The organism is Clavibacter sp. VKM Ac-2873, assembly GCF_015351075.1.
Taxonomy (GTDB): Bacteria; Actinomycetota; Actinomycetes; order Actinomycetales; family Microbacteriaceae; genus Clavibacter.
Window position 1 is genome coordinate 909,657 of record NZ_JADKRS010000001.1, and the last position, 455,656, is coordinate 1,365,312.

Below are 455,656 nucleotides of genomic sequence, written 5' to 3' on the forward strand. Positions count from 1 at the left end.
TCTGGGCCCGCGCCGAGTTCCCCCGGCACGTGATCTCCGGCCTCGCCGCGCGCGGCATGTTCGGCATGCCCTTCCCCGAGACGCGCCCGTTCGAGAACTCGGCGGTGTTCCGCGGCTGGGCGGCGCTCGAGCTCGGCCGCGTCGACGCGAGCATCGCCACCGTCGTCGGCATGCAGAGCGGGCTCGTGATGGGCAGCGTCGCCGTCGCGGGATCCCCCGCGCAGCGCGCCGAGTGGCTGCCGCGCTTCGCGTCCGGCGAGCTCCTCGGGTCCTTCGGGCTCACCGAGCCGCTGTCCGGATCGGACTCCGCGCGCGGCCTCCGCACCGTGGCCACGCGCCGCGGCGACGAGTGGAGCATCACGGGCGCCAAGCGCTGGATCGGCAACGGCACCATCAGCGATGTGACCGTCATCTGGGCCAAGGACGCCGACGACGGCCAGGTGAAGGGCTTCCTCGTCCCGAACGACTCCCCCGGATTCCGCGCGACGCGGATAGAGGACAAGCAGGCGCTGCGCATCGTGCAGAACGCGGACATCGAGCTCGACGGCGTCATCGTGCCGGACGCGAACCGGCTGCAGAACGGCACGTCGTTCGCCGACACGGCCGCGGTGCTGCGGCTCACGCGCGCCGAGGTGGCGTGGGCCGCCATCGGCATCTCGATCGGCGCCTACGAGGCCGCGGTCGCCTACACGGGCGAGCGCGAGCAGTTCGGCAAGCCGCTCGGCGCACACCAGCTCATCCAGGACCTCCTCGTCCGCAGCCTCGGCAACATCACGGCGTCGATCGGCCTGGTGACGCGGGCGTCCGAGATGGTCGACGAGGGCACGCAGTCCGACGAGCACTCCGCCCTGGCCAAGGCGTACGCCACGAGCCGGATGCGCGAGACCGTCGCCTGGTGCCGCGAGGCGTTCGGCGGCAACGGCATCGTGCTCGACTACGACGTCGCCCGCTTCTTCGCCGACGCCGAGGCCATCTACTCCTACGAGGGCACCCGGGAGATGAACACGCTCATCGTCGGCCGGGCGATCACGGGGCACGCGGCCTTCGTCTGATGGACAGCGGGGGGCCGCGAGCGCGGGCGGGCACGGCGCCGTCGACCCCGCGCCACCCAGGCGGCGGGACGCGTGCCTCTGGCCGGATACCCTGATGGGCATGCCCACCGCCAGCCGCCGAGCCCTCCGGAGCTTCGCGACCTTCGTCCTCGTCACCACGTTCGCCGGTGACATGTGGCGCGACAGCCTCAGCTGGTGGGGCTTCGGCGCCATCGCGCTCGCCGTGCTGGTCACCTGCATCACGCTGCTGGTGCGCTCCCGGCCCCTGCCGCGCGTGCGCGTGCTGCCGATCCCGCTCCTGGCGTTCACGGGCATCGCGGTGCTGTCGATCGCGTGGTCGCAGTACCGGCCGGAGTCGGCGCTCGGCGTGCTCATCCAGCTGTCGACGTCCATCGCGGCGCTCACGCTCGTGGTCGCGCTGTCGTGGGCGGAGATCGTCCAGGCGCTCGGCCGGGCGCTCCGCATCATCCTGGGGCTGTCGCTCGCCTTCGAGCTGTTCATCGCGGTCGTGGTGCGCCAGCCGGTGATGCCCTTCTTCACCGACTACGGGCCCCGCGCGCCGGCCGCCTTCGCCTGGACACGCGGAGAGCTCCTCAGCGGGGGCCGGATCCAGGGCGTCGTCGGCAACGCGAACCTGCTCGCCATGGTGGCGCTGCTCGGCCTCATCGTCTTCGCGCTGCAGTACGCGGCACGCACGGTGCGCCGCCGCGACGCCGGGCTCTGGATCCTCGTCGCCCTCCTCACCCTGACGCTCACCGGCAGCTCCACGGTCCTGGTCGCGCTGATGATGACCGGCGTCGTCGCCGCGCTGGCGCTCGCCGCCCGTCGTGTCGGCATCCGGGGTCGGCTCGTGCTGGCGGGCGGCGTCGTCGTGGCCGCCGTGGTCGGCGCGGGCCTCGTCGCGACGCGCACGGCCGAGGTGTTCGAGCTCCTCGGCCGCTCCCCCGACCTCACGGGCCGGTTCCAGATCTGGCAGTCCGTGCTCGGCCTCGCGCAGCAGCACCCCGTCGTGGGCTGGGGCTGGATCGGCTACTGGGCGCCCTGGGTGCACCCGTTCCAGGGACTCGCCGTCCGCAGCGGCGTCACGTACCTCCAGGCCCACGACGCGTACCTCGACGTCCTCCTGCAGGTGGGCGCGATCGGGCTCCTGGCCTTCGCCTCGTTCGTCGTGACCACCTACGTGCGCTCCTGGTGGGCCGCCATCGACCGCCCGCAGCACCGCCGGGATCGCGTCGAGCCCTACTCCACGCTCGCGCTCGCGCCGCTGCTGCTCATGACCGCGCTGGTCGTGCAGAGCCTCGCCGAGAGCCGGCTGCTGTACGAGGGCAACTGGCTGCTGCTCGTCGTCATCGCCATCGCCACGAAGTCCGGCATGGTCGCGCGCGAGGACGTCCCGGGGCCCGACGACGCGCGTCGCCGCCCGGTGCCGCCCGCGACCCCGGCGGCCGCCGGCGTCGCGTCGACTCCCCCGATCGTCGCCCCGGTCCCCGCGGCCGTGCCCTCCGCCTCGGCGCCCTCGCCCGCCGCCGACCCCCGCGTCGCCTGATCCGCGCGGCCGCCCGGTGCCCCGCCGACCGCCCGTGATGGCCGACGCATGACCCGTCCCGCACGCCCGCAGCTCCCGGAGCTCCTGCCCGACCTCCTCGGGTCGGCGCGCTTCTCCGCCGCGCTCACGCACTGCATCCTCGGCACCGCCGTCCTGGCGCACGCCCTCCGGTCCACCGTCGGCTGGGCCGGGCTCGTCGCGATCGTCGCTGCGCTCGCGGCGATGGCCGCGGGATCGCTCGCGGCGAAGCGGGGCGACTGGGAGTGGCGGGGCCTGCTCCCCATCTCCCTGCTCCTGCTGGTGGCCTGGTGCGCGGCGACGCTCCTCTGGACGGCGTACCAGCCGGACGCCGTCGGGGGCGTGCTCTACCTCGCGGCGTCCGCGTTCCTCGCGGTGTACGTCGGCGTCGTCCGCGACCTCATCCAGATCGTGCGCGCAGCCGGCGACGTGCTGCGCCTGGTGCTGGTGTCGTCCCTCGCCCTCGAGGTGCTCGCGGGACTCCTGATCGACGGCCCCATCCCGTTCCTCGGGATCCGCGGCGCCCTCGAGCGCCTCGGCCCGATCCAGGGGCTGCTCGGCGAGCGCAACGCCCTCGGGATCCTGGCCCTCGTCGCCGCCGTGACGTTCGCGGTCGAGCTCGAGACCCGGTCCGTATCGCGCGGCCGTGGCGCCTTCTCCCTGGTCGTCGCGCTCCTCGTGGCGTCGCTCACGCGGTCGTCGGTGATCCTCGGCACGTTCCTCGTGCTCGCCGTGGCGGCCCTCGCGATGCTGGGCCTCCGCCACCTCGCCCGGCAGGCGCGGCCGCTCGCCACCAGCGCGGTCCTGGTGCTCGCCACCGTCGCCGCCGTGCTCGTCGTGGCGTTCCGCTCCCCCGTCCTGCAGGTGCTGCAGGCACGGCCCGACTACCTCCAGCGCGTCGCGCTCTGGCGGGAGATGCTGCGGCTCATCGACCTCCACACCATCGAGGGCTGGGGCTTCGTCGGCTTCTGGCGGCGCGACGCGTACCCGTACACGGCCCTGGACCTCGTCAGCCGGGGCGCGCAGGAGACCGGCCGCAACGCCTACCTCGACCTCTACCTGCAGGCGGGGCTCGTCGGGCTCGCGCTGTTCGCCGCGTTCTGCGCGCTCGCGCTCGGGCGGTCGTGGGCGCTGGCGACCACCAAGCGCGGCGTCGCCGACGTCTGGACGGCGCTCGTGCTCGTCGTCCTCGTGGTCGCCTCGCTCGCGGAGAGCGTCGCCATCGTGGAGTGGGGCTGGGTGCTGCTCGTGATCTGCGCCGTCAAGGCCGCGCAGGGGCGCAGCTGGCGGCACGGGCTGCCCGGTCCGGAGGCCACGAAGCAGCCGACGGCGGCGTGAGCCCGTGCCGTGGCGCGGGCCGCGGGATCAGACGGCGCCGGTGTCCGTGGACGCGGCCAGCAGCCCGGGCGACGGCGCCCAGTAGCCGACCTCGCGGAACCCGTCCGGGGTGGGCTCGAACGAGGTGATGCTCGACAGCGCGCACCGGCGCGCGCGGGGGTCGTGGAAGAGCGGCTTCCCCGTGACGCTGCGGTGCGCCATCCAGATGGGCAGCTGGTGGCCGACGAGGATCGCGTCCGTGCCGTCGGGCGCGTCCGCGGCCGCCGCCGCCAGCTCGGCGCGCATGCGGGCGGCGACCTGCGCGAACGGCTCGCCCCAGCTCGGCCGGAGGGGGTTGACGAGGTAGCGCCAGGCGGCGGGCTTCGCGAGGATCTTCAGGCTCACGTCGAAGCGGCCGCCCTCGAGCCGGCTGGACGCCTCGATCAGGCCAGGACGCTGCTCGGGCTCGAGGCCGAGGGCGGCCTCCAGGGGAGCCGTCGACTCGAGCGCGCGCTGGAGCGGGGACGTGCGGAGGAGGCCGACCTCGCGGTCCTCCGCGACGACGCGCTCCGCGGCGGCCTCGGCCATGCGGCGGCCGAGGGCCGTGAGGCCGAAGCCGGGGAGGCGCCCGTAGAGGATGCCGTCCGGGTTGTCGACCTCGCCGTGTCGCACGAGGTGGATCCTGGCTGCCGTCACAGGAGGATGTTCCGTCGGATCTGCACCCGACGACCCTATCCGACGGCCGGCCGCCGGACCGGCGGGAGCGCGTCCGCCCGCGGCCCGCCGGTTCGGCACCTGACCCGCCGACCGGCTACGGTGACTCTGATCGCCCGACCAGGAGGACCACCATCAGCGAACCAGACCTCGTCCCCCGCACGCCCAGCGGCAGCAGCACGTCGGTCATCGGCGGGGTCATCCGCACCGCGCGCATCCGGCAGTGGATGAAGAACGTGCTGGTGTTCGCGGCCCCCATCGCCGCCGGGGCTCTGTTCGAGCCGTCGCTCGTGCGCGCGGTCCTCGCCTTCGTGGCGTTCTGCCTCGCCGCATCCGGCATCTACTTCCTGAACGACATCCTCGACGTCGAGGCCGACCGCGCCCACCCGCGGAAGCGCTCGCGGCCGATCGCCGCCGGCGTCGTCCCGGTCCCGGTGGCCGTGGCCGTCGCCGCCGTGCTCCTGGTCGGCGGCCTGGGCGTCGCCCTCGCCGGCGGCATCGAGCTGGCCGCGGTGGTGCTCTGCTACGAGCTCGTGCAGATCGCGTACTGCATCTGGCTCAAGCACATCACCATCCTCGACATCGCCGTCGTCTCCTCCGGCTTCCTGCTGCGGGCCATCGCCGGCGGCGCGGCCACGGGCGTCATCCTCAGCCAGTGGTTCCTCCTGGTCGCGGTCTTCGGATCGCTCCTCATGGTGTCGGGCAAGCGCTACGGGGAGCTCGCGAGCAACCCCGACCTCCAGGGCGACGTGCGCGGGTCGCTCAAGGGCTACACGCTCGGCTACCTCGGCTTCATCTGGCACTCCGCCGCGACGATCCTCATCCTCGGCTACAGCCTCTGGGCCTTCGAGCTCTTCACCGACCTGCGGAACCTGTGGCTCTCCGTCTCGGTGGCGCCCTTCGTGCTCGCGGTGCTGCGCTACGGACAGCACATCGACCGCGGCGACGCGCAGGCGCCCGAGGAGATCGCGCTCGGCGACCGCATGCTGCAGGTGCTCGCCGGCCTCTGGCTGCTGATCCTCGTGATCGGCCTCTACGTGCAGCCGGGCGTCATCTGATCCGGCGGCGCCCGGAGCCCGACCGCCGCGCCGCCCGACCTGCGCGCCGCATCGCGGCCCGGCTCAGCGCGCGAGTCAGCGCGCGAGCGAGGCGAACAGCTCCTCGTAGGCGCCCGTGGCGGTCGCCACCCCGTACAGCTCCTTCGCCCGCGCGGCCATCGCGGGCACGTCGTCCGTCCGGTCGGCGATGTCCTGGAGGGCGCGGGTGATAGCGGCGGAGTCCCGCGGCGGCACCACGACGCCGAAGCCCGTCGTCCGCACCGGCTGCCGCACGCCGGGCAGGTCGGACGCGACCGCGGGGACGCCCGCGATCATGCCCTCCACCTGCACGATCCCGAACGCCTCGAAGGCGTTGACGGAGGTGAGGGCGAACGCGTCGACCGAGGCGTACAGGTCCGGGACGTCCTCGTCCGCGACGAAGCCCAGCAGCCGGATCCGGTCGTCGCCCGCGATGCGCTCCTTCACCCGGTCGATGACCGAGCCGCCGGCGACCTTGGAGAAGTCGCCGCCGATGATCAGGCGCGCGTCGGGCATGTCGAGGGCCGAGAAGCCCTCGACGAGGTACTCGATGCCCTTCTCCTCCACGATGCGGCCGAGGAAGCCGACGTGCAGGCCGTCGGTCTCGCGGAAGGCCGGGCGCCCGCCGCTGCGGTCGTGGCAGCCGGGCGCGATGACGGCACGTCCCCGCACGAGCGCGGAGGCGATGCGGGAGTGCTCGGCGTAGTCGTCGCTCGTGACCACGACGCGGGTCGAGCTGCGGGCCGCGAGCACGCTCGAGCGGTCCATGACGGTGCGCTGGACCGCGTTCACCAGGCCGCTCGGCAGGTCGACGTCGCAGTGGTACGTGGTGACGACCCGGGTGATCCTGGCCGCGCGCCACGCGAGGGGTCCCGCCTCCACCATGGGCGCGTGGATGTTGACGACGTCCGCGTGCCGTGCCTCGCGGAGCACCGTGGGGATGAACGCGGGGCTGATGACGCCCTTGCCGAGCTGGAGCAGCACGGGCGTGCGCACCACCCGGACGCCGGCGATCGTCTCCTCGGTCGGCAGCGCGGGGTCGTGGCGCGTGGTGACGACCGTGACGCGGTGGCCGCGCTCGACGAGGCCCTCGGCCACGTCGCGGGCGACGTTCGTGAGCCCGCTCACGTAGGGGGCGTAGTAGGTGAGGGCGATGACGACGTCGGTCATGGGGTCTCCTTGTTCGTGTGCGCCCGCGCGAGGCGGGCCTGCCGGGTCCCGACGGCGCGCAGCCGCAGCAGCGCCGTGATCCAGCCGATGAGCGATCCGGCGCCGAAGCCGCCCGCGATGGCCGTGGCCCAGCCGAGCGGCCCCTGGAGCAGCGCGGTCGCCGCGGCGGCGGCGGCCAGGGCGATGACCCAGGCGAGCGACGAGTCGCGGTGGCGGTCGGTGGCGATGAGGGCCTGCGTGCCGATCACGAGGCCCACGTGCGCGAAGACGCCGAGGACCAGGATCCCGACGTCGAGCGCCGGCAGGGAGCGCCCGCTGCCGAACACCAGCGTGATGACCCAGGGCCCCGCGAGCGCCGCGACGACGCCCGCGACGACGCCGACGCCCGCGATGAGGGCCGCGAGGAGCGACATGCGACGGATGAGGGCCGCGGTCTCCCCGCGCCGGACGTAGGCGACGAGCGGCGGCACGATGAGCCCCTGCAGCGGCACGAGCATGAACAGCGGCACGCGGGCGACGCTGAAGGTGGCCTGGAACGCGCCGGCCGTGCCGACGGTCCGGTCGAGCGCCGCGATGACGACGGGTCCGGCGTTCAGCAGCAGCTGCGCGCAGACCCCGGCGCCGAGCAGGGCGAGGTAGGCCCGGCGGATGCCCGTGCCGTCCGGGGTCGCCGCCGCCTCGTCGACGACGGCCCCCTCGACCGCGACGAGCGCGGGGTCGACGGCGTCGTCGGCCCCCGACGCGGCGGCGACGGGATCCGCCTCGCGCGCATGCGCGCGCAGCAGCACCGGCACGTGCGCGAGCCCGATGGCCGCGAGCAGCGCCGCGGCGAACCAGGACACCGCGTCGGGCAGCTGGGTCAGCGTGAGGAGGAGCAGCACGGCGAGGGCGAGCACCACCCGGAGCCCCGAGTCGGTGAGGAGGACCCGGGAGTACGCGGGCACGTCGCCGCGCGCGACCATGGCGCCGCGCGCCGTGAACTGGAGGGCGGAGACCGGCGCGACGAGCGCGTACGCGACCACGAGCCCGGGCGGCATCCCCGCCCCGAGCAGCAGGGGCGACGCCGCGACGACGACGACGACGCCGGCGAAGGCCACCACGGAGGACAGGCGCAGCGCGGATCGCACGGCGGCCCGGACGTCGCGTCTGTGCGCGCCGAGGCGCGCGAGCTCCTGCTCGACCGGCAGGAACAGGCCGAACCCGACGACCAGGGCGACGGACCAGAAGACGGAGAACATGTCGAAGGCGGCATCGCCGGTCGCCGCGTCGGGCGCGAGGGCGGCGACGCCGCGGGAGACGATGCCGAGGAAGACGTAGGTGACGAGGCCGGTGACGACCGTCGCCCCCATCACCAGCAGCGCCCGACGGGAGGCGCTGGGGAGGGCGGTCATCGCATCAGGCTACCGTCCGGGCTCGGGGCGACCCGATCCTGTACCCTCGGTTCACTGTGCCGTCCTCCACCTCCTCGCCCGCGTCCGACTCCCCCGCTCCCGCCAGGAGGACCACCCGCCGGCCGAGGCCGGCACTGCTCGCCGGGCTCCTCGGGGCGGTCGCCATCGCCTCGGGCGGCCTCCTCGCGCTGGCTCCGGTCGACACCGCTGACGTGCGCGTGGCGTGGCCGCAGGACCCGTCCGACATCCGCTCCACCTCGCTCCTCCTGACCAACCAGACGCCGCACGCGCTCGACGCGTCCTTCACGTCGACGGCGGTGGCCGCGGCCGCCGCCACCGACGACGGCGTCCTCCTCGCCACCATCGACCCGGCCGAGCCCGAGGCGGCGACCGAGGGCCTCGTCCTCACCGCCAGCGGCACGGACCTCACCCTCCAGGTGGACGGCACGACCCGGCAGATCCCGCGGGATGCCGGCGCCGACGTCTCCTACTCGCTGCACTCGGACGTGCACGGGCTCACGCTCGACGCCGACGGATCCCGCGTCGTCGACCTGCCCGGCACCCTCCCTCCGCAGATCGACGCGCTCGTCTCGAGCGTCACGTCCGTCTCCGCGCCCTCCGACCTGGCCGTCGGCGTGCAGGTCGTCGACGACTTCGACAGCACGCCCAGCGGGATCAAGATCGCCGTCATGGTGCTGATGTGGCTGAGCCTCGTCTCCGCCCTCGTCCTGCTCGCGGTGGACGACCGCCGTCGCCGCCGGGACCGCGCCGCCGCCGCCGTGGCGGACCCGTCGGACCCGCAGGGGACGGACGCAGCGGCCGCCGCCGGCACCGACGCCTCCCCCGGCACCGCGGCCCCGCGCCGCGGCCGCGCCTCGCGCGTGCTGCGCGCCCTCCGCCCGGTCGACGCGATCGTCGTCGCGGTGCTGACGCTCTGGATCTTCATCGGCCCCATGACCGACGACGACGGCTACTACGCGGCCATGTCGCTCAACGACGGCGTCGCCGGGTTCGTCGGCAACTACTACCAGATGTTCAACCAGTCCTTCACGCCCTTCACGTGGTTCTGGCAGCTGCTCGGCGCCTGGCAGGAGCTCGGCGGCCGGTCGCCCGTGTGGCTGCGCGTGCCGGCCCTCGCCGCGGGCATCGCCGCCTGGTTCGTCACCCGCCACCTGCTGGAGCGGGCCGCCGTGCGCCTCTCCCGCCGGGCCCGCCTCTGGGCGCGCGGGCTCCTCGCCGCCACCTTCCTCATCTGGTGGCTCTCGTACACGATCGGCAGCCGGCCCGAGATCCTCGGCTCGCTCGCGGGGGTCGTCGTCGTCGCGCTCGTCCTGCGCTCGCGCGACCGCGGGACCCTGCTGCCCGCCGCGATCGCGGCCCTCGTCGCGGGCCTCGCGTTCGCCGCCCACCCCACGGGGATCGTCGCGTTCGCCCCCCTCCTCCTCGGCATCCCCGGCTTCTGGCGGCTCGCGTACCAGGGCGGCTCGCGCCTCGCGGCCGCCGCGCGCACCGTCGCGGTCCTCTCGGTGGGATCCGTGGCCCTCTTCGCCGCCTTCGCCGACGCCACCCTGTCGGACGCCCTCACCGGCCCGAAGCGCTTCGCGGCGGTCGAGACGCCGCTCACCTGGTTGAACGAGTGGTCCCGGTACTCGCTGCTCATGAACGACATCCCGATGGGGTCGTACGCGAAGCGCTCCGTCGTCCTGCTCGCCCTCGTGCTCCTGATCTGGTGGGTCGCCACCTACGCCGCGTCGCGCATGTCGCCCCGCGCGTCCCGCCTCATCCCGGCCCCGCTCGAGCTGGCCGGCTGGGGCCTCGCGCTCTCGCTCGTGCTGCTCTGGATCACCCCCAGCAAGTGGACGCACCACTTCGGCGCGATCTCCTCCGTCGGTCCGCTGTTCGTGACGCTGATCCTCGTGCTCGCGCCGGGGATCGTCACCGGCCTCCTGCACGGCCGCCGCGCGCCGTGGTGGCTGACGCCGCTCGCGGTCGCGAGCCTCGTCCCCGTCATCGTCTTCTCGCTGCACGGCCCGAACGCGTGGGCGTACGCGTGGGGCCAGGGGATGTTCGGCAACGGCCGCGCGCCCGGTGTCGGACCCGTCCACTTCGGCGCGCTGCCCATCTGGGTCCTCGTCGCGGTGGCGGTCGTCGCCGTCGCCGTGGTCGTGCAGCGCCGCGCCGGCCGGACCTGGTCGGAGCCGCGGAGCCTCTGGTCGGTCACCGCGCTCGCGACCGTCTTCGCCCTCGTCACGGGCGGCTACCTGGTGGGCACGTTCTCCCTCGCCGCCGCCCGGGGTCTCGACGGGTACTCCGTCGGCGCCGCCAACCTCGAGGATCCCAGCGGATCGCAGTGCCTGACCGGCGCGGCCATCACCACGTGGGACGCGAGCGCCGGCAGCCCGCTCGCCGTCGCCGAGGGCGCCGAGGCCGACGCGGCAGGCTCCGCGCCGTTCGCGCTGGGCGCCGGGTGGCCCGCGTCCGATCCGCCGCCCGTCCTGGCCGACGGCATCGCCCTCTGGGGCAGCTACGCCGACCGCGGCGACACCGTGGGCCGCATGACCACCCCGTGGTACCGCGTCCCCGAGACGACGGACCGTCAGCGGATCGCCGTCCTCGTCGGGGGCGAGCTGGCGGCGGGCGACTCCGACCGCCTGCGCCTCCAGATCCGCGACGCCGACGACCGCGTCGTCGACCTCGGGGGCGTGTCCGTCGAGGACACCGTCGACCGGCCGGGTTGGCGCACCATCGCGATCGACCCGTCCCGGCTCGCTCCGGGCGACGAGATACGCCTGGACGCGCAGGACGGCACCACGGGCAGCGACGGCTGGTTCGGCTTCACCGCCCCCGTGCTCGTCGACCCGGTGTCGTTCAACGACCTCGCCGCGCCCGGCGCGCCGACCGCCGTCACCTGGACCTCCTCCTTCTGGTTCCCGTGCCAGCGGCCCGTGTCCATCGCGCACGGCATCATCGAGCGCCCGGTGCTCGCCACGACCTTCGGCGAGAGCGGCCCCGACAACATCTGGGTGCAGCGCCGCGGCGGATCCCTCGCCGGCGTCGAGCGCTCCTCCACCGTGGTCACGCTGGCCTCGGACATGGAGGGCGCCGGGAGCTCGTGGGGTCGCGTGCAGCTGTTCGACTACCCCTACGCGGCGGACGCCTACGACCTCACGGTCGACCGGGTGTCGACGTGGGGCTGGCGCACGCCGTTCGACCCGGTGTCGCAGATCGTCGAGTACGACCGGGAGCACGGCGCGTCCGAGTGATCCCGTGGCGCCGCCGGACCCCGGGGCGGCCGCCCGCGGGTGACACGGTCCGACGCTGACCCGGGCCGCCCTCCCGGCGTCCGACACGGTGGCGCGGCGGCGCTGCGGGCGCGGGCGCGGGCGCGTGCGGCCGCCCGTGCCCCGGCGGGCGACCCGACGTCCCGACCGCGGAGGCGGCGCCCGCCGCCCGCGCTCGGACCCGCTCCGCCCGCGCCCGCTCCCCGTCTCCGCACGCGGATGCGCACGCGGAGGCGGAGGCGGATGCCGGCGCGGCCGCGGCACGGCGCCCGGGGCCGAGACGACGAGGACCGTGCGCCCGACGGGCGCACGGTCCTCCTGTCACGCGCGGCTCCTAGCCGTAGACCACCTGGACGCCCGCGGACCCGACCACGATGCGGCCCCCGGTGAACTCCTGCACGACGTCGCCGCCGGAGGTCCGCTCCTCGCCGACGGGCAGGCCCAGGCGGCTGGCGGAGGCGCCGAGCGCCACGTACCGGTCGCCGATCCAGCCGCGCACCATGAACGCGCCCCGCGCCGACGAGTAGATGCCGCCGCCCGCGAAGCGCTGGGCCGCGCCGTTCGGGACCGCGGTCTCGACGCCCGTGGGCGACCCGAGGACGCCGTCCTGCTCGCCGGCCGCGACGTAGCGGCCGCCGATCCACCCGCGGACGCCGAACGCCCCACGGGAGGACGAGTAGAAGCGCCCGTCCTGGAACTGCTGCTGCGCCCCCTGCGAGGTGGGCCGCTCGTCGGCGGTGGACAGCCCGAACGCGCCGGTCGCGGCTCCGCGCGCGCGGTACGCGTCGGCGATCCAGCCGCGCACCGTGCTCGTGCCGCTCGCGGTGGCCGAGACCAGCCCGCCCGTGAAGTCCTGGTACGCGCCGCCCGCGACCTGCTTCTCGTCCGCCCGGGGGAAGCCGAGGAGACCCGCGTCGCGACCGAGGGCGCGGTAGCGGTCGCCGATCCAGCCCCGCACCATGAAGGCGCCGGCCGAGGAGGAGACGACGTCGCCGCCCGCGAAGGCCTGCCGCGCGCCGCCCGAGACCGACACCTCGTCGGAGGACGGGAAGCCGAGCACGCCGCCCGAGCCGCCCGCCGCCGTGAAGCGGTCGCCGATCCAGCCGCGGACGCCGTAGGCGCCGCTCGCGGAGGAGTAGACCGAGCCGCCCGAGAACCGCTGCACGGCCCCCTGCGCGAGCGACTGCTCGTCGGCCAGGGGCGATCCGAGCGGACCGCCGGAGGAGCCGCCGCGGACCCACGCGTCGCGGATCCAGCCGCGCACCACGAAGGCGCCGGCGGACGATGACACGATGCTGCCGTTCTGGAAGTCCTGCGCCGCGCCGCCGGGCACCGCCCGCTCCGGGGAGGTCGGGGCGCCGAGGAGGCCGGAGGCACCGCCGATGGCCTGGTACTTGTCGCCGATCCAGCCGCTCACGTCGTAGGAGCTGGAGCCGAACCAGTCGGTGAAGTAGGCGTAGAAGTTGCGGTTGCCGTACGAGGAGCAGCTGCCCCCGGATCCGTACGACGAGGCGAGCGCCCCGCTGTCGGGCTGGTACGGCGTGTAGTAGTAGAGGCTCGAGGTGGCCTGGTTGGAGATGTAGACCGCGCTGCTCCCGCACGACGCGTCGGGGTGGTACAGGACCTGCACCGTCGTGCCCTTGGCGTACCGCGTGTAGCGCGTGCTCCACGGCGTGCCCGGGCCGGTGCCCACGGGGTTGGAGTAGCGCTGGAACGCCCACGCCGCCTTGTAGACCTGGTTGTAGAAGCCGTAGTACTGCTCGTCGCACGCGGCGGTGTCCGGGCAGCCGTAGCCGGTGGCGGAGCGGTAGGCGCGCGCCGAGGGCGCGGTCGACAGGACGAGGCCCTGCTCCTTCTGGAGGAGGACGATGAGGACCTGCGGGTTGATGCCGCACGCCCGGCCGACCTTCGCGATGATGTCGGCGGCGCTCTCGTTGCTCGCACCCTGGTACGGGCCGCACATGGGATCGGCTCCGCGGGAGAACGTGTCCTGGCGGTAGTCCTTGAGGCACGTGTAGCCGGACCGGCACGAGGGGTTCCTCTGGGCGAGGAAGGTCTGCACCTGGGGCGCGCTCATCGTGCCCTCGTCGAAGAACACGGAGTCCGAGATGATCTCGCCGGCGCGGAAGCCGGACATGTCGGCCGCGTCAGCCGTGTCCCGCGTGCCCACGGCACCCGCCATCATGATCCCGCACGCTGTCGCGACGACGGCGATGACCGCCACCATCCGACGCGCGGATCCCCTCATCCGTCGCAATTGCCGCCCCGTTCCCGGAGGCGCCGAACCGCGCCCCGCTGGGACATGCTAACCGCTGGTCACCCGAGGCCCGACCGCGGGGATCCGCGGAACGACCGCGGGGATCCCGCCACGGTGCCGCCGCACGGCCCGGCGCGATCGCGCCGGACCGTGCGCGACGGTCAGCGTCCGTCGCGCGGCGGGGTGAGGCCGAAGCTCTTGGCCCACTCCCGCTCGCTCGTGATGCGCGGCAGCGCGGCCCGGTACGCGGCGCGCAGCTGCGGCCAGCGGGCGAGGATGCGGGCGCGCAGCACGATGCTCGTGAGGAGCATCCGGCGGAACGTCGCCGGGTCCCTGCGGTGCAGCAGCGCAGCGGATCCCTCGGCGTTGGAGACGAGGACGCTGTCGTAGTTCGGCACCACCCACCACCGCGCGTCGGCGAAGGCCAGGTGGGCCTCGGGCGCCGTCTGCGCGGCCGGCTTCACCGGCGTGAAGGCGTGGCGCAGCACGACGCGGGCCAGCCAGATCGGCCGGGTCACGGCGTTCGGCGCGCGGTACTGCCGCGGACGGCGGCGCGACGCGAGCGCCCCCTCGACCGCGGGGAGGTCGTCGCGGTCCTTGATCGCGACGCCGTCGGTGAAGCCCTTCGCGAGCTCGCGGGTGCGGGCGAGGCGCGTCACCATGTCCTGGTGCAGGCCGCGCGGCCCACGGAGGATGTTGCGGTAGGCCTCGTGGCGTGCCGCCAGCGCGAAGTACTGCATCGAGATGAGGTGGCGCACGTCCGTGGCCAGGTTGGCGGTGAGCAGGCGGCCGCCCCGCGGGAACGGCGAGTGCAGGAGCGCGACGATGAGGCGGTTGCGCGCGTGGAAGAACGCCTGCCAGTCCTGCGAGTCGTCCTTGTCCACCCACGACACGTGCCAGACGGCCGCACCGGGGAGGGTCACGGTCGGGACGCCGTGCTCGCGGGCGCGGAGCGCGTACTCGGCGTCGTCCCACTTGATGAACACGGGGAGCGACAGGCCGATCTCGCGGATCGTCTCGACGGGGATGAGGCACATCCACCAGCCGTTGTAGGCGGCGTCCACGCGGCGGTGCATCCAGCGGGTCTGGCGGAGGTTCGACGACGGGAAGTCGTGGCGCGTCGGCGTGACCGGGCCCCACATGAAGTTCCACATGTCGAAGCCCTCGGCGTACGCGTGCAGCTTGCCCTTGTCGTACATGTCGAACATGTGCCCGCCCACGATGGTGGGCTTGACCGCGAAGTCGGCGAACTTGAGCGCGCGGCGGATGCTCTCCGGCTCGATCGTGATGTCGTCGTCGAGGACGAGGACGTAGTCGGACTCGCCGGCCTGGAGCGTCTCGTACATGCCGCGCGAGAATCCGCCGGAGCCGCCGAGGTTGGCCTGGTCGATGACGCGCAGCCGGCCGCCCAGCAGCTCGACGGCGCGCGGGTACTCGGGCTGGTCGACGATCTTCTGCGTGCCCTGGTCGGTCACGAAGATGTTGTCGATGAGGCGCGTGACCTCGGCGTTGGCGCCGATGTCGGTGAGGAGCTTCACGCAGTACTCGGCGCGGTTCAGCGTGGTGACCGCGAGGCTCACGGATCCCGTCTCGCCGGTGCGCGTGCGGGTCCCCTCGGGCGCGAACCACGCCGCCTGCACGAGCGAGAGGTCGGCCTCCTCGCCCACGAGGTCGAACCAGTACCAGCCGCCGTCGGCGAAGTTCGTGAACGGCAGCTCGAAGGTGCTCGTGGTGGGGCCGTCCAGGATGCGGCCCTCGACCTTCTGGATGACGCCGCGCGCGTTGGAGCGGTACACGATGACCTGCCCCTGGCCCTCGGTCATGACCTCCAGGGCCACCGCCTCGAGCGACGTGTGCGCCCGCCAGTAGGCGGCGGGGAACGCGTTGAAGTAGGTGCCGAACGAGACCTTGCGGCGGTGCGGGACCCGGAAGCCGCCGTGGCCGTCCATCGCGCTCAGGATCCCGATGTCGGACAGGCGCACGACGGCGCGGTCGTGGTCGGCCTCGATGACCTGCATGTTCGTGCCGTGCTTGCGCCGGTCGACGACGGGGATGCTCGTCCAGTAGTCGGCGTCCACGTAGAGCGGGACCGTGTCCGGGTCGTGGTCGGTGGGGAAGATGACGCGCTGCAGCAGCAGCGCCTCGTCGCGGCCCGTGGCCTCGATGAGCGCGTCGGCCATGGTCAGGATCCTTCCGTCGCGGCCGGCGCGAGGACCGGCTTGAGGACGTTCTCGTACATCGTGAGCGCCGAGCCGATGGCCATGTGCATGTCGAGGTACTGGTAGGTGCCGAGGCGGCCGCCGAAGAAGACGCCCTCCTCCGCGGCCGCGAGCTCGCGGTAGCGCTTGAGGCCCTGGCGGTCGTCGGGGGTGTTGACCGGGTAGTACGGCTCGTCCTCGCGCTCGGCGAAGCGCGAGTACTCGCGCATGATGACCGTCTTGTCCTGGGGGTAGTCGCGCTCCGGGTGGAAGTGGCGGAACTCGTGGATGCGCGTGAAGGGCACGTCGGCGTCGGCGTAGTTCATGACCGGGGTGCCCTGGTGGTCCTTGACGGGGAGCACCTCGCGCTCGAAGTCGAGGGTGCGCCAGGACAGGGCGCCCTCGGAGTAGTCGAAGTAGCGGTCGATCGCACCGGTGTAGACGACGGGCACCCGGCCGACGGTGGAGGACTTGGTGACCTCCTGCGACTCGTCGAAGAAGTCGGTGCTGAGGCGCACCTCGATGTTCGGGTGGTCGGCCATGCGCTCGATCCACGCCGTGTAGCCGTCGACGGGGAGGCCCTCGTGCGCGTCGTTGAAGTAGCGGTTGTCGTAGTCGTAGCGCACGGGCAGCCGGGAGATGACCTCGGCGGGGAGCTCCGTCGGATCCGTCTGCCACTGCTTCGCGGTGTAGTCGCGGATGAACGCCTCGTAGAGCGGGCGGCCGATCAGGCTGATGCCCTTCTCCTCGAGGTTCCGGGCGTCGCCCGCCTCGAGCTCCGACGCCTGCTCCTGGATGAGCCGACGCGCGTCCTCCGGGCCGTGCGCGGCGCGGAAGAACTGGTTGATGGTGCCGAGGTTGATGGGCAGCGGGAAGACCTCGCCGCGGTGGTTCGTGTACACCTTGTGCACGTAGGGCGTGAACTCCGTGAAGCGGTTGACGTACTCCCACACGCGCTCGTTCGACGTGTGGAAGAGGTGCGCTCCGTAGCGGTGGACCTCGATGCCCGTCTCCGGGTCGGCCTCGCTGTAGGCGTTGCCGCCGATGTGGTCGCGGCGGTCGATGACCAGCACCCGGAGGCCGAGCTCCTCGGCCACCCGCTCCGCGATCGTGAGGCCGAAGAATCCGGATCCGACTACTACGAGGTCATGGGCCATGGAGAACGGGTCCTTTTCGTGTCTTGGGGGGTCGTCGCGGCGCGACGGCTCAAGGGTACCCTCCCGGATCAGGGGGTGCTGCGACCCGCGCCGGAGCCCCCGGCGAACACGCGACCGTAGGACCAGCGACGCAGGCGCTCGGGCACGAGCCGGTAGCCGCCGCGGATCGCGACGTTGCGGAGCGCCTGGTACGGCGTCGTGAACCGGCGCCGCCGGAACTCGCGCTGGAGCCGGAGCTCCGCGCGCAGCTGGGACAGTCCGCCGCGACGCGCGTAGGCGCCGTCGCTCACGCGGTACATCACGAGGGGCTCCGGGATGTTCTCGACGCGCGCCCCGGCCTGCACCATCCGGGCGAAGAGGTAGTAGTCCTCCATCAGCCCGATGTCGATGTAGCCGCCGGCGGCGCGCACGGCGGAGCGCCGGTAGACGACCGTGGGGTGGTTGAAGGGGTCGTGGAAGCGGGCGTACCCCCCGATGCGCGCCGCGCCGGTGGGCGGCGTGCGCGTCCCGACGATGGTGCCGACCTCGTCGGCGAACTCGTACATGCCCGTGCCCACGAGGTCGAGGCCCGTGCCCATGAGCTCCAGCTGGCGGGCGAACCGCTCGGGGAGGGAGATGTCGTCGGCGTCCATGCGCGCGACGACGTCGTGCTCGCACGCGTCGAGGCCGCGCTCGAGCGCGTGGGCGAGGCCGACGTTGCGGGCGAGGCGGACGACGGACGCCGCCACGGGCGAGGATGCGACCGCCTCGTCCACGGCGCGGGCGAGGGCGGCGGAGATCGGGCCGTCCTGCACGACGACGACCTGGTCCGGCCGCAGCGTCTGCTGGTCGACGGAGCTGCGGAAGGCGCGCACGAAGTAGTCCGGCTTGTCGCCCGAGTAGACGGGGAGCAGGAGGGAGAACGGCTCCGTCACGCGCGCGCCCCCGCGTCCGCCTCGACGCGCGCGACGTCGTCGCTCGCGGCGCCGAGCCCCGCGAGGACCTCGACGTTCGGCCGCGGCCGCGTGAGCAGCCCCGTGCGCAGCCCGCGCATCAGTCCGGACAGGAGGAGCCGGCGGTCGCGCGACCGGACGATCGTGCGGGTCCACGACCGCAGGGCGGCCGCCGTGTAGAGGACGCGCTCGAGCGCCGTCAGCGACGGCGACAGGCGCATCAGCCACGCCTTGTTGCGGACCTCGTAGAAGAAGCGGGCGCCGGGATCCACGTCCGCCGCGCCGAACGTGCGCGTGCGGTGCTCGACCGTGCTGGCCGAGCTGACGAAGCCGCGGCCGCGGCGGAGGAGGCGCGTGCTGTACTCGAAGTCGTCGTTCCAGAGGAAGTAGTCCGCCACGGGGAGGCCGTGGCTCCGGACCGCGTCGGCCTCGACCAGGAGCGAGACGAACGAGGCGCTCCGCACCGGGTACGCGCCCTGGGCGGCCGCGCGGCGGATGGAGGAACGCGAGGCGCCGGGCCGCACGCGCGGGGTGTTCATGGGATGCGGGCGGCCGTCGACCCACCGGACGGCGGAGGCGAGGACCACCGTGCCGGCGGGCGCGCGCCGCCGGGTCGCGACGAGGGCGGCGAGGGCGCCCGGATCCGGGACGGTGTCGTCGTCCATGAGCCAGACCGCGTCGGCGTCGTGGACGGCGACGGCCCGGGCGATGCCGACCGTGAAGCCGCCCGCGCCGCCGGTGTTCCGGGGCAGCACGAGGAGGTCGGCGTCGGGGAAGCGCGCGCGGATCACGTCGGCGGTGCCGTCGGACGACGCGTTGTCGACGACCACCACCGCGTGGGGCGCGGTGGTCTGCGCGGCGAGCGCGGCGAGCGTCTCCTGCACGAGCTCGCGGCGGTCGAAGGCCACGACCACGGCGACGATGCGGTCGCTGCGGCTCACGTCGGACGGCATCCGGTCTTCCCCTCGATCGTGGTCCGGGCGCGCAGGCGCCGACCGGACCCGGCGCCCGTCGGGCGGCTCGGTCCGGCCGGGGCACGCCGGGTTCCCCCGATGGTAGCGGGGCGCGCACGGGCGGGCGGTCAGCGCCCCCGGACCTCCGAGGCGGCGAGCTCCGCGAGGTAGCTCCCGTACCCGCTCTTGATGAGCGGCGCCGCGAGGGCCTGCAGGGCGTCGCGGTCGATCCAGTCGGCGCGGTACGCGATCTCCTCGATGCAGCCGATCTTGAAGCCCTGGCGGTCTTCGATGACCTTCACGTACTCGGAGGCCTGCATCATGCTCGCGAACGTGCCGGTGTCGAGCCACGCGGTGCCGCGGTCGAGGACCTGGACGCGGAGGCGGCCGGCCTGGAGGTAGTGGTCGTTGACGGCGGTGATCTCGAGCTCGCCGCGCTCGCTCGGCTGGATGCCCTTGGCGATCCCCACCACGTCGTTGTCGAAGAAGTAGAGGCCGGGCACCGCGTATGCGCTCTTGGGCTGCGCCGGCTTCTCCTCGATGGAGACGGCGGTGAAGTCGTCGTCGAACTCGACCACGCCGTAGGCCGTCGGATCGGCGACGTGGTAGGCGAAGATCAGAGCGCCGTCGATCTCGGTGTTCTTCCGCAGGCTCGTGCCGAGGCCGGCGCCGTGGAAGATGTTGTCACCGAGGACGAGCGCGACCGAGTCGTCGCCGATGAACTCCTCGCCGATCACGAAGGCCTGCGCGAGGCCTTCGGGCGAGGGCTGCACCGCGTACTCGATGCGCATGCCGAGGTGCGAGCCGTCGCCGAGCAGGGCCCGGAACTGGTCGTTGTACTCGGGCGTCGTGATGATGAGCACCTCGCGGATGTCCGCCATCATCAGCGTCGACAGGGGGTAGTAGATCATCGGCTTGTCGTAGATCGGCATCAGCTGCTTGCTGATGCCCTTCGTGATCGGCCAGAGCCGGGTGCCCGACCCGCCGGCCAGGATGATGCCCTTCATGGGTCAGCTCACCTTCTGGGAGTCGTGGAAGGCGCGCATGTCCGACCAGGTGGGGAGGAGCCCGGCGGCCGCCGCCTCGGCGAGGGTCGGGGCCTCGAGGTCCTTCGGGGAGAGCAGCGGCTCACCCGCCTCCTCGGGGAAGACGAGGCCGAGCTCGGGGTCGAGCGGCGTGATGCCGTGCTCGGCCGCGGGGGCGTAGACGTCGCTCACGAGGTACGTGACGGCCGCGTCGTCCGTGAGCGCGACGAAGCAGTGGCCGAGGCCCTCCGATATGTAGACGGCCCGGTGCGTCTCGGTGTCGAGCCGCACGCTGTCCCACCGCCCGAAGGTGGGCGATCCGACGCGGATGTCGACGATGAAGTCGAGCACGGCGCCGGAGACGGCCTTCACGTGCTTGGCTTGGCCGCGCGGCACGTCGGCGAAGTGCACGCCGCGGACGACGCCGCGCTTCGAGACGCTCATGTTGGCCTGGCGGAGGTCGAGCGGGTGGCCGACCGCCTCCTGGATCTCGTCGAACCGGTACCACTCGAGGAACACGCCCCGGTCGTCGGCGCGCTGGACGGGGGTCAGCTCGTACGCGTCGGGTACGGCGAGCTCTCGGATCTGCACGAGGCCGACCCTAGCAACGCGTCACCGCGGCTCCGGGGCCCCGGCGCCCTCCGGATGCGAACCGCCCTCCCCCTCTCCGGGGGACGCGCGCCGGAACGAGAAGCGCCCGTGGCCCACGTAGCTCACGACGGTGATGAGGAGCACGAGCAGCGCCTGCGCCCCGAGGCGGGGCACGCCGAGCGCGACGAGGACGGGCAGGAGCGCCGCGTTCAGGGTGATGGAGACCGCGTACACCGACACGAACCGGGCGAAGTCGCGGAGCACGTGCCCGTGGACGCGGAAGACTAGCCGCCGGTACAGCGCGAAGGCCGCGACGATCGCCGCGGCGTAGCTGACGAGGAGCGGCACGAGGGATCCCGCGACGGGGTGGCCGGCACGATCGAGCGCCCGGCCGGCGGTCGCCTCCGCCGCGGCGAAGAGGAGGAACGCGAATCCGGTGTTGAACGCGCCGACGAGCAGGAACCGCACGCGCCGGTCGCCGAGGAGCTCCCGGAGGCGGGAGGCGGACGGGATCCGGGGCATCCGACCATGATGCCCGTCCCGCCCGCCGGTCCCCTGATGTGGGGGCCGCGCAGCCCCTCGGCGCCCCGCCCGCCCTCGGTAGGATCGAGCGCCGGCGCCCGAACGCCGTCCCCCGACGCCGGTCCACCCCACCGGCGCCTCTACCGAAGGACGTATCCCCATGAGGATCCTCGTGACCGGCGGCGCCGGCTTCATCGGCTCCAACTTCGTGCGCCACGCGCTGCAGGACCACTACGCCGGGCTCGAGGGCGCCGACGTCGTCGTGCTCGACGCGCTCACCTACTCGGGCAACCTCGAGAACCTCGCGCCCGTCAGCGGCTCCCCGCGCTACGCGTTCGTCCACGGCGACATCCGCGACGACGCCGTCCTCGACGAGTGGATCCCGCAGGTCGACGCCGTCGTGCACTTCGCGGCCGAGAGCCACGTCGACCGCTCCGTGCGCGACGCGAGCATCTTCGTCGAGACGAACGTCCTCGGCACGCAGAAGCTCCTCGACGCGGCCCTCCGCCACGACCTCAAGCGCTTCGTGCACGTGTCCACCGACGAGGTCTACGGATCCATCGCCGAGGGTTCGTGGGACGAGGAGCGGCCGCTCGAGCCCAACTCCCCGTACTCCGCGTCGAAGGCCGGAAGCGACCTGCTCGCCCGGTCGTACCACCGCACGCACGGGCTGGACGTCTCGATCACGCGCTGCTCGAACAACTACGGGCCGTACCACTTCCCCGAGAAGGTCATCCCGCTGTTCGTCACGAACCTCATCGACGACGAGCACGTCCCGCTCTACGGCGAGGGCCTCAACGTCCGCGACTGGCTGCACGTCGACGACCACTGCCGTGGCATCGCCCTCGTGCTCGCGCAGGGCGCGCCCGGCGAGGTCTACAACATCGGCGGCGGCACCGAGCTCACGAACCGCGAGCTCACGCAGCTGCTCCTCGACGCCACCGGCCGCGACTGGTCGTACGTGGACCGCGTCGAGGACCGCAAGGGCCACGACCTCCGCTACTCCGTCGACATCTCCAAGATCCAGCGCGAGCTCGGCTACGCGCCGCAGGTGCCGTTCGCCGAGGGCCTCGCCGACGTCGTGCGGTGGTACCGCGAGAACCGCGCGTGGTGGGAGCCGCTGAAGGCGCGCGCCGAGCTGCCCGCGTGAGCAGGATCCTCGTCACCGGCGGGCGCGGCATGCTCGGCCAGGACCTCGTCCCGGCCCTCGCCGCCCACGACGTGACGGCGCCGGCGCGCGCCGAGCTCGACATCACCGACGCGTCCGCCGTCCGCGCCGCCGTGGCCGGGCACGACGTGGTCGTCAACCTCGCCGCGTACACCGCGGTCGACGCGGCGGAGGAGCACGAGGACGAGGCCCGGGCGATCAACGCGACCGCCGCCGGGATCCTCGCCCGCGCCGCGGCGGAGGCCGGGGCGCGCATCGTGCACGTGTCGACCGACTACGTCTTCGACGGATCCGCCACCTCCCCCTACCCCGAGGACGCGCCGCACGCGCCCGTGTCCGCCTACGGCCGCACCAAGGCCGAGGGCGAGCGGCTCGTGCTCGCCGGCCATCCGACCGGCGCCAGCGTCGTGCGCACCGCGTGGCTCTACGGCGCGGGCGGCCCGTCCTTCCCATCCACGATGCTGCGCCTCGCCGCCACGCACGACACCGTGTCCGTGGTGGACGACCAGCGCGGCCAGCCGACCTGGACCGTCGACCTCGCGGCGCGCATCGCGGAGCTCGTGGACGCGGGCGCCCCGGCCGGCGTCTTCCACGGCACGGCATCCGGCGAGACCACCTGGCACGGTCTCGCGCGGGCCGTCTTCGCGGCGACGGGGCTGGATCCCGCGCGCGTGCTGCCCACCGACAGCGCCTCCTTCGTGCGGCCCGCTCCCCGACCCGCGTACTCCGTGCTGGGCCACGACGCCTGGGCCCGGGTCGGCATGACGCCGCTCCGCGACTGGCGCGCGGCGCTGTCCGCCGCCGCCGCCCACGGCGTCCTCCGGGCGCGCTGACGGTTACACTCGTGTCCGGTCCGATCCCGGACGCCGCCAGTCGCCACCGCTCCGCTTGACGCGCGAGCCCCACGCAGTCCGAAGGGCACCACAGAAGTGTCGAGCATGACGATCTCCCCCTCGCGGGAGTTCTCGAGGCCCGGCACGGGCGCGGGGCTCCTGGACGTGTACCGCCGCCGCTACCTCCTCTCCCTCCTCGTGAAGAAGGAGGTGCAGGTCAGGTACCGCGGATCCGTCCTCGGCTGGCTCTGGTCGTACGTGAAGCCGGCCGCCCAGTTCGCCGTGTTCTTCGTGGCGATGGGCGTGTTCCTGCAGCTCAACCGCAACCAGGTGAACTACCCCGTCTACCTGTTCTCCGGGATCATCCTCATCAACTTCTACACGGAGGCGTTCTCCAACTCCACGAAGTCGCTCGTGGACAACGGGGCGCTGATCAAGAAGATCTACCTCCCCCGGGAGCTGTTCCCGGTCTCGAGCACCTTCGTGGCGCTCGTCAACTTCCTGCCGCAGCTCGTGATCCTGCTGGTCGTCTGCCTGCTGGTGGGCTGGGCGCCCACGCCCGTACAGGTGCTCGGCATCCTCCTGGCGATCGCCATCATCGGCACGCTCGCCATCGGCCTCGGGATGCTGTTCGGGGCGGCCAACGTGTCGTTCCGCGACTCGCAGAACTTCGTCGAGCTCATCGTGATGGTCGTCGTGTGGGCGTCGCCCGTGCTCTACCCCTACGCCCAGGTCGCCAAGGTGCTGCCGGACTGGCTGCTCGTCATCTACCAGCTCAACCCCGTGACCGCGGCGGTCGAGCTCTTCCACGCCGCGTTCTGGTACCCCACCACGGGCGGCGCGGGCGAGCTGCCGCCGAACCTCTGGATGTACGGGTTCATCGCCCTCGGCGTCTCGCTCCTGAGCCTCCTGCTCGGGCAGCTCGTATTCAAGAAGCTGGAGGGGCGCTTTGCCCAGGACCTCTGAATCCGACGCGCTCCCGCGCATCATCGTGCGGAACGTGCGCAAGTCGTTCCTCCTCCGCCACACGCACTCCATCAAGGAGACGGTGATCGCGGCCGTCCGGCGCAAGCCGCTCGCGTCCACGTTCGACGCCCTCGCGGACGTGAGCTTCGAGGTGCGGCCCGGCGAGTCCGTCGCCCTCATGGGCTTCAACGGATCCGGCAAGTCGACGCTGCTGAAGCTCATCTCCGGCGTCTACCAGCCCGACAGCGGCGACGTGCTCGCGCGCGGCCGCATCGCCGGCCTCATCGAGGTGGGCGCGGGGTTCCACCCCGACCTCTCCGGCCGCGAGAACATCTACCTCAACGCCGCCATCCTCGGCATGAGCCAGCAGGAGATCGACGCGCGCTTCGACCAGATCGTCGAGTTCAGCGAGATCGAGAAGTTCATCGACACCGAGGTCAAGCACTACTCCTCGGGCATGTTCCTCCGCCTGGCGTTCTCCGTCGCGATCCACACGGAGGTCGACATCCTGCTGGTCGACGAGATCCTCTCCGTCGGCGACGAGCCGTTCCAGCGCAAGTGCCTCGCCAAGATCCGGGAGCTGCACGACGCGGGCAAGACGCTCGTGGTCGTCAGCCACGACCTCGACATGGTCTCCGACCTCTGCGAGCGCGGCATCCTCATCAAGTCGGGCCACGTCGAGTTCGACGGCCCGTCCAAGGAGGCCGTGGAGCGGATGCGCCAGGGCTGAGCCCGCCGGGCGCTCCTCCCCGATCCCCGGCGGCGCGCCGGTACGATGGTCCTCCCGCGGGCCGAACCGACACCCGCGCGATGGAGGAACGTGACCACCACGCTGCGCGTGATCATCGACCAGCTCACCGGACCCGCGCTCGGGGGCATCGGCCGCTACGCCGAGGACCTGACGACCGCGATCGTCGCCGCGACGCCGAGCGGATGCGAGGTCGAGGGCGTCGTCTCCGCGATCACCCCGGAGCAGACCGCGGACCTCGAGGCCCGCCTGCCCGGCCTCGCCCGCGTCACGCGCGTCCCGCTCCCCCGCCGGGAGCTCTCCCGCGCCTGGCAGCTCGGGCTGCCCACCCCGGGGACGACCGGGATGGTGCACGCGCCCGGCCTCCTCGCGCCGCTGCGCCGCCACGACCGCGTGAACACGAACGACCAGATCGTCGCCACCATCCACGACGTCAACGCGTGGACGCACCCCGAGAGCATGACGAGCGCCTCCGTCTCCTGGACGAAGGCCATGGCCAAGCGCGCGCGCAAGCACGCCGACGCCGTCGTGGTGCCCTCGCACGCGCTCGCCGAGGAGCTGGCGCGCTACGTCGACCTGGGCGACCGGGTGCGGGTGATCGGCGGGGCCGTCAGCCCGCGCCTCGCCCTGCCCGCGGATCCAGACGCCCGTGCGGCGGAGCTCGACCTGCCGGCCGACTACCTCCTCACCGTCGGGAGCCTCGAGCCGCGCAAGGGCGTCCAGGCGCTCGTGGAGGCGCTGGCCCGGCCCGAGACCGGGGACCTGCCGCTCCTCATCGTCGGCTCCGCCACGTGGGGCGACGTCGAGCTCGCCCAGGTGGCCGACGAGGCGGGCGTCGACCCGGCTCGCGTGCGGAGCCTGGGATCCCTCGCCGACGCCGACCTCGCCGTCGCGCTCGACCGCGCCACGGTCTTCGTGCACCCGAGCCTCTCCGAGGGCTTCGGGCTGCCGGTCGTGGAGGCGCTGTCCTTCGGCACGCCCGTCGTCCACTCGGACGCGCCTGCCCTCCTCGAGGTCGCGGCGGACGCGGGCGTCGTGGTGCCCCGCGAGGACGCCGCCGGCTACCCGCTGCGCCTCGCCGAGGCGATCGGCGGCCTGCTGTCCGACACGGCCGCGCGCGAGCGCCTCGCGGTCGTCGGCCAGGACCGGGCCCGCGCGTTCAGCTGGCGTGACTCCGCCGAGAAGGTCTGGCAGCTGCACGCCGACCTCTAGGCGCCTGCGCCGCCGGAGGATCAGCCCGCGGAGCCGTTCGCGAACTGGTCCTGGATCGCCTGGCGGATGGCGGGGAAGTCCGGCTTCTGCGAGTCGAACCTCGGCGGCACGATCTCCAGGTCGTCGATGGGCTGGTCCTTCGTCTTCAGCGCGAGCTGCGTGAAGTAGCCGAGCATGCCGCGGGGGATGTCGGTCGTGACCACCTGCTGGCCGGCCTGCGCGATCGCATCGAACTTGGTGAGCACGTTGGCCGGGTCGAACTGCTTCAGCACCGCCTGCTGCACCTCGCGCTGACGCGACATGCGGTCGTAGTCGGTGGCCTGGTAGCGGGAGCGCGCGTACCAGAGCGCGTGGTAGCCGTCGAGCTTCTGCTCGCCGGGCTCGATCCACTCGGGGATCGGCACCGGCCGGAACTTGTCGTCGTGCCCGGATCCCATGCCGATGCGGCGCTTCACGTCGATGTCGATGCCGCCCAGCGCGTCCACCATGTCGGAGAACCCCTGCATGTCGATGAGCGCGTAGTACTGGATCGTGAGTCCCGTGACGCCCTGCACGGCCTCGCGCATCGCCTCGATGCCGGGGAGGCTCCCCTTCGCCTTCGCGTCGGGGTAGAGGTCCTGCTTGTAGACCTCGACCTCGGTGTAGATGGAGTTGAGCATGCAGGCGTCGACGTCGCAGTGCTGGTAGCCCTTCGGGTAGCGCGCCAGCAGGGGCGAGCCGTCGGAGAACGGGACCTTCTCCATGTCGCGCGGCAGGCCCACCATGGTCGCGCGCCCGGTGTCGGCGTCGATGCTGACAACGGTGATGCTGTCGGGACGCAGGCCCGCCCGGTCGCTGCCCGCGTCGCCGCCCAGCAGCATGATGTTGTAGCGCCCGTCGACCGGGGCCTCGGTGGCGTAGTCGCCGAAGATCCCGCCGAGGGCGCCGCGGCCGACGCCCACGATGTAGGCGGCGTAGCCCGCGGATCCGGCCGTGCCGACCAGCAGCAGCACCGAGAGCGCCGCGATGATCGGCCGGGCCCGGGGCGCGACGCGCACGATGCGCGTCAGCCGCAGCGTGTCGAGTGCGAGCACCACCCAGAGCACGGCGTAGGCGGCGAGCATCACCTGCAGGACGACGAGCAGCCACTCCTGGGACACGAGCTGGATGAGCGCGCCCCGCGCGAACAGCGCCAGCCCCCCGACGACCACGGCGAGCGCCCAGACGACGAGCGTGGAGGCGAGGCCGATGCGGCCGAGACGGCGGTTCCCCGCGAGGACCTGGGCGGATCCGGGGATGAGGACGTTCAGCACCACGAGCCACCAGGCCCGGGTGGTCATGATGCGCGGGGACCGGCTGTCCGGGTGCCGGATGGGCTGGGTCAGGCTCACGTGCGGGACGACGCCTTCTGCTGCAGCGCGGCGTTCTTCCGCTCCACGAGCTCCGCGAGCTCGGCGCGGTGGCGCGCGAGGGCGTCCGCGATGCGGTCGTCGGAGGTCGAGAGGATGCGCGCCGCGAGCAGGCCCGCGTTCTCCGCGCCGCCGATGGAGACCGTGGCGACGGGCACGCCCGCGGGCATCTGGACGATCGACAGGAGGGAGTCCATGCCGTCCAGCGTCGCGAGGGGCACGGGCACGCCGATGACGGGCAGGGTGGTGACGGAGGCGAGCATCCCGGGGAGGTGCGCGGCGCCGCCCGCCCCCGCGATGATGACGCGGATCCCCCGCTCGCGCGCCGTCTGCCCGTAGGCGATCATGCGCTCGGGCGTGCGGTGCGCGGACAGCACCTCGACCTCGTGGGCGATGCCGAGGGCCTCGAGCGCGCGGGACGCCTTCTCCATCACGTTCCAGTCGGAGTCGGAGCCCATGACGAGGCCGACGAGTGCAGGGGTGTCGGGATTCACGGGCTCCATGCTAGGTGTCGGATCCTCGACGCCGGCCGCGCCACGCAGCCCGCGCGCGGCCGATCCGCGTCGTGTGCCCGCGCCCCCGCGGGCTCCCGACGCCGCCCCGCACCCGCGCGCCGGAGCGCCGGTCAGCCCCGGAAGAAGGCCGCGGCCGCGCGGGCCCGGTACGCGGTCTCGTCGAGGTCGTCGCCCACCACCGTGACGTGCCCGACCTTGCGACCGGGTCGCGGGTCCTTGCCGTAGAAGTGGAAGCGCGCCTCCGGCTGGTCGGCGAGCGCCCGCGGGTAGCGGTCCGCGATGGTGCCGACCTCGGGCCCGCCGAGGACGTTGATCATGACCGACCACGGCGCGAGCGGCCGGGTGGATCCGAGCGGCAGGTCGAGCACCGCGCGCAGGTGCTGCTCGAACTGGCCGGTGACCGCGCCGTCCATCGACCAGTGGCCGGTGTTGTGCGGCCGCATGGCCAGCTCGTTGACGAGCAGGCGACCGTCGACCGTCTCGAACAGCTCGACCGCGAGGACGCCCGTGACGCCGAGCCCCTCGGCGATCCCGCGTGCCATCTCCTCCGCCGCCTCGCGGAGGCGGGCGCTCGCGCCGTGGGCGGGCGCGATGACCTCCGCGCACACGCCGTCGCGCTGGATCGACTCGACCACGGGCCAGGCCGCGATGTCTCCCGAGGGGCGGCGCGCGACCGACTGCGCGAGCTCGCGGGCGTAGTCGACGAGCTCCTCGGCGAGCAGCGCATCCCCCGCGCCGAGCGCGTCGAACCAGTCGTCGGCGTCCTCGGCGGAGCGGACCACCCGGACGCCCTTGCCGTCGTAGCCGCCGCGCGGCGTCTTCACCACCGCGACGCCGCCGTTGTCGGCGAGGAACGCGGCGAGCGCGGCGCGGTCGGGGACGCGCGCCCAGACGGGGACGGGGACGCCCAGCTGCTCGAGCCGCTCGCGCATGAGCAGCTTGTCCTGGGCGACGAGCAGCGCGTCCGGGCCAGGGTGCACCGCGACGCCCTCGGCGACGAGCGCGCGCAGGACGTGCTGGGGCACGTGCTCGTGGTCGAACGTGATCACGTCCACGTCGCGCGCGAAGGCGCGGACGGCGTCGAGGTCGCGGTAGTCGCCGACGGCCGTGGCGGCCAGTCCGGCGGACATGCCGTCGGCCTCGGCGAGGACGCGGATCCCGATGCCGAGCTCCACGGCGGGCGCGATCATCATCCGGGCGAGCTGGCCGCCTCCGACGACTCCGACGGTGGGCGTCATGGTGTCCTCCTTGTTCAGGTGGGTGGGCCCGGAGGCGCCTGCGGGCGGCCTCGGGAAGGTCGACGGGCGGGGCCGGCCGGTATCATCGTCCGTCACGCCACCCGCCATCCTCCCCCATCCAGGACGGACCCCGCCCATGTCCCCCCGTCGCCCCCTCGCGTCGCTCGGCGTCCAGCTCGCGCAGTTCGGCGTCGTCGGCGGCGCGGGCTTCGTGGTGGACCTCGCGGTCTTCAACCTGCTGCGCGCCACCGTGCTGCACCCCGACGCGGTCGAGGCCGGTCCGCTGCTCGCCAAGGTCGCCTCCACCGTGGTGGCCATCGCCGTCAACTGGGTGGGCAACCGCTACTGGACCTTCGGCACGCAGCGCACCACGCGCCGAGGCCGGGAGGCGCTCGAGTTCCTGGCGGTGAGCGTCGTCGGCATGGCCATCGGGCTCGCGTGCCTCTTCGTCTCCCACTACGTCCTGGGGCTCACGTCGCCGCTCGCGGACAACGTGTCCGCCAACGTCGTCGGCCTGGGGCTCGGATCCGCGGTGCGCTTCGTGCTCTACCGCCAGTGGGTCTACTCCCCCGCCCGTCGCCACGCGGCACCTCCCGCGTCGGCCCGCGCCGACGACGTCGACCGGGTCCCGGTGTCCTAGGGCTCCGACGACGCGGGGCCGCGCGACGACCGGGAGGCGCTCAGCCGCGCTGCCAGGGCTGGGTGTCGTCCGGCCACACGGAGCGGGGCTCGTCCTGCTGCCGCCAGGCCGGGTCGCCGGGCCGCCCGCGGCGCGACTCCTCCTGGCGGCGGCGCTCGGCCACCATGTTCGCGTTCTCCTCCATGAGGTCCTGCAGCGCCTGGACGACGAGCACCGCGGACGGCACGTCCCGGAGCACGACGGGCGACTCGAGGCCGGCGTTGATCGTGACGTGGCCGCTGCGGTGCAGATGCTGCAGGGGGCCGCGGCGGAGGGTCACGTCGTACCCGCGGGAGTGGAGCAGCTCCTGCCGGGTGCGCACGAAGAAGCCGTGCGAGACGATCAGGCGCCTGGTCGTGACCGTGTAGCGGCGGTTGAGCCATACGAGCACGGGCAGCAGGGTGACGAAGACCGCGACGCCGGCGAGCGACACCAGCAGCAGCGCGTTCTCCCACGGCTCCGGGAACCAGCCGCCCAAGTAGCCGCCCGTGAGGCAGATCACGAGCAGCAGCAGCACCGGGAGGGTCAGCGCGCGGCCGTGCGGGCGGAGGCGGACGAGCACGCGCTCGGGATCGGCGGCGACCATCTGCTGCGGCGGCGCGGCGGGCGGTGCCGCCGGGCGGCCGAGGCGCGGATCCACGTCGTGCGACGCGGTCAGGCGGCCGGCCTCGTCCTCGGCGACGCGACGGCGCTCCTCCTTCTCGGCCTTGCGGCGGGCTCGGCGTCCGCCGCGGACGGGGAGCGCCCGCCCACCCTCTCCGGGTGCGTACCGCTGCGTGTCACCCGTGTGCGCCATGCCTCATTGATACCGCAGATGCGTCACGTCCCCGGCGGCGACAGACGTCCCGGCCGGATCCCCGGCGGACTCCACGGTGAGCCGCCCGTCGTCGTCGACCCCGGTCGCGCGCCCGAGGAGCTCGCCGCCGCCCGGCAGCTCGACGCGCACGTCGCGGCCGATGGTGGCGCAGGTGCGGGCCAGCTCGTCGACGAGGCCCGCGGCGCGCGCGTCGCCGTCGGCGCCCACCCAGGCCAGGTAGCGGGCGCGGAAGGCGCCGAGGTAGGCGCCCAGGATCGCGTCCACGTCGGGGTCCGGCACGCCCGCGAGCCGCAGGGACGTGGAGGTGGGCGTCGGCAGCTCCCGCTCCTCGAGCGTGAGGTTGAGGCCCGTGCCCACCAGCATGCGGCCGGGCGCGATGAGCTCCCCGAGGATCCCGGAGACCTTCCGCCCGTCCACGTGCACGTCGTTCGGCCACTTGAGCGTCACCTCCCGGGGCGCGGGCACGACGTCGCGCAGGGTCGCCACGAGCGCGAGCCCGGCCACGAGCGGCAGCCACCCCGGGTCGAGGTCCGCGCGCCCGGGGAGGCAGAGGACGCTCACCGCGAGGGTCCGCCCGGGCGGCGCCACCCAGACGCGGCCGCGGCGGCCCCGTCCCGCCGTCTGGTCGAGGGTGAGCACCGCGGATCCGTCGGGCCACCCGGCCGGATCCGCGGATGCGCGTCGCGACAGCTCGTCGTTGGTGGATCCCGCCTGGTCGAGGGCGAGGAGGCGCGGGGCGGCGAGGCGGCTGAGCGGGAGGTCCATGACGTCACCGTACCGAGCGGATCAGGAGGTGATCGCACCCCGGACGCGCCGTCTTCTGTGCGTGGTCCACAAGAGCGGGGCACGTGCCCGCCGGTACAGTGAGGCGGGTGACTGCACACGAGCCAGACGAGGACGCCGGCGCCCCGGACATGTACACGACCGCAGGCAAGCTCGCCGACCTGAAGAGGCGCTACCACGAGGCCGTCACCGCGAGCGGCGAGGCCGCCATCGAGAAGCAGCACGCGCGCGGCAAGATGACCGCCCGCGAGCGCATCGACCAGCTGCTCGACCACGGGTCGTTCGTCGAGCTCGACGAGTTCGTCCGCCACCGCACGCACGCCTTCGGGATGGACGCGAAGCGGCCCTACGGCGACTCCGTCGTCACGGGCACGGGCACCATCGAGGGCCGCCAGGTCGCCGTCTACTCGCAGGACTTCACGATCTTCGGCGGATCGCTCGGCGAGGTCGCGGGCGAGAAGATCATCAAGGTCATGGAGCTCGCCATCAAGACGGGCGTCCCCATCATCGGCATCCTCGACTCGGGCGGCGCGCGCATCCAGGAGGGCGTGGTCGCGCTCGGCAAGTACGGCGAGATCTTCCGCCTGAACACGCGCGCGTCGGGCGTCATCCCGCAGATCTCGCTCATCATGGGCCCGGCCGCGGGCGGCGCCGTCTACTCCCCCGCGCTCACCGACTTCGTGATCATGGTCGACAAGACCAGCCACATGTTCGTCACCGGACCCGACGTCATCAAGACCGTCACGGGCGAGGAGGTCGGCTTCGAGGAGCTGGGCGGGGCCCTCACCCACAACAAGGTCTCCGGCGTCGCGCACTACCTCGCGAGCGACGAGGACGATGCGCTCGACTACGCGCGCACCCTCCTCGGGTTCCTGCCGGACAACAACCTGGCCGAGCTGCCGGAGTTCCCGCGCACGGCGGACCTCGAGATCACCGCGCAGGACCTCAAGCTCGACACGATCATCCCGGACAGCCCGAACCAGCCGTACGACATGAAGACGATCATCGAGCTCATCGTCGACGACGGCGAGTTCCTCGAGACGCAGCCGCTGTTCGCCCCGAACATCATCGTCGGGTTCGCGCGCGTCGAGGGCCGCTCCGTCGGCATCGTCGCCAACCAGCCGAACGCGATGGCCGGCACGCTCAACATCGAGGCGGGCGAGAAGGCCAGCCGCTTCGTGCGGTTCTGCGACGCCTTCTCCATCCCGATCCTCACGCTCGTCGACGTGCCCGGGTACCTGCCCGGCACCGAGCAGGAGTGGACGGGCGTCATCCGCCGCGGCGCGAAGCTCCTGTACGCGTACGCCGAGGCGACCGTGCCGCTCGTCACGGTCATCACGCGGAAGGCGTACGGCGGCGCGTACATCGTCATGGGGTCCAAGCAGCTGGGCGCCGACATCAACCTCGCCTGGCCGACGGCCGAGATCGCGGTGATGGGCGGGCAGGGTGCCGTGAACATCCTCTACCGCGGCGAGATCAAGGGCGCCGAGCAGGCCGGCGAGGACGTCGCAGCGGTCCGCACCCGGCTCGCGAACGAGTACACCTACAACGTCGCGAGCCCGTTCCTCGCGGCGGAGCGCGGGGAGCTCGACAACGTCATCCAGCCGGCGGCCACCCGCGCGTCGGTCGTCAAGGCCCTGCGGGCGCTGCGCACCAAGCGCGCGAGCCTGCCGCCGAAGAAGCACGGGAACATCCCGCTGTGAGCGACGAGCGCACGCCGGCCGAGGCCGCGATCGGCGGGTTCCGCGTCCTCGGCGGCGCGCCCACCGAGGAGGAGCTCGCCGCGGCCACGGCGGTCATCGCGGCGCTGGCGGCGCAGCCCTCCGCCGAGCACCCCGTGCGCCGCGCCCCGGACGCGTGGCAGCGCTCGCAGCGCAGCGTCCGCGGCACGCTGGTGCCGGGCCCGGGCCGCTGGCGCGGCTTCTCCGGCTGACTGGGCGGGCGACGACCCGCGGGGTGCGTCCGCCCGGGCCGTGTCCTCGCAAATGACGACTTGGCCGGTCCCTCCCGCTGCGTGAGACTCGTCGTGCTGGGGGGCCCGCATCGCGGGTCAGTCAACACGGCGTCGTCCAACTGTGGTGAGCAGACGACGCCGGGGGGCGGATCATCTCGATGCTCGGGTCATCGGGATGACCGGAGAGGCGCGAGGGCGGACGGTGCAGGCACCGGCCCTCGCGCCTCTCAGCATCTCCGGCCGGTCGCGCGGACCGTCGCAGCGCCTCAGCTGCTGCGCGGGCGCGGGATCTCCAGCCACAGGTCGACCTCGTCGTCCAGGTCGTCGCTGCCCAGGAGGCTCGCGCTGCCATCCCCGGCCACGCTGAGGCCCACGACGGTGATCGCCGTGTCGGATCCCTCGGGCACCGTGCGGGCGATGATCTTGTCCGCCCGCGTGTCCCGCACGGCCTCGGCCAGGCGGTCGAGCACGACGTCGCGCGTGGCGTCGTCGAGGTCGTCGATGCCGCCCTCGTCGAGGAGCGTGACGACCGTGCCGCGGCGCCGGGCGAGCATGACCTGCTCGCGGACGGCGTCGTTGAGGAGGGTGCGTCCGCGGATCTCGTCGCGGATCGCGCCCTCGAGGTAGAGGCACTCCTGCCGCTCCTCCGGGGAGAGGTCGCCTCCGGTCTCCACGATGCGGCGGAGCATGGGCACCGCCATGCGGCTCGTCTGGCGGAGCCGGAACTGCCGCTCGTAGAGGTGCGCCTCCTGCGCGGCCTGCCAGTCCGCCGCCTCGCGCTCGGCGCGGTGGAACTGCCGGGCGTCGCGGGCGGCCTTGGCGAGCGCGTGCGCGAGGACGTGCGAGACGGCGACCCACAGCGCGCTGCCCGTGACCCCGTAGTCGACGAGCCCGGCCGGCCCGCCCCAGAGCACGGTCTGGACCGCGAGGATCACGATGCCCGCCCACGCGAAGCCCTGCCGACGGCGGGCGGACGTGATGGTCATCAGCGTGCCGACCGCGGCGACGTGCCACGTGGTGAACGGCGCGAGGGGACCGGGCGTGAGCTGGCTGGTCACGAGGACCGGCACGACCGTCGCCACGGCCAGGTTGAACGAGGCGAGCCAGACGGGCATGACCGTGGGGCTCGTGGGCCACAGGCTCATGAGCGTCGCCACCAGGTAGAGCGCGACCGCGATGAGCGTGACGGCCGGATCCGCGGGGGTGCCGATCGCGACGAGGGCGAGCACCACGTGGTACGCGGAGAACAGGGCGGCGAGGCCGAGCACGATCGAACGCGGGACGACGATCACCGGTCGCCCCTCTCGCGATCCGGACGCCCGGGCGGCGGCGCGTCGAGGTCGTCGGGGAGGAAGGGGATCTCGGGCGCGGCGGCGCCGACCGGCGCGGGCCAGCGGATCCGCACGGCCGTGCCCTCCCCCGGCGCCGAGTCGATGGTGACGAGCCCGCCGGCCTGCGCCACGCGCTCCTTGATGGACACGCGTAGGCCGAGGCGCTCGGTGGGGATGCGCCGCTGGTCGAAGCCGGCGCCGTCGTCGACCACGTCGATCGCGACCCCCTCGTCGCCGTGGCCGGAGATGACGAGCGTCCGGGTGATGGTCTCGGCCGAGGTGCCGGCGTGCTGGAGGCTGTTCATCATCGCCTGCACCGCCGCGGAGTAGATGGCCTCGGCGGTGGACACCGGGACGGTGCGCGCGCCGAGGTCGCGCGTCTCGAGGACGAACGGCGCGGAGAGCGCGGAGGCGGCGTCGACGATGCGCTTCGCGACGGCGCGGAGCGGCACGGAGGCGTCGTCGTCCGTGCCCTGCTCCGCCGCCGCGAGGTGCCCCATCGCGTTGGCGGCCATGGTGGCGGCGAGCGTGCGGGCGGCCGGATCCGCGGTGCGGGCCGCCGAGAGCAGCGTGGTGAGGACGCTGTCGTGCACGATCGCGTCGACCTGCACGCGCTCCACCTCGGTGGCGTGCTGCCGCACCGCGTGCGAGTAGCGGGTGAGCGCCGTGCCCTGCGCCCAGTCGACGCCGAGGGCCGCCTGCCGGAGCACCGTGACGATCATGAGGACCGAGCCGCCGAGGATGATCGAGTAGAGGACCTGCAGGAACGAGTCGAGCGGGGTGATGACGCCGTGGCGGAGCGCCACCTCGAGGAAGCCCAGCCCGAGCGGCACCGCGACCGTGTAGATCACGGCGATCCAGAGGCGGAAGGCCATCGCCGCGCACGTCGTCGCGACCGTGAGCTCCTGGTAGAGGAACGGCTGCGGGACGGTCGTGAGGGTGTCGGGCTGGATCGCGAACGGCCAGGTCGCGAGCGCCAGGACGAAGACGAGGGCGACGGTCGCGTGCGCGGGCACCACCCCGCGTCGGATCACGCCGGCGACGCACGTCCAGACCAGGCTGCCGAAGAACACCACCAGGAAGGCGATGCTCCAGGCGGGGCGCATGGTGTCCAGCTGCCCGTTGATGACCTGCAGCGACTGCAGCGCGAACAGGAGGCCGAAGGCGCCGGCGCCGCGACCGAGGATCGTCTCGATGCGGGCGAGGCTGATGGGGTTGTCGGGGGTGCGCGGCGGGGCGCCGGCGAGGGCGCGCGTCGCGGGAGCCGCGGTGGGCGGCGCGCTGGCCGGAGGCCTAGCGGCCATCGCCGCCGTCCTGGTCCAGTCCCGGGAGGATGCCGTCCTCCACGGCCCGGCGGAGCAGGTCGACCTTGGTGGGAGCGGGGCGCCCGACCTCGACGTACTTCACGCGGATCCGGTCGAGGTACTCGCGCGCCGTGCTGTTCGCGATGCCGAGCTGCTGCGCGACGAGCTTGAGCGGCAGGCCGGAGGCGTACAGGTGCAGCACGTCCCGTTCACGTCGGCCGAGCTGGGCCTTCGCGAAGTCGCGGTCGGCGTCGATCGCGGTCGCCCACTCGAGGTTGTTGAGCACGTCGCCGCGCGCGACGGTGGCGACGGCCGCCATCACGGTCTGCGTGGCCGACGACTTCGGGATCACGCCCGCCGCGCCCGCGGCCAGCGCCTCGCGGACGCTCGCGACGCGGTCGGCGATGCTGTGGACGAGGACCGCGGCTCCCGTGCCCTGCGCGGCCTTGACGTTGTCGGTGACGGAGGAGCCGTCCCCCAGCGAGAGGTCGAGCACGACCACGTCGCACTCCCGGCCCACCAGGCCCTCGACGAGCTCGCGGGCGTTCGCGGCGGCGAGGATGAACTCGTACCCGGCGTCGAGGCACGCGGCCTTGAGGCCCAGCCGCACCGACTCGTGGTCGTCGACGACGGCGACGCGGACGGGCGGGCGGCTCGCGGCCGCGCGATCGGATCCCTGCGTTGTCTCGGTCATCCGGATCCCCCTCGTCGCGTGGCGCCGTCGAGCTCCGATGGCCGCCTCGCCCACTGTATCGCCCGGCCGCCGCGTCCCTCGGCGGCGGATGTCCCGGTCAGGAGGCGGCGGGCACCAGCACGGCCACGCTCTCGACGTGGTGGGTGTGCGGGAAGAGGTCGAACGACCGCACCGAGCGGAGCTCGTAGCCGTGCTCGGCGAAGAGCGCCACGTCGCGGGCGAGCGCGACGGGATCGCACGCCACGTAGACGACCTGCGCCGGGTGCAGCTCCGCGAGCGCGTCGACGACGGGCTTCTTCGCGCCCGCACGCGGCGGGTCGAGCACCACGGTCGCGCCCGCGAGGCGACGGCGCTCGGCGGGGCTCGCCTCCCGCGCCAGCTTCTGCAGGTAGCGGTCGACGCGCGACGTGAGCGACGCGGCGCCCACCCACTCCGCCAGGTTGTCGCCGGCGAACTCGGTGGCGACCTCGTCGCTCTCCACGCTCGTGATCCGCGTCGTGTCGCCGAAGCGGTCGCCCACGGCCGCGGCCAGGAGTCCGACCCCGCCGTAGAGGTCGAGGTTCGCGGCGCGCGGGTCGAAGAGGGCCTCGTCGATCGAGGACTGCACGGCGTCGTAGAGCGTCTCCGCCGCCCGGCGGTGGACCTGCCAGAAGCCGCCGGCCTCCAGCTTGAACTCGCGGTCGCGGACGCGCTCGGTGATGGTGTCCCGGCGCTGCGGCTTGCCGTCGATGAGCAGCATGCGCACGTGCCCGTCGGCGGGGGCGACGAGGTCGATCCCCTCGACGCCGGGGAAGCGCTGGCCGAAGGGCGCGGCGCCGTTGACGCCGGCCGTTGCCAGGGGCAGCGACGCGACGGGGATCACGCGGTGCGAGCGCGACGCGTACGGGCCGACCTCGCCGTCGTCGCCGACGTGCAGGCTCACGCGCGTGCGCCAGCCGAGCCCGTCGGACTCGTCGTCGCCGGGGAGCGCCTGCACCTCGACGTCGGTGTCGACGTGCGCCATGCGGGAGAGCGAGTCGACCACGACCTGCCGCTTGAGCTCGCGCTGATGGGCGAGGTGGATGTGGCCGAGCTCGGCGCCGCCGACGCGGTCCTCGGGGGCGCGGTCCACGGAGGCCTCGGCCCAGACGTGCGGACGGCGGTGCGGCGACGCGTCGAGCACCTCGACCGTGTCGGCCCGCCAGAAGGACTTCTTGGAGTCCTCGGTGATGCGCGCGCGCACCCGCTCGCCGGGGATCGCGTCCGAGACGAAGATCACCCGGCCGTCGTGCCGCGCCACGGAGACCCCTCCGTGCGCCATGTTGGTCACGTCCACCTCGACCTCGCGGCCCACCTGCTCACCCATGCGGCAACCCTGGCACACGCCGGGGGCACCCCGGGACGCGCGCACGTCGCCGGGAGGCGCGGACGCCCCGGGACGCGTGCCACCATGTCGGCGTGACCACGCGCCTCCACCTCGCCTCCACGTCCCCCGCCCGACTGGCCCTGCTGCGCTCCGCCGGCATCGAGCCCATCGTGCTGCCCTCCGACGTCGACGAACCCGCCGCGGTCGCGGCCGCCGAGGCGAGCCGGGGTCCGCTCGGCCCCGAGGACATGGTGCAGCTGCTCGCGCGCGCCAAGGCCGAGGCGGTCGTCGGGCAGCTCGTCGCCGGCGTCCCGCTCACGGGCCTCGTGCTCGGCGGGGACTCGGCCTTCGAGATCGACGGCGTCGTGCACGGCAAGCCGCACACCGTCGAGCGCGCCACGGAGCGCTGGCGGGCCCAGCGCGGCCGACAGGGGCGGCTGCACTCCGGGCACTGGCTGATCGAGGTCGAGGACGGCCGCATCGTGCGCGGGATCGGGCGCGCCGCCGTCGCGGACGTGCGCTTCCGGGCCGACATCACCGACGCCGAGATCGACGCCTACGTCGCGACGGGCGAGCCGCTCCTGGTCGCCGGGTCGTTCACCATCGACAGCCTGGGCGCGGCCTTCATCGAGCGGATCGAGGGCGACCCGAGCACCGTCGTCGGCCTGTCGCTCCCCACGCTCCGCTCGCTCGTCCGGGAGCTCGGCACCGGGTGGACGGACCTCTGGAACCGCCAGGGCGCCGTGGAGGCCCGGCTCGTCTGACGGCAGGCGCCGACGGGCCTCAGCCCATCCCGAGCACCTCGATGCGGTCCGCGAGGTAGGCCGCGAGCGGCCGGGTCTCGTGCGCGGCCGGCCCCCACTGCACGCGGAGCTCGCGGCCGCGCAGGGACAGCGGCCCGGATCCCGCGGCGAGCGAGGCCGCGTCGAGCGCGATCGGCTCCCAGTCGTAGTCGACCGCGTCGCCTTCCGCGAACGCGCGGACGGCCTGGCGCCTCGCCTCCTTGCGCGCCTCGACGCCGGAGTCGAGGCCCTGGGAGCGCGTGGGCTCCACGGCGCGCGTGATGCTGCCGGTGCGGCGGAGGGATCCGTCGGCCGAGAGGAGCAGCACGCCGAGTCGCCAGGCACGGCCGACCGGCACCATGGCGGGCTGCCGCCTGATGGGACCGAACGAGCGCTTGGCGCGCACCTCGGCGAGCGCCTCGTCGGGCGCGCGGCGGGCCCGCAGCTCGGCGACCGTGGCCGCCAGGAGCTCCCGGAGGTCGGCCGCCGCGGCGCGCGCGTCGTCGTCTCCGGTGCCGGGTGCCGTCATGCCTCGATCATGCCAGGGGCGTGCGGGGACGCGCCGGTTGTGGGCGCGCGTACCCGTGGGCCCCGCATGTTTGTGCGGACCCTCCGAAGCCGGGCGCAGCCCGCACCCTAGGCTGGGGTCTCATGACGCGTGTGAACAAGGTCCTCATCGCCAACCGGGGCGAGATCGCCGTCCGCATCATCCGTGCGGCGAGGGATGCGGGGATCGGGTCGGTCGCCGTCTACGCCGACCAGGACCGCGACGCCCTCCACGTCACGCTCGCCGACGAGGCGTACGCCCTCGATGGCCAGACGAGCGCGGACACCTACCTCGTCATCGCCAAGCTCCTCTCCATCGCCCGCCGCTCCGGCGCCGACGCCGTGCACCCGGGCTACGGGTTCCTCGCCGAGAACGCCGACTTCGCCCAGCAGGTCATCGACGCCGGGCTCGTCTGGATCGGCCCCTCCCCGAGCGCCATCCAGCAGCTCGGCGACAAGACCACGGCCCGCCACGTCGCCGAGCGCGTGGGCGCGCCGCTGGCCCCCGGCACGCTGAACCCGGTGTCCGGCGCCGACGAGGTGCTCGACTTCGTCGACGTGCACGGACTGCCCGTCGCCATCAAGGCCGCGTTCGGCGGCGGCGGCCGCGGCCTCAAGGTCGCCCGCACGCGCGAGGAGGTGCCGGAGCTCTTCGAGTCCGCCACGCGCGAGGCCGTCGCGGCGTTCGGCCGCGGCGAGTGCTTCGTCGAGAAGTACCTCGACCGCCCGCGCCACGTCGAGACCCAGTGCCTCGCCGACTCGGCCGGCACCGTGGTCGTGATCTCCACCCGCGACTGCTCGCTCCAGCGCCGGCACCAGAAGCTCGTGGAGGAGGCGCCCGCGCCGTTCCTCACCGACGAGCAGAACGCCCAGCTCTACTCCGCGTCGAAGGCGATCCTCCGCGAGGTCGGCTACGTCGGCGCCGGCACGTGCGAGTTCCTCGTCGCGCAGGACGGCACCATCTCCTTCCTCGAGGTCAACACGCGCCTCCAGGTCGAGCACCCGGTCTCCGAGGAGGTCACGGGCATCGACCTCGTGCGCGAGCAGTTCCGCATCGCCGCGGGCGGCCTCATCGACTACGACGACCCGGCGCCGCGCGGGCACTCGTTCGAGTTCCGCGTCAACGGCGAGGACCCGGGCCGCGGCTTCTTCCCCGCCCCCGGCCCCGTGCACGTGTTCCAGGCGCCCGGCGGCCCCGGCGTCCGCGTCGACTCCGGCGTCCGCGCGGGGGACGTGGTCTCCGGCGCGTTCGACTCGCTGCTCGCGAAGCTCATCGTCACCGGGTCCAGCCGCGAGGACGCCCTCGAGCGCTCGCGTCGCGCGCTCGATGAGTTCGAGGTGCATGGCCTGCCGACCGTGCTCCCCTTCCACCGCGCGATCGTGCGCGACGCGGCCTTCGCGCCGGCGGACGGCGCGCCCTTCTCCGTCTACACCCGCTGGATCGAGACCGAGTTCGACAACACCATCGAGCCGTGGTCGGGGGCGCTGGAGGACGCCGCAGAGGCTCCCGCCCGGCACACGGTCGTGGTCGAGGTCGGCGGCAAGCGCATCGAGGTGAGCCTCCCCGAGGACCTCGCGCCCGCCGCGGGCGCGTCCTCGTCGCGTCGCGCGGCCGCGGCTCCGGCCCGGCGCACGAAGTCCGGGTCCGTCGACACCTCGGGCGGCGGATCCGTCACCTCGCCCATGCAGGCCACCGTCGTCAAGCTCGCGGTCGAGGAGGGCCAGCAGGTCGTCAAGGGCGACCTGCTCATCGTGCTCGAGGCGATGAAGATGGAGCAGCCCCTCACGGCGCACACGTCGGGCACGGTCACCGGGATCTCCGCCGAGGTCGGTCAGACCGTCCCGTCCGGGCACCGCCTGCTCGACATCGTCTGATCCCGCGCAGCACGCGACGACGGCCGGTCCCCATGGGGGCCGGCCGTCGTCGCGTGCGGGCCAGTGCGGCCGGGGGTCAGAGGACGATGTGCATCGCGCGCGCCGCGTCGGAGATGCTGCCCGACAGCGACGGGTAGACCGTGAAGGCGCGGGCGACGTCGTCGACCGTGAGCCGGTGCTCGACCGCGAGCGCGAGCGGGAAGATCAGCTCGCTCGCCTTCGGGGCGACGATGACGCCGCCGATGACCGTGCCGGAGCCGGTGCGCGCGAACAGCTTCACGAAGCCGTCCTTCACGTTCTGCATCTTCGCGCGGGGGTTCGACGCGAGCGGCAGCTTGTAGATGTCGCCCTGCGCGAGCCCCTCCTCGATCTGCTTCTGGGACCAGCCGACCGTGGCGATCTCCGGCTGGGTGAAGATGTTCGAGGTCACGTTGCGGAGCTCGGTGGGGCTCACCGCATCGCCCATCGCGTGGTAGACCGCGGTCCGGCCCTGCATGGACGCGACCGAGGCGAGCGGGAGGAACGTGGTGCAGTCGCCTGCCGCGTACACGCTCGGCACCGACGTGCGGGCGACGCGGTTGACGCGGATGTGGCCACTGTCGCTCATCTGCACCCCCGCCTCCTCGAGGCCGATCCCCGCGGTGTTCGGCACGGATCCGACCGCCATGAGGCAGTGGCTGCCCTCGACGACGCGGCCGTCGCTGAGCGTCGCGACCACGCCGTCGCCCTTCCGGACGACCGACTCGGCGCGGGACTTCGAGAGCACCGTCATGCCGTTGCGGGTGAAGACGTCCTCGATGACGCGGGCGGCGTCGGCGTCCTCGCCCGGGAGCACCTGGTCGCGGGACGAGATGAGCGTGACCTTCGCGCCGAGCGCCGTGTAGGCGGAGGCGAACTCGGCGCCCGTGACGCCGGATCCCACCACGATGAGGTGCTCGGGCACCGAGTCCATCGTGTAGAGCTGCGTCCAGGTGAGGATCCGCTCGCCGTCGGGCCGGGCGGTGTCGAGGATGCGCGGGCTCGCACCCGTGGAGACGACCGTGGTGTCGGCGTCGATCTCGTCGAAGTCGGTGCCGCCGCCCCCGCGCCCGGTGGAGACGATGATGCGGTTCGGCCCGTCGAGCCGCCCCTCGCCCTGCACGATGCGGACGCCCGCGCGGATGAGGCTCGACTTCATGTCCTCGGACTGCTGGCGGGCGAGCCGCAGCAGGCGGTCGTTGACGGCCTGCAGGTTGACGGCGACCTCGGGGCGCACGGGCCGGCGGTTCTGCTCGCCGCGGGAGAAGAACTGCACGCCCAGGTCGGCGGCCTCGCCGAGCGCGTTCGTGGCCTCCGCGGTGGCGATGAGGGTCTTCGAGGGGACGACGTCGGTCATGACGGCCGAGCCGCCGACGCCCACGCGCTCCACCAGCGTCACCTCCGCGCCGAGCTGCGCTCCGGCGATGGCGGCCTCGTAGCCGCCGGGGCCCCCGCCGAGGATCGCGATCCGCTGGTTGGCCTCGAACTCGTATCCCATGCGCACATCATCCCGTAGGCCCGCGGCCCGCGCGAACCCGCCGGTCGTGGCGGCAGGGGCCGCCCGCGCCCGCGCATTTAGGATCGGGGGATGACCTACAGCAACCCCCTCGAGTCGCCCGACGCGGACCCCCAGGAGATCGCGCGGCAGGCGGCCCGGCAGATCGCCGAGGCCACGGGCGTCGAGCGCCACGACATCGCCCTCACGCTCGGCAGCGGATGGGGACGCGCGGCGGACCTCATCGGCGAGACCACCGCGACCATCCCGGCCACCGAGGTCGTCGGCTTCTCGAAGCCCGCGCTCGAGGGGCACGTCGGCTCGCTCCGGAGCGTGCTGCTGCCGTCCGGCCGCCGCGCCCTCGTCATCGGCGCCCGCACCCACTACTACGAGGGGCACGGCGTCCGCCGGGTCGTGCACAGCGTGCGCACCGCCGCCGCGACCGGCGCCACCACGATGATCCTCACCAACGGCGCCGGCGGCATCAAGGAGCACTGGACGCCGGGCACGCCCGTCCTCATCAGCGACCACATCAACCTCACCGCCGACTCGCCGCTCGAGGGCGCGACGTTCATCGACCTCACGGACCTCTACTCGGCCCGTCTCCGGGCGATCGCGCACGAGGTCGAGCCCGACCTCGACGAGGGCGTCTACTGCCAGTTCCGCGGACCGCACTACGAGACGCCCGCCGAGGTGCAGATGGCCAAGGCGATCGGCGGCCACATCGTCGGCATGTCCACCGCGCTCGAGGCCATCGCGGCGCGCGAGGCCGGCATGGAGGTGCTCGGCATGTCGCTCATCACGAACCTCGCCGCCGGGATCCAGAAGACCCCGCTCAGCCACGAGGAGGTCATCGAGGCCGGCCGCGCCGCCGAGGGCCGCATCGGCGGCATGCTCGCGCGCATCGTGGGCGCCCTGTGAGCCGGGAGGAGACCGCGGCGCTCGCGGCGGCCGCCCGCGCCTGGCAGGCGCAGGACCCGGATCCGATCACGCGCGCCGAGGTCGACGAGCTGCTCGCCCTCGTCGACGGCACCGCCCCGGGCGCCTCGGCGGCCGACCGGGAGCAGGCGGCCTCCGGGATCCGCGACCGCTTCCAGACGCGCCTCCAGTTCGGCACCGCCGGGCTCCGCGGGGAGCTGGGCGCGGGCCCCAACCGGATGAACCGCGTGCTCGTCGCGCAGGCCGCCGCCGGCTTCGCCGACTACCTGCGCAGCCGCAGCCCCCGCCCGAGCATCGTCATCGGGTACGACGGGCGCCACAACTCGAAGGTCTTCGCGGAGGACACCGCGCGCATCATGGCGGGCGCCGGCGTCCGCACCGTGCTGCTGCCCCGGGCTCTGCCCACCCCCGTGCTCGCGTACGCGGTCAAGCACCTCGCCGTGAGCGCGGGCGTCATGGTCACGGCGTCGCACAACCCGGCGCGCGACAACGGCTACAAGGTCTACCTCGGCGACGAGGACCACGGCGCGCAGATCGTCAGCCCGGCCGACCGCGACATCGCGGCCTTCATCCACAAGGCGGCGGGCGACCGCACCGTGCAGCAGCTGCCGACGGCGGACGACTACGCGATCGCGCCCGAGACGCTGATCGACTCCTACGTGAGGGAGACGGCCGACCTGTTCGCGGCCCCGCTCGCGCCCCTGACCTGGGTCTACACGCCGCTGCACGGCGTCGGGTGGGAGACCGCGGCGCGCGTCTTCGAGGCGGTGGGCGTCGACGCGCCCGTCGTCGTCGCCGCGCAGGCGGATCCCGACCCCGACTTCCCCACGGTCGACTTCCCGAACCCCGAGGAGCCGGGCGCGCTCGACCTCGCGTTCGAGGCGGCCGTGCGGGCCGACGCGGAGCTCATCATCGCCAACGACCCGGACGCCGACCGCCTCGCGGTCGCCATCGCGGACGAGCACGGCGCGTGGCGGCGTCTGTCGGGCAACGAGGTCGGCATGCTGCTCGGCCTCGGGATCGCCGAGCGCTACGCCGCCGACGGCAACACGGGCACGTTCGCCTCGTCCCTCGTCTCCTCCCCCGCGCTCGAGGTCGTCGCGCGGGAGCTGGGCTTCGGCTACCGCGAGACGCTCACGGGCTTCAAGTGGATCAGCCGGGTCCCCGACCTGATCTACGGCTACGAGGAGGCGCTCGGCTACCTGGTCGCGCCCTGGATCACGAGCGACAAGGACGGCATCTCGGCCGCCGTCGCCGTGCTCCACGGCGTGATGCTGCTGAAGTCGCGCGGGCAGACCATCGACGACTACGACCGCGAGTTCGCCGAGCGCTTCGGCTCCTTCGCGAGCGACCAGATCTCGGTGCGCGTCACCGACCTCGCGGTCATCCCGCGCATCATGGCGAAGCTCCGGCAGTCGCCGCCGGCCTCGATCGGCTCCCGGCGGGTCGAGCGCATGGACGACCTCGCCGAGGGGACGGCCGACCTCCCGCCGAGCGATGTGCTCCGGTTCCACCTGGGCGACGGCGCCCGGCTCATCGTGCGGCCGAGCGGCACGGAGCCGAAGATCAAGGTCTACCTCGACGCGCAGAGCACGGAGGGCACGGTGGCCGAGCGACGCGACGCCGCGCGCGCCATCGTCGCCGACCTCGCGCAGGCCGTGCCGCTGCTGCTCGAGGTCTAGCCGGCGCGATCCGCGGGCCCGCATCGGGGCCGCGTCCGTCACCGGACGTTCACTGGTAGTTGCGCTATCAGTGCGCTAGCCTCGCGTCATGCGCATCACCGAGCTGGCCGCGGCCACGGGCGTGGCTCCCGCCACCGTGAAGTACTACGTGCGCGAGGGCCTCCTCCCCTCGGGCACCCGCGTGAGCGACAACCGCACCGACTACGACGAGGAGCACGCGCGCCGCGTCCGGCTGATCCGCGCCCTCATCGACGTCGGCCAGCTCCCCGTCGCGCGTGCCCGCGAGGTCCTCGCGGTGCTCGACGACGACGTCGAGGCCAGGCAGGTGCGACGCGTCTTCGCCGTGGCGCAGCGCGCGCTGACCCCGGGGGCGCCGAACGCGGATCCGCCGCCCGCCGACGCGCTCGCCCGCGTCGACGCGGCATCGACGGACGCCGGCTGGTGCGTGCTCGAGGGGCACAGCGGGCGCGCGCAGGCGGCGCGCGCCGTCGACGCGTTCGCGCGCTCGGGCCACCCCGTGGGCGACGACTACCTCGCGCGCTACGCGGAGGCCGCGGCGATCCAGGCCGCCGCCGACCTCGCCGCCGTGCAGGGCCGCCCGGACCGCACGACGAAGGCGGAGCTGATGGTGGTCGGCACGGTGCTGGGCGACCAGCTCGCGGCCGGCCTCCGCCGCGTCGCGCAGGCGACGGCCTCCATGCCCGCAGCGGCGACGACGGGCGGCGCGTCGTGATCCGCCGCGCGTTCGCCTGGCACCGCCCGCTCATGACCGTGGCCGCGCTCATGGCCGTGGTCGCCGCGGCCTGCCTCGTCGGCGGGCTGGTCGACCACCGCATCGTGACGGGCGCGCCCGTCTGGGACAAGCCCGCCAAGTTCTCGCTGTCGATCCTCGTGTACGCCGTCTCCTGGGCCTGGCTCATCGCGCACCTCCCCCGCTTCCGGCGCGCCGCGCACCTGCTCGGCACGGTCGTGGCCGTCGCGCTCGTCGTCGAGCAGGCCGTGATCGTGGGCGCCGCGGCGGCGGGCACCACCAGCCACTTCAACGTCGCCACGCCGCTGGCGACGACGCTGTGGGCCGTCATGGCGGCATCGGTCAGCGTGCTCTACCTCTGCGCGTTCGGCACCAGCCTCGCCGTCCTGCGGCTGCGGCTGCCCGACCCGGCGCTCACGCTCGGGATCCGCGCGGGGGCCCTCATCGCGCTCGTCGGCATCGGGCTCGCCTACCTCATGACGTCGCCGACCGCCGCCCAGCTCGCCGACTTCCACGGCATCGCGGGCGCGCACACGGTCGGCGGGGCCGACGGCGGCCCCGGGCTGCCCGTCCTCGGCTGGAGCACGACGGCGGGCGACCTGCGGATCCCGCACTTCGTCGGCATGCACGCGCTGCAGCTGCTGCCGATCGTCGCCCTCCTCCTGGGCGCGGCCGCGCGGCGGATCCCCGCGCTCGCGCCCGACCGGGTGCGCGTGCGCCTGACGGCGATCGCGGCGACGGCCTACCTGTGCGTCATCGCGATCGTCACGGTGCAGGCACTGGGCGGGGAGCCGATCACCGCGCCCTCCCCCGCGATCGCGACGGCGACGGTCGCGGTGGCCATCGCGGCCCTCGTCGGGGCCGTCGCGGTGGTGCTGCGCGGCGGGCCGCGCCCCGCGGTCGGCCGTGCGGACGCGGATCACCCCGACGGGGCCGCGGCACGCGGAGGGGACGCGCGGGAGGGTCAGCCCAGCGCGGCGTCGAGCTTGGCCGAGATCTCCTCGAGGTCGAAGTAGTTCTCGATCACGACGACGTCGGCGTACGTGGGCCCGATGCGGTCGACGAGCTCGGGCGACGTGAGGATCACCTGCGCGTCCGCGCCGAGCGAGGCGACGCTCGCGAGGTCGGCCGCCGTGACGTCCGCCTCGATGCCGAGGCGCGCGAGCGCCCGCTCGGCGTTGACCTTGAGGATGCCGGACGTGCCGATCCCCACGCCGCAGATCGCGACGACCTTCATGCGCTCTCCTCGCCGGCCATGATGCGCCGGACCTCGTCGACGGTGGTGGCGGCGCGCAGCCGCGGGATGGCGGTGGCGTCGTTGAAGATGTTGGCCATGTCGGCGACCGAGGAGACGTGCCGGTCCACCGTCGTGACCGCGAGGCCGACGATGACGTCCACGGGGTCGTTGTGCGCGTGCCCGAACGCGACCGGCTCCGTCAGCGTGACGACGGCGAGGCCGTCCGCGAGCGTCTCCGGGCCCGGCCGCGCGTGCGCGAGCGCGAGCCCCGGGGCGATGACGACGTAGGCGCCGAACTCCTCGACCACGCGGATCATGGCGTCCCCGTACTCCGGCGTGGCCGCGCCCGAGCGGACGAGCGCGTCGCCCGCGAGGCGCACGGCGGCGCGCCAGTCGGCGGCCTCGGCGCCGAGGGTGACGGCGTCGTCCGGGAGCGGTGGGAGCACGGGGTGCGGCCTCTCTGTCGGGGCGGGCTGGCGGGTCGAGCGGGAGGGGAGGCCGTGCGGCCCCGCGCTAGAGGCGGGCGAACCCGTCGGAGATCATGTCGGCGAGCGCCTCGCGCTCCTCGAGCGGCAGGAACGCCGCGGCGGCCGCGTTCAGCTGGAAGGCCTCGTGGTCGTCGAGGTCGTAGGCGAACGCATCAGTGAGGAGCGCGAGCTCCCGGCTGATGCTGGTGCCGCTCATCAGGCGGTTGTCGGTGTTGACCGTGACGGCGAAGCCGAGCTGGTAGAGCAGGTCGAAGGGGTGGTCGACCATCGCGTCGCCCCACGCCTCGATGGCGCCGGTCTGCAGGTTCGACGAGGGGCTGAGCTCGAGCGGGATCCCGCGGTCCTTGATCCACTGCGCGAGCGTGCCGAGGGTGACGAAGACGTCCTCGCCCTCCTCGCTGTCGATCTCGATGTCCTCGGCGATGCGCACGCCGTGGCCGAGCCGGAGGGCGCGGCCGTCGAGGAGCGCGCCGCGGATCGAGTCGAGGCCGTCGGCCTCGCCCGCGTGCACGGTGCGGGGCATCCACTCGCGCGCGAGCAGGTCGAACGCGCCCTGCATCCGGGACGGCGGGAAGCCGGCCTCGGGCCCGGCGATGTCGAAGCCCACGACGCCGCGGTCGCGGTGGCGGATGGCGAGCTCCGCGATCTCGGTGCCCCGGTCGAGGTGGCGCATGGCGCTGACGAGCTGGCCGACGCGGATGGATCCGCCCGCCTCCTCGACGCCGCGCACGGCCTCCTCGATGCCGGACTGCACGGCCTCGACGGCCGCGTCGAGCGACAGCCCGCGCGTGAGGTGCTGCTCGGGCGCCCAGCGGACCTCGCCGTAGACGACGCCGTCCTCGGCGAGGTCCTCGACGAACTCGCGGGCGACCCGGGCGAGGTGCTCCTCGGTCTGCATGACGGCGATGGTGACGTCGAACGTCTTCAGGTACTCGACGAGCGAGCCCGAGTCGGCACTGGTGCGGAACCACTCGCCGAGCGCCTCCGCGCCCTGGGCGGGGAGCTCGAGGCCGATCTCGTCGGCGATCTCGACGATCGTCCCGGGACGGAGGCCGCCATCGAGGTGGTCGTGCAGGGAGACCTTGGGGAGGTCGCGGAACGACCCTCCGCCGGGCAGCGTGGAGTCCTCGGGAGCGATCGTCATGGGACGAATCTACTAGCCTCGACGCGGCCCACGCCGAGGTAGTCGGCACACGAACGATCGGTGCGCGATGCGTCGGAGGGCCGCGACCCGAGCCGGAGGACCCATGCCCACCAAGATCCTGATCGACTGCGACCCCGGGCACGACGACGCCCTCGCCCTCATGCTCGCGCACGGCAGCCCCGAGGTGGAGCTCGTCGGCATCACCACCGTCGCCGGCAACCAGACGCTCGACAAGGTGACGCGGAACGCGCTCGCGGTCGCGACCGTCGCCGGGATCCAGGGCGTGCCCGTCGCCGCGGGCTGCGCGCGCCCGCTCGTGCGGCCCGTGATGACCGCCCCGGAGATCCACGGCGAGACCGGCCTCGACGGGCCCGAGCTGCCGGAGCCGACCGTCGCGCTGGATCCCCGGCACGCGGTGGACCTCATCATCGACACGGTCATGGCAGACGCGCCGGGCGAGATCACGCTGGTGCCGCTCGGGGCGCTCACGAACATCGCGCTGGCCGTGCGCCGGGAGCCGCGCATCGTGGAGCGCGTGAAGGAGGTCGTGCTCATGGGCGGCGGATACCACCACGGCAACCGCACGGCCGTCGCGGAGTTCAACGTCGCGGTCGACCCCGAGGCCGCGCACATCGTGTTCGGCGAGGCGTGGCCGGTGACCATGGTGGGCCTCGACCTGACGTACCAGGCGACCGCGACCCCCGAGGTCATGGCGCGCATCGCGGCCCTCGGGACGCCGGCTGCGCGGTTCGTCGTCGACTCGATGGAGTCGTACGGCCGGGCGTACCACGACCGGCAGGACTTCCCGAGCCCGCCCGTGCACGACCCGTGCGCCGTGGCGCGCGTGATCGACCCGCGCCTCGTCTCGGTGCGGCGCGCGCCGATCTCGGTGGAGCTGACGGGCACGCACACGACCGGCATGACGGTCGCGGATCTCCGCCGCCCGGCACCCGCCGACTGCACGACGCAGGTCGCCGTCGACCTCGACCACGCCGGGTTCTGGGACGTGGTGGTCGACGCGCTCGAGCGCATCGGCTGAGGCGAGGCGCGGCGCGGCGCGGCACGGCCTCGTCCCGACCGGCCCGGCCGGCGTCCCGCGACGCCGGCCGGACGGCCGATCAGCCCTCGGCGGTGATGCGCTCCCGGACGAGCGGGCCGCGCGCGACGTGCTCCTCCGGGTCCCCGACGCGGTACGCGCCCTCGAGCGACTCCAGCGCCCGGGCGAAGCGCTCCGGCTCGTCGGTGGAGAGGGTGAACAGCGGGTCGCCGCGGCGGACGCGGTCGCCGGGCTTCGCGTGCAGGTCGACGCCCGCGGCGTGCTGCACGGCGTCGCCCTGGCGCGCGCGGCCGGCGCCGAGGCGCCAGGCGGCGATGCCGAACGGGAGGGCGTCCTGCTGCACGAGCACGCCGTCGCGCTCGGCGGTCACGACGTGCGTCTCGCGCGCGACGGGCATCGCAGCGTCCGGGTCCCCGCCCTGCGCGCGCACGGTGGCGCGCCACGAGTCCATGGCCCGGCCGTCGCGGAGGGCGACGTCGACGTCGGCGTCCGGGATGCCGACCGCCGCGAGCATCTCCCGCGCGAGCGCCAGCGTGAGCTCGACGACGTCCGCCGGACCGCCGCCCGCGAGCACCTCGACGGACTCGCGCACCTCGTTGGCGTTGCCGATGGCGAGGCCGAGCGGCACGTCCATGTCGGTGAGGAGCGCGGTGGTGCGCACCCCCGCGTCGGTGCCGAGCTCGACCATGGTGCGCGCGAGCTCGCGCGACCGGTCGATGTCGGTCATGAACGCGCCGGATCCGAACTTCACGTCGAGCACGAGCGCGCCCGTGCCCTCCGCGATCTTCTTGCTCATGATGCTCGAGGCGATGAGCGGGATCGCCTCGACCGTGCCCGTGGTGTCGCGGAGCGCGTAGAGGCGCTTGTCGGCGGGGGCGAGGCCGCTGCCGGCCGCGCAGATCACGCCGCCGTGGTCCTTCATCTGCTGCACCATCTCCTCCGTGGAGAGGTCGGCGCGCCAGCCGGGGATCGACTCGAGCTTGTCGAGCGTGCCGCCCGTGTGGCCGAGCCCGCGGCCCGAGAGCTGCGGGACGGCGACGCCGTAGGACGCGACCAGCGGCATCAGCGGGAGGGTGATCTTGTCGCCCACGCCGCCCGTGGAGTGCTTGTCCACCGTGGGCTTGCCGAGGCCCGAGAAGTCGAGCGTCTCGCCGCTCGCGATCATCGCGAGCGTGAGGTCGCGGATCTCGGTGCGGTCCATGCCGCGCAGGAGGATCGCCATCGCGAGCGCGGCCATCTGCTCGTCCGCCACGTAGCGGTCGGTGTAGGCCGCCACGAGCCAGTCGATCTCGGCGGTCGAGAGCCGGCCGCCGTCGCGCTTGGTCCGGATGAGGTCGACGACGTCGAAGGGGGCGCTCACGAGCGGTCCCCGTAGGCGTCCAACGTGCTCGGCCCGAAGGCGTCGGGGAGGACCTCGTCGATGGTCCGGATCCCCGACACGGTCTCCAGCAGCATGCCCGGCACCGCGTGCTCGAACAGCAGCTGCCGGCAGCGCCCGCACGGCATGAGGATGTTGCCGTCGCCGTCCACGCACGTGAAGGCCACGAGCTGGCCGCCGCCCGTGAGGTGCAGGACCGACACGAGCGCGCACTCGGCGCAGAGGGTGAGGCCGTAGCTGGCGTTCTCCACGTTGCAGCCGGTGATGACGCGGCCGTCGGTGGCGATGGCCGCCACGCCCACGGGGAAGCGCGAGTACGGGACGTACGCGCGGCCCATGGCCTCGTGCGCCGCCTCGCGGAGGGATCCCCAGTCGATGCCGCCCGACCCGCCGGGCTCCACGGCGCTCACGACTTCACGTAGGGCTTGCCGGCCGCGGCGGGGCCGCGCACCTGCCCCACGAGGCCCGCGACCGCGGCGATGGTGACGACGTACGGGAGCATCAGCATGAACTCGCTCGGCACGGGCGAGCCGATGACGCCGAGGACGTTCTGCAGGTTGCTCGCGAAGCCGAAGAGGAGCGCGGCGAGGGTGGCGCGCAGCGGATCCCACCGGCCGAAGATCACGGCGGCCAGCGCGATGAACCCCGCGCCCGCGGTCATCTCCTTGTTGAAGGCGCCGACCGAGCCGAGCGTGAAGAACGCGCCGCCGAGGCCCGCGATCGCGCCGGCGAGCGAGACGTTCCAGAAGCGGGTCGCGGAGACCTTGATGCCCACGGTGTCGGCGGCCTGCGGGTGCTCGCCCACCGCACGGAGGCGGAGGCCCCAGCGCGTGTGGAACAGGCAGTACCAGACGAGGAACACGGCCACGTACATGAGGTAGACGATGATCGTCTGCCGGAAGAGCACGGGCCCGATGATCGGGATCTGGCCGAGGATCGGGATGTCGATGCGGTCGAAGCGCGGCGGCGAGTTCAGCGTGCCCGGGTCGGCGGACAGCACCTGCGAGAACAGGAAGCTCGTGAGGCCGGTGACGAGCACGTTGAGGACGACGCCGACGATGACCTGGTCGACCAGGTACTTGATGGCGAACGCTGCGAGCACGAACGACACGAGCATGCCGGCGACCATCGCGGACGCGAGGCCGATGAGCGGCTGTCCCGTGATCGAGGCCACCACGGCGGACACGAACGCGCCCGCGAGCAGCTGGCCCTCGATCGCGACGTTGACGACGCCGACGCGCTCCGAGAGCACGCCGCCGAGCGCGCCGAAGATGAGCGGCACCGACAGGGCGACCGTGCCCACCAGGAGGCCGGGCACGGGGATCGTCTGGCCCGCGGACGCCCAGGTGAGGAAGGCGACGAGGAACAGGATCGCGAACACGGCGGTGACCCACAGCGGGACCTTCGCCGACCGGCGCACCAGCAGGCCGGAGACGACGGTGAGCGCGGCCAGCAGCACGGTGACGACGACGCAGGTGGCGGCCGTCGGCAGCACGACCGGCGCGAGCTGGATCAGGTCCGTGCCGGTGGAGAGGCCGAACGTGCTCGATCCCTCCCGGCGGAACAGCACGAACAGGACGAGCGAGATGACGGTGAAGATCCCGAACGCGACGGGGGCCTTCCAGCTCGTCGCGGCGGCGCGCTCGAGGGCGACGGCCGCGGGGTCGTGCGGCGCCGGCGACGGCGCGGCGGTGGGCGTGGTCGCGGTCATGAGCTGAGCGCCGCCTTCCGGGTGCGGGTGGTGCGGGTGGTGCGACGCGCCTGGCCCGGCGCGGGCAGGCGGAAGACCGCGCGCACGAGCGGCGGTGCCGCGATGAACAGGACGATGAGCGACTGGACGACCACGACGATGTCGATGGGCACGCCCTCGGCGGCCTGCATCGAGAAGCCGCCGGCCTTGAAGGCGCCGAACAGGATCCCCGCGACGAAGACGCCCCACGGTCGGCTGCGGCCGAGCAGCGCCACCGTGATGGCGTCGAAGCCGATGCCCGCGTCGATCCCGGAGCTGAAGCCCGTGGTGACCGTGCCGAGCACCTGGCTCGCCCCCGCGAGGCCCGCGAGCCCGCCGGAGATGAGCATGGCGTAGAGGTACGAGTTCTTGACGTCGATGCCGGCGACCCGCGCCGCGCTCGGGTTCTCGCCCACCGCGCGGAAGCGGAAGCCGAGGCCCGAGCGGTTCAGCAGGTACCAGACGATCACCGTCGCGACGACGACCACGAGGAAGCCCGCGTGCAGCGAGTACCCGTCGCCGAGCAGCGCCGGGAAGATCGCGCTGTCCTTCATCGCCGGGGTCTTCGGGTTGTTCGACCCGGGCGCCTGCAGGAGGCCCGGCGTGCGGAGCAGGTAGGAGAGGAGGTAGAACGCGACGTAGTTGAGCATGATCGTGACGATGACCTCGTGGGCGCCGGTGCGCGCCTTGAGGAGGCCGACGATCCCGCCCCAGAGCGCCCCGCCGAGGATCCCGGCGCCGACCGCGAGCACCAGGTGGATCGCGGGCGGCAGGTCGAAGCTGAAGCCGACCCAGCCCGCGCACGCGGCGGCGATGAGCATCTGGCCGCGGGCGCCGATGTTGAACAGGCCCACGCGGAACGCGAGGGCGACGCCGAGGCCGGCCGCGATCAGCGGGGTGGCGAATGTGAGCGTCTCGGTGAGCGGCTTGATGCCGTTCGCGAAGCCCGGGCGGCGGAAGTTGTAGATCGAGCCCTGGAAGAGCGCGGAGTAGGCGCCGGACGCGGCATCCCACGCGGCCCGCAGGGTGTCCGTGGGCCGTTGGAAGAAGTACCCGGCCGCCTTCTGGGTCGCCTCGTCGGTGACGGCGATGAGCAGCGCGCCGACGATGAGCGACAGCACGACCGCGAGCACGGACAGCAGCGCGCTGCCCGACGCGATCTCGCGGAGGACCTGGCCGGCGCGCGAGCCCTCGGTCTCGCCGGACGCGGCGGGCGCCACGGCCGGCACGCCCGCGGGCGCCTCGGCGCGCGTGGGGTCGCCCACGGATCCGGCCTCGCGACCGGAGGCGGGCAGCTGCCCCGCGGACGGGTCGTCGGGGCCCTGGCCCTCGGGACGAGTGGTGTCGTCGGTCATGCGGTGCGCCCTCCGGCGGTCGTGGGGGTGGAGACGGATGCGGGGACCTCGCCGGCCATCATGAGGCCGAGCACGTCGCGCGGGGTGTCGCCCGGGACGATGCCGACGATGCCGCCGCGGTACATCACGGCGATGCGGTCGGCGAGCGCCGCGACCTCGTCGAGCTCCGTGGAGACGACGATGACGGGGAGCCCGCGGTCGCGCGTCTCGACGACGCGCGTGTGCACGAACTCGATGGATCCGACGTCGAGGCCGCGCGTGGGCTGCGCGGCGACGAACAGGCGGAGGTCCCGGCTGAGCTCGCGCGCGAGCACGACCTTCTGCGCGTTGCCGCCGGAGAGCCGGCCGACGTGCGTGTCGATGCCCTGCGTGCGGATGTCGAACTCGCGCACGCGGTCGCGCGCGAACTCGTCGAGGTAGCCGAGCTTCAGGGATCCGGCGACGACGAACGGCGGGCTGTCGGAGCGGTCGAGCATGAGGTTCTCGGCGATGGTGAACTCGGGGACGAGACCGTCCTCGTTGCGGTCCTCGGGGACGAAGCCCACGCCCGCGTCGAGCACGCGGCGGACGGAGCGGCCCGTGAGCCGCGTCCCGTCGAGGTCGATGGTGCCGGACACGCGCGGCTGCAGCCCGAGGATCGCCTCGGTGAGCTCGGTCTGGCCGTTGCCCTGCACGCCCGCGATGGCGAGGATCTCCCCCGCGTGCACCTCGAAGCTCACGCCGTCGACGACGACCTGGCCGGCCGCGTCGATCACCGTGAGGTCGCGCACCACGAGCGCGGCGTCGCCGGGCGTCGCGGGCTCCTTCTGCACGGTGAGCGACACGCTACGACCGACCATGAGGGACGCGAGCTCCGCGTTGCTCGCCGTGGGCTCGGCCTCGCCGACCACCCTGCCGAGCCGGATCACCGTGATGCGGTCCGCGACCTCGCGGACCTCGCGCAGCTTGTGGGTGATGAAGACGATGCCCGTGCCGGCGTCCCGCAGCTGCTTCATGATGACCATGAGCTCGTCGGTCTCCTGCGGCGTGAGGACGGCCGTCGGCTCGTCGAACACGAGCACCCGGGCGTCGCGCGACAGGGCCTTGATGATCTCGACGCGCTGCTGCACGCCGACGGGCAGGTCGGCGACGAGCGCGTCCGGGTCGACGTCGAAGCCGAACCGGGCGGAGATCTCGCGCACCTTCGCGCGGGCGCCGGCGAGGTCGAGCCGGCCGCCGAGCTTCGTCTCCTCGTGGCCGAGCATGACGTTCTCCGCGACCGTGAAGACGGGGATGAGCATGAAGTGCTGGTGCACCATGCCGATGCCGGCCGCCATCGCGTCGCCTGGCCCGGCGAACCGCGCCACCTCGTCGTCGAGGAGGATCTCGCCCTCCTCCGCCTGGTACAGGCCGTAGAGGACGTTCATCAGCGTGGACTTGCCTGCGCCGTTCTCGCCGAGGAGGCAGTGGATCTCCCCCGGCTGGACCACGAGGTCGATGTGGTCGTTGGCGACCAGGGCGCCGAAGCGCTTGGTGATGCCCCGGAGTTCGAGCTTCATCGGATCAATCCGTTCGGTGGGTCGGGTGGACACGCGGCGGGGGGACCGGCGCCTGCCGATCCCCCCGCGGTGCGTTCGATGCTACTTCGTCAGCGACGAGGGCGACTCGACGGCGATCGAGCCGTCGATGATGCCGGCCTTGATCGTCTCGAGCTCGCCCGAGAGGTCGGACGGGACCGCGGACTCGTAGTCGTGGAACGGGGCGATGTCCACGCCGCCGTTCTTGAGCGTGCCCACGTAGGGCGTCGCGTCGAACTCGCCGTCCGCCGCCGTCTTCACGACGTCCTCGACGCCCGAGTCGATGCCCTTGAGCACCGAGGTGAGGAAGAGGTCCTTGAGGTCGGGCGCGGTCTCGTACGCGTCGGAGTCGACGCCCACCATCACGACCTTCTTGTCGCTCGAGTCCCGGACCGCCTCGCCGGCGCTGAGGAAGATCGGGCCGCCGACGGGCATGATGACGTCCGCGCCCTGGTCGATGAGGGTCTGCGCGGCGGTCTTCGCCGTCTGGTTGGCGACGAACTCGCCCGTGAACGACCCGCTCTGGCTCGCGACGTCCCAGCCGATGGCCTTGACGTCCTTGCCCTTCTGCTCGTTGAAGTAGTTCACGCCGTCCACGAAGCCGTCCATGAAGATCGTGACCGTCGGGATCTGCAGGCCGCCGAAGGTGCCGACGGTGCCGGTCTTCGAGTAGGCCGCTGCCGCGTAGCCCGCGAGGAACGCCGCCTCGCTCGTGTTGAAGGTGATGGGCTTGACGTTGTCCGCGGTGATCTCGGCGTCGTCGATGATGGCGTAGTCGATGTCGGGATTGGCCTTCGCCGCCTCCTCGGTGGCGTCCTTCAGGAGGAACCCGACGGTGATGATGAGGCCGCAGCCGTTGTCGGCGAGGTTGGTGAGGTTCGGCGCGAAGTCGGTCTCGGAGGCCGACTGGACGGCGTTCGGCGTGGTGAGGCCGAGGTCCTTCGCCGCCTTGTTCAGGCCCTCGTAGCCGAGCTGGTTGAACGACTTGTCGTCGAAGCCGCCGGAGTCGGAGACCATGCAGGAGACGAGGTCGCTCTTCGCCTCCCCACCCGCACCTCCCGTCGTCGACTCGGGGGCGGCGCCGCAGCCCGCGAGGATCGCGGTGATGCCGACGGCGGCGAGACCGCCGAGGGCGGCCTTTCGGGTGGTGATGGTCACTGTGGCCTCCAGATGCAGCCCGGGTCCGCCGGGCGATGTGCGTTCATGTTACCCATGCGCGGGAATGCCTCCCGTGCCCGGATCGGGGCTCCTGGCGCAATCGTTGCCGATCCGCGACAGGCCCGAAACACCGCGGCAACACGGGCCCTGCTAGGGCGTCGAGACCGACTTCACCTGCACGTCGCCGGAGACGATCCGGGCCTTGAGGGCGTCGAGCTCGGACTGCAGCTCGGGCGACACCGAAGCGGCGAGGTCGTGGTACTCGGCGAGGCCCACGCCGCCGTTCGCGAGCGTGCCCACGTAGGGCTCCGAGGAGAAGGTGCCCTTCTGGTCGTCGGCCACGATGTCGACGACGGCCTGGCCGGTGTCCTTCAGCACGCTCGTCAGCAGGAGCGGCCGGTACTCGGCGGGGAGGGTGTCGTAGCCGTCGTTGTCGACCCAGATCAGCTTGCCGCTGCCGTGCGCGAGGATCGCGGACGCCGCGCCCTCCCCCACCTGCCCGGCCACCGGCATGATGACGTCCGCGCCCTGGTCGAGCAGGTTCTGCGTGGTGGTCTGGCCCTTCGACACGTCCTCGAAGTCGCCGGTGAAGGTGCCGTCCTGCTTCGCCGCGTCCCAGCCGAGGGCCTGGACGCTCGTGCCGTGCGCCTGGTTGTACGCCTGGACGCCGTCGACGAAGCCGTCCATGAAGAGGGTGACGGGCGGCTGGTTCCCGCCGCCGAAGGTCCCGACCTTGCCGGTCTGGCTCACGCCCGCCGCGAGGTAGCCCGCGAGGTAGGACGCCTGCGCGGTGTCGAAGACGAGCGGCTTGACGTTGGGGGCGTCGACGACCTCGTCGACGATGGAGAAGTGCACGTCCGGATTCGCGGCCGCGGCCGCCGAGGTCGCCTCCGCCAGCTCGTAGCCGACGGTGAGGATGAAGCCGCAGCCCGTGCCCACCGCCTGCTCCACGTTCGGGGCGAGGTCGGTCTCCGAGGTGGAGACGAGGACGTCGGCCTGGATCCCCAGCTCCTGCTCCGCGCGCTGGAGGCCCTCCCAGCTCGACTGGTTGAAGGAGCGGTCCTGCAGTCCTCCCGAGTTGGTGACCATGCGGGCGCAGTAGTCGCTCGCGGCGGCCGAGGTGGCGCCGGGCTCGGGGGCGGCACCGCACCCGGCGAGGGCCGCGGAGGTCAGGAGGGCGATGGGCAGGATGGCGGCGCGGACGGCGCGGCGGGTGCGGGGCATCCACGGAATCTAACGGCGGCGCTCCGGACCCCCTCCGGCCGCGGAGAGCGCCCGAGGGGTTCGTTACCCCTTCGTTACAGGACGTCCGTCCCGCCGCTGAGCTTGAGCGCGTCCACCACGCTCTTGACGCGCTGGGCGTTCTCCTTCGTCGTGACGAGGAGCGCGTCGGGGGTGTCCACCACGACGATGTCACGGACGCCGATGAGGCTGATCACGCGCTTGCTGTTCGCCACCACGATGCCGCTCGACGCGTCGGACAGGACGCGCGCGTCCTCGCCGAGGATCACGAGGTCGGACTTGCGGCCGCTCGAGTGCATCTTGGCGACGGAGGCGAAGTCGCCCACGTCGTCCCAGGCGAAGCGGCCGGGGATCACGGCGAGCGCGCCCCGGGCGGCGGCCGGCTCGGCGACCGCGTAGTCGATCGCGATCTTCTTGAGGTTCGGCCACACGCGGTCGACGACGAGTCCGCGGTCGGCGGTGTCCCAGGCCTCGGCGAGCTCGAGCACGCCCTTCAGCAGCTCGGGCTCGGTGCGGCCGAGCTCCTCGAGCAGCCGGTCGGCGCGCGCGATGAACATGCCCGCGTTCCAGAGGTGCGTGCCGCCCTTCACGTAGCCGCGGGCGACGCCGATGCTCGGCTTCTCCACGAACGACGCCACCTCGAGGGCGTGCGGGGCGCCGGGGATGCTGAGCGCCTTGCCGGTGTGGATGTAGCCGAAGCCGGTCGCGGGCTCCGTGGGCGTGATCCCGATGGTGGTGATGTAGCCGGCGTCGGCGGCGATGACGGCCTCGCGCACGGTGTCGCGGAAGCGGTCCGGGTCGGCGATGACGTGGTCGGCCGCGAACGAGCCGATGATGACGCCCGGCTCCCGGCGCTCCAGGATGGCCGCCGCGAGCGCGATGGCCGCCGTGCTGTCGCGCCCCTCGCTCTCGAGGACCACGTTCGGGTCCTCGAGCTCGGGCAGCTGGGCCTCGACGGCGGCACGGTGAGCGCGCCCGGTGACGACCATGATCCGGTCCTCACCGGACAGCGGCGCCAGGCGCTCCCATGTGTCGCGGAGCAGCGTGCGGCCGGATCCGGTGAGGTCGTGGAGGAACTTCGGGGCGTCCGCGCGGGACAGCGGCCAGAGCCGGGAACCCACGCCCCCCGCGGGGATCACGCTGTAGAAACGGGAGATCGCGCTCGTCTGCTCGGTCATGCGCCCACACTATCGGCACCCTGCACGACCACCGGATGCGCCGAGTTCACGCGCCCGCAACGGGCCGTTCACGGCGCCGCGGCGACGGCGACGGCGCCCGTGCCTAGCGTCAGGGGCATGCGCGTAGCCGTCGTCAGCGAGAGCTTCCTCCCCACCGTCAACGGCGTCACCACGAGCGTCTGCCGGGTGCTCGAGCACCTGAGGGACCGGGGGCACCAGGCCATCGTGATCGCGCCGGACGCCGGCGCCCCGTCCGAGTTCGCGGGGTTCCCCGTCCACGGCGTGCCCGCCTTCGCCTACCGGCAGTTCCCGGTCGGGATCCCCAACCCCCAGGTGCTGCGCCTCCTCACCGACTTCGCGCCCGACGTGCTGCACGCCGCCTCCCCGCTCTTCCTCGGCGCGCAGGCCATCGCGGCCGCGACGCGCATCGACACCCCGTCCGTCGCCGTGTTCCAGACCGACGTGGCGGGCTACGCGCGTCGGAACCGCCTCGCCGCGACCGCGCCCTACGTGTGGCGGCTCGTGCGGTGGATCCACCAGGGGGCCGATCTGACCCTCGCGCCCTCGAGCGCCGCCGCGGCGGACCTGGCGGCCGCGGGCGTCGAGCGCGTCGCCCGATGGGGCCGCGGCGTCGACCTCGACCGCTACCACCCGCGCAACCGGGCGATGGAGGACGCTGTCGCGCTCCGGCACCGCGTCGCCCCGGGCGGCGAGACGGTCGTCGGCTACGTCGGCCGCATCGCGCCTGAGAAGCAGCTCGAGCGACTGCAGGCCCTCCGCGGGATCCGCGGCGTGCGCTTCCTCATCGCCGGCGACGGCCCGAGCCAGGCGTCGGCCCGCCGCGCGCTCGCCGGCATGCCCGTGACGTGGCTCGGCCGTGTCGGCGGCCGCGGGCTCGCGGCCGCGTACGCCGCCATGGACGTCTTCGTGCACACCGGCACCGAGGAGACGTTCGGCCAGACCGTGCAGGAGGCGCACGCGTCCGGGCTCCCCGTCGTCGCGCCGCACGCCGGCGGTCCCATCGACCTCGTGGCGCACGGCACCGACGGGTTCCTCTTCGACCCCGCGTCCCCCCGCGACGCGCACATGCGGCGGCTCGTCGACGAGCTCGTCGCGAGCGAGCCCATGCGGCTGCGGATGGGCGAGGCCGGCCGCCGCGCGGTCCTCGGCCGGTCGTGGGCCACCATCGGCGACGAGCTCATCGGCCACTACGGCCGCGCCGTCTCTGCCCGCCGCTCGGCGCTCCCGGCCGCGGATCCGGCCGGCGCCGGCCCCGTCCCCGTCATCGCCTGACGGGGTCGCCGAGGGCGCCCGACGCTTAGGGTGCCCTAACGGGTGATCGCCGGGAGCCGCCCGTAGACTCGACGGCGACGCGCAATGTCGGCGCGAAGGCGCTCCGCCCACGGGGTACCAGCATCAGGGAGGGTCGTTCCGTGTCCATCAAGACGGCAGGAACCAGCGAACCGCACATCGCTCGCGCACCGAAGGTCCCCGCGGGGACGCTGTACCGGGGCCGCGAGGGCATGTGGTCATGGGTGCTGCACCGCATCACCGGCGTGTCCATCTTCTTCTTCCTCCTCGTGCACGTGCTCGACACGAGCCTCATCCGCGTGAGCCCCGAGGCGTACAACGCGGTCATCGGCACCTACAAGAACCCGATCATGGGCATCGGCGAGGTCGCCCTCGTCGGCGCCATCGGGTTCCACGCGCTCAACGGGCTGCGCATCATCCTCATCGACTTCTGGCGCTTCGGCGCCAAGCACCAGCGGCTCATGTTCTACGTGGTCATCGGGCTGTGGGTCGTCCTCATGGCCGGCTTCGTGCCGCGCCACCTCCTCAACGTCTTCAGCGAAGCGGGATGGATCTGATCATGAGCGACATCGCACAGCAGGTGAGCATCGAGCGTCCCCGCCAGCCCCGGCAGCCGCGCAAGCAGGGCGGCGTCAACTGGGAGAAGTGGGGCTGGATGTACATGCGCGCCTCGGGCGTCGTGCTCGTCGTGCTCATCTTCGGCCACCTCTACGTCAACCTCATCCAGGGCGAGGGCATCAAGGCCATCGACTTCGCGTTCGTGGGCGGCAAGCTCTCCGACCCGTTCTGGAAGGTCTGGGACATCGCGCTGCTCTGGCTCGCGGTCATCCACGGCGCCAACGGCATGCGCACCCTCGTGAACGACTACGCGGCCTCGCCCCGCACCCGCACGATCCTCAAGGGCGCGCTCGTCACGTCCACGGTCGTCCTGCTGGTGCTCGGCACGCTCGTCGTCTTCACCTTCGACCCGTGCCCCGCCGGCCAGCCCGCTGACCTGCTCCCCTCCTTCTGCGGCGACCTGTAGTCCGCTTCCCCATCCGCCTCGAGAAAGAAGCCCGTGACCACTGACACCGCGACCCCCGGTTCCGAGCCCTCCGCGAGCACCATCGTGGACGGCGTCCACTACCACCAGTTCGACATCGTGATCGTGGGTGCGGGCGGCGCCGGCATGCGCGCGGCGATCGAGGCGGGACCGCAGGCGAACACGGCCGTCATCTCCAAGCTCTACCCGACGCGGTCCCACACGGGCGCGGCGCAGGGCGGCATGGCCGCGGCGCTGGCGAACGTCGAGGAGGACAGCTGGGAGTGGCACACCTTCGACACCGTCAAGGGCGGCGACTACCTCGTCGACCAGGACGCGGCGGAGATCCTCGCCAAGGAGGCCATCGACGCGGTCATCGACCTCGAGAACATGGGCCTCCCCTTCAACCGCACGCCCGACGGCAAGATCGACCAGCGTCGCTTCGGCGGCCACACGGCCGACCACGGCAAGAGCCCCGTCCGCCGGTCCTGCTACGCGGCCGACCGCACGGGCCACATGATCCTGCAGACGCTGTACCAGAACTGCGTCAAGTTCGGCATCAACTTCTTCAACGAGTTCTACGTGCTCGACCTCGTCATGGCCGAGGTCGACGGCAAGGAGCAGCCCGCGGGCGTCGTGGCGCTCGAGCTCTCCACGGGCGAGATCCACGTCTTCCAGTCGAAGGCCGTGATCTTCGCGACCGGCGGCTTCGGCAAGATCTACAAGACCACGTCCAACGCGCACACCCTCACGGGCGACGGCGTCGGGATCATCTGGCGCAAGGGCCTCCCGCTCGAGGACATGGAGTTCTTCCAGTTCCACCCGACCGGGCTCGCGGGGCTCGGCATCCTCCTGTCGGAGGCGGCGCGCGGCGAGGGCGCGATCCTCCGCAACAGCGAGGGCGAGCGCTTCATGGAGCGGTACGCCCCGACCATCAAGGACCTCGCGCCGCGTGACATCGTCGCCCGGTGCATGGCCACCGAGATCCGCGAGGGCCGGGGAGCGGGACCGAACAAGGACTACGTCTACCTCGACATCACGCACCTCGAGCCCGCCGTCATCGACGCGAAGCTCCCGGACATCACGGAGTTCGCACGCACGTACCTCGGCGTCGAGCCGTACACGGAGCCCGTGCCCGTGCTGCCGACGGCGCACTACGCGATGGGCGGCATCCCCACCAACATCAAGGCCGAGGTCCTCTCCGACAACACGACGGTCGTGCCGGGTCTCTACGCGGCCGGCGAGTGCGCGTGCGTCTCGGTGCACGGATCCAACCGCCTGGGCACCAACTCGCTCCTCGACATCAACGTGTTCGGCAAGCGCGCGGGCAACTACGCGGCCGAGTACGTGAAGACGGTCGACTTCACGCCGCTGCCCGCCGACGCGGCCGACTTCGTGAAGGGCCTCGTTGAGGGCGCCCGCAACTCGAACGGCACCGAGCGGATCTCGACGCTGCGTCGCGAGCTGCAGGAGTCGATGGACCGCAACGCCCAGGTGTTCCGCACCGAGGACACGCTGATCGAGGTCACCAAGGTGATCGCCGACCTGCGCGAGCGGTACACGAACATCCAGGTGCAGGACAAGGGCCAGCGCTTCAACACCGACCTGCTCGAGGCCATCGAGCTCGGGTTCCTGCTCGACCTGGCGGAGGTCGTCGTCTACTCGGCGATGTACCGCAAGGAGAGCCGCGGCGGCCACTTCCGCGAGGACTTCCCCACGCGCGACGACGAGAACTACATGGTGCACACCATGGCGTATCTCACCGGCGACGCCCACAGCACGGACGCCGGCGACCACATCAAGCTGAGCACCAAGCCCGTGGTCATCACGAACTACCAGCCGATGGAGCGGAAGTACTGACCCCCTCAGGTCAGCACCCGCCCGTCACCGCACCACCGATCGGAATAGGACCGCACACGTGAGCACCGCAACCCTGGACGCGCCCCCCGCGGGAGAGGCCTCGGCCATCCCCACCTTCACGGTGACCCTCATCATCCGCCGGTACCTGCCCGGCCAGGACGCCGAGCCGAGGTGGGAGGACTTCGACGTCGAGGTGTACCCGACCGACCGCATCCTCGACGCGCTGCACAAGATCAAGTGGGAGCAGGACGGGTCGCTGACCTTCCGCCGCTCCTGCGCGCACGGCGTGTGCGGATCCGACGCGATGCGCATCAACGGGCGCAACCGCCTGGCCTGCAAGACGCTCATCAAGGACCTCGACATCTCGCAGCCCATCTACGTGGAGGCCATCAAGGGCCTGCCGCTGGAGAAGGACCTCGTCGTCGACATGGAGCCGTTCTTCGAGTCGTTCCGCGACGTGCAGCCGTTCCTCATCTCCAACACGAAGCCGGAGAAGGGCAAGGAGCGGATCCAGTCCGCCGCCGAGCGCGCCCGCTTCGACGACACCACGAAGTGCATCCTCTGCGCCGCGTGCACCTCGTCGTGCCCCGTGTTCTGGACCGACGGCCAGTACTTCGGCCCCGCCGCCATCGTGAACGCGCACCGCTTCATCTTCGACTCGCGCGACGAGTCGAACGTGCGCCTCGACATCCTCAACGACAAGGAGGGCGTGTGGCGCTGCCGCACGACCTTCAACTGCTCCGAGGCGTGCCCGCGCGGCATCCAGGTGACGCAGGCCATCGCCGAGGTCAAGCAGGCGATCATGCGCGGCAAGGCGTAGCACCGACGCTCCCCCGCAGACGCGCGGCCCCGCGGCTCCTCGGAGCTGCGGGGCCGTCGTCGTCTGCGGGTGCGTCCGGCGCGGGGCTCCGGGTCAGCGGTCGGCGAGGCTCCGCTCGGCGGCGGCGCGCGCCTCCGCGGCCGTGCGCGCCCCGAGGACCGCCTCGGCCGCGACCCGCGCGTCGTCGAGGGTGCGGTGCGACAGCTCGAGGCGGACGTCCGCGAGGGCGGCCGGCGTCATCGAGAGGCTCGTGGCGCCCAGGCCGACGAGGACCACCGCGAGCAGCGGATCCGCCGCCGCCTCGCCGCAGATGCCGACGGGCGTGCTGGACGCCCGACCCGCGTCGCCCAGCATGCGGACGAGGCGGAGGACCGCCGGGTGCCACGGGTCCTGGTAGGAGGCGACCGAGCCGAGCAGGCGATCCGCCGCCATCGTGTACTGCGTGAGGTCGTTCGTGCCGACGCTCACGAAGTCGGCGACCTCCACGACCTGGTCGGCGAGGAGCGCGAGGGACGGGACCTCGGCCATGACCCCGACCGTGCGGAGGCCGAGCTCCCGGCCGAGCTCGACGAAGTAGGCCGTCTCCTCGGCGTCGGCGACCATGGGGGCCATCACCCAGAGGTCGGCGTCCGTGGCCGCGTCGGCCGCCGCGAGGGCGGTGAGCTGGTCGCGGAGGATCTGCTCGTTCGCGCGGAGGGCGCGGAGGCCGCGGAGGCCCAGCGCGGGGTTCTCCTCGTCGGCGTCGGTGAGGAACGCGAGCGGCTTGTCCGCGCCGGCGTCGAGCGCGCGGACGACCACCTTGCGGCCGGGGAACGCCTCGAGGAGCGCGGTGTACTGCGCGGTCTGCGCGGGGACGGACGGCGCCTCGGCGGAGTCGAGGAACAGGAACTCGGTGCGGAAGAGGCCGACGCCCTCGGCGCCGAGCTCGACCGCGCGCGCGGCCTCCGCCGGGGATCCGAGGTTGGCGAGGAGCGGCACGGGCGTGCCGTCGGCGAGGGCGCCGTCGGTGATGGGGGCGGCGAGCGCCTCCTCGCGGGCGCGGATCCGGCGGAGGGCGTCCTCGCGCTCGGCGTCGTCGGGGTGCACGATCACGACGCCGGCGGCCGCGTCGACGACGACCTCGTCGCCCTCGGCGAGGTCCCTGGCGCCCGTCGCGCCGACGATGGCGGGGATGGAGCGGCTGCGGGCGAGGATCGCGGTGTGGCTGGTGGGGCCGCCGTCGGTGGTCACCAGGGCGAGCACGCGGTCGAGCTCGAGGAGCGCGGTGTCGGCGGGCGCGAGGTCGCGCGCGACGAGGACGAAGCGCGCGTCGGCGGTGGGGATCCCCGGCGCGGGCACGCCGCGGAGCCGGGCGATGACCCGCTGCGCGACGTCCGCGAGGTCCGCCGCGCGCTCGGCCATGTAGCCGCCCATGCCGGTGAGGAGCTCCTGGAACGTCGCGAACGCCTCGAACACGGCGCGCTCGCCCGAGCGGCCCTGGCCGACGAGCCGGCCGACGGAGTCGAGGAGCGCGGGGTCACGCGCCATGAGCGACTGGGCGTCGAGCACGTCCTTCGCGTCGCCGCCGGCGCGGGCGCCGCGCGCAGCCAGGTCGTCCGCGGTCGCGGCGAGGGCCGCGGCGACGCGCGCGACCTCGGCGTCGGCGTCGCCCGAGAAGGTGTCGGTCGTGGGCTCGGGCAGCGGGTCGGGCATCCGCATGACGGGGCCGGTGGCCACTCCGTGTCCTACTCCGATGCCGGTGATGCGCACGGTGACTCCTCGCTCGGGTGCGGCCGCGCGCACGGACGCCGCGCGCGGGATGGGCTGTCCGGTGGGGCGGCCGGAACGGCCCGTCCACGCTATCAGGGGCCCGACGGCCCGTATCCTCGGGGGATGACCGCCCCCGACGGCCGTGGACGAACCCCGCGTCCCGCACCCGGCTCCCCCGCGACCGGAGCGACGCCGTCCGCCGACGCACCGGCGCCCACCGGCATCCCCGCGCTGGTCGCCCGCGCCATGGCGCTCAAGCCCGTGCGCGTGTTCCTCGCCTACGGGGCCGCGGGCGGACCGATCCTCGCGGCCGGCATGTCGTACCAGGCGGTGTTCGCGGTGTTCGCGGCGCTCGCGGTCGGGTTCTCGGTGGCCGGATCCGTGCTCACGGACAACCCGGCGCTGCTCGACTCGCTGCTGAGCCTGATCCAGGGGGCGGTGCCCGGCCTCTTCGGACCGGAGGGCGTGATCAAGGACCCGCAGGATCTGCTGAAGCCGAGCACCATCTCCATCGCGGGCATCGTCGGCTCCATCGGCCTGCTCGTCACCGCGCTCGGCTGGCTCGCCTCGACGCGCGACTCGGTGCGGCGCATCTTCGAGCTGCCGCCGCCCACCACGTTCTTCCTGCTCCTCAAGGTCAAGGACCTCGGGCTCGCCCTGGTGTTCGCGCTCGCGATGCTGCTCTCGGCCGCGCTCTCGGTCGTGAGCACGGGTCTCCTCGGGTTCGTCTTCGGGGTGCTGCAGGTGGGCGAGGACTCGCTGCTCGCGATCGTCGTCGGCCGCACCGTGGGCCTCGCCCTCGTGCTCGCGCTCGACACCGCCGTGCTGGCGGGGGCGTACCGGATCCTGTCGGGCGTCACGATCCCGCGGCCGCAGCTGCTGCAGGGCGCGCTCCTCGGCGGGGTCGCCATGGGCGTGCTCAAGGTGCTCGGCACCGCGCTCCTCGGCGGCGCGAGCCGGAACCCGCTGCTCGCGTCGTTCGCGGTGATCATCGGGCTCCTGATCTGGTTCAACCTCATCTGCCAGGTCATCCTCATCGGCGCCTCGTGGATCGCCGTGAGCATGTCCGACCGGGGCATCGACGCCCGCGACCTCACCCCCGAGCAGCTCGAGAAGGAGCGGCTCGCGAAGCTCGACGACGCCCGCCGGATCCTCGAGGAGGAGGAGCGCGCGCGGGAGCGGCAGCGGTACGAGGAGTCGCGCGGGATCACCCGGGTCCTGCTCGGGCTGCGGCGTCGGCGCCGCCGTTAGGATCGAGACCATGCCCTCGAACCTCCGCGTCGCGTCCATCAACACGAACGGCATCCGGGCCGCGTTCCGCAAGGGCATGGGCGACTGGCTCGCCACGCGCGACGTCGACATCCTCGCCATCCAGGAGGTCCGCGCCGAGACGAGCGACATCGAGGGCCTCCTCGGTCCCGAGTGGGACGTCCTGCACGACGCCGCGACCGCCAAGGGGCGCGCGGGCGTCGCCATCGCGAGCCGCCGTCGCGCCGAGATCCACCGCGTCGCGATCGGCGAGGACGACTTCGACAGCGCGGGACGCTGGCTCGAGGCCGACTACGACGTGGACGGCACCATCGTCACGGTCGTCAGCGCCTACGTGCACTCCGGTGAGGTCGGCACCGCGAAGCAGGACGAGAAGTGGAAGTTCCTCGACGGGATGGAGCGGCGCCTGCCCGAGATCGCCGAGCACTCCGAGCTCGCCGTCGTCGTGGGCGACCTCAACGTCGGCCACCGCGAGCTCGACATCCGCAACTGGAAGGGCAACGTGAAGCGCGCCGGGTTCCTGCCGCGCGAGCGCGCCTACCTCGACCGGATCCTGGGCGCGCGCGGCGAGGAGATCACCGGCGTCGACGGATCCACCGGGCCCGGCCTCGGCTGGGTCGACGTCGGCCGTCAGCAGTCCGGCGAGGTCGACGGCCCGTACACGTGGTGGAGCTGGCGCGGCAAGGCGTTCGACAACGACACCGGCTGGCGCATCGACTACCAGCTCGCGACCCCCGCGCTCGCCGAGAAGGTCGTCGGCTACGCGGTCGACCGGGCCGAGGCGTACGACCAGCGATGGTCGGACCACACGCCCGTGGTCGTCGACTACGCGATCTGACCCGTCGCCCGCACCGCCTCTCTCCCCTCCCCTCCCCTCCGCGCCGCACCGGCGCCCCGCGAGCGTCCGCGCTCCCCCTCACGAAGGCATCGCCATGACCGCACGACCCGTCCTCTTCTCCGGCATGCAGCCGTCCGCCGACTCGCTGCAGATCGGCAACTACATCGGCGCCCTCCTGCAGTGGAAGGAGCTCCAGGCCAGCCACGACGCCGTGTTCTGCGTCGTCGACCTGCACGCCATCACCGTCCCGCAGGATCCGAAGGCCCTCCGCGACTCCACCCGGCGCACGGCCGCGCAGTACATCGCGGCGGGCATCGACCCGGCCGTCTCCACGCTCTTCGTGCAGTCGCACGTGTCCGCGCACACGGAGCTCGCGTGGATCCTCAACACGCTCACCGGGTTCGGCGAGGCCAGCCGCATGACCCAGTTCAAGGACAAGTCGCAGAAGCAGGGCGCCGACGCGACGACGCTCGGCCTCTTCGCGTACCCGACGCTCATGGCGGCCGACATCCTGCTCTACGGCACCGAGGTCGTGCCCGTGGGCGACGACCAGAAGCAGCACGTGGAGCTCACCCGCGACCTCGCGAAGCGCTTCAACGGAAGGTTCGGCGACGTGTTCCGGATCCCGGAGCCCATGATCCAGAAGGACACGGCGCGGATCTACGACCTGCAGGACCCGACGTCGAAGATGAGCAAGTCCTCCGCCAGCGACGCGGGCGTGGTGTGGCTGCTGGACGAGCCCGCGAAGACCGCGAAGAAGATCCGCTCGGCCGTCACCGACACGGACCGCGAGATCCGCTTCGACCGCGGCGAGAAGCCCGGCGTCTCGAACCTGCTGACGATCCTCTCGGCGTTCGAGGGCACGGCCGTGGAGGCGCTCGAGGAGCGCTACGCGGGCCGCGGCTACGGCGACCTGAAGAAGGACGTGGCCGAGACCGTCACGGGCGTCTTCGAGCCGATCCGCGCGCGGACCCTGGAGCTCCTGGACGACCCGGCCGAGCTCGACCGCGTGCTCGCCGGCAACGCCGCGCGCGCCGAGGAGCGCGCGGACGCGATGCTCGCGCGGGTCTTCGACGCCGTCGGCCTCGTTCGACGCGCCCGATGACCCTGCGGCTGGTCCTGCTCGACCTCGACGACACCCTGGTGGACCACCGCGGCGCCGTGGCCGACGGGATCGCCGCGCACCTCGCCGCGCGGGGGCTCCTCGACACGTCCGACGCCGCGGCGGTCGACGAGGCCGTCGCGCTGTGGGTCGCGCTCGAGGAGGAGCACTACCACCGGTACCTCGCGGGCGAGCTCGACTACCAGGGCCAGCGGCGGGCGCGCGTGCGCGGGTTCCTCGCCGCGCGCGGATCCGCCGACGCTGACGCCCTCGCGGAGGACGACGCCGCGACGGACGCCTGGTTCGGCGGCTACCTCGCCGGCTACGAGGCCTCGTGGCGCGCGCTGCCGGGCGCGCACGAGTCGCTCGACGAGATCGCACGGCGGCACCCGGGTGTGCGCTTCGGCGTCGTGACGAACGGCGAGCGCAGCCAGCAGGAGCCGAAGATCGCCGCGGCCGGGCTCACCGCGCGCCTCTCCCCCGTGATCTGCTCCGGCGAACTCGGCTTCACGAAGCCCGACCTGCGCATCTTCCTGCTCGCGTGCGCGGAGGCGGGCGTGGATCCGGCCGACGCCGTGATGGTGGGCGACCGGCTCCGCACCGACGCGCTCGGGGCCGTCGACGCGGGTCTCGAAGGCGGCGTCTGGTTCGACGCCCTCGGCGACGGGGACGCTCCCCTGCCCGCCGGCGTCGTGCGGATCACGGCGCTCACGGACCTCGCCGACGCCGTGGACCTCGTCGGCGTCCGCTGACGGCGTAGGTCGCGGAGCGTCACAGGCCCCGGCCCCGCAGCCGCGTGGGCTAATCTCATCCCATACACGTGCTCCGGGGTCGGTGGAAATCCGAGCCGGCGGTGACAGTCCGCGAACGGACGATGCGCGACCGGGTCCCCGGGAGCCTCGTCCGCCGATCCGGTGGGATTCCGGGACCGACGGTTAAAGTCCGGATGGGAGGCGCACGCGGCATCGGCGAGCCCGCCGACGTCGAGGTCTCGTCGACCGCGCCCGGAGTCCGTCCACGGACGAGGACACCATGCACGACGACCCGACGGCAGCCTCCGGGCACGCGGCCGGCCACCCCGCGACCGGCGATCCGGCGCTCGAGCGCGCCATGCGCCGTGGCCTCGAGCTCGCCGCCGAGGGGCCCGCGTGGGGCCCGAACCCGCGCGTCGGCTGCGTGATCCTCGACGCCGCCGGCCGCGTCATCGCCGAGGGCCGCCACCGCGGCGCCGGATCCGCCCACGCCGAGGTCGACGCGCTGCGGCAGCTGCCCGCGGGCGGGGCACGCGGATCCACCGCCGTCGTCACGCTCGAACCCTGCAACCACACCGGCCGCACCGGCCCGTGCGCCGCCGCGCTGATCGACGCCGGGGTCGCGCGCGTCGCGTACGCGGTCGCCGACCCGGGCGCCGAGTCCGCGGGCGGCGCGGCCCGCCTGCGCGCCGCGGGCGTCGACGTCGTGCCCGGCGTGCTCGCCGAGGAGGCCGGGGCGTTCCTCCGCGTGTGGCTCGGATCCGCCCGGCTCGGCCGCCCGTTCGTCACGGCGAAGTGGGCCTCCAGCCTCGACGGCCGCATCGCCGCCGCCGACGGCACGAGTCGCTGGATCACGGGACCCGCGGCCCGGGAGGACGTGCACCGCCGCCGTGCCGAGGCCGACGCGATCCTCGTCGGCACCGGCACCGTGCTCGCCGACGACCCCGCGCTCACCGCCCGGCGGCCCGACGGGATCCCGTACCCGCACCAGCCCGCGCCCGTCGTGCTCGGCGACCGCGCGATCCCCGACGACGCGGCCGTGCACCGGCACCCGCGCCGCCTCATCCGCATCGCCGGCCACGACCCCGCGCAGGCCCTCGCGGAGCTCGGACGCCGGGGCATCCGGCACGTGTTCGTGGAGGGCGGCCCCACGATCGTCTCCGCGCTCGTCGCCGCCGGGCTCGTGGACGAGGTGGTCGCCTACCTCGCGCCCGTGCTCCTCGGCGGCCCGCGCACCGCGACCGGCGACCTCGGCGTCGAGAGCATGCCGGGCGCCCACCGACTCACCCTCATCAGCACGACGCGGCTCGGGGACGACCTCCTCGTGACCGCGCGACCCACCACGGAAGGCCAGTGATGTTCACAGGGATCATCGAGGAGCGCGGACGCGTCCTCGCGCTCGACGCCGAGGGCGACTCCGCCCGGATCACGGTGGAGGCGCCGCTCGCGGTGTCCGACGCCCGCCACGGCGACTCCATCAGCGTCGACGGCGTGTGCCTGACGGTCGTCGCGCAGACGCCCGAGGGGTTCACGGCCGACGTCATGCGGCAGACGCTCGTGATGAGCTCGCTCGGCCGGCTCGGCGTGGGCGACCGCGTGAACCTGGAGCGCGCCGCGCGCGTGGGCGACCGCCTCGGCGGCCACATCGTGCAGGGCCACGTCGACGGCACCGGCCGGCTGCTGGCGACCACGCCGGGCGAGGCGTGGCGGATCCTCCGCTTCTCGCTGCCCGCCGAGCTCGCGCCGCTCGTGGTGGACCGCGGATCCCTCACCGTGCAGGGCGTGAGCCTCACCGTGAGCGCCGTCAGCCCCACCGACACCCCGGACGCCGACGCGTGGTTCGAGGTGTCGCTCATCCCCGAGACGCTCACCGCGACGACGCTCGGCGCGCTGGAGATCGGCGACGAGGTCAACCTCGAGACCGACGTGCTCGCACGCCACGTGCAGAGGATGCTCGCGCTCGACGCCCGCGACGCCCGGGCGGAGGCGCGCTCGTGAGCCTCGCCGGGATCCCCGCCGCGCTCCAGGAGCTGCGCGCCGGACGGCCGGTGATCGTCGTCGACGACGAGGGCCGCGAGAACGAGGGCGACGTGCTGCTCGCCGCCGAGTCCGCCTCGCCCGAGTGGGTCGCGTGGCTCGTGAAGCACTCGTCCGGCTTCATCTGCGCGCCCATGACGAACGAGATCGCGGATCGGCTGGAGCTGCCGCTCATGGTGGCGGACAACCGGGATCCGCGCGGCACCGCGTACACGGTCTCCGTCGACGCGGCCGACCGGCTCTCCACCGGCATCAGCGCCTCCGACCGGGCGCACACCCTGCGCGTGCTCGCCGACCTCGGCAGCGTCCCGACGAGCCTGCACCGGCCGGGCCACATCCTGCCGCTGCGCGCGGTCGACGGCGGCGTGCGCGTCCGCGACGGCCACACCGAGGCGTCGGTCGACCTGCTCACGCTCGCGGGCCTCACGCCCGTCGGCGCGATCAGCGAGATCGTGCAGGACGACGGCGAGATGATGCGCCTCCCCGGCCTCCTCGCCCTCGGCGAGCGCGAGGGCGTGCTGGTCATCACGATCGAGGCGCTGAAGGCGCACCTCGAGGAGTTCCACTGCGACCGGCCGCTGGAGCCCGCCGTCGCGATCCCCGAGGCGTCGCGCGTGATCTTCGAGGTCGAGACGACCGTGCCCACCACGCACGGCTCCGTCAAGCTGCGCGCCTACCGGGACCGCACCACGGGCGCCGACCACGTGGCGATCGTCGCCGGGCAGCCGAGCGCGCACGGGACGCTCGTGCGCGTGCACTCGGAGTGCCTGACGGGCGAGGCGCTCGGATCCATGAAGTGCGAGTGCGGGCCGCAGCTCGACGCCGCGCTCGACGAGATCCAGCGGGACGGCGGCGTGGTCGTGTACCTGCGCGGGCACGAGGGGCGCGGGATCGGCCTCATCAACAAGCTGCGCGCCTACCGGCTGCAGGAGGACGGCTTCGACACGCTCGACGCCAACGTCGCCCTCGGTCTCCCGGCGGACGCTCGGGACTACGGCGCGGCGTCGGCGATCCTCCAGGAGATGGGGATCGAGGACGTGCGCCTGCTCACCAACAACCCCGAGAAGGTGCGGCAGCTCGAGGCGCACGGCGTGGAGGTGACCGAGCGCGTGCCGCTCGTCGTCGGCGTCAACGACGTGAACGCCGGCTACCTCGAGACGAAGCGCGACCGCATGGGGCACCGCATGGTGCTCGACACCGACATGCACATCGGACCCGACGCCTACCCGGACGCGCAGGCGCCCGACGGCCTGACCACCACCACGGCCGGCCCGGCCACGACCATCCCCGAGGAGGAGACCGCATGAGCGGACACGGAGCACCCGAGATCGACCCGACCGCGCTCGACGGGAGGGGCCTCCAGGTCACCGTCGTCGCCGGTCGCTGGCACGAGGAGATCAGCGCGGGCCTGCTCGCGGGCGCCCAGCGCGTGCTCGACGCGGCGGGCGTCACCACCACGGTGATCCGCGTGCCCGGCAGCTTCGAGCTCCCCGTCGTGGCGCGGGCCGCCCTCGACGCGGGGGCCGACGCGGTCGTCGCGCTGGGCGTGATCATCCGCGGCGGCACCCCGCACTTCGAGTACGTCTCCGACGCGGCGACGTCCGGTCTCACGCAGGCCTCGCTCCTGACCAGCAAGCCCATCGGCTTCGGGCTGCTCACGCTCGACGACGAGCAGCAGGGCATCGACCGCGCGGGGCTGCCGGGCTCGAAGGAGGACAAGGGCGCGGAGGCGGCCGAGGCCGCGGTGACGACGGCGCTGCTGCTGAAGGGGATCTGCGCGGCGTGATCCACGGGCCCGGGCAGCGGCCGCGGGGCTAGCTCGGCGCGCCGGGGCGCGGATCCACGGCGACGCCGCCGTCCTCGTCCCACGTGAGGGCGTCCGCCTGATCCTCCTCGGTCGGCGCCTCCGCGAGGCGGGCGCGCTCCTCGAGCTCCTGGTGCGTCCACCGGCGCAGCTGCAGGACGCAGAGCACGACGACGGCGACGCACGGGATCGCGAGGTACCAGTACCCGGTCGCGAGGGCGGCGAAGACCCCGACGCCGCACAGCTTCGCGAGCCCGGGCAGGACCTGGCGGCCGGTCTCGTGCTCCATGGGGCTCCTCGTGCGTCGGGCGGCGGCGCGGGGATCCACCGCGCCGCCAGCCTCCGGGCCGCCCGCGCGGTCTCCCCAGGGGCGTAAACTCGGCACGGCCATCACGAGTGGCCCCTCGACTCCGCCGCACCCGGCGCCCGCGCCCGACCGGCGCCCGCGCCGCACCCGGCGCCCGCCCCATCCGCGCGCCCCTGCCGCTCACGCCGCACCAGCCGAAAGCCGTCTCCTCCCATGTCCACGACCCCCGCGGCCCGCACCGCCGCCCCGTCCACCGCCACCCCGCCCGCCGGCAACTCGCGCTCGCGCGTGATCATCGCGAGCCTCATCGGCACGTCGATCGAGTTCTACGACTTCTACGTCTACGCGACCGCGGCCGTCCTCGTCTTCCCCGCGCTCTTCTTCGCCAACGACGACCCGACCGTCGCGCAGCTCGCGTCCTTCGCCGTGTTCGGCGTCGCGTTCATCGCCCGGCCCATCGGATCCATCCTCTTCGGCCACTTCGGCGACCGCGTCGGACGCAAGGGCACGCTCGTCGCGTCGCTGCTCACGATGGGCATCGCGACCGTGCTGATCGGCTGCCTCCCCACCGCGCTCACCCCGGGCTGGGAGGTAGCGGCCCCCGCGCTCCTCGTGATCATGCGCTTCGGCCAGGGCCTCGGCCTCGGCGGCGAGTGGAGCGGCGCCGCCCTCCTCGCGACCGAGAACGCGCCCGCCGGCAAGCGCGCCATCTACGGCACGTTCCCGCAGCTCGGCGCGCCCATCGGCTTCATCGTCGCCAACGGCGTCTTCCTCGCGCTGAGCCTCGGCCTCACCCCCGCGCAGTTCCAGGCGTGGGGCTGGCGCGTGCCGTTCCTCGCGAGCGCCGTGCTCGTGATCGTCGGCCTGTACGTGCGCCTGAAGCTCATCGAGACGCCCGCGTTCCAGAAGGTCGTCGACTCCGGCGAGGTCGCGAAGCTGCCCGTGGCGCGCGTGTTCGTCACGAGCTGGCGCCCGCTGATCCTCGGCACGTTCATCATGCTGGCGACCTACACGCTCTTCTACCTGATGACGACGTTCACGCTCACCTACGGCACCACGGCGCGCGACGCCGCCACCGCCGAGGCCGCCGCGACCGCCGCCGGCAAGCCCTTCAACCCGGACACGTTCGCCGCGGGCCTCGGCTACGCGCGGAACGACTTCCTGCTCATGCTCATCGTGGGCGTCGTGTTCTTCGGCGTCTTCACGCTCGTCTCGGGCCCGCTCGCCGAGAAGCACGGCCGCCGGAGGATGCTCATCGCGACCACCGTCGGGATCCTCGTCTTCGGCCTGCTCTTCGTACCGCTGTTCTCGGGCGGCTTCGTCGGCACGATGGCGCTGCTCATCATCGGCTTCACGCTGATGGGCCTCACCTTCGGGCCCATGGGCGCGGTGCTGCCGGAGCTGTTCCCGACGAACGTGCGCTACACGGGATCCGCGATCAGCTACAACGTCGCGAGCATCCTCGGCGCCGCGGTCGCGCCGTTCATCGCGGTGGCGCTCTGGCGGCTGCTCGACGGGAACGTCCTGCTGGTGGGCGTGTACCTGAGCGCCATGGCCGCGATCACGCTCGTGGCGCTGATCGTCAGCCGCGAGACGCGCGACGCGGACTACGCGGGGAACGTCAGTTGACCCGCGTCATGTGAACGGCCGGCCCCGAGGGGCGGGGAGCGCCGGTACCGTCGGCGCGCCACATCCGTGGCGTCTCCCCGTCCCTGAAGTCGGAAGCCACCGCCATGACCGCTGCCCCTGCCACCGCCCCTCCCCTCGTCGCCCCGGCCAACCCGCGCTCGCGCGTCCTGGTCGCGAGCCTCATCGGCACGTCGATCGAGTTCTTCGACTTCTACGTCTACGCGACCGCCGCCGTGCTGGTGTTCCCGGCGCTCTTCTTCGCGAACGCCGACCCCGCGGTCGCGCAGCTGCAGTCGCTCGCGGTGTTCGGCGTCGCGTTCTTCGCCCGGCCCATCGGATCCGTGCTCTTCGGGCACTTCGGCGACCGGTTCGGCCGCACGCGCACGCTCGTGGCGTCGCTGCTCACCATGGGCATCGCCACGGTGCTCATCGGCTCCCTGCCGAGCGGCACCACGCCGGGCTGGGAGATCGCGGCCCCCGCCGCCCTCGCCCTGCTCCGCTTCATCCAGGGCCTCGGCCTCGGCGGCGAGTGGGGCGGCGCCGCGCTGCTCGCGACCGAGAACGCGCCCGCCGGCAAGCGGGCGATCTACGGCACCTTCCCGCAGCTCGGCGCGCCCATCGGCTTCTTCCTCTCGACCGGCCTGTTCCTGCTGCTCTCGTTCAGCCTCTCCCCCGCCGACCTGCAGGCCTGGGGCTGGCGCGTGCCGTTCCTCGCCAGCGCCGTCCTCGTGCTCGTGGGCCTCTACGTGCGCGTGAAGCTCGTCGAGGCGCCGGAGTTCCAGGCGGTCCTCGACCGCGGCGAGACCTCCCGGCTGCCGCTCGGCCGCACCATCCGCACCGGCTGGCGCGGGCTGGTCCTCGGGGCGCTCGCCCTCCTCGCGATCTTCACGCTCTTCTACCTGATGACCACGTTCGCGGTCACCTACGGCACGTCGCCGCGCACCGCGGAGGCCGCGCAGGCCGCCGCCACCGCCGCGGGGAAGCCGTTCGACGCGTCCTCGTTCCACGCCGGCCTCGGGTACTCCCGCACCGACTTCCTGCTCATGCTCCTCGTCGGCGTCGTGTTCTTCGCGATCACCATCGTGGTCTCGGGCGCGCTCGCGCAACGCCGCGGCGCCCGTCCGATCGTCGCCGTGAGCGCCGCCGGCATGGTCGTCTTCGGACTGGTGATGGACCCCCTGCTGTCGGCGGGCGTGCCCGGCACGCTCCTGTTCGTGATCCTCGGCTTCGCGCTCATCGGCATCGGGTACGGCGCCGTCGGATCCCTGCTGCCCGGCCTGTTCGCCGCCGACGTCCGCTACACGGGCGCGTCCCTCGCGTTCAGCCTCGCGGGGATCATCGGCGGGGCCGTCGCGCCGTTCATCGCCACGTGGCTGTGGGACATCGGCGGCGGTGGCGTGATGCTCGTCGGCGTCTACCTCAGCATCGCGTCCGCGATCTCCCTCGTGGCTCTCCTGGTGCTGCGCGAGCACGGCACCGCTGACCAGACGGCCGACGCCGCGCGCTGATGCGACCGGAGGGCCGGGCCTATCCGTCGGCCCGGCCCTCCGCCGGTCACCACGCGCGGCGGATGCCCTCCGCCCGCGCCCGCATCGCGGCCGACCTCCCGTGCACCATCAGGCCGACGGCGACACCGGCGGACGCCACGAGGATCACGGGCGGCAGCGCGAGCACCAGCAGCAGGAGGAGCGGCAACCACCCGTCACCCGGCAGGAGCGCCGCGAGACCCGTCTGGGGCAGCCAGGACGCCGCTGTCGCCAGCGCGAGGACCAGGAGCGACACGCGGGTCACCGGCTCGAGCAGCCGCCCGCGGGCCACGGCCACGGCGAGCACGACGAGCGCGATCGCGTGGACCGCGGCCGCCACTCCGGACAGGATCACGACCGCCGGCGGCAGCACCGGCTCCCTCGGGTCCGCGAGCGTCAGCCCGATGAGCGCGCTCGTCAGCGCCAGCGCGATCTGCGCGCCCGCGACCACCAGCGCCGCCACCCCCGCCGCGCGGGACGCGCGCATCAACCCCGGCTCACCGCGCACGCCGCGCACGAGCACCACGGCGGCACCCACCGAGAGGATCAGCACGAGGACCGTGACGACGGGCCCCTGCAGCACGATCGTCGACGCGATGTCCGGCGTGGGCTGGATCCGAAAGCCGCCCAGCAGCCCGGGCTGCAGCAGCAGCGCCCCCGCGGAGGCGAGCCCCGCGACCAGCGTCGTCCTCGGTGATCCGCTCATGGCCGTCGCGCGCATCGCATCCCCCATCGCCGTCGATGCCCCGAACCTAGCGGGCCGACCGGGCGATCGGGACCCCGCGCCCCCGTCCCGGCCGGGGGCTGGCCCGGCGCCCGCCGCGCCGCTATCGTCGCTGGCATGCAGCCGCCAGCATCGCCCCGGGTCCTCGCGGTCGCGCGCGACGACGCCCACCGCTTCTCCAAGCCCGTCCGCACGTCGATCACGCTCCTCGCCGGCCTCGGCGTCGAGGGCGACGCGCACCTCGGCACCACCGTCCAGCACCTGTCGCGCAAGCGCCGCGACCCGGACGCGCCGAACCTCCGCCAGGTGCACCTCGTCCACGCCGAGCTGCACGACGAGCTCGCGGAGAAGGGCTTCGCCGTGGGCCCCGGCGACCTCGGCGAGAACGTCACGACCGCGGGCGTCCCGCTCCTCGACCTGCCCGCGGGCACGCGCCTCCACCTCGGCGCGGACGCCGTGGTCGAGCTGACCGGGCTGCGGAACCCCTGCATCCAGATCGACGGGCTCGGCGCGGGCGCCATGAAGGCGGTGCTCGACCGCGACGCCGACGGCAACGTCGTGCGGAAGTCCGGCGTGATGGGCGTCGTGATCACCGGCGGGGAGGTCCGCCCCGACGACGCCGTCCGCGTGGAGCTGCCCGCGGGCGAGCAGCACGCGCTGCAGCCGGTCTGATGGTCGCCGACATGAGGATCCTCGCGGCGTCCCTCGCGGGCATCGGCGCGCTCGTCCTCGCGGTCGCGCTGGGCGCCGTGATGGGCGGCATCGCGGGCGAGGAGCCGGCCGGCATCGAGGTCGCGTGGTCCTTCGCCGCGCTGGGCGCCGTGATCCTGCTGGTGGCGCTCGGCGTCGAGGTCGCGCGCCGCCGGGGCCTCCGCCGCTAGGAGCCCGGCCTCAGCCCCGGCAGCCGCAGCTCTCGCGCACCACGAGCTTCGTGCCGAGCCGCAGCGTCACCGGGTCGGCGGGCTGCTGGCTCGTCGTCGTGTCGATGAGGATGCGGGCCGCCGCGCGGCCCATCGCCTCCATGGGCTGCCGCACTGTCGTGAGGCGCGGCGTCGCGAGGAGGCCCGCGAGGATCCCGTCGAAGCCCGTCACGACGACGTCCCCCGGCACGTCGACCCCCTCGGCGCGCAGCAGGTCGACGAGGGCCAGCGCCAGCTGGTCGCTCGCGCACACGAGCGCCCGCGGCAGCCGCCCGGCGCGGAGGGCCGCGACGACCCCGCCGAAGCCGGATCCCTCGCCCAGCACCGTGTCGTCGAGCACCTCGCCGGACGCCGCCACCCCCAGCTCCGCGAGCGCCTCGCGGTAGCCCTGGAAGCGCTCCCGGTAGTCGCCGACGCTGGTCGCGCCCACGAAGCCCAGGTCGGTGATCCCGTGCTCGAGCACGAGGTGCCGCACCAGCTCGCGCGTCCCCCCGACGTTGTCGGAGGTGACGCGGTGGTGCCCGTCGTCGGCGGGCGGGTAGCTGAACAGCACGATCGGCATGGCGAGCGAGACGCGCTTCAGCGACGCGGCAGCCGACGGTCCCGGGAAGATCGCGAGGCCGTCGACCCGACCGGCCGACTCGGCGACCGCGGTGGTCGTGTCGCTGCCACGGCTGAGCATCACCGGGCGGTCGTGGGCGCGGCACTCGAGCTCGAAGCCGCGGCGCACCTCGTCGACGTAGAGCGGGAACGCGCGCGGGTCCGCCGCGATCTCGCCCGCGTCGTCCCAGGGGATGAAGGTGCGGCCGGGCGCGTAGGGCGCCGTGACGTGCGCGGGCTGGGCGGACGCGGCGGGATCCGCGGGCTCGCGCTGGAGCGGCCGGTCGATGAGGAGGTCGAACGAGTGCAGCCCGAGCGCGCCCGTGCGTCCGCGGGCGAGGCCGCGGGCGGACGCGCTCGGCATGTAGCCGAGCTCCCGCGCGGTCTCGAGCACCCGCTCGCGCGTGGCGACGCTGATCTGGTCGGGGCGGCTGAACGCGAACGACACCGTCGCGATGGAGACCTTCGCGCGTTCGGCGACGTCGTAGACCGTGGGGCGCCGGGGGCTCATGCGACCGTCCTCTCTCCTGGAAGCGTAGCGAGGCGGGCGCGGACGACCGCGACCCGGCGCCGCGCGGACGGATGCGGACGCGGGCGGTGTCAGCGGATCCGGAGCCCGTGGTGCAGCGGGTACACCGGGTCCTCCGTGTCCGACGGCACGTCCGTCCGCGACGCGCGCACGGCGTCCATCGAGCGCGGGATCTCCACGGGCAGCCGTCCCTCGGGAGCGATGCGCCCCGTGAGCGCGGCGAGCACGGCGGCGTCGGAGCTGCCGTAGTCGACGGCGAGCGCGGCGGCGAACGGCACGAGCGGCGTCATGATCGCGGGCCGGTCGAGGTTCACGACCACGACGAGCGGGCAGCGGTCGGCGATCCGCCGCAGCCGGTGCACGAGACCGGGCGGGAACTCGAGCGACCCCTGGTGGAACCACGCCTCGAGGAACAGGTCGGAGCGCGGCTCGAAGGGGGCGCCGAGCCGCACGATCGCGAGGTCGGCGTCGTCGGGCCCGTCGGCCGGATCCGCCCAGCCGTCGAGCGCCTCGGGGCGCATGCCCTCGACGTGCACGCGGAGCCGGGGGCCGTCGACGGGCAGCGGCAGCGTGGGCCGGCCGTCGCGCTCCCGGTTCTCGAGCACGGTGACGGACGCGGCCTGCGCCCGGAAGCCGAGCGCGCGGAGGTCCGCCCGGCCGACGACCCGCTCGGCCTCGGCCTCGTCGACGTACGGGTCGTCGAAGAGGCCGAGCCGGAACTTCACGAGCAGGAGGCGCCGCACCGACTCGTCGATGCGCGCCTCGCTGACGCGCCCCGAGGCCACCAGGTCGAGGAGCACGTCCACGCACTCCTCGCCGCCGAACTGGTCGCAGCCGGCGGCGATGATCCGCTCCATCCGCTCGTCGGGCGTCAGCTCCTCCACGCCCCACGCACGCGCCGGCAGCACCTGGTCTCCCACGTGGTTGTCGTTCACGAGCTCCCAGTCGGTGACCACGACGCCGTCGTAGCCGAGCTCCTCGCGCAGGAGCCCCGTGATCACCTGCCGGTTGAAGCCGAAGCCCACCGGCTCGATCTCCTCGCCGTCGCGCACGAGGCCATCGGGCATCCCGTAGTACGGCATCATCGCGGCGGTCCCCCGCGCGATCGCCTCACGGAACGGCCGCAGGTGGTACTCGAACATGCCGCCCGGGTACACCTGCTCGCGGCCGTACGGGAAGTGCGCGTCCTCGCCGTCCTTCTGCGGGCCGCCGCCCGGGAAGTGCTTGGTGGTGCAGGCGACGCTCGTGGATCCGAGCGCGTCGCCCTGGAACCCCTCGAGGTACGCGGCCGTGAACTCGGCGACGCGCTCGGCGTCGTGCCCGAGCGTCTGCGCCTGGCGGCCCCAGCGCGGCTCCGTGGCGAGGTCGATCTGCGGGTGCAGCGCCGCGCGGATCCCGACGGCCACGTACTCCTGCCGCGCGGCGTCGGCGAACGCGCGGATCGCGTCCACGTCGTCGAGCGCCGCGAGCCCGAGCGCCTCCGGCCACTGCGAGAACGGGCCGGCGGAGAACGCGACGCCCGCGTTCTCGACGAAGGCGTGGCGCGGATCCGTGCTCACGGTCACCGGGATGCCGTGCGGCGTCGACTCCGCCAGCTCCTGCAGCCGGTTGCTCCAGCGCGCCGCCTGCCGCGCCGAGCGGATCTCGTGCACGTTGAAGTGGTTCATGGCCTTGCCGACGACGACCTCGGTGGTGCCGGACTTCGAGATCGCGCCCGGCTCCTCCTTCAGCTCGCCGTCGGCGCCGACCTCGATCACGGTCTGGAACATGAGGCCCGCCTTCTCCTCGATGCTGAGGCGCCCGACGAGGTCGTCCGTGCGCTCCTCGGGGGTCCGGCGCGGATCCTCGTAGGGCGACATCACCCCGTCCCCGTCGAGGTCGCGGAACCGGGTGCCGTCCGGGGCGGTGAGGAGCGTGCGCGGGGCGTGGGGCATGGGGGTCTCCAGGGGTCGGAGGCGGGAAGGGGTCACTTGAGGCCGGCGGTCGCGACGCCCTGGATGAAGTAGCGCTGCAGGAACACGAACAGGGCGAGGATCGGCGCGATCACCAGCACGGATCCCGCGAGCAGCAGGCCGTAGTCGGTCGCGTTCTGCCCGGTCGAGTACAGCGACAGGGCGATCGGCAGCGTGTACATGCCCTCGGTCTGCGCCGCGACGAGCGGCCAGAGGAAGTTGTTCCACGACGCGAGGAACGTGAGGATGCCGAGGGTCGCGAGCGGCGGCCCGCACAGCGGCATCACGATGCGGGAGAAGATGCGGAACTCCCCCGCGCCGTCGAGGCGCGCGGCCTCGATGAGCGCCTCGGGGATCCCCAGCATGAACTGCCGCATGAGGAACACCCCGATGGGCGCCGTGATGAACGGGAGGATGAGCGCCGCGTACGTGTTCACGAGGCCGAGCCCCGAGACCATGACGAACAGCGGCACGAACGTGACGACGCCCGGCACCATGAGCGTCACCATCACGGTGAGGAACAGGACGCGCTTGCCCGGGAACTCCATCTTCGCGAGCGCGTAGCCCACCATCGAGCAGAACACGAGGTTGCCGAGCACGGTGATGAGCGCGACCACGAGGCTGTTGGAGAAGAACGTGCCGAAGTCGAGCGGCCCGAACCACTGCGCGAAGTTGTCCGCGACGGGATCCTGGGGCCACCAGGTCGGCGGCCGCTGCAGGATCTCGCCCTGCGTCTTCACGGACCCGAGCGCCATCCAGACGAACGGCACGAGCCAGACGCAGAGCACGGCGGCGAGGACGAGGTACACGATCGCGCGGGTGCGGCGGCCGCGGTCGGTGCGGCGCCGGCGGCGCGGCGGGGCGCCGGTCGCGGCGACAGCGCCGACCGTGGGGGCGGGGGCGGATGCGGTGGTGGTCATGCGCGTGCCTTTCAGTCCTTCGACCGCAGCAGCCGGAACTGCAGCAGGCTGAGCAGGGCGATGGCGAGGAAGAGGACGTAGCTCGCCGCGGAGGCGAGGCCGTACTCGCCGAAGCCGAACTGCCGGTACGTGTAGTACGCGACGGACAGCGTGGAGTCGAGGGGGCCGCCGCGCGTCATCACGAACGCCTCCTCGAAGAACTGCAGGAAGCCGACCGAGATGAGCACGGATCCGAGCAGCAGCGTCGGGCGCAGAAGCGGCAGCGTGACCGAGACCAGCCGGCGCCAGGGGCTCGCGCCGTCCATCACCGCGGCCTCCTGCACCTCCTCGGGCACGGCCTGCAGGCCCGCCAGGAAGATGATCATGAGCGTGCCGACGTTCCGCCACACCGCCATCGCGACGAGCGAGGGCAGGGCCCACGTGGTGTCGCTCAGCCAGTTGGGGCCGGTGATCCCGACCACCGCGAGCGCGGAGTTGAGCAGGCCGTCCGGCAGCAGGATGTAGCGCCACACGACCGACACCGCGACGATGCTCGTCACGACGGGCGCGTAGAAGCCGACCCGGAAGAACGACACGATCCGGCCGCGGCCCGAGTTGAGCGCGAGGGCCAGCGCGAGAGCGATGACCATCGTGACCGGGATCCCGACGACCACGAAGAAGGCCGTGACGCCGATGGAGCGGAGGAACGTGGCGTCGGTGAAGAGCTTCGCGTACTGGTCGAGGCCGGTGAAGTCCACGGCGAACGGCGAGCGGATGTCGGTCGCGCGGAAGTCCGTGAACGACATGGCGAACGAGCTCACCAGCGGCACGAGCATGAACACCGCGAAGACGGCGACGAACGGGAGGCAGAAGCCCCAGGCGATGAGCGCCTGGCGGCGGCGCTGCCGGGCGACGAGCGGGGACCGGGCGCGGCCGGGACGGGTCCCGGCCGCGCGGGGAGCGGTGATGGCCAACGGCTACTCCGCCGAGCCGATGGCGTCGGCGTCCGACTGCAGCTTCGCGAGCGCGTCGGGCACGGTCGCGGTGCCGCGGCGGATCTGCTCGAGCGCCGAGTCCGCCGCCGAGCCGACCTTCACCCAGTTGGTGCTGACGGGCACGGACTTCGCGGTCTTCAGCTGCTCGCCGAAGGCAGCGAGGGTGGGGTCGGACTGCAGGGCCGGGTCCTGCCACGCCGACTGCTGCGCGGGCAGGTCGCCCGTCGCGGCGTACCAGGCCGCCTGCGTCTCCGGTTGGCCGAGCCAGCGCGCGAGCTTCCATGCGGCGTCCTGGTTCTTGGCCTGGTCGAAGACGACGAGGTTCGCGCCGCCGCTGAACGACGCCGAGGTCTCCTTGGCCGGGAGCACCGCGGTGGTGAACTTCGAGGCGAAGTCCGCTCCGCCGACGGCCTTCAGCTGGCCGATCTCGAAGGGGCCCTCGATGAGCATGGGCGTGGATCCGTCGACGAACGACGCCTCCTGCGCGCCGGACGAGACGTCGACGTCGGGGTCGGCGATGCCGTCGGCGAAGAAGCTGCCGTAGTACTCGTAGGCCTCCTGCATCGCGGGGGTGTCGAGGGTCCACTTCGCGCCGTCGGCGATCTCGGCGCCGTTCGACCACGGCATCCAGAGCGTCCCCTGGAAGGCGTCGTTGCCGGCGGGGAGGCGGATGCCGTGCGCGGCGCCGGCCTTCGTCTTCATGTCGGACGCCATCTGCTTGAGCTCGTCCCAGGTGGTGGGGGCCGTCGTCCAGCCGGCCTTCGCCGCGAGGTCGGTGCGGTAGTAGAGCACGCGGGTGTCGACGTACCAGGGGATGCCGGCCGCGCGGTCCTTCACGGTGTTCGTGGCGAGGGAGCCGGGGAAGGCGCCGCTCGCGTCGACGTCCGTCGGGACGGTGGTGAGGGCGTCGGCGAAGTCGGCCATCCACGTGGTGCCCATCATCGCGATGTCCGGGGTGGTGCCGCCCGCGATCGCGGTCTGGATCTTGTTGTGCGCCGCGTCCCAGGGGATCGCCGTGACGTCGACCTCGACGTCCGGGTTGGCGTCCTCGAAGGTCTTGAGGAACGCGGGCAGGGCCTCGCCCTCCGCGCCCATCGCCCACATGGTGACCTTGCCGGTCGCGGGAGCGGAGCCGAGGGTGGTCGCGGCCGCGGCGCCGGATCCCTCGTCGGCGGACCGGCCGCAGCCGGTCAGCGCGACGGTGGCCGCCAGCACGGTCGCGACCGCGCCGAGACGCATGGATGTCTTCACGTGTTCCTCCTTGAACGAAGCGCCCGCGTCGCGAGCCGATGAGTTACTTATGCGCATAAGAAGCGCAGCGGGACGAGCATCTCATGGACCCCGTGCAGGGGGCAAGCGCGGGATCGCACCTCCCGTCGGCCCCGCGTGCGGGGCGCTGTCGCGTCGCTGTCGCGCTCGTGTCGGGGACCTGTCGGGTCCCCGTCGTGGCGAGGGTCTCGTCCGGCGGCCAAGCTGAGCCCATGAACGAGACACGGGTGGCGGACCTCCGCCGCGAGCGGGGTTGGACGCAGGACAGGCTGGCCGAGGCCAGCGGGATCACGGTGCGCACGGTGCAGCGGCTGGAGGCGGGGAACGACGCGAGCCTCGAGACGCTGTCGCTCGTCGCGAAGGCGCTGGAGGTGCCCGTGCGGGACCTCTTCGGCGCCGTCGGCGGGGACGACTTCGGCCGGACGGTGTCGGCGCTCGACGACCGCGCGGAGCGGCAGCAGGAGAAGCGCGACCGGGCGGTCGACGGCTACCGGTCCCTGTACTCCGGGGTCGGGATCGTCTGGACCCTGCTCGTGGTGGCCGGCATCGCCACGCACGTGCTGCCCGGCGTCGCGGCGCTCCTCATCGGGGCGTACTGGGCGGGCGGCGCGCTGCTGTCGCGGTTCCTGCTCCGGGTGGTGCTGGGCCCGCGCCTCGACCGGGCGTACCCGCTGTCGCGGGACCGGTCGCTCGACGAGGACGCGGTCAGGCGGGGTCGGCGGCGCCCGGTCTGACCTCGCCGGCTCCGGCCCCGCGGATCAGTCGTCCGCCGGCTGCGCGCCCTGGCGCTGCACGACGACCGCGGCCGCGTCGGCCGCGACGACCAGGGCGGCCTCGCGGTCGGCGCCCGCGGCGAGCGCGGAGGCCAGAGCGCCGCAGAACGCGTCGCCCGCGCCCGTGGTGTCGACGACGCGGGCGACCTTCGACGCGGGGACCTCGACGTCGCCCCACACCGCGCCCTCGGCGCCCAGCGTGACGAGCAGCGACGCGGGCGCGGGCGTGCCCGATTGGCGGAGGAGCCCGGCCTCGTGCTCGTTGACGACGACGGGATCCGCGAGCGCGAGCACCTCGGCGGGCAGCGCGGCGAAGGGCGCGAGGTTGAGCACGACGCGGGCGCCGGCGGCGTGCGCGCGACGGATGCCTGCGGCGACCGTGTCGAGGGGCAGCTCGAGCGAGGCGAGGAGCACGTCGCCCGCGGCGAGCGCGTCGAGCGGATCCAGGTGGGCGTCGGTCACGCGGGCGTTGGCGCCGGGCGCGACGATGATCGTGTTCTCGCCGTCGTCGTCCACCGCGATGATCGCGAGGCCCGTCGTGGCGCCATCCACCGTGGCGAGGCCGGACACGTCGATGCCGCGGTCGGCCAGGCGCGCGCGGTAGGCGGAGCCGTCGGCGTCGTCGCCGACCGCCCCGACCATCGCGACCTCGCCGCCGGCGTCGGCCGCGGCGACCGCCTGGTTCGCGCCCTTGCCGCCCCAGAGCCGCTCGGGGTCGGATCCCATCAGGGTCTCCCCCGGCTGCGGATGCCGCGGGACGCGCACCACCTGGTCGACGTTGAGCGATCCGAGCACCACGACGCGGCCCATGGGCACCTGCCTCCCCCGGCGCGCGGCCGGCCGCGCCCGGGTGGCGCTCCCCGCCAGGGTACCGAGCGGATCCGGCGCGACCGCACCGCCCGGGCGCCCGCCCGCCTGCCGCTACCGTGGGGAGGAGACGACCGATCGGAGGCCGCCCGTGCCCGACCCCGACCCGACCGCCGCGCGCGCGACCCGCGACCTCCGCTCCTGATCTCCCGCTCGTTCACGCTCATCTGGCTCGCGCAGGCGCTCTCCGCCTTCGGCGAGTACGTGCTCGCGGCGACCGTCACCGTGTGGCTCGCCACGGGCCTCGCGCCCGGCGACCCGTCCCTGCCGCTCTACATCGGGGCGGTCATCGGCGCGACGAGCCTGCCGCGGCTCCTGCTCGCGCCGCTCGCGGGCGTGCTGGTCGACCGCTGGCCCGCCCGCCGCGTGATGGTCGCGGCCGACCTCGTGCGGGCGGCGCTGCTCCTGCCGCTCCTGGTGATCGCCGTGACCGGGCCCGCGGCCGTCGTGATCGGCGCCGTCATAGCGACGCAGTTCCTCATCGGCTGCGCGTCCCAGCTCTTCGACCCGGCCCGGGCCGCGCTCGTGCAGGTGGTCGTCCCCGCCGATCGCCGCGCGGCCGCCGCGGGACGCACGCTCCTCGCGAGCACGGGCGTCGGGATCCTCTCGGCCATGGCCGGCCCGGCCGTCTACGCCGCGCTCGGGCCGCGGCCCGCGCTCGTGATGGACGCCGTGTCGTTCCTCGTGTCGGCGGCGCTCGTGCTCGCGGTGCGCGAGCGCGGGGCCACGGGGGCGGGCGCCGGCTCGACGGACGCCGGCTCGATGGACGCCAGCGCCCCCGGCACGGTCGCCACCGCGGGCGCCCGGTTCCGCGCGGAGCTCGCCGCCGGGATCCGCATCGTGCGCGCCTCGCCGCGCCTGCGGGTCCTCGTGGCCGGCCTCGCCGCGTACGGCGTGACCCTGGGCGTCAACAACGCGACCCTGGCCCTCGTCGCCCTCACCACGATGGGGCTGACGGCCGGGGAGTACGGCGTGGTCACGGCGATGTTCGCGGTCGGCGGCCTGGTCGGATCCCTCACGGCGCCTGCGCTCGTCGCCCGCGTCCGCCCCGAGCGCGCGCTCCCGGCGGCGCTCGTCGCCCTCGGCGTCACCTACGCCGCCTACTCGACCGTGCGCCTGCTCCTGCCCGCGGCGATCCTCATGGGCGTCGCGGGCCTCGTCTTCGCCGTGTACCTCGTCTCGCAGGGCCCGATCCTCCAGGCGGAGACGCCCGTCGGCACGATGGGCCGGGTCTCGTCGCTCACGTCGACGGTGCTCGCGGGCACGTCGTTGCTGGCGACCGTCGTGACGGCCCAGGCCCTCGCCCTGGTTCCGGCGTCCGCGCAGCCCGCCGCCTACCCGGTCGCGATGGGGACCGCCGCCGTGATCATGGGCGCCGCCGGCCTCGCGCTCGTCGCGGGCGGCCTCAGTCGAGGAAGAGGACCCGCAGCCGCCGCGTCGTGAAGACCAGGCCGATCGCCGTCATCACGGCGAAGTAGAGCACATGGCCGACGACCGCGAACGAGAGCGCGCCCGTCGTGAAGCCGCGCACCAGCTCCACGGCGTGCCAGAGCGGCAGCGCCTGGATGACCGTCTGGATCCACGGCGGGTACACCGACAGCGGGTAGAAGGTCGCCGAGAACAGGAACATGGGCAGCAGGATGAAGTTGATCCAGTCCATCTGCTGGAACGTCTTCATGTAGCTCGTCACCGCCATGCCGAAGCTCGCGAACGCCAGCGCGACCAGCACCACCGACGGCAGCGCGAGGATCGCCCACCACGACAGGTTGAGGCCGAGCACCTGCATCACCACGAGGAAGCCCGACGAGTAGACGACGCCGCGGAGGAGCGCGAGGCCGATCTCGCCGAAGGCCACGTCGAGCGGACCGAGCGAGGTCGCGAGCATGCCCTGGTACAGCTTCGAGTGGTTCATCTTGAAGAAGACGTTCCAGGTGGAGTCGTAGACGGCGCCGTTCATGGCGGAGACCGCGAGGAGCGCGGGTGCGATGTACGCGGCGTACGGCACGGGCTGGCCGGTGCTCGTCGTCACGTCGCCCACGAGCGAGCCGAGGCCGATCCCCATCGCGAGCAGGTAGAAGACGGGCTCGAAGAAGCCGGAGAGGACGACGGTCCAGTTGGTGCTGCGCGTGGCCAGCAGACCGCGCGAGAGCACCGAGCGGGCGTTGCCGGCGTAGAGCGCGCTGGTGCCGCGGCGGCGGACGGGGGCGACGGGGGCGGGAGCGGTGGATCCGGTCACTTGCGCAGCCTCCTCGTCGCGACGCGGCGGGCCAGCGTCCAGCCGACCGCGAGCCAGAGCAGCAGGTACGCCACGTGCACGAGCGTCAGCCAGAGCGGCTCCTGCATCCCGTACGTGGCGACGCGGCCGAGCTCGGTGCCGTGCCAGAGCGGCGAGACCCAGCCGATCCACTGCAGCCAGACCGGGAACTGCGTGAGCGGGAAGAAGGTGCCGGAGAACAGCGAGAGCGGCGTGATGATGAAGCGCAGGACCATGGCGATCTGGCCGCTGTCCTGCTCGAGCGTCGACACGTAGGCCATGATCATCACCCCGATCGCCATGCCCGTCAGCAGGGCGGCGCCGATCGCGAGGACGCCCGTGCCGAGCGGCACGGCGCCGAACAGCAGCATGAAGGCGAAGTAGGCGATGCAGGTCGGCGCCATGCGGATCGCGACGCCGATGACCTGCCCGTCCACGATCTGCGCGGGGGTGAGCGGCGACGCGTTCATCGCCTGGAACACGGGGTTCCACTTGAACGCGCCGAGGATCGGGTAGGTGAACTCCTCGCTCGCGACCGTCATGGCGCTCGTCGCCAGCAGCGCCGGCGCGACGAAGACGAGGAAGCTGATCCCGAGCGCGGTGTTCGCGCCCGTGCCCCGGTCGACGACCGTGGCGAGGCCCACGCCGAGCGCGTACAGGTAGACGTAGGGGCTCGCGATGCCCGTGGCGATCACGGTGCCGGCGTAGGCGCGGATCCCGAGCAGGCGGTGCTCCGCCGCGTACCAGGCGCCGAAGCGGCGCGGGCGGACGCCGCCCCGGACGGCGCGGTCGCGGTCGTCGGCTCCGGTGCCCTCGGCCGCGGATCCCCCGGCGGCGGCGCGGTCGACGACGCTCACTCGACCAGGCTCCGTCCCGTGAGGCGGAGGAAGACGTCCTCGAGGCTCGAGCGGCGCACCAGCGTGGTGATCGGCTTCAGGCCCTGCTCGAGGATCCGGCTGAGCACGGCCTCGCCGTCGGACGCGTAGACGAGCACGCGGTCGGGCAGCACCTCCACGCGGTCGCCGTACCCGGCGATCTCGCGCGACGCGGACTCGTTGCGGTCGGATCCGAAGCGCACCTCGAGCACCTCGCGGCTCGAGTGGTCGCGGATGAGGGACGCCGGCGAGCCCTCCGCCATGATCCGGCCCTCGTCGACCACGATGATCCGGTCGCAGAGCTGCTCGGCCTCGTCCATGTAGTGCGTGGTGAGCACGAGCGTCGTGCCCTGCTCCTTGAGGCGGAACAGGCGGTCCCACAGGATGTGGCGGGCCTGCGGGTCGAGGCCCGTGGTCGGCTCGTCGAGCAGCAGGATCCGCGGGTCGCTGATGAGGGCCCGCGCGATGGTGAGGCGCCGCTTCATGCCGCCGGAGAGGTCGTCGACCTTGGCGCCCGCGCGGTCCGTCAGCTGCGCGAACTCGAGGAGCTCGTCGGCGCGCGCCGCGACCTGCTTCCGGGGCAGTCCGAAGTAGCGGCCGTAGACGATGAGGTTGTCGCGCGCCTTGAGCTCCAGGTCGAGGTTGTCGGCCTGCGGCACGACGCCCAGCTGCGAGCGGATCTCCGGCCCGTGCGTGTCGGGGTCGAGCCCGAGGATGTCGAGCGAGCCGCCCGTGCGGGAGGAGACCGCGCCGATCATGCGCATGGTCGTGGACTTGCCCGCGCCGTTGGGGCCCAGCAGCCCGAAGGACTCGCCGGGCGCGACCTCGAAGGAGAGGCCGTCGACGGCGACGTGGTCGCCGTACTTCTTCACGAGGCGGTCGGCGGTGATGACGGGGGTGGGCACGAGTCCACAGCCTAGAGATGGCCGGGGGTTTTCTCCACGAGCGGAATCACTCCCGGCGGTCGCGCGGTGGCCGGCGCGTAGAGTCGCCACGGCGATGCGGCACGCGCGACGCTCCGCTCGTCGGACACCCGAACCCTCGCCGGCCGTCCACCCGGCTGGCCGCGCGCCGCATCACGATCGCACCCACCACCCGGGAGAACACGCATGAGCACCGCCCGCCCCGAGACCGCCGCCGCGCCGCGCGCACGCTCCCGCAACCCGTTCGCCCGCCGCGACTCGGCCGACGACGGACCCCGGGCCCGCTTCTCGGAGCTCCTGCCCTACATCCTCGAGCAGCGCGGCCTGATGGCGTTCGTGGTGGTGCTCAGCATCCTGGGCGCGGCCGCGAGCCTGGGCCAGCCGCTCCTCGTGCAGCGCGTCGTGGGCGTCGTGCAGGAGGGCGGCCAGCTCGGCGTCCTCGTCTGGGCGCTCGTCGGCCTCGTCGTCGTGTCCGGCGTGCTCTCCGGCTACCAGCACTACCTGCTGCAGCGCATGGGCGAGGGCATCGTGCTCTCGTCGCGCCGCACTCTCGTGCGACGGATCCTGCGCCTCCCGATCTCCGAGTTCGACACGCGCCGCACGGGCGACCTCGTCTCGCGCGTCGGCTCCGACACGACGCTCCTGCGCGCCGTCCTCACGCAGGGCCTCGTCGAGGCGATCGGCGGCGCGGTCACGTTCCTCGGCGCCATCATCGCGATGCTGATCATCGACCCCGTGCTCCTCAGCCTCACCGTGCTCGTCGTCGCCGTCTCGGTCGTCGCCGTCGTGGGCCTGTCCGGGCGGATCCGCGTCGCGAGCCAGCGCGCCCAGCGCAAGGTCGGCGACCTGGCCGCGAGCGTCGAGCGGGCCATCGGCGCGATCCGCACCGTCCGCGCGAGCAACGCCACCGACCGCGAGATCCGCACCATCGAGCGGGACGCCGAGGGCGCCTGGGAGATGGGCATCAAGGTCGCGAAGGCGTCCGCCGTGGTCGTGCCGATCGCCGGGATCGCGCTCCAGGCGTCGTTCCTCGTGGTGGTCGGCGTCGGCGGATACCGCGTCGCGGCCGGGGCCATCACGGTCGGCGACCTCGTGGCCTTCATCCTGTTCCTCTTCCTCATGATCATGCCGCTCGGCCAGGCCTTCGGCGCCGTGACCGCGGTCAACCAGGCGCTCGGCGCGCTCGGCCGCATCCAGGAGATCGTGAAGCTGCCGGTCGAGACCGACGGCGACGCCGCCCTCGCCGGCCGCCTCCGCGGCGGCTCGCCCGCAGCGGAGGAGCGCACCGGGGCGCCCGCCGTCGAGCTCGTGGACGTGCGGTTCGCGTACCCGACGACGGCGGACGCGGACGCGGACTCCGCCGCACCGTCCGACCCGTCGGCCTCCGCGGCGGACGCGGCGGATGCGGCTCCGGGCGCCGACCGCACGGGCGGCGGCGTCCTCCAGGGCATCAGCTTCCGGGCCGAGCGCGGCACCCGGATCGCGCTCGTCGGCCCGTCCGGCGCCGGCAAGAGCACGATCCTCGCCCTCATCGAGCGCTTCTACGACCCGACGTCCGGCGTCGTCCGCGTCGGCGGGCAGGACATCCGCGCGCTCGACCGCGAGGACCTGCGCCGCCAGATCGGCTACGTCGAGCAGGACGCTCCCGTCCTCGCCGGCACGCTCCGCGAGAACCTGACGCTCACCGCGTTCGACGCCACCGACGAGGACTGCATCCAGGTCCTCCACGCCGTGAACCTCACGGAGGTGCTCGCGCGCAACGAGCTCGGCCTCGACGCCCCCGTCGGCGAGGACGGCATCATGCTCTCCGGCGGCGAGCGCCAGCGCCTCGCGATCGCGCGCACGCTGCTCTCCGCTCCCCCGATCCTGCTGCTCGACGAGTCGACCTCCAGCCTCGACGGCCTCAACGAGCAGCTGCTCCGCAAGGCGATCGACGCGGTCGCCGAGCACCGCACCCTCATCGTCATCGCCCACCGGCTCTCGACCGTCGTCGACAGCGACCTCATCGTGGTCGTCGAGAAGGGCCGCGTGGTCGGCACCGGCACGCACGCGGAGCTCGTCGTCTCGACGCCGCTCTACCGCGACCTCGCGAAGCACCAGCTGCTGGTCTAGCGGCGCTCAGGCCCGCGGCGTCGGCTCCGCGCGCTCCGGCGCGCTCAGGTGCATCTCCCGCGCCGCGAGGAACACCGGCAGGGCGACCGCGAACGCCAGGAGCGGGGCGAGCAGCACGTAGATCCAGACCCGGCGCATCCGGAGCCTGCGCCCCTCGACGACGATGAAGACGACGCTCGCGACCGCGGCGATCAGCAGATCCCACGAGAGCGACGAGACCGCCGGACCGCCGGCGCCGAGGTCCGCGAGGAAGTCGCGTCCCTCCGTGACCACGCGGACGTTCGCCGCCCACGTGAGCACGAGGGCGGCCGCCGCGAGGACGAGGTAGACGACGGCGAGGCGCGTGGGGCGCCGTCGTGCGGGACGCGTGCTCATGGGGACCCCTTCTCGTCGGTGAGGCCAGGCTAGGCGCTGGCACCCGCGCGTCCGGTCCCTACCCGCGCGTCGCACAGGTCTCAGCCGGGCGAGGCCTCCGTGCGCACGCGCATCTCGCGCACGCCGAGGAACAGCGGGAGGGCGAACGCGAGCGCGACGAGCGGGATGAGCAGCACGAAGATCCACGCGAACCGGATCCCGAGGCGGCGCCCCTCGACGAGGATGAACACGACGGCCGCGATGGCGGCGATGAGCACGTCGGCCGTGAGCGAGGACACCGACGGGCCGCTGCCGAACCAGTCGCCGAGGTAGTCGCGCCCGGACGTGATGGCGGTGATGTTGTAGGCCCACGTCACCACGACGCCGGCCAGCGCCAGCACGAGGTACAGGTAGGCCAGCAGGGTGGGTCGGCGCCAGCGGTAGGTCATGTCGGTCTCCTCGAGTCGGTCGGACACGACGAGGATAGCGATGGTGTCGTGTTGCCGGGTCGGGGATCAGGTCAGCGCGTAGAGCGCCACCGCGCTGGCGGCCGCCACGTTCAGCGAGTCGATGCCGTGCGCCATCGGGATCCGCACCACCGTGTCCGCCGACCGGATCGCCTCCGCCGAGAGGCCTGGCCCCTCCGACCCGAGCACGATGGCGAGCCGCTCGTGCTCCTCGGCCGGGAAGTCGCGGATCGACACGGCGCCCGGGGTCAGCGCCAGCGCCGCGACGTGGAAGCCGGCATCGGCGAGGGCGGTCCGCGTCTCGGGCCACTCCCCCGTGCGCGTCCACGGCACCTGCAGCACCGTGCCCATGCTGACGCGGATGGCCCGGCGGTAGAACGGATCCGTGCAGCGCGGCGTGACGAGCACCGCGTCCGCGCCGATCGCGCCGACCGAGCGGAAGATCGCGCCGACGTTCGTGGGATCCACGACGTCCTCGAGCACGACCACGCGCCGCGCGCCCGCCAGCAGCGACGCCACCGACGGGAGCGCCGGCCGGTCGAGGGACGCGACCACACCGCGGTGCAGCACGTAGCCGGTGAGCTCCGCGAGCAGCTCGCCCGGCCCCGTGAACACCGGCACGTCGCGATCCCCGACGAGCGCCAGCGCCTCGTCGACCGTGCCGCCGAGCGCGAGCACGGACCGCGGCGCGTGCCCGGCCCGGAGCGCCCGCTCGAGCACCAGCGCCGACTCCGCCAGGTAGATCCCGTGGCCGGCGCCCTCGGCCTTCCGGAGCGCGACGTCGGTGCGGTGGCTGTAGTCGGCGAGCCGCGGATCCGCGAGGTCGTCGACCGGGACGACGTGCGCCACTACGACGCGAACGGGTCGGGCGTGAGCGTGTACTTCGTGTTGAGGTACTCGTGGATGCCCTCGAGCCCGCCCTCGCGGCCGAGCCCCGACTGCTTCACGCCGCCGAACGGCGCCGCCGCGTTGGAGATGACGCCCATGTTGAGGCCCGTCATGCCCGTCTCGAGCCGCTCGATCATCCTCTGGCCGCGGGCGAGGTCGCGGGTGAAGACGTAGGAGACGAGGCCGAACTCGGTGTCGTTGGCGAGGCGCACGGCGTCGTCCTCGTCGTCGAAGGGCACGATGGCGACGACCGGCCCGAAGATCTCCTCGCGGAGGATGTCGCTGCCCTCGGCGACGCCCGTGATGAGGGTCGGCGGGTAGAAGTGGCCGGCACCGTCCTGCGGCTCGCCGCCCGCGCGCACGGTGGCGCCGCGCTCGACGGCGTCGCGCACCAGCCGGTCGGCCTTGTCGACCGCGCGGCCGTCGATGAGCGGCCCGACCGTGACGCCCTCCTCGGTGCCGCGCCCGATCCGCATCGCGTCGATGCGCTCCTGCAGCCGGTCGGCGAATTCATCCGCGATGGACGCCTCGACGATGAAGCGGTTCGCCGCCGTGCACGCCTGCCCGACGTTGCGGAACTTCGCCGCCATCGCGCCGTCGACGGCCCTGTCGATGTCGGCGTCCGCGAACACCACGAACGGCGCGTTGCCGCCGAGCTCGAGCGAGACGCGCAGCACGTTCTGCGCGGCCTGGGCGCCCAGCTGCCGGCCGACGGGGGTGGATCCGGTGAAGCTCAGCTTGCGCAGCCGCGGGTCGGCGATGAGCGGCCCGGTGACGTCGCCGGCGGCCGTGGTGGGGATCACGTTGAGGACGCCGGCGGGGAGACCCGCCTCGGCCAGCAGCTCGGCGAAGCGGAGCGTGGTGAGCGGCGTGAGGTCGGCCGGCTTGATGACCACGGTGCAGCCCGCGGCGAGCGCCGGCGCGATCTTGCGGGTGGCCATCGCCAGCGGGAAGTTCCACGGGGTGATGAGGAGCACGGGCCCGACCGGGTGCTGCGACACGATCATGCGGCCGGTGCCCTCGGGGTTCGTCCCGTAGCGGCCCGTGATGCGCACGGCCTCCTCGGAGAACCACCGGAGGAACTCGCCTCCGTAGGTGACCTCGCCGAGCGACTCGGCGAGGGGCTTGCCCATCTCGAGCGTCATGAGGAGCGCGAACTCGTCCTTGCGCTCCTGGAGCAGGTCGAAGGCGCGGCGCAGGATCTCGCCCCGGGCACGTGGCGCGGTCGCCGCCCACGCCGCCTGCGCGTCCACCGCCGCATCGAGGGCGCGCACGCCGTCCGCGGGGCTCGCGTCGGCCACGCGCGCGAGGACGGCGTCGGTGGCCGGGTCCCGGACCTCGAACGTCGCCCCGCCCTCGGCGTCGACCCGCTCGCCGCCGATGAGCAGGCTGGTGGGCGTGCCCGACAGGAGGTCGGTCTCGGTGGATGCGCTCATGGTGTCCTCGCTTCTTCCGTGCGGTGCGGTGCGGTGCGGTGGTGATGCTCGTGCTCGTGCTCGTACGCCGGCCGGCCGGGGGCCCGGCCGGCCGATCGTCAGTCGGCGGGCCCGTCGACGATCTCGGCCCCGGCGTCGCGCAGGCGGTCGAGCGCGGCGGAGCTGGTGGCGGGCGCCACGCCCGCGACGAGGTCGGCGAGGATCCGGACGCGCTTGCCCTGGTGGACCGCGTCGAGGGCCGAGGCGAGCACGCAGTAGTCGGTCGCGAGGCCGACGACGTCGATGTCGGTGATCTCGTGCAGCGCCAGCAGGTCGGCCAGCGGCACGCCGTCCTCCGTGGTGCCCTCGAAGATCGAGTAGGCGGGCGCGCCCTGGCCCTTGCGGAGGTGGAAGTCGACGGCGGTGACGTCGAGGTCGGGGTGGTACTCCGCGCCCGACGTGCCCTGCACGCAGTGCGCGGGCCAGGTGGTCGAGTAGTCCGGGACGGTGCCGGCCGCGGCGAAGTGCCCGCCGTTGTCGCCCGTCGCCTCGTGCCAGTCGCGGGACGCGAGCACGTGGTCGTAGCGGTAGGGCTCCGCGGCGAGGAGCCGGGTGATCCCGCGGGCGACGTCGCCGCCGCCCTCGACGCCGAGCGCGCCGCCCTCCGTGAAGTCGTTCTGCACGTCGATGATGAACAGGGCCCGTCTCATGCGCCGCTCCTTCCCCGGGCCGGGCCCGGTGCCGTGTTTCCGCCGCCCGGGGCCGGGCTGCGCGTCACTCGTCCCCCAGGTCCGCCCCGCAGCGGTACGTGCCCGCCGCCAGCGCGTCGAGGGCGACCTTCGCGTCGCCGGTGACGTTCCCGATGGCGTAGAAGGCGAAGGTCAGCTTCGTGCCGTCGGCCGCGTCGACGATGCCGGCGAGCGTGTAGCCGGTGTCGATCCAGCCGGTCTTGGCCAGGACGTGCCCGCGGGCCACGGCGCTGTCACCGGTGAAGCGGCTCGAGAGCGTGCCGGTGCGGCCCGCGACCGGGAGCCCGTCGTGCAGGTACCCCAGCGACTGCTTCCGCTGGTCGACCTGGATCATCAGCTGCGCGAGCAGCGACGGCGGGACGCGGTCGTCCGGGCTGAGGCCCTGGCCGTCGACGATGGTGAGCGTGGACGTGTCGAGCCCGTACGCCTGCAGGGCCTTCGGGATCCCCGCCGCGAGCGACTGCTGCGTGTTCCCCGCGCCGACCTGGATGCTCACGAGCCGCGCGAGCGACTCCGCGAGCACGTTGTCGGAGTTGATGAGCGCGGTCTGGATGAGCGACGACACGGGTTGCGACTCGACCTTGCCCAGCACCGCGGCACCGGCCGGTGCGGTCCCCTGCGTGACGTCGGCCGAGCCGCCGAGCATGGAGCGGAAGGTGCTGCCGACGCGCGCCAGCGGATCCTCGCTGCGCGCCGAGACGACGGCGGCGGGATCCGCGCGGTCGGCGTCGAGCTGCAGCGGCGTCATGAAGCTGGAGTACCCGGCCTTCCGCTCGGAGGCGGCCCACGACGGGATCCACGTGTCACCCGAGAACAGGGAGGTGTCGAGCACGATGCGGGTGATGGGCGTGCCCGCGGTGGCGGGATCCGCGGCCCAGGCCGTGCGCACCTGCTGGGCGAGGTCGCTGAGGCGCGGCGCACCCGGGTAGACGGAGCTGCCGGAGGTGAGGCGCGACAGGGTCGGGTCCCCGCCGCCGACCAGCACCACGGTGCCGGGCTCGGAGCCGCGGACCACCGTCGTGGCGATGCGCCGGTCGGGGCCGAGGGCGGCGAGGGCGGCGGCCGAGGTGATGACCTTCATGACGCTCGCGGTGCGCTCCGGCGTGCTGCCGTTCCGGTCGAACAGCACGCGGCCCGTCGCGGCGTCGCGCACCTGGCCCTCGAAGGTCGCGAGGCGCGGATCCTGCGCGAGGGACGAGATGGAGCACGTGCGGAGGTCGCGCGCCGCGGCCTGGTCGGCGGGCGCGGGACGCGGCGGCGCCTGCGTGGGCGTCGGGCTCGGGGTGGGCGACGGGTCGGCGGCGACGGCGGCGACGCTCGCGGATGCGCTGCCGGCGCGACCGGTCAGCGCGCCCGCGCCGACCGCGCCGGCGGCGAGCAGGGCGACCACCGCGACGGCGGCCGTCAGGGAGCGGGTGCGACGGCGGTCACGGGCGCGGACGCGGGACCCGGGGGCATCGGGATCGGTGCGGTCGGCGCGCGCGCGGTCGGGGCCGTCGGCAGGGGATCGCATGGGGCCATGTTAGACGCCGCGCCCGCGGGCTCGCCCGGCAGGCGGCGCACGGCGGACGCGACCGACGGTCGCGCCCTGTGGAGGGAGATCCCCGCCGGATGCCGGCTCTCGAGCGGAGAGCGCGACGGCGAGGGGAGGTGGTGGTGGAGCCGCCTGTCAGAATCGAACTGACGACCTTCTCATTACGAGTGAGATGCTCTACCGACTGAGCTAAGGCGGCCCGGCCCGGACTCAGCGAGTACCGGGCACGAGTAGAGAGCATACCGGATGCCGGAGGCTGCTCCCGCACGCGGGCCCCGCTCGGACCGCGACGGATGCCGTCGGTCCGCGCCCGGATCAGCCGCAGGTCGTGCCGGCGGCGGGCGGATCCCCGCGGAGCAGGTAGCCGTCCACCGCGGCCACGATGCACGGATCCCGCTGGACGTAGGCGATGTGCCCCTCGCCCTCGTAGGTGAGGAGCACGCCCGAGGAGAGCTGGCTCGCGAGCGCCTCCGCCCACGAGTACGGCGTCGCGGGATCGCCCGTGGTCCCGACCACGACGATGGGCGCCGCGCCCTCCGCCGACACGGGTGCCGGCGCCTGCCGGGCGGCATAGGGCCAGTTGCCGCAGAGCGGGTCCGGTTCGCCGTCGCGGGAGGTGTCGTCGTCCGCCAGCTCCCCGGCGGCGGCGCGGAGCTCGGCCGCCTCCGTGACGAGCACCGCCGGATCCCGCTCCACCGGGTAGTCGATGCACTGGATGGCGAGGAACGCCTCGTAGAAGTTGCCGTCGTACGTGCCGTCGGGCTTGCGGCCGAAGTAGGAGTCGGCGAGCGCGAACGCCGTGGTGGACTCTCCGCGGAGCGCCTCGGTGAACGCGCTCGAGAGCGCCGGCCACTGCTGCTCGCTGTAGAGCGCCGAGTTGATGGCGCTGCGCAGGACCTCCCCGTCGAGCTCCCGCCCGTCGGAGGCGCGCAGCGGGCTCCGGTCGAGGCGGTCGATGAGGGTGGCGACGGTCTGCTCGCCCTCCTCGACGGATCCGCGGAACGGGCAGCCGTTCCCCGCCAGGCACGCCGCCAGGTAGGACTCGAACGAGGTCCGGAACCCGGTCGTCTGCGCGAGGGAGACGTCGAAGGAGCTCGCGGACGGATCCGTCGCGCCGTCGAGCACCATCCGCCCGACGTGCGCGGGGAAGTCCTGGGCGTACTCCGCGCCGATGCTCGTGCCGTAGGAGTACCCGAGGTAGTTCAGCTGCCTGTCCCCCACCAGCGCCCGCAGCATGTCGAGGTCGTGCACGGTGCTCTGCGTGTCGACGAACTGCAGCAGCGATCCGGATCGGGCGGCGCACGACTGGGCGAAGGACTTCGACGCCTGGTCCAGCTCGGCGTCGTGCGCCGGGGTCCCTGCAGGGGCCTCCGTCTCGCCGTAGAGGAAGGAGTCGAGCTGGGCGTCGTCGACGCAGTCGACGGCGGTCGACGCCCCGACGCCGCGGGGATCCCAGCCGACGATGTCGTACGCGTCCTGCAGGTCGCGCGACACCGCGTAGTCGACGTTGGACTTCACGAGGTCGACGCCGGACGCACCGGGGCCACCCGGGTTGACGAAGAGCGAGCCGCGCGGCGTGCCTCCTCCGCGTGCGGTGTGCCGGGTGAGGGCGAGCTGGATGTCCGTCGCCGGGTCCGGCGCCGACCAGTCGAGCGGCGCCGTCGCGGTCGCGCATTGGGCGCCGTCCTCGCACGGGGACCAGGCGATGGCCTGCTCGTAGTAGCGGGCCAGGTCGGGGGCGACGTCCTCCGTCGTGGGGCTCGAGGTGGAGCTGCGCGGCTCGGGCACGGGGATGAGGCCGCATCCGCTCAGGGCGACGGCCGCGGCGAGGAGGACGGCGCCCAGCGCTCCGGCGCGCCGGACGGACGTCCTCCGCGTGCTCCGGCGCGTCATGCGCGACCCGCCGTGCGCGTGCGGGTGATGGACACGAGCATCGCCTCGAGGGCGAGCGCCGGCGACACGTTGCCGTCGATGCGGCGACGTGCGACCCCGACCGCGTCGAGCACCGCGAGCGACGCCGCCGCGGATCCGGCCTCCGCGGCGTCCGCGATCCGCGGGGCGATCGCCTCGTTCACCCGCGGGAGGTCCGCCCCCAGCTGGTGGAGGAGCACGTCGCGGTGCAGGGACATGAGGTCGACGAGGATCCGGTCGATGCCGTCACGGAGGCTGCGCGTGGCGCGCCGCTTCTGGTCCTCCTCGAGCTGGCGGATCTGCGAGCGCAGCTGCGGCGGGATGGACCCGCCTTCCTGCACGCCGAGCGACCGGAGCGCGCGCTCGCGCTCGTCGGCGTCGCGCTGCACCGTGAAGGCCTTGGCGTCCTGGCCGGCGAGCTCGAGCATCGCGGCCGCTGCGCGGACGGCGTCGCCCACCGTCCGGATGCCGAGCGCCAGCTCCAGGGTGCGGCTCCGGCGCTCGCGCGCCTCGGCGTCCGTGGCCAGCCGGTGCGCCATCCCGATGTGGCTCTGCGCCTCCCGGGCGGCACGCGTCGCCGTGGCGGCGTCGACGCCGTCACGACGCTGGATCAGCGCGGCGACGTCCTCGACCGACGGGATGCGCAGCCGCACGCTGCGCACGCGGGAGCGGATGGTCGGGATCAGGTCGGCCTCGCTGGGCGCGCACAGGATCCAGATGGTGCGCTCCGGCGGCTCCTCGAGCGCCTTCAGCAGCAGGTTCGACGTGCGCTCGGTCATCCGGTCGGCGTCCTCGACGACCATGACGCGGTACCGACCGACCGAGGGCGAGTACTGCGACGACGTGACGAGCGCGCGCACCTCGTCGATGGCGATGATGACCCGCTCCGTGGCGAGCACGCCCAGGTCGGGGTGGCTGCGGGCGGCGACCTGGCGTGCGGTCGCCGCGTCGCCCTCCGGCGTCCCGTCGCTGAGCAGCGCGGTCGCGAAGGCGTAGGCGAGGTTGGAGCGGCCGGATCCGGGAGGACCCGTGATGAGCCACGAGTGCGCGAGCGCGGTGCCGGCGGCGTCGCGCGCGGTGGCCCGCGGGCTGCTGGCCGCGGCGAGCAGGGCGACGGCCTCGGACTGCCCGGTGAGCTCGTCCCAGATCGCCCGGCCGTCGGGGCTCGCGGACGCCGCGGACGCCTGCATCCCGGATGCCTGCACGGCGGTCGTCCGAGGCCCGGCGGTGCGGGTCGCGGTCGGGCCGCCGGCCGCCGCGTCGCTCATGCGGAGGCCCCCGCGGAGATCAGCGCCTGAGCCCTGGTCCGGATCTGCGTGGCGATCTCCTCGCGCGGGCGCGCGGCGTCGACGACCAGGAAGCGCTCCGGCTCCGCGCCGGCCAGCCCGAGGAACGCCTGGCGCACGCGCTCGTGGAAGTCGGCGCGCTCGGCCTCGAGCCGGTCGAAGCGCGTGCGCGCGGCGTCGAGGCGGACCCGGGCGGCGGCCTGGTCGAGGTCGAGCAGCACGGTCAGGTCGGGCAGGAGCCCCTGCGCAGCCCAGAGCGACAGCTCGCGGATCTCGTCGGCGTCCAGCACCCGACCCGCGCCCTGGTAGGCGACGGACGAGTCGAGGTAGCGGTCCTGCAGGACGATCGCGCCCCGCTCGAGGGCCGGTCGGACGACCGTCTCGACGTGGTGCGCGCGGTCGGCCGCGTACAGCAGCGCCTCCGCGCGCGGCGCGATGTGGCCCCTCCGGTGCAGCACGATCTCGCGGATCTCCACCCCGAGGTCGCTGCCGCCCGGCTCACGGGTGACGACGACCTCGTGGCCCGCGTCCTCCAGCCACCCCCGCAGGAGCGCCGACTGCGTGGACTTCCCCACGCCGTCGCCGCCCTCCAGGGTGATGAAGACGCCGGTCACGTCGCGTCGGACGCCGTCGCCGCCGCAGCGGCCGCCTTGTTGGCGGCCCGCGTGGCAGCTGCCTTCGTCGCGGCTGCCGACCTCGCCGCGGTCGTCTTCTCCGTGGTCGCCTTCGCGGTGGTCGTCTTCGCGGTGGTCGTCTTCGCCGCGGTCGTCTTCGCCGCCGTCGTCTTCGCCTTCGCGGGCGCCTTGGCCTTCGCCTTGGCCGGGGCCTTCGCCCTGGACTTCGGCTTGGCCGGCCCCTTGGCGCGCTTGTCCGCCAGCAGCTCGACGGCACGGTCGAAGTCGACGTCCTCGACGGACTCGCTCTTCGGGATGGTCGCGTTGGTCTCGCCGTCCGTGACGTACGGGCCGAAGCGGCCGTCCTTGACCTTGATGCCCTTGCCGCTCACGGGATCCGCGTCGAACTCCTTCAGCGCGCTGGAGGGGCGACGGGCGCCGTACTTGGGCTGCGCGAAGACCTCGAGGGCGCCCGGCAGGTCGATCTCGAAGATCTGCTCCTCGCTCGTGAGCGAGCGCGAGTCCGTGCCCTTCTTCAGGTACGGACCGTACTTCCCGTTCTGCGCCGTGATGGGCGTGGCCGTCTCCGGGTCGTCGCCCACCACGCGCGGGAGGTCGAGGAGACGCAGAGCCGTCTCCAGGTCGACGGTGGCGAGGTCCATCGACTTGAAGATGGAGGCCGTGCGCGGCTTGACGGCCGCCGCCTTCTTCGCGGCGGGCTTCTTGGCGGGCGCCTTCGCGGCCGGAGCCGCCGAGGCGGTGGCGGTCGTGCTCTCGAGCACCTCGCCGGTCGCGGGATCCACGCCGTCGGCGGGAGCGGCGGGCGCTGCCTCCGGCTCGGGATCGAGCTCGGTGACGTAGGGGCCGTAGCGCCCGTCCTTCGCCACGATCTGCTTGCCGTTCTCCGGGTTGATGCCGATGACGCGGTCGGTGACGACGGGGGCGTCGATCAGCTCCCGTGCCTTCGCGGCCGTCAGCTCGTCGGGCGCGAGGTCCTCCGGCAGGTTGACGCGGCGGGGCGTGGCATCGGCGGCTGCGCCCTCCTCGTGGACCTCGAGGTAGGGCCCGTACTTGCCGATGCGCAGGGTGATGTCGTCCGCGATGCGCAGCGAGTTGATCTCCTTGGCGTCGATCTCGCCGAGGTTGTCGATGGTGGGGCGGAGCCCCTTGTGCGCGTCGTTGCCGTAGTAGAAGCCCTTCAGCCAGTCGACGCGCTCGGCGGAGCCCTCCGCGATGCGGTCGAGGTCGTCCTCCATGCCCGCGGTGAAGTCGTACTGCACCAGCTCCGTGAAGAACTCCTCCAGCAGCCGCACCACCGAGAAGGCGATCCAGTTGGGGACGAGCGCCGTGCCGCGCGGCGTGACGTAGCCGCGGTCGACGATCGTCGAGATGATGGCGGCGTAGGTCGACGGACGACCGATGCCCAGCTCCTCGAGCGTCTTGACGAGGCTCGCCTCCGTGTAGCGCGGCGGCGGGCTGGTCTCGTGCCCCTTGGCGTCCACGTCCACCAGGCGCAGGTCCTGGCCCTTCTTGAGATCCGGCAGCTTCGCCTCGCGCGGCTCGGCGGCGCCGTGGCGCTCCTCGTCGCGGCTCTCCTCGTACGCGGCCAGGAAGCCGCGGAACGTGATGACCGTGCCGGAGGCGGCGAACTCGGCGACCTCGCCCGCGGAGGTCGGCCCCGCGGCGATGACGACCGACGCGGTGGATCCCTTCGCGTCGGCCATCTGCGACGCGATGGTGCGCTTCCAGATGAGGTCGTAGAGCTTGTGGTCGTTGCCGCGCAGCGTGGAGGCGAGCTGCTGCGGCGTGCGGAAGGTCTCGCCGGCGGGGCGGACGGCCTCATGGGCCTCCTGCGCGTTCTTGCTCTTGCCCGCGTAGAGGCGCGGCTTGTCGGGCACGGTCTCGGGCCCGTACAGCTCGGCGGCCTGCTTGCGGGCCGCGTTGATCGCCTGCTGCGAGAGCGAGGGCGAGTCGGTGCGCATGTAGGTGATGTAGCCGTTCTCGTAGAGCGACTGCGCGACGCTCATGGTCTGCCGGGCGGAGAATCGCAGCTTGCGCGCGGCCTCCTGCTGGAGCGTCGATGTGGTGAAAGGCGCGGCCGGGCGACGCGTGTAGGGCTTCGACTCGACGCTCTGCACCTTCAGCGGGACGGACGGGTCGCGCAGGGCCTCGGCGAGCGCCTCGGCGCTGCTCGCGTCGAGGGGGCGCGAGTCGTTCTTGAGCGCTCCCTTGTCGTCGAAGTCGCGGCCCGTGGCGATACGGGCACCGTCGATGCGGACGAGGCGCGCGTCGAACGGCAGCTCCTGGTCGAGGGGCGAGAGCGACGCCGTGAGGTCCCAGTACGAGGCCGTCACGAAGGCCAGGCGCTCGCGCTCGCGGTCGACGACCAGGCGGGTGGCGGCGGACTGCACGCGTCCGGCGGACAGGCCCGGACCGACCTTGCGCCAGAGCACGGGCGACACCTCGTAGCCGTAGAGGCGGTCGAGGATGCGCCGCGTCTCCTGCGCGTCCACGAGGGCCGTGTCGATGTCGCGCGTGCTGTCGCGGGCGCGCTCGATGGCCTCCTTGGTGATCTCGTGGAAGACCATGCGCTTGACCGGCACCTTCGGCTTCAGCACCTGCAGGAGGTGCCACGCGATGGCCTCGCCCTCGCGGTCCTCATCCGTCGCGAGGAAGAGCTCGTCGGCGTCCTTGAGCGCCCGCTTGAGGTCGGCGACCGTCTTCTTCTTCTGGTCGCTGACGACGTAGTAGGGCTCGAACCCGTTCTCCACGTCCACGGAGAACTTGCCGAGCGTGCCCTTCTTCAGCTCGGGCGGCAGGTTCTTGGGCTCGATGAGGTCGCGGATGTGGCCGACGGATGCCTGCACCTCGTAGCCGCTGCCCAGGTACTGGGCGATCGTCTTGGCCTTGGCCGGCGACTCGACGATGACCAACTTCTTCGTGCCGGGCACGTGACTCCTTATATATGCGTTCATGGGGGCCGGTGTCCGGCCCGGTGTCCGGGTTGCGTGCCCGCTCGGATCGGATCCGATCCGGGGCGACGTGCGGCGGGGTCCCCGACAAGGCACACCATACACACGCGCACCGACCGGCCACCTAATCGCGACGCCGCCCGGACGCGCCGTGTCCAGGCGATGCCGCGGCGGGTTCCGAGCGCCCCGCGCGGACACGGACGGGGCGGTGACGCCGGCCCGGACGACGGCCAGGAGCCGCTCATCCCGACGCCCGGGTAGGGGGTTGCCCGGCTCGCGCACGCGCCGTGACGGGAAGTCCCCACGGGCCGCCGTGTCGCTCCGCCTCCACGACCGCCGTCGTGCCCGTGACGTCGCATCGCGTGAGCTCCGCCCCGGAAGCGACCACGACCTCCACCGCCGCCGAGCAGGGGGAGCCGGCCGCGAATCCCGCGGCGACGTCGGCCGCGGCGAGCGCCCCGGAGTCCGCGGCCCCCGCGGCAGCGGCCCTCTCCACGAGCACGGAGGAGACCGCGACCGTGGTCAGCGCGAGGGCGGCGACGGCGCCGAGCACGCCGACAGCGACCACGGTGCCCGAGCCGACGTCGCCGTCACGGGGCATCCGGATCCTCCTGCCACGCGCAGCCCCGCGCCGAGACGCGGATCCCGGCGACGCCGGCGGGCCCGAAGCGGCTGGGAGCCGTCAGCCGGACGCAGACCGCGTGACCCGACCGCTCCACCGCCATGGCCGCTCCCGCGGCAGCGCCCTCGATGCGCGCCTCCGCCGTGCCCGCGTCCTCCCCGCGTCCGATGCTCCGCGCCGCCTCCTCCGCCGCGGACGTCAGCATCACCTGCTGGCCGACCGTCTGCACCGCGCCTAGGCAGAGGCCGAGGACCAGCACGACCGCGGGCAGCACGACCGCCAGCTCCGCGGAAGCAGCTCCCCGATCCGCGACGGGGGGCCCGTGCTGATCGTGTCGCGGAGGCCCCTCCGCCGACGTGATCGGGATCACCGGTCGTAGGTCAGGGCACGCCGTACGAGGTCGAGGAGCATGCCGCGGACCTCGTCGCTCTGCAGGATGACCACGAGCAGTCCGGCGAACGCCACCGCAGCCATCGTCGCGATCGCGTACTCGGCGGTGGCCGCTCCCCCGTCGCCCGCCGCGCGGCAGGCGAGCGCACGACGCGCCGCCTGTGCCACCCGCACGGACCGCGAGGGCGTCACCGTGGGCGTCGCCATCACCTCTCCGCGGCAGATCCCCGCACAGCTCGTGACGCGCCCCGTCGACCGCGCGGGAGCCGCTGTCGCCGCGGCCAGGGGCCACACCGCGCGGCCCGGCGTCGCCACCGCGGCTCCGGTCGTCCCGGATGCCGGCACGAGGGCTGCTGTGCCCTCCGCATCATCCACATCGATCGCGTGCGTCCGCTCCTCGATACGTCCCATGTGCTCGTCCCCTCTTCTGGCGGGCGATCCCCGCCGTCCTGTCCCTGCCGACCTTCGGCGAGGGAGCCACCATGCCCCGCCCGCCGGGCTCACCACGTGGCGGGAAGCGCGACGGTGGATGCCGTCACCCGTGGCCGAGTGTTGAGGACACGACGGCCAGCAGCATCGGCACCACGCCCACCGCCAGGAACGCGGGCAGGATGCACACGCCCAGGGGCAGCATGAGCCGTGCCGCCAGGCACGCCGCAGCCCGCTCGGCGCACGTGGCGGCGTCCCTGCGGACCCGTTCCGCCTCGCTGCCGAGGAGGACGGCGACGGGCGCGCCCGTTCGCGCGGCGGCATCCACGACGGACGCGACGGCGGCGAGATCGTCTCCCGCGCCCAGCCCGGCGCGCTCGCAGGCGCGGCGGACGACCGCGACCGCACGAGGCACGGACGCCCCGCCGGACATGGCCATCGCCACCAGGTCCAGGGCGAGCCCCGGTGCAGGATCACGGGAGACGGCCCGGCTCACGAGGCCGCGATTCCACCGCCACCCGATCGCCACGAGCGAGGAACCCACGACGAGGCACGCCAGCCCGGGCACGGTGGTGACGAGGACGCGGAGAGGATCGAAGCCGAGACCCGCGGCCAGGAGCAGGCCGGCGCCGGGCATGAGGAGCACGGTGCGGCTGGTCGCCACCGGCCCCGCGAGCGCCGTCCCCGCATCACGGCGCACCCGCGCGATGTCGACGAGCGAGTCGGCGAGGCGATGGAGGGATCGCGCGAGCGGCGCTCCCGTGCGGTCCGCGACCTCGAGCCCGGCGGCGAGCGCGCACCACGATCGCGCGGTGGCTCCGTCCGCCGGCTCGCCCGCGGTGGCCGCCGCGACGATGCGACCGGCGAGGGAAGCTGGGCCTTCGCCCGCGGCGACGCGGCGGACCAGCGCAGGCACCGCGCTCTCCCCCCTCCTGACCCGTGCGCCTGACGGAGCCAGCTGCGACCAGGCGCGCTCGAGGTGCAACCCCGCACCGAGAAGCACCGCGAGCCGTCGCACGAACGCGGCGATCTCCTCCGTCTCCTCGACGAACACCCCGTCCTCCGCGCCCTGCAGACGCAGACGCAGCCGGACGGCGTGCGTGCGCCGGATCACGCGCCGGTCCCGTCCGTGCCCGAGGCCACCGCCGCCGCCTGCACCCTCGGCCCCTGGTGCGGTTCCCAACGCACCGGCATGACCCGGAGGCGGCCGTCGCCGCCCGTCGCGAGGCGTCCCGCCGCCGTCACGCGACGCCCGAGCGGCGTCCGGGAGAGGTGGATGATGAGGCCGATCGCGCTGACCGCCTGGCGCGCCGTCGTGACCGCGTCCATGCCGGCCAGCGCGCCGAGGGCCTCGAGCCGGGCGGGCACGTCCGCGACGCCGTTGGCGTGCAGGGTGCCCGCGCCTCCGTCGTGACCGGTGTTGAGCGCTCCGAGCAGCTCGCGGATCTCGCCGCCGCGGCACTCCCCCACGACCAGCCGGTCCGGCCGCATCCTCAGCGCCTCCCGCACCAGGCGCGGCAGGGACAGCTCCCCTGCCCCCTCGATGTTCGCCTGCCTGGCCTCGAGCGACACGACGTGCGCGTGCCGTACACGGAGCTCGGCGACGTCCTCGACGAGCACGATGCGCTCCCGCGGATCCGCCCGGGCGAGCAAGGCGCCGAGCAGGGTCGTCTTCCCGCTGCCACCTGCCCCCGTGATCAGGAGGTTCGTGCGCCGGCGCACCGCCTCCTCCAGCAGCGCGCGACAGCCGGGAGGGAAGGCTCCCGCCGCGTCGAGCGCGTCGAGCGTGGGCCTCGTCCGCGAGGGGAGGCGGATGGAGAGCAGCGTGCCGCGCGTCGAGACGGGCGGCAGGACCGCGTGGATGCGCATGCCGTCGCCCAACCTCACGTCCACGCACGGCGCCGCCTCGTCCAGGTGCCGCCCGCCCTCCGCGGCCAGCCGCACGGCGAGCGCGCGCACGGAGGGTTCGCCGCCGAGGTCCACGTCGGGTCGGAGCTCGGGCCCGGATCCGCGGTCGACCCACACCTCGCCGTCGCCGTTGACGAACACGTCGGTCGTCCGGGGATCCCGCGCCAGAGGGGCGAGGGGACCGAGCGCGGACGGGACCCGGCGCGGGGACGGGACCGGAGCGGGCGCGGTTGCGGGACCATCGGACGGGACGCGGACGGCCGCGCGGGTGCCCGCTGCCCCGGCCTCGCGAGGGCCGGATCCCCGCCGGGCCTCGCCCGGGAAGCGGGCACGTGGGACGAACGCCGCGGCGGGCACGACTCGGGGTCCCTCGTCCGCACCCGTCCCCGCGCCTCCCGCGGACCGGTGCCGCGACGCCTCCCCCGGGGGGACGCCCCGACCGCCCACGGATGCCTGCCACTCGATCATGCGCGGAGACTAGGCGCGGCCGTCGGCCACGGTCGCGCCGCGACCCGACGTGGGATGGACGGACCGCAGCGAGAGGCTGGGGAGGAAGAGGGGCGGCGCCCATCGGGGGAACGGGCGCCGCCACGTGGCGAAGGATCGGGGGAATCCTGGACTCGCCACACATCGGGCTTGACCCGACGGCATGAGCATACGCTGCACGCCTCCCGCCACGGGAGGGTTGTGCGCGTTCTGGCCGTTCCCCCACCGGACTCCCGGCCAGCCGGTCTCCACGACCGCCCCCTGTCGCCCCGGTGCCGAGGCGCCCACCCGCTAACGTTGGTGACGGAGAGGATGACGATGACGATGTCCACGAACCCCCTATCGAGCCAGCCCGGAGCCGCGACACCCGAACCGGGGTCCGTCCATCCCCCGTCGGATGCGTTCCGCGCCACGCGCGTCGCCGACGAGTCCCTCGCCGCGTCCGCCGCCGCCGACCGCCTCGGCTTCTGGGCCGACCGGGCCCGCGAGCTCGTGACCTGGGAGACCCCGTTCGACACGGTCCTCGACTGGTCGGACGCCCCCGTCGCCCGCTGGTTCCCCGAGGGCCGTCTCAACGTCGCCTACAACTGCCTCGACCGGCACGTGCTCAGCGGCCACGGCCAGCGCGTCGCGCTGCACTGGGAGGGCGAGCCGGGCGACGCGCGCGACCTCACCTACGCCGAGCTCACCGCGGAGGTCAAGCGCGCCGCGAACGCCCTGCGCGATCTCGGCGTCGTCGCGGGCGACCGGGTCGCCATCTACCTCCCGATGATCCCGGAGGCCGTCATCGCCATGCTGGCGGTCGCGCGCATCGGCGCCGTCCACTCGGTCGTCTTCGGCGGGTTCAGCGCCGAGAGCCTGCGCGCGCGCATCGACGACGCCGAGGCGCGTGTCGTCATCACCGCGGACGGCGGCTGGCGCAAGGGCAAGGTCTTCCCGCTCAAGCCCGCCGTGGACGCCGCGCTCGTGGGATCGGCCGGATCCGTCGAGCACGTCCTCGTCGTCAAGCGCGGCGAGAACGCGGTGGAGTGGGACGAGAGCCGCGACCTCTGGTGGCACGAGCGCGTCGCCGCCGCGGATCCGGAGCACGAGGCCGAGGCCTTCGAGGCCGAGCACCCCCTCTTCATCCTCTACACGAGCGGCACGACCGGGAAGCCGAAGGGCATCCTCCACACTTCTGGCGGCTACCTCACGCAGGTCGCGTACACGCACCGCAACGTCTTCGACCTGCACCCCGAGACGGACGTCTACTGGTGCACGGCGGACGTCGGCTGGATCACCGGCCACAGCTACGTCGTCTACGGCCCGCTCGCCAACGGCGCCACCCAGGTCATCTACGAGGGCACGCCCGACACCCCGGAGCCCGGCCGCTGGTGGGACATCGTGGAGAAGCACGGCGTGACGATCCTCTACGCGGCTCCCACGGCCATCCGCTCCTTCATGAAGACCGGGCGCGAGATCCCGGACGCCCGCGACCTCTCCTCCATCCGCCTGCTCGGCTCGGTCGGCGAGCCCATCAACCCGGAGGCGTGGCGCTGGTATCGCGACGTCATCGGCGGCGGCGACGTCCCCGTGGTCGACACGTGGTGGCAGACGGAGACCGGCGGCATCATGATCTCCGCGCTGCCCGGCGTGACGGCCACCAAGCCTGGATCCGCCCAGACGCCCATCCCCGGCATCCAGGTCGCCGTGGTCGACGACCAGGGCGAGCCCGTGGCCCGCGGCGAGAGCGGCCTCCTGGTCGTGACCGAGCCGTGGCCGGGCATGCTCCGCGGCATCTGGGGCGATCCGGAGCGCTACCGCGAGACGTACTGGGACCGCTTCGGCGACCGCTACTTCGCGGGCGACGGCGCGCGGCTCGACGAGGACGGCGACGTCTGGCTGCTCGGACGCGTGGACGACGTCATGAACGTCTCCGGCCACCGCCTCTCGACCGCGGAGATCGAGTCGTCGCTGGTCGCGCACCCGTACGTCGCCGAGGCGGCGGTCGTCGGCGCCTCCGACGAGGCCACCGGCCAGGCCGTCGTGGCCTTCGTGATCCTCCGGACGGCCGAGGCGAGCGCGCTCGGCGACGAGGACCCGAACGAGGTCCTCCGGAAGCACGTGTCCGACCAGATCGGCGCCATCGCGAAGCCCCGCCGCGTGTTCGTGGTGCAGGAGCTCCCGAAGACGCGCTCGGGGAAGATCATGCGGCGGCTGCTGCGCGACGTGGCCGAGGGGCGGGCCGTCGGCGACACCACCACGCTTGCCGACACGCAGGTGATGCAGGTCATCAGCGAGCGGATGAGCGCCGGCTGAGGCGACCGGTCACGACGAGAGGAGGGCCGGGTGCGATGCGCACCCGGCCCTCCTCTCGTGCCCGCTCGAGCGGGCGGTGGCCGACTACTCGACGAGCGCCACCACGAGCTCGACCTCGACGGGCGCGCCGAGCGGCAGCTCCGCGACGCCCACGGCCGAGCGCGCGTGGACGCCCGCGTCGCCGAGGATCTCCCCCAGCACCTCGCTCGCGCCGTTGATCACGCCCGGCTGTCCGGTGAATCCCTCGGCCGAGGCGACGAAGCCCGTGACCTTGACCACGCGCGCGATGCGGTCGACGCCGCCGGCCGCGTCCGCCGCCGCCGCGAGCCCGTTCAGCGCGCAGGTGCGGGCGTGCGCCTTCGCGTCCTCCGCGGACACCTCGGCGCCGACCTTGCCGGTCGCGGCGAGCGCGCCGTCGACGAAGGGCAGCTGGCCGCTCGTGTACACGAGGCCGCCGTGGACGACCGCGGGGACGTAGGCGGCGACGGGCGCCGCGACCGCGGGCAGCTCGATCCCGAGCTCGGCCAGACGGTCGGAGATCGTGCCCATCAGGCGCCGTGCTCCGCGCCGGCGAGCGGGCGCTTCATGTAGGCGACGAGCCCGCCCTCGGGGCCGGTGACGACCTGCACGAGCTCCCAGCCCTGCGCCCCCCACGTGTTCAGGATGGCGGCGGTGTTGTGGATCATCAGCGGCGTGGTGAGGTACTCCCACTGCGCGGGCGTTGCGGTCATCTCGGCTCCTTGCCGGTCGGGTCGGGGTGCATGACGGGACGGGCGCGGGCGGCCGGCGCACAGGTCCACGGGTTCCCATACACCCTTCCCGTACTCTGGAGTCTATGTCTGCTTCCAAGAACACGCCCGGCCGCGTCGCCGCCGCGCTCACGGGCGTCCTCGGCATGAGCGCCGTGGCCGGCGTGCTGGTCGCGGCGATGGTCACCCCGGCCATCGCCGTGACGAGCCTCGCGGCCAACAACACGATCGGCCTCTTCGAGGATCTACCGGACTACCTGCAGATCGACAACCTCGCCCAGAAGACCGAGCTCTATGCCACGCAGGGCGGCCAGCAGGTGAAGTTCGCCGAGTTCTACGCGCAGAACCGCGAGGAGGTCGGCTGGGACGAGGTCTCCGACAACGCGAAGGCCGCGGCGGTCGACACCGAGGACCCCCGCTTCTACGAGCACGGCGGGGTCGATGTGCAGTCCACGTTCCGCGCGCTCGCCCAGAACGTCATCGGCGGCGGCGTGGAGTCGGGCGCGAGCACGATCACCATGCAGTACGTCAAGAACGTGCTCGTGCAGAAGGCGGAGACGCTCGCCGCGACGGATCCCGACGCGGGCAAGAAGGCCTACGCGGAGGCGACGCAGGAGTCGACCGCCCGCAAGCTCAAGGAGATGCGCCTCGCGATCGGCCTGGAGAAGAAGTTCGCGAAGAACGACATCCTGCTCGGCTACCTCAACATCGCGAACTACGGCGGCAGCGTCTACGGGATCCAGTCGGCAGCGAAGTACTACTACAACGTCGACGCCAAGGACCTGAGCATCGCGCAGGCCGCGAGCCTCGTCGCGACCGTCAACTACCCCACGGCCCTCCGCATCGACGAGCCCGGCAACATCCAGGCGAACCAGGCGCGCCGCGACATCCTCATCGACAACATGCTGAAGCACCACAGCATCACGCAGCAGCAGCACGACGAGGCCATCGCCACCCCGGTCACCCCGGCGATCACGCCCTCGGTGAGCGGCTGCAACGCCGCGCAGCCCGCGAGCGCGGCGTACTTCTGCGACGCGGTCAAGTACACGGTCGAGAACTCGAAGGAGTTCGGCGCCACCCCCGATGAGGCGCGGATCAACCTCAATCGCAACGGCTACAAGATCTACACGACGCTCAACCTCGACCTGCAGGCGAAGGCCACGGACGACATGCGCAAGCAGATCCCCACGACGATGAACAGCATCCCGGAGCTCGGGTCGGCAATGACCAGCGTCGAAGCGAAGACCGGTCGCGTCATCGCCATGGTGCAGAACACCGACTACGGCAACAACGCGGGCGCTGGTGTGCAGAGCGTCAACTTCAACACAGACCAGGACATGGGCGGGTCGCGTGGCTTCCAGGTGGGATCGACGTACAAGCTCGTCACCCTCCTCGAGTGGCTCAAGGAGGGGCACTCGGTCAACGAGGTCGTCAACTCCTCCAAGGGGACGTGGGCTGGAAGCGACTTCCGCGACTCGTGCACGGGCGGGACGTTGAGCTCGAAGCCGCTGACGGTCACGAACGACGGGGCTGCGCCGGGTGCCAACCGGACCGTCATGTCCGGGACCGCGAACTCCACCAACACCGCGTTCATGGCCATGGCCTCCGAGCTCGACATGTGCGGCATCGTGCAGACCGCGAAGGACATCGGGATCCATCAGGCGGACAAGAGCAAGCCGCTCTCCGGTCTCGTGTCCGACATCATCGGTTCCGGTGGCAACAACATCGCGCCGCTCACGATGGCCTCGGCGTACGCCACGGTCGCGAACAACGGCACCACGTGCACGCCGATCCTGATCGACAAGGTCGTGCTGCCCGATGACACCGAGATCACGCCGCCGTCGGCCAACTGCACCGAGTCCGTGAGCCCGGACGTCGCGCACACCGCCGCTTATGCGCTCGCCGGCGTGATGGGCGCGACCGGTGCCGCCGCCAACACGAATGACGGCACACCGCTCATCGGCAAGACGGGCACCACGGACAGGGCCAAAGACACCTGGTTCGTGGGATCCAGCACCGAGGTCACCACCGCCATCTGGGTGGGCAGCTACGGCGGACAGGACATCCGCCAGCGCCAGACCAAGCTCCCGAGCGGCCAGCTCATGTCCACCGCGCGCTTCGCCGTGTGGAAGCCGTTCATGCAGGCCGTGAACGGGATCTACAAGGGATCGGCGTTCCCCGGCCCGGCAGCGGACCTCACCCGCACGCCGACTGTGCAGGTGCCGGACGTGTCCGGCATGTCGCCCGCCGACGCCCAGTCGGCCATCGAGGGCGCCGGCCTGACCTTCGCCCAGGGCGGCGCGCGGTCCTCCGCGAACGTGCCCGCCGGTCAGGTCGCCGGATCCGACCCGGGCGCCGGCGCCAACGCGGCCCGCGGATCCACCGTCACGGTGTTCATCAGCAGCGGACCCGACCAGAGCCAGCAGGGCACGCCGGGCACCGTCCCGGACGTGCGCGGCCAAGACGTGACGAGCGCCCGCCAGACGCTCCGGTCGGCGGGCTTCGACGTGACCATGGCGCAGGAGCAGGTGCAGGACAACTCCCAGATCGGGAAGGTGACCCGCACGGATCCGGCCGCCGGCCAGCAGAGCAGCGGTCCCGTGACGCTGTACTTCGGACGCAGCTGATGAGCGTCGTCGGCACGATCGCGCGCACCGTCGGCGGGGTCGCCGCAGCGGGCGCCGCCGCCTTCGCGTACGCGTCGTTCTACGAGCGGCGCCGCTTCACCCTCCGCGAGGTGACGGTGCCGGTGCTGCCCGTGGGTGCCGACCCCATCCGCGTGCTCCATCTCTCGGACATGCACATGGCGCCGTGGCAGCACAAGAAGCAGCGCTGGGTGCGCGAGCTCGCGGAGCTCAAGCCCGACCTCGTCGTCGACACCGGCGACAACACGGGTCACGAGCAGGGCATCGAGGCGGTCGAGGAGACGCTCGAGGCCTTCCGCGGGATCCCCGGCGTCTTCGTGCACGGCTCGAACGACTACTACGGGCCGATGCTGAAGAACCCGTTCAAGTACTTCACCGCCAACACCCATGCTACGCAGCGCCCGGCCGACCTCGACCTCGCGCGGCTCGAGCGGCTCTACGCGTCGCTCGGCTGGGTCGACCTCAACAACGCCGCCGGCGCGATCGAGGTCAACGGCACCCTGCTCGAGTTCTTCGGCGTCGACGACCCGCACCGCGAGTTCGACCACCTCGAGGCGCTCCCCGGCGCCCTCGAAGCGCTGCGCGAGGACGGGGACGCCTACCAGGGCGCCTCGGACGCGCCGGTCGTGTCGCTCGGCGTCGCGCACGCGCCCTACCGCCGCGTGCTCGACTCGTTCGTCACCAACGGCGCCCGCATGATCTTCGCCGGGCACACGCACGGCGGCCAGGTCTGCGTGCCCGGCTACGGCGCGCTCGTCACCAACTGCGACATCCCGCGCCGCCAGGTCAAGGGCCTCAGCGTCTGGCCGCACGCCGACCGGGCGTCGTTCCTGCACGTGAGCGCGGGACTCGGCACGTCGATCTACGCGCCCGTCCGCTTCGCCTGCTACCCCGAGGCGACGCTGCTCACGCTCACCGCTGTGTGACGGTCCCGCGTACTCCGGAGCCCGGAACATCGGGTAGGGTAGTAGCTGGCCGTTGAGCCATCGGGGTGTGGCGCAGTTTGGTAGCGCGCTTCGTTCGGGACGAAGAGGTCGCAGGTTCAAATCCTGTTACCCCGACAAAATTTGATATTATTCCAGTTTAAAGAAGAAGGCCCAGACACGGACTCGTGTCTGGGCCTTATTCTATCGCCATTTTCTTCACGCCATACAATTGCACATTAAACGTGCACCTTGCATGCGGACTTCTTCAACTTATTACCAAGGCGCGCCGTTCGACACAGAACCTCAGTCCGCCGGCGTCGATTGAGGACCGGACCCATTCTTTAAAATCGTGACCCAGGCCCCTGTAAAACTGGGCTGACCTCCTGCCAAATTTTTGAACGTCAACCTGGCCAGAGATCCTCCAGTGACGTAAGCCGAAACCCACGAATCCTCCTCCATATAGGTGTAGAAGGTGTCGTGACTGGCGACGGTCCGAATCGACCCTGAGGCATCTCTGATTTGCAGCGATACTTCTCCATTACAACATCCGATGGCTCCTGTAGTATTCATTCGAAACCACGTCGTTCCTCCGCAGTTCGGACTATTCCGAAGCTGTACGGATTTCCCGTATACGGTAAACTCGCTACGCGTAACAGCTCCATCAGTGCAGCTAGCTGCTTGAGCAGAAGTGGAACCCGTAAAGCCTCCTGCCGGCAACAGAATGCCAACCATAACCACCATCGCAAGCACGACACCTCGAAACTTACGCAAACCACTTTTTAGCATTTAAACCGAATCCTTCTGTTGTAGAACACAATACGACACTGAACTTACTCGCATAATACTCAATGCTACGTTCGCCGCATTTTTCTTATCGAACCCTTCGTAACGGCATGCTCCTAACATCCAACCACTTCACTAGGTTCCCACACTCGCGGGCGCCAGGCTAAACACATCACCAACAGACCCAACTTGTCCATAAGTGATGTGAAACGGTACTGACTTACGTATGACATTTCACCACCACGTGCCGCATGTGAAGCCCCCATGAGGGGGACAGGCATTTGGTACCTCCCCGCACGCTTCGGCCCTCACCCCGATGGTAAGTCTGACGGCATCGGAAGCGGAGTCTCAGGTAAACTCGGGCGTCCGTTCGCGTCGCATATTTCCAACCCGGCGCAAACATTAACGCGCAGGTACGTGACTGATGACATAACCACGGCGACGAGCGCCCTCGCATTACTGCCGTATAACTGCCGACTCAAGGTCTCGAGCGCAAGGGGAGGCTCTTGTCTGACGTCTGTTCCACCGCCCGTTGCTGAGAACTGATCGTTCTTCTCTTGAAGTCGGCGAGAATCTGCTCGACTGAGGTAAACGAGAACGCGAGTGTTCCCACACGTGTATTTGCCCGCGAGGGGTTCGGTGAGGACGCCTTGCCCCACAGCCAGAGCGCGCTGCTCATCAACACCGCCGCTCACAGGACTCATAACTGAACATCCGCTATCGAGCATGCTCCTCTCGAGGCCCTGTATATCCGATAATGGCGCAAGGCCATCACCTAAGACGTACGCGGACGCTGCCGTTACACTGCATACGTACGGGCGGGGAACTCGCTTCTGACCAAAGGCATTCGATCCTTGCACCCCGCAATTGGCCGTAGTGCGTGTACCCAATTTCCATTGTCCGCTCACCTCGACGGCATTCTCGACGCGTGCAGACGCGATGACCAAATTGGAAGAACCCAATTCCGGCGACGCCGAAACGATAGTCTCGGCGCACCCGGCCACCGCGAACACAGCAAAAGACATGGCGACAACCGCAATAGAACGCCGAGTAGCCGCTTGGGTCCAGCTGGGCCTCGACGCAGACCTCCGCGTGAGGCAATACCACGCGAATTCCAACCTGGTTATCCTCACCTCAACGCCGCGCTCATCGCCTGCGCGTATGCAGCCTGCCCAAGAGCGTTCGGATGAATGCTCTGCGCCGATGTGACTCCGGAGCTGAACACGAAAGGACCAAAAATCGGATCATCACCGGGCGAAAGATCAGTCCGAATATTATTGATGTAACTGCCGACAGCGCCCGTCTTACACAACTCGTGGTCATTGAAGTATGTGAATGGATCTTGGAAGACCACTACTCTTTGTCCCGCCGACGTGTTCAAGTGTTGCGCCGCGAGGGCAAGTGCAGAATTAATTTGAGCGGGGGCTTCACGCAACCAGTACTGCTGATCATTTCGAATCAAGATGCACGCCACCTCTGGCCCGCTGAACAAAGCTGGATAACCCATCAAGAGAATCCTCGCGTTAGGGGCCTTCTTCCTAATTTGATTCAGTACGGTCTCTACCGCGGGACCGACGTCGTCGCGCGCCCTGTTCGCGGTCGCCAGGGGCATCAAATCCGCGTCCCCCTCCAGTTTAGCTTTGTCGCAGGCGGATATCCCGACGCATGCTGAGACAATGTCGGAGAACAGCGCATCGTTCCCACCGATGGATATAGTCACCAGTGTCGTGTTCTCGTCCACAAATCCCGAATCGAGTTGCGACACTTCACGATACTTTCCGAGACGACCCGTCTGATCCGACTTGCGGAATCGCACAGACTCCCGTTCGTTCTCGGAAACCGAATAATACGGAAGGACATGCTGAGTCAGGGCACCAGAGCAGGCGATCAAGTGATAGTCCATTGACGGTGAGTACGTATCAGCTAGGTCACCCACTGACTTCGTCTGGCCAGGCACGACAGCCAGCCGAGACCATGCCTTGTCAGATCGGTGACAAGCGTTGCGTTCTCGATTATTGATCACGTCGGGAGAATATGGCGGGTTTGAGGTAGATGACGAATGTTTTCCAAAAATATCCGTCTCACGATAGAAGCTGCCTCCACCACTTTCGGAACTACCCTCTCCCGAAGAGAATGAGTCCCCCATGGCAACCACGATGTCAGCCGGCTTAGCGGCCAAAGGCTGAAAAGCCACCGCGTCCCATGCCACATCATCGTAGCCGTCCGCGTCGCGGGTGAGGTTCGAGAGCGAAACACTAGGAACACCCATCATCTTGAAGACCCCAAGTGAAACCCACGTATTTGCCCCAGTTCGTTGAGGGATCACGCGAGTCTTTTTTGTACCGTCTCCCAGATCAATGACGTATGCAGCCTGCTGCGTCCAGGCAGCGTGGTCGGGAAGGTGCACAAAGACCCTCGTCCACTTGCTTGCCAGCGTCTTATTGAGCGTCCATTTGCCTGTAACATCCAGAGACCCATACAGATCGCTATTTGAATTGGCGACACGTGTATGTGCGAACCAGAAGTGAGAGTTCCACCCCGCTCCAAGCTGGTGCGTATCGATCTTGCTGGGATAGCCACCTAGCCCGGCACCAAAAGTAAATTGAAAATTGCCGTTGTTGGTTTGTTTCTCGCAGGGTCGGACCGGCCCGACACTCGTGTCATCGACCACGAGTGCATCACTCGGAAGAGTGTCTCGCTTTTGGGGGGAACCAGCTGCTGGAGCACGTACCGCGCAATTCGGTGCGAACGCAGTTCCATCAGCTTGCTCGGCGTATCCTGTCGAGAATCGAAGCAGCTCGTTTCCGCACTGTCCAGGGCAATCGGGCTTCCACTTTAGAGGACCATGCATCCAACATTTCAGGTCGTAGAGTTTGTCGGCGTTAGTGTGCGTGCACGGGCCGGATGGCTCGGCGCTGAGCCCGGGAGCGGTGGGACGTACGCTCTTCGCCGGGTCACAGTCGTTGACGCTCGGTACACAGAAGATGACTGCCGGAGGCTTGACTGCCGTCCGAGACTCAGTGCTCGTCCACCATGCTGGGCGGAAGGCGGGGACTGCGGTCGTCGCATCCTCAAAGAGTTCCAACGACCATGCAGCGAAGCCGAGAACTTTTTCCGGGTAGGGCCACTCCTGGGGCCGTGCCGCGTCTGAGGGCCTCCCCTCCAAGAAGGGAGTGCGGTTCTGCTTGTACTTAGGGTTCGCTGGATTGTTCGCCCACCCAACTCCCCACGCGCCGTTGTTCTTCGCTTTGTCAGTCTCCGGATAGAACCCGGAGTTGTATGCCCAGATGGCGTAAAACCAATTCTCAACGTAGGCAGGGTCTCCGTCATTGACGACGAGCCCCGCCGCCCGCGTCTGATTCCATTTCTGACTGATGATCTGCAGACCCGCAGCGATGTTTGATCCGTAATCCAGCGCGATCGCACGCTGCTTCAATGGCGAAAGAGCTAGCTCTCCGGGCCTCTCGCTACCCGCTTTGCGCATGCCATCGGTGACTTGCGATACCCCATATCCGCAGTCTGCGTGCGCGAAATCTGCTGTCCAACTGAACGTCTCGGAACTCACGTCGTTACCGTAATAGTTTCCGATGAGTGGACTTCCTGTGACTCCTGGAGTGGTGTATCTCGATGCCTGCCACAAGTTGGACTCCTGCGCGAGAATACCTAACATGACCTGGGAAGGTACCCGGCCCCCTCCGCTCAACTGGACTTTGGGGAAGAGCCCCTGAGGGGTCGATCCGTTCAAACCCGCTCTTGCTAGGAAGACTGATGACCGGGGCTTGTTCAGGTCTCCCGTCACCGCTTGGTTGACAGCCCATTCGACCTGTCGGGGCTTCGGCTGTAGTGCCTGATTGGACGGATCGTTGCGCGCAACGGCGCAGGTCGCTTCAGCTTCGGCTGGGTTATTCGGGTCACCCGCTACAGCTTGGGTCGCTGCACGGTTCGACGCGGTCGGTTTGCTCGCAATGGTTGCGTCGCTCTCCTCCTCCGCATCCACTCGAGTTGGCCCGCTCGGCGGAAGCACGAATTCGAGTTGCTCGTTAGTCACCCGTGACGTAGCGCGGACTTCTACTGGCGTAAGCGCTGAAGCGCCGTCGGGGACCGTCTGGCTGCTCGTCGTGGAGTTGAGCGTGTCCTCTACGAGAAGCTGGCCCGCCGACGAAACTTGAGCGGAGATCGATGCCTTCACGAGGCTGGTAGTCGGCGGGAGGGGCGCTGTGGCGACTGCCGTCTCGCCCAGCACGTAAGTGTGACCGCTGGTGTCGCGCTGCACGCCGAGATCATCGGCGGCGCCGGTGGCCAGGGCGTCCGATTCAGTCCCTTCGCCCGACGGTGCCGTCGGGACGCGCAGGACGGAAGCCTTGTCGCCATCGCGCTCGGCATACAAGACATCCGAACCCGCGACCGTGATATCATAAGGGACGCCGGATGCAGAAGCCAGCACTGTCGGCGTCCCCTCTGGGGTGATACGTATCAGACTGCCGCTCACAGCGGCCACGATGTCGCCGTCGACCGGGGTCGCCGAGGCGGCTTCGAATCCCAATTCCGTCGTCGTCTCAATAGTAGGGTCCATCGCGTCAATACGCACAAGCCGTGTTTGGGCGTCCTCTGTAAATGCGGACATGACCACATCGTTTCCCGACCCGCACCCAGGGTTGAAGTACGCCAGTGAGAATCCCCTTCCCACTTGCGTCACCTCTCCCGTCGACATGTCGACGATCGCTCCCCATGCACCCGCATCGAAGAGCGTCGAATCATTGGTCATAGCTCGAGTGCCGTAGACGACACCCATCCGGCTCCCGTCCTCCGTCAAGCAAGTGTTCCCGATCCATCGGTCAGTCTCGACGCCGGGCGCTTGGAGCGTCGCCACCGGCGCCCATTCGTAGCCGGTGGACGAGTCGGCTGCGTAGACAGTGAAACCGTTCTGATCGCCGATCGCCGTAGTCGCGCGGTCTCGCGTGGTGGCCCAGTCTTCACCCAGAAGCCGATCACGCTCCGCTTCCGGTACCACGCTGCGGTCATCGGCGACGTCGCTTGACCGGTCGGCAGGGGCAGGCGGCGATGTCACATCAGGAGCCGCGGAAGCCGTCATGCCGTTGAGAAGGCCGCATGCGACAACTCCTGCCGTCGTCATAGCAAATAATTGGAAAGCTCGCCGAGCGCGCTTTTTCCAGAACGTCACCACAGGGTCCCCGATTTTCCAAGCCCTCATTAGCGCCGCAACAAGCCGTTGCGGCTCATCCCCTGAGACTTTTGCTCAGAATTTCAGGATTTATCCTGGAGCGCTGTCCTCCAAAAATAGGACTTGACAGACGGCTGCATTTATGGTGTCGGCGTTTGCGTCGCGGTGCATGCGAGGCTCCTCGTACCACCTGGTTGGGGCCAGGCCTCAGCGGAACCGCGACTTGAGCCGCAGCGCCGGCCGCTCGATCGCGTAGTACGTCGCCGCGGAGAGCGCCAGCGTCACCGCCCCGACCACGAGGGTGTTGAGGGCGAAGCCCGCGAGCGTGTCCGGTAGCACGAGGCCCGCGCGGCGGAGGAAGCGGATCACCGGCAGGTGCCAGAGGTACACGCTGAACGAGATCGTGCCGAGCCAGGCGATCCACCGGAGCTCGAGGAACCGCGTCACCGGCCCCGGGGATCCCCCGCGTCGCGGCAGCGCCACCAGGAGCAGCAGCGTCGCGCACGAGGCGGCCACGATGCTCTCGTCGAACACCCCCACGGGCGCCTCGGAGGCGACGACGAGAAGCGCGGCGGCGACGATCCCGGCGGGCACTCGCCAGGCCGCCACGCGGTCGCGCAGGCCCTCGTCCGCGGACAGGGTGAGCAGGACGACGGCCGCCGCCATGCCGTAGGCGAAGAGGTCCGCGTGCACGAGGATGCTGCGGTTCGCCACTGCCTCCCACGTGACGCCCCACTCGCTCGCGAGACGCCCGCGATGGCCGAGCGGCGCTTGCGCGATCATCGACCAGACCTTGCCGGCCACGCCGATCAGCAGGAGCACGGCCGCGGGTGCGAGGGCGCGGATCCACGTTGCCCTCCCCCGCAGCAGCCGCGCCGCGAGGAGCGCCAACACGGGCAACACCACGTAGAAGGACACCTCGACGGTGAGCGTCCACGCGACCTCGATGCCGCTGCGGAGCGTCCGTGGCGTGTAGCCCTGCAGGAGCAGCGCGTTGAAGACGGTGTCGAGCGGTCCGAGCGTGCCGACCGAGAAGCCGGCGTCACGCGTCTCGCGCGGCAGGATCGCGATGCGCAGCACGAGGCTCACGAGCAGCAGCACCACGATGTAGCCCGGGAAGACGCGGAGGGCGCGATTGGCGGCATAGCGCGACAGCCGTGGCATCGCGCCGCCGTCGACGAGGCCCCGCGCGAACGGGAGGAACAGCAGGAACCCGCTGAGCACGAAGAACAGCGTCACGCCGTGGCTGAAGAACGCGACCTCGCCGACGAGCGGGACGTCGGTCGTGGGGCGGGCCAGCTGCCGCTGGACGTGGTACAGCAGCACGGCGACGGCGGCGACCCCGCGGAGCCCCTCGATGCCGGGCAGGATCGTGCGCACGCGCGTGGGCGCGGACGTCGGGGTCCCGGTCATGATCGCCTTCCCGGGTCGGTGGTGGAGCGGCCGTCCAGTCTATGAGCGGCCCGATCCGCGGGATCCGGGGCGGCGCCACGCACAGCACGACGGCCGCCGCCCGCAGGCGACGGCCGTCGGCGCGCGCTCCCCATCGAGCGCGGGCTCATCCCTCCGCGGGCGGTGCCGGCTGCGCGGGCGCCGCAGGATCCGCGGGTGCGTCGGGTGCCGTGGGCGCCGCGGACTGGGTGGGCTTCGGTGCCGGCGGCACGTACGGCTTCTTCGTCAGCGTGCTGCTCGGCGCGGGGAAGACCTCCGCCGGGTAGCGGTCGTCGATGAACGTCTGCAGCGGCTTGAAGATCCGGTGACGCGCGCTGTCCGCGGCCGAGCCGTTGAGCACGTTGCGGCGCATCGACGCGAAGCCCTCCACGTTGCCGACCCAGACGGCCGTCGTGACCTCCGTGGAGGATCCGACGAACCAGGTGTCCTTCGAGCGGTCGGTGGTGCCGGTCTTGCCCATGATCTCCGTGCCATCGCGCGGGTTCGAGGCCGCGCCCGTGCCGCCCATGACCGCCTTGAGGGTGAACGCGGCCGTGTTGGCCACATCGGGGCTCATGGCCTGCGCGCACTCGCTCTTCGGCGTCACGAGCTCGGACTGATCAGGGAGGACGACCTTGTCGATCGCGATGGGCGGGCACATGCTGCCCTGGTTCGCGACGGAGGAGAAGGCGGTCGCCATCTGGAGCGGGGCGACGTTGTTGCCGCCGGAGCCCACGACGTCCGAGGGCTGGCTTGAGACGGGCTGATCCGGATTGGAGTTGTAGACGCCCATGTCCTTCGCCGTGCTCGTGATGTCGCAGATGTCCAGCTGGCTGGCCATCGCGATGAACGCGGAGTTGACCGACGCCACCGTTGCCTGGAGGACCGTCTGGTTGGAGGTCGCACCGGTGTTCGTGTCGTTCGTCACGGGATAGGCGGGGCCGCTCAGACGGTTGCCGCACGAGGTGAACTCGCTCTTCTGCCAAGTGGTCTTGGAGGCGTTCACTGTCTGGTAGATCGACTTCCCGCTCTTCAGCCAGTCGACGAGGGTGAAGATCTTGTACGTCGATCCCACCTGGAAGCCGCGCGATCCACCGTGCGCGAAGTCGGCGGAATAGTTCACTTCCGTGATGCCGGATTGGTCGCCCACCCCGTAGTCCGTGTTCTGCGCCATCGCGATGATGCGTCCGGTCTTCACCTCGCGGGAGACCACGGATCCACCGATCTTCGTGAAGCGCGCAGTGGTGGGCACCTGCTTGCGCATCTGCTCCGCCGCGTTGCCCTGGATGTCGAGGTCGAGCGTCGTGTAGACCTGCATGCCGCCGCGCTTGAGCACCGCGTCGCGCTCGGCCGCTGTGTCGCCGAACTCCTTGTTCGTGAGGATCTCGTTCTTCACGTAGTCGCAGAAGTACGCGGCCGAGATCGGGTTCGCCTGGATGCAGCCGCTCGTGGAGGGCGTGATCGTCGGCGTGATGGCCGCGGCCGACGCCGTGTCGAACTGCTCCTGCGTGATCTTCTGCTCCTTGAGCATGTTCCGCAGCAGCAGGTCGCGGCGCTCCTTGTTGCGCCCGAGGTTGTCCGGGTTGTCGATCTTGAAGACCTCCGGCGCGTTGACCGTGGCGATGAGGCTCGCGGCCTGCTCGAGGTTCAGGTCGGCCGCGGAGACGTTGAAGTAGTAGCGCGCCGCGGACTCGATGCCGTAGACCCGGCTGCCGAAGTTCGCGATGTTGAGGTACGCCAGGAGGATCTCGTTCTTGGAGTACTTCTTCTCCACCCCGATCGCCATCCGCATCTCCTTGAGCTTGCGGGGCATGTCGGGCTGGGTGGCCTCGGTGAAGGCCTTGCGGCCCTCGGCCTGCGTGGCCTCGTCGGAGGAGTCGACCATGTTCTGGGCCTTCTGGACCAGGACGTTGCGGACGTACTGCATCGTGATGGTGGAGGCGCCCGACTGGACCTCCTTGTTCAGCACGTTCTGCGCGAGCGCGCGGGCGGCCGACAGGACATCGACGCCGCCGTGCTCGTAGTAGCGGGGGTCCTCGGTCGCGATCGCGGCGTCCTTCGCGTACGACGAGACGGCGTCCCACGGGACCTCCTCGCGATCCTGCGAGAAGAACTCGGCGAAGGGAACCTGCTGGTCCCCCTTCTTGGCGTAGAGGACGGTCTTCTGCGCGAGGTTGTCGATCTGCAGGTTGTCCGGGATGTCCTCGAAGACGCCGATGGTGCTGTTGGCCGCGATGCCCGAGACGGCGATGGCCGGGGTCACCATGGCGGTGACGAGCACGCCGGCGATCGCGCTCATGCCGACGAGTCCGAGGAACGCGCCCAACCGGGTCGAGATGGTCAGGTCAGTTTTCCTCATGCTACGAATCTAACCCGCGCCCGGAGGTGCCACATCCGCCTCAGGGAGGGTCTCAGCTCCCCGTGGCCGAAATGTGATGAGTGCACTCGGGATCAGGCCGCGTCGGCCTCCGCGGCGGCCAGCTCGCGGACGGTGCGGAGCGTCCGGATGCGGTGGTCGAGCGTCGTGGACGCGGGCGCGACGATGAGCTCGTCGGCCCCCGTGCTCGTGAGCAGGCGCTCGAGGCCGATGCGCACGGCCTCCGGCGAGCCGATGGCCTGGCGGCGGTCGCGCGCCCCGATGATCTCGCGCTCGAGGTCGCTGAACCCGTAGGCCGCGGCTTCGTCCGGATCCACGGGCTGGGGCTTCCCGCCCTGGCGCATGCGCAGCCACGTGATGCGACCGGCGCGGGCCTCGCGGTCCACGACGTCCGGGTCCTCATCGGCGATGACGCTCACCGCGATGGCGCTGTGCGGCGCGGCGAGGTCGCCGCTCGGCTGGAAGCGCTCGCGGTACAGCGCGAGCGCCTGCTCGGTGCGGTCGCCGGCGAAGTGGTGCGCGAAGGCGAAGCGGATCCCGAGGGCGGCCGCCACCTGCGCGGAGTAGCCGCTGGATCCGAGCAGCCACACCTGCGGGAGGTCGCCCAGCCCCGGGACGGCCGTGATCCCGCGCAGCGGGTTGTCGTCCGCCATGCCGCCCGTGAAGAAGCCGACCAGGTCGACGAGCTGCTGCGGGAAGTCGTCGACGCCGAGGCCCGCCTCGCTGCGGCGGAGCGCCATCGCGGTCGCGCCGTCGGTGCCGGGAGCCCGGCCGATGCCGAGGTCGATGCGGTCGCCGTAGAGCGCGCGGAGGGTGCCGAACTGCTCGGCCACGACGAGCGGTGTGTGGTTCGGCAGCATCACGCCGCCGCTGCCGACGCGGATGGTGGAGGTGCGGGCGGCGATGCCGGCCAGCAGGACGGCCGGGGCGGAGCTCGCGATCCCCGGCATGCCGTGGTGCTCGGCCACCCAGAACCTCGAGTACCCCGCGGCCTCCGCTTCCTGGGCGAGCCGGATGCTGCCGGCGACCGCATCCGCGTTCGTGCCCCCGAAGGGGCGCGGGGCGAGGTCGAGGACGTTCAGCGGGACGCGTTCGAGGTGGGTCACCCCGGGGAGAACGGGCGGGATCCGCGGTGCATTCCCCGCGGAGATCGCGTTGCTAGGCTGCGGGACCCATGGATCCCGCCACCTCAGCTCCCCCGCAGGGCGCCGCTGTGGAGGGCTCCGGGCCTCGTCGGTCGCCGTGGGGCGCGCGGCGGGACCGCGAGCGCCGACGGGTACGCCGGCGGCAGGCCGCCGTGCTCCTCATCGCGTACGTCGCCCTGATCGGCCTGGTCACGCTCACCCCGGACAGCGTCGACCGCGGCGTGTACCCCTACCTGGTGCGGGGCGTGGTGTTCGTGCAGCACCACGGCTTCCCCGGGTTCCGCTACTCGATGATCGAGGAGGTCGCCAACGTCGCCCTCTTCGCGCCGCTGGGCATGCTCGGCGTCCTGGCGCTCGGAGCGCGGCGCTGGTGGGCCGTCGTGCTCGCCGGCACGGCGCTGTCGGCGTCCGTGGAGCTCGCGCAGGGCGCGTTCCTGCCGGCGCGCGTGGCGTCCGTCACCGACGTGGTGGCCAACGGCACCGGCGCCCTCCTCGGCGCGACGGCGGCTGCGCTCGTCGCGGCCCGGACGCGACGACGCGGGCGGATCCGGTCGTGATCGGATCCGCCCGCGTCGGGGCGGTGGTGGCGCCGGGCGTCAGGAGGCGCGGCGACGGCGAGCCGTCGCGACGCCCGCGGCCGCGGCGCCGGCGAGGAGCAGGCCGCCGCCGGTGATGGCGAGGCCGGTGGGCAGCGTGCCTCCGGTGATGGGGAGCGAGCCGCCGTCCGCCGCCGTGCGGGCGCTGGCCGGGACCACGGACACGATCCCGCACCAGTGGTCGCCGGACGCGGCGGTCTGGTTGGCGCGCCAGGTGCCGGCCGCCGTCGTCGGGACGACGAGCGTGCCGGAGACGGAGCCGTCGGCCGCGGCCGTGACGGAGGCGGCGGGGTCGCCCGCCACGGCGGGTGCGCCGGCCGTCGCGGAGAGGCGGACCGCGACGGACTCCCCCGCGGTGAAGGATCCGGCGACGCCGGCGATCCGCACCGACTCGCCGGGTGCGACCGCGGCGGGGGTGACGGACATGCCGCTGCAGGCGATGGCGGAGTCCTTGGGGACGTAGTTCTCCGCCTGGGCGGCGAGGGGGACGGAAACGGTGATCGCGAGCGCGACGAACGCGCCCGCCAGGGTCTTGGCGAGCATCTCGGGTGTGCCTTCTCTGATGCACCCGGGACGGACGTGCGGGGGCACGACGGGTATCGCCTCGGGGCGGTGGTGTCCGCGGCGCGCGATTTCGGGTCGACGCCTTCAGGCAGACAGCGGGTCGGGTAAACCCACGATCGAGATGCTATCCGTGGCGGCGCTCCGAGCGCAGGAGCGCGGGCGGGTTCGGCCCCGGACTGGGGTCACGCGATGCCCGCAGGGGCGCCCGGAGACGGCGGAAGGCCCCGAGGCAGATGCCTCGGGGCCTTCCGTCACCGAGCTCCGGAGGGGAGTCAGGCGACGCTGTCCGGGATGCGGATCAGGCCGTGGCGCGCTGGCGACGGACCGTGGCGAGCACGACCACGAGAGCGGCACCGAGCAGCAGCAGGCCGCCGCCGGTCCAGATGAGGACGACGGGCAGCTGGCCACCCGTGACAGGCAGACCCGCGGAGCCGTCGGCGTTGTTGGCGCCGCCGGTCGCGGTGCCGGTGCCGGCCGCCGCGACGACCGAGATCGTCGTGGAGACGGTGTTGCCCTGGGCATCGGTGCCGGTGAGGGCGTAGGAGCCCGCTGCCGAACCGGCCGGCAGGGTGACGGTGACCCGGAGGCTGCCGTCGTTCGCCGACGTCTTGGTGATGGAGTTGCTCGTCACGGCCATGGGGGCCGTGCGGAAGGAGGCCAGCGTGGCGTTGGCCGCGTCCTGGCCGGTGATGGTGATGGTGACGGCGGAGACGGGAGCGAACGAGCCGGGCCCGAAGGACAGGACGGTGCTGTCACCGGGCGCGACGGTCGGGTCGCTGACGGTGACGCCACCCTCGGGCGTGTACGGGTCCGCGTTGGCGGCGGTGGCGACGGTGAACGTCGCGGCGAGGGCGATGGCCGCCCCGGCGAGGATCTTCTTGAACATGTGGTTCCCCCAGTGTGAGCTTCAGGTGGTGCATAGGGGCCACTAGCGGACTCGGGTCCGCCGTCGATCATTCCCCCACTGAGGAGACTACTGGGAATCGCTGCACGACAGGGAGCGGAACTCTGTCGCGATCGTGTCAATTACCGGGGTGGTCACGATCGAGAGCGGCGTGTCGGGCTTTTTGTCCCCCAGTGTGTCCACTGAGATGCGGACCTGCTGGCCGGGCGTCAGCGTCACCTCGACCTGCGCGACAGCCCGCCCGCCCACGATCTCCGGCTGGAACTGCGTCTCCTTGTCGTCGATGCGCACGCGCAGCGGCACCGTGCCGGGTGGTCCGTACACGGCCACACGGGTCTTGATGTCGCCGGGCGGCACGCCGTAGACCCCGCCGCCCGTGACCACGAAGGGCAGGGTGGCCGCGTCGGCCGGTGCGGTGGATCCGAGGATCACCTCGGTGCGGTAGTCCGGCCGGCCGTCGTCCCGGCACATGGCCATCGCGAGCGTGGTCTTGAGCGAGAGGTAGTAGTCCATCTTCGCGCCGGTCGCGTCGTTGAGGAACACGCCGAAGGCGGTCGACTCGTCGTTGTCGGCGGGCAGCGAGCCCTGGAACGTGGTGCCCGCGAGGGTCGCCTGCTCGTCGGCGCGCGAGTTCCAGATGAGGATGCGACGCTCCTGGGCGGCGTGCCCGAGCGCGGCGACGAGCGCGGCCGGATCCACGTCCCCGGAGGCCACCTTCGCGAACACCGAGTCGGCGACGCTCGCGAACACCGCGTCCTGGACGTCCGGGTTGGGGTACCGGATGTACACGTCGTGCAGGAGCAGGTCGACGGCGTCGTCGGAGCGGAGCACGTCGCCGGTCGCGAGCGTGATGGGGCCGGTGGCCTCGAGCAGGTACGAGAGAGCGACCGGGTCGATGCTGATCACGCCGTCGACGGCGTCGCCGTGCTTGAGCCGCCACATCTCGGCGGCGAGCGGCGCGGCCTGCGGGAACTCGGGCGTCAGCGTGACGTCCTGCATGTAGCGCCCCGTGATGGTCCCGTAGAGGCCCGCGGTCTGGGGATCCAGGGGCAGGGCCGGCTCCGCGAGGCGCGGGAAGGCGCGCGCCGAGTCCTGGCCGGTGAGCGAGAACGCGCCGCCGCCCGTGCGCACGAGCGCGAGCGCGCCCGGGATGCCGCCCGTGGAGCGGACCTCGGCGTTGTTCTGGAACATGAGCAGGTAGCTGCGGTCGCCATCGGCCCCGAGCATGGCGGGCGCGAGGTCGGTGACGTGGCGCACGACGGCCAGCGTCTCGGCGGCCTTCCCGACCGTCTCCTTCAGGCGCGCGACCGCGTCGGCGACCGGCCGGATCGTGCTGCCGGTGTCGATGTCCGTCACGTCGGTCAGCGCCGCGTCGAGCGCGTCGTCGGCCTGGCGGACGGGGACCTGCGCGGCCACGATGGGATCGAGGTCGAGCTTCCCGTCCTTCGGCGTGAGGCTCGCGACGTCGATCGTGCCGGCGATGCCGACCACGGGCTGCAACGCGTCCCCGCCGATGCGGTCGACGATCCCGGAGATCTCCCGGAACGCGCGCAGGTTCGGACCCACGAACGGCACGTGCTCGGTGACGGCCCAGACCGGATCGCCCGTGAGCGACACCGCGCGCGCGGAGTGGTCGCGCAGCTGCGCGACGTTCGCGGAGGCTCCCGCCGAGTCGCCGGCGAGGAGGTCGCGCTGGACGGAGGACGCGAGCGGCACCGCCTGCTCGAGCTCGCCACGGGCGAGGAGGGCGCGGGCGGCGACCCACGCGATCCAGAGGACGAGGACGACGGCGATCGCGGCGCCGGCGACGACGAGGACGCGACGGCGCGTCCAGGGGCGCCGCGCACGGCGCCGGCGCCTCCGCGGCGGCTGCGCGACGGCGGTCGCGGAGGTCACCAGGTGGTCCCGCCGTCGGTGGAGATGCTGACGGCGTCGCCGGTCAGGAGCCAGACGTCGCGGCCCGCGGCCGAGATGGCGACGGAACCGCTGGTGGGCACCGCGGCCGCGCAGCCGAGGACGCTCACGGCACCCGAGGCGGGGACGATGCGGCCCACGCTCGTGCCCGCGCAGGATCCGGCCGTGCCGGCGGTGAGGATGCCGTCCGCGCCGAGGGCGAGCGCGAGGACGCCCGGGGCGTCGACCCGTCGGAAGTCGCCGCTGCCCGAGCGGACGTGCAGCGCGCCCGAGCCGCAGAGCACCGCGGCGGCCTGACCGCTGTCGACGACCTGGACGGCGTCGTCGCAGGGAGCGTCCCGGGGGCCCTGGACGAGCTGCACGGTGGCGGGCTTCGCCGGATCGACGTACGCCGTCGTCGCCGTGAGCGCCGGCGCATCGCGCCAGAACTCGCCACCCGTGAAGCTCTGGAGCGTCGTGCGGGTGCACGCCGCGGTCACGTCGGCGACGATGCTGCCGACGTCCGGGCTCTCCACCTGGAGCGCGAGGATCCTGCGCGCGTCGAATGAGCCCGTGGAGCGGGTGTCCCAGGTGCGTCCTTCGTCGATGGTGGTCTGGATCCGGGCGGGCTCGCCCGTGCAGGAGCCGCCCGTGGTGCGCCAGGCGACCTCGGCGTTCCCCGCGGCGAGGAAGACCGTCGGGGCCGCCACCGTCGCGGTCGGCGCGGCGCTCGGGGAGGGCGTGGGGGTCGCGGCGGCGTCGGCGCTGGTGCCGGTGCTGGTGCTGGTGGCCGACGGCGCGGGGGCCGCCGTGCCGGCCTCGGTCGATCCGCCGCCGGTGCGGGTGACCGCGGCCGAGACGAGGATCAGGTCGATGACGAGGAAGGCGACCACCCCGGTCACGCCGATGCCGGGGATGAGGCGACCCAGCGACGGACGACGACGCCGTGCGCGTCCCGTGACGGCCATCGGCTTGCGGCCGTCGGGTGCCGGCCTAGCCACGCGAGGCTCCCGCGGGTCGAGGGGCGCGGTGGGCGGACGGGCGTCGTGGCAGGTGGCGCGATGGCGCCTCGGCGTGAGCCGACATGGTGTCTCCCGGTGTGGCTGGCATCGTGCGGCGCGCGGGCCGCCCACCCTCGCGGGCGGCCGGGACCGGCCCACGCCCCGGGACGAGCCGAGACCCGCTCCTCCGGTGGAGCACGGCCCCCGGTCCGCGCAACGGGAGATGCGGGTCGAGCGGTGGTGTCACCCGGATCGTACAGGCCCCGGCCCGGGCAGCCGCGACGACACGGACCGGCGGCCGGTCAGGGAGCGGCGGGGCTCGTGGTGTCTGCGCTTTCGGGGCGCACGTACGAGTAGCCGTACTGGCCGTACCCGTACGCGTCCGGGCCCTTGGTCGGGAGCATCGTCAGCACCACGCCCAGGACCTCGGCGCCGACGCTGTTCAGCGACTCGATGGCCGCGTGCACCTGGCCCCGGTGGGCGCGTCCGGACGACACCACGAGGATCGCGCCACCCGCGCTCTTCGACAGCACGGCGCTGTCGGTGACGGGGAGCAGCGGCGGCGCGTCGATGAGCACCGTGTCGAACTCCGCCTCCAGCTCCTTGAGGAGCGTGACCATGGTGCGCGATCCGAGCAGCTCGCTCGGGTTCGGCGGGATCTGCCCGGCCGGCAGCACGAACATGTTGCGGTTGCCCCACGGCTGCAGCACGTCCTTGAGCTCCGCGCGGCCGATGAGCACGTCGGTGAGACCGACGGCGCCCTCGAGCCCGAGGTAGGACGCGAGCTTGGGTCGGCGCAGGTCGGCGTCGATGACCGCGACCCGTGCGCCCGCGTCGCTCAGGGCGATGGCGAGGTTGGCGCTGGTGGTCGACTTGCCCTCCGACTCGACCGCGCTCGTGATGACGAAGCTCCGCGCGCGACCGCCGAAGTCGAGGAACTGCAGGTTCGTGCGCAGGCTCCGGAAGGACTCGGCGCGCGGACTGCGCGGATCCGACTGCACGATGAGCGGCCGTTCCTTGGCCTTCGGGTCGAAGGCGATGCCGCCGAGGATGGGCGCGTGGGTGACGAGGCGCAGGTCGCGCTCCCCGCGGATGCGCGTGTCGAGCGTCGCCCGCAGCACGGCGGCGGCGACGCCGAGCGCGAGCCCGATGAGCCCGCCCAGCGCGAGGTTCAGCGGGATCTGCGGGGACACGGGCGACGCCGGGATGCGGGCCTCCTGCAGGGTGGTGATCTTCACCTGCGGCTGCCCGTTCGCGTCGAGCGGCGTCAGCTCGGCGACGACGTCGGTGAAGCTCTTCGCCACCGCGTTGGCGATGGTGGCGGCCGCCTCGGCCTGCTCGTCCTCGACGGAGATCTGGATGATGACGGTGTCGGCCGCCGCGGTCGCGGTGATCTTCGGCGCCAGCGACTCGGCCGTCGCGTCGAGCCCCAGCTGGGCGATGACCGGCTCGAGCACCACGGGCGTCGCCACCACGTCGGCGTAGCTCTTGACCGCCTGCTGCGTGAACGTGCTGCCCTGGCTCAGGTCCTGCACGGTGCCGGCCGACTGCGTCGAGACGAACACCTTGGACGATGCCCGGTACTCGGGCGTCTGCACGAGCGAGTAGCCGGCTGCGGCCCCCACGCCGAGCAGCAGCACCAGCAGGATGAGGACCCACGAACGTCGCAGGATCCGGATGTATTCACGCAGTTCCACAGGCGATCCCCCTCGTCGATGGAGCGCCCCCCAGCGGCGCCCGAGCCCCATGCTCCCACAGCCGCGGACCGGGTCCGGTTCCCCGGTGCGGGGAATGACGCCCCGCGGATGACGCCCCAGCATCTGGGGCGGCCGCTCGGCACGGCGATCGGTCTAGCGTTGATGAGCGGTCAGACCACCCACCTGCCCGACGCGCACCGCCCACCCGGAGACGAGGTCCGCCCGCCCATGCCCGACGTCTGCGTCGCCCTCGTGCCGGTCGCCACCCTGCTGGTCACGGGGGCGCTCACCGCCTACGGCCTCCGCTTCCTGCGCGACTGACGACAGGGGCGACCCCGTGCCCCTCGGCCCGGTCAGGCGAAATCGGCGTCGGGCCCGGCCGGGTAGCCGAACGCCGACGCGGACGCCTCCACGGGCCGCCCGCTCGTCAGCACTCCCCCGCTCTCCGCGAGGTAGCAGGCGCCGCAGAGCGACATGTACGTGACGTCCTCGCCGTCGATGGCGACCTGGTCCCCGGCGAAGATGAAGCGCTCGCCGACCTGGCGCGCGTTGAAGACGGCCTTGCGGCCGCAGCGGCAGATGGTCTTCATCTCCTCCAGGCTGTGCGCGATCTCCAGCAGCCGACGACTGCCCGGGAACGCCACCGTCTGGAAGTCGGTGCGGATCCCGTAGGCGATGACCGGGACGTCCTGCAGGATCGCGATCCGGAGCAGGTCGTCCACCTGCGACTCGCGGAGGAACTGCGCCTCGTCGACGAGGAGGCACGCCGTCGGGCCGCCCTTCTCCTGCAGCACGCGCTCGCGGTGGATCCCGAACTCCTGCCAGACGTCGGCGTCCGGCTCGAGCAGGAAGTCCACCGGACGACGGACACCGAGACGGGACACGATGTCGCGGTCGCCCTTGGTGTCGATCACGGGCTTCGTGAGCAGCACGTGCTGCCCGCGCTCCTCGTAGTTGTAGGCGGCCTGGAGCATCGAGGTGCTCTTGCCGCTGTTCATCGCACCGAAACGGAAGTAGAGCTTGGCCATCTACCGAAGGTAGCCGTCCTCGGTGGCGCGATCGATCAGGTCGGTCCGACGACCCGCGATCCTCCCGACGAGGCGGTACTTCGCCCGGACGCGACGGAGGTAGGTCTTCGCGGTCTCGTACTGCACGTTCATCGCCGTCGCCACGGCCTGCGTCGACCGGCCGGTCACGTAGAGGCGGAGGGCCTGCTCCTCGCCCTGGCTGAGGCGCGGGCTCGCGAAGGCGTGCGCCGCGCGCCCCTCCTCCTCGCGCGTCGTGTCGTCGTCCCGCCTCCGCGCGGATCGCGCGCCGGCCGCGACCGCGCGGACAGCGGCCACGATGTCCGCCGCGGGCACGGGCCCGGCCAGCAGCGCCGCGGCACCGGCCTCGACCACGCGACGGCGAACGCCGTCCGCGCCCGACCGCGACAGCACCACGACGGCCGCTCCGGCCGCACGACAGGAGCGGATGCGGCCCTCGAGGCTGACCGCGTCGGCGAGGTCGTAGTCGACGACCACGACGTCCGTCGGGAAGCGCGGCGAGCGCACCAGCTGGAGCCAGCCGGTCGTGCTGACCACGACGTCGATCTCGGGAGCCAGGCGGCGGAGGATCGCGCAGACCTCGTCCAGCGCGGACTCGTGGCCCATGAGCACGCCGACGCGCGCGGGCTGCGGCGACGACCGTCGGGAGGCGTCGCGCGCGCCCGCCCCGGGGTCGCGCGCGCTGGTCATCTCAGAACCATAGCCAGGGGGCGCGTCGGCGCGTCGCACGGGGGCGTGGGTGGACACGTCCGCGCCCCCGTCGTCAGAACAGGGTGGCCTGCGTCGCGGTCGCCGCCGGCAGGGCGGCCGCGACCAGCGGCCCGGGAGTCGGCGCCTGCGTCCAGCTGCCGCGACCGCGAGCCGTGGTCGCACGGCTGTCCGCGCCCTCCTGGCTCCACCCGGGACGCGGCCGGCCGCCGATCGGCGCGCGGGCTCCGTCGAGGCCGGGCAGGTCGGCGCGCGACAGGACCCCGCCGGTGCGGGGGTCCACCCGACCACCGCCGAGCCCGTGGCGGCGCACCAGCGGGTCCATGCGCGCCTTCAGCCACGACCGGTAGGCCTGCGGGGCGTACGCACCGCGCGCGTAGAGGTCGAGGTAGCGGCCCACGAGATCCGGTCGCTCGCGCTCGAGCCACTGGAGGTACCACTCCTTCACGCCGGGCTTCAGGTAGAGCGCGGAGTAGAGGACGCGCGTACCGCCGGCCTCCCGGATGCGGGTGAGCGCGTGCTCGAGGTGCTCGACGGAGTCCGTGAGCATCGGGAGGATCGGCATCATGAACACGGTGCAGTCCATGCCCGCCTCGCGGATGGCCGTGACCGTCGCGAGGCGCGCCGCGGTCGTGGGCGTGCCGGGCTCCACCGACTGCTGCAGCTCGTCGTCGAGCACGGCGATGCTCATCGCGAGGTCCACCGGGACGCTCGTGGCCGCCTCGGCCAGCAGCGGGAGGTCGCGGCGCAGGAGCGTGCCCTTGGTGAGGATCGACAGGGGCGTGCCCGACGACGCGAGCGCCGCGATGATGCCGGGCATGAGCGCGTACCGACCCTCGGCGCGCTGGTAGGGATCCGTGTTGGTGCCGAGCGCCACCGCGTCGTGCGTCCACGTGGGCTTCGCCAGCTCGCGCGCCAGCACCTCGGCGACGTTGACCTTCACGATGATCTGGTCGTCGAAGTCGCGGCCCCCGTCGAGGTCGAGGTACTCGTGCGTGGGCCGCGCGAAGCAGTAGACGCAGGCGTGCGTGCATCCGCGGTAGGGATTGATGGTCCAGCCGTACGGCATGACCTTCGACTCCCCCGGCACGCGGTTGAGGGCCGACTTGGCGAGCACCTCGTGGAACGTCACGCCCTGGAACTCCGGGGTGCGCACGCTCTGCACGAGGTTGCTCAGGCGGGCGAGCCCGGGCAGCGCGTCCGCGCTCGCGTCGGACAGCCTCTGCGCGCTCCATCTCATGCGCCCATTCGAACACGGTTTCGAATGGAGCGCGACCGGGCGGCCTCGGCCGCCCGTCCGCGTCAGAGCTGGAGCTCGAGGACCTCTGCGGTCTCCTGGATGATCTTCGGGGTCTTCTTGGGGTCGGACGCCACGAGGGTGCCGTAGTTCGGGATCATGCGCCGGAGCGGCTTCTTCCATCCGTCGATGCGGTCGGGGAAGCAGCGCTCGAGGACGTCGAGCATGATCGGGACCGCCGTGGACGCACCGGGCGACGCGCCGAGGAGGCCGGCGATGCTCCCGTCGGACGCCGCGACGACCTCGGTGCCGAACTGCAGGACCCCGCCCTTCTGCGCGTCCTTCTTCATGACCTGGACGCGCTGGCCCGCGGTGACCTGGTACCAGTCCTTCGGGTCGGCCGTGGGCATGAACTCGCGGAGCGCGTCGAACTTCGTCTCCTTCGAGGCGATGAGCTGGCTGACGAGGTACTTGATGAGGCTCAGGTTGTCCTTCGCGACGGCCAGCATCGGGATGATGTTGTGCGGCCGGATCGACGTGAACAGGTCGAGCAGGGAGCCCTTCTTGAGGAAGCGCGGGCTGAAGCCGGCGTAGGGCCCGAAGAGGAGCGAGGTCTCGCCGCCGACGACGCGCGTGTCGAGGTGCGGCACGGACATGGGCGGGGAGCCGATGGCGGCCTTCCCGTAGACCTTCGCCCGGTGCTTGGCGACGATCTCGGGATCGTCGGTGCGGAACCACTCGCCGCTGATGGGGAACCCGCCGAAGCCCTTGATCTCGGGGATGCCGGACTTCTGCAGCAGGTGCAGCGCACCGCCACCCGCGCCGATGAAGACGAACTTGGCGTCCACCTCCACGGTCGAGCGGCCGACGTCGTTGCGGATGCGGAGGTGCCAGGTGCCGTCGGGGTTCTTCGACAGGCCGCGGACCTCGTGGTTGAGGTGGAGGGCCGCGCCGTGCTCCGTCAGGTAGTCGATGAGCTTGTTGGTGAGCGCGCCGAAGTCGACGTCGGTGCCGCCCTCGAAGCGCGTGGCCGCGATGACCTCGTCCTTCTCGCGCTGGAGCACGAGGAGCGGGGCCCAGGAGTGGATGACCGCCGGGTCCTCCGAGTACTCCATCGCCTCGAAGAGCGGGTGGGCGCGCATCGCGTCGAAGCGACGGCGCAGGTACGCGGCGTTCTCCGTGCCGCGCACGAAGGTCATGTGCGGAGTGGGGTTGATGAACTCCTTGGGCTCCGGCACAGCGCCCGCCGTGACGAGGTGGGCCCAGAACTGGCGGGAGAGCTGGAACTGCTCGTTGATGCGGGTGGCGGACCCGATCTCGATCTTCCCGTCCTTCTCCGGCGTGTAGTTGAGCTCGCAGAGGGCGGCGTGGCCCGTGCCCGCGTTGTTCCACGGGTTGCTCGACTCCATGGCGACCTCGCCGAGGCGCTCGAAGATCTGGATGGTCCAGTCGGGCTCGAGCTGCTTGATGAGGCTGCCGAGCGTCGCGCTCATGATGCCCCCGCCGACGAGGACGACGTCTACCGGTTCCGCTGTATCGCTCACCGGATCAGTGTACGCCCGCCCTCCCGCGCCCCTCCGGGACGGCCGTCGGTGGTACGGCCACCCTCACGAACGCCACGGGGGAGGGATCAGCGGCGGGCCGCGACGACCTCGGCGATCTGCACGGCGTTGAGCGCGGCGCCCTTGCGGAGGTTGTCGTTGCTGATGAACAGGGCGAGGCCGCGGCCATCCGGCGCGCCCTCGTCGGCGCGGATCCGGCCGACGTAGCTGGGGTCGGTGCCCGCGGCCTGGAGCGGCGTGGGGATGTCGGACAGCTCGACGCCCGGCGCGGTGGACAGCAGCTCGATGGCGCGCGCGACGCTCAGGGGCGACGCGAACTCGGCGTTGACCGACAGCGAGTGGCCCGTGAACACGGGCACGCGGACGCACGTTCCGCTCACGAGGAGGTCCGGCAGCCCGAGGATCTTGCGGCTCTCGTTGCGGAGCTTCTTCTCCTCGTCGGTCTCGAAGAGGCCGTCGTCGACGATGCTGCCGGCGAGCGGGATCACGTCGAACGCGATGGGGCGCTGGTACACGGCGGGCTCGGGGAGCGCGACGGCGCGACCGTCGTGGACGAGGCGGCGGAGCGCCTCGGGGCCCGCGGCGACGGCGGCCTCGGCCTGGCCCGCGAGCTCCTCCGCGCCGACGAGGCCGGACCCGGAGACGGCCTGGTAGGTGCTGACGACCAGGCGGGTGAGCCCGGCCTCCTCGTGCAGCACCTTGAGCACGGGCATCGCGGCCATGGTGGTGCAGTTCGGGTTCGCGATGATGCCGCGGCGGGCGTCGTCGATGGCCTCCGGGTTGACCTCGGAGACGACGAGCGGCACCTCGGGGTCCATGCGCCAAGCGCTGGAGTTGTCGATCACGAGCACGCCCGCCTCGGCGAAGCGGGGCGCCTGCGCGCGCGAGGTGGTGGCGCCCGCGGAGAAGAGCGCGATGTCGAGGCCCGTGGGATCGGCGGTCGCCGCGTCCTCCACGACGACGTCGCGGCCGGCGAACGGCAGCGTCGTGCCGGCCGAGCGGGCCGAGGCGAAGAAGCGGATCTCGGCGACGGGGAACGCGCGCTCCTCGAGCAGGCGGCGCATGACCGCGCCGACCTGGCCGGTGGCGCCGACGACGCCGACGCGGAGGCCGGGGGTCTCCGGGACGGGGGCGGCGGGTCCGGCGGGTGCGGTGTCGGTCACGGGTGTCTCCTCCTGCGGTGCGCGGGCGTGCGCGGGCGTGCGGGTCGGGCGGGTGCGGGTCAGCGGCCGGTGCCGGCGTGGACGACGGCGACGTCGTCCGCGTCGAGCCCGAAGGCGTGGTGGACGACGCGCACGGCCTCGTCGATGGTGTCGGCGCGCGTGACGACCGAGATGCGGATCTCGCTGGTGGAGATCATCTCGATGTTGATGCCGGCCTCCGACAGCGCGGTGAACAGCTGCGCCGAGACGCCCGCGTTGGTGCGCATGCCGGCGCCGACGAGCGCGAGCTTGCCGATCTGGTCGTCGTGCTGGAGGCCGGTGAACCCGACCTCGTCCTTCTCGGCGGCGAGCACCGTGAGGACCCGCTGCGCGTCCGACTTCGGGAGCGTGAACGAGATGTCGGTGAGGCTCGTGGCGGCGGCCGACACGTTCTGCACGATCATGTCGATGTTCGCGCCGGTCTTGGCGACGATGGTGAAGATCTGCGCGGCCTTGCCCGGCACGTCGGGGACGCCGACCACCGTGACCTTGGCCTCGCTGAGGTCGGCGGCGACGCCGACGATGACGGGCTCTTCCACATTCTCTCCATCCGTGGGGTTGTAGACGATGGTGCCCTCGTTGTGCGTGAACGAGGAGCGGACGTGCAGCAGGACGCCGTGCCGGCGGGCGTACTCGACGGCGCGGATGTAGAGGACCTTCGCGCCGGAGGCCGCGAGCTCGAGCATCTCCTCGCTCGTGATCCGGTCGATCTTGCGGGCGAGCGGCACGACGCGCGGGTCGGCCGTGAAGATGCCGTCGACGTCCGTGTAGATCTCGCAGACGTCGGCGCCGAGGGCCGCGGCGAGCGCGACCGCCGTGGTGTCGGATCCGCCGCGGCCGAGCGTGGTGATGTCGCCCGTGCCGCGGTTGAAGCCCTGGAAGCCGGCGACGATGGCGATGGCGCCCTCGCCGAGTGCGTCGCGGACCCGGCCGGGGGTGACGTCGACGATGCGGGCGGCGCCGTGCTGCGCGTCGGTGATCATGCCGGCCTGGCTGCCCGTGAACGAGCGGGCGTCGTAGCCCATGCTCTTGATGGCCATGGCGAGCAGCGCCATGGAGATGCGCTCGCCCGCGGTGAGGAGCATGTCCAGCTCGCGCGGCGCGGGGATGGGGGTGACCTCGTGCGCGAGATCGAGCAGCTCGTCCGTGGAGTCGCCCATGGCGGAGACGGCGACGACCACGTCGTTGCCGGCCTTGCGCGTGGCGACGATGCGCTTCGCGACGCGCTTGATGCTCTCGGCATCGGCCACCGACGATCCGCCGAACTTCTGCACGATGAGGCTCACGGGCGACTCCTGGGGTTCGGGTGGGCGCGGGCGGCCCGGCTCACGATCATATGGGGGCGGCCTCCGCGGATCCGCCGCATGACGAAGGGGCGTGCGGTCACTCCCCCACGAGTCGCCGGCCCTCGAAGGCGCGGCCGAGGGTGACCTCGTCGGCGTACTCGAGGTCGCCGCCGACCGGGAGGCCGGAGGCGAGGCGCGTGACCCGGATGTCGAAGGTGGAGAGCAGCCGCGAGAGGTAGGTGGCGGTCGCCTCGCCCTCCAGGTTCGGGTCGGTGGCGATGATGACCTCGGTGACCGTGGCGTCGGCGAGGCGCTGCATGAGCTGGCGGATGCGGAGGTCGTCCGGTCCGATGCCGTCGATGGGGCTGATGGCCCCGCCGAGCACATGGTAGAGCCCGCGGAACTCGCGCGTGCGCTCGATGGCGACGACGTCCTTCGCCTCCTCGACCACGCAGATGGTGGCGGGGCTGCGACGGGGATCCCGGCAGATGCCGCAGGTCTCCTCCTCGCTGACGTTGCCGCAGATGGCGCAGAATCGCACCTTGTCGCGGACGACCGTGAGCACCTCGGCCAGCCGGGAGACGTCGAACGTCTCGGTCTGGAGGATGTGGAACGCGATGCGCTGGGCGGACTTCGGGCCGATGCCCGGCAGGCGGCCGAGCTCGTCGATCAGCTCCTGGACGATTCCCTCGTACATGCGGCGCTAGTCCTGACCTGTGGGGCGGATGGTGGGGCGGGCCTTGCGCTCGACGGGCTTCTCCTCGATGAAGCTCGCCTGCAGGATCTCGCGGACGACGGACTCGCCGTAGCGCTGCGGTGAGGCAGCGGGAGGCGCGGCCGGGGCGGCAGCGGCCGGGGCGCCGGCGGCAGCGGCCGACCGCGGCGCGGACGCGGGGGGTCGCTGCGCGGGGACGGATCGGGCGACGGGCGGTGCCGAGTCGGGCGCCGCGCCGCCCGTGGCCCAGCCGGGCTCGGCGGGGCCGAACTCGTCGGGCTCGGGCTCCTCGAAGTCGGGGACGTGCGCGTCGGGCACGACCGACGATCCGCGGGCGGGCGCGCTCGAGGCCGACGCGCGCGGGGCGTCGACCGGTGCCGCCGGGGCGACCGTGGCGGGCGCGGCAGCGGCGGGCGCGGCAGCGGCGGGCGCGGCAGCGGCGGGCGCGGGACGCTCGGGACGGGAGGCGGGCGCGCGCACCGCGGGAGCGTCGGACGCGCCGGGGTCGGACGTGGGGATGGCCACCGTGGCCCATCCGCCACCGGCCGGGGTGGTCTTCGCGGTGGTGGTCGGCTTCCCGGACGGAGCGGACGTCGCGGGCGCAGCCTGCTTCGCGGACGGGACGGGCGTCGTAGGCGCAGCCGACTGCGCGGACGGGGCCGACGCCGGGGCCGCGGGGCCGGGCGACGCGGCGGCTGTCTCGACCGTCGCGCGCGGGGCTGCCGACGTCGCGCGGGGTGCCGGCGAATCCGCGGCGTCGGGCGCCGGCGACGCGGATCCGCCGCCGGTCGGGGCCGCGGTGCCCGCGGGAGCCGCGGAACCGCCGTGCGGCTCGACGCGGGCGATGAACTTCACGCGGATGCCGAGGACGTCGAGGATGGCGGTGCGCAGGATGTCGCTGACGCCCTGTCCCGGAGCGCCGCGCTCCTTGAACCTCTCCGCGTCGTTCGCGCTGACGAAGGACAGCGTGAGCACGTCCTCCACGAGGGCGCGCGGCGTGGCGGTGACGGCGACGAGCCAGGCGCTGCGCTTGGCCTTCTCGACGGCCTCGACGACCGACGGCCAGGAATCACGGAGCTGCTCGAAGGTGACCGGGCCCACGGGCGCGGGCGGCGCGGCCGCCGCGGGCGCCTCAGCGGGGGCGGCGCTCGTCCCCGACGACGAGGGCGGGACGGGAGCGGACGCATCCGGCGCCGAGGCGGGCGCGGCGGTCTCCGTCGGCGGCGCGACAGGGGCCGGATCGGGAGCCGCGGCCGATGCCGGTGCGGCAGCGGGAGCCGCGATGACGGCGGGAGCGGGAGCGGCGACGGTCGCGGGCGGCGCAGGCGCCGGATCCGCTCCCGCATCCGCGACGCCGACCCGGCGCTCGAGGCGCTCGACCCGGGCCAGGGCGCCGCGATGCGTGTCGTCGCTCGCGGGCACGAGCACGCGAGCGACCAGCAGCTCGAGGTGGAGGCGCGGCGAGGTGGCGCCCGTCATCTCGGTGAGGGCGGCGTTGACGACGTCGGCGGCGCGGGACAGCTCGACGGCGCCGAAGGCCACGGCCTGGGCGCGCATGCGCTCGAGCTCGTCCGCCGGGGTGCCGCGGAGGACGGCGGCAGAGCCCTCCGCCGACGTGGCGCCCACGATGATGAGGTCGCGCAGGCGCTCGAGGAGGTCCTCCACGAAGCGACGCGGATCCTGACCGGTCTGGATGACCCGGTCCACGCCCGCGAAGGCGCCTGCCGCGTCGTGCCGGGCGACCGCGTCGATGACCTCGTCGAGCAGCGCCGCGTGCGTGTAGCCGAGCAGCGCCACCGCGCGCTCGTACTCCACGCTCTCGTCCTCCGAGCCGGCGATGAGCTGGTCGAGCAGGGAGAGGGTGTCGCGCACGGATCCGCCGCCGGCGCGCACCACGAGCGGCAGGACGCCGGGCGCCACCTGCACGCTCTCCTCGCGGGACAGGTGCTCCACGTAGTCGAGCATCTGCGCGGGCGGCACGAGCCGGAACGGGTAGTGGTGCGTGCGGGAGCGGATGGTGCCGATGACCTTGTCCGGCTCCGTGGTGGCGAAGATGAACTTCACGTGCTCCGGCGGCTCCTCCACGATCTTGAGCAGCGCGTTGAACCCCTGCGGCGTGACCATGTGCGCCTCGTCGAGGATGAAGATCTTGTAGCGGTCCCGCGCGGGGGCGAACACCGCGCGCTCGCGGATGTCGCGCGCGTCGTCGACGCCGTTGTGGCTCGCGGCATCGATCTCGACCACGTCGAGGGATCCGCTGCCGTCGCGGCTGAGCTCGACGCAGCTGGGGCACACGCCGCACGGGGTGTCGGTGGGGCCCTCGGCGCAGTTGAGGCAGCGCGCCAGGATGCGGGCCGACGTGGTCTTGCCGCAGCCGCGCGGGCCGCTGAACAGGTACGCGTGGTTGACGCGGTTGGTGCGGAGCGCGGTGCGCAGCGGATCCGTCACCTGCGTCTGGCCGATGAGCTCGGCGAAGTTCTCTGGCCGATAACGGCGATACAGGGCGGTGACCACGGTCCTGAGGATACCGGGCACCCCCGACCGTCCGGCCGCCGGCATCAGGTCTCGGCGGGGACCTCGGCGGGCGCGGCTGGGGAGGAGCGGCGCTCCCGCAGCGCGCGGAGCCGCCCCGGCGCCTCGGCGCGGACGCGGCGGGCGAGCGCCAGCCCCTCACGCCAGGTGGCGTCGCGGACGAAGAGGAAGTCGAGCGCGATCATCGCGAGCGAGAACGGCCAGAGGCCCAGCAGGATCCCGATCATCACGTGCATGCCCGTGATGACCAGGAGCGCGACGACGCGGGTCGGCCGCCACAGGATCAGCAGCGGGAACAGGCCCTGGAAGGCGACCGCGACGAAGCTCGCGAGCACCACGCCCACGGTCGCCTGCGCGAGCAGGTCGCTCAGCCACGGCCAGGGCCGGTAGCCGTCGATCACCAGCGAGTAGTAGGTGGCGGATCCGTCGCGCCACTCCGGCCCCTGCAGCTTGAGGATCGCGGAGTTCACGTACACGAGCATGATCTGGTACCCGCAGAGCACCAGCGCGGTGTTGTGCAGGAGCACGCGCACGAGCCGCGGGATCCGGTCAACGAGCGTCCGCGCCGCCTCGACGTGGCGCGCCGGTCGCCGGCGCACGATCCCCGCCTCGGCCGCCTCGAGCGCGCGGCGGCGCCGGACCGCGTCCAGCGACAGGTGGCGGGACAGGTCGGCGAAGAGCACGAAGAAGAGGGTGAGGCGCAGGACGGTGTCGCCGCCGTTGGTGAGCAGCGTGCTGTTGGTGGACAGGCCGATCCAGAACAGGAGGAGGAACGGGGTCACGATGCGCGTGCGCCAGCCGAGCGTGAACAGCGCGGCGAGCACCACGAGCACGAGGTACGCCAGGTCGAAGAGCGTCGCGTCGGTCTTGGAGAAGAGGCCGGTGAAGATCGGGAGCCAGCCGCGGCGGGACGCCTCGGGGTCGATGAAGCGGGATCCGACGCCCCACAGGTAGTGGCGGTCGGCGAAGCAGGTGACGAGCACCAGGAGGATCACGGCGCCGAGGGTGATGCGGAGCGCGGCGAAGCTGAAGGTGGCGTGCTCGCGCTCGGTCATCCAGGTCGCGATGCCGCGGGGCCAGCCGCGCGGCTGGCGCAGCGCCGTCAGGAGCTCGCGGTCCTGCAGCAGACGGCGGACGCGGGCGGCGCGCGCCGAGGGGACGGCCGTCGTGCGGCCGGCCCACGAACCGGCGGCCACCGACCGGGTGGTCGACGTGGGCTCCTTCGTCTTCGCGCTCATCGTCCGTACCTCTCCACGATCCCCTGGTAGACGCTCAGCGCCTGGGGGTCGATCACGTCGTCGGCCTCGCGCCACCCGAAGGTGCGCGTGGTCCTCTCGTACTGCTGCTGGTCGTCGGACCGATGGGCGAAGTCGTTCGGGCGCTCGGTCGCCACCCGCCAGCGCACGCGCTCGACGTCGCGGCCGAACCACGCCGTGGCCCAGTAGGTCGTGAACTCCTTGAGCACGTAGTCCGCGCGGAGCATCGTGATCACGCGCCCGCGGCTGCCCTCGTCGAGCGCGGAGAGCTGGTCGATGAGGGAGACGGCCGTCTTGGCCGCGAACCCCGAGTCGGTGTCGGCGCGGCGGATGAAGGTGTCCTGCACGATCACCTGCTGCTCGGGCGTGAGGCCCCGGAACCGCTCCGTGTAGGCCTTGAGCAGGTTGGCGCTCTGCTTCACGGTGCGCGAGGACTGGATCCGGCCCTCCCCCGCCGCGTACTCGGCGCGGGTGATGTCCACCCAGTCGCTCTTCACGAGGGTGCCCGAGTCGTCGCGCCACTGGGCCTGCATCTCGAGGTAGCGGTTCGTCTTCTGGATCGAGGGGGCGAACACGTTCCACTGCTGGCTGAAGTAGGGGCGCGCGGCGGCCGTGAGGGCGCGGGTGGCGCCGTCCTGCGGGACGACCATGAGGATCGAGGTGGCCACGTAGATCACGACGACGAGGGCCGCGATCGCCGTGCCGATGCGGGCGGCGCGCGTGAGGCCGGGCGGGGCGGGATCCGCGGTCGGCAAGGTCGGCGGCGTGGCGGTGGCGTCCGCGTCGGGGACGGCGTCATCGACCTCGGCGTCGGTGTCGACGTCCGGGTCGTGGTGGGTCGTGTCGGTCATCGTGAGCCGTCCCCCTGGTGCGTCGGGTGGGTCTTCGTGGTGCGGGTCGTGCGTGGCGTGCGGGTCGTGCGGAGGGCCCGGGAGCGGATCCGGCGGGCGGCCCGGCTCTCGCCGGACCGCCCGCCCTCCTCGCATTCAGCTCGAGCGGATCACGCCCGTCGGCTGCGGCCTCGGTGCAGGGCACCGGCGCCGGTCAGCATCATCAGGAGCGCGATGCCGCCGAGCAGCAGCATCCCGTCGCCGTCGCCGCCGGTGACCGGGAGGATCCCGCCGCCGAAGCCGCCGCCGTAGCCGCCGCCGTTGATCGGCGTGCCGGGCTGGCCCGCCGGGACGGTGGATCCCACCACGCGGAACCGCGTGATCATCTCCTCCGCCATGCCCGAGTCGACCCCGACGACCTCGACCCGGTGGTCCCCGAGCTCGAAGTCCGGGCCGATCTCGAACATGAAGGTCGCACGTCCAGCGGCATCCGCGATCATCGGCGCCAGCGGCTTCGGCGTGGAGAACACCGTCGCGTTGAGCGTCTCACCGGCACGGAAGCCGGAGGCGTCGACCATCTGCATCGACCCGCTCCCGCGCACGATCTCCGTGAAGCGGACGACAGCCCGGGTGGGGCCATCGACGCCGTCGGTGGATCCGTCGGTCGCGTCGGCGGCGTCGGTGCCGGCGGCGTCGGTCGCGTCGGCGCCAGCGGCGTCCGTCGCGTCGGCGCCAGCGGCATCGGTCGCATCCGTGCCGGCGGCATCAGCCACGTCCGTACCAGCGGCGTCCGTCGCGTCCGTGCCAGCGGCGTCGGCGACGTCCGTGCCGGCAGCGTCGGTCGCGTCCGTGCCGGCGGCATCAGCCACGTCGGCGCCAGCGGCGTCCGTGGCGTCCGTGCCAGCAGCGTCGGTCGCGTCCGTGCCGGCGGCATCAGCCACGTCGGCGCCAGCGGCGTCCGTGGCGTCCGTGCCAGCAGCGTCGGTCGCATCCGTACCAGCAGCGTCCGTGGCGTCCGTGCCAGCAGCGTCGGTCGCATCCGTACCAGCAGCATCCGTCGCATCCGTGCCAGCAGCATCAGCCACGTCGGCGCCAGCAGCATCCGTCGCATCCGTGCCAGCAGCATCAGCCACGTCGGCACCAGCAGCGTCCGTCGCGTCCGTGCCAGCGGCATCAGTCGCATCCGTACCAGCAGCATCAGTCGCATCCGTGCCGGCGGCATCCGTACCAGCAGCATCGGTCGCATCCGTACCAGCAGCATCGGTCGCATCCGTGCCAGCGGCATCCGTCGCGTCCGTGCCAGCGGCGTCGGTCGCGTCCGTACCAGCGGCATCGGCCACGTCCGTGCCAGCAGCATCCGTCGCGTCCGTACCAGCGGCATCGGCCACGTCCGCACCCGCGGCATCCGTCGCATCCGTGCCAGCGGCATCGGTGCCGTCAGTACCGGCAGCGGCGTCCGTCGCGTCCGTCCCAGCAGCATCCGTGCCCGCGGCGTCGGTCGCGTCCGTGCCCGCGGCATCCGTCACGTCCGTGCCCGCTGCGTCCACGGACCCGTCCGCGTCGACCCCGGCGGCGTCCGTTCCGCCATCCGCGTCCACGCCGCCGTCCAGGTCGGCGCCGTCACCGTCCACGTCGACCGCAGCGGCCTGGTCGGAGTCGGTGCCCTCCTCGCCGTCCACGCCGACGTCGAACTCGACCGTCGCGTCGCCGGCAGGAGCCCCGCCGATGGTCTGCGTCGCGATGGCCTCGTAGGTGCCGCGCTCCAGGCCGAAGAACGTCACCGAGTAGTTCCCGTCCGCGTCCACCTCGGTGGTGATCGGGTCGAGCCCCACGATGGAGACCGTCACCGTCCCCAGGGGGTCGGCCGTGCCCGAGATCGGCACGTCCCGGGTGGTCGCCCCGCCCGTGAGCGGGAAGGTCTGGAAGTCGAACGGCGACTCGATGACCACCGGCACGCCGATCGTGAAGGTCACAGTGTCGGTGCCGACGGCGACGCCGTCGATCGTCTGGGTGACGGTGCCCGTGTAGGTGCCCGAGGGCAGGGCGGGGGTCGCCAGCGTGAAGTCGCCGTCGTCGTCCACGTCCACGGGATCCGTCGTCACGTCGCCGACCGTCAGGGTGACGGTCGCCGCGGGGTCGGCCGTGCCCGTCACCGGGACGGTGACGGTGGTGTCCCCGTCCGGCAGCGGGAAGAAGTCGCCGTCACCCGGCGTCACGATGACGACCTGGTCGACGCCCGCGATGGAGACGGTGAAGTCGGCCGAGTCCGAGCCCGCGGCGACGCCGCCGATGCTCTGCACCACGGTGACGGTGTAGCCCTCGGCCGTGAGACCCGGGAACGTCGCCTCGAAGCGGCCGTCGTCACCGACCACCTGCGTGATCGGGGTCTGCCCCGTCACCGCGATGAGCACGGTGCCGCGCGGGTCCGCGCTGCCGTCCACCGTCACGTCCACCTCGTTGCCGCCGGCCGGGACCAGGAAGTCCTGCCCGTCGGTCGGGGCGTCGATGACCACGGCGACGGCGGGTGCGACGACCGAGAATGTCACCGTGTCCGTCCCCGCGGGGACGCCGCCGATGGTCTGGGTCGCGGTCGCCGTGTAGGTGCCGACCGGGAGGTCGGCGAACGCCACGTCGAAGGTCCCGTCGTCGCCGACGAGCTCGGTCTGCGGGTCCTGGCCGGGGATCGTCACCGTGACGCTCGCCCGCGGGTCGGCCGCACCCGTCACCGGGACGTCCGCCGTCGGCACGGTGCCGGCGCTGAGGATCTGGTCGTCGTCACCCGGCGACGTGATGGTCACCGCGGCGGCGGGGGCGCCGACCGTGAAGGTCACCGTCTCCGTCCCGCGGGCCACGCCGTCGATCGACTGGGTGGCCGTGGCCGTGTAGGTCCCGACCGGGAGGTCGGCGAACGCCACGTCGTAGAGGCCGTCCGCTCCGACCAGCTCGGTCTGCGCGGTCTGGCCGGGGATGGTCACGGTCACCGAGGCACGGACGTCCGCCGCGCCCTCCACGGGCACGTCGACCGTCGGGTCCGTCGCGGTGGTCAGGAAGAGCTGGTTCGCGGTGGGCGTCGTGATCGTGATGTCGGTGGCGGCCGCGGCGATGGTGAAGGTCACCGTCTCGGAGCCCGCGGCCTGGCCGCCGATCGTCTGCGTGACGGTCGCCGTGTAGGTGCCGGCCGGGAGGGCCGGCGGGGTGAGCGTGTACGCGTTGCCGGGGCCGACCTGCTGCGGTCCGACCGTCTGCCCGCCGACGGTCAGGGTGACCTCGGCGTCCGGGTCGGCGGTGCCGCTGACGGGGACGACGACGGTCGTCTCCCCGGCGGGCAGTTCGATCACCTGGTTCGGCGTCGGCGTCGCGATGGTCACGTCGTCGGCGACGGGAGCGGGCACGGCGCGCACGGTCGAGCGGGCCAGGTCGACGGTCGGCCCGTCTCCGAGGAGCGTGATGCGCAGCGCGGTCACCGAGGAGGATCCGGCGTCCACGCCGTCCGCGTCGACGAAGGAGTCGGGCGACTGCTCGTTGACCGTGAGGCCCACCACCTGGTCGACGACCGGGAAGGCGGGAGCCAGCGTGGTGATGACCCCCGTGCTGACGCCGGTCAGCGCGGTGCCGATGGCCGGCAGCAGCGAGGTGGTGGCGTTGGAGCCGAGGAGCGCGGTGACGAGTTCGTCGAACAGCGGCGCGAGCAGCGTGAGATCCACCGTCGCGTTGAGCGGCGGGAGCAGCGCGGTGCGCGCGAGGCTGATGGTGGGCGCCGTGCCCGTCGTGCCGCCGAGCAGGCGGTCGAGCGACAGGTTGACGTCCACGCCGAGCGTTCCCGCGTTCGCGTTGAGGACGCCCGTCGTGAGCGGGGCGGTGACCGCCACGTTCACCGTGGTGGAGGCGCGCAGGGCGCTCGCCAGGCGGTTCGGCAGCACGTCCGAGAAGATGTTCGTGATGGCCGAGTCCACGGCGCCCGCCAGGAGCGCCGAGCTCAGCACCGAGGTGCCGGGCGCGCGGTCGTTGAGGGCCTCGATCCGGTCGAGGTCCACCGTGATGGTGCCGGCGGACACGTCGATCGAGACCGTCCCGTCCGCGTTGGTGAGGGGCTGGGCGAGCGCGGCCTGCACGACGGCGACCGTGTTCACGTTCGCCGTGGCGGTCACGGTGGGGGTCCCGACCCGGAGGGTCGAGGTCAGCACGTTCTCCCCGAGGATGCCCTGGAGGAGCGGGCCCGTGGCGGCCGAGACGTCCACCGAGCCGGCGATGCCGGGCGCGATGCCGTTCACCGCGGTGGCGAGACGCGCGGCGATCTCCGTCACGAGCGGGCTCGTGAGCACGGCCTCGGCCGACGCGATGTCGTAGTCCGAGGTCGGCGTCCCCGTCCCCGTCGACGTGACGGTGGAGGAGATGGCGCCGAAGCGCAGCGAGAGGTCGGAGAGGGCGTCCTGCGCGCCGACCCAGGCGATGGTCGAGCCGAGGTCGATGACCGTCTGCTGTCCGCCGCCCTGGCCCGCCGTGATGGCGCCGCTGTCCGAGACGGCTCCGGCCGCGCCCGTGGCGCCGGCAGGTCCCGCGGACGCGTACTGCTGCAACGCGCCGGCCGCGGCCGCCTGGTCGAGGTCGAGGAGGGATCCGAGCGTGACGCCGGCGGAGAGCTGCGCGTCCGCGAGCCCGTTCAGGACGTCCACGTCCAATGGCGCGTTCTCCACCTGCGCGGCGGTGTCGCCGGGTCCGTAGGAGGTGTACGCGCCATCGAGGGCGACCACCTGCGGGACATTCGTCAGGGTCAGGAAGCGGCCTTCGGCCTCCGCCGTGTCCCCCGCTGCGGCGTTCGCGGGCGCGGTGCCCCCGAACGCGACGATCGCCGCGGCGAGCCCGAAGGCCGTCGCGGTCGCCAGCCGGCTTCTGCGGCTGGGCATGTGTAGAGCCATGTGCGTTCCCCTCGATTGCATGGCCGGCTGCGCTCGTGGGCACAGCCGTGCGTCACCGCGGGGCGGCCCCCACCACTCCCACGGTCGTCTGAGGCTCGCATCCGGTCGCGGGGCCGACAACACTGCGGGGCACTGGTCTGCGCGGTCGGGGCCACGCGCTCAGATCAGTAGGCGTCCCAGTGGCGCTACTGATCCGGGCGGCGGGCAGCACGACGCGAGGCCCGCGATCCGGTCGGATCGCGGGCCTCGGGGGCGTGCGCGGAGGGGGCGGGCGGTCAGCCCGCGGTGGCCGCGAGCGACTGCCGGGCGATCTCGAGCTCCTCGTCGGTGGGGATCACGAGCACGGCCACGGGCGACCCCTCGGGGCTCACGAAGCGCGGCTCGGAGCTGATCAGCTCGTTGCGGTCGTCGTCGATCCCGATCCCCATGAACTCGAGCCCCGCGAGCGACCGCCGGCGCACGAGCGGGTTGTTCTCGCCGACGCCCGCCGTGAACACGACCGCGTCGACCCCGCCGAGCTGGGCCGCGTACGCGCCGACGTAGTGGCGGATCCGATGCCGGTAGACCCCCAGCGCGGTCTGCGCGGCCTCGTCGCCGTCGGCCGCGGCGCGCTGCACGTCGCGCATGTCGCCGAGCCCGGTGAGGCCGAGCAGCCCGCTCCCGCGGTTGAGCAGCGTCTCGAGGTCGTCGAGGCCGAGGTCGGTGTGGCGGGCGAGGTGGAAGAGGATCGCCGGGTCGATGTCGCCGGAGCGCGTCCCCATGACGAGCCCCTCGAGCGGCGTGAGGCCCATGGACGTGTCGATGGAGCGCCCGCCCTGCACCGCCGCGGCGGACGCGCCGTTGCCGAGGTGCAGCACGATGATCCGCGTCTCCTCCAGCGGCTTCCCGAGCAGGCGCGCGGCGGCCTCCGAGACGAACTTGTGGCTCGTGCCGTGGAAGCCGTAGCGGCGGATGCGGTGCGCGGCCGCGAGCTCCCGGTCGATCGCGTACGTGTAGGCCTCGGCCGGCAGCGTCTGGTGGAACGCGGTGTCGAAGACGGCCACGTGCGGCACGTCGGGGAAGGCCGCCTGCGCGGCCTCGATGCCCTGCAGCGCGCCCGGGTTGTGCAGCGGCGCGAGCGCGGAGAGGTCGTCGATGTCGGCCTTCACCCGGTCGGTGACGACGGTGGGCTCGACGAACACGTCCCCGCCGTGCACGACGCGATGGCCGACCGCCACGGGCGGCCCCTCCTCGAGCGACGGGCCGTGCTCCGCGAACGCGTCGAGCATCGCCTGGAAGCCCGCGGTGTGGTCGGCGATGGGCAGCTCGCGCTCCCACGAGTCGCCGCCGGCCCTGTGCCGGGTGGATCCGCTCGCCTCGCCGATGCGCTCCACGAGGCCGGACGCGAGCACGGACTCCGTGCCCATCTCGATGAGCTGGTACTTGAAGGACGACGATCCGGAGTTGACGACGAGGACGACGGGCACGGGCGGGCTCCTGACGGGGGACGCGGATGGGGAAGGACGACGGGACGGACGGGCGGCTAGCCCGCCTCGATCCCCTCGGCCTGGATGGCGGTGATGGCGACGGTGTTGACGATGTCCTGCACGAGCGCGCCGCGCGAGAGGTCGTTGATGGGCTTCCGGAGCCCCTGCAGCACGGGCCCGATGGCGACCGCGCCGGCCGAGCGCTGCACGGCCTTGTAGGTGTTGTTGCCCGTGTTGAGGTCCGGGAAGATGAACACCGTCGCACGGCCGGCGACCTGCGAGTCGGGCATCTTCGTGGCCGCGACCGCCGCGTCCGCCGCCGCGTCGTACTGGATGGGGCCCTCGACCGCGAGGTCGGGGCGCAGCTCCCGCACGCGCGCCGTGGCCTGGCGCACCTTCTCCACGTCGGCGCCGGCGCCGGACTCCCCCGTCGAGTAGGAGAGCATCGCGATGCGCGGCTCGATGCCGAACTGGGCGGCGGTCTCGGCCGACGAGATGGCGATGTCGGCGAGCTGGTCGGCCGTGGGATCCGGGTTCACGGCGCAGTCGCCGTAGACGAGCACGCGGTCGGCGAGCGCCATGAGGAACACGGACGAGACGACGGAGACGCCCTCGGTGGTCTTGATGATCTCGAAGCCCGGCCGGATGGTGTGCGCCGTCGTGTGCGCGGCGCCGGAGACCATGCCGTCGGCGAGCCCGAGCTGCACCATCATCGTGCCGAAGTAGGAGACGTCGGTGACGGTCTCGCGCGCGATGTCGAGCACCATGCCCTTGTGCGCCCGGAGCTTGACGTACTCCTCGGCGAAGCGCTCGCGGAGCACGGCGTCGAAGGGGCTGAGCACGGTGGCGCGGCCGATGTCGATGCCGAGGCCGATGGCGCGCGAGCGCACCTCGATCTCCTCGCCGAGGATCGTGACGTCGGCGATGCCGCGGCTGAGGATCGTGCCGGCGGCGCGGAGCACGCGGTCGTCGGTGCCCTCGGGGAGGACGATGCGCTTGCCCGCCGTGCGCGCCCGCTCGATGAGGCCGTACTCGAACATGAGCGGCGTGACCACGTCGGAGCGGCTGACGTCGAGGAGCTCCAGCAGCCGGGACGTGTCGACGTGCTGCTCGAACGCGGCGAGCGCCGTGTCCATCTTGCGCCCGGACTCGGGCGAGAGCCGGCCGCGGGTCTGCGTGATGCGCTTCGCGGTCTCGTAGGTGCCGAGCTCGGTGGAGATGATCGGCAGGGTCTCGTCGAGCCCGGCGATGAGCGTCTCGATGGTGGGCGACAGCGCGAAGCCGCCGTTGAGCACGATGCCCGCGACCGTGGGGAAGGTCTCGGAGGCGTGGGCCGTGAGCACGGCGAGGAGGACCTCGCTGCGGTCGCCGGGGATCACGACGATGGCGCCCTCGGTGAGGCGGGCGAGCACGTTCTCCATCGACATGGCGGAGACGACCACGCCGAGCGCCTCGCGGCGGAGGAGCGCGGCGTCGCCCTTCATGAGCGTGCCGTCGACCGCGTCGAGGAGCTCCGCGACCGTGGGGGCGACGAGGAACGCGTCCTCCGGGATCGCCCAGACGGGCACGTGCGGCGCCCTGGCCTGGAGGGAGGCGGGGACGGCGGCGGGGATCGCGGCCGTGATGGCGTCCAGCTGGGCGGGATCCGCGCGGTTCACGACCACTCCGAGGAGGCCCGCGTGGGCGGTGACCAGCTCGGGGATGGCGAGGTCGGCGATCTGGCGCATCTCGTCCGGGCTGCGGCCGCCGGTGTCGTCCGTGCGGCGGCCCGTGAGCACGAGGAGCACGGGCGCGCCGAGGTTCGCCGCGATGCGCGCGTTGAAGGACAGCTCGGTGGGGCTGCCCACGTCGGTGTAGTCGCTGCCGACGATGACGACCGCGTCGCACTTCGCCTCGACGGCCTTGTACCGCTCGACGATGCGCGAGAGCGCGGCCTCGGGGTCCGCGTGCACGTCGTCGTAGGTCACGCCCACGCACTCGTCGTAGTCGAGGTCCACGCCGTCGTGCGAGAGCAGCGCCTCGAGCACGTAGTCGCGCTCCACGATGGAGCGCGCGATCGGCCGGAACACGCCCACGCGCTGGATCTGGTGGGTGAGGGTGTCGAGGACTCCCAGCGCGACCGTCGACTTGCCCGAGTGCCCTTCGGCGGACGTGATGTAGATGCTCCGAGCCATGACGGCCAGCCTATGGGCGTCGCCTGCACGGAGACCTGCGGGTGTTAAAAGGAGAAGACCCCTCGCGCACCTGCCAGAGCCCGGCTGCCCTTGCTGCGTCTCCGCCCTGGGGGAGTTCACCTGGATGGCACCACGCGAGGAGCCGACACCGAGTGTACCCGACGCGGGAGGCCGGTCGGGCGGGCGCCGGCGCCCAGGAGCCGGTCACCGCGCCGGGCGTAGCGTGGACGTCATGCGCATCATCATCGCCGGAGGACACGGCCAGATCGCCCGACTGCTCGAACGACGCCTCGCCGATGCGGGCCACCAGCCCGTCGGCATCGTCCGCAACCCGGACCACGCGTCCGACCTCGCCGACGCGGGCGCCGAGGCGCTCGTGCTCGACCTCGAGAAGAGCGACGTCGGCCAGGTCGCCGATGCCCTCCGCGGCGCCGACGCCGTGGTCTTCGCGGCCGGCGGCGGGCCGGACTCCGGTCCCGAGCGCAAGCTCACCATCGACCGCGACGGCGCGATCCTGCTGGCCGACGCCGCCGAGCAGGCGGGCGTCACGCGCTACGTCATGATCTCGGCCATGGCCGTCGACGGCTTCGACCCGGACAGCGACGACACCTACGAGATCTACCAGCGCGCGAAGTCCGAGGCGGACGCCGACCTCCGGGCCCGCGACATCGACTGGACCATCGTCCGCCCCGGCGGCCTCACGGACGACGCCGGAACCGGCCGGATCCAGGTGGGCACGTCCACGGGCCGCGGCACCATCCCGCGCGCCGACGTCGCGGAGATCGTCGCGACCGCGCTCATCGACGGCACGGGCGTCCGCGTCCAGTTCGAGGCGATCTCGGGCGAGGAGCCCGTCGCCGAGGCCATCGCGGGGCTGCGCTACTAGCGGCGCCGCACGACGCGCGACCCACGCGCATCCGGATGACGGCCCCCTCCTCCCCGGAGGGGGCCGTCATCCGCTTCCGGGGCTGCTGGGGCACCCGGGTCGTGCCGCGCGCGACGCCGCGGGTCGACGGCACCCGAAGCCGTCGTCCTCCCGCTGATCGCGCGCATGGTGCGCCGGAGCGCACCGTCCGGAGCATCCCCATGCCCGGACATGGATCACACGCTAGGAGCGTCGGATCGTGTCCCCCACAGTGCCGACTACTTATTTCCATGGCGCATCCGATCAGTAAACGTCGGTTCGCCTGGCTGGGACCCCGCATTCCGCGCAAGATGGGTCCACAAGGACCGCGCAGCCTCGGGGGATGCGGCGCGGACCACCGCTTTGACGCGACGGGGGTCACATGAAGCAGATGACGCACACCTACATCCGGTCGAGCCGCCGCATCGAGAGCCCGCCTCCCGGCCGCGGCGGCCGGGCCCGGGATCTCGAGACGCTCGAGCGCTGGCTCTCCGCGGGCACGAGCGTCGTGGTCACCGGCAGCGTCGGCTCGGGGCGCAGCCACGTGGCCGGCCGCGTGGCGGACGCGCTCACGCGCAGCGGGCTCACCGTGATCCGCGCCCACGCCTCCACCCCGGACCTCGCGGACGTCCTCCGCCGGGTCGTCGACCAGGTCCCCGGGATCCGCGTGGCGCGCCCGCTCCCCGCGGCGCGACCCGTGGTGGTGATCGACGACGGGCACCTCATGGCGCCCGAGCTGCGCGCCGCCCTCGCCGACGCCCGCGCGAGCGAGCGCTGCACGCTGCTCGTGACGGTGGACGACACCGGCGGCGATCCCCGCCAGCTCCGCGCGCGTGACCTCGAGACCGGTGGCGACCAGGCCATGCGCACGGCGCAGGCGGCCCACGAGATCCTCGGCCTCTGGCGGAACGGCTACGCCGAGCGGCTCGACCTCTCCCCGCTCGACCCGGCCGAGGTCGACGCGATGATCGACACGATCGCGGGCCAGGTGGCGCTCGACCAGGCGACGCGGGTGCAGATCCAGCGCCGCAGCGGCGGCCGCCCGTTCCTCGTCCGCGAGCTGACCTTCGAGGCGCTCGAGTCGGACGGCACGGAGCGCACCGTCACGGGCTACGCCTTCCCCAGCCCGCACGCGCCCAGGGCCCGGATCCTCGACCTCGTCTCCTCGCGCGTCTCGATGCTCGACGACGACGAGCGGAGCACGCTCGTGCTCCTCGCCCGCCTCGACGGCGTCCCCTACCAGCGCGCCGCCCGCCTCTTCGGCGAGACCATCCTGCGGGTGCTCGGGGCACGCGGCCTGGCGCGCGTGCAGGGCCTCGGCGACCGGATCCTCCGCGCCGACCTGCTGGAGGCCGAGGCCGCGCTCGCCCGCACCGACCCGGACGCCGTGGAGGCCCTCACCCGACGCGTCGTCGGCATGCTGCTCCAGGAGGCCGCCCACGGCGTGCCGCTCAGCCCGAAGGAGAGCCTGCTGATCGCGCGCACGCTCACCGACGACGGCCGCCGCGACGCCGTCCAGCGCTTCGGCGCCGGCACCCTCGCGGCCGTGCACCTGGTCGCCTCGCGGCTGGCCAACGACGTCGGCATGACCCACGACGCGCTCGCCTTCGCGGAGATCGCCGGGCAGGGCGGCTCGGACGCCTACGCGGCGTGCGAGACCGGTCGCGCGCTGACCGTGCTCGGCAACCCGGCGCGGGCGATGGAGCTGCTCGACGCGCTCGACGCCACGGCCCTCACGCCGTCCGAGCGCGTCGAGGCGCTGCACTGGCGCGTGCTGTCGACGCACGCCGCCATGCCGGGCACCGACCGCGTCCACCGGATGCTCGACCAGGTCGCGCGCGGCGCCGACACCCATCCCGACGAGCGCGCCCAGGCCGCCGTCATCGGCGCGGCGATGTCGCTCGGGCTGATGGAGTGGGAGGCCGCGCTCACCGCGGCACGCGACGCGGCGGCGCTCACGTCGAACACGCTCGTGCGCCTCCGCGCCCAGCGCGCGGTCGTCCTCGCGCTCGGCCACCTGGGTCGCGGCGCCGAGCTGGGCGAGGCCATCGACGAGGGCCTCGGGCTCGTGGCGCGCAGCTCCGACCGCCGCGGCACCTACGACGACATCCTCCTCGAGGAGGCGCGCCTCGAGCTCCTCTCGGCGAGCGCGTTCAGCCGCCGGCTCTGCCGCCTCGACCTCCCCGACCTCGAGCGGGAGCTGGACGCGTGGGTGGAGTCGGCCATCGCGCAGGACGCGCAGTGGTTCATCCCCGTCCTCGGCGCGATCACGGGCGGCGTCGCCCTCGACCTCGGTCGGCTCGACCGCGCGGAGGCCGAGCTGGCCCTCGCCGACGACCGCCTCATCGGCCCGGACATCGGCACCTGGCGGCTCTGGATCGGGATGCAGCGCGCCCGCGTGCTCGCCCTCCGCGGCCGCACCGAGGAGGCCGAGCGCATCGCGACGGAGATCGCGCACCGCGCCGACCCGCGCTACCCGTACCAGCGCATGCTCGCCGAGGGGGTGCGCGTGGAGATCCTCGCCTCCCGCGGGTGGCCGGAGGAGGCCGCCGCGCTCCTTCTCGACGCGGGCGACCTCAGCGGCGAGGCGCACGCGCTCCGCGCGGGCATGCTGTTCCGGGCGTGGACGCTCGGGTCGACGGACGCCCGCCTCGTCGAGGGCGCGCGCCTGGTGCGGGAGCGCACCGACGTCCCGGCGCTGCACGGCCTGGCCGAGGTGGTGGAGGGATCCCGCACGGCGGACCCGGCGCTCGTCGCGCAGGGCGTGCGCACGCTCGAGGAGTCCGGCCTGCACCAGCAGGCCCTCACCGCCTGCGAGGACCTCCTCCGCATGCTGGCGGGCGGCGAGCACGGGCACGCCCTCGCCGAGGCGCGGGCGACCCTCGCGCGCATCCAGGCCCGCATCGACCGCGGCGCCCCCGCGGCGGAGACGTCCACGGTCACGCCCGTCCTCGACGTGAGCATGCTGACCCGACGGGAGCTCGAGATCGGCGTGCTCGCGGCCCAGGGGTTGAGCAACCGCGAGATCGCCGGGCGCCTGTTCCTGTCGGTCCGGACGGTGGAGTCGCACCTCTACCAGGCGCGCGCCAAGCTCGGGGCGCCCTCACGTCGGGCGCTCGCGGGACTGCTCGACACCCCGGGTGCATCGAGCATCCTCCCGGGCAGGTAGTATCGACGGGTGCCGCCGCGCGTTCCAGACGCCAGCGGCACGCGTCATGGAGGATTCGCCTAGTGGCCTATGGCGCACGCTTGGAAAGCGTGTTGGGTGAAAGCCCTCAGGGGTTCGAATCCCCTATCCTCCGCCAGACCGCACGAGAGCCCCGACGGACCCCGGTCCGGCGGGGCTCTCGCCGCATCCGGGTCCCGTCGGCGGCCGCGCAGCTGTACCCCGGCCGGCTCCGCGTGTCCCCCATAGAGCCCCTGCCCACCGGGGCGGCTCCCACCTAGGCTGGACCGGTCGTCCCGCCCGCATCCGCGGGTCCCGCCGCCCGAGACGCGCGGCGCGCGCCGGACGACGGCGGACACGAGGACGGCCTCGGACGACGACCGGAGGCGACGTGCACCACGACGGCGACGTGCGCACCGACGGGACCACCACGCTCCTGCGTCCCCGGGCGGCCCTCCTGCAGCAGCTCGCCCTCGCCACGCTCGCGCTCGTCGTGCCCCTGGGCGCGGCTCTCCTCGTGCTCGCCGTCCCCACCGGGAACGCGGCGGCCGTGCTCCTCGGCGTCGCCGTGGTCGTGCTGCTCGGCGGCCTGCTCGCCGGCCTCTACGTCACCTCGTACGTGCGGATCTCGCACGCCACGGGCGACGTCGAGACCCGCTTCCTCGGGCGCCGCACGCTCGTCCGCGGCAGCACGGTGCACGACCTCCTCGTGGTGCACGTCTACCAGGGCCTCACGCTCGACACGCAGCCGCGCCTGTTCATCATGGACGTCGACGGACGGCTCCTCCTCCGGCTCAGCGGCCACGTGTACGACCTGGTGACCATGCGCTCGATGGCGGCCGACCTCGACCTGCCGCTGACGGAGCAGGCGAAGGTGCTCACGATGGCGGAGCTGCGCGGTGCCCGCCGCGGGATCCTGCCCTGGTACGAGCGGTCGCGGCTCGCGCTGGCCGGGGCGCTCGTCGTCCTCGGCGTGTGCGTGATCGGCGGCGTCGTCGCGATCATGGCGCTCACGGGCGTGCCCGTGTCGCTCCGGCTGTGACGGACACCGCCGCGGACGCGGCGCTCCGGCCGCTCCTCGAACGCTGGCGACTGGATCCGGACGGCCCGAGCGTGCGCACGGCGAGCAGCGCCATCGCCCCCGTCCGTCGGGACGGCGCGCGCCTGATGCTCAAGGTGCCGCTCGTGGAGGAGGAGCGGCGCGGCGGGCGCCTGATGGCCGCGTGGGCCGGCCGCGGCGCCGCGCCCGTGCTCGCGTCGGACGCCGACGGCACCGTGCTCATGGCGCGCGCGGACGACCCGGGGATCCTCGTGCGGGAGGCCTCGGCCGAGGGGCCGGACGCGGACGCGCGCGACGACCGGGCCACGCGGATCCTCGCCCGCGCCGCCGCCCGCCTGCACCGCGTCCCGCTGGACGCGCGGGCGGTCGCCGAGGCGGTGCCGCTCGCCGTCTGGTTCCGCGAGCTGGTCGCTCCCGAGCGACCGCTCCCCCGGTCGTTGGACCGCGGCGCGGGGATCGCCCGCGAGCTGCTCGCCGGCTCCGCGCCGACCGCGGTGCTGCACGGCGACGTCCACCACGGCAACGTCCTGCGCTTCGGCGACGGAGACGGCGACGACGACTGGCGCGCCATCGACCCGAAGGCCCTCGTCGGCGACACCGGCTTCGACACCGCGAACGTCCTCGCGAACCCGACCCCGGAGATCGCGCTCGGCCCGGGACGCCTGGAGCGTCGCGCGCGCGTGGTCGCCGAGGAGACGGGCGCCGACCTCGACCACGTGCTCGCCTGGGCCGAGGCGTGGTGCGCGCTGTCCGCGGCATGGGACGCGCACGACGTCCGGAGCCGGCCCCGGGTGGAGGCGCTCCTCCGGCTCGGGGCGTGCGCGCGCGTCGCCCGGAGCGGATCCGGCCAGCCCCTCTAGCCGGCGCCCTCCCGCACGCGCTCCCCGGATCCGCGCGGCGCGAGGTCCGACGCGCGCCCGGCGACCGCGCCGAGCGCCCGCTCGAACGGCCCGCGCCCGATGGTCCTCGTCCAGAGCAGGCAGAGCGCGACCGTCACGACGACGAACGCCACGTACGCGCCGTCGTCCGCGATGAGCTCCCCCTCCGGCGCGACGAGGTCGATGACCACGATGTGGACCGCGTACACGGTCAGCGCGAGCTGCCCCACCGCCTCGAACGGCACGAGCACGGCTGGGAGGAGCGCGGCGATGCGCAGGCACAGGCCGATCACCGCGATGGCGAACCCGCCGGATCCCACGACCTCGAACGGCGAGCCCTCGTGGGGCGTCGTCGACAGGATGAACTCCCAGCCGGGCGGCGGCGCGGGCAGGGCCGCCTCCACGAGCGCCGACCCGCCGTACGCCAGCACGGCGAGGCCGGCGCCCACCGTCGCGAGCAGCAGCTGCACGCGCGCCGAGCCGAGCGCGAGCCGCCCGATCCCGAGGCCCGCGATCGCGAACACCGCCCACGTGAGCGCCGGGTAGTGGCCGGTGACGACGAGCACGACGAACGGGTCGGGCCGCATGAGCGTGGCGTCGAAGTGGATGGCGAGGGCGGTCGTCGCGACGGGCAGCGCGACGGCGGCGACCGCGGCCAGCGCGAGCAGGCGGGACGCGCGCCAGCGCAGCAGCGGCAGCACGGCGACGAAGAGCACGGCGTAGACCTCGAGGATCACGGCCACGTAGGTCTGGAGCGACGCCAGCAGCCCGCCGAGCAGGAACAGGCACGCGGCGCGCACGAGGATCCGCAGCCGTGCGCGGGCGAGGTCGCTCCCGTCCACCGGCCGGTCGCGTCCCGACATCAGGGCGATGGAGAGCCCCGCGAGCGTCGCGAAGAGGATGGAGGACCGGCCGTCGGCGATCGCGAGCCACGACGCGGGCTCGTCGAGCTCGAGGGTGCGCGGCACCGCGACGTGCGCCGCCATCATCCCGAGGACCGCGAGCCCTCGGGCGGCGTCCACGCCCCGGAGGCGGGCCGGGTCGCGGGTGGGGCTCATGGCCTCACCCTACCCAGCGCCCGCGCGCGGTCGACGGCGTCAGTTCGTGAGCGCCGGCACCGTCCGCGGCTGCACGATGAGCCACATCGAGAGGATGGAGACGACCGCGCACGCGCCCATGACGGCCGCCATCGGCACGCCCGACGTGATGCCGATCACCCCGACGATGGGCGAGATCGCGCCCGCCAGCCCGAAGTTCACGGCGCCCAGCAGCGACGCCGCCGTGCCCGCCTCGTGCCCGTGGTTGACGAGCCCGAGCACCTGCACGCAGGGGAAGCCGAAGCCGCACGCGAGGATGAAGAAGAACAGCGGGATCAGCGTGCCGAGGAGCCCCGCGTCGGTGAAGGTGCCGAGCAGCACGATCGTCGCGGACGCCAGGAACTGCACGGTGACGACGCCCGCGAGGATCCACTGCGGCCCGATGACCTTCGTGAGCCGGGCCGCGACCTGGTTGCCGATCACGACCCCCAGCGAGTTGATCCCGAACAGGATCCCGAACTGCTGCGCGTCGAACCCGTACACGTCCTGGAACAGGAACGACGAGCTGGAGAGGTACGAGAAGAGCCCCGCGAACTGCATGCCGCCGATGAGGGCGACGCCGACGAACACGCGGTCGCCGAGCACCGAGCGGTAGCGGCGGAGCAGCGTGCCCTTCTCCTCGATGCGCACGCGGTCCTTGGGCAGCGTCTCGACGATGAAGAAGGTCACGGCGATCACGACGAGGATCGCGTAGGCGGTGAGCGCGTAGAACACGCCCCGCCAGTCGACGAAGCGCAGCAGCTGCGAGCCGATGACGGGCGCGAGGATCGGCGCGAGCCCGGTCACGAGGGCGAGGCGCGAGAGCATGCGCACCAGCGGACGGCCGCCGAAGAGGTCGCGCACCATGGCCATCGCGACGACCGCGCCGCCGGCCGCGCCGGCACCCTGGAGGATGCGGAAGACGAGCAGCGCCGTGACGTCCGGCGCGAGCGCGGCGCCGAGCGACGCGAGGATGTGCAGGCTCGTCGCGACGATGAGCGGCAGGCGCCGGCCCACCCGGTCGCTCCACGGGCCGACCACGAGCTGGCCGAGCGCGAACCCGACGGTCGTGCCCGTGAGGGTCAGCTGGACGGCCGCGTCCGAGACGCCGAACTGCTCCTTGATCACCGGGAAGGCGGGCAGGTAGAGGTCGATCGTGAAGGGCCCGAGGCCGACGAGGGCACCCAGCACGATGATGTAGACGATGCGCTCCCGGCGGGAGAGCGCGTCGCCGGGATGGAGGACGGCAGACGACACGGAGCGTTCCTTCGGGAGGGGGTGGCGCGGGCGCGGGGCGCCGGAGGACGTGGGGCGTGCCGGATCGACCGCCTCGATGTCCAACGGGTGCCCGCCCGGCTTATTCCCAGCCCACGGAATCGCTGCGGGTCGGGAGCCGCACCTCGTCCGCGCGTCCGCCCACCCGCGCGTCAGGGACGCAGCGCGCGGATCACGCGCTCCACGTCGTCCTCGTCGTTCCAGACGTGGAACGCGATGCGCGCACGGCCCGCGCGGCCCGAGGCGACGATCCCGGCCGCCCCGAGCGCGGAGAGGTCGGCGCCGTCCGCGTCCGGCCACGTGACGATCGCCTGCCCGCGCGGCTCGATGCCGAGGCCCGCGCTCACGAGGTCGCCGAGCTCGACGTTCCTGCGGTGCACGGCGTCGAGGTCGAGGCGCGCGAAGAGCGCGATCGCCGGAGCCGCGCCCACCCACGCGCCGAACGCGGGCGACACGTCGAACGCGCGCGCGTCCTCGGCGAGCGCCATCGCCGGTCCGTAGCAGGACGCCCACACGTCGGCGCCCGCGTACCAGTTCGCCTGGACGGGGACGAGGGTGCGCCGGTAGCGGTCCGACAGCGTGAGGAACGCCGCGCCGCGCGGGGCGCAGAGCCACTTGTACGCGTGGCAGGCGGTGGCGTCGAACAGGCTCGCGTCGATCGGCATGGCGCCGGCCGCCTGCGTGGTGTCGCAGAGCGTGAAGGCGTCGTGGATCCGCGCGGCCTCCCGGATGGCGGCGACGTCGGCGACCCGGCCGTCGGCGGACTGCACGAGCGAGAACGCGACCAGGTGCGTGCGCGGGCCGATCTCGGCCGCGAGCTCCTCGAGCGGCACGTGCCGCACGACGACGCCGCGCGCCTCCGCCACGACGAACGGGTACGTCAGGGAGCTGAAGTCGCCCGTCACGCACAGCACCTCGGCGCCCGCGGGGACGGCGGCGGCCAGCACGCTCACGAAGGAGGCGGTCTGCGAGCCCACGGCGACGGATCCGACCGGCACGCCCACGAGCGACGCGTACGACGCGCGCACGCCCTCGACGACGCCGCCGTAGCCGTGCGCGGTGGATCCCCCGGCCGACCAGGTCGTGAGGTCGGCGCGCAGCCGCTCGACCGTGGCGCGCGTCGGCAAGCCCATGGTGCACGCGGAGAGGTAGCCGGGCCCGGCCTCGAACAGGTCGCGGAGGTCGGCGGCGAGCGGCGGGGTCGACATGCGTCCAGCGTGGCGAGCGCGGATACATCGATCAAGACCCCGCCCGGCATGGATCCCATAAGCCCACGTTATGCTCCGCGCATGACCGACGCTCCCCCGACCGCGCGCGACCTCGACTCGGCCGCGCTCCAGGCGGTGCACGCCCTCGCCCTGCGCGGCTCGATCACCGCGGCCGCCGCGGCGCTCGGCGTCAGCCAGCCGGCCCTGTCGCAGACCCTCCGGCGCCTGGAGGCGCGCATCGGCGTGCCCGTCACCGCGCGCGCCGGCCGCGGGGTCGTCCTCACGGAGGCCGGCCGCGTCCTCGCCCGGCACGCCGAGACCGTGGTGCACGCCATCGACCGGGCCGCCGACGAGCTCGACGACCTGCGCGGCCTCCGCGCGGGCACCGTCCGCGTCGCGGCGTTCCCGTCCGCGTCGTCGACGGTCGTGCCGCGGCTCCTCGGCGGCCTCGCGGCGGCGCACCCGGGGCTCGGGTTCGGCTACCTCGAGGCCGAGCCGCCCGAGGCCGTCGCGGCGGTCCGCGCCCGCGAGGCCGACGTCGCCGTCACCTTCGCCTACCCGGACGACCCCGACGACCCGGCCGCGCGCTCCCTCGACGGCCTCGAGGCCCGGCCGCTCTGGCGCGAGACCCTCTGGGCCGTGCTGCCGGAGGCGCGCGCGCTGCGGCACCGCGGCCCGCTCGCGCTCCGCGACCTCGCCGACGACCGGTGGATCGCCGGCTGCGTCCGGTGCCGTCGCCACCTCGTCAGCGCGTGCGCGCGCAGCGGCTTCGCCCCGGCGACGTCCTTCGAGACGGACAACGCGGCCGCCGCCGTGGGCATGGTGCAGGCGGGGCTCGGGGTCGCGCTCCTGCCCTCGCTGGCCCTCGCGACCGCGCCCCTCCCCCGCGGCGTCGTCCGGCGGCGGATCTCCGGGGTCGGCGAGCGCGTGGTCCACGTCGTCACGGCGCCCGGCGGATCCTCGTCGCCCGCCGTGCACGCCGCCATCCAAGCGCTCGCGCGCCTCCGCGTGGGCGACTGGGAGCTCCGCCGGGCGTGAGCCCCGCGGCTCCCGTCCGCGGCGGATTGTCGGGGGTGCTCCGTAATGTCTGAGGGGTCTGCCTGCGGTGTCCGCCGCCGGCCCGGACGCGGAGGGAGGAGGACGCATGTCGGACGAGCACGCGGATGAGCTGCAGGACGAGGTCCAGGCCTCGGGCGGATCCACCGAGCGGCAGAACCGCCACCTGCAGCGCAGCCACTCCGAGCAGGCCAGGTACCTGTCCGCCTACTTCGGCTGGAGCCTGCACGGCGACCTCATCCGCTCCCACGGCAGGACGGTCGCCATGTTCGTGGAGGACCTGGCCGACACCATGCTCGCGCTGGGCTGGCTCGACGGCTCCGGCATCCTCTGGGAGGCGGTCCCGATCGACGCGGATCGGGCGGTCGCCCGGGTGCGCCGCCACCAGATCGAGCAGGGCTGGATGCCGCCCGGCACGGTGTGACGCCCGCCTCCGCGCGCGCTGTGCGTGCGACCCGCGGTCGCGCCGCCGCTCGATCTCGGGAGTAGCGTCCGAAGGGATCAGGCCGTCGGGGGACGCGTCCCGCAGACGGCCAGGAGGACACATGACGGACCACGCCGGAGCGCTGCTCGACCGCGACATGGGACTGCTGCTCGCCGCCGCGTCCCGAGCGGTGATCTCGCTCTACCGGCCGTTGCTCAAGCCCTACCACCTCACCCACCCGCAGTACCTCGTCATGCTGGCCCTCCACGAGCAGGATCCCCGTCGCGCGGGCGACCTCAGCGACGCCGTGCAGCTCACGCCGGGCACCCTGTCGCCGCTGTTCAAGCGCCTCGAGCTCCTCGGCTACATCTCACGGCAGCGCGACCAGGCCGACGAGCGACGCCTCCTCATCGCCCTGACGGAGCGCGGGCGCGGCATCCTCCCCGACCTCCTGCGGGTCGCCGACAAGGTGCACGACGACGTCGTCCACCGCAGCGGGGCCGACTCCAGCGCGCAGGCGCGCCTGCGGAGCATGACCGAGCTGCTCCTCGAGGCCTGAGGCCCGACCCGGTCCGGTCGGGCGTCGCTCAGCGCGCCCCGTCGACCACCCGCTGCCAGAGCGTGTGGTCGCGCCAGGCGCCGTCGATCCGCAGGTACGCCGGGGCGACCCCGACGGCCGCGAACCCGGCGCGCGTGAGCACCTCCTCGGATCCGCCGTTCCCCACCAGCGTCGACGCCTCCAGCCGGTGCAGCCCGGCCGCGCGCGCGATGCGGACCGCCTCCCGGGCCGCGGCCGTCGCGAGGCCCCTGCCCTGCCGCTCCCGATCGATCCAGTAGCCGAGGCTCGCGCTCTGCGCCGCGCCGCGCTTCACCGCGAACAGGTCGCAGCGGCCGATGACGCGGTCGCCCTCGACGACGAGGTACGGCAGCCCGGATCCCGCCGCCCGCTCGGCGATGCGCCCCGCGAGCTGCGCGCGCTGCCCCGCGGATGTGAAGAACGCGTCCGTGCGCGCGGGCTCGTACGGCCGGAGGTGCTCCCGGTTGGCGCGGTACGCGGCGGCGAGCGCGGCGGCGTCGGTGATCCGCGCGGGTCGCATCACGACGCCGTCCGCGAGCACGGCGCGCTCGTCGGTGCCGGGCGGCGGCCCGCTCACGCCCCGGGGCGCACGCGGCGCTCGGGCCGCGCGTCGGGCGCCGGGATGGCGCGGTCGGCGATGAGCCGCGCGTACCAGAGCGCGCTGTCCTTCGGCGTCCGCTCCTGCGTCGCGTAGTCGACGTGCACGATGCCGAACCGCTTGGAGTACCCGTACGCCCACTCGAAGTTGTCGAGGAGCGACCACACCTGGTAGCCGCGGAGGTCGACGCCGCGCTCGATCGCGCGGTGGGCCGCGGCGAAGTGCCGGGACAGGTAGTCGATCCGCTCCGCGTCGTGCACGGCGCGCACGCCGTCGTCGTCCACGGTCACCTCGTCGTCGAACGCCGCCCCGTTCTCCGTCACCATGAGCGGCAGGTCGGGGAACTCCTCGTGCAGCGACACGAGCAGGTCCTCCAGCCCCTGCGGCTCGATGTTCCAGCCCATCGCCGTGTACGGGCCGGGCTGCTCCAGGAACTCGACGTCGTCGGTGCCGGGGAACGGCGTCGCGGCCACGTCGCCGTGGATGGAGGTGCCGCCGCCCGCGTCGGCGCCGTCCCGCATCCGCACCCGGCTGGTGTTGTAGTAGTTGACGCCCAGCAGGTGCAGCGGCTGGCGGATCAGCTCCGTGTCGCCCGGCAGCACGAACGCCCAGTCGGTGATGCCCGCGGTGTCCGCGAGCACGTCGGCCGGGTACTGGCCGTGCAGCAGCGGGTCGAGGAACACGCGGTTCCCCACGCCGTCCACCCGCCGCACGGCCTCGGGGCCCGTGTCGCCCTCCCCGCGGATCACATGCAGGTTCAGCGTGATGGAGAAGCGGGCGTCCGCGGGCACGACCTCCTGCAGCGCCCGGACCGCGAGGCCGTGGGCGAGGTTCAGGTGGTGCACGGCCCGGAACGCGTCCTCCGCGTCGGTGCGGCCCGGCGCGTGCACCCCGGCCGCGTAGCCGAGGTACGCCGAGCACCACGGCTCGTTCAGCGTGGTCCAGGTGCCGATGCGGTCGCCGAGCGCCTGGCCCATGATCCGCGCGTAGTCGGCGAACGCGTACGCGGTCTCCCGGTTCGCCCAGCCGCCCTCGTCCTCGAGCGCCTGCGGGAGGTCCCAGTGGTAGAGCGTCGCGATCGGCGTGATCCCCCGCGCCACCAGCCCGTCGACGAGCCGCCCGTAGAACGCGAGGCCCTCCGCGTTCGCGGGACCCCGACCGGTCGGTTGGATGCGCGGCCACGCGATCGAGAAGCGGTACGCCTCGAGGCCGAGCGCCTGCATCAGGTCGAGGTCGGACTCGAGCCGGTGGAAGTGGTCGTCGGCGACGTCGCCCGTGTCGCCGCCGAGCACCTTCCCGGGCGTGCGGCTGAACGTGTCCCAGATGGAGGCGCCGCGCCCACCCTCGTCGACCGCGCCCTCGATCTGGTATGCGGCGGTGGCGGACCCGAACAGGAAGCCGGGCGGGAACGCGAGCCCCTCCCTCCGGTCGTCGGCGGGGTCCCGGGGCGAGCCGGCTGCGGCGGGCGATGCGTCGGTCATGGCGTTCGGGGACCTCTCCGTCGGGTGGTGGCGGGCCGACGGATGCGCACGCGCGCGGTCGACGACGACCTCCTGCCATCCTGCCCGGGCCCCCGCGGCGCGTCCAGCCGACCTGCCCGGGCACCGTGTCGGCGTTGTGCCGACGGCCTGCTCCGGTTAGGTTGTAGTCAGCAACAAATCACCGACGACGCTGACAGGAGACACCATGGCGCTCACCCCCACCCGCGAGGACAAGTTCTCGTTCGGACTCTGGACCATCGGATACACCGGGGCCGACCCGTTCGGCGGCCCGACCCGCTCCGACCTCGACGTGGTCGAGGGCGTCGAGCGCATCTCGGAGCTGGGCGCCTACGGCCTCACCTTCCACGACGACGACCTCTTCGCCTTCGGATCCACCGACGCCGAACGCCAGACGCAGATCGACCGCCTGAAGGGCGCGCTCAGCGACACCGGCATCGTCGTCCCGATGGTCACCACCAACCTCTTCTCGGCCCCCGTCTTCAAGGACGGCGGCTTCACCTCCAACGACCGCGCCGTCCGCCGGTTCGCGATCCGCAAGGTCCTCCGCAACATCGACCTCGCCGCCGAGCTCGGCGCGCAGACGTTCGTGATGTGGGGCGGCCGCGAGGGCGCCGAGTACGACTCCGCCAAGGACGTCCGCGGCGCGCTCGAGCGCTACCGCGAGGCCGTGAACCTCCTCGGCGACTACGTCACCGACAAGGGCTACGACATCCGCTTCGCCATCGAGCCGAAGCCCAACGAGCCCCGCGGCGACATCCTCCTGCCGACCCTCGGCCACGCGCTCGCCTTCATCGAGACCCTCGAGCGCCCCGAGCTCGTCGGCGTAAACCCCGAGGTCGGCCACGAGCAGATGGCGGGACTCAACTTCACCGCCGGCATCATGCAGGCGCTGTACCAGGGCAAGCTCTTCCACATCGACCTCAACGGCCAGCGCGGCATCAAGTACGACCAGGACCTCGTCTTCGGCCACGGCGACCTGCAGAACGCGTTCTCGCTCGTCGACCTGCTGGAGAACGGCGGCGTGGGCGGCGGCCGCTCCTACGACGGCCCCCGTCACTTCGACTACAAGCCCAGCCGCACCGAGGACATCACGGGCGTGTGGGACTCCGCCGCCGCGAACATGCGCATGTACCTGCTCCTCAAGGAGCGCGCGCAGGCGTTCCGCGCCGACCCCGAGGTGCAGGAGGCGCTCGCGGCCGCCAAGGTGGGCGAGATCTACACGCCGACGCTCAACGAGGGCGAGTCGTACGACGACATCCTCGCCGACCGCTCCTCCTACGAGGACTTCGACGCCCCGTCGTACTTCGACGCCAAGGGCTTCGGCTTCGTCCGCCTCAACCAGCTGGCGCTCGAGCACCTGATGGGCGCGCGCTCCTAGCGCACCCGCACCCGCACGACGGAGGGCCCGGCATCCACGTGGATGCCGGGCCCTCCGTCGTCGTCGCGGCTGCCGTCTCGGGCAGGCGTCACCCGGGTGGGGCAGGCGCGGGGAAGAGGCGCTCGACCGGCGCGTCCACCTCCCGGGCGAGCGCGACCGCGAGATCGACGCCCGGCCGGTGGCGGCCGCCCTGGATCGCCCGGATCGTGCGCGTGCTGACCCCGACGCGCGCGGCGAGCTCCTCCTCGCCCAGGCGCCGACGGACCCGGTGCTCCGCCAGCCGGCACTCCATGCCTCCGCCGCGCTCGGACGCGCGACGGCCGGACGCACGCCGGACGGCCTCGTCCACGAGCGCCACGACCAGCACGGCGACCACGAGGAGCACGGGGCTCGTGGTCGAGCTGGCGACGAGCACGAGGACGGCCGTGGGCAGGATGACCAGCAGATCCCGGAACACCGTCGCGGCCGCCCGGGCCGCCTCCGCACGTTCGACGCCGTCCGCGGCGTCGCACCGCATCGCGATCTCACGTCGGCGTCGGATCAGCAGCTGCACGGGACCGGCCGAGGAGACGAACAGCGCGCTCGCGAGCAGCGGCCACGGCGGCCGGTGCTCCGACGCCGCCACGGAGACGACGACCGCCGTGATCGCCACGGCCGCGGCCGCCCACATCAGGATGATCCGTCTCACGTCATGCGCTCCCTCGGGCTGCCGGCGGTGCCACCGCCCGGCGAGGCAGCGCGGGGCGAGGGTACGCGCGGCGGCCGCCTGCCGCCCCCGGCCCCCCACACCCGCACGGCCGAGGGGCCCGGCATCCTCTCGGATGCCGGGCCCCTCGTGCGCGTCAGCGCGGGTCGTGCGGGTCGCGCAGGTGGATCAGGTCGCGGACTTGGATCCCCGGCTCTTGTTGAACACGTCGAACGCGACGGCCAGCAGGAGCACGAGGCCCTTGATGAGCTGCTGGTACTCCGTGCCGAGGCCGAGCAGCGACATGCCGTTGTTGAGCACGCCCATGATCAGACCACCGACCATCGCACCGGTCACGGTGCCGATGCCGCCCGTGACGGCCGCGCCGCCGATGAACACCGCGGCGATCGCGTCGAGCTCGAAGCCGTTGCCGGCCGCGGGGAGCGCCGAGTTGCTGCGGGCCGTGAAGGCGATGCCCGCGAGGGCGGCCAGGAAGCCCATGTTCACGAAGAGCAGGAAGTCGACGCGCTTCGTGTTGATGCCGGACAGCTGCGCCGCGTTGAGGTTGCCGCCTCGGGCGTAGATGTGGCGCCCGAAGATGCTGCGGTTCATCACCGCGGTGTACACGAGCACGAGCACCGCGAGGATGACCAGCACGATCGGCGTGCCCTGGTAGCTGGCGAGGAGGTACGTGATGCCGAGCACGAGGATCGCGATGGTGGCGAGCTTCGTGATGAACCAGGCGAAGGGCTCGTCCTCCAGGTTGAGCTTCACTCGCGCACGGCGCTCGCGCACCGCGGAGAGCACGAGGAACACCGCGGCCAGCACGCCCAGCGTGACGGTGATCCACTCGAGGTAGGACGTGCCACCGGAGGGGTCGGGCAGGAAGCCGGCGCCGACGGACACGTACTCGTCGGGGAACGGCGTGATCGGGCGGTTCTGCAGGACGATCTGCGCGAGGCCGCGGAACGTCAGCATGCCCGCCAAGGTCACGATGAACGCGGGGATGCCGACGTACGCCACCCAGAAGCCCTGCCACGCGCCGATGAGGCCGCCGATCACGAGGCTCAGGATGATGGAGACGTACCAGGGCAGACCCCAGTTCACGGCGAACACTCCGGACACGGCGCCGATGAGGGCCACGACGGAGCCGACCGACAGGTCGATGTGGCCGGCGATGATGATCATCACCATGCCGATCGCGAGGATCAGGATGTAGGCGTTCTGTACGACGATGCTCGTGACGTTGCGGGGCTCGAGGAGCGTCCCGTTCGTGAGGATCTGGAACAGCACCACGATGGCGATCAGCGCGATGAAGATGCCGATCTGCCTGAGGCGACTGACGAGGAAACCCGCCACACTGCTGAGACTGGACATGGTGACTATTCCTTTTCCTTGGTCATGTAGGTCATGAGGCTCTCGGGGGTCGCCTCGGCGATCGGCAGCTGGCCCGTGATCCGCCCGGCGGAGAGGGCGTAGATCCGGTCGCAGATGCCGAGCAGCTCGGGCAGCTCGCTGGAGATGACGATGACGGCCTTCCCCTGCGCGGCGAGCGCGTTGATGATCGTGTAGATCTCGTACTTGGCGCCGACGTCGATGCCGCGCGTGGGCTCGTCGAGGATGAGCACGTCCGGGTCGGAGAACATCCACTTGGAGAGGACGACCTTCTGCTGGTTGCCGCCGGAGAGCTTCCCGGTGATGGCGCCCACGCTCGGAGCCTTGATGTTCATCGACGTGCGATAGCCGTCGGCCACCACGTACTCCTGGTTCGCGTCGACCCAGCCCGCCTTCGCGAGCTTCTCGAGCGCGGCGCCGGAGACGTTGCGCTTGATGTCGTCGATGAGGTTCAGGCCGTAGTGCTTGCGGTCCTCGGTGGCGTACGCGAGGCCGTTCTTGATGGCCTCGCCCACCGTGCGGGCGGTGATCTCCTTGCCGCGCTTGTAGAGCTTGCCGGAGATGTTGGAGCCGTAGGAGCGGCCGAAGACGCTCATCGCGAGCTCCGTGCGACCCGCGCCCATGAGGCCGGCGATGCCGACGACCTCGCCCGCGCGGACGTTGAGGTTGGCGTGGTCGACGATCACACGGGAGTGCTCCTGCGGGTGATGGACCGTCCAGTCCTCGATGCGGAGGACCTCCTCGCCGATGTCCGGAGTGCGGTCCGGGTAGCGGCTCTGCAGGTCGCGGCCCACCATGCCCTTGATGATGCGCTCCTCGCTGATGGAGTCGCGCTCGAGGTCGAGGGTCTCGATGGTCTTGCCGTCGCGGATGATCGTCACGGCGTCGGCGATCGTCTTGATCTCGTTCAGCTTGTGGCTGATGATGATGCTCGTGATGCCCTGGCCCTTGAGGTGCTTGATCAGGTCGAGCAGGTGGGCCGAGTCCTCGTCGTTGAGCGCCGCGGTGGGCTCGTCGAGGATGAGGAGCTTCACCTCCTTGGAGAGGGCCTTCGCGATCTCCACGAGCTGCTGCTTGCCCACGCCGATGTCGGCGATCTTGGTGGCCGGGTTGTCGCTCAGCCCGACGCGGGCGAGGAGCTTGGCGGCCTCGACGTTGGTGGCGTTCCAGTCGATGAAGCCGCCCTTGGAGATCTCGTTGCCGAGGAAGATGTTCTCCGCGATGGAGAGGTAGGGGCTCAGCGCGAGCTCCTGGTGGATGATCACCACGCCCGACTTCTCGCTGTCGCGGATGTTGGAGAACTTGACGACCTCGTTCTCGAGGACGATATCGCCGTCGTACGAGCCGGCCGGGTACACGCCGGAGAGGACCTTCATCAGGGTCGACTTCCCCGCGCCGTTCTCGCCGCAGATCGCGTGGCACGTGCCGCGCGTGACCTCGAGGGTGACGTCCTGCAGCGCCTTGACGCCGGGGAACGTCTTGGTGATGCCGCGCATCTCGAGAATGTGGTTGGCCATGGCCTGCCTCACTTGTGTGGATGGTGGTGCCGGGTGCCCGGCGGTGATGCGGGGCGGCGCGCGCGGCGCCACCCGGAGGCGGGCCGGCCGTGGTGCACGGCCGGCCCGAACCCGGTGGTGGCCGGTCGACGCGAGCGTCGACCGGCCGGTGCGCCGCCGGAGCGGCGCGGGTGAGGGCTACTCGCCCTTGTCGATCTCGTCCTGCGTGTAGTAGCCGCTGTCCACGATGACCTCGACGAGGTTGTCCTTCGTCACGGTCACGGGGGCGAACTGCTTGGTCGGGACGTCCTTCACCTTGTTGTTGTAGGTGTCGGGCGCGTCCGGGGTGCCGCCGGTGAGCAGGTCGTCGACCATCGTGACGGCCTCCTTGCCGAGCAGGCGCGTGTCCTTGAAGATCGTCGAGTACTGGACGCCGTCGAGGATGAGCTTGTCGGACGCCTTCTCGCCGTCCTGGCCCGTGATGATCGGCATGGGGCTGGTCGAGCCGAGCGCCGTGATGATGCCGCGCGAGAGGCCGTCGTACGGCGACAGGATGCCGTCCGGGACCTTGCCGCCGCTGTAGCTGCCCGAGAGCAGGTTCTCCATGCGGGCCTGGGCGCCCTCCTGCTTCCACTGCTGGATCGCGACCTGGCTGAAGTCCGACTGGCCGGAGCCGATCGTGATCTGCCCGGACTCGAGGAACGGCTTCAGGACGCTCATCGCGCCGTCGTAGAAGAACTGCGCGTTGTTGTCGTCCGGGCTGCCGGCGAAGATCTCGATGGTCTTCTTCTCGGTGCTGCCGGTGGCCTTGCCGTCGGCGTCCACGAGGCCCATGCCCTGCAGGAGCGAGTTGCCCTGGAGCACGCCGACCTGCTGGTTGTCGAACGTCGTGTAGTAGTCGACGTCCGAGGTGCCGTTGATCAGGCGGTCGTATGCGATGACCTTGACGCCGTCGTCGGCCGCGGTCTTGAGGACCTGGGTCAGCGCGGTGCCGTCGATCGACGCGACGATGAGCGCCTTGGCGCCCTTGTTGAGCATGGTCTCGATCTGCGAGATCTGGTCCTGCACCTTGTCGTTCGCGTACTGCAGGTCGACCTTGTAGCCGAGCTTGGTGAGCTGGTCGTTGACGTTGTTGCCGTCGTCGACCCAGCGCTCGCTCGTCTTGGTGGGCATGGCGACGCCGACGAGGGCGCCCTTGTTGTCCTCGGTGCCGCCGGCGCTGCCGCCGCGGCCTCCGCCGCCGCCGCTGGAGCAGGCGGCGAGCGAGACGGCGATGCTCGTGGCGGCGATGCCGACGAGGACCTTCTTCATCTTCACGGTCGTGTCCTTTCGTACTGCTGCTGTGAGGCGCTCGCCCGGCTTCTGCGCCGGACCAGCACCCCTGGTGTGGGTGTTACAGGCCCTGGGCCAGGCGGTGGTACGCCTGGTTCCAGCGGACTTCCTTGGTGAAACCCTTGAGGGTCGTGTCCTCGTCGATGACGAGGAGCTCGGTGCGCGCGATCTCGGCGAAGTCCTCGAAGACCTCGACGCCGACCTGCGTGCTCATGACCGTGTGGTGGGCGGCCCCGGCGGTGAGCCAGGCCGCGGCGCTCGTCGCGAGATCCGGTGCGGGCTTCCACACGGCACGGGCGACGGGCAGGTTGGGGAGCGGCTCGTCGAGCGGGACGACCTCCACGACGTTCGCGACGATGCGGAAGCGGTCGCGCATGTCCGACATGGCGACGACGACCGCGGGGCCGGGGTCGGTGTCGAAGACGAGGCGCACCGGGTCCTCGCGGCCCCCGATGCCGAGCGGGTGGATCTCGAGGCTCGGTCGGCCGGTCGTGAGCGTGGGGCAGATCTCGAGCATGTGAGCGCCCAGGATCTTCTCCTCGCCGGGGACGAGGTGGTACGTGTAGTCCTCCATGAGGCTCGCGCCCCCGGGGAGCCCGGCGCCCATGACCTTGGCCGCGCGGATCAGCACGGCCGTCTTCCAGTCGCCCTCGGCGCCGAAGCCGTAGCCCTCGGCCATGAGCCGCTGGACGGCCAGGCCGGGGAGCTGACGGAGGCCGCCGAGGTCCTCGAAGCTCGTGGTGAAGGCGCCGAAGCCGCCCTCCTCGAGGAAGGAGCGGAGCCCGACCTCGATGGCCGCGCCGTAGCGGAGCGACTCGTGGCGCTCCCCGCCGCGCCGCAGCTCGGGCTGGATGTCGTAGAGGCGCTCGTACTCGTCGACCAGCGCGTCGATCTCGGCGTCGGTCGCCGCGTCCACCCGCTCGACGAGGTCGTTGACGCCCCACGTGTTGACCGAGACGCCGAACTTGAGCTCGGCCTCCGTCTTGTCGCCCTCGGTGACCGCGACGTTGCGCATGTTGTCGCCGAAGCGGGCGACCTTGAGCTCGTGCACGGCGGCCCAGCCGGCGGCGGCGCGCATCCACGTGCCGATGCTCTCGCGGACCGACGCGGTGCTCACGTGGCCGACGACCGTCTTGCGGACGACGCCGAGGCGCGACTGGATGTAGCCGAACTCGCGGTCGCCGTGCGCGGCCTGGTTGAGGTTCATGAAGTCCATGTCGATGCTGCTCCACGGCAGCGCGACGTTGGCCTGCGTGTGCAGGTGGAGGAAGGGCTTCTGCAGGGCGTCGAGGCCCTGGATCCACATCTTCGCGGGGCTGAACGTGTGCATCCACGCGATGAGGCCGATGGTGCGATCGCTCGCGTTGGCCTCGAGGGCCATGCGGCGGATGCTGTCGGAGTCCTTGAGGACGGGCTTCCAGACGACGCGGACGGGGACGTCCGACGCCTCCTCGAGCTGCCGGGCGATCTCCTGCGACTGCTCGGCGACCTGCTGGAGCGTCTCCTCGCCGTACAGGTTCTGGCTGCCGGTGAGGAACCAGACCTCGTAGTGGTCGAGGGAGGTGGTGATGCGGCTCACTTCAGGGCTCCTTGGGGTGCTTGTCCGTAGACGTTCTGGTAGCGGTCGAACAGCGAGTCGACGGCTGCGGCGGGGAGGGGCGCGGGCTCGCCGAGCTGGCGGGAGATGTGCACGGTGCGCGCCACGTCCTCGACCATCACGGCCGCCTTCACGGCGTCCTTCGCGTCCTTGCCGATGGTGAACGGCCCGTGGCCGGCCATCAGGACGGCGCGGGAGCGGTGCCCGGTGAGCGTCTCGACGATCCCGCGGCCGATGGAGTCGTCGCCGATGATCGCGAACGGGCCGACGGGGATCTCCCCGCCGAACTCGTCGGCCATCGCGGTGATGACGCAGGGGATGGGCTCACGCCTCGCCGCCCACGCCACCGCGTAGGTGGAGTGCGTGTGGACCACGCCGCCCACCTCGGGCATGTTGCGGTAGACGTACGCGTGCGCCGCCGTGTCGCTCGAGGGGGCGTTGCGGGAGCCGGGGGTGTCCGGGATCACGTTGCCGTCGAGGTCGCAGAGGATCATGTTCTCGGGGCTGAGGTCGTCGTAGGCGACGCCCGACGGCTTGATGACGAAGAGGTCGGCGCCGGGGACGCGGCCGGAGACGTTGCCGCCGGTCCAGACCACGAGGCCGTAGCGCACGAGCTCGCCGTGCAGGCGGGAGACCTCGGAGCGGACGCGGGCGACCGCGACCTCGATCTCGGGGGCGAAGCCGCTCACGCGCGGGCCTCCCTCTTCAGCGACTTGAGGCGCTTCATGACGTCGTTGGCGCCGCGGCCGAAGTGGTCGTGGAGCGTCGAGTACTCCTCGTAGAGGCGGTCGTAGGCGAGCGCGCGCTCCTCGCTCGGCTGGTACCTGCCGCGCTCGACCTTGCCCATCGCGTCACCCGCGACGCGGACGTCCGGGTAGGCGCCCGCGGCGACCGCCGCGTGGATGGCGGATCCGAGGGCCGGTCCCTGCTCGCTCGTGATGACCGAGATGGGGAGCCGGAGGATGTCGCTGTACGCCTGCATGAGGAACGCGTTCTTCAGCAGGCCTCCCGCGACGATGAACTCCGTGACGGGGACGCCCGACGCGGCGAACGTCTCCACGATCTTGCGGGTGCCGAACGCGGTGGCCTCGAGCAGCGCCCGGTAGACCTCCTCGGTGCGCGTGGTGAGCGTCGTGCCGATGACGAGGCCGGACAGCTCGTGGTCGACGAGCACCGAGCGGTTGCCGGAGTGCCAGTCGAGCGCGACGAGGCCGTGCCCGCCGACGGGCTGGTCGGCCGCGAGGTCCGTGAGGTGCTGGTGCACGCTCGTGCCGGCGGCCGCGGCCTCCTCGGCGTAGCGCGCGGGCACCTGGTTCTTGACGTACCAGGCGAAGATGTCGCCGACGCCGGACTGGCCGGCCTCGTAGCCGTAGAGCCCGGAGACGATGCCGCCGTCGACCACGCCGCACATGCCGGGGACCTCGGTGAGCACGTCGCTGTTCATGACGTGGCACGTGCTCGTACCCATGATCGCGACCATCTGGCCGGGTTCGACGGCGCGGGCGACGGGGGCGGTGACGTGCGCGTCGACGTTGCCGACCGCGACGGCGATGCCCTCGGGCAGGCCCGTCCAGGCGGCGGCCTCGGCGGAGAGCGTGCCGGCGGCGGATCCGAGCTGGCCGATCTCGTGCGCCACCTTCTCCTCCGCGAAGGACGCGAAGTCGGGGTTGAGCGCGCCGAGGAACTCAGCGGTCGGGTACTCGCCGTCCTGCAGGATGCCCTTGTAGCCGGCGGTGCAGGCGTTGCGGACGTAGCGGCCGGTGAGCTGCCAGACGATCCAGTCGGCCGCCTCGACCCAGTGCTCCATGAGGCCGTACAGCTCCGGGTCCTCCTCGAGCAGCTGGAGGCCCTTGGCGAACTCCCACTCGCTGGATATGAGGCCGCCGTAGCGGGCCAGCCACTTCTCGCCGCGCTCCTCGGCCAGCGCGTTGATGCGGTCGGCGTGCGACTGCGCGGCGTGGTGCTTCCAGAGCTTGACGTACGCGTGGGGGCGGTCGGCGTATCCCTCGACCTCGTTGAGCGGGGTGCCGTCGGCGAGGGTGGGGACCATGGTGCACGCGGTGAAGTCGGTGCCGATGCCGATGACGCGCGCGGGGTCGATGCCGGCCTCGCGGATGGCGGCGGGGACGGCCTGCTTGAGCACGTCGACGTAGTCGCTCGGGACCTGGAGGGCCCACTCGGGCGGCAGCTGCGCGCCGGTCTCGGCGAGCGTGTCGTCCATCACCGCGTGCGGGTAGTCCAGGACGCCGGAGCCCAGCTCGACGCCGTCCGAGACGCGCACCACGACCGCGCGGCCGGAGAGGGTGCCGTAGTCGACCCCGATGACGTAGCTCTCGGCCTCCGAGCCGGGCTGTGCCTCGGCTGCGGTGCTCGCGGGGGCGCTGGGCACGGGATCGACTCCTTCGTCTGGTGCAGGGCGATCCGGGAAGACCACCCGCGATGTGAACGGTCACATCAGCGGATGTCACTCTACACACGCGCGGGATCGACCTGTCAACCGGAGAGGTCCCGACCCCTCGAAGTGGGGTGTCGGCGGCTGGGGAGGACCCGTCCCGGGCGGCTGCCCGGGTCAGTACGAGGGCGGTCCGGTGGAGGCGCGGACGACCAGCTCCGGGGTGATCGTCCCGCGGTACCTGTCCCCCGTGCCGCCCATCCCGTCGAGCAGCAGCGCCACGCAGCGTCGGCCCACCTCGGCGAAGTCCTGGCGCACGGTCGTGAGCGGCGGCCAGAAGTGCGCGGCCTCCGGGATGTCGTCGAAGCCGACGATGCTGACGTCGCCCGGGACGTCGAGCCCGGCGTCCCTCACGGCGTGGATGAGGCCGAGGGCCATCTGGTCGTTGCTGGAGAAGATCGCCGTGAAGTCGCGCAGGCGCAGCATCTCGCGACCCGCGTAGAACCCGAACTCGGCCGTCCAGTCACCGAGGATGGGCGCGGTCGTGGGCGCGTCGGCCGCCGACATCGCGTCGAGGAAGCCGCGCATCCGGGCCTCGGCCTCGATCCAGTCCTGCGGGCCGGCAAGATGGTAGATGTCGCGGTGGCCGAGGTCGAGCAGGTGCCGGGTGGCGAGGCGCGCGCCCGCGATCTGGTCGACCGAGAGGTCGTGCGCGTCGCCGCGGCCGTCGCTCTGCATGGTCACGTACGGGACGTCGAGCGACATGCTCGCGAGCACCTCGCGCACGCGCACCTGCGGCGCCACCACCACGAGGCCCTCCACGGCCTGGTCGACGAGGTGGCCGAGCGCGACCTGGATCGCTGCCTCGTCGGAGGAGGGCAGGTTCGTGGTCGTGACCAGGTAGCCGGCCTCGCGGGCGGCCGACTCGATGGCCGCGATGGAGGACGCGGGACCGTACTGGGAGCTCTGCGCCGTGAGCACGCCGATGGTGCGGGACCGGCTGGTGACGAGGGCGCGGGCCGCGCGGTTGGGCCGGTACTGCACCTGCTCCATCACGTCGAGGACGCGCTGGCGCGTCTCCGCGCGGAGCGAGGGCGAGTCGTTGATCACGCGCGAGACCGTCTGGTGCGAGACCCCGGCGAGTCGCGCGACGTCGCGGATGCTGGGCGCCCTGCCCCGCGGCGTCTCCGTCGTCATCATCGACCCCGTCTCCGTCCGGGCGCACACCCGGCCACGCCTCCTGGCGCAGGTGTCACATTGTCACATGTGACTGTCACATGCGGCACGGCACGTGATCGCGCGAGACCGGGAGGCGAGCCGCGGCGGTCGGACGGCTGCGGCAGACTGGTCGTCCACCCCACGAGAGGCATCACCTGTGACGATCACCGCCGCGGCAGACGGATCCGCGCTCGGCAACCCCGGACCCGCCGGCTGGGCCTGGTACGTCGACGACGAGCACTGGGCCGCGGGCGGCTGGGCGCACGCGACCAACAACCAGGGCGAGCTCAAGGCCGTCCTCGAGCTGTTCCGCGCGACCGCGCACCTCGACGACGACCTGCTCGTGCTGTGCGACAGCCAGTACGTCATCAACTCGGTGACCAAGTGGATGCCCGGGTGGAAGCGCAAGGGCTGGCGCAAGGGCGACGGCAAGCCGGTGCTCAACGTGGAGCTGCTCAAGGAGATCGACGCGGAGATCCAGGGCCGCCGCTACCGCTTCGAGTGGGTCAAGGGCCACGCGAACCACCCGCTCAACGAGGCGGCGGACGTGCGGGCGCGCGCGGTCGCCACCGCGTTCCAGGGTCGCAGCGCGATCCCCGCCGGCCCCGGCTGGGCGGGCCACGACGCCGACGGCGCCGCGTCCGCCGACGACGCCGATGCGACGGAGACCGCGGCCGTCGCGGCCGACGCGGATCTCGCCGCCGCTCCCCTGGTCGTCGCGGCGGAGGAGGCGGAGGCCGCGGCCCCCGACCAGCCGGGCCTGTTCGACTTCGACGCGTTCGACGAGGAGATCGCGCCGGACCCCGGCGACACCACGCTCACGATCGCGCTCGACCGCGACACCATGGCGCGGCTGAGCGCCCACGCGCGCGAGCGCGGCGTGAGCGTCGACGAGGCCGTGCGCGAGCTGCTGCCCTGACCGACGATCGGCCCGCCGCGGCGGCGGACCGATCGCGGCTAGTGCTTGCCCTGCTTGAGGGCCTTGCCGAGCGCGCGCTCGAGGTCGACGACGAGGTCCTCGACGGCCTCGATGCCGACGGACAGGCGCACGAGGTCGTCCGGCACCTCGAGAGGCGTGCCCTTGACGGAGGCGTGCGTCATCTCCGACGGGTAGCTGATCAGGGACTCGACGCCGCCGAGGGACTCCGCGAGCTGGAACACGCGCGTGCCCTCGACCACGCGGCGCGCGGCCTTCGCTCCCCCGCGCACCTGGAACGAGATCATGCCGCCGAAGCCCGTCATCTGCGCCTTGGCGATGTCGTGGCCCGGGTGCTCCGGGAGGCCCGGATAGTGCACGGCCGTCACGTCGGGGTGCTGATGGAGGAACGCGGCGATCTCCTCGGCGTTCGCCGAGTGGCGCTCGACGCGCACGGCGAGCGTCTTGATCCCGCGGGTGGTGAGCCAGGCGTCCATGGGGCCGGAGACGGCGCCGATCGCGAACTGGAGGAAGCCGACCTTCTCGGCCAGCGCGTCGTCGTCGAGGATCACGGCGCCGCCCAGAACGTCGGAGTGCCCGCCCAGGTACTTGGTGGTGGAGTGCACGACCACGTCGGCGCCGAGCGTCAGCGGCTGCTGCAGGTAGGGCGACGCGAACGTGTTGTCGACGACCACCACGGCACCCGCCGCGTGGCCGAGGTCGGCGAGCGCGCGGATGTCGCTGATCTTCATCAGCGGGTTGCTCGGCGTCTCGACCCACAGGACCTTCGCGGGGCCGGATCCGAGGACCCGCTCGACCGCGGCGAGGTCGCTCATGTCGACCGTCTCCACCACGATCCCCCAGTCGCCGAGCACGCGCGTGAGGAGGCGGTAGGTGCCGCCGTACACGTCGTCGCTCAGCACGATGCGGTCGCCGGGACGGGTGATCGCGCGCAGCAGCGTGTCCTCGGCCGCGAGTCCCGACGCGAACGAGAAGGCGTGCTTCCCCTTCTCGAGCGACGCGAGCAGCTCCTGCAGGCCGGTGCGCGTGGGGTTGGCGCTCCGCGCGTACTCGTAGCCCTCGCGGAGCCCGCCGATCCCGTCCTGGACGAAGGTGCTCGTGAGGTAGAGCGGCGGGATGACCGCGCCGGTCGTGGGATCCGGGTCCTGGCCGGCGTGGATCGCGCGGGTGTCGAAGTCGTGCTTGTCGCTCACGGTGCTCGTCTCTGTGGGTCGGGAGGGGTGCGGGCGTCGGTGCCGGCGGGTCAGTCGGTGAGGTAGGTGAGGAGGTCGTGCCGCGTCAGCACGCCCACCGGCTTGCCGCCGTCGCTCACCATGAGGGCGTCGGCGGATCCGAGGGCGCTCCACGCGTCGGCCACGGTCTCGTTCACGCCGATGAGGCCGAAGGCCGCGCCCGCGAAGGGGCCGACCTGGTCGGACAGCTGCGCGCGCCCGCTGAACACGAGCTCCAGGAGGCTGCGCTCGTCCACCGCGCCCGCGACCTCGCCCATGACGACGGGCGGCTCGGCCGTGAGGACGGGCAGCTGCGAGACGTCGTACTCGGTCATGATGCGGATCGCGTCGCGGATGGTGTCGTTGGGGTGCGCGTGCACGAGGTCGGGCAGGCTGCCGGTCTTCGCGCTCATGACGTCGGCGACCGTGCGCTGCCCGTTCACCCGGGCGAAGCCGTAGGACTGCATCCACTTCTCGTTGAAGATCTTGCCGAGGTAGCCGCGGCCGCCGTCGGGCAGCAGGATGACCATCACGTCGTCGGGGCCGAGGTGCTTCGCGGCCTTCAGCGCGGAGACGACGGCCATGCCGCTGGATCCGCCGACGAGCAGCCCCTCCTCGCGGGCGAGCCGCAGCGTCATGTCGAACGACTCCTGGTCGCTGGAGGCGATGACCTCGTCGACCACGTCGGGGTCGTACGCCGCCGGCCAGAAGTCCTCGCCCACGCCCTCGACGAGGTAGGGGCGGCCGGTGCCGCCGGAGTAGACGGACCCCTCGGGATCGGCGCCGACGATGCGCACGCGCCCCTCCGACACCTCCTTGAGGTAGCGGCCGACGCCGCTGATGGTGCCGCCGGTGCCGACGCCCGCGACGAAGTGGGTGATCTCCCCCTCGGTGTCGCGCCAGATCTCGGGACCCGTCGTCTCGTAGTGGCTGAGCGGCCCGTTGGGGTTGGAGTACTGGTCGGGCTTGAAGGCGCCGGGGATCTCGCGGGCGAGCCGGTCGCTCACCGAGTAGTAGGAGTCGGGGTGGTCGGGCGCGACCGAGGTGGGCGTGACGACGATCTCGGCGCCGTAAGCCGTGAGCACGTTGCGCTTGTCCTCGCCGACCTTGTCGGGCAGCACGAAGACGCAGCGGTAGCCGCGCTGCTGGGCGACGAGCGCGAGGCCGACGCCGGTGTTGCCCGACGTGGGCTCGACGATGGTGCCGCCGGGCTTCAGCTTCCCGTCCCGCTCGGCCGCGTCGATGATGCGCGTCGCGATGCGGTCCTTGGCGCTGCCGCCGGGGTTCAGGTACTCGACCTTCACCAGCACGGTCGCCGAGATCCCCTCGACCACCTTGTTGAGCTTCACGAGCGGGGTGTTCCCGATCAGGTCGAGGATCGTGTCGGCGTACTTCACGTGAGGTGGCGCTCCCGGCTTCGAGGTGTGCGGTCCGATGAGCCCGCCCGTCCAGTGTAGGCGCGCGCCCTCGCCGTGTTACGGGGCGGTACGGGCCCGCGCGGGCAGGGTGCGCCCAGCCCGACCCGGTACCCTGGCCGCACATTCCCCCAGCAGAGAAGGACCATCCGTGGCGCGACGCGACGACACCACGCCCTCCGGCGACGAGAGCGGACGGCCCGTCCCGCCGACCGCCAAGCAGGCCCAGAAGGACCTCACGGTCAAGCAGCAGCGGGAGGCCCGCCGCGCCGAGAAGGTGGCGGCCCTCAAGAAGCAGCAGGACCGCGCGCGCCGCAACCGCCTCATCGGCATCATCACGGGATCCGTGGCCGCCGTCGCGGTCGTCGCCGTCGTGATCGGCGTGGTCGTCTCGAGCGGCACGCCGAAGCAGGATCCGGATGCCATCAGCATCGAGGGCCTCCGCACCTGGGACTCCCTGCCCAGCACGCACGTCCAGACCCCGGTCGACTACGCCGGGCTGTACGACGGCATGAGCCCGCCCGCCGGCGGCGAGCACAACCCCATGTGGCTCAACTGCGGCATCTACGACCAGCCGCAGCCGAACGAGAACGCGGTGCACGACCTCGAGCACGGCGCCGTGTGGATCACGTACGACGCCGCGAAGATCACGGGCGACGACCTGTCGAAGCTCCAGAAGTACGCCGAGTCGTTCGGCGGCTACGTCACGATGTCGCCGTACGACGGCCTCGACACCCCGATCGCCCTGTCCGCGTGGGGCGCCCAGGTCAAGGTCGACTCGATCGACGACCAGCGCATCAAGGACTTCATGGCCAAGTACTGGAAGAGCCCCAACGCACCCGAGGCCGGCGCCGCGTGCACCGGCGCCCTCGAGGGCCAGGGTCGGGTCAGCTGACCGTGACCGACCGCGGCACCGACGGATCCGACCGTCCCCCGGAGGACGACCTCGTCGTGGACCACGTCCCGGACGACGACATCCGCGAGGAGGAGCTCCAGGGCCTCGTCGCGCACGGCGAGGCCACCCGCGCGCGCGGCCGACGGCTCCGCATCGGCGTGGCGGCGGGCATCGTGGCGGTGGCCCTCGTGGTCGCCGGGCTGCTCGTGGGCCGCGTGACGGCGCCCGTCTCGGCGCTCACGCCCAGCACGAACAGCGCGGAGGCCGGCTTCTCCCGCGACATGCAGGTGCACCACGAGCAGGCCGTGCAGATGTCGCTCATGATCATCGACCGCACCGACGACCCCGAGGTCAAGCTCATCGCGCAGGACATCGCGCAGGCGCAGGCGCAGCAGGCCGGCCAGATGTACGCGTTCCTCACCTCGTGGGGCCTCGACCAGGCCCCGTCGCAGCCGCGCATGACGTGGATGACGCTGCCGACGCTCGACGGGAAGACCGACCACTCGTCCATGGACATGACCCCCGGCGCGACGATGCCGGGCCTCGCGTCGCAGGCCGACCTCGACGAGCTGCAGGGCCTCACGGGCGTCGCGGCCGAGAGGAAGTTCCTCACGCTGATGATCGCCCACCACCGCGGCGGCGTCGAGATGGCGCAGGGCCTCCTCGACCGCTCGCGGGACCCGCTCGTCACGGACCTGGCCGCCGGAATGGTGATGATCCAGGACAAGGAGATCCTCTACATGCAGCAGCTCCTCGACGCCCGGTCCTGAGCCGTCCCGACGCACCGCCCGTCCGCCTCGCGGGCGGGCGGTCGTGCGTCCGGGGTCAGGCGGCCGCGGTGCGCTGGTCGCTGTAGAGCCGCGCGTACTCGCCGCCGCGGGCGAGCAGCTCGACGTGCGTGCCCTGCTCGACGATGCGGCCGGCGACGACCACGAAGATCACGTCGGCGTCCACCACGGTCGAGAGCCGATGGGCGATCGCGATGGTCGTGCGGCCGCGCGACGCCGTGTCGAGCGCCTGCTGCACGACGCGCTCCGAGATGGCGTCGAGCGCGCTCGTGGCCTCGTCGAGGATCAGCACGGCCGGGTCCTTCAGCAGCACGCGCGCGATGGCGATGCGCTGCTTCTCGCCGCCGGAGAGCCGGTAGCCGCGCTCCCCCACGAGGGTCTCGTAGCCGTCGGGGAACGACTCGATGGTCTGGTGGATGTTCGCTGCCCGCGCCGCCCGCTCGATCTGCTCCTGCGTGGCGTCGGGCCGCGCGTAGCGGAGGTTCTCGCCGATGGTGGCGTGGAACAGGTACGTCTCCTGGCTGACGATGCCGATGTTCTCCAGCAGCGACTCCTGCTCGAGGTCCCGCACGTCCTCGCCGGAGAACAGCACGCGACCGCCGGTGACGTCGTGGAAGCGCGGGATCAGGTACGACACCGTCGTCTTGCCCGCGCCCGACGGGCCGACGAACGCCGCGAACCGGCCCGGCTCGATCGCGAAGGACATGCCGTCGAGGGTCGGCCTGTCGCCCGGGCGCGTGTCGGGGTAGGAGAAGCGCACGTCGTCGAATTCGACGCGGCCGAGCACCGGGCCCGCCGTCACCCGGCGCGCGTCGTGCCGGTCGCGGATCGCGGGCTCGAGGTCGAGGTACTCGAAGATGCGGGCGAACAGGGCGCCCGAGGTCTGCAGGTCGAGTGCCACGCGCATCAGGCCGATGAGAGGCCACATGAGGCGCGCCTGCACGGTCGTGAACGCGACGATGGTGCCCGCCGTGACGCTGATGCCGCCCGTGATGAGGAAGCCCGCGACCACGTAGACGATTGCCGGGATGATCGACAGGAAGATCTGCACGAGCGCGAAGAACCACTGCCCGCTCATCTGCTGGCTGACCTGCAGCCGGATCTGCGTGCGGTTCTCGGCCTCGTAGCGCTCGGTCTCCGCGGCCTGCCGGTTGAAGCTCTTCGACAGGAGGATGCCGGAGACGGAGAGCGTCTCCTGCGTGATGGCCGTCATGTCCGACAGCGACTCCTGCGTCTTCGACGCGATGCGCGCCCGCACCTGGCCCACGCGCCGCTGCGCGATCACGAGCACCGGCATCAGCACCACGGCCACGAGCGTGAGCTGCCAGTTGAGGACGAGCATCGCGACGAGGGCCGCGATCACGGTCACGGTGTTACCGAGCACGCTCGACACCGTGTTGGTGAGGACCGCCGCGACCCCGCCCACGTCGTTCTGCAGGCGGGACTGGATCACGCCGGTCTTCGTGCGCGTGAAGAAGCCGAGCTCCATGCTCTGCAGGTGCCGGAACAGGTCGACGCGCATGGATCCCATGACCCGGTTGCCGACCGTGGCGGTGAGGTACGTCTGCCAGACGCCGAGGCCGGCGCCCACGATCCAGATCGCGATCATGATCCCGACGAGCTCGACGAGCACGGGGATGTCGGGGCCGCCCGTCGGCGGGAAGAGCCCGCGATCGAAGGCCTGCTGCGTGAGCAGCGGCGGCACGACGGTGAGGCCCGCGCCGACCAGCACGAGCGCGATCGTGAGGGCCAGCGCCCGCCGGTGGGGCTGGAAGAGCTCCGCGATCCGGCCCAGCAGGTTCTCGACGCGCGGCGCCTCGGCGTTGGCCTTGCGCTGCGCCTCGGCGTCGGCCGCGCTCACCCGCCCGCGGCGTCCGCCGCCTCCGCGCATCCCGCCGCCCGCGGCGATGTCGCCCATCCTCGTCATTCCGGCGATTTTACGCCCGTGGGGGATCTCTCCCGACCACGCGGGCGCAAGTCAGGCCGACGGACCGGCCGCCCGCGCGAGCGGACGACCGGGCCGGGTCGGGCGGGTGCGGATCAGCCCTTCGTGGATCCCGCCAGGAGCCCGCGCACGAAGTAGCGCTGGAGGCTGAAGAACACGATGAGCGGCACCACGAGCGAGACGAACGCCGCGGCCGTGAGCCGCTGCCAGTCCTGCCCCCGCGTGCCCGTCAGCTCCGCGAGGCGCTGGGTGAGCGGCGCGACGTCGGGAGTTCCGCCGGAGAAGATCAGCGCCACCAGCAGGTCGTTCCAGACCCAGAGGAACTGGAAGATCGCGAACGACGCGATGGCGGGGAGCGCCAGCGGCAGCACGATGCGGAAGAACACCTGGCCGTGGCTCGCGCCGTCGACCCGGGCCGCCTCGATGACCTCGCCGGGGATCTCCGAGATGAAGTTGTGCAGCAGGAAGATGGCGAGCGGCAGGGCGAAGATCGTGTGCGCCACCCACACCGGCAGGTAGCCCTGCTCGGGGATGAGCGGGATCACGCCGTGCACGGCCTCCTGCAGCGGGCGCAGGGTGCGCGTGAACATCTGCAGCAGCGGGATGAGCGCCATCTGCAGCGGCACGATCTGCAGCGCGAAGATCAGCACGAACAGGAAGTTCGAGCCCGTGAACTTGATCCACGCGAACGCGTACGCGGCCATCGACGCGATGACGAGCGGGAAGAGCGTCGCCGGGATCGCGATGGCGAGCGAGTTCACGAAGTAGGAGCCCAGCTGCGGCGACGACTGCGAGGTGGAGAGCAGCACGTCCTGGTAGTTGTCGAGCGTGAAGCCGGGGTTCTGGAAGATCGTCCACCAGCCCGTGGTCTGGATGAGACCGGCCGGGCGGAACGACGAGATGAACAGGCCGAAGGTCGGCAGGGTCCAGAGCACCGCGATGATCAGGGCGCCCGCGGTGGCGCGACGCGACGTGAGCCGGTTCTTGACGCGGCGGCTCTTCGCCCCGACGGTGGCGGCCTGCTCGATGGTGCCGCGACGGGTCCCGCGGTCCGCGACGGGCAGGTCGGCGGGTGCGACGCTCATCGGATCTCCCTCTGCTTGCTCATGACGCGGACGTTGTAGATGACGATCGGCAGCACCATGAGGAACAGCACGATCGCGAGCGCCGAGCCGCGGCCCTGCTCGCCGGCGCGGAACGCCTGCGTGTACATCTCGTTGGCGATGACGCTCGTGTCGAAGTTGCCCGCGGTCATGGTGCGGACGATGTCGAACACCTTGAGCGTCGCGATGGAGATGGTCGTGACCACCACCACGAGCGAGCCGCGGATGCCGGGGAGGGTCACGTTGAGGAACCGCTCCCACGCGTTGGTGCCGTCGAGCTGCGCGGCCTCGATCTGCTCGGTCGGCACGCCCTTGATGCTCGCGGAGAGCACGACCATGGCGAAGCCGGTCTGGATCCAGATCATCACGATGATGAGCAGCGCCGTGTTGATGGGCGACGTCTGCAGCCATTGGACCGGCTCCTGGCCCGTCCAGACGAGGATCTGGTTGAGGAGGCCGATCTGCGCGTTGTCGCCCGACTTGTAGTCGTAGACGAAGCGCCAGATGATGCCGGCGCCGACGAACGAGATGGCCATCGGCATGAACACGAGGGCCTTGAAGTACTTCTCGCCGCGCGACTTGTCGATGAAGACCGCGTAGGCGAGGCCGATGGCCGTCGACAGCAGCGGCACGAAGACCACCCAGATCACCGTGTTGAGCAGCGTGCGGAGCGCGGACGGCTGGGTGAACATCCAGACGAAGTTGTCGAACCCGGCCCAGTTCCCCGAGTTGTCGCGGAAGGCGAGCAGCGTGGTGCGGAACGCCGGGTAGATGAGGCCGACGGCCAGCAGGATCAGCGCGGGGAGCACGAAGGCGCCGAGCTGCACCCAGTCCTTGCCGCGCTTCGGCGCCTTGTCGATGAGGAAGAGGATCAGCCCGATCACCACGGCGAAGACGGCGAGCGCCACCACCACCTGGAGGATCTTGCCGATCAGATCAGCGGTCGTCATGGACGTGTCGCCCTTCGGGTCGGGATGGGGGGAGGGAGGCGGGGCCGCCGCGCGTGCGCGACGGCCCCGCCGGATCCCGCGTGCGTGCGGGGGACGGTGCCGGCCCGGTCAGGGCCGGCGGCGGATCAGGACTTGGGCCAGCTCGCCTCGATGGCGTCGACCGTCTTCTGGGTCGAGTCGCCGCTCAGCCAGCCGACGATCCCCTTCCAGAAGGAGTCGGTGCCGACCGCGCCGGGCATGAGGTCCGAGCCGTCGAACCGGAACGTGGAGTTCGGGTCCTGCAGGATCTGGATGCTCTGCTTGAGGATGTCGCTCGACGCGTTCGCGGGGTCGAGCCCCTTGTTCGCGCTGATGACGCCGCCCAGCTTCACGCGGTTGTTCGCCCAGGTGTCGCTCGACAGGTAGGAGAGCACCGCGGTGATCTCGTCGCTCGACTTGAAGGCGCCGACGAGCTCGCCGCCGCCGGTGACCGTCGTCGCGTCGCCCTCGTTCGTGGGCGGCAGGAGGAACGCGTAGACGTCGCCGTCGGGCGAGACCTTCGCGTCGGTGCCGTCGGCCTTCTTCCAGAAGCCCTCGTAGAACGAGGCCTGGTGGTGCAGCGAGCACGTGCCGTCGAGGATCGGGAGGCCGGCGTCGCCGAACTCCGTGGAGATGATCGACGAGACGTCGCCGAGGCCGCCGTTGACGTAGTCGGGGTTCTTGATGATGTCGCCGACGCCGTCGAACGCCTTCACGATGGCCGGGTCGTTGAACGGGATCTGGTGCGTGACCCACTTGTCGTAGGTCTCCGGCCCGGCCTCGCGGATGACGTAGTCCTCGACCCAGTCGGTGACCGGCCAGCCGGTGGCGTCGCCGGAGCCGATGCCGACGCACCAGGGCTTGTGGTCTCCCTCGGCCGCGATCTTCTTGGTGAGGTCCATGAGCTCGGCCGTGGACTTCGGGGTCTCGTACCCCTTCTCCGTGAACTCGGCCGGCGAGTACCAGACGTAGCCCTTGACGCTCGCCATGAGCGGCGCGCCGTAGAAGGTGCCGTCGACGGTGCCGTAGCCCTTCCAGTCGGTGGACCAGCCCTTGTCGACGTTCTCCTCGACGGCGGCGGGCGCCGGCTGCAGGTAGCCCTTCGTGGCGAGCACGTTGAACAGGCCCGGCTGCGGGATGATGCCGATGTCGGGTGCCGACTGGCCCTCCGCGAGGACCGCGATCTGCGCCTCGAACTCCTTGGTGCCCTGGTAGTTCACGGTGATGCCCGTGCAGGACTCGAAGTCCTTCCAGGACTCGACGAGCCGGTCGGCCTCGTCGTCCTGGATCGTGCCGCCGATGCTGACCTCGGGGCTCCCCTCGAACGTGCCGTACGACGAGTACGGCGAGCAGTCGGTGTTCGCGGCGTCCTCGGCCGCGATGTCGCCCGTGCAGCCCGTGAGCGCGAGGCCGGCGATGCCGACCGCTGCGAGGGGTGCCGCGAAGCGACGTCGGAATAGGGCGTGGCCCATGTGCGTCTCCTCTTCATCGAGGGATGCGGGCTGGCCCGCCGTCCCGTGGTGCGCGCGACGGCAGGTGGGGCGCCGTCGCCGAAAACCTTCTCCCGCGTAGGGAACCGGTTCCACAGGTCAATGTAGGGGTACTCGCAGGTCGCGGCAAGCTGGATCAGGTAACGAAACGGTCTACTTCGCGGCTCCGGCGCATGCGGCCCCGCCGCGGATGGTCCATCATCGGACTCGGCCCCCGCGTGACCTGGAACCGCTTCCAGGACGCGCGCGACCGGCGCGACGAGGCGCCGCGGGTCCCGATGGAGGGAGCGCGATGAGCGCCATCGCCGACGTCGCCCGGCTCGCCGGTGTCTCCAAGGCCACCGCATCGCGCGCGCTCAGCGGCCGCGGCTACGTCTCCCCCGCCACGCGCACCCGCGTGTCCGAGGCCGCCGCCGAGATCGGGTACGTCGTCTCCTCCAACGCGGCGAGCCTCGTGACCGGCCAGTCGAAGAACGTGGGCGTCGTCATGCCCTTCGTCAACCGATGGTTCTTCGCCGAGCTGCTCGAGGGGATCGAGGAGGCGCTCATCGAGGCCGACTACGACCTCACGCTCTACCACCTCACCGCGGATCCCGAGCAGCGCCGGAAGGTCTTCGAGTACTTCCTCGTGCGCAAGCGCGTGGACGCGGTCATCGCGGTGAGCGTCGCGCTCACGCCCGCGGAGGTCGTGCGGCTCCGCGCGCTCGACAAGCCGCTCGTCGGGATCGGCGGGCCGGTCGAGGGCATGAGCACGCTGAGCATCGACGACGAGGCCGCCGCGCGCCTGGCCACCGAGCACCTCCTGAGCCTCGGGCATGCGCGCGTCGTGCACCTGGGCGGCGACCTGCACGCGCAGATGGCGTTCTTCGTGCACGCGAAGCGGCTCGCGGGCTACCGGGCCGCGATCGACGCGGATCCGCGCGGGCTCGAGGCGCGGTTCGCCACGGCCGAGTTCACCATCGACGGCGGCTTCCGCTCTGGTCTGGCGCTGCTCGCCGACCCGCGGACCCGGCCGACGGCGATCTTCGCGGCCTCCGACGAGATCGCCATCGGGACGATCCTCGCGGCCCGGCAGCTGGGCATCGCCGTGCCCGCCGACCTCTCGGTCGTCGGGATCGACGGGCACGCGCTCGCGCCGCTGTTCGGGCTGACGACGGTCGAGCAGCATCCGCGGATGCAGGGACGGGCCGCCGTGGGCATGGTGCTCGAGGGGCTCGCCCCTGCGGGTCCGGCGGAGCGCGCCGTGACGTTCCCCGTCGACTTCGCGGCGCGCGCGAGCACGACAGCACCCCCGGCCGCGCCGGCGCCGTGAGCGCGGGCGGGAACGGGGGCGGACCGGATGCGCCGGTCGGGCGTGATGCGCCGGTCGGGCGTCAGGCGTCGCCCGCGGTGACCGCCTGCGCCTCCTCGAAGGCGTCGACCGGCTCGGCGTCGACGCGTCGCAGCCAGCGGTGGCCGGCCACCACGATCACGAGGGCGACGAGCACGGATCCGGCCGCGGCGTAGTAGGGCGTCGCCGCGGAGAAGAGGTCCGCGAGCTCGGTCGCCGCGGGCGGGGCGATGGCGCCGCCGAGGAACCGCACGGACGAGTAGGCGGAGGAGGCGACGCTGCGCGGGTGGTCCGTGGCCTCCATCACGCACTCGGTGAGCACCGTGTTGAGGACGCCGAGCAGGAGCCCGCCGACGATGACGCACACCACGAGCCCGACCGAGGAGCGGACCACGAGCCCGGCTGCCGCCAGATCCACCGCGAGCAGCGGGAGGACCAGCCGGAGCACCGAGGTGCGCGCCATGCGCCGCGTGAGGAGCGGCGCGACGAGCACCGACGTGATCGCGAGGCCCACCCCCCAGCCGAAGAAGGTGAGGCCGAGCCCGATCGCGTCGAAGCCCAGCGGGAACGGCGTGTAGGCGAGCAGCACGAAGAAGCCGATGTTGTAGAACAGCGCGGCGGCGGCGAGCACCGCGAGGGCCGGGGTGCGGAGCGCGCGCAGCGGAGCGGACAGGCGCATGGGCGCGCGGGGCGCGGTGTCCTTCCCGAGGAGGGCGAGGATCGCGACGAAGCCGACGGCCATGAGCGTCGCGGTGCCGAAGAACGGGCCGCGCCAGCTCCAGGTGCCGAGGAGGCCGCCGAGGAGCGGGCCGACCGCGATGCCGAGGCCGAGCGCCGCCTCGTAGAGCATGATCGCGGACGCCGTGCCGCCGGACGCGGATCCGACGATGGTCGCGAGCGCGGTCGAGATGAAGAGCGCGTTGCCGAGGCCCCAGCCGGCGCGGAAGCCGATGACCTGCTCCACGTCCTGGGAGAGGCCGGCGGCTGCGGCGAAGACCACGATGATCGCGAGGCCGATGAGCAGGGTGCGCTTGGCGCCGATGCGGCTGGAGATCCAGCTGGTGATGAGCATGGCGAGCCCGGTGACGAGCAGGTAGCTCGTGAACAGGAGCTCGGTCTCGGTGGCGGTCGCGTCGAGGCTCGAGGCGATGGCGGGGAGGATCGGGTCGACGAGCCCGATGCCCATGAACGCGATGACGCACGCGAAGGCGACGGCGAAGACGGAGCGGGGCTGGCGGAAGATGTCGCGGAACGACGCGTGCTGCTGGGTGGACACGGGTGCGGTGTCGCCTCCTGGGATCGGTGCGGATGGGTGGTGCGGATGGGACGTGCGGTGCCGACGCGCGGTGCCGACGCGCGCCGGTGGTCAGGCGCCCGCGGGCGCCGGCTCGCCGTCGATGCGCGACATGACGAGCGCGACGGCCCGCGCGAGCACGGCCACGTCGTCGGCCGGGAGGTCGGCGAAGCGCGGCACGAGCGCGGTGGCCAGCCGGTCGCGCCAGTCGTCGAGCGCGGAGCGGCCGGCCGGCGTGATCTCGAGCAGGGTGGCGCGCGCGTCGGACGGGTCCGTCACCTGCGCGATCCAGCCCTGGCCGACGAGCGAGCGCACGATCTTGGTGGTCGTGGGCTGCGAGACGCGGCTGCGCTCGGCGAGCGCGCCGAGGCGCATCCCGCCCGGCCATGTGACGAGCACGGAGAGGGTGCGCCAGACGGCGGGCGAGCTCGTGCCGCCGACCTCGTGGGCGGCGAGGCGGGTGAGCCGGTGGCCGGCGGTCACCAGGTCGCCGAGGAGGGCGCGCAGGTCGTGGTCGGTCATGCGTCAATCATATAGCCAAGCTATGCGCATGTCGCCTCCCGCGTCCGGATGTCCCCGGACGGACGGTCGCCGACCCTCGTCTCGACCTCCGTGTCCGCGGGGATCTAGCGTGGGGAGGATGCGGCTGGTCGCCCCGGACCCCGCCCGAAGGACCCCATGAGCGACGCGCCGACCATCGACGGCCTCGAGCACGCGATCGGCGAGGCGCTCGACGGCGGCTCCGAGGAGCGCGCCGCGTCGCTGCTCGCCGCCGGATGGCCGCTGCACGTCGACCTCCACCCCGATCGCGTCCGCGCCCTCTACGACCGGATCGACCCCGCGCTCTGGGAGCACGACGTCCTGCTCGTCACCGGCATGGCCGCCACCTACCGCGGCGCGGTCGCCTCCGACCGGCGGGCCTCGATCGCCTACCGGTCGGCGCTCGACCTCCTCCTCACGGCGGATCCCCCGCCGAGCGCCCCGACCCGCGCCGCGGTGCTCGTGCACCGGGCCACGGGCGACCGCCGCGTGGGCCGGCTGGCCGAGGCGCGCGACTGCCTCGTCGAGGCCCGGGCGATCCTCGACACCGAGCGCGGGATCCCGCTGCAGGAGCGCATCACCCTCCAGGCCCGCGTGGCGCTCCAGCACGGGCTCGTGCTCACGCACCTCGGCGACTTCACGGCGGCGCGCGACGAGCTCCGCGTCGCGGAGGGACTGGGCGAGCGCCATCTCGTGCTGCCCGACCGGGTGGAGTGCCGGGGCGCGCTCGCGTACCTCGCCTACTGCCTGGGCGAGATCGAGGAGGCGCGCGACCTCGTCGTGCGCGCCCGCGGGCTCCTCGCCTCGCCGGGGGCGGATCCGGCGCTGGCCCGGAGCGGCTTCCTCGCGCCGGCGGAGATCGCCGCGACGATGATCGCGGTCGACGAGACGCGGCAGGACGACGCGATCCTCATCGTCGAGGGCCTCCGCCCCGCCAGCGACGGCACCGACTGGGAGCTGCTCGCCCGGTACGCGGAGGCCACCGTGGCGGCGATCCGGGGCCTGCGGCTCGACGCGCTCGAGCACCTGCGTCGACTGCACAACCTGGGCGTGGGCTGGGCGGAGCACGGCCCGGTCCCGACCATGCGCGACACGCTGCGCGCGTCCCTCCTCGCGTACCTGGACCAGCCGGCCGCGGCGTGGGACCTGCTCCGCACCCTCGAGCCGACGGCGCAGCACTCGACGTGCCCGGCGATGATCGCCGGGCGGCTGCGGGTCCAGGCCGACGACCACGCGGGCGCCCTCGCCCAGATGGCGGACTGCCTCGCGCTCGGCGACGCGCACTCGGGACGCACCCTCGACGACGTGCTGCTCGTCGTCGCGGCCGCGCACCACGGCCTCGGCGACCACGCGCGGAGCGACCATGCCTTCGACCGCGCGGCGCTCCACGCCGTGAAGACCGGCGTCCTCCGCCCCTTCGCGGTGTTCCCCGCCGCGGCCTCGCACGCGCTGCTCGACCGCGCCCTCGAGCGAGACCAGCTGCCCGACGTGCGGGAGATGCTCGACGGCGTCCGCGCGGGACGCGTCCGGGTGGAGGCGGCGCCGGTGGATCCCCTGACCGATCGCGAGCGCGTCATCGTCGCGTGCCTGGCGGACGGCCTGACGGTGACGCAGATCGCCAGCCGGCTGTTCATCTCCCCCAACACGGTCAAGTCGCACGTGCGGAGCGCCTACCGGAAGCTCGACGCCACCTCGCGCGCGGAGGCCGTGGAGCGGGCCCGCGCCCTCGGCCACGATCTGCGCCCCGGCCCCACCTGACCCGGCGGGCCCGGGGACGACGCAGGGCGCCGACCCCCGAGGGGATCGGCGCCCTGCGCGCTCACGCGGTGGTACGAGCTACTTGACGGTGACCGTCGCGCCCGCGGCCTCGAGCTGAGCCTTGGCCTTGTCGGCGGCCTCCTTGTTGGCGCCCTCCAGGACGGCCTTGGGGGCTCCGTCGACGAGGGCCTTCGCCTCACCGAGACCGAGGCTCGTGAGGGCGCGCACCTCCTTGATGACCTGGATCTTCTTGTCGCCGGCGGCCTCGAGGATGACGTCGAACGCGGTCTTCTCCTCGACCTCCTCGGCGGGGGCAGCGGCGCCGGGGGCGGCGGCAGCGGCGACGGGGGCCGCGGCGGTGACCTCGAAGACCTCCTCGAACTTCTTGACGAAGTCGCTGAGCTCGATGAGCGTGAGCTCCTTGAAGGCCTCGATGAGCTCGTCGTTAGAGAGCTTTGCCATTGTGTATCTCCTTGGGTTGGTGTGGTGTCTCTTGGGATCAGTGCATCGCGCCCCGGGGATGGGACCCGAGGGGTGCTACTGAGCCGATTCCTGCTTCTCGCGCAGCGCCTCGACGGTGCGTACGGCCTGCGAGAGCGGTGCATTGAACAGGTACGCCGCGCCGAAGAGCGAGGCCTTGAAGGCGCCGGCGAGCTTGCCCAGCAGCACCTCCCGCGACTCGAGGTCGGCGAGCTTGTTCACCTCGTCCGCCGTCAGGGGGTTGCCGTCGAAGTAACCGCCCTTCACGACGAGAAGAGGGTTGGCCTTGGTGAAGGTGCGCAGCGCCTTCGCGACGGCGACGGTGTCGCCGTGCACGAACGCGATCGCGGACGGGCCGACGAGCTCGTCGTCGAACGACGAGATCCCCGCCTGGTTCGCCGCGATCTTGGTCAGCGTGTTCTTCACCACGGCGTAGGTCGCGTCTGCACTGATGCTCTTCCGCAGCTGCTTGAGCTGGGCAACGGTGAGACCGCGGTACTCGGTGAGCAGTACGGCGTTCGAGCTGCGGAACTTCTCCGCGAGCTCGGCGACCGAGGCTTCCTTGTTCGCCATGGCACTCCTTATCACGTGGTTCCCCGACACCGCGGAAGCGGTGCGAGGTGCTGGCAGCCCCCGGCTGCACACATGAGAAACGCTCCGGCACAGGAGGCCGGAGCGGGAGTGTCGCGCAGGCCCTCAGGGCATGCGCTGCATCGTGCTTCGATCACCTGCGCGGGCCTTCACATGAGTGAACCTTCGTTCGGCGCATCCCCTCGCGGAGGCACGCCGACGACCAGCGGTCTGTGGCTCCGCTCAGACTAGGGGACCGGGGACCCCCGCGCAAGTCGCGCGGCGCGGGCGGTCCCCGGTGCGGCTAGTAGCCGACGACGGCGTGCGGCACGTAGTGCTCCTCGAGCAGGGACACCTCGTCGTCCGTGAGCTCGAGATCCAGCGATGCGACGGCGTCCTCGATGTGCGCGACCTTCGTCCCGCCCACGATGGGCGCGGTGACCACGGGGTTCCGCGACACCCACGCGAGCGCGACCTGCGCCCGCGGGACGCCGCGCGCCCCGGCGACCTCGGCCACGGCGGCGGCGACCCGGCGGTCCGAGTCCTCCTGCGCGGCGTAGAGCGTCTTCCCGAACTCGTCCGTGACGCTGCGCTCGGTCGTCGCGTCCCAGTCGCGGGTGAGGCGTCCGCGGGCCAGCGGGCTCCACGGCAGGGATCCGACGCCCGCGTCGGCGCAGAGGGGCAGCATCTCGCGCTCCTCCTCGCGGTTGACGAGGTTGTAGTGGTCCTGCATGGTGACGAACGGCGACCAGCCGTTCGCCCGCTGCAGGTGCAGCGCCTTCGAGAACCGCCACGCGTCCATCGACGAGGCCCCGAGGTAGCGCACCTTGCCGGCCTTCACGAGGTCGTGGAGCGCCTCGAGCGTCTCCTCGAGCGGCGTCGCCGGGTCGAACCGGTGGATCTGGTACAGGTCCACGTAGTCGGTCCCGAGGCGCCGGAGGCTCTCGTCGATCTGCCACATGATGTGCTTCCGCGACAGCCCGCGCGAGTTCGGCCCCTCGCCCATGGCACCGTGCACCTTGGTGGCGATGACCACCTCCTCGCGCGCCGTCATCTCCTTCAGCGCGCGGCCGGTGATCTCCTCGCTCGACCCGTCGGAGTAGACGTTCGCCGTGTCGAAGAACGTGATCCCGAGCTCGACCGCGCGGCGGATGAGCGGGATCGAGTCCTCCTCGGAGAGCGTCCACGCGTGGCCGCCGCGCGTCGGCTCGCCGTAGCTCATGCAGCCGAGCGCGACGGCCGAGACCTCGGTACCCGTGCTGCCCAGCTTCACGTACCTCACGACGGGTGCCCCGCGACCGGGTCGTCGCCCGTGGTGGCCGGCGCGTGGTCGCGCCAGGTGTGCTCGGGCTCGTAGCCGAGGATCCGGCGGGCCTTGTCGATGGAGAGCAGCGTCTCGTGCTCCCCCAGCTCCTTCCGGACCTCGACGCCCGGGAACACCTCGGCGGCGAGCTCCGCGGACGAGCGGCTCATCACCGTGTCGGCGTTCGCGACGATGAAGCGGTCGAAGCCCGGCGCGTCGTGCTCGAGCGCCTTGCGGACCGCCTGCGCGCCGTCACGGCCGTCGATGTAGCCCCACAGGTTCCACTTGCGCGCGAGCGCGTCGTCGTCGAAGCCGGGGAACGCGTCGTAGTCGTCGACGTCCATGACGTTCGAGAAGCGGAGCGCGGTGACCTGCAGCTCGGGATCCCAGCGGCACAGCTCGATCGCCATCTGCTCCTCGAGGTGCTTGACGAGCGAGTAGGTGCTGTTCGGCTGCGCCGGGTACTCCTCGTCGACCGGGATGTACGGCGGCGGGACGTCGAACGGGAGGCCGAGGACGGTCTCGCTGGACGCGTAGACGATCTTCGTGATGCCCGCCCGCCGCGCCGCCTGGAAGACGTTGAAGCTCGTGAGCATGTTGTTGTGGAACGTGGCCACGTCGCTCAGGATCGCGGGCGCCGGGATCGCGGCGAGGTGCACGAGGGCGTCGAACCCGTCGTGCAGGTCCTGGACGCCGAACAGGGCGTCGACCACCTGCCCGTAGTCGGTGGTGTCGACGCGGACGTAGCCGGAGCCGCGCTCCCCCACCTGGTCGATGTTGGTGACTTCGTGTCCGTGGGCGCGCAGGTCGGCCACGACATGGCGGCCGAGCTTCCCCGAGCCTCCGGTGACGGCAATTCTCATCAGCGAGCATCTCCTTCGTGGGCGGTTCCGCCCGCATCCCATCCTGGCCCGCCGCCCGGGGAGGCGACAGCCACATGGAGGACACCCGCAGCCCGCCGGCACGGCGACGGCCCGCCGCCCCCTCTCGGGGACGACGGGCCGTCGTGGCGGTGCCGGCTGCTCGCTACTCGCTGGTGATGGCGAGGTCCGGGGTGCCGGTCCCGGTGCCGATGCCGGCCGCGACCGAGATGCCCTCGCGCTGCGTGGTGACGAACGTGAACTGGCCGTCCACGTAGTCGACGTGCACGTGGTCGCCCGCGTTGAGGTCGCCCTGCAGGATGCGCTCCGACAGACGGTCCTCGATCTCGTGCTGCACCGCGCGGCGAAGGGGCCGGGCGCCGAGCGACGGGTCGAAGCCGACCTCGATGAGGCGCTCCTTGGCGGCGGTCTCGAGCGTGATCGTGAGGTCGCGGTCCATCATGCGGTCCGAGAGGCGCTTCACGAACAGGTCGACGATCTGGAGCAGCTCGGGCTTCGACAGCTGCGGGAACACGATGGTGTCGTCCACGCGGTTGAGGAACTCGGGCTTGAAGTTCTTCTTCAGCTCCTCGCTGACCTTGCCCTTCATGCGCTCGTAGGAGTTCGCGGCGTTGTTCTCGACCTGGAACCCGACCGGGGCACCCGTGATGTCCTTGGTGCCGAGGTTGGTGGTCATGATGATGACCGTGTTCTTGAAGTCGACGACGCGACCCTGGCCATCCGTCAGGCGCCCCTCCTCGAGGATCTGGAGGAGCGAGTTGAAGATGTCCGGGTGGGCCTTCTCGATCTCGTCGAACAGCACGACGGAGAACGGCTTGCGGCGCACCTTCTCGGTGAGCTGGCCGCCCTCCTCGAAGCCGACGAATCCGGGAGGGGCGCCGAAGAGGCGGCTCACGGTGTGCTTCTCGCCGTACTCGCTCATGTCGAGCGAGATGAGGGCGTCCTCGTCGTCGAAGAGGAACTCCGCCAGGGCCTTCGCGAGCTCCGTCTTGCCGACGCCCGTGGGGCCGGCGAAGATGAACGACCCCGAGGGGCGACGCGGGTCCTTGAGCCCGGCGCGGGTGCGGCGGATGGTCTTGGACAGGGCCGAGATGGCCTCCTCCTGGCCGATGACCCGCTGGTGCAGGGCCTTCTCCATGAAGACGAGGCGCGAGGACTCCTCCTCCGTGAGCTTGAACACCGGGATGCCCGTGGCCTGCGCCAGCACCTCGGCGATCAGGCCCTCGTCGACCTCTGCGGTGGTGCGGACGTCGCCCGAGCGCCACTGCTTCTCGAGGCGGAGGCGCTCGCCGAGGAGGTTCTTCTCCTCGTCGCGCAGGCTCGCGGCCTTCTCGAAGTCCTGGTCCTCGATGGCGGTCTCCTTGGCCACGCGGACCGTGGAGATGCGCTCGTCGAACTCGCGCAGCTCCGGCGGCGCCGACAGGATCGAGAGGCGGAGGCGCGCGCCGGCCTCGTCGATCAGGTCGATGGCCTTGTCCGGGAGGAACCGGTCGGCGATGTAGCGGTCGGCCAGGTTCGCCGCGGACACGATGGCGCCGTCGGTGATGGACACCTTGTGGAACGCCTCGTACCGGTCGCGCAGGCCCTTGAGGATGTTGATGGTGTGGGGCAGCGAGGGCTCCTGCACCTGGATGGGCTGGAAGCGGCGCTCGAGGGCCGCGTCCTTCTCGAAGTGCTTGCGGTACTCGTCGAGCGTGGTCGCGCCGATGGTCTGCAGCTCGCCGCGCGCGAGGAGCGGCTTGAGGATGCTGGCCGCGTCGATCGCGCCCTCCGCGGCACCCGCGCCGACGAGGGTGTGGATCTCGTCGATGAAGGTGATGATGTCGCCGCGCGTGCGGATCTCCTTGGTGACCTTCTTGAGGCGCTCCTCGAAGTCGCCGCGGTAGCGAGAGCCGGCGATGAGCGAACCGAGGTCGAGCGTGTAGAGCTGCTTGTCCTTCAGCGTCTCCGGGACGTCGCCCTTGACGATGGCCTGCGCCAGGCCCTCGACGACGGCCGTCTTGCCGACGCCGGGCTCTCCGATGAGGACGGGGTTGTTCTTGGAGCGGCGCGACAGGATCTGCATCACGCGCTCGATCTCCTTCTCGCGCCCGATGACCGGGTCGAGCTTGCCGTCGCGCGCGGCCTGCGTGAGGTTGCGGCCGAACTGGTCGAGGACCGTGGAGCCCGCCTGCTGGCTCTGCTGCGCCTCGCCGCCGACGGCGACCGCCTCCTTGCCCTGGTAGCCGGACAGGAGCTGGATGACCTGCTGGCGCACGCGGTTGAGGTCGGCGCCGAGCTTGACGAGCACCTGCGCGGCGACGCCCTCGCCCTCGCGGATCAGGCCGAGGAGGATGTGCTCGGTGCCGATGTAGTTGTGGCCGAGCTGGAGGGCCTCGCGGAGCGACAGCTCCAGGACCTTCTTGGCGCGCGGCGTGAACGGGATGTGACCCGTGGGCTGCTGCTGACCCTGGCCGATGATGTCCTGGACCTGTTCGCGGACGGCATCGAGGGAGATGCCGAGCGACTCCAGGGCCTTGGCGGCCACGCCTTCGCCCTCGTGGATGAGGCCGAGCAGGATGTGCTCGGTCCCGATGTAGTTGTGGTTGAGCATCTTGGCCTCTTCTTGGGCCAGGACGACGACGCGACGAGCGCGGTCGGTGAATCTCTCGAACATCTGTATCTCCCTGGGCACCGGGGCAGGGGGCCGGCGCCGATATGTAGAGAGTAACGACGGGTCCGAGGAGTGCATGCCCCTGTTCGCCGTGGGCGTGACGCGATGCGGCGGCCGGAGGATCCCGGTCGGGAGAGGCGGGCGCTAGCGGTCGGCGTCGGGCGCGGGGATGCCCATCCGGGCGCGCTCCTTCGCCTCGATGGCGGCGTAGGCCTTGCGCTCCTGCTTGTCCGCCTGGATGACCGCGCGCATGATGAACCAGAAGATCAGCCCCACGCCGAGGGTGGGGAGGATCGACCAGATCGCGCTCGCCCAGAAAGCATCCATGCGAGAAGGATACGCCGCGCTCTAGGTGAGGATGCCGTAGACGCCCTGGCCGATCATGACGACGGCGATGCCGCCCACGATGATCCAGAGGGCGTAGCGCGCGGTGGTGGGCTTCTTCGGGTTCGAGCCGTCGGGGCCTAATGGCATGGTCGCCTACTTCACTAGGGGGAACAGGATGGTCTCGCGGATGCCGAGACCGGTGATGGCCATGAGGAGCCGGTCGACCCCCATGCCCATGCCGCCCGAGGGCGGCATGCCGTGCTCGAGGGCACGGAGGAACTCCTCGTCGAGGGGCATGGCCTCGTCGTCGCCGCGCGCCGACTGGCGCGCCTGGTCGACGAAGCGCTCGCGCTGGACGACGGGATCCACGAGCTCGGAGTAGCCGGTGGCCAGCTCGAAGCCGCGGATGTAGAGGTCCCACTTCTCGACGACGCCCTCGATCGAGCGGTGCGCGCGCGTGAGCGGCGAGGTCTCCACCGGGAAGTCGAGCACGAAGGTGGGGCGCTCGAGGCCGCCCTTCACGAAGTGCTCCCACAGCTCCTCGACGAGCTTGCCGTGGGTGCTCAACGGCACGACGACGCCCTCGCGGTCGGCGATGGCCTGGAGCTCGTCGACGGACGTGGCGGGCGTGATCTCGACGCCGGCGGCCTCGCTCAGCGAGCCGTACATGGAGATGCGGTCCCACTCGCCGCCGAGGTCGTACTCCGTGTCGTCGGCCCACGTGACGACGTGGCTGCCGGCGACCGCCATCGCCGCGTCCTGGACGAGCGTCTGCGTGAGCTCGGCGATGGACGTGTAGTCGCCGTATGCCTCGTAGGCCTCGAGCATCGCGAACTCCGGGCTGTGCGTCGAGTCGGCGCCCTCGTTGCGGAAGTTGCGGTTGATCTCGAAGACGCGGTCGATGCCGCCGACGACCGCGCGCTTGAGGTAGAGCTCGGGCGCGATGCGGAGGAACATCTCCGTGTCGAAGGCGTTGGAGTGCGTGACGAACGGTCGGGCGGACGCCCCGCCGTGCATCACCTGCAGCATGGGCGTCTCGACCTCGACGTAGCCGCGCTGGCGGAACGTCTCGCGCAGGGAGGCGTTGACCTTGGCGCGGTCGTAGACGTTCTTCCTCGCCTGGTCGCGCACGATGAGGTCGAGGTAGCGGCTGCGGACGCGGGTCTCGTCGGAGAGCTCGGAGTGCAGGTTGGGCAGGGGCAGCAGGGCCTTCGAGGCGATGCGCCACTCCGTCGCCATGATCGACAGCTCGCCCTTCCGGCTCGCGATCACGCGGCCCGCGACGAAGACGTGGTCGCCCAGGTCGACGAGCTCCTTCCACGCGGCGAGCGCCTCCTCGCCGACCTCGGCCAGCGAGATCATGGCCTGGATGCGCGTGCCGTCGCCCGCCTGGAGCGTGGCGAAGCAGAGCTTGCCGGTGTTGCGGAAGTGGACGACGCGGCCCGCGATGCCGACCACGTGGTCGGTCTCCTCGCCGGGCTCGAGGTGGCCGAATTCGGCGCGGACCGCCGGGATCGTGGTCGTGACGGGCACGTGCACCGGGTACGCGCCCTCGCCCGGGCCGCCCGCGGCGTTGAGGCGGGCGCGCTTGGCGAGGCGGACGGCCTTCTGCTCGGCGACGTCCTCGGCGGATACCTCCACGGCGGGAGCGGGGGCGGTCTCGGGCGTCGCGGGCGTTCCGGGGCTGGCGGTCATGTGCGGGCGGATCCTCGCGGGTCGAAGGGGCGTGCGGCCGAGCGGCCTCCCGTCGATTCTCGCAGGTGCGGGCGGGGCCCGGGCACGGCCCGGTCAGGCGATGACGACGGTCTCGTTGTCGAGGAGGCGGGTGCTGCCGACGCGGGCCGCGATGACGGCCAGCGCGACGCCCGTGAAGCCGTCGTCCACGGACTCGAAGGTCGCGGGATCCACGACCTGGAAGTAGTCGAGGGCCACGGCGGGCTCGCCCATCACGACGGACTGGGCGGCGGCGATGACGGCGTCGATGCCCCGGTCCCCGGCGCTCTGGGCGGCCTCGAGCGCGGCCGGGATGACGCGCGCCGCGCGGCGCTCGCGGTCGTCGAGGTAGCGGTTGCGGCTGGAGAGCGCGAGGCCGTCGGGCTCGCGCACCGTCGGCAGCTCCTCGACGCGGACGGGCAGGTCGAGGTCGCGCGCCATGCGGCGCACGAGGTGCAGCTGCTGGGCGTCCTTGCGGCCGAACGTGGCGACGTCCGGCGCCACGATGTGCAGGAGCTTCGCCACCACGGTGAGCATGCCGTCGAAGTGGCCGGGGCGGGAGCGGCCCTCGAGCGTGAGGGCGACCGATCCTCCGGTGACGCGGATGCGCGCGGGTCCGTCCGGGTACATCTCGGCCGCGCTGGGCGCGAACACGAGGTCGACGCCGGTCTCCGCGAGGGCGGCGACGTCGGCGTCGAGCGTGCGCGGGTAGGCGTCGAGGTCCTCGCCGGCGCCGAACTGCAGCGGGTTGACGAAGATCGACACGACCACGAGCGAGCCGAGCTCCCGGGCGCGGCGGGCGTGCGCGAGGTGGCCCTCGTGCAGCGCGCCCATGGTGGGCACGAGGACGACGACGGGCGCCTCCCCTGCCGCGATGCGCGCGGCCCGGTGGTCGCGGACGCGGGCGCGCAGCTCGGCGATGCCGGTGACGACGGTGGGCGCGGGGATCGTCATGCCGTGGTGCTCCTCGGGTGCTCGGGACGCGGACGCACAAGGTTAGTGCGCGTCGGGGCCCTCGTCCGTCGGCAGCGGCACGTCGCCCGTCGTGAGGCGCGCGCCGCCCGCCGGGGAGGAGCGGCGGAGCGCGTCGTCGACGGCCGAGCGGATCAGCGGCCCGAGCACGCGGCCGGGCTCCTCCACGCCGATGCCCGCGAGGAGGCCGGCTGCCTGGTCGACGATGGCGGTGGAGAACGTGGTCGCGGTGGCGATGGCCTCGGCGTACGCCGGGCGGTCCCGCTCCTCCACGACGACGGGCTCGCCGCCCATCTCCACGACGAGCACCTGCGCGATGGGGAGCACGGGCGCGGGCGCGGTGACGGCGAACCAGCTGTCCGCCATGCGGCCGAGGTCCATGCTCGTGCCGGTGAACGACATCGCCGGGTGGATGGCGAGCGGGATGATGCCGGACGCGAACGCCGGGGCGAGCACCTGGATCCCGTGCGCCGCGGACGTGTGCACCACGAGCTGGCCTGCCTGCCACGCGCCCGTGGCGGCGAGGCCCGCGACGAGGCCGGGGAGCTCGGCGTCGGGGACGGCGAGGATCACGAGCTCGCTCCGCTCGACGAGGTCGGGGATCTCGAGGACCGGGACGCCCGGCAGCATCGCCTCGGCGCGCTCGCGGCTGGCGGCGGAGACCGCCGAGATGCCGGTGATCGCGTGGCCGGCGCCCGCGAGCGCCGCGCCGAGGACGGGCCCGACGCGGCCCGCGCCGACGATGCCGACGCCGAGGCGGCCGGAGCGTTGGGACGGCGAGGTCACGCGGGGTCCTCGGGGTCGGAGCGGTGGCGCGGAGCGGGAGCGGGCGGAGGCGGCCACGCGGCATCGGCCCGGGCGGCGTCGGCCCGGGCGGCGTCGGCCGGGACGGCGGGCGCGGGCGCCGCACCGGACGCGGACGGCTCGGCCGCGGATCCCGGCGCCGGCCAGCTCGCGGCCTCGGCGCCCCAGCGCGCGGACGTGTCGGAGCGCGCGGACGCCACGGCGGCCGCGACCAGCCGGGTCGACAGCTCCATCCCGGTGGCGCGGTCGATGGCGCCGAGCCGCGTGTCCACGGGTCCCGCGACGGTGGCGGCGCGCACCGACACGAGGTCGAGGCGGCGGTCGATCGGGCCCTGCGTGAGGTCGACGCCCTGCGTCCGGGCGTGCGGCACGATGACGAGACGGCGCCAGATCATGCCGCGGCGGACGAGGAACGCCGACGAGTCGACCGCGAAGCCCGTGCGGCGCCAGGAGAAGGGCTTGAGGATCCACGCCCGGCGCGGCGACGTCGTGAAGCCGTCGTCGGTGCCGCCGCGGCCGGTCATGCCCGCGGCGACGAGCGCGAGCGTCCGGTCGCCCACGAGGTCGGGCAGGACGAGGCCGAGCACGCGGTCGACGTCGCGGCGGTCGCCCACCGGGAGGATCGACGTGTTCTGCTGGCCGGCCGCGCCCGGCGCCGAGGAGTGCGAGGCGCGCGTGATGCGGATCTCCCACCAGCCGGACGCGCGCCAGAGCAGCGGCTGCACGACCTCGACCGCGTGGATCCGGCCGGGCGGGATGGTGTCGTTGCTCGTCGACAGGAGCCCGAAGCCGACGCGGACGCCGTCCGGCGTGCCCGCGACGCTGTAGCGGAGCGAGCGCGTGATGCGGCGCACGAAGAATCCGGCGGATCCCAGCAGCGTCGGGAGCAGCGGCACGAGCAGGTACCACGCCTCGAACCTCACGATGAGCGGGATCCCGACGACCACGAACAGCACCAGCACCACCGTGGGCGCCGAGAGCAGCACGGCCCCGATGAGGCGCGGGATGGGGATGCGCACGACGGACTGCGGCGGCGCGACGTCGGGGTCGAGCTCCGGCGCGAGGAAGTCGTCGACCCGGGAGCCGACGAAGCCGCGCACCGTGCCGCCGGGAGCGGACGCGGCAGCGGATCCGGCCGCCTCGGCCCGGGCGCCCGACGCGAGCCGCAGCACGCGCAGCCGGAACGCGTCGGCGTCGCGTGAGCGGAGGTACTGCAGCGGCAGGTTGGCGTCGTTGCCGGCGACCTGGATCTCGAGCTTCGCCGCGCCGATGAGCCGCGCGATGAGGGGGCGCACGATGTTGACGCCCTGGATCCGGTCGAGCCGTGCCCGCCGGTTCGTGCGGGAGAGGATGCCGCTGCGCACCTCGACCGTCTCCTCGGTGACGCGGAACGTGTGCATCCGCCAGGAGAGGTAGGAGACGCCGACCGCGAGCAGGGTGAACGCCAGGAGCGCGAGGATCACCCAGACGAGGCTGCCGGACTCCACGAGCATCGGGATGAGGTCCTCCTCGCCGTCCCGCCGCTGGCCGGGCACGAACTGCTCGACGAGCTGCTCGCGCAGGGAGGAGACGAGGAAGCCGATCACGACGATGAAGAGGACCCCGCCGCGGAGCACGGGGGTGATCGGGTGGAGGCGGTGCCAGTCGCCGTCGGTGAGCTCCTCCGCGATCCGCGCCTCCGCGGCGGGGACGGTGCCCGCCGCGGACGTCGCGCCGGGCGCGGCGGGCTCGGCGGGCGCGGCGGGCTCGGCGTGGGGCGCGCGGTGCGCCGGGTCGTCGGGCGTCGGGTCGCTCACAGCCCGGCCCGGCGCGTCTCGGCGAGGGCGACGAGCCGGTCGCGCAGCTCCTCGGCGTCCGCGTTCGCGAGTCCGGGGATCTGGATGGCCGCCGCGGCCGCCGCGGTCACGAGCTTGAGGTCGGCGAGGCCGAGCACGCGGCCGACGGGGCCGCGCGTGATGTCCACGAGCTGCATCCGCCCGTAGGGCACGGCGACCACGCGCGTCCACATGATGCCGCGGCGGAAGACGAGGTCGTCCTCGCGCAGCTGGTAGCCCATCGCCCGCACGCGGCGGGGGACGATCACGAGCGTCACGACCAGCTCGATCACCGCGGCGGCGCCCAGCACGATGGGCAGCCAGCGCGGCGCCTCGACCGCGAAGAGGAACGCCGCGATCCCGCCGAGCACGAGGGCGGTGATCACGCCGCCCACCAGCTCGACGCCGACGAGGCGCGGGGAGACGCGGCGCCAGGAGACGCCGTGCGGGTCGACGTTCGGGGTCACGGTGCTCCTCCGGGTGCGGCAGATCCCGGGCGGTGGTGCCGCGGGGTCCTACGAGATCTCGCGCGCCGGATCCCCGGGGCGCGAGTCGTCCCCATCGTCGGGCGGGACCGTGCACCAGTGCTCGGCGACCAGCCCGGCGACGAGGAGGACGACGGCTCCCACCGTACCGGCCACCGCCAGGCCCACGGAGGACGCGCCGGGCAGCACGGGCCGCGCCAGCACGAAGGCCAGCACTCCCCCGGTGATGCCGGTGAGCAGCGCACCCGCGAGCGCCGACGCCTTCGCGAGCAGGACGACCCGCGTGGCGCGGAACGGGTCGACGCGTCCCGGGGTGCGCCCGAGCGTCGAGCGGCGGATGGGCCGGGCGAGGGCGAGGAGCACGATCCCGACGATGAGGAGCGTCGCGCCGAGCGTGAGCGGCGGGATGAGGAGCGCGCGGCCGGTCATCACGAGCGCGTTCTCGGCGAACCAGCCGACGGCCGCGCCCGCGATGAGCAGGGCGATGAGGGTGGTGGAGCGCGTGCGGGTCACGAGGCGGCCTCCGCGGATCCGGGGGCCGCGCGCTCGAGGGCGGCGCGCTCGAGGGCCGCGAGCAGCGCGTCGACGCGGCCCCGGCCGGGCAGGACCGCGTCGGGATCCGCCTCGAGCCAGGGCCCGAGCACGAAGGCGCGCTCGGCGGCGCGCGGGTGCGGGAGCGTGAGCCGGTCGTCGTGGATCCGCGCCTCGCCGTACGCGACGACGTCGAGGTCGATCGTGCGGTCGCCCCAGCGCTCGGCGCGGACGCGGCCGAGGTCGCGCTCGATCGCGGCCAGGGCGTCCAGCAGCGCGTGCGGGCTGAGGCGCGAATCCACCAGCGCGACGCCGTTGAGGTAGCCGGGCTTGGTCGGATCCTCCCCGTCGGCGGTCACGGCCACGGACTCCACCAGATCCGAGGAGCGCACGATGCGAAGGCCGGGCACCTCGTCGATCCGGGCCAGCGCGCGCTCGATGGTCGCGCGCCGGTCGCCGAGGTTGGATCCCACGGCCACGACCGCGCGCGCGACCTCCCCGGGCGCGGGCAGCGTCGACGCGCGCTCGATCACCACGGCCACGTCGTCGAACGGCACCGCGATCGGCGCGTCCGGCTTGTGCACGGCGACGCGCACCCACCGCGCGACCGGATGCGCGAGCACGACGCCCGCCACACGCTCGGCGACCGTCTCGATGAGGTCGACCGGATCGCGCCCGACCGCCGCGGCGACCTCCTCGGCCAGCTCGCCGTAGTGCAGCGTGCGGCCCAGCTCGTCGCTGCCACCGGCGGGGGCGAGGTCGAGCGCGACCTCGAGGTCGACCACGAACGGCTGGCCGTCGCGGCGCTCCTCGTCGAAGACGCCGTGATGGGCGTGCACGCGGAGCCCGGTCAGGAGGATGCGGTCCGTCGGCAGGGGCGTCACCACGAGCGGCCCACCACGATGGACGGGAGGTCGCCCGGGTCGGTCGGGTCGTACCAGAGCGGCAGCTTGCCGCCCACCGCGGGGAGCAGGCGGTCGGCCGTGGTGACGGTGCGCGTGACGTGGTGGTCGCGGCCGTCGCCGTCGGTGAAGGCCACCGTGAGGCGCGCGCGGACGGCGTCCCCGGATCCGTCGAGGCGCTGGACGGCGGTGACGATCGCGGACGTGCGGCGGCCCGTCTCGGTGACCCGGCGGGCCGTGGCGGCGAGGCGCGCGACGCGGCGCTGGACGACGGCGCAGGCGATCGCGGCGGCGATCCCGAGGACCGCGAGCACGGCGGCGACCAGCGCCAGGACGGGGTTCGACGCGTCGCCCTCGGGGGCGACCGGCGCGAAGGCGAGGGCGCACACGATGCCGAGCGGCGTGCCGAGCAGCACCACGGCGGTCGGCCAGAGCAGGGCGCCGACGGTGGTGAGCACGGGAGACAGCAGCACGACGGATGCGTAGGCGCTGCCGAGCGAGCCGATCAGCCCCAGCACGATGGCCACGACCTTCGCCACGACGATCGCGGCGCCCGAGTCGGCGGCGAGGTCGGCCGGGACGGTCAGGCCGACGCCCCAGATCACGGACGCGATGAGCGCGGCGACCGCGGTGCGCACGAGCACCGCCTGCGGGGGGACGACGACACGGTCCTGGCTCACGGCGCTCATGCTCCTACTCTGACAGACCGGTGACGGCGGCCGGCCCGGTGGATGCGGCCTCGAGCGCCTCGGCGCGCCCGCGCGACCAGGCCTCGTCGACCGCGAGCGCGGCGCGCGTGGACGCGACGTCGTGCACGCGCACGGCCCACGCACCGGCGCGCGCGGAGAGGGCGCTGACGACCGCGGTCGGCACGTCCCGGTCCGCGACGGCCGCGCCCTCCGGCAGCAGCCGCCCGAGGAAGCGCTTGCGGGAGGCGCCCACGAGCACGCGATGGCCGAGGCCCGTGAACCGGTCGAGGGATCCGAGCAGCTGCCAGTCGTGCGCGGCCTCCTTCGCGAAGCCGAGGCCGGGGTCGAGGACGATGCGGGCGGGATCCAGCCCCGCCGCCACGAGCGCGGCGATGCGGGCCTCGAGCTCGTCGCGCACCTCGCCGACCGTGTCGGCGTACGTCGCGCGCGCGGCCATGGTGTCGCTGTGCCCCCGCCAGTGCATCGCCACGTAGTCGACGTCGGCCTCCGCGACGACCTCGGCCATGCGCGGATCCGCGAGGCCCCCGGAGACGTCGTTGACGACGCGCGCGCCCGCGGCGACGCACGCCCGGGCGGTCGCGGCGCGCATGGTGTCGACGCTCACGGCGATGCCCTCCGCGACGAGCTCGCGGACCACGGGGAGCACGCGGGCGAGCTCCTCGTCCGGGTCGACGCGCCGTGCGCCCGGGCGCGTGGACTCGCCTCCCACGTCGACGAGGTCGGCGCCCGCGGCGACCATCCGCCGGGCGTGCGCGAGCGCGTCCTCGAGGGCGAGGTGGCGGCCGCCGTCGCTGAAGGAGTCGGGCGTGGCGTTGAGGATCCCCATCACGAGCGTGCGCGCGGGGGACGACGGCATGGTCACGGCCGGTCCCGAGCGCCCGTTGCGGGGAGCAGCGCCAGCACCTCGGCGCGGGCAGCGGGCTCGGCGAGGGATCCGCGCGCCGCGATGGTGATGGTCGTGCTGCCCGCCTGGCGGGTGCCGCGCGCGGTGACGCAGCCGTGCGTGGCGTCGAGGATCACGGCGACGCCGCGCGCCCCGAGGCCCCGCTCGAGCGCCGCGGCGATCTGCTCGCCCAGCCGCTCCTGCATCTGCGGGCGCGATGCGAGGTCGTCGACCACGCGGGGCAGGCGGCCGAGCCCCACGATCCGCTCGCCCGGCACGTAGGCCAGGTGCGCGACGCCGGTGAACGGCAGCAGGTGGTGCTCGCAGATGGAGCGGAAGGCGATGCCCGTCACGATCACGGGCTGCGGCTCCGCGTCCGTCTCGGGGAGCGGGAACGTCTCGCGCAGGTGCCGGAGCGGATCCGTGCCCACGCCCGCGAAGAACTCGCCGTACGCCTCGGCCACCCGCGCCGGGGTGGTCGCGAGGCCCTCCCGGCCCGGGTCCTCGCCGATGGCGACGATCAGCTCGGCCACGGCCGCCTCGATGCGCGCCCGGTCGACGCCCACTCAGGTCACGCCGTCGCGGGACGCGGGAAGGGCGAGCGCTTCGGCTTGCCGGCCGGCGGCTCCGAGTCCACCGCGCCGTCGACGACGCCCTGGTCGATGGGCGCCTTCTGCGGCATGGCCACGGGAGGCAGGTCCGACAGCGGGCGCTTGTCGCTCGACAGCCACTGCGGGCGCGGCGGCAGCTTCTTGACGTCCGCGAAGATCGCCGCGAGCTGGTCGTGGTCGAGCGTCTCCTTCTCGAGGAGCTCGGTCGCCAGGCGGTCCAGCACGTCGCGGTTGTCGTTGATGACCTGCCACGCCTCGTCGTGCGCGCCGTCGAGGAGCGCGCGCACCTCGGCGTCGACCGTGAGGGCCATGTCCTCCGAGTAGTCGCGTCCGCCGCCGAGCTCGCGCCCGAGGAACGGCTCGCCGGAGCTGGAGCCGAGCTTCACGGATCCGACCTTGGCGCTCATGCCGTACTCGGTGACCATGCGGCGGGCCGTGGACGTGGCCTTCTCGATGTCGTTCGACGCGCCCGTGGTGGGGTCGTGGAACACGATCTCCTCGGCGACGCGACCGCCCATGGCGTACGCGAGCTGGTCGAGCAGCTCGTTGCGGGTGACGGAGTACTTGTCCTCGAGCGGCAGCACCATCGTGTAGCCGAGGGCGCGGCCGCGGGGCAGGATCGTGACCTTGGTGACGGGATCCGTGTTGTTCATGGCCGCTGCCGCGAGCGCGTGGCCGCCCTCGTGGTACGCGGTGATGAGCTTCTCGTGGTCGCGCATGATGCGGCTGCGGCGCTGGGGGCCGGCCATGACGCGGTCGACGGCCTCGTCGAGCGCGCGGTCGTCGATGAGCTGGGCGTTGGAGCGCGCCGTGAGGAGGGCTGCCTCGTTGAGGACGTTCGCGAGGTCGGCGCCGGTGAACCCGGGCGTCTTGCGGGCGAGGACCTCGAGGTCGACGCCCGAGGCGAGCGGCTTGCCGCGCCCGTGCACCTCGAGGATCTGCTTGCGGCCCTGCAGGTCGGGGGCGTCGACGCCGATCTGGCGGTCGAAGCGGCCGGGGCGCAGGAGCGCGGGGTCGAGGACGTCGGGCCGGTTGGTGGCCGCGATGAGGATGACGTTGGTCTTGACGTCGAAGCCGTCCATCTCCACGAGGAGCTGGTTGAGGGTCTGCTCGCGCTCGTCGTTGCCACCGCCGACGCCGGCGCCGCGGTGGCGGCCGACCGCGTCGATCTCGTCGACGAAGATGATGGCCGGCGCGTTCTGCTTGGCCTGCTCGAACAGGTCGCGCACCCGGCTCGCGCCGACGCCCACGAACATCTCGACGAAGTCGGATCCGGAGATCGAGTAGAAGGGCACGCCCGCCTCGCCCGCGACGGCGCGCGCGAGCAGGGTCTTGCCGGTGCCGGGAGGGCCGTACAGCAGGACGCCCTTGGGGATGCGGGCACCGACGGCCTGGAACTTCGCGGGCTCCTTGAGGAAGTCCTTGATCTCCTCGAGCTCCTCGATGGCCTCGTCCGACCCGGCGACGTCGGCGAACGTGACCTTCGGGGAGTCCTTGGAGGCGAGCTTCGCCTTCGACTTGCCGAACTGCATGACGCGGTTCCCGCCGCCCTGCATGCCGGAGAACATGATCCAGATGAAGAAGCCGATGAGCAGGAGCGGCAGCAGGATGCTGAACGCCGAGAGGAGCCAGCTCGGCTGCGGCACCTGGTCGTCGAAGCCCTCGGCGGGGTTCGCCGTCGTGATGGCGGAGACGATCTCGGTCCCGCGCTGCGCGACGTAGTTGAACTGCACCATGGTGCCGTTGTCGCCGTCGGCGCTCGCGAGCGTGAGGTCCACGCGCTGCTCGCCGTCGATGATCTTGGCGGAGGCGACCTTGCCGTCCTGGATCAGCTCGAGGCCGTGCTGCGTGGTGATGGTCTTGTAGCCGGATCCGGTGATGAGGCTGAAGCCCACGGACACCACGACGATGGCGAGGACGACGATCAGGATCGGGCTGCGGAGGAGTTTCTTGAAGTTCATGAGCGTAGGGGCGCGGGCCCGACACCTTTCTGCCCGTGCCGCGCCGTACGGCGACGAGATGTCTCGAGGATACAAGCGGCCGTCTGGGCGTGACCGCGGTGTTCGCCGCCAGCCGAACGTGCGCCGGCATGGAGGCGGGTAAGAGGGGCGGGGCGGCTCAGCTGTAGACGTGCGGCGCGAGGATCGCGACGTCGCGGAGGTTGCGGTACCGCTCCGCGTAGTCGAGCCCGTAGCCGACCACGAAGTCGTCGGGGATCTCGAAGCCCACGTACTTCACGTCGACCGCGATCTTCGCGGCCTCGGGCTTGCGGAGCAGCGCGCACACCTCGACGCTCTCGGCGCCGCGCGAGCGCAGGTTCGCCAGCAGCCAGGAGAGCGTGAGACCGGAGTCGATGATGTCCTCGACGATGAGCACGCGCCGCCCGGTGAGGTCGGCGTCGAGGTCCTTGAGGATGCGGACGACGCCGCTCGACTTGGTGCCGGAGCCGTAGGAGCTGACGGCCATCCAGTCCATGTGGATCGGCAGCGCGAGCTCGCGGGCGAGGTCGGCCATGACCATGACCGCGCCCTTGAGGACGCCCACGAGGAGCAGCTCCTCCCCCGGGTGGTCGCGCTCGATCTCGCGGCACATCTCGGCGATGCGGCCGTGGATCTCCTCCTCGGTGTGGAGGACCTCGGTCAGGTCGTCGGCGATGTCGGTGGATCTCATGTCACTCTTCCGTCGTCCTGGCGCTGAGGACGATGAGCTCGTCCTTGCGTACGACCCTAACGCCCGGCAGGTCGACGGGCCCCTGCCCGTGCCAGTCGGTGACGAGCCGCGCGACCTCCAGGACGTGCGTCCGCGAGAGGTGCGATGCGAACTCCTCGCGCGCGGCGAGGCGGATCAGCCGGTGCCGCAGCGCGGGCGGCGCGGCGAGGAGGGACGCGACCTCGAGGGAGATGCCCGCCTCCGCGTGGTCGGCGATCTCCTCGATCATCTCGGCGGCGAAGTGCTCGAGCGCGTCGTCGTCCTCGCGCAGCTGGTCCGCCGTGCGGGCGAGCGCCTCCGCGATGCCGGGGCCGAGCTCGCGCTCGAGGACGGGCAGCACGTCGTGGCGGACGCGCACGCGGGCGTAGGCGGGATCGGCGTTGTGCGGGTCCTGCCACGGGTCGAGGCCCTGGTCGGCGCACGCGGCGCGGGTGACGGCCGCGCGGATCCCGAGCAGCGGCCTGAGGTGCACGGCGTCGGCGGCGCGCGCGGGCGTCGACGCGGCCATGCCGTGCAGGCTTGTCGCGCCGGCCCCCCTCGCCAGCCCGAGCAGCACGGTCTCCGCCTGGTCGTCGAGGGTGTGGGCGAGGAGCAGCGCACGGGATCCGGTCTCCCGGAGCGCGTCGTCGAACGCGGCGTACCGGGCGGCGCGCGCGGCGGCCTCGGGGCCGGATGCGCCCGGCTCCACCCGCACGCGCGTCACGACGACCGGCGCGAGGCCGAGGGCGCGCGCCGCGTCGGCCGCCCGCGCGGCGACCGCGGCGGATCCCTCCTGGAGTCCGTGGTCGACGACGACCGCCCCCACGGCGACGCCCGCGCGGGGGCCCTCGAAGGCGGCCGCCGCGGCCAGCGCGAGCGAGTCGGCGCCCCCGGAGAGGGCGACGAGGGCGGAGCGGGGCGATGACGGGTCGAGCCCCGCGAGCGCCCCGCGGACCGCCCGCCGGAGGTCCGCGACGGCGGGCGTGAGACGGGGGCGCTCGGAGGGCATCCACTAACGTTATGGCAGCATCCCGCCCACGTCAGAACCACGAGGAGCACGCGCATGGCCAGCTACGACGTCGTCGTCGAAATCCCCAAGGGGTCCCGCAACAAGTACGAGGTCGACCACGAGACGGGCCGCGTGTACCTCGACCGCGTGCTCTTCACGTCGTTCGTCTACCCCACCGACTACGGCTACTTCGAGAACACCCTCGGCCTCGACGGCGACCCCGTCGACGTGCTCGTGCTGCTCGAGTACCCCGTCTTCCCCGGCGTCGGCGTCTCCGTCCGCCCCGTGGGCGTGTTCAACATGAGCGACGAGGCCGGCATCGACTCCAAGGTGATCGCCGTCCCCGCGAAGGACCCGCGCTGGGCCCGCATCCAGGACATCGACGACGTGCCGCAGCAGACGCGCAACGAGATCGAGCACTTCTTCGAGCACTACAAGGACCTCGAGCCCGGCAAGTGGGTCAAGACGGAAGGCTGGGGCGACGCCGCGGAGGCCGAGCGCATCGTGCAGGCCGGCTTCGAGAAGCTCCAGGCCGAGGGCCACGGCCACGGCGGCGAGCCGGAGGAGGACGCCTGATCCGCGTCACCCGGTGAGCCCGCGCGGCTGACACGACGACGCCCGCCCCCGCAGCTGCGGTGAGGCGGGCGTCGTCGAGTCCGGGCGTCCGGGCGGGATCAGCCGGGTCGACCGACGTAGGGCATGATGTCGCTGCCGCCCCAGAGGCCCTGGATCTTCACCACGTCGCCGGGCTTCGGCGCCGCGATGATGGTGTTCCCGCCGAGCGAGATGGCGTCGTGGTAGAAGCCGCTGCCGTCGTTCCAGAAGATGATGTCGCCGGCCTGGCGCTGCGAGAACGGCACGAGGCGACCCCTGGCCTGCATCGTGTTGTACTGGCTGCTCACCGAGTGGCTGCCGACGTCGATGCCCGCCGCGCGGTACGCCATCATCACGAGGCCCGAGCAGTCCCACACGTTCGGGCCGGCACCGCCGAGGACGTAGGACTCGCCGAGCTGGGCCTTCGCGAACCCGATGGCGACCTGCGCGGCGTTGCCGGAGGGAGCCGGGGCCGGCGCGGGAGCGGGCGCCGGGCCGGGCGCGGGACGCGACGGCTGCTGCGGGGCCGGCTGCTGGGGTGCGGGGGCGCTCGATCCCCCGCCGGACGAGGACCCGCCCCCGCCGGACGAGGACCCGCCCCCGCCGGACGAGGACCCGCCCCCGCCGGACGAGGACCCGCCCCCGCCCGAGCCACCCGACGAGGCCGCAGGGGCGGCCACGGGCGCGGGGATCGGGGGCTGCGTGATGCCCTGGATGTACTGCGCCTCGATCTCCGAGGTGGAGTCCTTCAGCAGCGCCAGCTGCGCGATGAGCTGGTCGCTGTTGCGCGTCTGCTCGGTGACCGCGGCCTGCGCGGTCGCGGCGGCGGAGTTCGCGTCGTCGAGCGCCTTCTGCGCCTCGTCCGCGAGCCGGGCGAGCTCGTCCTTCGCGACCTGCGCCTGGTCGCTCAGCGACGCGGCGCTGTTGCGGTCCGCGAGCGCCTGCTGGTACACGGACTGCGTGCTCTCGGAGAGCTTCGTCATGGTGCCGAGCGACCGCAGCAGACCCTCGGCGTCGTCGCCGTCGGACGCGAACAGGCTCGCCGTGATGTCCTGGCCGCCGGCCCGCGCGAGGTGGCTCGCGAGGAGCCCGGCCCGCATCCGGCTGGTGAGGGCCGTGGCCTGGGCCTCGTCGGACTTCTTCTGCAGGCGAGACAGCTCGTCGGCCTTCGCGTCGCGCGCGGCCTGCGCCTCGGCGTACTTCTCGCCGGCGATCAGCGCGGCCTTGTTGGACTGGTCGGCGGACTCCTGCAGCCCGGTCACCAGCTCGGTCACGCGGTCGATGGCCGCCTGCGTGTCGGCCTGGTTCGCCTTCGCCGCCTGCACGTCGGCCCACGAGGGGTAGTCGGTCGCGGCGAACGCGGTCTGGGCGGCGACGCCGCTGGACACCGCGATCACCCCCACGGCGAGCGTGGAGATGACGACCGTGGTCGGGCGGAGGTGGTTCATGTCGTTCCTCATGTCAATGCGTGCTGCTGATGGAGACGCCCTGGCCGTGCATGAACGCCACCGGGTCGGTGGGGTTCCCGTTGATGCGGATCTCGAAGTGCTCGTGGCAGCCGGTCGAGCCGCCGGTGGTCCCGGTGAGCGCGACGGGCTGGCCCGCCACGACGTGCTGGCCGACGTGCACGAGCGTGCCGCCGTTGGCGATGTGGCCGTAGGCGGAGGAGATTCCTCCGCCGTAGTCGATCCGGAGGTAGTTGCCGTAGCCGCCGTTCCAGAACACCGCCGCGACCGTCCCCTCGTGCACGGCGTACTGCGGGGCGCCGCAGGTGTTGCCGCCCAGGACGAGGTCCTCGCCGGCGTGGAAGATCATGCGGTGGTAGATGGGGTGGAAGCGGGGGCCGTAGAAGCCGCTCGTGTGCGCCCCCGGGAGAGGAGCCGTCCAGCCGGATGCGCTGATCGCGCCCGATGACACACCGCCCGCGGCGCTGCCCTGGCTGGCGGCGAGCGCGTCGGCGTCGGCCTGGCGCTTGCGCACGCCGGCCTGGTAGTCGTCCTCGGTGGCCTCGCGGTTCTCCGACATGACCTGGAGCTTCGCGTCGGCGTCGGCCTTCTGGGCGCTCTGGTCCTCGAGCGCCTGCTCCAGGTCGGCCTGCGCCTGCGTGGCGTCCTGCAGGAGCTGGTCGGCCTTCGCCTTCAGCGCGTCGAGCTCGGTGAGGGCGACCTGCGCCTGGTCGCTCAGGGACTTCGCCGCGTTGCGGTCCTGCAGCGCGATCGCGTAGATCTGGTCCGACTTCTCGGCGACCTTGCTCATCGTGCCGAGCTTGTCGAGGAGGTCGTCCGTGCCGTCGCCCTCGCTGAGGAGGAGGGTGCCGGAGAGGTTCTGCCCGCCGGAGCGCATGAGCTGCTTGGCGAGGCCGGCCGCCTGCTCCTGCGACTTCGTCGCCTTCGCGTCCGCCGCATCGACCTTCTGCTGCAGCTGGACGGTCTCCTCGTACTTGTCGTCGGCGTCCTGCTGCGCCTTGTCGTGCTCCTCGCCGCGCTTCGTCACGAGGTCCTGCGCGTCGGTGACCTTCTGCTGGAGGGACGCGATCTCGTCGTTGATCCTCTGGACGAGCGCCTGCTGCGCCTGCTCGTCGCCGCGCGCCTTCTGCAACTCGTCCCACGAGGCGAAGGTGTCGGCGTGGGCGGGAGCGGCGATCGACCCGGTGAGGAGCACGGCGGCGACGGCGACGATGGCCTGGAGGCTGCGGCGGCCGCGCGGGCGCGATCGCGCGGCGCCCGTGGTGCGCGTTCTCCGGAGGAGGTCGTGGTGCATGGTGATCCCGATCATCGTGTCGCCCGGCTGGCCGGCTGTGCCTCCCTGCAGGGCCGGCGGGGAGCGCGGATCACATCCGTCACACCTTCACCGGCTCTCACAGTAGCAACGGGGTCGCGCGGCGCACAGCGCGCCGACGCGGGGATCCACGCTGGGGATCCCCTCCCCGAGGAGGGTCGAGCGAAGGCTAACCCGGCGGCAGGGCGCCTCCGGGGCAGCGCGCTGGCCGTGTCGCGAACCTGGCAGGGCGCCCGGAAGGCCCTGCGCGGCGGCTCCCGCGGGCCCCGCGCCCGCCGGCGACACGCCGCCCGATCCGCATGCCGCCGGGGGCCGGGCCGGCGCGGGGACGGCCGATTTGAGTCCTCGCCCGGAGTGCGGTTATGCTGACGTGTCGGTTGCTGCGAGACCTGGTCCGCCAGGGCGAGCGGCCCCATCGTTTAGTGGCCTAGGACGGCGCCCTTTCACGGCGTTAACACGGGTTCGAATCCCGTTGGGGTCACCAGGCAATGTGATCGACATGCAAGGCCCTGTAGCGCAGCTGGTTAGCGTGCCGCCCTGTCACGGCGGAGGTCGCGGGTTCAAGTCCCGTCAGGGTCGCCACGGATATGAGCCCTCTCTCACGAGAGGGCTTCTGTCCGATGTGGGCGTCTTCTCGCAAGCCGCCCGCTCGCCTGGGTAGCTCAGTTGGTAGAGCGTTCGACTGAAAATCGAAAGGTCCGCGGATCGACGCCGCGTCCAGGCACCATCCGCCGGTCCCCGTCCTCGACGGCAGGGCCGGCGTCGTCGTTCCCGCCCCGTCACGGCGGCCCGTCTCCGGCGTCGGACGCGAGCGCCGCCTCGAAGGCCGCGAGCACCGCGTCCGAGAACAGGACGAAGCGCACCAGCTCGAGGCCGTCGCCCGCTCCGTCGTCGAGCGCCGCGCGCACCGCGGCCACCGCCACGCGCGCCGCGTCGTCGACCGGCCAGCCGTAGACGCCGGCGGAGACCGCGGGGAAGGCGACGCTGCGGATCCCCAACGCCTGGGCCACCTCGATCGACCGGCGGTACGCGCTCGCGAGCACCGCGGTGCGGTCGTCGGACGCCGACCAGACGGGTCCGACCGTGTGGATCACGTGGCGCGCGACCAGGCGGAAGCCCGGGGTCGCGATCGCGTCGCCGGCGGGGAGGCCGTCGGGCAGCTCCTCCGCGCGGATGCGGCGGCACGCAGCGAGCAGCTCGGGGCCGGCCGCGCGGTGGATCGCGCCGTCCACTCCCCCGCCGCCGAGGAGCGACGAGTTCGCCGCGTCCACGATCGCGTCGACGTCCTGCCGGGTGATGTCGCCGCGCACGGCCTCGAGCTCGGTCATGGATCCAGCCTGGCCCGGCGGCGACGCGGCGTGCGGACGACCCGGGTCAGCTCCGCGCGGCGTCCGCGGCGGCGGGGGCGCGACCGGCCGTCAGCCAGCGCGGGCCCTCGAGCATCCAGCGCAGCCGGGAGCCCAGGACCGCGGCGCCGATGATCCGGCTCGCGACCACGACGGGGACCAGCAGCGCGATCGGCAGGATCGCGCCCCACAGCTGCGTGTGCTGTTGCAGGGCGGGCACGACGCCCGTCGCCTTGAGGGCGGCGCTCAGCGCGGAGACGATGAAGATGTGGAAGACGTACACCGGCAGCGTCTGGCGCCCGACCCAGCGCAGCGCCCGGGCGAGCGGGTTCGCCATGCCGACGACCGCGAGGACCTGGTTGCTCGCGACCAGGGCGACCGCCGCGATCGCGAAGGTCAGGATCAGGCCGTTCCCCGTGGCGCGCAGGGCGGCGAAGACGCCGACGTACGCGAGGACCGCGACGACCGCCGAGAGGCGCGTCGCGCGGCGCATGAGCGACAGCCATGCATCGCGTCCGACGACGCCCGCGTAGAACCACACGAGGTTCGCCGCGATGGAGCTGAGCTTGACCGCGTCCATCGGCTCGGTGAGGAGGCCCGCCGTCAGCGGCTTGAGGAGCGGTGCGGCGGCCGCCAGCGCGGCGAAGGGGATCAGCGCCCACGCCCGGCGATCGCCGAGCAGGCGCGTGCACGCCCACGCCACGAGGAAGAACACGGGCAGCGCCCAGAGGTACCAGTACGAGGTGGGCAGGACGAGGCTGAGCGCGAGCTCCCCCGGCGTCGGCGCCGCGCCGCCGCCGCGCGCCTGCGGCACGAAGAGGCGCGCGAGGAACAGCAGCGTCCAGATGGCGTAGACGGAGGAGATGCCGAGGGTCCGTCCGCGGGTCTGCCCCAGCGGACGCTCCACGGCGCGCATCGCGAGGAAGCCGGAGATGAAGAAGAACAGCGGCATGCGCAGCGGCGCGAACGCGGAGCTGACGTCCCACCAGAGGGCCGCGGCGCCCTCGTTGACCTCGTTCTCGTACATGAGGGAGAGGTGCAGGAGGACGACGAGGACCATGCACGCGCCTTTGCCGGCGTCGATCCACTCGAAGCGGGGACGATCGGCGGCCGTGGCGGCGGCAGCAGGGGCGGGGCGGATGACGGGGTTCGCGCGCGCGCGGGCGCGCGGTCGCATGGAGGGGAGGGCCATGGCTCTTCTCTGATGCGCCGACGAGGGGTCGGGTAGCCCGTGCGAGCGGCGCGGTGTTCGGGTCCGGTGATCGTATCCCCGGCCCACGCCGGCGCGCGTCCCCCCGAGAGGGGCACGACGCGGGGGACCCGCGCGGACGACGCTGTCCGACGGGCCGCGACCGGAACCGTTCGGGTGGGCTCCGGGCACATCAGGGAGATTCGGAGCCCGAAGGAGTCCGGATGGGACGGCTCGGCGCTCCGGGCGGCGCTCTCGGCGGGCTGCCCTGTCCGCGGCCGGACGACGGCCCGGTCGCCGGGAGGCCACCCGGGGATACTGGAGGGGTCGGTGCCCTCCTGCCGGCATCGACAGGAGTCCCATGTCCCAGCCCGCATCCCGCCCCGCCCCCGAGCGCACCGACGGCTACGTCGCGCTCCGCAGCTACGCCGCCATCGGGGACGGGCGCACCGTCGCGCTCATCGCGGAGGACGGCGACATCGACTGGCTCCCGCTCCCGAACCTGCACACGCCGCCCGCGTTCGCCGCGATCCTCGACGCCCCGCACGGCGGCCGGATCACGCTGCGTCCGGACGAGGACTTCGAGGTGACGCGCGCCTACGTGCCCGGCACCAACGTGCTGACCACCACGTTCACGACCGCGTCCGGCAGCGCGCGCGTCACCGACGCCCTCGTGACGGGCGTCGCCGGGCGGCTGCCGTGGTCCGAGCTCGGGCGCCGGATCGACGGGATCTCGGGCGAGGTGGCCATGAGCTGGCTCGTCGCGCCGGGCACGGCGCTCGGCACGTCCTCCCCCTGGGTGCAGGCGACGCACAACGGCCCCGTGATCCGCGTGGACGGCGTGACCCTCGCGGTCGTCGGCCTCGACCACGGGCCCGCCGAGCCCGGGACCCAGTCGCTGTCCGGCGCGTTCACGACGACGGAGGGATCGCGCCACGTCCTCACGATGGTGGGGACCGAGCGGGAGCCCGTGCGGATCCCGAACCCGGAGATCGTCGACGAGGGCATCGACCGCACCATCCGCAACTGGGAGGGCTGGAGCGCCGAGTTCCGGTACGACGGCGAGTGGGCGGACGCCGTGCAGCGCAGCGCGCTCGCGCTCAAGCTGCTCGTGCACGCGCCGACCGGATCCATCGCCGCGGCCGCGACGACCTCGCTCCCCGAGCGGATGGGCGGCGGCAAGAACTGGGACTACCGCTTCGCCTGGGTGCGCGACCTCGCCTACACGGTGAACGCGCTGGTGAGGTTCGGGCTCCGCGAGGAGACGCACGCGGCGGTGTCGTGGATGCTCCGCACGATCCGCGACAACGGCCCCGAGCTCCACGTCTTCTACTCGCTCGAGGGCGGCGTGCCCGAGGGCAGCGCGAACCCGGAGGTGCCGGGCTGGCGCGGCGTGGGGCCCGTCGTGGACGGCAACGACGCGCAGTCGCAGCTGCAGCTGGGCGTGTTCGGCGACCTGTTCGACGTGGTGCGCACGTACGTCCGCGACGGCAACGTGCTCGACGCCGACACCGGCCGGCTGCTCGCGACCTTCGCCGACCGGACGTGCGACATGTGGCAGAAGCGCGACGCCGGCATGTGGGAGCTCGAGGACGAGCAGCACTACACGACCTCGAAGCTCGGCTGCTGGCAGGCGCTCGACTGCGCCGTCGAGCTCGCGGAGCTCGGGCAGATCCCCGGGGTGCCGGACCGGTGGCGGGCCGAGCGCGACCGGATCCGCACCTGGGTCGAGGAGGAGTGCTGGGACGAGGGTCGCGGCGCGTACGTCATGCACCCGGGCAGCCAGCGGCTCGACGCGAGCATCCTGCTGCACTCGATCTCCGGCTTCGACCGCGGCGAGCGCATGTCCCGCACGCTCGACGCGCTGCGCTCGGAGCTCGGCCGCGGGCCGCTCCTGTACCGCTACTCCGGCATGCCGGAGGAGGAGGGCACCTTCGTCGCGTGCGGGTTCTGGATGGCGGGCGCGCTCGCCTGCGTCGGCCGCATGGACGAGGCGCGGGAGCTCATGGACCAGCTGGTCGCGCTCGGCAACGACGTCGGCCTGTACTCCGAGATGATCGACGCCGACGACGACGCGTTCCTCGGCAACCTGCCGCAGGGGCTCAGCCACCTCGCGCTGGTGAGCGCGGCGCTGACGATCCACGAGCTGTCGGGCGGGCGCAAGCGCTCGACCCGGACGCCGCGCGCGAAGCGGTAGCAGGGGGCGGTAGCGAGCGGCGGTGACGGGCGCAGCGCGGCCTAGGCGCGCGGGTGGAGCGGACCGGCGAACTCCGTGCGGACGCCGCGGGAGAACAGCACGGAGTCGGGCGCGCGGTCGACGACGCCCGGGAGGCCCGCGGCCGCGACCAGCTCGTCGTCGAGGTCCACCAGCTCGGCGCGCTGCAGGGTCCACGCGTCGTGCGTGTTCGGCCAGTAGCGCGTGACCCCGCCACGGGCCACGTGCATGCCCCAGCGGGCGGTGAGGAAGTCGGCGAGCGGATCCCCCTCCACCTCCTCGCCGAGCGGGCGCACGGACAGGCGCGACGCCGGGCGGGAGCCCGTGTGCCGGCGGGACGTGTAGGTGATGACGCCGTCGCGCTCCTCGTGCGTCATCGACGCCCACATGTACGGCAGGCCGAGGCCCACGCGGGCGCCGATCGTGGGCAGGAGCTTCGCGGCCTCGAGCGAGCGGAAGACCACGCCGCGGCGGCCGTCGTCGCCGACGCTGTAGAGCCGCACGTTGAGCTCGGCGAAGGTGCCGGCCCACGGCACGGCGGGCAGCGGCGGGAACGCGCTGCGGGACAGGACGAACGGGATGAGGCCGACCCAGCTGGATCCGTCGTGGACGTCGGGGCGCGTGCCCGGCGGCAGGAGCGGGGCGACGAGCGCCGGATCCACGCGCCAGTGGACGAAGGCGAGGTCGCTCCAGACCTGGCGGATGACCGCGCGGCCGGGGAGGTCGGGGGCGACGGCGGAGACGGGATCCGCGGGGCGGGTCATCGGGCGCGCCCCGGGGATGCGGCGGTCTCGGCGGACGCCGCGGGCGCGCCGGCGGCGGCATGGGCGTCGGCGTCGGCGTCAGGAGCGGCGGGCGCCGGCCGGCCGGCGGCGCGGATCACGTCGATGAGGCCCCGGCGCATCTCCTCCGAGCGGGCGAGCTCGGGGACGACGTCCTGCTCGAGGGCCTGCGCGCGCTCCCAGGCGTCGGCGCCGGCCGCGGTGCGGGCGACGACGTGGCGGCGGCGGTCGGCCGGGTCCGGGGCGCGGGACACGAGCCCCTCCCGCTCCAGCCGCTCGAGCGTGCGCGACATGGTCTGCGTCTCGACGTGCGCGGAGCGGGCGAGCTGGATCTGGCTGAGCGGCCCGTCGCGCAGCAGGTGCAGCGCGATGAGGCCCGCGTGCGTGACGCCGAGGGTCGTGAGCGCCTCCGACCACGCGTGCTCGACCGCGCGCGCGGCCGTGGACAGCAGCCGCCCCGTGGGCCAGCTGGCGAGCTCGTCGTCCTGCATCGCACCTCTCCTGCTACAGTTATCGTCAGCAGGCTTACTATCCGCCTGCTGACATTCCCATCGTAGAGGAGCAGGCCGCATGGGCACCGTGAAGGACATCGTCCGCCAGATCGTCGTCATCTCGAGCATGGCGTTCGCCGTCATCGGCTCCGCGTTCGGCTCGGGCGCGTTCAGCGACCGCAGCATCCAGGACGCGTCGAGCGGCGCCCTCAGCGCGAGCTACACGCCCGTCGCCCCGGACGGCCCCGCGTTCTCGATCTGGAGCGTCATCTACCTCGGGCTCGTCGCGTACACGATCTGGCAGGCGCTCCCGGCGCAGCGCGCCGACGCGCGCCAGCGCCGGGTCGGCTACCCCGTCGCCGTGACCCTCGTGCTCAACGCCGCGTGGATCCTCACGGCCCAGGCCGGGGCCCTCGTGCTCAGCGGCGTGGTCATCGTCGCGCTGCTCGTGACGCTCATCTGGGTCTTCCGCGCGCTGATGGCCACGCGGCCCGGGAACGCGGTGGAGGGGGTCGTGCTCGACGGCACGATGGGCCTCTACCTCGGCTGGGTGAGCGTCGCGACGATCGCGAACATCACCTCGATCCTCACGGCGTCCGGGTTCCGGCCGGGCACGACGGGGCGCGACGCCTGGGCGGTCGCGCTGCTCGCGGTCGCGGGCCTCGTCGGCGTCCTGCTGGCGCTCCGCGACGGCGGGCGGCTCGCGCCCTCCGCGGCGATCGCCTGGGGCCTCGCGTGGGTCGCCGTCGGACGCCTCACGGGCGAGCTGCTGTCGACGCCGGCCGCCGTGGCGGCGCTCGTGGCGGCCGCCGCGGTCGTCGTGGTGACGCTCGTCGCGCGCGTCCGCGCCGGGTGGACCGGACGCGTCGCGGCGCGGCCGGCCGTCGCCGCCCGCTAGCCCGCCGCGGCCGCCCGGTACGCGGCGTCGGCCGCGTGCTTCGCGTCGACGAGCCGCTGGATCCGGCGGTCGGTGTCCGCGTCCGGCCGGGTGAGCTCGGGGTGCGCCGCCCGCCACGCGACGATGCCGCGCACGGCGAGGTGGAACGGGATCCGCGGCTGGAACGCCGGCACGAGCCGGCGGATCCGCGTGGTGTCGAACACCGCGCTGTGCGAGAGGTCGCCCCGCACGAGCTCCGACCATCCCCAGTCCGGCGCCACGACCGGGAACTGCTCCGCGGGCACGTGCACCAGCCGTGCCTCGACGCCGAGCGCGTCGGCGACGAGGTGGTGGATCCGGTCCCACGTGGAGACGTCGTCGCTCGTGATGTGCAGCGCCTCGCCGACCGCGCGCTCGTCGCCGAGGATCCCGACGAGGCCGACCGCGAAGTCGTCCGCATGCGTGAGCGTCCACAGCGACGTGCCGTCGCCCGGGACCACGACCTCGTCGCCGCGCGCGATGCGGTCGACGACGGTCCAGTCGCCCGCGAGCGGCGGGCTCGCCTCGTCGTACGTGTGGGACGGGCGGACGATCACCACGGGGAAGCCGCTCGCGGCGTGGTGGCGGAGGAAGGCATCCTCCATGGCGATCTTGTCGCGTGCATAGGAGAGGAACGGGTTCGCGCGGAGCGTCGACTCGGTGATCGGCGTCTGGAGCGCGGGCTTGCGGTAGATCGACGCCGAGCTGATGGCCACGAACTGGCGGGTGCGGCCGGCGAAGAGCTCCACGCGGCCGTCGGCGCCCGCGGCGTCGAAGGACAGGAAGTCGACGACCGCGTCGAAGGTGCGGTCGCCGATCGCGGCGAGGAGCGCGGCCGGATCCGTGACGTCGGCGATGCGGCTCGTCACCCCGTCGGGCGTGCCGCGGCCCTTCGCGTCGGCGCCGCGGTTGACGACCGTGACCTCCATCCCCGCGGTGACGGAGGCTCGCACGCAGGCGGCGCTGATGGTGCCCGTCCCGCCGAGGTAGAGCACGGACAGGGGTGCGGCGCCTGGGGTCACAAGGGTCCTCGTCATCGAAGCGGAGGGCGCGGGTGGATCCGCGCCCTGCGTGCACGCTACGCCCGCGCCGGCTCCGCGCCTCCCGTGGCGGAGGGGGAAAGGTTGCGGACGCCGCGGCCGATCGGCGGCGCACCGGGCCCGCGCCCGATGCCGCCGGCTAGAGCGCGCGGGGCGACTCGGCGGCGACGACCGCCGGCGCCGGCGCGTCCGCGTCCACGTCCACGGCGGGCGGCAGCGCGGCGTCCGCGACGGGAGCCGTGCGCGGGGCGCGCGCCTGCGGGATCATGCGCGCGAGGCCCACGATGCCCTGCACGTCGCGCCGCACGGAGGGGATCACGGCGACGGCGACGAGGTCGAGGACGACGGTGATGCCGACGGCCATCAGCAGGTCGAGCACCGACGAGCCGGTGGGCGCGAGCTGCAGGACCGTGCCGGTCACGATCCCCGCGACGCCGACGACGCCGAGGATCCGCCCGGCGCCCGCGTACAGGCGGCGCGTGGGGATGGGCGCCCGGCGCGACAGCCACCAGATCGAGATCGGCCAGGAGAGGGCCGGCGCCACGGCGTAGCCGACGGCGATGCCGAGCACCCCGCCCGTCGAGCCGACGAGGATGCAGGCGATCTTGATGGTCGCGCTCACGAGGGAGTATCGGAAGAGGTCGCCCGTGAGGCCGCGGGACACGTAGACCCAGTAGCCGACGAACGCGAGCGTCTGGAAGATCCCGGCGACCGCCAGCAGGCGCAGGATCGGCGCGACGCCCTCCCACCTGTCCCCGAGGAAGACGTCGGTGAGGGGCACGGCGGCGCTCGCGACGAGGCCGAGGCCCGCGACGAGCGTGTAGCCGAGCGCCAGCTGCCCGCGCGCGACGAAGTCGGCGAAGCGCCGCTCGTCGGTCGCGAGGCGGGAGAGGACGGGCAGCGCCACGGTCGTGAGCGGGCTCCGGATCTGGTTCAGCGGGGTCATGAGGAGCTGGAACGCCCGGTTGTAGATGCCGAGGGATCCGGCGCCGAAGCGCACGCCCACGAGGAACGTGTCCACGTTGTTGCTCACGTAGCCGACCATCTGGCTCGCGACCATGTTGCCGCCGAAGCGGAGCAGGTCGCGCATGGGGACGTCACGCCGCGGGAGCCGCGGGAGCCAGCCGGCGAACGACGCGGCCATCACCAGCAGGACGAGCGTCTGCAGGATCTGCTGCGCGACGAGGGCCCAGTAGCCCCAGCCGAGGAGCGCGCCGCCGATGGCGACCACGAGCGCGATCGCCGGGGCGGCCACGTCGGCCGTGGCGAGCGCGACGAAGCGCAGGTCCCGGGTGAGGCTGGCGCGGTACTGGGTGGCGAGGCCGTTGATGACGAAGGTGATGCTGAGGGCGTGGGCGATGGGGATCAGCTCGTCGTGCCCGAACACGGCGGCGAGCGGCCACGCCGCCGCGAAGACGAGGCCGGCGAGCACGACGCCGATGCCGCTGTTGATCCACCAGAGGTTGTCGCGCTGGCCGCGGCTGAGGTCGCGGGCCTGGATGGCCGCGGAGCTGAGCCCGAAGTCGCGGAAGATCTCCCCCACGCCGATGATCGCCAGCACCATCGCGAGCAGGCCGTAGTCGGTCGGCGTGAGCAGCCTCGCGAGCACGACGACGGACACCACCTGGATGAGGATCCGGACGAGCTGCGCGCCGATCGTGACGACGGCGCCCCGCGCCGCCCGGGCGCCGAGGCCGCCGGACGCGGGGGCGGTCACGCGGACCTCCGGGCGCGCACGCGGCGGTAGGTGCCCTTCGCGGTGCGGTACGTCTCCCGCGCGCGCCCGGCGGCGAGCCGCACGAGCCCGAAGCCCGCATAGCGCGGCACGGCGGCGCCCGCGAGGCGCGCCCCGGCGAGGCGCCCGGCGAGCGTCGAGCGGCGCTGGCGCTGCAGCGGCTGGATCGCGGCGACGTCGTCGATGTCGATGGGCACGGCCTCGATGACGCCCGCGGCCACCGCGCGGAGGACGAGGTCCTGGCCGCGGCGGGTGCGGGCGATGAGCGCGCTCACGCTGGCGCCCTCGGCGAAGTCGGGGTAGCCGCGCGCGTCGGTGCGCCAGAAGTCGCCCGCCGTGACGTCGGAGCTCTCGCCGATCCCGTCGGGGCAGATCTTGCAGCGCCACTGGACGGCCGGGCCGAGGTGCGCGCCCCACGAATCGTCGTAGCTGGCGCTGACGGACGAGCCGTCGAGGCGCTCGGCCGTGAAGCGGCCCGGCCAGCCGCGGCCGCGGTACCAGAGGTCGCGCACGGGCTCGTCGTGCGGGATCCCGAGCTCGGCGACGAGGTCGTCGGTGGCCTGCTGGCGGGGCGTGCCCGCGCAGAAGAAGGAGAGGAGGAGCGGACCGTCGGCCCGGCCCTCCGACGACCGCAGGGCACGCAGCGCGGAGGCCTCGCACGGCTTGCCGACGATCGCGGCGGACGCGTCGCGCGCGGCGGGGTCGGCGGCGGCGGAGACCGGCGCGTAGCGGGATCCGGCCGCGGCCAGGGCCTCCTCGCGCGTGGTGATGCGGACGCTCACGGTGCGGCGCGGGGCCGCCGGGTCGGCGGACGCGCCGACGACGCTCGAGGCCTCGCCCGTCTCCGCGAGCCACGCGGCGAGCGCGGTGAGGGTGCCGCCGCTCGACCCGCGCTCGCGGATGGCGGGATCCACCGCCCACGCCTCGAACGCCTGCACGACGGGGCCCATGAGCGGGTGCCGGGTGGCGCCGTCCGGGTCCTGCGCGGCGACGCGGCGCCCGGGGCAGGCGCGGTCGAAGTGGCGCGGGGCGTCGGGCACGGCGTCGGCCGGGCCGCGGCGGACCGGACGGGAGAAGCCGTCGACGTCCTCCATGGCGATCCCGGCGTCGAGCAGCGCGCACATGCCGCATCCGGAGCAGTTGCCGCCGTCGACCACCGCGGCGATGCGCCGGTCCAGCGCGGTCGCGGTCGCGGTCACAGGGCCCTCAGCGCGTCCTCGGTGACCCGGAGCCCCCGGTGCGCGCGCGCGACGACGGCGTGCACCTCGTCCGCCAGGCCGGGGATCGCCAGCTCGCGCATGACGTCGGCGGCGGGGTCATCCGCGGTGCGGAGGTCGACCGTGTGCTCCCAGCCGAGGTCCGCGAGCAGCGGCTCGAACTTCCGGCTGTACGCGAGCGGGACGGCGGGCGTGCCGACCGACAGCGCGTTGAGGCACGCGTGCATGCGCGAGCCGATGACGACCTGCGCCGAGGCGACCGTGCGGCGCACGTCCTCGAGCTGCACGGGGATCACGACCTCGGCGTCGGGCGCCACGGTGCGGGCGAACTCGCGCATCGCGGGGACGTCGTCATCGGGGTGGGACGACTCGAGCACGTGGGCGAGCAGCGTCACGGTGCGGCCCTCGGCGATCAGCCGCGCGTGCAGGTCGGCGAGCGACCGGCGGTAGGCCACGTGGTCGACGTGCGGGTTCTCGCTCCAGAGGAGGCCCGACACGTTGAGCACGACGTCGCGCGTCCGGGCGACCTCGGGGACGGGGAGCGCGAAGACGACGTCGGTCGTGACCACGTCGGGCGCGTGCCCGAGCTCGGTCGCGTGCCGGGCGCTGATCGTGTCCCGCGCCATGACGAGGCGCGAGCGGCGGAGCGAGTGCTTCGCGATGGCCCGTCCCCGGCGGGAGTCGAAGGGGCCGATGGTCTGCGGGCCCAGCACGACGGGCACGCCGGCCTGCGTCGCGAACTCGGAGACGGTCGACATGACGGCGAGGCGGTGCATGCCGTAGATGTCGGTGAAGCTGTCGCCGGAGCGGGTGTCGACGACGAGGTCGAATGACCCGAGCCACTCCTGCATGCCCCGCCTGCCGGTGAGGCGCTCCTTCACGAGCGAGCGGACGCGGCCGAAGGGCAGACGCGGGTCCCGGAAGCCGTAGTTCTGGAAGGTGATGTCGGCGTCGGGGTCGATGCGGCGGAGGATCGCCGCCGTCCCGTGGCCGAGGGCGCGGACGCCCAGGTTCGGTGAGGCGTCGTCCGCCCACAGCACGAGTGCATGCATGGAAATGAGAGCTCCGTCGTCGGGTCGCGGAGAAGAACGGGGAGGTGGGTGCGGCCGCGGGTGACGGCCGAGCCCCGCTTTTCGGGAAGGGTGGCGGCCCGCGGGACGGACCGCTCCCGAGCCTATCCAGCGGCCCGCGGCCGGGAAGCCCCCGAACGGGTGGCGCGGCTCAGCCCCGCGCGCCGCCGCGTCGGATCCGGAGCGCACGCCGGTACGCGGACGCGTGCGCCGCGCCCGCCCGGCCCCAGTCGCGCGCGGCGAGGTCGGGCGATGCCGCGCGAGCTCCGGTGCGCACGGCCTCGGTGGCGCGGAGCAGCTCCTCGGGGGTGAGGTCGCCGTCGAAGAGGTGGATCCAGCCCGGGCCGACCTCCTCGGCGAGCGCGCGGTTCACGGCGTTGTCGGGCACGAGCACCGGCCGGTCGAGCGAGAGGGCCGCCAGCGCGCCGCCGGAGTTGTGCATGAACCGGTACGGGAGCACGACGAGCTCGGACGAGGTGACGATGTCGACGAGCTCGGCGTCGGACTGGAAGCGGAGGTCGAGGCGGATCCGGTCGTCGCCCGCGGCGAGCGCGCGGATCGTGTCGGCGAGCTCCCCGGTCGAGGGGTTGCCGCCGATGCGCAGCGACAGGTCGGCGCCCGCGTCGCCCGCGCCGCGGAACGCCGCGACGAGCTGCTCGACGCCCTTGTACCGGCGGACGAGCCCCACGTAGCCGAGGCGGCCGGGCACGACGTCGGCGCGCGGCTCGTCGCGGAACCAGTCGCGGTAGTGGCCGTGCAGGATCGTGGCGACGGGCTGGTCGGCGGGGATCTCCGTCACGGGGTTCACGCGCACCCGCAGCGTCGTCATCCGCTCCATCAGCGCGAGCAGCAGCGACTCGCGGCGGCTGATGCCCGTCGGCCGCTCGAGGTTGTGCACGGTGCGGACGATCGGGATCCGGCGGAGCGCGAGCTTCACGAGGAGCGCGACCGTGAACGCCTGGCGCACCGCCTTCTTCAGCGGGCTGTGCCCGTCGACGAGGATCTCGGGCCAGTGCACGTGGAGCACGTCGTAGCGGCCGAGGAGCGCGGTGCGCCAGCTGAAGTGCAGGGGGCGGACGCCGGGGGTGGCCGCGAGCGCGCGGCCGAGCATCACGATGTACGGGTTCGTCGTGGGGCGCGGCGCCGGCGACGACTGGAGGACGACGAGGTCGCGGCCGGGCGGACGGGAGGGGACGGTCATGACGCTCCAAAGCGGGCTGACCGGGCGGGTCGTCGGGCACGGCCACGGGCTCATCGGTCGAGGAAATAGACTATGCCACCACCCGCCCGCACCCGAGGGCGGGCCAGCCGGCGCTGCCCCGCCGGCCCTCCTGCCGGCGCTCCCGCCGCCCGGCCGACCGATGGGACCCGCATGCCCCGCCCCGCCCTCCTCGCCGTCGTGGTCGTCAACTACGGATCCGCCGACCTCGTGCGCGAGAACGTGCTGCCGCTCCTCGAGGCCCTCGACGACGCGCTGCTCGTGGTCGTCGACAACCGCACGACCGACGCGGAGCGGGAGCGCGTGCGGGAGCTCGCCGCGCACCCGTCGACGCGCGTGCACGGCGCCTACCCGGACGGTAACACGGGCTTCGGCACCGGCATGAACACGGGCGTCGCCGCGGCCCGTGATCTCGGCGCGCGGGAGTTCCTGCTGCTCAACCCCGACGCGACCATCGCGCCCGACCAGCTCGCCGTGCTGCGCGACGCCGTCGCCTCGGACCCCCTCGCGCTCGTCGCCCCGCTGATCCTCCGGCCGGACGGCAGCACCTGGTTCCGCGGCTCCGACCTCTACCTCGCCGACGGCCGGATCCGCTCGGCCGCCCGGCGCGCGCAGCACCCCGGCCAGGCGACCGAGCCGTGGCTCACGGGCGCGTGCCTCCTGGTGACGGACGAGCTGTGGACGCGGGTCGGCGGCTTCTCCGACGACTACTTCCTGTACTGGGAGGACGTCGACCTCTCCCGCAAGGTCGTGGAGGCGGGCGGACGCTTGCGCGTCGTGGAGGAGGCCGTGGCCGTGCACGCGGAGGGCGGCACGCAGAGCGCCGGCCACGCGAGCGCGGGCCAGGCGAAGTCGGGCACGTACTACTACCACAACATCCGCAACCGGCTCCTCTACGGGGCCCGGCACCTCGACGCGGCGACGCTGCGCCGGTGGCGGCGGCTCACGCCGGTGATCGCGTGCGAGGTGCTGCTGCAGGGCGGGCGGCGGCAGTTCGCGCACCCGGGGGCGCCGGTGACGGCGGCCGTGCGCGGGATCCTCGACGGCTACCGGCTCTCCGGCGGCTGGCGCGCGGTGCCCGCCCCTGCGCCGACCGCTCCGGCGCCCGCCCGCCCGGTCGCGCCCGCCTCCTCGCTCGTGGTCGCGATCCTCACCTACCGCCGGCCCGACGACATCCGCGCCGTCCTCCCGCTGGTCGCCGCGCAGGCCGCCGGTCTGCGGGAGGCCGCGGAGGCCGACCCTGCGCTCCCCCGCGCCGTGCGGATCGTCGTGGTCGACAACGACCCGGCGGGCGGCGCGGGCGCGGCGGTGGAGGACGCCGCCGCGGACTCCCCCGTCCCGATCGCCTACGTGCACGAGCCGACGCCCGGCATCTCGGCCGCCCGCAACCGCGCGCTCGACGCCGCGGGCGACGCCGACCTCCTCGTCTTCCTCGACGACGACGAGCGACCGGATCCCGGCTGGCTCGCCGCCCTCGTCCGCGCCCGGCACGCCACGGGCAGCGCGGGCGTCGCGGGCCCGGTGCGCAGCGAGTACGAGGTCGAGCCCGACGCGTGGGTGCGCGCCGGCGGCTTCTTCGCGCGCCGCCGCCCCGCGACCGGCACGCGGCTCGAGGTCGCCGCGACCAACAACCTCCTGCTCGACCTCCGGGCCGTCCGCGCCGCGGACCTGCGCTTCGACGTGGAGCTCGGCACGCAGGGCGGCGAGGACACGCTCTTCACGCGGCAGCTCGTCGCGTCCGGCGGCCTCCTCACCTGGTGCGCCGAGGCGGGCGTCGTCGACGTCGTGCCGCGCGCCCGCACCACGCGCCGCTGGGTCGTGCTGCGCGCCTTCAGCAGCGGGAACTCGTGGAGCCTCACCTCGGTCGCGCTCGCGCCGGCCTCCCCGGTCGCGCGCACGCGGATCCGCGCGGAGGCCACCGCGCGCGGGCTCGTGCGGGCGCTCGGCGGCACCGGGCGGATCGCGGTGGGCGCCGTCACGGGCAGCGTCGCGCACCGCGCGAAGGGCACCCGCACGCTCGCCCGCGGAGCCGGCATGATCGCGGGCGCGTTCGGCTGGTCGTACCAGGAGTACGCCCGGCGCGACTGAGCGGATCCGCGCCGCCCGGCCGCCCGCGGCCTCCCCTGGACGGGGGTCTCGTCGGCGCGCGGTGCCGCACGTACGATGCGAGGGCAGAAGACCCGGAATCCTGCGTCGGTCGACCACCCATCGCCCGCCCGCCCCGCGCCGCCGACCCGCCCTGGTCGTCGGGCCCGTCTTCCGCCGTACCCGACCAGCGAAGAAGGCCATGCCCGCACCCGAGAGCACCCCGTCCGACCGGCGTCCGCGGCGCAGTCCTGAGGAGCGCGGCCGTCGCGCCCGCAGCCGCCGCACCACCGTCGCCGTCGTCGGCGCCGCTTCCGTCCTCGCGGTCGCCGCCGTGGTCGGCACCGTGGTGGTGAACGGATCCGGTTCCGACTCCCCCGCGGCCGCCGCCGACACGCGGGAGTGGTCGGACGTCGCCCCCACCGCGGGCGCCACCGAGGCCCCGGCCCCGCTCCCCGACGGCGACACCCGCGCCCTCGGCCAGGAGGTGGCGACCACCGTGGGCCTCGACGAGACCGCGACCTTCCCCGGCTCGATCCAGGCCCGCATCGTCTCCGTCACGCCGACGAGCACCGACGGCGGCCGCGTCGGCGAGCTGAGCGGCGACGCGGTCGACGTGCGGCTCGAGCTCGTGAACGTCACGGGCGAGGCCGTCGCGGTCGACTCCGTGGCCGTCAACGTCTTCTACGGCGCCGACCGCACGCCCGCGACGCCCGCGGACTCCGACACCGTGATCCGCGGCTCGCTCGAGCCCGGCGCGTCCGCGACCGGCGACTACGTGTTCAGCGTGCCGGCGGCGTCGGCCGACGCGATCAGCGTGGTCGTGGCGCGCGACGCCGGGTCGCCGGTGGTCGTGTTCCAGTAGCGGCGATGCTGCGGCCGGTCGTGGAGGTAGCCGCCCCGCGCTCCCCGACCGTCGCCGCCGTGCCCGCACGTTCGATGACGACCGAGCCGCCTGCGCGCCGCGCCGATCGGCCACCCGGAACGTCCCCGTGGTCGCGGCGGGACCGGGATCGGGACCGCTGTCATCACGCTGTCGGTCGATGCGGCGAATCCGAACACCAGGATGACGCCGAGCAGGATCGCTCCGAGCACGGCGAGCCGACGCGGACTACGGGAGCTGTGGGGGCGCGATCAGTTCGAGGAATCCACCGCGGGCACCTTCGAGGTAGATGATGCGTGTGCCGGCTCGGGCGCCACCGGTCATCAAGTGAGGTGTCCCGACTGGTCTCCAGCCATGTCCGGCGCAGAGCTCGAGCACGCGATCGAGGTCGGAGACCGTGAGCGCGATGTGCACCACGCCGACCTGTGCGGGCGAGCCGGCGGACGCGGGCGGTCGGGGCGGGTCGTACTGCAGCAGCTCCACCCGGTGGGGGCCGAGTGCCACCGTCGCTGCGCGGATCACGGCTCCACGGACGCCGGTGGTCGCCGCCGTGACGTCCACGTCGAGCGTGAAGGTGCGCTCGAGCACGAACCCGAGACCGGAGCACCACAGCGCCAATGCGTCGTCGAGGTCGGCCACGGTGAGACCGGAGTGGGCGATGTCGGAGATGAGCGGTGATGCCACCGCATCAGTATCGAGCTCCGACACGCCTGCCTGAGGGAAGAGGGTCCCGACATCCGATCCGACGCCGCGATCCGCGGCCCGCTCGCCCCCGGCGCGTCCGCGACCGGCGACTAAGAGTTCAGCGTGCCGTCGGCGTCGGCCGATGCGATCAGCGTGGTGGTGGCGCGCGACGCGGGGTCGACGGTGGTCGTGTTCCAGTAGCGGCGATGCCGCGGTGAGTCGAGCGGCCAGCCACCGGCGTTCTGAGCCGGCCACCGCCGTGGACGACCGGACACCGATGATCATCCGCCCGCGCGACGCATCGCCCTTCGGCGAGAGCACATCCGAGCCCGCTTTGTGCGTCGGAGCGGCAGGTGACGTCCACGCCGAGACCCCTCGACGTGCGCGTGCTCCTGATGACCGGATCTGGGATCTCGGCGCTCCTTGTCACCGTGCGGGCTGTGCGCGGATCCGTCGAGGTCGGCGACGTATCGAAGCTCGGTTCCGACGACCGACGCTGAGGCCGTTGGATGCCGGGGAGCCTCGATGCGCGACTGCTCCTCTACCCGATCCTTCCCCACAGCACCACGACGTCAAGCCGCAGCGGTGCATCTCGCATATTCGATCCGGCAATCGTTCCTCGGCGGAGGCCTCAATTGATGCACATGACGCACGGCCCCTCATCAGGAGGTCCCGACTGCGCAGACAATGTGCCTCATGTCACATGAGGGCCGTCGGCACGGAGTTGAGATGTACATGCTGCACCAAGCCACGCTTCGTCTGGCTGCCACAGTGCCCTCTTCTGGCGCACGGCTTCCGCGCTGAAGTGCCCCGCTGGGTCCACGACCGACGGGAACGATCCGGTCCGGCTCTTCCACGAGTTCTCGACCCCGGACGCCGCGTCTGACGGTCGTGCCGAGATCCTGCTCGGCCGGGCCTCTGCCACGGAGTCGTTCCCGCTCTTCGGCTTCGACATCGCCGACTACGAGACGCTCTTCGACGAGAAGCTCGAGTTGTTCCTCCATCTACAGGGCGGTGGCCCGACGACGTGGTCGGGGAAAAGTCGTCCCGCGCTGCACGAGCAGACCCTGCATCCTCGGATGCGCGAGGGCGGCATCCCTACGTGGATCGGCGTCGGCTGCAGCCCCGACTCCGTGATCAGGGCGGCCCGACACGGCCTCCCGCTCACGATGGCGATCATCGGGGGCACCCCCCAACGTTTCGCCGGGAACGTCCGCCTCTACGAGCTTGCGATACATGACTGAGCATGCTAATTTCATCATCAAGCGCATGCTCAGTCATGCATCGGCGACGGGCCCGACAGCGGCAGAGGAAGAGGTGAGGGCGATGCAGATCGGCATCTTCTCGGTTGGCGACATCACGCAGGACCCGACCACAGGTCATACGCCCAGCGAGGCGGAGCGCATCCAGGCGACCATCAAGATCGCCGTGCACGCCGAAGAGGTGGGGTTGGATGTCTTCGCCCTGGGCGAGCACCACAACGCCCCCTTCTACACGTCCTCGCCGACCACCGTCCTCTCCAGCATCGCGTCGCTGACGAAGCGGATCATCCTGTCGACCTCGACGACCCTGATCACCACGAACGACCCGGTCCGCATCGCCGAGGACTACGCGATGCTCCAGCACATCGCGCAGGGTCGGCTCGACCTCACGCTGGGCCGGGGTAACACGGTCCCGGTGTATCCGTGGTTCGGCAAGGACATCCGCCAGGGCCTCCCCCTGGCGCTGGAGAACTACAACCTCCTGCACCGCCTGTGGCGCGAGGACGTCGTGGATTGGGAGGGACAGTTCCGAACCGCCCTCCAGGGCTTCACCTCCACTCCACGCCCGCTCGACGATGTGCCCCCCTTCGTGTGGCACGGCTCGATCCGGACTCCTGAGATCGCCGAGCAGGCGGCCTACTACGGCAACGGGTTCTTCGCCAACAACCTGTTCGCGCGCATGGATCACTTCCTGCCGCTGGTGAAGTTCTATCGGCAGCGCTTCGAGCACTACGGCCACGGCACCGCTGCGCAGGCCATCGTCGGGCTCGGCGGCCAGGCCTTCATCGCCGACCGGTCGCAGGATGCGTTCGACCAGTTCCGTCCCTACTTCGACAGAGCACCGGTCTATGACCACAGCATGTCCCTGGAGACGTGGGCGGAGCGCAGCACCCTCAGCGTGGGCAGCCCCCAGCAGGTCATCGACAAGACGATGCGCTTCCAGGAGATCTACGGGGACTACCAGCGCCAGCTGTTCATCGCCGACCACTCGGGCCTGCCCCTGAAGACCGTGCTCGAGCAGCTCGATCTGCTGGGCGAGGAGGTCGTCCCGGTGCTCCGTCGGGAGATGGCGGCGCGACGTTCCCCCGACGCGGCTGATGCCCCGACGCACGAGAGCCTCGTCCGCGCGAAGTACGGCAACGCCGAGCCGCGCCAGCCCCGACCGAACGCGAACCGCGGCGACAACGTCACCGGCACGTCCCCGTACCAGGACAGCGACCCTTCGACCTCGGTGCGCTACCCGGTGCTCGCATGACGCGCAACGCCCGCCTCGCGAACGATGCGTGGGAAGCGCTATTCCGGGCGCAGGTCGTCCTCATCCGCACCTTCACGGCGGATGACATCTGGACCGATCTGACCCAGACCGAGTACGACGTCCTGTACGCCCTCGCCAAAGCTCCCGATGGGCTCAACATGGTGGAGATCAATCGCAACCTCCTCATCACGCAGGGCGGCGTCTCCCGTCTCGTGACACGTCTCCAGCAACGCGGCCTCATCACCCGATGCGCCGATCCCTCCGATGCACGAGCGACGCGGATCTCCTTGACTCCGGAGGGCGCCCGCCTCCAGCGCTCGATCGGCAAGGCGCACGCAGACGCCGTCACCGCGGCGATGTCGCGTGCGCTTACCGCCGAGCAGATGGAGCAGTTGCGCGATCTCGGTCGGCAGATCGTCGCCGTGATAGATCCCGCACAGGCAGAGCCCCACCACACCTCCCACACACGAAGCAGGGCGAGATGATCACCGAACCGCCTGTCCCGGAACCGGACACCGCGACCAACCGCACCCGTCGCATCATCGTCATCAACGGCGGGACGAGTGACCCGTCGTCCTCGCGCATGCTCGCCGATCGCATCGCGCAGAAGAGCATCGACCAACTCGCGCTCCACGGCATCCCCAGCACGACTCGTGTCCTCGAGCTCGGGCCGCTCGCCGGCGAGATATCCCATGCCATCGTGTCCGGGATACCTGCAGGCGAGCTCGTCGACGCTGTGGAGGTCCTGGCGTCCGCAGATGGGATCATCGTCTCGACCCCCGTGTACAAGGCGGGCATCAGCGGCCTGGTCAAGTCATTCATCGACATCCTCGACAACGACCTGCTCATCGCCACCCCCGTCGTCCTCGCCGCGACGGCCGGCAGCGCACGGCACGCCCTCGTCGCCGACGACCACCTCCGCCCCCTCTTCGCGTACATGCGCGCGCTCATCGCCCCGACGGCGGTGTTCGCCGCCCCCGAGGACTGGGCGGACCCCGCACTGGGCCGACGCATCGACCGCGCGGCCGCCGAGCTCGCCGCCCTCGTCTCCAGCGGTGTCGCCGACGTGATCACCGGACGGATGTGGAACGGATACCAGCACACGTTCGGCAGCAGCGCCCGCCCTGCTGACGCTGTGGACACGAGTGTCGACTTCGACACCGATCTGATGCGCTTGGCGGCGGGCGGATCAGCCATGCGCGACAGCGCCTGAAGACCAATACGGCCGGAGCATCTCGCTCCGCCTTTCCCGCACAAGTACACCTACGAAAGAGGAGAACGAAACATGACCATCACCAACGAGAAGATCCCCGCCGGCACCTGGAACCTGGACCCCACGCACTCCGAGGTGTCCTTCAGCGTCCGTCACCTGGCGATCAGCAAGGTCAAGGGCTCCTTCGAGTCCTTCGACGCCACCCTCGTCACGGACGATGACCACACGGCGAGCCGGGTGACCGCGTCGATCGACATCGCATCCATCAACACCAACCAGAAGGACCGTGACGCGCACCTGCAGAGCAGCGACTTCTTCCTCGCCCAGGAGCACCCGAAGATGACCTTCGTCTCCACCGAGATCGAGGAGAAGGGCACCGACTCCTTCCTCGTGCACGGCGACCTCACGCTCCGCGGCGTGACCAAGCGCGTCACTCTGAAGAGCGAGTTCGGCGGCCTCGTCGTCGACGGCTACGGCCAGACCAAGCTCGGCTTCTCCGCCACGACGAAGATCGACCGCACCGAGTTCGGCGTCAACTGGAACGCCGCCCTCGAAGCGGGTGGCTTCACCCTCGGCAACGACGTGACCGTCACGCTCGAGATCCAGTTCGTCCTCTCGGCCTAGTCCCCCGACACCCGCGTATGCGGGGCCCATCGCAGACAGGCGACGGGCCCCGCAATCGCGGTTGGATGCCCGCAGGAGTCGATCCCGAGTCAGGCAGACGCGGTGACCTTGATGACCCCGATTCACGGGCCACCGAGCGGTAGATCGCCGACGAAAGCACGACGGGATGCCGGCCTTGCACCCGCCCGGAATTCCATGGGCCACGTATCCACGCTCTCCACACGCACAACCGCCCGCGACCTGGTGTTCCCCGCCCTGCAGCTCGTATCGATGGGCTCATGACCGAGGTACCTGAGCAGAAGTGGGCCAGTCAGGACCTGGGAGCTACCGAGCCCTCGTACGTGCTGCAGGCCCGGCGGTCGCGGCCCCGGTCGCGGTGGCGGTCCCCCGCACGCTCGACCGGTCCCCGCCGCCGCTCTCTGCGCCAGCCGGCACCATCACGAGGTGGAAGTCGACCCACCCGGGACCACCCGAAGGCGCTCTTGAACCTTCTGCACGCTTTTCAGGTCGGAGCCTGGGTCAGGAGAGTTCCGAAGCAGCGCCTCGACGATGGCGTGCCCGCTGAAGGCGATGTCGTAGTCGACCGTGGTGATGGTCGGCGTCATCGATTGAGCCAGAGAAGAGTTGTCGACTCCGATGACTCCGAGGTCCGCGGGGATAGAGCGGCCGAGCCGAGCCCCTGCACCGATGATCGCCAGCGCGACTTCGTCGTTGTACGCGGCGATCCCGACCCGTTTCCGTGGGAGGTTCCGCACTGCGTTCTCGGATCCGCCGCGTTCGAGCGCCACCTTCAGCGTCGGGATGATCGGCACACCACGCGATGACGCGAACCGCGTCACGCCTTCCTCGCGCGGCAAGGCGAACTTGCGCTCCCTTCCGGCAGTGGGTGCAGCTACTCCGAGGGTGTCGTAGCCGGCTTCGATGAGGTGCTCCGCCTGCAGGCTCCCGATGGCCCGGTCGATGGCCGCTTGCACAGAGGTCGACTGCACGATCAGATGCACACCCTGACCGAGCAGGCGTCGACGCTGCTCCACGGAGAGCGGTGCCAAGCTGACGACGCCGAAGGGCTTGAGCCCGAGAATCGCATCTTCGAGCAGGGTCTGCGCCCCCACGAACTGCAGGAGGTTCGTCAGCCCGGCCTGGGCGAGACCCGCACTGACGACGTCGACCAGCTCGCGGAGCCTCGGGTTGAAGGTGACATCGGGGATCAGCGTGATGACGACGTCACTCGTCCCCCGGGCCAAGCTCCTACCCGCGAGCGAGGGACGGTAGCCCAGCGCGGCGGCGGAGGCCTTGACCCGGGCGACGGTCCCCGGAGCGAACAGGTGATCGCGCCCATTCAGGATCTGACTCACGGTCGACCGGGACAGACCCGCGTGACTGGCGACCTCAGCACTCGTGGCCATGCGCCCTCCTCTCGGCGGACTCAGCTTCGCACGGTTCACGGGCGCCACGATGTCCGCGCGCGATCAGCGGACGCCGCGGATTCGCCAGGTGGTAATCATGGTACCCGCCGCGAAGACGGCACCGGCGACGAACAGCGCGGAGTAGTTCCCGCCGCCTCCGATCCCGATGATCAGCGGAGCGACGATGGGCGCGACGACGCCCGGGATGTTGGACGAGAGGTAGTAGATGCTCATGTACTTGCCTGCCTTGTCCTTCTCGGGCAGCAGGTCGGTGGCCATGGCGAGGTCGACAGAGGTGAAGGCACCGGTTCCCGCGCTCAAGAGCACGCCGCCCACGATGAAGAGGGTGACGGAGGGAGCGACTGAGACGGTGATCAGGCCGGCGGCGATGAGAACAGCCGCCAGATAGATGAAGGGCTTGCGCCGCTTCAGCTTGTCGGAAAGGAACCCGCCGACCAACGCGAAGGACATCAACGCGAGAAGACTGAGACCACCGGCAGCGGCGAGGCTCTGACCTGCCTGCTCCGGCGTGAAGCCGAGGCGCTCGAGGAGGAAGTAGAACTGGTAGGTGCTGAAGAAGGTGAATCCGAACTGCAGCAGGAACTTGCCCAAGAACACCATCGCGAAGTCGGGGTAGCGCCTGGGACTGAATCCGAAGCCCTTCAGCACCTCGACCGGTGTGGGAACGACCGTCCCGGCCGGCGCGGGCCGGTCCTTGATCACGAGCGCGAACACAATGGCTCCGACAGCGAAGACGGCGGGGGGAAGCAGAAAGAGCACGAGTAGGTTGCCCGTGAGGAAGCTTCCGATCAGGCTCGCGCCGACGCCGGCGATCGAGGCAGCAACGCCTCCGAGAGCACCGACCTTGCCGCGTTGTGCGGAGGGGACGTGCTCAGCGAGGATCGGATTGAAGCCCGCGCTGATGACAGCGACGGCCAGCTGGCAGACCGCCCAGCCCACGATCATGAGCGGGATGTTCGGCGCGACGGCGACGATGAGCGCACCGGCCGCGGAGACGGCGAGCCCGCCGAGGATCCACGGGCGTCGACGTCCCAAGCGGACGCGGGTACCGTCGCTGAGGACACCTGCGATAGGCCCAGCGAGGAGCCCGAGGACACTGCCGAGTCCGAGGACCAGGCCGAGGCTCGTGTCCTTCCCGGCCGGGTCGATCAGCTGGACTTTGTAGGCGAGGCTGAACAGGGCGGGGAGCAGCATCACGAGGTTCAGCCCGAAGTAGCTGAACATGTAAGCGGCGACGAAGACGGCGCCCACTCGGGGAATGTGTTCACCGGACTCGATCGGCGGGTCCGCCTGCTCGCGTGCGTACTCGGCGACCGGCAGCGCCGCGTCGATGGGCATCTGCGAGTGCGTCGATTCGGGGTGGGATGGCGTGTAGGACACGATGGCTCCGTCGGCATCTAGGGGGCCAGGATCTGCTCTGGCGGCATGATGAGGACGCTAGCGAGGCCATTGGCGCGTGTCAATGTGGTCTTCGCGCGAGTTGACGCGCGTCAACGGCTGTGGTTGTCTGCAGACGTCGCGGTCGATGATGTGATCGCGTTCGGAGAGGACGACGATGACCGCCGCAGCGCGCCCGACAACGCATCGGGCACTCGACCTGTGGGAGTTCCAAGCGGAAGGCGCGACTGAATGGCGCTCGATCCGTCTCCCGCATGACGCCATGATCAGCGAGAGCCGGACGCCGGATGCTTCTGGCGGCCCTGACACGGCTTACTTCCCAGGAGGTCGATACGTCTACCGAACGACATGGAACGCCGATGAGACACCGTCTCCCTCCGTCGGCTTGCGCTTCGAAGGCGTCCAGGGCGACGCGGTGGTGTCTGTCAACGGACAGCCCGTCGGGACCGTGCGCAGCGGCTATGTGGAGTTCGAACTCCCCGTCGAGAACACGATCGTGTGGGGCGCGGACAACGAGATCATCGTCGTCGTCGACAACGAGAAGCAGCCGTCCAGCCGCTGGTACCCCGGGTCGGGTCTCTACCGCTCCGTCCACCTTGTGCTTCGCCCGGCCATTCACATCACCCCCGACGGACTGCGGATGCGGACACTCGCGTTCTCGCCCTCGTCAGCGACCGTCGAGGTCGCCTGCCTACTTGAGAACGCCGGCGATCGCGCCCGTGTCGACGTCGAACTACTCGACGGAGACATGGTTGTCGCTTCCAGCTCAGCCAACGGCTCACAGGCGACCTTGACGCTCTCGGTTCCGGATCCGAAGGGCTGGTCGGCCGATACGCCCTTCCTCTACGACCTATCTGTTCGGGTCGAGATCGACGGCGAGACCGTCGATAGCCGTTACGAGCGCGTCGGGCTGCGAACCCTCTCGGTCGACGCCCGGCAGGGCTTGCGCATCAATGGCGAGACGGTGAAGCTTCGCGGTGCATGCATCCATCACGACAACGGCGTCCTCGGCGCCGCGACCCACCGCGCGGCGGAGTACCGTCGCGTACGCAAGCTCAAGGCGGCCGGTTTCAACGCCATTCGCAGCGCCCACAACCCGATGTCCCGCCACCTGCTCGACGCCTGCGACGAGCTCGGCATGTACGTGCTCGACGAGCTCGCGGACTACTGGATCGTCTCCAAGACCAAGCACGACTTCGCCTGGCGCTTCCGCGACACCTGGCGCGAGGACGCCGACCGCCTCGTCGAGAAGGACCGCAACCGGCCGAGCGTCGTGATGTACGCGGCCGGAAACGAGATCCCCGAGACCGCGAAGCCCGAAGGCGTCGCCCTCACGCGCGAGATCACGGCGTACCTGCACCGTCTCGACCCGGACCGGCCGGTCACCGTCGCCACCAACCTCTTCCTCAACCTGATGGTGTCGATGGACAAGTCCCCCTACAAGGAGGATTTGGGCGCTGAGACGTCCATGGCGGGAAGCACAGAGGCGAACGTCATGATCAACCAGATCGGGCGGATGATGGACATCGCCTCACGGCTCCCGAAAGCGGACAAGGCCTCCCGGGAGGCGTTCGCTGAAGTGGACATCGCCGGCTACAACTACGGGATCGGACGGTACCGGCACGACGTCCGGGCCTACCCGGACCGGGTCATCCTCGGATCGGAGACCCTTCCGAGCGATGTGCCTCGAGCGTGGGAGCTCGTCGAGAAGCACCCTGCGATCATCGGCGACTTCGTCTGGGCCGGCTGGGAGTACCTCGGCGAAGCAGGCGTCGCCGTGTGGGTGCCCGGCAAGAAGGCGGGACTGTCCAAGCCCTACCCCTACCTGATCGCAGGACCTGGGATGTTCGACCTCATCGGACAGCCCGACATCACACTGCGTGTCGCACAGGCGGCATGGGGAGTGCTCGACGCCCCCGCCATCGGCGTCCGCCCACTCGATCGGAGCGGGACCCCGATGGTGAGGTCCGCCTGGCGGAACACCGACGCGGTCGAGTCCTGGTCATGGCGCGGCTGCGAAGGACGTAAAGCAGAGATCGAGGTCTACTCGACCGCCGACGAGATCGAACTCCTCCTCAACGGCCGCCGGATCGGCCGCCGCCGCGTCCGGCGCGACCGACACGTCGCAGCCTTCACCACCGAGTACGAGCCTGGAACTCTCATCGCGGTCGCGTACCGGAACAGGACTGAGGTCTCCCGCTCGACGCTGCGGACGGCAGCAGCAGACGTCGGCGTGCGGATCGAGAACGACTCGACCCGCATCGAAGCGGCAGGGGACGACCTCGTCTTCGCCGAGATCACGCTCGCGGATGAGAACGGCGTCGTCGAGATGCTCGTCGACGAACCCGTCGCGGTCACCGTCACCGGTCCCGGCGAACTGATCGGACTCGGAACGGCTGCTCCCGCGACGGCGGAGGACTTCACCGCCTGGCGGCGGACCACCTTCCGCGGACGTGCACTCGCCGTGATCCGCCCGACAGGCGAGCCGGGAACCATCACCATCACCGCTCAGGCGCAGACCCGAGGTCGGGCAGAACTCTCGCTGACCGCACACGACGACACCCGAAGCGCCCGCTCCGCAGCAAGCGTCACCTCCGACTGACCAGATCCGCAACGAGAGAAAGGCGCACCACGTGATCAACGGCGGCTCCACACCCGAACAGGAATCAGCACTCGACGGCACGGCAATCTCCTCGCTCTCCCCGGAGCGGAAGGCCGGCCTACTGTCCGGCCTCGACTTCTGGCAGACAGAACCGATCCCCGAGCTCGGCGTCGGCTCCACTGTTCTCGCCGACGGGACCTACGGCCTCCGCCACCAGCAGGGACAATCCGACCACCTGGCACTCTTCGCGAGCGAACCGGCCACCTGCTTCCCGCCCGGAGTCGCGGTCGGCTCGAGCTGGGATCCGACTGTCGCAGCTCGCCTTGGCACCGCGCTCGGCCGCGAGGCTCTCGCCCAAGGCGTGGACGTCGTCCTCGGACCCGGCGTCAACATCAAGCGCTCGCCGCTCTGCGGACGAAACTTCGAGTACTACTCCGAAGACCCCCTGCTCGCCGGCGTCCTCGGCACCGCCTTCACCCGCGGCCTTCAAGACGAAGGGCCCGGCGTCTCCGTCAAGCACTTCGCCGCCAACAACCAGGAGACCAATCGTCAGACGATCAGCTCTGACGTCGACGAGCGGACGCTGAGGGAGATCTACCTCCCCGCGTTCGAGCGCATCGTGACAGACGCCGCACCCGCGACCGTCATGACCGCATACAACAAGATCAACGGAGTGTTCTGCTCGGAGAACGCTTGGCTCCTGACCGACGTCCTCCGCGAGGAGTGGGGATTCAAGGGCCTCGTCCTCTCGGACTGGAACGCGGTCGTCGATCGCGTCGCAGCCCTCGAGGCAGGCCTCGACCTCGAGATGCCCGGCGGTGATGCGTCCCACGACGAGGACCTGCGCATGGCGATGGCCTCCGGACGGCTCGCCCCGTCCACCCTCGACCCCAGCATCGCGCGCGTCGTCGCCTTAGCCCGCCGCCCGCGCCGGCCACGGCCCGACATCGACCAGGACGCCCATCACGAACTCGCGCGTGACCTCGCCCGGGAGTGCGCCGTCCTGCTCAAGAACGATCGCACCACCCTGCCGCTTCAGCCGAATACCCGCCTTGCCATCATCGGCGAGTTCGCGGAGACCCTCCGCTTCCAGGGCGGCGGAAGCGCACACGTGCACGCCACCCGCGTCGACAGCCCGCTCGAGGCCATCCGCGACCTGGCCATCGAAGAGAGCGTCGCGGTGGAATACTCGCCCGGCTTCCGGACCCGAGGCTTCTCGAGCCCCGAACTCCTCGAACACTCGATCGTCGTCGCCGGTCGCGCCGACGTCACCGTCGTTTTCGCCGGTCTCAGCGAAGCGGCGGAGTCGGAGGGCATCGACAGAGCCGACATCCAACTTCCGATCGATCAGGTCGAGCTCATCCGCGCGGTCGCCGCGGTCTCATCGCGCACCGTCGTCGTGCTCTCCAATGGCGGGATCGTCTCCCTCGAAGGGTGGCACGACGACGTCGACGCCGTCCTGGAAGGCTTCCTCCTCGGCCAGGGAGGCGGACGCGCGCTCGCAGAGATCCTCTTCGGTCGAGTGAACCCCTCCGGGCGCCTCGCCGAGACCATCCCGCTGCGCCTCGAAGACCACCCGAGCAGCATCAACTTCCCCGGCGAGCAGGGCCACGTCCGCTACGGCGAGGGAGTCCTGGTCGGTTACCGGTACTTCACTACGACCGCGACCCCGACCCGGTACTCCTTCGGACACGGGCTCTCCTACTCCACGTTCGATGTCACCTCTCCGACGCTCGAACAAGTCGGCGACGATGCAGCCACCGTGACGGTGACCGTCACCAACACCGGGACCCGTGCGGGAAAGCACGTGGTGCAGGTATACGTCGCGACCGAGGCAGGGCCGGTACGACGACCGACCCGCGAGCTCCGAGCCTTCCAGAAGGTCGAACTCGACGCCGGCGAGAGCACCACCGTCCGCCTCGAACTCCCCCGTCGTTCCTTCGCCTATTGGGACATCCGGCACGGCCGATGGCTGATCGCGCCGGGAGCGCACCTCGTGCAGATCGCCGCCGACGCCGACACCGTCCTCCACGAGCTCCCGCTCGACCTCCCTGGAGACGTCGTCATCACCGCCCTCACCATGGACACCCCGCTCGGGGAATGGTTCGAGCACCCACTCGTCGGCGACCGTGTCCTTCGCACCCTCGGCTTCGACACGGTCGAGATCTCCCCCGAGCACATGGCGATGATGACGTCGATGACGATGACCCAGTTCCTCGCCATCTCCGGAGCGCCCGTTCCGCGGAACGAACTGGACGACATCATCGCCGACAGCCACCCGTCCTGAGCTCACCCTCCTCCTCCTCCTCCTCCTCCTCCTCCTCCGAGCACCGCGGCAGTCGTAGACGACCGTCCGTTCACCGACCAGAGAGACCACGACCCATGACACGATCATTCCCCGGCGCATTCCTCTGGGGCGCATCCACCGCCGCGCACCAGATCGAGGGCAACAACCTCAACAACGACTGGTGGCAGCTCGAGCAGATCGCCGCCGGCTACATCGACGCGAGCGGCGACGCTCTGGACAGCTACCACCGATACGAGGAGGACATGCGCCTGCTCGCCGAGTCCGGGCTGACCACCTACCGCTTCAGCATCGAATGGGCGCGCATCGAACCGCTGCCCGGCGCGTTCTCCCGCGCGGAGCTCGCCCACTACCGGCGGATGATCGACACCGCATTCGGCATGGGCCTGACCCCCATCGTGACACTCCACCACTTCACCCACCCGATCTGGTTCGGGGAGCGCGGCGGCTGGTTGGCCGAGGACGCCACGCAGACCTTCCTCCGCTACGTCGAGCAGGCCTGCACCATCCTCGGCGACGTCCCCTACATCTGCACCATCAACGAGCCCAACGTCGTCGCCATGAACCACGGCGCCGCCCGCATCATGGCCGCAGGCAACCCCTACCCTGCCGTCCCCGATCCCGACCCCGAGATAGGTGATGCCCTCATCGACGCGCATCTGAAGGCCGCGCCCCTCATCCGCTCCCTCACCGGCGCCAAGGTCGGCTGGACCGTCGCGAACCAGGCGTTCACTGCGACACCGGGCGCCGAGCAGGAGTTCGCTGAGGTGCAGCACCGCTGGGAGGACATGTACCTCGAGGCCGGCCGCGGCGACGACTACATCGGCGTGCAGTCCTACACGAGCCAGCCGATCGACCAGAATGGCGTCGTCCCCCACCCCGAGCACCCCGACAACACTCTGATGGGGTGGGCCTACCGTCCGGATGCTCTCGGCGCTGCCCTGCGTCACACCAGAGACGTGGTCGGTGACGTGCCGATCCTCGTCACGGAGAACGGCATCGCCACCTCGGACGACGAGCGTCGCATCGCCTACACGCGGGGCGCTCTCGCCGGCCTACTCGACGCGATCGACGACGGAGTGGACGTCCGCGGATACTGCCACTGGAGTCTGCTGGACAACTTCGAGTGGGGACGCTGGGCACCGACGTTCGGACTCGTCGCCGTCGATCGCGAGACCTTCAAGCGCACTCCCAAGCCGAGCCTGGCGTGGCTCGGCGCCATCGCCCGCGCGAACGCGCTCTAGGACGTCGGTGCTGCGGCTGGCCCGTGCCAGCTGCAGCACTGATCTTGTCGCATCGGTAGACGACTGATTCTCGTCCTTCGTCACCTCGGCGACTTCCGGCTTCGTCACGTTGTACCCGAATACCTGTGCCGGCGTGTCGTCCAGGGCGGAGGCAAGCTGTTGCGAAGCTCCGGCATCCTTGTAAGGGACAAAACGGCCTACTGCTGACTCTCGAGGCGGCCGGTGACCGTCAGCGCGTCGATGGTGGGCGGCTTTGTCGCGTCGTAAGCGAGCACCTCGATTGCTGGGCCTGGTCAACTGAACGCTGTTCTAGCAAGAGCATGCGGATGACCTTTGTGTTGAAGATGCCTGTGTCAAACCCGTGGTCCCCACAGTGAAGCGGCCCGCGTGAGCACCCGAGCGGATACCGCCTCGGAAGCGCTCCTCAGCAGTCCGCTATCCGATCGGCTACCGAGGCAAGCCGGGTGGCGTGACGAAGATGCAGAGGGCGGTCAGCCGAGAAGCTCTACTAGCGATCCGAGGCTCTTCAGCGAGATCTCGAAGTGATCCGCGACCGACGGCGCTTCTGCTCCAGGCCGGGCTGTGTGCGCAGTGCGGAACCCATGCCCGGCCGCGGCTCTGAGGTCCCACGGATGCGCAGCGACGAACAGTGTCCGCCCCGGAACAAGGCTGAGCGTGTCGATCGCGTACCGGTACGCAGCAGGGGCGGGCTGGAATGTGCGTGCTGCTCCGGTGGATAGCGCCATGTCCCAGCTGATCGCGTTGCTGTCGGAAAGTCGCGTAAGTGAATCAAGATCACCGTTGCTCACGCCGACGACAAGTCGGCCCCGACGGAGGGCTGCCGTTGCGTCGGCTACGTCCGGCCAAGCCGGATATTCCCGATCTAGGGTCGCTACTCACGCCAACGTCGCGGGCGTCACTGTCCCACCCTCAGCCGTAATCGCCTCCTCAGCGGAGCCACTGACCAGCTGGCTGTGCGGCTGCCACTGGTCGTCACCGTCAATGACGGCGTCCATATGTCGGTTCACGAGCCGCACCCACCGCGAGTGGAGATCCTCCGGTGAGCTCAGGCCGCTTTCAGCTGCGACCTTTCGAGCTGTGGTCGCCCACGCACCGTCCTCATCTACGAGAGTCCCGATCACATCGAACACGACCGCGTGAATCGCGTCCGGAGTGAATTGCTCGGCCTTCATCGCCCTGGTCAAGCAGGCACACCCCGACGACGGCCTGGCACATCGTCGCACCGCGACTGGTCGAGGCGGGCTTCACCGTCATCTGCCCCGACCTCCGCGGACACGGCCGCTCGACGAGTCCCGCACCCACGCAGGACTGCAGCGCGCACTTGAAGCGCGCGGTCGCCGCCGACATGGCGCAGATGATGACCGCCCTCGGTTACGAGCGATTCCATCTCGTCGGCCACGACCGCGGCAGCTACGTCGCCCTGAGCCTCGCGCTCGACCACGAGCAGCGCATCGACCACCTCGCCCTGCTCGACTGCACCCCCAGCAGGGAGCACCTGGCCCGAGCCGACGCGCGCTTCGCGAACATGTGGTGGCACTGGTTCTTCCTCGCACGACCCGAGAGCCCCGAACGGGTCATCACCGCCGACGTTGACAGCTGCTACTGCGGCGACCCGGAGACGATGGGCGCCGCGAACTACGCCGAATGGCGCGAGGCCATCAACGACCCGCGCGTCGTCCTCGCGACACTCGAGGACTACCGAGCCGGTCTCACCATCGACCGCGGACACGAAGAAGCAGACAAGGCCACAGGCCGCCGCCTCGAGGTGCACCTGTTGCAGCTGTGGTCCCTCCGCGACGACCTCGACGAGCTCTACGGCGACCCGCGAGTCTTCTGGAAGGACTGGGCTGGCGCCGTGTCCGGCAGGGGATCCCCTACCGGACACGCAGCCGAGGCCACCGTGGCCTCTCTGCGAACGTGAGTACGTCGCCTCACGGCCTCATGAGCCAGGGGTTGTCGCTGACCCGGAACGTGGGTTGGTTACGGTGAGCCCATGAGTAACGATGTCCACAACGTACTGGCGGCGTTGTCCACCATCTCGGCTCCATGGCAGCCTCACCGCCTGACGAGCGTCAACGACTACGACGTGAAGGTCGTCAAGCTCCACGGCGAGTTCGTGTGGCATACGCACCCGGACACGGACGAGCTCTTCCTCGTACTCAGCGGTGAGCTGACGATTCAGCTCCGCGACCGCGATGTCGTTCTCGGGCCTCAGGACACCTTCGTCGTCCCCAGGGGCGTCGAGCACTGCCCCAAGGCAGTGAACGAGGTCGAGGCGCTGCTGTTCGAGCCGCAGGGAACGGTCAACACCGGCGACGTCGGAGGGGACATGACCTCGGCTCTTCGCGAACTGAGCGGCGATGGCGACGTCGCACGTGCCCGGGCCTGACGGATGCTGATTCGACACCGCGACGAAGAACCGTCGGTTGACCCGGATGCATACGTGGCACGGTCCGCGGTGCTCGTCGGCGACGTTCGGGTGTCCGCGGGTGCTCGCGTGCTCCACGGCGCGGTCCTCAGTGGTGAGGACGGCTTCGTGTCCATCGGCGAAGACACCGTGATCACGGAGAACGCCGTCGTGCGCGGTAGGGCCGCTCATCCCGCGGTGGTGGGAAGGGCCGTGATGGTTGGACCCCATGCGCACATCAACGGAAGCACCGTCGAGGACGAGGCGTTCATCGCCACTGGCGCATCGCTGTTCCCAGGAAGCTCGATCGGCGCCGGGGCCGAGATTCGCATCAATGGCGTCGTCCAGGTGAACACCACCGTCGGTCCGGGCATGGTCGTTCCGATCGGCTGGGTCGCCGTCGGCTCTCCGGCCCACATCCTGCCGACGGAACGCCATGACGAGGTCCAGGCGATCCAACGGGATCTGGACTTCTGCGGCACCGTGTACGGGGTCGGCGAGGAAGTGTCGATGCGTGACCTCATGCGGGGCCAGTCGCGGTTCTACGGGCACCATCGCGAGGACGTCGAGCTCGAGGAGGGCTGAGGGCCACACTCAGCGACGCGCCCGTCGCCCCCGCGCATCGAGGTCGACCGTCAGACCTCGTGCCAGGTCTTGGCGACGATCCGGAAGGCGCCGTCGACCTTCGCGAGCGTGAGGTGATCCACGAACGTGTGCTCGTGGATTCGCAGGCGGACCTTCGACACCGCCATGTCCGGGGACAGGAAGTCGAGGGAGATCATGCTGTCGTCCCGCGGCTGCCCCACGGATGCAGGCGGCTGACGGGCGCGGATGACCTCGCGGTACTCGCCCACGGGCATCACGGTCAGAGCTGCATCCGTGACATCGAAGAGGCTCGCCGCCGGGTGGAAGACGCGGTCGAACTTGTCGAGGTCGCATTCGTGCAGCGCCTCGAAGTAGAGCTCCACGGAAGCGACCGCGGCCGGAACGGATGCGAGCGACATCGGGCCTCCTCGAGGGACATGGAACGTTCACCCTATCGAGCGGGATGCCCACCCCAGCCACGGAGCAACGACCACGGAGCCGTAGAGCGGAAACAGTCCGGGAGGTGATGCCTCCCCGGACCACCGCGATGCCGGGCACCATCCTCGGATCCATGCATCTCAGGAAGGTGGTCCGGCGACTGTTCCGCTGAGGGGACCTCGACTGAGACACGCCGAGCGCCGTGAAGGGCCACCGATAGCGGTTCGCATGTCCGGTGACGTTCGCCCCTGGGCTGCTGGACGGTGACGTGCGCGTCAGCGACGCCCCGGGAAGCCCTCGACTGCCTCCCCCAGCGACATCGACCATGTGCCCGTCGGGTTCCGAGGCGATGCCTCGCAGACGCTCGTCATCGCCCAGGACCCGGGAACCAGCGGCGCCTGCCCGACCGGCGTCCACCCACGACCTCACGGATCGGGCGCCTCGATGCCTGGCCACCCGGCGCCGTCATGGCTGCGGATCACGATGGGGACGCTCGCCTGCTCCCGTCGGAGCACCGCGTGCCGATCGGAGCCGACCCGACCGCGCCCCTCGTCGTCGTCTCAGCGGGTCACCCCGCGGCGCGCGCCTTCCCCGCCGCCCGCCCCGCCTGCTCGGTCTCCGCGCGGTAGTACGCGCGCTTGTCCTTCGTGGGGCGCACCTTGTTGAGCACGACGCCCAGCACGGATCCGCCCGACTTCTCGACCGCGTCGAGCGCCTCGGTGAGCTGGCCGCGGTGCACGCGCGTCTGGTCGGCGACCACGATCGCGCCGTCGGTCATGCGGGCCACGAACGCGGCATCGGCGACGGCGATGAGCGGGGCCGTGTCGAGGACGATCACGTCGTAGGCGGCCCGCGCCTGCGCGACCAGGTCCTCCATGCGCGCGGACGCCAGCAGCTCGCTGGGGTTCGGCGGGATCTCGCCGCTGGTCAGCACCTCGAGGGTGCCGTCGCCCCAGGGCTGCACGACGTCCTCCATCAGCGCCTGGCCGACGAGCACGGTCGTGAGGCCCGCCTCGCCCTCGAGCCCGAGGTACCGCGCGATCACGGGACGGCGGAGGTCGGCGTCGATGAGCAGCACGCGGCGACCGCCCTCGCTGAGCGAGATCGCGAGGTTCGCGGCGACCGTGGACTTCCCCTCGCCGGGGATGGACGAGGTCACGACGAAGCTCGACGCGCGCTCCCCGAGGAGCACGAAGCGGAGGTTCGCCTTCAGCTGGCGGAAGCCCTCGGCCGCGGTCGACAGCGGCCGGACCGCCATCGCGAGGCCCGTGACGCCGCGCTCGCGCTCCAGCGCCCCGAGCAGCGGCGCCGTCGTGAGGTGCGCCACGGTCTCGGCGGAGCGGACGCGCGTGTCGAGCAGGCGCACCAGCGCGAGGCCGAGGAGCCCCGCGAGGAGCCCGAGGAGGAGGCCCGCGAGCGTGTTGGTGCGGCCGTTCGGCGCGGACGGGAACTCGGGCTCGGGGGCCTCCTGGATCACGCGCACGGAGACGGTGGGCGAGCCCTCCGCGCCCTTCGGCGCATACGCCTCGGCGGTGTCGCGGAGGCTCGTGGCGACGGCGTTGGCGATCGCCGCTGCCTGCGCGGGCGACGGCTCGGTGACGCTGATCTCCATGACCACGGTGTTCTGGGGCGTCGTGACGGTGACCGCGCGCGCGAGCTGCTGCGGCGTGAGGTCGAGGCCGAGGCGCGCGATCACGGGCTCCAGCACCGCGGGCGACTCCGCGAGCTCGCCGAAGGACAGCATCTGGCTCTGCGTGTAGGTGGCGCCCTGGTTGAGGTCGCTCGCGCTGGATCCGCTGCTCAGCGAGAAGTAGAGCCGGGACTGCGCCGTGAACACCGGGGTCGCGAGCTGGGACAGGCCGAACGCGACGACGCCGCCCGCGAGGGTCGCGGCGACCACGACGTACCAGTGGCGGCGGAGCAGGGCGGTGAACTCGTGGAGCGTCATCGTGAGGGGGTTCTCTCGGGTAGAGGCGGGAGGGCGGTGGTGCGGGCGGGGTCGGGACGGTCTTCGGAGTGCGCGACGACCCCGAGGGGATCGGGCGGGGCAGCGGCCTCGCGGCGGAGGATCTGGCTGGTGGCCGCGACGCCCGCCAGGAACCACAGGAACGTCGCGTACTGGGTGATGAGCGCGACGGAGGCGAGCGCGGGGATCTGCGCGACGAGCGCGATGGTGGCCGCGGTGGCGCGACCGCGCAGCACGAGCCAGATCCCGACGGCGAGGGCGACGAGCACGGCGGCCCCGACGAGCAGGCCGAACGTCAGCCCGGTGAGCACGAGCTGGCTGTCGATGGAGCGGAATCCGCCGTAGAAGACGCGGCCGTCGCTGCCGCGGTGGGCGGAGGAGGCCGTGCCGAGGATGCGCATCCCGGGGATGAGGCTGTACAGGTCGCCGCGGTAGTCGGAGCTGTTGGTCGCCTCGGTCCCCGCGTCGTCGAAGACCGTCTGGACGGAGGGCGCGACGGCGCCGACGACCGCCAGCACGGCGACGGTGACGGCCACGCGCACCCGCAGGGAGATGGCGTCCCGGAGGAACACGATCGCGAGCACGAGGCCGAGCACCGCGGTGAGCATGCCGACCCGGCTGAAGGTCACGACCGTGCCGACGAGCAGGAGGGTCGTCATCACGAGGCGCGCGGGCAGCGGGAACCGCGAGGCGAGCGTCAGCGGGATCGCGATCGCGAGGCTGCAGCCGAGCGCGATGGAGTGGCCGAACGCGCCCTCCGCGCGGACGATGCCGCCGCGGATCTGCAGCGGGCCCCAGGTGGCGCGGAGGGAGCCGCTCCCCGGGAGGAGCACGAAGGGGTTCCAGGTGAGGGCGAACTCCACGATCGCCAGCACGGCCACCGCGGTGAAGGCGACGGCGACGGCCGCCTGGAGGGACTCCATCCCGACGCGGTGGGCGATCAGGCGCCCGAGCACGTAGCCGCCGAGGCTGTACGTGAGGAAGCCGATGAGGGTCGGGACCGCGACGCCCGCTCCCCCGCCGAGGACGGTGCCGGCGACGCCGGCGGCCGTCATCAGGATGACGAGCAGGTCGAGGGGCGACAGGCGGAAGGACCGCACCGGGACGACCGCGGCGACCACGAGCAGCGCCGTGAGCGTCGCCGGGGGGAGGTAGGAGCCGGCGACGGAGACGCCGCACCAGATGGGGACGGCGCACAGGGACACGAGCCAGAGCGCCAGCGCGAGGCGCGGGAGGCGACGCAGGACGAGCAGCAGCAGGACGCCGCCGACGAGGCCGACGCCGGCCAGCAGGAGCGTCAGCACCCCGGATCCGGCGAGCACGCCGCTCACCGGGCGCCCTCGGGCGAGGGTGCGTGCGCGCGCGAAGCCGTCATGTCGCGCCTCCCCCTCGTTCCCCGCGGCCGTGTCGCCGACCGCGGCCGCCCTTCGTCATTATCTCCGCACGCGCCGACGCGGGCGGGTCCGGAGGTCGGACCCGCCCGCGTCGGCGTCGTCATGCCGCGGCGGTCATCGCGCCTTCGCGTCGGTGACCAGGAGGTCGTCGATGCGCGTGGTCACGGCGGCGGTCGCGGTCCCCGACAGGTAGGTCTGGATCCCGATGCCGCCGGCCGCCTGCAGCGCGGACGCCGTGCCGGTCGCGGTCGCGGTCCACGCCGTGGGCTCCGGCTGCCCCGCGGGCCAGACCTTCGCCTCGAGCGTGGTGGGCGACGTGCCCGTGGTCCGCACGCGCACCTGGAGCTGCTGCCCCGCCGTGTACGTGAGGCCGGGGACGACCGTCGTCCGGAGCGTCGTGCCGTTCTCGCTCTGCAGGATCGTGACCTGGCCGGTCGACCGCACCCAGACCTGGGTCTGGTACGAGGCCGTGCCGACCTGCCGCGAGATCACCCGCGTGTAGTCGCCGCCGCCCGTCGGGAGCCGGTCGAGGCCGAACGCGAACGCGATGTCCGAGTCGACCGTCGACACGTCGCCGAGCGTCAGGGTGCGGGTCGAGCCGATGCCCGATGCCACCTGGCCCGCGCCGTCCCGGACGGACACGATCGACGCGCTGCCGCTCGTCACGGTCCAGGCGCCGCCGGTCTCGGCGGTGCCCCAGCCGTTCGTCGCGGTGCGCTCGAAGGCGTCCTTCGCGAGGACCCCCGCGGCGGGCGGCGGCGTGACGACCGGCGCGGTCACCGTGACCGTGCCGTCCTTCCTCGCCGAGACGAGGCCCTTGTCGTCCGTCACCGTGAGGGACACCGGGTAGGTGCCCGCCGCGGCGTAGGCGTGGTCCACCGCCTTCCCGCTGCCCGTGGTCCCGTCCCCGAAGGTCCAGGCGTAGGAGGCGACCGTGCCGTCGGCGTCCGTCGACGTGGATCCGTCGAACGAGGCGGTCAGGTCCTTCGCCGTCGACGCGAACGCCGCCGTCGGGGCCTGGTTCGCCGGGGTGACGACCGGCGCGGTCACCGTGACCGTGCCGTCCTTCCTCGCCGAGACGAGGCCCCTGTCGTCCGTCACCGTGAGGGACACCGGGTAGGTGCCCGCCGCGGCGTACGCGTGGTCGACCGTCTTACCGGTGCCCGTGGTCCCGTCCCCGAAGGTCCAGGCGTAGGACGCGACCGTGCCGTCGGCGTCCGTCGACGTGGATCCGTCGAACGAGGCGGTCAGGTCCGTCGCCGTCGACGCGAACGCCGCCGTCGGCGCCTGGTTCGTCGGCGTCGGCGTCGTGGGCGCGTCGCCCGAGGAGACCCGCACGTCGTCGATCGTCGTGGTGACGGGCGCCGTCGCGGAGCTGGACAGGAACGTCTGGATCCCGAAGGAGCCCGCCGCCTGCAGCGCCGAGGCGGTGCCCGAGGCCGTCGCGGTCCACGCGCCCGGCTCGGTCTGGCCGGTCGGCCACACCTTCGCCTGGAGCGTGGTGGGCGACGTGCCCGCGGTCCGCACGCGGACCTGCAGCCCCTGGCCCGCCGTGTAGGCGAGACCCGGGACGACGACGGTCGTGAGCGCCGTGCCGTTCTCCGTGAGGAGGAGCGACACCTGGCCGCTCGACCGGACCCAGACCTGCGCCTGGTAGGACGACGAGCCGACCTGGCGCGAGATGACCCGCGTGTAGTCGCCGCCGCCCGTGGGCACCCGGTCGAGCGCGAAGGTGAGCGTCGCGTCCGAGGTGGTGGACGACACGCCGCCGAGCGACATGGTGCGGGTCGAGCCGATGCCCGACGCCACCCGTCCGACGCCGTCGCCGACCGAGAGGATCGACGCGCTGCCGCTCGTCACGGTCCACGCGCCGCCGATGTCCGCCTGGCCCCACCCGTTCGTGGTCGTGCGGCCGAACGAGTCCTGCGCGAGCACGTCCGACGCGGGCGCCTGGACGGTCACCGGGGAGGTGGCCGTCGTGGCGAGGCCCTGGTCGTCCGTGACCGTGAGCGACACCGCGAAGGTGCCGGCCGCGGCGTAGGCGTGGCTCGTGGTGCGGCCCGTGCCCGTGGTCCCGTCGCCGAAGGCCCAGGCGTAGGACGCCACGGTGCCGTCGGGGTCGCTCGACGTGGAGGCGTCGAGCGCGGCGACGAGGCCGGCCACGGAGCTCGTGAACCGGGCGACGGGCGCCTGGTTGACGGGCGGGGCGGTGACCGTGACGCGCGCGGTCGTGCGACCGGTCGCCCCCTTGTCATCCGTCACCGTCAGCGCGACCTGGTAGGTGCCGGCCTGCGCGTACGGGTGGGCGATGGAGGCCCCGGTGCCGGTCGCGCCGTCGCCGAACTCCCACGCCCAGGACGCGACGGTGCCGTCCGGATCGGAGGAGGCGCGGCCGTCGAGGTTCGCGACCAGGTCGGTCGTGGTCGACGCGATGACCGCGGTGGGCGCCCGGTTGACCGGGGGCGCGACGACCTGGACCCGCGTGGACGCGGAGCCCGTCAGGCCCCTTTCGTCCGTCACCGTCAGCGTCACCGTGTAGGTGCCGCCCGCGGCGTAGGCGTGCGTCGGCGTCGGGCCGGTGCCCGTGCTGCCGTCGCCGAAGTCCCACGCGTAGGAGGCGACGGTGCCGTCGGCGTCCGTGGAGGCGGATCCGTCGAGCTTCGCCGTGAGGTCCGTCGCGGTGGCCGTCACCACGGCGGTCGGCGCGGTGTTCGCGGGCGCCGCCTGCACGGTGACGTCCTGCTGCGTGCGGTTCGTCGTGCCGCGGTCGTCCGTCACCGTGAGCGCCACCGGGTAGGTGCCGGCCTGGGCGTACGTGTGCGACTGCTGCGCGCCGGACGCCTGGACGCCGTCGCCGAAGTCCCAGGCGTAGCCCGTGATGGTGCCGTCGGCGTCGCTCGACCCCGTCGCGTCGAACGACGCGGCCAGGGCCTCCGCCCGCTGCGTGAACGCGGCCGTCGGGGCCTGGTTCGGCACGCGGCCGGTCGTCCCGAGCGAGTAGTGCGTCGCGATGGCGCTGGGCGTCAGCACGGTCGGGTACACGGCTACCTCGTCCATCCGGCCGTCGAAGGTGCCGCTGGAGGAGTTCCAGGTGTTGTCGCCGCCGATGCGCCAGTAGCCGTCGTAGGCCTGCGCCTGCGTCTGGCCGTTCTGGCCGACGAGGGCGCCGTCCACGTAGAGCTTCAGGCCGTCGGATCCCTGCGACGCGACCATGTGGTGCCAGCGGCCGTCGTTGTAGGCGCGGTCGGATCCCGCGAGGTTCGTCTGGCCCGTCCACGTGCCGAACTGCAGGCGTCCGTCGTCCTGCATGTAGACGTGGCGGTCGTAGTTGCCGGAGAAGGCGAACGGATCCGCGTTGTCGCCGAAGCCGATCAGCTTGCCGCCGCGCGTGGTGGTCGTCTGGAACCACATCTCGAGCGAGTAGGAGGTCGGGTTCGAGACCCGCTGCTGGCTCACCGCGATGCTGTCCGCGAACGCCGCCGCCTGGCCGACCGGACCCGTGAGGGCGCCCGCCTGGCCGAAGCGCACGTTGCGTCCGACGTTCGCGCCGACCTCGTTCTGCCCGGCGTCCTTGAGGGTCGACGAGCCGTCGGCGTCGTCGAGGCGCCAGTACGACGACGGGTCGGCCGCGTACACGGCCTTGCCGTAGGCGTCCGCGGGCGCCGGCGGGATGGGCGAGGTGCGGCCGGAGGCGACCAGGTGGTCGACCACGTCGGCGCGCGTGAGGGCGGTCGGGTAGACCGCGACCTGCGCGATGTCGCCGGCGAGGTAGGCGCTCCGGGGCTGGCCGGGCCAGCCGCCGAGGTTGTCGCCGCCGACGCGCCAGTAGCCCGTGTAGTCCTGGCCCTGGGTGGTGTCCGCGCGCTGGCCGGCGAGCTTGCCGTCGACGAACAGCTTCATGCCCGCGGGGCTGAGCGTGGCGACGATCTGGTGCCACTTCCCGTCGTTGAACCCGGGGGCCGAGCTCAGCGTCTGGGTCGCGCCGGTGTAGACGCCGAAGAACACGCGGCCGTCGCCGTCGAGGTAGACCATGCGGTCGTAGTTGCCCGACGTGCCCGTGCTGTTGTTGCCGAAGCCGACGACCTTGCCGCCCGAGGTCGAGGTCGTCTTGACCCACGACTCCACGCTGAAGGTGTTCGGCGCCTGCACGGCCTGCGGCGTGACCGCGAATGACCCGTCCTGGCCGGAGAAGGTGGTGGCGGTGGATCCGTCGATCGGGCCCGCGGCACCGCGCGTGGCGGCGTCGACGCGGAGGTCCTGGAAGCCGACGTGGTCGAGGCCGGCGGTGCCGTCCTCCTCGTCGAGCGGGTAGTACGCGGTGGCGCCGTCGTCCTTCACGCTCGTGGCGTACGCGTCGCTGCCGGACTGGTCCGTGATCGTCACGGGATCGCTCGTGCGGTTCACGCTGTTGCCCGCGGCGTCCGTCACGTACACGCGGTACGTGTGGGCGCTGCCGGGCACCAGACCCGTGTCGATGAAGCCCATCGACGGCCGCTGCCAGAACGTGGAGTCCTGGGTGACCTGGTAGACGGGCGTGGCCGTCTTCCCGTCGCGCACGACCTTGTACGTGAGGCGCGCGTTGTCGCGGTCGAACGTGGCCTGCCAGGAGACGCGGGCCTCGCCCTTCGTATAGGAGATCGCCTTCGGGAGCAGCTGGTCGTTGGAGTTCGGGCCGATCTTGTTCGGGGCGCCCTTCGCCATGGCGTAGCGGACCAGGCCCTGCTGGGCCGTCGTGTTGACGTAGGGGAACTCGCCGCCGACGACGACGTAGTCCTCGTTGCCGTTGACGCTCCAGGCCGCCTGGCCCTGGCCCGTGAAGGAGCCCGTGACGTACTTCGGGAACCAGGTGAGCAGCGACGGGGACGGCGTGCCGGCCCAGTTGTGGTAGCCGTACGGGTCGGCCGTGGCCGTGCCCGTGGCCTGCTTGCTGAAGGCGATGCTGTGCTGGAAGGTCCACGGGTCCGTCTGCGGGAAGCCGCCGATGTTGCCGCAGTAGTGCGGGTGGCCGGCCACGTACGCGACCGTGCTGGTCGCGAAGACCGAGTAGGTGTCACCGTGGCAGTCCTCGACCCAGTTCACGACGCCCGTGTTCGGGTCGGCCGAGAACGCGCCCTCGAGGTTGCCGCCCGCGCCGAACGTGTATCCGGATCCGTAGACCCGGTCGTCCGTCGCGAAGAGGCTCGTGATCGACGACTCCTTGCCGGCGTTCTGGACCTGCTGGTTCGCGGCCCACGGGAGCGAGGCGCCCGAGGCGGGGTCCACCGCACCGAGCCCGTAGGTCGGCGTGCCGGACAGCTGCGTGAAGCGGCCGCCGACGACGAGCTTCGACGCGTCCTTCGTGAGCGTGAGCGCGTCCACGACGGTGTCCGCATCCGCGACGAACGGCAGCGTGCTCCCGTTCGTCGCGGACACCGCGGCGAGGTAGTTCCGAGCGGCGCCGTTGACGCTGCGGAAGGTCCCGCCGAGGTACACGGTGTCGTTCGAGGCGCTCACCGTGCGGGTCTGGCTGCCCATGATGGGGCGGAACGCGGGGATGACCTTCCCGGTCGCCGTGCTGAACGCGGCGGCGCGGTAGTAGCCCTGGCCGTCGATGTCGGTGAAGTCGCCGACCACGTAGATCCGGGAGCCGTCGGGCGACGCGGTGACCGAGAGCGCCTGCGCGTTGAGCTTCGGCGCGAAGGACGTGATGAGCGCGCCCGTGCGGATGTCGTACGCGAGCAGGTTGCTGCGGGGCGTGAGGTTCGTGCCGGGCGCGGCGCCCGCGGGGCGCGCGTTCTGGAACTTGCCGGCCACGTAGACCGTGTCGCCGACGACGACCTGCGACCAGGCGACGCCGTCGATCTGGGTCGTGGGCAGCGGGTCGGCGGTGACCGTGACGGGCGTCTTCGGGTCGGTGGGGTCGACCGGCGCGGAGTCCGCCATGGCGGGCTGCGCGATGACGACCGCGGACAGGATGACCGCGGCGGCCGCGGTCATCGCGGCCAGGCGACGTCCCGCGGAGGAGAGGATGCTCATTTCGTCCTTGCTGGATGGGTGGTGCGGGTGAGGGAGGGTGCCGGTGGTCAGCGGGTGCTGGCCGGTCGGGGGCTGCCGACGCGCCTCGGGGGCGTGAGCATCGTGCCCACCGACCGCGCGATGCGCTGCCGGTAGAGCCCGGGTCCGTGCCGGTGCTCGGCGCGGAAGCGGTCGCGGGCGGCCCGGGCGCGGTACACGTCCCAGTCCGCCGCGATGGACTGGAGGGCATCCGCGAGGGCGGCCGGATCCGAGGGCGGCACGAGCTGCGCCGACTCGTACCCGCCGGCGGCCTCGCGGAGGCCGGACGTGTCGCTGACCACCACGGGCCGCGCGGCCAGCAGCGCCTCGACGGCCGTGTTGCCGAACGGCTCGTCCACCCGGGAGGGGACGACGCACACGTCGGCGGCGGCCACGAAGGGGGTGACGTCGGCGTGGAAGCCGTGCATCGTGATCCGGTCGTCGAGGCCGAGCACGCGGATCGTCGTGCGCAGCTGCTCCTCGTAGGCCTCGTAGCCGGGGAAGACGGCGCCCACGATGCCGAGGGTCGCCTGCATGCCGCGGTCGCGGAGCTCGACGATGGCCTCGACGGCGACGTCCACGCCCTTGCGGTCGGAGAGCCGGCCGACGTAGAGGACCCGGAGGCCCCCGTCGAGCGCCGGGCGCGCCGGCGTGACCTCGGCGGGGCCGGGCACGCCGTTGTGGACGACCTCGGCGCGGCGCGCGACCCGCGGGAGGGCGCGGCCGAGCACGTCGACGCTGTATCGGCTGTTCGCGACCACGCGCGTGGCGAGCGCGAGCGGCAGGGCGAGCGCGGTGCCGACGACGCGAGACGCGGACCCCTCCGCCTCGTGCACGTGCGCGAGGACCGGGCGGCCGGAGAGGCGGCCGACGAGGATCCAGAGCGGGATGGTGACGGTGTTGACGTACACGGCGTCGGGCCGCGTGCGGCGCACGAGGCCGATCCCCGCGGACAGGCCGCGGACGGACTGGCCGACGAGGGCCGCGAAGCCGCGCGGGCGCAGCATCGACTTCCGCAGCACGGGCGTGGGAGCGTGCTGCACGGTCGCGCCGACGCCCGTGAGCGCGGCGACGAGCGGGCCGTCGGACGGCAGGCTCACGACGGCGCGGGCGCCCGCGGACACGAGGCCCGCGACGCTCTCGAGCAGCACGCGGTCGGATCCGTACAGCTCGGCGCTCGGGTGCGCGACGAGGATCGTGCGGCCGCGGAGGTCGGCGCCCTCCTCGACGGCCTCGGCGAGCGCCTGCTCCGTGCCGGCGGACGCGGTCACGCGGTCACCCGGGCGGGGTCGGCGACGGACGACGCGGGCGCGGACGCGGACGCGGACGCCTCCGCACGGCGCGCGTCGAGCGCGCCCATGTCGCGGAACCACTTGACCGACGCCAGGGCGAGGTGCCCGGCGTTGGCGAGCGTCATCAGCGCGTAGACCGCGAGGAAGACGACCGGGGCGCCGAGCAGCGCGAACACGATGCAGAGGAATCCGTAGTCGGTGGGGATCACGAGCAGCGAGCGCAGCAGCGTCGAGCGGCCGGCCTCGGGGGCCGCGGCGCCCGAGACCTGGTGCACGCGCTTGAGCTGGTCGTTGAGGATCATCGCGAAGAAGCTCGCGGCGGCCACGATCGCGTAGACGACGGGCACGAGCAGCCACGCGTCGGAGTCCGTGGCGGGCCAGCGGAACATCGACACGAGCACGGCGAGGTGCAGCGACGAGATCTTGACGCAGTCGACGACGTGGTCGAGCCACTCCCCCGACAGCGATCCGCCGCCGCGGAGGCGCGCGACCTGGCCGTCGGCCGAGTCGAACGCGTAGCCGACGGCGAGCAGCAGCCACACGGCGATGCCCAGCCAGGCGGCGGGCTCGACGAGGGCGACGAGCGCGATGCCGGTGAACGTGAAGGCGGCGCTGATCGCGGTCACCTGGTTCGGGGTCAGCCCCCGGAGGTACGCCCACGCGGCGAGCAGGCGGCCGGCCGGGCGGTTGACGCGGATGGAGTACGCGGGCGCGCCGCGGGCGGCCTTCTTCTGCGCGCTCGCCAGGCGGCGGACGACGTCGGCGTACGACTCGGCGCGCGCGGGCGCCGCGGTGCCGGTGGCGCCGGTCATCGGCTCTCCTCGAGGAGGAAGGACGTGCGGCTCGCGTCGCTGGCGCGCAGCTCGGGCTCCCAGCGGGTGGCCGAGCGGACGCCGCGGCTCATGCCGCGCGTGGAGTAGCCGCGCGTCATGCGGGCCGCGAGCTCCTCGTAGCCGTCGGCGATGGCGTCCCAGTCGTAGGTCTCCTCGGCGCGCTCCTGCAGGCGGCCGCCGATCGCGACCGCCTCCTCCGCGTTCGCCTCGGCGCCCTCGACGAGCGCGGCGACGCCGGCGGCGTCCGACCAGAAGCGGCCGTCCTCGCCGAGCACGTCGCGGTTGAAGACGTTGTCGTTCGCGAGCGTCGCGGTCGCGGCGCCCATGGCGCGCAGCAGCGACGGGTTGGTGCCGCCGACCGAGTGCCCGTGGACGTAGGTGAGCGCGTGGGCGTAGAGCTGGTCGAGCTGCTCCTGGTCCCACACCCCGCCGAGGCGCTGGATGCGCGGGTCGGCCGAGGCGACCCGCTCGATGCGGTCGGTGTACGCGGCGGAGTACGGCGCGGATCCGACGACGACGAGCGGCAGGGTCGCCTTCGACGCGGTGTACCCGTCGACGATGACGTCGACGTGGTTCTCCGGCTCGAAGCGCGCGACGACGAGGTGGTACTGGCCGGGCTCGAGGCCGAGCTCGGCGAGGCGGTCGCTGGCGGGGTCGCGCAGGATGTTGGCGCCGTAGGTGAGCAGCTCCGTGGGGATCCCGAACTCGTGGTCGTAGTAGTCGGCGATGCCCTGCGCGTCGGAGATGAGCGCGTCGGCCTCCTTCACGGCCATCTGCTCGGCCACGCGGTAGTACCTCTTGCCCATGCGGCCCCACTTGCCGCGCTTCCACTCCAGGCCGTCCACGTGCACGGCCGTGGCCGTGCCGCGCGAGCGGATGAGGGGGACGAACGGCGCGTTGGCGGCGTTGAACACGAAGGCCGCGTCCTGCGGCGTGCCGAGGGCCAGGTGGATCGCGGACAGCGCGGTGTGGCTGAGCGTCTCGATCGACTTGGTCGCGAGCGCCGGCAGGTGCACGAGCGTCATGCCGAGGTGGGTGCGGGGGCGCGACCGGTTCGAGGAACGGCCGGTGGAACGGCAGTAGACGGTGACGTCGTGGCCGCGGGCGGCGAGACGCTGCCCGATCTCCTCGATGGCGGTCTCGAATCCGCCGTACGCGGCGGGGACCCCTCGGGTGCCGACCATGGCGATGCGGAGACGACGCGGTTCGATGACAGACATTTCAGTACGCCCCTACGGGTCGGGTGAGCACCCGGAAGGTGCGCCACATGATCATGACGTCGCCGGTCAGGGACCAGTTCTCGACGTAGTACAGGTCGAGCCGGACGCTCTCGTCCCAGCTCAGGTCGCTCCGGCCGTTCACCTGCCACATGCCCGTGAGGCCGGGCTTGATGAACAGACGGCGGTGCACGTGGCTCTCGTAGCCCTGCACCTCACGGCGCAGCGGCGGACGCGGGCCCACGAGGCTCATGTCGCCGACGAGGATGTTCCACAGCTGCGGCAGCTCGTCGAGCGAGTAGCGGCGGAGCACGGCGCCCACGCGGGTCACGCGCGGGTCGCTCCGCATCTTGAAGAGCGGCCCGGATCCCTCGTTGGCGGCGGCGAGCGCCTCGAGCTCCGCCTCGGCGGTCACCCGCATCGACCGGAACTTGAGCATGGCGAACTCCTGGCCGGACTTCCCCACGCGCTCCTGGCGGAAGACGGCGCCGCCGGGGCTGTCCAGGCGGACGATGCACGCGATGAGGAGCATCGCCGGCGCCAGCACCACGAGCGCGAGGCCGGCCACCGCGATGTCGAGGGCCCGCTTCATCACGTGCTTCCCGCCCTCGAACTGCGGGATCTCCACGTGGATGAGCGGGAGGCCCTCGACCGGGCGGAAGTGGATGCGCGGGCCGGCGACGTCCGTGAGGCGCGACGCGAGCACCAGCTCGATGGAGGAGCCCTCGAGCTCCCAGCCGAGCGTGCGGACGGCGTTGCTGCCGGCGCGCGGCTGGCTGGCGACGATGACGGCGTCTGCGGCGGTGCGGGCGGCGGCCGCGGCGACGGATCCGAGGTCGGAGACGACGGGGATCGTGCGGCCCGCGACCTCGAGGCCGTCGAGGTGCTCGTCGATCGCGACGCCCACGACCGTGTAGCCGGAGGCTGGACGCAGCAGGATCTGCGCGGCCACGTCCTCGACGTCGGCCCGGGCGCCCACGACCACCACGCGGGAGAGGTGCGCGCCCTGGATCCGACGGCGGATGAGCCACTGGCGCCAGGTCCACCGGCTCACCAGCAGCGCGACGACGCCCAGCGGGAACGCCAGCACGACGTAGCCGCGGGCGATGTCGACCTTGAGGAGCAGGAAGCCGATCGCGAGCGCGCCGAACGTGATGGCGGACGCGTTGACGACCCGCTTGTACTCGGAGACGCCGACGCCGACGATGCGGGCGTCGCGGGTGCGGAACGCGCCGAGCACGGCGATCCACGCGGCCACGACGATCACCGAGACGACGCCGTAGTCGAGCTGCATCGAGCCGGCGTCGACCGCCGCGTCCCCCGTGCCGAAGCGCGTGAGCTGGGCGACGAGGACGGTGGCGACGATGATCGCGTAGTCGCTCGCGATGAGGCGGGTGCGGTAGTCGCGGGCCCAGCGCCGGCCCGAGGGGACGACGGCGACGACGGGCGCGACGCCGGATCCGATGATCGGGCGGTGCGCCGAGCGGCGCTCGGTGCGCAGGCGGGTGCGCTCGCCCCGCGTCGCGGGACGGTTCCTCGTGGTGCTCATCGCGTGCCGGGCAGCGCGTGGAGCGGTCGGAGGGTGCGGGGGGATCGGGTGGGGGCGGGGAGGCGCGGCCGACGGGCTCGGTCCAGCGCCGATGACGGGTTCATCGGGTGTGTGCCTGCGTTTCGGGTGACAGGTGGGTGGTGCGGGGTGCGACGCGGTCCGGGAAGACCTCGTCGGGTCCACGGCTCCGGGACGGACGGGCTGGGTGGGCCTCGTCCGGGAGCGTCCATCGCGGGTACGACGGGTGAACGGCGGGTGGTGACGGTGGCAATGCTAAACGCACCCTGAGCCCCGTCGCCCGTCCCCCTTCGGGGGACGGATGCGCCCCGACCGCGAGCGCTAGCGGGAGGTCGCCCCCAGGGCGCGGGCCCCCGTCCCGAGCCCGAGGAGCGACCCGACGAGCGCGGGGACGCCCACGGCCACCGTCGCCTGCAGCGACGCGATCTCGCTCGTGAGCCGGAAGCCGGAGCCGAGCACCGCGCGCCCGGTCACCTCCACGCTCCCGCGGTCGTTGCCCGTCGCCGCCGCGAAGTCGCGGACGGTGTCGTAGACCGCCGGATCGCCCGGCCCCCGCGCCCAGACGATCGCCCACTTCGGGCTCGTCGCCCGGTCGCGCTGGTAGACGTTGCCGGAGACGCGGATGCCCATCTGCGTCGCGGAGCGCTGGTGGGAGTGGTCCTCGACCGCGAGCAGCGCGTTGCCGGTGCTGCCCTGCAGCACGTTGTTCGAGATGACGACGTCGGTGACGATCCAGGTGACCGTGGGATCCGGCAGCTTCTGCCGGGGGTCGTGCCCCGCGGTCGAGAGGTCCGACGCGCGCCGGTCCCCCTGCGCGATGTTGATGTCGCGCGCGTTGCCCGCCAGCGTGTTGTTCCACACGTCGACGTGCCCGGTGTCGCTGATCAGCAGGCCGTCCATGGCGTTCCGCGCGATGACGTTGTCCGCCACGAGGAACTCCGCCGAGAGCTCGAGGACGATCCCGCGTCCGGTGCCGCCGATGACGTCGTTCCCCACGACGCGCCCGTCGTACACCGACTCGTCGAACCAGAGCCCGTTGCCCACGTTGCGGAGGAACGCGCTGTCCGTGACCTGCACGGTGCGCGACCGGCCGACCTTGAACCCGCCGGAGACCGGCGCGCGGTTGAAGCGCTCGGTGTTGTTGTCGGCCACGAGCAGCCGGGTGGCGACGAGGCGGTCGGCGTAGACGGCGCGCATCCCGAGCATGCCGTTGCGCGCCACGGTCACGGCCGTCACCTTCGCGTCGGTCGCCGCGATGGAGAGGCCGGCCGTCGCGTTGTCCGTGATCGCCACGTCCTCGATCGTGACCTTCGGCGCGTGGACCTGCACCGTGCCCTGGTCCGGGACCGACGGCGCGTAGCGGCGGATGCCGATCCCGCGGACCGTGCTGCCCTCGCCGCGGATGACGAGGCCGGTGACCAGGTCGCTGGACCGGACGCTCGCCGACCGCGGGTCCGAGCCGACGTAGAGGCGGTCCGCCGCGGTGTCGACGAAGAACGTGCCGGGGACGACCGCGCTGCGGCTCGCGACCTGCTTCTGGGCTCCGGCGCCGAACCAGACCTGGTCCGGGTGCGCGGCCAGGGGGTACGCGGGGTCGACGAAGCGCCAGCCCTCGCCCGTGCCGTCGGGGGCGCCGCGCGTGTAGGTCGGGCTCGTGTCGAAGGCGATGTCCCATCCGGGGGCGTACCAGGCGGATCCGGCGGCGACCCAGGAGGTCACCTTCCTGCTGCCGTCGAGCCAGACCGCCTCGCCGGGGTACGGCTGGATGGTGAGCGCCTTGCCCTTCGGGATGGTCACCGACTCGTGGTACGAGCCGGCTCGGACGACGATGGTGCGTCCCGAGGGGGCGACGTCGACGGCGCGCTGGATGCTCGCGAGCGGCGCGGCCTGCGTGCCGGCGGCCCCGTTCGCGCCGGTCGGCGCGACGAAGACGGCGTTCGCGGGGACCGCGTACCGGGTGGACCCGATCGCCGCGGCGCCCGCGCCCGGCCGCGCGTCCCCGAGCGCCACGGCCTGCTCGGCGTCCCCGGCGTCGGTCGCGGGAGCGGGAGCCGGGGTGGGAGCGGGAGCCGGTGCCGTGGGCGCCGGGGTCGGCGTCACGGGCGCGGCGGAGGCGGAGAGGGGGCGGACGGCGAGGTCGTCGAAGGCGAGCGCCTGGGGTCCGCTCGTCTTCGAGAGGTACGACCAGACGCGGACGCCCGTGCCGCTCGCGATGCGCGCGGCGCTGGAGTCGACCGCGGCCGCCTGCCAGGCGGGCACCGCCTGGCCTTCGAGCCAGGCCCGGGCGTCGACGGCGACCGACGCGGTGCCGCTCGTCCGGGTCTGCAGCGACAGCACCCGGCCGGGCACGACGCCGCGGGCCACGACGGTCGCGCCGACGAGGGTCGTCTGCGCGGCGGTCGAGCCGTTGACCCGCACCACCGAGAGGTAGGCGGTCCCCGTCGCGTCGACGCGGACGGTCGACTGGTAGTACGTGCTCCCCGTGGCGCGCTGCTGGAGGCCGGCGGACACGCCGTTGCCTTGGGAGGGGACGCGCGGCACCATCACGCGGACCGTGGCCTCGCTGTCGGACGGGGCGGACACGGGCACGGTGACGGAGGCCGCGCTGCCGGCGCGCGCGAGGTCGACGACCCCCTGCGCCCCGTTGGCGCGGAACGCGGCGCCGTCGTAGGCGTAGGCGGCGGCGCCGGCGGCGGCTCCCCATCCCCCCGTCGCGGTGCGGGTGAAGGAGTCGGAGAAGACGGGGCTGCCCGCGGTGAGGTCCTGACCGGTCGCCGCGCCCGCGGTCTGCGGGGCGACGAGGGCGGCGGGCACCGCGAGGCCGACCGCGACGGCGAGGGCGATCAGGGGGCGGCCGCGTGCGGGGCGGGATGCGGGCGCGACGTGCCGCGCGGGCCGACGGGGCGTGGATCGGGGGGATGGTGTGCGGTGGCGCATGCGGGCGGGTCCTCGCTCGGATCGATCCCTCAGATAGGCTGATGAAAACCCACCAGACGGGTGGGGTTCGTCGAACGTAACCCAGCAACAGCCTGTTGTGTCCCCCGAATGGAGGTCACGGCACCAGTGCGGATGCCAGTACGCCGGGCTCCCGGCGCTGCCCCCCGTTCGGGTATCCTCCTTCCGCGACGAGCCGGGGCCGCCGTAAGATCGCCGCAGGTCCACCCGCTCCCCGCCGTCCCCACCCGGACGGCCGACGTACCCGCGTCACGGAGCGGCGGACCCCGCCCGGCGTACCCGCACCGGGCTGCACCCGATCCCGCCTCCGCGCGTCCCCGCGCCCGGAGCGCGGACGACCCGAGACACGTGCGCCATGACCCGAATCGGCTACGCCGCCGGTGCCTTCGACCTCTTCCACGTCGGGCACCTCAACATCCTCAAGCACGCCAAGAGCCGGTGCGACTTCCTCATCGCGGGCGTCGTCTCCGACGAGATGCTCGAGCGCAACAAGGGCATCACGCCCGTGGTGCCGCTCGCCGAGCGCCTCGAGATCGTGAGCCACATCAGCTACGTCGACCGGGCCCGCGCGGAGACGCTGCCGGACAAGCTCGACACCTGGCGCGAGGTGGGCTTCGACGTCTTCTTCAAGGGCGACGACTGGCGCGGCACCCCGAAGGGCGAGCGCCTGGAGGCCGAGTTCGCGGCCGTCGGCGTGGAGGTCGTGTACTTCCCGTACACGATGCACACCTCCAGCACCCGGCTGCGGCGCGCGCTCGACATCCTCAGCGGCGTCGGCGCGCCCGCGGCGGCTCCCGCCGCGACGCTCGCGCAGCCGGCCGTGCACGGATCCCCCGCGCTGGTCGGCCGCTAGCCCCATCCGGCCGCGAGGCCTCGGCGGCCGCCGGGTCGCCGCGCCCGCTAGGCCGTCAGCCGGTCCGCCGCGCGCTCGGTCGCCGCGATGAGCGCGTCGAGGATGCCCGGCTCGTCGAAGGCGTGCCCGGCGTCGGGCACCATCGTGAAGCGCGCCTCGGGCAGCGCCCGGTGCAGGTCCCACGCGGTGACGGCCGGCGTGCACATGTCGTAGCGGCCCTGCACGATCTCCGTCGGGATCCCGCGGACGAGGTGGGCGTCGCGGATCAGCTGGCCGTCCTCCATCCACCCGCCGTGCGTGAAGTAGTGGTTCTCGATGCGCGCGAACGCGAGCGCGTAGGCCGGCTCCGCGAAGCGCGCCACCACCTCGGGCTTCGGCAGCAGGGTGATGCCCGACGCCTCCCACGTGGACCACGCGACCGCGGCCGGTCCGTGCACCGCGGGGTCGGGATCCGCGAGCAGCCGCGCGTACGCGTCGATGATGCCGCCCCGCGCCACCCCCGGCACGGGCGCCGTGAACGCCTCCCAGCCGTCGGGGTAGACCATGCCGGCGGGGCCCTCGTAGAACCAGTCGAGCTCGGTGGCCCGCAGCGTGAAGATGCCGCGGAGGATCAGGCCGGTGACGCGCTCCGGGTGGGTCTCGGCGTACGCGAGCGCGAGGGTTGAGCCCCAGGATCCGCCGAACACCAGCCAGCGCTCCACGCGCAGGTGCTCGCGCAGCCGCTCGAGGTCGGCGACGAGGTGCCAGGTCGTGTTGACGGACAGGTCAGCCTCGGGGGTGGAGACGTGCGGCGTGCTCCGTCCGCAGCCGCGCTGGTCGACGAGGACGATGCGGTAGCGGGCCGGGTCGAACAGGCGCCGGTGGGTCGGGCTCGTGCCGCCGCCGGGTCCGCCGTGCAGGAAGACGACGGGGATCCCGTCCGGGTTCCCCGAGACCTCCCAGTGGAGGAGCTGCCCGTCCCCCACATCGAGCATGCCGGTGTCGTGCGGGTCGATCTCGGGGAAGAGGCTCTGCATGCGACGAGCCTACGGGCGGGCGCGACGACCCGGCCCCCGGACGGGGGTCGGCGGCACAGCTGGCGCCGCGTACCCTTCCAGGGAGCCGCATGCATCCCCACCCGGAGACGAGGACCCATTGCCCGCCCTGCCCGTGAGGCGCTCGTCGCCGGGGTCCGTCCCCCGCGCGGTGCTGCGGCCGCTGGTGCCCCTGGCCCACGGCGCCGTGGCCGCCATGGCGCGACCCACGCTGCGCCTGCACCTCCTCCTCTACATGCGCGAGATGGAGGTCGGGATCTTCCCGCAGCACGACGACGTCTCCGTCATCCCGGGGCCGGATCCCGAGCGGGTCCTGTTCGTCGGCGACATCGGCGTCGCCGGGTACGGCGTGCTCCTCGCCGGGATGGCGATGCCCGCCCAGATCGCCGCGCGGCGTGCGGCGGCGACGGGTCGCGGCGTCGAGTGGGAGAGCATCGCGGCGTACGACATGACGGCGCGGAAGGCCACCGCCGCGATCGCCGGTCGCCCTGCGGCGCCCCTCGACCTGGCGGTCGTCGCGCTCGGCATCCCCGACGTGCTCGTCGCGACGTCGGTGGAGGAGTGGACCGACCGGCTCACCGGCATCGTCGCGAGCATCCGCGCGCAGGCGGGCGACGGGTGCCGCATCGTCGTCACGGGCATCCCGCAGATGGACCGGTTCCAGCCGATCCCGATGGTCGCCCGCAAGCTCCTGCAGGCCCAGGTCTCCCGGCTGAACGCGGCGACGGCCCTCCTCGACTCCCCGGAGCGCGGCGTGATCCACGCCCCCTACCCCGACATCTCCGGCACGCGCCTGCACGTCCGCGATCGCTTCTCCTACCGCGTCATGCACGCGTACTGGGCGGAGGCGATCATGCCGTTCCTGGGCGAGGCGCGGCCCGTCGTCGGCTGACCTCGCGGCGTCGGACGGGGAGGCGCGGGAGGGTGGACCTCCCGCGGTATGACCGGTTATACTCCGGCTCATGAAGACCGCCATCTCCGTCCCCGACTCCGACTTCGAGAGGTTCGATCGCGTCGCCACGCGCTTCGGGATGACCCGCTCCGAGTTCTACCGCGTCGCAGGACAGAAGCTCGCCGATGAGCTGGAGGGAGCCGGAAAGGCGGAGCTGACGCGCCTCGCGGACGCCGCCATCGCCGAGGTCGGACAGCCCTCCGCGGGCGGGGAGTTCCTGCGCGAGTCGGAGCGCATCGCGCGGACCGGCTCGGAGTGGTGATCTCACGAGGCGACGTCGTGTGGGTCGACTTCGGAGCTCCGCGGGGATCGGAGCCGGCGAAGATCCGACCGTCCCTCGTCATCCAGGACGACTGGATCAACGAGAGCGGCGTCGCCACCATCGTGCTCATCCCGTTCACCTCGCAGGTGCGCCTCCAGGTCTTCCCGGGGAACGTCTTCATCCCGGCGGCCGCGTCAGGTCTGGACAAGGACTCCGTGGCGGTGGTCCCTCAGATCGGGCCGGTCAGTCGCGAGTTCATCGACCCCCACCCCGTGGGTCACCTCCCGGGCTACCTCATGGCGGAGGTGACGGCCGCGGTGCGGCTCCTCCTCGCCGTGTGACGTCCGGCCGCCGCGTCCGGTCGTCGTATGAGCAACTCCGCCGCGTCCCCCCGCCGACGTTCCGTGGACCGACGGCACCTGGACCACCGAGCCGGAGGCCGTGCGGATCCACGACGGTGGCATAGACGTGACCGCGCCCGAGGGCAGCGACGCCTGGCGCACCACTTCCTACGGGTTCGTGCACGACACGGAGCAGGCGCTCCTGGCACCGCTCGCCCCGGGCACCGCGGTTGAGGTGGCGTTCACGCTCGACCTCCGCGCGCAGTTCGACCAGGCCGGCGTCTTCGTGCGCGTCGACGCGAAGACGTGGATCAAAGCGGGCGTCGAGCGCAGCGACGGCGAGGACGGCCTCGGCGCGGTCGTCACGCGAGGCTCTTCCGACTGGTCGCTCGCCCCGGTCCGGGGCCGGTCGGGCCGGCTCGTGACGATCCGCGCGAGCCGCTCCGGCGACGCCCTCACGGTGCGGGCCCGGGTCGACGACGAGCCGTAGTGCCTCGTGTGGGTCGCGCCGCAAGATGCCGACGACGCCGTCACCCCCGACCCCTTCTGCTGCACGCCCACCCGCGCGGGCTTCACGGCCCGCTTCGCGTCGTGGCCCGCGGGGCCCACGGACCCGGCACTGCACAGCTAGGCGCTTAGAACAGGCTTTAGGACTGCTGATTATGCTCTTGCGAGCAACGCATGATCCACGCGCTCGTCAGGCATTGAAGGACTGTGGCTCACAGCCACTCCGGAGGCCCGACGTAACTTTGATCTACAACATCCAGTTCACTTAAATCAATGTCTCGAACGCGCAGCTGCACGGCTAGGCGCTTGAAGGCCTCACGCGAAATTTCGACGGCCGATTTCCCGTGGACCTGAAATTCGGTGACCGGCACACTGCCATTTTCGCTGGCGTAGTGTCGAAGGTCAGCGTCGCTTTGGATCCCGGTGTCGCTTCGATCTACGGCAGAGACGCTGACACAGTGGTCCTCGAGGTCGCCTTTCTCCGCGGCATAGATGTCTACTGCCAGTATCCACCAACGATCAGAATCAAGCCCAACTGCCTTATGGATTCCCGGCAGTCCCGCATCCGCTCGATCAGCGGCCGCGGTTCCGTGAAAATCGCCGTACTGCACTTCTGCATCGCGCTTGCGATTCGACATCATTTGACCTTCGCTCTCGACCATGATTGAGCCATTTTGGAAAGCGCTCATGTCGCGTTTCGCGGAAATGTATCCATTAGCTCACGAGCTCTTCTTCTTCTCGCTCTTCTCCATGCGCGGCGCGGAGCCGTCCGCGATCCGGGCGTCGCGGTACGCGCGCGCCTCGTCCTGGCGGTCCTTCTCCTCGCCCGAGGCGACGGCGGCGCGGACGTGCGCCTGCGTGTACCCGAAGGCGTCGACCAGGTCCTGCGCGTGCGGGCGGAGGCGGGCGACGAGCCGGTCGATGTAGGCCGTCACGGCGCGGGCGCGCGGCGCGCTGAGGCGGCCGTGGATGAGGAACCAGGCCAGGTCCTCCTCGATGAGGCGGAGGCCGAACAGGTCGCGGGTCCAGGTGAGGACCCGACGCGTGCCCTCGTCCATCGCGCGGCCCGTCTCCGACGCGGGGTCGAGCGCCTCGGTGAACGCCTCCCACTGCAGCAGCTGCGCGTGCGCGCGGGCCGCCTCGATGAGCGCGTGCTGGTGCCGGTTGAAGAGCGCGGCGGCCTCGGCGGGCGGCATCGTGCGGGTGGCCCGGAGCGCGGTCGCGATCTCGCCGACCATCGTCTCGACGCGGCCGGTCAGGAGCGCGCGCTGGGTGTCCGGCTCGCGGAGCTGGCTGACGGAGCGGGCGGTGGATCCGCGGTCCGCGAGCGCCTGCCCGAGCCGGCGGAGGCCGGTCGACCGGAGCGTGCGGTCCGCGGCCTGCTCCACGGCGTAGCGCGCGAGCACCCCGAAGTCGGCCTTCGCGAACCGGCGGTTGACGTCGGTCAGCAGGCGCTTCGCGACGAGCTGCAGGAGCACGGTGTTGTCGCCCTCGAAGGTCGCGTAGACGTCGAGGTCGGCGCGCAGCCCGACCAGCCGGTTCTCGGCGAGGAAGCCCTGGCCGCCGCACGCCTCGCGCGCCTCCTGGATCGTGTCGAGCGCGTGCCACGTGCTGAGGGGCTTGAACGCGGCCGCGAGGGTCTCGAGGTCCTGCCGGTCCTCGTCCGTGTCGGACTTCCCGGAGAACACCGAGTCGAACTGCACGAGCAGCTTCTCGTGCGCGAACGAGGCCGCGTAGGTGGTGGCGATGCGCGGGATCAGCCGGCGCTGGTGGCGCTGGTAGTCGAGCAGCACCTCCTCGTCGGTGCCGCCCGCGACGAACTGGCGGCGTTGGTTGCCGTAGGTGATCGCGATCTGCAGTGCGATCTTGGCGGCGCTGGTCGCCGCGCCGTCGAGCGACACGCGGCCCTGCACGAGCGTGCCGAGCATCGTGAAGAAGCGGCGGCCGGGGCTGGATATCTCCGACGTGTACGTGCCGTCCTCGGCCACGTCGCCGTAGCGGTTGAGGAGGTTCGCGCGCGGCACGCGCACGTGGTCGAAGTGGAGCCGGCCGTTGTCGATCCCGTTGAGGCCGCCCTTGAGGCCGTCGTCCTCGCCGCCGATGCCGGGCAGGAACGCGCCGGTCTCATCGCGGAGCGGCACGAAGAAGCAGTGCACGCCGTGGTTCACGCCCTGGGTGACGAGCTGCGCGAACACCGTGGCGGCGCGGCCGTCGACCGCCGCGTTGCCGAGGTAGTCCTTCCACGCAGCGCGGAAGGGGGTGTGCAGGTCGAACTCGCCGGTCTCGGGGTCGTAGGTCGCGGTCGTGCCGATGCTCGCGACGTCGGATCCGTGGCCGGTCTCGGTCATCGCGAACGCGCCGGGCAGCTCGAGCGTCATGATCTTCGGGAGCAGCTCCCGGTGGTGGCGCTCCGTGCCGAGGTGCATCACGGCGGAGCCGAACAGGCCCCACTGCACGCCGGCCTTGATCTGCAGCGACGGATCCGCGGCCACGAGCTCCTCGAAGCCCGCGATGTTGCCGCCGTGGTCCTCGAGCCCGCCGACGGACACCGGGTAGGCGCGGTGCACGCCGCCGTGCTGGACGAGGATCTCCAGCTGCTCGCGCACGCGGGCGCGGTGCTGGTGCATGTCGAGCCCCTCGATGCGGTGCAGCTCGGGGCGGCTGGTCAGCTCGCGCGACGAGCGGCGGACGTCGGCCCAGCGCCCGAGGAGCACCCGGCCGAGGCCCTCCACGTCGAGGCGGGGGCCGGTGGCCGTCCCGGCGTCGCCGTCGGTGCGGTCGAGGTCGCGCGCGACCTCGGCGTCCACGTCCCCTGCGACCGGCACGCCCGCCTCGCGGAGCGCGCCCTCGGGCAGCGCGCCGGCGTCCCCCTGACCCGCGGCGGGGCCTCGTCCCCTCGTGCCGCGTGTGGTGCGTCCTCGTGCCGCCGTGTCGACCATGGATCCTCCGTGCCGTCGCCTGCGCCGGCGTCCCTGCCGGCACCGGCCACGCTATGCACGGATCCTCCACCTGCCGAAAAACACGTCGCGGGCCTCCAACGCGCTCCCGCGGTGAGCGGTCGCGGGTTGTGGGAACCCTCAGCGGCGGGCCGTCCCGGCGACCGGGACGGCCCTGTCGGCCGTGTCCCGCGTCAGGCGCGGGCGCCGCGCGCGCTCACCCGCTGCGGCACGCCCCACGGGTTCCGGGTGCGCAGCGGCTCGGGCAGCAGCGCGTCCGGCACGCCCTGGAACGCGACGCCGCGGAGCAGCCGGTCGAGCGAGGCCGTCCCGACGCTGGTGCCGCGGTCGAGCGTCGTCGCGGGCCAGGGTCCGCCGTGCTGCTGCGCGTCGGTGACGGAGACGCCCGTGGGCCAGGCGTCGACGAGCACGCGGCCGGCGCGGGCGGCGAGCACACGGATCAGGTCGGCCGCTGCCGCATCGGCCTCGCCCTCCCCGAGGTGCACGCTCGCGGTCAGCTCGCCCGGGAAGGTGCGCGCCGCGAGGGCGGCGAGGTCCGTGCCCGCGGGGTACTCGACGAGCAGCGCGAACGGGCCGAAGACCTCGTGGCGGAGCACGTCGCCCGCGGCCTCGAAGTCGGCGAGCGCGACGGCGGCGATGGTGGGGGTCACGGATCCGTCGTCCCCGGCGGGCGCGCGGCCCTCCGCGACGAGGCGAACGCCGTCGACCGCGATGGCCGCGGCCCGGCCGCCCGCGTAGCCCTCGGCGATCTTCCGGTTGAGCATCCCGTGCGGGGCGACGGCGCCCGCCTCCTCCGCGAGCACGGCGTCGAGGCCGTGGCCCGCGGGGATCAGCACGATGCCGGGCGCGGTGCAGAGCTGCCCGGCGGATCCGGCGGCGCTCGCCACGAGCGCCACGGCGATGTCGGTGCCGCGCTCGGCGGCGGCGCGCTCCGTGATGACGACGGGGTTCACGCTGCCGAGCTCACCGAAGAACGGGATCGGGTCGGGACGGGCGGCGGCGACGTCGGCGAGGAAGCGGCCGGCGCGGAGCGATCCCGTGAACGTCGCGGCGCGGATCCGCGGGTCGCGCAGCATCGCGAGCCCCGCCTCCTCGCCCTCGACCAGCTGGAGCGTGCCGTCGGGCAGGCCCGCCTCGACGAGCGCGGCCGACGCGGCGGCCGCGACGAGGCGCGACAGCTCCGGGTGCCCCGGGTGCGCCTTCACGACCACCGGGCAGCCGACCGCGAGCGCCGACGCCGTGTCGCCGCCCGCGACCGAGAACGCGAAGGGGAAGTTCGACGCCGCGAAGTTGAGGACGGGTCCGACGGGCACGAGGTACCGCCGGATGTCGGGGCGCGGGGCGGGCGCCGCGTCCGGGTCCGCGTGGTCGATGCGCGCGTCGAGGTAGCGGCCGTCGCGCACGGCGGCCGCGAGGATCCGCAGCTGCACGGTGGTGCGCGTCAGCTCGCCGGCGAGGCGGCCGGGCGCGAGCGCGGTCTCGCGCTCGGCCACGGGCAGGAGCTCCGGGCGGATCGCCTCGAGCGCGTCGGCGACGGCGTCGAGGGCGCGGGCCCGGGCCGCCGGGGCGAGGGCGGCGAGGGGCGCGGCGGCCTCCGCCGCGCGCGCGGCGACGGCGTCCACGGTCGCCGCGACGGTCGGGTCGATGGTCGGGTCGGTCTCGTGCGGGGTCATGTCTCTCCTCGGTGGGGGCTCGCCGGTCAGAACCGGAAGCCGCTCGGGAACGGGTCGGTGGGGTCCAGCAGGTACTGTCCCATGCCGGTGATCCACGCGCGCCCGGTGATGGCGGGGACGATGGCGGGCCGGCCGGCGACGGTCGTCTCCCGGAGGATCCGGCCGGTGAAGCGGCTGCCGATGAACGACTCGTTGACGAAGTCGTCGCCGACGGCCAGCTCGCCGCGCGCCCACAGCTCGGCCATGCGCGCGGACGTCCCCGTGCCGCACGGCGAGCGGTCGAACCAGCCGGGGTGGATCGCCATCGCGTGCCGCGAGAGCCGCGCGTCCGATCCGGGCGCGAGGAACTCCACGTGGTGGCAGTGGTCGACGCCGGAGATCTCCGGGTGCGACGGCGCGTCCTGGTCGTTGATCGCGCCCATGATCGCGAGCCCGGCCTGGAGGATCTCCTGCTGCCGCTCCCGGTCGAACGGCAGCCCCAGAGCGTCGAGCTCGACGACGGCGTAGAAGTTGCCGCCGAACGCGAGGCTGTACGGCACGGCGCCGTACCCGGGCACCTCGATCGAGGCGTCCAGCCGCTCCACGTACGACGGGACGTTCTCGATCGTCACGGACGCGGCGCGCCCGTCCTCCACGTCGACGCGCGCGATCACGAGGCCCGCCGGGGTGTCGAGCCGGATGGTGGTGACCGGCTCCTGCACCTCGACGAGCCCGGTCTCCACGAGCACGGTGGCGACGCCGATGGTGCCGTGGCCGCACATCGGCAGGCACCCGGACACCTCGATGTAGAGGACGCCCCAGTCGCAGTCGTCGCGCGTGGGCGGCTGCAGGATCGCGCCGCTCATCGCCGCGTGGCCGCGCGGCTCGGTCATGAGCAGGAGCCGCAGGTGGTCGAGGTGCTCGATGAGGTGCAGGCGGCGCTCGTTCATGGTCGCGCCGGGGATCACGCCGAACCCGCTCGTGACGACGCGGGTCGGCATCCCCTCCGTGTGCGAGTCGACGGCGTGGAAGACGCGGGAGGACCTCATCCGTCGATCATCGCCCGGCGAGGTGGTCGAGCGCGCGGCGCGTGTCGCGCGTGACCTCGGCGGCGACCGCGGCGGGCAGCGGCGCGCGCGGCGGACGCGTGGGGCCGCCCGTGCTCTCGCCGGCCACGTCGATCGACAGCTTGATGGCCTGCACGAACTCGGTACGCGAGTCCCAGCGGAACACGGGCACGAGGTGGCGGTACAGCTCCTTCGCCTCCTCGATGCGGCCGCTGGTCGCGAGCCCGTACAGCTCCACGGCCTCGCGCGGGAAGGCGTTCGGGTAGCCCGCGAACCAGCCGACGGCGCCCATGATGAGCGACTCGAGCAGCAGGTCGTCCGCGCCCGCGATGACGTCGAGGCCCGTGAGGTCCTGGATCTCCGTCACGCGGCGGATGTCGCCCGAGAACTCCTTGATCGCCACGACGTTCTCGAGCGCGTCGAGGCGCTGCAGGAGCTGCGGCGTGAGGTCGACCTTGGTGTCGAAGGGGTTGTTGTAGGCCATGATCGGCAGGCCCACCTCGTCGACGCGCGCGTAGTGCTCGACGACCTCGTCGTCGCTCGCCCGGTAGATGGTGGGCGGCAGGAGCAGCACGCCGTCGGCGCCGTCCTCGGCCGCGATCTCGGCCCACTTCTTCGCCTGGTGCCAGCCGACGCCGTGCACGCCGGCCACGACGATCCCGCGGTCGCCGACCGTCTCGACCGCGACCTGCACGACCTTGCGGCGCTCCTCGTCGGTGAGCGAGGAGTACTCGCCGAGCGATCCGTTCGGGCCGACGCCGCGGCAGCCGTTCGCCATGAGCCAGTCGCAGTGGGCGGCGTACGCGTCGTAGTCGACGGCGAGGCCGGCGGGGGCCGACGCGTCCTCGCGGAACGGCAGCGTGGTGGCGACGACGACGCCTCCGAGGTCCAGGGCGGGTGCGGTCATGGCATGTCCTTCCGGTCGGTGGTGCGAGGCGGTGCGGGGGTGGTCGGGGGCGCGTGCTCGGGCGGCGGGTCGTCGGCGGACGGCGGGTCGTCGGCGCCGGGCGCGGCCGCGGCGAGGGACGGGGGTCCGGCGTCGCGCAGGTCGTAGGCGGCGGCGAGCTCGCCGAGGCGCACGGGCGAGGCGATGGGGCGGCGGTCGGATCCGGGGCCGGGCGCCGCGGTGGGGGACGCGGCCGGCGGGGACGCGGCCGGCGCGGATCCGCACGCGGGCGCCTCGGCCGCGAGCAGCTGCTCCACGGTCCGCCCGCAGACGCGGCCCTGGCAGATGCCGAGGCCGGCGCGCGTCGCGAGCTTCATGGAGCGGAGGTCGGTGGAGGAGGCCGCGCGGGCGGTCGCGCGGAGCCGGCCGACGGGCACCTCCTCGCAGCGGCAGGCGAGCGTGTCGTCGCGGAGCCAGCCGGTCCAGCCGGGCCGGATGCCGTGAGCGGCCTCGATGCGGCGCGCCACGTCGTGCGCGACGGCCCGGCGGCGCACGGCGGGGGCGACGGCCGCGTCGGACGGGGATCCGCCCGCGGCGCAGTGCCCCGCGACCTCGCCCTCCGCGAGCGCCTGGTCCACTCCCCCGATGCCCGTGATCTCGCCCGCGGCGAAGACGCCCGCAGGTCCGGAGCCCTGCGCGGCGTCGACCTCGACGAAGCGATCCGGGCCGATGCGGCAGCCCGCGGCGATGGGCAGCTCGAGCCGGGGCGTGAAGCCGTGGCCGACGCACACGGCGTCCACGGCGATCCGCCGCTCGGTGCCCGGGACGGGCGCCCACGACGCGTCGAGGCGCTGCACGGTCACGGCCTCGACCCGGTCGGTGCCGTGAGCGGCGACGACCGCGCTGCCCGTGGCGTAGCCGATCCGCTCGCGCGCCAGCACGGACACGTATCCGGCGAGCTCGGCGGCCTTGTGCGGCGCGCGGGCGAGGCCAGCCGGACGCCGCAGCCAGCCGCGGGCGAGCGACGGGACGCGCGCGGCCTCGTGGATCCCGACCACCCGCGCCCCCGCCTGCACGAGCGACACCGCGACGGGGAGGAGGAACGGGCCGGCGCCCGCGACGACCACGCGGTCGCCGATCGCCACGCGCTCGCCCTTCGCGAGGGCCTGCGCGGCGCCCGCGGTGAAGACGCCGGGCAGGTCCCAGCCGGGGAACGGCAGCGTGCGGTCGTGCGCGCCGGTCGCGAGGACGAGCGCGTCGGGGCGGAGGGTCAGCGGTGCGCGGCGCGATCCGTCGACCTGGCCCACGAGCACGTGGACGACGGCGGCGGGCGGCGCGAGCGCGTCGGCCGCGTGGGCGTCCGGGGTGGGCCGCTCGATCGCCCACACCTGCGCGCCCGTCACGATGTCGCAGCCGTCGTCGGCGGCGAGCCGGGAGCGGAGCGCGGTGAACGCGTCCCAGCCGTGGTGCAGGATCCGCTCGCGCGCCGCCGGCCGGGAATCCGGCAGGTGCCGCCAGTACTGGCCGCCCAGCTCGTCCGATGCGTCGAGCAGCGTGACCCGGGCGCCGCGACCGCGGGCCGCGACCGCGGCGGCGAGCCCGGCCGGGCCGGCGCCGATGACGACGACGTGCCGCCGGTCGTCCGCGCCGCTCACGACGCCTCCCCCGCGCGCGCATCGGGCGCCGTCGCATCGGGCACGGTCGCGTCGGGCACCGTCGCGCCCGGCCCGGTCTCGACCACGTCGCCCTCGACGGCGCGGCGCTGGCAGGCGCGCACGTCCGGCAGCCCGTTCACGGTGACGGTGCAGTCGAAGCACACGCCGATCCCGCAGAAGACGCCGCGCGGCCGCCCGGCGCTCGCGGTCGTCCGCCACGCGAGCGTGCCGGAGGCGAGCAGCGCGCCCGCGATCGTCTGGCCGCTGACGCCCTCGACCGGATCCCCGTCCACCGTGAAGCGCACGGCCGCGGCCTTCCCCGGCCGGATCGGGTCGCGCGCCGGATCCACGCGCCGCGGCGTCATGCGCGCACCCCGGCGGCGTCGGACGACAGCGCGGCCCCGGGCATCCGCAGCCCGAGCGAGGCGCGCGCGACCGAGAAGGGCCGCACGTCGAGCGGGGTCGTGGCGCCCGTCATCTGCGCGACGACGAGGTCCGCCGTCGCGACCGACAGGCCGATCCCGGCGCCCTCGTGCCCGCTCGCGTGCCAGAGGCCGGGCAGCCGCGGATCCGGGCCGACGACCGGCAGGTGGTCGGGCAGGTACGGGCGGAAGCCGCCGTAGGAGCGCATCGCGTTCGCCTCGACGAGGAAGGGGAAGAGCCGCACGGCCTTCGCGGCGAGCTCCTCGAGCACGGCCACGCGCAGCGACGCGTCGAAGCCCACGCGCTCGCGGCTGGATCCGATGAGCACCGTCCCCGACGGCGTCGACTCCACGACGCCCGAGGTCTGCAGCGCGCCGTCGCCGGACCCGACCGCGCCCACGTAGTCGCCGTCGTAGACCTTGTGCCGGATGCGGTGCGGCATGCGCGTCGTGACGAGCACGACGCCACGGCGCGGCAGCACGGGCAGCTCGACGCCCAGGGTGCGCGCCACCTCGCCCGACCAGGGGCCGGCCGCGACGAGCACGTCGTCGGCGGCGATGTCGCCCGCGCTCGTCCGCACGCCGCGGAGCGCGCCGTCCGCGTCGAGCAGCGGCCCGATGACCTCGACGCCCGTGCGCACGACCGCGCCCGCGCGCCGGGCCGACGCGGCGAGCGCCTCGGTCGCGATGGCGGGCTGCACCTGCGCGTCCTCGGGGTAGTGCACGGCAGCGGTGATCGCCGGGTTCAGCCACGGCTCGAGCTCGAGCGCCCGGCGGACGTCCACGGGGATCGCGTCGACGCCCGCGGAGCGCTGGGTGGCGGCGAAGGCGAGGAGCGGATCCGCGCCCTCGTCGATGGTCGTGACGACGAGCCCGCCCTTGGGCTCGTACTCGATGGAGGGGAGCGCGTCGCCCAGCTCGTCCGCGAGCTCGGCGGCGACCTCGGGCCAGCGGCGGGCGGCCAGCTGCGCGAGCTCGAGCTCCGCGCCGGGTCCCTTGTCGGACACGAGGATGTTGCCCTCGCCCTGCGCGCTCGTGCCGGAGGCGACCGCGGCGCGCTCGACGACCGTGACGCGCATCCCGGCCCGGGCCAGCGAGCGGGCGCACGCGGCGCCGACGATGCCCCCGCCGACGACGACCACGTGACGCGTCATGGTGTCCCTGCTCTCACGGGTGGATGCGCCTCGGGGAGGCGGGTGGCGGTCGGCGGTGACAGTAATATGTCACACATCGTCTGCGAGGGGAAGCCCGGCCGGCAGCGAGGGGATCAGGCGACGGGTTCCGCGTGCTCCGGCTCCGCGACGGCGGCGGCCTCGTCCTCGCCGCGCCCCGCCCACCAGCCGGTGGCGTGCCGGATGTGCCGCACCATGAGCTCGTGCGCCCCGGGGCCGTCGCCGGCGACCAGCGCCCGCAGCAGCTCATGGTGCTCGGCCGCCGAGGCGTCGAGCATGGCGCTCTCCTTCATCGACGCGAGGCCGACGAGGCGCGTGCGCGAGCGGAGGTCCGCGATGGCCTCCGTGAGCACGGGGTTGCCGAGGATGCGCGTGAGCGAGAGGTGGAACTCCTGGTCGGCCTCCAGGTACGCGCGGAGGTCCCCCTCGCGCGCGCCCTGCTCGATGCGGTCGGCGAGCGCCTCGAGGCCCGGGAGCGCGCCGTCGGGCAGGCGCCCGGCGAGCCGCTCCATGGCGGGGGCCTCGAGGAGCTGGCGCACCTGCACCAGGTGGCCGAGCTCCTCGTCGCTCACGGCCGTGACGCGGAAGCCCTTGTTGCGGACCGTCTCCACGAAGCCGCGCTTCTCGAGCTCGAGGACCGCCTCGCGGACGGGCGTGGCCGAGACGTCGAAGCGCACGGCGAGCGTGGGCACGGTGATGAGCGTGCCGGGCTCCAGCTCGCCGGACACGATCGCCGCCGACAGGGCCTGGTGGACGTGCTCGCGCAGGCTCTCGCGCGGGGGTGCGGGTCGCAGTGCGGAGAGGCTCATGCGGGTCCTCCTCCTCGGGTCAGGACGGGGATCGCTGCTCCCGCATCCAGGACTCCAGGCCCCGTGCGTCGATCGGCAGCGCATCCGACAGCACGTCGGACCCCGTCTGCGTCACCACGATATCGTCTTCGATCCGCACGCCGATGCCCCGGAGCTCCGGCGGCACCATCCCGTCGTCCGGCGGGAAGTACAGGCCCGGCTCGACCGTGAGCACCATGCCCGCCTCGACCGCGCGGTCGTAGCCGGCGAGACCGGCGCCCGAGCAGTCGTGCACGTCGAGCCCGAGGTGGTGCCCGATCCCGCACACGAGCCAGCGGCGGTGGTGCTGGCCCGCGGGCGAGAGCGCCTCGTCGACCGACACGGGCAGGATCCCCATGTCGTGGAGGCCCTGCGCCACCACCTCCATGGACGCGTGGTGGAAGTCGACGAGCGGACGGCCGGGCGCCACGGCGTCGAGCCCCGCGCGGTGGGCGCGCTCCACGACGTCGTGCACGAGGCGCTGCTCCGCCGAGAACGTGCCGTCGACGGGGAACGTGCGGGTGACGTCCGCCGTGTAGAGGCTCCTGGCCTCCACGCCCATGTCGAGCAGCACGAGCTCGCCGTCGCGGAGCGGACCGTCGCAGCGCACCCAGTGCAGCGTCGTCGCGTGCCCGCCGCCGCCGACGATGGTGGCGTAGCCCGGGCCGTTGCCGACCGTGCGCGCGTGCCGGTCGAACGTGCCCTGCAGCCAGCGCTCGCCGCCGTGGGCCTGCGCCCGCGGGATCGCCCGCACGACCTCCGCGAAGCCCTCGACCGTGTCGTCGACGGCGCGGCGCAGCTCCTCGATCTCCCACGCGTCCTTGATCACGCGCAGCTCGCCGAGCGTCGCCACGAGGGACGGGTCGCGCGGCACGTCGGCGAGCGCCGCGGGCACTCCGGTGACGGCCCCCGCCCGGCGCACGTCGCGGACGCCGGCGAGGTCGCGCGCGATGCGGTCGGGGTCGCGCACGGGGATCCCGAGCACGGCCTGCCAGTCGGCGTGCGCCGGCGCGGGGCCGACCCAGAGCTCGCCGTGGTCGGCGTCCGAGTAGAAGCGCGGGTCGCCGGGGTGGGCGGGAGCGGGCACGTGCAGGACGGCGTCGTGGCCGCCCGGCACCGCGTGCATCACGAGCACGGCGCCCTCGACCTGCACGCCGGTCAGCCACACGAAGTCGCTGTCGGCGCGGAACGCGTAGCGGCAGTCGTCGTTGCGCGTGGGCGCGTACCCGCCCGCCACCGCGAGGGTGACGCCGGGCAGCGCAGCGCTCAGCCGGGCACGGTGCGCGGCGGCCGCGTCGACCGCGCCCGGCACGGTGGCCGGCGTGCGGTCGGGCGTGATCCAGCCGCGCGCCATGAGGTCCTGGAAGGCGGGCACCTCCGCGAGGCGCGGCGGGCGCCGGTCCTCGGGGGTGACGGACGCGGGCGTCGTGACGGGCGTCGTGTCGTGGGTCGTGTCGGTCATCGGGGCAGGCCTCCTCCATCGCGGGCGATCGTGTCCATCAGCCGCCCGAGCACGCCAGGCGCTCCGAGGCCGTCGTGCTCGTGCTCGTTCGTGATCCACGCGCGGGTGTTCCCCACGCGCGCGACCGTGTCCTGCTGCAGGCCCGCGTCCACGTACATGTCGTCGTGGTAGATCGCGGCGGCCACGGGGACGTCGTTGGCGGCGAGCCGGGCCGGGTCGTAGAGCTCCGGCCAGTCGTCCCGGTGGGCCATCGCCTCGACCGCGCCGCGGAACGGGCGCAGCAGCCGGATCTCGTCGAACATCCAGGGGTACATCATCTCGCCGGTGAGCAGCAGCGGCCGGGCGGTCGGCGCGAACGCCGGGTGCCGGCCGCGCTCCCGCTCGGCGGCCCACGCGGTCGCGGGTCGGGTGCCGGACGCGTAGATGCTCTCCTGCATCGCCGCGAACAGCGGGTTCCCCGCGTACGAGGTGAGGCGCAGCGCCTCGGCGAGGAGCACGTCGGTGGGCTCGCCGCGGTCGTCGAGCGCCTCGTCGAGGAGCGCGTGGATCCGCTCGCGGCCCGGCGCCATGCCGAGGTCGATGCCCATGGTCTGCAGGCGCTTCACCGTGAGCACGTCCCCGTCGGGCAGCGTCACGTCGCCGACCGCGAGCCGGTCGGCGAGGCGGGACAGGATCCCCACGTCGCCCGGGTAGCGCGCGTGGTACCCGGCGTTCTTCCGGACCGTCCGGGGGTAGGTCCGGCGGTAGACCTCCTCGGCGTCGGGGTCGAGCGAGGCGAGGCCGCCCGTCACGTAGCAGGCCGACAGCGCCTCGGGCGCGAGCGACAGGTACGTGAGCGTGAGGAACCCGCCGTAGCTCTGGCCGAGCGTCGACCAGCGGCGCCCGCCCTCGAGGTGCTGCCGGAGCGCCTCGGCGTCCTGCACGATCGAGTCGGCCCGGAACAGGGCGAGGTAGCGGGCGGCGGACTCGTGGTCGTCGCCGAACCGGGTCATGGTGCGCGCGGTGACGGGCGTGCTCCGCCCGGTGCCGCGCTGGTCGAGGAGCACGACGCGGTGCGTGCGGAGGGCGTGGCCGATCCAGCCGCCGTCGTCCATGACGCGCGGCGACTTGCCGCCCGGGCCGCCCTGGAGGTAGAGGAGCGCGGGCAGGTCGTCGCCGCGGCGGGCGGGCGCGACGAGCTCGCGGGCGAACACCGTGATCGTCGCGGTCGGCTCGCCGTCGCGGGCCGCCGCCCAGTCGAGCGGGACCTCGATCTCGTGCTCGGTGACGTGGACGCCGGGGACGGTCGCGGATCCGACGATCACGCGGCCGACCCGTCCGTCGTGTCGATGGCGGTGGTGTCGAGGCCGGCCGCGGCGCGTGCGAGCTGGCGCTTGCGGTCCCACTCCGGGTCGATCCGCGGCACGGCGTCCAGCAGCGACCGCGTGTACGGGTGCTGGGGCCGTTCGAACACGTCGTCGCGCGTCCCCTCCTCCACGACCTTGCCCGCGCTCATCACGGCGACGCGGTCGGAGAGCTGGCGCACCACGGCGAGGTCGTGCGCGATGAAGACGTAGCTGAGCCCGCGCTCGCGCTGCAGGTCGCGCAGCAGCGCGATCACGCGCGCCTGCACCGTCACGTCGAGCGCGGAGACCGCCTCGTCGCACACGATGAGGCCCGGGCTCACGGCGAGCGCCCGCGCGATCCCGATGCGCTGGCACTGCCCGCCCGAGAACTGCGCGGGGTAGCGCTGCGCGTGGTCCGGGTCGAGGCCCACGCGGTCGAGCAGGTCGCGCACGAGCTTGCCGTGCCCGCCCGGCGTCGTGATGCCCTGGTACCGCAGCGGCGCGCTGATGATCTGCTCCACCGTGTGCCGCGGGTTGAGCGACGACGCCGGATCCTGGAACACCACCTGCACCTGCCGCCGGAACTCGCGGAGGGCGGCGCCCTTCGCGTGCGTCATGTCCTCGCCCCTCAGCGCGAACGTGCCGGAGGTCGGGTCGAGCAGGTGCGCGATGATGCGGGCGGTCGTCGACTTGCCGGATCCGGACTCCCCCACGATCGAGAGCGTCTGCCCGGTCGGCACGTCGAGGCTCACGCCGTCGACCGCGAGGAAGCGGCGCACGGGCGGCCGCAGCCCGCGGCCGCCGCGCGTCACGTACTCCTTCGTCAGGTCGCGGGCGGAGAGGAACGGCTCCGGCGTCGCCGCGGCGGGCGCGGGCGCGGTCGGGCCGGGCGCGGAGGCGTCGTGGCGGCTCATGAGGCGGGTCCCGTCGTCAGGCGGTCGTAGGCGGCGTCGATGCGGGGGATCGCCTCGAGCAGGGCGTGCGTGTACGGATCCTCCGGTGCGGTGAACACGCGCTCGGTGGTGCCGCTCTCGACGCGGTGCCCGCCCTGCATGACGAGCACCTCGTCCGCGAGGGAGGACACGACGGCGAGGTCGTGCGTGATGACGAGCATGCCCATCCCCGTCTCCGCGCGGATGGAGCGCATGAGGTCGAGGATCTGCGCCTGCACCGTCACGTCGAGCGCGGTGGTCGGCTCGTCGGCGATGAGCAGCTCGGGCTCGAGGCACAGCGCCATCGCGATCATGATGCGCTGCCGCATGCCGCCCGAGAACTGGTGCGGGTAGTGGTCGACGCGCGTCGAGGCCTCCTTGATCCCGACCCGGTCGAGCGCCGCGACCACGGTCGACCGCACGGACTTCCGCGAGCCGGAGCGATGCGACCGGTAGGCCTCCTCGATCTGCAGCCCCACCGTGTAGTAGGGGTTGAGCGAGGACAGCGGATCCTGGAACACCATCGCCATGCGGTCGCCGCGCATGGCCCGCAGCTCCCTGTCGCTGCGCCCGACGAGCTCCTCCCCCGCGAGCTTGATGCTGCCGGTGACCTTCCCGCCGCGGGGCACGAGCCCCATCACGGCGAGCGAGGTCATCGACTTGCCGGATCCGGACTCCCCCACGATGCCGAGGGTGCTGTCCGGCTCCACGCGGAAGGAGAGGTCCTTCACGACCTCGACGGGCCCGCGCGAGGTGGGGAACGCGATCGTCAGGTTCGCGACCTCGAGGAGCGGCGTCCCCGCGACGGCGCGGGCGGGCGGCTGGTGCGGTGCGGTGGCGGTCACGAGGTGATCCTCACTCGGGGGTCGAGCACGGTGTACAGCACGTCGACGACCACGTTCCCGACGACCACGAAGGTGGCGGCGAGGAGCGTGACGCCCATGATGACGGGCTGGTCGTTCTTGGCGATGGAGTCGGCGGCGAGCTTGCCGACGCCGTTGAGGCCGAAGATCTTCTCGGCGATCACGGCCCCGCCGAGCAGCCCGGCGAAGTCCATGCCGAACAGCGTCACGACGGGCGTGAGCGACGGCCGGAGGGCGTGGCGGCGTATCACGAGCGACGCCGACAGCCCCTTGGCGCGCGCGGTCCGCAGGTAGTCCTCCTGCAGGGTGTCGATCACGTTGGCCCGGACGATGCGCGCGTAGATGGCCGCGTAGCCGAGCGCGAGCACGATCCAGGGCATCAGGTACGACTCGAACCACAGGACGGGGTCGTCGCCGAACGCCACGGCCTGCGGGAACGGCAGCACCTGCAGCTGCACGACGAGCACGTACTGCAGGAGCAGCGCCGCGAAGGTGATCGGCACGCTGATCCCGGTGAGCGCCGCCGCCATCGCGGTCCGGTCCCACACGCTGCCCTGCTTGATCGCGCTGACGAGTCCGCCGGCGACGCCGAAGACGACCCAGAGGACCGCCGCGCCGACCGCGATCGTGATGCTCACGGGGAGGCGGGACAGCATCAGGTCGAGCACGGACTGCTGCGTCTGGAAGCTGAAGCCCAGGCAGGGCGCGGAGCACTGGATCGCGGTCGGGCCGTCCCCGTAGGTGCGGCCCGTGAAGATGCCCGTGACGAAGTCGCCGTACTGCGCCCAGAACGGCCGGTCGAGGCCGAGGAGCTGGCGGATGGAGTCGATCTTGTCCGGCGTGCAGGTCTTGCCGCAGATGGTGACGGCGGGGTCCGGCTGGAGCAGGAAGAAGATCATGTAGGTGAACAGGCTGATGAGCGCGAGCACCACGAGGGCCGCCCCCAGCCGGCGGACGAGGTAGCCGATCATGCCGCCTCCCCCTGCTCGAGCGCGGTGCGGAGGTGGTCGCCGAAGACCGTGAACGCCAGCACCGTGAGGAAGAGGAACGAGCCGGGCACGACGAAGTACGCCGGGTCGACCGTGTACCAGTTCACCGAGTCGGAGATCATCTGGCCCCATGACGGCGTCGGCGGCAGCACGCCCACCCCGAGGAAGGACAGGCCCGCCTCGGTGCCGATGTAGCCCGGCACCGAGAGCGTGGCCAGCACGATGATGGTGCCGCGCAGGTTCGGCATCACCTCCCGGAAGATGACGCGCATGGAGGAGGCGCCGGATGCCCGGGCCGCCTCCACGAAGTCGCGCGTGCGGATCGTCATGGTCTGGCCGCGCACGAGGCGCGCCGTGTACGGCCAGCCGAAGACGCTGAGCGTGAGGACGAGCAGCGCCGGTCGGTTGCCCGCGGGCAGCGCCGAGAGGATCGCGATCATGAAGATCAGCGCCGGGAAGGCCATGAGGAGGTCCATGACCCGCGACACGACCTGGTCGACGATCCCGCCGAAGTAGCCGGCGACCAGGCCCGCGACCACGCCGATCGTCGTGGTGACGACCGTGGCGGAGACCGCGATGAGGAGGGACACCCGGGCGCCGTAGGCGATGCGGGCGAAGATGTCGCGCCCGTTCTGCGGCTCCACGCCGAACCAGTGCGAGGCGCTGACGCCGCCGAACGGGCCGATGGGGAGGCCGCCGAGGGCCGGGTCCACGGCGTCGGCGTCGAAGGTCGTCGGGCCCCAGCCGGTGATCCCGGACAGGAGCGGCGCGAACACCGCGAGGACCAGGACCAGCACCACGAACACGACGCTGGCGATGACGGACGGCTTCGACCGGAGGGCCGCGACCACGCGCTTGGCCGGCGTGACGGCGGGCGGCCGTCCCGTCGGGTAGGCGGGGGCCGAGGCGGACGCCGAGGCGCCCTGGAGGGTGGTGGTCACCGCCTACTTCCCCGTGTGGAGGCCGATGGTGGCGAAGTCCGGGGCTCCGTCGTAGAGGGGGCTCGAGTACGCGTTCCGGACGTTCTGTCCCAGCACCAGGACGGCCTGGCCGTAGAGGAGCGGCACGACGGGCGCGAGCTGCTGGATCTGCTCGTCGAGGTCGCCCCAGGCGGTGTCCGCGGCCTTCAGGTCGGTCATGGCCGAGACCTCGTCGATCTTCGCGTTGATCGCGGGGTCGTCGATCTGCGAGAGGTTGCTGTTGCCCTTCTCGGGGATCTGCCGTCCGTCGAACAGGATGGGGAGCACCGTGCTGGCGGAGTTCCAGTCGGGGCACCAGCCGGCCTCGGCCGCGTCGTGCTGCTGCGAGGTGGTGGCGATGGTCTCGTTGTAGGTCGCCACGTCGAGGAGGTTGATGGCGACGGTGATGCCGACGCGGGCGAGGGACTGCTGGAGCGCCTCCGCCGCCTTCTGCGAGGTGGGGATGCTGGCCACGTCGAGCGTGATCGTGAAGCCGTCCGGGACGCCCGCCTCGGCGAGGAGCGCCTTGGCCTTGTCGACGTCGCCGGAGCTGTCGGTGCTGGGGTAGAGGTCGAAGTCCTTGTGGCCGGGGACGCTGCGGGTGAGGATCGTCGACGCGGGCTCCGCGATCATGGGGCCGCCCGCCACGTCGGCGAGGGACTTCTTGTCCACGGCGTAGGCGATCGCCTGCCGCACGCGCACGTCGCCGAGGTGCGGCTTGGTCGTGTTGAGCGCGAGGTACGTCGTGCAACCGGTGTCGCCCGAGACGGTGCGCGCCTTGATCTGCGGCGTCTGGACGCGGGACACCGACGCCGCCGTGATCCCGTAGGCGATGGCGTTCGCGTCGTCGCCCTGTCCGTCGATCATGCGCTCGTCGATGGTGGCCTGGTCGAGCCCCATCGTGAACTGCCACTCGTCCGGCTTGGCGGTGCGGACCTCGTCGGTGGAGGCGTCCCACTCGGGGTTGCGCACGAGCGTGAGCGACTGGCCCTGCGTCCGGGCGCTCACCTTGTACGGCCCGGAGGAGATGGGCTGCTGGTCCATGCTCGTGACCGTGACGCGGTCCTTGTCCACGGGGAACGGCACGAACGTGCTCTGCGCGGTGACGCTCGCGAACTCGGGCACGGAGCGGTTGAGGTGGAAGACGATGGTCTTCTCGTCGGGGGTCTCGATGGAGGCCAGGTCGCCCGACTGGTACGGGCCCTTGTACGCGTCGCCGCCCTCGAGGTACATGCGGGCGTAGGGCGAGCCGATGGCGAGCGCGGGGTCGAAGGACCGCTCCACGCCGAACTTCATCGACTGGCTCGTGATCGGGGAGCCGTCCTCGAACTTCAGCCCGTCCTTGAGGGTGAAGGTCCACTCGGTCGCGTCGGCGTTCGGCGTCCCCGTGTCGGTGGCGAGGTCGGGCGCGATCGTGGCGCCGTCCTTGCCGGTGGTCGTGGTGAGCGTGCGGTAGATGAGCCGGTAGACGTCCGCGAGGTCGGTCTCGTAGCCCATCGCGGGATCCAGGTGCGGGAAGTCCGACACCTGCAGGACGTTCATGGTCCCGCCGGTGTCGGCCGGACCGGTGATGTCGGCGGCGGCCTTGCCGCCGGCACCGGCGCAGGACGTGAGGGCGAGGCTGGCGGCGAGGGCCAGCCCGACTGCGGTGATTCGTCTGTTCATCGGACTCTCGTTTCGTGGATGGCGGCCGAGGCGCACCGGGTGGGGAGTGACGGACGGGGTCGTGCGATGGAAGGGGAGGGGAGGCGGAGGTGCGCGCGACCGCCCGGACCGGGTGGATCCGGGTGGCGTGCGCGCGGAGGGCGGCTCAGCCGGTGTCGGCGGCGCGGATCCAGACCCGCATCGCACCCGGCGCCCGGTTGCCCCAGAGGGCGTACGGCACGAGCACGGCGTCGACGGGGTCGGCCGACGCGGCGGAGGTGGTGCCGGGGACGACCTCGGGGTAGAGCTCGTCCGGCGCGGGGAGCCCGCGGCGGAGGCGCACGGCGAGCGCGACGCCCGACGCGGGGTCTGCCGCATCCGACGCCGGACCCCACGGCGCGGGGACCGGGAGCGGCACGGTCCGCGCCGAAGCCAGGTCGCGCGGGTCGAGGAGCAGGTCGTCGACGGGGGCGCCGGCGTCCTCCTGCTCGACGGCGAACACGATCGGGCCGCGCGCCACGGCGAGGCTGCCGCGCGTGGCGTCGAGGTGCGGGTGGGATCCGAGGGCCCGCACGGGCATGTCCAGCTCGACCACGAGCGCGTCGCCGGCGGCCCAGGCGCGGGTGGCGCGGATCCACCGGTCGCCGGCTGCCGCGTCGACCTCGGACGCGGACCCGTCGGCGCCCGACACGACCGCGGTCGCGGACCGGCACCAACCCGGGCGCCGCAGCACGATGCCCGTCGGGGCGCCGGATGCGCGCAGCACCTCGACGCGCACGGTGCCGTCCCACGGGTAGGCGGTCGTGACGCGCACGTCGATCGCCTCGGTGCGGATCACGCACGCGGCCGGGTGCGCGATCACCAGGTCGTCGCCGTCCTGCACCGCGACGTGGTCCTGCAGCTCGCTCATCCAGCGCACGATGTTCGGCGGGCAGCACGGGCAGGTGAACCACGGGCGGCGCATCAGCTCGCCCTCGGTCTCGGCGCCGGACTGCGCGTGGTGGTCCGGGCGGCGCTGGAGCGGGTTGTCGTAGAAGAAGCCGGTGCCGTCGGCGGAGAGGCCCACCGCGTAGGCGTTCAGCAGCACGGTCTCGTGCGTGTCGAGGAAGCGTGACTCGCCGGTGGCGAGGAAGAGGCGCCACGCCCACTGCATCACGGCGATGGCCGCGCAGGTCTCGCTGTAGGAGCGCTCGCTCGGCAGCTCGTAGGCATCGCCGATCGCCTCGTCGGAGTGGCGGCTGCCGAGCCCGCCGGTCACGTAGAGGCGGGTGCGCACGGCGTCGTCGAACAGGCGGACCGAGGCGGCGAGCAGCTCGGCGTCGCCCGTCTCCGTCGCCACGTCCGTCGCGCCCGCGGCGAGGTACGCCATGCGCACGGCGTGGCCCGTGACGGCCGGCATCTCCCGGAACGGATGCGCGTCCTGGAAGTACTCGGCGGGGAAGATGCGCGTCGCCACCGAGCCGTGCCCGCGACGGTCGACGAACGCGGAGGCGAGGTCGAGGTAGGACCGCTCCCCCGTCTCGCGGTGCAGCTCGACGAGCGCCATCTCGACCTCGGGGTGGCCGCAGACCTCGACGCGGCCGCCCGGGCCGAACGCGCGGACGGCGGCGTCGGCGAAGCGGCGGGCCACGGCCAGGAGGCGCCCGTCGCCGCCCTGGCGGGAGTCGGCGACCGCCGCCTGGATCAGGTGCCCGAGGTTGTAGAGCTCGTGACCCCAGGCGAGGTCGGACCAGGGCTCGCGCTCGGATCCGGGCCGCTGCACGTACGAGCCGATGTAGCCGTCCTCCGCCTGCACGCGCTCGAGCACGTCCGTCGCCTCGTCGAGGAACGCGCGCATCCCCGCGCTCGCCGTGCCGCGGCCGACCTCGTACGCCACGCCCTCGAGGGTCTTGTAGACGTCGGTGTCGAGGAACGGGTACCGCGGGACGGGTCGCTCGCCCGGACCGTCGACGGCCGCGCGGAGGTCGTCGAGGTTGCCGGCGGCGGCCATGGACGCGATGGCGTGGGGGATCGTGCTGTCCCGGTTGCGCTCCTGCCAGGCCCCGAGCAGGCCGCCCTCGAGGGTGACCGCCTCGGTGCCCAGCGGGCGCCGCGATCCGGCGCTGGGGAGGACGGCGGCGCGACGCTCCGCCGTGCGGATAGCATCCGCTTCTGCTCCGGTCACTGCCATGGTGCTCCCTCGTCCGGCCTCGGGTTGCCGGTGGTAGGTGACATATTACAAATACGCCATACGGTGTTGGCAATCCCGATGAAGCGTCTGCGGCCTCCCGTTACACGCTGTTTACATGCGGGCCCCGACGGAAGGCGCTCTGCCGACCGCCCCGTTACCACGTGATGCCCGCTCCCCACAGCCAGCGTGGAGCCCGCAGCCGGACCAGTACGATCGTGGGCAACGGCGACAGCTCTTCGGGTGAGCTGTCCCGCCAGCGCCGGGCCGGTCTTCGGGTAAAAGTCGGCCGTGTGCGCGGCTCGGTCCCGCAGCCCTCGAGGCTCGGGACCGGGTCTCCTCCCCCGTCGCCGCGCGGATCCGCCGGCCTCCCGGTCGGTCGGCCCGCCGGTCGACCGGCTTCCTAGCCGGCGTCCGCCGATGCCGCGGCGACGACCGCGAGCAGCCCCTCGCCGTACGTGTCGAGCTTCTTCTGGCCGACGCCCGTGATCCCGGAGAGCCGGGCGAGGTCCTGCGGGCGCTCCGTCGCGACCTCCCGGAGGGTGACGTCCGCGAACACGACGTAGGCGGGCACGCCCTGCTCCTTCGCCTGCTCCGAGCGCCACGCGCGGAGCGCCTCGAACAGGCCCTGCGCCTCCTCGGGGAGGTCGACCAACTGGCCGCCCTTCGCCCGGGTGGTGCGGGTGCCGCGGCCGCGCACGATGCGCTCGGGCTCCTGGCGCATGGGGACCTGGCGGGATCCGGTGAGCACGTCGCCGCTGCCCGGCGTGATGACGAGCGTGCCGTAGCCGTCGTCGCTCACGCCGAGGAGGCCCTGCGCGAGCAGCTGGCGGACGACGCCGCGCCACTGCACGTCGGTGAGCTCGCCGCCGATGCCGAAGGTGGCGAGCTGGTCGTGCCCCTGCTGGCGGACGCGATCGGTCTCGTTGCCGAGCAGGATGTCGATGAGGTGCGCCGCCCCGAAGCGCTGGTTCCGCTCGCGCTGCAGTCGGACGATGGTGGATAGCAGCTTCTGGGACGGCACCGTGGCGTCCCACGTCTCGACGGGCTCGAGGCAGGTGTCGCAGTTGCCGCACGGACCGGTCTCCTCGCCGAAGTAGCGGAGGAGCTGCACGCGGCGGCAGCCGACCGTCTCGCAGAGCGCGAGCATCGCGTCGAGGTGCTGGGACAGGCGCCTGCGGTGCTGCGCGTCGCCCTCGGACTGGTCGATCATGCGCCGCTGCTGCACCACGTCCTGCAGGCCGTAGGCGAGCCATGCGGTGGACGGCAGGCCGTCGCGGCCCGCGCGGCCCGTCTCCTGGTAGTAGCCCTCGATGGACTTCGGCAGGTCGATGTGGGCGACGAAGCGCACGTCGGGCTTGTCGATGCCCATGCCGAACGCGATGGTGGCGCACATGACGATGCCGTCCTCGCGGAGGAAGCGCGCCTGGTTGCGCTGGCGCACCGCCGCGTCGAGGCCCGCGTGGTACGGGAGCGCCGTGATGCCCTGCTTGTTCAGCGCCTCCGCCGTCTGCTCGACGGTCTTGCGCGACAGGCAGTACACGATGCCCGCGTCGCCCGCGTGCTCGTTCCGGATGAGGTCGACCAGCTGCTTGCGCGGCTCGGCCTTGGGCACGATGCGGTAGCGGATGTTCGGGCGGTCGAACGAGGAGACGAAGTGGCGCGCGTCCTGGAGGCCGAGGCGCGCGGTGATGTCGGCGTGCGTGGCCTCGTTGGCCGTGGCGGTGAGCGCGATGCGCGGCACATCGGGCCAGCGCTCCTGGAGCATCGACAGCGCGAGGTAGTCCTTGCGGAAGTCGTGGCCCCACTGCGAGACGCAGTGCGCCTCGTCGATGGCGAAGAGGGCGATGCGGGCCTCGTCCAGCAGCCGCCCCATCCGGTCGAGGATGAGGCGCTCGGGCGCGAGGTAGAGCAGATCGAGGTCGCCGTCGAGCAGGGCGCGCTCGACCTCGCGGCTGGTCTCGAGGTCCTGCGTGGAGTTGAGGAACGCGGCCCGGACGCCGACGGCGCGCAGCGCGTCGACCTGGTCCTGCATGAGCGCGATGAGCGGCGAGATGACGACGCCCGTGCCCTCCCGCACCAGGCTCGGGATCTGGTAGCAGAGCGACTTGCCGCCGCCCGTGGGCATGAGCACCAGGGCGTCGCCGCCGCCGATGACGTGCTCGACGATCTCCTGCTGGTCGCCCCGGAAGGCGTCGTACCCGAAGACCGTGCCGAGGCGCTCGAGGGCGGGGGCCAGGGCGGTGCCGGAGGCGGCGGATCCGGCGGGCGCGGAAGGGGTGGAGGTCATCGGGGCAATCGTATCCGGGGCGTGCTCGGCGGGCGGCGGCGGCAGATGCCGTGGGGACGCAGACGGCCCCTCCCGGATGGGGAGGGGCCGTCGGCGCGGATCAGGCGCGGGTCAGATCGCGGTGGGGTCGGCGCTCGCGCCGGGCGTGGCCTGCGCGGCCTCGGCGGCGGCCTGCTCCTTGAGGGCGGCCACGTCGACGGCGCGCACCTCCTCGATGAGCGACTCGAGAGCCGGGGCGGGCAGCGCGCCGGCCTGGCTGAAGATGAGCGTCTGGTCCTTGAAGATCATGAGCGTCGGGATCGCCGAGATGTTCGCCTGCTGCGCGAGGAACTGCTGCGCCTCGGTGTCGACCTTGCCGTGGACGATGTCGGCGTGCTTCTCGCTCGACTTGTCGAAGACGGGCGCGAACTGCTTGCAGGGACCGCACCAGTCGGCCCAGAAGTCGACGACGACGATGCCGTTCGAGTCGACGATGCTCTCGAAGTTCTCGGCGGTCAGCTCGGTGGTGGCCATGGTGCGTCCTCTTCTCGTGCTCGATTCGTGCGGTCCCGGGGTGCAACCGGACGCGGCGCCCGCGCATTCCGCGTTCGGCCAGCGGCTACCAGACGAGGACGATCGACGGCCACACGGTGCGGGACCCCTTCGCCCGGTCGTCGCCCGCGTAGCTCGCGGTGATCAGGTGGATCCCGCGGGACAGCTTCGGCAGCGTCACCGTCGCGCGCCCGGCGTCGTCCGCCGTGACGTCGACGGACGCGATCGCGCGGCCCCGGTCGAGGATCTGCACGCGGCCCGTCGGGGCCGTGGCGCCGGCGGCGAGCCGCACGGAGTACGTCACCGGCTGCCCGCTGCGGACGAGCAGGCGGTCGGCGTACCCGACGAGGGTCGACGCCTCGCGGATCGTGTCGAGGCCGACCTTCACGGGATCGTGGTCGCTCGAGCGGAAGGCGCTGGATCCGTCGGTGGCGGCCCCGCCGTACTCGCGCGCCGCCCACTCGGGCGCGTTGATGTCCCAGACCCCGACGCCCGTGACCGCCGCGGCGCCCGCGCGGGTCGCGAGCACGTGGTCGAGCGATCCGACCTCGCCGTCGAACGAGTACGTGCGCTCGCCGGGGGCCTTCGCGGCCACGAGGTCGACGAAGCCGGCGTCGCGGAGGGCCTGGATCGGGTCCTCCTCCGAGTACGCGTTGAAGTCGCCGAGCAGGTAGAGGAGGTCGGATCCGCTCGACGCCTGCAGCTCGGACGCGAAGCGCGCCACGGCCTTCGCCTGCGCCACCCGGTCGGCGTTGAAGAAGCCCTGGCCGTCCGCGGGCTGCGTGCCGGACCCGGACTTCGACTTGAGGTGGTTCGCGACGACCGTGAACGTCCGGTCGCCGCCGCGGAAGGACTGCGCGATCGGCTCGCGGGCGTTGCCCCACACGGTCTCGTCGATCTGCGTGGCCGCGGCCCCGACGGGCGTCACGGCGTCGTTCCGGTAGATGATCGCGTTCTGGATCTCGTCGGTGGGCGTCGACTGCAGCGCGGCGGGCGTGCGCACGTAGTCCCAGACCGGCTTGCCCGCGGCGTCGTTCAGCCCGCGCACGAGGTCGGCCGTCGCGGTGTCCGCTGGCTCGCCGAACCGGGTCGAGTTCTCGATCTCCATCAGCGTGACGACCTGCGCGTCGAGGCCCGTGATCGCCGTGACGATCTTCGCGCGCTGACGCTGGAACTCCTCGGAGGTGGCGGCGCCGCGCTCGCCGAGCGTCGTGAAGTAGTTGAGGACGTTGAAGCCGGCGATGCGGACGTCGCCGCCCACCTCGGGCGAGGACGCGGGCCGCGGGTTCGCGCTCTGGAAGGTCGGCACGCGGCCGGCCGCGTCGAGCGAGGTCAGCGGCGTCGTCGGCTGGAGGCGCCAGTCGTCGAAGCCGTACGCGAGCACGTACGGGGTCGCCGGGAAGACCGGCACGTCGCCGTTGCGGACCACGCGGTCGGCCGAGTAGTAGGGCTGCGTCGCGCCCGCGGGGTACGCGGCGTTCGTGAGCTGGATGTTGTAGCCGTCGTCCAGGAGGAGCCGGCGCGCGCGGTTGTCGGCGGCGATGCGGTCGGCCTCGGCGCCCGGGCGCACGACGTCGGTGGCCTTGACGGGCAGGTCGGCGCCCGCGCTCAGCCAGAGCGTGCCGAAGGTGTCGAGCTGGTGCGCGGATCCGACGCGGTAGTCGCCCGTCGGCGTCACGAGCATGCTCTCGAGCGACTCGCGGTCGGCGCCGCGGAGCGTGTCGGGCAGCCGGGTGGCGGCGGGGACGCCGACGCCGGCCTCGACGAGGTCGGTCGCCGTCGCCGAGATCTGGGTCTGGCCCTGGCGCTCGGACGCGGTGCCCGTGACGCGCACGAGGTCGTCGATCGCGACGGCCGGGTCGGCGTTCGCGAGGTAGACGAAGATCCCGTCGGAGGCGCCCGGCGTCGCATCGGTCGCGCCCCCGGAGCCCCGGGTCTGGATCACGATGCCGGCGTACCCGCTCGCCCCGCGGTAGTCGGCGGTGACGACGCCCTCGACCGTGACGACGCGACCCGCGAACGGGGTCGCGCTGCCGGTGCCCTGCACGTCGGCGATGGCGACGGTGTCGGCCTCGGCGGGCGACGCGACGAGCGCGGAGAGGCCGAGGGCCAGCGCGGTCGCGACGGCGAGCGGGCGGGCGACGCGGCGGACCCGCGTCGCGCGGCGCCCCGGCGTCACGGCGGCGGATCCCGATCCGGATCCGGGTGCGGTCTGGGTGTCGTGCATGGCGTCGTCCCCCTCGGCGTCGCGGGTTCCCCCGCGCGGGGGATCTCCCGTCGAGCGTAGGCCGGGCGGGGCCTCGGGCGGCGGGCCGCAACCGGATCGTCACCGGCTCGTCACGCGCTCGTCGCGGCGCGCCGGCGACACCGGCCGGACCGTGGCGAAGGACCGCACCCACGTACTATCGTCAGGACAAACATCCCGCTCGACGGCCCGAGGAGCAGTGCGACGCCGCATGGTCCAGACCCGCACCACCCCCGCATCCCGCGCCGCCGCGACGGCCCGCCCCACCCGACCCGCTGCGGCCGCCGCGTGAGGGCGACCGTCGCCGGCGCGCCCGTGAGCTTCGGCGTGTTCGAGCTGACGCCCGAGGGCGCCGAGGTCGTCGCCCCCGACGACATGGTCGAGGCGCTCGCCGAGACCGGCTACTCCGGCATCGACCTCGGCCCCGTCGGCTACCTCGGCCGCGGCCGCGAGCTGCGCGCCCGGCTCGCGGGCGCCGGCCTCGAGCTCGCCGGCGGCTGGATCCAGCTCCCCCTCTCCGACGACGACGCGTTCGAGGCCGCTCTCCCCGAGCTCCACGCATCGCTGCGCGTCTTCCAGGAGGCCGCCGAGGCCGGGCCCGCGCGCCTGCCGCTGCCGACGCTCGCCGACGCCGGATCCGCGACCCGCGCCGCCGCCCCCGGCCGCGGCGCCGAGGCCGACCCGCTCGACGACGCCGCGTGGTCGCGGCTCGTCCGCAACACCGCGCGGGCCGCGGAGATCACGCGCGCCGCGGGCTTCGAGCCGACCTTCCACCACCACGCCGGCACCTTCGTGGAGTCGCCCGCGGAGATCGACCGGTTCCTCGATCAGGTCGACGTGGGGCTCACGCTCGACACCGGCCACCTCGTCATCGCGGGCGGCGACCCGCTCGCGGCGATCGCCCGCTGGGGCGCGCGGATCACGCACCTGCACCTCAAGGACGTCGACGGCGCCGAGCTCCGCCGCGTGCTCGCCGCGGGCGGGGGCATGCGCGAGGTCTGGTCCTCGGGCGCCTTCGTGGCGTTCGGCCGGGGCGACGTCGACCTCGCGCGCGTGATGGCCGCGATCGAGGCGCAGGGCTACGACGGCTGGGTGGTGGTGGAGCAGGACGTCCTCAACGCGCCCGACGCCGACATCCGCCGCTTCCGGGCCGAGCGCACGGAGGACCAGCGCGTCAACCGCGAGGCGCTCCGCACCTGGGCCTGATCCGGCGCGCGACCGTCCGCGCACCGGCACCACCACCACGACACACGAGGATCCACGACATGACCACGACCCCCCTGCGCTTCGGCCTGATCGGCACCGGCCGCATCGGCCAGGTCCACGCCGCGAACATCGCCGCGGATCCCGACGCGGAGCTCGCGTGGATCTGCGACCCCTTCGTCGACGGCGCCCGCGCGCTCTCCGCGCGCCTCGGCGGCACGGTCACGGAGGACGCCGCCGCGATGATGGCGTCCGGCGGCATCGACGCGGTCCTCATCGCGTCGCCCACGCCCACGCACGTCGACCTCATCGCGCAGGCGATCGACGCGGGCCTGCCCGTGCTCTGCGAGAAGCCCATCGACCTCGACATCGCCCGGGTCGACGCGCTCCTCCCGCGCGTGCTCTCCTCCGGCGTGCCCGTGGCGCTCGGCTTCAACCGCCGCTTCGACCCGGCATTCGCGGAGGCGCGCGCCCGCGTGTCCGCCGGCGAGATCGGGGAGCTGGAGCAGCTGTCGATCACGAGCCGCGACCCGGCCGCGCCGCCGGCCGCGTACGTGGCGGTCTCCGGCGGGATCTTCCGCGACATGACCATCCACGACCTCGACATGGCGAGGTACTTCCTGCCCGACATCGTGGAGGTGCAGGCGACCGGATCCACGACCTTCGACCCCGGGGCACGCGAGCACGGCGACTTCGACACGGCGGTCGTGACGCTCCGCGCGTCCACCGGCGCGCTCGTCGTCATCACCAACTCGCGGCACAGCGCCGTGGGGTACGACCAGCGGATCGAGGCGTTCGGGTCGCGCGGATCCCTCCAGGTGTCGAACGCGCTCACGAGCCTCGTCAGCGTCTCGACCGCCGCGAGCGTGGAGGGCAAGCCGCCGTACCAGGACTTCTTCCTGGAGCGCTATGCCGCCGCGTACGTCGCGGAGCTGCGCGCCTTCATCCGCCTGGCGCGCGGCGAGGCCTCCGACAGCCCGACGTTCGCCGACGGCCGCGCGGCGCTCGTGCTCGCGGACGCGGCCCAGCGCTCGGCCGAGGAGCGCGTGGCGGTGCCCGTCTCGCTCTGAGCCCGAGGGGCCCCACGCACGACCACGCCGGACCGCGCACGCAGCGGTCGGGCGCCGTCGTGCGCGCAGGATGGCCCGAGGAGGCGGCACACTGGAGGGTCGGACCGGGCGGGGAGCCCGCCGGACGACGACGGGTCACGACTGGGATCCGTCTTGTCAGCATGTGTTGACAAAGCAGGTCGGGCGGGTCGATGATCGCCCCGACGACGACGTCCAGGACCCCGCGCGCGGGCGTCCGCCCGACAAGGAGCATTCGATGAAGAACAGATTCCTCGCCCCCCTCGGCCTCGCGGTCGCGGCCGGGTTCCTCCTCACCTCGTGCGCGGGCACCGGCCAGGAGGCCGCGCCCACCGCGGGCGGCGCGAACGGCGGCGGCGGCGACCTCACGTTCGCGGTGGTCACGCACTCCGGCCCGGGCGACGCCTTCTGGGACCGCGTGAAGTCGGGCGCCGAGACCGCGGGCGGCCAGTACGGTGCCACCGTCACGTACAACGCGGACCCGGATCCCGCCAAGCAGTCCCAGCTCATCGACAACGCGGTGGCGCAGAAGGTGGACGGGATCGTGGTCTCGATGGCGAACCCGGACGGCGTGAAGGACAGCGTCGAGAAGGCCGTGGCCGCGGGCATCCCCGTGGTCACCATCAACTCCGGGATCGAGCGCTCGGCCGAGTTCGGCGCCCTCACCCACATCGGCCAGAGCGAGACGGTCGCGGGCCAGGCCGTCGGCAAGCGCCTCGGTGACGCGGGCCTGAAGAACGCGCTCTGCGTGATCCAGGAGGCCGGCAACGTCGGCCTCGAGGAGCGCTGCTCGTCCGCGGCGGGCGCCTTCTCCGGCCAGATGGCGAACCTCCAGGTCGACGGCACCAACGACGCCGACGTGAAGGCGACCATCAAGTCGAAGCTGCAGGCGGATCCGTCCATCGACGGCGTGCTCACGCTCGGCGGCCAGTACGCGATCGACGCGGTCGGCGCGGTCGAGGAGTCGGGCAGCTCGGCGAAGATCGGCACGTTCGACCTCTCGGAGGACGTCGTCAGCGCGGTCGAGGCCGACAAGATCCTGTTCGCGGTCGACCAGCAGCCCTACGTGCAGGGCTTCCTCGGGATCACCGCGCTCGACCTCTACGCCACGAACGGCAACGTCATCGGCGGCGGCCAGCCCGTCTACTCCGGTCCCGCGTTCGTGACGAAGGACAACGCGGCGCAGGTGGCCGAGTTCGCGAAGAACGGCACCCGCTAGCAGGTCGAGCCGGGCGCGCCCGAAGCGCCCGGCCCGCCGCCCGCTCCCCTCCATCCGCACCGCACCGCACCGCACCGCACCGCACTCCCCGACGCTCACCGAAGGAGCCCCGCGTTGACCACGACGGACATCGTGACGATCGCCACGAGGCCGCGCCTCGAGAACAGGCCGATCCGCAAGATCCTCGCCCGACCGGAGATCGGCGCCCTCGTGGCCGCCCTCGCCGTGCTGGTGTTCTTCTCCCTCTACACGCCGCAGTTCCTCACCCTCGCCGGCGCGGGCGTGTGGCTCGAGTCGGCATCGACCTTCGGGATCATGGCGGTCGCCGTGGCGATGCTCATGATCGGCGGCGAGTTCGACCTCTCCGCCGGCGTGATGACGGGCTTCTCGGCCCTCGTGGTCGGCATCCTCACGTCGCACTACGGACTCAGCATCTGGGTCGCGGTGCTCGTCTCCCTCGCGGCGGCCCTCGCGGTCGGCGCGCTGAACGGCTTCCTCGTGATGAAGACCGGCCTGCCGAGCTTCATCGTGACGCTCGGCACGTTCTTCGCGCTCGCGGGCGTCGACCTCGCCGTCACGAAGCTCATCACCGGCCAGGTCGCGATCCAGGGCATGACGAAGGTGCCGTCCTACGACGCCATCCAGCCGATCTTCGGGTCGTCGCTCCCGATCGGCGGCGGGAACTTCTACGTCTCGGTCCTGTGGTGGTTCGCGGTCGCGGCCGTCGCCACGTGGATCCTCCTGCGCACCCGCGCCGGCAACTGGATATTCGCGGTCGGCGGCGCCAAGGAGTCCGCCCGCCAGGTGGGCGTCCCGGTCTTCCGCACCAAGGTCGGGCTCTTCATGGGCACCGCGGGCGCGGCCTGGCTCGTCGGCATGATCTCGCTGTTCCGCACCTCCACGGTGCAGGCGAACACGGGCGTCGGCCAGGAGTTCATCTACATCATCTGCGCGGTCGTCGGCGGGTGCCTGCTCACGGGCGGCTTCGGCTCGGCCATCGGAGCCGCGCTCGGCGCGCTGATCTACGGAATGGTCTTCCAGGGCATCACCTTCGCCCAGTGGGACACGAACTGGCTCCGCACGATCCTCGGCGTCATGCTCCTCGCGGCGGTGCTCCTCAACAACCTGGTGCGCACGCGGGCGGGAGGCGGACGATGAGCGCGGAGACGAGCGCGAGCGCCGCGTCCGAGCCCCTCGCGGGCGAGCCCCTCGCGTCCGAGCCCCTCGCGGGCGCCGTCCCGGGAGCGGCCGAGGAGGCCGGCGGGCGCCCCACTCCCCCGCTGCCGCCCGCCGGCACGACGATCCTCGAGGTCCGCGACCTCGGCAAGAGCTACGGCGCGGTCAACGCGCTCACGGGCGTCTCGACCGTGGTCGCCGCGGGCCAGGTCACGTGCGTGCTGGGCGACAACGGCGCCGGCAAGTCGACCTTCATCAAGATGCTCGCGGGCGTGCACGCGCCGAGCGAGGGGACGATGCTCCTCGACGGAGAGCCCGTGACGCTCGGATCCCCGCGCGCCGCGCTCCAGGCCGGCATCGCGACCGTGTACCAGGACCTCGCGGTCGTGCCGCTCATGCCCGTGTGGCGGAACTTCTTCCTCGGCTCCGAGATCACGAAGGGGAAGGGGCCGTTCCGCCGGCTCGACGTGGCGGCCATGAAGGCCATCACGCACGAGCAGCTCGCGCAGATGGGCATCGACCTGCGCGACGTGGACCAGCCGATCGGCACGCTGTCCGGCGGCGAGCGCCAGTGCGTGGCCATCGCCCGGGCCGTGCACTTCGGCGCGCGGGTGCTGATCCTCGACGAGCCCACCGCGGCCCTCGGCGTCAAGCAGTCGGGCGTGGTGCTGCGCTACATCGCGCGGTCACGCGACCGGGGGCTGGGCGTGGTCTTCATCACGCACAACCCGCACCACGCGTTCCCGGTGGGCGACCGGTTCCTGCTGCTCAACCGCGGATCCAGCCTCGGCACGTTCGAGAAGGACGAGATCACGCTCGGCGAGCTCACGAGCCTCATGGCGGGCGGCGCCGAGCTCGACTCGCTGGCGCACGAGCTCGCGCGCGACCCGGGAACGGGTCAGGAGGGAGCGTCGCCGGCGGCGGGCCGCTGAACGACCGCATGCCAGGATGAGGCGTTGACCTGACCTACGAGGGAGCGATCGACGTGACGCAACCGGAGCAGATCCTGCCCCCCGACCTGTTCCTCGCGCTCGACCGCTCGGGTCCGGTCCCCCTCTACTACCAGGTGGCCAACCTGCTGGAGACGGCGATCCACGACGGCACCCTCCCCGCGGGCGCGCGGCTCGAGAACGAGATCGCGCTCGGCACCCGGCTCGGGCTCTCGCGCCCGACCATCCGCCGGGCGATCCAGGACCTCGTCGACAAGGGCCTGCTCGTGCGCCGCCGCGGCATCGGCACGCAGGTCGTGCACGGCCGGGTCACCCGCAACGTCGAGCTCACGAGCCTCTACGAGGACCTGGAGCGGCAGGGCCAGACGCCGCGTACCGAGATGCTGTCGTCGTCCCGGGGCGAGGCCGACGAGAGGGTCGCCGAGGCGCTCGGCGTCGAGGTCGGCAGCCCCGTGCTGCACCTCACCCGGCTGCGCACGGCCGACGGCGTGCCGCTCGCGATCCTCGACAACGTGCTGCCCGCGCCGTTCGTCGACCTGGATCCCGACGACCTCGCCACCCACGGGCTGTACCAGCTGCTGCGCGGCCGCGGCGTGATCATGCGGGTCGCCAAGCAGCGCATCGGCGCCCGCGCGGCCACCGCGTCCGAGGCCCGCCTGCTCGACCTGCCGCGCGGCGGCGCCGTGCTCACCATGTCGCGCACGGCGTTCGACAGCTCGGGCCGCGCCGTGGAGTACGGCCAGCACTGCTACCGGCCCGACCTGTACTCGTTCGAGATCACGCTCGTCGACCGGTAGGCGCCCGCGGCCCTGCCGACTGGATCCAATATCCTATAGGATCTCCTCACGTGCTCGATGAGGAGGACACCACGGATGACCCGGCTCTGGAACGACCCCGCTGACTTCGCCGACGACATGACGGACGGCTTCGTCCGCGCCAACGGCCGGTGGGTGAGGCGCGTGCACGGCGGGGTCTCCCGCGCGACGCGGGCGGTCGAGCCCGAGGTGGCGGTCGTCATCGGCGGCGGCGCCGGCCACTACCCCGCGTTCGGCGGGCTGGTCGGTCCCGGCCTCGCGCACGGCGCCGCGATGGGCAACCTCTTCGCCTCGCCCTCCGCGCACCAGGTCGAGTCGGTGATCCGATCCAGCGAGCAGGGCCGGGGCGCGCTCCTCCTCTACGGCAACTACGCGGGCGACGTGCTGCACTTCGACGACGCGCAGGAGCGCGTGCGCGGCGACGGCATCGACTGCCGCACGGTCGTCGTGACGGACGACATCTTCAGCGCCTCCCCCGAGGACGAGGCGAAGCGCCGCGGCATCGCGGGCGACCTCACCGTCTTCAAGGCGGCGGGCGCCGCATCCGCCGCGGGCTACGACCTCGACGACACGGAGCGCGTCGCCCGCCTCGCGAACGCGCGCACGCGCTCGATGGGCGTCGCGTTCACCGGCTGCACGCTGCCGGGCGCGGACGAGCCGCTGTTCTCGGTGCCGGAGGGGCGCATGGCGGTCGGGCTCGGGATCCACGGCGAGCCCGGCATCGACGAGACCGACATCCCCTCCGCGGACGGCCTGGCCGAGCTGTTCGTGCAGCAGCTGCTGGCGGACGCCGAGATCCCCGACGGGGTGTCCGTGCGCGGCGCCCGCGTCGTGCCCGTGCTCAACGGCCTCGGATCCGTGAAGACCGAGGAGCTGTTCGTCGTGTTCACGCGCGTGGCCGACCTGCTCGAGGAGGCGGGGATCACGCTCGTGGATCCGCAGGTCGGCGAGTTCTGCACCAGCTTCGACATGGCGGGCGCCTCCCTCACGCTGTTCTGGCTCGACGAGGAGCTGGAGCGGCTGTGGTCGGCGCCGGCGGACACCCCCGCCTTCCGCAGCGGGGCGTTCGACGGATCCGCGCTGCAGCCGGTGGACGCGCGCGAAGCCGACGAGGTCGACGCCGCGATCCCGGACGCCACCGACGCGTCGCGGCAGGCGGCCGCCCGGATCGCGGCCGCGCTCGACGCCGTGCACGCGGTCGTCGCGGAGCACGCCGACGAGCTCGGCCGCCTCGATGCGGTCGCGGGCGACGGCGACCACGGCATCGGGATGCTGCGCGGATCCCGCGCGGCCTCGGAGCGCGCGACCTCGGCGGTCGCGCAGGGCGCCGGCGCGCGCACCGCGCTCCGGCTCGCGGGCGACGCGTGGTCGGACAAGGGCGGCGGCACCTCGGGGGCGTTCTGGGGGCTGATCCTCCAGGCCGTCGGCGACGCGCTCGACGACGCGGACGCGGATCCCGTCAGCGCCGACCGGGTGGCCCGCGGGGTGGGCGCCGCGCGCGACGCCGTCATCAGCCACGGCAAGGCCGCGCTCGGCGACAAGACCATGGTCGACGCGCTCGTGCCGTTCGCCGACGTGCTGGCCGAGCGGGTCGGTTCGGGCGCATCGCTCGCCGACGCGTGGGCCGCCGCGAGCGACGCCGCGCAGGAGGCCGCCGACGCGACCGCGGCCATGAAGCCCGGCATCGGGCGCGCCCGGTCGCACGGCGAGCGCTCCGTCGGCACCGCCGACCCGGGCGCGATCTCGCTCGCGCTCATCGCCGCGGCCGTCGGGCGCGCGCTCGCCGACCGGTGAGATCCATCGACACCATCAGCAGCACCACCATGAGGAGGACCGGATGACCAGGACCTGGCGCATCGTCGTCGGCGCGGACGACGCGGGCTACGACCACAAGGAGGCGATCAAGGCCGACCTCGAGGCGAGCGGCCTCGTCGCCTCGGTGGTGGACGTGGGCGTCGACGCCGACGGCCACACCGCCTACCCGACCGTCGCGACCACCGCGGCCGAGATGGTCGCGCGCGGCGAGGCCGACCGGGCCGTGCTGATCTGCGGCACGGGCCTCGGCATGGCGATCGCGGCGAACAAGGTGGCGGGGATCCGCGCCGTCACCGCGCACGACGGCTTCTCGGTGGAGCGGAGCGTGCTCTCCAACGACGCGCAGGTGCTCTGCATGGGGCAGCGGGTCGTGGGGCTGGAGCTCGCCCGACGCAACGTGCGCGAGTGGCTGACGTACGAGTTCGACACGTCGAGCGCGTCGGCCGACAAGGTCGACGAGATCCGCGCGTACGAGGCGAAGTAGGCGCGTGGCCGCGCCCCCTGTCGTGATCGGCGTGAGCCTGAAGATGTACCTCGGCCACGCGGAGACGGTCGCGTGGTGCGCGGCCGTCGCGGCGATCGCGCGCGCGCATCCGGCGACGGCGGGCGGCGAGGCGGAGCTCGTGGTGCTGCCGTCGTACCTGTCGGTGCCGGCCGCCGTCGGGATCCTCGACGGGCTCGCCGCCGTGGGCGCGCAGGATCTCGCGAGCGAGGACGCCGGCGCATTCACGGGCGAGGTGTCGGGCGGGCAGATCCGGGAGCTCGGCGGCGCCTTCGTCGAGGTCGGGCATGCCGAGCGACGGCGCCTGTTCGGCGAGACGGACGAGGTCGTGCGGCGGAAGGCGGACGCGGCGCTGCGGGCCGGGCTGGTGCCGATCCTCTGCGTCGGCGAGGAGGCCAGGCAGGATCCGGCCTCCGCGGCCCGGGAGTGCGTCCGCCAGCTCGACGACGCGCTCGCCCTCGCGGCCGAGCGCGGGCACGCCGGGCGCATCGTCGTCGCGTACGAGCCGCGGTGGGCGATCGGCGCGGCCGAGCCGGCGCCCGACGCGCACATCCGCGGGGTGTGCCGGGAGCTGCGGGCGCACGTGCGGGCGCTCGCCGCGCACCCGGGATCGGCCGTGATCTACGGCGGCAGCGCCGGCCCGGGCCTCCTCACGCGGATCGGCCACGACGTCGAGGGCCTGTTCCTCGGCCGGTTCGCCCACGAACCGCGGGCGGTGAGGGCCATCCTCGACGAGGTGCACGCGCGCGCAGCGGCCCGGCCGGCGCCCGACGCCGCCCGCTGACGGCAGACTGTCCTGGTGACCACCGGCCTCCCGCTCGACCCGACCGCGATGCCCGCCCGGCAGGGGCTGCGCGACCGCGTCTACGACCTCGTGCTCGACATGCTGATGGGATCCGCGATGGAGCCCGGCTCCCGCCTCGCCATCGACCAGATCGCGCGCGACCTCCACGTCTCCCCCACGCCCGTGCGCGAGGCGCTCGTGCAACTGGAGCGCACCGGTCTCGTGGCGCGCGAGGCGCACAAGGGCTACCGGGTGGCGCCGCCCATCGCGGGAGAGCAGCTGGAGGCGCTGTTCGACGCGCGGCTCGTGCTCGAGGGCGGCGCGACGGCGCTGGCCGCCGCGGACCCGGGCCGGCTCGTGCCCGCGCTCGAGGACGCCCTCGCGGCGCACGAGGAGACGACCCGGCGGATCCGCGCGGCCGGCGACGGCGCGGAGATGCCGGTCGCGCTCATCCGCGAGTACTTCGTCGTCGACTGGGACTTCCACCACCGGATCTTCGAGGCCACGGCCAACCCGTTCCTCCTCGACATGTCGGAGGCGATCTCCACCCGCGTCCACCGCATGCGGCAGACGATGCGCACGGGCGTCCACGACGCCGACGACGCCGTGCACGAGCACCGCGCGATCATCGCCGCGGTCGCCGAGGGCCCGGAGGCGGCGGCCGCCGCGATGCGGGAGCACATCGAACGCGTGCGGGAGCGGTCGCGGCGGGACGCGGACGCCGCGACGGACGCGTGAGGCGCCGTCATCGAGCGCGGGCCGCCTCCTCGCCGTCGCGCGCGGACGAGGATCCGCCGCGGAGCTCGTGCTCCTCGCCCGCGATCGAGAACGTGACCACCACGTCGCCGCCGGCACGCCGCACGCGGTAGCCGCCGTCGCTCGACGGCGGCGGCCCGCCGTCCACGCTCATCAAGGAGGGTGACCGGTCCGGAGCGGAGGGCGGCGCGGGGACGAAGAACCAGCCTTCCCGACGGCCCACGGAGACCGACACCCCGGCGAGCGACGACCCCTCGGCCACCGCCACCATCTGGCCGTCGACGGTGCCGACATCGAGGTACCGGACGGTGCCGAGCAACGAGAACAGGACGTAGAGGCACAGCAGGAGCGACACCCCGACGGACGTCACCACTGCGATCGACATCGCGCCGATGCGGATCACCCGGTGCGCACGCGCGGTGATCGTCCACGTCCCGATGAGGAGGGCGACGACGAAGGCGAGGCCGCCGCCGATCCACGTGACCTCCCATAGGGTCCCCGGCCCGAGCTCTCCCACGACGAGCACCCGCTCCGGATCAGTGTGCGCGGCGAGGACGGCAGCAGCCAGGGCGGCCAGCGCGAGCACCGATCCCGACGCGGCGAGGAGGACGGCGGTGACACGACGGGGCATGCGTCCGAGCGTGACACCGCGCGCGCGCCGCGTCGTCGGTGCGGAGCAGCACGTCCCTCATCCGAGGAGAGGACTTCCCGCTTGAGCGGGCGGGCGGGCGGGCGGACCGGCGCCGGCGCCGACCCGTCCCCCGGACTCACCCGATCGGCGCCGGCCCCAGCTCGTCCATCAGCTTCTTGATCGCCACGTACGCCCTGTTGCGATAGGCGACGAGCGCCTCGGTGCGCTCGGCGGGCACGTCGAGGTAGCCGGATCCGGTCTTGGTGCCGTACTCCCCCGCATCGACGTGCGCCTGGAGCGACGCCGGCGTCGCGAAGCGCTCGGGCCAGCGGGTCTGCAGCGACGCGTAGCAGAACGCGTAGACGTCGAGGCCGGCCATGTCGGCGATCGCGAACGGCCCGAACACCGGGAGGCGGAACCCGAACGTGGTGCGGACGATCGTGTCGATGTCCTCGGGGCTCGCGATGCCCTCCTCGACGATCTGGGTCGCCTCGTGGAAGAGCGCGTACTGCAGGCGGTTGAGCACGAAGCCGATGGAGTCGGTGACGCGCGCGGTCTCCTTGCCCGTCGAGGCGACCAGCGCCTCCGCGGCCTGGATCGCGGACTCGTACGTGCCCGCGTGCGGGATCAGCTCGACGCCCGGGATGAACGGCGCCGGGTTCGAGAAGTGCACGCCGAGGAACCGCTCCGGGTTCGTGACGGCCTCGGCGAGCGAGCCGATGAGGATGGTCGAGGTGTTGGATCCGATGACCGCGTCGGGCCGGGCCGCCGCCGAGATCCGCCGCAGCGTCTGGTGCTTGATCTCGAGCTTCTCCGGCACGGCCTCCTCGATGAAGTCGGCGTCGGCGACGGCCTCCTCGATGGACGCGGCGGGGGTCACGGCGGCGCGGATCCGCTCCACGGCGTCGGCGGGGAACAGCCCGTCCGCGACGAACCTCGCCGCCTCCTCCAGCAGGCGCGCGTGGTTCGCGACGGCGATCTCCTCCGAGATGTCGGCGATGCGCACCCGGGCGCCCGCGAGCGCGAGCACCTGCGCGATGCCGCCGCCCATGTACCCGGATCCGACGATGGCGATGCGGCGTGCGTTCATGATGCCCCTCCCTGTGCGTCGCGCGTCTGCGGCAGCAGCGTGCGGATGTAGTCGCGGTTCTCCGCGCAGACGCCGAGGCTGTCGCCGCCGTACTGCTCGGTGAGGATGATCCCGTCGAAGCCGAGCTCGACCGCGTCGCGGATCACCTGCCGGTAGTCGATGAGGCCGGCCTTCATGGTGGTGGGCACGCTGGTCGCCCAGCTGCCGTCTCCCGCCTCGTCGCGCATGTAGTTCTTCACGTGCCAGTAGTTCGCGTACGGCAGCGTCTTCGCGTACAGCTCGCGCCAGCTCTCGACCGGACGGTGCAGGCGGATGAGGTTCGCGACGTCGGGGTTCAGCCCCACGTTGTCGAGGCCGATCTCCTCCACGAGCCGCACGGCGCTGTCGGCGGTGCCGAGGTAGGTGTCCTCGTACATCTCGAGCGCCATGCGGAGCCCGAGGTCGGCGGCGTGCCGGCCGAGCTCGCGGAGGCGTGTGACGGCGGCGTCCCACACCTCGGGATCGTCGGGGTCCTTCGGGCCCTCGGCGGTCCAGAACCACAGCGCCTTCCGCTGCGCATCGCTGAACGGCTGGTGCAGGCCGGTCGAGAAGACCTCCATGCCCATGTCGGCGATCGCGTCGATGGTGCGGTGCGCGTAGGCGAGGTTCTGCTCCTCGCGGCCCGGCATGATCACGCTCTGCCGTTGGAGGTGCACCGAGGGGATGCCGATGCCGTGGTCCTGCGCGATGGAGACGAGCTCGTCGCGGCGGGACGGCTCGAGGTCGGCGGGCCGGACGTGGCTGTCGGCGAGCTCGGCGAGGGTGAAGCCCTCGCGCGCGATGTCGGCGAACATGCGGTCCCAGACCGCGGCGTCGGCGTCGTGCAGGGCGGTGCCGTCGCGGCCGACCGTCGCGAAGCCGTGCAGGCAGGTGGCGATGGGCCAGTCCGCGGCGGTGAACGGCGGGGCGCTCGGGGATCCCGGGGTGGTCACGGTCGTCGCGGTCGTCTCCGTCATGCTGCTCCATCGCGGTCGTCGGGTCCCGGATGCCCGGGATCCAGATCCTATAGGAAATAGCATCTGCGCGGCCAGAGGTGCCGGAGCCCCGGTCCTCCCGCTCTCCGCGGAAAGCGTCGACGACTCCCTGCGCAGACGCGCATCGGTGGGATCGACGACCCGGGGACCTCACGCACGTTGCGCGCGGCGCCGATCGTGGCTATCGTCCTTCGATAGATCGACTTTCGATAGACAGGGGCGCATCATGGATCGACTTCTCCGGTACGGCGTCAAGACCTCTCTCGCGGTCCTCGTGCTCTTCGGCGTGCTGCTCGAGACCTTCCTCATCCCGGTCACGGCAGCCGACCTGGAGCAGATCGAGCCCGCCATGCGTGGAACCGCAGTCCCCCTGACGCTCTGGGCGACGGCGATCGTGCTCTGCGGTCAGGCGATCCTGCTGATCGCCTGGCGCCTGACGACCCTCACCGCCGACGACGCGATCTTCGATCGCCGCGCGTTCGGCCTCGTGCGGGGGATGATCGCCCTCGCCGGCGTCGGCACCGCACTGCTCGTGGCCGCGTTCATCGGCCTGAACGTCATGCGCATCACCCCCGCCCTCGCGATGGTCACGCTCATCGGCGGCATCGCCGTCGGCGTCGCCGTCTGCCTCGTCTTGACGACGCTCCTCGGGCTCCTCCGGCGGGCCGCGACTTTCGCGACCGAGATGGCGCAGGTCGTCTGATGCCCATCGCGGTGAACATCGACCGATATCTGACCGAGCGCGGCATGACGGTGGCCGACTTGTCCGCAGCCATCGGGATCACGCCCGCGAACGTCGCGGTGCTCAAGAACGGCCGCGCGAAGGCGGTGCGCTTCTCGACGCTGGAGGCGCTCTGCCATGTGCTGGACTGTCAGCCCGGAGACCTGCTCGCCTACACGGAAGAGGGGCCGGACGGCGCTTAGCGCGATCCGGCCCCACCCCGCATCCGGACTAGTTGACGCCAGGGGCGATGCGACTGGTCCGGATGTGGAAGAGCGTGTGGGGCGCGTCGGGCACGAGGCTGTCAGCGGCCAGCAATGCCACCTCGCCCCCCGCCTTCCAGGATCCGTTGTTGACGGCATCCGAGCACTTCGTCCCCGTGACCGCCTTCTTGTCCCGGGTGTACCACATGCACACCTGCACGATGCGCTTGCCGGCGTACACGTTCCCGGCAGCCTTGGCGGTCCCCCGGTACGAGACGTAGGCGATCTCCTTCGAGATCGCGTAGCTCGCGCCCCATGCGGCGTCGAGGTGCACGCCCTTGACGGCGGTCGCCCACGTCGCTCCGACCTGCTCGCCGGTGCTGACGTCGAAGGACTCCTCTGTCGTGGTGAGCCCGTCCTCCACGCCGTACTCCTGGCCGTCGACGACGATCGACGACGGAGCCGAGGCCGCCGTCTCGTCCGCCATGGCCGCGGGAGCCCCCACGACCAGCGTGCTGGCCATGACGGAGAGCGCCGCGAGACCGGTGAGTGCCTTGTTTCTCATGCAATGTCCTCTCGAGGTCGACCCCGACGGGGCTCGGGGCCGATCGCCCACGAGCATGACCCCGGACGGAGGGAAAGCCACGTCGGGATAAGTGCCGACTTGCCACGGGCGCTCCCGACGACCATGCTGTTCAGCCGACAGCGCCGGCCCCCGCGTCAGCCCAGCAGAGGCCGCTGCGCCCTCTTCTGCTCCACGTACTCCGCGTGCGCCGCCTGCGTGGACGGCATCTCGGAGACGCCGGGGACGGGCACGTCCCACCAGCCCTCGCCGTCGGGGCCGTAGACGAGCGGGTCGCTCTCGACGTGGATCACGGTGGTGCGGTCGGACGCCTTCGCGCGCCGCACCGCGTCGCCGAGCGCGCTCGTGGCGTCGGGGCCGGGCGCGATCTCGATCACGTCGACGCCGTAGCTGCGCGCGTTCGCCGCGAGGTCGACGGGCAGCGGCTCGCGGCCCTCGAAGTTCCGCGTCGCCGGGTCGAGCTGCCGGTAGCGGGTGCCGAAGCGCTCGGTGCCAACGGTCTCGGAGAGGTGCCCGATGGACGCGTAGCCGTGGTTCTGGATCACGACGACGATGATCTTGATCCCCTCGGCCACCGCGGTCACGAGCTCCGTGTGCAGCATGAGGTACGAGCCGTCGCCGACCATGACGATGACGTCGCGGTCGTCGCCATACGCCTCCGCGCCGCGCTTGACGCCGAGCCCGCCGGGGATCTCGTAGCCCATGCACGAGAACGCGTACTCGACGTGGTACCCGAGCGCGTCGCGCACGCGCCAGAGCTTGTGGAGGTCGCCCGGAAGGGATCCGGCCGCCTGCACGACGACGTCGCGCGGGTCGGTCGCGGCCTGCACGGCGCCGATGATCTCGGGCTGCCCGGGCAGCGCGCCGCCCGTGGGGGCGAGCGCGCGGTCGACGGCGGCGTCCCACTCGCGCTTCTCGCGGGCGATGCGGTCGGCGTACGCGGCGTCGACGCGCGTGCCGGCGAGCGCCTCGATCAGCGCCTCCAGCGTCTCGCGCGCGTCGGCGACGACGGGCAGCTGCGTGCCGTGCTTGTACGCGTCGAAGGCGGCGATGTTGACGTTCACGAAGGTCACGTCGGGGCGCTGGAACGCCGTGCGGCTCGCGGTCGTGAAGTCGGAGTAGCGCGTGCCGATGCCGATGACCACGTCGGCCTCGGCGGCGAGGCGGTTCGCGGCGGTGGATCCGGTGGCGCCGATGCCGCCGACGTGCTGCGGGTGGTCCCAGGCCAGGGATCCGCCGCCGGCCTGCGTCGTGCCGACCGGGATGCCCGTGGCCTCGGCGAAGCGCAGCAGCGCCAGCTCGGCCGCCGAGTAGATGACGCCGCCGCCCGCGATGATGAACGGCGTGCGCGCGTCGCGGATCGCCTGCACGGCGCGCGCCAGCGGCCCGCGCTCCGGCAGCGGCCGGCGCAGATGCCACTCGCGCGGCGCGAGGAACGCGAGCGGCACGTCGAGCGCCTCCGCCTGCACGTCCTCGGGCAGCGCGATCGTGACGGCGCCCGTCTCGGCCGGGTCCGTGAGCACGCGCATGGCCGCGAGCGCGATCGAGTACAGCTGCTCGGGCCGCTGCACGCGGTCGAAGAAGCGCGAGAGCGGACGGAACGCGTCGTTGACGGAGATCCCGGTGTCGTGCGGGTGCTCGAGCTGCTGCAGCACCGGATCCGCCACCCGCGTCGCGAACGTGTCGCTCGGCAGCAGCAGCGCCGGCAGCCGGTTGGCCGTCGCGAGGGCCGCACCCGTGAGCATGTTGGCGGCGCCGGGACCGACCGACGCGGCGCTCGCGTAGGTCGCGAGCCGGCGGTGCATGCGCGCGAAGCCGACGGACTGGTGCACCATCGCCTGCTCGTTGCGGGCCTGGTGGTACGGCATGAGGTCGGGATCCTGCGCGTTGGCCTGCATGAGCGCCTGGCCGATGCCGGCCACGTTGCCGTGGCCGAAGATCCCGAAGACGCCGGGGACGGTGCGCTCGCGGTGGTCGCCGTCGACCGTCCACTGGTTCGCGAGGAACGCGACCAGCGCCTGGCTGACGGTCATGCGGGTGGTGGGCTCGGTCATCGGGACGCGGCTTCCTGGTCGGGGTCGGGGTCGGGGGTGGCGGCTGCGTCGTCAGCGGCCGCGGCGTCAGCGGCCGCGGCGTCAGCGGCCGCGCCGTCCGGGGCGAACGGCAGGCGCGGGTCGATCTCCTGCCCGGCCCACGTGCCGCGGATCCAGCCGTGCGCCGGGTGGTCGCTGATGAGCCAGGCGCGGTCGGCGCTCGGCCCCGCCATCACGTTGAGGTAGTAGAGGTCGTAGCCGGGCGCCGCGACGGCCGGCCCGTGGTAGCCGTGCGGCACGAGGGCGACGTCGCCCGTGCGCACGACGGCGTCGATCGCGATCTCCCCCGCGGGCGACGACGAGGTGTGGAACAGGCCGAAGGGATCGGCGTCCGCGGGAGCGTCCAGCCCGCGGCCGACGGCGGTCTCGAAGTAGTAGATCTCCTCCAGCTCCGACTCCTCCCCCGGCCTGTCCTCGTCGTGCTTGTGCGCGGGGTAGCTCGACCAGTTCTCGGCGGGCGTCAGCACCTCGCAGACGATGAGGCGCTCGGCGTCGAGGGATCCGGGCGTGCCGGGGGTCCCGAAGTTGTGCACCTGGCGGCTCGACCGGCCGGCGCCGCGCAGCTCGACGGGCACGTCCTCGCGGGCGATCCAGCGGCTGGGCACGCGCCGGGTGGCGGGCGACTCGGCGACGGCGACGCGGCCGGATCCGGTGAGCACCGCGCTCTGGTCGCACGACAGGTACAGGACGTCGGTGGGCCCGGCGAACACCGACGCGCGGCCCTCGAGGTCGGTGATCCGCTCCTCGCCGTCGCCCGCGCGGTGCCGCACCGCGAAGGATCCCGCGAGCGGCACGACCATGCGCTCCACTCCCGCGGCCGGCAGCGCCAGCTCCTCGCCGTCGGCGAGCACCGCGACGCGGAGGCCCGTGTGCTCCCAGCCGGGCAGGGATCCGTCGACCACGGTCTCCCAGCCGTCCCGGCCGATGCTGCCGCGGGGGTGCAGCCACTCGTTCGTCGTCATGCGCGTCTCCGTCGTCGTCGTCGGTGCCCGGCCGGGCGGGCGGTGGTGCGGGTCAGTTCTGCGGGAAGCCGAGGTCGACGCCGCCGTGCGACGGGTCGAGCCAGCGGCTGGTGATCGCCTTCTGCTGGGTGAAGAACCTGACCCCCTCGGCGCCGTGCGCCTTGGTGTCGCCGAAGAGGCTGGAGCGCCAGCCGCCGAACGAGAACGTGGCGACGGGCACGGGGATGGGCACGTTGATCCCGATCATGCCGACCTGCACCTCGTTCTGGAAGCGGCGCGCGGCCCCGCCGTCGTTGGTGAAGATCGCGGTGCCGTTGCCGAACGCGCCCGCGTTGATGAGCGCCACGCCCTCCTCGTAGGAGCGCACGCGCACGACGCCGAGCACCGGTCCGAAGATCTCCTCCGTGTAGGCGCGCGAGCTCGTGGGCAGCTCGTCGATGAGGGTCGGGCCGAGCCAGAAGCCGTCGGCCTCGCCGTCGACCTCGATGCCGCGGCCGTCGACGACGACGCGCGCGCCGTCCTCCTCGGCGATGGCGATGTAGGAGGCGACCTTGTCGCGGTGCGCCTCGGTCACCAGCGGGCCCATGTCGCAACCGCGACGGCCGTCGCCGATCCGCAGCGACGACATGCGCGAGGTGATCCGCTCGATGAGCGCGTCGGCGACGGGCTCGACCGCGACGACCACGGAGATCGCCATGCAGCGCTCGCCCGCCGAGCCGAAGCCCGCGTTGACGGCGGAGTCGGCGACGAGGTCGAGGTCGGCGTCGGGCAGCACGAGCATGTGGTTCTTGGCGCCGCCGAGGGCCTGCACGCGCTTCCCGTGCTTCGTGCCCGTCTCGTAGACGTACTGGGCGATGGGCGTGGATCCGACGAACGAGATCGCGCGCACGTCCGGGTGCGTGAGCAGCCCGTCCACCGCCTCCTTGTCGCCGTTCAGCACCGTGAAGACGCCGTCGGGCAGGCCCGCGCGCTTCCACAGCTCGGCGATCCAGATCGCGGCGCTCGGGTCCTTCTCGCTGGGCTTCAGGATCACGGTGTTGCCGGCCGCGATCGCGATGGGGAAGAACCACATCGGCACCATGGCGGGGAAGTTGAACGGCGAGATGATCCCGACCACGCCGAGCGGCTGCTTCGTCGAGTACACGTCGACGCCCGTGGACACCTGCTCCGAGTACTCGCCCTTGAGGTGGTGCGCGAGCCCGGTCGCGAACTCGACGACCTCCTGGCCGCGGGTGATCTCGCCGAGCGCGTCGCTCACGACCTTGCCGTGCTCGGAGGTGATGATCTCCGCCAGCTCGCCCTTCTCGGCCTCCAGCAGCTCGCGGAAGCGGAACAGGATCGCCTGCCGCTTGGCGAGCGACAGGTCGCGCCAGGCCGGGAACGCGGCGTGCGCCGACGCGACGGCGCGCTCGATCTCCGCGGCGTCCGCGAGCGCGACCTCCTTCGTGACGACGCCACGCGCGGGGTCGTAGACGGGCGCCGTGCGGCCGGAGGTCGAGGGCGAGCGGGCGCCGTCGATCCAGTGCGGGACGACGGGGAGCGGGGCGGTGTAGGTCATGGTGTCCTCAGGCGGTCGGGATCGGATGTCAGGAGCGGGTGCGGCCGTGCACGAGGTCGACGGCCTGGTCGACCGCGCGGGCGACGTCGCCGTCGGCCGGGTGGATGAGCGTGCGGCCGACGACGAGGCCGCGGACGCCGGGCAGGCCGAGCGCGTGCTCCCAGCCGGCCCAGGTGTCCTCGCTCGCGCCCTGCGGATCCCCGCCGAGCAGCAGCGTGGGCAGGGTCGTGGCGGCCATGACGCGGGCCATGTCGTCGACGACGGGCAGCTTCATCCACGTGCGCGCGGACGACGAGCCGAGGCCCGACGCGACGGCGATGGAGGTGATGACGGCGTCGGGCGAGAGGTCGTTGACGATGCGGCCGTCCTGCCACGCGCTCAGGAACGGCTCCAGCATGATCGGCAAGCCGGCGCGCACGGCGGCGTCGACCGCGCGGGCGTTGGCCTCGAGGGTCGCGGCCGTGCCGGCGTCGCCGAGGTTGATCCGCACGAGCGTCTTCGCGAAGTCGAGGCCGTCGCGCACGATGCCGTCCACGTCGTAGGCGGTGAATCGGTCGTCCATCTCGAAGACGGCGCCGCGGAGGCCGCCGCGGTTCATGGATCCGACCACGACCTTGTCGTCGAGGAGGCCGAGGAGGGCGAGGTCGTCGACGATGTCCGGCGTGCCGAGCATCCCGTCCACGCCGTCGCGCGTGAGGGCGGTCGCGAGGCCCGCGAGCAGCTCGTCGCGGTCGGCGAGCGCCATCGGGTCGTCGCCGACGCCGAGCGCGCCGCGGGCGGGGTGGTCGGCGGCGACGATGAGCAGGCGGCCGTCGTCGCGGATCAGGGGGCGGCGCACGCGGGCGGCGAGCGCACGGGCGACGGCGTCGGGATCCGTGGCGCGCAGGTCGCGGAGGGCGGCGAACGCACCCGGGAGGTCGCCTGCCCGGACGAGCTCGGCGGGCGCCCGGGACGCGTCGGCCGCGGTCATCGGATCCGCTCCAGGACGGCGTCGACCTCGGCGGTCGTCGGCATCGCGGTCGAGCACTCGCGGCGGGAGGCGACGAGGGCGCCCGCGACGTTGGCGAAGCGCAGGATCCGCTCGAGGTCCCACCCGGCGAGCAGCCCGTGCACGAGCGCCCCGCCGAAGCCGTCGCCCGCGCCGAGCCCGTTGACGACCTCGACCGGGTACGGCGGCACCTCGACGGTCTCGTCCCGCGTCTTGGCGAGCACGCCCTTCGGCCCCTGCTTGACGATGGCGAGCTCGACGCCGCGGTCGAGCAGCGCGTCGGCGGCCCGCAGCGGATCCGTCTCCCCCACCGCGATCTCGCACTCCTCGCGGTTGCCGACGGCGACGGTCACGTGCTCGAGCGCGCGGCCGACCTCGCGGGTCGCGTCCGCGGGCGACGACCAGAACATGGGCCGGTAGTCGAGGTCGAGCACCGTGAGCGGGCGGCGCGCGCGGGCGGCCCAGGCGGCGTGGTGGGCGGTGCGGCTCGGATCCTCGCTGAGGCCCGTGACGGTGGACCAGAAGACGCGTGCGTCCTGGATCGCGCCGAGGTCGAGCCCGTCGGCCTCGATGCAGAGGTCGGGCGCCTTCGGCCGGCGGTAGAAGTAGAGCGGGAAGTCGTCCGGCGGGAAGATCTCGCAGAAGGTGACGGGCGTCGGCAGGTCGTCGACGGGCGTCACGAACCCCGCGGAGACGCCGAGGCGCGCCAGCTCCCGCGTGACGTAGCGGCCGAACGGGTCGTCGCCCACGCGCGAGACGAGGGCGGCGGATCTGCCGTGCCGGGCGGCCGCGACGGCCACGTTGGCCGCGCTCCCGCCGAGGTACTTGCCGAACGTCTCCACGTCCTCGAGGCCCACGCCGTCCTGGAGCGGGTAGAGGTCGACGCCGACGCGGCCGATGGTGATCACGTCGAGGATCGGGGTCGTGGCAGGGGCTGCGTTCTCGGCAGAGCTCATGTCGGCGCTGCTTTCTCTTCGGCGGGAGGGGCGGTGCTGATGCCTCTTCAACGTAGCCTATGTTCTGACATGTGCACATGGTCCCGCATGCCGGATCCGGTCGGCTCCGTCGAGCGGCAGGTGCATCACGTGCAGGCCGACCAGGCCGTGCTCCGCGTGATCGAAGGCCTCGGGGACGGTGCCGACGATCCGGAAGCCGAGCGACCGCCACAGGTGGACGGCCGCGTGGTTGGTCTCCACGACGGCGGTGAACTGGATCGCCCGGTACCCCTCGGCGCGCGCCCACGCGATGACGTGCTCGCCGAGCGCCCGACCGACGCCGCAGCCTCCGTGCGCGGGATCCACGAGGAACGATCCCGTCGCCACGTGCGCGCCGCGGCCGGGCCGGTTCGGGCCGGCCTTCGCGGATCCGAGGACGGTGCCGTCGTCGTCCACGGCCACGAACGTGCGGCCCGGGACCTCCGCCATCCAGTTTGGCCGCGCGTCCTCGAGCGACTGTCCGGCCGGGAGCGCGTAGGTGCGCCCGGCGTCGACGATCGCGCGGTAGAAGGGGAAGATGCGCGGCCAGTCCGCGTCGGTGGCGGGGCGGATCTGCATGCGGTCGAGGCTATCCGGCGGGGCCGGCCACGACCCCGACGCCGAGCGCCGGCAGCAGCACCTCGTCGATCACCTCGACGAAGAACGCGCGCCGCACCGGACCGCGGCCGGCGGCGAGCCGCTGCGTGCTCATCGCCGGGACGACCTCGGCCAGCACGGCGATGGCCGCATCCGACCGCGTGGGCGCCTCGCCCCGCGCGACGGCGCGGCGGAGCAGGCGGCCGTAGACCTCGACGTACGGATCCGTGACCTCGGTGCGGATCGCCCGCGCCAGGCGCTCCGAGCCGCGCATCGCGGGCGCGAGTCCGGCGAACACGGCTGCGCGCCGGTCGGGGCCGCCGAGCCAGCCCGAGTCGACGACGGCCAGGAGGTCGTCGCGCAGGGATCCGGTGTCGGGCAGGTCCTCGGCCTCGGCCTCGGGCGGGCGGCCGGCGCTGCGGATCGCGGCGAGCACGAGGTCCTCCTTGGTCGCCCAGCGCCGGTAGATCGTGGTCTTCGCGCGTCCGGTGCGGGCGGCGACCTCGTCGAGGGCCATGCCGTCGTAGTCCCGCTCGGCGACGAGGTCGAGGGCGGCGGCGAGGATCGCGGCGTCGCCCGAGCGGTCGACCGGGCGGCCGACGCGGGGTCGGGGTGCGGCGGCCGGCGTGTCCATCCCGACCAGGATAGGCCCGGTCCGGAGTTCCGCTACTCAGGAGTATCGTTACTGCTCGCAGACCGCGTCGCGGTCGCAGGAGGAGGAGCCATGCGGATCCAGGACGCGGTCGTCGTCATCACGGGAGCGTCGTCGGGCATCGGCGCGGCCACGGCGCGCGCGGCCGCCCGGGCCGGAGCACGGGTGGTGCTCGCGGCCCGGAGGGAGGAGCGGATCCGGGACCTCGCGGCGGCGATCGGCGGCGGCGCGATCGCGGTGCGCTGCGATGTGACGGACGCGGCGGACGTCGCCGCGCTGGCCCGGGCCGCGCTCGACGCCTTCGGCCGCATCGACGTGCTCGTCAACAACGCGGGCCAGGGCCTCCAGTCGACGATCGAGGACCTCGCCCTCGACGACCTCCGCGCCGTCCTCGAGCTGAACCTCGTCGCGCCCCTCGCGGCGATGCAGGAGGTGCTCCCGCCGATGCGCGCGCAGGGCGTCGGCGCGATCGTGAACGTCAGCTCGGGCACCACCTTCGCCGACGTGCCGGGCACGGGCGGCTACGTCGCGTCGAAGATCGCGCTGGAGCGACTGTCGGCGATCGCCCGGGCGGAGCTCGACGGCACGGGCATCGTCGTCTCGACCCTGATCCCCTTCGCGACGAGCACGGAGTTCATGACCTCGATCCGCGCGGGCCGCACCGAGGCCGAGGCGATGACCGCCGGCGCGACCTTCGACGCCCCGGAGACGGTCGCCGAGGCGGTGCTCGCCCTCATCGCGACGGGCGAGGCGCGGATGGACCTGGTGCCGGCGGCGTACGGCGGGTCGCGCTGAGCGCGGATCAGACGGCCGGGTCGTCCGCCAGCCGCTGGAACAGGACGTGGTCCTGCCACTCCCCCGCGATGCGGAGGTAGCGCGGCGCCAGCCCGTACCGCGTGAAGCCCGCGCGCGCGAGCACCGCCTGCGACGCGCGGTTGCCGAGGAGCGTGCCGGCCTCGACCCGGTGCAGCCCGAGGTCGCCGAACGCGAGGGCGACCGCCGCGCGCACGGCCTCGGTCGCGAGCCCGCGGCCGGTGCGGTCGGCGGCCAGCCAGTAGCCCGCGCTGCACGACTCGAACGCGCCACGCACGATGCCGTTGAGGTTGAGACGGCCGGCCACCGATCCCTCGTCGTCCAGGATCGCGAGCGGCAGGCCCTGCCCGAGCGCGTGCTGCGCGAGCGCCGCCTCGACGTCGGCGCGCTGGCCGGCGGGTGTGTCGTGGTCGGGCTGCCGGATCGGCTCCCACGGCGCGAGGTGCGCGCGGCTCCGGAGGCGCAGCGCGGAGAGGGCGGGGGCGTCGTCGGGCGTCAGCAGGCGGATCCGGTCGGGCACGGGATCGAGGATGCCAGACCGCGCAACCGCCGGGCGCACGACGACGGCCGCCCCACCCGCTGAGGGGTAGGACGGCCGTCGGGTCGTGCGTGGGCGCTAGGCGCGCGCGAGGTCCGCGATGATGCGGTCCCCGGCGGCGGCCATGACCGTCGTGGCCTTGATCTCGGCGCGACCCAGGAGGTCGTCCATGCGACGGCGGCGGGCCTTCGTGATCAGCGTCACGACGGTGCCCTGCTTGCCCGCGCGGCCCGTGCGGCCGGCGCGGTGGAGGTAGCTCTTGTACTCATCGGGCGCGTCGGCCTGGATGACCAGCCCGATGTCGTCGACGTGGATGCCGCGGGCGGCCACGTCGGTCGCCACGAGCACGCGGACCTTGCCGCTCGTGAGGAGCTGCAGGTTGCGCGTGCGGCGCGCCTGGTTGAGGTCGCCGTGCAGCGACGTGGCCGGGATGCCGGCGTCCTCGAGCTGGTCGGCGAGCTGCTCGGCGAACGCGCGGGTGCGGGCGAAGATCAGGGTCTTGCCCTCGCCGCTGGAGAGCTGCTCGATGATCGCGGCCTTGTCGCGCTGCTCGATGAGGAGCACGCGGTGGTCGATGGTCGACGACGCCTGGTCCTCGCCCGCGACCTCGTGGACGCTGGGATTCGGCAGGAACTCGTTGACGAGCGTCGCGACGCCCTTGTCGAGCGTGGCGGAGAAGAGCAGGCGCTGGCCATCCTTCTTCACCTGGCGGAGGATCCGCTGCACGGGCTCGAGGAAGCCGAGGTCGCACATGTGGTCGGCCTCGTCGAGGACCGTGACGACGATCTCCGACAGGTCGAGGCGGCCCTGGTCGATGAGGTCCTCGAGGCGGCCGGGGGTCGCGATGAGGATGTCGACGCCGCGCTGCAGCGCACCGACCTGCTTGAACTGCGGCACGCCGCCGAAGATCGTGGTGGTGAACAGGCCCACCGAGCGGGCGATGGGCTGCACCGTGCGGTCGATCTGCATGGCGAGCTCGCGCGTCGGGGCGAGGATCAGCGCGCGAGGCTTGCGGCCCATCTTGCGGTTCTTCGCGCCGTCGTTCTCGAGCAGGCGCTCCACGAGGGGCGCGCCGAACGCGATCGTCTTGCCGGATCCGGTGCGGCCGCGGCCGAGCACGTCGCGACCCGCGAGCACGTCGGGGATCGTGGCGGCCTGGATCGGGAACGGGCTCGCCGCGCCCAGCTCCTCGAGCACGCGGACGATGTTCTGGCCGAGGCCGAGCGCGGCGAAGGTCACGCCGTCGACGTCCTTGGCCGTGGTGGCCTGGGCCTCGAGGCGCTCGAGCACGACGTCCTCGGCGGGAGCGTGGCGCGGGGCGCCCTCCTTGCTCGGGTAGAAGTCGCTGTCGCGCTTGGGGCGGGCGTCGTCGTAGGACGGGCGCTCGTTGCGCTGGGGGCGGTCGCCGTACGACGGACGCTCGGACCGCTGCGGGCGGTCGCCGTACGACGGGCGCTCCGTGCGAGCCGGACGGTCGTTGTACGCGGGACGCTCAGAGCGCTCGGCGCGGTCGCCGTACGACGGACGCTCCGTGCGGGCCGGACGGGAGTCGTTGTACGACGGACGCTCGGTGCGAGCCGGACGGGAGTCGTTGTACGACGGGCGCTCCGTGCGAGCCGGGCGGTCGTTGTACGCGGGGCGCTCGGAGCGCTGGGCGCGGTCACCGTACGACGGACGCTCGGCGCGGTCGTTGTACGCGGGACGCTCCGTGCGCGCCGGGCGGTCGTTGTAGGACGGGCGCTCGGGACGCTGGGCACGATCGCCGTACGAGGGGCGCTCGTTCCGGTCGTTGTAGGCCGGACGCTCCGACCGCTGCGGCCGGTCGTTCCCGTACGACGGACGGTCGTTCCGCGGCGCGCGGTCGTTGTAGGAGGGGCGCTCGGAGCGCTCCCCGCCACGGTCGGGACGCGAGTTGCCGTACGACGGACGCTCGGAGCGCTGTCCGCGCTCGGCTCCGTACGAGGGGCGCTCGCTGCGCTGGCCGCGGTCGTTCCCGCCGCCGTAGGAGGGACGCTCGCCGCGCTGCGGGCGGGCGTCGCCGCCGCGCTCGGGTCGCGCGTTGGCGCGGTTGGGGCGGTCGCCGTACGCGGGACGCTCGCCGCGGCCGGCGGGACGCTCGGCGCGGGGCTCCCAGTTGGGGCGGTCGCCGCCGCGCGCGGGACGGGCGGCGCCGCCGCGCTGGGGGCGGTCGTCCTGGCCGGAGCGCTGCGCGCGCTCGTCGGCGTTCCAGCGCTGCTTCTTGGGCGCGGGATCGGAGTTGTAGCCGCGGTGGTTCGGGCTGCGGGATCCCGCCGGGGCGCGCTTGGCGCCGCGCGGGGAGTCGTTGTTGTAGGGCATGAGGGATTCCTCGTTCTGCTCGGATGCATGACAATGCGCATGTGCGAAGCAGCGCGCTACAGGATCAGGGTGCGCAGAGCTGCTCTCAACCCGGGCAGTCGTCGACCGGGGGCCGTGTCATCGCGTGACGTACCCCTCTGCGGAACGAGAGGGGGAAACCGGCCCACCTGACTGACAAATCCATCCGCCCGGATGGATGGTCCGGTAGCGGTGTCAAGAGCCGACTGGAGAACACTACCGGACGAGACCCCCGGGCACCAGGGCAGCGGTCCGCCCGGGCGCGCCCCGCGGCGCCCCCGGGCGGGGTCGGGAGCGGGATCAGCTCGCCGCGCCGCCCTCGCTCGTGACCGCGGATCGCTCCGTCGGCAGACCGCGCCCGGCGCGCCTGCGCTCGCCCCGCGCCCGGATCCGGAGACCCGCCCGCTCGACGAGCGAGTACAGCGACGGCAGCACCAGCAGGGTCAGCACGGTGGACGAGAGCAGGCCGCCGATCACGACGATCGCGAGCGGCTGCGAGATGAACCCGCCGTGCCCGGTGAGGCCGATGGCGAGCGGCAGCAGCGCGAAGATCGTCGCCAGCGCCGTCATCAGGATGGGGCGGAGCCGTCGCCCGGCACCCTGCAGGATCGCCTCGCGGAGCGCCATGCCCCGTGCCCGGTACTGGTTCACGAGGTCGATGAGCACGATCGCGTTGGTCACCACGATGCCCACGAGCATCAGCAGGCCGATGATCGACGCGACGCCCAGCGGGATCCCCGTCACGACCTGCAGCAGCACCGCGCCGGTCGCCGCGAACGGCACCGAGACGAGGAGCACGAGCGGCTGGATGAGGCTCCGGAACGTCGCCACCATGATGATGTAGACGATCAGGATCGCCGCCAGCACGGCGAGCCCGAGCTGCCCGAACGCGTCGGACTGCTGCGACGCGACGCCGCCGAGCGAGGCCTGCGCGCCGGCCGGCAGCTGCACTCCCGCGACGGCCTGCGACACCTCCGACGACGCGAAGCCCACGTCGTCGCTGCCGGGCGTCGCGCTCACGGTCGCGCTGCGGAACCCGCCCGTGGTCGTGACGGTCGCGGGCCCGTCCGCGACCTCGACGGTCGCGAGGTCGCTGAGCGGCACGGATCCGCGCGCGGTGGGGATCCGGAAGTCGCGCAGCCCCTGCAGGCTCTGGGCCGCGTCCGGGTCCTGGATGTAGATCGACAGCGTCTTCTCGTCGATGACGACCTGCCCGACCGCGGCCGGCAGGCGGCTCGCCGTCACGATGCCGCCCACCGCCTGCTCGCTGAGCCCGGCCGCCGCGGCCTTGGCGCGGTCGACCGTGACGGCGATGTACGGCTGCGTCTCCGAGAGGTTGCTCGTGGCCTGCTCGATGGACGGGATGTCCGTGACGGCCGCGAGGACCGCGTCGGCCGAGGTCTTCAGGTCGTCGGAGTCGTTGGCGGTGATCTCCACGGTGATGTCGCTCGAGGAGAACCCGCCCGACGCCGCCGCCAGCGACACGTCGCCCACGTCGGTGAGGCCGTCGACCGCGGTGCGCACGCGCTCGCGGATGGCGTCCTGGTCGGCGTCCGCGTCGGTCGTGAGCGCGAACGTGATCCCGCCGCCGCCCCCGAACGCCGAGGTGAGCGAGGTGCTGTCCGACCCGATCGAGGTCTGCACCGTGTCGACGCCGGAGACGCCGATGAGCGCCTGCTCGACCTTCGTGGCCGCGGTGTCCTGCGCCTCGAGGCTCGTGTCGCTCGGCAGCTCCTGCGAGACGGTGAGCGTGTTCTGCCCGCTGTCGCCGAGGAAGTTGGTCTTCATGCTCGGGATGAGCGCGACCGTGCCGCCGAGCACGAGGATCGCGAGGACCAGCGTCACCGCCGAGTGCTTCAGCGTCCACGCGAGGATCGGCCGGTAGCCGCGCTGGAGGCGCGTCGGGGCGCCGATGCCCTCGACCCCGCTCTCGCCGTCCGCGGCATGCGATCCGCGCGCCCGCCGGCCCGATCGCCCGCGGTCGTCGACGGATCCCCGGACGGCGGCGTGCGCGCCCGTGCGCGTGCTCTCGGCGGCCGCCGCGGCGGCCGCCTTCCGGCGCGACCGACGCGACTCCCCCTCCGGCCGCAGGAACCAGTACGCGAGCACCGGCACGATCGTCAGCGCGACGAACAGCGACGCGGCGAGCGCGATGGTCACGGTCAGCGCGAAGGGCCGGAAGAGCTCCCCCGTGATGTCGCCGACGAGCGCGATGGGCAGGAACACGGCGACGGTCGTGGCGGTCGACGCGGTGACCGCGCCCGCGACCTCCCGCACGGCCGCGCGGATCGCGTCGAGCCGGTCGGGCGTGAAGGACAGGTGCCGCTTGATGTTCTCGATCACCACGATCGAGTCGTCCACCACGCGCCCGACCGCGATCGTCAGCGCGCCGAGCGTGATGATGTTGAGCGTGTAGCCCGAGGCGAGCATCCCGATGAAGGTGATGAGCACGGACGCCGGGATGGAGATCGCCGTGACGATCGTCGACCGGATCGACATCAGGAACACGAGGATCACGAGCACCGCGAACACGAGGCCGAGCAGGCCCTCGGTGGTGAGGCTCGAGATCGACTGCTCGATGAAGGGCGCCTGGTCGAACACGACCGTGAACTTCGTGCCGCTGCCCAGGTCGTCGGAGAGCTGCGGCAGCAGCTGGGTGACGAGGTGCGACACGTCGACCGTGTTGCCCGCGGGCGTCTTGGTCACGGCGATGGTGAGCGACGGCTGGCCGTCGACGCGCGAGATGCCGGTGGTCGGATCCTGGCCGAGCTCCACGGTCGCGACGTCGCCGATCGTGAGCTGACGCCCGCCGGCCGCGCCCAGCAGCGGGAGCGCGGCGAGGTCCTGGGTGGATCCGAGGCGCGTGCCCGACTGCACCGAGAGCGTGGTGCCGTCCTCCGTCACCGAGCCGGCGGGGAGGAGCTTCCCGTTGGCGTCGAGCGCGTCCCGGATGGCCTGGTTCGTCAGGCCGTCCGCCTGCACCTTCGCGGGATCCGGCGTGATGACCACGCGCTGCCCGACCGTGCCGAGCAGGCTCGCGTCGCGCACGCCCGCGAGCTTGCGGATGTCCCCGAGCGTCGAGCGCTCGAGCGCGGCCGTGAGGTCCTGCGGGCTGAGGTCGCTCGTGACGGCGATCTGGATCACGGGCAGGTCGTCGATGCTGCCCGCGATCACGACCGGGTCGATCCCGTCGGGCAGGGTCGTGCGGATCCGGTTGATGGCCTGGTCGATCTTCTGCTCGGCCGTCGCGAGGTCGGTGCCGTAGGTGAACGACGCCGAGATGACGGACGAGTCGGTGCGCGACGTCGCGGTGGAGGACTCGAGGCCCGGCACCGCCTGGATCGCGCGCTCGATGGGCGTCGACACGTCGGTGTCCACGACCGCGGGCGACGCGCCCGGGTACGCCGTGACGACCGCGAGCTGAGGGAACGTCACCGACGGGATGAGCTCCTGCTTGAGCGTCGTGAGCGCGATGCCGCCGAACACGCCGATGACGATCGTGATGAGCGCGATGAGGGCCCGGTTGCGGAGGCTGAAGACGGAGAGGAGATGCAGGGGGTGCTCCTTGTGCGATGCGGGCCGCGGGTGCGGCGGTCGCTCGGACCGCTGATCGCCCGCACCGGGAACCCGCCCCGTGGGGGAAGTATCGCATCCGGCGTCGGGAAATCCCCGCTCGCGCCGGGTTTTCAGTATGGCATCACCGCATCCCGCCGTCGCCCCTCCGCACGGAGCATGCTGGAGGGATGGCACACCGGGCATCGAGCACGAAGGAGCGCGTCCCCGAGCCCAAGACCTGCGCCTCGTGCGGCCGCACCATCGAGTGGCGCAAGAAGTGGGAGCGCGACTGGGACGAGGTGCGCTACTGCAGCGACGCGTGCCGTCGCCGCGGGGTCACCGACGTCGACGCGCGGCTCGAGCGTCGGATCCTCGACCTCCTCGCGCACCGCGCCGGCGGCGCCACGATCTGCCCGTCGGAGGTCGCCCGCGCGGAGTCGCCCGACGACTGGCGCGACCTCATGGAGCCGGCCCGACGCGCGGCCCGACGGCTGGTCGAGGCGGGCGAGGTGGAGATCACCCAGAAGGGGTCGGTCGTCGATCCCTCCACCGCCAAGGGCCCCATCCGGATCCGCCGCCGCCGCTGACGAGGCACACTAGGGGGATGCATCGACCGACCCTCACCGTCCTGGCCGCCGTCGCGAGCGCGGCGCTCCTGTCCGGATGCGGGGCCAGCGCGCAGTTCACCTCGCCCACCACCGAGATCTACGCGACCACGGCGGACGCCCAGACCGCGCTCGGCACGGGCATGCCGACGTGGATCCCGTCGGACGGCACCCTCATCCGCACCAAGTCCGAGGCGAAGGCCGGCAGCATCGTCGCCGTGCAGACGGGCCAGGCCGCGCCCGCCCCCGGCGGCTGCACCGACCTCCAGATGCCGACCATCGAGGACACGTGGTGGCCGCCGGAGATCGACCCCGCCACGGTCACCTGCGCCGGCGGCTGGAACGTCTTCGGCGCGAACGGCCGCCTGTACGGCTGGAGCACCACGGTCCTCCCCTAGGCCCGTCGCGCCATGGCCGCCGCATCCACCCGCCCGGGTCGCTCCCGCGACCGGCTGCTGGTCGCGGGCGCCGTCCTCTGCGTCGCGATCCTCGTGTCCGCCGCACTTCTGGCCGCCGTGGCGCTCGTCCAGAGCGCCGTCCTCGTCGACGAGCTGCCCTCGCCCGACTTCGGCACCGCGACCTCTCCCGAGTACGAGGCGCTCGGTCGGCGGGCCCTCCTTGCCGGCGCGGTCGCGGCGCTCGCGCTGACCGGCGGCATCCTCTGCCTCGTCCGCCGCTACGCCGTCCCCGCCGCCGGGCGCTGACGCCGCGCCGCCAGCGCGCGCAGCACGAGGATCACGACCACGCCCACCGCCGCGCCCACGACCGTGTCGACCACCCGGTCGGCCACGAGCGGCAGCACCGGCAGCGTCCGGCCGAGGCCGCCCATCACGAGCGCGAGCGGCGTGATGAAGACGAGCGCCAGCCCGTAGCTCCGCCCCACGGCGAGCTCGGCGGCGAACTGGCAGGTCACCGCCACGGCGATCACGCCGCCGGCGGGCAGGTGCAGCGCGAGGATCCCCGCGGCCACGACCGACCCGGCGAGCGTCCCGAGCACCCGGTGCGCCACGCGCGTGAACGACAGCGGCCCGCGCACCACGGGCAGCACCGCGACGAGCGTGACGACGGCCCAGTAGTGGTGCCCGAGCCCGAGCGCCACCGCGACCGCGCCCGCCACCAGCGCCCCGACGACGTTCGCGACCACCGCGGTCCACGTGGCCGGATCGCGGTGCACGTCGGCGTCGCGCACGGGGATGCGCGGCAGCGCCCGGAAGCGATGCGCGTGGGCGTCCGGCGCCCAACGGCGCAGCAGCCAGCCGGACATGCAGACGCCGGCGGAGAACAGGATCGCGGCCACGGCGGTGAGCAGCGCGTCGCGCGCCTGCGCCGCGTCCACCGGCACGGCCGCGCACACCACGAGCCCGAAGACGGGGAAGAGCGGATGCGGCGGCACCAGGCTCATGGCCGTCGACACGAGCGACGCCCCGCCCAGCACGATCGCGAGGCCCACGGCCTCGAGCCCGAGCGGCGCGTCGAGGAGCGAGAGCAGCACGCCCGTCGAGATCGCGACCAGCATCATCGCGGCCCCGGCGCTGACGCTCGCGAGCCGCAGCCGGTAGCGCTCGTTCCGCCCGTACAGGCCGGTGAAGGCGCCGAACGACGCGTAGAGCGCGAGGTCGAGCCGGTCGATCGCGAGCAGCACGACCAGCGGCACGAGGAGTCCCACGCTCGCGCGCATCGCGGCCTCGAGGTCGAGCGTCCGGGTCGACGGCGGCCGGGAGTCGGGCGATGACGTCACACGGGGTCCGATCTCCCCGGGAGCGGAAACGGGGCATCCCCACGGTACGCCCGCGCGGCGCCCGGCCCGGACGCGGCGACGCGCCCCCGGTCTCCCGAGGGCGCGTCGGCGGGTCGTGCGGGTGCGGCTAGGAGCGCGCGGCCCGCAACACGGTGAACGAGCGGTCGCGCACGAGGATGCTCGTCGCGTCCTCCTCGGTGTTCTGCTCCGCGTCCGACGAGATGGCGAGGTGCCACGAGACGCCGATCCCCTCGGGCAGCTGGAACTCGACCGGCCCCTCGGCCGCGTTGAACGCCACGAAGAACGCGTCGCTGTCCTTGCCCTTCATGATCACGCCGATGCTGAAGGCGTTCGGGTCCGTCCAGTCCTCCGGGTTCAGCGTCTGGCCGTCGGCGCGGATGAAGCGCACGGCCTCCTCGGCGCCCTCGACGTCGTCGCCGCGGAACCAGATGGGACGCAGCGCCCGGTTGCCGCGACGCAGGCGGATCAGCTTGCGCGTGAAGTCCTGCAGGTCGCGGTCCGCGTTGGCCCAGTCGAACCACGAGATCTCGTCGTCCTGGCAGTACGCGTTGTTGTTGCCGCCCTGCGTGCGCGCGATCTCGTCGCCGCCGAGGACCATGGGCACGCCCGACGAGAGCAGCAGCGTGCCGAGCATGTTGCGGCGCTGGCGGTCGCGGATCGCGGTGATCTCGGGATCGTCCGTCGGCCCCTCCACGCCGGCGTTGGACGAGCGGTTGTCGCTCTCGCCGTCGTTGTTGTCCTCGCCGTTGGCCTCGTTGTGCTTCTCGTCGTAGGACGTGAGGTCGGCGAGCGTGAAGCCGTCGTGCGCCGTGATGAAGTTCACGCTGCACAGTGGCGAGCGGCGGCCGGACTCGTACACGTCCGGGCTGCCGGTGATCCGCTGGGCGAGCGCGCCGAGCACGTTCTGCCCGCTGTGCCAGAAGTCGCGCACGTCGTCGCGGAACTTCCCGTTCCACTCCGACCAGTCGGCGGGGAAGCCGCCGACCTGGTACCCGGCGGTGTCCCACGGCTCGGCGATCATCTTCACGGGCGCGAGCACCGGGTCCTGGTGGATCAGCGTGAGGAACGCGCTGTGCAGCTCGGCGTCGCCGTCCTGGCGCGTGAGCGTCGTGGCGAGGTCGAAGCGGAAGCCGTCGACGTGCATCTCCTCGACCCAGTAGCGCAGCGAGTCCATGATGAGCGCGAGCGCCGCCGGGTGGCCGACGTTGAGGCTGTTGCCGGTGCCCGTGGTGTCGAAGTACGACGCCTCGTCGCCCTCCACGAGCCGGTAGTAGGAGGCGTTGTCGATGCCCTTGAGCGACAGCGACGGGCCCATGTGGTTGCCCTCGGCAGTGTGGTTGTAGACCACGTCGAGGATCACCTCCAGGCCGGCGGCGTGCAGCGCCTTCACCATCTCCTTGAACTCGGCGACCTGCGCTCCGCCGTCGCCCGCGGAGCTGTAGTCGGAGTACGGGGCGAGGAAGCCGATGGAGTTGTAGCCCCAGTAGTTGCGGAGGCCCTTCTCCTCGAGGTGCGAGTCCTGCATGAAGTGGTGCACGGGCAGGAGCTCGACGCTCGTGACGCCGAGGTCGGTGAGGTACTCGATGGCGCTGGGGTGCCCGAGGCCCGCGTACGTGCCGCGGATCTCCTCGGGCACCGACTCGAGCTGCTGCGTGAAGCCCTTCACGTGCACCTCGTAGACGACGGTCTCGTCGAGCGGCGTGCGCGGGGCCTCGTCGTCCTCCCAGTCGAAGCGGCGGTCGGCCACGACGGAGCGGGGCATCGAGGCGGCCGAGTCGGCGTCGTTGATGGCGGAGGGATCCGCGAAGGTGTGCGCGAAGACGTCCTCGCCCCAGGTGGGGTGGCCCTCGATCGCGATGGCGTACGGGTCGAGCAGGAGCTTGGCCGGGTTGTGGCGGAGCCCGCGGGACGGATCCCACTCGCCGTGGACGCGGAGGCCGTAGCGCGTGCCGATGCCGGCGCCCTCGACGAGGCCGTGGAACACGTGGCCGGTGCGCTCGGAGAGGCGCGTGCGGGATTCGGCACCGGACTCGTCGAAGACGCAGACCTCGACGGCCTCCGCGGTCTCGGAGTACACGGCGACGTTGAGGCCGCTGGGCAGCCCGCCGTCGCGGGCGACGACGGTCGCGCCGAGCGGGTACGGGCGGCTGATGTAGGAGCGGCTGATGGGAGGCAGGTCGATGGTCACCGGTTCAGTATGCTCGCGCCCGCCCAACTCCTTCGTGCACGAAGGGCGATCCCCAGGCGGCGGTCCGGTGTCCGGCGCTCGCCGGACACCGGACCGCCGCCCGAGGGGTCGGCTACCGCCCCTGGAGCGAGGCGAAGGCGCGCTGCGCCTCGGCGCCCCACGCGGCGAGGAGCACGCCGTGCCCCGCGGAGGTACGCGAGACGACCGCGTGCTGCTCGCCGGTGAACGTCAGCACCGGGGCCCCGGCCGCGCCCTTCCCGAGCGCGCACGGCAGGGAGGTCTCACCGCCGGCGGCGTGCTGCGGACGGCCTTCGCAGGCCTCGAGCGCGGCCGTGGCGGATCCGGCGGTCGGGTAGCCGAGGATCGCCAGGCTCGGCGCCTGGCCGGTCGCCGGCACGAGGGGCGTTCCGAAGACGGGCTCGGCCGCGCCCACCGACGCCGCGAGCACCTCGCCCGCGGGACCGCTCACGCGCGCGAACCCGGCGTCGTCCGAGGCGCGGCCGCTCGCCGTCCAGGCGGAGGAGACGGCCGCGACGCGCACCGGCCAGATGCCGTGCGGCGCGGTGGCGCCCTGGGCACCGGGGATGAAGGTGGCCAGGGTGGTCGCGGCGCCGGTGCGCCGGTCGGCCAGGCAGTGGGCGGCGGTCGCGATCGTGTCGCCGGTGGGGGTGTCCACGACGCTCGCGGTGCACGCGTGGTCGCGCCCGCCCGCGACGTAGAAGAGCACGCCGACGAACGGCTGGTCGGGGTGGGGGACCGGTGCGCCGGCCGTGGCCGTCGCGTCCGCCGACGTGGACAGGATCGCGGACCGCGAGGCCGAGGCCGGGCCGGCGGCGGTCGAGGCGTCGGCGGCGAGGGCCTCGGCGCGGGCGGCGGGCGTCCAGTGCGCGGCGGCGGCGGCCTGGTCGACGGACGCGGGGACGACGACGGACGCGCCGGTCGAGGCGTCGGCGGCCGACGCGGCGGACGGCACCGCGAGACCGGCGGCGGCGAGGCCTCCCACGAGCGCCAGCGCGGCGTACGCGTGACGGGAGCGGCCGGCGGCGGACGGCGAGGGCGAGGCGGGGATGGATCGCGGACGGATGCGCATGGTGTTCTTCCTCCAGGATCGGGCGATTCGCGACGCTCCGCGGGAGCGGTACCCGTCGACCCGGGATGAGAGGGACGCATGCCGCTCGCGAGAGGTCGCGCGGACGCCTGGACGCTACCGCCCGGGGCGCCATCGCCGTCGGCGGCGTCCCCAACCACGGCGCCTCACACGAGGATCGAGCGGTCCTCCACGTCGTGCTCATGCCCCGCCACCGGCGCCAGGCCGCCCCACGCGTCCTCGAGGATGTCGAGCGCGCGGTCGGTGGCGGCGGGCGGCGACGTGATGGGGATCCGGAGGAACCGCTCGAAGGCGCCGTCGTGCCCGAACCGGCTCCCGCCCGTGATGGCCAGCCCCCGCGACCGCGCGGCCAGCGCGAGCTCCGTGCTCACGGGGGCCCCGATCCCGACCCACACCGCGAGCCCGCCGTCGACGTGCGGGACCTCCCACCCGGGGAAGCGCCGGGCGAGCTCCGCCTCGACGTGGTCGCGCGTCTCGCGGAGCCGCGCCCCGCGCTCGGCGAGGATCCCGTCCATCCCGCCCAGCACGTCGGCCACGACCAGCTGCTCGAGCACGGGCGTGCCGAGGTCCCGGGCCGAGCGGGCCCGCGCCAGCTCGCGGAGGAGCGGTCGGCCGGCGCGGATCCAGCCGACGCGGAGCCCGCCCCACACCGTCTTCCCCACCGACCCGACGAGCACGACCGCGCCGGGCGACCCGTGCACGGCGAGCGGCGGATGCGCGGTCGGCCGGTCGATGTCGAGCTCGGCCGTCGTCTCGTCCGCGATCACGGTCACGCCGTGCGCCTCGGCGAGCGCCACGACCCGCGCCCGCTGGTCCTCGGGCATGGTCCGTCCGGTCGGGTTGTGGAAGTCCGGCATGAGGTAGGCGAGCGCGGGCCGCGTGCGGCGGATCGTCTGCTCGAGCACGTCCTCGTCCCAGCCTCCGGCGCCGACTCCCGCCCCGACGAGCCGGGCTCCGGCGTCGCGCAGCGCCTGGATCGCGTGCGGATAGCTCGGCTGCTCGACGAGGGCGCGGTCGCCGCGGTGCACGAGGACGGAGGCGAGGAGGCCGATCGCGTGCTGGGCGCCGACCGTCACCACCACGTCCTCGGCCTCGGTCGGCAGGCCCCGCGCGCGGTAGCGGGCCGCGATCGCCTCGCGGAGCTCCGGCAGCCCGTCGACGTCGTAGCCGTGCCCGTCGAGGTGCGCGGGCAGCCGGGCCGCGGCGCGCAGCGCGGCGTCGGCGAGCGCGGGAGCGGCGGGCACGGCGGCGCGGCTCATGTCCGCGACCTCGCGCCCGTCGGCCTCCGCCCGGGGCGCGCTCCGCGGGATCCGCGTCACGCTGCCCGAACCGCGTCGGCTCACGAGGTGGCCGGTCGCGCGCAGCGCCGCGTAGGCCGCCGCGACGGTGGTGCGGCTGAGGCCGAGCGCGGCCGCGAGCTCGCGTTCGGCGGGGAGGCGCGCGCCCACGGGCACGCGCCCGTCGAGCACGAGGCGGCGGATGCCGTCGGCGAGCGCCTGGTACGCCGGGCTCCCGGGTCGCGCCCACTCCCCCAGCAGCGCGGTGAGGGCGGCCGGGCCGAGCACGATGGAGGGAGCGGATCCGGCGAGCGTCATGAGGCCACAGCCTGTCGATTGGCCTCTTGTCCCGCAACCCCCGGACGCGATTGGATCTCCCACATGCTCCGACGCTCAGTCCAGTTCGCCATCGGCATCTTCCTCTACGGCTTCGCCATCGGGATGATGCTCCAGGCCGCCATCGGCGTCTCGCCGTGGGACGTGCTGGCCCAGGGCCTCGCGATCCAGACCGACCTGCCGTTCGGCGTCGTCACCAACATCGTCGGCGCGCTCGTGCTGCTGCTCTGGATCCCCATCCGGCAGCGTCCCGGCTGGGGCACCGTCCTCAACGTCGTCTTCGTCGGCTACAGCGCGCAGGTCGCGCTCGCCGTGGTGCCGGCCGTCGACAGCCTCGGGATCCGCATCCCGCTCTTCGCCGCCGGCCTCGTGCTCCTCGGCCTCGCGACGGGCCTCTACATCGGCGCGCACTTCGGGCCCGGCCCGCGCGACGGCCTCATGACCGGGATCCACCGCCGGACGGGCTGGCCGGTCTGGCGCGTGCGCGTCGGCATCGAGCTGGTCGTGCTCGCGGTCGGCTGGGCGCTCGGCGGGGACGTCGGGGTCGGCACGCTCGCGTTCGCCCTGCTGATCGGGCCCATCGTGCAGCGGACCCTCCCCCTGTTCGACCTGCCCGTGCCCGCCCGGGCACCCCGCCGCCGCACGCGCGGCGCCGCCCCGGACGACCCCGCGGGCCCCGTCCCCACCGGCCCGGTCGCGACGGTCGGGTAGTCCGCGGGGCGACGGGGATCCAGCGGGGTCACGGGGCGCGCCCAGCCCCGTCGCGGCCCGGGCGCGTCGCCATGTATCGTGGCCGCTCGTGACTCCGGACCCCCAGGCTCCCGAGAGCAGTCCCGCCAAGCGGCTGCTCATCGGCGAGAAGCTCGCCAGCGACAAGCTCGAGGGCCAGCTGCTCCCCAAGCACCTCGCGCTCCCCATCTTCGCGAGCGACCCGCTCAGCTCGGTCGCCTACGCGCCCCAGGAGCTGCTCCTCATCCTCACGCTCGGCGGCCTCGCGTTCCTGAGCTTCGCGCCCTGGGTCGCGGCCTGCGTCGTGATCCTGCTGGTCGTCGTGGTGCTCAGCTACCGGCAGCTCATCAAGGCCTACCCGTCGGGCGGCGGCGACTACGAGGTGGCGCACAAGAACCTCGGCGAGAAGGCCGGCCTCGTCGTCGCGTCCGCGCTCCTCGTCGACTACATCCTCACGGTGGCGGTGTCGGTGGCATCGGGCGTCGACAACATCATCAGCGCGGTCCCGGAGATCGCCCCGTTCCGCGTCGAGATCGCGGTCTTCTTCGTGGCGGTCCTCGCGGCCGTGAACCTCCGCGGCGTGCGCGAGTCGAGCAAGGCCTTCGCGGTGCCCACCTACCTCTTCATCGCGAGCGTGGGCCTCATGATCGTGGTGGGCCTCGTCCGCACGGCGCTCGGCGACCCGCCCGTCGCGGAGTCCGCCTCCTACACGGTCGCGACGCCGAGCCTGTCGCAGGTCGCCTTCATCCTCCTGCTGCTGCGCGCGTTCTCGAGCGGCTGCTCCGCGCTCACGGGCGTCGAGGCGATCTCGAACGGCGTGCCCGCGTTCCGGACGCCCAAGGTCAAGAACGCGCAGGCCACCCTCGTGATCATGGGCGGCACGGCCATCGTGCTGTTCGTCGGCCTCACGACGCTCGCGCTCATCGCGCGCGTGCACTACGGCGAGCACCCCTGCGACCTCATCGGCTGGACCGGCTGCGCCACGGAGCCGCAGAAGAGCCTCATGGCGCAGGTCGCGGGCGCCACCTTCGGGAACGGCAGCGTGATGTTCTACCTGCTGCAGGCGACCACCGCCGCGGTGCTCCTCCTCGCGGCCAACACCGCGTTCAACGGGTTCCCGCTGCTCGGCTCCGTGCTCGCCAAGGACGCCTACGCGCCCAAGTCGCTCCTCACGCGCGGCGACCGCCTCGTCTACAGCAACGGCATGCTGCTGCTGGCGCTCGGCGCGACGCTGATCCTCGTCGTCTACCAGGCGAACCTCACGCAGCTCATCCAGCTCTACATCATCGGCGTCTTCGTGTCGTTCACGCTCGGGCAGACCGGCATGGTCGTGCACTGGACCCGCATGCTCCGCGAGGGCTGCGCGAACCGCGGGGAGGTGATCCGCGGCCTCGCCATCAACGCGTTCGGCGCGCTGCTCACCGCGCTCGTGCTCATCGTCGTCACCATCACCAAGTTCACGCACGGCGCGTGGCTCGTCTTCGCGATCATGCCGGTGCTGTTCCTCCTCATGCTCGGCGTGAACCGCTACTACCGCGACGTCGAGAAGGAGATCGAGGTCGACCCGATCACCGTCTTCGGATCCACGGGCGACCACGCGGTCGTGCTCGTCGGCCGCATGCAGAAGCCCGTCCTCAAGGCGCTCGACTACGCGATCGCCGCCGACCACGACAGCATCGAGGCGGTGCACGTCTCCATCGACGACGAGGCGACGAAGCTGCTCGAGCGCCAGTGGATCGAGATGGAGATCGACATGCCGCTGCGCATCGTCGCCTCGCCGTACCGCGACATCAGCTTCCCGCTCATCAAGTACCTGAAGGCACGTCGTGCGGAGCACGGCAGCGAGATCATCACGGTCTACACGCCCGTCTACATCGTCGGGCACTGGTGGGAGACGCTGCTGCACAACCACAAGGCCCGGCGGATCCGCCAGAAGCTGCTGCTCGTGCACGGCGTCACGCTGGCGCTCGTGCCGTGGCTGCTCGACTCGTCGGAGCTCATCTACGGGCGGCGGTCGCGCCCGGTGCCCGGACAGGACCGCCGGGGCGAGCCCGTGCGCCCGGTCTCGCGACGCCCCGGCCCGCCGCCGACCACGCCCGTCAAGCACACGAGCGGACGCCGGACGCCGTAGATCCCATGTCCTCGAAAAGGAGGACACGGCGGTAGAGTCGTTGGTGCACGAACTCTTCCCCCGAGAGGTCGTGCGGGTCGACCGGATGGCCGGGTGCGTCGATGACGCCGCACCCTGCCCCGGTCGGATCACGTCCGGGCCGACCCGTGAGGTCCGGATGGACGTGGGGGTCGCGCCGCGAGTTCCCGCGGACGGCGCCGGCCCCCACGCCCCTCATCCGCGGTGGCCGTCGGGGCGATGCGCCGCCTCAGCCGAGGGCGGCGACGACCTGGCGGGCGACGCGCCGGCCGGCGCGGTTCGCGCCGATCGTCGACGCCTGCGGCCCGTAGCCCGCGAGGAACACCCGCGGATCCCGGGCCGACACCCCGGACTCGACGCGCACGCCGCCCTCCTTCTCCCGGAGGCCGAGCGGCGCGAGGTGCCGGATCTCCGGCCGGAACCCGGTGGCCCAGATCACCGCGTCGACCTGGTCGCGCCCGCCGTCCGCCCAGACGACGCCGTCCTCCTCGAAGCGCGCGATGGGGCCCCGGCTGGCGAGCACCCCGCGCTGGATCCCCGCGACGATGCGCCGCGTGCGCGGCACGCCCGTGCCGCTGACGATGCTCGGGAGCGCCTCCCCCGCGCGCGCCGCCCGGTCCTGCAGATCAACCGCGCGCACGGCCGCCTCGACGTCGAGCTGGCCCGCCTCGAGGAAGTCGACGGGACGCCGCGTGGACCACATGGCGCGCGCGGCCACCCCCTCCAGCTCGAGGAGGAAGCCGATGGCGGAGGTGCCGCCGCCCACGACGAGCACGCGGAGCCCGCGGAGATCCGCCGCCGCGCGGTAGCCGGACGTGTGCAGCTGGCGGCCGCGGAACGTCGCGAGACCGGGGTACGAGGGGATGAAGGGCGCGCCCCACGTGCCGGTGGCGTTGACGACGAGCCGGGCGACCCGGTCGCCGTCGGTGGCGCGCACGAGGAGCGGACGCGCGGAGTCCGACGGATGCGCCGCGCGACGGCGCCCCGCGACGGGCGGCGGCACGTCCGCGTCGACCACGGCACGCACCTCCGCCGGGCGGGCGACCCGCAGGTCGAAGTGCTGCTCGTAGCGGGCGTAGTGGTCACGGACGACGTCGCGGGCCGGCAGGCGACGGTCGGCCGTCGCGAACGAGATGCCGAGCTCGGACATGCCGGGGAGGTCGGCCACGCGATGCGCGGATCCCAAGCGGAGCGCCGCCCACCGGTGCTGCCATGCGCCGCCCGTCGTCGGACCGCGGTCGAGCACGACGGCGTCGGCGCCCATGCGGAGGCCGAGCCGCTGCAGGTGGTACGCGACGGAGAGACCCGCTTGTCCGGCACCGATGACCACGACCTGGGTCTCTGCCGGTTCGGAGCTCATGGGACGACCAGGCTAGCGCCCGCTCCCCGGTGCATGGCCGCCCAGCGACGAGGTCGTACGATGCGCCTGCGCGCTCCCGCACGGGGAGGACACGCCCGGGACGACGAGGGCCACATGTTAGGGTAGCCCCTAGGTTTTCTCCAATCCCTGTCCGCTGCATCCAGCGTTGTCACCGCCCGTCGGGGCCTGAGTCGTGAGGGGGTCTCGCATGGGGCGCGGCCGTCAAAAAGCTAAGCACACCAAGATCGCGCGAGAGCTGAAGTCGTTCAGTCCCAATGTGGACTACACGCAGCTGGAGCGCGAGCTGACCACCCACGGGGCGGTCGACGAGCAGTACGCGGCCGAGGCCGCCAAGTGGGACGAGTACGCCGACGAGCCGGACGCCTACGTCCCGGGCGACGAGCAGAAGCGCGCGTGATCCCCCATCCGGCCCCGGCCGGATGAGCATCGGACCCGCCTCCTCGCGAGGCGGGTCCGCTCATGTGCGCCCGCATCCGCGTGCGTCGGACGCGCCCGACGCCGACTCGCGAGGGCCGGACGCACGAAGGCCGTCGCGCGGCGCGACGCGGATCAGTCGCGGTAGCGCCCGGTGAGGCGCACGGCCCCGCCGTCGACGCCCTTGGCGCCCTGCTCGAACCCGGCGCCCGCCGGGGCGTCGCCGATCGTCACGCGGCCGGCCTCCCAGGTGGAGATCCCCGCGGCGGTGAGGGCGCGCGCGATGCCGTCGGCCGCGGCCGCGTCCACCACGACGATCATGCCGATGCCGAGGTTCCAGGTGCCCTCCGCGCTCTCGAGCGTCGAGCCCGCGATGCCGGCGAGCGCGCGGAAGACCGCGGGCGGCGACCACGTGGAGCGCTCGAGCTCGCTGAAGGACCCGCGGGGCAGCACGCGCGCGAGGTTCGCGGCGATGCCGCCGCCCGTGACGTGGCTGATGGCGTGCACGCCGGCGCCGAGCGCCGGCTGCGCGAGCACGTCGAGCAGCGGCGTCGTGTAGAGGCGCGTCGGCTCGAGGAGGACCTCGCCGACCAGACCGCCGAGCTCGGCCGACGTGTCGCCGAAGCCGATCCCGGCGACGCTGAGGATGTGGCGCACGAGCGAGAAGCCGTTGCTGTGCAGGCCGCTCGAGGCGAGCGCCAGCACCACGTCGCCGTCGCGCACGCGCTCGGATCCGAGCACGGCATCGGCCTCGACCGCGCCCACCGCGGCGCCGGCGACGTCGTAGTCGTCCGGCCCGAGGAGCCCCGGGTGCTCCGCGGTCTCCCCGCCGACGAGGGCGGTGCCGGTGTCGGAGCAGGCCCGGGCGATGCCGGCGACGATGTCGGCGATGCGCGCGGGCACGACCTTGCCGCACGCGATGTAGTCGGTCATGAAGAGGGGGCGCGCGCCGACCACGACGATGTCGTCGACGACCATGCCGACGAGGTCCTGGCCGATGGTGTCGTGCTTGTCGATCGCCTGCGCGATGGCGACCTTGGTGCCGACGCCGTCCGTGGAGGTCGCGAGGAGCGGGTGGCGGAAGCGGGTGAGCGCGCTCGCGTCGAACAGCCCCGCGAATCCGCCGAAGCCGCCGATGACCTCGGGGCCGTGCGTGCGGGACACGGCCTCCTTCATCAGCTGGACCGCGAGATCGCCGGCCTCCGTGTCGACGCCGGCCTCTGCATACGAGCTCTTGGTGGTCACGCGTACAGGGTAGCGGCCGGGCGCGTCGCTCCCGTGTGGGACACTGGCCTCTCCCCCACCTCTTCTACTCTTCAGGAGTCAGCCGAAGCATGTGCGGCATCGTCGGCGTCGTATCGTCCGAACCCGTCAACCAACTCGTCTACGACAGCCTCCTGCTCCTGCAGCACCGCGGTCAGGACTCCACCGGCATCGCCACCGCCGAGGGCAACACCTTCCACGTGAAGAAGCTCAGCGGCCAGGTCCGCGAGGCCTTCCGCACCCGCGACATGCGATCGCTCCTCGGCACCATGGGCCTCGGCCACGTGCGCTACGCGACCCGCGGCAGCGCGGCCGACGAGGACGAGGCGCAGCCGTTCTACGTGAACGCGCCCTACGGCATCGTGCTGGTGCACAACGGCAACCTCACGAACACGCGGGAGCTGGCGCAGGAGCTCTTCCACGTGGATCGCCGCCACACCAACACCAGCTCGGACACCGAGCTGCTCGTCAACGTGCTGGCGCACGAGCTGCAGTCGCAGGTCTCGGGCCTCGCGCTCGACCCCGACCAGGTGTTCACCGCGGTCGAGCGGGTGCACGAGCGCGTGCAGGGCTCCTACGCGTCCATCGCGATGATCGCCGGCCACGGCATGCTCGCGTTCCGCGACCCGTTCGGCATCCGCCCGCTCACCCTCGGCCGCCGCGAGCTCCAGGGCGGCCGGATGGAGTGGGTCGTCGCGAGCGAGTCGCTCGTCATGGAGTCGCTCGGCTACGAGATCGTGCGCGACGTCGCGCCCGGCGAGGCCGTCTTCATCACGATGGACGGCGAGATGCACGCGCGCCAGTGCCACCCGGCGCCGCGCCTCATCCCGTGCGCGTTCGAGTTCGTCTACCTCGCGCGGCCCGACTCCGTCATGTCCGGCATCGGCGTCTACGACGCGCGCCTGCGCATGGGCAACCGGCTCGCGGCGACCATCGCGGAGCACAGCCCCGCGGGCGACATCGACGTGGTCATGCCCATCCCCGACTCGTCCCGGCCGTCGGCCATGCAGGTCGCGCAGACGCTCGGCATCGAGTACCGCGAGGGCTTCTACAAGAACCGCTACGTCGGCCGGACCTTCATCATGCCGGGCCAGGCGCAGCGCAAGAAGTCGGTGCGGCAGAAGCTCAACGCCATGAGCTCGGAGTTCCAGGGCAAGAACATCCTCATCGTCGACGACTCCATCGTGCGCGGCACGACGAGCCGCGAGATCGTGACCATGGCCCGCCAGGCCGGCGCGAACAAGGTGACGTTCACCTCCGCCGCCCCGCCCGTGCGCTACCCGCACGTGTACGGGATCAACATGCCGTCGCGGCAGGAGCTCATCGCGCACGGGCGGAAGATCCCGGAGATCGCCCAGGAGCTCGGGGCCGACCACCTCATCTACCAGGAGGTCGCCGACATGCGCGACGCCATCATGGAGGGGTCGACGGGCGTCGAGGACCTCGAGATGAGCTGCTTCACGGGCGAGTACATCACCGGCAACGTGACGCCGGAGTACCTGTCCTGGCTGGAGCGCACGCAGCTCAGCTGATCGGCGCGTCGGGGCGGCCGGCGGGCGGGCGCGGGATCAGGCGCCCGGCTCGCCCCGCTCGCGCTCGGCCGTGAGGACGCGGGATCGGCGGGATGCCGCGCGGTCGAGCACCAGCGCGAGCAACGCGGCGAGCCCCCCGAAGAGGACGACCGCGAACAGCGCGAGGAACGCGAGCACCTGAGCCTCGGAGAACTCCGGGTTCGGCGGGAACGTCAGCGTGAGGACCATGGCCACGATGATCCCGAGGACGGCGCCGACGCCCATGAATCGGAAGTAGCGGGGGGACCGCCGCACGAGGACCTCGGTGCGGCGCGCGTCGTCGGGCTGGGGTCGGGCGTCGGTCATGGGTCCATCATCCCCCGCGCCGCGGACGCGGGACGAACCGCGGCGGCGCTCAGCGGTCGGCCGGCAGCTCCCACGGCACCGGGAGGAGACCCCGCAGGTCGGCCCGGAGCCCGGACGCGCGGACGGCGCCCGCCTCGACGCCCGCGTCCCAGGTGGTGCCGCCCGTGGCGAGCGCGATCCACGTGGCGGGGTCGGTCTCGATGACGTTGGGGGGCGTGCCGCGCGTGTGGCCGGGGCCCTCGATGCACTGGACGGCGCCGAAAGGCGGGACGCGCACCTCGACGGTGCCGCCGGGCGCGAGATCCGCCAGCGACTGCAGCAGGAAGCGCACGGCCGTGGCCCGCGTCTCCCGGTCGGCGTCGGCGCCCCGGGCGAGCGCCGCCCGCACGGCGGGCTGTCCGACGGTGGGGTGGATGCGCGCCTTGGCCATCGTCCCAGGATGCCAGAGGCGTGGTGGGGCAACCCGTCGGGGGCGCCGCGTCCCTCCTACTGGGGCGTCGCGACGGGTCCGTGCTTTGGGGGACATCCATTACCGTGTATGGAAGTGCCCCGCGGTGAGACGACCCGCTCGGCACGGCTGGACGCCCTCCCTCCCGTCGCCTCCCCCGGCGCCGGGAGGGCAGGGACGATGCGCCCGCCGGCGGACCCGAAGAACGCCGGAGAGGGCAGGGAGCCGACCCGTGCCGTACCCGCGGCGGGTCGGCCTCCCACCCTCCGCTCACCGCCCGGAGCGCGGCATCGGCGCACCCGCCGTCGCCCCCAGGGGCCCGGTCCGGCGGGGTCGGCGTCGATAGGGTGGGGGCGTGAAGATCCTGGTACTCGGTTCCGGTGCGCGCGAGCACGCCATCGTCACGGCCCTGCTCCGGGAGGACGCGGATCACGAGATCGTGGCGGCGCCCGGCAACGCCGGCATCGCGCGCGTCGTGCCCGTCGTGAAGATGGACATCGACGACCCCGCCGTCGTCGCGGAGCACGCGCTCGCGGAGGGCGTCGAGCTGGTCGTGGTGGGGCCGGAGGCGCCGCTGGTCGCCGGGGTCGCCGACGCGCTGCGCACGCGCGGCATCCCGGTCTTCGGGCCGGGCCGCGCGGCCGCCGCGCTCGAGGGATCCAAGACCTTCGCCAAGCGCATCATGGAGGAGGCGGGCGTGCCCACGGGCCGCGCCGCCCAGGCCGGCACCCTCGACGAGGTCGAGGCCGCGCTCGACGAGTACGGAGCCCCCTACGTCATCAAGGCCGACGGCCTCGCGGCGGGCAAGGGCGTGCTGGTCACGGCCGACCGCACGCTGGCCCTCGAGCACGCCCGGCACTACCTCGGCCAGGGCACCGTCCTCGTCGAGGAGTTCCTCGCCGGGCAGGAGGTGTCCCTCTTCCTCCTCTCCGACGGGCACGACGTCCTCCCCCTCTCCCCCGCGCAGGACTACAAGCGGCTGGGCGACGGCGACGCGGGGCCGAACACGGGCGGCATGGGCGCGTACTCGCCGCTGCCGTGGCTGCCGGCCGGCTTCGTCGACGAGGTCATCGACACGATCGCGCTGCCCACCGTGCGGAAGCTCGCGGAGGAGCAGACGCCCTTCATCGGGCTGCTCTACTGCGGGCTCATCCTCACCGCGGACGGCATCCGGGTCATCGAGTTCAACGCGCGCTTCGGGGATCCGGAGACGCAGGTCGTGCTGCCCCGCCTCGTCACCCCGCTCTCGCGGCTGCTGCTCGCGGCGGCGTCCGGCGAGCTGGCCGGCGTCGCGCGCCCGGAGTTCTCCGACGACGTCGCGGTCACCGTGGTCGTCGCGAGCGAGGGCTACCCGGAGGCGCCGCGCACCGGTCGCGTCATCCAGGGCGTCGAGGAGGCGGAGGGCGTCCCGGGCGTGAGCATCGCGCACGCCGCCACCGCCGAGTCCGAGGACGGGCTCGTCGCCACCGGCGGGCGCGTGCTCAGCGTCGTCGCGACGGGGCCCTCGTTCGAGGAGGCGCGGTCGCGCGTCTACGAGGCCGTCGGGCGGTTGTCGCTCGACGGGTCGCAGCACCGCACCGACATCGCCGCGCAGGTGATCCGATGAGCGCCGGGACGCCCGCGGGCCACGCCGCCGACTGGGACCTGCCGGGCTGGGAGCACGCGTACTCGGGCAAAGTCCGCGAGCTGTTCAGCCCCGCCGTCGACGACACGGAGGAGCGCGCGCTCGAGGGCGAGCCGCACGTGCTCGTCGTCGCGACCGACCGCGTGAGCGCCTACGACTTCGCGCTCGAGCCGGGGATCCCCGGCAAGGGCGAGCTCCTCACGCAGCTCAGCCTCTGGTGGTTCGACCGGCTCGACGTGCCGAACCACCTCGTCGACGGCGACACCCTCGACCGCATCGGCATCCCCGCGCAGGTGCGGGGCCGCTCCATGCTCTGCCGCGTGCTCGAGATGCTGCCCATCGAGTGCGTCGTGCGCGGCTACCTCGCGGGATCCGGCTGGGAGGAGTACCGGCGGCACGGGACCGTGTGCGGCATCCCGCTGCCGGCCGGCCTCGCGCAGGGCGATCGCCTCCCCGAGCCCATCTACACGCCCGCCTGGAAGGCCCCGCAGGGCGAGCACGACGAGAACATCACCTTCGCACGCACCGAGGAGCTCGTCGGGCACGAGGAGGCGGCGCGCCTCCGCGACCTGTCCCTGGACGTGTACCGCCGCGCGTCGGCCATCGCCGAGGAGCGCGGCGTGATCCTCGCGGACACCAAGTTCGAGTTCGGCATCGACCCGCGCACGGGCATCACGACGCTGGCGGACGAGGTGCTCACGAGCGACTCGTCGCGCTACTGGGACGCCGAGGCGTACGCGACCGGCAACCGGACGGACAGCTTCGACAAGCAGATCGTGCGCGACTGGCTGGCGGCGAACTGGGATCGCACCGGGACCCCGCCCGTGCTGCCGCAGGAGATCGTGGAGCGGACGGCGGAGCGCTACCGGGAGCTCATCGCGCGGCTCACCGGGCGGTAGGCGGGTGGGCGCTCGACGCCCCGGCCGATCCGCCTAGAGGTGGTCGTAGCCGCGGACGACGCGGTCGATGGCCACCTCGGCCACCTCGCGGGCGTCCGCGTCGGGCAGCTCGTCGAGGGCCCCCTCGATGTCCTGGCCGCCCATGCGCAGGACGGCGAGGCGCTCGAACTCCTCGACCGCCTCGGGCGTGGGCTGCTCGGCCGGGCCCTCGGTCGCGGGCTCGTGGGCGTGCGGGTCGGCGTGCTGGTCCATGGTGGTCCCCTCTGTCGTGCGCGGGCGGTGCGGATCACGCTCCAGCCCTGACGCCAGGGTCCCACACCCGCGTGGCCGGGGGATCCGAGGCGGCCAGCCTGCCACATCCGCCCGGGGCGTCGCCGACCCGACAGCCGGCCGCCGGCGCTTGTAGGTTCGAAGGACGACCGGGCCCCGCCCGGCCGGTCCCTCGACGATTTGGCGCCCCACCCCGTGACATCCGGTCCCCTGCCCGCATCCGCATCCGCCCCCGACGCGCACGAACCGCCGCGCGTCCGCTTCGCGTCCGGCGCGGTGCCGCCGGGCGACGACGCCCCCGGGCCCGCCGTCGTGCTCGTGCGCCGGGCGCTCGCGGCGACGCCCCCGGGATCGGGCTGGACGACGGAGCGGGCGCTGGAGCTCGCCGTCGCGCTCGGAGAGCAGGGGGCCCGGCCGGGCGCGGGCGGCACGGCGGACCTCTGGGAGGCGCTCGCGACCCTCGCCGCGGCCGACCTGGGCATCGCCCGGACGGTCGAGCCGCACCTCGACGCGCTCGCGATCCTCGACCAGGAGCGCGACGCCGCGGGCGACGGCTCCGGCTCCGGCTCCGGCGACGCGCGGACGGACGACTCCGCCGAGGGCTCCGCGCGGAGGACGTGGGGCGTGTTCGCGGCCGAGGGCGGCGGGGATCCGCTGACGGCCGCGGCGGACGCCGGCGGATCCGACGCCGTGCTGCTGTCCGGCACGAAGCCCTGGTGCTCGCTCGCCGGGTCGCTGACGCATGCGCTCATCACCGCCGCCATCGACGACGGCTCGCGCGGCCTCTTCGCGGTGGACCTCCGGCACCCGGGCGTCGAGGTGGTGCCCGGCGCCTGGGTCGCCCGCGGGCTGGTGGAGGTCCCGAGCGGGCCGCTCCGCATGCGCGACGTGCCGGCCCGACGCGTGGGCGCGCCCGGCTGGTACCTCGAGCGGCCCGGGTTCCACTGGGGCGGGATCCAGGTCGCCGCCTGCTGGTACGGCGGCGCGGTCGGGCTGGCGCGCACGCTGCTGCGGGCGGCGTCCCGCGAGGGCGCCGATCGCCTGCTGCTCATGCACCTCGGCGCGGTCGACGCGGCGCTCGACGGGGCGCGCGCGTCCCTCGCGGAGGCGGCCTCGCTGGTCGACGGCGGGCGAGCCTCGGGGGATGCGGGGCGCCTGCTCGCGAAGCGCGTGCGCGCCGTCGTCGCCCGGGCGGTGGACGAGACGCTGACGCACGTCGCGCACGCGCTCGGGCCGGCCCCGCTCGCGCAGGACGCGGATCACGCCAAGCGCGTGGCCGACCTCGGGCTGTACGTGCGGCAGCACCACGCCGAGCGCGACGACGCCTCGCTGGGTGGGGCGCTCGCGGAGACGGCGCGGCGGCAGGCGGAGGACGCGGACGCCCCGGCGCCGACCGCCCCGGCGTCCGCTGCCTCGACGGAGCCCGCTGCGGTGACCTCGACGGGCGTCGCGTTCGACGCCCGCCAGCCCGGCACGGACGCGGACGCGTGGGACGCGGATCCGCGCTGGGACGCGCTCCCCGCGCCCGACCTCACCGGGATCAGCGCGCTCCTCGTCGTCTCCGCCCACGCCGACGACGAGTCGATCGGCGCCGCGGGCCTCATGTCCACCGCGGCCGCCCGCGGTGTGCCGGTGACGCTCGCGATCGTGACGGACGGCGCCGCATCGCACCCCGGATCCCCCACGCGCACGCCCGACGAGCTCGTCGCCGTCCGCCGGGTCGAGGCCCGCGCGGCCCTCGACGCGGTCGCGCCCGACGCCCGGCTCGTGCTCCTCGGCCACCCCGACGGCGGCATCCGCGAGCGCCGCGACGCGGTGCGCGACGACCTCGCCGCGCTCCTCGCCGACGTCGCGCCGGGCACGTGGGTCGCGGCTCCCTGGCGCGGCGACGGGCACCGCGACCACCGCGTCACGGGCGAGGTCGTCGCCGAGCTGGTCGGCGCGCTGCCGGCCGAGCGCGGGATCCGGCTCGTCGAGTACCCGGTCTGGATGTGGCACTGGGCGACCCCCGACGACGCGCGCGTGCCGTGGGCCGCGATGCGCTCCCTGCCGCTCGACGCGGGGGCGCGGGAGGCCAAGCGCGCCGCGATCCGGGCGCACGCCAGCCAGGTGGATCCGCTCTCCGACGCCCCCGAGGACCGCGCGGTGCTGCAGCCCGGCTTCCTCCAGCACGTCGACCGCGACCGGGAGGTGCTGATCGTCGGCGACGATGCGCCCGCGTCGCCCACCGCCGCCGCGCGCTTCGACGCCGCCTACGCCCGCGCGGAGGATCCGTGGCGCGTCCAGACCCGCTGGTACGAGCGCCGCAAGCGCCTCGCCACCCTCGCGGCCCTGCCCGACGAGCGCTACGGGCGCGCGCTCGAGATCGGCTGCTCCATCGGCGTGACGACGGCGGGCCTCGCCGAGCGCGCGGACGAGCTGTTGGCCGTGGACGTCGCGCCGACCGCGGTGGAGCGGGCCCGTGCGCGCCTCGCCGACGCGCCGCACGTGCGCCTCGAGGTGCGCGACGTCGGTGCCGACTGGCCGGCCGGCGCCTTCGACCTCGTCGTGATGAGCGAGGTCGGCTACTACCTGGACGACGCCGCGTTCGACCGCGTGCTCGCCGCCCTGCCCGACGCCCTCGGCGCCGCGGGCACCCTGGTCGCGTGCCACTGGCGGCACCCGGAGGGCGACTTCCAGCGCACGGGCGACGAGGTGCACGCGCGGCTCGCCGCCGTCCCCGGGCTGCACGTGCTGATGCGGCACGAGGAGGACGACTTCCTCCTCGAGGTGCTGTCGGCGGATCCGCGGTCGGTCGCGACCCGGACGGGTCTGCGGTGACGGGCGGTTCGGCCGCGGCGGTCGGGGTCGAGCCGACGCTGCGGATCCGCGCCGTCACGGTCGTCATCCCGGCGCGCGACGAGGAGGAGCTGGTCGGCCGCTGCCTCGCGTCCGTGGAGGTCGCCGCGTCCCGGGCGCGCGCGGCCGGGGTGCGCGTGCGCGTGATCCTCGTGGCCGACGACTGCCGGGACCGCACCGCGGAGGTGGCGCGCGCCGCGGGCGTCGAGGTCATCGAGAGCGCGGCCGGGCGCGTGGGCGCCGCGCGCGCCCAGGGGGTCGACGCGGCGCGCGCCGGCTGGGAGGGCGACGACGCCGAGCACTGGATCGCGTGCACCGACGCCGACTCCGCGGTGCCGCCCGCGTGGATCACGAGCCAGCTCGAGCTCGCGGACGCGGGGGCCGACGTGGTCGTCGGCACGGTCCGCCCCGAGCTCGACGCCTTGAGCCCCGCGCAGGTCGCGGCCTGGCGCGCCACGCGGGTGCCCGGCCACGCCAACGGGCACGTGCACGGCGCGAACCTCGGCGTGCGCGCGGACGCCTACGTCGCGGCCGGCGGCTTCCCGGCCGTCGCGGAGCACGAGGACGTCGACCTGGTGGGCCGGCTCCGGGCGCTCGACGCGCGGATCACGGCATCGGCGGACGGCGAGGTGCTCACGTCGAGCCGCCGCGAGGGGCGCACGCCCGGCGGGTACGCGGGGTACCTGCACGTGTCGCTGCTGGAGCGGGCGCGCGAGCGGGAGCAGGCGCGCGGACAGGAGCAGGCGCGCGGACAGGATCGCCGGAGCGGGCTCCCGCGCGAGCGCGCGGCGGGCTGCGACAGCCCCTGCGTCTCGGCGGGCTGACCCGGCGCCCGTCCTGCTCAGGCCGGCGTCGCGCCGTCGCCCGCCATCCCGCGGGTGCCCGCCTCGGTCCCCTCCGCGACCGCACGCACCACGGCGGCCGCCGTGCGGAGCTGCGCGGAGGTGAACCCGTCGAGCGCCCGGTCGACGTCGGCCTGCGCGCCCTGCAGCACGGCCATCACGCGCGCCCGGGACGCGGCGGTCGCCCGCAGCGTGACCACCCGCCGGTCGGCGCTCTCGCGGCTCCGCTCGAGGTGTCCGCCGCCCTCGAGCCGGTTGATGAGCGCGGTCGTGGCCCCCGAGGTCAAGTGCAGCTTCTCCGACAGGCGGGCCGGGGACAGCGCCCGGCCCGCGGTCTCCGCCCAGATCACCTCGGCCAGCGCCGTCGTATCCGTCGTCGGCAGCCTGACCGCCGCGGCGAGCTGCCGCACCGACTCGTCGAACGCGGTCGTGTAGTCCCGCAGCCGCTCGAGCACGTCGGACCGGTCGCCCGGTATCGCGATGGTGTGGGACATGTCGTGATCCTCCGAGTCTCCGGGATTACTTCACTGTGAAGCATCTACGCCATAGAGTCTACTCGAGCCCGGGATCACGGGCCAGCTCGACGACACGAGGAGATCATCCATGTCCGACACCGCCCACCACCGCCCGAGGGTCCTCGTGACGGGAGCCAGCATCGCCGGACCGGCCCTCGCCTGGGGCCTGCACCGAGAGGGCTTCGACGTGACCCTGCTCGAGCGCTCGACCGAGCAGCGCCAGGCCGGGCAGAACATCGACGTGCGGGGCCTCGGCCGCGACGTCCTCCGGCGCATGGGCATCGAGGACGTCGTCATGGCGAACCTCACCGGGGAGGACGGGACGCGCTTCGTCGACGAGGACGGACGCGTCGTCGCCACGTTCCCCCGCGCCGTCGGGACGGACGGGCCGACGGCGGAGGTGGAGATCCTGCGCGGCCGCTTCGCGGGGATCCTCGTGGACCTCGTGCGGGACGACGTCGAGCTCCGCTACGGCGACTTCGTGACGGGCGTGCGCCAGGACGCGACGGGCGTCGACGTGGAGCTGGCCAGCGGATCCCACGAGCGCTACGACCTGCTGCTCGTCGCCGAGGGCCGCAGCTCCCGCACGCGCCGGCTGGCGTTCGCCGAGGAGACCACCCTCCGCGACCACGGCGTGAGCATCGCCTACGGGACGATCGACCGCATCGCGGGCGACACGGACCACTGGGACTTCCTCACGGGACGCGGCGCGCGGAACGCGACCATCCGCCCCGACGACGAGGGCACGATCCGCGCGAGCCTGTCGTTCGAATCGGAGCCGTCCGGGTTCGAGCAGCTGCCGTTCGACGCGCAGATGACGGTGCTCCGCGCGCGCTTCCGCGACACGGGCTGGCAGGTCGAGCGGATCCTCGACGGCTTCCAGGCGCGCCCGGACGAGTTCTACACGCAGCGCATGGAGCAGGTGATCGTCTCGACGTGGTCGAAGGGGCGCATCGCGCTCCTCGGCGACGCGGCCTGGGGATCCGGCCCCACGGGTATGGGCACGACCCTCTCGCTCGTCGCCGCGCACGTGCTCGCGGGCGAGCTGGGACGCGCGCTCGCGGATCCGGGCGACACCTTCGCGGCCGCGTTCGCGCGCTACGAGGGACAGCTGCGGCGCTACGCGGACAGCGCGCAGGGGCTGCCGTCGGGAGGCGCGCGGCTCACGCACCCGTCCTCGGCGTTCGGACAGAAGGCGCTGCGCGGCGCCATGCGCGTGGCCGCGTCCCGGCCGGTGCGCGGGGTGGCCGACCGCTTCCTCCTCACGAGCGCGCGTCACGTGCCGACGCTCGCCGCCTACCCGCGTCTGCGCGGCTGACGGGCGGGGCCCGGGCGCGGCTCTGGGCCGGCTCATCGGATCGCCATGGCCGGCCCATCGGAGCGCCCGGCACGGTGGTCCCGTCCCGACCGCCGGGGCGCCCGACCAGGAGGTACGCACCCGTGACCCGCATCCCCGAACCCGACCGCACGCCCGACGGCCCCGCCTATGAGGGCCGGCTGCTCGCCCGCGCCGACGAGGAGGTGGTCGACCAGGGCGCGGGCTTCGACCTGCGCACGCTGCTCAGCCGCCGGGCCGTGATCGCCTATCTCGGGGCAGGCATCGGGTCCGTCGCGCTCGCGGCCTGCACGACCGGGGCGACGGGGGCCGGCGACACGGCGGGCGCTGCCGCGACCACGGGCGAGATCCCCGACGAGACGGCGGGGCCGTACCCGGGCGACGGATCCAACGGGCCGGACGTCCTGGAGCGCTCCGGCATCGTCCGCAGCGACATCCGCTCGAGCCTCGACGGCGGCACCACCGCGGCGGGGGTCCCGATGGCGCTCACGCTCACGATCCTCGACACGGCGGGCGGCGACGTGCCCTTCGCGGGCGCCGCCGTCTACGTCTGGCACTGCGACGCCGCGGGCGGCTACTCGATGTACTCCGACGGGATCACCGAGGAGACCTACCTGCGCGGCGTGCAGGTCGCGGGCTCGGACGGCACGGTGTCCTTCACGTCCGTGTTCCCCGCCTGCTACACGGGCCGCTGGCCGCACGTCCACTTCGAGGTCTACCCGACCGTGGACGACATCACCGACGCCGCGAAGGCGGTCGCCACGTCGCAGGTCGCGCTGCCCGAGGACGCGTGCGCGACCGTCTACGCGCTCCCCGCCTACGCCGGATCGACGGCGGCCCTCGCGCAGGTCTCCCTCGACTCGGACGGCGTGTTCGGCGACGACGGCGGCGGGCTGCAGCTCGGGACGACCACGGGCGACGCGACGGCCGGCTACCGCGTCGCGCTCACGGCGCGCGTCGACACCGCGACGACCCCGACAGCGGGATCCGCGCCCGGCGGCGGCGCTGGCGCCGGCGGCTCCGGCGGCCCCGGCGGCACCCCGCCGGGCGGCGACCGCTAGAGGCGAGCCAGCACCGCCCGGTCCCCCCGTCCCCGCGGTCCCGCAGCATGCACCGCGTAGGCTCGACGGCGATGGAGCGCGGGACCGAGGTGATGGGCACGCGCGGCGTGCGCGTCGCGCGGGGCGTCGTGACGTCCGGCGTCGCGATCCTCGTCGCCGCGGTCTCGCACATGGCCGGCGGCGGTGAGGCTCCCGGCGTCGTCGGCGTCGTCATCGCCGCGGCCTTCGCCCTCCCGGTCAGCACGTTCCTCGCCGGACGCACCCTCTCCGTCCTGCGGCTCGCGATCGCCGTCGCGTTCAGCCAGGGGGCGTTCCACCTCCTCTTCTCCGTCGGCGCCGCGACGACCGCGAGCACCCGGATGGTCGGCGGGCACCACGGCATGGGCGGCCACGTCCTCACGACGGCCGCGGGATCCGCGGGATCCACCGGGACCGCCGCGGACACCGCCGCGGGAGGCGCGGCCGACGCCGCCGCGATGGCCGGGATGCACCACGGCCCCGGCATGTGGGCGGCCCACGTCCTCGCCGTCGCCGTGACCTGCGTCGCCCTCCGCTTCGGCGAGCGCGCCTTCTGGGACCTCGTCGCCCTCGCGCGCACCGCCCTCGTCGTAATGCTGCACGCGGTGGCGCTCCTCGCCTCCCCGGCCGTCGAGCTCCGCCACCGCGTGCCCGCCGCCTGGCACCCCGGCCTGCCGGACACGGGCGTCGCCCTGTCGTCGATGCCCCGCCGCGGCCCGCCCGCCGCCGCCTGATCCGAGCCCGTCCGGGCGCGAGCAGCTCGCGCCCGGCCCCCGCGCGTCCGCCCGAGGCGGCCGCGCGGCGTCCCGCGTCGTCCGACGCGCCTCCGCCGTGCCGCGATCACGCGACCGGCCCCGCCCGCGCCCTACCGGCGCGCCTCACGGACGGATCCCCGTGCCCCCGAACTCCCCCCTGCCCACCACCGCCGACGCTCGCCGCGCCCCCGCGCCCGACGACCTCGACGACATCGCGTTCGAGACGCGCACCGCCCAGCTGCGGTTGCCGCGCGTCTCGGGTCGATCGGCGCTCCTCTGGCTGTGCCTGCCGCTCGCCGTCGCGGTGATGCTCCTCAGCGCCCTGTTCACGGGCGCCACGACGACGACCCTGCTGGTCGACCCCGGTGACGTCGTCCGGTACGGCCTGCCCGTCGCGCGCGTGATCCACGACGCCGCCGCCGCGGTCACCATCGGCCTCCTCGTGGTCGCGGCCTTCGCCCTCCCCGGGCAGACGAAGCGGGCCGGCATGGCGAGCTTCGCGCAGTGGAAGGCCACCCGCTGGGCGTCGCGCGCCGCGGCCGTGTGGTTGGCCGCCGGCCTCGCCGTGCTCGCCCTCTCGGGCGCGAACGTGATCGGCGTGCCCCTCACGTCGCCCACCTTCCGCGGCCAGTTCGCCTACTTCACGACCCGGCTGGAGCTCGGGCAGACGCTCGTCGCGTCCCTGGCGTGCATCGCGGTGGTGCTCGGCGTCACGATGTGGACCCAGCGCGTCACGGGGATCGGCATCGCCGCGGCAGCGGCCCTCCTCGCGCTCCTGCCGCTCTCGCTCTCCGGCCACGCGGCGGGCACCTACGAGCACGCGAACGCGGTGAACAGCCTCGGGATCCACCTCATCGGCGTCACGGTCTGGGCCGGCGGTCTCGTGGCCGTGATCCTCCTCCAGCGGCACGTGCGGGGCGCGCTGCCCGCGGTCGTCCGCCGCTACTCGACGCTCGCCGGGTGGGCGTTCGTCGCCGTCGCGCTCTCCGGGATCATCAACGCGTCACTGCGACTGGGCGGCCCGCTCGACCTGGTGACCACCGCGTACGGCGTCCTGCTGCTCCTCAAGACGGCGCTCCTCGTGGGGCTCGGCCTCGCGGGGTGGGCGCACCGCCGCATCATGATCCCGGGCCTCGTCCGCGACGCGACCCGCCGCACCGCGTTCCTCCGGCTCGCGGTCGGCGAGGTCGTGGCCATGTCCGTGGCGCTGGGCGTGTCCGTGGCGCTCAGCCGGAGCGCGCCGCCGGTCCCGCAGACCTCCGTCGCCGACGTGGATCCGCGCGCCTCGCTCATCGGCTTCACGTTCCCCGACCCGGTGACGACCGAGCGGATGCTGGCCTCGTTCCATCCCGACTACCTCTTCCTCGCGGGGGCCGTCGTGCTGGCCGGCCTGTACCTGGTGGCCGTGCGCCGGCTGCGGGTCCGCGGCGACGCGTGGTCGCCCGCCCGCACCGTGCCGTGGCTCGCCGGCTGCGCGCTCCTCGTCTACGCGACCAGCGGCGGGCCCGGCGTCTACGGCGCCGTGCACTTCAGCACGCACATGATCCAGCACATGCTGCTGATGATGTACGTGCCGCCGCTGCTCGTGCTCGGCGCCCCCGTGCTGCTCCTGCTCCGCACCGTCCCCGCCCGGCGGGACGGCAGCCGCGGCGTCCGCGAGTGGGTGCTCGCGGCCACGCACTCCCGCTACTCGGCGCTCGTGACGCACCCCGTCGTCGCGGCCGTCGTCTTCGCCGGCAGCCTGGTCGCGTTCTACTGGACCGGCTGGTTCGAGTGGTCGCTGAACACCCACCAGGGGCACCTGCTGATGTGCGTGCACTTCCTCATCAGCGGCTACCTCTTCTTCTTCGTGCTGATCGGGGTGGATCCGGGGCCGCGCCGCCCGCCGTACCCGATCCGGCTGATCCTCCTGCTCGCGACGATGGCGTTCCACGCGTTCTTCGGGCTGTCGATCATGTCGGGCACGTCGATCCTCGCGATCGACTTCTGGCACCAGCTCGGCATCCAGACGGACGCGCAGCTGCTCGCCGACCAGGCCGCGGGCGGCGGGATCGCGTGGGGCGCGGGCGAGCTGCCCGTCGTGCTCGTGGCGCTCATGGTGGTGCGGCAGTGGTCGACGTCCGAGACGCGCGCCGCCCGCCGCTACGACCGCGCCGCCCTCCGCGACGACGACGCGGAGCTGCGCGCCTACAACGCGAACCTGCAGGCCATCGACCGGCACGATCGTGGCGCGGAGCCGACCGCATGACGCCCGCCCCGCATCCCGCGCCCTCCCCGGGCGCCCCGCCCCCGGAGCGCACGACCCGACCCCGCACGACCCCACCCCGCACCACCCCGACCCGCACACGAGAGAAGGACCGATGAGCAAGAAGACCGCAGCCGACCGCGACCGCACCCGGGAGATCCGCGAGAAGGCCAACGCGCAGAGGCGCATCGAGGAGGCCAAGCGCAAGCGCCGGCGCCTGCTGACCCAGCTCGGCGTCGCGGGGGTCGTCGTGATCCTCATCGCGGCGATCGCGGGCGGCTCGATCCTCCTCCGCGACCAGGCGAGCGCCGGAGCCCAGCCGCCCACGGCCGACGCGAGCGTCGCCCTCGGCTCGGGCGACCAGGCGCAGGTGACGACGGGACCCGACAGCGTGCGCGTGGGCGCCGCCGATGCCCCCGTCACCCTCGACGTCTACGAGGACTACTCGTGCCCGCACTGCCAGGAGTACGAGGCCGAGAACGGCCCGCTGCTCTACCGCCTCGCGGGCAGCGGCCAGGTGGCCGTGGTGTACCACCCCATCCAGATCGTGACGAACTACGGCCGGGTCGCCGGCAGCGCGGCCGCCTGCGTGCTCGCGCACGATCCGTCGGCGTGGCCCGGCGTGCACTCGGCGCTCTTCGCGAACCACTCCGCCGCGACCGACTCGTGGACGGGGAAGGACTTCTCCACGTGGCTCGAGGGCCAGGGCGTCACGGATCCGGACGCGCTCTCCTGCACGCAGAAGGGCGCCTACGTCGACTGGATCAAGGCCAACACCGACACCGCGCAGCAGTCGGGCGTGACCGGCACGCCCACCCTCCGCATCGGCGGGGAGACGATCACGACGGTCGGCGGCCAGGACCTCGTCGACGCCGTGACGAAGGCGGGCGCGCAGCTGCCGAGCGGCTTCTCGGCGAGCTGAGCCGACGCGGGATCGTGGGCGGCGGTCAGTCCTCCGGGACGGCCGCCGCCCGCGACCGCGCCGCAGCCTGCGCCGCCGCCCAGCGCCGGTGCGCGAGGACGTGCAGGACGAGGGAGACCGCGGCGACGACCGCGAGCGCGGCCGCGAGCAGCCACATCCCGGTGTCCCCGCCGATCCCCGCCACCACCGCGCTCACGACGGCCAGGGCCGCGAGCCCGATCCCCACGGCGAGGAGCCCGTTCGTCGGGCCCTCCCCCGGTGTCGCCACGGGCCGCGCGGGCGCGCGCTCCCACGTCACGATGAAGAACGTCGCGATCGGGCCGAGGACGATCGAGACGAGGAACCAGTTCCACCGGGATCGACCCTTCTGCTCCGCGAGCCCCGCGTTGACGAGCGCCAGCACGAGCCAGCCCGATGATCCGATCCACTGCTGGTCCATGCGCTCGACGCTAGGGCACGGGCACGCGGCCCGGCTATTTCCCCACCTGCTCCACTACCCTCGATCCATGCAGAGAACCGCCCGGGAGCCCGCTCCCGACAGCCACAGTCCCGGCGCCCGGACGACCCCGGGCACGCCCCGCACCCTCCGCGCCGCCCACCCGACGAGCACCCGCTCGACCGGCACCCGCCCGACCGGCACGCGCTCGACCGGCACCCGCTCGTGAACGGCGACCTCCTCCTCAACATCGTCCTGGTCGTGGTGTTCGTCCTCGTCGGCGGCGTGTTCGCCGCCACCGAGATGGCGCTCGTCACCCTCCGCGAGGGCCAGCTCAACGCCCTCGCCGCCCGCGGCCGCCGCGGTGAGAAGGTCGCCGCGCTCGCCCGGAACCCCAACACCTTCCTCGCGGCGGTGCAGATCGGCGTGACCGTCGCCGGGTTCGCGTCCGCCGCGTACGGTGCCTCGTCGATCGCGCCCTCCGTCGTCCCGCTGCTCGAGTCGTGGGGGCTCGAGGCCGGCCTCGCGTCCACGATCGCGACGCTCCTGCTCACGCTGATGATCGCCTACCTCTCGCTCGTGCTCGGCGAGCTCGCGCCCAAGCGCCTCGCGATCCAGCGCAACGCCGGCTTCGCGTACGGCGTCGCGCCCGTGCTCAACGGCTTCGCGATCCTCATGCGGCCGGTGATCTGGCTGCTCTCCGTCTCGACCGACCTCGTCGTGCGCCTCCTCGGCGGCGACCCGCACAAGACCGGCGAGGAGATGAGCGAGGAGGAGCTCCGCGACATCGTCTCCAGCCACGAGGGCCTCCCGGACGACGAGCGCCGGATCCTCGACGACGTGCTCTCGCTCCGCCACCGCCAGCTCAGCGAGGTGATGAAGCCGCGGCCCGAGATCGCGGCCCTCGACGGCAGCGGCACGGTCCGCGACGCGGGAATCGACGTGCAGGACCGGCCGTACTCGCGCTACCCGGTGGTCGACAAGACCATCGACGACGTCATCGGCTTCGTGCACGTGCGCGACCTCTACCAGGCGATCGCGGCGGACCCCGAGCGGCCCGTCTCCGAGATCCTCCGCCCGATCCCGTACCTCCCGGCGACCGCGCGCGTGCTGCCGACGCTCACGATGATGCGCGCCGAGGGCCACCAGATCGCCGTGATCGTCGACGAGTACGGCGGCACCGACGGCATCGTCACCCTCGAGGACCTCGTGGAGGAGGTCGTCGGCGAGATCTTCGACGAGTACGACACCGACTCGGCCGCGCGCGACCTCGCGGAGGACGGCGGCACCATCGACGGCCGCCTCAACTTCCAGGACTTCGAGGAGGCGACGGGCGTGAAGCTCCCCGACTCCGCGTCGGACACGGTCGCGGGCTTCGTCATCGAGAACCTCGGCCGGCTCGCGCAGGTCGGCGACACGGTCGAGGTCGACGGCGTGACCCTCCAGGTCACGGCGCTCGACCGGCGCCGGATCTCCGAGATCCTCGTCATCCCGCGCGAGGAGCCGGCCCCGGAGGACGGGGAGACCGCGACCGCCTAGCGGCCTGCTCCTCCGCGGGCGGCCGCGCGGTCAGGGCAGCGGGATCACGCGGTCCGGCACCGTGCGGCCGCCGACCTCGGCCCGGCCGTCGGCGAGCAGCCGCGTGACCAGCTGGCTGCCGCGGCCCTGCGTGATGCGGAGGTCGCGGCCGAGGTGGGCCGTGAGCCGGAGGGCCGCGGATCCGGTCGCCTCGTCCTCGACGACGCCGAGCGCGGGCGCGAACATGCGGGCGCGCAGCTCTCCCCGGGCCTCGTCCGTCCAGGCCCAGGCGTAGAGGTGGTCGACGGCGGCGTCCACGGCGCGGGCGTCGAGGGCGCGGAGCGCGTCGGCGGACGGATGCTCCTCCCACGCGAACTCCGGCCCCCAGGCGGGATCGGCGGTGACCCGCACCTCGTCGCCGGCCCGGTCCACGTGCACGGTGCCGGCCGGCACCCGCAGGTGGTGGACGGGGACGCCGCGCGACGCCAGCCACCAGGCGGCGCCGACGGTCGGGTGCCCGGCGAAGCGCAGCTCGCGCGCGGGCGTGAGGATGCGGATCCGGGCGCCGCGCGGATCCGTGCCCGGGGCGTCCACCGCGTCGACGAACACCGTCTCGCTGAAGCCGAGCGCCCGCGCGATCGCCTGTTCCCGGCCGTCGGTGCGCGCGGAGGCGAGCACGATCCCGAGCTCGTTGCCGTGGGCGCCGTCCGCGTCGGCGAACACCCGCACCACGTGCACCTCGTCGGGCCGCACGCCGTCGAGGGCGACGACCGGACGCTGCGTCACAGCTTCGCGTAGCGCGCGCGAGCGCCGCAGTACAGGCCGTAGGCGATGAGGCCGAGCCCCGTGATCGCGAGCACGGCGACGCCCGCGGGCAGCCCGGCGAGCGACTGGAGCGCGCCGTCGAGGCCCGTCGCACGGCTCGGGTCGGCCGTCACGGCGCCCACGACGAACAGCACGCCGACCGCCACGAGCGCGACGCCCTTGGCGACGTACCCGGCGACCCCGAGCGCCGTGATCCCGCGCCCGAGCGATCCCGACGGCACGGAGATGTCGTCGCGGAACCGCTTCGTCGCCCCCGTGAACCCGAAGTAGGCGCCGACCGCCACGACGGCGAGGCCCACGATCACCAGCAGCACGACGCCGCCGGGCGCCGCGAGGAGCCGGGCGCTGAGCGACTGCGTCTGCTCGGAGGAGTCGCTGGATCCACCGGTCGCGAACCGCAGGGCCGTGGCCGCGATCGCGAGGTAGGCGACGGCCTTGCCGAGCTCCTTCGCGCGCGCCGCCCAGGTGCGCTTCGCGTCCTCGCCGCGCGCGAGCACGGTCTCGACGAGCTGCCAGAGGCCGAGGCCGAGGAGCCCGACCACGACGACCCACAGCAGCGCGCGGCCGCCGGGCGATCCCGCGATGGAGCCGAGCGCGCCGGACTGGTCCGCCTCGCCCTCGCCGCCGCCGCCGGTCGCGAGACGGAACGCGATCACGCCGATGAGGAGGTGCAGCAGGCCGTTGACCGCGTGCCCGAGGCGTGCGGCGACGGCGAAGCCGGGCGAGCGCTGGAGGCGGGAGGCGGCGCCGGTGGCGCTCACCGGGACGACGCCGAGGAGGTGCGGCCCGTGAGCTTCGCGGTGAGCCCGCGCGCCGCCCTCTTCACCGGTTCGACCGGCGACGACGACGCCGGCGGCGCCGGCTCCTCCTCGTCCGGCTCCATGATGATCTTCCACGCGGTCCAGGCGACGGCGGTGAGCGGGACCGAGAGGATCGCGCCGACGATGCCGCCGAGGATCGTGCCGGCGGTCAGCGCCAGCAGCACCACGAGGCCGTGCAGCTTGAGCGCGTTGCCGAGCACGACCGGCTGCAGCAGGTTGCCCTCGAGCTGGTTCACGAGGATCACGATGCCGACGACGATGAGCGCGGTCGTGAGGTCGTTGGTGACGAGCGCGACGAGCGCCGCGAGGATGCCGGCCACGGTCGCGCCGACGATCGGCACGAACGCGCCGATGAAGACGACGAGCGCGAGCGGCAGCGCCAGCGGCACTCCGAGGATCAGCAGGCCGGCGCCGATGAACACGGTGTCGACGAGCGCGACGGTCGCCGTGCCGCGGATGTAGCCGCCGAGCACCTTGGCGCCCTCGTGGCCGACGCGCACGGCGCGCTTCCGGCCGCGACCGCGGAAGGGGCGGATGAGGAAGGCCCAGATGCGCGGCCCGTCCTTGACGAAGTAGAAGAAGACGACGAGCCCGAGCACGGCGCCCGTGACGACCTCGGCCGCGGCGGAGACGCCCGCGATGGCGCCGGATCCGAACTGGCTGCTGGTGAGGAAGTCGACCGCCTGCCCGCGGATCGCGTCGATCTGCGCGGTGTCGATGGGCAGCCCGCCCTGCTCGACGAAGGACTGCAGCTGGTCGACGCCCTCGCTGGTGGCCTTCACGAGCGTCGGCCACTGGCTCTGAACGCCGAAGACGACGGCCGTGATGGCGCCGCCGAAGATCACGAGCCCGGTGACGAGCGCGATGACGGCGGCGAGGGCGTCGGGCACGCCGCGGCGCTCCATCCACAGCACCATCGGGCGCACGGCGCAGGCGAGGATCAGCGCGATGATCACCGGGATCACGACGAGCTTGAGCGAGATGGCGGCGTACACGATCGCGATGGCGACCACGAGGACCGCCAGGATCTGCACGCAGCGGATGGAGAGGCGGCCGAGCTTGTCCTGCCAGACGGACTGCGGGGTGGTCATGCGCTCCACCCTACGGGCGGGCGGGCCGCGCGACCGGGCCGCGGGCGGGCCCGGACACCCGCGTGACCGGCCGATACCCTCGACCCATGGGACCCCGCCTCTCCGTCGTCCGCGAGGGCGCGCTCGACGTCGCCGACCACGAGCGGATCGCGGCGCTCCTGGCCCGCGCCTTCCCCGACTTCGCCGCGGGCTACCGCGGCGCGCAGAGCTGGGCGGGCGCGCGGCCCGAGCTGCGGATCCTCGTGCACGACGGCGACGAGCTGGTGGCGCACGCCGGGATCCGGCGAATGCACGTCGAGGTGGGCGATGGCGCGGGCGACCCGGCGGACGACCTGCGCGTGGGATCCACCGGCATGGTCGCCGTGCACCCGGACCGGCAGGGCGCGGGCCTCGGCACGCTGCTCGCCGATGGGATCCGCGACGCGCTCGCCCGCCTCGCCGTCCCCTTCGGCCTCCTCGAGACGGGCACGGAAACCACCGGCTACTACGCGCGCCACGGCTGGATCCCGCTGGCCGGCCGCACCGGCCACTACAGCGGCTTCACCCTGCTCGGCGCCGCCGAGGTGGTGCACCAGGACCACGGCTGGATGGTGCTGCCCGTCACCGCGCCCGCCGACGCGTTCCCCGCCGGCGACCTGCACGTGAACGGGCAGCTGGTCTGAGCGCGATGGACGCCGTGATCCACCGCCTCCGCGCCGAGGACTGGCGCGAGTACCGCGCGCTCCGCCTCGAGATGCTCGAGGACACCCCGCTCGCCTACCTCGAGACGCTCGAGCACGCTCTCGCCCAGCCGGAGTCGGACTGGCGTGCCCGCACCGCGCGCGCGGAGAAGCCGGGGAGCACGGCCTACGTCGCCGTCGAGCGCACGACCGGCCGCTGGCTCGGCGCGATGAACGCGTTCGTGGCGGCCGACCCCACCCGCGTGATGCTCGTGAGCGTCTACATCACCCCCGACGCCCGGGGCCGCGCCGCGGGCGTCACCGACCTGCTCCTCGACGCGATCATCGCCTGGGCCCGCGACCGCCCGAGAGCGCGGGCCCTCCGCCTCGAGGTCCACGAGGACAACCCGCGCGCCCGCGCCTACTACGAGCGCCGCGGCTTCGTCCTCACGGGCCGCAGCGTGCCGTACGCGCTCGACCGCACGCAGAAGGACCTGGAGATGGAGCTGCCGCTCGCCTGACGCACGCCGTGCAGACGTGATCGACCACGTGCCCCTCGGTCTGGGTACGCCTCCGATTTCGAAATGACTTCCACCTGCCATTCGCGTCCCTACCCTCGGATGATGGCTGACACGAAGCAGACGAAGACGATCGGCGAACATTATGTCGCGGCAGAAATCGCGAGACGAGGTTGGGCGCCCGCTTTCACGCGAGACGGCTTGGCACGCACGGACATCCTCGCAGTGAAGACCGACGGCACGGAGAGACGGATGATCGAGGTGCAGGTCAAGGCAGCTCGAGGGCCGCGTTTCGACCACATCACCTGGCCGTTGGGGTTGAAATCGCAGCAGCCAGCGCTGCAGGAGGGCGAGTACTTCGTGCTCGTCGCGATCCCCACCAACGTCGGAGAGAGCCCCCGCTTCTTCATAGTGCCTCGTGATCACGTGGCGGCCGCCGCCTACATCGGGCATCAGGCCTGGCTTCACGACCCGAGCGCCGAGCCGGGAACGCGTCGAGCCACCTTGGACCAATCGCGCGTCTCCATCCCGGCGTTCGCTCGATACGAAGATCGTTGGGACCTTCTCGATGTCGACCAGTCTTCGGCCCCCGTCCTCCTTCCAGTCGACTATCACGCGCTCGCCACCCGCGACGAGATAGGTCTCCCTCCCGGACATCCGTGGACCGACGAACTCCCTTCTTGGAGCTGAGAGGAAGGATCCGACACGACGACGCCCGCCCCCTCACCGAGGGGACGGGCGTCGTGTCACGCGATCAGCGGATCACCGCCGCGGCTCAGTGAGCAGCGACACCGACCTCCTCGGCGTCGCGCGTCGGGCCGGGGGTGGCCTCGGCGACGGGCGCGTCACCGGCGAGCGGCGGCAGGCCCGCGGCGACGGCCGCACCGAGCCAGCCGTCCACGTTCGTCCAGTACTGGATGACGCGGGCGCGCAGCTCGGCCGTGGTGACCTTGCTCACGTGGCCGACGATGTTGCCGACGAGGCGCTCGCGCTGGGCGTCGTCCATCGACTCGTTGACGAGCATCCGGGCCTGGACGAAGTCGTCGTCCTCCGCGTGCAGCGTGGCGGCCGCGCGGACGAGCTCGCCGTCCTGCTCCCAGCCGGCGCTCTCCGCGGCGCGAGCCGGGTCGGCGTGCGCGCCGCCGTGCGAGTTGGGGGCGTAGACGGGCGTGCTCGCCGACTCGAACGTGTAGCGGCCCTGGCCGTCCTTCGCGTAGCTGTGCACGGGCGACTTGGGCACGTTGACCGGCAGCTGCGCGTAGTTGGTGCCCACGCGGTAGCGGTGGGCGTCGGCGTAGCTGAAGATGCGCGCGAGGAGCATCTTGTCGGGGCTGGTCTGGATCCCGGGCACGAAGTTCGACGGTGCGAACGCGGCCTGCTCGATCTGCGCGAAGTAGTTCTCCGGGTTGCGGTTCAGGGTCATGGTGCCGACCTCGATGCGCGGGTAGTCCTTCTGCGACCAGACCTTGGTGAGGTCGAACGGGTTGAACCGGTACGACTTGGCGTCCTCGTAGGGCATGATCTGCACCTCGAGCTTCCACTCCGGGTAGTCCCCGGCGTCGATGGCCTCGGTGAGGTCGCGGATGTGGAAGTCGGCGTCCTCGCCGGCGATCTGGTCGGCCTGCTCCTGCTTCAGGATCTCGATGCCCTGCTGCGTCTTGAAGTGGTACTTGACCCAGAAGCGCTCGCCGGCCGCGTTGATCCACTGGTAGGTGTGCGAGCCGAAGCCGTCCATGTGGCGCCACGAGCTCGGGAGGCCGCGGTCGCCCATGAGCCAGGTGACCTGGTGGGCCGTCTCGGGCGAGAGCGTCCAGAAGTCCCACTGCATGTCGTGGTCGCGGAGGTGCGAGCCCGGCAGGCGCTTCTGCGAGCGGATGAAGTCGGGGAACTTGATGCCGTCGCGGATGAAGAAGACGGGCGTGTTGTTCCCGACGAGGTCGTAGTTGCCCTCGTCCGTGTAGAACTTCAGCGCGAAGCCGCGGGGGTCGCGCCACGTGTCGGGGCTGCCCTGCTCGCCGGCGACGGTGGAGAAGCGCGCGAGCATCTCGACCTCGGCGCCGGGCTGGAAGAGGGAGGCGCGGGTGTACGCGCTCACGTCGTTGGTGACGCGGAAGGTGCCGAACGCCCCGCCGCCCTTGGCGTGGACGACGCGCTCCGGGATGCGCTCGCGGTTGAACTGCGCGAGCTTCTCGACGAGGTAGTGGTCGTGCAGCGGAATGGCGCCGTCGGGGCCGACGGAGAGCGAGTGCTCGTCGCTGGCGACCGGAGCGCCGGAGTCGGTGGTCGTGTACTTCTGGTCGGTCATGGTGTTTCTCCTGTCAGCGGTGGAACGGGGAGGTGCTGGCTCGGGTAGTCGGCCGAGGGGCGGGCCGGTGGCGACCGCTAGGTCGCGACGGTGGAACCGGGATCCGCGGATGCGGTCCGGCAGGCGGGGCACAGGCCCCAGTACGTCACCTCGGCGCTGGCCACGAGGAACCCCGCCGAGTCGGACGGCGCGAGGCAGGGGGACGCCCCGATCGCGCAGTCCACGTCGACGATCGTCCTGCAACCTGTGCAGACGAGGTGATGGTGATTGTCGCCCGTCCGGCGCTCGTAGCGCACGGATGATCCCGCGGGCTCGATCCGGCGCACGAGCCCCGCGGCCGCGAGCGCGCCGAGCACGCCGTAGACCGCCTGGATGCTCGTGCCGGGCAGCTCGCCCTTCACCGCACGGAGCACCTCGTCGGCGTCGGAGTGCGGCTGGGCGTCGATCGCCGTCAGGACGGCTACGCGCGGCCGGGTCACGCGGAGGCCCGCCTCGCGCAGCGCGACGCGCAGGGCGTCGGCGTCGAGGGGCGGCGCGTGGTGGTGCGCGTGTGCGGTGGGCATGCGTCGAGTCAAGCACAGTTCCCTTGAACCGTTCAAAACAATGGATGAACGCGGCGCGTCGCGGTCGGCAGCGTGCCTAGGCTCGAGAGGCGGCCCATCCGGCCGCAGGAGAACGGAGCACCGCATGAAGCACATCCACACCGGCACGGGCCTCGACGTCGGCCGCATCGGCCTCGGCTGCATGGGCATGAGCGCCTTCTACGACGGCGCGGGCCAGGACGAGGCGGAGTCGATCCGCACCCTCCACCGCGCGGTCGACCAGGGCGTCACCCTCTTCGACACGGCCGAGGCGTACGGGCCGTTCACGAACGAGCGCCTGGTCGGATCCGCGCTCGCGGGCCGCCGCGACGACGTCGTCATCGCCACCAAGTTCGGCCTCCTGAAGCACGCGCCGGGCAAGGACGCCGAGGACTACGAGCGCGGCATGGACAGCTCGCCCGCGGGCATCCGCATCGCCGTCGAGGCCTCGCTGCAGCGCCTCGGCACCGACCGCATCGACGTGCTCTACCAGCACCGCGTCGACCCGGCCGTGCCGATCGAGGAGACCGTCGGCGCGATGAAGGAGCTCGTCGACGAGGGCAAGGTCCTGCACCTCGGGCTCTCCGAGGCCGGGCCCGACACGATCCGCCGCGCGCACGCCGTGCATCCCATTTCGGTGCTGCAGAGCGAGTACTCCATCTGGACGCGCGACCCCGAGGGCGCCGTGCTCGAGGTCCTCCGCGAGCTCGGCATCGGGCTCGTCGCGTACTCGCCGCTCGGCCGCGGCTTCCTCACCGGCGCGATCTCGAGCGTCGCCGACCTGTCCGAGGCCGACTACCGCTCCTCGTCGCCGCGCTTCGCGGAGGAGGCGTTCGCGCAGAACATGCGCATCGTCGACGCCGTGAAGGACGTCGCGGGCGAGCTGGACGCGACGCCCGCCCAGGTGGCGCTCGCGTGGATCCTCGCGCAGGGCGACGACATCGCCGTGATCCCCGGCACCAAGCGCGTCAGCCGCCTCGACGAGAACGTGGCGGCCGACGCCGTGACGCTCTCCGCCGACCAGCTCGCGCGCCTCTCCTCGCTGCCCACGCCGGTCGGCGACCGCTACGCGGACATGGGCCCCGTCGGGCGCTGACCCGCCGGACGCCCGCGGGCCCGGCCGCCTCGGCGACCGGGCCCGCGGCGCGTCTTACGCGGCGCCTGCGTCAGACCTGCTGCTCGAGCCCCCGGCGCCGGTTCGCGAGCACGGGCAGCGTGCCGCGGGCGGACTCGACGGCCGACGGGTCGATGTCGACGACGAGCAGCTCCTCCTCGCCGCCGAGGCGATGCAGCACCTCGCCGAGCGGGGAGATGACGGCGCTCCGGCCGATGCCCGTGGGCGCGCCGCTCGCGGGGTCGTGGCCGCGGGATCCGGCCGGGAGCGTCGCCGGGTCGCCCTGGCCGACCGCGACCACGAACGTGGTGGAGTCGAGTGCGCGGGCGCGGAGGAGGAGGTCCCACTGGTCGGCCTTGCCGGGGCCGGCGCCCCAGCTCGCGCAGACGATGCTGACGACCGCGCCCCGGTCAGCGCCCGCGAGGAAGAGCGCGGGGAAGCGCACGTCGTAGCAGGTGGCGAGCGAGGCCCGCGTGCCGCCGACCTCGATCACGGCGACGTCCTCGCCCGGGTCGACGGCGTCCGACTCGCGGAACCCGAACGCGTCGAACAGGTGGATCTTGTCGTACGAGGTCGCGCCCGCCGCCTCAGCTCCCGCGGGCCGCGCGACCAGGAGCGTGTTGCGCACCCGGCCGTCGGCGCCGGGCGTGAACATGCCCGCGACGATCGTGACGCCGAGCCGTTCCGCGACAGCCCGCACGCCCGACGCCCACGGCCCGTCGAGCGGCTCGGCGATCTCCGGCAGCGGGTTCCCGAACGCGCGCTGCGCCGCCTCCGGGAACACCACGAGCTCGGCGCCCTGCCGCGCGGCGTCCTCCGCGGTCGTGGTGATCCGTGCCAGGTTGTCCGCGGGATCCGGGGAGCTGATGATCTGGGCTAGCGCGACTCGCATGGTCCTCCTCGTGATGTATACATAGCGTATGCGAGAACGGGCGGGCGATCCAGGGTCCCCGGCGAGCCCCCTCTCCGGCCGCGAGCGGGCCTACGAGTTCCTGCACGCGCACGTCCTCACCGACCCGGACCAGCAGGGCGCGTTCCTCAACGAGCAGGAGCTCGCGGAGCGCATCGGCGTCTCCCGCACCCCAGTCCGCGAGGCCCTGCTGCTGCTCGCCGCCGACGGCCTCGTGGAGATGATCCCCAAGCGCGGCGCCCGCATCCCGGTCATCACGGGCCGCGAGATCGCCGAGCTGATGGAGCTGCGCGGCGTGCTCGAGCGGCACGCCGCCACCAGCGCCGTGGAGCACGACCGCACGCCGCTCGACGCGATGCGCGCGGTGCTCGAGCAGCAGCGCGCGATGGTGGCGAGCCCGCCGCGCGAGAGCGGCCGGGAGTTCATCGAGCACGACCGCCGCTTCCACCAGCTGCTCGTCGACGCGGCGGGCAGCGAGCTCATGAGCCGCACCTACGCGAAGCTGCGCGCCCGGCAGATCCTCGTCGGGGTCGAGGCGCTCTACCGCGCCACCGACCGGCAGGACCGGGTGTGCGAGGAGCACGCCGGCATCGTCGACGCGCTGGCCGCGGGCGACGCGGAGGCCGCGCGCGACGCGATCGACCGGCACCTCGCCGTCACGCTCGACGTGCTGCTGCGCGCCTGACCCGGATCCGCGCGCATCACCGCGCGGCGCCTCAGTGCCACGCGGCGAAGTCGGCCTTCCGGATCATGCAGTGCACGCCCTTCACCTGGTCGACGACCTGGGACACCTCGAAGTCGCCCGCCGCCGAGAGGTAGGCGAGCGCCACGGAGCGCGCGAGGTCGAAGCGCGTCGCGAGGAAGTCGACCGCGTTGCGCACGGCGTTCCGCATCGCGACGTCGAGGTCCACGTCCATGCCCGTCGGGATCCAGTGGGTCGGCGTCTCGAGCACCGGCTCCGCGAGCCCGCCCGTCGCGCGCCGCGCCTCCGCCCCGGACAGGGTCGTGAGCCGGAGGGTCGCCCGCAGCGGCGCCTCGAACGCGGTGAGCGCGACCTCGCCGTTGCCCTGCGCGAAGTGCGGGTCGCCCGTCGAGAAGAGGGCCTCGTCCGCGAGCACCGGCAGGTAGAGGGTCGACCCGGCGACGGCGTGCTTCACGTCGATGTTGCCGCCGAAGCGCCCCGGCGGCACCGAGTGGTGGGCGCGGGCCCCGGGCGTCGCCACGGCCATGAGGCCGAGGAACGGCGCGAGCGGGAAGGCGAGCGTGCGGTCGCCGCCCGCGTGGATCACGCCGACGCGGGTCCCCGCGCGCTCCTCCACCCAGGCGAAGTGGCTGACGGATCCGCCCGTGATGATCGTGTCGACGTCGCGCGTGGCGAGCGAGTGCGGGTCGGCCGGCATCTCCCCGGCGAGCGCGCCGAAGCCGTGCCGGTTGCTGATGAAGCCGTACGGCACGCGCGGCGCGAGCTCGAGCACGTCGATGCGCAGCACGTCGCCCGGCCTGGCCCCGCGGACGCCCACGGGACCCGTGACCACGTGCGGGCCGTCGTCCTCGGTGTTCGGGATCCCGCTCGCCGCGATGTCGACGGCGTCGTCGAGCACGCGGTCGCGCCCGACGCCGAACTGGGCGAGGTACGCGACGGGATCCCGGCCCTGGTCGTCGAGGATCCCCTCGTGGCTGACGGTGTCGATCGTCACGGTCTCCCCCGACGTGACGGTCAGCACGGCGCGGCTCTCCGCGGTCGGCAGCCAGCCCCAGCGGATCTCGTCGGCCCGCGACGGCAGGTGGTGCCGCCCGGGCACGGGCCCCGTGCCGGACTGCAGGACGACGTCGCTCATCGCGTCCCCCCGCCCGGGATCCCGACGACGAGGTCGATCTCCACGGTCGCGCCGACCGCGAGCCCCGTGACGCCGACGCAGGTGCGGCTCGGGAGGGGCCCGTGGAACCAGGATCGGTACTCCGCGTTGAAGCGGTCGAAGTCCCCGAAGTCGGTGAGGTACACGCGCACCATGAGGGCGTCGTCGAGCGTGGCGCCGAAGTGCGCGAGCACGGCCGTGAGGTTCGCCAGCACCTGCCGGGTCTCGGCCACGGGGCCGCCGCCGACGAGCGCGCCGGTCGCGGGATCCGTGGGCATCTGCCCGGTCACGTACAGCGTGTCGCCCCAGCGGGTGGCGTGCGCGAAGGGACCGACCTGCGGCGGCACGCCGGTGGATGCGTCGAAGGAGTGGACGGTGCGGACGGGGGCGTCGTCGGAGAGCGGACGGGTCACGGAGATCCTCTCGGGAGCGCGCGGCAGCGGACGCGATGCCGCCGGGGAGGCGACCGGACGAGCGCCCGGCCCGGGTGACAGAGAACGTATGCCGCACCCGACGACGGCACGAGCTCCGGTCGCGATCGGCAACAGACTCTTCACGCGGCCGAAACACCCCTCACGGACGACGGCGCCGACGGTCCGGAGACCGTCGACGCCGCCGGATGAGCCGGATCCCCCGGGTCAGCGCCCGACGACCGGCGCGGCCACGCCCTCGGCGCCCGTGCGCACATACTCCTCGTCCTCGGACACGTCGGAATCGCGGCCCAGCGCGAGGCCCACGAGCGTGAGCACGACGGCCGCCGTGAGGTACAGCGCGATGCCGACCCAGCTGCCCGTCTCCTCGTAGATGATCGTGAACATCAGCGGCGCGATGGCCCCGCCGATCACGCCGGCGATCGTGTACGCGAGCGAGGCGCCCGTGTACCGGAGGCGCGGGGAGAACTGCTCGATGATGTACGCCGCCTGCGGCCCGTACATGAAGGAGTGGAAGAAGAGGCCGAGCACGATGCCGACGCCGAGAACGAAGGTCGACGAGCCGTCGGTGATCGCGAAGAACACGTACGCCCAGACGGCCGCGCCCACCGCGGCGGCCGCGTAGAGCGCCCGGCGGTTCACGCGGTCGCTCACGGCGCCCGCGAACGGGATCGTGAACAGCTGCACGGCGGATCCCACGAGCACCGCCACGAGCACCTGGCTGCGCTCGAAGCCGAGCGAGTTGACGCCGTAGGTGAGCGTGAAGACCGTGAACAGCGCGTAGAGGACGTCGGGTCCGACGCGGGAGAGGATCGCCGCGACCAGCGGCCGCGCCTGCGTGCGGAAGACCTCCGACACGGGCGCGCTCGGCCGGTCGCCGCGCTCCTGCAGCGCCTTGAACACGGGGGTGTCCTCGAGCTTCAGGCGGATCCAGAGGCCGAACGCCACGAGCAGCGCCGAGAGGAGGAACGCGACGCGCCAGCCCCAGTCGAGGAAGTCCTCCTCGGTGAGCAGCACCGTGAGCAGCGCGAGCGCGCCGTTGGCGAGCAGGTTGCCCGCGGGCGGGCCGACCTGCGCGGCCGACGACCAGAAGCCCCTCTTCCTCGGATCCCCGAACTCGCTCGAGAGCAGCACCGCGCCGCCCCACTCGCCGCCGACTCCCACGCCCTGCGCGAAGCGGAGGAGCACGAGGATGATCGGCGCCGCGAGCCCGATGGTCGCGTAGCCCGGCAGCACGCCGATGAGGAACGTCGCGATGCCGATGAGCAGCAGCGTGAGGACGAGCACCGGCTTCCGACCGATCTTGTCGCCGAGCCGCCCGAACACGAACCCGCCGACGGGACGCGAGACGTAGCCGACCGCGTAGGTCGAGAACGCGAGGATCGTCGCCGTGTAGGGATCCGACGACGGGAAGAAGACGACGGGGAACACGACGGCGCTGGCCGCCGAGTACACGGCGAAGTCGTACCACTCGAGCGAGGTGCCGGTGAGGCTCGCGGTGAACGCCTTCGCGAGCTCGCGGCGGGTGGGCTTCGCGGCCGCGGCGGGAGCCGCGAGGGCGCCGTCCGCCGGCGCGGTCGTCGTCGTCGGGGAGGCGGTGGGATCGTCGGCCATGGGGCTCCTCGGGTGAGGGAGCCGGGCGGCGGATCCGGCGATCGGATCCCGCCCGGCGTCCGGTCGGTGTGCTGTATACAGTAGGCATACCGGAGCCCCTGCACCATGGTCGAGGCGTCCGGATCCGCATTTCTTCACACGCTCGAAACACCACAGGAGGACCGATGACCACCCTGCGATTCCAGCTGCCCGACGGATCCACCCCGAGCGTCGAGGTCGTGTCGCTCCTCAACGCCGGCTACGCGGGCCGCGACCAGGCCGAGGTGCAGGCGCACATCGACGAGCTGGCCGCGCTCGGCGTGCCCGGGCCCCGGACCACGCCCGCCCTCTACCCCGTCGCGCCGTACCTCGCGTCGCAGGCGGACACGGTGCCCGCGCAGCACGGCCGCACCTCGGGCGAGGCGGAGTGGGCCCTCGTGATCACCGACGACGACGTGCTCCTCACCGTCGCGTGCGACCACACCGACCGTGCCCTCGAGGTGCACGGCGTCGCGTGGAGCAAGAACGCCGGGCCCGACGTGCTCGGCAGGAAGGCCTGGCGCCTCGCCGACGTGCGCGACCGGCTCGACGCGATCCACCTGCGCGGCTGGGTCGGCGAGGAGGGCGCCGAGCAGCTCATCCAGGACTCCATGCTCGCCGCGCTCCTCACCCCCGACCACTGGCTGGGGGTGCTCGAGCAGCGCGGCCTCCGCATCCCCGGCACGGTGCTCATCTCGGGCACCGTCGCGATGGTCCCGGGCGTCGACCAGTTCGCGTCGCGCTGGCGCGTGCAGCTCGAGGATCCCGCCACGGGCGAGACCATCGACGCCGCGTACCGCGTGGAGCCGCTGCCCGAGGCGATCGGCTGACCCCGGCCCGCGACCGGCGCGCGACCGGCCCGCTCCCGCCGCGCACCCGCCCCGCCGGACCCGCCCGGCGGGGCGCGGCCGTCCGGTACGCTGAGCGCATCCACCCGCCTCCAGGAATCCGGAGTCCCATCGTGCCCACGATCGTCGTCGAAGTGATGCCCAAGGCCGAGCTGCTCGACCCCCAGGGGAAGGCCGTCGCCGGCGCCCTGGCCCGCCTCGGCGATGACCGCTTCACCGGCGTCCGCATCGGGAAGCGCTTCGAGCTCACCGTCGAGGGCGAGGTGGACGACGCGCTGCTCGCCGACGTCCAGTCCCTCGCCGCCGACATGCTCTCCAACTCCGTCATCGAGGACGTCATCAGCGTCCACGTCGCCGGGCTCGACGGCTTCGGCATCAGCGCCGAGGCCGACATGTCCACCGGCAACGTCACCGACGACCACACGGTCGCCGACGGCGGCACCGCCGACACCGACGTCGCCGCGCACCCGCTCCCCCACGGTTCCGCCGCGGCGGAGCAGCGCTGATGCGCGTCGGGGTCATCACCTTCCCGGGATCCCTCGACGACCGCGACGCGCAGCGCGCCGTCCGCCTCGCGGGCGCCACGCCGGTCGCGCTCTGGCACGGCGACCACGACCTCCAGGGCGTGGACGCGATCGTGCTCCCCGGCGGCTTCAGCTACGGCGACTACCTGCGCGCCGGCGCCATCGCGGCCTTCGCGCCGATCATGCGCGAGGTCGTGGACGCGGCGGGCCGCGGCGTCCCCGTGCTCGGCATCTGCAACGGCTTCCAGATGCTCACCGAGGCGCACCTGCTGCCCGGCGGGCTGATCCGCAACGAGGCCGGCGCCTTCGTGTGCCGCGACCAGCGCCTCCGCGTCGAGGCCACCGGCACCGCGTGGACGAGCGCCTTCACCCCGGGCGAGGAGATCACCATCCCGCTGAAGAACGGCGAGGGCGGCTTCATCGCCGACGCCGACACGCTCGACCGCCTCGAGGGCGACGGCCGCGTGGCCTTCCGCTACCTCGGCGGCAACCCGAACGGATCCCTGCGCGACATCGCGGGGATCACCAACGCCCGCGGCAACGTCGTCGGCCTCATGCCCCACCCCGAGCACGCCGTCGAGGAGGGCTTCGGACCGGACACCCCGGCCGCCATGCGCTCCGGTGTCGACGGCCTCCGTCTCTTCACGTCCGTCCTCGAAGGAGTCCTCGCGCAGTGAGCGTCCACGCCGATCCCGCATCCGTCCCCACCGACCCCGCGGGAGAGGGACCGAGCGCCCGCCGCCACGTCGCCGACACCGTCGAGATGGCCGAGCGCACCCCGGAGAAGGAGCAGCCGTACGCGGCGCTCGGGCTCACGGAGGGCGAGTACCTGAAGATCCGCGAGATCCTCGGCCGCCGGCCCACGAGCGGCGAGCTCGCCATGTACTCGGTCATGTGGAGCGAGCACTGCTCCTACAAGTCCTCGAAGAAGTACCTGCGCCAGTTCGGGCAGAAGGTGTCCGAGTCCATGAAGAAGGACCTCATGGTCGGCATGGGCGAGAACGCGGGCGTCGTCGACGTGGGCGAGGGCTGGGCCGTCACCTTCAAGATCGAGAGCCACAACCACCCCTCCTACATCGAGCCGTTCCAGGGCGCGGCCACGGGCGTCGGCGGCATCGTCCGCGACATCATCTCGATGGGCGCTCGTCCCGTCGCCGTGATGGACGCGCTGCGCTTCGGCGACATCGACGACCCCGACACCGCGCGCGTCGTGCACGGCGTGGTCGCGGGCATCAGCTTCTACGGCAACTGCCTGGGGCTCCCGAACATCGGCGGCGAGACCTACTTCGACCGCGTGTACCAGGGCAACCCGCTCGTCAACGCGCTCGCGGTGGGCGTCCTCCGCCACGAGGACCTCCACCTCGCCAACGCGCGCGGCGTGGGCAACAAGGTCGTGCTGTTCGGGGCCCGCACGGGCGGCGACGGCATCGGCGGCGCGTCCATCCTGGCGAGCGACACGTTCGCCGACGGCGGCCCGACCAAGCGCCCCGCGGTGCAGGTGGGCGACCCGTTCGCGGAGAAGGTGCTCATCGAGTGCTGCCTGGAGCTGTTCGCGAAGGACCTCGTCGAGGGGATCCAGGACCTCGGCGCCGCGGGCATCTCCTGCGCCACGAGCGAGCTCGCCTCGAACGGCGACGGCGGCATGCACATCCGGCTCGAGGAGGTGCTGCTGCGCGACCCGTCGCTCACGGCCGAGGAGATCCTCATGTCGGAGAGCCAGGAGCGCATGATGGCGGTCGTGCAGCCGGAGAAGCTCGAGGGCTTCCTCGCGGTCGTCGCCAAGTGGGACGTCGAGACGAGCGTGCTCGGCGAGGTCACGGACACCGGCCGCCTCGTCATCGACCACCACGGCGAGCGCATCGTCGACGTCGAGCCGCGCACGGTCGCGGTCGACGGACCCGTCTACGACCGTCCCGTCTCCTACCCCACGTGGATCGACGCCCTCCAGGCCGACTCCGCGTCGCGCCTCGCCCGCCCCACCGCGCCGGACGACATCAAGGCGCAGTTCCTGCAGCTGCTCGGCAGCCCGAACCTCGCCGACGCGTCGTGGATCACCGACCAGTACGACCGCTACGTCATGGGCAACACGGCCCTCTCGTTCCCCGACGACGCCGGCATGGTGCGCGTCGACGAGGAGAGCGGCCTCGGCTTCTCGGTCGCCACAGACGCGAACGGCCGCTTCTGCCAGCTCGACCCGTACCAGGGCGCGCAGCTCGCCCTCGCGGAGGCGTACCGCAACGTCGCCGCGTCCGGCGCGACGCCCGTCGCCGTGAGCGACTGCCTCAACTTCGGCAGCCCCGAGGACCCCGAGGTGATGTGGCAGTTCAGCCGCACGGTCGAGGGCCTCGCGGACGGCTGCCTCGCGCTCGAGATCCCCGTCACGGGCGGCAACGTCTCCCTCTACAACCAGACGGGCACGCAGGCCATTCACCCGACGCCCGTCGTGGGCGTGCTCGGCGTGATCGACGACGTCGCGCGCCGCATCCCCTCCGGCTGGCAGGACGAGGGCGACAACATCTACCTCCTCGGCGTCACGCGCGAGGAGCTCGACGGATCCGCCTGGGCCGGCACCGTGCACGAGCACCTCGGCGGCGTCCCGCCCGTGGTCGACCTCGCCGCCGAGAAGGACCTCGCCTCGCTCGTCGCGGCCGGGGCCACGCAGTCGCTCATCGCGAGCGCGCACGACCTCTCGGACGGCGGCCTCGGCCAGGCGCTCGCGGAGGCCGTCATGCGCTTCGGCGTCGGCGCCCGCGTGTGGCTCGACGGCATCGTCCAGCGCGACGGCGTCGATGCGGCCACCGCGCTCTTCTCGGAGTCCACCGGCCGCATGCTCGTCACGGTGCCCCGCGAGGACGACGTGAAGTTCCAGGGCCTCTGCGAGGGCCGCGGCTACCCGGTGCTCCGCATCGGCGTGACGGACGCGCAGGCGCCCGGGCTCGAGCTGCAGGGTCTCTTCACCCTGTCCGTGGACGAGCTGCGCGGGATCCACCGCGCCACGCTCCCCGCCCGCTTCGGAACCGCCCTGGAGGCATGAGCATGACCGATCCCGCATCGACCCCCGTCTGGTCGCCGTCCCTCGCCGAGCTCACCGAGCGCGTGCCCCTGCCCGCGGGCGCCGACATCCAGATGGGCCCCGTGCTCTACGACCACGAGGGCACCGAGCTCGAGGGGCTCCTCGCCCGCGACGCCGCGCAGAGCGGCCGTCGCCCGGCCGTGCTGGTGATCCACGACTGGTTCGGCGTGGGCGGGCACGTGGCGGCGCGCATCCAGATGCTCGCCCGCCTCGGCTACGTCGCGTTCGCCGCCGACGTCTACGGCCGCGACGTGCGCCCCGGCCCCGAGGAGGCCGGCCAGGTCGCCGGATCCTTCTACGCCGACCTGCCGCTCATGCGCGCCCGCGTGCAGGCCGGCATCGACCGGCTCGCCGCGGAGCCGGACGTCGACCCGTCGCGCATCGCCGTCATGGGCTACTGCTTCGGCGGCAGCGCCTCGCTCGAGGTCGCCCGCGCGGGCGCCGACATCAAGGCCGCCATCTCGCTGCACGGCAGCCTCGTCGTGCACGACCCCGCCGACGTCGCCGACGTGAAGGCCGCGATCCTCGTGCTCACGGGCGCGGACGACCCGATGGTCCCCGACGAGAAGGTCGCCGCATTCCAGGACGAGATGCGCACGCGTCCCGCCATCGACTGGCAGGTCGTCACCTACAGCGGCGCCATGCACGCGTTCTCCGTGCCGGGCGTCGACTCCCCCGAGGGCGGCGCGCAGTACCAGGACCGCGCCGAGCGCCGCTCCTGGCGGGCGCTCACGGACTTCCTCGCGGAGCACCTGGGCTGACGCTCCTCCACCTCGATCCGCGCGCCGCCGGCACCCGCCGGCGGCGCGCGCGTCTGCCAGCGGGCCATGCGCCGGCTGGCGGATCCCTCCGGGCCGGGCCGACACGCCGCCATCGGGTTGCCTTCCCCGCACCCCTCGCGTAGACCTGTGCGTGCAGTTCACGCATCCGCCATGCGGCGTTCGCGCCCCGCAGGGGCCTGAGCCCGCAGGCTGATCATGCGAGACACGTGCGACCCGAGGAGATCTCCATGATGGCCAGCGGCGGATTCAGCCGACGCGACCTGTTCGACGGTGCCGGATCCTCCGATCCCGGCGTCGGGCGGCCCACCCGAGGTTCCGGCACGGCGCTCCTCGAGCGCCCGCGCGCGGACGAGACGACCACCACGACGGACGGCCCGGACGGCACCGCGGAGGCCGACCCCCCTCCGTCTCGGCCGGCGGCAGCGACCCAGGTCGCTCCCGCCCCGCCCCAGCAGGCCACCATCGGCTCGGCCGAGGGCGACCTCGTGCACGTCATGACCTGCAACATCCGCCTGGCCCGCCCCTCCACCGAGCCCGGCGATCCCGACCACTGGGCCGACCGCGAGCCCGTCCTCGCCCGCTTCCTCCAGCTCGAGCAGCCCACCGTGCTCGGCGTGCAGGAGGCCCTCTCGGCGCAGCTCCCCGCCATCGCCCGGGCGCTCCCCCACCACCGCATGCTCGGCTACGGCCGCGACGGCGGCTCCGGCGGCGAGTACAGCGCGATCTTCTACGACGAGCGCCGCCTCGACGTCGTGGCGTGGGACCAGTTCTGGCTGTCGGACCTGCCCGAGCTCATCGGATCCCGCTCGTGGGGCTGCAGCACGACGCGCATCGCCACGTGGGCGCGCTTCCGCGACCGTCGCAGCGGCGCCGAGTTCGTGCACCTCAACACGCACCTCGACCACGAGTCCGAGCTCGCGCGCGTGAAGAGCGCCGACCTCATCACCGAGCGGCTGCAGGAGGTCGCCTCCGGCGCGCCCGTCGTGGTCACGGGCGACTTCAACGCGCCGGCCGAGGAGTCGGCCGCGTACGACATCCTCACCCGCGACGCGGGCCTCTCCGACACCTGGACCACGGCCGCGCACCACGCGACCCCGGGCATCGGCACGTTCACGGCCTACGGCGACCCGGTTCCCGAGGGCGAGCGCATCGACTGGATCCTCGCGGGTCGCGGCGTCGAGGTGGTCGACTCGGCCATCAACCCGTACACGTTCGAGGGCCGCTCGCCCTCGGATCACGCCGCCGTGCAGGCGCTCGTGCGCCTCGCGCGCACCGCCTGAGCCGCGCCGCACCGAGGCCCCGCCGCCCGCCGGCCGGGCACCCGATCACGCCCTCCGCGGATCGGCGGCGCGCCACGCCGCCACCGGGACCATGGAAACCGCATGCCACAATGGTTTCCGAGCGGCCCCGTGATCGCAGCGGCTGACGGGGTCACCGGCTCGCCGCTGCCGCGGCCCCCTCCACGATCGGATGAACACCTATGCCCGCACGTCGCATGGCCCGGGGCGCCGTCAGCGCCCTCGCCGCCGTCCTCCTGCTCGCCGGGTGCACGAGCGGGCCGCAGCCCGCCCCCACCTCGACCGACGGCGAACCCGCCCCCGATGCGTCCGCCACGACGGCGCCCGAGGACATGACCCGCATCGTCGTCATGGGCGACTCGAACACGAACGGCTTCGTCGGCACGCTGCCCCAGGGCATCGACCAGGGCATGGCCTACGTCGACTACGTCGTCGGCGACCCGCTGACCTTCGCCGGCGGCTGGGGCACCGACGGCGCGACGAGCACCGTCATGGCCGACAACACGCCCACGGTCGACGACGTCGACGTGGCGCTGATCATGATCGGCACGAACAACCGCATCGCCGGCGTCCCCGAGACGCAGCTCGACGCCGACATCCTCCGCACGGTCGAGAAGCTCGCGCCGAAGGAGACCGTGATCCTCGGCATCCCGCCGCAGAACGCCGAGCCCGAGACGCCGCCCGAGGTCAACGCGCACCTGGAGCAGTTCGCCGACGCGCAGGGCTACCACTTCTTCAACCCGTGGAAGAACCTCACGAACAAGGACATGAAGTGGCGGACCGAGTTCTTCCGCGACGGGATCCACACCAACATGACGGGCTACAAGCTCATGGGAGCCGAGGTGCGCAAGTTCGTGCGCACCGAGGTCCTCGACGACAGCGCCCAGAAGTAGGGGCATCCCCCCGCCCTCCCGCCGACGACCCGGCGGTTAGGGTCGAATCGGTGCCTCCGCAGCGTCGCGCCCGCACCAGAGGAGAGCCCGCGTGACCAGCACCGTGACAGTGAAGAGCGAGACCGGTCGGAAGATCGAGTTCCTCGAGGCCGTCCGCGGCGTCGCGTCGTTCATCGTGGTGCTGCAGCACCTCTTCGCCGCGGAGTACCCCGCGTTCGAGGACTTCAGCCGGCAGTGGGTCGACGCCGGGCGCGTGGGCGTCGTCGCGTTCTTCCTCGTCAGCGGCTACGTCATCCCGCTGAGCCTCCAGCGGCAGGACACCCGCACCTTCCTGGTGCGCCGCCTCTTCCGCCTCTTCCCGCTCTACTGGCTCGTGCTCGGCCTGATGATGCTGTGGATCGCGACCACGGGCGACGGCGAGCTCGGCGGCCCCCTCGTGATCATGGCGAACGTGCTCATGGTGCAGGGCGCCGTGGGGATCTACACGATCGTGCCGACGGCCTGGACCCTCGGCATCGAGCTGATCTTCTACGGCCAGTCCCTCATCGCCAAGCTCATCGGCCGCCTCGACCGGAGCGTCGTCATGGGCTACGTCTGGCTCGCGGGCTTCGTCGCCGCGGCGATCGCCGGCCGGGTGCTCGAGCGCGAGCTGCCCTGGACCCTGCCGCTGCTGCTGTACACGGCGTCCCTCGGGCACGCGATCCACCTGCGCGACCGTGACGGATCCACCGCCTGGCGCGGCCTCCTCGTCGCCGGCGTCGTGGGGGTGCCGCTCTTCACCTTCCTCAACGGCGGGCAGGACGCGGTGTGGCCGCCGTTCGACTACGCCGTGTCGTTCCTCCTGGGCCTCGGCCTCTTCTTCGGGTTCTACGTCACGCGACAGGCGGCGCACTCGCGCGTGCTCATCTGGCTCGGCGCGATCTCCTACGCCGCGTACCTCCTGCATCCGCTCGCGTACCGCGTGGTGGGCGCCGTGGACGTGCCGGAGGGCGTCGTCCGGGTGATCGTGGCGATCGCCCTCACGCTCGTCGCCTCGTGGCTCGTGCACCGGTTCGTGGAGGTGCCGTTCATCGGCGTCGCCCGACGGCTCACCAGCCGCACCGCCGCCGCGAAGGCGCCGCGGGGCTGATCCCGCCGTCCCCGGCGCGCGGGAGGGCGCGTCGCGGGGCCGTGCGGTCCGTCGACGCGCAGGTGCGACCGTGGCGCGGCGCCGACGTGACGGCTCCGGGCACCGGCGCGTGCCGCGGATCGCCCGACGGGCGCCGATCGCCCGAGAGGCGCCGGGCGCACGGCGTCCGGGCCCACGGCGACGGGTGCCGCTGGCACGACGACGGGCGCCCCTCCGGTGAGGAGGAGCGCCCGTCGTGGCGTGCGGTCGTGCGGCCGGATCAGCCTGCGGCCGGAGCCGCCCCGATGCCGAGCGGCGCGAGGATGTCCGACATGATCGGCGCGAGGTCCTGCGACTGGCGGGCCGTGAGGTGCGAGGTGTCGCCGCGCACGGGGATCCCGTCCACGAACGCCGGGCACGTGCCCTGGCTGCAGAACCAGCCCTGCGTGTTGATGAACTGCACCGGCGCGCCGACCTCCGTCGCCGCGGCCTCCATGGTGCGGGCGTGGCTGATGAACGACGGCGACACCGTGGACTGGCAGTCGTTCGGCGAGCTCGTCGGCGTCTTGCACTCCACGAGCGCCGTGGCTGCCGGCGGGCGGGACAGGACGATCACGTTCGACGCGGCGGTCTTCAGCGAGTTCATCGTGGTGAGCGCCCCGGCCTGCCACTCGCGGTCGGCGGCGCCGCCCGTGGCCTTGCTCGACAGGTAGGAGTTGTCGACGGCCTCGCTCATCAGGATGAGCGCGGGCTTCGTCGCGTTCATCTCGTTGAGCGCCCAGGTGCGGAAGTCCGTGCACTCCGTGTACTCGGATCCGTCGGTGTCCGTGCTCGTGACGGTCGACGCGGGGCAGCGCGCCATCGTGAGGATGCGCACCTTCCAGTCGTCGCCGAGGCTGGCGCGCAGCATGGGGGCGTAGCTGATGGCGAGCGAGTCGCCGAAGATCACGGCGGTCTTCTCGGGGCCCGCCGAGGCGTTCCCGTACACGCAGTGCTCCGTGTTCTTGATCGCGTCCTTCTCCTTGGCGAGGTCGGCGCCGAGGCAGCCCTCCTTCGCCCACTCGGGCGCGATGACGTCGCGGCCGAAGTCGCCGAACGACTCGACCGCGGGATCCAGGGCCGGCCACTGGTCCGATGCGAGGGCGGCGGTGATCTGGTCCGTGCGGGTCGCGAGCGCGGTGCCGGTGGCCTCGACGGGCGCGTTCGTGCCGCCCGTGCTCGGCGTCCCGTTCCCGATGGAGCTGACGCCGTCCTCCGGCTCGTCGCGCACAACGGCCACGGCGACGACGCCCACCACGGCGACCGCGACGACGGCGAGCGCCGCGACGGTCATCTTCAGCTGCGCGCCGGAGGACCGGCGACCGGCCTTCTTGGGGTCGAGCCAGCTCGAGCGGCGGATCGGGTCCTCGACGAGGTGGAACGACGCGATGGCGAGCACGAGCGTCCCGCCGATGGCCGCGCCGTAGAACGCGGGGGTGCCGGTGCCGAGCAGCGACCCCAGCAGGATGATCACCGGGAAGTGCCAGAGGTACAGCGAGAACGACAGGCGGCCGATGTAGGTGGAGACCGGGTTCGTGATCGGCGCCATGGCCGTCGACAACCCGCCGATGCCCGACGCGATGACGAGCGCCGTCGCGACGACCGGCAGGAGCCCGAAGGGCACCGGGAACGCGTCGTCGCCGGAGACGAGGAAGAAGGAGGCGACGATGCCGGCGAGGCCGACGTAGCCGAGCACCGGGCGGATCGCGGCGGGCAGCGTGGAGATGCGCGCCGCGAAGATCGCGAGGAGCGCGCCGATGCCGAGCTCCCACGCACGGGAGAAGGTGGAGAAGTACGCGACGGTCGGGCGGGCCGAGGTCTCGTAGAAGCCCCACGCGAGCGACGCGACGATGAGGACGCCGACCGTGATGCCGATGGTCCGCGTGAAGAGGCGGGCGCGCTTGACGCGGTTCTTGGGCGTGCGGCGACGGGCGAACGTGATCACGAGGAAGATCAGCACGGGCCAGACGAGGTAGAACTGCTCCTCGACCGAGAGCGACCAGTAGTGGCGGAACGGCGAGATGGGGCCGTCGGACGCGAAGTAGTCGGTGCCGGCGCTGGCGAAGTGCCAGTTGGAGACGAAGAGCGCCGACCAGACGGCGTCCCACAGGCTGGCCTGCGCGCGGACGACGTTGAAGACGAGGAACGACGCCGCGGTGGTGACCACGAGCACGAGGAGCGCGGCCGGCATGATGCGGCGGACGCGGCGCTTGTAGAAGTCGAGGAAGGAGATCGTCTTGGTGCGCTCGTACTCCTTGAGCAGCAGGCCCGTGATGAGGAACCCGCTGATGACGAAGAAGACGTCGACGCCCACGAAGCCGCCGGTCGGCCAGTCGAAGAGGTGGTTGACGATGACGGCGACCACCGCGAGGGCGCGCAGGCCCTCGACGTCCGGGCGGAAGCCGCGGTTCACCGTCGGCGAATCCCCCTCGGATGGTGGGTTCTTGTCGTCCGGAGCGGAGCGGAGCTCCGACGGGTCCGGGAGCGCGGGCGTACCCCGGCGAAATGTCTGCGAGCTCATGGCCCAGGTCCCTACTCACTCGTGTACCGCCGTGCAGCACTGCTGTCTGAGCGACCCTAACAGGGCGTCACAGGGCCTACCATGCCCCGGACGGGGGCGTTCCGGGCTGCTAGCACCACTCGTGAGCTGTGTGATGATAGACAGCCGAGGCTGTGGATATCCCACGTATGCGGACACTCCGCGCCTGTGTGCTTTTGGGGAAGGGTTCTAAGTTATGGCGCTCCGTGACTTCATTCGGATGCTGCGTAGGGGCGCGGTGCTCATCATCCTGACGCTCCTGGTCGGGGTGGGCGCCGCGGCGGCCTTCTCGCTCCTCCAGACCCCCGAGTACGAGGCGTCGACCAAGATGTACGTCGCCCAGAGCAGCTCCTCCAACGTGCAGGACCTGCAGCAGGGCAACAACTTCATCACGCAGGCGGTGAAGAGCTACGCGGACGTCGTCACGACCCGCGCCGTGCTCCAGCCCGTCATCGACCAGTACGGGCTCGACATGACCTCGCGCGAGCTGGCCGAGTCGGTCCGCGCCTCCGCGCCGCTCGACACCACGATCATCGACATCACCGTCAAGGACAAGAGCCGCCAGGACGCCGCGACGCTCGCGGACGCCATCGGCGAGAGCCTGAAGACGGTCGTCGGCTCGCTCGTCCCCGAGACCATCGAGGGCACGCCGCAGGTGCAGATCACGCAGCTCGAGCAGGCGGAGATCCCCGAGTCGCCGTCGTCGCCGAACCTGCCCGTCAACATCATCGTGGGCGCGCTCATCGGCCTCCTCATCGGCGTGGGCGTCAGCCTCCTCCGCGAGACGCTCGACAACCGCATCCGCGGGGAGCGCGACGTCGAGCTGGTCACGACCAAGCCGATCCTCGGCGGCATCGCGTACGACCCGAAGGCGACCGAGCGTCCGCTCATCGTCCAGGACGACCCGCGCAGCCCCCGCGCCGAGTCCTTCCGCAGCCTCCGCACGAACCTCCAGTTCCTGGAGTTCGGCGGCCGGTCGCGCAGCTTCGTCATCACCTCGTCCATCCAGGGCGAGGGCAAGTCGACCACCAGCTCGAACCTCGCGCTGGCGCTGGCCGACTCCGGCATCAAGGTCGTCCTCATCGACGCCGACCTCCGCCGCCCGCGCCTCGCGTCCTACATGGGACTCGAGGGCGCCGTGGGCCTCACCGACATCCTCATCGGCCGCGCCGAGATCGAGGACGTCATCCAGCCCTGGGGCTCGGGCATGCTCTCGATCCTCCCCGCCGGCCAGATCCCGCCGAACCCGTCGGAGCTCCTCGGCTCGCAGGGAATGGCCCGCCTGCTGCAGGACCTCGAGGCGCGCTACGACGTGGTGCTCATCGACGCCCCGCCGCTGCTGCCCGTCACCGACGCGGCGATCCTGTCCAAGAACGCCGGCGGCGCGATCGTCGTCGTCGCGGCCGGCCGCACGCACCGCACGCAGCTGAAGAGCGCCATCGCGAACCTCACCAACGTGGGCGCGGACGTGCTCGGCCTCGTGATCACCATGCTGCCGACCAAGGGCCCGGACGCGTACGGCTACGGCCACTACGGATACGGGTACGGCTACACGGAGGACGAGGACGGCCAGAAGTCCAAGGCGCCCATCGAGAAGATCAAGGCGTAGCTCCCCTCCATGTCGGAACTCCCCCCCACGAGCCGCAGGGCCGCACGCGCGGCCCTCGGCGACGCATCCTCCGATGGCGTCGACGACGGCTCGTTCCGCGTCCTGTTCGTCTGCTCGGGCAACATCTGCCGATCCCCGCTCGCCGAGCAGGTCCTCCGGGCCCGCGTGCGGGCGATCTTCGGCGGCGACGCCTCCGAGGCCGACTCGGTCGTGCGCTTCGCCAGCGCCGGCACGATCGCGGCCGACGGGCAGCGCATGCCGGAGCAGGCGGCCGAGCTGTCCGTCCGCTACGGAGGCGACCCGAGCGAGCACCAGGCGAGGTTCCTCACGCCCGGCATCGTCCAGGGCACGGACCTCGTCCTCACCATGGCGCGCGAGCACCGCAGCGCCGTCGTGCGCCAGGTGCCGCGGGCGAACCGCTTCACGTTCACGCTCCGCGAGTTCGCGGCGCTGTTCGCGCACCTCGTCGAGGTGTCCGGGGAGGAGAAGCACATCGCGTGCGACGGCGACGTGCCGGCGCAGCTGCGCGCGCTGATCCCGCTCATCGCGGCCCAGCGCGGCGTCACGCTGCCGCCGGCGCAGGAGGACGACTACGACGTGGTCGACCCGTACCGCCGCTCGCAGGCCACGTACGACACCTCGGGCGAGCAGGCCGGACGCGCCATCGAGTCCGTCCTCGAATCGGTGCGGGCCGTGACCCGCACGGACGCACCACGGCTCCGAGGCTGACCCGACCAGCCCGCCACCGCACACGCGAGCGCACGCCGCTCCATCACAGACACCACCGGCTCCCGATCGGAGCCGCCTGCCCCGGGGGACCAGTGGACACGCAACAGACACGACGCACGGACGAGGCCCAGGAGGGCTCGCGCTGGCGGGTCGTCTACGCCCGGCGCCTGGCGCTGAGCGACGCGATCGTCATCATCCTCACGACCTTCGGGGTGCAGTTCCTCTGGTTCGGCACGACGGCGGGCACGGTCGACCTCGGCGGCAACGCGCGCGGCGTGGCCGTGACCTACACGATGGTCTCGATCGTGCTGATCCTCGCCTGGCTGTTCGTGCTCACGGTCTACAGCACGCGCGACTACCGCATCGTCGGCACCGGGACGGCGGAGTACAAGCAGGTCGCCGACGCGACGCTGCGGCTCTTCGGGATCATCGCGATCGTCGCGTTCCTCGTGAAGATCGACCTGGCGCGCGGCTACATCATCACGGGCCTGCCGCTCGGCCTCGTGCTCCTGCTGCTCTCGCGGACGCTCTGGCGCGTGTGGCTGTCGGCCCAGCGCCGCCGGGGCGAGTTCTCCTCGCTGATCCTGCTGGTCGGATCCCTCGAGAGCACGACCCACACCGCCACGACCCTCGCCCGCGCCCCCAAGGCCGGCTACCGCGTCGTGGGCGCGTGCCTCACGGGCGACGCGCGGCCCTCCCGCCTCCCCGGCCTCGACGTGCCCGTGGTGGGGAACGCGGACGACGCGCTCGCGCAGCTGGACCGCCTGGGTGCCGACACGCTGGTGCTCACGTCGAGCGACGAGCTGCCGCCCGAGCGGATCCGCGAGCTGAGCTGGTCGCTCGAGCCCGGCCGCCACCACCTCGTCATGGCGCCCGGCCTCACCGACATCGGCGGCCCGCGCATCCACACGCGCCCGGTCGCCGGCCTGCCCCTCATCCACGTGGAGACGCCGCGCTTCGAGGGACGGAAGCTGCTCTCCAAGCGCCTGTTCGACATCGTCGTCTCCGGCATCACGCTCATCGTGCTGAGCCCCGTGTTCCTGATCCTCGCGATCCTCATCAAGGCCACGAGCTCGGGCGACGTCTTCTACAAGCAGGAGCGCATCGGGCTGAACGGCGAGCCGTTCCACATGCTCAAGTTCCGCTCCATGCGGATGAACGCCGACGCCGAGCTGTTCGCTCTGCTGGAGCAGCAGGGCACGGCAGACACCCCGCTGTTCAAGGTGACGGACGACCCGCGCATCACGAAGGTCGGCGGCGTGCTCCGCCGCTACTCGCTCGACGAGCTGCCGCAGTTCCTCAACGTGCTGCTCGGATCCATGAGCCTCATCGGCCCGCGCCCGCAGCGCGAGGGCGAGGTGGCGCTCTACGACAGCGCCGCCCGCCGCCGCCTGCTCATCAAGCCCGGCATGTCGGGGCTCTGGCAGGTCTCCGGCCGCTCCTCCCTGTCGTGGGAGGACGCCATCCGGCTCGACCTCTACTACGTGGAGAACTGGTCGCTCACGGGCGACATCATCATCCTGGCGCGCACGTTCAAGGCCGTCTTCGGCGCGGACGGGGCCGTCTGATGGGCGGGCTGCTGGTCCAGGAGTGGATCGAGAGGTCCGGCGGGTCCGAGAAGGTGTTCGACGCGTTCGCGCACGCCTTCCCCGACGCCGACCTCTTCACGCTGTGGAACGACGACCCGGGCCGCTTCGGCGACCGGCCGGTGCGGGAGAGCTGGATCGCGCGCACGCCGCTGCGGAAGCGCAAGCCGCTCGCCCTGCCATTCATGCCGCTCACGTGGAGCTCGCTCGACCTCGACGCGTACGAGTGGACGCTCTCGAGCTCGCACCTGTTCGCGCACCACCTCGGCCACGGCGATCGCGCGACCCGGCAGCACGTCTACGTGCACAGCCCGGCGCGCTACCTCTGGACCCCCGACCTCGACCAGCGCGGCGCCAACCCGCTCGTGAAGGCCGCCGCTCCCCCGCTCCGGGCGCTCGACCGGCGGCGCGCGCAAGCGTCGCACGCCGACTTCGCCGCGAACAGCGCGTTCGTGCAGGCGCGCATCCGGAACGCGTGGGACGTGGACTCCCGCGTGATCCACCCGCCCGTCGACGCCACCGCGATCCGCGCCACCGCGTCGTGGGAGGGCGAGCTCACCGGATCCGACGCCGCCGTCGCCGCGTCGCTGCCGGAGTCCTTCCTCCTGGGCGCCAGCCGGTTCGTGCCGTACAAGCGGCTCGACCTCGTCATCCGCGCGGGCGAGGCCGCCGGCGTGCCGGTCGTGCTCGCCGGATCCGGCCCGCTCGCCGAGGAGCTGCAGGCGCAGGCCGACGCCGCCCGCGTGCCCGTCGTGATCGTGCCGCGCCCCTCGGACGCCCTGCTCTACACGCTCTACCAGCGCGCGCTCGCCTACGTGTTCCCCGCCGTCGAGGACTTCGGGATCATGCCGGTCGAGGCGATGGCCGCCGGCGCCCGCGTGCTCGTCACCGACGTGGGCGGCGCGACCGAGAGCGTCGTCGACGGCGTCACCGGCGTGCACGTGCACGACTGGGAGGGCGCCGCCGGCCTCGCGGACGCCGTCGCGCGCGCCGCGGCCCTGGATCCGGCCGCGAGCGTCCGCCGCTCCGCCGACTTCGACGCGGCCGTGTTCGAGCGCCGCGTCGCCTCCTGGGTCCGGCACGACGGCGCCCGCCTCGACGGGGTCGTCGCGTGATGCGCCGGCTCGTCGTCAACGAGGCCTACGCGGGGCAGCGGGTGACCGGCCAGCAGCGCTACGCGACGGAGATCGCCCGCGCGCTCGCGGGCAAGCAGGGCGTCACGCGCGCCACGCCGTCCGGCGGCATCGCGTCGTCCGGCGCCCGCAGCTGGCTCTGGGTGCAGACGACGCTGCCGTGGATCACCCGCCAGGACGTGCTGCTGTCGCTCACCAGCCGGGCGCCGCTCGTGCACCGCCGGCACATCGTGGTCGTGCACGACCTCTTCGTGCTCACGAACCCCGAGTGGTACAGCCGCGAGTACGTCGTGACCCACGTGCCGCTGCTGCGCGCGAACCTGCGCGACGCGCGCGTGATCGTCACCGTGAGCGAGCCCGTCGCCGAGCAGGTGCGCGAGCTCGGCCTGTCCAGCGCGCCCGTCGTGGTCGCGCCCAACGCGCCGAGCCCCGTGTTCGGCGAGCCGCGCGGTGCCGAGGAGCGCGCCCGCGTGCTCGCGCGGTTCGGCGTGACCGACGGCGGGTACCTGCTGGCGGTCGGCAGCATGGATCCGCGCAAGAACCTGAAGCGCCTCACCGAGGCGTACCTCGAGCTGCCCGCGGAGACCCGCGCCCAGGCGCCGCTCGTGCTCGTGGGCGCGAAGAGCGCCGTCTTCGGCGACGTCGACATGGCCGAGTCGGACGACATCAAGCTGGCCGGCTACGTCACCGACGACGAGCTCGCCGTGCTCTACGCGGCGTCGCGCGGCGTGGTCTTCCCGAGCCTCGCGGAGGGCTTCGGCCTGCCGCTCGTCGAGGCGATGGTCGCGGGCGCGCGCCTCGCCGTCTCCGACATCGACGTCTTCCACTGGATCTGCGGCGACGACGCCACCTACTTCTCCCCCGCCGACACGTCCGCCATCACCGCGGCGCTCGCCCGGCTGGCCGCCGCCGCGCCGCTCGACGAGGAGGAGGCCGCCCGGATCCGCCGCGCCGTCACCTGCCGCTTCGACTGGCGCACCTCCGCCCAGACCGTCCACGACGCCTACCAGAGCATCGGGACGCGATGATCCGGCGGATCGGGCTGCTGCTCCCCACGGGAGCCGCAGGGCTCACGCGCGTGCTCCAGCTGGTGCTGCTCGTGGTGCTCACGTACCTGTCGGACGGAGCGGCCCGGAACGCGATCGTCACGGGCTTCGCGCTGCTCAGCTCCTTCGCGATCATCACCGACTCGGGGGCCGCGAACTTCCTGCTCTCGCTGCCGCGCACGCGCCTCACCCGCCGCGTGCACGCCCGCGCCGTGGCCTTCCACGCGGGGCTCGGGTCGCTCGGCGCCGCCGTGGCGGTCCTCATCGCCGTCGCGGCCGCGTCCTCGATCCCGGGCGAGGCCGTGCTGCTGCTCGTCGCGCTCGGCGTCAGCCAGGTGCTCGACTCGCTCACCCGCACGATCCGCGCGCCCCTGCTCGTCGGCCGCCGCGACGCCTCCTACGCCTTCCCCGACCTCGCGCTGGTGGTGCTGAAGGCCGTGCCGCTCGTCATCGCGACCCTCGTGCCCGAGCTCCTCGTGCTGCTGGCGTTCCCCCTGGTGTCGCTCGTCGTCACCGCGGGCACGTGGGTCGCCGTCCGCCGCGGCCTCCCGACCACGAGCGACGAGCCGGTGCGCGTGTTCCCGCAGATCCTCGAGTTCGGCCTCTCCGGATCCTTGAGCGCGCTCTACTCGCAGGCGCCGCTCGTGCTCGGCACGGCGATCCTCGGGGCCGACGCCGTCGTGCCGCTCGCGCTCGCCTACCGCATCGTGCAGCCGCTCGAGGTGCTGCCGGCCACGCTCTCGCAGCAGCTGATCCCCCGGATCCGCGCCGCCGCCCGCCCCGCCCGCGCCTACTGGTGGCGGTTCGCGCTCGGCGGCCTCGTGCTCGCCGGGATCCTGGCCCTGGTCCGCGAGCCCATCGCGCAGGTGTTCGGCGGCGACGCGTTCGACCAGGTCGTGTTCCTCGTGATCCTGCTCTCGGTCGCCCCCAAGTTCGGCAACTACGCGCTCATGGCCTACGCGATGGGCTCCGGCCTCGTGCGCGTGCGGCTCACCGCGACCATCGTCACGGGCGTCGTCGCCGTGGTCCTCACGCTCGTCGCCGCGCTCACGGCCGGCGCCGCCCTCCTCGGCGGCGTCACGCTCGTCGCCGAGCTCGTCCTGAGCGCCGCCATCGCGGTGCTCCTCGTCCGCCACCGCACCGCCAGGAAGGAGGACGCATGAGGACCCTCATCGTCTCCGCCGATCGCACCCTCGCGTCCGGCCACCCGCAGAACCTCGGGGACGCCTTCCTCACCGACGCGCTCTCGGAGCGCCTGCGCCGGGCCGGCCACGAGACCGTGGTCGCCGACTTCGGGCAGACCGCGCGGCTCGACTCCACGGAGGAGCGCGTGCGCGTCTCCGGCGTGCGGGCGCTCGCCGACGTCGTGCGCCAGGTCGACGCGGTCGTCGTCGGCGGCGGCACGCTCCTCGCCGACGACCAGCCGGACCGCCCCTTCGCGGGCCTCCCCCGCCTCATGGCCGTCACCGGCCTCATCGCGCGCACCAGCCGGACGCCGCTCGCCGTGTTCGGCGTGGGCGCGGATCCCGTCACCCGCCGCCGCGCGCGCCTCGCCCTCCGCGCGGGCCTCGACGACGCCCGCGTCTGGACCCGCGACCCCGACTCCGCCCGCCGCGCCGCCGGGTACGCGAAGCTCCCGGTCGAGGTCGCCGCCGACGTCAGCCTCTTCGCCGCCCCCGAGCTCGCCGCCCTGGCCGCGCCGGCCGACCGCCGCCGGGGCGCCGTGGTCGCGCTCAACGCGAAGCACTCGCCCGAGGTCACCGTCGCCGAGGTCGCGGCGCTCGAGGAGCGCTTCGGCGAGGTCGTCTTCGTGTCGATGGACCAGGGCGACGACTCCGACGCCGGCGCGCTGCGCCCCGAGGTGCGCGCCCGCTTCACGACCGAGCCCGGCGACCACGGCTGGCGCCGCGCGGCCGAGCTCATGGCGGACCGCGAGGTCGTCATCGCCTCTCGCATGCACGCCATGTACCTCGGTACGATGCTGACGACGCCCGTGGTCGCCGTCGGCGGCGCCACCAAGGTCGGGGCGTTCACGACCGAGTTCGGCACGCGCACGGAGCCCGCATTCGACCGGGCGGTCCGCACGGCCATCGGAGGCGCGGCCGACGCCGGCGCCCCATCCACCACCCCGGCGGCGCTCGTCGCCGCCACCGCCCGCCTGGACGCGGCTTTCGAGGAGATGACTTCATGGGTCCGACGTACCGCCTAGCGACCCCGGCGGTCTTCGCGGCCGCCGTGGCGCTCACCGTCCTCGCCGCGCTCGGCGGCGTGGCCCTGCTCGGCAACGAGCTCTCCTACCCGTTCATGATCGCGGTGCTCGCGATCCTGCTCGTCGGCGTGCTCGTGAAGGAGACGGTCTCCAACGGGGATCCGATCACCCCCGGCGGCATCGTCGCGTTCACGGGCCTGCTCCTGTTCGTGCTGCGCCCGCTCACGGTCGCCAACAGCATGGAGACGAGCCCCGGCGCCATCGCCGACACCCGCTTCTTCTCCCCCACGCTGCAGCTCGCCGCGAGCTCGGCCCTCATCGAGGCGCTGATCTTCTTCTCGGCGTTCTTCGTCATCTACTACTACTCGGTGGCCCGCGAGGCCCGGCGCATCGCCCGCGGCGGCGAGGACGCCAAGGCCCTCGAGGAGAGCGCCCTCGCGGGCGGCCCCGCCTTCGTCGACCCCGACACGCAGGTGCGCTGGCAGCGCGTGTTCAACACGTCGGTGTCGCAGGCGCTCGTGGTCATCTCCTCCGTGGTGGCGCTCGGCCTCCTCGTGTACCTGGTCTTCTCCTCCGGCGGCATCCAGGCGTACACGACGGGCCTCGCCAACCGGAGCGACTTCCTCTCCGGCAAGTCGTTCATCGGCCTCTCCTACATCCCCGTGCAGATCGCGATCGTCTACAACGTGCTCGCGCGCCGCCAGAAGGGCATCGAGGGCTGGAACTGGGTCAACCTGGTCGCGGTGCTGGTGCTCGTGGTCTGCGCCGGGTCCGCCGGCGGCCGCGGGCCGCTCATCATCGGCGTGTTCCTGCCGTTCCTGATCCTCAAGCAGATCGGTCCGAAGCCCTTCCGCTTCCGCACCATCGCCCTCATCGGCGGCGTCACGGCCGTGGTCGCGATGGTCTACTCGATCGTCATCCGCGAGTCCACGTTCGACAACGGCCGCTCGCTCGACCGCCTCACGCAGGATCCGCTGGGCGTCCTCCTCGACCGCCTCACCAGCGGCATCGAGACCCGGCCGTTCGACGTGCTCATCCGCCTCAACGAGGTCGCGTCGCTGCCCGACTTCGTCTACCAGTGGGGGGCGACCTACGCGGCGGTGCCCGCCTGGTTCGTCCCCCGCGGGCTCTGGGAGGACAAGCCGTTCGGCGGCGGCAACACGTGGTTCACGTCCACGTACGTGCCCCGGTTCTACGGCGTCAACCGCGTCGAGACGAGCCTCTCGGCGATCGGCGAGGCGTTCTCCAACTTCGGCATCCCCGGCGTCGTCGCCGTCGGCGCGCTCCTCGGGCTCGTGGCCGGCCTCTTCATCCGCGCCCGCATGCGCCGCCGCGGGCTCCTCGGCGCCTCCATCGCGGTCGTCGTCACGCCGTACCTCTTCTCCCTCATCCGCGGCGACGCGTACCAGGGCATGTCGACGAGCATCGCGTCGCTCGTGATCCTGCTGCTGTTCTTCTGGATCTCCTCCACCCGCAAGCAGGTCACCGGGCCGGTCAGCGCGCCCGTGCCGCTGCCGGACGAGACCGCGTCCGCGGCCGTCCGCGAGCAGGCGCTCATCGGGGCCGGTGCCGCCGGGCTCGGCGCCGTCGGCGGATCCGCGCCCGCCGACGCCCGCCCGGCGGTCGGCAACGGCCGCGCCTTCCCGGCCGGACGTCCGGCCGTGACAGGGACGCCCGACCGGTGAGCGGCATCGACGACATCCTGCCCCCGGCGGACGGCTCCGACGGCACGGCCGGACCCCGCAGCCGCCGCGCCGACCGCGCGGCACGCGACGCCTCCCGCACCCGACGCCCCCTGTGGAAGCGCAAGCGCCTCTGGATCCCCGTCGTGGTCGTCGGCGTCGCGGTGATCGGCACGGCGGTCTCGGCCGCGCTGATCCTCCCCCGCGTCGACACGGTGCAGAGCGAGCTGCGCGACGCGCTCCCGCTCTCCGACCAGGTGCAGACGGCGCTCCTCGCGGGCGACATCGACACCGCGAAGTCCGGCGCCGCCGAGCTCCGCGACCACACGGCGAAGGCCGCAGAGGCCGCGGACGACGGCGTCCTCGGGGCCTACGAGTGGCTCCCGTTCGTCGGCCCGAACATCCACGCCGCCCGGGTGCTGGCCGCGGCGAGCGACAGCCTCGCCACCGACGTCGTCACGCCCGCCACGGAGGTCTCCCTGTCGGCGTTCACGCCCGTGCTGGGCCGCATCGACCTCGACGGGATCCGCTCCCTCGGCCAGACCGTCGACACCGCGTCCGACGGGCTCGCCCGCGCCCGCGCCCAGCTCGACACCATCGACCGCGGCAGCCTCTGGGCGCAGGTCGCGGACGACGTCGACCTCATGGACGACACCCTCACGAGCACCGAGGCGACGGCGAGCACCTTCCGCGAGGTCACCGGGATCCTGCCCGACCTCCTCGGGGCGGACGGCGCCCGCAACTACCTGCTGATGTTCCAGAACAACGCGGAGGTGCGCTCCACCGGCGGCAACCCGGCCGCACTCGTGCTGCTGACCGTGGAGGACGGCAGCGTGCGGATCGCGAAGCAGGCGTCGAGCAACGACTTCCCGCGGAACGTGCGCCAGGGCGACATTCCCGACGAGACCGTGCGCCTCATCGAGCCGCGCTCGGACCGGTTCGAGCAGAACATCACGATGTTCCCCGACTTCCCCACGTCGGGCGCCCTCGCCAAGTCGTACTGGGAGGCCAACATCGGCGACCGGGTCGACGGCGTGCTGTCGTTCGACCCCATCGCGCTCAGCTACCTGCTGGAGGCGACCGGGCCGATCACGCTGGCCACGGGCGACGAGCTGAACGCGGAGAACGCGGTGCCCACGCTCCTCGGCGCCGTCTACAGCCAGTACCCCGACTACCTCGCGCAGGACCGCTACTTCGCGAGCGCGGCCAGCACGATCTTCGCGAAGCTCGTCACCGACACCCCGCCCGTCGTCCCGCTGGTCACCGCGATCGACCGGGCCATCGACGAGCGCCGCCTCCTGCTGTGGAGCACGGTGCCGGAGGAGCAGGCGCTCATCGAGGGCGGGCCGCTGAGCGGCGCGCTGCCGGACGACAACTCGGACGCGACCGCCATCGGGCTGTTCTTCAACGACATCGGCTCCGGATCCAAGATGAGCTACTACCTGCGCTCCGCGTCCCGGATCCAGGCGGAGACGTGCGACGACACCACCACGTACACGGTGTCCGTCGACATGACGAGCATCGCGCCGCTCGACGCCGCGACGAGCCTGCCCCGCTACGTCACGGGCCTCGACGGCACGGCCAAGGGCCGCCAGTTCGACGACCTCCTCGTCTACGGCCCCGTCGGGTCGACCCTCACGGGCTGGAAGACGGACGCCGACCTCACCACGGAGGAGGCGCGCGGCACCGACATGGGGCGCGGCATGATCCGCATCCGCACCGAGCTCGCGCCGCAGGACACGAAGACCGTCGACGTCACCTTCACGATGCCGGCGTCCGACGCCCCGGGCCCGCTCGAGGTGCGGCACACGCCGCTCGTGCGTCCGCTCGAGTCCGAGATCACGCAGGTCCCCTGCTCCACGGGCGGCTGATCCGCCGCCCGCCCTCCACGACGTCGCGTCTCCCGCCCCGGATGGGGGCTTCGCGGCCGTCACGCGCTCCGCATAGGCTCGATGAGCCGCCGCGGGACGCCCCCGTCCCCGCACGCCCGCACGCCGCCCCCGCGGATCCTCCAGGCCGAGAGCACACGTTGACACCCAGCACCACCACCACCCCGCCCCGCCGGGCGCACCGCGTCCGTCGCTGGATCGTGCGCTCCCTCCTGGCGATCCTCGTGCTCCTGCTCGCCTGGCTCCTGGCCGGCATCCCGCTCTTCGTCTTCCCGCCGGCGAGCCAGCCCGACAAGGCCGACGTCATCTACGTCATCGGCCCGCCCAACCCCACCCGCCGCGACCTCGCGGCGAAGCTGGTGGACGAGGGGTACTCCGACACGGTCGTCTTCTCGGTGCCGCCCACCGGGCCGCAGTCGGCCGCCGAGCTCGCGGCCTGCAACGGCGAGTTCCCCTACGCCGTCACGTGCGACACCCCGTCGCCGTTCACGACGCAGGGCGAGGCGCGCTACCTGCGCGAGAAGTCCGAGGAGAACGGCTGGACGAGCGCCATCGTCATCACCTGGACCCCGCACGTCACCCGCACGCAGCTGATCTTCTCGCGCTGCTTCACGGGCGACCTCATGGTGGTCGAGGACCCGGTGGACTTCAGCCTCCGCCAGTGGGTCTCGCAGTACACGTACCAGACCGGCGCGTTCGTCAAGGCGCTCGTCACGCCCGGCTGCTGAGGCGCGGAGCGGCCCCGTTCGTCGCTGCGCGGCCAGGCGGTCAGCCGCACGGGGTTGAATGGTCGTCATGACCCCCGCGATCGGCCCGACGACCGGCGACGACATCCACCTGATCTCGCTCAACGTGCGCATGCCCTGGCACGGCACCCGCGAGGGCGAGGCCGACCACTGGCCCGAGCGCCAGGAGGTGCTGACGCGCTTCCTGCAGCAGGAGCGCCCCACGGTGCTCGGCGTGCAGGAGGCGGTGTGGCCGCAGATCCAGGTGATCGACAAGGCGCTGCCGCCGTCGTACCGCATGGTCGGACAGGGCCGCGACGGCGGCAGCCACGGCGAGCACGGCGCGATCTTCTACCAGGCCTCCCGCCTCACGCTCCTCGAGCACGACGTGATGTGGCTCTCCGACACGCCCGACGTGATCGGCAGCATGACGTGGGGCAACCCCATGCCGCGGATCCTCACCTGGGCCCGCTTCCAGGACGAGGCCACGGGCCACCCGCTCGTCGTCCTCGACACGCACCTCGACCACGACGTCGCCGAGGCGCGCGACCGCGCCGCGGAGGCCATCGCCGAGCTCGTGCGCACGCGCTTCGCGGGGCTCCCGCTCGTGCTCATGGGCGACTTCAACGCGCCCGTCGACTCGTTCCCCTACGACGCGCTCACCCGCCGCGCCGGCCTCCGCGACTCCTGGCTCGACACCGCGCGCCAGGCGACGCCCGCCTTCGGCACGTTCCCCGACTACCGTCCGCCCGTCGTCGACGGTCCCCGCATCGACTGGATCCTCGTGGGCGACCGCGTGGACGTCCGCGCCGCCGCGATCAACGACTTCGCCTGGCGCGGCCGCATGATGAGCGACCACCTGCCGGTGCAGGCGCTCGTGCGCCTGAGCTGACGCCGGCGCCTGAGCTGACGCCGACGCCGGCCGTCACGCGTCCGCCGTCGCCCCCGGCGCCTCGTAGCCTGGGGGGATGACCACCGCACCGAAGGTATTCGCCATCCACGAGAACCCCGAGTGGTTCGGGCCGTTCGCCGCCGCCCTCGACGCCCGCGGCGTGCCGTACGAGGAGTGGCTCCTCACCGACGGCGTGCTCGAGATCGACGAGGCGCCGCCCGAGGGGATCTTCTGGTCGAGGATCAGCGCCTCGGCCCACACGCGCGACCACGCGCTCTCGAAGGACTACACGCGCGGCCTCATGTCGTGGCTGGAGGCGCACGGCCGCCGCACGGTCAACGGCCGCCGCACGATCGAGCTCGAGGTGAGCAAGGTCGACCAGCTCACGGCCCTGCGCGCCGCCGGGATCGAGGTGCCGCGGACGCGCGCCGTGATCGGCAGCCACCGCATCGTCGAGGCGGCGCGCGGTCTCCCGACGCCGTTCATCACCAAGCACAACCAGGGCGGCAAGGGCCTCGGCGTCCGGAAGTTCGACAGCGTCGAGGAGCTGGCCGCCTACGTGGAGGGGCCGGACTTCGAGGAGCCGCAGGACGGGATCACGCTGCTGCAGGAGTTCCTCGAGGCGGCGACGCCGCGCGTCACCCGCGTCGAGATCGTGGGCGGGCGCTTCGTCTACGCGATCCAGGCCGACACCGCGCGCGGCGGGTACCAGCTGTGCCCGGCGGACGCATGCGCGATCGACCCGACGACCGGCGCCCTCGTGATGCCGCCCGGCGCGACCATCGCGCAGCAGCCGGGCGACACGATCTTCTCGCTGCGGGAGGACATCACCGCCCAGCACCCGCTCGTGGAGCGCTACGTGGCGTTCCTCGCGGGGCTCGGGATCGAGGTGGCCGGCATCGAGTTCATCGAGACCGCCGACGGCCGGCTCGTGACCTACGACGTGAACACGAACACCAACTACAACGCGGGCGTCGAGGCGGTCGCGGAGGCATCGGGCCCGGGCGCGGTCGCGGAGCTGCTGGAGCGCGTGCTGCGGGAGGCCTACCCGGAGGGCTGAGCCCCGGGAGCCTGATCCGGACGGCCCGGCCCGCGCGGGCCGGGCCGTCCGGATCAGGCCGCCGAGATCAGGCCGTCCGGATCAGCGCGCCCGGATCAGGCCGCCGGGCCGCCGTCCTCCGGCGCGACCGCGGAGGTGGCGGCGCCCTGGTCCTCGGCGATCTGCGTGTGGTGGTGGATGACCTCCGCGACGATGAAGTTCAGGAACTTCTCCGCGAAGGCCGGGTCGAGCTTCGACTCCTCGGCGAGCGCGCGGAGGCGGAGGATCTGGCGGCGCTCGCGCTCGGGATCCGCCGCGGGCAGGCCGTGCGCGGCCTTCAGCCGGCCGACCGACTGCGTGAACTTGAAGCGCTCGGCGAGCAGGTGCACGAGGGCGGCGTCGATGTTGTCGATGCTCCCGCGGATCTCCCCCAGCTCCTCGAGGGCGGCACGGGCGTCGTCGTCGAGGGGCGCCCCAGCGGGGCCGGTGTTCTCAGGCATGCGATGACCCTACCCATCCGCGCCTGGACGACGGAGGCGGGCGTCCCCGATGGGGACGCCCGCCTCGAAGCCGATCCGGTGGATCAGTCGACGATGGTGACCTTCACGTCGATGTTGCCGCGCGTGGCGTTGGAGTACGGGCAGACCTGGTGGGCCGCGTCCGCGATCTCCTGGCGGCGCTCGGCCGGCACGTTCGGGAGGTAGACGTCGAGCTCGACCGCGAGGCCGAAGCCGCCCTGGCCGTTGTCGCCGATGGAGACGCTGGCGGAGACGCCCGCGTCCTTGGTGTCGACGCCGGCGTTCTTGCCGACGAGGTGGGTGGCACCCAGGAAGCAGGCGCTGTACCCGGCGGCGAAGAGCTGCTCCGGGTTCGTGCCCTCGCCCGAGCCGCCCATCTCCTTGGGGGGACGGGTGTCGAAGTCGATGCGGTCGTCCTCGCTGCGGACATGTCCGTCGCGTCCTCCGCCGGAGGCGTGCGCGATAGCGGTGTAGATGGGTTCCATGGATCCATCAGACCACGACGGGCCTGGGAGCGCGCGCCGGGCACGGTGGACGTTCGCGGCACGGACGGTGGATCGCGGGCGAACGCGGCGGGACGCGCGCCGGAGGGCGACGTGACGCCCGGGCGCGTCGCGGCGGCCGGCGCGACGGACAGCGCGACGGCCGGCCGCGGGTCAGGGCAGGAGGCCGGAGCGGTAGCCCCACACGACGGTCTGCAGGCGGTCGCGGGTGCCGAGCTTGGTCATGATCCGCGTGAGGTGCGACTTGACGGTGCTCGTCTCGATGACGAGCCGGCCGCCGATCTCGTCGTTGGAGAGGCCGTCGCCGAGGAGCCGCACGATGTCCTGCTCGCGCGGCGTGAGCACCTCGGAGCCGGGGTGCACGGCGGACGCGGTCCGGCGACGCGTGAACTCCGCCATCACGCGGCGGGTGGTCACGCCGTCGAGGGCGGCGCGGCCCTCGGCGAGCGCCCGCACGGCCTGGATGAACTCCTCGGGCTCCGCGTCCTTGAGCACGAAGCCGCGGGCGCCCGCCTCGAGCGCGCCGAAGACGTACTCGTCGAGGTCGAAGGTGGTGGCGACGAGGACGGCGGGTCCCTGGCGGTCGGCGCCGGTCTGGTGGTCGGAGGCGTCCGCGTCCGCTCCCGTGATCGCGCGGGTCGCCTCGATGCCGTCGCCGCCGGGCATGCGCACGTCCATCACGACGACGTCGGGCGCGAGGCGACGCACCAGCTCCACCGCCTCGCGGCCGCCCGCGGCCTCGCCGACCACCTCGATCCCGCCCGCCGTCTCCAGCACGACGCGGAAGCCGGCGCGGACGATGGACTGGTCGTCGACCAGGACCACGCGGATCACGCGTCGGCCCCCGGCGCCCGCCCGGCCCCCGCCCGCCCGGCCCCCGCCGGCACGCCCTCCACCGGCAGCTCGAGGCGCACGCGCCAGGTGCCGGATCCGGTGGGTCCCGCCTCCAGCCGGCCGCCGACGAGCGCGGCCCGCTCGCGCATCCCGACCAGCCCGTAGCCGGGCGCCGTCGCGGGGGCGGCGGCAGGCCGCGCGTTCTCGACGGTGAGGGCGATGCGCGCAGGACCGGCCTCGGTCGTGAGGGTGACCGCGGATCCGGGCGCGTGCCGCCGGGCGTTGGCGAGCGACTCCTGCACGGTGCGGTACGCGGTGACGTCGGCGAGCGGGGCGAGCGCGGGCGCGGTGCCGGACACGTGCTCCTCGACCTCGGTGCCCGCCGTGCGGGCCGCCGCCACGAGCCCCGGCAGGTCGGCGAGGCCGGGAACGGGGGCGGTGCCCGCCTCGCCGCCCTCGCCGTCGGAGCCCTGCCGGAGGATCCCGACGATGGAGCGCAGCGCGTCGAGGGTCTCGCGGCCCTGGCGGCGGATCCCGCGGAGGGAGTCCTTGGCGCGCTCCGGGTCGAGGTCCACCAGGCGCTCGGCGGCGCCCGCCTGCACGACGAGCGCCGTGAGGTGGTGCGCGGCCACGTCGTGCAGCTCGCGGGCCATGCGGGTGCGCTCGGCGGCGACCGCGGCCAGGCGCTGCGCGGCCTGGTGCTCGAGGCTCTCGGCCGCGCGCGCCAGCACGTCGCGGTCGTGGCGGCGGCGGAGCGCCACCCAGGAGCCGACGGCGGCGCTCGCGGCGGCGATGAGCAGACCGCTGACGAGGATCGACACGGCCGCGATGACCGTGTCGACGCTGACCGTCACGTCCACGGCCGTGGGCACGAGCATCCCGCGGACCTGGCCGGTGGCGGCCAGGTACGCGCCGACGGCCTCGAGCCCGATGGCCGCGGCGACGACGCGCACCGCGGATGCCGGCGCGAGCCGCGACCCGACCGTGTAGGCCGCGACGACGGGGGCGGCGGCCCAGAACCCGAAGTGCGGCGGGATCACCGCGACGAGCGCGCCCTGCAGGAGCGACACCGCGAGGAGCGTCGACCGCGGGTGGCGGCGGCGGAAGGCGAGGGGGACGCACTGCGCGACCGCGAGGATCCCGATGAGCGCACCCTGCGTCGGCGACATGCTGCGCGAGGTGCCGTCCGCCCAGACGAGCGCGGCGAGCACCCCGAGGAGCAGCGCCGTGAGGACCGCCCAGGCCGCGGCGGCGGCCGCGTCGCGCCCGGCCGCCGTGCGGATCCCGACGCGGGCGAGGCCGGCGCGCACCCGGTCGGCGAGCACGCCCCGCGGGCGGACGGCGACGAGGGCGTCGGCGGGCGTCGGGTCGGTCACGCTCCGAGCATGGCAGGCCGGCCGGGCATCGCCGGCGCCGTCGTCGTCACGCATCAGTAGCTCACGCTCGGCGCGAGCAGGCGGAAGCCGACCGCGAACGCGGCGACGGCGACCAGCGCGAGGAGCACGAGGATCCGCCCGGCGACGATCCATGCCCCGCGCCGCGTCCGCACGGCCTGCCACGCGGCGACCGCGGCCGGGATCACCGCGAGGGTGCCGAGGAGCTGCAGCCCCTGCAGCGTGCGGAGCGCGCCGGCGGGGACGTCGACGAACGACAGGGCCTGGACGGCGGCGGCGGTCCAGCCGAGGAGCGCCACGAGCGTCACGGCCTGGCCGATGCGGGAGAGCAGGTGGGCCCGGCTGCGGCGGGGACGCGGGGTGACGGGGGCGGCGGCGGCGCGCGCGGCCCGGCGGCGGCCGGCCCCGGCGATCGCGGTGGCCGGCCACGCCACGACCGACACGAGCAGCACGGCGACGGACGCGAGCAGCAGCGGCAGCGCCACGGATGCGACCTGCCACGGTTCCGCCCGCAGCATCGTGAAGGACGCGCCCCAGGAGATCGCGTCGACCGGTCCGCCGTCGGCGGAGGCGCGCGTCGCGAGCACGGCGTCGCCGCCCACCTCGCGCCACAGGTCGTCGCCCGCCTTCTCGTAGACGCCCGTCGTGACGCCGAGCGGCTTCGGGGTGACGGCGATGGTGCCGTCCGCGCGCGGCACGATCTCCGTCTGGCCGCTGAGGCCCAGCAGCGCGCCCGGGTTCGAGAACGGGGAGCGGGAGGAGAGCCAGGTGTCGGCGAGCGCGGCGGCGGCCGCGGGGTCGCCGGTCGGCGCGGCGGATCCGACGGCGGAGGAGGCAGCGCGCAGGTACCGGTCGGCGAAGCCCTGCAGCACGGTCGTGCGGAGCTCCAGCGTGTCGACGGCGTCGCGGCCGTTGCCGTTGAACGTGACGAAGATGCCGGCGTCGCTGTCCGGGAACATGCGCATGGCCGTGTGGAAGACGTTCGTGTCACCGTCGTGGCCGAACGCCGGGACGCCGGGCGTGCTGTCGTCGAAGAAGGCGAGGTCCATGCGCTGGCCGGCGGCGAGGGTGCCGAGCTGGTCGGCGCCGAGGGCCGGGCGGTGCATCTCGTCGAGGGTCGCGGGATCCAGCAGCGCCTCGTCGTCGGGCAGGTCGCCGAGGTGGCCGAGCATGAAGCGCGCCATGTCGGTCGCGGTGGCCGAGAGCGCGCCGGCCGGCGCCGCGTTGACGACCTCCGTCGGGTACGAGGGCTGGGAGTCGTCGGGGTAGCCCTTCGCGAGGCGCGCGTCGAGGTCGGCGGGGAGCGGCTGCGCGAAGGACGACGAGGTCATCCCGGCGCGGTCGAGCACCTCCTGCTGCACGAGCTCGACGAACGGCTTCCCGGCGACGCGCGCGGCGACGTAGCCGGCGAGGCTCGCGCCGTAGTTGGAGTACGCGGGGGTGGTGCCGGGCGCGAAGACCTGCTCCGGCGGATCCGTCCTCATCACGTCGCCGAGGTCGCGCTCGCTGCCGGCGACGCCGATGAGGCCCGTGATGACCTCCTCGAACCCGGCCGTGTGGGTGAGGAGGTTCCGCAGCGTGACGGCGCCCTTCGGGGTGTCGAGGTCGAAGTCGAGGTACTGCTGCACGTCGGCGTCGAGGTCGAGGCGGCCCTCCTCCACGAGCTGCATGACGGCCGTGGCGGAGACCACCTTCGAGACGGAGCCGACGCGGAAGAGCGTGTCGTCGGGATCCACCGGGCGGGCGGGGCCGCCCTCGGTGCCGGTGTCGGCGAGGCCGTAGCCGCGGGAGGTGAGCACCTGGCCGTCGGCGACGACCGCGACGGCGGCACCGGGGATCCCGGTCGTCGGCAGCGCCGCGCCGACGACGCCGTCGAGCCAGGCGTCGAGGTCGGCCTTCGTGAGGTCGTGGCCGCCGGGCTGGTGCTGCGGCGGGGCCGGGGGCGGCGGATCCGCGGGGCTCGCGGCCGTGGCGGCTCCCGCGGCGATCGGGATCGCGAGGGCCAGGGCGAGCGCGCCGACGGTCGCGGCGAGGCGCCGGGGTCGGCGACCGCGGGGCGGGGCGGCGGGGGTGGAGCGGGGTGTCGTGTGCATGGATCCCACGCTCCCCGCCCGGCCGCTCGCGCACAGGGCGCGGGAGTCGGCACCCGCGTTGCGACTCGAGTCGCAGGAGGGAGCCGCCGCGCGTCGGCCCTCAGGCGTCGGGCGCCTGCTCCCCGGGGGCGATGACGGGGTCCGGGGCGGCGTCGGCGACGAGCTCGACTTTGAACCGCTCGCCGTCCTCGAGGAACGCGGCGCGGTGGTCGGGCCCGCCCGCGAACGGGTGCCGGTCGACGTAGAGGCGCGCCCAGCCGTGGTCGGGCGCCTCGGCCCAGAGCCGGTCGACGTCGGCGGCGGATCCCGCGTGGAACGCGAGGTGGCTGAGGCCCGCGCCGCGACGGTCGTGCGGGGCGTCGCGCGGAGCACGGGCGATCACGAGGTAGGCGTCGCCGAGGCGGAGGCTCCGGCCGTCCGCCCAGCGCGCGTCCTCCGCGTACCCGAGCTCGCCGAGGATCCAGCCCCAGGAGGCCAGCGCGGCGTCGAGGTCGCGCACCTGCAGCTCCACGTGGTGGAGGGATCCGCGGTCCGTCACGCGGCGCGGCGACGGGCGACGGCGTGCTCGGCGAGGAACGCGGCGGACCGCAGCGTGAGCCGCGGCTCGGCCCGGCGCAGCAGCCGGGTCGCCGCGACGGCCTCGGCAGCGCGCGCGGGATCGGCCTCCGCGAGCGTGCGCTCCGCCCACTCCAGCGCGGCGGCGGGCGGCTGCCCGCTCGTGGCGGCGGGCCCGCCGAAGACCGCGTGCAGCCGGGCACGCGGATCCTCCCGGTCGCCGAGGATCATGGCCGCCCACCTGCTCTGCATCGTGCGTCTCCCGTCGTCGCGTCGTCCCTCCACGGTAGGGAGGCGGATGCCCGGCCGCGTCCGCCGTGCGGGGGACGCGGCCGCGCGGAGCGGGCGGATGGAGCGGCCGTGCAGGGCGGTGCGCGGGACGGGGGCGCGACCGGCGCGTCGGATCCCCGGACGCCGTATGGTGAGCCCGTCGCCCTGCATCGCCGGGGCCGAACGACGCGCCGCCCGACATCCGAACGTCACGAGCACGAGCTGGTCCCCTCGATGCGCCGCCGCCGGAACCGGCCCGACGCGCCGATCCGCAGGACCGGGCACGGTTTCCCGACCGGTCCCGACGCTGCGTCCCGTCACACCGATGTGCACCTCCCGGAGGCACTCCATCCCCCACGCCCGCAGCTACCCCGCCGCCGAGGCCTCGCGCGTCCACTCGAGCGCACCGCCCCCGCCCCCGGACGCCGATCCCGGCAGCCGCAGCTACCTCGACTTCGCCGTGGTCGCCGAGGACGACGGCTGCCACTCCGTCGTCGTGACCTACGACCACAGCGCGTCCATCCCGCTCGCCCTCGGCTTCGCGTTCGATCGCGCGCAGACCCGCACCGTGCTCTACCCGCCGCTCGTCGAGGGCGCGACCCGCCGGACGCTGGCCATCGACGTCCAGATGCGCCGCGGACCCGGCGTGATCCGCGTGGCCGAGGGGCAGGACGACGCCCGGCTGCACGTGCACTCGCTGCGCGTCACGCGCGTCCGTCCCGGCGAGGACGCGGGCGCGGGGGTCGCCGTCCCGCCCGTGACGGACCCGCTCCCGCGCGAGCCCGACGCGGCCTAGAGCCTCGTCACCACGCACGGGCATGCACGCGGTCGATGCGCGCGGGTGCACGCGCCCCCGTATCTCCCCGCCCCTGGCGTTCCCTCACCCGAGGAGCTAGGTTCGCACCAGTCCCGAGCGGTTACCCGTCGCGGGGGACATCATGTGGCACCGCCGGAACGCGACTGCCCGGCGATGCGACAGCGATCACACCAGGTGCTCGCCCGAACCGGGCGCCGGGGAGCAGGGCCCGGCGCGCGGTCGCGCGTTCGTCGGGCTCGGGCTCGGTGACGCCCCTCTCGTCTCCTCTCCTCAGCGGCTCGCGCCGCCGGCACGACGGAGCACCGGATCAGCTCGCGCACGTGCCCATCCCGCAGCCGGACGACGAACGAGGAGATGCCCGTGACCGCGGAAGCCCCCATCCCGCTCGGCCGCCGCTCGATGGACCGCGGGGACATCGACCTCATGGTCGCGATCGCCTGGAACGCCGAGGGACATCAGCGCGGCCTCCGCCCGCTGGCGTGGGCGGTCGGCGACGCGGACTTCGTGCACTTCATCGGGAGCGCCGACGCCTACTCGCGGGCGGCGCGCCGCGAGATCATCGAGGACTGGATCGCCGAGCTCGGCCTGGCCGACGTCATCGACTCCACCGCTCCCCCGCTGCGCCGCGTCGGCGGCGACATGGTGTGGACCGGCGCCATCGACACCATCGGCATGCAGTTCCACTACCCCGCCGAGGCCTGCGACGCGGATCCGGACCCCGGCTGATCCGTCTCCCGTCCCGTCCTGCCGGGCGCGCCCGCTCAGGCCGCGGGCGTGCGGAACAGGACCGGTCGCCCCTCCTGGGCGGCGATGCGCGCGTCGAGGCCGGCGCGGACGGCAGGCCACTCCTCGGCGAGGATCGAGTGGATCGCGGCGTCGCGCCAGGTGCCGTCTGCGCGGAGCTGATCTCGGCGGCAGACGCCCTCGAAGGTCGCGCCGAGCTTGAGGATGGCGGCGCGGGAGTGCGCGTTGCGCGCGTCGGCCTGGAGCTTCACCCGCCCGAATCCCGCGTCGAAGGCGCGGCCGAGCAGGAGGCGCTTGGCCTCGGCGTTCACGACGGTGCCCCAGACGCGCGGGTCGTAGGCGGTCCAGCCGAGGTGCGCGCGCTCGCGGCGCACGTCGAGCTCGGTGAGGCTCGTGGTGCCGACGAGGGTGCCGTCGTGCGGGCCGCCGACGAGGATCACGGCGCACGGGAGGTCGTCCCAGCGGAAGTAGCCGCGGGCCCACGCCTCGAACTCCGCCGGGTCGGTGCGGAGGCCGGCCGGGCCGCCACCGAAGCCGCCCGCGAAGACGGCGGGGTGGGCTATGGCGGCGCGGAGGGCGGGGAGGTGATCCGGCGTGAGCGGGTCGAGCCGGACGTGGGTGCCGACGAGCGGGGCGGGCGCGGGGACGGTGGCGGTCACCCGGCCATGGTGGCAGACGCGCGGCCGGGACCCGCGGTGGTCGCGGGCCCCGGCCGGGTGATCCGTCCTAGCTGCCGGACGTCGCCGCGGGCGCGGGCGTCGTGGCGGGCGTGCCGCCCGACGTCGAGCCCTCGGAGGATCCGGGCGTCGTGGCGGGAGCCGCGGGACCGGCGGGCGGGGTCGGCGCCTTGCCGTCCGCGCCGACGGGCGGGGCGGGCGGCGCGCAGCCGTCCGCGGGCGGCGCGGGCGGGGTCGCGGGCGTGCCGTCCGCGTTCGTGGGCGGCGCGGGGACCGTCGCCGCGGATCCGTCCGCGTTCGTCGGCGGGGTCGGAGGCGTCGGCGGGGTCGCGGGCGTGCCGTCCGCGTTCGTGGGCGGCGCGGGGACCGTCGCCGCGGATCCGTCCGCGTTCGTCGGCGGGGTCGGAGGCGTCGCCGGGGTCCCGTCCGCGTTCGTCGGCGGGGCCGGGGGCGTGGATCCGTCGGGCCGCGTCACGGGCGCGGGCGGCGTCGAGCCGTCGGGCAGCGCGGGCGGGGCGGGGCAGGTCGCGGTCGTGCTGCTCCCGGATCCGGCCTGGCCGCTGGTGTCGCCGCCGTTCCCGTCGGCGAAGGCCGCCGAGGAGAAGAGCGCGACGAGCCCGAGGGAGGCGCCCGCGATGCCGACGGCGATGCCCGCGCGGCGCTTCCGCGGGGACGGGGTCGACGCGCCGGGCTTCCGATCCCCGGGCCGCTTCTCGAAGACGGTGATGGTGTCGTCCATGGTGGTCCTTCCGTGTCGCCGCGACGCGGGGTGCGCCGGCGGTCGGTGATCTCAGGCTCGGCGGCGGATCTGAAGTCCTCCTTAAGTTCCGCGCCCCGAACGGACATGCGGCCGGGAGCCCCCATCCGCGGCTCCTACAGTCGGGGCATGCTCCCTCCCGCACGCGTCCTCGTGGTCGAGGACGACGCCGCCATCCGCGCCGCCGTCGTCTCCACGCTCACCGCCGAGCGCTTCGTCGTCCGCGGCCTCGCATCCGGCGTGGAGCTCGAGGAGGAGGTCAAGGGGTTCCTGCCCGACCTCGTGGTGCTCGACTGGATGCTCCCCGGGCCGAGCGGGATCCAGCTGGCCGAGCGGATCCGCCGCTGGTGCGACGCGAGCGTCATCATGCTCACCGCCCGCGATGCCGTCGAGGACCGCCTGCGCGGCTTCGGACAGGGCGTCGACGACTACATCGTCAAGCCGTTCGCGCTCGCCGAGCTCGTGGCCCGCGTCGGCGCGGTGCTCCGGCGGCGCGGACGGCTCGCGTCCGTGGTGGAGATCGGCGACCTGCTGGTGGATCCCGACGCGGGCCTCGCCCGGCGTGGCGGCGAGCAGCTCGAGCTCACCTCGATCGAGTTCCAGCTCCTCGCCTACCTCGCCGCGCACCGCGGCCGCACGCTCTCGAAGACGCAGCTGCTCACGCAGGTGTGGGGCTACGACCAGGCCGACCCGAACCTCGTGGAGGTCCACATCAGCGCGCTGCGCAAGAAGATGGAGGCGCGCGGGCCGCGGCTCCTGCACACCGTCCGCGGGCTCGGCTACCGGGTGGAGGCGTGAGCGCGCGCGATCGCGGTCGTACCCGCGCTCGCGCCGTCGCCCTCGCGCCGGGCGCGCAGCTGCGCACCGGATCCCTCCGCGCCCGCACCGTCCTCGCGGTGCTCGCGCTCCTCGCCGTGCTGCTCGTGGCGCTGTCGCTCACGGTGCAGGCGATCCTCGGCGCGCAGCTGCGGCAGCAGATCCAGGACCGGCTCGCCGACCGCGCGTCGGCCGCCGCCGCGCTCGTGGGCGTGCTCGACGACGACGCGCTCGCCGAGCGGCTCAGCGCCCAGGGCGTGGCCGTGCAGATCACGAGCCCGGACGGCGGCGCCGTCTCGGTGCGGCCGGGCCGGGATCCGCTCGGCGCAACGCTGCCCGGGCCGGATCCGCTGGGCGAGGCGCCCGGCCCCGCCACGACCGCGGCCCCCACGACACGCGACGACGCGGTGACGGTGAGCGCCAGCTCGGTCAGCTCGTCGGCCGACGGCATCACCCTCCGCTCCGACCTCAGCGACGGCACGGTGCTCGAGCTGTCGGCGGGCACCGGATCCGTGGACGGCACGCTCGCCTCCCTCCGCGGGATCCTCGCGGTCGCCTCCCTGGTGTTCCTCGCGCTCGCGGCGGTCGCCCTCGTCGTCGTGGTGCGCCGGACCCTGCAGCCGCTCGAGGACATGACCGGCGTCGCCCGGTCCATCGGCCGGGGCGACCGGGGCCGCCGCCTCCGCCCCACCCGGCCGGGCACCGAGCTCGGCCGCACCGCGACCGCGTTCGACGAGATGCTCGACGACCTCGAGCACGCCGAGCGCCAGGCTCTCGCGGCCGAGGCCCGCATGCGCGCGTTCGTGGCGGACGCCGCGCACGAGCTGCGGACGCCGGTCGCCGGGATCCGCGCCTCCGCCGACGCGCTCGTGCGCACCGACCCGAGCGCCGAGGAGCGCGAGCGCCTGTCCGTGCACGTCGTGCGCGAGGCGATCCGCGCGGGCCGCCTGGTCGACGACATGCTCATGATGGCGCGCCTCGACGAGGGCCTCTCCGTCGAGGGCCGACCCGTGCGCGTGCCGCAGGTGGTCGAGCAGGCCGTCGCCCAGCAGGCGGCGCGCACGCCGGGGACGCGCGTCGTCGCCGACGTCCGCGGCGCTCCCCCTGCGGTGCGCGCGGATCCCGACCGGCTCGCGCAGATCCTCGACAACCTCCTCCAGAACGCCGCTCGCTACGCCGCCACCGAGGTGCGCGTCGAGGCGGAGGCGGCGGACGCGGCGACCGTCCGCATCACGGTCGTCGACGACGGCCCCGGCGTCCCCGACGCCGACCGCGAGCGGATCTTCGACCGCCTCGTGCGCCTCGACGACGGCCGCGACCGCCAGCACGGCGGCGCGGGCCTCGGCCTCTCCATCGCCCGCGCGCTCGCCCGCGCCCAGGGCGGCGACCTCGTCTGCCTGCCTGCCGTCACGGGCGCCGGCGCGCGCTTCCGGCTGACGCTGCCGGTGGTGGATGCGGGCTGAGGGCTTGCGCTCGGCACCCCGAGTGTTATCGAATGTCGATCACATCGAATATCGACAAGGGGACGTCATGGCGAGCACGGGGATCATCGAGAGCCGGCCGGTCCGGGAGCGGCCGCGCGTGCTGCGGGTCACGCGCTTCGTGCTGCTGCTCGTGATGACGGCGACGGTGATCGCGGATTCCGGCAGAGTCATCGGCACGCTGACGGGCAGGACCATCGCGCTCTCCGGGAGCGCACCTTCCGATCACCCGCTGACCTTCCTGCCCCAGATCACGCGAGCCGTGCCCGCCGATGGTGGGACGGGATCCCTCGGCGACGCGGACCTCCTGCTGCGCATCCTCGCGACAGCGCCGCCCCTCATCCACGCCGTGACCGTGGTCCTCGCCGTGGCGTGGCTGCTGCGAGCCATCCGCGGCGTGGCGCAAGGCCAGCCGTTCCACGGGTTCGTGATCGTCAATTGGCGCCGCCTCTCGGTGACCCTCCTCGCAGGAGGGCTCGCGCAAGGGTGCATGGACACGGTCGCCTACGCCTACCTCACGTCGCACCTCGGCTTCATCGCCCGCAGCGGCACGGGAACGGGAGCCGATCCCACGCAGTCGTTCCTGGGTTCGCGCTACGACGAGATCACCACGCAGCTTCCCACCTGGCCCGTCGACCTCCTCCTCGCCGGACTCGTCGCCCTGTCGCTCACGGCCGCGTTCCGCGCGGGCGCGCGCCTCACCGAGGACGCCGATGGCGTCGTCTGACCCGCACCGCATCGTCTGCCACCTCGACGCGGTGCTCCGGGCGCGCGGAATGACCCTCACCGAGCTGTCGACGCGCACCGGCATCACGATGGCGAACCTCTCCATCCTCAAGAACGACCGCGCCAAGGCCATCCGCTTCACGACCCTCACCCTCATCTGCGACGCGACGGGCGCGACCCCCGAGGAGCTGTTCTCGATCCGGCCGGCACGCTGATCCGCCCGGCCGCGTCACCACCACCGGCCTACGCTGACGACATGAGCACCGACGCCCACACCCCGCGCACCCTGTCCGACCACCGGCCCGAGGATGCGGAGGACTTCACCATCGAGGTCCCGGCGGCCCGGCTCTCGGCCGTGCGCGTGCCCGCCCGCACCGGGGATCCGGCGACGGCGCCCGTGGCGCTGCTCGTGCCCGGCTTCACGGGATCCAAGGAGGACTTCCTCCCCCTGCTCGGCCCGCTCGCCGAACGCGGCTTCACGGTGGTGGCGTTCTCGCAGCGCGGGCAGTGGGGATCCACCGGCCCCGGGCAGGCCGAACCGCCCGTGGACGCGTCCGGCTACGAGCTGGAGACCCTCGGTCAGGACGTGCACCACGTGGTCGACGCGCTGGCGGGCGTCGGCGGATCCGGCGGCCGTCACGTCGCGGCCGACGCGCAGCCGTCCGCGCCCCTCGGCCCCGTGCACCTGCTCGGCCACAGCTTCGGCGGCGTCGTCGGGCTCCAGGCGGTGATCCGCGATCCGGGCCGTTTCGCCAGCTACACGCACTGGAACTCGGGCCCCCGCAGCCGCGGCGACCGCTCGGAGGGCATCGCCGCGATCCGGGCGCACGGCAGCGCCGGCCTCTGGCCGCTCTGGTTCCTGCCCGAGCAGCTCGAGGGCGGCGACCCCGAGGTGGAGTGGTTCCGCACGCGCCTGTTCGGCACGGCGTCGGCGCAGCTGTTGGGCGCGCTGGAGATCATGCAGGCGCAGACCGACCGCGTCGACGAGCTCCGCGCGACGGGGATCCCGGTGCTCGTCTCCCACGGCGACGCCGACGACGCGTGGCCGAAGGACTGGCAGCGCGACATGGCCGAGCGCGCGGGCGCCCGCTACGAGGTGGTCGCCGACGCGGGCCACTCCGCCCAGGTCGACCAGCCGGAGGCGAGCGCGGACCTGCTCGCGGACTTCTGGCGGAGCGCGACGCCGTCGGCCTGAGCGGGGAGCGGGACCGGCGGGACCGCGCCCGTCAGGACAGCCGGCCGGTGTCCTCCTGGAACCAGCGGATCAGCTCGAGGAGCGCGGGCCGGATGGCATCGTCCGGACGCTCGCCCTGCAGGTCGTCGAACGTGGCGCGATAGCCGGGGATCCGCTCAGCCACGCGGGCGTCGTACTTCGCCATGCCCATCGTCCAGTCGGGGAACTGCCGCTCGGTGATGTGCTCCTCCATCAGCGTGGAGATGCGGCCGTGGCGGTCGTCGGCGAGGATCGCGTCCATGCGCTCCCGGACGTCCGCGTCCTCGCCCTCGATCAGCTGGAGGAAGCGCCCCTGCCGGTGCACGAGCAGGCCGGTGAGCCCGTGGGCCTCGTTGGTCGCGCGGCTCTGCGCGAGGAGCTGGGCGAGGTCGATGTCGTCGAAGGACCGCTCGGCGGTGCTGGAGTAGACGATGCAGAGCATGGAGGTCCTCACGGGTGCGCGGTGCCGCGCGTCGCGGGGCGGGACCGGATCCCGCCGCTCCCCCAGCCTGGTCCTCCGACCCGGCGGCGACCAGGGCGGGAGCGGATGCATCGCTCGGCGGATGCCGCCGGCGCACGGCCCGCGATAGCGTCCGGCCATGATCATCTGGCTCAACGGGACGCACGGGGTGGGCAAGACGACGACGGCGCGGCTCGTGCAGGAGCGGATCCCCGACAGCCGCGTGCTCGACGCCGAGAAGGTCGGCGAGGTGCTCATGGACATCCGGCCGCCGCTCCCGCAGCTGGACGACTTCCAGCACTGGACGCCGTGGCGGCCGCTCGTCGTCGAGACGGCCCGCCGCGTGCTCGACTACACGGGCGGCACGCTCGTGATGCCCATGACGGTGCTCGTCGAGGCGTACTGGCGCGAGATCAGCGACGGCCTCGCCGCGCACGGCATCCCGATCCGCCACTTCGTGCTGCACGCGGAAACCGCGACGCTCCGGGACCGGATCCAGCACGACCCGGACCTCGGCCCGTCCGCCTTCCGCTTCTCCCGTGTCGAGCCCTACGAGGAGGCCGCGCGCACCTGGCTGCATGCCGAGGCGGAGGTCGTGGACACGACGCGCATCACACCGGAGCGGGCCGCCGATCGGATCGCGGAGGCGGTGCTCGGGAGCTGACGACGCAGGAAGCCGCCGACAGCGCCGTGCGACACTCGACGCCGTGGATGAGGTCCGGGTGCTGGTCGCCCACAGTGAGCGGGCCACGATCCGCGTCGGAGACACGTTCCTGAAGATCGACGCCGACGGCCGACGGCTCGACCGCGAGGTCGCCGCCATGGGCCTGGCGCCCCTGCCGACCCCGCCGGTCCTCTGGCATCGGCCGCCGGTCCTCGCCCTAGCCTGCGTGCCCGGCCATGCGCTCGGACGACTCGGCGTGGAGGCCACGGCACCGGCCGCGGCATGGAGCGCCGCCGGCGCCGAGATCCGTCGACTGCACGACGCACCGCTCCCGCCGTGGCCGGCGAAGGCGCCCGCCGACCCGGCGGTGCGCGCGCGGCTCGACCGAGAATGCGCGTGGCTCGTCGAGAGCGGCACCCTCCCGGCCGCCGTCGTCGAGCGCAACCGCCGGATCTGCGAAGCGTCCTTCCGCCCGTGGCAGCCCGTCTTCGCGCACGGGGACCTCCAGATCGCCCACGTCTTCGTCGAGGAGACGACGGTGACCGGCGTCATCGACTGGAGCGAGGCCGGCCCGGGAGATCCGCTGGCCGACCTGGCCACGCTCACGCTGGGACACGAGGGCCGCCTCGCTGACGTGCTCGTCGGCTACGGGGCGGACGTCGATCCGGACGTGATCCGGGCACTCTGGTCTCGACGCTGCCTCACCGCGATCCGCTGGCTCGTCCAGCACGGCTTCGACCCGGCGCTGCCGGGATGCGAGGTGGACGTGCTGCTCTCCCGGATGTGAGTCTCAGCTCGCACGGCGCAGATCTTCGCGGGATCCTGGCCGCACAGCGCACGGGTCACGCCCTGTCGTGCAGCGTCACGTGGTAGCCGTCGGGGTCGGCGAAGGTGAAGGTGCGGCCGAACGGGCCGTCGATCGGCGCGGCGACGATGGTGCGGCCGTCGGCGACGAGCGCGTCGTGGATCGCCTGGACGTCGGTGGCGTGCAGCCAGAGGGCCGCGCCGATCCCGGGCTGCGGGGTACCCGCGATGTCGGTGCCGGGCACGACGTCGCGGAGCGCGAACGCGACGGGCGTCGTGGTGAAGACGACGGCGTGCGGGGGTCCGGCGGGCGAGCGGACGAGGCCGAGGAACCGCTCGTAGAAGACGCGCGAGGCGTCGAGGTCGGTGACCTGGAGCGAGATGAAGTCGGGGCCGGTGACGGGCATGGTGCCTCCTGTGTTCGATGTCAGATGCCTGACATGGAGGAGCGTATGTCAGACTGCTGACATGAGTCAAGGCGCCGACGGCATCGACCTCCCGACCTCGCTCGGCTACCTGCTCAAGGAGGCGGCGAGCGCACTGCGTGCCGCCATGGAGGAGGCGCTCCGCCCCCTCGGCATGACGATCACGCACTACTCGTGCCTGGAGCTCCTCGCCCAGCGCCCCGGATCCTCGAACTCCGACCTCGCCCGCGGCGCCTTCGTCACGCGCCAGTCGATGAACGTGCTGCTGAAGACCCTCGAGCGCGACGGGATCGTCACGCGACCGGCCGAAGAGGCGGTCGGTCGCGTGCAGCCGACGCGGCTCACCGCGACGGGCCGTCGACAGCTGGCGAAGGCGAGCGCGGCCGTGCGCGCGGTGGAGCTGCGGATGCTCGGCGACCTCAGCGACGCCGACCGCGAGGCGGCCACGCGGATCCTGCGCGGCATGGTGCACTCCTTGCGCGCTCACTAGAGAAGGGGATGCGTACAGCGTCGAGCCCTACTCCGACCGGGTACGCGCGGGCCAGCTGGGCGCGGGCGCGGCTAGCCTCGCAGCATGGGACCCGACTGGATCGAGCACCGGAGATCCGACGACCGCGAGCTCGTGGGGTGGATGGAGCCGGCCGGCGAGGGGTTCGTCGCCATCGACCTCCTCGGACGGCACCGGACGGGCGTCGTGGACTGGCTGGTCGCCGAGGAGGTCCTCGACGCGCTCGGGCTGGGGTACCTCGCCGACCCGCACGAGGTGAGGCTCGAGGACGGTTCGTGGCTGCGCGTGCGGATCGCCGAGGTGTCGCCCGAGGAGATCAGGGTGATGAAGGACGAGTGGGGCGAGACGACCGCGACGCGGCTGTCGTACACCGTGCCCTTCCCGGTGGACGAGGACCGGCTCCGCCCCGCGGATCCACTCGAGCGGTAGCGAGCCGCCCGCCGGGCCGGCCTACCGCTCGACGACGAGCCGCCTGAGCTCCGCCGACGACACGTACCCGAAGCGGTGCAGCTCGCGCCAAGCCGCGACGTACTGCTCTTGGCCCATGTCGAGATCCGCCTGCAGGCGCTCGCGGTTCATCGTGCGGGCGTCGGCGCGGCTGAGGAAGCGCGCGAGGTCCGACGCGTCCGTGCTGAGGCGGGCGTCGTCGGCCCAGCCGTCGTAGATCAGGGTCAGGCCTCGAGGAGGTCGTGCAGCACGACGACCTGCTCGCGCTCCGGGCCCACGCCGATGGCGGAGATGCGCGCGCCGCTCATGCGCTCGATGGCCGTCACGTAGTCCTGCGCGGCCTTCGGCAGGTCCTCGAAGCGGCGGCAGGCCGTGATGTCCTCCTGCCAGCCCGGGAACTCCTCGTAGATCGGGGTCGCGTGGTGGAAGTCGGACTGCGAGACGGGCACCTCGTCATGGCGCACGCCGTCGACGTCGTAGGCGACGCAGACCGGGATGGTCGCGAGGCCCGAGAGCACGTCGAGCTTGGTGAGCACGAAGTCGGTGACGCCGTTGATGCGCGCCGTGTAGCGCGCGATGGGCGCGTCGTACCAGCCGCAGCGGCGCGGGCGGCCGGTGGTGGTGCCGAACTCGAAGCCCTTGGCGCGCAGGTACTCGCCCGACTCGTCGTTCAGCTCCGTGGGGAAGGGGCCGGCACCGACGCGGGTCGTGTACGCCTTGACGACCGCGATGATCCGCTCGAGCCGGTTGGGCGCGACGCCGGAGCCCGTGGCCGCGCCGCCGGACGTGGCGCTGGAGGACGTGACGAACGGGTACGTGCCGTGGTCGATGTCGAGCATGGTGGCCTGGCCGGCCTCGAACAGCACGGTCTTGCCCGCATCGAGCGCGGCGTTCAGCTCGAGCGACGCGTCGCCGACCATGGGGCGCAGGCGCTCCACGTAGGAGAGGAGGCTCTCGACGATCTCCTCGGCCGAGATGGCGCGGCGGTTGTAGATCTTGACGAGCATGTGGTTCTTGGCGTCGAGGGCCGCCTCCACCTTCTGGCGCAGGATGTTCTCGTCGAAGAGGTCCTGGATCCGGATTCCGACGCGGTTGATCTTGTCGGCGTACGTGGGCCCGATGCCGCGGCCGGTGGTGCCGATCTGGCGCTTGCCGAGGAAGCGCTCCGTGACCTTGTCGATGGTGCGGTGGTAGTGCGTGATGACGTGCGCGTTGGCGCTCACGCGGAGCTTGGAGACGTCGACGCCGCGGGCGGCGAGCGCGTCCAGCTCGTGGAACAGCACCTCGATGTCGACGACGACGCCGTTGCCGATGACGGGCACGACGCCCGGCGTGAGGATGCCCGACGGCAGCAGGTGCAGCGCGTACTTCTCGTCGCCGACGACGACCGTGTGGCCGGCGTTGTTGCCGCCGTTGAACTTCACGACGTAGTCGACGCGGCTGCCGAGGAGGTCGGTCGCCCGTCCCTTGCCCTCGTCACCCCACTGGGCTCCGATGATCACTACTGCGGGCATGGCTCACTCCTCGTCGGGGCGGGTCGGTCGGGGTGGATCGGGTGGCGTGCGGTGGTGCGGTGGTGCGGTGGATCAGTCCTCGCCGCGGATGACGATGGCCTCCGTGGGCGGGAGCGCCCCCGCGGTCATCGCCTCGATGTGGCCGGCGGCCGTGGGATCCGCGTCGCGGAGGAAGGCGCTGAGGCGCGAGACCTCGTCCTCCTCGCCGATGGCGGCGGCCGCGCGACGCAGCGCGTAGAGGGAGCGGAGCACGCCGCGGTTCGGCTCGTGGCTCCACGGCACGGGCCCCTGGCCCTTCCAGCCGGACTTGCGCAGGGAGTCGAGGCCGCGGTGGTAGCCGACCCGGGCGAAGGCGTAGGACGCGATGCGGTTGCCCTGCACGTACGCGGAGTCCGCGAGCAGCGCCCAGACGAGCGACGACTGCGGGTGGTCGGCGGCGATGGCGCCGAGGGTGTCGTGATCGCCGTCGGCATTCTGGATGCGGGCGGCGACCTCGGGCTCGTCGGCCAGGCGGGTCTCGGGCACGCCGAGCAGGTTCTCTCCAGTCACACTCGATCCTACCAAGGCGGTCCCGGGGGTCCCTCGGGCGAGCGGATCCGGTCGCGGCTGTCCGTCGGACGACGCCTGCGGAGGCTTCGGTGCGATCGGGGCATGCGGTCCCCGCCGCGGGCGTTGGCTGGGGAGACCGACGAGAGGACATCCCCATGACGACCTGGTTCATCACCGGCGCATCCAAGGGCTTCGGCCGCGAGTGGGCGGAGGCGGCGCTCGAGCGCGGCGACCGCGTCGCCGCGACCGCCCGCGACACCTCCACGCTCGACGCGCTCGTCGAGCGGCACGGCGACGCCGTGCTCCCCATCCAGCTCGACGTCACCGACCGCGACGCCGGCATCGCCGCCGTGCAGCACGCGGCGGAGCGCTTCGGCACGCTCGACGTGGTCGTCAACAACGCGGGCTTCGGCCAGTTCGGCGCGATCGAGGAGATCAGCGAGGACGAGGCGCGCGGTCAGTTCGAGACCAACGTGTTCGGCGCGCTGTGGATCACGCAGGCCGCCGTCGGGATCATGCGGGCGCAGGGATCCGGGCACATCGTGCAGGTCTCGAGCATCGGCGGGATCAGCGCGTTCACCAACACCGGGATCTACCACGCGTCGAAGTGGGCGCTCGAGGGCCTCAGCCAGTCGCTCGCGCTCGAGGTGGCGGAGTTCGGGATCCACGTGACGCTCGTCGAGCCCGCCGGGTACAGCACCGACTGGTCGGGTGCGTCAGCCAAGCGGAGCGAGCCGATCGCGGCCTACGACGGCATGCGCGAGCGCCGGGCCGAGGGCTACAAGTCGACGACGCCGGGCGACCCGACGGCGACGCGCGACGCGATCCTCGCGATCGTCGACGCGGAGGAGCCGCCGCTGCGGATCTTCCTCGGCGACGGCCCGCTGGCGATCGCGGAGAAGGACTACGCGCAGCGCCTCGCGACGTGGCGGAAGTGGGAGGACGTGTCGGTCGCGGCGCACGGGAAGAAGGAGCCGGCGGGCAGCTAGCACGCCGCCGGGGCGCCGGCCGGCCCGGCCGTGTCGGCGCCCTCCGGTAGCGTGACGGGCACCGCCGGCAGCCCCACGGAAGGACCCGCGTGCGCATCCTCCACACGAGCGACTGGCACCTCGGGCGCACCCTCCACGGGGAGGACCTGCACGCGCATCACGCGGCGTTCCTCGACCACCTCGTCGATGTCGTGCGCGAGCGGGAGGTCGACGTCGTGCTCGTCGCGGGTGACGTCTACGACCGCGCCGTACCTGGTGTGCCGAGCGTGCGGCTGCTCGGGGATGCGCTGGCGCGGCTGATCTCGCTCGCGACCGTCATCGTCACGCCCGGCAACCACGACTCGGCAGCCCGGCTCGGCTTCGCGTCGGCGCTGCTGCGCGACGGGCTGCGGATCCGCGCGTCGGTCGAGTCGCTCGACGAGCCCGTCGTGATCGACGACCCCGACGGGCCGGTCGCGTTCTACGGGGTGCCGTACCTGGATCCGGATGCCGTGCGCGCATCCCTCGCCGCGCCCGCCGCCCCTCCCCTGCCGCGCTCGCACGAGGCCGTGCTGGGTGCGGCGATGGACCGGGTGCGCGCGGACGCCGCCGACCGGCCGGACGCCCGCGTCGTCGTCGTCGCGCACGCGTTCGTCACGGGAGCTGCGCCGAGCGAGAGCGAGCGCGACATCCGCGTGGGCGGGTTCGACCAGGTGCCGGCGTCGGTGTTCCGGGGCGCGGACTACGTCGCGCTCGGGCACCTCCACGGGGCGCAGGAGGTGCGGGCGGCAGGATCCTCGCGGCCGGTCATCCGATACAGCGGCTCGCCGCTCGCCTACTCGTTCGGGGAGCGACTTCAGCGGAAGTCGAGCGCGCTCGTGGAGCTGGCGGCCGACGGATCCACGACGGTCGAGCTGATCCCGGCGCCGGTGCCGCGACGGCTGGCGGAGGTGACGGGGACGCTCGCGGAGATCGTCGACGGGCGGCACGCCGACCTCGCCGACGCGTGGCTGCGCGTGCACGTGACCGATCCGGTGCACCCGCCGCACCTCGTGGCGCGCGTGCGGGAGGCGCTGCCCCACGCGCTCGTCGTGTTGCACGAGCCCGAGGGGCGCGTCGAGGGCGTGCGGTCGCGCGTGGTCGACGCGACGACGGATCCGCTCGAGGTCGCCGCCGACTTCGTGTCGTACGCGACGGGCGCGGCCCCCACCGAGGCCGAGGCGCTCGTGCTGCGCCAGGCCTACGAGCAAGCGCTGGCCGCGGACCGGAGCGCCTGATGGACCTGCACCGGCTCACCCTCCAGGCCATCGGGCCGTTCGCCGGCGAGCACGTCATCGACTTCGCCGAGCTGGGCCGGTCGGGGCTGTTCCTGCTCGAGGGGCCCACCGGATCCGGCAAGTCGACGCTCATCGACGCCGTGGTGTTCGCGCTCTACGGGTCGCTCGCGAGCGACGGGTCGAGCCGCGACCGCCTGCACAGCCACCACGCGGCGCCCGGCGTCGAGCCGTACGTGGAGCTCGTCTTCGAGACGGCCGCGGGGATCCACCGGGTGCGCCGGAGCCCGCAGCACCAGCGCCCGAAGGCGCGCGGCACGGGCACCACGGCCCAGAACGCGACCGCCACGCTCGTGCGGCTCTCGTCGCCCGACGCCGACGCGGGCGAGGTGATCGGCACGAGCACGCAGGAGGTGGGCACGGAGATCGCGCGCATCGTGGGCCTCACGCGCGCGCAGTTCGTGCAGACCGTGGTGCTGCCGCAGGGCGAGTTCGCGGAGTTCCTGCGCTCGACGGGCGAGCAGCGGCGGCTCGTGCTGCAGTCGCTGTTCGGCACGGCCGTGTACGACGCCACCGCGCGGCAGCTCGCCGAGATGCGCACGGCCGCGAAGGCGCGCACGGACGCCGCCGACGCGCAGGTCGCGGAGGCGCTCACCGGGCTGCGGGAGGCGACGCGGGTGGATGGGCTGGAGATCGCCGACGCCCCCGACACCGTGCGGCTGCTGGCCGAGCTCGCCGACGCCGCGGAGGCGGCGCGCGCGGAGGACGAGGGAGCGCGACAGGATGCGGCGACCGCGCTCGCCGACGCGGAGCGGGTGACGCGCGCGCTCGACCGGCGGCGGGCGCTGATCGCGCGCGAGGAGGCCGTGCGCGCGGAGGCCGACGAGGTCGCCGGGCTGGCGCGACGCGCGGAGGAGGCCGGGCGGGCGGCGGCGGTCACGGGCCAGCTGGCCGGGCGCGACCGGACCGAGGCGGCGCGAGCGGCGGCCGAGGCCGCCGACGATGCGGCGCGCGCGGCCTGCCGGGCCGAGCGGCCCGCGATCGCCGACGCCACCACGTCGTCGTTGGCCGAGCGGCGCGACGCGCTCGTGGCTGACCTGGCGACGCTGGCCGACGCGGAGGCGCGCGAGCGCGGGCTGCCCCGCCGTCGCGCGGACGTGCGGGCCGCCGAGGACGCGGTCGCGGCACGCGAGGCATCCGCCGCCGAGGCCGAGGCGACGCTCGCGCTGCGTCCGGCCGGGCGGATCCCGCTGGTCGAGGCTCGGGACGCCGCGGCTGCCGCGGCGGGCGGCGTCGACCCGGCACGCGCGGCGGTCGCCGAGGCGGAGGCGACCCGGCGTCGCGTGGCCGAGCTCGAGGGGCTGGAGGCGCGGATCCGCGCGGCCCGGGATGCCCTCGACGCGCGCTCGGCCGACGCGGTGACCGCCGTGCGCCACGAGTCCGAGCTGCGGCAGCGGAAGATCCGCGGGCTCGCCGGCGAGCTGGCGCGGGAGCTCGCGGACGGCGCGCCCTGCCCGGTGTGCGGCGCGGTCGACCACCCGCATCCGGCCCCGAGCGCGCCCGGGCACCCGGACGACGACGAGATCGAGCGGGCCTCGGACGCGCGCGCCCGGGCGGAGCGCGCGCAGGGAGACGCGGCGGCGGAGCTCTCGGCGGAGACCGCGCGGCACGAGGTCGCCCGGGCGGCGCTCGACGGGATCACCGCCGAGACCGCCGACGCCGAGGTCGCCGCCCGCACCGCGCGCCTCGCGGAGGCCGAGGCGGCCGGCGGGGCGCTCCGGGCGGCGGAGGCGGCGGTCGTCGCACACGACGCCGAGACCGAGCGGATCCGCGCCCGCCGCGATGACGCCCGGGCCGCCCTCTCCGGGCTGCGCGAGCGCGTGATCCGCGCGGGCGAGCTCCTCGCGGAGGACGAGGCGGCCGTGCGCGCGGTGCTCGCGGAACGGGACGCGCCGCAGGACGCCGAGCGGGACCCGGACGGATCCGGCCCCGCCGGCGGCTCCGGCGCCACCGCCGACACCGCACGCGTCGCCGCCCTGGTCGCCGAGCGCGCCGCCGAGCGCGCCCTCGTCGACCGCCTCATCGCCCTCGGCACGGCCCGCGAGCGCACGGCCGCCGACGCCGCCGCGCGCGCCGCCGAGCTCGCGCAGGCGCTGGCCGACCGGTCCTTCGCGACCGAGGAGGAGGCGCGGGCCGCTGCCCTCCCGCCGGCCGAGCTCGAGGCCGTCGCGCGGCGGGTCGCGGCGCACGAGCGGGAGCAGGCCGTCGTCGCGGAGGGGCTCGTGGATCCCGAGGTCGCGTCGCTCACGGGCGCCGAGCACCCGGATCCGGACGCGGCCCGCGCCGCCCTGGACGCCGCCCAGGCCGCCGCGCGCACCAGCGCCGAGCGGGCCGCCCGGGCACGCGACCGCGCCGACCGCGGCGCGCGGGCCCTCGCCCGCCACGACGACGCCCGCCGCGCGAGCGCCCGCGCGGGCGACCAGGCGCGCGCCGCGATCCGCATGGCCGAGGTCGCGAACGCCCTCACCCCCGAGAACACACGCGGCACGACCCTCGGCACCTACGTGCTGCTCCGCCGCTTCGAGGATGTCGTCCGGGCCGCCAACGCGCGCCTGCGGATCATGTCCAGCGGCCGCTACGAGCTGGAGGTGAGCGAGGAGCGGGAGGCGACGAGCCGGTCACGCAAGACGGGGCTCGCGCTGCAGATCCGCGACCACGTCGTCGACCGCGTGCGCGAGCCCGCGAGCTTCTCCGGCGGCGAGACGTTCTACGCGTCGCTCGCCCTCGCGCTCGGCCTCGCCGACGTCGTGCAGGCGGAGGCGGGCGGGCTCCAGCTCGGCACGCTCTTCGTCGACGAGGGGTTCGGCACGCTGGATCCGGAGACGCTCGACGCCGTCATGTCGGAGCTCGGGCGGCTGTCCTCCGACGGCCGCACGGTCGGCATCGTCAGCCACGTCGAGGAGCTCAAGCAGCGGGTGGCCGACCGCATCGAGGTCCGGCGCCTGTCGGACGGGTCGTCGACCCTCACGTCGACGGTCAGCTGAAGGGGTCGCGCCGCTTCGACGCGAGGTGCCGCCGCCAGTAGAAGGTCGCGCCGCCGCCGAGGCCGGCCGCGAGGACGAACGCCACGACGCCCACGACGCCGAGGCCGCCCCCGGTCTGCACGGTGACGACGCCGAGCGCCACCATCACGAGGCACGAGCGCAGCAGGATGAAGGCCAGGGACCGGTCGCTCGTCATGCGGCGCCTCTCGGGGGTGCGGGAGCGGTGGGGAAGACGACCGCGAGCCCCGAGCCTAGGCGGCGCGGCCGTGCGGATCCGGTGCGTGCGCGGGGCGCGGCCGGTGCGTCGCCGGGGCGCGCGCGGGGAGGCGACGTCCGGTGCCGTCGCAACCGATCGGGGGACGCGCATTCGCTCAGCGGATATCCGCGGAGCGTCGACCCGCTCCCTGGCGGGGCCGCGCCGAATGACCATCACCGTCCGGGACCCCGGAGGGGCCCGACCGCGAGTGCACGATGCATGATGTGCGGGAGGGCGGAGACGACCGACGCCCAGAGACCGCAGGAACCATGACCACCACGATGCCCCCCATCGGAACGAGGGATCCCTCGCACCGCCCGCGCACGACCCACGCCGACGCCGCGGGCGTCGAGGCCGCACTCGTCGCGCCCCCGTCCGACACGGCGCCCGACACCGCGTCGCTCGGCACCGGATCCCTCTCGCTCGTCGCCTCGGCCGGCGCGGCCGTCATGGGCATGGCCGCCGACGCCCAGGCCTCCGCAACCGCGGCTGCGGCTGCGGCTGCGGAGCCCACCGGGCCCGCCGCACCGGCGGTGCCCGCCGCGACCGACGCCCTCGCCGCGCCCGCCGACACCGCCGCCACCCCCGCGTCCGCTCCCGCCGCCGCCTCGACCGAGCCGTTCCTCCGCGCCGTCATGGCCGGCGCCGACATCGACGAGGCCACCACGAGCTTCGGCGCGATCCTCGAGGGGATCCGCTTCGCCCCCGACCGCCGCACGAAGGCCTTCTCCTACCGCTACGCGATCCTCGGCAGCGAGCGCGTCACCCTCCGCACCTCGCGCATCGCCGGCACGCAGTGGGCCGAGAGCGGCCAGCTGCCTGAGCACGTGGTCACCTGGTTCCTCGAGGGGCAGATCACGGTCGACCGCGGATCCCGCGCCGTCTCCTCCCGCGGCCAGCTCCCGTTCCTCCTCCCCACCGGCCGTCCGTTCCAGTACCAGGCGAGCTCGACCCGGCAGAACTGCGTCCACCTCGACGCGGGCTTCCTCGAGCAGACGGCGACCGAGTTCCACCACGGCCCCGCGCGTCCGCTGCTGTTCGAGCACCGCAGCGTGCCGACGGCCGAGACGGCCGCGATCTGGCGCCAGGCGGTCGCCGCCGCGGCCCCGATCATCACGGACCCCGAGGCCTCCCCCCTGATGCGCCTCGAGGCCGACCTGTCGCTCGCCCGCGCCACGCTCCGCCTGTTCCCCTGGGACGACGTGGAGCTGCCCGCCGAGCTGCGCGCGCCGCGCATGGCCCACATCCGCGTGGCCGTCGAGTACCTGCACCACAACGCGCACCTGCCGATCACGCCCGCCGAGGCCGCCGCCGCCGCGGGGATCTCGACGCGCGTGCTCCAGCTCGCCCTCCGCCGCCACCACGGCCAGACGCCCACCGAGTACCTGCGCGGGATCCGCCTGCGCCGGGTGCGCGCGCAGCTCCTGGACGCGACGCCCACCACCACGACCGTCCGCAGCGTCGCCGAGGAGTGGGGCTTCGCGCACCTCGGCCGGTTCGCGGCGTCGTACGCGGGCGTCTTCGGCGAGCTGCCGAGCGAGACCCTGCGGAGCTGATCCGGGCGGGCGCGCACTCGCCGGCTGGGAGCTCGCCGGGCTAAGTTGCACACACGTGTGCAGGATAGCTAGCCTGGTCGCATGACCTCCCTCGCCTCCGCGCGCGCGCCCCGCAAGGACGCCGCGACGAACCGCCAGGCCCTCGTCGACGCGGCCGTGGTCGCGCTCGACCGCGACCCGGACGCCTCCCTCGAGACCATCGCCGCGGCCGCCGGCCTCAGCCGACGCGCCGTCTACGGGCACTTCGCCACGCGCGACGACCTCGTGCGCGAGGTGCTGGAGCGCGGTGCCCGCCGCGTGGTCGACGCGCTCGCGGGCATCACGCACGACGACAGCCGGATCCACGTCGCCCTCATCGGCGCACGGCTCTGGGCCGAGGTCGAGCAGGTGCGCGTGATGGCCCGGGTGGCCGTCCGCGGACCGCTCGCGCGCGAGATCGGCGCCGAGCTCGCGCCGCTCCGGGCCGAGCTGCTGCGCGTCGTCGAGCGCGGCATCGCGGCCGGCGAGCTGCGCGGCGACATCCCGGCCGCGACGCTCGCGCGCCTGATCGAGGGCGGCGCGCTCGCGGTGCTCGACGAGGCGACCCGCAGCGACATCGGCCGCGCCGAGGGCCACTCCCTCGTGATCCTCACCTCGCTCGCCCTCTGCGGCCTCGACTGGCGCGCGTCGGGCGAGCTCATGGCCGCCACCCCCGAGCTCCGCGAGTGCACGCCGCACGTCGCCGCCGCGCCCGCCGTGGCACCGGCCGCCGCTGCCCGGACGGAGGCCGCCTCGTGATCGTCACGCTCACCGACGCGCGCGTCGGCGACGGCCCCGCGCCCGCCCTGCCCGCCATCTCGATCTCCTACGGCGGCCCGGATCCCGTGGTCGCGATCGCCGAGACCGAGCTGCGCCCCACCGTCCTCTCCCTCGTCGCCTCCGGCCGCATGCGCATCGACGGCGGGTCCATCGCCCTCGACGGCGACGACTCCGCGGGCGTCGCCCTGCGCATCGCCGAGCGGGTCGCGCTCGTCGACACCCCGCGGATCAACGAGCCCGCCGACGACGTCACGCTCCGCGCGGTCGTCGCCGAGGAGCTCGCGCTCGCCGGGCACCGCTCCGGCCGCCACGAGGTCGGCGTGATCCTCGACGATCACGGCCTCGCCGACCTGTCCCGCGCCCCCTTCTCGGCGGTGCCCGCGGTCGCCCGGATCCGCCTGCTCACCGCGCTCGCCGCCTCCCGCGACGGCGTGGAGGCCGTGATCGTCACCTCGCCCGAGCGGCACGGCGGCGCGGTCGCCGAGTGGATGCGCGTCCTCCGCGACCTCGCCCGCTCCGGCACCGGCGTGCTCGTCGTCACGAGCGAGGCCGCCGCCGAGGCCATCGCCGCGCTCCCCGCCGACGACGCGACGCCCGCGCCCGGCGCCACCCCCGAACCCACCCCCTCGATCGACGGAACGCAGACCCGATGAGACTGATCCCCCTGGTGCGCGCCGAGCTGACGCGCCTCACCGCCACCACCATGTCCAAGATCGCGCTCGTCGCGCTCGTGCTGGTGCCCGTGCTCTACGGCGGCCTCTACCTCTGGGCGAACCAGGATCCGTACAGCGCCCTCGACAAGGTCCCCGCCGCGCTCGTCGTGGCCGACCAGGGCGCCACCGTCGACGGGAAGCCGGTCGACTACGGCACCGACGTCGCGAAGGACGTGCTCGACGACGCCTCCTTCGACTGGCACGAGGTCTCCTCCGCCGAGGCGCGCACGGGCCTCGAGGACGGCACGTACGACTTCACGCTCACCATCCCCTCCGGCTTCTCGGCGGCGCTCTCGTCGGCGTCGGGCACGGATCCGCAGCAGGCCCGCGTGGTCATGGCCACCGACGACGCCAACAGCTACCTCGCCACCACGATCGCGCAGCAGGCGGGCGCGCGGATCACGAAGTCGGTCGCCTCGCGCGTCGGCACCGAGGCCGCGGGCAAGCTCCTGCTCGGCCTCGCGGACGTGCGCTCGAGCCTCGGCGACGCGGCCTCCGGCGCGCAGCAGCTCGTCGACGGGACCGCGTCCGCCCGCTCCGGCGCCGATGACCTGGCGGACGGGAACGGGAAGCTCGCCGCCGGCGCGGACACGCTCTCCTCCGGGCTCGGCCAGCTCCGCACGGGCACCGCGCAGCTCCCTGCGCAGACCGAGAAGCTGGCATCGGGCGCCGACCAGGTCGCGTCGGGCGCGGCGACGCTCTCCTCCGGCGCGGACGAGCTCTCGACGGGCGCCGCCGCGCTCGCCCCGGGCGCGCAGCAGACGGCGGTGGGCGCGCGGAAGGTGGCCGACGGGAACGCGCAGATCGCGGCCCTCGGATCCACCGCCACCGCGGGCGTCGACCAGCTCGCCGGACGGGTCCCGACCATCCGCGCCACGATCCAGAAGCGCATGCAGGACGCCGGGATCCCGAAGGCCGACATCGACGCCGCCCTCGCGAAGCTCGACGTGCTCGGCACCGACATCACGGGCGCCGCCGCCGGGGCCGACGGCCTCGACTCCCAGCTGACGCAGCTCGCCGCCGGCAGCGAGCAGGTCGCCCAGGGCAGCGCGCAGGTGGCCGCCGGCGCCGCGAAGCTGCAGACCGGATCCGCCGCCCTCGCCCAGGGCGCCGGCACGCTCGCGTCCGGCAGCTCCCAGGTCGCGACGGGCGCGGACGCGCTCGCGAAGGCGTCCCCCGCCCTGGCCGACGGCATCGCCCAGGCCGCCGACGGCAGCGCGACCCTCGCGACCGGCGCGCACTCCGCGTCCGACGGCGCGACCTCGCTCGCGTCCGGCCTCGGCACGCTGCAGGACGGGACGACGAAGCTGCGCGACGGCCTCGACTCGGGGCTCGACCAGATCCCCGCATCCACGGACGCGCAGCGGAACGCGCAGGCCGACACCATCGGCGACCCGGTCGCGCTCCGCCAGGACGCCGTGACGCAGGCCGGCGAGTACGGCGCCGGGCTCGCGCCGTTCTTCATCAGCCTGGCCGCGTGGATCGGGATCTACGCCCTGTTCCTCATCGTGAAGCCGCTGTCGCGTCGCGCGATCACGGCCCGCAAGGCGCCGCTGAGGATCACGCTCGCCGGCTGGCTCACGCCCGCGCTCCTCGGCGTCGTGCAGATGGCCGGGCTCTACGCGATCGTCGCCGGGGCGCTCGGCTTCCACATCGCCCACCCGCTCGCCATGTACGGGACGATGGTGCTCGCCTCCATCACGTTCGCGGCGATCATCCTCGCGCTCAACGTGCTGCTCGGCAGCGTCGGCCAGTTCCTCGGCCTCGTGCTCATGGTCGTGCAGCTCGTGACCGCGGGCGGCACGTTCCCCTGGCAGACCCTGCCCGGGCCGCTCGCGGCGCTGCACCACGTGCTGCCGATGAGCTTCGCGGTGGACGCGCTCCGCCAGCTCATGTACGGCGGCGACCTCGGCCAGGCCGCGCAGGATGCGGGCGTGCTCGCGCTGTGGCTGGTCGCGGGGCTCGCGGTGGCGCTGGCCGGGGCGATCCGCATCACGTCGCACCGCACGCTGCGCGACCTGCGGCCGTCGCTGATCGGCTGATCGGGCACCGGGGACCGGGGACCGGGCGGCGCACCTTACGCGCCGCCGGGCTCCGCGGCACGGAGCCGCCGCATCGCCGGACCGGTGATTGGATCGAGGGGCGCCGACCTGGCGCCCTCGATCCGCCGGAGAGGACGCCGATGCCCTCCCCCGACGCGCTCCCCCGGCCGGCCGGGTCGGCCGCGCCGGCCGCGCCGGCCGCGCCCGGCCTCCCGCCCGGCGCCCTCCGCCCGGACGTCGTCGACGTCGCGATCGCCGGCGGCGGTTGCGCCGGGCTGGCCCTCGCCGAGGCTCTCGCGGTCGTGGCACCGCACCTCCGGGTCGGCGTCGTGGACGGCCGCCGCGCGGGTCGGGATCCGCGCACCTGGAGCTCCTGGGACGACGGCTCCGACCCCGTGCCCGAGGCGGTCGGAGCGTCGTGGGCGAGCTGGGAGATCCGCCGGCCGGGCGACGTCGTGACGGCGAGCGACCCCGACCACCCGTACCGCATGGTGCGCGCCGCCGACTACCGCGCGGCCATGTCGGCCCGGGCGGATGCGCGGCCGGCCACCACGACGCTCCACGCGGGCGCGCACATCCGCGGGGTCACGGCGACGGGGATCGACACGACGCGCGGGGAGCTGCGCGCGTCCACCGTGGTCGATGCGCGCGGTCCGCTGCCGCTCGGCCCGCCGCAGCCCGGCCGCGTGCGCCTGCACCAGCGGTTCCTCGGGCAGCGGATCCGCACCACGATCCCCGTCTTCGACCCCACGACCGCGACCCTCATGGACTTCGACGTGGGCCGGCCGGCCGGGGACACGGCCGTGCGCTTCGTCTACGTGCTCCCCGTCAGCTCCACCGAGGCGCTCATGGAGGCCACCGCCTTCCTGCCGGACGCGGAGGATCCGGAGCCGTTCCGGGAGGACATCGCCCGCTACGTCGTGCGGCGCTGGGGGCTGGCACCGGACGAGTGGACCGTCGTCGGGGAGGAGGCGGGCTCCATCCCGATGACCGACGAGCCCGTGCCCGCGGGGCCGGTGGCGTCCGTGGGCGTGCGGGCGGGGATCACGCGGTCGAGCAGCGGCTACGCGTACGCGCGCATCCAGCGGCAGGCCCGGCAGGTCGCCCGCGCCCTGGCGACGGGGTCGGCGGTCCCCGCGTTCCGGGACCCGTGGCGCACCCGCGCGCTGGACGCGGTGTTCCTCCGGTTCCTGCGCGACCAGCCGGAGCGCGCGCCCGAGGTGTTCGCGCGCATGTTCCGCGACCTCCCGGGCCCCCTCGCCGTCCGCTTCCTCACGGAGCGCGCGACGCTCGGGGACGAGCTGCGGCTGGTGCTCGCGCTGCCGAAGGTCCCGTTCCTCCGGGCGGCCGCGGCCACGGGCGTCGACCTCGCTACGCGGATCCGCGTGCGGGCGCGGCGGTGAGCGAGGCGGCGGGCGTCGTCGAGGCGCCGACGCCGGTGCCGGCCGCGCTCCGCACGGTCGTCCGCCGACGCATCCTCACGCCGGTCACCGTGGCGTTCGCCGCCGTGGCGCTGCTCATGGGGCTCCTGCGCCTGGCTGGCGTGACCATCCCGGACGCCGTGCAGGTGATCCCCTTCGCGGTGAGCGTCCTCGTCTTCGGCCTCCCGCACGGCGCCATGGACCACCTGGTCCCGGCCGCGCTCCGACCCCGCACCGGGGTGACCGCCTCGATCCTCGTGGTCGTCGCGCTCTACGTCGTCGTCGGGCTCGCGACCGTCGCGCTCTGGCGGGCGAGCCCGATCGCGGGGTTCGTCGCGTTCGTCCTGCTCACCTGGTTCCACTGGGGCCAGGGCGACCTCTTCGTCGACCACCTCCTCGGCGAGGGGCCGGCCTCCCGGGCCGACGCCGTCGTGACGGTCGTCCTCCGCGGCGCGTTCCCGATGCTGCTCCCGCTCGTCGCGGCGCCCGGCGACTACGCGGCGGTGCTCGCGTCGACGGTCCGCGCGGTGGATCCGGGCGCCGTGATCCCGGATGCGCTGGCCGCGGGCGACCTCGTGCGTCCCGCGATCGCCGTCGTGGTGCTCGGGCTCGCGGTCGTGCAGCCGCTGCTCCGCCCGCGCGGTGCCCGCGCCCGCCCGGCGACGGAGTCCGCCGTGCTCATCGCGCTGTTCCTCACGACGCCGCCCGTGCTCGCGGTCGGGCTGTACTTCACGCTGTGGCACGCGGTCCGGCACATCATCCGGCTCGAGCTGCTGCGGCCGGAGAGCGCCGCGGCGCTCGCCCGCGGGGATCTCCGCGCCCCGTTCGCGCGCTTCCTCCGGGACGCCTGGCCGATCACCCTCGCGGCCGTCGTGCTGCTCGTCGCGTTCGCGCTCACCCTGCGCACGGCGACCCTCGGCACGTACCTCGTCTTCATCGCCGCGCTCACCACGCCGCATGCCGTGATCGTGACCTGGATGGACCGGGTCCAGCGCTCCTGGCGCCCGGCGCGGTCCCCCTCGGGCCGGACGGCGCGGCAGGTCCCGCCGGCGTGACGACCGGTCGGCCGCGTCGGCTAGGCGCGGCCCGGCCCACGCGGGTCGTGGTCGGGTCCGGCATCCGGCCCGACGCCGGCCCGCGGTCCCACGCCGACGCGGATCCCGAGCGCGAGCGCCAGGCCCGCGAGGCCGACGGCCAGCAGCGCGGCCCCGACGATCGCCGTGGTCGTGAGGAAGTGCACCCCGGATCCGCGGAACGGGTTCCCGGGGCCGACCGCCGCGAACGAGCCGATGACGACCGGCTGCGCCAGCGCGACGACGAGCGCGACCGTCCCGCCCGCGGTCGCCAGCACCGCCACGGCCAGCAGCACGCGCATCGCGGCGCGGCTCACCGGAGCCCCTCGAGCGGGTTCGCCGCGAGCTTCGCGATGATGCCGCCGTCGACGAGGCGCCGCGCGGCCGTCGTCGGCTTCCGCTCCGCCTGGTCGACGACGCACGCGCCGAACTCGGCGGCGAGGTCGCCGCGGGGATGCGCCGCCAGCACCTCGCGGAGGTACCCCTCGGGCAGGACGTCGGCCCGCGCGCCGGAGATGTCGAGGCCGGTCGCGACCTCCAGGAGGTGACCCTCGACGTCGAGCGCCGGATCCACCGACGGCCAGTTGTGCCGCACGATCGCGTCGAGCACCCGCTGCCGACGCGCGGCCGGCCAGCCGGCCCCGGCCGTGAGCGCCACGCCGACGTGCCCGCCCGCGTGCTCGTACGAGACCGTGTGGGCGTCGAACTCCGCGACCGTGCCGATGTCGTGCAGCACCGCCGAGACGTAGAGGATCTCGTGGTCGACGTCCGCCAGGCCCTCGACCACCGCGAACGCCTCCGCCCACAGCCAGGAGCGGAGCGCGTGGGCCGTGATCGCGGCGGACTGGTAGGCGGTGGCGAGCTCGAGGGCCCCGCGGGCGGCGGCCGTGTCGGGCACGGGGAAGTCGGCGATGCGCATGGACAACTGTGACACGCGCCGATCCCCGGTCAGGCGTCGTCGCGGCGGCGGCCGATCCGGATCCCCCACCAGAGCCCCAGGGCGACGACGCCCACGGCGAGCACGCCGGCGGACACGAGAGCCGCCGTGAAGACGAGGTGCACGCCCGTCGGCACGAACGACTCGCCCGACAGCGGCGCGTACGCGAACCAGCCGCTGGCGGCGGGCTGCATCAGACCGACGCCCAGCGTCACGGCGCCGGCCACCACGGCGAGCGTCGCGACGACGAGCAGGAGGCGCAGGCGGGACGGTCGGGTCACGGTCCCACCGTAGGGGCGGCCGATACGGTGCGGGGATGATCCGGCTGCAGAACGTCACCTACCTCGTCCGCCACCACCACGAGGCGCTCGCGTTCTTCGTCGACGCGCTGGGCTTCGTCGTGCGGCAGGACGACACCATGCCGAGCGGCTGGCGCCGCGTGGTCGTGGGTCCCGACGGCCCCGGGGCCGGGTTCGTCCTCGCGCTCGCCGGCGACGCCGCGCCGGTCGGGCGCCAGGCCGGGGACGACGTCGCGTTCTTCCTCGAGACCGACGACGTCGCCGCGCAGCACGCGCGGATGCTCGCGCACGGCGTCGTGTTCCGCGAGGAACCGCGCCACGAGCCGTACGGCACCGTCGCGGTCTTCGAGGACCCGTACGGCGCGCCCTGGGACCTCATCCAGCCGCCGGTCGGCTGACCCGCCGCCACCCGTCCACCGCGGTGCCGCGTCCCGTTCACCCGTCGCGCCTACCGTCGTCCCCCGTGACCCAGGACCCGACGACGTCTCCCTCTTCCGCGCTCTCCCGCCGCGGCTTCCTCATCACGAGCGGCGCGGCCGGCGCGCTCGGCGTGGCCGGCCTGGGCGGCGCCCTCCCCGCCGCGGCGGAGACCGCGTCCGACGACGCGCTCGGCGCCAGCGCCGTGCGGACGCCCGCCGCCCAGCAGGGATCCGGCGCCCGCTGGAAGCCCGACACCACGTCGCCCCGCTTCACGATCGCCGTGCTGCCCGACACGCAGTACCTCTTCGACGGCGCGTCGATCCACCCGGAGCCGCTCGAGGCGTCGCTCCGCTACGTGCTCGCCGAGCGCGACCGGCACAACATCGTGTTCCTCGCGCACCTCGGCGACGTGACGCAGAACGGCGCGGAGAAGGAGATCCAGGCGGCGAGCGCGCAGTTCACGCTCCTCGACAAGGCGGGCGCGGCGTGGAGCGTCCTCGCCGGCAACCACGACGTCGACGGCAGCACCGACGACCAGCGCGGCCGCACGCCCTACCTCGACGCGTTCGGGCCGAAGCGGTTCCGGAAGTCCCCGAGCTACCGCGGATCCAGCCCCGACGGCTACAACTCGTTCCACACCTTCACAGCGGGCGGCCGCGACTGGCTCGTCCTCGCCCTCGACTGGCGCACGAGCGCCCGCGGCGTCGAGTGGGCGCGCGGCGTGCTGGCGGCGCACCCGACGCTGCCGGTGATCCTCACGGCGCACGACATCGTCGACTCGACGCCCGACGGATCCGCCGTGCTCGACGACTACGGCCAGGGCCTCTGGGACTCCTTCATCAGCCAGCACGACCAGATCTTCCTCACGCTGAACGGCCACTACTGGAAGCCGGGTCGCACGACGAAGAAGAACCGCGCGGGCCACGAGGTGGACCTGCACCTCGTGAACTACCAGGACCGCTACTACGGCGGCGCCGCGATGATCCGGCTGTACCACGTGGACCTCGAGCGGAACGCGATCGACGTCGAGACCCTGTCGCCCTTCATCCTGGGCGGCGGGCTCGGCACCGGCAACGAGCTCGCGGACGAGGAGGCGCAGCTCTCCGGCGACGTCGACCGGTTCACCGTGTCGGTGGACTTCGCGCAGCGCTTCGCCGGGTTCGCGCCCGCCCCCGTGCGCGCCGCCCGGCCGGCCGCGCAGATGCTCGTCCCCGGCACGGTCGCGTACTGGCGGTTCGACGGGCACGCCGACGGATCCGCCCTCGGCACCACCACGCGCATCGCGGACGCCTCCGGCCGCGGCAACGACCTCGTGGTGGCGAACCGCGCGGGCGCGACCCCCGGATCCCTGCGCTTCGCCTCCGCGCACCACGACGACCAGCCCGGCTTCGGCAGCCTCACCCTCACGGGCGGCAAGACGAGCGGCGACTACCTGCGCACCGTCGACGGCGCCCCGCTCGACGCCGCGACCTTCCGCCAGGGCTACACGGTCGAGGCGTTCGTGCGCGTCCCCGCGGACTTCGACGGCGACGCGGACGGCTTCAGCGCGATCCTCTCCCGCGCCGCCTCCGCGAAGGACGCGGGCAAGACGCCCGGCGACGCGGGCGACCCGGACGAGCCCGCCGCGACCCTCAGCGTCTCCGGCAGCCGCGAGATCCAGTGGTGCGTCTACCCGACGACCCAGCAGGGATCCCTCACGAACTGGTCGCACGAGCTGCCGGCCGCGACGTGGTGGCACGTGGCGGTCGTCAACGACAGCCAGCACACGACCATGTACGTCGACGGCTGCCCGGTGGTGCGGAACCCGTCCACGTCCAACCGCGGGCTGGCGGCGGCGTCGCCCGCGACCTCGTGGCTCCTCGGCGCGAACCTCTTCGGCGGGAAGCTCGACCACGTGCTCCCGGCGTCGATCGGCGACGTCCGCATCGTGGAGCGCGCGCTGAAGCCGTCGGAGTTCATGATCGCGTGACGGATCTCGTCGGGTACGGCGGTGATCGACGATCCGGATTTTCGAATCACAGAGCTTGATCCGAAAAAGCGGATGAGCTAGATTGATCGGGATTTGCGGATCGCATCGGTCCGTGACATCGCGATGGGAGACAGCATGCGCACCGCGGCCATCACGGATCCGACCGCCCTCGGTCTCGTCCTGCGCGAGGCGCGCCTGCAGAGCGGCATGACCCAGCGCGAGCTGGCCGCCGTCCTCGACGTCCGGCAGAGCTACATCGCGGAGATGGAGCTCGGCAAGTCGATCAAGGCCCTCGAGCGACTGTTCGAATTCGCTCGCGAGACCGGCCTGACACTGAGCGCCGACCTCGGCGACGGTCCGGACGCCCACTGATGCGGCTCGCGGTGGAGCTCTACGGCGAGCGACTCGGTGAGCTGATCGAGAGGCGTGGCAGCTTCGACTTCGTCGCCGACCCGGAGGCGGTCGCCGCCCACGGCATCGGCAGTCGGATCCTCTCCGTCGCCGTCCCCCTCACCACGCGTGCCCGACCGGGAGACGCCGCTCTCCGTCGGAACTTCTTCGACGAGCTGCTGCCCGAGGGGCGCGCGCGGACCAGCCTGGCGGGACGCGCAGGAGTCACCGCCGACTACACGATCGGCATGCTGGCGCGATACGGACGCGACGTCGCCGGGGCCCTCCGCATCTGGGATCCGGAAGGCCCCGACGAACCGCGGACGCCCGCAGCCGTCCCCATCGACGATCTCCGCGTGGAGGAGTCGATGAAGGCCGTCAGGGCCGCACCGCTCGGCAACAGCACAGCCCGTCGGATGTCCTCGCTCGCCGGAGTGCAGGACAAGATCGTGCTGGCCCGGACGGCCTCCGGCTGGGCGGAACCCCTCGACGGCTTCCCGTCCACCCACATCATCAAGCCCATCCTCATGACCATGCCGACCCTCATCTTCGACGAGGAGTACGGGGCGCGCATCGCCCGGCATCTGGGGCTGCTCGACTACGCGACGGAGATCAGGATGTTCGGCCGCACGTCGGCGCTCGTGATCGAACGCTACGACCGCGATCCGGACTCTCCCGACGGACGCATCCACCAGGAGGACTTCAACCAGGCGCTCGGCATGGGCGGCGACGGGAAGTACGAGGACGACGGTCACCCCGGCCTCGCCGCGATCGCGCGCGTCGTGCGACAGGCGGACGCGGGATCGCTCGCGCGATTGGCACAGATGATGACCCTCTCGGCTGCCGTCGGGAACCTCGACATGCACGCCAAGAACCTGTCCTTGCTCCACCGCCCGGACGGTTCCATGACCCTGGCACCGGCCTACGACATCGTCCCCCAGCTGCACCAGGACGTCGACCCGGTCGTCGCCCTCCACATCGACGGTGTGCGACAGCATCGCGACATCCGAGCCGTGCACCTCATCGCCGAGGCGCGGTCGTGGGGACTGCGCGGCGCCGACGAGCTGGTCAGGTCGACGATCGCGGAGATCTCGGGATTCGTGGCGGCGGAGAAGCCGGACGCCGGGGCCGCACCCGACCTCGCGCGCTCCATCTCCGCCATATGCGCACAGCTGCTCGACGACGCCCCCAGCCCGAGGCCACGGGAGGGGACGGACGAGGCAGACGCGCCCCTCCGCTACCTGCCGGAGAGCCCGGGCGGGTGGGGCGGCCCCGTCCGCCGGTGAATCGCGGCGAAGGCGGCCGCCCGGCGTCAGAGCTCCGGGTGGTCGTCCTCGAGCAGGTGGAAGCGGCGGTCGCGGTAGACGAGCGGCGGGGCCGGCTCCCCGAGGATCACGTCGAGCACCTCGGCGACGACCAGCACGGATCCGCCGACCGGCACCGTCTGGATGGTGCGGCAGCGGAGGGCGGCGCGCGCGTCGGCGAGCAGCGGCTCGCCCGTCGGGAGCTCCTGGAAGCCCTGCTCCTCGGTGAAGCGCGGCGACCCGGACACGGCGAACGCGCGGGCCAGCGCGGCGTGCTGCCCGGCGAGCAGGTGCACGACGTAGCTGTCGGCCGAGAGGATCGCGCCGGCGGATCCCGTGGCGCGCGTCACCGAGAACGAGAGGGCGGGCGGATCCACCGAGAGCGACGCGACGCTCGACGCGGTGAGGCCGGACGGCCCGTCCGCGGTGCGCGCGGTGATGAGCGCGACGCCGGCCGGGTGACCGCGGAAGGCTGCCTTGAAGAGGTCGGTGTCGGCGCTCACGCGGTCGCGTCCGGGCGCGGGACGGCGGCCACCACCGGGTGGTCGTACGCGACGGTGCCGACCTTCACGGCGCCGCCGGGGGATCCCATCTCGGCGAAGAACTCGACGTTGGCCGTGTAGTAGTCGGACCACTTCTCGGGCAGGTCGTCCTCGTAGTAGATGGCCTCGACCGGGCACACCGGCTCGCAGGCGCCGCAGTCCACGCATTCGTCCGGATGGATGTAGAGGGAGCGCTCGCCCTCGTAGATGCAGTCGACCGGGCACTCGTCGATGCAGGCGCGGTCCTTGACGTCGACGCACGGGAGGGCGATCACGTAGGTCACAGGGCGTCTCCACGGGTGGGGGCCGTCGTGACGGCGGGGCGGGTGATGCGCATGGTGTCCACGTTAGAACCTCACGTACCCTTGAGGTCAATCGAGGGGAGACGTCGTGGCGGATGCGCAGGCAGGGCCCCGGCACGCGCCCGACGAGCTGCTCACGGTCGGCGAGATGACCCGCCGCACGGGCGTCGCCGCGTCCGCCCTCCGCTTCTACGAGGACCTCGGCCTCATCGCCGCCGAGCGCACCGCCGGCAACCAGCGCCGGTACGCGCGGCACATGCTGCGCCGGGTGTCGCTGATCACGGTGGCCAAGCGCCTCGGGATCCCGCTCGCCGACGTGCAGTCGACCTTCGACGACGTGCCCCTCGACCGCCCGCCGAGCCACGCCGACTGGCAGCGCGCGTCGCGCAGGTGGAAGCGCCTGCTCGAGGAGCGGCGCCAGGGCATCGAGCGGCTGGAGCGGGAGCTCACCGGCTGCATCGGCTGCGGCTGCCTGTCGATGAAGGCGTGCGGGCTGCTCAACCCGGACGACGCGCTGGGCGACCGCGGGGCGGGGCCGGTGCGGGTGCAGATCGACTGACGCGCCTCGGCGGCGGGCGGCGGGCGGCGGGATCACCCCCGGTCGAACCGCATCCCGCACGCGCGCGCGTCCGCCTCGGCCGCGACCTCGCCCGTGCGCGCGAAGTCGGCCCACACCTGCCGCACCGCCTGCCCGCGCGCGGCGACCTCGGACCATGCCTCCGGCGGCACCAGCCGCATGCGGGTCCAGGCCTCGCGGGTGCCGAGGATCAGCGGCACGTCAGCCGTGTGGCCCGCGCCGATGGGGCTCGACTCCGGCGCCGCGCGGAGGACGTAGCGCACGGCACGGCCGCCCGCGGCGCGATGCCGGGCGGCGAACACGCGGACGGGTCGCGTGTAGACGGCGCGGGTGGTGGGTTGGACGACCGTCCGCATCAGCACGCGGCGGAGCGCTCGACCCACGACCGGCACGCGCAGCAGCGGCGCGATCACCGGCAGCGCGGGCAGGTACATCGCCGTCTCGTCGCGCGTGGTGCCGATGAGGAGGTCGACCTCGGGGGCGGCGGCACGCCAAGCGGCGTCGCGGTCGGCCTCGGCGGGCAGCGGCGCGTGGCCGTAGCGCGGACCCCACGGCAGGCCCGCGCGGATCCCCGACGCCCACGACGCGCGCTCGGCCCGGGCCTGTCGGCGCAGGACGGCGTCGAGCGGCGCGTCGGCCGGGAGCGACCTCGTCACGCGCGCCATCGCCCGGAACATGCCCTCGCGCCCGCCGGTGATCCCCACCGGCGGGCTCTGCACGATCGCCCGCCGGAAGAGGCCGCGCGCGCCGTCGCTGATCATGAGGTGCAGGATCGCGTCGCCGCCGGCCGACTGCCCCATCGCCGTGACGGACGCGGGGTCGCCCCCGAACGCGCCGATCGAGTCGCGGATCCAGCGCAGCGCCTCGAGCTGGTCGAGGAGGCCGAGGTTCGCCGGCGGCCCATCAGGGCCGCCGCCGCCGAACCCGAGGTACCCGAGCCGCGCGGTCACCGCGACCACGATCACGCGCTGCTCCACCACGAGCGCGCGTGGGTCGTGGATCGCGAGGTCGCCCGCGCCGGTCGTGTAGCCGCCGCCGTGGAACCACACGATCACGGGCAGCGTCTCGCCGGGCGCGCGGTCGGCGGGCAGCGTGATCGACAGCGCCTGGCAGTCCTCCGAGCGCGCGACGCCGTCGAGGGCGCCCTGCATGAGCGTGTCGAGGATCCGCGACGACGGCTGCGGGCATGCGGGCGCGGGATGCACGGCCGCCAGCACGACGGGCCCGCCGTCGGATCCGGTCCGCGGCACCGCGGGCACGGGCGGCGCGCCCCGGCCGGCCGTCGCGTAGGGGATCCCCAGGTAGCGGATCACGTCGCCGTCGCGGAGGCCTGCGACCGGCCCGGATCGCGTGCGCGTCGGGGTGGTGAGGTCGGGTGCGGGCATCCTGCCACGCTATCCGGCGGCGGCGCGAGCACCTCCGCCGTTTCGGCGAACCGCCTCCGCAGGCGTACCGTCGAGGGGTACCGCATCCGAAGAGGGCGCGGCCGGATCGACCCGATCCCTCCCCTCCCCCACCGGACAGCACAAGGAGAACCCATGCGCACCGTCAACGCCTACGCGGCCCCGTCCGCCACCGATCCCATCATCAAGACCACCATCGAGCGCCGTGACGTCGGCCCGAAGGACGTCTCCATCGACATCGCCTACTCGGGCGTCTGCCACTCCGACATCCACACCGTCCGCGGCGAGTGGGGCCCCATCGCCTACCCGCAGGTCGTCGGCCACGAGATCGTCGGCCGCGTCACCGAGGTCGGCTCCGACGTCTCCAAGCACAAGGTCGGCGACCTCGTCGGCGTCGGCTGCATGGTCAACTCCTGCAAGGAGTGCGAGCAGTGCACGGCCGGCCAGGAGCAGTACTGCCTGAAGGGCAACATCCAGACCTACGGCGGCACCGACCCGGCCGACGGCACCATCACGCAGGGCGGCTACTCCGAGGCCGTCGTCGTCGACGAGGACTTCGTGCTCCGCGTCCCCGAGTCCCTCGACATCGAGAAGGTCGCGCCGCTGCTCTGCGCCGGCATCACCACCTACTCGCCGCTGCGCCACTGGAACGCGGGCCCCGGCACGCGCGTCGCGGTGGTCGGCATGGGCGGCCTCGGCCACATGGCCGTGAAGATCGCGCACGCGATGGGCGCCGAGGTCACCGTGCTCTCGCAGACGCTCTCCAAGAAGGAGGACGGCCTGCGCCTCGGCGCCGACCGCTACTTCGCGACCAGCGACGACAGCACCTTCACCGAGCTCGCCAGCTCGTTCGACCTGATCATCAACACGGTCTCCGCGAAGCTCGACATGAGCAAGTACATCGGCCTGCTCGCGATCGACGGCACGCTCGTCAACGTCGGCGCCCCGTCCGAGCCGCTCGAGATCCCCGCGTTCGCGCTCATCCCCGCGCGCCGCAGCTGGGCCGGATCCATGATCGGCGGCATCGCCGAGACGCAGGAGATGCTGGACTTCTGCGCCGAGCACGGCATCGTGCCCGAGACCGAGCTCATCTCGGCCGACCAGATCAACGAGGCCTACGAGCGCGTCCTCAAGTCGGACGTGCGCTACCGCTTCGTGATCGACGCGAAGACGTTCGCGTAAGCAGCGACACCACGTCGACGGGCCCCGCGGATCCTCGGATCCGCGGGGCCCGTCCGCGTCTCGGCGGCCGCTCGCGTCGGCGTCAGTCCCCGCGCACCAGTGCGTGCAGCGACCGCGTCATGCTGGCCACGAACGCGTCCCGCGTGGCCGCGTCGACGCGGTCGAGCGAGAGGTACGGGTTGAGGTCCTCCAGCTCGACGAGCAGCAGCTCGCCCGCACGGGTGCGGCACGCGTCCACCCGCTGGATGCCGTGCTCGACGTCGTTCCAGTCGACGAAGCGCTGCGCGAAGTCCCAGTCGGCCGGGGTGGCCGCGTACGGCTCGAGCTGCCACCTGGCGGCCGGATCCGGGGCGTACAGCGCGTACTGCGGGGTCCGGTCGACGAAGCAGAACGAGATCTCGTGCGCGAAGTCGATGCGGGGCTGCAGGAGCCGGCCCCCGAGGTCGACGGTCGCGAGGTCGTCGCGCGTGACGAACTCGAGGCCCAGGGAGTCGGCGCCGAACCGCGGCTTGACCACGAAGGCGTCCCCCGCCGGGAGCAGGTCGAGGTGCACGAGGTCGTCGACGGTGGGGATCACCGGGTAGCCGGCGGCGAACAGGTCGAGCAGGTACTGCTTGCCGACCTGGTCGGCCTTGCCGCGGAGGTCGGTGAACACCGGCACGCCGCTCTCCCGCGCCGCCGCGCGGAACGCCTCGTATCCGGCCATGTCGTGGATCACCGGCCCGCTGTTGCGGACCACGACGACGTCGAAGCGGTCCATGAGGCCCACCGCCGCCGACGGGTGGCAGATCGCGATGTCGAAGTCCGCGCCGAGGCGCGCGGACAGGTCGATGTCCTCGTCGCAGTAGCGGCGGCCCTTCGCCGGGTATCCCAGGTCGCTGACGAAGAGGAGGCGGGGGCGGATGGCGTTCGCGGGCATCCCGGCACCGTAACGGACCGGCGCACGGTGCCGGCCGACCGCCTCCCAGCGCGCCGGTGCACGATGCTCCCGTGAGGTCCTCCTCACCCGAGGCGACTCGCCGGAGCGCCACGGCCGTCGACTCCCCGATGGGCAGGACCCCGTGGACCACACCACCGCCGTGCGCCTCTCCGACCCGACGCGCTCCTTCGTCGAGCACTACCCGGACCTCGTGTACGCGCAGTACCAGGACGGGCACCTCCTCCCCGGCGGGCGCCAGCTGCGCTTCGACCTCCTCAAGCCGGTGTCCGCATCCCCCACGCCGCTGGTGGTGTTCATCAAGGGCGGCGGATTCCGCAACGTCCACCGCGTCCGCTACCTCCCGGCCCTGGTGCGGCTCGCGGAGCGCGGCGTCGCGGTCGCCAGCGTCGACTACCGGACGAGCAACGAGGCGCGCTTCCCCGCACCGCTCGACGACGTGCGCGAGGCCCTCCAGTACCTGCGCGCGCACGCGTCCGAGCTGAACCTGGATCCATCAGCCGTGGCGCTGTGGGGGAACTCGGCGGGCGCGACGATCGCCACCATCGTCGGCGCTGCCGAGTCCGAGGGGATCTGCGCCGTGGCCAGCTGGTACGGCATGCACGATCCGCTGATCTCCGCCGGTCTCCGCGCCTCGGGCTCACCGCTCCGGGCCGCGATCGGGGCACCCGACGAGGACGGCGGGCGGTGGTTCCGGCCGGCCGACCACATCACCCCCGCCTCGCCGCCGATGTTCCTCCTGCACGGCACCGACGACCGGGTCGTGCCGGTGGAGCAGAGCCTCTCCCTCGCCGCGACCCTGGCGGAGCAGGGCGTGCCGCACGAGCTCGTGCTCGTCGAGGGAGGCCGCCACGACTTCGCCGAGATGAGCACCCGCACCGACGCCCTCGAGCGCACCGCGGACTTCCTGCACGGGCACCTCCTGCGGGCGGCGGGGGTGTCGAGCGGCTCGTCGGCGGGCGGTCCACCCGGCGTATGAGCGCGGCGTCGCGCGTCGCGATCGGGGTCGGGGGTCCGCCACGGGTCCGTCCGCCGTGCGACGGATGCGCCGGCGCGCGCGGCGTCGGTAGCGTCGAGCGCATGGACATCCCCTCGATGATCATGGGCGCCGCGATCGCGTCCATCGCCTGGATCGCCTTCTGGCCGTCGGCGGAGCTGAAGGGGCTCCGGGCGAGGGAGGCCGCCGCGGAGGCGCCCGAGGCTCCGGGGACGCCCGCGGGTCGCCGGCGACGAGGACGGCGCCCTGAACCTGGGCCTCCTCGTGGGATCGCTGGGGGCCCGCGACGCCGTGGTCCGCCTGCATCGGGGTGAGCCCCTCGACGACCACGACCTCGCGCTGTTCGGCATCGTGAACTACCAGGCCTTCCTCATGACCTACGAGCCGGTCGTCGCGCTGCTCCCCCAGCCGAGGCGGCCGCGGCTGCACCCCGCGGTGGTCGAGCTCCTGCCGGAGCTGGGCGGGGATCCCGCGTCGCCCTAGGGTTCGGGGCCAGCTCGATCCGCCCGCCCCCTCCCGCGCTACCGTCGGAGCATGCGCCTGATCCTCATCCGCCACGGCCAGACCAGCTCCAACGTGGCGGGAGTCCTCGACACCCGCATCCCCGGCCCCGGGCTCACGGAGCTCGGGCGCGCGCAGGCGGCGCGGCTGCCGGAGACGCTGCGCGGCGAGGCGATCGGCGCCCTCTACGTGTCGAGCATGCGGCGCACCCACGAGACGGCCGCGCCGCTCGCGGGGGCGCTCGGCCTCGCGCCCGTCGAGCGCGCGGGGCTCCGGGAGATCGGCGCGGGCGGGCTGGAGATGCGCGGCGACAGGGACGCGGTCGTGGAGTACCTGGAGACGATGATCAGCTGGGTCGCCGGCGAGGACGACCTGACCCTGGCAGGCGGGGAGACGGGACGCGGGTTCGCGGAGCGCTTCGACGCCGTCGTCCAGGAGGCCGAGGAGTCGGGTCACGGCACGGTGGCCTTCGTCAGCCACGGCGCGGCCATCCGCTGCTGGGCGGGGATCCGGGCCCGCGGCCTCGATGCGGCCTTCGTCGCCGACCACGCCCTGGAGAACACCGGCGTCGTGGTGCTCGAGGGCTCGGGACGCGACTGGACCCTGGAGTCCTGGGAGGGCGAGCCCGCGCGCGGCGTGGGCGACGACGCCCCGTCCGGTCCGGCGGGCGAGCCGACGGCCTAGGCGGGCTCCGCCGAGGCCGGCCGCCGCCCGACGGACGACTGGAAGCGCACCAGGTACCCGTCGGGATCCTGCACGAGGAACTGGCGCACCCCCGCCTCCTCGCCGCCGATCCGGTACCAGGTCGTCTCCGGCTCGAGGAAGAGCGCGACGCCCGCCGCGGAGAGCGTCTCCGCCACGACGTCGGCGTCCTCGACGGCGATCTGGAAGTTGATCCCCCGCCCGAACGGCCGCTCCAGCGGCCCCGTCACCCAGTTCCGGACGATGCCGGTCTGCTCGAGCATGAGGCGAGGTCGGTGACCAGCAGCTCGGGGACGAGGTCGGGCTCGGCGTCGGGATCCATGCGGCCATGCTCGCAGACGGGTCGTGGCCCTCGGCCGCCCCTCGACCTCAGCCCTCGCCCCGGAAGCGGGCCGGGACGAAGCCCGGGAAGTCCTCGCCGATGCTGCCCGGCTCGGAGAAGCCCTCCACGAACGCGGTCGCCTCCGCGATCAGCTGCTCGGGGGTGCGCCGCGCTCCCCCGACGGCGAACCCGTACGTCCCGCCAGCCGGACCGCTCAGCCAGTCGAGGTCGTAGGTCGGGGTCACGCCCCGCGGCTCCCGCTCGGCGATCCGCCACCGCTCCCCGAGCACCGTGACCTCGAACGCCTCCATCCCCCGAGCCTACGAGCGGCCGCCCGCCCAGCGGCCGACCCGGCGGGAACCCGCGCCCGCCCGTTACCGTGGACGGATGATCTCCACGCTCCCGCCCACCGCCGAGCTGCACCTGCACGTCGAGGGGACGCTCGAACCGGAGCTGGTGTTCGAGCTGGCCGAGCGCAACGGCGTCGAGCTGCCGTACGCCGACATCGAGGACCTCCGCTCGCGCTACGCGTTCACCGACCTGCAGTCGTTCCTCGACCTCTACTACGCGTGCACCGCCGTCCTCCGCACGCGCCGCGACTTCCACGACCTCGCCGCCGCGTACCTCGAGCGGGCCGCGGCCGACGGGATCCGGCACGTGGAGATGTCCTTCGACCCGCAGGCGCACACGACCCGCGGCGTCGCCGTCGACGACGTGCTCGACGGCCTGCTCGACGCCCTCCGCGACGCGCACGTGCGGCACGGCATCTCCGGCGGCCTGATCCTCAGCTTCCTCCGCGACCGGCCGGTGGAGGAGGCGATGGCGACCCTCGATTCGGTCGCCGACCGCGCGCACGAGCTGCTCGCCGTGGGCCTCGACTCGGCCGAGGTCGGCTACCCGCCTTCCCTGTTCGTCCACGTCTTCGCGCGGGCCCGCGAGCTCGGCCTGCACGCCGTCGCGCACGCCGGCGAGGAGGGGCCGCCGGCCTACATCCACGAGGCGCTCGACCTGCTGCACGTGGAGCGGGTGGATCACGGGGTGCGCTGCCTCGAGGATCCCGCGCTCGTCGACCGGCTCGTCGCCGAGCGGATCCCGCTCACCGTCTGCCCGCTCTCGAACGTGCGCCTCGGCGTGAACGAGACGCTCGACGAGCACGCGCTGCCCGAGCTCCTCGCCCGCGGCGTGCTCGCGACCGTGAACAGCGACGACCCCGCCTACTTCGGCGGCTACCTCGGCGAGAACCTGCGCCAGCTGCGCGTGGCGCACGCGTTCGACGACGACGCCGTCGCGCTCCTCGCCCGCAACTCGGTGGACGCCTCGTTCGCCTCGCCCGCGCGCAAGGCGGAGCTCGCGGACGAGATCGCGGCCTGGCGCGCCGCCGCCCTCTGAGCCGCGCTCCGAGAGCTCGCGCCCCCGTTCCCGTCCGACGCTTGTCGGCGACTCCGGCGGGCGGCACCCTGGATGCGGGCGGCGATGCTCGACCGCTCAGGGAGGTCGGACATGAACCGCGTCGCGCTCTGGTGGATCGCCGCCGCCGCATTCCTCGTCGCCGCCGTCGCGACCGCGCTGTCGGACCAGTGGGCGCTCGCCGCCGCGTCCGTCGCGCTCGCCGCCGCCATGGGCGTGCTCGCCATGCGGGAGGCGCGCCCACGACGGTGACGGGTCGTCGGGCGCGCACCCGGGTGACGTCCGGTGATCCGCGGGCCGCTCAGTCGACGACGGCCGCGACGGCCTCGACCTCCACGAGCTGGTCGTCGTAGCCGAGCACGGTGACGCCGAGCAGCGTGCTCGGCGGATCGTGCGGGGCGAGGGCGTCGCGCACGACCTCCCACGCGGCCACGAGGTCGGCCTGCCTGCCGGAGGCGACGAGCACGCGCGTGCTCACGAGGTCGGCGAGCGTCGCGCCCGCGGCGTCGAGCGCGAGGCGCAGGTTCTCGACGCAGCGCGCGGCCTGCGCGGCGGGGTCGCCGATCCCCACGGTCCGGCCGTCCGCGTCGAGCGGGCACGATCCCGCGAGGAAGACGAGCCGCGCGTCGGCGGGGGCGGTCGCCGCGTAGGCGTACTCGGCGACCCCGGAGAGGGCGGCGGAGCGGATCAGGGTCACGGCGGTCATGCATCTCCCGTCTGGCGCGCGGGCGGATCCCCGCGGCCTCACCAGCCTCCCATCCCCGGGTCGGTCGCCGGATGTCCGCCGAGGACCGTCCGGATGTCCGCTCCGCGCGTCCGGATGTCCGCTCCGCCCCCGCCCGGTCGGATCCGCAGCCCGTCTCCCTAGCATCGCCGCATGCCCGACTACGTCCGCTTCCAGAGCGCCGTGCCCAACCGCCGCGGCACGTTCCCCGGCGTCTTCGCGCTGGCGAACGGCCTGCGGCTGAGCGGCCGGCTCACGGCGGAGGAGAACGAGTGGATGGACGCCGCGAACGCGCGCGGCGCGGCCTCCTACGCGGATCCGCGGAGCGTCGACCCCGACTGCTACGACCGCGTCCGGAACCCCGGTGCCCGGGCCTGGTTCCTGGCGAGCGCGACGGATCTCCTCGCGTTCTCGGCCGACTACCTCGCCCTCCTCGACCGGCATGACGTCCCCTGGCAGGAGCTGCGCACCCGCACGCCCGGCCGGATCGTCTACGCCGACGCCGTGCAGGTGATCGCGACCCCGCACACGATCGACGACTGGCCGTTCCACTAGACGACGGCGGTGCAGCGCTTTCCCTAGTCGTTCGTCTGGTCTTCACCCGCGCGACTGGGGACTACCCGCACAGCCGACTCCCCGCTCCTACCTTCTGAGTGCGGTGACCGACACCGCACACAAGGAGGCACATCACCATGTCCACCCGTTCGAGGGCCACCCGGTCCCTCACCCCGCGCAAGATGCTCGTGACCACCGCGCTCACCGTCGTCGCGGCCCTCGGCCTCGTCGTCGCGGCCCCCGGCAGCGGAGCGTTCGCCGCCGGCCCCACGTCCCCCCAGGAGCGCGTCGCCGCGTCCCTCGAGCACGGCCACTTCCTCGACGACGTCAACGCCGGCAAGATCTCCGACGCCGACATGACGGCGGTCGGCAAGACCGGCCTGACCGTCGCGGGTCACCACCTCGACAAGTGGCTGGACCTGACGCCCGCGGAGGAGGCCGCCCAGGCGAAGGCCGGCGCGGAGCTCCGCGCGTCCGCCGAGGCCGACCCGCAGATGGCGGCGACCGTCCAGGCGTTCAAGACCGCGTCCTCGGACGACCAGGTCGCCGCCGCGCTCGACAGCACCACCTCCTACCACCCGACCCCGCTGGCCGCCGGCGCGCCGGTGACGGAGAGCAAGCACTGGTGGACCAAGTTCGTCCCCCACATCCACGTCACCATCGACCACCGGGAGCTCTTCATCAACAACGCGTGGCTCCGCGGGCTCCTCACCGCCGGTGCCGCGGCTGCCGTCGGCGCCGTCTGCGCCGCCTTCCCTGACCTCTCGAAGATCAGCTGCGTCCTGATGGCGGCGGCGATGGGCGGGGTCATGGAGATCGTCAAGACCAACGGCATCTGCCACGGCCGGGGCTTCTACATCAGGATCCCCGAGTTCTGGCAGTCGCACTGCGGTTGATGCGTCCGACTGCGCGTCCCTGACGCGCGCGGCACCGGCCGAGGGCCGGGCGGGAGGATCCTCTCCCGCCCGGCCCTCGGTCGTCCGAGGTCGGTGATCCAGCCAGACAGGACCGGCCGCCACCCGTCGACGGCCGGCGCCCTGGGCTACCCTCGCCGGATGCCCGAGTTCATGCGCTTCCAGAGCGCCGCCCCCAACCGCCACGGCACCTTCCCCGGCGTCTTCGCCCTCGCGAACGGCCTGCGTGACGAGGGCCGCCTGTCCGAGCAGGAGATGGCCTGGATCGCGGCCTCCAACGCGCACATGAACGCGGCGTACGCGGATCCCTCCACGGTGATCCCCGGCTGCTACGACCGCACGCTCAACCCGCGGGCGCGCGCCTGGTTCCGCGTCGACGCCGTCGACCTCCTCGCCGTCACGCGCGAGTACCTCGACCTCCTCGACCGGCACGACGTGCCGTGGCACGAGCTGCGCACCCGCACGCCCGGCCGCATCGTCTACGAGGACGACATGCAGGTGGTCGCGGTGCCGCACGCCCACGCGGAATGGCCGTTCGCCTAGCGGGCCGCCGCCCGCGCGCGAGACAGGATCCCCTGGATCACCGCGGTCTTCGCCTCCGCGTAGGCGTCCATGCTCTCCCACCGCCGGGTCATCAGCTCCCGCTTGGTGCGCGCGTACAGGTCGCGGTCCGCCGGGACGGCGCGCAGCCGGTCGCGCAGCAGGAGGTACGCCTCGACCGCGGGGTCGCCCTCCTCGTAGACGTGCACGTGCACGTCCCGCGCGGGCGTGCGCACGAGGCGGTGGCCGGGCTCGCGGACCCGCAGCTCGTAGCCGGCGGCGACGAGCGGCTCGACGTGGTCCTCCTCGGCGGTGATGTCCGCGACCACGAGCACGACGTCGACGATGGGCTTCGCGGCGAGACCCGGCACGGACGTGGAGCCGATGTGCTCGACGGCGAGCGCCGCGTCGCCCACGGCCTCGAGGATCCGCCGCCGGTGCACGAGGTACGCCTCGGCCCAGCCGGGGTCGTGCTCCTGCAGCCCGACGGTGAGCGGCGGCTGCCCGCCCACGACCTCCACGGTCGTCACGTCGGGTCGGCGGCGGTCGCGGTCGTCCATCACCGGGACATCCTGCCAGGCGGGCACGGCGGCCCGTCGCGCCTCAGCCGAACGACACGTGCTGGGTGATCCACGCGTGCATCACGACCGCGGCCGCCGCCGACGCGTTGATGGAGCGGGTGGATCCGAACTGCGAGATCGCGACGGTCATGTCGGCCGCCGCCACCGCCTCGTCGCTGAGGCCCGGGCCCTCCTGGCCGAAGACGAGCACGCAGCGCTCGGGGAGGCGGGTGGTCTCGAGCAGCACGGATCCGTCGACGTTGTCGATCGCGACGATCGGCAGACCCTCGCCGCGCGCCCACCCCACGAGGTCGGCGATGGTCGCGTGGTGCACGACGTGCTGGTACCGGTCGGTGACCATCGCCCCGCGCTTGTTCCAGCGCCGCCGGCCGACGATGTGCACCGTGTCGGCGGCGAACGCGTTGGCGCTCCGCACGATCGAGCCGATGTTCATGTCGTGCTGCCAGTTCTCGATGGCCACGTGGAACGGGTGCCGGCGCTCGTCGAGGTCGGCGACGATCGCCTCCATGCGCCAGTAGCGGTAGCGGTCGATCACGTTGCGGGTGTCGCCGCGCTCCAGCAGCTCGGGATCCAGGTGCGGCTCGTCGGGCCACGCCTCGGGGCCGCCCGGCCAGGGCCCGACGCCGTGCGTGCTGAGCTCGTGGGTGGGCGCCGCCTCGGGGGTGGGCACCGCCTCGCCGGTGGGCGCCGCCTCCGGGCCGTCGGGATCGGTCATCAGATGTAGATCCCGGGATCGACGAAGAACGCGGGATCGACGTGCGCGTCCGGCTCTCGCCCTGCCCGCTTCCCGGTCTCGACCGCGGGGATGCCGGTGAGCACGGATCCCGCGGGTGCGTCCTTCACGACCACCGCGTTCGCGCCGATGACGCTGCCCGCGCCGACCGAGATGGGCCCGAGCAGCTTCGCGCCGGCGCCGATGGTGACGCCCTCGCCCACGGTCGGGTGCCGCTTGCCGTGCACGAGGCTCTTCCCGCCGAGCGTGACGCCGTGGTACATCAGCACGTCGTCGCCGACCTCCGCCGTCGCGCCGATGACGACGCCCATGCCGTGGTCGATGAACAGCCGTCGGCCGATGCGCGCGCCCGGGTGGATCTCCACGCCCGTGAGCGCCCGTCCCGCCTGCGCGAGCAGCCGCGCGACCAGCCGCAGACGCCGTCGCCACAGCGCGTGCGACACACGGTGCAGCCACACGGCATGCAGGCCCGGGTAGCCGAGCACCATCTCCAGGTAGCCGCGCGCGGCCGGATCGTGGGCGCGCGCGGAGCGGAGGTCCTCGACGACCCGGGCGACGATCCCCACGCCTAGTCGCGCAGGTCGTCGAACAGCACGGTCGAGAGGTAGCGCTCGCCGTAGTCGCACACGATCGCGACGATGGTCTTCCCCTTGCTCTCCGGCCGCTTCGCGATCTCGAGCGCGGCCCACACGATGGATCCGGACGAGATGCCGCAGAGGATGCCCTCGTCGGTCGCGAGCGCGCGCGAGACGCGGATGGAGTCCTCCAGCGACACGTCGACGACCTCGTCGTAGATCTCCGTGTCGAGGATCTCGGGCACGAAGTTCGCGCCGATGCCCTGGATCTTGTGCGGCCCGGGCTTGCCGCCGTTGAGGATGGGCGAGTCGAGCGGCTCGACCGCGACGATCTGCACGCCGGGCTTCCGCTCCTTGAGCACCTGGCCGACGCCCGTGATGGTGCCGCCCGTGCCGACGCCCGCGATGAACACGTCGACGCCGCCGCCGGTGTCGGCCCAGACCTCCTCGGCCGTGGTCTCGCGGTGCTTCTGGGGGTTCGCCGCGTTCGCGAACTGCTTCGCCCAGATGGCGTTCGGCGTCTCCTCCACGATCTGCTGGGCGCGCTCGACCGCGCCGCGCATGCCCTCGGGGCCGGGGGTCAGCACGATCTCGGCGCCGTACGCGCGGAGCACCAGCCGGCGCTCGACGCTCATCGTCTCGGGCATCGTGAGGATGACCTTGTAGCCGCGCGCCGCGCCGACCATGGCGAGCGCGATGCCCGTGTTGCCGCTCGTGCCCTCGACGATCGTGCCGCCGGGCTCGAGCGCGCCGGCCGCCTCGGCCGCGTCGATGATGGCGACGCCGATGCGGTCCTTCACGCTGGACGCGGGGTTGTGCGACTCGAGCTTCACGAGCACGGTCGCGTCGAGCCCCTCCGTGAGCCGGTTCAGCCGCACGAGCGGCGTGCCGCCGACCAGCTGGGTGATGTCGTCGTAGACGCGACCTGCCATGGGTTCCACCTTCGTCGTGATCCGGATCGGTGCGGGGCCGGGCCGCGCGCACCTGCTCGTCATCGAGCCTATGGGAGGCCAACCGCGTGTGACGCGGGGGAATTCCGGCAGGCTGGACCCATGAGCGCGCGCATCGAGGTGGAGGGGCCAGGCGGCCCCGAGGTCATGGCACTGACGGACGGCCCCGTGCCGGATCCCGGGCCCGGCGAGGTGCGGATCCGCGTGCACGCCGCGGGCATCAACTTCATCGACACCTACCGGCGCAGCGGCGTCTACCCGATGGCGCACCCGTACGTGCCGGGATCCGAGGCCGCCGGCGTGATCGAGGCGCTCGGCGACGGGGTGGCCGGCGTGCACGTGGGCGACCGCGTCGCGACCGCCGAGGCGTCCGGGACGTACGCGCAGCACGCGCTCGTCCGCGCGGAGACGCTGCTGCCCGTGCCGGACGGCGTGGAGATGGAGGTCGCCGCCGCGCTCCCCCTCCAGGGCCTCACCGCGCACTACCTCGCGACCAGCTCGTACCCGGCCGGCCCCGGGGATCGCGCGCTCGTGCACGCGGGCGCGGGCGGCGTGGGGCTCCTCCTCACGCAACTGCTCGCGGATCGCGGGGTCGAGGTGATCACCACGGTGTCGACCGCGGAGAAGGCCGCCCTCTCGCGCGCGGCCGGCGCGACGCACGTGCTCGGCTACGACGACGTGCCGGTGCGCGTCCGCGAGCTGACGGACGGCCGCGGCGTCGACGTGGTCTACGACGGGGTCGGTCGCGACACGTTCGACGGCTCGCTCGCGTCCCTGCGCATCCGCGGCACGCTCGTGCTCTTCGGCGGCGCGAGCGGCCAGGTGCCGCCGTTCGACCTGCAGCGCCTCAACTCGGGCGGATCCCTGTCCGTCACCCGGCCCACGCTCGCCCACTTCCTGCTCGACGCGGAGGAGCGCCGCTGGCGCGCGGGCGAGCTGTTCGCGGCGGTGCTCGACGGATCCCTCGACGTGCGCGTCGGCGCGACCTACCCGCTCGCGGAGGCGGCTCGCGCCCACGAGGACCTCGAGGCCAGGCGCACGACGGGGTCGATCGTGCTCATCCCCTGAGCCGGCCCGCATCCGCACCGCCTACCCTCGTCGCATGCCCGCACCCGGATCCGCGCTGACGCGCCTCGGCTTCCTCACCACCGGCCCGTTCGACCCGGCCGACCCCGCGACCGGCCTCGAGGACGCGCTCCGGCTCGTCGAGCTCGGCGACGCGCTCGGCCTCGACACCGCGTGGCTCCGGCCCGACCACCTCCGGAACGCCGTCTCCTCCCCCGTCGCCATGCTCGCCGCGGCGTCGCAGCGCGCGCGGCGCATCGGGCTCGGCACCGCCTCGATCCCCGTGCGCGCCGAGAACCCGCTCCGCCTCGCGGAGGACCTCGCGACCATCGACCTCCTCTCCGGCGGGCGCCTGCGTCCCGGACTCTCGGTCGGCAGCCCGCGGCGGGTCGCCGCGGTCGACCGGGCCGTGCACCCCACTACCGCCGAGCACGAGGAGCCGGGTCGCGAGCGGCTCCTGCGCTTCCGCGACCTGCTGCGCGGCGGCCGGGTGCCGGGGGCGGACGAGCGGCACGACGGCTCCGATGACGACGATGCCCTCACGCCCACGGTCCAGCCGGCGTCCCCCGGGCTCGCCGACCGGATCGGCTACGGCGCGGCGACGCTCCGCACCGCGGCCTGGGCCGGATCGCACGGCTTCCGCCTGCTCGCGTCCGACGTGACCGAGCGCGGATCCCGCGGCGGCGGCTTCGCGGCCGACCAGCGCGGCCTCATCGACGCCTACCTGGCCGCGCATCCGGATCCGGCCGCCGCGCACGTGACGCTCGCGCTCGTCGTCGTGCCCACCGACGGCGCCACGTCCGAGCAGCGCGCCCGGTACGCGGCCGACGCCGCGGCGCGCGCCGAGCGGGCCGCGCGGGCCGACCAGTCGGAGGATCCGCGGGCCGCGTCGAGCATGGTCCGCGCGCCCGACCTCGTGGGCCCGTCCGACGAGATCGCCGCCGTCCTGCTCGCCGATCCCGCCGTCCAGGCCGCCGACGAGCTCGCGATCGCGCTCCCGTCCGGACTGCCCGCCGGCGACCTCGCGCGGATCCTCACCGACGTCGCCGAGCGCCTCGGCCCGGCGCTCGGCTGGGCACCCGCGACCGCCTGAACCGGCGCGCCGCCGCCGCGGCGCCGCCTACCATCGGTCCATGCCCGCATCCGGTACCCCGCTCTCCCGCCTCGGCTTCCTCACCATCGGCACCTTCGACCCGGCGGATCCCGCCGCCGGCCACGAGACCACGCTCCGCGTCATCGAGCGGGGCGAGGAGCTCGGCTTCGACAGCGCGTGGCTGCGGCACCGCCACCTCCAGCACGGGATCTCCTCCCCCGTCGCCGTCATGGCGGCGGCCTCGCAGCGCACCCGCCGCATCCACCTCGGCACGGCCGTCACGCCCATCGGCGCCGAGAACCCGTTCCGCCTCGCCGAGGACCTCGCCACGGTGGACCTGCTGACGGGCGGACGCGTGCAGCCCGGCTTCTCGGTGGGCACGCCCATGCGCTTCGAGACCTACCGCGACGCGATCTACCCGGCGACCGCCGACCTCGAGGACCTCGGCTACGAGCGGCTCCTGCGCTTCCGCGACCTCGTGCGCGGCCAGGCGGTCAGCGACGCCCCCGCCCGCGAGGGCCAGGAGGAGTTCGCCTCCACCGTGCAGCCGCACGCCGCGGGGCTCGCCGAGCGGATCTGGTACGGCGCCGCGAGCACGCGCTCCGCGGTCTGGGCCGGCGAGAACGGCTTCCACCTGCTCACCTCCAGCGTGATCCAGGGCGAGCTCGGCAACGACTTCGCGACGAACCAGCGCGCGCAGATCGACGCCTACCGCGCCGCCCACCCGAGCGGGCCCGATGCGCGCGTCTCGCAGGGCCTCGTCGTGATCCCCACCGACCGCGCGACGCCCGAGCAGGTCGCCCGCTACGAGGCGTACGCCGCCTCCCGGGCGCACCGCGTCGGCGTGCCGATGGGTCCGCGGAAGATGCTCTTCGCGGCGGACCTCGTGGGCACGTCCGAGGAGATCGCCGCGACCCTGCACGCGGATCCCGCGTTCCAGGCGGTCGACGAGGTCGCGTTCGCCCTGCCGTTCACGTTCGGCGAGGCCGACCTCGAGCAGATCCTCACCGACATCGCCGAGCGCCTGGGCCCGGCGCTCGGCTGGTCGCCCGCCGCCTGACCCGGCGGGAACGCGACGACGCCCCTGCCGCGCGCTGCGGGAGGGGCGTCGTCGTCGGATCCGGCGAGGGATCAGTGCATGCTGACGGCCTCGGCCGATGCGCCCTCGCGGAAGCGCTCGAGCGGGACGCGCACCATCGACCAGGCGATGATCGATGCGCAGGCGACGCCGATCGACGCGGCCAGGAACACCACGTGGTAGCCGTCGACCTGCTGCTGCAGCGGGTTCTGGACGCCGTCGGTGACGGACGCGGTGACCGCCGACGCGAACAGGGCGGTGAACACGGCCGTGCCGATGGATCCGCCGATCTGCTGCGTGCCCGTGAGCGCCGCGCCCGCGACGCCCGCGTCCCGCGGCTCGATGCCCGAGAGGGCGACGTTCTGCATGGGCACGAACACGCAGGCGAGCCCGATGCCCAGCAGGATCTGGCCGGGCAGCACCTGCACCACGTACGCGCCGTCGACGGTGATCCGGCTGAACCACAGGAGCCCGGCGGCCGCGACGAGGGGGCCGACCGTCATGAGGATGCGCGGGCCGACCTTCGGCAGGAGCCGCGCGACCTGCGGTGCCGTGAGCATGATGGTCGCGGCCATCGGCAGCGATGCGAGCCCGGAGATCAGGGGCGGCATGCCGAGCACGATCTGGAAGTGCAGCGTGAGGTACAGCAGCCCGCCGAGGAGCGCCGCGCCCACCATCACGGAGGTGAGGTACGCGCCGCCGCGGGTGCGGTCGGCGACCACGCGGAGCGGCAGCAGCGGGTTGCGCGCCTTCGACTCCCACCAGACGAAGGCGACCATGATGCCCACGCCGAGCGCGAGGAAGCCGATGGTGTCGGGCTCGCCCCAGCCGTTCTCCGCGCGGGAGAAGCCGTAGACGATCGACGCGAGGCCGAGGGTGACGAGCAGGGCGCCGGGCACGTCGTAGCTGCGGTCGCCGTCGGCGCGGCTCTCCTTCACCAGCGGGATGCCGGCGACGATCGCGACGACCGCGATGGGCACGTTGACGAGCAGGCACCAGTGCCAGCTGAGGTACTCGGTGAGCACGCCGCCGAGCAGCAGGCCGACGGCCGCGCCGGATCCGGCGATGGTGCCGTAGACCGCGAACGCCTTGACGCGGTCGGGGCCGGACGGGAAGGTCACCGAGAGCAGCGCGAGCGCGGCGGGGGCGAGGAGCGCGGCGAACACGCCCTGCAGGCCTCGGGCGATGAGGAGCATCTCGCTCGAGACGGCGAATCCGCCGAGCGCGGAGGCGGCCGCGAAGCCGACCATGCCGACGAGGAAGGAGCGCTTGCGTCCCCAGTAGTCGGCGATGCGGCCGCCGAGCAGGAGGAGCGAGCCGAACGCCAGCGCGTAGACGGTGACGACCCAGGTGCGGTCGGCGTCGGTCATGCCGAGGTCGCGCTGCGCGGCGGGCAGGGCGATGTTCACGATGGTGCCGTCGAGCACGACCATCAGCTGGGCGAGGGCGACGACGGCGAGGAGGATCCACTTGCTGCGGGCGGACGGCGCGGCGGGTGCCGCCGGGGAGGCGGACGCGGTGTGGCCGACGGACGCGGCGGAGGACGTGGACGGCGGTGCGTTCTCAGGGGTGCGTGCGTGCGAGATCTGGTGCTCCTGGAGGATCGTGCGGCGCCCGGGCGGGCGAGGACGGTCCAATCTAGGGCCGCGCCGTGCACAGAGTCAAACGAACCGGTTCGTTTGACATACGCTGTTCACATGGCAGCGACGACGGGGTCCGCCCGATCCACCACCGACGAGAAGCAGGACGACGTCCGGCACCGCATCCTCCTGGCCGCGCGCGAGGAGTTCGCCGCGCACGGGCTGGCCGGCGCGCGGGTCGACCGCATCGCCCGCTCGGGCCGCGCGAGCAAGGAGCGGCTCTACGCGCACTTCACCGACAAGGAGTCGCTGTTCCACGCGGTGCTGAAGCTCAACGGCATCGAGTTCTTCTCCGCCGTGACGCTGGATCCCGCCGACCTCCCCGGCTTCGTCGGCCAGCTCTTCGACCACGCCTACGAGCACCCGCAGCACCGCCGGATGCTCGCGTGGGCCCGGCTCGACGGCCTGGAGCTCGACGTGCCGCACAGCGAGACGTCGCCGTCGGCCAAGGTGCAGGCGATCCGCCGCGGGCAGGAGGAGGGCCACATCGACCCGTCGTGGGATCCGCAGCGCCTCCTCACGATGCTGTTCGCGCTCGCGCAGGCGTGGGTGCAGTCGCCCTACCCGGCGATGCACCAGGACTCGCCGCGGGCGCGCGCCGCGGACCGCGCGGCCGTGGTGGAGGCGGCCCGCCGGATCACGGCGCCGGCCGCGCGCTGACGCCCGTCTGGCCGTCGCGTGCCGGCATCCTGCGGATTCCCCGGGTGAGGGAGACGATTCCCCGGGCTCGCCCGTACCGTGGATCCATGTCCGACACCCTGACCCGCGAGTACGAGGCGGGCTCCAGCCACGCGCATCCGCTGCGGCGGTTCCTGCGCCGCTGCCGGGCCTGGATCGAGCTGCACCCGAAGGCCCGCTGGCTGTACCGGATCCTCGTGGGGCTCCTCGGCGTCGCCATCGTCCTCGTCGGCATCGTGCTCATCCCGCTGCCCGGGCCCGGCTGGCTCATCGTCTTCCTCGGGATCGCCGTGCTCGGCACCGAGTTCCCCGCCGCGCACCGCGTGAACGTGTTCCTCAAGCGCCAGCTGCACCGCTTCTGGGACGCCTGGCGCCGCTGGCGCGCCTCCCGCGCCGAGCGCCGCGCGGCCCGCGCCGGCCGCTGACCTCCGCGCCTCCCGA

The 455,656-nt window shown here is 73.1% G+C and carries 406 protein-coding genes, 6 tRNA genes, 1 other RNA gene, 3 pseudogenes and 1 riboswitch (1 of these 417 running past the window's edge); of the genes and pseudogenes, 179 read left to right on the top strand and 237 right to left on the bottom strand.

The genetic code is table 11. The features are described 5' to 3' along the window. The 3 genes from ITJ44_RS04235 to ITJ44_RS04245 form a co-directional block, all read left to right on the top strand. A protein-coding gene (locus ITJ44_RS04235) for an acyl-CoA dehydrogenase family protein (protein ID WP_194633487.1) crosses the window boundary here: on the top strand, window positions 1-1,052 show its 3' portion. The gene continues 127 nt to the left of window position 1, outside the view; 1,052 of the gene's 1,179 nt are visible here — the last part of the coding sequence; its start codon lies off the left edge, out of view; its stop codon occupies window positions 1,050-1,052. A 100-nt stretch (window positions 1,053-1,152) separates the two neighbouring features. Further along, the gene (locus ITJ44_RS04240) at window positions 1,153-2,598 is read left to right on the top strand and encodes an O-antigen ligase (RefSeq protein WP_228494482.1); all 1,446 of its coding nucleotides are present in this window, start codon (window positions 1,153-1,155) and stop codon (window positions 2,596-2,598) included. A gap of 48 nt (window positions 2,599-2,646) precedes the next feature. Then, window positions 2,647-3,954 (top strand): O-antigen ligase family protein, encoded by a 1,308-nt coding sequence (locus ITJ44_RS04245; RefSeq protein WP_194633489.1) that lies wholly within the window; start codon window positions 2,647-2,649, stop codon window positions 3,952-3,954. A gap of 27 nt (window positions 3,955-3,981) precedes the next feature. Here ITJ44_RS04245 and ITJ44_RS04250 read toward each other — a convergent pair whose 3' ends face one another. Continuing rightward, the gene (locus ITJ44_RS04250; protein WP_194633490.1) at window positions 3,982-4,629 is read right to left on the bottom strand and encodes a histidine phosphatase family protein; all 648 of its coding nucleotides are present in this window, start codon (window positions 4,627-4,629) and stop codon (window positions 3,982-3,984) included. A gap of 152 nt (window positions 4,630-4,781) precedes the next feature. Here ITJ44_RS04250 and ITJ44_RS04255 point away from each other — a divergent pair, with 152 nt between their 5' ends. Further along, the gene (locus ITJ44_RS04255; RefSeq protein ID WP_194634050.1) at window positions 4,782-5,705 is read left to right on the top strand and encodes a decaprenyl-phosphate phosphoribosyltransferase; all 924 of its coding nucleotides are present in this window, start codon (window positions 4,782-4,784) and stop codon (window positions 5,703-5,705) included. A 75-nt stretch (window positions 5,706-5,780) separates the two neighbouring features. Here ITJ44_RS04255 and ITJ44_RS04260 read toward each other — a convergent pair whose 3' ends face one another. Both ITJ44_RS04260 and ITJ44_RS04265 read right to left on the bottom strand, forming a co-directional pair. Continuing rightward, window positions 5,781-6,893: a glycosyltransferase family 4 protein gene (locus ITJ44_RS04260; protein ID WP_194633491.1), complete on the bottom strand. Its 1,113-nt coding sequence runs from the start codon at window positions 6,891-6,893 to the stop codon at window positions 5,781-5,783. Next, the gene (locus ITJ44_RS04265) at window positions 6,890-8,284 is read right to left on the bottom strand and encodes a hypothetical protein (protein WP_194633492.1); all 1,395 of its coding nucleotides are present in this window, start codon (window positions 8,282-8,284) and stop codon (window positions 6,890-6,892) included. Before ITJ44_RS04265 ends, ITJ44_RS04260 begins: the two co-directional genes overlap by 4 nt. Before the next feature lie 56 nt (window positions 8,285-8,340). On the opposite strand from ITJ44_RS04265, the gene ITJ44_RS04270 reads away from it, so the two are divergent. After that, window positions 8,341-11,547: an arabinosyltransferase domain-containing protein gene (locus ITJ44_RS04270; RefSeq protein ID WP_194633493.1), complete on the top strand. Its 3,207-nt coding sequence runs from the start codon at window positions 8,341-8,343 to the stop codon at window positions 11,545-11,547. A gap of 352 nt (window positions 11,548-11,899) precedes the next feature. Here ITJ44_RS04270 and ITJ44_RS04275 read toward each other — a convergent pair whose 3' ends face one another. The 8 genes from ITJ44_RS04275 to ITJ44_RS04310 form a co-directional block, all read right to left on the bottom strand. Then, a complete protein-coding gene (locus ITJ44_RS04275; protein WP_194633494.1) occupies window positions 11,900-13,792 on the bottom strand; it encodes an LGFP repeat-containing protein in 1,893 nt (630 codons plus the stop codon). A gap of 191 nt (window positions 13,793-13,983) precedes the next feature. Beyond that, window positions 13,984-16,002: a glycosyltransferase gene (locus ITJ44_RS04280; protein ID WP_194633495.1), complete on the bottom strand. Its 2,019-nt coding sequence runs from the start codon at window positions 16,000-16,002 to the stop codon at window positions 13,984-13,986. A 2-nt stretch (window positions 16,003-16,004) separates the two neighbouring features. After that, window positions 16,005-17,177 (bottom strand): UDP-galactopyranose mutase, encoded by a 1,173-nt coding sequence (glf, locus tag ITJ44_RS04285; RefSeq protein ID WP_194633496.1) that lies wholly within the window; start codon window positions 17,175-17,177, stop codon window positions 16,005-16,007. A 68-nt stretch (window positions 17,178-17,245) separates the two neighbouring features. Next, on the bottom strand, window positions 17,246-18,091 hold the full coding sequence (locus ITJ44_RS04290; protein WP_194633497.1) for a glycosyltransferase: 846 nt from the start codon (window positions 18,089-18,091) through the stop codon (window positions 17,246-17,248). Next, on the bottom strand, window positions 18,088-19,062 hold the full coding sequence (locus ITJ44_RS04295; RefSeq protein WP_194633498.1) for a glycosyltransferase: 975 nt from the start codon (window positions 19,060-19,062) through the stop codon (window positions 18,088-18,090). The genes ITJ44_RS04290 and ITJ44_RS04295 overlap by 4 nt, the downstream gene beginning before the upstream one ends. A 128-nt stretch (window positions 19,063-19,190) precedes the next feature. After that, window positions 19,191-20,069 (bottom strand): glucose-1-phosphate thymidylyltransferase RfbA, encoded by an 879-nt coding sequence (gene rfbA, locus ITJ44_RS04300; protein WP_194633499.1) that lies wholly within the window; start codon window positions 20,067-20,069, stop codon window positions 19,191-19,193. A gap of 3 nt (window positions 20,070-20,072) precedes the next feature. Next, window positions 20,073-20,678 (bottom strand): dTDP-4-dehydrorhamnose 3,5-epimerase, encoded by a 606-nt coding sequence (locus tag ITJ44_RS04305; protein WP_194633500.1) that lies wholly within the window; start codon window positions 20,676-20,678, stop codon window positions 20,073-20,075. A gap of 21 nt (window positions 20,679-20,699) precedes the next feature. Further along, window positions 20,700-21,200, bottom strand: a complete 501-nt coding sequence (locus tag ITJ44_RS04310; protein ID WP_194633501.1) for a GtrA family protein — start codon at window positions 21,198-21,200, stop codon at window positions 20,700-20,702. Window positions 21,201-21,360: 160 nt separating this feature from the next. On the opposite strand from ITJ44_RS04310, the gene rfbB reads away from it, so the two are divergent. From rfbB to ITJ44_RS04335, 5 genes are all read left to right on the top strand, one after another. Continuing rightward, window positions 21,361-22,350 (top strand): dTDP-glucose 4,6-dehydratase, encoded by a 990-nt coding sequence (rfbB, locus tag ITJ44_RS04315; protein WP_194633502.1) that lies wholly within the window; start codon window positions 21,361-21,363, stop codon window positions 22,348-22,350. Next, entirely contained in the window at window positions 22,347-23,201 is an 855-nt protein-coding gene (gene rfbD / locus ITJ44_RS04320) for a dTDP-4-dehydrorhamnose reductase (protein WP_194633503.1), read from the top strand. The genes rfbB and rfbD overlap by 4 nt, the downstream gene beginning before the upstream one ends. A gap of 96 nt (window positions 23,202-23,297) precedes the next feature. Next, window positions 23,298-24,167, top strand: a complete 870-nt coding sequence (locus ITJ44_RS04325; RefSeq protein ID WP_194633504.1) for an ABC transporter permease — start codon at window positions 23,298-23,300, stop codon at window positions 24,165-24,167. Beyond that, a complete protein-coding gene (locus ITJ44_RS04330) occupies window positions 24,151-24,897 on the top strand; it encodes an ABC transporter ATP-binding protein (RefSeq protein ID WP_194633505.1) in 747 nt (248 codons plus the stop codon). The genes ITJ44_RS04325 and ITJ44_RS04330 overlap by 17 nt, the downstream gene beginning before the upstream one ends. Window positions 24,898-24,987: 90 nt before the next feature. Next, window positions 24,988-26,127, top strand: a complete 1,140-nt coding sequence (locus ITJ44_RS04335; protein ID WP_194633506.1) for a glycosyltransferase family 1 protein — start codon at window positions 24,988-24,990, stop codon at window positions 26,125-26,127. A gap of 20 nt (window positions 26,128-26,147) precedes the next feature. On the opposite strand, the gene ITJ44_RS04340 is transcribed toward ITJ44_RS04335, so the two are convergent. From ITJ44_RS04340 to ITJ44_RS04350, 3 genes are all read right to left on the bottom strand, one after another. Further along, window positions 26,148-27,497, bottom strand: coding sequence for an LCP family protein (locus ITJ44_RS04340; RefSeq protein WP_194633507.1), 1,350 nt, complete (start codon window positions 27,495-27,497; stop codon window positions 26,148-26,150). Then, window positions 27,494-28,018 carry a 5-(carboxyamino)imidazole ribonucleotide mutase gene (purE, locus tag ITJ44_RS04345; RefSeq protein ID WP_194633508.1) on the bottom strand — a complete coding sequence of 175 codons (525 nt, stop codon included), beginning with the start codon at window positions 28,016-28,018 and terminating at the stop codon, window positions 27,494-27,496. Before purE ends, ITJ44_RS04340 begins: the two co-directional genes overlap by 4 nt. Window positions 28,019-28,140: 122 nt before the next feature. Then, window positions 28,141-29,286, bottom strand: a complete 1,146-nt coding sequence (locus ITJ44_RS04350) for a 5-(carboxyamino)imidazole ribonucleotide synthase (RefSeq protein ID WP_228494709.1) — start codon at window positions 29,284-29,286, stop codon at window positions 28,141-28,143. Window positions 29,287-29,404: 118 nt separating this feature from the next. Between ITJ44_RS04350 and ITJ44_RS04355 the strand changes: the two genes are divergently transcribed. Continuing rightward, on the top strand, window positions 29,405-29,908 hold the full coding sequence (locus ITJ44_RS04355) for a GtrA family protein (RefSeq protein ID WP_194633510.1): 504 nt from the start codon (window positions 29,405-29,407) through the stop codon (window positions 29,906-29,908). Between the two features lie 40 nt (window positions 29,909-29,948). On the opposite strand, the gene ITJ44_RS04360 is transcribed toward ITJ44_RS04355, so the two are convergent. Then, window positions 29,949-30,743: a PH domain-containing protein gene (locus tag ITJ44_RS04360; RefSeq protein ID WP_194633511.1), complete on the bottom strand. Its 795-nt coding sequence runs from the start codon at window positions 30,741-30,743 to the stop codon at window positions 29,949-29,951. A 3-nt stretch (window positions 30,744-30,746) separates the two neighbouring features. Then, on the bottom strand, window positions 30,747-31,529 hold the full coding sequence (locus ITJ44_RS04365; protein WP_194633512.1) for a biotin--[acetyl-CoA-carboxylase] ligase: 783 nt from the start codon (window positions 31,527-31,529) through the stop codon (window positions 30,747-30,749). Between the two features lie 149 nt (window positions 31,530-31,678). Between ITJ44_RS04365 and ITJ44_RS04370 the strand changes: the two genes are divergently transcribed. Further along, the gene (locus ITJ44_RS04370) at window positions 31,679-33,250 is read left to right on the top strand and encodes an acyl-CoA carboxylase subunit beta (protein ID WP_194634052.1); all 1,572 of its coding nucleotides are present in this window, start codon (window positions 31,679-31,681) and stop codon (window positions 33,248-33,250) included. Further along, a complete protein-coding gene (locus ITJ44_RS04375) occupies window positions 33,247-33,480 on the top strand; it encodes an acyl-CoA carboxylase subunit epsilon (RefSeq protein WP_194633513.1) in 234 nt (77 codons plus the stop codon). Before ITJ44_RS04370 ends, ITJ44_RS04375 begins: the two co-directional genes overlap by 4 nt. Before the next feature lie 287 nt (window positions 33,481-33,767). Here the strand turns inward: ITJ44_RS04375 and ITJ44_RS04380 are convergent, their stop codons facing one another. The 4 genes from ITJ44_RS04380 to ITJ44_RS04395 all read right to left on the bottom strand — a co-directional run bounded on the left by ITJ44_RS04380 (window position 33,768) and on the right by ITJ44_RS04395 (window position 38,175). Continuing rightward, window positions 33,768-34,793: a hypothetical protein gene (locus ITJ44_RS04380; RefSeq protein WP_194633514.1), complete on the bottom strand. Its 1,026-nt coding sequence runs from the start codon at window positions 34,791-34,793 to the stop codon at window positions 33,768-33,770. Then, window positions 34,790-36,136, bottom strand: coding sequence for a sensor histidine kinase (locus tag ITJ44_RS04385; RefSeq protein WP_194633515.1), 1,347 nt, complete (start codon window positions 36,134-36,136; stop codon window positions 34,790-34,792). Before ITJ44_RS04385 ends, ITJ44_RS04380 begins: the two co-directional genes overlap by 4 nt. After that, a complete protein-coding gene (locus tag ITJ44_RS04390) occupies window positions 36,126-36,830 on the bottom strand; it encodes a response regulator transcription factor (protein ID WP_194633516.1) in 705 nt (234 codons plus the stop codon). Before ITJ44_RS04390 ends, ITJ44_RS04385 begins: the two co-directional genes overlap by 11 nt. A gap of 97 nt (window positions 36,831-36,927) precedes the next feature. After that, window positions 36,928-38,175 (bottom strand): class I SAM-dependent RNA methyltransferase, encoded by a 1,248-nt coding sequence (locus ITJ44_RS04395; RefSeq protein ID WP_194633517.1) that lies wholly within the window; start codon window positions 38,173-38,175, stop codon window positions 36,928-36,930. Window positions 38,176-38,267: 92 nt separating this feature from the next. Here ITJ44_RS04395 and ITJ44_RS04400 point away from each other — a divergent pair, with 92 nt between their 5' ends. Beyond that, the gene (locus tag ITJ44_RS04400) at window positions 38,268-38,939 is read left to right on the top strand and encodes a Maf family protein (protein ID WP_194633518.1); all 672 of its coding nucleotides are present in this window, start codon (window positions 38,268-38,270) and stop codon (window positions 38,937-38,939) included. A gap of 19 nt (window positions 38,940-38,958) precedes the next feature. Here the strand turns inward: ITJ44_RS04400 and ITJ44_RS04405 are convergent, their stop codons facing one another. After that, window positions 38,959-39,486 (bottom strand): hypothetical protein, encoded by a 528-nt coding sequence (locus ITJ44_RS04405; RefSeq protein WP_194633519.1) that lies wholly within the window; start codon window positions 39,484-39,486, stop codon window positions 38,959-38,961. Window positions 39,487-39,608: 122 nt separating this feature from the next. Here ITJ44_RS04405 and ITJ44_RS04410 point away from each other — a divergent pair, with 122 nt between their 5' ends. Beyond that, window positions 39,609-41,378: a biotin carboxylase N-terminal domain-containing protein gene (locus ITJ44_RS04410; RefSeq protein ID WP_194633520.1), complete on the top strand. Its 1,770-nt coding sequence runs from the start codon at window positions 39,609-39,611 to the stop codon at window positions 41,376-41,378. Window positions 41,379-41,454: 76 nt separating this feature from the next. Here the strand turns inward: ITJ44_RS04410 and ITJ44_RS04415 are convergent, their stop codons facing one another. Continuing rightward, a complete protein-coding gene (locus ITJ44_RS04415; protein WP_194633521.1) occupies window positions 41,455-42,894 on the bottom strand; it encodes an NAD(P)H-quinone dehydrogenase in 1,440 nt (479 codons plus the stop codon). A gap of 90 nt (window positions 42,895-42,984) precedes the next feature. Here ITJ44_RS04415 and ITJ44_RS04420 point away from each other — a divergent pair, with 90 nt between their 5' ends. From ITJ44_RS04420 to ITJ44_RS04435, 4 genes are all read left to right on the top strand, one after another. Continuing rightward, window positions 42,985-43,812 (top strand): purine-nucleoside phosphorylase, encoded by an 828-nt coding sequence (locus ITJ44_RS04420; RefSeq protein ID WP_194633522.1) that lies wholly within the window; start codon window positions 42,985-42,987, stop codon window positions 43,810-43,812. After that, on the top strand, window positions 43,809-45,512 hold the full coding sequence (locus ITJ44_RS04425) for a phospho-sugar mutase (protein WP_194633523.1): 1,704 nt from the start codon (window positions 43,809-43,811) through the stop codon (window positions 45,510-45,512). The genes ITJ44_RS04420 and ITJ44_RS04425 overlap by 4 nt, the downstream gene beginning before the upstream one ends. Before the next feature lie 88 nt (window positions 45,513-45,600). After that, window positions 45,601-46,245 carry a MerR family transcriptional regulator gene (locus ITJ44_RS04430; RefSeq protein ID WP_194633524.1) on the top strand — a complete coding sequence of 215 codons (645 nt, stop codon included), beginning with the start codon at window positions 45,601-45,603 and terminating at the stop codon, window positions 46,243-46,245. After that, window positions 46,242-47,279 (top strand): hypothetical protein, encoded by a 1,038-nt coding sequence (locus ITJ44_RS04435; protein ID WP_194633525.1) that lies wholly within the window; start codon window positions 46,242-46,244, stop codon window positions 47,277-47,279. Before ITJ44_RS04430 ends, ITJ44_RS04435 begins: the two co-directional genes overlap by 4 nt. Here ITJ44_RS04435 and ITJ44_RS04440 read toward each other — a convergent pair. From ITJ44_RS04440 to ITJ44_RS04450, 3 genes are all read right to left on the bottom strand, one after another. Next, window positions 47,228-47,500, bottom strand: a complete 273-nt coding sequence (locus ITJ44_RS04440) for a PTS sugar transporter subunit IIB (protein ID WP_194633526.1) — start codon at window positions 47,498-47,500, stop codon at window positions 47,228-47,230. The genes ITJ44_RS04435 and ITJ44_RS04440 overlap by 52 nt on opposite strands. Beyond that, window positions 47,497-47,946, bottom strand: a complete 450-nt coding sequence (locus tag ITJ44_RS04445) for a PTS sugar transporter subunit IIA (protein ID WP_194633527.1) — start codon at window positions 47,944-47,946, stop codon at window positions 47,497-47,499. Before ITJ44_RS04445 ends, ITJ44_RS04440 begins: the two co-directional genes overlap by 4 nt. Before the next feature lie 67 nt (window positions 47,947-48,013). Beyond that, window positions 48,014-49,132, bottom strand: a complete 1,119-nt coding sequence (locus ITJ44_RS04450) for an adenosine deaminase (protein ID WP_194633528.1) — start codon at window positions 49,130-49,132, stop codon at window positions 48,014-48,016. 103 nt (window positions 49,133-49,235) lie between these two features. On the opposite strand from ITJ44_RS04450, the gene ITJ44_RS04455 reads away from it, so the two are divergent. Further along, entirely contained in the window at window positions 49,236-50,171 is a 936-nt protein-coding gene (locus ITJ44_RS04455) for a nucleoside hydrolase (protein WP_194633529.1), read from the top strand. 79 nt (window positions 50,172-50,250) lie between these two features. Here ITJ44_RS04455 and ITJ44_RS04460 read toward each other — a convergent pair whose 3' ends face one another. The 8 genes from ITJ44_RS04460 to ITJ44_RS04495 form a co-directional block, all read right to left on the bottom strand. Continuing rightward, window positions 50,251-51,549, bottom strand: a complete 1,299-nt coding sequence (locus tag ITJ44_RS04460; protein ID WP_194633530.1) for a thymidine phosphorylase — start codon at window positions 51,547-51,549, stop codon at window positions 50,251-50,253. Beyond that, window positions 51,546-51,977, bottom strand: a complete 432-nt coding sequence (locus ITJ44_RS04465; protein WP_086505663.1) for a cytidine deaminase — start codon at window positions 51,975-51,977, stop codon at window positions 51,546-51,548. The genes ITJ44_RS04460 and ITJ44_RS04465 overlap by 4 nt, the downstream gene beginning before the upstream one ends. Then, complete coding sequence (locus ITJ44_RS04470) at window positions 51,974-53,278, bottom strand: ABC transporter permease (protein ID WP_194633531.1); 1,305 nt, start codon at window positions 53,276-53,278, stop codon at window positions 51,974-51,976. Before ITJ44_RS04470 ends, ITJ44_RS04465 begins: the two co-directional genes overlap by 4 nt. After that, complete coding sequence (locus ITJ44_RS04475) at window positions 53,275-54,651, bottom strand: ABC transporter permease (protein WP_194633532.1); 1,377 nt, start codon at window positions 54,649-54,651, stop codon at window positions 53,275-53,277. The genes ITJ44_RS04470 and ITJ44_RS04475 overlap by 4 nt, the downstream gene beginning before the upstream one ends. After that, the gene (locus ITJ44_RS04480) at window positions 54,648-56,189 is read right to left on the bottom strand and encodes an ABC transporter ATP-binding protein (protein WP_194633533.1); all 1,542 of its coding nucleotides are present in this window, start codon (window positions 56,187-56,189) and stop codon (window positions 54,648-54,650) included. The genes ITJ44_RS04475 and ITJ44_RS04480 overlap by 4 nt, the downstream gene beginning before the upstream one ends. Before the next feature lie 81 nt (window positions 56,190-56,270). Further along, window positions 56,271-57,365, bottom strand: coding sequence for a BMP family ABC transporter substrate-binding protein (locus ITJ44_RS04485; protein ID WP_194633534.1), 1,095 nt, complete (start codon window positions 57,363-57,365; stop codon window positions 56,271-56,273). Window positions 57,366-57,515: 150 nt separating this feature from the next. Next, complete coding sequence (locus ITJ44_RS04490; RefSeq protein ID WP_194633535.1) at window positions 57,516-58,589, bottom strand: BMP family protein; 1,074 nt, start codon at window positions 58,587-58,589, stop codon at window positions 57,516-57,518. Window positions 58,590-58,663: 74 nt separating this feature from the next. Beyond that, window positions 58,664-59,785 (bottom strand): mannose-1-phosphate guanylyltransferase, encoded by a 1,122-nt coding sequence (locus tag ITJ44_RS04495; protein ID WP_194633536.1) that lies wholly within the window; start codon window positions 59,783-59,785, stop codon window positions 58,664-58,666. Window positions 59,786-59,902: 117 nt separating this feature from the next. Between ITJ44_RS04495 and ITJ44_RS04500 the strand changes: the two genes are divergently transcribed. The 5 genes from ITJ44_RS04500 (at window position 59,903) to ITJ44_RS04520 (ending at window position 64,797) form a co-directional block, all read left to right on the top strand. Beyond that, window positions 59,903-61,078: a glycosyltransferase family 1 protein gene (locus ITJ44_RS04500; RefSeq protein WP_194633537.1), complete on the top strand. Its 1,176-nt coding sequence runs from the start codon at window positions 59,903-59,905 to the stop codon at window positions 61,076-61,078. Between the two features lie 140 nt (window positions 61,079-61,218). After that, a complete protein-coding gene (gene sdhC / locus ITJ44_RS04505) occupies window positions 61,219-61,653 on the top strand; it encodes a succinate dehydrogenase, cytochrome b556 subunit (RefSeq protein WP_370551616.1) in 435 nt (144 codons plus the stop codon). A gap of 2 nt (window positions 61,654-61,655) precedes the next feature. Then, entirely contained in the window at window positions 61,656-62,120 is a 465-nt protein-coding gene (locus ITJ44_RS04510) for a succinate dehydrogenase hydrophobic membrane anchor subunit (protein WP_194633538.1), read from the top strand. Window positions 62,121-62,153: 33 nt separating this feature from the next. After that, the gene (gene sdhA, locus ITJ44_RS04515; RefSeq protein WP_194633539.1) at window positions 62,154-63,977 is read left to right on the top strand and encodes a succinate dehydrogenase flavoprotein subunit; all 1,824 of its coding nucleotides are present in this window, start codon (window positions 62,154-62,156) and stop codon (window positions 63,975-63,977) included. Between the two features lie 58 nt (window positions 63,978-64,035). After that, window positions 64,036-64,797, top strand: coding sequence for a succinate dehydrogenase iron-sulfur subunit (locus tag ITJ44_RS04520; RefSeq protein ID WP_012037655.1), 762 nt, complete (start codon window positions 64,036-64,038; stop codon window positions 64,795-64,797). 93 nt (window positions 64,798-64,890) lie between these two features. Here ITJ44_RS04520 and ptsP read toward each other — a convergent pair whose 3' ends face one another. Then, a complete protein-coding gene (ptsP, locus tag ITJ44_RS04525; protein WP_194633540.1) occupies window positions 64,891-66,546 on the bottom strand; it encodes a phosphoenolpyruvate--protein phosphotransferase in 1,656 nt (551 codons plus the stop codon). Window positions 66,547-66,669: 123 nt separating this feature from the next. Between ptsP and ITJ44_RS04530 the strand changes: the two genes are divergently transcribed. From ITJ44_RS04530 to ribH, 8 genes are all read left to right on the top strand, one after another. After that, window positions 66,670-67,797 carry a YihY/virulence factor BrkB family protein gene (locus ITJ44_RS04530; protein ID WP_194633541.1) on the top strand — a complete coding sequence of 376 codons (1,128 nt, stop codon included), beginning with the start codon at window positions 66,670-66,672 and terminating at the stop codon, window positions 67,795-67,797. A 10-nt stretch (window positions 67,798-67,807) separates the two neighbouring features. Beyond that, a complete protein-coding gene (locus ITJ44_RS04535) occupies window positions 67,808-68,653 on the top strand; it encodes an exodeoxyribonuclease III (protein ID WP_194633542.1) in 846 nt (281 codons plus the stop codon). Between the two features lie 94 nt (window positions 68,654-68,747). Beyond that, window positions 68,748-69,758 carry a tryptophan--tRNA ligase gene (trpS, locus tag ITJ44_RS04540; RefSeq protein WP_194633543.1) on the top strand — a complete coding sequence of 337 codons (1,011 nt, stop codon included), beginning with the start codon at window positions 68,748-68,750 and terminating at the stop codon, window positions 69,756-69,758. Continuing rightward, window positions 69,755-70,507 carry an HAD family hydrolase gene (locus tag ITJ44_RS04545; protein ID WP_194633544.1) on the top strand — a complete coding sequence of 251 codons (753 nt, stop codon included), beginning with the start codon at window positions 69,755-69,757 and terminating at the stop codon, window positions 70,505-70,507. The genes trpS and ITJ44_RS04545 overlap by 4 nt, the downstream gene beginning before the upstream one ends. Window positions 70,508-70,572: 65 nt before the next feature. Continuing rightward, a riboswitch (FMN riboswitch) is annotated at window positions 70,573-70,717 on the top strand. 70 nt (window positions 70,718-70,787) lie between these two features. After that, complete coding sequence (ribD, locus tag ITJ44_RS04550; RefSeq protein ID WP_194633545.1) at window positions 70,788-71,864, top strand: bifunctional diaminohydroxyphosphoribosylaminopyrimidine deaminase/5-amino-6-(5-phosphoribosylamino)uracil reductase RibD; 1,077 nt, start codon at window positions 70,788-70,790, stop codon at window positions 71,862-71,864. Beyond that, the gene (locus tag ITJ44_RS04555) at window positions 71,864-72,505 is read left to right on the top strand and encodes a riboflavin synthase (protein ID WP_194633546.1); all 642 of its coding nucleotides are present in this window, start codon (window positions 71,864-71,866) and stop codon (window positions 72,503-72,505) included. Before ribD ends, ITJ44_RS04555 begins: the two co-directional genes overlap by 1 nt. After that, window positions 72,502-73,851 carry a GTP cyclohydrolase II gene (gene ribA / locus ITJ44_RS04560; protein WP_194633547.1) on the top strand — a complete coding sequence of 450 codons (1,350 nt, stop codon included), beginning with the start codon at window positions 72,502-72,504 and terminating at the stop codon, window positions 73,849-73,851. Before ITJ44_RS04555 ends, ribA begins: the two co-directional genes overlap by 4 nt. Continuing rightward, a complete protein-coding gene (gene ribH, locus ITJ44_RS04565) occupies window positions 73,848-74,330 on the top strand; it encodes a 6,7-dimethyl-8-ribityllumazine synthase (protein ID WP_194633548.1) in 483 nt (160 codons plus the stop codon). Before ribA ends, ribH begins: the two co-directional genes overlap by 4 nt. Before the next feature lie 28 nt (window positions 74,331-74,358). Here the strand turns inward: ribH and ITJ44_RS04570 are convergent, their stop codons facing one another. Then, window positions 74,359-74,637 (bottom strand): hypothetical protein, encoded by a 279-nt coding sequence (locus ITJ44_RS04570; protein ID WP_194633549.1) that lies wholly within the window; start codon window positions 74,635-74,637, stop codon window positions 74,359-74,361. A gap of 231 nt (window positions 74,638-74,868) precedes the next feature. Between ITJ44_RS04570 and ITJ44_RS04575 the strand changes: the two genes are divergently transcribed. Together ITJ44_RS04575 and ITJ44_RS04580 are read left to right on the top strand one after the other, a co-directional pair. After that, window positions 74,869-76,284 (top strand): MFS transporter, encoded by a 1,416-nt coding sequence (locus ITJ44_RS04575; protein WP_194633550.1) that lies wholly within the window; start codon window positions 74,869-74,871, stop codon window positions 76,282-76,284. Window positions 76,285-76,388: 104 nt separating this feature from the next. Then, window positions 76,389-77,792 (top strand): MFS transporter, encoded by a 1,404-nt coding sequence (locus tag ITJ44_RS04580; RefSeq protein WP_194633551.1) that lies wholly within the window; start codon window positions 76,389-76,391, stop codon window positions 77,790-77,792. A 46-nt stretch (window positions 77,793-77,838) separates the two neighbouring features. Here the strand turns inward: ITJ44_RS04580 and ITJ44_RS04585 are convergent, their stop codons facing one another. Beyond that, entirely contained in the window at window positions 77,839-78,516 is a 678-nt protein-coding gene (locus tag ITJ44_RS04585) for a hypothetical protein (protein ID WP_228494485.1), read from the bottom strand. Between the two features lie 135 nt (window positions 78,517-78,651). On the opposite strand from ITJ44_RS04585, the gene ITJ44_RS04590 reads away from it, so the two are divergent. Then, entirely contained in the window at window positions 78,652-79,206 is a 555-nt protein-coding gene (locus ITJ44_RS04590; RefSeq protein ID WP_194633553.1) for an MOSC domain-containing protein, read from the top strand. An 11-nt stretch (window positions 79,207-79,217) separates the two neighbouring features. Then, window positions 79,218-79,415: a hypothetical protein gene (locus ITJ44_RS04595; RefSeq protein ID WP_228494486.1), complete on the top strand. Its 198-nt coding sequence runs from the start codon at window positions 79,218-79,220 to the stop codon at window positions 79,413-79,415. 10 nt (window positions 79,416-79,425) lie between these two features. Here the strand turns inward: ITJ44_RS04595 and ITJ44_RS04600 are convergent, their stop codons facing one another. The 5 genes from ITJ44_RS04600 to ITJ44_RS04620 form a co-directional block, all read right to left on the bottom strand. After that, the gene (locus tag ITJ44_RS04600) at window positions 79,426-80,565 is read right to left on the bottom strand and encodes a LacI family DNA-binding transcriptional regulator (RefSeq protein ID WP_194633555.1); all 1,140 of its coding nucleotides are present in this window, start codon (window positions 80,563-80,565) and stop codon (window positions 79,426-79,428) included. Between the two features lie 89 nt (window positions 80,566-80,654). Further along, on the bottom strand, window positions 80,655-82,517 hold the full coding sequence (locus ITJ44_RS04605) for a glycoside hydrolase family 3 N-terminal domain-containing protein (protein ID WP_194633556.1): 1,863 nt from the start codon (window positions 82,515-82,517) through the stop codon (window positions 80,655-80,657). Between the two features lie 32 nt (window positions 82,518-82,549). Next, on the bottom strand, window positions 82,550-83,455 hold the full coding sequence (locus tag ITJ44_RS04610; RefSeq protein ID WP_194633557.1) for a carbohydrate ABC transporter permease: 906 nt from the start codon (window positions 83,453-83,455) through the stop codon (window positions 82,550-82,552). Between the two features lie 11 nt (window positions 83,456-83,466). Continuing rightward, window positions 83,467-84,408: a carbohydrate ABC transporter permease gene (locus ITJ44_RS04615; RefSeq protein ID WP_194633558.1), complete on the bottom strand. Its 942-nt coding sequence runs from the start codon at window positions 84,406-84,408 to the stop codon at window positions 83,467-83,469. A 3-nt stretch (window positions 84,409-84,411) separates the two neighbouring features. Further along, window positions 84,412-85,680, bottom strand: a complete 1,269-nt coding sequence (locus tag ITJ44_RS04620) for an extracellular solute-binding protein (RefSeq protein WP_194633559.1) — start codon at window positions 85,678-85,680, stop codon at window positions 84,412-84,414. Window positions 85,681-85,910: 230 nt separating this feature from the next. Here ITJ44_RS04620 and ITJ44_RS04625 point away from each other — a divergent pair, with 230 nt between their 5' ends. Next, window positions 85,911-86,432: a helix-turn-helix transcriptional regulator gene (locus ITJ44_RS04625; RefSeq protein WP_194633560.1), complete on the top strand. Its 522-nt coding sequence runs from the start codon at window positions 85,911-85,913 to the stop codon at window positions 86,430-86,432. A 24-nt stretch (window positions 86,433-86,456) separates the two neighbouring features. Here the strand turns inward: ITJ44_RS04625 and ITJ44_RS04630 are convergent, their stop codons facing one another. Next, complete coding sequence (locus tag ITJ44_RS04630; RefSeq protein ID WP_228494487.1) at window positions 86,457-87,281, bottom strand: ribokinase; 825 nt, start codon at window positions 87,279-87,281, stop codon at window positions 86,457-86,459. A 201-nt stretch (window positions 87,282-87,482) separates the two neighbouring features. Here ITJ44_RS04630 and ITJ44_RS04635 point away from each other — a divergent pair, with 201 nt between their 5' ends. Further along, window positions 87,483-88,781, top strand: a complete 1,299-nt coding sequence (locus ITJ44_RS04635) for an MFS transporter (protein ID WP_370551641.1) — start codon at window positions 87,483-87,485, stop codon at window positions 88,779-88,781. Here ITJ44_RS04635 and ITJ44_RS04640 read toward each other — a convergent pair. Genes ITJ44_RS04640 through ITJ44_RS04650 form a run of 3 tightly spaced genes read right to left on the bottom strand, consistent with a single transcriptional unit; the run spans window position 88,744 to window position 91,372 of the window. Continuing rightward, on the bottom strand, window positions 88,744-89,574 hold the full coding sequence (locus ITJ44_RS04640) for an ABC transporter permease (protein WP_194633562.1): 831 nt from the start codon (window positions 89,572-89,574) through the stop codon (window positions 88,744-88,746). The genes ITJ44_RS04635 and ITJ44_RS04640 overlap by 38 nt on opposite strands. Then, window positions 89,571-90,449 (bottom strand): ABC transporter permease, encoded by an 879-nt coding sequence (locus ITJ44_RS04645; RefSeq protein WP_370551617.1) that lies wholly within the window; start codon window positions 90,447-90,449, stop codon window positions 89,571-89,573. Before ITJ44_RS04645 ends, ITJ44_RS04640 begins: the two co-directional genes overlap by 4 nt. Further along, on the bottom strand, window positions 90,446-91,372 hold the full coding sequence (locus ITJ44_RS04650) for an ATP-binding cassette domain-containing protein (protein ID WP_194633563.1): 927 nt from the start codon (window positions 91,370-91,372) through the stop codon (window positions 90,446-90,448). Before ITJ44_RS04650 ends, ITJ44_RS04645 begins: the two co-directional genes overlap by 4 nt. Window positions 91,373-91,576: 204 nt before the next feature. Here ITJ44_RS04650 and ITJ44_RS04655 point away from each other — a divergent pair, with 204 nt between their 5' ends. Beyond that, window positions 91,577-93,502 carry an ABC transporter ATP-binding protein gene (locus ITJ44_RS04655; RefSeq protein WP_194633564.1) on the top strand — a complete coding sequence of 642 codons (1,926 nt, stop codon included), beginning with the start codon at window positions 91,577-91,579 and terminating at the stop codon, window positions 93,500-93,502. Window positions 93,503-93,508: 6 nt separating this feature from the next. On the opposite strand, the gene ITJ44_RS04660 is transcribed toward ITJ44_RS04655, so the two are convergent. The 16 genes from ITJ44_RS04660 to ITJ44_RS04735 form a co-directional block, all read right to left on the bottom strand. Next, complete coding sequence (locus ITJ44_RS04660) at window positions 93,509-93,877, bottom strand: DUF2834 domain-containing protein (protein WP_194633565.1); 369 nt, start codon at window positions 93,875-93,877, stop codon at window positions 93,509-93,511. A gap of 80 nt (window positions 93,878-93,957) precedes the next feature. Continuing rightward, the gene (locus ITJ44_RS04665) at window positions 93,958-94,305 is read right to left on the bottom strand and encodes a DUF2834 domain-containing protein (protein ID WP_194634055.1); all 348 of its coding nucleotides are present in this window, start codon (window positions 94,303-94,305) and stop codon (window positions 93,958-93,960) included. Between the two features lie 66 nt (window positions 94,306-94,371). Further along, window positions 94,372-95,172: an RNA methyltransferase gene (locus ITJ44_RS04670; RefSeq protein ID WP_194633566.1), complete on the bottom strand. Its 801-nt coding sequence runs from the start codon at window positions 95,170-95,172 to the stop codon at window positions 94,372-94,374. Continuing rightward, window positions 95,172-96,647 carry an NAD-dependent succinate-semialdehyde dehydrogenase gene (locus tag ITJ44_RS04675; protein WP_194633567.1) on the bottom strand — a complete coding sequence of 492 codons (1,476 nt, stop codon included), beginning with the start codon at window positions 96,645-96,647 and terminating at the stop codon, window positions 95,172-95,174. The genes ITJ44_RS04670 and ITJ44_RS04675 overlap by 1 nt, the downstream gene beginning before the upstream one ends. Window positions 96,648-96,745: 98 nt before the next feature. After that, window positions 96,746-97,336: an isochorismatase family protein gene (locus tag ITJ44_RS04680; protein WP_194633568.1), complete on the bottom strand. Its 591-nt coding sequence runs from the start codon at window positions 97,334-97,336 to the stop codon at window positions 96,746-96,748. A gap of 64 nt (window positions 97,337-97,400) precedes the next feature. Further along, the gene (gene dacB, locus ITJ44_RS04685) at window positions 97,401-98,888 is read right to left on the bottom strand and encodes a D-alanyl-D-alanine carboxypeptidase/D-alanyl-D-alanine-endopeptidase (RefSeq protein ID WP_228494488.1); all 1,488 of its coding nucleotides are present in this window, start codon (window positions 98,886-98,888) and stop codon (window positions 97,401-97,403) included. A 144-nt stretch (window positions 98,889-99,032) separates the two neighbouring features. Beyond that, window positions 99,033-99,108 (bottom strand) — tRNA-Thr (locus ITJ44_RS04690). A gap of 116 nt (window positions 99,109-99,224) precedes the next feature. Beyond that, window positions 99,225-100,802, bottom strand: coding sequence for an alpha/beta hydrolase (locus ITJ44_RS04695; RefSeq protein WP_194633569.1), 1,578 nt, complete (start codon window positions 100,800-100,802; stop codon window positions 99,225-99,227). Beyond that, entirely contained in the window at window positions 100,799-102,010 is a 1,212-nt protein-coding gene (locus tag ITJ44_RS04700; RefSeq protein ID WP_194634059.1) for a DNA polymerase III subunit delta', read from the bottom strand. Before ITJ44_RS04700 ends, ITJ44_RS04695 begins: the two co-directional genes overlap by 4 nt. 74 nt (window positions 102,011-102,084) lie before the next feature. Beyond that, complete coding sequence (gene tmk, locus ITJ44_RS04705; protein WP_194633570.1) at window positions 102,085-102,720, bottom strand: dTMP kinase; 636 nt, start codon at window positions 102,718-102,720, stop codon at window positions 102,085-102,087. Then, entirely contained in the window at window positions 102,717-105,671 is a 2,955-nt protein-coding gene (gene topA / locus ITJ44_RS04710) for a type I DNA topoisomerase (protein ID WP_194633571.1), read from the bottom strand. The genes tmk and topA overlap by 4 nt, the downstream gene beginning before the upstream one ends. Window positions 105,672-105,933: 262 nt before the next feature. Further along, window positions 105,934-106,293, bottom strand: coding sequence for an Rv3654c family TadE-like protein (locus ITJ44_RS04715; protein WP_194633572.1), 360 nt, complete (start codon window positions 106,291-106,293; stop codon window positions 105,934-105,936). After that, window positions 106,283-106,684, bottom strand: coding sequence for a TadE family type IV pilus minor pilin (locus ITJ44_RS04720; RefSeq protein WP_194633573.1), 402 nt, complete (start codon window positions 106,682-106,684; stop codon window positions 106,283-106,285). The genes ITJ44_RS04715 and ITJ44_RS04720 overlap by 11 nt, the downstream gene beginning before the upstream one ends. Continuing rightward, on the bottom strand, window positions 106,681-106,911 hold the full coding sequence (locus ITJ44_RS04725; RefSeq protein WP_194633574.1) for a DUF4244 domain-containing protein: 231 nt from the start codon (window positions 106,909-106,911) through the stop codon (window positions 106,681-106,683). The genes ITJ44_RS04720 and ITJ44_RS04725 overlap by 4 nt, the downstream gene beginning before the upstream one ends. Window positions 106,912-107,239: 328 nt before the next feature. Then, window positions 107,240-108,247 carry a type II secretion system F family protein gene (locus ITJ44_RS04730; protein WP_194633575.1) on the bottom strand — a complete coding sequence of 336 codons (1,008 nt, stop codon included), beginning with the start codon at window positions 108,245-108,247 and terminating at the stop codon, window positions 107,240-107,242. Beyond that, complete coding sequence (locus ITJ44_RS04735) at window positions 108,244-109,509, bottom strand: TadA family conjugal transfer-associated ATPase (RefSeq protein WP_194633576.1); 1,266 nt, start codon at window positions 109,507-109,509, stop codon at window positions 108,244-108,246. Before ITJ44_RS04735 ends, ITJ44_RS04730 begins: the two co-directional genes overlap by 4 nt. A 336-nt stretch (window positions 109,510-109,845) precedes the next feature. On the opposite strand from ITJ44_RS04735, the gene acs reads away from it, so the two are divergent. Next, window positions 109,846-111,825 (top strand): acetate--CoA ligase, encoded by a 1,980-nt coding sequence (gene acs / locus ITJ44_RS04740; protein ID WP_194633577.1) that lies wholly within the window; start codon window positions 109,846-109,848, stop codon window positions 111,823-111,825. Between the two features lie 84 nt (window positions 111,826-111,909). Here acs and ITJ44_RS04745 read toward each other — a convergent pair whose 3' ends face one another. Together ITJ44_RS04745 and ITJ44_RS04750 are read right to left on the bottom strand one after the other, a co-directional pair. After that, window positions 111,910-112,374, bottom strand: a complete 465-nt coding sequence (locus tag ITJ44_RS04745) for a RidA family protein (protein ID WP_194633578.1) — start codon at window positions 112,372-112,374, stop codon at window positions 111,910-111,912. Beyond that, window positions 112,374-112,556, bottom strand: a complete 183-nt coding sequence (locus tag ITJ44_RS04750; protein WP_194633579.1) for a hypothetical protein — start codon at window positions 112,554-112,556, stop codon at window positions 112,374-112,376. The genes ITJ44_RS04745 and ITJ44_RS04750 overlap by 1 nt, the downstream gene beginning before the upstream one ends. Before the next feature lie 104 nt (window positions 112,557-112,660). Between ITJ44_RS04750 and ITJ44_RS04755 the strand changes: the two genes are divergently transcribed. From ITJ44_RS04755 to ITJ44_RS04765, 3 genes are all read left to right on the top strand, one after another. Then, window positions 112,661-115,201, top strand: coding sequence for a transglycosylase domain-containing protein (locus ITJ44_RS04755; RefSeq protein WP_194633580.1), 2,541 nt, complete (start codon window positions 112,661-112,663; stop codon window positions 115,199-115,201). Next, entirely contained in the window at window positions 115,201-116,145 is a 945-nt protein-coding gene (locus tag ITJ44_RS04760) for a metallophosphoesterase (protein ID WP_194633581.1), read from the top strand. The genes ITJ44_RS04755 and ITJ44_RS04760 overlap by 1 nt, the downstream gene beginning before the upstream one ends. A gap of 61 nt (window positions 116,146-116,206) precedes the next feature. Beyond that, window positions 116,207-116,280 (top strand) — tRNA-Pro (locus tag ITJ44_RS04765). A gap of 1,777 nt (window positions 116,281-118,057) precedes the next feature. Here ITJ44_RS04765 and ITJ44_RS04775 read toward each other — a convergent pair. The 4 genes from ITJ44_RS04775 to ITJ44_RS04790 form a co-directional block, all read right to left on the bottom strand. Beyond that, entirely contained in the window at window positions 118,058-122,062 is a 4,005-nt protein-coding gene (locus ITJ44_RS04775; RefSeq protein WP_194633583.1) for a GDSL-type esterase/lipase family protein, read from the bottom strand. 255 nt (window positions 122,063-122,317) lie between these two features. Continuing rightward, a complete protein-coding gene (locus ITJ44_RS04780; RefSeq protein ID WP_194633584.1) occupies window positions 122,318-123,523 on the bottom strand; it encodes an acyltransferase in 1,206 nt (401 codons plus the stop codon). 145 nt (window positions 123,524-123,668) lie between these two features. Beyond that, window positions 123,669-125,900 (bottom strand): transglycosylase domain-containing protein, encoded by a 2,232-nt coding sequence (locus ITJ44_RS04785; protein WP_194633585.1) that lies wholly within the window; start codon window positions 125,898-125,900, stop codon window positions 123,669-123,671. 92 nt (window positions 125,901-125,992) lie between these two features. After that, entirely contained in the window at window positions 125,993-127,024 is a 1,032-nt protein-coding gene (locus tag ITJ44_RS04790) for an LLM class flavin-dependent oxidoreductase (RefSeq protein ID WP_194633586.1), read from the bottom strand. Between the two features lie 68 nt (window positions 127,025-127,092). Here ITJ44_RS04790 and ITJ44_RS04795 point away from each other — a divergent pair, with 68 nt between their 5' ends. Then, window positions 127,093-127,620: a VanZ family protein gene (locus ITJ44_RS04795; protein ID WP_194633587.1), complete on the top strand. Its 528-nt coding sequence runs from the start codon at window positions 127,093-127,095 to the stop codon at window positions 127,618-127,620. Between the two features lie 39 nt (window positions 127,621-127,659). Here ITJ44_RS04795 and ITJ44_RS04800 read toward each other — a convergent pair whose 3' ends face one another. From ITJ44_RS04800 to ITJ44_RS04820, 5 genes are all read right to left on the bottom strand, one after another. Then, window positions 127,660-128,202, bottom strand: coding sequence for a sortase (locus ITJ44_RS04800; protein WP_228494490.1), 543 nt, complete (start codon window positions 128,200-128,202; stop codon window positions 127,660-127,662). Between the two features lie 319 nt (window positions 128,203-128,521). Further along, window positions 128,522-129,109 carry a sortase gene (locus ITJ44_RS04805; RefSeq protein WP_194633589.1) on the bottom strand — a complete coding sequence of 196 codons (588 nt, stop codon included), beginning with the start codon at window positions 129,107-129,109 and terminating at the stop codon, window positions 128,522-128,524. An 87-nt stretch (window positions 129,110-129,196) separates the two neighbouring features. After that, the gene (locus ITJ44_RS16115) at window positions 129,197-131,023 is read right to left on the bottom strand and encodes a DUF4012 domain-containing protein (protein WP_194633590.1); all 1,827 of its coding nucleotides are present in this window, start codon (window positions 131,021-131,023) and stop codon (window positions 129,197-129,199) included. Beyond that, the gene (locus ITJ44_RS04815) at window positions 131,020-132,021 is read right to left on the bottom strand and encodes a hypothetical protein (protein ID WP_370551618.1); all 1,002 of its coding nucleotides are present in this window, start codon (window positions 132,019-132,021) and stop codon (window positions 131,020-131,022) included. The genes ITJ44_RS16115 and ITJ44_RS04815 overlap by 4 nt, the downstream gene beginning before the upstream one ends. Window positions 132,022-132,323: 302 nt before the next feature. Then, window positions 132,324-133,718 (bottom strand): polysaccharide biosynthesis tyrosine autokinase, encoded by a 1,395-nt coding sequence (locus ITJ44_RS04820; RefSeq protein WP_194633591.1) that lies wholly within the window; start codon window positions 133,716-133,718, stop codon window positions 132,324-132,326. Window positions 133,719-133,880: 162 nt separating this feature from the next. Here ITJ44_RS04820 and ITJ44_RS04825 point away from each other — a divergent pair, with 162 nt between their 5' ends. Continuing rightward, a complete protein-coding gene (locus tag ITJ44_RS04825; RefSeq protein ID WP_194633592.1) occupies window positions 133,881-134,039 on the top strand; it encodes a hypothetical protein in 159 nt (52 codons plus the stop codon). A 32-nt stretch (window positions 134,040-134,071) separates the two neighbouring features. Here ITJ44_RS04825 and ITJ44_RS04830 read toward each other — a convergent pair whose 3' ends face one another. The 14 genes from ITJ44_RS04830 to ffs form a co-directional block, all read right to left on the bottom strand. Next, window positions 134,072-134,746, bottom strand: a complete 675-nt coding sequence (locus tag ITJ44_RS04830) for a thymidine kinase (RefSeq protein ID WP_043584435.1) — start codon at window positions 134,744-134,746, stop codon at window positions 134,072-134,074. Then, window positions 134,747-135,454: a DNA-binding response regulator gene (locus ITJ44_RS04835; RefSeq protein ID WP_194633593.1), complete on the bottom strand. Its 708-nt coding sequence runs from the start codon at window positions 135,452-135,454 to the stop codon at window positions 134,747-134,749. 73 nt (window positions 135,455-135,527) lie between these two features. Continuing rightward, on the bottom strand, window positions 135,528-136,712 hold the full coding sequence (locus tag ITJ44_RS04840) for an Rv2578c family radical SAM protein (RefSeq protein WP_194633594.1): 1,185 nt from the start codon (window positions 136,710-136,712) through the stop codon (window positions 135,528-135,530). Window positions 136,713-136,774: 62 nt separating this feature from the next. After that, the gene (locus tag ITJ44_RS04845; protein WP_194633595.1) at window positions 136,775-138,253 is read right to left on the bottom strand and encodes a malate:quinone oxidoreductase; all 1,479 of its coding nucleotides are present in this window, start codon (window positions 138,251-138,253) and stop codon (window positions 136,775-136,777) included. A gap of 86 nt (window positions 138,254-138,339) precedes the next feature. Next, window positions 138,340-139,434, bottom strand: coding sequence for an aspartate-semialdehyde dehydrogenase (locus ITJ44_RS04850; protein WP_194633596.1), 1,095 nt, complete (start codon window positions 139,432-139,434; stop codon window positions 138,340-138,342). 59 nt (window positions 139,435-139,493) lie between these two features. Beyond that, entirely contained in the window at window positions 139,494-140,759 is a 1,266-nt protein-coding gene (locus ITJ44_RS04855; protein WP_015489607.1) for an aspartate kinase, read from the bottom strand. Between the two features lie 97 nt (window positions 140,760-140,856). Then, entirely contained in the window at window positions 140,857-141,456 is a 600-nt protein-coding gene (recR, locus tag ITJ44_RS04860; RefSeq protein WP_012297640.1) for a recombination mediator RecR, read from the bottom strand. Window positions 141,457-141,462: 6 nt separating this feature from the next. Next, window positions 141,463-143,988, bottom strand: a complete 2,526-nt coding sequence (locus ITJ44_RS04865; RefSeq protein WP_194633597.1) for a DNA polymerase III subunit gamma and tau — start codon at window positions 143,986-143,988, stop codon at window positions 141,463-141,465. A gap of 44 nt (window positions 143,989-144,032) precedes the next feature. Next, a complete protein-coding gene (locus tag ITJ44_RS04870) occupies window positions 144,033-145,244 on the bottom strand; it encodes an HTTM domain-containing protein (RefSeq protein ID WP_194633598.1) in 1,212 nt (403 codons plus the stop codon). After that, window positions 145,241-146,113: a DUF5819 family protein gene (locus tag ITJ44_RS04875; RefSeq protein WP_194633599.1), complete on the bottom strand. Its 873-nt coding sequence runs from the start codon at window positions 146,111-146,113 to the stop codon at window positions 145,241-145,243. Before ITJ44_RS04875 ends, ITJ44_RS04870 begins: the two co-directional genes overlap by 4 nt. A 149-nt stretch (window positions 146,114-146,262) precedes the next feature. After that, window positions 146,263-150,996, bottom strand: coding sequence for a choice-of-anchor G family protein (locus ITJ44_RS04880; RefSeq protein WP_228494492.1), 4,734 nt, complete (start codon window positions 150,994-150,996; stop codon window positions 146,263-146,265). A 287-nt stretch (window positions 150,997-151,283) separates the two neighbouring features. Next, window positions 151,284-152,474 carry an acetate kinase gene (locus ITJ44_RS04885; RefSeq protein ID WP_194633601.1) on the bottom strand — a complete coding sequence of 397 codons (1,191 nt, stop codon included), beginning with the start codon at window positions 152,472-152,474 and terminating at the stop codon, window positions 151,284-151,286. A gap of 56 nt (window positions 152,475-152,530) precedes the next feature. Next, window positions 152,531-154,648: a phosphate acetyltransferase gene (pta, locus tag ITJ44_RS04890; RefSeq protein ID WP_194633602.1), complete on the bottom strand. Its 2,118-nt coding sequence runs from the start codon at window positions 154,646-154,648 to the stop codon at window positions 152,531-152,533. 50 nt (window positions 154,649-154,698) lie between these two features. Beyond that, an RNA gene (gene ffs, locus ITJ44_RS04895) (signal recognition particle sRNA small type) lies at window positions 154,699-154,795 on the bottom strand. Window positions 154,796-154,880: 85 nt separating this feature from the next. Between ffs and ITJ44_RS04900 the strand changes: the two genes are divergently transcribed. From ITJ44_RS04900 to ITJ44_RS04920, 5 genes are all read left to right on the top strand, one after another. Next, entirely contained in the window at window positions 154,881-155,534 is a 654-nt protein-coding gene (locus tag ITJ44_RS04900) for an SDR family oxidoreductase (protein WP_194633603.1), read from the top strand. Window positions 155,535-155,934: 400 nt separating this feature from the next. Next, window positions 155,935-158,721, top strand: coding sequence for a LuxR C-terminal-related transcriptional regulator (locus tag ITJ44_RS04905; protein WP_194633604.1), 2,787 nt, complete (start codon window positions 155,935-155,937; stop codon window positions 158,719-158,721). 48 nt (window positions 158,722-158,769) lie between these two features. Beyond that, a tRNA-Ser gene (locus tag ITJ44_RS04910) sits at window positions 158,770-158,857 on the top strand. Window positions 158,858-159,109: 252 nt separating this feature from the next. After that, the gene (locus ITJ44_RS04915) at window positions 159,110-159,760 is read left to right on the top strand and encodes a hypothetical protein (protein ID WP_194633605.1); all 651 of its coding nucleotides are present in this window, start codon (window positions 159,110-159,112) and stop codon (window positions 159,758-159,760) included. Continuing rightward, complete coding sequence (locus ITJ44_RS04920) at window positions 159,757-160,638, top strand: aminoglycoside phosphotransferase family protein (protein ID WP_194633606.1); 882 nt, start codon at window positions 159,757-159,759, stop codon at window positions 160,636-160,638. Before ITJ44_RS04915 ends, ITJ44_RS04920 begins: the two co-directional genes overlap by 4 nt. On the opposite strand, the gene ITJ44_RS04925 is transcribed toward ITJ44_RS04920, so the two are convergent. The 3 genes from ITJ44_RS04925 to ITJ44_RS04935 form a co-directional block, all read right to left on the bottom strand. After that, complete coding sequence (locus ITJ44_RS04925) at window positions 160,635-161,714, bottom strand: heparan-alpha-glucosaminide N-acetyltransferase domain-containing protein (protein WP_194633607.1); 1,080 nt, start codon at window positions 161,712-161,714, stop codon at window positions 160,635-160,637. The two genes, ITJ44_RS04920 and ITJ44_RS04925, sit on opposite strands and share 4 nt — an antisense overlap. A gap of 39 nt (window positions 161,715-161,753) precedes the next feature. After that, the gene (locus tag ITJ44_RS04930) at window positions 161,754-162,989 is read right to left on the bottom strand and encodes a multidrug effflux MFS transporter (protein WP_194633608.1); all 1,236 of its coding nucleotides are present in this window, start codon (window positions 162,987-162,989) and stop codon (window positions 161,754-161,756) included. Window positions 162,990-163,159: 170 nt separating this feature from the next. Beyond that, window positions 163,160-164,215 (bottom strand): aminotransferase class V-fold PLP-dependent enzyme, encoded by a 1,056-nt coding sequence (locus tag ITJ44_RS04935; RefSeq protein WP_194633609.1) that lies wholly within the window; start codon window positions 164,213-164,215, stop codon window positions 163,160-163,162. 81 nt (window positions 164,216-164,296) lie between these two features. Between ITJ44_RS04935 and ITJ44_RS04940 the strand changes: the two genes are divergently transcribed. From ITJ44_RS04940 to ITJ44_RS04950, 3 genes are all read left to right on the top strand, one after another. Then, window positions 164,297-165,253 (top strand): LysR family transcriptional regulator, encoded by a 957-nt coding sequence (locus ITJ44_RS04940; protein WP_194633610.1) that lies wholly within the window; start codon window positions 164,297-164,299, stop codon window positions 165,251-165,253. 106 nt (window positions 165,254-165,359) lie between these two features. Then, the gene (locus tag ITJ44_RS04945) at window positions 165,360-165,695 is read left to right on the top strand and encodes a hypothetical protein (protein ID WP_194633611.1); all 336 of its coding nucleotides are present in this window, start codon (window positions 165,360-165,362) and stop codon (window positions 165,693-165,695) included. A 121-nt stretch (window positions 165,696-165,816) separates the two neighbouring features. Then, complete coding sequence (locus ITJ44_RS04950; RefSeq protein ID WP_194633612.1) at window positions 165,817-166,254, top strand: MarR family winged helix-turn-helix transcriptional regulator; 438 nt, start codon at window positions 165,817-165,819, stop codon at window positions 166,252-166,254. Between the two features lie 28 nt (window positions 166,255-166,282). On the opposite strand, the gene ITJ44_RS04955 is transcribed toward ITJ44_RS04950, so the two are convergent. Together ITJ44_RS04955 and ITJ44_RS04960 are read right to left on the bottom strand one after the other, a co-directional pair. Continuing rightward, window positions 166,283-166,849, bottom strand: coding sequence for a GNAT family N-acetyltransferase (locus ITJ44_RS04955; protein ID WP_194633613.1), 567 nt, complete (start codon window positions 166,847-166,849; stop codon window positions 166,283-166,285). Continuing rightward, window positions 166,846-168,351, bottom strand: coding sequence for a GH1 family beta-glucosidase (locus ITJ44_RS04960; protein ID WP_194633614.1), 1,506 nt, complete (start codon window positions 168,349-168,351; stop codon window positions 166,846-166,848). The genes ITJ44_RS04955 and ITJ44_RS04960 overlap by 4 nt, the downstream gene beginning before the upstream one ends. Window positions 168,352-168,556: 205 nt before the next feature. Here ITJ44_RS04960 and xylA point away from each other — a divergent pair, with 205 nt between their 5' ends. Beyond that, the gene (xylA, locus tag ITJ44_RS04965) at window positions 168,557-169,750 is read left to right on the top strand and encodes a xylose isomerase (RefSeq protein WP_194633615.1); all 1,194 of its coding nucleotides are present in this window, start codon (window positions 168,557-168,559) and stop codon (window positions 169,748-169,750) included. A gap of 88 nt (window positions 169,751-169,838) precedes the next feature. Here the strand turns inward: xylA and ITJ44_RS04970 are convergent, their stop codons facing one another. The 8 genes from ITJ44_RS04970 to ITJ44_RS05005 form a co-directional block, all read right to left on the bottom strand. Beyond that, the gene (locus tag ITJ44_RS04970) at window positions 169,839-170,438 is read right to left on the bottom strand and encodes a helix-turn-helix transcriptional regulator (protein WP_194633616.1); all 600 of its coding nucleotides are present in this window, start codon (window positions 170,436-170,438) and stop codon (window positions 169,839-169,841) included. Between the two features lie 186 nt (window positions 170,439-170,624). Then, the gene (gene mmsB, locus ITJ44_RS04975) at window positions 170,625-171,812 is read right to left on the bottom strand and encodes a multiple monosaccharide ABC transporter permease (RefSeq protein ID WP_194633617.1); all 1,188 of its coding nucleotides are present in this window, start codon (window positions 171,810-171,812) and stop codon (window positions 170,625-170,627) included. Window positions 171,813-171,817: 5 nt separating this feature from the next. Further along, window positions 171,818-173,347 carry a multiple monosaccharide ABC transporter ATP-binding protein gene (mmsA, locus tag ITJ44_RS04980; RefSeq protein ID WP_194633618.1) on the bottom strand — a complete coding sequence of 510 codons (1,530 nt, stop codon included), beginning with the start codon at window positions 173,345-173,347 and terminating at the stop codon, window positions 171,818-171,820. A 177-nt stretch (window positions 173,348-173,524) separates the two neighbouring features. Beyond that, the gene (locus tag ITJ44_RS04985) at window positions 173,525-174,643 is read right to left on the bottom strand and encodes a sugar-binding protein (protein WP_194633619.1); all 1,119 of its coding nucleotides are present in this window, start codon (window positions 174,641-174,643) and stop codon (window positions 173,525-173,527) included. Window positions 174,644-174,719: 76 nt separating this feature from the next. Next, window positions 174,720-176,237, bottom strand: a complete 1,518-nt coding sequence (gene araA / locus ITJ44_RS04990; protein WP_194633620.1) for an L-arabinose isomerase — start codon at window positions 176,235-176,237, stop codon at window positions 174,720-174,722. Further along, window positions 176,234-176,944 carry an L-ribulose-5-phosphate 4-epimerase gene (locus ITJ44_RS04995; protein ID WP_194633621.1) on the bottom strand — a complete coding sequence of 237 codons (711 nt, stop codon included), beginning with the start codon at window positions 176,942-176,944 and terminating at the stop codon, window positions 176,234-176,236. The genes araA and ITJ44_RS04995 overlap by 4 nt, the downstream gene beginning before the upstream one ends. After that, window positions 176,941-178,644 (bottom strand): ribulokinase, encoded by a 1,704-nt coding sequence (gene araB / locus ITJ44_RS05000; RefSeq protein WP_194633622.1) that lies wholly within the window; start codon window positions 178,642-178,644, stop codon window positions 176,941-176,943. The genes ITJ44_RS04995 and araB overlap by 4 nt, the downstream gene beginning before the upstream one ends. A 180-nt stretch (window positions 178,645-178,824) precedes the next feature. After that, window positions 178,825-179,847, bottom strand: coding sequence for a LacI family DNA-binding transcriptional regulator (locus tag ITJ44_RS05005; protein WP_194633623.1), 1,023 nt, complete (start codon window positions 179,845-179,847; stop codon window positions 178,825-178,827). Window positions 179,848-180,022: 175 nt separating this feature from the next. Between ITJ44_RS05005 and ITJ44_RS16120 the strand changes: the two genes are divergently transcribed. Beyond that, entirely contained in the window at window positions 180,023-180,784 is a 762-nt protein-coding gene (locus ITJ44_RS16120; protein WP_194633624.1) for an RNase H family protein, read from the top strand. A gap of 38 nt (window positions 180,785-180,822) precedes the next feature. Here the strand turns inward: ITJ44_RS16120 and ITJ44_RS05015 are convergent, their stop codons facing one another. Next, window positions 180,823-181,995 (bottom strand): cystathionine gamma-synthase, encoded by a 1,173-nt coding sequence (locus tag ITJ44_RS05015; RefSeq protein ID WP_194633625.1) that lies wholly within the window; start codon window positions 181,993-181,995, stop codon window positions 180,823-180,825. A 50-nt stretch (window positions 181,996-182,045) separates the two neighbouring features. Beyond that, the gene (locus ITJ44_RS05020) at window positions 182,046-183,410 is read right to left on the bottom strand and encodes a cystathionine beta-synthase (protein ID WP_194633626.1); all 1,365 of its coding nucleotides are present in this window, start codon (window positions 183,408-183,410) and stop codon (window positions 182,046-182,048) included. A 169-nt stretch (window positions 183,411-183,579) separates the two neighbouring features. Here ITJ44_RS05020 and ITJ44_RS05025 point away from each other — a divergent pair, with 169 nt between their 5' ends. Together ITJ44_RS05025 and ITJ44_RS05030 are read left to right on the top strand one after the other, a co-directional pair. After that, window positions 183,580-184,323 carry a DUF3105 domain-containing protein gene (locus ITJ44_RS05025; RefSeq protein WP_194633627.1) on the top strand — a complete coding sequence of 248 codons (744 nt, stop codon included), beginning with the start codon at window positions 183,580-183,582 and terminating at the stop codon, window positions 184,321-184,323. A 2-nt stretch (window positions 184,324-184,325) separates the two neighbouring features. After that, the gene (locus ITJ44_RS05030) at window positions 184,326-185,093 is read left to right on the top strand and encodes a DUF305 domain-containing protein (RefSeq protein ID WP_194633628.1); all 768 of its coding nucleotides are present in this window, start codon (window positions 184,326-184,328) and stop codon (window positions 185,091-185,093) included. 55 nt (window positions 185,094-185,148) lie between these two features. On the opposite strand, the gene ITJ44_RS05035 is transcribed toward ITJ44_RS05030, so the two are convergent. From ITJ44_RS05035 to ITJ44_RS05050, 4 genes are all read right to left on the bottom strand, one after another. Beyond that, window positions 185,149-187,029: an ABC transporter ATP-binding protein gene (locus ITJ44_RS05035; protein ID WP_194634062.1), complete on the bottom strand. Its 1,881-nt coding sequence runs from the start codon at window positions 187,027-187,029 to the stop codon at window positions 185,149-185,151. 122 nt (window positions 187,030-187,151) lie between these two features. Further along, window positions 187,152-188,141, bottom strand: a complete 990-nt coding sequence (locus tag ITJ44_RS05040) for a carbohydrate ABC transporter permease (protein ID WP_194633629.1) — start codon at window positions 188,139-188,141, stop codon at window positions 187,152-187,154. Next, window positions 188,138-189,109 (bottom strand): carbohydrate ABC transporter permease, encoded by a 972-nt coding sequence (locus ITJ44_RS05045; protein ID WP_194633630.1) that lies wholly within the window; start codon window positions 189,107-189,109, stop codon window positions 188,138-188,140. The genes ITJ44_RS05040 and ITJ44_RS05045 overlap by 4 nt, the downstream gene beginning before the upstream one ends. A 125-nt stretch (window positions 189,110-189,234) precedes the next feature. Continuing rightward, on the bottom strand, window positions 189,235-190,599 hold the full coding sequence (locus ITJ44_RS05050; RefSeq protein WP_194633631.1) for an ABC transporter substrate-binding protein: 1,365 nt from the start codon (window positions 190,597-190,599) through the stop codon (window positions 189,235-189,237). A gap of 310 nt (window positions 190,600-190,909) precedes the next feature. On the opposite strand from ITJ44_RS05050, the gene ITJ44_RS05055 reads away from it, so the two are divergent. Then, window positions 190,910-191,929, top strand: coding sequence for a LacI family DNA-binding transcriptional regulator (locus ITJ44_RS05055; protein ID WP_194633632.1), 1,020 nt, complete (start codon window positions 190,910-190,912; stop codon window positions 191,927-191,929). Window positions 191,930-191,990: 61 nt separating this feature from the next. Here the strand turns inward: ITJ44_RS05055 and ITJ44_RS05060 are convergent, their stop codons facing one another. Next, window positions 191,991-193,223 carry an MFS transporter gene (locus ITJ44_RS05060; protein ID WP_194633633.1) on the bottom strand — a complete coding sequence of 411 codons (1,233 nt, stop codon included), beginning with the start codon at window positions 193,221-193,223 and terminating at the stop codon, window positions 191,991-191,993. A gap of 90 nt (window positions 193,224-193,313) precedes the next feature. Then, the gene (locus ITJ44_RS05065; protein WP_194633634.1) at window positions 193,314-193,763 is read right to left on the bottom strand and encodes a MarR family winged helix-turn-helix transcriptional regulator; all 450 of its coding nucleotides are present in this window, start codon (window positions 193,761-193,763) and stop codon (window positions 193,314-193,316) included. 156 nt (window positions 193,764-193,919) lie between these two features. On the opposite strand from ITJ44_RS05065, the gene ITJ44_RS05070 reads away from it, so the two are divergent. After that, a complete protein-coding gene (locus ITJ44_RS05070) occupies window positions 193,920-195,539 on the top strand; it encodes a LuxR family transcriptional regulator (protein ID WP_194633635.1) in 1,620 nt (539 codons plus the stop codon). A gap of 78 nt (window positions 195,540-195,617) precedes the next feature. Here ITJ44_RS05070 and rplL read toward each other — a convergent pair whose 3' ends face one another. From rplL to tilS, 20 genes are all read right to left on the bottom strand, one after another. Continuing rightward, entirely contained in the window at window positions 195,618-196,001 is a 384-nt protein-coding gene (gene rplL, locus ITJ44_RS05075; RefSeq protein WP_012037546.1) for a 50S ribosomal protein L7/L12, read from the bottom strand. A 75-nt stretch (window positions 196,002-196,076) separates the two neighbouring features. Then, on the bottom strand, window positions 196,077-196,592 hold the full coding sequence (gene rplJ, locus ITJ44_RS05080) for a 50S ribosomal protein L10 (protein ID WP_012037545.1): 516 nt from the start codon (window positions 196,590-196,592) through the stop codon (window positions 196,077-196,079). Window positions 196,593-196,893: 301 nt separating this feature from the next. Continuing rightward, entirely contained in the window at window positions 196,894-197,871 is a 978-nt protein-coding gene (locus ITJ44_RS05085) for an aldo/keto reductase (protein WP_194633636.1), read from the bottom strand. Further along, window positions 197,868-198,755, bottom strand: coding sequence for an NAD(P)-dependent oxidoreductase (locus ITJ44_RS05090; protein WP_194633637.1), 888 nt, complete (start codon window positions 198,753-198,755; stop codon window positions 197,868-197,870). Before ITJ44_RS05090 ends, ITJ44_RS05085 begins: the two co-directional genes overlap by 4 nt. A gap of 163 nt (window positions 198,756-198,918) precedes the next feature. Next, on the bottom strand, window positions 198,919-201,429 hold the full coding sequence (locus ITJ44_RS05095; protein ID WP_045529264.1) for an ATP-dependent Clp protease ATP-binding subunit: 2,511 nt from the start codon (window positions 201,427-201,429) through the stop codon (window positions 198,919-198,921). A gap of 141 nt (window positions 201,430-201,570) precedes the next feature. After that, on the bottom strand, window positions 201,571-201,753 hold the full coding sequence (locus tag ITJ44_RS05100) for a hypothetical protein (RefSeq protein ID WP_194633638.1): 183 nt from the start codon (window positions 201,751-201,753) through the stop codon (window positions 201,571-201,573). 21 nt (window positions 201,754-201,774) lie between these two features. Next, window positions 201,775-201,900: a hypothetical protein gene (locus ITJ44_RS15995; RefSeq protein WP_012037540.1), complete on the bottom strand. Its 126-nt coding sequence runs from the start codon at window positions 201,898-201,900 to the stop codon at window positions 201,775-201,777. Between the two features lie 6 nt (window positions 201,901-201,906). Next, window positions 201,907-203,448, bottom strand: a complete 1,542-nt coding sequence (gene lysS, locus ITJ44_RS05105) for a lysine--tRNA ligase (protein WP_194633639.1) — start codon at window positions 203,446-203,448, stop codon at window positions 201,907-201,909. Between the two features lie 93 nt (window positions 203,449-203,541). Beyond that, window positions 203,542-204,420, bottom strand: coding sequence for a pantoate--beta-alanine ligase (gene panC / locus ITJ44_RS05110; RefSeq protein ID WP_194633640.1), 879 nt, complete (start codon window positions 204,418-204,420; stop codon window positions 203,542-203,544). A 42-nt stretch (window positions 204,421-204,462) separates the two neighbouring features. After that, on the bottom strand, window positions 204,463-205,224 hold the full coding sequence (locus ITJ44_RS05115; protein WP_194633641.1) for a Rossmann-like and DUF2520 domain-containing protein: 762 nt from the start codon (window positions 205,222-205,224) through the stop codon (window positions 204,463-204,465). Continuing rightward, window positions 205,221-207,038, bottom strand: coding sequence for a PH domain-containing protein (locus ITJ44_RS05120; RefSeq protein WP_194633642.1), 1,818 nt, complete (start codon window positions 207,036-207,038; stop codon window positions 205,221-205,223). The genes ITJ44_RS05115 and ITJ44_RS05120 overlap by 4 nt, the downstream gene beginning before the upstream one ends. Then, the gene (locus ITJ44_RS16125) at window positions 207,035-207,523 is read right to left on the bottom strand and encodes a PH domain-containing protein (protein ID WP_194633643.1); all 489 of its coding nucleotides are present in this window, start codon (window positions 207,521-207,523) and stop codon (window positions 207,035-207,037) included. The genes ITJ44_RS05120 and ITJ44_RS16125 overlap by 4 nt, the downstream gene beginning before the upstream one ends. A gap of 48 nt (window positions 207,524-207,571) precedes the next feature. Further along, the gene (locus tag ITJ44_RS05130; RefSeq protein ID WP_194633644.1) at window positions 207,572-208,054 is read right to left on the bottom strand and encodes a DUF3180 domain-containing protein; all 483 of its coding nucleotides are present in this window, start codon (window positions 208,052-208,054) and stop codon (window positions 207,572-207,574) included. Continuing rightward, on the bottom strand, window positions 208,051-208,959 hold the full coding sequence (folK, locus tag ITJ44_RS05135; protein WP_194633645.1) for a 2-amino-4-hydroxy-6-hydroxymethyldihydropteridine diphosphokinase: 909 nt from the start codon (window positions 208,957-208,959) through the stop codon (window positions 208,051-208,053). The genes ITJ44_RS05130 and folK overlap by 4 nt, the downstream gene beginning before the upstream one ends. Further along, on the bottom strand, window positions 208,953-209,663 hold the full coding sequence (locus tag ITJ44_RS05140) for a hypothetical protein (RefSeq protein WP_194633646.1): 711 nt from the start codon (window positions 209,661-209,663) through the stop codon (window positions 208,953-208,955). The genes folK and ITJ44_RS05140 overlap by 7 nt, the downstream gene beginning before the upstream one ends. A gap of 4 nt (window positions 209,664-209,667) precedes the next feature. Then, window positions 209,668-210,540 (bottom strand): dihydropteroate synthase, encoded by an 873-nt coding sequence (gene folP / locus ITJ44_RS05145; RefSeq protein ID WP_194634064.1) that lies wholly within the window; start codon window positions 210,538-210,540, stop codon window positions 209,668-209,670. Window positions 210,541-210,542: 2 nt separating this feature from the next. Then, window positions 210,543-211,133, bottom strand: coding sequence for a GTP cyclohydrolase I (gene folE / locus ITJ44_RS05150; RefSeq protein WP_194633647.1), 591 nt, complete (start codon window positions 211,131-211,133; stop codon window positions 210,543-210,545). A gap of 5 nt (window positions 211,134-211,138) precedes the next feature. Beyond that, window positions 211,139-213,139, bottom strand: coding sequence for an ATP-dependent zinc metalloprotease FtsH (ftsH, locus tag ITJ44_RS05155; protein ID WP_194633648.1), 2,001 nt, complete (start codon window positions 213,137-213,139; stop codon window positions 211,139-211,141). Between the two features lie 157 nt (window positions 213,140-213,296). Continuing rightward, window positions 213,297-213,848 (bottom strand): hypoxanthine phosphoribosyltransferase, encoded by a 552-nt coding sequence (gene hpt, locus ITJ44_RS05160; protein WP_194633649.1) that lies wholly within the window; start codon window positions 213,846-213,848, stop codon window positions 213,297-213,299. Between the two features lies 1 nt (window position 213,849). Continuing rightward, window positions 213,850-214,875 (bottom strand): tRNA lysidine(34) synthetase TilS, encoded by a 1,026-nt coding sequence (gene tilS / locus ITJ44_RS05165; RefSeq protein ID WP_194633650.1) that lies wholly within the window; start codon window positions 214,873-214,875, stop codon window positions 213,850-213,852. Between the two features lie 54 nt (window positions 214,876-214,929). Here tilS and ppa point away from each other — a divergent pair, with 54 nt between their 5' ends. Continuing rightward, window positions 214,930-215,451, top strand: coding sequence for an inorganic diphosphatase (gene ppa / locus ITJ44_RS05170; protein ID WP_194633651.1), 522 nt, complete (start codon window positions 214,930-214,932; stop codon window positions 215,449-215,451). 98 nt (window positions 215,452-215,549) lie between these two features. Here ppa and ITJ44_RS05175 read toward each other — a convergent pair whose 3' ends face one another. Beyond that, window positions 215,550-216,917 (bottom strand): NlpC/P60 family protein, encoded by a 1,368-nt coding sequence (locus ITJ44_RS05175; RefSeq protein WP_194633652.1) that lies wholly within the window; start codon window positions 216,915-216,917, stop codon window positions 215,550-215,552. A gap of 13 nt (window positions 216,918-216,930) precedes the next feature. Beyond that, window positions 216,931-218,229, bottom strand: a complete 1,299-nt coding sequence (locus ITJ44_RS05180; protein WP_194633653.1) for a murein hydrolase activator EnvC — start codon at window positions 218,227-218,229, stop codon at window positions 216,931-216,933. A 426-nt stretch (window positions 218,230-218,655) separates the two neighbouring features. On the opposite strand from ITJ44_RS05180, the gene ITJ44_RS05185 reads away from it, so the two are divergent. The 3 genes from ITJ44_RS05185 to ITJ44_RS05195 all read left to right on the top strand — a co-directional run bounded on the left by ITJ44_RS05185 (window position 218,656) and on the right by ITJ44_RS05195 (window position 218,974). After that, window positions 218,656-218,731: transfer RNA gene (locus ITJ44_RS05185), tRNA-Glu, on the top strand. A gap of 21 nt (window positions 218,732-218,752) precedes the next feature. Beyond that, window positions 218,753-218,829: transfer RNA gene (locus tag ITJ44_RS05190), tRNA-Asp, on the top strand. Between the two features lie 69 nt (window positions 218,830-218,898). After that, a tRNA-Phe gene (locus tag ITJ44_RS05195) sits at window positions 218,899-218,974 on the top strand. Between the two features lie 52 nt (window positions 218,975-219,026). Here ITJ44_RS05195 and ITJ44_RS05200 read toward each other — a convergent pair. After that, entirely contained in the window at window positions 219,027-219,575 is a 549-nt protein-coding gene (locus ITJ44_RS05200; RefSeq protein ID WP_194633654.1) for an O-acetyl-ADP-ribose deacetylase, read from the bottom strand. A 46-nt stretch (window positions 219,576-219,621) separates the two neighbouring features. Then, a complete protein-coding gene (locus tag ITJ44_RS05205) occupies window positions 219,622-220,785 on the bottom strand; it encodes an acyltransferase family protein (RefSeq protein WP_194633655.1) in 1,164 nt (387 codons plus the stop codon). 358 nt (window positions 220,786-221,143) lie between these two features. Here ITJ44_RS05205 and ITJ44_RS05210 point away from each other — a divergent pair, with 358 nt between their 5' ends. Beyond that, entirely contained in the window at window positions 221,144-222,979 is a 1,836-nt protein-coding gene (locus ITJ44_RS05210) for a glycoside hydrolase family 15 protein (RefSeq protein WP_194633656.1), read from the top strand. Between the two features lie 41 nt (window positions 222,980-223,020). On the opposite strand, the gene ITJ44_RS05215 is transcribed toward ITJ44_RS05210, so the two are convergent. Both ITJ44_RS05215 and ITJ44_RS05220 read right to left on the bottom strand, forming a co-directional pair. Then, on the bottom strand, window positions 223,021-223,761 hold the full coding sequence (locus ITJ44_RS05215) for a YqjF family protein (protein ID WP_194633657.1): 741 nt from the start codon (window positions 223,759-223,761) through the stop codon (window positions 223,021-223,023). Continuing rightward, window positions 223,758-224,270 (bottom strand): MarR family winged helix-turn-helix transcriptional regulator, encoded by a 513-nt coding sequence (locus tag ITJ44_RS05220; RefSeq protein ID WP_194633658.1) that lies wholly within the window; start codon window positions 224,268-224,270, stop codon window positions 223,758-223,760. The genes ITJ44_RS05215 and ITJ44_RS05220 overlap by 4 nt, the downstream gene beginning before the upstream one ends. A gap of 79 nt (window positions 224,271-224,349) precedes the next feature. Between ITJ44_RS05220 and ITJ44_RS05225 the strand changes: the two genes are divergently transcribed. Beyond that, window positions 224,350-225,168 carry a TspO/MBR family protein gene (locus ITJ44_RS05225; protein WP_194633659.1) on the top strand — a complete coding sequence of 273 codons (819 nt, stop codon included), beginning with the start codon at window positions 224,350-224,352 and terminating at the stop codon, window positions 225,166-225,168. Here the strand turns inward: ITJ44_RS05225 and ITJ44_RS05230 are convergent. The 5 genes from ITJ44_RS05230 to ITJ44_RS05250 all read right to left on the bottom strand — a co-directional run bounded on the left by ITJ44_RS05230 (window position 225,165) and on the right by ITJ44_RS05250 (window position 231,449). Further along, entirely contained in the window at window positions 225,165-226,208 is a 1,044-nt protein-coding gene (locus tag ITJ44_RS05230) for an NAD-dependent epimerase/dehydratase family protein (protein ID WP_370551619.1), read from the bottom strand. The two genes, ITJ44_RS05225 and ITJ44_RS05230, sit on opposite strands and share 4 nt — an antisense overlap. 157 nt (window positions 226,209-226,365) lie before the next feature. Continuing rightward, the gene (locus ITJ44_RS05235) at window positions 226,366-227,943 is read right to left on the bottom strand and encodes a lipopolysaccharide biosynthesis protein (RefSeq protein ID WP_194633661.1); all 1,578 of its coding nucleotides are present in this window, start codon (window positions 227,941-227,943) and stop codon (window positions 226,366-226,368) included. Continuing rightward, on the bottom strand, window positions 227,940-229,160 hold the full coding sequence (locus ITJ44_RS05240; RefSeq protein ID WP_194633662.1) for a Coenzyme F420 hydrogenase/dehydrogenase, beta subunit C-terminal domain: 1,221 nt from the start codon (window positions 229,158-229,160) through the stop codon (window positions 227,940-227,942). Before ITJ44_RS05240 ends, ITJ44_RS05235 begins: the two co-directional genes overlap by 4 nt. Beyond that, on the bottom strand, window positions 229,157-230,230 hold the full coding sequence (locus ITJ44_RS05245) for a polysaccharide pyruvyl transferase family protein (RefSeq protein WP_194633663.1): 1,074 nt from the start codon (window positions 230,228-230,230) through the stop codon (window positions 229,157-229,159). Before ITJ44_RS05245 ends, ITJ44_RS05240 begins: the two co-directional genes overlap by 4 nt. 169 nt (window positions 230,231-230,399) lie before the next feature. Continuing rightward, window positions 230,400-231,449, bottom strand: coding sequence for a glycosyl transferase (locus tag ITJ44_RS05250; RefSeq protein WP_194633664.1), 1,050 nt, complete (start codon window positions 231,447-231,449; stop codon window positions 230,400-230,402). Between the two features lie 171 nt (window positions 231,450-231,620). Here ITJ44_RS05250 and ITJ44_RS05255 point away from each other — a divergent pair, with 171 nt between their 5' ends. Beyond that, entirely contained in the window at window positions 231,621-233,555 is a 1,935-nt protein-coding gene (locus ITJ44_RS05255) for a glycosyltransferase (RefSeq protein ID WP_194633665.1), read from the top strand. A 199-nt stretch (window positions 233,556-233,754) separates the two neighbouring features. Then, window positions 233,755-234,417, top strand: coding sequence for a hypothetical protein (locus ITJ44_RS05260; RefSeq protein ID WP_194633666.1), 663 nt, complete (start codon window positions 233,755-233,757; stop codon window positions 234,415-234,417). A 246-nt stretch (window positions 234,418-234,663) separates the two neighbouring features. Here ITJ44_RS05260 and ITJ44_RS15830 read toward each other — a convergent pair whose 3' ends face one another. Then, a complete protein-coding gene (locus ITJ44_RS15830) occupies window positions 234,664-235,404 on the bottom strand; it encodes a VOC family protein (protein ID WP_228494748.1) in 741 nt (246 codons plus the stop codon). Window positions 235,405-235,919: 515 nt separating this feature from the next. Here ITJ44_RS15830 and ITJ44_RS05270 point away from each other — a divergent pair. From ITJ44_RS05270 to ITJ44_RS05290, 5 genes are all read left to right on the top strand, one after another. Continuing rightward, entirely contained in the window at window positions 235,920-236,363 is a 444-nt protein-coding gene (locus tag ITJ44_RS05270) for an LLM class flavin-dependent oxidoreductase (RefSeq protein ID WP_194634066.1), read from the top strand. A gap of 82 nt (window positions 236,364-236,445) precedes the next feature. Continuing rightward, on the top strand, window positions 236,446-237,636 hold the full coding sequence (locus ITJ44_RS05275) for a CE1758 family FMN-dependent luciferase-like monooxygenase (protein WP_194633668.1): 1,191 nt from the start codon (window positions 236,446-236,448) through the stop codon (window positions 237,634-237,636). Next, the gene (locus ITJ44_RS05280) at window positions 237,633-238,121 is read left to right on the top strand and encodes a MarR family winged helix-turn-helix transcriptional regulator (RefSeq protein WP_194633669.1); all 489 of its coding nucleotides are present in this window, start codon (window positions 237,633-237,635) and stop codon (window positions 238,119-238,121) included. The genes ITJ44_RS05275 and ITJ44_RS05280 overlap by 4 nt, the downstream gene beginning before the upstream one ends. Next, window positions 238,118-238,849: a CE1759 family FMN reductase gene (locus ITJ44_RS05285; RefSeq protein ID WP_194633670.1), complete on the top strand. Its 732-nt coding sequence runs from the start codon at window positions 238,118-238,120 to the stop codon at window positions 238,847-238,849. Before ITJ44_RS05280 ends, ITJ44_RS05285 begins: the two co-directional genes overlap by 4 nt. A gap of 72 nt (window positions 238,850-238,921) precedes the next feature. Continuing rightward, window positions 238,922-239,473 carry a YceI family protein gene (locus ITJ44_RS05290; protein ID WP_194633671.1) on the top strand — a complete coding sequence of 184 codons (552 nt, stop codon included), beginning with the start codon at window positions 238,922-238,924 and terminating at the stop codon, window positions 239,471-239,473. Window positions 239,474-239,910: 437 nt separating this feature from the next. On the opposite strand, the gene ITJ44_RS05295 is transcribed toward ITJ44_RS05290, so the two are convergent. Next, window positions 239,911-240,879, bottom strand: a complete 969-nt coding sequence (locus ITJ44_RS05295; protein WP_194633672.1) for a LacI family DNA-binding transcriptional regulator — start codon at window positions 240,877-240,879, stop codon at window positions 239,911-239,913. A gap of 63 nt (window positions 240,880-240,942) precedes the next feature. Further along, complete coding sequence (locus tag ITJ44_RS05300; protein ID WP_194633673.1) at window positions 240,943-242,238, bottom strand: MFS transporter; 1,296 nt, start codon at window positions 242,236-242,238, stop codon at window positions 240,943-240,945. A gap of 217 nt (window positions 242,239-242,455) precedes the next feature. On the opposite strand from ITJ44_RS05300, the gene ITJ44_RS05305 reads away from it, so the two are divergent. The 3 genes from ITJ44_RS05305 to ITJ44_RS05315 all read left to right on the top strand — a co-directional run bounded on the left by ITJ44_RS05305 (window position 242,456) and on the right by ITJ44_RS05315 (window position 248,449). After that, window positions 242,456-244,900 carry a glycoside hydrolase family 2 TIM barrel-domain containing protein gene (locus tag ITJ44_RS05305; protein ID WP_194633674.1) on the top strand — a complete coding sequence of 815 codons (2,445 nt, stop codon included), beginning with the start codon at window positions 242,456-242,458 and terminating at the stop codon, window positions 244,898-244,900. A gap of 31 nt (window positions 244,901-244,931) precedes the next feature. Further along, window positions 244,932-247,187, top strand: a complete 2,256-nt coding sequence (locus tag ITJ44_RS05310; protein ID WP_370551620.1) for a glycoside hydrolase family 3 C-terminal domain-containing protein — start codon at window positions 244,932-244,934, stop codon at window positions 247,185-247,187. Between the two features lie 95 nt (window positions 247,188-247,282). Continuing rightward, window positions 247,283-248,449, top strand: coding sequence for a glycoside hydrolase family 1 protein (locus ITJ44_RS05315; RefSeq protein ID WP_194633675.1), 1,167 nt, complete (start codon window positions 247,283-247,285; stop codon window positions 248,447-248,449). Window positions 248,450-248,940: 491 nt separating this feature from the next. Here the strand turns inward: ITJ44_RS05315 and ITJ44_RS16130 are convergent. Continuing rightward, window positions 248,941-249,321 (bottom strand): annotated as a pseudogene (locus ITJ44_RS16130) (HAD-IA family hydrolase); the annotation flags it as partial. 362 nt (window positions 249,322-249,683) lie between these two features. Here ITJ44_RS16130 and ITJ44_RS05325 point away from each other — a divergent pair. From ITJ44_RS05325 to ITJ44_RS05335, 3 genes are all read left to right on the top strand, one after another. Beyond that, window positions 249,684-250,391 carry an alpha/beta fold hydrolase gene (locus tag ITJ44_RS05325; RefSeq protein WP_370551642.1) on the top strand — a complete coding sequence of 236 codons (708 nt, stop codon included), beginning with the start codon at window positions 249,684-249,686 and terminating at the stop codon, window positions 250,389-250,391. Window positions 250,392-250,463: 72 nt separating this feature from the next. Then, on the top strand, window positions 250,464-250,859 hold the full coding sequence (locus ITJ44_RS05330; protein WP_194633676.1) for a cupin domain-containing protein: 396 nt from the start codon (window positions 250,464-250,466) through the stop codon (window positions 250,857-250,859). 54 nt (window positions 250,860-250,913) lie between these two features. Then, complete coding sequence (locus tag ITJ44_RS05335; RefSeq protein ID WP_370551621.1) at window positions 250,914-251,462, top strand: gamma carbonic anhydrase family protein; 549 nt, start codon at window positions 250,914-250,916, stop codon at window positions 251,460-251,462. A 50-nt stretch (window positions 251,463-251,512) separates the two neighbouring features. Here ITJ44_RS05335 and ITJ44_RS05340 read toward each other — a convergent pair whose 3' ends face one another. The 9 genes from ITJ44_RS05340 to ITJ44_RS05380 form a co-directional block, all read right to left on the bottom strand. Further along, window positions 251,513-251,881 carry a nuclear transport factor 2 family protein gene (locus ITJ44_RS05340; protein ID WP_194633678.1) on the bottom strand — a complete coding sequence of 123 codons (369 nt, stop codon included), beginning with the start codon at window positions 251,879-251,881 and terminating at the stop codon, window positions 251,513-251,515. 587 nt (window positions 251,882-252,468) lie between these two features. Then, window positions 252,469-253,848 (bottom strand): polysaccharide biosynthesis tyrosine autokinase, encoded by a 1,380-nt coding sequence (locus ITJ44_RS05345; RefSeq protein WP_194633679.1) that lies wholly within the window; start codon window positions 253,846-253,848, stop codon window positions 252,469-252,471. Then, window positions 253,845-255,197 (bottom strand): hypothetical protein, encoded by a 1,353-nt coding sequence (locus ITJ44_RS05350; protein ID WP_194633680.1) that lies wholly within the window; start codon window positions 255,195-255,197, stop codon window positions 253,845-253,847. Before ITJ44_RS05350 ends, ITJ44_RS05345 begins: the two co-directional genes overlap by 4 nt. A 177-nt stretch (window positions 255,198-255,374) precedes the next feature. Then, complete coding sequence (locus tag ITJ44_RS05355; protein ID WP_194633681.1) at window positions 255,375-261,275, bottom strand: PKD domain-containing protein; 5,901 nt, start codon at window positions 261,273-261,275, stop codon at window positions 255,375-255,377. A 47-nt stretch (window positions 261,276-261,322) separates the two neighbouring features. Continuing rightward, window positions 261,323-262,564: a glycosyltransferase family 4 protein gene (locus ITJ44_RS05360; protein ID WP_194633682.1), complete on the bottom strand. Its 1,242-nt coding sequence runs from the start codon at window positions 262,562-262,564 to the stop codon at window positions 261,323-261,325. After that, a complete protein-coding gene (locus ITJ44_RS05365; protein ID WP_194633683.1) occupies window positions 262,561-263,397 on the bottom strand; it encodes a CDP-alcohol phosphatidyltransferase family protein in 837 nt (278 codons plus the stop codon). The genes ITJ44_RS05360 and ITJ44_RS05365 overlap by 4 nt, the downstream gene beginning before the upstream one ends. Next, the gene (locus tag ITJ44_RS05370) at window positions 263,394-264,638 is read right to left on the bottom strand and encodes a DUF1972 domain-containing protein (protein ID WP_194633684.1); all 1,245 of its coding nucleotides are present in this window, start codon (window positions 264,636-264,638) and stop codon (window positions 263,394-263,396) included. The genes ITJ44_RS05365 and ITJ44_RS05370 overlap by 4 nt, the downstream gene beginning before the upstream one ends. Before the next feature lies 1 nt (window position 264,639). Next, the gene (locus tag ITJ44_RS05375; RefSeq protein ID WP_194633685.1) at window positions 264,640-266,184 is read right to left on the bottom strand and encodes a sugar transferase; all 1,545 of its coding nucleotides are present in this window, start codon (window positions 266,182-266,184) and stop codon (window positions 264,640-264,642) included. A gap of 339 nt (window positions 266,185-266,523) precedes the next feature. Next, window positions 266,524-269,139, bottom strand: coding sequence for a right-handed parallel beta-helix repeat-containing protein (locus ITJ44_RS05380; RefSeq protein WP_194633686.1), 2,616 nt, complete (start codon window positions 269,137-269,139; stop codon window positions 266,524-266,526). Window positions 269,140-269,512: 373 nt separating this feature from the next. Here ITJ44_RS05380 and ITJ44_RS05385 point away from each other — a divergent pair, with 373 nt between their 5' ends. Then, the gene (locus ITJ44_RS05385) at window positions 269,513-270,010 is read left to right on the top strand and encodes an adenylyltransferase/cytidyltransferase family protein (RefSeq protein ID WP_194633687.1); all 498 of its coding nucleotides are present in this window, start codon (window positions 269,513-269,515) and stop codon (window positions 270,008-270,010) included. Window positions 270,011-270,057: 47 nt separating this feature from the next. Here ITJ44_RS05385 and pip read toward each other — a convergent pair whose 3' ends face one another. Continuing rightward, window positions 270,058-271,026, bottom strand: coding sequence for a prolyl aminopeptidase (gene pip / locus ITJ44_RS05390; RefSeq protein WP_194633688.1), 969 nt, complete (start codon window positions 271,024-271,026; stop codon window positions 270,058-270,060). 118 nt (window positions 271,027-271,144) lie between these two features. Here pip and ITJ44_RS05395 point away from each other — a divergent pair, with 118 nt between their 5' ends. The 4 genes and pseudogenes from ITJ44_RS05395 to ITJ44_RS05410 all read left to right on the top strand — a co-directional run. Further along, entirely contained in the window at window positions 271,145-271,936 is a 792-nt protein-coding gene (locus ITJ44_RS05395) for an esterase (RefSeq protein WP_194633689.1), read from the top strand. A gap of 70 nt (window positions 271,937-272,006) precedes the next feature. Continuing rightward, window positions 272,007-272,258: a CopG family transcriptional regulator gene (locus ITJ44_RS05400; protein WP_194633690.1), complete on the top strand. Its 252-nt coding sequence runs from the start codon at window positions 272,007-272,009 to the stop codon at window positions 272,256-272,258. Next, window positions 272,252-272,599 carry a type II toxin-antitoxin system PemK/MazF family toxin gene (locus ITJ44_RS05405; protein WP_370551622.1) on the top strand — a complete coding sequence of 116 codons (348 nt, stop codon included), beginning with the start codon at window positions 272,252-272,254 and terminating at the stop codon, window positions 272,597-272,599. The genes ITJ44_RS05400 and ITJ44_RS05405 overlap by 7 nt, the downstream gene beginning before the upstream one ends. A gap of 55 nt (window positions 272,600-272,654) precedes the next feature. Continuing rightward, window positions 272,655-273,230, top strand: a pseudogene (locus tag ITJ44_RS05410) (DUF1349 domain-containing protein); the annotation flags it as partial. Between the two features lie 88 nt (window positions 273,231-273,318). Here the strand turns inward: ITJ44_RS05410 and ITJ44_RS05415 are convergent. From ITJ44_RS05415 to ITJ44_RS05510, 20 genes are all read right to left on the bottom strand, one after another. Continuing rightward, on the bottom strand, window positions 273,319-273,795 hold the full coding sequence (locus ITJ44_RS05415) for a hypothetical protein (RefSeq protein WP_194633692.1): 477 nt from the start codon (window positions 273,793-273,795) through the stop codon (window positions 273,319-273,321). 30 nt (window positions 273,796-273,825) lie between these two features. Further along, the gene (locus tag ITJ44_RS05420) at window positions 273,826-276,045 is read right to left on the bottom strand and encodes an acyl-CoA dehydrogenase (RefSeq protein WP_194633693.1); all 2,220 of its coding nucleotides are present in this window, start codon (window positions 276,043-276,045) and stop codon (window positions 273,826-273,828) included. A gap of 191 nt (window positions 276,046-276,236) precedes the next feature. Continuing rightward, the gene (locus tag ITJ44_RS05425; RefSeq protein WP_194633694.1) at window positions 276,237-277,736 is read right to left on the bottom strand and encodes an aldehyde dehydrogenase (NADP(+)); all 1,500 of its coding nucleotides are present in this window, start codon (window positions 277,734-277,736) and stop codon (window positions 276,237-276,239) included. Between the two features lie 26 nt (window positions 277,737-277,762). After that, the gene (locus ITJ44_RS05430; protein ID WP_194633695.1) at window positions 277,763-278,764 is read right to left on the bottom strand and encodes a proline racemase family protein; all 1,002 of its coding nucleotides are present in this window, start codon (window positions 278,762-278,764) and stop codon (window positions 277,763-277,765) included. 7 nt (window positions 278,765-278,771) lie between these two features. Beyond that, entirely contained in the window at window positions 278,772-279,689 is a 918-nt protein-coding gene (locus tag ITJ44_RS05435) for a dihydrodipicolinate synthase family protein (protein ID WP_194633696.1), read from the bottom strand. Next, window positions 279,686-281,323 carry an FAD/NAD(P)-binding oxidoreductase gene (locus ITJ44_RS05440; protein WP_194633697.1) on the bottom strand — a complete coding sequence of 546 codons (1,638 nt, stop codon included), beginning with the start codon at window positions 281,321-281,323 and terminating at the stop codon, window positions 279,686-279,688. The genes ITJ44_RS05435 and ITJ44_RS05440 overlap by 4 nt, the downstream gene beginning before the upstream one ends. Next, entirely contained in the window at window positions 281,320-281,688 is a 369-nt protein-coding gene (locus ITJ44_RS05445) for a (2Fe-2S)-binding protein (RefSeq protein ID WP_194633698.1), read from the bottom strand. Before ITJ44_RS05445 ends, ITJ44_RS05440 begins: the two co-directional genes overlap by 4 nt. Further along, window positions 281,685-282,899 carry an FAD-binding oxidoreductase gene (locus ITJ44_RS05450; protein WP_194633699.1) on the bottom strand — a complete coding sequence of 405 codons (1,215 nt, stop codon included), beginning with the start codon at window positions 282,897-282,899 and terminating at the stop codon, window positions 281,685-281,687. The genes ITJ44_RS05445 and ITJ44_RS05450 overlap by 4 nt, the downstream gene beginning before the upstream one ends. 113 nt (window positions 282,900-283,012) lie before the next feature. Beyond that, window positions 283,013-283,726: a GntR family transcriptional regulator gene (locus ITJ44_RS05455; RefSeq protein ID WP_194633700.1), complete on the bottom strand. Its 714-nt coding sequence runs from the start codon at window positions 283,724-283,726 to the stop codon at window positions 283,013-283,015. 19 nt (window positions 283,727-283,745) lie between these two features. Further along, a complete protein-coding gene (locus ITJ44_RS05460; protein WP_194633701.1) occupies window positions 283,746-285,206 on the bottom strand; it encodes an aminopeptidase P family protein in 1,461 nt (486 codons plus the stop codon). Continuing rightward, on the bottom strand, window positions 285,203-286,510 hold the full coding sequence (locus tag ITJ44_RS05465; RefSeq protein WP_194633702.1) for an alpha/beta fold hydrolase: 1,308 nt from the start codon (window positions 286,508-286,510) through the stop codon (window positions 285,203-285,205). Before ITJ44_RS05465 ends, ITJ44_RS05460 begins: the two co-directional genes overlap by 4 nt. Next, window positions 286,507-287,445, bottom strand: a complete 939-nt coding sequence (locus ITJ44_RS05470) for an ATP-binding cassette domain-containing protein (RefSeq protein ID WP_194633703.1) — start codon at window positions 287,443-287,445, stop codon at window positions 286,507-286,509. The genes ITJ44_RS05465 and ITJ44_RS05470 overlap by 4 nt, the downstream gene beginning before the upstream one ends. Continuing rightward, window positions 287,442-288,308 carry an ABC transporter ATP-binding protein gene (locus tag ITJ44_RS05475; RefSeq protein ID WP_194633704.1) on the bottom strand — a complete coding sequence of 289 codons (867 nt, stop codon included), beginning with the start codon at window positions 288,306-288,308 and terminating at the stop codon, window positions 287,442-287,444. Before ITJ44_RS05475 ends, ITJ44_RS05470 begins: the two co-directional genes overlap by 4 nt. After that, window positions 288,305-289,297 carry an ABC transporter permease gene (locus ITJ44_RS05480; RefSeq protein WP_194633705.1) on the bottom strand — a complete coding sequence of 331 codons (993 nt, stop codon included), beginning with the start codon at window positions 289,295-289,297 and terminating at the stop codon, window positions 288,305-288,307. Before ITJ44_RS05480 ends, ITJ44_RS05475 begins: the two co-directional genes overlap by 4 nt. Next, window positions 289,294-290,256: an ABC transporter permease gene (locus tag ITJ44_RS05485; RefSeq protein ID WP_194633706.1), complete on the bottom strand. Its 963-nt coding sequence runs from the start codon at window positions 290,254-290,256 to the stop codon at window positions 289,294-289,296. The genes ITJ44_RS05480 and ITJ44_RS05485 overlap by 4 nt, the downstream gene beginning before the upstream one ends. 3 nt (window positions 290,257-290,259) lie before the next feature. Next, window positions 290,260-291,939, bottom strand: coding sequence for an ABC transporter substrate-binding protein (locus tag ITJ44_RS05490; RefSeq protein ID WP_194633707.1), 1,680 nt, complete (start codon window positions 291,937-291,939; stop codon window positions 290,260-290,262). 145 nt (window positions 291,940-292,084) lie between these two features. Beyond that, window positions 292,085-294,088 (bottom strand): glycoside hydrolase family 127 protein, encoded by a 2,004-nt coding sequence (locus ITJ44_RS05495; RefSeq protein ID WP_194633708.1) that lies wholly within the window; start codon window positions 294,086-294,088, stop codon window positions 292,085-292,087. A 400-nt stretch (window positions 294,089-294,488) separates the two neighbouring features. Beyond that, on the bottom strand, window positions 294,489-296,375 hold the full coding sequence (gene recQ / locus ITJ44_RS05500; RefSeq protein ID WP_194633709.1) for a DNA helicase RecQ: 1,887 nt from the start codon (window positions 296,373-296,375) through the stop codon (window positions 294,489-294,491). Window positions 296,376-296,486: 111 nt separating this feature from the next. Continuing rightward, window positions 296,487-296,888, bottom strand: a complete 402-nt coding sequence (trxA, locus tag ITJ44_RS05505) for a thioredoxin (RefSeq protein ID WP_012037481.1) — start codon at window positions 296,886-296,888, stop codon at window positions 296,487-296,489. An 85-nt stretch (window positions 296,889-296,973) separates the two neighbouring features. Next, window positions 296,974-299,133 (bottom strand): ExeM/NucH family extracellular endonuclease, encoded by a 2,160-nt coding sequence (locus ITJ44_RS05510; RefSeq protein WP_194633710.1) that lies wholly within the window; start codon window positions 299,131-299,133, stop codon window positions 296,974-296,976. Between the two features lie 306 nt (window positions 299,134-299,439). Between ITJ44_RS05510 and ITJ44_RS05515 the strand changes: the two genes are divergently transcribed. The 10 genes from ITJ44_RS05515 (at window position 299,440) to ITJ44_RS05560 (ending at window position 309,441) form a co-directional block, all read left to right on the top strand. Further along, the gene (locus ITJ44_RS05515; RefSeq protein WP_194633711.1) at window positions 299,440-300,357 is read left to right on the top strand and encodes a sugar phosphate isomerase/epimerase; all 918 of its coding nucleotides are present in this window, start codon (window positions 299,440-299,442) and stop codon (window positions 300,355-300,357) included. 59 nt (window positions 300,358-300,416) lie between these two features. Beyond that, window positions 300,417-301,424, top strand: coding sequence for an inositol 2-dehydrogenase (gene iolG, locus ITJ44_RS05520; protein ID WP_194633712.1), 1,008 nt, complete (start codon window positions 300,417-300,419; stop codon window positions 301,422-301,424). A 256-nt stretch (window positions 301,425-301,680) separates the two neighbouring features. Continuing rightward, window positions 301,681-302,661 carry a sugar ABC transporter substrate-binding protein gene (locus ITJ44_RS05525; RefSeq protein WP_194633713.1) on the top strand — a complete coding sequence of 327 codons (981 nt, stop codon included), beginning with the start codon at window positions 301,681-301,683 and terminating at the stop codon, window positions 302,659-302,661. Between the two features lie 114 nt (window positions 302,662-302,775). After that, window positions 302,776-303,819 (top strand): ABC transporter permease, encoded by a 1,044-nt coding sequence (locus ITJ44_RS05530; protein WP_194633714.1) that lies wholly within the window; start codon window positions 302,776-302,778, stop codon window positions 303,817-303,819. Next, complete coding sequence (locus tag ITJ44_RS05535) at window positions 303,816-304,769, top strand: ATP-binding cassette domain-containing protein (RefSeq protein WP_194633715.1); 954 nt, start codon at window positions 303,816-303,818, stop codon at window positions 304,767-304,769. The genes ITJ44_RS05530 and ITJ44_RS05535 overlap by 4 nt, the downstream gene beginning before the upstream one ends. Before the next feature lie 53 nt (window positions 304,770-304,822). Next, window positions 304,823-305,584: a GntR family transcriptional regulator gene (locus ITJ44_RS05540; protein WP_194633716.1), complete on the top strand. Its 762-nt coding sequence runs from the start codon at window positions 304,823-304,825 to the stop codon at window positions 305,582-305,584. A gap of 75 nt (window positions 305,585-305,659) precedes the next feature. Continuing rightward, on the top strand, window positions 305,660-307,396 hold the full coding sequence (locus ITJ44_RS05545) for a dihydroxyacetone kinase family protein (RefSeq protein ID WP_194633717.1): 1,737 nt from the start codon (window positions 305,660-305,662) through the stop codon (window positions 307,394-307,396). A gap of 43 nt (window positions 307,397-307,439) precedes the next feature. Further along, entirely contained in the window at window positions 307,440-307,901 is a 462-nt protein-coding gene (locus ITJ44_RS05550) for a ribose-5-phosphate isomerase (protein WP_194633718.1), read from the top strand. A gap of 4 nt (window positions 307,902-307,905) precedes the next feature. Continuing rightward, window positions 307,906-308,703: a triose-phosphate isomerase gene (locus ITJ44_RS05555; RefSeq protein WP_370551623.1), complete on the top strand. Its 798-nt coding sequence runs from the start codon at window positions 307,906-307,908 to the stop codon at window positions 308,701-308,703. A gap of 15 nt (window positions 308,704-308,718) precedes the next feature. Continuing rightward, a complete protein-coding gene (locus ITJ44_RS05560; protein ID WP_370551624.1) occupies window positions 308,719-309,441 on the top strand; it encodes a GntR family transcriptional regulator in 723 nt (240 codons plus the stop codon). A gap of 7 nt (window positions 309,442-309,448) precedes the next feature. On the opposite strand, the gene ITJ44_RS05565 is transcribed toward ITJ44_RS05560, so the two are convergent. From ITJ44_RS05565 to ITJ44_RS05575, 3 genes are all read right to left on the bottom strand, one after another. Further along, window positions 309,449-310,090 (bottom strand): hypothetical protein, encoded by a 642-nt coding sequence (locus tag ITJ44_RS05565; RefSeq protein WP_194633719.1) that lies wholly within the window; start codon window positions 310,088-310,090, stop codon window positions 309,449-309,451. Between the two features lie 136 nt (window positions 310,091-310,226). Next, window positions 310,227-311,180, bottom strand: coding sequence for a 3-hydroxyacyl-CoA dehydrogenase family protein (locus tag ITJ44_RS05570; protein ID WP_194633720.1), 954 nt, complete (start codon window positions 311,178-311,180; stop codon window positions 310,227-310,229). Further along, window positions 311,177-312,175 (bottom strand): sugar phosphate isomerase/epimerase, encoded by a 999-nt coding sequence (locus tag ITJ44_RS05575; RefSeq protein WP_194633721.1) that lies wholly within the window; start codon window positions 312,173-312,175, stop codon window positions 311,177-311,179. Before ITJ44_RS05575 ends, ITJ44_RS05570 begins: the two co-directional genes overlap by 4 nt. 244 nt (window positions 312,176-312,419) lie before the next feature. Between ITJ44_RS05575 and ITJ44_RS05580 the strand changes: the two genes are divergently transcribed. Beyond that, window positions 312,420-312,896, top strand: coding sequence for a DUF2975 domain-containing protein (locus ITJ44_RS05580; RefSeq protein ID WP_194633722.1), 477 nt, complete (start codon window positions 312,420-312,422; stop codon window positions 312,894-312,896). After that, the gene (locus tag ITJ44_RS05585; RefSeq protein ID WP_194633723.1) at window positions 312,896-313,117 is read left to right on the top strand and encodes a helix-turn-helix transcriptional regulator; all 222 of its coding nucleotides are present in this window, start codon (window positions 312,896-312,898) and stop codon (window positions 313,115-313,117) included. Before ITJ44_RS05580 ends, ITJ44_RS05585 begins: the two co-directional genes overlap by 1 nt. A gap of 28 nt (window positions 313,118-313,145) precedes the next feature. Here ITJ44_RS05585 and ITJ44_RS05590 read toward each other — a convergent pair whose 3' ends face one another. The 8 genes from ITJ44_RS05590 to ITJ44_RS05625 form a co-directional block, all read right to left on the bottom strand. Continuing rightward, window positions 313,146-313,682: a hypothetical protein gene (locus ITJ44_RS05590; RefSeq protein ID WP_194633724.1), complete on the bottom strand. Its 537-nt coding sequence runs from the start codon at window positions 313,680-313,682 to the stop codon at window positions 313,146-313,148. Window positions 313,683-313,837: 155 nt separating this feature from the next. After that, the gene (gene iolD, locus ITJ44_RS05595; protein ID WP_194633725.1) at window positions 313,838-315,754 is read right to left on the bottom strand and encodes a 3D-(3,5/4)-trihydroxycyclohexane-1,2-dione acylhydrolase (decyclizing); all 1,917 of its coding nucleotides are present in this window, start codon (window positions 315,752-315,754) and stop codon (window positions 313,838-313,840) included. Then, window positions 315,751-316,755 carry a 5-deoxy-glucuronate isomerase gene (gene iolB, locus ITJ44_RS05600; RefSeq protein WP_194633726.1) on the bottom strand — a complete coding sequence of 335 codons (1,005 nt, stop codon included), beginning with the start codon at window positions 316,753-316,755 and terminating at the stop codon, window positions 315,751-315,753. Before iolB ends, iolD begins: the two co-directional genes overlap by 4 nt. A 52-nt stretch (window positions 316,756-316,807) precedes the next feature. Next, window positions 316,808-318,313: a CoA-acylating methylmalonate-semialdehyde dehydrogenase gene (locus ITJ44_RS05605; RefSeq protein WP_194633727.1), complete on the bottom strand. Its 1,506-nt coding sequence runs from the start codon at window positions 318,311-318,313 to the stop codon at window positions 316,808-316,810. A 28-nt stretch (window positions 318,314-318,341) separates the two neighbouring features. After that, the gene (locus ITJ44_RS05610; protein WP_194633728.1) at window positions 318,342-319,283 is read right to left on the bottom strand and encodes a deoxyribose-phosphate aldolase; all 942 of its coding nucleotides are present in this window, start codon (window positions 319,281-319,283) and stop codon (window positions 318,342-318,344) included. Then, window positions 319,280-320,257 carry a 5-dehydro-2-deoxygluconokinase gene (iolC, locus tag ITJ44_RS05615; protein WP_194633729.1) on the bottom strand — a complete coding sequence of 326 codons (978 nt, stop codon included), beginning with the start codon at window positions 320,255-320,257 and terminating at the stop codon, window positions 319,280-319,282. The genes ITJ44_RS05610 and iolC overlap by 4 nt, the downstream gene beginning before the upstream one ends. Window positions 320,258-320,314: 57 nt before the next feature. After that, complete coding sequence (locus ITJ44_RS05620) at window positions 320,315-320,854, bottom strand: GNAT family N-acetyltransferase (RefSeq protein ID WP_194633730.1); 540 nt, start codon at window positions 320,852-320,854, stop codon at window positions 320,315-320,317. Window positions 320,855-320,864: 10 nt separating this feature from the next. Continuing rightward, window positions 320,865-321,506, bottom strand: coding sequence for a TetR/AcrR family transcriptional regulator (locus ITJ44_RS05625; RefSeq protein WP_194633731.1), 642 nt, complete (start codon window positions 321,504-321,506; stop codon window positions 320,865-320,867). A gap of 90 nt (window positions 321,507-321,596) precedes the next feature. On the opposite strand from ITJ44_RS05625, the gene ITJ44_RS05630 reads away from it, so the two are divergent. After that, window positions 321,597-322,319, top strand: a complete 723-nt coding sequence (locus ITJ44_RS05630; protein ID WP_194633732.1) for an SDR family oxidoreductase — start codon at window positions 321,597-321,599, stop codon at window positions 322,317-322,319. Between the two features lie 7 nt (window positions 322,320-322,326). Here ITJ44_RS05630 and ITJ44_RS05635 read toward each other — a convergent pair whose 3' ends face one another. The 3 genes from ITJ44_RS05635 to ITJ44_RS05645 all read right to left on the bottom strand — a co-directional run bounded on the left by ITJ44_RS05635 (window position 322,327) and on the right by ITJ44_RS05645 (window position 328,785). Then, window positions 322,327-322,857, bottom strand: a complete 531-nt coding sequence (locus tag ITJ44_RS05635) for a GNAT family N-acetyltransferase (RefSeq protein WP_194633733.1) — start codon at window positions 322,855-322,857, stop codon at window positions 322,327-322,329. Between the two features lie 96 nt (window positions 322,858-322,953). Continuing rightward, window positions 322,954-325,212: a DEAD/DEAH box helicase gene (locus ITJ44_RS05640; RefSeq protein WP_194633734.1), complete on the bottom strand. Its 2,259-nt coding sequence runs from the start codon at window positions 325,210-325,212 to the stop codon at window positions 322,954-322,956. 318 nt (window positions 325,213-325,530) lie between these two features. Next, entirely contained in the window at window positions 325,531-328,785 is a 3,255-nt protein-coding gene (locus tag ITJ44_RS05645; protein WP_194634078.1) for an efflux RND transporter permease subunit, read from the bottom strand. Between the two features lie 188 nt (window positions 328,786-328,973). Between ITJ44_RS05645 and ITJ44_RS05650 the strand changes: the two genes are divergently transcribed. From ITJ44_RS05650 to ITJ44_RS05660, 3 genes are read left to right on the top strand one after another with little or no spacing between them, the layout of a single operon-like run. Further along, window positions 328,974-329,372 carry a DUF2256 and DUF3253 domain-containing protein gene (locus ITJ44_RS05650; RefSeq protein ID WP_194633735.1) on the top strand — a complete coding sequence of 133 codons (399 nt, stop codon included), beginning with the start codon at window positions 328,974-328,976 and terminating at the stop codon, window positions 329,370-329,372. A 17-nt stretch (window positions 329,373-329,389) separates the two neighbouring features. Beyond that, window positions 329,390-329,788, top strand: coding sequence for a hypothetical protein (locus ITJ44_RS05655; protein ID WP_194633736.1), 399 nt, complete (start codon window positions 329,390-329,392; stop codon window positions 329,786-329,788). A gap of 12 nt (window positions 329,789-329,800) precedes the next feature. Further along, window positions 329,801-330,094: a hypothetical protein gene (locus tag ITJ44_RS05660; protein WP_194633737.1), complete on the top strand. Its 294-nt coding sequence runs from the start codon at window positions 329,801-329,803 to the stop codon at window positions 330,092-330,094. On the opposite strand, the gene ITJ44_RS05665 is transcribed toward ITJ44_RS05660, so the two are convergent. The 4 genes from ITJ44_RS05665 to ITJ44_RS05680 form a co-directional block, all read right to left on the bottom strand. Beyond that, window positions 330,067-331,128: an FUSC family protein gene (locus ITJ44_RS05665; RefSeq protein ID WP_194633738.1), complete on the bottom strand. Its 1,062-nt coding sequence runs from the start codon at window positions 331,126-331,128 to the stop codon at window positions 330,067-330,069. The genes ITJ44_RS05660 and ITJ44_RS05665 overlap by 28 nt on opposite strands. A 127-nt stretch (window positions 331,129-331,255) precedes the next feature. Further along, window positions 331,256-333,337 carry a glycogen debranching protein GlgX gene (gene glgX / locus ITJ44_RS05670; RefSeq protein ID WP_194633739.1) on the bottom strand — a complete coding sequence of 694 codons (2,082 nt, stop codon included), beginning with the start codon at window positions 333,335-333,337 and terminating at the stop codon, window positions 331,256-331,258. Between the two features lie 112 nt (window positions 333,338-333,449). Continuing rightward, window positions 333,450-334,427, bottom strand: a complete 978-nt coding sequence (locus tag ITJ44_RS05675; protein ID WP_194633740.1) for a serine protease — start codon at window positions 334,425-334,427, stop codon at window positions 333,450-333,452. A gap of 164 nt (window positions 334,428-334,591) precedes the next feature. Then, the gene (locus tag ITJ44_RS05680) at window positions 334,592-336,040 is read right to left on the bottom strand and encodes a PLP-dependent aminotransferase family protein (RefSeq protein ID WP_194633741.1); all 1,449 of its coding nucleotides are present in this window, start codon (window positions 336,038-336,040) and stop codon (window positions 334,592-334,594) included. 63 nt (window positions 336,041-336,103) lie between these two features. Here ITJ44_RS05680 and ITJ44_RS05685 point away from each other — a divergent pair, with 63 nt between their 5' ends. Together ITJ44_RS05685 and ITJ44_RS05690 are read left to right on the top strand one after the other, a co-directional pair. Then, window positions 336,104-336,769, top strand: coding sequence for a YitT family protein (locus ITJ44_RS05685; RefSeq protein WP_194633742.1), 666 nt, complete (start codon window positions 336,104-336,106; stop codon window positions 336,767-336,769). A gap of 88 nt (window positions 336,770-336,857) precedes the next feature. Continuing rightward, the gene (locus ITJ44_RS05690) at window positions 336,858-338,918 is read left to right on the top strand and encodes an APC family permease (protein ID WP_194633743.1); all 2,061 of its coding nucleotides are present in this window, start codon (window positions 336,858-336,860) and stop codon (window positions 338,916-338,918) included. Between the two features lie 247 nt (window positions 338,919-339,165). Here ITJ44_RS05690 and ITJ44_RS05695 read toward each other — a convergent pair whose 3' ends face one another. Next, window positions 339,166-340,296 (bottom strand): FAD-dependent oxidoreductase, encoded by a 1,131-nt coding sequence (locus tag ITJ44_RS05695; RefSeq protein WP_194633744.1) that lies wholly within the window; start codon window positions 340,294-340,296, stop codon window positions 339,166-339,168. A 208-nt stretch (window positions 340,297-340,504) separates the two neighbouring features. Here ITJ44_RS05695 and ITJ44_RS05700 point away from each other — a divergent pair, with 208 nt between their 5' ends. Beyond that, window positions 340,505-340,714: a DUF3073 domain-containing protein gene (locus tag ITJ44_RS05700; protein WP_012037444.1), complete on the top strand. Its 210-nt coding sequence runs from the start codon at window positions 340,505-340,507 to the stop codon at window positions 340,712-340,714. 152 nt (window positions 340,715-340,866) lie between these two features. Here the strand turns inward: ITJ44_RS05700 and purM are convergent, their stop codons facing one another. Beyond that, entirely contained in the window at window positions 340,867-341,976 is a 1,110-nt protein-coding gene (gene purM, locus ITJ44_RS05705) for a phosphoribosylformylglycinamidine cyclo-ligase (RefSeq protein ID WP_194633745.1), read from the bottom strand. 89 nt (window positions 341,977-342,065) lie between these two features. Between purM and purF the strand changes: the two genes are divergently transcribed. Beyond that, window positions 342,066-343,526, top strand: coding sequence for an amidophosphoribosyltransferase (gene purF / locus ITJ44_RS05710; protein WP_194633746.1), 1,461 nt, complete (start codon window positions 342,066-342,068; stop codon window positions 343,524-343,526). A gap of 36 nt (window positions 343,527-343,562) precedes the next feature. Here purF and ITJ44_RS05715 read toward each other — a convergent pair whose 3' ends face one another. Then, window positions 343,563-343,871, bottom strand: coding sequence for a hypothetical protein (locus tag ITJ44_RS05715; RefSeq protein ID WP_194633747.1), 309 nt, complete (start codon window positions 343,869-343,871; stop codon window positions 343,563-343,565). A gap of 49 nt (window positions 343,872-343,920) precedes the next feature. Then, window positions 343,921-344,301, bottom strand: a complete 381-nt coding sequence (locus tag ITJ44_RS05720; RefSeq protein ID WP_194633748.1) for a sterol carrier family protein — start codon at window positions 344,299-344,301, stop codon at window positions 343,921-343,923. 373 nt (window positions 344,302-344,674) lie between these two features. Between ITJ44_RS05720 and purD the strand changes: the two genes are divergently transcribed. Both purD and ITJ44_RS05730 read left to right on the top strand, forming a co-directional pair. Beyond that, entirely contained in the window at window positions 344,675-345,925 is a 1,251-nt protein-coding gene (purD, locus tag ITJ44_RS05725; protein WP_194633749.1) for a phosphoribosylamine--glycine ligase, read from the top strand. Further along, on the top strand, window positions 345,922-346,842 hold the full coding sequence (locus tag ITJ44_RS05730) for a phosphoribosylaminoimidazolesuccinocarboxamide synthase (protein WP_194633750.1): 921 nt from the start codon (window positions 345,922-345,924) through the stop codon (window positions 346,840-346,842). Before purD ends, ITJ44_RS05730 begins: the two co-directional genes overlap by 4 nt. Before the next feature lie 33 nt (window positions 346,843-346,875). Here the strand turns inward: ITJ44_RS05730 and ITJ44_RS05735 are convergent, their stop codons facing one another. Then, window positions 346,876-347,094 (bottom strand): hypothetical protein, encoded by a 219-nt coding sequence (locus ITJ44_RS05735; RefSeq protein WP_194633751.1) that lies wholly within the window; start codon window positions 347,092-347,094, stop codon window positions 346,876-346,878. A gap of 213 nt (window positions 347,095-347,307) precedes the next feature. Between ITJ44_RS05735 and ITJ44_RS05740 the strand changes: the two genes are divergently transcribed. Beyond that, the gene (locus tag ITJ44_RS05740; protein WP_370551625.1) at window positions 347,308-349,932 is read left to right on the top strand and encodes a PIG-L family deacetylase; all 2,625 of its coding nucleotides are present in this window, start codon (window positions 347,308-347,310) and stop codon (window positions 349,930-349,932) included. Continuing rightward, complete coding sequence (locus ITJ44_RS05745; RefSeq protein ID WP_194633752.1) at window positions 349,929-350,774, top strand: glycosyltransferase; 846 nt, start codon at window positions 349,929-349,931, stop codon at window positions 350,772-350,774. The genes ITJ44_RS05740 and ITJ44_RS05745 overlap by 4 nt, the downstream gene beginning before the upstream one ends. A gap of 17 nt (window positions 350,775-350,791) precedes the next feature. Here ITJ44_RS05745 and ITJ44_RS05750 read toward each other — a convergent pair whose 3' ends face one another. Further along, window positions 350,792-351,286, bottom strand: coding sequence for a MarR family winged helix-turn-helix transcriptional regulator (locus ITJ44_RS05750; protein WP_194633753.1), 495 nt, complete (start codon window positions 351,284-351,286; stop codon window positions 350,792-350,794). Window positions 351,287-351,395: 109 nt separating this feature from the next. On the opposite strand from ITJ44_RS05750, the gene ITJ44_RS05755 reads away from it, so the two are divergent. The 5 genes from ITJ44_RS05755 to ITJ44_RS05775 all read left to right on the top strand — a co-directional run bounded on the left by ITJ44_RS05755 (window position 351,396) and on the right by ITJ44_RS05775 (window position 357,644). Beyond that, window positions 351,396-352,625, top strand: coding sequence for an FAD-dependent monooxygenase (locus ITJ44_RS05755; RefSeq protein ID WP_194633754.1), 1,230 nt, complete (start codon window positions 351,396-351,398; stop codon window positions 352,623-352,625). A gap of 122 nt (window positions 352,626-352,747) precedes the next feature. Continuing rightward, window positions 352,748-353,704 carry a 3,4-dioxygenase subunit beta gene (locus ITJ44_RS05760; protein ID WP_194633755.1) on the top strand — a complete coding sequence of 319 codons (957 nt, stop codon included), beginning with the start codon at window positions 352,748-352,750 and terminating at the stop codon, window positions 353,702-353,704. Window positions 353,705-353,775: 71 nt separating this feature from the next. Beyond that, on the top strand, window positions 353,776-354,456 hold the full coding sequence (locus ITJ44_RS05765) for a hypothetical protein (protein WP_194633756.1): 681 nt from the start codon (window positions 353,776-353,778) through the stop codon (window positions 354,454-354,456). Between the two features lie 160 nt (window positions 354,457-354,616). Continuing rightward, window positions 354,617-356,725 carry a cytochrome c oxidase assembly protein gene (locus ITJ44_RS05770; protein WP_370551626.1) on the top strand — a complete coding sequence of 703 codons (2,109 nt, stop codon included), beginning with the start codon at window positions 354,617-354,619 and terminating at the stop codon, window positions 356,723-356,725. A 112-nt stretch (window positions 356,726-356,837) separates the two neighbouring features. Continuing rightward, complete coding sequence (locus ITJ44_RS05775; RefSeq protein ID WP_194633757.1) at window positions 356,838-357,644, top strand: thioredoxin domain-containing protein; 807 nt, start codon at window positions 356,838-356,840, stop codon at window positions 357,642-357,644. A 25-nt stretch (window positions 357,645-357,669) separates the two neighbouring features. Here ITJ44_RS05775 and ITJ44_RS05780 read toward each other — a convergent pair whose 3' ends face one another. Beyond that, window positions 357,670-358,083, bottom strand: a complete 414-nt coding sequence (locus tag ITJ44_RS05780) for a hypothetical protein (RefSeq protein ID WP_194633758.1) — start codon at window positions 358,081-358,083, stop codon at window positions 357,670-357,672. Window positions 358,084-358,150: 67 nt separating this feature from the next. On the opposite strand from ITJ44_RS05780, the gene ITJ44_RS05785 reads away from it, so the two are divergent. Next, window positions 358,151-358,309 carry a hypothetical protein gene (locus tag ITJ44_RS05785; protein WP_194633759.1) on the top strand — a complete coding sequence of 53 codons (159 nt, stop codon included), beginning with the start codon at window positions 358,151-358,153 and terminating at the stop codon, window positions 358,307-358,309. Continuing rightward, window positions 358,306-359,619 (top strand): hemolysin family protein, encoded by a 1,314-nt coding sequence (locus ITJ44_RS05790; protein ID WP_194633760.1) that lies wholly within the window; start codon window positions 358,306-358,308, stop codon window positions 359,617-359,619. Before ITJ44_RS05785 ends, ITJ44_RS05790 begins: the two co-directional genes overlap by 4 nt. Before the next feature lie 30 nt (window positions 359,620-359,649). Here the strand turns inward: ITJ44_RS05790 and ITJ44_RS05795 are convergent, their stop codons facing one another. From ITJ44_RS05795 to ITJ44_RS05805, 3 genes are read right to left on the bottom strand one after another with little or no spacing between them, the layout of a single operon-like run. After that, window positions 359,650-360,384 carry a PhzF family phenazine biosynthesis protein gene (locus tag ITJ44_RS05795; protein WP_194633761.1) on the bottom strand — a complete coding sequence of 245 codons (735 nt, stop codon included), beginning with the start codon at window positions 360,382-360,384 and terminating at the stop codon, window positions 359,650-359,652. After that, window positions 360,381-361,184 (bottom strand): DUF1206 domain-containing protein, encoded by an 804-nt coding sequence (locus ITJ44_RS05800; protein WP_194633762.1) that lies wholly within the window; start codon window positions 361,182-361,184, stop codon window positions 360,381-360,383. Before ITJ44_RS05800 ends, ITJ44_RS05795 begins: the two co-directional genes overlap by 4 nt. Beyond that, entirely contained in the window at window positions 361,181-362,335 is a 1,155-nt protein-coding gene (locus ITJ44_RS05805; RefSeq protein ID WP_194633763.1) for an AI-2E family transporter, read from the bottom strand. The genes ITJ44_RS05800 and ITJ44_RS05805 overlap by 4 nt, the downstream gene beginning before the upstream one ends. An 86-nt stretch (window positions 362,336-362,421) precedes the next feature. On the opposite strand from ITJ44_RS05805, the gene ITJ44_RS05810 reads away from it, so the two are divergent. The 3 genes from ITJ44_RS05810 (at window position 362,422) to ITJ44_RS05820 (ending at window position 364,202) form a co-directional block, all read left to right on the top strand. Beyond that, window positions 362,422-362,997 carry a GNAT family N-acetyltransferase gene (locus tag ITJ44_RS05810; RefSeq protein ID WP_228494495.1) on the top strand — a complete coding sequence of 192 codons (576 nt, stop codon included), beginning with the start codon at window positions 362,422-362,424 and terminating at the stop codon, window positions 362,995-362,997. A 5-nt stretch (window positions 362,998-363,002) separates the two neighbouring features. After that, window positions 363,003-363,515 (top strand): N-acetyltransferase, encoded by a 513-nt coding sequence (locus tag ITJ44_RS05815; protein WP_228494496.1) that lies wholly within the window; start codon window positions 363,003-363,005, stop codon window positions 363,513-363,515. Window positions 363,516-363,617: 102 nt separating this feature from the next. Further along, entirely contained in the window at window positions 363,618-364,202 is a 585-nt protein-coding gene (locus ITJ44_RS05820) for a hypothetical protein (protein WP_228494497.1), read from the top strand. A gap of 85 nt (window positions 364,203-364,287) precedes the next feature. Here the strand turns inward: ITJ44_RS05820 and ITJ44_RS05825 are convergent, their stop codons facing one another. Beyond that, window positions 364,288-365,817 (bottom strand): catalase, encoded by a 1,530-nt coding sequence (locus tag ITJ44_RS05825; RefSeq protein WP_194633766.1) that lies wholly within the window; start codon window positions 365,815-365,817, stop codon window positions 364,288-364,290. A 77-nt stretch (window positions 365,818-365,894) separates the two neighbouring features. Continuing rightward, complete coding sequence (locus tag ITJ44_RS05830) at window positions 365,895-366,380, bottom strand: Fur family transcriptional regulator (protein WP_228494498.1); 486 nt, start codon at window positions 366,378-366,380, stop codon at window positions 365,895-365,897. A gap of 124 nt (window positions 366,381-366,504) precedes the next feature. Here ITJ44_RS05830 and ITJ44_RS05835 point away from each other — a divergent pair, with 124 nt between their 5' ends. Further along, on the top strand, window positions 366,505-367,494 hold the full coding sequence (locus ITJ44_RS05835) for an aldo/keto reductase (RefSeq protein ID WP_194633767.1): 990 nt from the start codon (window positions 366,505-366,507) through the stop codon (window positions 367,492-367,494). Window positions 367,495-367,564: 70 nt separating this feature from the next. Here ITJ44_RS05835 and ITJ44_RS05840 read toward each other — a convergent pair whose 3' ends face one another. Then, window positions 367,565-368,404 carry a carbon-nitrogen hydrolase family protein gene (locus ITJ44_RS05840; RefSeq protein WP_194633768.1) on the bottom strand — a complete coding sequence of 280 codons (840 nt, stop codon included), beginning with the start codon at window positions 368,402-368,404 and terminating at the stop codon, window positions 367,565-367,567. A gap of 28 nt (window positions 368,405-368,432) precedes the next feature. On the opposite strand from ITJ44_RS05840, the gene ITJ44_RS05845 reads away from it, so the two are divergent. Beyond that, on the top strand, window positions 368,433-369,107 hold the full coding sequence (locus ITJ44_RS05845; protein ID WP_194633769.1) for a GntR family transcriptional regulator: 675 nt from the start codon (window positions 368,433-368,435) through the stop codon (window positions 369,105-369,107). 31 nt (window positions 369,108-369,138) lie between these two features. Here the strand turns inward: ITJ44_RS05845 and ITJ44_RS05850 are convergent, their stop codons facing one another. The 3 genes from ITJ44_RS05850 to ITJ44_RS05860 form a co-directional block, all read right to left on the bottom strand. Then, entirely contained in the window at window positions 369,139-370,260 is a 1,122-nt protein-coding gene (locus ITJ44_RS05850; protein WP_194633770.1) for an acetamidase/formamidase family protein, read from the bottom strand. Then, window positions 370,257-370,691 (bottom strand): Rid family hydrolase, encoded by a 435-nt coding sequence (locus ITJ44_RS05855; protein WP_194633771.1) that lies wholly within the window; start codon window positions 370,689-370,691, stop codon window positions 370,257-370,259. Before ITJ44_RS05855 ends, ITJ44_RS05850 begins: the two co-directional genes overlap by 4 nt. 225 nt (window positions 370,692-370,916) lie before the next feature. Next, the gene (locus tag ITJ44_RS05860; protein WP_194633772.1) at window positions 370,917-372,323 is read right to left on the bottom strand and encodes an MFS transporter; all 1,407 of its coding nucleotides are present in this window, start codon (window positions 372,321-372,323) and stop codon (window positions 370,917-370,919) included. A gap of 164 nt (window positions 372,324-372,487) precedes the next feature. On the opposite strand from ITJ44_RS05860, the gene ITJ44_RS05865 reads away from it, so the two are divergent. The 8 genes and pseudogenes from ITJ44_RS05865 to ITJ44_RS05900 all read left to right on the top strand — a co-directional run bounded on the left by ITJ44_RS05865 (window position 372,488) and on the right by ITJ44_RS05900 (window position 380,888). Beyond that, a complete protein-coding gene (locus tag ITJ44_RS05865; RefSeq protein ID WP_194633773.1) occupies window positions 372,488-373,171 on the top strand; it encodes a DUF2848 domain-containing protein in 684 nt (227 codons plus the stop codon). 131 nt (window positions 373,172-373,302) lie between these two features. Further along, window positions 373,303-373,542: pseudogene (purS, locus tag ITJ44_RS16000) on the top strand (phosphoribosylformylglycinamidine synthase subunit PurS); the annotation flags it as partial. A 152-nt stretch (window positions 373,543-373,694) separates the two neighbouring features. After that, window positions 373,695-374,390 carry a phosphoribosylformylglycinamidine synthase subunit PurQ gene (gene purQ, locus ITJ44_RS05875; RefSeq protein WP_194633775.1) on the top strand — a complete coding sequence of 232 codons (696 nt, stop codon included), beginning with the start codon at window positions 373,695-373,697 and terminating at the stop codon, window positions 374,388-374,390. Then, window positions 374,387-376,747, top strand: coding sequence for a phosphoribosylformylglycinamidine synthase subunit PurL (gene purL / locus ITJ44_RS05880; RefSeq protein ID WP_194633776.1), 2,361 nt, complete (start codon window positions 374,387-374,389; stop codon window positions 376,745-376,747). The genes purQ and purL overlap by 4 nt, the downstream gene beginning before the upstream one ends. A 2-nt stretch (window positions 376,748-376,749) precedes the next feature. Continuing rightward, entirely contained in the window at window positions 376,750-377,547 is a 798-nt protein-coding gene (locus tag ITJ44_RS05885) for a dienelactone hydrolase family protein (RefSeq protein WP_228494499.1), read from the top strand. Window positions 377,548-377,795: 248 nt separating this feature from the next. Beyond that, a complete protein-coding gene (locus ITJ44_RS05890) occupies window positions 377,796-378,848 on the top strand; it encodes an endonuclease/exonuclease/phosphatase family protein (protein ID WP_194633778.1) in 1,053 nt (350 codons plus the stop codon). A gap of 200 nt (window positions 378,849-379,048) precedes the next feature. Next, entirely contained in the window at window positions 379,049-379,759 is a 711-nt protein-coding gene (locus ITJ44_RS05895; protein WP_194633779.1) for a GDSL-type esterase/lipase family protein, read from the top strand. Window positions 379,760-379,850: 91 nt separating this feature from the next. Continuing rightward, the gene (locus tag ITJ44_RS05900; RefSeq protein ID WP_194633780.1) at window positions 379,851-380,888 is read left to right on the top strand and encodes an acyltransferase; all 1,038 of its coding nucleotides are present in this window, start codon (window positions 379,851-379,853) and stop codon (window positions 380,886-380,888) included. Between the two features lie 259 nt (window positions 380,889-381,147). Here the strand turns inward: ITJ44_RS05900 and ITJ44_RS05905 are convergent, their stop codons facing one another. Continuing rightward, the gene (locus ITJ44_RS05905; protein ID WP_194633781.1) at window positions 381,148-383,427 is read right to left on the bottom strand and encodes an acyltransferase family protein; all 2,280 of its coding nucleotides are present in this window, start codon (window positions 383,425-383,427) and stop codon (window positions 381,148-381,150) included. Window positions 383,428-383,641: 214 nt separating this feature from the next. Between ITJ44_RS05905 and ITJ44_RS05910 the strand changes: the two genes are divergently transcribed. The 12 genes from ITJ44_RS05910 (at window position 383,642) to ITJ44_RS05965 (ending at window position 398,005) form a co-directional block, all read left to right on the top strand. Continuing rightward, on the top strand, window positions 383,642-385,054 hold the full coding sequence (locus ITJ44_RS05910; protein WP_194633782.1) for a polysaccharide biosynthesis tyrosine autokinase: 1,413 nt from the start codon (window positions 383,642-383,644) through the stop codon (window positions 385,052-385,054). Between the two features lie 9 nt (window positions 385,055-385,063). Next, window positions 385,064-385,783: a low molecular weight phosphatase family protein gene (locus ITJ44_RS05915; RefSeq protein WP_194633783.1), complete on the top strand. Its 720-nt coding sequence runs from the start codon at window positions 385,064-385,066 to the stop codon at window positions 385,781-385,783. Window positions 385,784-385,875: 92 nt separating this feature from the next. Continuing rightward, on the top strand, window positions 385,876-387,351 hold the full coding sequence (locus ITJ44_RS05920) for a sugar transferase (RefSeq protein WP_194633784.1): 1,476 nt from the start codon (window positions 385,876-385,878) through the stop codon (window positions 387,349-387,351). Then, window positions 387,351-388,484 carry a glycosyltransferase gene (locus tag ITJ44_RS05925; protein ID WP_194633785.1) on the top strand — a complete coding sequence of 378 codons (1,134 nt, stop codon included), beginning with the start codon at window positions 387,351-387,353 and terminating at the stop codon, window positions 388,482-388,484. The genes ITJ44_RS05920 and ITJ44_RS05925 overlap by 1 nt, the downstream gene beginning before the upstream one ends. Further along, window positions 388,484-389,530, top strand: a complete 1,047-nt coding sequence (locus ITJ44_RS05930) for a glycosyltransferase family 1 protein (protein WP_228494776.1) — start codon at window positions 388,484-388,486, stop codon at window positions 389,528-389,530. The genes ITJ44_RS05925 and ITJ44_RS05930 overlap by 1 nt, the downstream gene beginning before the upstream one ends. Further along, entirely contained in the window at window positions 389,527-390,711 is a 1,185-nt protein-coding gene (locus tag ITJ44_RS05935) for a polysaccharide transporter (RefSeq protein ID WP_194633787.1), read from the top strand. Before ITJ44_RS05930 ends, ITJ44_RS05935 begins: the two co-directional genes overlap by 4 nt. Next, entirely contained in the window at window positions 390,708-391,757 is a 1,050-nt protein-coding gene (locus tag ITJ44_RS05940; protein WP_194633788.1) for a polysaccharide pyruvyl transferase family protein, read from the top strand. The genes ITJ44_RS05935 and ITJ44_RS05940 overlap by 4 nt, the downstream gene beginning before the upstream one ends. After that, window positions 391,736-393,442, top strand: coding sequence for an O-antigen polymerase (locus ITJ44_RS05945; protein WP_194633789.1), 1,707 nt, complete (start codon window positions 391,736-391,738; stop codon window positions 393,440-393,442). Before ITJ44_RS05940 ends, ITJ44_RS05945 begins: the two co-directional genes overlap by 22 nt. Continuing rightward, window positions 393,439-395,310 (top strand): DUF4012 domain-containing protein, encoded by a 1,872-nt coding sequence (locus ITJ44_RS05950; protein WP_194633790.1) that lies wholly within the window; start codon window positions 393,439-393,441, stop codon window positions 395,308-395,310. The genes ITJ44_RS05945 and ITJ44_RS05950 overlap by 4 nt, the downstream gene beginning before the upstream one ends. A 158-nt stretch (window positions 395,311-395,468) precedes the next feature. After that, complete coding sequence (locus tag ITJ44_RS05955) at window positions 395,469-396,056, top strand: YdcF family protein (protein WP_194633791.1); 588 nt, start codon at window positions 395,469-395,471, stop codon at window positions 396,054-396,056. Window positions 396,057-396,123: 67 nt separating this feature from the next. Further along, window positions 396,124-396,945: an endonuclease/exonuclease/phosphatase family protein gene (locus ITJ44_RS05960; protein WP_228494500.1), complete on the top strand. Its 822-nt coding sequence runs from the start codon at window positions 396,124-396,126 to the stop codon at window positions 396,943-396,945. Window positions 396,946-397,021: 76 nt separating this feature from the next. After that, window positions 397,022-398,005: a RimK family alpha-L-glutamate ligase gene (locus ITJ44_RS05965; protein ID WP_194633793.1), complete on the top strand. Its 984-nt coding sequence runs from the start codon at window positions 397,022-397,024 to the stop codon at window positions 398,003-398,005. A 95-nt stretch (window positions 398,006-398,100) separates the two neighbouring features. On the opposite strand, the gene ITJ44_RS05970 is transcribed toward ITJ44_RS05965, so the two are convergent. From ITJ44_RS05970 to ITJ44_RS06000, 7 genes are all read right to left on the bottom strand, one after another. Then, entirely contained in the window at window positions 398,101-398,484 is a 384-nt protein-coding gene (locus ITJ44_RS05970; protein ID WP_063070143.1) for a chorismate mutase, read from the bottom strand. 83 nt (window positions 398,485-398,567) lie between these two features. Beyond that, window positions 398,568-398,987, bottom strand: coding sequence for an organic hydroperoxide resistance protein (locus tag ITJ44_RS05975; protein WP_194633794.1), 420 nt, complete (start codon window positions 398,985-398,987; stop codon window positions 398,568-398,570). A gap of 171 nt (window positions 398,988-399,158) precedes the next feature. Further along, the gene (locus ITJ44_RS05980; protein ID WP_194633795.1) at window positions 399,159-399,839 is read right to left on the bottom strand and encodes a response regulator transcription factor; all 681 of its coding nucleotides are present in this window, start codon (window positions 399,837-399,839) and stop codon (window positions 399,159-399,161) included. Then, window positions 399,836-401,215, bottom strand: coding sequence for a histidine kinase (locus tag ITJ44_RS16135; protein WP_194633796.1), 1,380 nt, complete (start codon window positions 401,213-401,215; stop codon window positions 399,836-399,838). Before ITJ44_RS16135 ends, ITJ44_RS05980 begins: the two co-directional genes overlap by 4 nt. Before the next feature lie 53 nt (window positions 401,216-401,268). Then, window positions 401,269-403,326 (bottom strand): serine hydrolase, encoded by a 2,058-nt coding sequence (locus tag ITJ44_RS05990; RefSeq protein WP_194633797.1) that lies wholly within the window; start codon window positions 403,324-403,326, stop codon window positions 401,269-401,271. Window positions 403,327-403,426: 100 nt separating this feature from the next. Further along, the gene (locus ITJ44_RS05995) at window positions 403,427-403,864 is read right to left on the bottom strand and encodes a VOC family protein (protein ID WP_194633798.1); all 438 of its coding nucleotides are present in this window, start codon (window positions 403,862-403,864) and stop codon (window positions 403,427-403,429) included. Beyond that, window positions 403,861-404,133: a hypothetical protein gene (locus ITJ44_RS06000; RefSeq protein WP_194633799.1), complete on the bottom strand. Its 273-nt coding sequence runs from the start codon at window positions 404,131-404,133 to the stop codon at window positions 403,861-403,863. The genes ITJ44_RS05995 and ITJ44_RS06000 overlap by 4 nt, the downstream gene beginning before the upstream one ends. A gap of 343 nt (window positions 404,134-404,476) precedes the next feature. Here ITJ44_RS06000 and ITJ44_RS06005 point away from each other — a divergent pair, with 343 nt between their 5' ends. Together ITJ44_RS06005 and ITJ44_RS06010 are read left to right on the top strand one after the other, a co-directional pair. Beyond that, on the top strand, window positions 404,477-404,947 hold the full coding sequence (locus ITJ44_RS06005; RefSeq protein ID WP_194633800.1) for a hypothetical protein: 471 nt from the start codon (window positions 404,477-404,479) through the stop codon (window positions 404,945-404,947). A 381-nt stretch (window positions 404,948-405,328) separates the two neighbouring features. Beyond that, on the top strand, window positions 405,329-405,694 hold the full coding sequence (locus tag ITJ44_RS06010) for a hypothetical protein (protein WP_194633801.1): 366 nt from the start codon (window positions 405,329-405,331) through the stop codon (window positions 405,692-405,694). Window positions 405,695-405,729: 35 nt separating this feature from the next. Here ITJ44_RS06010 and ITJ44_RS06015 read toward each other — a convergent pair whose 3' ends face one another. Together ITJ44_RS06015 and ITJ44_RS16070 are read right to left on the bottom strand one after the other, a co-directional pair. Further along, entirely contained in the window at window positions 405,730-406,371 is a 642-nt protein-coding gene (locus ITJ44_RS06015; RefSeq protein ID WP_194633802.1) for a GNAT family N-acetyltransferase, read from the bottom strand. 67 nt (window positions 406,372-406,438) lie between these two features. Next, window positions 406,439-407,128, bottom strand: a complete 690-nt coding sequence (locus ITJ44_RS16070; RefSeq protein ID WP_194633803.1) for a hypothetical protein — start codon at window positions 407,126-407,128, stop codon at window positions 406,439-406,441. Between the two features lie 147 nt (window positions 407,129-407,275). Here ITJ44_RS16070 and ITJ44_RS06025 point away from each other — a divergent pair, with 147 nt between their 5' ends. The 5 genes from ITJ44_RS06025 (at window position 407,276) to ITJ44_RS06045 (ending at window position 411,364) form a co-directional block, all read left to right on the top strand. Beyond that, window positions 407,276-407,944, top strand: a complete 669-nt coding sequence (locus ITJ44_RS06025) for a response regulator transcription factor (RefSeq protein WP_194633804.1) — start codon at window positions 407,276-407,278, stop codon at window positions 407,942-407,944. Continuing rightward, the gene (locus tag ITJ44_RS06030; RefSeq protein WP_194633805.1) at window positions 407,941-409,425 is read left to right on the top strand and encodes a HAMP domain-containing sensor histidine kinase; all 1,485 of its coding nucleotides are present in this window, start codon (window positions 407,941-407,943) and stop codon (window positions 409,423-409,425) included. Before ITJ44_RS06025 ends, ITJ44_RS06030 begins: the two co-directional genes overlap by 4 nt. 67 nt (window positions 409,426-409,492) lie before the next feature. After that, the gene (locus ITJ44_RS06035; RefSeq protein ID WP_194633806.1) at window positions 409,493-410,170 is read left to right on the top strand and encodes a hypothetical protein; all 678 of its coding nucleotides are present in this window, start codon (window positions 409,493-409,495) and stop codon (window positions 410,168-410,170) included. After that, the gene (locus ITJ44_RS06040) at window positions 410,157-410,384 is read left to right on the top strand and encodes a helix-turn-helix transcriptional regulator (RefSeq protein WP_194633807.1); all 228 of its coding nucleotides are present in this window, start codon (window positions 410,157-410,159) and stop codon (window positions 410,382-410,384) included. The genes ITJ44_RS06035 and ITJ44_RS06040 overlap by 14 nt, the downstream gene beginning before the upstream one ends. 41 nt (window positions 410,385-410,425) lie before the next feature. Continuing rightward, complete coding sequence (locus ITJ44_RS06045; protein ID WP_194633808.1) at window positions 410,426-411,364, top strand: alpha/beta fold hydrolase; 939 nt, start codon at window positions 410,426-410,428, stop codon at window positions 411,362-411,364. A gap of 31 nt (window positions 411,365-411,395) precedes the next feature. On the opposite strand, the gene ITJ44_RS06050 is transcribed toward ITJ44_RS06045, so the two are convergent. Continuing rightward, complete coding sequence (locus ITJ44_RS06050) at window positions 411,396-411,836, bottom strand: BLUF domain-containing protein (protein WP_370551627.1); 441 nt, start codon at window positions 411,834-411,836, stop codon at window positions 411,396-411,398. Between the two features lie 145 nt (window positions 411,837-411,981). Between ITJ44_RS06050 and ITJ44_RS06055 the strand changes: the two genes are divergently transcribed. Next, window positions 411,982-412,506, top strand: coding sequence for an AAA family ATPase (locus ITJ44_RS06055; protein WP_194633810.1), 525 nt, complete (start codon window positions 411,982-411,984; stop codon window positions 412,504-412,506). Window positions 412,507-412,549: 43 nt separating this feature from the next. Further along, window positions 412,550-413,293 carry a phosphotransferase gene (locus ITJ44_RS06060; protein WP_194633811.1) on the top strand — a complete coding sequence of 248 codons (744 nt, stop codon included), beginning with the start codon at window positions 412,550-412,552 and terminating at the stop codon, window positions 413,291-413,293. Between the two features lie 55 nt (window positions 413,294-413,348). Here ITJ44_RS06060 and ITJ44_RS06065 read toward each other — a convergent pair whose 3' ends face one another. After that, window positions 413,349-413,717, bottom strand: coding sequence for a VOC family protein (locus ITJ44_RS06065; RefSeq protein ID WP_194633812.1), 369 nt, complete (start codon window positions 413,715-413,717; stop codon window positions 413,349-413,351). A 61-nt stretch (window positions 413,718-413,778) separates the two neighbouring features. On the opposite strand from ITJ44_RS06065, the gene ITJ44_RS06070 reads away from it, so the two are divergent. Together ITJ44_RS06070 and ITJ44_RS06075 are read left to right on the top strand one after the other, a co-directional pair. Further along, a complete protein-coding gene (locus tag ITJ44_RS06070; RefSeq protein WP_194633813.1) occupies window positions 413,779-414,225 on the top strand; it encodes a MarR family winged helix-turn-helix transcriptional regulator in 447 nt (148 codons plus the stop codon). 84 nt (window positions 414,226-414,309) lie between these two features. Continuing rightward, window positions 414,310-414,672: a hypothetical protein gene (locus ITJ44_RS06075; RefSeq protein ID WP_194633814.1), complete on the top strand. Its 363-nt coding sequence runs from the start codon at window positions 414,310-414,312 to the stop codon at window positions 414,670-414,672. Between the two features lie 21 nt (window positions 414,673-414,693). Here the strand turns inward: ITJ44_RS06075 and ITJ44_RS16005 are convergent, their stop codons facing one another. The 3 genes from ITJ44_RS16005 to ITJ44_RS06085 form a co-directional block, all read right to left on the bottom strand. Then, on the bottom strand, window positions 414,694-414,822 hold the full coding sequence (locus ITJ44_RS16005; protein ID WP_011931910.1) for a hypothetical protein: 129 nt from the start codon (window positions 414,820-414,822) through the stop codon (window positions 414,694-414,696). A 92-nt stretch (window positions 414,823-414,914) separates the two neighbouring features. Next, a complete protein-coding gene (locus tag ITJ44_RS06080) occupies window positions 414,915-416,204 on the bottom strand; it encodes an adenylosuccinate synthase (RefSeq protein WP_194633815.1) in 1,290 nt (429 codons plus the stop codon). A 72-nt stretch (window positions 416,205-416,276) separates the two neighbouring features. Further along, window positions 416,277-416,753 (bottom strand): DUF3151 domain-containing protein, encoded by a 477-nt coding sequence (locus ITJ44_RS06085; RefSeq protein WP_194633816.1) that lies wholly within the window; start codon window positions 416,751-416,753, stop codon window positions 416,277-416,279. A 155-nt stretch (window positions 416,754-416,908) separates the two neighbouring features. Between ITJ44_RS06085 and ITJ44_RS06090 the strand changes: the two genes are divergently transcribed. The 3 genes from ITJ44_RS06090 (at window position 416,909) to ITJ44_RS06100 (ending at window position 422,039) form a co-directional block, all read left to right on the top strand. Then, window positions 416,909-417,742, top strand: coding sequence for an SDR family oxidoreductase (locus ITJ44_RS06090; RefSeq protein WP_194633817.1), 834 nt, complete (start codon window positions 416,909-416,911; stop codon window positions 417,740-417,742). Between the two features lie 89 nt (window positions 417,743-417,831). Then, window positions 417,832-418,998: an exonuclease SbcCD subunit D C-terminal domain-containing protein gene (locus ITJ44_RS06095; protein ID WP_194633818.1), complete on the top strand. Its 1,167-nt coding sequence runs from the start codon at window positions 417,832-417,834 to the stop codon at window positions 418,996-418,998. Further along, window positions 418,998-422,039, top strand: coding sequence for an AAA family ATPase (locus ITJ44_RS06100; RefSeq protein WP_194633819.1), 3,042 nt, complete (start codon window positions 418,998-419,000; stop codon window positions 422,037-422,039). The genes ITJ44_RS06095 and ITJ44_RS06100 overlap by 1 nt, the downstream gene beginning before the upstream one ends. On the opposite strand, the gene ITJ44_RS06105 is transcribed toward ITJ44_RS06100, so the two are convergent. Further along, window positions 422,032-422,235: a hypothetical protein gene (locus ITJ44_RS06105; RefSeq protein ID WP_194633820.1), complete on the bottom strand. Its 204-nt coding sequence runs from the start codon at window positions 422,233-422,235 to the stop codon at window positions 422,032-422,034. The two genes, ITJ44_RS06100 and ITJ44_RS06105, sit on opposite strands and share 8 nt — an antisense overlap. Window positions 422,236-422,576: 341 nt before the next feature. Here ITJ44_RS06105 and ITJ44_RS06110 point away from each other — a divergent pair, with 341 nt between their 5' ends. The 6 genes from ITJ44_RS06110 (at window position 422,577) to ITJ44_RS06135 (ending at window position 429,880) form a co-directional block, all read left to right on the top strand. Then, complete coding sequence (locus tag ITJ44_RS06110; protein ID WP_228494502.1) at window positions 422,577-423,851, top strand: helix-turn-helix domain-containing protein; 1,275 nt, start codon at window positions 422,577-422,579, stop codon at window positions 423,849-423,851. A gap of 81 nt (window positions 423,852-423,932) precedes the next feature. Continuing rightward, window positions 423,933-424,628, top strand: coding sequence for a TetR/AcrR family transcriptional regulator (locus ITJ44_RS06115; RefSeq protein ID WP_194633822.1), 696 nt, complete (start codon window positions 423,933-423,935; stop codon window positions 424,626-424,628). Then, window positions 424,625-425,302, top strand: coding sequence for a hypothetical protein (locus ITJ44_RS06120; RefSeq protein ID WP_194633823.1), 678 nt, complete (start codon window positions 424,625-424,627; stop codon window positions 425,300-425,302). Before ITJ44_RS06115 ends, ITJ44_RS06120 begins: the two co-directional genes overlap by 4 nt. Further along, complete coding sequence (locus ITJ44_RS06125; RefSeq protein ID WP_194633824.1) at window positions 425,299-427,404, top strand: YhgE/Pip family protein; 2,106 nt, start codon at window positions 425,299-425,301, stop codon at window positions 427,402-427,404. The genes ITJ44_RS06120 and ITJ44_RS06125 overlap by 4 nt, the downstream gene beginning before the upstream one ends. 140 nt (window positions 427,405-427,544) lie before the next feature. After that, a complete protein-coding gene (locus ITJ44_RS06130) occupies window positions 427,545-428,807 on the top strand; it encodes a lycopene cyclase family protein (protein WP_194633825.1) in 1,263 nt (420 codons plus the stop codon). Further along, complete coding sequence (locus ITJ44_RS06135) at window positions 428,804-429,880, top strand: Brp/Blh family beta-carotene 15,15'-dioxygenase (protein WP_194633826.1); 1,077 nt, start codon at window positions 428,804-428,806, stop codon at window positions 429,878-429,880. Before ITJ44_RS06130 ends, ITJ44_RS06135 begins: the two co-directional genes overlap by 4 nt. Window positions 429,881-429,900: 20 nt before the next feature. Here ITJ44_RS06135 and ITJ44_RS06140 read toward each other — a convergent pair whose 3' ends face one another. From ITJ44_RS06140 to ITJ44_RS06150, 3 genes are read right to left on the bottom strand one after another with little or no spacing between them, the layout of a single operon-like run. Continuing rightward, window positions 429,901-430,215 carry a hypothetical protein gene (locus ITJ44_RS06140; protein ID WP_370551628.1) on the bottom strand — a complete coding sequence of 105 codons (315 nt, stop codon included), beginning with the start codon at window positions 430,213-430,215 and terminating at the stop codon, window positions 429,901-429,903. After that, window positions 430,212-430,817, bottom strand: a complete 606-nt coding sequence (locus ITJ44_RS06145; RefSeq protein ID WP_194634090.1) for an HD domain-containing protein — start codon at window positions 430,815-430,817, stop codon at window positions 430,212-430,214. Before ITJ44_RS06145 ends, ITJ44_RS06140 begins: the two co-directional genes overlap by 4 nt. A 29-nt stretch (window positions 430,818-430,846) precedes the next feature. Beyond that, on the bottom strand, window positions 430,847-431,116 hold the full coding sequence (locus ITJ44_RS06150) for a hypothetical protein (RefSeq protein ID WP_194633827.1): 270 nt from the start codon (window positions 431,114-431,116) through the stop codon (window positions 430,847-430,849). A 35-nt stretch (window positions 431,117-431,151) separates the two neighbouring features. Between ITJ44_RS06150 and ITJ44_RS06155 the strand changes: the two genes are divergently transcribed. The 4 genes from ITJ44_RS06155 to ITJ44_RS06170 all read left to right on the top strand — a co-directional run bounded on the left by ITJ44_RS06155 (window position 431,152) and on the right by ITJ44_RS06170 (window position 435,199). Beyond that, window positions 431,152-431,532, top strand: coding sequence for a VOC family protein (locus ITJ44_RS06155; protein WP_194633828.1), 381 nt, complete (start codon window positions 431,152-431,154; stop codon window positions 431,530-431,532). A gap of 65 nt (window positions 431,533-431,597) precedes the next feature. Beyond that, window positions 431,598-433,523 (top strand): LamG-like jellyroll fold domain-containing protein, encoded by a 1,926-nt coding sequence (locus ITJ44_RS06160; RefSeq protein ID WP_194633829.1) that lies wholly within the window; start codon window positions 431,598-431,600, stop codon window positions 433,521-433,523. 135 nt (window positions 433,524-433,658) lie between these two features. Beyond that, window positions 433,659-433,895 (top strand): helix-turn-helix transcriptional regulator, encoded by a 237-nt coding sequence (locus ITJ44_RS06165; protein ID WP_194633830.1) that lies wholly within the window; start codon window positions 433,659-433,661, stop codon window positions 433,893-433,895. Then, window positions 433,895-435,199 (top strand): type II toxin-antitoxin system HipA family toxin, encoded by a 1,305-nt coding sequence (locus tag ITJ44_RS06170; RefSeq protein WP_194633831.1) that lies wholly within the window; start codon window positions 433,895-433,897, stop codon window positions 435,197-435,199. The genes ITJ44_RS06165 and ITJ44_RS06170 overlap by 1 nt, the downstream gene beginning before the upstream one ends. 26 nt (window positions 435,200-435,225) lie before the next feature. Here the strand turns inward: ITJ44_RS06170 and ITJ44_RS06175 are convergent, their stop codons facing one another. Together ITJ44_RS06175 and fdxA are read right to left on the bottom strand one after the other, a co-directional pair. Further along, window positions 435,226-435,720: a flavin reductase family protein gene (locus tag ITJ44_RS06175; RefSeq protein ID WP_194633832.1), complete on the bottom strand. Its 495-nt coding sequence runs from the start codon at window positions 435,718-435,720 to the stop codon at window positions 435,226-435,228. Next, window positions 435,717-436,043 (bottom strand): ferredoxin, encoded by a 327-nt coding sequence (gene fdxA, locus ITJ44_RS06180; RefSeq protein ID WP_194633833.1) that lies wholly within the window; start codon window positions 436,041-436,043, stop codon window positions 435,717-435,719. Before fdxA ends, ITJ44_RS06175 begins: the two co-directional genes overlap by 4 nt. 106 nt (window positions 436,044-436,149) lie before the next feature. Here fdxA and soxR point away from each other — a divergent pair, with 106 nt between their 5' ends. Continuing rightward, window positions 436,150-436,620, top strand: coding sequence for a redox-sensitive transcriptional activator SoxR (gene soxR / locus ITJ44_RS06185; protein WP_194633834.1), 471 nt, complete (start codon window positions 436,150-436,152; stop codon window positions 436,618-436,620). 32 nt (window positions 436,621-436,652) lie between these two features. Here the strand turns inward: soxR and ITJ44_RS06190 are convergent, their stop codons facing one another. Beyond that, window positions 436,653-438,023, bottom strand: coding sequence for a carboxylesterase family protein (locus ITJ44_RS06190; RefSeq protein ID WP_194633835.1), 1,371 nt, complete (start codon window positions 438,021-438,023; stop codon window positions 436,653-436,655). 153 nt (window positions 438,024-438,176) lie between these two features. Here ITJ44_RS06190 and ITJ44_RS06195 point away from each other — a divergent pair, with 153 nt between their 5' ends. Beyond that, on the top strand, window positions 438,177-439,223 hold the full coding sequence (locus tag ITJ44_RS06195; protein ID WP_194633836.1) for an NAD(P)-dependent alcohol dehydrogenase: 1,047 nt from the start codon (window positions 438,177-438,179) through the stop codon (window positions 439,221-439,223). A gap of 82 nt (window positions 439,224-439,305) precedes the next feature. Here the strand turns inward: ITJ44_RS06195 and ITJ44_RS06200 are convergent, their stop codons facing one another. Next, on the bottom strand, window positions 439,306-440,142 hold the full coding sequence (locus ITJ44_RS06200; protein ID WP_194633837.1) for a hypothetical protein: 837 nt from the start codon (window positions 440,140-440,142) through the stop codon (window positions 439,306-439,308). Window positions 440,143-440,284: 142 nt separating this feature from the next. Here ITJ44_RS06200 and ITJ44_RS06205 point away from each other — a divergent pair, with 142 nt between their 5' ends. The 3 genes from ITJ44_RS06205 to ITJ44_RS06215 all read left to right on the top strand — a co-directional run bounded on the left by ITJ44_RS06205 (window position 440,285) and on the right by ITJ44_RS06215 (window position 442,342). Continuing rightward, window positions 440,285-441,139 (top strand): alpha/beta hydrolase, encoded by an 855-nt coding sequence (locus ITJ44_RS06205; RefSeq protein ID WP_194633838.1) that lies wholly within the window; start codon window positions 440,285-440,287, stop codon window positions 441,137-441,139. Window positions 441,140-441,421: 282 nt separating this feature from the next. Further along, window positions 441,422-441,640 (top strand): hypothetical protein, encoded by a 219-nt coding sequence (locus ITJ44_RS06210; RefSeq protein ID WP_194633839.1) that lies wholly within the window; start codon window positions 441,422-441,424, stop codon window positions 441,638-441,640. A gap of 51 nt (window positions 441,641-441,691) precedes the next feature. Continuing rightward, window positions 441,692-442,342, top strand: a complete 651-nt coding sequence (locus ITJ44_RS06215) for a histidine phosphatase family protein (RefSeq protein ID WP_194633840.1) — start codon at window positions 441,692-441,694, stop codon at window positions 442,340-442,342. On the opposite strand, the gene ITJ44_RS06220 is transcribed toward ITJ44_RS06215, so the two are convergent. Both ITJ44_RS06220 and ITJ44_RS06225 read right to left on the bottom strand, forming a co-directional pair. Then, window positions 442,339-442,623, bottom strand: a complete 285-nt coding sequence (locus ITJ44_RS06220) for a hypothetical protein (RefSeq protein WP_194633841.1) — start codon at window positions 442,621-442,623, stop codon at window positions 442,339-442,341. The genes ITJ44_RS06215 and ITJ44_RS06220 overlap by 4 nt on opposite strands. A 106-nt stretch (window positions 442,624-442,729) precedes the next feature. Beyond that, on the bottom strand, window positions 442,730-442,993 hold the full coding sequence (locus tag ITJ44_RS06225; RefSeq protein ID WP_194633842.1) for a hypothetical protein: 264 nt from the start codon (window positions 442,991-442,993) through the stop codon (window positions 442,730-442,732). A 76-nt stretch (window positions 442,994-443,069) separates the two neighbouring features. Between ITJ44_RS06225 and ITJ44_RS06230 the strand changes: the two genes are divergently transcribed. Further along, window positions 443,070-444,071 carry an adenosine deaminase gene (locus tag ITJ44_RS06230; protein WP_194633843.1) on the top strand — a complete coding sequence of 334 codons (1,002 nt, stop codon included), beginning with the start codon at window positions 443,070-443,072 and terminating at the stop codon, window positions 444,069-444,071. A 111-nt stretch (window positions 444,072-444,182) separates the two neighbouring features. Continuing rightward, window positions 444,183-444,341: a hypothetical protein gene (locus ITJ44_RS06235; protein WP_194633844.1), complete on the top strand. Its 159-nt coding sequence runs from the start codon at window positions 444,183-444,185 to the stop codon at window positions 444,339-444,341. Window positions 444,342-444,390: 49 nt separating this feature from the next. Here ITJ44_RS06235 and ITJ44_RS06240 read toward each other — a convergent pair whose 3' ends face one another. After that, on the bottom strand, window positions 444,391-444,795 hold the full coding sequence (locus tag ITJ44_RS06240; RefSeq protein WP_194633845.1) for a RidA family protein: 405 nt from the start codon (window positions 444,793-444,795) through the stop codon (window positions 444,391-444,393). A 171-nt stretch (window positions 444,796-444,966) separates the two neighbouring features. On the opposite strand from ITJ44_RS06240, the gene ITJ44_RS06245 reads away from it, so the two are divergent. The 3 genes from ITJ44_RS06245 to ITJ44_RS06255 all read left to right on the top strand — a co-directional run bounded on the left by ITJ44_RS06245 (window position 444,967) and on the right by ITJ44_RS06255 (window position 446,825). Continuing rightward, window positions 444,967-445,368, top strand: a complete 402-nt coding sequence (locus tag ITJ44_RS06245; protein ID WP_194633846.1) for a hypothetical protein — start codon at window positions 444,967-444,969, stop codon at window positions 445,366-445,368. A gap of 137 nt (window positions 445,369-445,505) precedes the next feature. Next, window positions 445,506-446,264 (top strand): hypothetical protein, encoded by a 759-nt coding sequence (locus ITJ44_RS06250; protein ID WP_194633847.1) that lies wholly within the window; start codon window positions 445,506-445,508, stop codon window positions 446,262-446,264. Between the two features lie 159 nt (window positions 446,265-446,423). Next, window positions 446,424-446,825 (top strand): hypothetical protein, encoded by a 402-nt coding sequence (locus ITJ44_RS06255; RefSeq protein WP_194633848.1) that lies wholly within the window; start codon window positions 446,424-446,426, stop codon window positions 446,823-446,825. Here the strand turns inward: ITJ44_RS06255 and ITJ44_RS06260 are convergent. From ITJ44_RS06260 to cysK, 4 genes are read right to left on the bottom strand one after another with little or no spacing between them, the layout of a single operon-like run. Then, entirely contained in the window at window positions 446,822-447,382 is a 561-nt protein-coding gene (locus ITJ44_RS06260; RefSeq protein WP_194634092.1) for a GrpB family protein, read from the bottom strand. The two genes, ITJ44_RS06255 and ITJ44_RS06260, sit on opposite strands and share 4 nt — an antisense overlap. Before the next feature lie 43 nt (window positions 447,383-447,425). Continuing rightward, window positions 447,426-448,118: an RNA methyltransferase gene (locus ITJ44_RS06265; RefSeq protein ID WP_228494503.1), complete on the bottom strand. Its 693-nt coding sequence runs from the start codon at window positions 448,116-448,118 to the stop codon at window positions 447,426-447,428. Beyond that, window positions 448,118-448,702: a serine O-acetyltransferase EpsC gene (epsC, locus tag ITJ44_RS06270; protein WP_194633849.1), complete on the bottom strand. Its 585-nt coding sequence runs from the start codon at window positions 448,700-448,702 to the stop codon at window positions 448,118-448,120. Before epsC ends, ITJ44_RS06265 begins: the two co-directional genes overlap by 1 nt. Window positions 448,703-448,704: 2 nt before the next feature. Next, window positions 448,705-449,643 (bottom strand): cysteine synthase A, encoded by a 939-nt coding sequence (gene cysK, locus ITJ44_RS06275; RefSeq protein WP_194633850.1) that lies wholly within the window; start codon window positions 449,641-449,643, stop codon window positions 448,705-448,707. A gap of 120 nt (window positions 449,644-449,763) precedes the next feature. On the opposite strand from cysK, the gene ITJ44_RS06280 reads away from it, so the two are divergent. Genes ITJ44_RS06280 through ITJ44_RS06290 form a run of 3 tightly spaced genes read left to right on the top strand, consistent with a single transcriptional unit; the run spans window position 449,764 to window position 452,879 of the window. Next, window positions 449,764-450,729 carry a quinone oxidoreductase gene (locus tag ITJ44_RS06280; protein WP_194633851.1) on the top strand — a complete coding sequence of 322 codons (966 nt, stop codon included), beginning with the start codon at window positions 449,764-449,766 and terminating at the stop codon, window positions 450,727-450,729. Between the two features lie 34 nt (window positions 450,730-450,763). Further along, window positions 450,764-451,819: an LLM class flavin-dependent oxidoreductase gene (locus ITJ44_RS06285; protein WP_194633852.1), complete on the top strand. Its 1,056-nt coding sequence runs from the start codon at window positions 450,764-450,766 to the stop codon at window positions 451,817-451,819. A gap of 40 nt (window positions 451,820-451,859) precedes the next feature. Further along, window positions 451,860-452,879 (top strand): LLM class flavin-dependent oxidoreductase, encoded by a 1,020-nt coding sequence (locus tag ITJ44_RS06290; protein ID WP_194633853.1) that lies wholly within the window; start codon window positions 451,860-451,862, stop codon window positions 452,877-452,879. A gap of 71 nt (window positions 452,880-452,950) precedes the next feature. Here the strand turns inward: ITJ44_RS06290 and ITJ44_RS06295 are convergent, their stop codons facing one another. Then, the gene (locus tag ITJ44_RS06295) at window positions 452,951-454,534 is read right to left on the bottom strand and encodes an MFS transporter (protein WP_194633854.1); all 1,584 of its coding nucleotides are present in this window, start codon (window positions 454,532-454,534) and stop codon (window positions 452,951-452,953) included. A gap of 60 nt (window positions 454,535-454,594) precedes the next feature. On the opposite strand from ITJ44_RS06295, the gene ITJ44_RS06300 reads away from it, so the two are divergent. Both ITJ44_RS06300 and ITJ44_RS06305 read left to right on the top strand, forming a co-directional pair. Then, window positions 454,595-455,197, top strand: a complete 603-nt coding sequence (locus ITJ44_RS06300) for a TetR family transcriptional regulator (RefSeq protein ID WP_194633855.1) — start codon at window positions 454,595-454,597, stop codon at window positions 455,195-455,197. Window positions 455,198-455,283: 86 nt separating this feature from the next. Continuing rightward, window positions 455,284-455,640 carry a TIGR02611 family protein gene (locus ITJ44_RS06305; RefSeq protein WP_194633856.1) on the top strand — a complete coding sequence of 119 codons (357 nt, stop codon included), beginning with the start codon at window positions 455,284-455,286 and terminating at the stop codon, window positions 455,638-455,640. The last annotated feature ends 16 nt before the right edge of the window (window positions 455,641-455,656 follow it).

Bases quoted from the DNA above. Each gene is read 5' to 3' on its own strand.
- ITJ44_RS05970 (WP_063070143.1), bottom strand. From the start codon at position 398,484: ATGCCTGAGAACACCGGCCCCGCTGGGGCGCCCCTCGACGACGACGCC.
- ITJ44_RS05750 (WP_194633753.1), bottom strand. From the start codon at position 351,286: ATGTCCCACACCATCGCGATACCGGGCGACCGGTCCGACGTGCTCGAG.
- ITJ44_RS06265 (WP_228494503.1), bottom strand. From the start codon at position 448,118: ATGACCGATCCCGACGGCCCGGAGGCGGCGCCCACCGGCGAGGCGGTG.
- ITJ44_RS05040 (WP_194633629.1), bottom strand. From the start codon at position 188,141: ATGAGCGTCGCACCCGCCGACCTGCCCGTCGCGGACCGCGGGACCCGT.
- ITJ44_RS05260 (WP_194633666.1), top strand. From the start codon at position 233,755: ATGCCCGCACCCGAGAGCACCCCGTCCGACCGGCGTCCGCGGCGCAGT.
- ITJ44_RS05435 (WP_194633696.1), bottom strand. From the start codon at position 279,689: ATGACCGCACCCGCCCTGGACCTCGGAGGCGTCGTCGTCGCCACCACG.
- ITJ44_RS04590 (WP_194633553.1), top strand. From the start codon at position 78,652: ATGCAGCCGCCAGCATCGCCCCGGGTCCTCGCGGTCGCGCGCGACGAC.
- lysS (WP_194633639.1), bottom strand. From the start codon at position 203,448: ATGACCGCCAGCCCCGGAACGCCCGCGACGCCCGAGACCGCCCCCGCT.
- ITJ44_RS05830 (WP_228494498.1), bottom strand. From the start codon at position 366,380: ATGCCCACCGCACACGCGCACCACCACGCGCCGCCCCTCGACGCCGAC.
- ITJ44_RS06145 (WP_194634090.1), bottom strand. From the start codon at position 430,817: ATGCGCATCGCCGACTTCCCCGTGCCCGACACGGCCGCCGCCCGCGGG.
- cysK (WP_194633850.1), bottom strand. From the start codon at position 449,643: ATGGCAGGTCGCGTCTACGACGACATCACCCAGCTGGTCGGCGGCACG.
- ITJ44_RS04415 (WP_194633521.1), bottom strand. From the start codon at position 42,894: ATGGGATACGAGTTCGAGGCCAACCAGCGGATCGCGATCCTCGGCGGG.
- ITJ44_RS06245 (WP_194633846.1), top strand. From the start codon at position 444,967: ATGCCCGACTACGTCCGCTTCCAGAGCGCCGTGCCCAACCGCCGCGGC.
- acs (WP_194633577.1), top strand. From the start codon at position 109,846: ATGACGATGTCCACGAACCCCCTATCGAGCCAGCCCGGAGCCGCGACA.
- ITJ44_RS05510 (WP_194633710.1), bottom strand. From the start codon at position 299,133: ATGCACGACACCCAGACCGCACCCGGATCCGGATCGGGATCCGCCGCC.
- folP (WP_194634064.1), bottom strand. From the start codon at position 210,540: ATGCCGTCGTCCCCCGCGCGCACGCTCGTGATGGGGATCCTCAACGCC.
- ITJ44_RS04880 (WP_228494492.1), bottom strand. From the start codon at position 150,996: ATGCCCAGCCGCAGAAGCCGGCTGGCGACCGCGACGGCCTTCGGGCTC.
- ITJ44_RS06025 (WP_194633804.1), top strand. From the start codon at position 407,276: ATGCTCCCTCCCGCACGCGTCCTCGTGGTCGAGGACGACGCCGCCATC.
- ITJ44_RS05580 (WP_194633722.1), top strand. From the start codon at position 312,420: ATGGATCGACTTCTCCGGTACGGCGTCAAGACCTCTCTCGCGGTCCTC.
- ITJ44_RS04610 (WP_194633557.1), bottom strand. From the start codon at position 83,455: ATGACCACCACCGCATCCGCCCCCGCCCCCACGGTCGGCGCTGTCGCC.
- ITJ44_RS05425 (WP_194633694.1), bottom strand. From the start codon at position 277,736: ATGACCCCGCACGAGACCGACCCGACCATCGACCCGACCGTCGCGGCG.
- ITJ44_RS05685 (WP_194633742.1), top strand. From the start codon at position 336,104: ATGCTCCGACGCTCAGTCCAGTTCGCCATCGGCATCTTCCTCTACGGC.
- glf (WP_194633496.1), bottom strand. From the start codon at position 17,177: ATGGCCCATGACCTCGTAGTAGTCGGATCCGGATTCTTCGGCCTCACG.
- ITJ44_RS04440 (WP_194633526.1), bottom strand. From the start codon at position 47,500: ATGAAGGTCGTCGCGATCTGCGGCGTGGGGATCGGCACGTCCGGCATC.
- ITJ44_RS05660 (WP_194633737.1), top strand. From the start codon at position 329,801: ATGGCCGCCGCATCCACCCGCCCGGGTCGCTCCCGCGACCGGCTGCTG.
- ITJ44_RS04500 (WP_194633537.1), top strand. From the start codon at position 59,903: ATGCGCGTAGCCGTCGTCAGCGAGAGCTTCCTCCCCACCGTCAACGGC.
- ITJ44_RS05430 (WP_194633695.1), bottom strand. From the start codon at position 278,764: ATGAGGTCCTCCCGCGTCTTCCACGCCGTCGACTCGCACACGGAGGGG.
- ITJ44_RS05585 (WP_194633723.1), top strand. From the start codon at position 312,896: ATGCCCATCGCGGTGAACATCGACCGATATCTGACCGAGCGCGGCATG.
- ITJ44_RS05175 (WP_194633652.1), bottom strand. From the start codon at position 216,917: ATGAACCACCTCCGCCCGACCACGGTCGTCATCTCCACGCTCGCCGTG.
- dacB (WP_228494488.1), bottom strand. From the start codon at position 98,888: ATGCGATCCCCTGCCGACGGCCCCGACCGCGCGCGCGCCGACCGCACC.
- ITJ44_RS06035 (WP_194633806.1), top strand. From the start codon at position 409,493: ATGGCGAGCACGGGGATCATCGAGAGCCGGCCGGTCCGGGAGCGGCCG.
- ITJ44_RS05535 (WP_194633715.1), top strand. From the start codon at position 303,816: ATGAGCGCGGAGACGAGCGCGAGCGCCGCGTCCGAGCCCCTCGCGGGC.
- ITJ44_RS05590 (WP_194633724.1), bottom strand. From the start codon at position 313,682: ATGAGAAACAAGGCACTCACCGGTCTCGCGGCGCTCTCCGTCATGGCC.
- ITJ44_RS06240 (WP_194633845.1), bottom strand. From the start codon at position 444,795: ATGACCGCCGTGACCCTGATCCGCTCCGCCGCCCTCTCCGGGGTCGCC.
- ITJ44_RS06040 (WP_194633807.1), top strand. From the start codon at position 410,157: ATGGCGTCGTCTGACCCGCACCGCATCGTCTGCCACCTCGACGCGGTG.
- ITJ44_RS05095 (WP_045529264.1), bottom strand. From the start codon at position 201,429: ATGTTCGAGAGATTCACCGACCGCGCTCGTCGCGTCGTCGTCCTGGCC.
- ITJ44_RS05625 (WP_194633731.1), bottom strand. From the start codon at position 321,506: ATGGACACGCCGGCCGCCGCACCCCGACCCCGCGTCGGCCGCCCGGTC.
- ITJ44_RS05965 (WP_194633793.1), top strand. From the start codon at position 397,022: ATGACCACCGCACCGAAGGTATTCGCCATCCACGAGAACCCCGAGTGG.
- ITJ44_RS05365 (WP_194633683.1), bottom strand. From the start codon at position 263,397: ATGACCGGCGCCACCGGCACCGCGGCGCCCGCGCGCGCCGAGTCGTAC.
- ITJ44_RS04935 (WP_194633609.1), bottom strand. From the start codon at position 164,215: ATGTCGACCCCGCCGCTCGCCGCCGACCTCCGCGACCTGTTCGAGGCC.
- ITJ44_RS05730 (WP_194633750.1), top strand. From the start codon at position 345,922: ATGAGCGCCGGGACGCCCGCGGGCCACGCCGCCGACTGGGACCTGCCG.
- ITJ44_RS05905 (WP_194633781.1), bottom strand. From the start codon at position 383,427: ATGAGCTCGCAGACATTTCGCCGGGGTACGCCCGCGCTCCCGGACCCG.
- ITJ44_RS04695 (WP_194633569.1), bottom strand. From the start codon at position 100,802: ATGACGCGCCGGAGCACGCGGAGGACGTCCGTCCGGCGCGCCGGAGCG.
- ITJ44_RS04360 (WP_194633511.1), bottom strand. From the start codon at position 30,743: ATGGCGCACACGGGTGACACGCAGCGGTACGCACCCGGAGAGGGTGGG.
- ITJ44_RS05680 (WP_194633741.1), bottom strand. From the start codon at position 336,040: ATGACGCTCGCCGGATCCGCTCCCTCCATCGTGCTCGGCCCGGCCGCC.
- pip (WP_194633688.1), bottom strand. From the start codon at position 271,026: ATGCAGAGCCTCTTCCCCGAGATCGACCCGCACGACACCGGCATGCTC.
- ITJ44_RS05675 (WP_194633740.1), bottom strand. From the start codon at position 334,427: ATGCGCATCCGTCCGCGATCCATCCCCGCCTCGCCCTCGCCGTCCGCC.
- ITJ44_RS04775 (WP_194633583.1), bottom strand. From the start codon at position 122,062: ATGACGACGGCAGGAGTTGTCGCATGCGGCCTTCTCAACGGCATGACG.
- ITJ44_RS05255 (WP_194633665.1), top strand. From the start codon at position 231,621: ATGCCCCGCCCCGCCCTCCTCGCCGTCGTGGTCGTCAACTACGGATCC.
- ITJ44_RS04940 (WP_194633610.1), top strand. From the start codon at position 164,297: ATGACCGACGCTCCCCCGACCGCGCGCGACCTCGACTCGGCCGCGCTC.
- trxA (WP_012037481.1), bottom strand. From the start codon at position 296,888: ATGGCCACCACCGAGCTGACCGCCGAGAACTTCGAGAGCATCGTCGAC.
- trpS (WP_194633543.1), top strand. From the start codon at position 68,748: ATGACCGCACGACCCGTCCTCTTCTCCGGCATGCAGCCGTCCGCCGAC.
- ITJ44_RS05610 (WP_194633728.1), bottom strand. From the start codon at position 319,283: ATGACCGCGGCCGACGCGTCCCGGGCGCCCGCCGAGCTCGTCCGGGCA.
- ITJ44_RS05480 (WP_194633705.1), bottom strand. From the start codon at position 289,297: ATGATCGGCTACCTCGTCCGCCGGCTGGGGGCGGCCCTCGTGGTGCTC.
- ITJ44_RS05700 (WP_012037444.1), top strand. From the start codon at position 340,505: ATGGGGCGCGGCCGTCAAAAAGCTAAGCACACCAAGATCGCGCGAGAG.
- rfbA (WP_194633499.1), bottom strand. From the start codon at position 20,069: ATGAAGGGCATCATCCTGGCCGGCGGGTCGGGCACCCGGCTCTGGCCG.
- ITJ44_RS06165 (WP_194633830.1), top strand. From the start codon at position 433,659: ATGCGCACCGCGGCCATCACGGATCCGACCGCCCTCGGTCTCGTCCTG.
- ITJ44_RS05380 (WP_194633686.1), bottom strand. From the start codon at position 269,139: ATGCGCCACCGCACACCATCCCCCCGATCCACGCCCCGTCGGCCCGCG.
- ITJ44_RS04420 (WP_194633522.1), top strand. From the start codon at position 42,985: ATGACCTACAGCAACCCCCTCGAGTCGCCCGACGCGGACCCCCAGGAG.
- ITJ44_RS04530 (WP_194633541.1), top strand. From the start codon at position 66,670: ATGACCGCCCCCGACGGCCGTGGACGAACCCCGCGTCCCGCACCCGGC.
- ITJ44_RS04830 (WP_043584435.1), bottom strand. From the start codon at position 134,746: ATGGCCAAGCTCTACTTCCGTTTCGGTGCGATGAACAGCGGCAAGAGC.
- iolG (WP_194633712.1), top strand. From the start codon at position 300,417: ATGACCACGACCCCCCTGCGCTTCGGCCTGATCGGCACCGGCCGCATC.
- ITJ44_RS04430 (WP_194633524.1), top strand. From the start codon at position 45,601: ATGCGCATCACCGAGCTGGCCGCGGCCACGGGCGTGGCTCCCGCCACC.
- ITJ44_RS04405 (WP_194633519.1), bottom strand. From the start codon at position 39,486: ATGACGGCACCCGGCACCGGAGACGACGACGCGCGCGCCGCGGCGGCC.
- ITJ44_RS05200 (WP_194633654.1), bottom strand. From the start codon at position 219,575: ATGACCGAGCTCGAGGCCGTGCGCGGCGACATCACCCGGCAGGACGTC.
- ITJ44_RS05720 (WP_194633748.1), bottom strand. From the start codon at position 344,301: ATGGCCAAGGCGCGCATCCACCCCACCGTCGGACAGCCCGCCGTGCGG.
- ITJ44_RS04595 (WP_228494486.1), top strand. From the start codon at position 79,218: ATGAGGATCCTCGCGGCGTCCCTCGCGGGCATCGGCGCGCTCGTCCTC.
- ITJ44_RS04600 (WP_194633555.1), bottom strand. From the start codon at position 80,565: ATGAGCCCCCGGCGCCCCACGGTCTACGACGTCGCCGAACGCGCGAAG.
- ITJ44_RS04510 (WP_194633538.1), top strand. From the start codon at position 61,656: ATGAGCGACATCGCACAGCAGGTGAGCATCGAGCGTCCCCGCCAGCCC.
- tilS (WP_194633650.1), bottom strand. From the start codon at position 214,875: ATGCCCTCCGAGCGCCCCCGTCTCACGCCCGCCGTCGCGGACCTCCGG.
- ITJ44_RS05895 (WP_194633779.1), top strand. From the start codon at position 379,049: ATGCCCGCACGTCGCATGGCCCGGGGCGCCGTCAGCGCCCTCGCCGCC.
- ITJ44_RS04265 (WP_194633492.1), bottom strand. From the start codon at position 8,284: ATGACCGCCCTCCCCAGCGCCTCCCGTCGGGCGCTGCTGGTGATGGGG.
- ITJ44_RS05890 (WP_194633778.1), top strand. From the start codon at position 377,796: ATGATGGCCAGCGGCGGATTCAGCCGACGCGACCTGTTCGACGGTGCC.
- purF (WP_194633746.1), top strand. From the start codon at position 342,066: ATGTGCGGCATCGTCGGCGTCGTATCGTCCGAACCCGTCAACCAACTC.
- recQ (WP_194633709.1), bottom strand. From the start codon at position 296,375: ATGACCTCCACCCCTTCCGCGCCCGCCGGATCCGCCGCCTCCGGCACC.
- ITJ44_RS05565 (WP_194633719.1), bottom strand. From the start codon at position 310,090: ATGCCCCGTCGTGTCACCGCCGTCCTCCTCGCCGCGTCGGGATCGGTG.
- ITJ44_RS04535 (WP_194633542.1), top strand. From the start codon at position 67,808: ATGCCCTCGAACCTCCGCGTCGCGTCCATCAACACGAACGGCATCCGG.
- ITJ44_RS05815 (WP_228494496.1), top strand. From the start codon at position 363,003: ATGGACGCCGTGATCCACCGCCTCCGCGCCGAGGACTGGCGCGAGTAC.
- ITJ44_RS04800 (WP_228494490.1), bottom strand. From the start codon at position 128,202: ATGCTCGCCAAGACCCTGGCGGGCGCGTTCGTCGCGCTCGCGATCACC.
- ITJ44_RS05835 (WP_194633767.1), top strand. From the start codon at position 366,505: ATGAAGCACATCCACACCGGCACGGGCCTCGACGTCGGCCGCATCGGC.
- ITJ44_RS05925 (WP_194633785.1), top strand. From the start codon at position 387,351: ATGGGCGGGCTGCTGGTCCAGGAGTGGATCGAGAGGTCCGGCGGGTCC.
- ITJ44_RS05550 (WP_194633718.1), top strand. From the start codon at position 307,440: ATGACCAGGACCTGGCGCATCGTCGTCGGCGCGGACGACGCGGGCTAC.
- hpt (WP_194633649.1), bottom strand. From the start codon at position 213,848: ATGAGATCCACCGACATCGCCGACGACCTGACCGAGGTCCTCCACACC.
- ITJ44_RS04745 (WP_194633578.1), bottom strand. From the start codon at position 112,374: ATGGGCACGATCTCCGACCGTCTGGCCGAGCTCGGGATCGAGCTGCCC.
- ppa (WP_194633651.1), top strand. From the start codon at position 214,930: ATGGCCAGCTACGACGTCGTCGTCGAAATCCCCAAGGGGTCCCGCAAC.
- ITJ44_RS05575 (WP_194633721.1), bottom strand. From the start codon at position 312,175: ATGACGGAGACGACCGCGACGACCGTGACCACCCCGGGATCCCCGAGC.
- ITJ44_RS04825 (WP_194633592.1), top strand. From the start codon at position 133,881: ATGAGCGGTCAGACCACCCACCTGCCCGACGCGCACCGCCCACCCGGA.
- ITJ44_RS05640 (WP_194633734.1), bottom strand. From the start codon at position 325,212: ATGCCCTACAACAACGACTCCCCGCGCGGCGCCAAGCGCGCCCCGGCG.
- ITJ44_RS04905 (WP_194633604.1), top strand. From the start codon at position 155,935: ATGAAGCAGATGACGCACACCTACATCCGGTCGAGCCGCCGCATCGAG.
- ITJ44_RS05715 (WP_194633747.1), bottom strand. From the start codon at position 343,871: ATGACCGACGCCCGACCCCAGCCCGACGACGCGCGCCGCACCGAGGTC.
- ITJ44_RS05805 (WP_194633763.1), bottom strand. From the start codon at position 362,335: ATGACCACCCCGCAGTCCGTCTGGCAGGACAAGCTCGGCCGCCTCTCC.
- ITJ44_RS05765 (WP_194633756.1), top strand. From the start codon at position 353,776: ATGGAGCGCGGGACCGAGGTGATGGGCACGCGCGGCGTGCGCGTCGCG.
- ITJ44_RS05300 (WP_194633673.1), bottom strand. From the start codon at position 242,238: ATGCCCATCGACGCGGCGCTGCCGGTCGCCGAGTACGCACGCGAGCAG.
- ITJ44_RS04580 (WP_194633551.1), top strand. From the start codon at position 76,389: ATGACCGCTGCCCCTGCCACCGCCCCTCCCCTCGTCGCCCCGGCCAAC.
- ITJ44_RS05280 (WP_194633669.1), top strand. From the start codon at position 237,633: ATGACGCGCAACGCCCGCCTCGCGAACGATGCGTGGGAAGCGCTATTC.
- ITJ44_RS16070 (WP_194633803.1), bottom strand. From the start codon at position 407,128: ATGGACGACACCATCACCGTCTTCGAGAAGCGGCCCGGGGATCGGAAG.
- ITJ44_RS04900 (WP_194633603.1), top strand. From the start codon at position 154,881: ATGCGCATCATCATCGCCGGAGGACACGGCCAGATCGCCCGACTGCTC.
- ITJ44_RS06055 (WP_194633810.1), top strand. From the start codon at position 411,982: ATGATCATCTGGCTCAACGGGACGCACGGGGTGGGCAAGACGACGACG.
- ITJ44_RS05840 (WP_194633768.1), bottom strand. From the start codon at position 368,404: ATGCGAGTCGCGCTAGCCCAGATCATCAGCTCCCCGGATCCCGCGGAC.
- ITJ44_RS05910 (WP_194633782.1), top strand. From the start codon at position 383,642: ATGGCGCTCCGTGACTTCATTCGGATGCTGCGTAGGGGCGCGGTGCTC.
- ITJ44_RS04295 (WP_194633498.1), bottom strand. From the start codon at position 19,062: ATGCCGTCCGACGTGAGCCGCAGCGACCGCATCGTCGCCGTGGTCGTG.
- ITJ44_RS04455 (WP_194633529.1), top strand. From the start codon at position 49,236: ATGCCCACCAAGATCCTGATCGACTGCGACCCCGGGCACGACGACGCC.
- ITJ44_RS04385 (WP_194633515.1), bottom strand. From the start codon at position 36,136: ATGGCCGCTAGGCCTCCGGCCAGCGCGCCGCCCACCGCGGCTCCCGCG.
- iolC (WP_194633729.1), bottom strand. From the start codon at position 320,257: ATGAGCTCTGCCGAGAACGCAGCCCCTGCCACGACCCCGATCCTCGAC.
- ITJ44_RS04370 (WP_194634052.1), top strand. From the start codon at position 31,679: ATGTACACGACCGCAGGCAAGCTCGCCGACCTGAAGAGGCGCTACCAC.
- ITJ44_RS04780 (WP_194633584.1), bottom strand. From the start codon at position 123,523: ATGACCGGGACCCCGACGTCCGCGCCCACGCGCGTGCGCACGATCCTG.
- ITJ44_RS05375 (WP_194633685.1), bottom strand. From the start codon at position 266,184: ATGAGCACCACGAGGAACCGTCCCGCGACGCGGGGCGAGCGCACCCGC.
- ITJ44_RS05035 (WP_194634062.1), bottom strand. From the start codon at position 187,029: ATGGGCGACATCGCCGCGGGCGGCGGGATGCGCGGAGGCGGCGGACGC.
- ITJ44_RS04625 (WP_194633560.1), top strand. From the start codon at position 85,911: ATGAACGAGACACGGGTGGCGGACCTCCGCCGCGAGCGGGGTTGGACG.
- purE (WP_194633508.1), bottom strand. From the start codon at position 28,018: ATGGAGCCCGTGAATCCCGACACCCCTGCACTCGTCGGCCTCGTCATG.
- ITJ44_RS04735 (WP_194633576.1), bottom strand. From the start codon at position 109,509: ATGATCGAGTGGCAGGCATCCGTGGGCGGTCGGGGCGTCCCCCCGGGG.
- ITJ44_RS05005 (WP_194633623.1), bottom strand. From the start codon at position 179,847: ATGATGACGACGGAGACGCCGCGGGGCAGGGCGCCCAGCATCCGCGAC.
- rfbB (WP_194633502.1), top strand. From the start codon at position 21,361: ATGAGGATCCTCGTGACCGGCGGCGCCGGCTTCATCGGCTCCAACTTC.
- ITJ44_RS05630 (WP_194633732.1), top strand. From the start codon at position 321,597: ATGCGGATCCAGGACGCGGTCGTCGTCATCACGGGAGCGTCGTCGGGC.
- ITJ44_RS15995 (WP_012037540.1), bottom strand. From the start codon at position 201,900: ATGCCATTAGGCCCCGACGGCTCGAACCCGAAGAAGCCCACCACCGCG.
- ITJ44_RS06100 (WP_194633819.1), top strand. From the start codon at position 418,998: ATGGACCTGCACCGGCTCACCCTCCAGGCCATCGGGCCGTTCGCCGGC.
- ITJ44_RS06250 (WP_194633847.1), top strand. From the start codon at position 445,506: ATGTCCACCCGTTCGAGGGCCACCCGGTCCCTCACCCCGCGCAAGATG.
- ITJ44_RS05420 (WP_194633693.1), bottom strand. From the start codon at position 276,045: ATGGTCGACACGGCGGCACGAGGACGCACCACACGCGGCACGAGGGGA.
- ITJ44_RS04450 (WP_194633528.1), bottom strand. From the start codon at position 49,132: ATGACGATCGCTCCCGAGGACTCCACGCTGCCCGGCGGAGGGTCGTTC.
- ITJ44_RS05450 (WP_194633699.1), bottom strand. From the start codon at position 282,899: ATGACGCGTCACGTGGTCGTCGTCGGCGGGGGCATCGTCGGCGCCGCG.
- ITJ44_RS06065 (WP_194633812.1), bottom strand. From the start codon at position 413,717: ATGCCCGTCACCGGCCCCGACTTCATCTCGCTCCAGGTCACCGACCTC.
- ITJ44_RS06255 (WP_194633848.1), top strand. From the start codon at position 446,424: ATGCCCGAGTTCATGCGCTTCCAGAGCGCCGCCCCCAACCGCCACGGC.
- ITJ44_RS05345 (WP_194633679.1), bottom strand. From the start codon at position 253,848: ATGACGCTCCACGAGTTCACCGCCCTGCTCCGCCGCCACTGGTACGTC.
- ITJ44_RS04545 (WP_194633544.1), top strand. From the start codon at position 69,755: ATGACCCTGCGGCTGGTCCTGCTCGACCTCGACGACACCCTGGTGGAC.
- ITJ44_RS04700 (WP_194634059.1), bottom strand. From the start codon at position 102,010: ATGCAGGCGTCCGCGGCGTCCGCGAGCCCCGACGGCCGGGCGATCTGG.
- ITJ44_RS05445 (WP_194633698.1), bottom strand. From the start codon at position 281,688: ATGACGCCGCGGCGCGTGGATCCGGCGCGCGACCCGATCCGGCCGGGG.
- ITJ44_RS05545 (WP_194633717.1), top strand. From the start codon at position 305,660: ATGACCCGGCTCTGGAACGACCCCGCTGACTTCGCCGACGACATGACG.
- ITJ44_RS06260 (WP_194634092.1), bottom strand. From the start codon at position 447,382: ATGGACGACCGCGACCGCCGCCGACCCGACGTGACGACCGTGGAGGTC.
- ITJ44_RS04945 (WP_194633611.1), top strand. From the start codon at position 165,360: ATGTCGGACGAGCACGCGGATGAGCTGCAGGACGAGGTCCAGGCCTCG.
- ITJ44_RS05945 (WP_194633789.1), top strand. From the start codon at position 391,736: ATGGGTCCGACGTACCGCCTAGCGACCCCGGCGGTCTTCGCGGCCGCC.
- ITJ44_RS06125 (WP_194633824.1), top strand. From the start codon at position 425,299: ATGAGACTGATCCCCCTGGTGCGCGCCGAGCTGACGCGCCTCACCGCC.
- ITJ44_RS05810 (WP_228494495.1), top strand. From the start codon at position 362,422: ATGGGACCCCGCCTCTCCGTCGTCCGCGAGGGCGCGCTCGACGTCGCC.
- ITJ44_RS06300 (WP_194633855.1), top strand. From the start codon at position 454,595: ATGGCAGCGACGACGGGGTCCGCCCGATCCACCACCGACGAGAAGCAG.
- ITJ44_RS04575 (WP_194633550.1), top strand. From the start codon at position 74,869: ATGTCCACGACCCCCGCGGCCCGCACCGCCGCCCCGTCCACCGCCACC.
- ITJ44_RS05960 (WP_228494500.1), top strand. From the start codon at position 396,124: ATGACCCCCGCGATCGGCCCGACGACCGGCGACGACATCCACCTGATC.
- ITJ44_RS04785 (WP_194633585.1), bottom strand. From the start codon at position 125,900: ATGAGGAAAACTGACCTGACCATCTCGACCCGGTTGGGCGCGTTCCTC.
- ITJ44_RS04960 (WP_194633614.1), bottom strand. From the start codon at position 168,351: ATGACCGACGCATCGCCCGCCGCAGCCGGCTCGCCCCGGGACCCCGCC.
- ITJ44_RS04570 (WP_194633549.1), bottom strand. From the start codon at position 74,637: ATGGAGCACGAGACCGGCCGCCAGGTCCTGCCCGGGCTCGCGAAGCTG.
- ITJ44_RS05605 (WP_194633727.1), bottom strand. From the start codon at position 318,313: ATGACCTACACCGCCCCGCTCCCCGTCGTCCCGCACTGGATCGACGGC.
- ITJ44_RS06290 (WP_194633853.1), top strand. From the start codon at position 451,860: ATGCCCGCATCCGGTACCCCGCTCTCCCGCCTCGGCTTCCTCACCATC.
- ITJ44_RS04355 (WP_194633510.1), top strand. From the start codon at position 29,405: ATGTCCCCCCGTCGCCCCCTCGCGTCGCTCGGCGTCCAGCTCGCGCAG.
- ITJ44_RS06110 (WP_228494502.1), top strand. From the start codon at position 422,577: ATGCCCCCCATCGGAACGAGGGATCCCTCGCACCGCCCGCGCACGACC.
- pta (WP_194633602.1), bottom strand. From the start codon at position 154,648: ATGGCTCGGAGCATCTACATCACGTCCGCCGAAGGGCACTCGGGCAAG.
- ITJ44_RS05220 (WP_194633658.1), bottom strand. From the start codon at position 224,270: ATGCAGGACGACGAGCTCGCCAGCTGGCCCACGGGGCGGCTGCTGTCC.
- recR (WP_012297640.1), bottom strand. From the start codon at position 141,456: ATGTACGAGGGAATCGTCCAGGAGCTGATCGACGAGCTCGGCCGCCTG.
- ITJ44_RS04675 (WP_194633567.1), bottom strand. From the start codon at position 96,647: ATGAGCGCATCCACCGAGACCGACCTCCTGTCGGGCACGCCCACCAGC.
- ITJ44_RS06105 (WP_194633820.1), bottom strand. From the start codon at position 422,235: ATGACGAGCGACCGGTCCCTGGCCTTCATCCTGCTGCGCTCGTGCCTC.
- ITJ44_RS04310 (WP_194633501.1), bottom strand. From the start codon at position 21,200: ATGCCCCGGATCCCGTCCGCCTCCCGCCTCCGGGAGCTCCTCGGCGAC.
- ITJ44_RS05400 (WP_194633690.1), top strand. From the start codon at position 272,007: ATGAAGACCGCCATCTCCGTCCCCGACTCCGACTTCGAGAGGTTCGAT.
- ITJ44_RS06225 (WP_194633842.1), bottom strand. From the start codon at position 442,993: ATGGAGGCGTTCGAGGTCACGGTGCTCGGGGAGCGGTGGCGGATCGCC.
- mmsA (WP_194633618.1), bottom strand. From the start codon at position 173,347: ATGGCCAACCACATTCTCGAGATGCGCGGCATCACCAAGACGTTCCCC.
- ITJ44_RS04795 (WP_194633587.1), top strand. From the start codon at position 127,093: ATGGATCCCGCCACCTCAGCTCCCCCGCAGGGCGCCGCTGTGGAGGGC.
- ITJ44_RS05455 (WP_194633700.1), bottom strand. From the start codon at position 283,726: ATGAGCCTCTCCGCACTGCGACCCGCACCCCCGCGCGAGAGCCTGCGC.
- ITJ44_RS05735 (WP_194633751.1), bottom strand. From the start codon at position 347,094: ATGGACCAGCACGCCGACCCGCACGCCCACGAGCCCGCGACCGAGGGC.
- ITJ44_RS04365 (WP_194633512.1), bottom strand. From the start codon at position 31,529: ATGGACCTCCCGCTCAGCCGCCTCGCCGCCCCGCGCCTCCTCGCCCTC.
- ITJ44_RS05055 (WP_194633632.1), top strand. From the start codon at position 190,910: ATGAGCGCCATCGCCGACGTCGCCCGGCTCGCCGGTGTCTCCAAGGCC.
- ITJ44_RS05070 (WP_194633635.1), top strand. From the start codon at position 193,920: ATGAGCGACGCGCCGACCATCGACGGCCTCGAGCACGCGATCGGCGAG.
- ITJ44_RS04470 (WP_194633531.1), bottom strand. From the start codon at position 53,278: ATGACCGCGACCACGCCCACCGCCGCGCCGTCGCCGGCGCCGCACGAC.
- ITJ44_RS06070 (WP_194633813.1), top strand. From the start codon at position 413,779: ATGAGTCAAGGCGCCGACGGCATCGACCTCCCGACCTCGCTCGGCTAC.
- ITJ44_RS05330 (WP_194633676.1), top strand. From the start codon at position 250,464: ATGAGTAACGATGTCCACAACGTACTGGCGGCGTTGTCCACCATCTCG.
- ITJ44_RS05140 (WP_194633646.1), bottom strand. From the start codon at position 209,663: ATGAGCGCCGTGAGCCAGGACCGTGTCGTCGTCCCCCCGCAGGCGGTG.
- ITJ44_RS04840 (WP_194633594.1), bottom strand. From the start codon at position 136,712: ATGAGATGGAGCGCGCAGAGGCTGTCCGACGCGAGCGCGGACGCGCTG.
- ITJ44_RS05820 (WP_228494497.1), top strand. From the start codon at position 363,618: ATGGCTGACACGAAGCAGACGAAGACGATCGGCGAACATTATGTCGCG.
- ITJ44_RS06115 (WP_194633822.1), top strand. From the start codon at position 423,933: ATGACCTCCCTCGCCTCCGCGCGCGCGCCCCGCAAGGACGCCGCGACG.
- panC (WP_194633640.1), bottom strand. From the start codon at position 204,420: ATGACGATCCCCGCGCCCACCGTCGTCACCGGCATCGCCGAGCTGCGC.
- ITJ44_RS05295 (WP_194633672.1), bottom strand. From the start codon at position 240,879: ATGGCCACGAGTGCTGAGGTCGCCAGTCACGCGGGTCTGTCCCGGTCG.
- ITJ44_RS16005 (WP_011931910.1), bottom strand. From the start codon at position 414,822: ATGAACCGCGAGCGCCTGCAGGCGGATCTCGACATGGGCCAAGAGCAG.
- ITJ44_RS05495 (WP_194633708.1), bottom strand. From the start codon at position 294,088: ATGGCAGTGACCGGAGCAGAAGCGGATGCTATCCGCACGGCGGAGCGT.
- ITJ44_RS05290 (WP_194633671.1), top strand. From the start codon at position 238,922: ATGACCATCACCAACGAGAAGATCCCCGCCGGCACCTGGAACCTGGAC.
- ITJ44_RS06075 (WP_194633814.1), top strand. From the start codon at position 414,310: ATGGGACCCGACTGGATCGAGCACCGGAGATCCGACGACCGCGAGCTC.
- ITJ44_RS06285 (WP_194633852.1), top strand. From the start codon at position 450,764: ATGCCCGCACCCGGATCCGCGCTGACGCGCCTCGGCTTCCTCACCACC.
- ITJ44_RS04280 (WP_194633495.1), bottom strand. From the start codon at position 16,002: ATGGCCGACGCGCTCATCGAGGCCACGGGCCGCGACGAGGCGCTGCTG.
- ITJ44_RS05695 (WP_194633744.1), bottom strand. From the start codon at position 340,296: ATGAGCTCCGAACCGGCAGAGACCCAGGTCGTGGTCATCGGTGCCGGA.
- ITJ44_RS06195 (WP_194633836.1), top strand. From the start codon at position 438,177: ATGCGCACCGTCAACGCCTACGCGGCCCCGTCCGCCACCGATCCCATC.
- ITJ44_RS04240 (WP_228494482.1), top strand. From the start codon at position 1,153: ATGCCCACCGCCAGCCGCCGAGCCCTCCGGAGCTTCGCGACCTTCGTC.
- ITJ44_RS04480 (WP_194633533.1), bottom strand. From the start codon at position 56,189: ATGAAGCTCGAACTCCGGGGCATCACCAAGCGCTTCGGCGCCCTGGTC.
- ITJ44_RS05775 (WP_194633757.1), top strand. From the start codon at position 356,838: ATGAGCAAGAAGACCGCAGCCGACCGCGACCGCACCCGGGAGATCCGC.
- ITJ44_RS05225 (WP_194633659.1), top strand. From the start codon at position 224,350: ATGGGCACCGTGAAGGACATCGTCCGCCAGATCGTCGTCATCTCGAGC.
- ITJ44_RS05090 (WP_194633637.1), bottom strand. From the start codon at position 198,755: ATGAGAATTGCCGTCACCGGAGGCTCGGGGAAGCTCGGCCGCCATGTC.
- ITJ44_RS04660 (WP_194633565.1), bottom strand. From the start codon at position 93,877: ATGAGCACGCGTCCCGCACGACGGCGCCCCACGCGCCTCGCCGTCGTC.
- ITJ44_RS05845 (WP_194633769.1), top strand. From the start codon at position 368,433: ATGCGAGAACGGGCGGGCGATCCAGGGTCCCCGGCGAGCCCCCTCTCC.
- iolB (WP_194633726.1), bottom strand. From the start codon at position 316,755: ATGACGACGAACGAGTGGCTGCACCCCCGCGGCAGCATCGGCCGGGAC.
- ITJ44_RS04490 (WP_194633535.1), bottom strand. From the start codon at position 58,589: ATGCCCCGCACCCGCCGCGCCGTCCGCGCCGCCATCCTGCCCATCGCC.
- ITJ44_RS04760 (WP_194633581.1), top strand. From the start codon at position 115,201: ATGAGCGTCGTCGGCACGATCGCGCGCACCGTCGGCGGGGTCGCCGCA.
- ITJ44_RS05825 (WP_194633766.1), bottom strand. From the start codon at position 365,817: ATGACCGACCAGAAGTACACGACCACCGACTCCGGCGCTCCGGTCGCC.
- ITJ44_RS04925 (WP_194633607.1), bottom strand. From the start codon at position 161,714: ATGAGCCCCACCCGCGACCCGGCCCGCCTCCGGGGCGTGGACGCCGCC.
- ITJ44_RS05780 (WP_194633758.1), bottom strand. From the start codon at position 358,083: ATGGACCAGCAGTGGATCGGATCATCGGGCTGGCTCGTGCTGGCGCTC.
- ITJ44_RS05180 (WP_194633653.1), bottom strand. From the start codon at position 218,229: ATGCACCACGACCTCCTCCGGAGAACGCGCACCACGGGCGCCGCGCGA.
- ITJ44_RS04715 (WP_194633572.1), bottom strand. From the start codon at position 106,293: ATGCCCCGTGACGGCGACGTCGGCTCGGGCACCGTGGTCGCTGTCGGC.
- ITJ44_RS05860 (WP_194633772.1), bottom strand. From the start codon at position 372,323: ATGGCCGACGATCCCACCGCCTCCCCGACGACGACGACCGCGCCGGCG.
- ITJ44_RS05620 (WP_194633730.1), bottom strand. From the start codon at position 320,854: ATGCAGATCCGCCCCGCCACCGACGCGGACTGGCCGCGCATCTTCCCC.
- ITJ44_RS05100 (WP_194633638.1), bottom strand. From the start codon at position 201,753: ATGGATGCTTTCTGGGCGAGCGCGATCTGGTCGATCCTCCCCACCCTC.
- ITJ44_RS04655 (WP_194633564.1), top strand. From the start codon at position 91,577: ATGAGCACCGCCCGCCCCGAGACCGCCGCCGCGCCGCGCGCACGCTCC.
- ITJ44_RS04410 (WP_194633520.1), top strand. From the start codon at position 39,609: ATGACGCGTGTGAACAAGGTCCTCATCGCCAACCGGGGCGAGATCGCC.
- ITJ44_RS05315 (WP_194633675.1), top strand. From the start codon at position 247,283: ATGACACGATCATTCCCCGGCGCATTCCTCTGGGGCGCATCCACCGCC.
- ribD (WP_194633545.1), top strand. From the start codon at position 70,788: ATGCACGACGACCCGACGGCAGCCTCCGGGCACGCGGCCGGCCACCCC.
- ITJ44_RS04395 (WP_194633517.1), bottom strand. From the start codon at position 38,175: ATGGGTGAGCAGGTGGGCCGCGAGGTCGAGGTGGACGTGACCAACATG.
- ITJ44_RS06280 (WP_194633851.1), top strand. From the start codon at position 449,764: ATGAGCGCGCGCATCGAGGTGGAGGGGCCAGGCGGCCCCGAGGTCATG.
- ITJ44_RS06080 (WP_194633815.1), bottom strand. From the start codon at position 416,204: ATGCCCGCAGTAGTGATCATCGGAGCCCAGTGGGGTGACGAGGGCAAG.
- ITJ44_RS05385 (WP_194633687.1), top strand. From the start codon at position 269,513: ATGACCCGAATCGGCTACGCCGCCGGTGCCTTCGACCTCTTCCACGTC.
- ITJ44_RS05755 (WP_194633754.1), top strand. From the start codon at position 351,396: ATGTCCGACACCGCCCACCACCGCCCGAGGGTCCTCGTGACGGGAGCC.
- ITJ44_RS05490 (WP_194633707.1), bottom strand. From the start codon at position 291,939: ATGAACAGACGAATCACCGCAGTCGGGCTGGCCCTCGCCGCCAGCCTC.
- ITJ44_RS05650 (WP_194633735.1), top strand. From the start codon at position 328,974: ATGGCACACCGGGCATCGAGCACGAAGGAGCGCGTCCCCGAGCCCAAG.
- ITJ44_RS06045 (WP_194633808.1), top strand. From the start codon at position 410,426: ATGAGCACCGACGCCCACACCCCGCGCACCCTGTCCGACCACCGGCCC.
- ITJ44_RS06170 (WP_194633831.1), top strand. From the start codon at position 433,895: ATGCGGCTCGCGGTGGAGCTCTACGGCGAGCGACTCGGTGAGCTGATC.
- ITJ44_RS04750 (WP_194633579.1), bottom strand. From the start codon at position 112,556: ATGACCGCAACGCCCGCGCAGTGGGAGTACCTCACCACGCCGCTGATG.
- xylA (WP_194633615.1), top strand. From the start codon at position 168,557: ATGGCGCTCACCCCCACCCGCGAGGACAAGTTCTCGTTCGGACTCTGG.
- ITJ44_RS05655 (WP_194633736.1), top strand. From the start codon at position 329,390: ATGCATCGACCGACCCTCACCGTCCTGGCCGCCGTCGCGAGCGCGGCG.
- ITJ44_RS04605 (WP_194633556.1), bottom strand. From the start codon at position 82,517: ATGCCCCACGCCCCGCGCACGCTCCTCACCGCCCCGGACGGCACCCGG.
- ftsH (WP_194633648.1), bottom strand. From the start codon at position 213,139: ATGAACTTCAAGAAACTCCTCCGCAGCCCGATCCTGATCGTCGTCCTC.
- ribH (WP_194633548.1), top strand. From the start codon at position 73,848: ATGAGCGGACACGGAGCACCCGAGATCGACCCGACCGCGCTCGACGGG.
- ITJ44_RS04725 (WP_194633574.1), bottom strand. From the start codon at position 106,911: ATGGCGACGCCCACGGTGACGCCCTCGCGGTCCGTGCGGGTGGCACAG.
- ITJ44_RS05370 (WP_194633684.1), bottom strand. From the start codon at position 264,638: ATGTCTGTCATCGAACCGCGTCGTCTCCGCATCGCCATGGTCGGCACC.
- rplL (WP_012037546.1), bottom strand. From the start codon at position 196,001: ATGGCAAAGCTCTCTAACGACGAGCTCATCGAGGCCTTCAAGGAGCTC.
- ITJ44_RS04630 (WP_228494487.1), bottom strand. From the start codon at position 87,281: ATGGGCCGCGTCGTGGTGCTCGGATCGCTCAACGTCGACCAGGTGGTG.
- ITJ44_RS05570 (WP_194633720.1), bottom strand. From the start codon at position 311,180: ATGAACGCACGCCGCATCGCCATCGTCGGATCCGGGTACATGGGCGGC.
- ITJ44_RS06190 (WP_194633835.1), bottom strand. From the start codon at position 438,023: ATGCCCGCACCCGACCTCACCACCCCGACGCGCACGCGATCCGGGCCG.
- ITJ44_RS05930 (WP_228494776.1), top strand. From the start codon at position 388,484: ATGCGCCGGCTCGTCGTCAACGAGGCCTACGCGGGGCAGCGGGTGACC.
- iolD (WP_194633725.1), bottom strand. From the start codon at position 315,754: ATGACCGAGCCCACCACCCGCATGACCGTCAGCCAGGCGCTGGTCGCG.
- ITJ44_RS15830 (WP_228494748.1), bottom strand. From the start codon at position 235,404: ATGATCATCGGTGTCCGGTCGTCCACGGCGGTGGCCGGCTCAGAACGC.
- ITJ44_RS05940 (WP_194633788.1), top strand. From the start codon at position 390,708: ATGAGGACCCTCATCGTCTCCGCCGATCGCACCCTCGCGTCCGGCCAC.
- ITJ44_RS04680 (WP_194633568.1), bottom strand. From the start codon at position 97,336: ATGAGACGGGCCCTGTTCATCATCGACGTGCAGAACGACTTCACGGAG.
- ITJ44_RS06155 (WP_194633828.1), top strand. From the start codon at position 431,152: ATGATCCGGCTGCAGAACGTCACCTACCTCGTCCGCCACCACCACGAG.
- ITJ44_RS06235 (WP_194633844.1), top strand. From the start codon at position 444,183: ATGAACCGCGTCGCGCTCTGGTGGATCGCCGCCGCCGCATTCCTCGTC.
- ITJ44_RS05850 (WP_194633770.1), bottom strand. From the start codon at position 370,260: ATGAGCGACGTCGTCCTGCAGTCCGGCACGGGGCCCGTGCCCGGGCGG.
- ITJ44_RS06220 (WP_194633841.1), bottom strand. From the start codon at position 442,623: ATGCTCGAGCAGACCGGCATCGTCCGGAACTGGGTGACGGGGCCGCTG.
- ITJ44_RS05975 (WP_194633794.1), bottom strand. From the start codon at position 398,987: ATGGAACCCATCTACACCGCTATCGCGCACGCCTCCGGCGGAGGACGC.
- ITJ44_RS04805 (WP_194633589.1), bottom strand. From the start codon at position 129,109: ATGTTCAAGAAGATCCTCGCCGGGGCGGCCATCGCCCTCGCCGCGACG.
- ITJ44_RS05275 (WP_194633668.1), top strand. From the start codon at position 236,446: ATGCAGATCGGCATCTTCTCGGTTGGCGACATCACGCAGGACCCGACC.
- ITJ44_RS06005 (WP_194633800.1), top strand. From the start codon at position 404,477: ATGTGCACCTCCCGGAGGCACTCCATCCCCCACGCCCGCAGCTACCCC.
- ITJ44_RS05470 (WP_194633703.1), bottom strand. From the start codon at position 287,445: ATGAGCCGCCACGACGCCTCCGCGCCCGGCCCGACCGCGCCCGCGCCC.
- ITJ44_RS05865 (WP_194633773.1), top strand. From the start codon at position 372,488: ATGACCACCCTGCGATTCCAGCTGCCCGACGGATCCACCCCGAGCGTC.
- ITJ44_RS04585 (WP_228494485.1), bottom strand. From the start codon at position 78,516: ATGAGCGGATCACCGAGGACGACGCTGGTCGCGGGGCTCGCCTCCGCG.
- ITJ44_RS05215 (WP_194633657.1), bottom strand. From the start codon at position 223,761: ATGACCCGCCCCGCGGATCCCGTCTCCGCCGTCGCCCCCGACCTCCCC.
- ITJ44_RS04555 (WP_194633546.1), top strand. From the start codon at position 71,864: ATGTTCACAGGGATCATCGAGGAGCGCGGACGCGTCCTCGCGCTCGAC.
- purQ (WP_194633775.1), top strand. From the start codon at position 373,695: ATGCGCGTCGGGGTCATCACCTTCCCGGGATCCCTCGACGACCGCGAC.
- ITJ44_RS05935 (WP_194633787.1), top strand. From the start codon at position 389,527: ATGATCCGGCGGATCGGGCTGCTGCTCCCCACGGGAGCCGCAGGGCTC.
- ITJ44_RS04950 (WP_194633612.1), top strand. From the start codon at position 165,817: ATGACGGACCACGCCGGAGCGCTGCTCGACCGCGACATGGGACTGCTG.
- ITJ44_RS04245 (WP_194633489.1), top strand. From the start codon at position 2,647: ATGACCCGTCCCGCACGCCCGCAGCTCCCGGAGCTCCTGCCCGACCTC.
- ITJ44_RS06305 (WP_194633856.1), top strand. From the start codon at position 455,284: ATGTCCGACACCCTGACCCGCGAGTACGAGGCGGGCTCCAGCCACGCG.
- ITJ44_RS04665 (WP_194634055.1), bottom strand. From the start codon at position 94,305: ATGACCTACCGCTGGCGCCGACCCACCCTGCTGGCCTACCTGTACCTC.
- ITJ44_RS06230 (WP_194633843.1), top strand. From the start codon at position 443,070: ATGATCTCCACGCTCCCGCCCACCGCCGAGCTGCACCTGCACGTCGAG.
- ITJ44_RS05885 (WP_228494499.1), top strand. From the start codon at position 376,750: ATGACCGATCCCGCATCGACCCCCGTCTGGTCGCCGTCCCTCGCCGAG.
- ITJ44_RS06130 (WP_194633825.1), top strand. From the start codon at position 427,545: ATGCCCTCCCCCGACGCGCTCCCCCGGCCGGCCGGGTCGGCCGCGCCG.
- ITJ44_RS05045 (WP_194633630.1), bottom strand. From the start codon at position 189,109: ATGACGACCGCTGATCTGATCGGCAAGATCCTCCAGGTGGTGGTGGCG.
- ITJ44_RS05525 (WP_194633713.1), top strand. From the start codon at position 301,681: ATGAAGAACAGATTCCTCGCCCCCCTCGGCCTCGCGGTCGCGGCCGGG.
- ITJ44_RS05065 (WP_194633634.1), bottom strand. From the start codon at position 193,763: ATGACCGACCACGACCTGCGCGCCCTCCTCGGCGACCTGGTGACCGCC.
- ITJ44_RS06215 (WP_194633840.1), top strand. From the start codon at position 441,692: ATGCGCCTGATCCTCATCCGCCACGGCCAGACCAGCTCCAACGTGGCG.
- ITJ44_RS04260 (WP_194633491.1), bottom strand. From the start codon at position 6,893: ATGACCGACGTCGTCATCGCCCTCACCTACTACGCCCCCTACGTGAGC.
- ITJ44_RS05050 (WP_194633631.1), bottom strand. From the start codon at position 190,599: ATGGGCCACGCCCTATTCCGACGTCGCTTCGCGGCACCCCTCGCAGCG.
- ITJ44_RS06200 (WP_194633837.1), bottom strand. From the start codon at position 440,142: ATGCCCGCGAACGCCATCCGCCCCCGCCTCCTCTTCGTCAGCGACCTG.
- ITJ44_RS05250 (WP_194633664.1), bottom strand. From the start codon at position 231,449: ATGACCGTCCCCTCCCGTCCGCCCGGCCGCGACCTCGTCGTCCTCCAG.
- ITJ44_RS05245 (WP_194633663.1), bottom strand. From the start codon at position 230,230: ATGCATGCACTCGTGCTGTGGGCGGACGACGCCTCACCGAACCTGGGC.
- mmsB (WP_194633617.1), bottom strand. From the start codon at position 171,812: ATGTCCAGTCTCAGCAGTGTGGCGGGTTTCCTCGTCAGTCGCCTCAGG.
- ITJ44_RS05340 (WP_194633678.1), bottom strand. From the start codon at position 251,881: ATGTCGCTCGCATCCGTTCCGGCCGCGGTCGCTTCCGTGGAGCTCTAC.
- ITJ44_RS05415 (WP_194633692.1), bottom strand. From the start codon at position 273,795: ATGAGCGCTTTCCAAAATGGCTCAATCATGGTCGAGAGCGAAGGTCAA.
- ITJ44_RS05915 (WP_194633783.1), top strand. From the start codon at position 385,064: ATGTCGGAACTCCCCCCCACGAGCCGCAGGGCCGCACGCGCGGCCCTC.
- ITJ44_RS05355 (WP_194633681.1), bottom strand. From the start codon at position 261,275: ATGAGCATCCTCTCCTCCGCGGGACGTCGCCTGGCCGCGATGACCGCG.
- ITJ44_RS04870 (WP_194633598.1), bottom strand. From the start codon at position 145,244: ATGAGCGCGAAGACGAAGGAGCCCACGTCGACCACCCGGTCGGTGGCC.
- ITJ44_RS05285 (WP_194633670.1), top strand. From the start codon at position 238,118: ATGATCACCGAACCGCCTGTCCCGGAACCGGACACCGCGACCAACCGC.
- ITJ44_RS04835 (WP_194633593.1), bottom strand. From the start codon at position 135,454: ATGACCAGCGCGCGCGACCCCGGGGCGGGCGCGCGCGACGCCTCCCGA.
- ITJ44_RS05210 (WP_194633656.1), top strand. From the start codon at position 221,144: ATGTCCCAGCCCGCATCCCGCCCCGCCCCCGAGCGCACCGACGGCTAC.
- ITJ44_RS04755 (WP_194633580.1), top strand. From the start codon at position 112,661: ATGTCTGCTTCCAAGAACACGCCCGGCCGCGTCGCCGCCGCGCTCACG.
- ITJ44_RS06000 (WP_194633799.1), bottom strand. From the start codon at position 404,133: ATGCAGAGCAGGTGGGCGGCCATGATCCTCGGCGACCGGGAGGATCCG.
- ITJ44_RS05990 (WP_194633797.1), bottom strand. From the start codon at position 403,326: ATGCACACGACACCCCGCTCCACCCCCGCCGCCCCGCCCCGCGGTCGC.
- ITJ44_RS05205 (WP_194633655.1), bottom strand. From the start codon at position 220,785: ATGGCCCTCCCCTCCATGCGACCGCGCGCCCGCGCGCGCGCGAACCCC.
- ITJ44_RS04390 (WP_194633516.1), bottom strand. From the start codon at position 36,830: ATGACCGAGACAACGCAGGGATCCGATCGCGCGGCCGCGAGCCGCCCG.
- ITJ44_RS04495 (WP_194633536.1), bottom strand. From the start codon at position 59,785: ATGACCGAGCAGACGAGCGCGATCTCCCGTTTCTACAGCGTGATCCCC.
- rplJ (WP_012037545.1), bottom strand. From the start codon at position 196,592: ATGGCGAACAAGGAAGCCTCGGTCGCCGAGCTCGCGGAGAAGTTCCGC.
- ITJ44_RS05305 (WP_194633674.1), top strand. From the start codon at position 242,456: ATGACCGCCGCAGCGCGCCCGACAACGCATCGGGCACTCGACCTGTGG.
- ITJ44_RS05460 (WP_194633701.1), bottom strand. From the start codon at position 285,206: ATGACCGACACGACCCACGACACGACGCCCGTCACGACGCCCGCGTCC.
- ITJ44_RS05785 (WP_194633759.1), top strand. From the start codon at position 358,151: ATGCAGAGAACCGCCCGGGAGCCCGCTCCCGACAGCCACAGTCCCGGC.
- ITJ44_RS06090 (WP_194633817.1), top strand. From the start codon at position 416,909: ATGACGACCTGGTTCATCACCGGCGCATCCAAGGGCTTCGGCCGCGAG.
- ITJ44_RS04475 (WP_194633532.1), bottom strand. From the start codon at position 54,651: ATGACCGACGACACCACTCGTCCCGAGGGCCAGGGCCCCGACGACCCG.
- ITJ44_RS04875 (WP_194633599.1), bottom strand. From the start codon at position 146,113: ATGACCGACACGACCCACCACGACCCGGACGTCGACACCGACGCCGAG.
- ITJ44_RS04275 (WP_194633494.1), bottom strand. From the start codon at position 13,792: ATGGTGGCGGTCATCGCCGTCGTCGCGACAGCGTGCGGGATCATGATG.